Raw genomic sequence first — 328,627 nt, 5'->3', positions numbered from 1 at the left:
TGGTGAAGCTTTTTCGAAGGGGTTGCCAGCCGTGTTGCGCTGTCCGCTGGGCTGCGGGCCGCGAATGATACGTGCTGTGAATATTTTGGCAAGCGTTTCTCGCCAACTATTTTCGGTTGATCGCGCAACCAACTGATATGGAAGAAGATGGGTGGCGCCGAGGTTTACCGATCAGGCCTGCACCAGGCGCACGCGGGCGAAGTTGCGCTTGCCCACCTGCAACACGCCTTCGAATCCCGCCGTGAACACGCGCTGCGCATCTTCCATCACCTCGGCGTCGATGCGCACGGCGCGCTCCTTCAACTTGCGGTTTGCCTCGGAGTTGCTGGCGGTCAATCCGGCGGCTGTAAGCAGCGCGGCCAGACGCAGGCCTTCGACAGGAACGGCGATGTCGGATTGCGGCAACAGTGCCGTGTCACCCTGGCCACGCACCACGGCATGCCAGCCGGCAATCGCCAGTTCGGCGGCGGCGGCGTCATGGAATCGCGACGCCAGCTCGCGCGCCAGGCGCAGCTTGGCATCGCGCGGATTGAGCGCACCGGCCGCGACGTCCCGCTTCATACGCGCCAGTTCGTCCAGCGAGACATCGAAGCTGAGCAGCTCGAACCAGCGCCACATCAAGTCGTCGCCGATCTTCATGGTCTTGGTGACGATATCGATGGCCGGCTCGTTGACGCCGATGTAGTTGCCCAGTGACTTGGACATCTTGTTGACGCCATCCAGACCCTCCAGCAGCGGCATGGTGAGCACCACCTGTGCCGGCTGGCCGTGGTGCTCCTGCAGGGCGCGGCCCATCAGCAGATTGAACTTCTGGTCGGTGCCGCCAAGCTCCACGTCGGCTTTCAGCGCCACCGAGTCGTAGCCCTGCACCAGCGGATACAGGAACTCGTGGATGGCGATGGGTTGCTGCGCGGCGTAGCGCTTGGTGAAGTCGTCGCGTTCGAGCATGCGCGCCACCGTGTGCTGGGCGGCGAGCTTGATCATGTCGGCGGCCGACATGGCGCCAAACCATTCCGAGTTGAAGCGCAGCTCGGTCTTCTCCCGGTCGAGCACCTTGTAGACCTGCTCGGCATAGGTTTCGGCATTGGCCAGCACGTCCTCGCGGGTCAACGGTTTGCGGGTGACGTTCTTGCCGGTCGGGTCGCCGATCATTCCGGTGAAATCGCCAATCAGGAAGATCACCTGATGACCCAGATCCTGGAACTGGCGCATCTTGTTGAGCAGCACGGTGTGACCGATGTGCAGGTCGGGTGCGGTCGGATCGAAACCGGCCTTGATGCGCAGCTGACGGCCGCTTTTCAGTCGCTCGACCAGCTCCTCGCGCTTGATGATTTCGTCAGCACCACGCGCAATCGTGGACAGCGCCTGTTCGGGCTCGCTCATGGATTTCTCTCTGGATGACTTACCGGATGACGCGAAACGGAGAGGCAGTAGCCATCCCGTATGTGCGGCGGAAGTTAATTGTGCGTTAATCAGAAATGGATCGCAAACCATTGATGGGAAAGACATTGACGCCTTCTACACATCGCCGCTATGGTACGCCAAGTTTGTGACCGGGCGGTACGGGGTGAGACAGCATGGCCGATGAAAACATGGGTGCGCTTCATGCGCGCAAGCAGGCCATTTGCCGCAAGGCACAGCGCCGCCACTCCCGCTTCTACGAGCGTTGTGCGCATTGGTCATTCAATCGGTCGGCCGATGTCGAACCGATCCGGTGGAATCGCGAACACTGGATGCTTGCCGGCACGGCACTGCTGATCACCATCCTGTCGGGCTTCATCATGCCCTCCTGGGCGAACGCGATGCGTCCAGCCGCCGTGCCTGAAGCACACACTCTGTTGCCACTGGCGCTGCCGAAGATCGACACGATCAGCGCGCCGGCACCCACCGTGGACGACTGGCAGGTCGTGCGCGTGCAGCCCGGGCAGACCATGTCCGAGATATTCAACGGACGCGGCCTGGGCTTGAGTGACCTGCACAAAGTGCTGGACGCCGCCGGCGATCAGAAAACCGCGCTGCAGAGCATTCGCCCCGGCGAGGAGTTCGACTTCCTGCTCGACAGCGATGGCAGTCTGAAGGGTTTCCGTTTCGACCCCGACCCGACCAGTCGTGCGGTCATCCGGCTCGATGGGGCACAACCCACGCTGGCCATCAAGAAGCGGGCGATGGACGTGCGCGAGCAGGTGGCTCATGGCGTCATCCGCAGCAACTTGTATGCCGCCGGTGACCAGGCCGGACTGAATGCGGCCATGATTGGCAAGCTGGCCAACCTGTTCAAGTACGACATCGATTTCGTGCAGGACATTCGCAGCGGCGACAGCTTCACCGTGATCTATGACGATCTCTATCGCGATGGCATGCGCTACAGTCAGGGCGACATCATTGCGGCCGAGTTCATCAACCAGGGCAAGCGCTACACCGCCTATCGCTTCAAGAAGGACGACGGCAGCTACGGCTGGTACAGCGAGGACGGCCGCCCGATCCAGAAATCGTTCCTGCGCATCCCGGTCGATTTCACCCGCATATCCTCCAAATTTTCCACCGCACGCATGCATCCCATCCTCGGTCGCATGCGCGCGCACAAGGGCGTGGATTATGCCGCCCCCAAGGGCACGCCGATCCATGCCGCCGGCGATGGCGTGATCAAGTACCACGGCTGGGAACGTGGTTACGGCAATTTCGTGGTGATCCAGCACAACAAGCGGATCAGCACCGCCTACGGCCACATGTCGCGCTTCGTGAAAGGCCAGCATGTGGGCGAGCACGTACGTCAGGGCGAAGTGATCGGCTACGTCGGCATGACCGGCCTGGCGACCGGGCCACACCTGCATTACGAATTCCGCGTCAACGGTGTGCAGCGCAACCCGCAGACGGTGACCCTGCCCAAGCCCAAGCCGCTACCCGCCGCCGAACTGGCCCGCTTCGAGTCGCAAGTGGTGAAGCCGCAACTGGCGCGTCTGAACGAGCTGGACCAGCGCATCAAGCTGGCCCGTGCAAACGCTCCCGCCCACTACGACAACTGAGTGCTCATCCAGCGTGATCGATGACGACTCGGCGCTCTACGTCGGACTGATTTCCGGTACCAGCGCCGACAGCATCGATGCGGTCCTGGTTCGTTTCCGCGACGGCAAGCCGCAGACCCTCTCCAGCCATGCCCACCCCTGGCCGCCGACGCTGCGCGAACGCATGCTGGCGGTGGCGCAGAATGAGGCGGCACTCGATCTGGACGCCTGGGGGCGGCTCGACGTCGAGATCGGGCACCTGTTTGCCGATGCCACCCTGCAGCTGCTCAGGCAAAGCGATACCGCGGCCGCGGCGGTGCGCGCCATCGGCTCACACGGGCAAACCCTGCGCCATCGTCCCGATGGCGACTATCCATTCACCTTGCAACTGGGCGACCCCAGCGTGATCGCCGAGCGCTGCCGCATCGACGTGGTTGCTGATTTCCGCCGCGCCGATGTTGCCGCTGGCGGGCAGGGCGCACCCTTGCTGCCGGCATTGCATGCCATGTTGCTGGGCGTACCCGGTCGCACGCGCGGTGTGCTCAACCTCGGCGGCATCGCCAATCTCACCGTGCTGGCCGCCGATGGCGGTGTGCGCGGATTCGATACCGGGCCAGCCAACGGCCTGCTTGATGCGTGGTGCCAGCGCCATCGGAGCGAACCGTTCGATCGCAATGGCGTCTTCGCCAGCGAGGGGCGGATCCTTCCCGATCTGCTCGAGGCGCTGCTCGCCGACCCGTATTTCGCACGACCGCCACCGAAGAGCACGGGACGCGAATATTTCCATCTCGACTGGTTGGCGGCGCGCGCGCCGGTCGCCACGCTGGCACCCGCCGATGTGCAGGCCACGTTGCTGGAACTCACCTCGCGCAGCGTTGCGGCGGCCGTGGCGGAGCGGGCACCGACGGCAGATGAAATCCTCGTCTGTGGCGGTGGTGTGCACAACGGGAAACTGATGCAGCGCCTGGGCGAACTGCTGGCACCGTGCCGGCTGACCAGTACCGCCGAATACAGTATCGATCCCGACTTTCTCGAAGCGACAGCGTTCGCGTGGCTGGCACGCCAACGCCTGTTCAAACTGCCCGGCAACCTGCCAGCCGTGACAGGGGCGCGCGGGCCACGCGTGCTCGGCGCGATCTATTCCGCGCCCGAATCGGGCTTGTCGTAGCGGATGCTTTCCGGCGCCAGCTGGGTCGGTTGGGTCCTGGCCAGCGCCAGCAACGCCTCCTGGAACGCGCCACGCTCAGCCGCCTCCCAGTGACCGTCCAACACCGTCAGTGTGTTCGGGTTGCGCAGGCTTTCGCTGTACTGCTGCGCCACCGACATGCCCAGACCACTGCGCAGGGCATCCAGCAACACGTCATTGACCGAACACTGGCGCAGCTTGGCCAGCGCTGCAATGCGCTCGGCCAGCAGGCCATCAACGTGATGAACGATCATGTCCGGCACCGGAATCACTCCGCGTTGAAACATGCCCTGTCATGACGATAGTTGCACATCCTTGCTGAATCCGTGTCATGTCATCGGAAATTCGCGGACAGATTGGCAGTTGCCGCGTGACTCATGCGACATTGACTGCTTCCCCCGCACCTCCCGCCGCCACGACATAGCCAGAACCCGGCACTCAAATAAACCCACACCGGTTCGCCCGGTTCGCTAGCATAGACCCATGACATCAACCGAATCGGCCGGCTCCGCGAGACTGCTCGCCTCGATCAAACCTTACCTGGAGCGCGCGCCGGTCGGTGCCCTGCTGCTGGGCATTTCCTCGGGTTTTCCGTACGCCATGATCGGCGCCACGCTGACCACGCGACTGGCCCAGGATGGCATCGACAAACGCAGCGTCACGGCCTTTTCGCTGGCATTCCTGGCGTACAACCTCAAGTTCCTGTGGGCACCCGCGGTCGACCGCGTGCATTTGCCTCTGTTGAGGAGGTTTGGCCAGCGGCGTTCCTGGTTGTGGTTCTCGGCGGCGGCAGTGGCCGCCAGCGTCGCGTGGCTGGGTCTGATCCACCCGAAGGCAAGCCTGGAGTCGGCCGCGATTGCTGCGGTGCTGGTCGGCATCGCCGGCGCGACATTCGATATCGTGATCGACGCCTACCGGATCGAACTCCTGCAGCCACGACAGCTGGGGATCGGCTCGGGCATGTCGCAATACGGTTGGCGCATCGGCGCGGTATGCGCGGGTGCGCTGGCGTTGCTGATTGCCGGCCACTGGAACTGGCAGGCTGCCTATCTGCTGTGCGCCTTGTTCGTGATCCCTGCCGTCTTCGTGGGTTTCTGGCTCGGTGAACCTGTCCGCCACCGCGAGCCGATTCCGATCAAGGGGCTGGGTTCGGCGCTGTCGTCGGTCGTCGGGCCGCTGGCGGAGTTCTTTCGTCGCAGCGGCGCGTGGCTGGTGTTGCTGTTCGTGTTGATCCACAAGATCGGCGACACCCTCGCCAACCTGACGGTGCGGCTGCTGCTGAACGATCTGCATTTCAGCAACGAGGAGATCGCCACCTACGACGTGGGCTTCGGTTTCATCGCGTTCCTGATCGGCATTTTCATCGGCGGCATGCTCTACGAACGCGTGGGAATGAAGCGCGCCGTGCTGCTCAGCCTGATCCTGATGGCCGTGTCCAATATCTCGTTCGCGGTGCTGGCGCACATGGGCCACAGCAACGAGATGCTGGCCTTCACCATCGGCTTCGAGAATCTTGCCAGCGGGATCGGTGGCGTGGTGGTGGTGGCCTACCTTTCCGCCTTGTGCAACCTGTCATACACCGCGGCGCAGTATGCCTTGCTGTCGGCCGCCGCCTCGGTGGTGGGACGGCTGGTCACCGGCACCACGGCAGGTGCGCTGATCCAGAGCATGGGCTATGTCAATTTCTACCTGATGACCACCGTCGTCGCCCTGCCCGGCGTGGCCCTGTTCGCGTGGATGATGCATCGCGGACTGGTGGATCGTGCCATCGCCGAGCTCGATGTTCGCGCCGAGGCATGAGCCATGGCTCCGGTCCGGGGCCACGCCTGCACCGGTTCAGTCGGCGTAATCAACCGTATACGGCGCGTGGTCGGAGAAGCGCTCGTCGCGGTAGATCGAACACGCTTTCACGCGCTCGCGCAGCGACGGCGTGACCACCTGGTAGTCGATGCGCCAACCGACGTTGTTGGCACGCGCCTGCCCGCGGTTGGACCACCAGGTGTATTCGACCGCGTCCGGTTTCAGCGCGCGGAAACTGTCGACCCAGCCGCGCTCGTGAAACAGCAGATCCAGCCACGCACGCTCTTCGGGCAGGCAGCCGGAGTTCTTCTGGTTGGACGACCAATTCTTGATGTCGTTCTTCGTATGGACGATGTTCCAGTCGCCGCAAATCACGTAATCGCGACCGCTGGCCAGCCACTCATCGAAGATCGGGGTGATCCACTCCATCGCCCGGAATTTGAACTGCTGGCGCTCGTCACCGGAGGAGCCTGACGGAAAGTACAGCGATACCACCGAGAGATTGCCGAAGCGCGCCTCGATGTAGCGGCCCTCGTTGTCGAACTCGTCCCAGCCCAGCTCGGTCAGCACCTGATCCGGTTCGCGCCGCGCATAGATCGCCACACCGCTGTAGCCTTTTTTGCTGCTGGCATCGCGATAGAAGCAATGGTGCCCATCGGGGCGAAACATCGGGTCGTTCAATTGATGCTCCTGCGCCTTGGTCTCCTGCAGGCAGACCACGTCGGCACGCTGCGCATGCATCCAGTCGAACACGCCCTTGCTGGCGGCGGAACGAATGCCGTTGGCATTGAGGCTGATGATGCGCATGGGTTCTCCTGTTCGATGGATCGGGCGATCATAACAACCCCGACCGGCACCGGCAGCGCATGTACCATGGCGCCGGTTACGCATGCTCCGCCCGTCGCCAGCCTGCCCGCGAGAAACCTCCATGCTCGATTATCAACGCGACTTCATCGAACTGACCTTGCGCCGCCAGGTGCTGCGCTTTGGCGAATTCACGCTGAAATCCGGCCGGCAGAGCCCGTACTTTTTCAACATGGGGCGCATCGATTCCGGCGGTGCGCTGGCCCAGCTCGGTCGCGCCTATGCAGCCGCGATGACCCATGCGGCGATCCAGGTCGACATGCTGTTCGGGCCCGCCTACAAGGGCATCGCGCTGGCGGCGGCGACTGCCATCGCGCTGGCCGAACAGCACCAGCGCGACCTGCCCTGGGCATACAACCGCAAGGAGGCCAAGGACCATGGCGAAGGCGGCATGCTGGTCGGCGCGCCACTTGCCGGGCGGGTACTGATCGTCGACGACGTGATGACCGCCGGCACCGCGGTGCGTGAATCACTGGCCCTGATCCGCGCGCAGGGCGCCGAACCGGCCGGCGTACTGATCGCGCTGGACCGGCAGGAACGGGGTCAGGGCGAACGATCCGCGGCGCAGGAAGTAGCCGACGAACACGGCATCCCCGTCATCGCCATCACCTGCCTGGACGACGTGCTCGCCTACGCCGGCGAACAACCGCAGCTCGCCGCCGAGCATGCCCGCTTGCTCGACTACCGTGCCCGTTACGGGGTTCAGCGCCGAGTTCACGCGACCGGATAGACTCAGGCGAACCCGGTCACATCGGCGCCATCTGCCGCTGGTCTGCCTATGGGACGCGGCTATACTTCGGGCGACAAGGGAGAATTCATGCGCAAATCACTGCTCATCCTGGCTGTCCTCGCACTGAGCGCGAGCGTGGCTGCCTTTGCCCAGAATACCGGCAATGTCCGCTACAAATGGTATGACGGCCAAGGCCTGATGCATTACAGCGACAGTCTGACCGCCGAGGCCATGAAGTACGGCTACGATCTGGTCAACGACCGCGGCATGGTGGTGCGCCATGTGCCGCGCCAGTTGAATGCCGAGGAGCGGGCGGCGGCCGCGAAGGTGGCCCGGGCCGAAGCCGCCAGGCAGCGTGCTGCGCAGGAACTGGCCAATACCGAAGCGCAGATGCTGAACGCCTACCCGGACGAGGAGTCGTACAAGATCTCGCTGCAGCAGACGCTGGACACCATTGACCAGCAGATCCGTACCACCCAGATCAACCTGCGCAGCCAGGAGAAGGCGCTGACCGACCTGCTGGGCCGCGCGGCGGAGATCGAGAACGCCAAGAAGCCGGTACCGAAGTTCCTCACCGACAGCATCGCCACGCAGAGAAACGTTGTCACCGGGCTGCGCAACACGCAGCAGCGCCAGCGTGCGTTGCGTGCGCAAACCGTGCAGGAGCAGGCCAAGCAGCTGGCGCGCTATCGCGAGCTGAAGGCGGCGCAGGACAAGGCATCTCAGTAGTTTCCTCGCCGGAGCCGGCGGGCAGAGCCCGCCCTACGCGCGAGCGAGTCCATGCGATTGCGTGCAGGTGCAGGGCGGGCTCGGCCCGCCGGCTGTTCGCAGCGTCACGCCCACGCAAGTCCCGACGGCTTCTGCAAACGTCGTTGTACCCGGTTCACAGCTCTCAGAACGGCAACTTCAGCGCACGGTTCACCGCCAGGAGCTGCTTGCGGAAGACCTGCTGGATCCGCCTGAGCGCCGCTTCGTTGTCGGCCTCGAAGCGCAATACCAGCACCGGCGTGGTATTGGAGGCGCGCACCAGCCCCCAACCGTCCGACCAGTCCACCCGCATGCCGTCGATCGTGATCACCGAGGCGTCCTCGAAGGTGGCCTGTTCGCGCAGATGGTCCATGAACTTGTAGTGTTCTCCCTCGGCCAACTCGATCTTCAGTTCGGGTGTGGAGATGCTCTTGGGCAGCGTGGCGAAGATCTCCTCCGGACTCCGCCCGTGCAGGTCGCCGGCAAGTATCTCCAGCAGGCGGGACGCCGCGTAGATGCCATCGTCGAACCCGTACCAGCGCTCCTTGAAGAAGAAGTGCCCGCTCATCTCGCCGGCCAGCTCGGCGGAGGTTTCGCGCATCTTCGCCTTGATCAGTGAATGCCCGGTGCGCCACATCAGCGGACTGCCGCCGGCATCGAGAATCTGCCCTTTCAGATGGCTGGTGCATTTCACGTCGTAGATGACCGTGCCGCCGGGTTGACGCGACAGCACGTCGCGGGCGAACAACATCAGCAGGCGATCGGGGTAGATGATCTCGCCGGAGCGGGAGACCACGCCGAGACGGTCGCCGTCGCCGTCGAAGGCGATGCCCAGGTCGGCGCCGGTCTGGCGTACCGCATGGATCAGGTCTTCCAGATTGGCCGGGTCGGAGGGATCGGGATGATGATTCGGAAAACTGCCGTCGACGTCGCAGTACAGCGGCACCACTTCGCAGCCGACACCTTCGAGCACCTGCGGCGCGATTTCGCCGGGAATGCCGTTGCCGCAATCGACCACTACCTTGAGCGAGCGCTCGGCCAGCACGTCGGAGACGATTTTCTCGATGTAGTCCGGCGCCACGTCGACCTGGCGCAGGCTGCCCTGGCCGTCGCTGGTGAGCTCGTTGTTGGCGATGCGCCGATACAGGTCCTGGATCGCGCCCTCGGCCAGCGTCTGCCCGCCGATCACGATCTTGAAGCCGTTGTAGTCCGGAGGATTGTGGCTGCCGGTCACCGCCACACCGCAGCCGGTGTTGAAACGATATGCGGCGAAGTAGACCACGGGCGTGGGCACCGCACCCAGATCGATCACATCCACGCCGGCTTCGCGCAAGCCGTCGGCCAGCGCGCCGGCCAGGACCGGACCGGACTCGCGACCATCGCGGCCGACCACGATTTCGCGCAAGCCCTGCTCGCCCATCACCGTGCCAATCGAACGTCCCAGCATTCGCGCGACGTTCTTGTCCAGCGTCTTGCCGACCACGCCGCGCACGTCGTAGGCGCGGAAGATGCTCGGGTCCACCTGCGTGACAGCTGGCGCAGGTGCGGGCACGGCCGCTGGCGGCGCGACTGGTGCCGCACGTCGCCGCACCGGCGGCACAGGCGCTGCTACTGGTTCTGCCTCCGGCTCATCGAGGTGCTCCGGCTCCGGGTTCTGTCGACGTCGACGCAGCCACAGGAGATAGCCCGCGCCGATCAGGCCAAGCAGGCTCAGCAAACCGCTCAACAGCCAGGAGTGCGGCAAGACGATGAAGGCGTCAGGCAGACCCGCGCCCACGCTGAACGCCGTGCCCGGAACCGGCACGCCGGTGTCCGCGGTCTGGGCCGAAGCGCTGCCATGGGAGAACAGCTGCACGCTGCCCGGATCCTCGCCCTGGCGCAGATCCAGACGGCCGCCAGCGGGCGGGACCGCGTCGAAGCGCTGCTCGATCGGCGCAAACGGCAGCTCGACCCAGACCCAGGCCTGCGCCTGCTCCGGCGGACCCAGCGGAATCACCATGCTCAGGCGGCGATCGCCGTTGCCATAGGAAACGCTCTGCACCGGCGGCAAACCTTCGGCCGTCTGCGCCGCCATCAGCTGGGCCGCCTTGGCATAGCCGAACTCGCGATAGTTCGCGCGCAGCACTTCCTTCAGGTCGCCGCTGTACAGCTCCAGTTGCTTGGCTTGGGGCAAGCGCAGGCGCAGGGTCGCGGCGGTCTGCGCCGGATCATCCATCGCCGTCGCGGGATCGACCATGGCCAGCGCTTTCATGACCACGCCACGCTGCCGTTCAACTTCGTCTGCCACCGCCTTGACCGCCTGCGCCTGGGCGGCGTGCACGCGCTCGACGGCGTGGCCCTTGTCGGCAATCAGCCAGGTTTGCCAGGCGCAGAACAGACCCAGCAGCAGCAGCAGCGTGGCACCGGCCAGCGGCAAGGTGGCCGACCAGTCGATCTGCAGCTGCGGCCGTGGTCGTTTCGCTTTCTTCGATGCCATGTTCCGCCCCTGCGGCTGATCCGTCGGATCGACCCGATCCGCCCGGGCCTGACCTCAAGTTGCTGTGGAATACCCAATCCTATCGGATACCGGTCGAACCGAAACCACCGCTGCCACGTTCACTCGGCGCAAACTCGCTGACGATGTCCAGCCGCGGCTGCGCCACCGGCACCAGCAGCAGCTGGGCGATGCGGTCGCCGATCTCGATGGTGTAGGGCTGGCTGCCGCGATTCCAGCAGGAAATCATCAGCGGCCCCTGGTAGTCGGCATCGATCACGCCGACCAGGTTGCCCATCACCAGTCCGTGTTTGTGACCCAGGCCCGAACGCGGCACGATCAGCGCGCACCAGCCCGGATCGCCGATATGGATCGCGATGCCGCTGGGCACCAGGGCGCTCTCGCCGGGCGCCAGGGTCAGCGGCTGCTCCAGCGCTGCGCGCAGATCCATCCCGGCGCTGCCAGGCGTGGCTGCCTGCGGCAGCGGAATGCTGTTGCCCAGGCGCGGATCGAGAATTTTCAGCTGAATGCCGAGCCGGTTGGGTTCAGTCATGGACGGGTCGCCCGGTATTGCGCGGCAACCTGGGCAACCAACTGGCGCGCCAGCTCGCTCTTCGGTGCACGCGGCAAAGCCAGCTCGCCATCCGCCCAATACAGGGTCAACGCATTGTCGGCGGCTTCGAAGCCGAGACCGTCGCCCACCTGGTTCGCCGCAATCATGTCCAGCCCCTTGTTGCGCAGTTTGCCCTGCGCGTAGCTGGCCACATCATGCGTCTCCGCGGCAAATCCGACCAGGAACGGGTGCGCGGTTTGCGCCGACAGGCTGGCCAGGATGTCCGGGTTCTCGTCCAGTTGCAGCGACAGCGGCGTACCGGCGCGCTTCTTCAGTTTCAGCGCGGAGACTTCTGCCGGCCGATAGTCGCCCACCGCCGCGGCACCAATGTAGATATCCGCCTGCCGCGCGGCCTCCAGCACCGCCGCATGCATCTGCGCCGCGCTGCGCACGTCCACGCGCTGCGCCACGCCCGACGGCGAGGCCAGGCTCACCGGCCCGGCGATCAGGGTCACGCTGGCTCCGGCGCGGGCGGCGGCCTCGGCCACGGCGAAGCCCATCCGGCCCGAGCTGCGATTGCCGATGAAACGCACCGGGTCGATGTCTTCGTAGGTGGGACCGGCGCTGACCACCACCTTCAGGCCCGCCAGCACCCCGCTGCCGTCGACGAAGGAGTCATGCAGCGCATCGCGCAGTTGCAGCGCTTCCAGCATGCGGCCGCTGCCGACGTCGCCGCAGGCCTGTTCGCCGGCCGCCGGACCGAGCAGGTGCGCGCCGCGCTGCCGCAACTGGTCGACATTCGCCTGCACCGCCGGATGTGCCCACATCTGCTGGTTCATCGCCGGCGCCAGATACAGCGGCGCCGCGCTGGCCAGACATAGCGTGGTCAGCAGATCGTCGGCGCGGCCATGCGCCAAACGCGACAGCAAGTCGGCGCTGGCCGGGGCGATGAGGATGCGTTCGGCCCAGCGTGCCAGTTCGATATGACCCATCGCCGCCTCGGCCTGGGCATCCCACAGGCTTACCCGCACACTCTGGCCGGAGAGCGCCTGAAAGGTGGTGGCGCCGACGAAATGGGTGGCTCCCTCGGTCATCACCACGCGCACCTCGGCACCCTGCTCGCGCAGGCGACGAACCAGTTCGCAACTCTTGTAGGCGGCGATGCCGCCAGACACTCCCAGCAGAATGCGGCGTTGGGCAAGACTCATGTAAGGCGGGCCTGACAGTCGGGCAGAGGCTTAGCTTACCGGATTCATCCCACCTCACCGCTGCCCGCGACTGGTGCCCTCGGCCAAGCTGGCACGCATGAGCATCCGAGACTGGCCCGAAGGCGAACGCCCCCGCGAAAAATTGCTGGCTCGCGGCAGTGCCGCGCTCTCCGACGCCGAACTGCTGGCGGTGTTGCTGGGCAGCGGCAGCCGCGGCAAGGACGCGATCGCGCTGGGTCGCGAACTGCTCGCCAACGCCGGTGGCGTGGCCGCGCTGCTGGGTCGGCCCGAGCGGCAGATCCGCGCCGGCGGGCTGGGCCCGGCCAAGCGGGCGCGCCTTGTCGCCGCGCTGGAGCTGGCCCGGCGCAGCCTGGCCGAACAATTGCTGGAAAAGCCCAGCCTGGGCAATCCACGCGACAGCGGCGACTACCTGCGCGCACGCCTGCGCCACCTGCCCTACGAAGTCTTCGGCTGCCTGTATCTGGACAATCGCCATCGCGTGCTGGCGTTCGAGGAGCTGTTCCGCGGCACCGTCGACGGCGCCAGCGTGCACCCGCGCGAGGTCGTGCGCGCCTGCCTCCAGCACAATGCCTGCGCGGTGATCTTTGCCCACAATCATCCCTCCGGCGTGGCCGAGCCGAGCGCTGCCGACCGCGCGATCACCCATGAACTGCGCGACGCCCTGCAACTGGTCGGCGTACGCGTGCTCGACCACCTCGTCATCGGCAGCGGCGAACCGGTTTCGATGGCGTCGCGTGGACTGATGTGAGGCTCACGTCTGCGCTGGCGCGCGCACTCGCCGACCGGCGCCCAGCGCCGCAGCAACGGTTCGTTGGAGAAGGGCAAGTCGGTACCGGAGTGGTCTGACGCGGTGCCAACGACCTCTTTCTGCGCGCAGAAGCAGGCCCCAAGTGGCCGAAACTTATGCACAAAACGCCACTTCCGCCACTTGCCGCGATGTTCACCCGTTTAACACTAAGTTCTCGTAACAAGATGCTGATTTACAAGTACAATTTCTTGCGAAGAGCACTTAGCCCCCAATTGTCACCTCCGCTCGAGCGGTCAGCGCTGATTTTCCCCACAGAGTTATCCACAAGCCGATACGCCGCGCTGCATCAAAATTTGCGGTCGCCGTCGCAAGCCCCGGCCCGTGGGCGATCCACGCCGGCAAGGCGCTGCTCGCGCACGGTGGTCTGTTAGGATTGCGGGTTCCATCACGACACCGACCCCATCCGTGAAAGTACAGCTGCGCGAACTGGTGCTGCAGGCTATCCACGCCCTGCAAAACGATGCCATCCTGCCCGCCGATCTGGCCGTGCCGGACTTCGTGATCGAGCGGGCGCGCAGCCGCGAACATGGCGATTTCGCATGCAACGTGGCGATGTTGCTGGCCAAACTGGCACGCGCCAAGCCGCGCGAACTGGCCGAAAAGCTGGTGGCGGCGCTGCCCGCCAACGCACTGGTGGACAAGATCGAGATCGCCGGCCCCGGCTTCATCAACTTCTTTCTCGCCGCCGACGCGTATCACGCCGAAGTACGCCACATCCTGGAACAGGGCGAGGCCTACGGCCGCAACGCCGGCGGCGCCGGTCGGACGGTGGGCGTGGAGTTCGTCTCGGCGAACCCGACCGGCCCGCTGCACGTGGGTCACGGCCGCGCCGCGGCGATTGGCGACTGCCTCAGCCGCCTGCTTGCCGCCAACGGCTGGAACGTCAAACGCGAGTACTACTACAACGATGCCGGTGTGCAGATCGCCAACCTGGCGGTCTCCGTGCAGGCGCGCGCACGCGGCATCACCCCGGACGACAGCAACTGGCCGGAGGCCGGCTACCGCGGCGACTACATCGCCGACGTGGCCCGTGCCTACCTCGACGGCGCACCGGTGGTGGCCGACGGCGAAACCGTGATCGGCAGCGGCGACGTCGACGATCTCGATGCGATCCGCCACTTTGCCGTCGCCAGCCTGCGCCATGAGCAGGATCTCGACCTGCAGGCCTTCGGCGTCAGCTTCGACACCTATTTCCTGGAATCCTCGCTGTATACCGACGGCAAGGTCGAGGAAACCGTGCGCAAGCTGATCGCCAACGGCCATACCTACGAGGAAGGCGGCGCGCTGTGGCTGCGCACCACCGAGTTCGGCGACGACAAGGACCGCGTGATGCGCAAGTCCGACGGCACCTATACCTATTTCGTGCCGGATGTCGCCTATCACCTCAGCAAGTGGCAGCGCGGCTATGAGAAAGCCATCACCGAACTGGGCTCGGACCATCACGGTTCACTGGCCCGGGTGAAGGCCGGTTTGCAGGCGCTCGACTGCGGCATTCCCGCAGGCTGGCCGCAATACGTGCTGCACCAGATGGTGACGGTGATGCGCGGCGGCGAGGAAGTGAAGATATCCAAGCGCGCCGGCAGCTACGTCACCCTGCGCGACCTGATCGACGAAGTGGGCAAGGACGCCACGCGTTACTTCCTGATCGCACGCAAGAGCGACTCGCAATTGGTGTTCGACGTCGATCTGGCCCGCTCTCAGTCCAACGACAACCCGGTCTACTACATCCAGTACGCACACGCCCGTGTCTGCAGCGTGCTGCGCCAGGCACCGGAGAAGGGCTTCACCTTCGACCTGGCCGACGGGCTCGCCCATCTCGATCGGCTCGACAACGAACACGAACAGATCCTGCTCACCGAGTTGTCCAAGTATCCCGAGCAGGTCGAGAACGCCGCCGCCAACCTGGAGCCGCATCTGATCGCCAACTGGCTGCGCGAGCTGGCCAATGCGTTCCACACCTACTACAACTCGCACCAGTTCCTGGTGGACGATGCCGCGCTCCGCAACGCGCGCCTGGCGCTGGTGGTGGCGACGCGGCAGGTACTGAAAAATGGGCTTGATTTGCTGGGCCTGAGCGCCCCGGAGAAGATGTAATGGCAGCACGCAAGGGCAAGGGCCGGCAGGCCGTACGCAATGGTGGCAACGGATTTCCGGGCTGGGGTTATGCGGTGATCGGCTTGCTGATCGGCGCCATCCTGATGGCGCTGGTGATGCGCGGCAGCCTGTTCACCAGCCTGCAGAAGCCGGTCGGTCCGCAAGCCAACCCGCAGGCCACCGCGCAGCGCGCCAGTGACCCGGGCGTACTGGAACCCGCCAGCAACGACAGCACGCCGAAAAAGCCGCAGTACGACTTCTATTCGGTGCTGTCGGAAAAGGAGGTTCGCATTCCCGACGCGGAGATCAGCGCGCAGGCCAAGGCCGAGCAGACGCAGCAGAGCCAGACCCCGCCCGCGCCAGCCCGCGAGCCCGGTGTGGCAGTGCAGAACGTCACCGCGGCCCCGGCCGAGTCGGTGGCGCCCTCCACCGGCGGCAGCGGTTACCTGCTGCAGGTCGGCGCTTTCCCCACCGCGTCGGCGGCGGAGGCGCAGAAAGCCAAGCTGGCTCTGCAGGGTTTCGTCGCCAACGTGCAAACCGTGGACGTGGGTGGGCAGACCTATCACCGCGTCCGGCTTGGTCCGTTCCGGTCGGCCACCGAACTGGAAACAACCAAACAGAAGCTGGCCAGCGCGGGGATTCCGGCGATTGCCCTGAAAGAAGGAAAGTAAGCGCATGACCGCCAGGACTGCGTGGGTTACCGGCGCCACCGCCGGATTCGGCGCCGCCACCGTGGACCGCCTCGTGGCCGGCGGCTGGCGCGTCATCGCCAGCGGTCGCCGCGCGGACCGCCTGCAGCAACTGGTGGACAAACACGGGGCGGCAAAGGTGCATGCGGCTGCGTTTGACATGCGCGACGAATCGGCGATGCGCGCGGCTCACGCCGCCCTGCCCGCCGAGTTCGCGGCGATCGACCTGCTGGTGAACAACGCGGGGCTGGCGCTCGGCACCGCGCCGGCGCAGCAGGCCGATCTGGCGCAGTGGAAGCAGATGATCGACACCAACGTCACCGCGCTTGTGTCGATCACCCATCTGCTGTTGCCGCAGCTGATCGAGCGTCGCGGCGCGATCATCAACATCAGCTCCATTTCCGGCAGCTATGCCTACTGCGGCGGCAACGTCTACGGCGGGACCAAGGCTTTTGTCACCCAGTTCTCGCAGAACCTGCGCACCGACCTGCACGGCACCGGCGTACGGGTGACCTCGATCGAGCCGGGCATGGCCGAAACCGAGTTCACCCTGGTGCGCACCGGCGGAGATCAGGCCGCATCGGACAAGCTCTATGAGGGCGCGCATCCGATCACCGCCAGCGACATCGCCGACAGCATCTGGTGGGTAGCCAACCTGCCGCCGCACCTCAATATCAATCGCCTTGAGGTGATGCCGGTCAGCCAGTCGGCGGCCGGTTTGCAGGTGCACCGCGACTGACCTGTTGCGCAGGGCGGGCTCTGCCCGCCAATGGCGTTTCAGGCAGATCCGCAAAAGCGGCGGGCAGAGCCCGCCCTACGGGTGTGGGCGAGTTTGCAGCCGGTCGGCGGACGGTTTGCTGGTGCACCGCGACTGGCCTGTTGCGTAGGGCGGGCTCTGCCCGCCAATGGCGTTCCGGGCAAGTCCGCAAAGGCGGCGGGCGGAGCCCGCCCTACGGGTCAGCGCGAATTTATTGCATGAACCAGCCGTGGCTCACGACGATCGACTGACCGGTCAGCGCGGCGGACGGGAAGGTCGCCAGATAGAGCGCGGTTTGCGCGATGTCCTCGAGCGTGGTGAAGGTGGCATCGACGGTGTCCTTCAGCATCACGTTGCGGATCACTTCGTCTTCGCTGATGCCCAGCTCCTTCGCCTGTTCGGGAATCTGCCGCTCGACCAGCGGCGTGCGCACGAAGCCGGGGCAAATCACGTGCGAGCGCACGTTGTGCGGCGCGCCCTCCTTCGCCAATGTACGCGCCAGACCCAGCAGACCGTGCTTGGCGGTGACGTAGGGCGCCTTCAGCTTCGACGCTTCGTGCGAGTGCACCGATCCCATGTAGATCACGATGCCGCCGCGGTCGCCCTTGTACATGTGCTTGAGCGCGGCCTTGGTGGTGAGGAAGCCGCCGTCCAGATGGATCGCCAGCATCTTCTTCCAGTCGGCAAAGGCGAACTGGTGGATCGGGTTGATGATCTGCACGCCGGCGTTGGAGATCAGGATGTCGAGCGCGCCGAAGGCTTCGACCACCTTGTCGGTGCCGGTGTTGACTGCCTCTTCGCTGGTCACGTCCATCGCCACGCCGATCGCCTTGCCGCCAGCGGCGGTTATCGAGGCGGCGACCCTGTCGGCGGCTTCCTGGTTGATGTCGGCGATCGCCACGCTGGCGCCGTGCTGCGCGTATAACTCGGCAATCGCCTTGCCGAGGCCGCTGGCGGCGCCGGTGATCAGCGCAACCTTGCCGTTGAGATCTGTCATGTTCTGCTCCTCGAGCTGGGTGGCCGCGACGCCACGCCTCAGCCAACCGCCTTGATTGTAGACGCCGCGCCGCCGCGCGCCATCGGACCTTGGGGAAATGCCTGCCCGATAGGCTCAGCCGGCCTCTTCGGCCAGGTAGGTATAGGCGGTGAGGCCACGATCGAGCGTGTCGTACAGCTGGTCGGCCTCGGCACCCGCCAGGCCGGCGCCGGCGATGCGCTCACGGTAACTCTGCCGCAGCGCTTCCAGATCGTAGCCGACGTAGTCGAGCATCAGGTCGGTGGTGTCACCGCGGCGCTTGTGGTCGAACACGTAGCTGTCGCCGTCGACGCGCACGTTGACCGCGTCGGTGTCGCCGAACAGGTTGTGGATGTCGCCCAGGGTCTCCTGGTACGCACCGACCATGAAGATTCCGAGCCGATAGCTCTCGCCTTCGTTGACTTCATGCAGGCGCAGGCTGACGTTCACGCCTTCGGCATCGACGTAATGGTCGATGCGACCATCCGAATCGCAAGTAAGATCGACGATCACCCCGCGCCGCGTCGGTTCCTCGTCAAGCCGCGCGATCGGCGCGATCGGGAAGATCTGCTTGATCGCCCACACGTCGGGAATCGACTCGAACACCGAGAAATTGACGAAATACTTGTCCACCAGCTTCTGGTCCAGCTCATCCAGCGCCGCCCGGTGCGAGCGTTCGGATGGCAACAAACGCGCGCGCACGGCGTTGGCGATGGCGTAGTACATCTCGTCCAGGCGTGCGCGATCAGCGAGTGCCAGTTGGCCCAGCGCGTACAGCGCCTGGCCTTCGCTGAGATGATGCTGGGCCTCGTGGAACAATTCCAATGCGGGCCGGCGGTCGAGTTCCTCCCAGGTTTCGCGCAAGCGCCGCAATACCGGCGGTTCGTCCGCGCTCGGCGGCGGGATCGCGCCCGCTGGCACCTGCTCCACCTCGGTCACGTTGACCACGAGCACGGCGTGATGGGCCGTCATCGCGCGACCGGCTTCGGTGAGGATGTGCGGCGCCGCCAGGCCTTCGGCCTCGACAGCCTCGGCCAGTGATTGCACGATGGTCGAGGCGTACTGCTCGATCGAATAGTTGATCGAATTGTGGCTGCGCGAACGGGTGCCTTCGTAGTCCACGCCCAGGCCGCCACCGACATCGACGATCTCCAGCGGCACGCCCATCCGCCGCAGTTCGACGAAATAGCGCGTGGCCTCGCGCATGCCGTTGGCGATGTCGCGCACGTTGGAGATCTGCGAGCCCATGTGGAAGTGCTGCAGCTTCAGCGTGTGCTTGAGACCGGCATCATCGAGGCGCTTGATCAGCGTGAGCACCTGATTCGGCGACAGGCCGAACTTGCCCTTGTCGCCGCCGGTGTTCTGCCACTTGCCGGCGCCGATCGAAGCCAGCCGCACGCGCACGCCCAGCAGCGGCTCCACGCCCAGCGCGCTGGCTTCACTGAACACGTGGTCCAGTTCGGAAAGCTTTTCGATCACGATGTGCACGCGCAGGCCGAGTTTCTTGCCAATCAGCGCGAGGCGGATGTATTCGCGATCCTTGTAGCCATTGCAGATCACGATCGAGCCGGGCCGTGCCATCGCCAGCACCGCCATCAGCTCGGGCTTGGAGCCCGCCTCCAGACCGAATCCCCGGGTACCCGCGGCCACCAGCTCGCCGGCCACGCCGCGCTGCTGGTTGACCTTGATCGGATAGATCGCGGTATAGCCGCCGGCATAGGCGTGCTCGGCAATCGCCCGCGCAAACGCACCCTGCAAACGTGCCAGGCGATCGGCGAGAATGTCGGGAAAACGCACCAGCAGGGGCAGCCGCAAACCCTCGGCACATGCCCGCTCGACGATCGCGGGCAGGGACAACGTCACTCCGCCGGCGCCGCGGGGACGCATGACGAGATCGCCGGCAGCGTCGACGTCGGCATAACCGTCGCCCCAGGTGGGCACGGCATAGGTGTGGCGGGCAGTAGCGATGGACCAGGGCTTCGACATGGAGCCTCCCTTGTGCAAACGGATCGGGGCTGTCGCAGCGGCGAGCCTTGACGACTGTGGGCAAGCAAGCCGGCCGGCCGGAAGCCTCGCACGCCGCGGGGCCGGATGGGCTTGTCCGGCTTGTCGTCACGCCATCGCGACAGTGGGCCGGGCCACCATTGTAATGGCGATGCGCCGGCCTGCGTGCTCGCGACGATCGGGACGTCCGGCGCCGTTGTCGCTACAATTGACTTCTTTGCCCCCATGCTTTTGCGGGAACACCTCATGTCGCAGCCATCCACTCCCCATGACGTCAGCCCTGGTGACGCCAGCCCGAACGAAGTCCGCTGGTTCACCGAAGCGCATGAGGCGTCCGGCTCGTCCATCGGCTTTCGCACCGAGCGGATGCTGCACTCGGAAAAAACGCCGTTCCAGAGCATCGAGATCCATCAGACCACCGACTGGGGCAACCTGATGGTGATCGATGGCTGCGTGATGCTGACCAGTCGCGACAACTTCCTCTACCACGAGATGATGACCCACCCGGCGCTGTTCACCCATGCGCGGGCCAAGCGCGTGGTGATCATCGGTGGCGGCGATTGCGGCACGCTGCGCGAAGTGCTGCGGCACGAGGAAGTCGAACACGCCGTGCAGGTGGAAATCGACGAGCGCGTGACTCGTCTGGCCGAAGAGTATTTTCCCGAGCTGTGCGAGGCCAATGCTGATCCACGCGCGGAACTGCTGTTCATCGACGGCATCAAGTACATGGCCGAGTGCGAACCGGAGTCGGTGGACCTGGTCATCGTCGACTCGACCGACCCGGTCGGCCCGGCCGAAGGCCTGTTCAACGCCGCGTTCTACGCCAGCTGCTTCAAGGCATTGCGCCACGGCGGCCTGCTGGTGCAGCAGAGCGAATCACCGCTGGCCCACCTGGACCTGATCAGGTCGATGCGCTCGGCGATGCGCACCACCGGCTTCACCGCGGTGAAAACGCTGCCGTTCCCGCAGCCGTGCTACCCCACCGGCTGGTGGAGCTGCACCATGGCGCGCAAGGGCGGCGACCTGTCCGGCTTCCGCGAACGCGGCGCGCTCAGCAAGAAATTCCCGACCCGCTACTACAACGCCGAGATCCACAAGGCAGCGCTGGCGCAGCCGGAATTCATGCGCGAGGCATTGGGAGAGTAAGCGCCGGGATTCGGGATTGGGCATTCGTAGTAGCTACGCTCAACCGCTCTTGCGAATCCCCAATCCCCATTCTCCAATCCCGAAACTCAAAACATCCTCGGCCGCACCTTCGGCAGCAGCACCAGCAGCAGGGTGGCCAGTGGTCCGAGCAGCAGCGAGATCAGGAACCAGACGAGGCCGCTGCGATTCTTGCCCTGGGCCAGTGCCGCATTGATCAACGCCAGCGTGCCCCAGCCGGCAAACCAGGGCGCGCCTTCGGTCCACATCGAGAAATTTCCCATTGGTCTCTCCGGTGTGATGCTGTGTCTTGATCGGACCTCGCCTGAATGCGACGGCAAACGCCCGCGGGCAGTGGCCGCCCTGCGACGCAGCAGGGGCAGACGCTGCCAGAACGCTTCATGCATCAATGCAAGATGTGCTCAAGAGACACGGTTTGATGACGGGCATCGTCGTGCGCCCGAACCCTGATGCTAGCAAGTCCGGCCTGGAATGCCGAAACGGCGTGGCTCGCCAATCAGGTGAGCTTAATCTCCGGGCGATATGCTGACGCTTTTCTGCCAAGGATGTCCGTGATGCGTGGAATGCACTGTCTCGCCCTGATCTGCGCCTGGTTCGTGTTCATCACCCCCGCTGTGGCCGGAAAGACTCCTTCCGGCAAGAACACTCCTGCCGCCCCGACCAGTAGCGCGGCGCCGGCCAGGTCGTCACCGACCGGAACCTCCCCCAGCAAGGCTGCGCAGGCCCGCGACAAGGCGCAGCTGGCCTTCCAGCGCGACCTGGTCAGCGTGCTGGCGCCGCGCGCCGACGCGATGCCGCTGCTCGGTGCCGCGCTGCTGGCACGACCGCTGTTCAACCAGCCGCCGAGCAACAGTTTCCACGCCCTGATCGAACGCGCGGCCGAGGCCGATGGCAGCGGCCCGGCGGTCAACTGGGTGCGCCTGGCCGATTGCGATGCCAAGGCTGCCGCCTGCCCGAACGCCGCTGCGCTGGAGGCGCTGGTGAAGCAGGCACCGGACAATGCGGCCGTATGGCTGGTCAAGCTGGGCATGGACGCGCGCGACCAGCACCAGGATGCCGCCCGCGAAGACCTGCGCAAGGCCGCCTCGGCCAAGGTCTACGACGATTACGCCGGCACCAGCCTGAAGGCGCTGGCCAACTCGGTCGGCGTGTTGCCGCCACCGGCGGACACCTTTGACCCCAGCCATGCCGCCGGTGCCGTCGGCATGCAAACGGTGATGATCTTCGGCCTCGCCAGCACGCAACCCCAGCCCAGCCTGCAGCTGGTCGCCAAACTGTGCGAAAACGCGGCCGAAGATGACTCCATCAAGGCCGACTGCCTGAGTCTGGGCAAGCTGCTGGAGTGGGGCTCGAGCCCGCTGGCCCGCTCGCTGGGTCTACACCTGCGCGAAGTGCTCGCCGACGACCCGGACCAGCAGCAGGAGGCCAGGGATGCCCGCCGCACCCTGGTCTGGCAGGTGCAGAACTTCAACCAGTTGCTGGCCCGCGTCCGCGATGACGGCGCCCTCGCCCGTCACCTGCTGTCGCTGGCCCGCAGCGGCGGCACCCAGACGAGCCTGCAACTGGCCGCCCTGCGCGACGACAACATCCCGGTCGACCCGCCGGCCGACTGGCAACCGCGCAAGGCTGAGTAGCCGAGAATCGGGAATGGGGAATCGGGAATGGGTGAGAGCGGAGAGCCGGTTTTGCCGATTCTCCATTCCCCTTTCCCGATTCCCGGCTCCCGCCCATTCCCTATTCCCGGCTCCCCCGCTAGGCTGGGGTCACCTTCCGTAGCAGGGGCTATTCGATGCTTACGACGCTGGTGGCTAGCAGCAAGGGTGGTTGTGGCAAGAGCACGGTGGTGACGCAACTGGCTTCACACTGGGCCCAGGCCGGCAAGCATGCGGCGATCGTCGACGCCGACCGGCAAGGTTCCAGCTTCCGCTGGGCCAGTCTGCGTCCGGACAACGTACCCGGCGTGCTGGCCTTCGAGGGTGGCCGCCGTTCGCTGCAAAAGCTGCCACCGGATACCGACCAGGTACTGATCGACACGCCCGCCGGTTCCCGCGAGCGCGACCTGGAACCCTATCTGGAGCTGGCCAACGTGCTGCTGGTTCCGGTATTGCCCTCCTCGTTCGATCTGGATGCCACCCTGGCCTTCACCGACGAATTGCGCGCGATCAACCGCATCCACCGCGGCAAGCTGCCGGTGGCGCTGGTGGCCAACCGGCTCAAACCGTGGACCCACGCCAGTCAGGACGCGGTCACCCAACTCGCGGAGCAGTCACCGTTTCCGGTCGTGGCGCAGCTGCGCGACAGCCAGGCCTACGTGCTGCTGACCGCGTTGGGCAAGGGCATTTTCGATTACCACTCCGAGCAGGTGCGCAGCCACCAGGAGGACTGGAAACCCTTGCTGCGCTGGATCAAGCGACAGGCCTGACAAGAACCACCGGATGCCTGCCGGGCATCCGTCGCACCATCCCTCTGCCGGAGTCCACCATGCACGAATTGATCCTGTTGCGACATGCCGAAGCCGTGCCCATAGAAGAGGGCATTGATGACCGCGACCGTTCGCTCAGCCCGCGCGGCGAGCACGAAGCGCAAGCGGCGGGACTGTGGCTGGCCGCGCACGACCTGCGGCCGGCACGCGTGTTGTGCTCGCCCACGCGCCGCACCAACGAGACCACCCGACTGGCCCTGGCGGCAATCGAAGCTGCGCCCGTGCCGCAACTGGCCGAGGAAATCTACGAGGCCACGCCGGGTGAACTGCTGGTCCTGCTCGACCAGCATGGTGATGCCGGCACGGTGATGCTGGTAGGCCACAACCCCGGCATCGAGCGACTGGTCGCCTTGCTGGTGGAAGGCCGCTCCGACGAATTCCGCGGCATGCCTCCCGGCGGCATGGCCGTGCTGCACCTGGATGGCGCGCTGGAGCCGGGCAGCGCCCGGCTGGACGCATTCTGGTCACCCTGAACTGGGCGCCAGCCAGCCCATTCGACCGAGGGTTGGCCAAGCAAGTTGACCGATGCTTGCTACGACGTGAAGGGTGCCCTACCCGTCATCACGGATGGCGCACGCCTAACCGTTATCATTCCGTGATGTTCCGGAATCTGCGCCTGTTTGTCCTGCCGCTGCTGCTTGCGGGTACCGTGCTGCAAGGCTGCACGGTGTCCAAGGCGCAGATCCGCCGCGCCGATGCCGTGGTGGCGGCCACTACCGATCGCCAGCTCAGCTGCCATCAGGCCGACCACTGCGCCGTACCGTCGCCCCTGCTGGAAGCAGCCGACCAGGCGCTGGCGCAATCCACCCCGGGGCACCCGGTACACGTGGTCACCCTGCTCGGCGAAAGCGAGCCGGCGCTGGCGGCGCGGGTCAACCTGATTCGCGCGGCACGCAAGTCGATCGACGTGCAGACCTACATCTGGGATCAGGACGACGTCGGACAACTGATGTTGAACGAACTGGTGCAGGCGGCGCGGCGCGGGGTGCAGGTGCGTATCCTGGCCGACCAGCTCTTTTCGTTCGGCAGCCTGGACCTGCTTGACGAGCTGTCCCGCGCCAGCCCCAATCTCAAGGTGCGGCTGTACAACCCCACCTTCCACAAGGCGCGCACACCGCCGCTGGATTTTGCCGCCGGGATCCTGTGCTGTTTCATGCAGTTCAACCAGCGCATGCACAACAAGCTGGTGCTGGTCGACGACAACATCGGCATCGCGGGCGGGCGCAACTACCAGGATCGCTACTTCAACTGGGACGACCATTTCGACTACGTCGACCGCGACGTGATGATCGGCGGCCCGGCCGCAAAACAAATGGCCGCCAGCTTCGCCGTGTTCTGGCATCACAAGCGGGCGGTGCCGCTGACCCACTTGCGCGATGTCAACCAGCGCATCCTGTCCGACCGCGCGGTACCGACCTGGCCGGCGCCACACTATCGGCGACCGCAGCGGGTCGCCCATCTGCAGGAGGCGGCCGAGGATCCGGCCTGGCTGCATGCCTGGCTGGTGGCGCCCACCTTGCACGTGGGCAAGGTGGACTACTTCAGCGACCTGCCGGCCAAGACCGACCAACCGGACAAGAAGCAGGCGAAAAACTTCACCCGCCACATCATGGGCCTGGTGCAAGGTGCCAGGCATGAGGTGATCCTGCAGACACCGTACCTGGTGATGAGCAAGCGCGCCCAGCACATCTTTCGCATCCTGCACCGACGCCCGGACCCGCCGCGGGTAATCGTGTCGACCAATTCGCTGGCCTCGACCGACGCGTTCGCCGTGTACGCGATGTCGTACAAGCACCGCAAGCGCTACCTGAAAAAATTCGCCTTCGAGATCCACGAACTCAAGCCGCACGCACCCGGCCCGGCCGTCGACTACGAGCTGGCCAACCTGGACGCGGACACGGCCAACGCAGCGCCGGAAACGGCCAGCCCGGCCAGCGCGTCGCGCGCGCGCCTGCGCCTGATCGGCAGCAGTCGCGCCAGCAACCGACCGGCACCGCTGTTGAGCCGCGGCCGCCGCTTCGGTCTGCATGCCAAATCCATCGTGGTCGACGACGAGTTCGGCATGGTGGGTTCGCACAACTTCGACCCGCGTTCGGACCACTACAACACCGAGTCCGGCGTAATCGTCTACGACCAGGCCTTCGCCGACCAGCTGCGCCGCGCCATCCTGCGCGATACGCAGCCGGAGAATGCCTGGGTGATCGCCCCGCGCCAGCCCGTGGTACCGGTGCTCACCGACATCAACCAGGCGATCGGCACCGTTTCGGAACACCTGCCGTTCTTCGACCTGTGGCCGTTCCGCTACGCCACCAGCTACGACCTCAAGCCCGGTTGCGCGCCGATGCGCGCCAGCAACCCCCGCTTTCACGAGTGCTATCGCCCGGTCGGCGACTTTCCCGACGTCAATCTTTCACCCAAGCTGATCATCACCCGACTAATCACCGGGTTCGGGGTCGGCGCGAAAGGCATTTTCTGAGCCGGATGGGAGTCGCAACCCGTCTGCCAGACACGGGTAACCCGTTTCAGGGTTCGCGGTGATCCCGTCGCAAACAGGCTGCGCGACGGCGCGGGAAGATCACGCCGCCGTCCCTGCCTGCGCGAGGACGGCGGCGTGCTCGTTTTCGCCAAACCCTACGGCGTCTCGTTCCGCACCGGCTTCACATAGGTATTGAACAGCTCGTCGATGCGCCGGTACTCGTCGTGCCACGAGTCGGCGTGCTCGAAGCCGTGGCGCTCCATCGGGTACAGCGAGATCCAGAAGTTCTTCTTGTGCAGCTCGATGAAGCGCTGGTACAGCCGGATCGAGTCGCTGGCCATCACGTTGTCGTCGATCAGGCCGTGCTGGATCAGCAGCGGATCGCGCAGGTTGGCGGCGTACTCGATCGGTGAGCTGGTCTTGTAGGCCTGCGGATCGAGCTGCGGATCGTTGAGGATGTTGGAGGTGTATTCGTGGTTGTAACTGGTCCAGTCGCTGACCGGGCGCAGCGCGGCACCGGCAGCGAACTCGCCCGGGGCGCGCAGCAAGGCCATCTCGGTCATGAAGCCGCCGTAGCTGCCGCCGTAGATGCCCACGCGTTTCGGATCGACGCCGTGGTGCTTGACCAGCCAGGCCTTGCCGTCGAGCAGGTCCTCCAGCTCCGGATGACCCATGTTGCGGTAGATCGCGGTGCGCCAGTCGCGGCCGTAGCCGGCCGAACCGCGGTAGTCCATGTCCAGCACCACGTAGCCTTGCTGCACCAGCAGGTTGTGGAACATCTGCTCGCGGAAGTAGTAGGTCTCCTGCAAGGACACGTCCTGCAGATAACCCGCGCCGTGCACGAAGAGCACCGCCGGACGCGAGGCGGGGGCATCGGCCTCGTTGGCCGGGCCATAGTATTTCGCGTAGATCACGCCGGCGCCGTGCGAGGAGGGCACCTCGACGATCTTCGGCTTGATCCAGTCGCGCGTGGTGTACGCGCTCTTCATGGTGTTGGTGAGTTCTTTCGGCGTGCCGCCAGCGACACTCTGCACCGCCAGCTGGTCGAACATGTACGGCGCCGAATGCAGCACGGCCAGCTGCGTGCCATCGGGCGACAGCTTGAAACCGTCCGTTCCCTGGTACTGCGTCAGGCGCTCGAGTGCGCCGCCGCTGGACGGCACGCGGTAGACGTCGTAGCTGTACGGCGCCACCTTGTTCGCCAGCACGTAGAACCATTTGCCATCGGCGCTGAGCTGCGGCGCACTGACTTCGAACTTGCCTGCATCGGTGAGCTGACGCGCCTTGCCGTCCAACGCCTTGGTGTACAGGCGCGAGTAGCCGCTGTGTTCACTCAGGTACCACAGCGTGCGGCCGTCCTTGAGCCAGCCAAAATCGTTGAAGCTCCAGTTGATCCAGGCCGGGTCGGTCAGCCGCTGCTGGCTGACCAGGACGTGCTTGCCGAAATCGACGCTGGCAATCCAGCGATCCTTGTTGTCGATCGCGCGCAACTGCACGGCCACGTTCTGGCCGTCCTCGCTCCACACGATGCCGCCGCCGTCGGCCACCGTGACCGGGCGCACCGCCGGCGCCTTCAGCGCCTTGGCCTGGTCGGACTTGCCGGCCTTTTCCAGCGCCGCCACGGTCTGCTTGCGCAAGGTCGCCAGCGGATCGGTCTTGATCCCGGGCAGGCCATCGGTCGCCAGCGGGTAGGACTTGTGCTGCTTGAGATCGAGCAACAGCAGCGACTGAGGCGCCGGATCATTGCGGCCCACGTAGCTGCGCGCATCCTCCGGCTCGGTGTAGCCGCTGTCGGTGACGTAATGATTGACCACCGACGCCTTGCCGCCCTTGTAGTTCTTCGGCGCGGTCACCAGCAGCAGCCAGCGCCCGTCCGGCGAGAGCTCGGTGTCGAGTGCCTTGATCTTGTCACCCAGCCAGAACGGTCGCGGCGCGCGACCGGCATCGGCCGCTTCCAGCGCCTGGGTGTGCTCGCGCACGGCCTGCTTGTCGGCCTTGATGTCGCGCAGGGTCTTGAACAGGCTCAGCTGCAGTTCGCCCAGGTCATCGGGCTTTTTCGCCTGCGGATCATCGGCGAACTTCAGCTCGGCGACCGGCGCGGTCACCGCGCTGGCCAGGTCGTAGGCAAACCAGTCGTTGCCGGCCCGGAACTGCAGCGCTCGGCCGTCGGCAGAGAATTGCGGCGACGATTCGCGCTGCGGCGTCAGCGTCACCTGGCGGCGCTTGCCACTGGACAGATCCACCACGAACACATCCCCATGCAGGACATACGCGGCGTGCCGGTGAGCGCGATCAAACACCGGCGGACCGTCGGCGGCAGCCATCGCTGCGGGGTCCAGCTTCACGCTGTTGCCGCTGGCCGGGTCGACTCGATACAGGTCACTCACCGGGCTGCCATCGCGCTTCACCGAGTAATACAGGTTGCGCCCGTCAACGCTCCAGTACGGATTGGTCACCGCCTGCCCGACCCAATCCGGGTTGGCCATGATGGTTTCCATATCCAGCGGTGACGACGTGGTGCTGACGGGCGCAGCCATGGCCGCAGGCATCACCAGGAGGGCAGCAAGAGCGGCAAGCGGCAATCGACGCATGACGGTTTTCCCAAAGCGAAAAAGGCCAGCATAACCGAGCCGACCGGCCCGCCAGCCACTACCATGCCGAAAGTCAGGGTCGCGCCTCGCGCCCCGGACTCGTGGGTCGTTCGGATCGCGTTGCTCTGCGCAGGCGCGGGGACCGGAGGCGCCCGCGACCACGCAAGCGGCGTAGCGCAGGCAAGGTCGGCAAGACCCGGGCGACTGATACGATGGGTTTCCACCGCACCGCGAAGAAACCATGACCCTGCCCGCCGTCGAACTTGAAACCGCCGCCAACCCGACCCACAGCGTCATCTGGATGCACGGCCTGGGTGCCGACGGCAACGACTTCGCGCCGATCGTGCCGCAACTGGTGGCCAAGGACTGGCCCGCGCTGCGTTTCGTGTTTCCGCACGCGCCGGTGCGCCCGGTCACGATCAACAACGGCATGTCGATGCGCGCCTGGTACGACATTGTCGGCTTCGATCTGCTGGCACGTCAGGACGAAGCCGGCGTGCGTGCCTCGATCCGCGAGGTGGAAACCCTGATCACGCGCGAGCACGAGCGCGGCGTACCCAGCGAGCGCATCGTGCTGGCCGGCTTCTCGCAGGGCGGCGCGATCGCGCTGGCCGCCGGGCTGTGCCACGCGCAGCCGCTGGCCGGCATCATGGCGCTGTCCACTTACCTTCCGATCTCCGAGGTGGTGACGCGCGAGCGCCACGCCGCCAATGCCGCCACGCCGATCTTCTGGGGCCACGGCACGCTCGACCCGGTGGTGGTGCTGCAGCGCGGCGTCGATTCGCGCGATCTGCTGCAATCGCTGGGCTACAGCGTGGAATGGCATACCTACCCGATGGCCCACGCGGTCTGCCCGCAGGAGATCGCCGATCTGCGTCACTGGCTCGGCGCGCGGCTGGTCTGACAGCCAACGCGCATACGGCATACTTGCTCCATGCGCGCATCGTCCCCCTCCAGCGGCCCGCGCGGCCGCGCCGAACACAGTCCGCTGCCGGATTTCTGCCAGCTGCCGGCGTTGTTCGCGCTGTTCGTGGTCGGCGCGCTGACGGTGACCGTGATGTGGCTGGCCCGCGACAACCGCCAGGACTGGCCGGCCTACAGCGTGAGCATGTTCTTCGTGACCTGGCTGGCGATGGTGGTGGCGGTGACGCTGTGCAAGCTGCGCCCCCTGTTGCAACGCCTTCCGGGACACATGCCGTATGTCGGGGTATGGCTGTTGATCGTGCTGGTGGTGCTGGTCGCCAGCCTTGTCGCGCGCTGGCTGGATGGCGCGCTGCAGACTGGCCTGATCAGCAGCGGCATGGGGGTGTTCGTGCGCGACAACGTGGTGATCGCGGCCCTGCTCGGCGCCGCCATGTTGCGCTACTTCTATGTGCTGGCGCAGTGGCAGGCACGGCTGGCGGCGGTCACCCGTGCCCAGGTCGAGGCGCTGCAGGCGCGGATCCGGCCGCACTTCCTGTTCAACAGCATGAATACCGTGGCCGCGCTGATCCGGGTCGACCCGGCCGCGGCCGAGCGCACGGTCGAAGACCTCTCCGAACTGTTCCGCGCCGCGCTGGGTCAGCACGACATCGGCGACGGCACGCTGGGCGAGGAGCTGGCGCTGGTCGAGCGCTACCTGGCGATCGAGCAGTTGCGACTGGGCCCGCGCCTGCGCATCCGCCGCGAACTGCAGGATCTGCCCGCCGACTTCCCGCTGCCGCGACTGTTGCTGCAGCCGCTGGTGGAGAACGCCGTGCGCCACGGCATCCAGCCGCTGCGCGAAGGTGGCGAGGTGCTGCTGCGTGGCACGCGCGACGGCGCCGGCATCCGCATCGAAATCAGCAACCCGCTGCCGGGCACACCGGCGGCGCACGGCAACGGCCATGGCCTGGACAGCGTGCGCCGTCGTGTCGCCTGGCGCTACGGCCCGCAAGCCGCGGTCGAGGCCGGAGCGCACGAGGATCGCTTCGTGGTGCTGCTGCAACTGCCCGGAGCCTCCGCCTGATGCGCGCGCTGATCGTCGACGACGAACCGCTGGCGCGGGCGCGCATGGCCGCCCTGCTCGGCGAGTGTGCCGGAGTCGAGATCGTGGGCAGCGTCGACGACGGCGAAGCCGCGCTGGCCGCCTTGAACGAGCTGCAACCCGACGTACTGCTGCTCGACATCAACATGCCCGGCATCGACGGCGTGTCGCTGGCCCAACGCCTGGCCGGGCGTGCGCGGCCGCAGGTGATCTTCTGCACCGCGTACGAAGCTCACGCGCTCAAGGCCTTCGAACTCGGCGCCACCGACTACCTGCTCAAGCCAGTGCGGCTGGAGCGCCTGCGCGAAGCCCTGCAACGCGCGCAGGGTCGCCTTGAAGAAGCACCGCGCGAACCGCTTGCGTATCTGCACGGCCGACTGCGTGGCGAACAGGTGCGCATCGCGCTCGACGAAGTCCTGTGCCTGATCGCGGAAGAAAAATACGTGGTGGTCCACCATCGCGGCGGCGAATTGCTGATCGAGGATTCCCTGCGCCAGCTCGAGGAAGCGCTCCCCGAGCAGCTGATCCGCCTGCATCGCAACTGCCTGGTACCACCGGCACGCCTGCTCGGCGTGAAGACACTCGCTGACGGTCGTGTGCTCGCACGTCTGGACGGCACGGAGCTGACGCCGGAGATCAGCCGGCGCAACCTGCCTGCGCTGCGCAAGCTGCTGCGGCCCACGTAGGCACGCCGTGGCAACACCTCTACAATCCAGCCATCAAACCCCAGGGAGCAAGACTGATATGGACAATCCTTACGCCGCACCACGTGCCGATCTCGAAACGCTTGGCGACATCCCGATCTATTCGCCGCGGCAGGTCATGGCGGGCGCATTTCTCGGCGGACCGGTCGGTTTGATCTGGTTCCTGCGGGCGAATTTCCTCACCCTCGGCGACGACCGGCTGGCCAGGAACTCGCTGATCTTCGGCGCCATCCTGATCCTTGCCCTGCTGCTGATCCTGCCGATGCTGCCGCCGAAGTTCCCTTCTCAGCCCATCACTCTCGCCTACATGATCGCCGGGCAGCAGATCGCCATCAAACTGCAGATGACGCGCGAGGCCATCAGCACCTCGACACGCTTCACCTTCCAATCGAACTGGCGCGTTGTCGGGCTGGGCCTGCTGTGCCTTGTCGTTTCCGTGATCCTGCTGGTCGGACCGATGCTGTTGCTCGACACCTTGCGAGGCGCATGAGGTTGATGGTCGCCAGCCGCGAGGTTGCCCTGACCTGGCCTGAACCGTGCCGCACGACTTCAACATGACGCTTGAGGAGACCGAAGATGCCATCACCATGCAGTCGTGCATTCACACTCGGGCTGGTTCTCGCCTTGATGCCAGCCATCGGGCAGGCGGAGAATCTGGACAAGTGCATCAAGGGTTGGCATGCCACCGAGGCTGGCAACTACCAGGCGGCGGTGGCGTCGTTCGATGCCTGCATCAAGGAAGGGCAGCTGTCGGATGCCTCGCTGGCGCGAACCTACCGCAACATCGGCATCGCCGAGCGCAGGGCGAAGCAGCCGCAGCTGGCGCTCGAAGCCTTCAGCAAGGCGATTGCCCTGCATCCCGACGACGTCGCCAGCGATTACATCAATCGCGGCAACGCGTACGACGATGCAAATCAGTTCGACAAGGCCATGGCCGATTACGACACGGCGCTCAAGCTGAAACCGGACGAGGGCGAAATCTTCTACAACCGCGGCATCACCTACGAGCACCAGAAGATGTTCGAGAAGGCCAGGGCGGAGTTCATCGCCGCTTACCAGCATGGCCTGCGCAGCGACCTGCTGTTCGACAGGCTGGTCGCCTACAAGTTGATTGAGCCCAAACCGTAACAGCGCGGTCACGCATCGCCTATCGGTTGCGTAACGTGCCCGGCGCGCCAACTTGCCGATGCACGCCTTGTCGCGCCGCTGACCTCGCCTGCACACGCCGTGCGCTTCAATACCTGCGTCTTCACTCATCAGGAACAGCTCATGAGCCATGCATTCAAGGTCGGGGACCACGTGCGCTGGAACTCCGAGGCCGGCCACGTCAGTGGCAAGATCACCAAGGTGCACACGAAAGACACCGAGTACAAAGGCCACACCCGTCACTGCAGCGAAGACGACCCGCAGTACGAAATCAAGAGCGACAAGACCGACCACGTGGCCATGCACAAGGGCTCGGCGCTGCACAAGATCGACTGAAGCGATGTCCGACGACCCCACCACGATCTGGACGATCGGTCACTCCACCCGCACGCTGGGGGAGTTCCTCGCGCTGCTGGGTGAATACCGGATCGAGGCGATCGCCGATGTGCGCCGCTTCCCTGGTTCGCGGCGTTATCCGCATTTCGCCAGCGAGGCGATGGCGAAATCACTGCCGGCACATGGTTTCGCGTATCAATGGATCCCCAAGCTGGGCGGCCGGCGCAAGGTGCAGCCGGATTCGCCGAACACCGCGTGGCGCAATGCCTCGTTCCAGGGCTACGCCGACTACACCGCTTCTGCCGAATTTGCCGAGGGCCTGGATGAACTGCTGACCCTGGCGGCAAACAAGCGCACCGCGATGATGTGCGCCGAGGTGGTCTGGTGGCGCTGCCATCGCTCGATCGTTTCCGACGTGCTGAAGCTGCGCGGGATCGAGGTGGTGCATATCATCGACGCCACCCACACCACGGTGCATCCGTACACCTCACCAGCACATATCGTGGACGGCAGGTTGAGTTACGCGGCGGCGCAGGGAGAGTTGCTCTAGCAAGACGCGCGGCGCCTCGAGCGAGGGCGCGAAGATCTGGCGCATCGATCATCTTGATGCGAACGTTGACGCCAGACGGGTCGACGATGGAGAACGCCCAAGCGTGCCCCTCATCTTTTCGAAACACCTGATCCAACCCGACAGTGCGTGAGCCGCTGGCGGACGCGGTGAGCGGCATCGCTTCCGTGCGATGCAAGACACCACGCCGAACACATGACGGGCCCGGTGAATACGCCTTACTTGACCTTGAGCCCGGACGAATCAACCTGGGTGACGCCCTTGATGCTCTGGGCGGCGGCGACGGCTTTCTGCACGGCAATGTCGCTGTCGAGCACGCCGGTGAGCGTTACTACACCATTCACGGTCTTGACCGAAATGTCGGTATTGGGCACGCCTTGCGTCGTCGCGAGTTCGGCCTTCACCTTGGTGGTGATCCAGGTGTCGGAACCGGGCTGGTTCGATTCCATGGCGCCAGGGTTGTCCGAGGACATCTGGCCTGACGATGCCGCTTGTGGCTCACCGGGCTGATTGTTGTTGGAGCAAGCGGCGATACCGAGCGACGCGGCTACCAGCAGCGTGGCGGTTAGTGCGACATGCGATTTCATGTGAACTCCTTGGGATTTGCGAAGGACAGGACCACGGCAACATCAACTCATTGGCACGTGGCGTCAAAGGCTCCAGTGAAGATTTTCCGGGCATTGGCAATGCCACGGCACCGTTGTTGTCGTTCACGACGCGATCCCTGGTCATGTCAATGAAGATCGAGCGTGTGCAACACGTGAATGGAACCCGCCAAACAACGGTCGGCCAAGGAATACGCTACACCGCCATATGTGACGCCTTCGTCCTTTCGCTGCGAAAGGAAGGTTCGATGCATGCCTGCAGCTTCGAGGCGGTAGCGCCTATTCCTTCTTCATCGCATGCCCACCAAACTCGTTGCGCATCGAGGCAAGCAACTTGTCGGCGAATGAATCGTCATCGCGCGAACGGAAGCGCTCCATCAGCGACAAGGTGATCACCGGCGCGGGTACGTTCAGTTCGATCGCGGCGTCGACGGTCCAGCGACCTTCGCCGGAGTCGACCACGTAAGGGGCGATGCCCTTCATCTCGGGGTTCTTGCCGAGCGCATCGGTGGTCAGTTCCAGCAACCATGAACGCACCACGCTGCCGTAGCGCCAGATCTCGCCGATCTGGGCCAGGTCGAGGCCGAACTCCTCCTTGTGCTTGAGGATGGAGAAGCCCTCGGCGTAGGCCTGCATCAGGCCGTATTCGATGCCGTTGTGGACCATCTTGGTGAAGTGGCCGGAGCCGGCCGGGCCGACGCGGCCCCAGCCCTTATCCTTGCCCGGTGCCAGCGTTTCGAAGATCGGCTTGAGCTGGTCGACGACCTTCTCGTCGCCACCGACCATCATGCTGTAACCCTCAGCCAGGCCCCACACGCCGCCGCTGGTGCCGCAGTCGACGTAGTTCACGCCGTGGTCGGCGCATTTCGCGGCGTGGCCCAGCGAATCCTTGTAGTTGGAATTGCCGCCGTCGATCATCGTGTCGCCTTTTTCCAGCGACTCCAGCAACGCGTCCACGGTATCGTTGGTGACCTTGCCCGAAGGCACCATCAGCCACAGCACGCGCGGGGACGGGAGTGCCTTGACCAGCGCCTCGAGCGAATCGGCCGAGCCGCCGCCGTTGTCCTCCAGCTTCTTGCGTGCGTCCGCGTTCGGGTCGAAGCCGGTGACCTTGTGGCCGCCCTTGAGCAGGCGTTGCGCCATGTTGGCGCCCATTTTGCCGAGGCCGATCATGCCCAGTTGCATGGTGGTTGTCCTTGTGTGGATGAAAGAGGCAGTCTAGTCGCTGCAACGAAAAGCCGGCGTGACCGACATCAGCGCGACAGCCAGCGTTGCAGCCGGGCGAGGATGCGCGGCGTCAGTCGGGTGCGGTTGTAGGCCATGGCCGCCTCGCGAATCGCCTCGGTCTTGGTCGGGTAGGCGTGGATCACTTTGGCCAGCGTGCGCAGGCCCACGCCTGCCACCATCGCCAGGGTGACCTGGCTGATCATGTCCCCGGCGTCGCGCGAGACAATCGTCGCGCCCAGAATGCGGTCGCTGCCCTCGCTTACGTGCAGCTTGACGAAACCACCCTGCTCGCCGTCGGTGATGGCACGATCGATCTGGTGCATCGGGATAGTGAAGGTCTTGATCGGAATGCCGCGGGCGTTGGCGTTGCGCACGTACATGCCGACGTGCGCGATTTCCGGATCGGTATAGGTACACCACGGCACGATGCGCTCGCTCAGCCGCTCGCTTCCGCCGAGCAGGGCGTTGCGCACCGCGATCCGCGCGGACTCCTCCGCGATGTCGGTGAACTTGGCCTCGAGGCAGACGTCGCCGGCGGCATAGATGCGCGGGTTGGTGGTGCGCAGGTGGTCGTCGACACGGATGCCGGCCATGTCATCGTGGTCGACGCCCGCGGCTTCCAGCGCCAGACCTTCCACGTTTGGCCGTCGGCCGACGCCGGTCAGGATGGCATCGACCCGGACGGTGCTGTGGTAGTCGTCGCTGACCAGGTCGACCACGCGCTCATCGCCTTCCATGCGCACTTCACGGACGGCGGTGTTCAAGCGCACCTCGATACCGTCGCGGGCGAACGCCTCGGACAGGGTTTGCGCCGCGTCGCGCTCCTCGTGTTCGAGGAACAGCGGCAGGTTCTGCACGATGGTGACCTTCGAGCCGAGTCGCTCGAAGGCCTGCGCCAGTTCGCAGCCGAGTGGGCCGCCACCGATCACCAGCAGGCGCGGCGGCAATTCGGTCAGGTCGAACACCGTGGCATTGGTGAGAAAACCGGCCTGCTTGAGGCCGGGGATGTCGGGCACGTGCGGCCGGGCGCCGGTGGCGATCAAGGCCTTTTCGAAGGTGAGCGACTGACCGTTGACGCTCAAGCGGTCCGCCCCCTCGAACTGTGTGTTGCCGAAATACACGTCCACGCCACTGGCCACCAGCAAACGCACCGACTTGGTGTTGGTCAGATGGCTGCGAATGCGCCGCAAACGACTCATCGCGGCAGAAAAGTCCACCTTGATCTCATCGGGTGCGTGCGCGCCGTAGCGCGCCGCATCGCGCATTTCGGCATAGACCGCGGCCGTGCGCAGCAGCGTCTTGGACGGCACGCAGCCGGTGTTGAAGCAGGTGCCGCCAATCATGTGCCTCTCGACCAGCGCCACCCTGACACCCAGTTCGGCCGCGGCGCTGGCGGCCGCCAGACCCGCCGAGCCTGCGCCCAGGATCACCAGCTGATAAGGGCCGGTCGGCTCGGGATTGTTCCAGGCCTCGGGACTCACCGCTTCCAGTCGTTTGCGCTCGTAGGCATCCAGCGGCGCACGGGTGCGGGCATCGAATGTGGCGTTCATGCGCGTGCCTCCGCCGTCGCCGGCTGGCTGAGCCACCCGCCGCTGAACCCCGCTTCGCGCAAGCCGTCGCGCAGATAATTGCAGCCGCGAAGCAGCTGCCAGATCAATCCGCTGCGGTGGTTCTCGATCATCATGCACACGGCGCCCTGATCCAGCCCGTAGTGACCCGGCGATACCCACGCCTGTCCATGGGTATCCGGTACGCTGGCATTGAAGCTGGTAGCCAGGCGGTCGTGCGTGAGGATCTGCGGGTGGCGCATCAACATGTTGCGCAACGCCGCCAGCGCCAGTTCGGGCGCGAACGGCAGCGAGGTCAGCACGGAGGGCGGTGACAAGGTGCCGTCATCCGGACCATACGGCACGCCGCGCGCGGCATAACCGAACAGGCGCCGGGGTTCGTTCTCCACGTCGGGCTGATTGTCGGTGGGGCCGTCGCAGGCCGACAGACCCCAGCAGTTGCGGTCGTAACCGACGAACTCGTGCGGATTGAGCTGGGTGTAGCGGCGCTGCACGACGACGGCGCGCCGGCTGTTTTCGAAATAATCCGATCGCTTCTCGCGCATGAATGCATCGCGGATGCCGCGCAGATCCAGCCACGCATGCGAGAAGTGGTGCACGAACAAGGGGCCGGCATACAGAAAATCCTGGTCGTACAGGTTTTCCCACTGATAGGTCGATATCCAACCCGCGTAGCAATCGCTGGAGATCGGATGCGTCGGCGACCCCAGCGCCAGCGCATACAGCAGGATCGCTTCGCTGTAACCCTCCCAGCCGTAGTGCAGGTAGCCACTCTCCGGCTTCCAGCCCTGGTAGATGGTTTTGGCGCCGTCCTGCGACCAGCGCCAGTCGACCCGTCGATAGAGCATGTCGGCCAACTCACGCAGCTCTGTCTCATCGGCACGGTCGGCATCAAAATATCTGGCAACCGTAAGCACGCCAGCGATCAGCAAGGCACTGTCGATCATCGACAACTCCGATTGCCACACCCGCTTGCCCGAGTGGATATCGAGAAAGTGATAGTAGAAACCCTTGTAGCCTGTGGCGGTCGGGCTGCCGCTCTGGTCACTGTCGCAGAAGAAGCGCAGCGCCAGGAGGCTGCGACGTGCTGCCTCGGCGCGCTCCATCCAGCCGCGCTCGACCGCCGCGGGGTAGGTCGAGAGCGCAAAGCCGACCACCGCGATGCTGACCGGCGAGTTGTCGCGCGAAGTGTCGGGAATCAATCCGTTGGCGGGATTCATGGTTTCCACGAAGTAGCCGAACGCCGCACGCTGAAGGCGATCGAGCATGGCGTCATCGGGAAGCGTGCACAGCTGGGGCATCGGCAACGTCCAAGTTACAAGGCATCGGATGGCGAGCCATCGGGAAGCAGGTCAGCAAGTTGCCGCGAATCTCCGCTGTACCGATGCATGCGAGGTGATGGCCATCATGCCACCACGGAAAAGTATCCTGACCAGCACCACCGGCCTGCGTTCCGGTCGTCAGGCTCGATTGACCACTGGGCAGTATGACGGCGCGCCTGCATGGACTGCGTGTAGGAAGCGGATTTCACGCGGCATTGCCCCGTCCCCGACGTACGCTGGTCAGCCCAGCCCACCCCGCTGCCGCAGCGACCGAGCGCGGCACCCGCAGGAGTCCCTTCCCGCCATGTCATCCCGATCGTTCCGATCCGAAACCGGCGCCACGCCGCGACAGTTGCTGTCCAACGGCCAATTCACCGTCATGCTCAGTGGCAGCGGCTCGGGCTTCAGTCGATGGCGCGGTCTGGCGGCAACACGCTGGCGGGAAGATCCGGTCGCCGACCCGTGGGGTTGCTTCATGCTCCTGCGCGACGAGGAGGACAGCGCGGTGTGGTCACCCACCGTGCAACCCATGGGAGTGGCGCGAGCTGATGACGCGGCCGAGTTCACGCCCGGTCGCGCAAGATTCAGCACCCGTGACCACGGTGTCCACAGCGAGCTGGATATTGCAGTGGCGCCGGCAGCGAATATCGAGTTGCGCCGGCTGACTCTCACCAATCACGGCGATCATCAACGCGCGTTGTCGTTGACCACCTATGTGGAACTGGTGCTCGGTCACGCTGGTGACGACAACGGGCACCCCGCGTTCTCCAAAATGTTCGTGCAGACCGAATGGGATGAGCAGTACCAAATGCTGCTGGCGACACGGCGGCGCCGCAGCGACAGTCAGGCGCAGGTGTGGATGGCACAGGCGCTGCGGGTTGAAGACCAGCGCTCCGTTCGCACCACGCATGAAACTGACCGCGCGCGGTTCCTTGGTCGAGGTCGTACGCTGCGCAGCGCGGCGGCGCTGCAACCGGGCAGTACGCTGTCGAACACGACCGGCTGCGTGCTCGACCCGGTGTTCAGCCTGCGCCACGAGTTCACCTTGGCACCGGGCGCCAGCATCCAGCTTCAGTTGTGGACGGCGCTGGCCGATTCGCGCGAGGGCGCGCGCAGTCTGCACGCATACCTGCAACACGACGCAGCCGCCGCGCACCTGTTCGAACACGCCAACCGGCATGCGCAAGACGCGCTGCAACATCTCGATATTTCCTCGGAGCAGGCTGAACGCTTCGCGCACTGGATGGGAGCGCTGCTGGGCAACGATGCGAGCCAGCGCGCCACCGCCGGCGAGCGCACGCACGGACATGGCGGCGCGCCAACCTTGTGGGGTGCAGGCATCTCCGGCGACCGACCGATAGCGCTGGTGTGCCTGGACCACGGCGACGATCTGGAGCGCCTGAAGGAGCTGTTGCTGGCCCAGCGCTGGTGGCGCGCGCTGCATCTGGCGGTGGATGTGGTGGTACTCGATCGGGGTGGCAGCGACAGGCGGCGCAAGACTCTCGATCAAACGATGGATGTTCAGAAAAAGCAACTGGAAGCGAACGAGGACGCGCCCAAGGCCGAACTATTCTGTCTGGACGGCGACCAGATTGGCGATGATCTGCGCGATGGCCTGCTCACTGTCGCGCGCCTGGTATTGAGCAACGACGATACCCGCGCCCGAAAGGCGGCGGCAGCGAGGAACCATTCGACATCGGAACCGATCCGCGCCACCACACCGGCTCCGGCAGCGACGCGCGACGAGACGGCAATGGAGTTCGACAACGGCTACGGCGGCTTCGTCGACGAAGGCCGCGCGTATCGCATCGAACTCGACCCGGCGCACCCTACCCCGGCACCATGGACCAACGTGATCGCCAACCCGCAGTTCGGCTTTATCGCCACGGCCGAAGGCGGCGGCTATACCTGGTCCACCAACAGCCAGCAAAACCCGCTGACGCCGTGGCCGAACGACCCGGTCAGCGACAAGCCGCATGAGGTGATCTACCTGCGCGACGCCGACAACGGCGCACTGTGGAGTGCCACCGCCCTGCCGATCCGGGTGCCGGGCGCGCGCTACAGCGCCACCCACGGCAAAGGCTGGACCTGCTTTCGCAACGACGCTCACGGTATCGACCTGGAGTTGGTGCAGTGCGTACCCACCAACGATCCGGTGAAGCTGTCGCGGTTGCGACTAAGCAATCGAACCGCGCACACGCGCCGGCTGTCGGTCACCGGCTACGTGGAATGGGCGCTGGGGGCGAACGGGAGCACGTCCGCTCCGTTCGTGGTGACCTCGCGCGATGACGAAACCGGCGCATTGTTCGCCCGCAATCGCTGGCGCGCGGATTTCGGCGATCGTGTCGCCTTCCTCGATCTGGCCGGCGCGCAACAATGCCTCACTGGCGACCGCGTCGCCTTCCTCGGCGCGTTCGGCAGCGTCACCGCGCCGGCTGCGCTGCAAACAGACGCCGCGTTGGATGGTCGGCTTGGTGCGGGACTGGATCCGTGCGGTGCCGTGCAGACGCAGATCGAACTGCCGCCACACACGCAGCTGGACCTCATCTTCCTGCTCGGTGAGGGCAACGATGAGGATGCCGCACGCGAACTGTTGACGACGTATCGCGCCGCCGACATCGACGACGTGCTCGCCGAAGTCGCGGCGCTGTGGAACGACTTGCTCGACACGGTGCAGGTGCGCACGCCTGATCGCGCGATGGACATCCTGCTCAACGACTGGCTCTTGTACCAGGTCACCGTGTGCCGGCTGTGGGCACGCACCGCCTACTACCAGGCCAGCGGCGCGTGGGGCTATCGCGACCAGTTGCAGGATGTGATGGCGCTGTGCGTGAGCCGACCCGATCTCGCCCGCGAACACCTGCTGCGCGCCGCCGGGCGCCAGTTCGCAGAAGGCGACGTGCAGCACTGGTGGTTGCCGCCCCGCGGCCAGGGCATCCGCACCAAGATCCGCGACGATCGCATCTGGATGGCCTTCGTCGCGATGCACTATGTCGAGGTGAGCGGCGATCGCGCCGTGCTCGATGAAATGCTGCCTTTCCTCAAGAGCCAGCCAATCCCCGACGGCGCCACCGACGCATTTTTCGAACCCGAGGTCTCCGCGGACAAGGTCTCGCTGTACGAACACTGCGCACTGGCGATCGATTCCAGCCTCACCCGCGGTGCGCACGGGCTGCCGCTGATCGGCACCGGCGACTGGAACGACGGCATGAACCTGGTGGGCGCGCAAGGCCGCGGCGAAAGCAGCTGGCTGGGGTGGTTCCTGCTGAACGCGATCGACGCACTGGCCGCCGAAGCAGACCTGCGCGAAGACCAGCGCGTGGCGAAGTGGCGCGAGTACGCGACCGCCTTGCGCGCGTCACTGGAGCAGGCCTGGGACGGCGCATGGTATCGCCGCGGCTACTACGACGACGGTGCACCGCTGGGTTCGAAGCGGAGCGAACAGTGCCGCATCGACACCATCGCGCAATCGTGGAGCGTGATCGGTGGTCGTGACAACCACGCGCATGCCGCGCAGGCGATGGCTTCGGTCGACCAGTTGCTGGTCGACCACGAGCACAAACTGGCGCGCCTGTTCACGCCGCCGTTCGATCAGGATGGCAAGGAAGATCCCGGCTACATCAAGGGTTACCCACCCGGCGTGCGCGAGAACGGCGGGCAGTACACGCATGGCGCGATCTGGTCGATCTTCGCGTGGGCCGGCCTGGGCGACGGCGACCGCGCTGGCGGGCTGTTCGACCTGCTCAACCCGATCCACCATAGCGACAGCATGGAGGCAGTGGCGCGCTACAAGGTCGAGCCTTATGTCGTTTGCGCGGACGTCTATTCGGTGGCGCCGCACATCGGCCGCGGCGGCTGGACCTGGTACACCGGCTCGGCCGCGTGGTTGTATCGCGCCGGACTGGAAGCGGTGCTCGGATTCAAGCTGCACGGCGATCAGCTGCGCATCGAGCCGTGCCTGCCCGGAACCTGGCCGGGCTTCCAGATCACCTATCGCCACGGTGCCGAACGCGCCACCTGCTACGAAATCATCGTGGAGAATCCGGACGGCGTCTGTGGCGGTATCGCAAGCGTTGAACTGGACGGCCAAACGCTGATCGCCGGCGACCCCGTGAGCCTGGTCGACGACGGCCAGACGCACCAGCTACGTGTCATCCTCGGCCCGTCCGCACCGAACTCGTAGGGCGGGCTCCGCCCGCCGCCCTTCGCCAATCGCGACGCAGATTCAAGAGCCGGCGGGCAGAGCCCGCCCTACGCCGCACGCATGGGTGCGCATGGGGAATCCGCAGGACACCGTGAACCTGACGCGTGAGAAACTTCGGCACATTCGCACCGACCTTGTAGGGCGGGCTCCGCCCGCCGCCCTTCGCCCCGTCGCGATGCGGATTCAAGAGCCGGCGGGCAGAGCCCGCCCTACACCGCACGCGGATGAGCGTGGCGAATCGGCAGAGTACCGTGAGCCTGGTGAGCGACCACCTTCGGCACGCTCCCACCCACCCGTAGGGCGGGCTCCGCCCGCCGCCCTTCGCACCGTGGCGATGCGGATTCAAGAGCCGGCGCGCGGAGATTGGTGAGGCGTGACTCAACGCTTGCGCGTGCGCGAGGCCCCCAGCTTGCGCGTCAGCGTATTGCGGCCCACGCCCAGCGCCTGGGCGGCGTTCTGCCGATGGCCGTCGTGTGCCTGCAGCGCGGCCTGCAACAGGGTGCGGTCGAGCGCCTCGCGGGCGCGCGCGTGGATATCCGCCTCGCCCTCGGCCAGCGCCTGCGCGGCCCACTCGCGCAGCGCGTCGGTCCACTCGCCGCCGCGCGCGGTGTCCGCGCCGCCGCCGAGATCGGCGGGCAGGATCTCGCTGCCCGGCGCGATCACCGCCAGCCGGCGGCACAGGTTTTCCAGCTCGCGCACGTTGCCGGGGTAGTCGCGCTGCGCGACCTGTTTCAGCGCGGCCTTGGAGAAGCGTTTCGGCGGCAGCTTCAGTTCCTGCGCAGTGGCGGCCAGGAAATGCCGGGCCAGCGCCGGGATGTCGCCGCGCCGCGCGCGCAGCGGCGGCAGCTCGATGCGCACCACGTCGAGGCGGTGCATCAGGTCGGCGCGGAACGCACCGGCGGCCACCCGCGCGGCCAGGTCCTGGTGGGTGGCGGCGACGATGCGCACGTCGCCGCGGATCAGCTCGCGCCCGCCCACGCGGTAGAACTCGCCGCCGGCCAGCACGCGCAGCAGGCGCGTCTGCAGCAGCAGCGGCATGTCGCCGATCTCGTCGAGGAACAGCGTGCCACCCTCGGCCTGCTCGAAGCGGCCGGCGACGCGACGGGTGGCGCCGGTGAACGCGCCGGCCTCGTGGCCGAACAGCTCGCTCTCCAGCAGCTCGCTGGGGATCGCCGCGGTGTTCAGCGCCACGAAGGGCTTGTCGCGGCGCGCGCTTTCCTCGTGCAGCGCGCGCGCCACCAGTTCCTTGCCGGTACCGGTCTCGCCGGTGACCAGCACGTTGAGGTCGCTGGCGGCGACGCGGCCGATCAGGCGGAACACCTCGCGCATCGGCGCGCTGTCGCCGAGCAGGGCGTGGCGTGCCACGGGTTCGGCCGGCGCCGGCGCGGCCACGCTCGCCGCGCCCGCCAGCACACGCTGCACCACGGCCACCGCGTGGTCGAGGTCGAATGGCTTGGCCAGGTAATCCACCGCGCCGGCACGATACGCCGCGGCGGTGGTGGCGACGTCGGTGTAGGCGCTCATCACCAGCACCGGCCCGATCGCGCGCCGCTGCAGCTCGCGCAGCAGGCTCAGCCCGTCCTCGCCCGGCATGCGCACGTCGGTGAGCAGCAAGGCAGGACGCCCGTCGCGCAGTGCCTGGTGCACCGCTTCGGCATCGCCGAACTCGCGCACCGCCAGCCCGGCGTCGCGCAGTGCCTCGGCCAGCACGAAACGCACGCCGCGGTCGTCGTCGACGATCCAGATCTCGTTTGTCGTCATGCGTCGGTTCCGCGTTGTCCCGGCCCCTGCGCGGGGGCGGTCGGGAGTGGGTTGCGAGGGGTCAGAGCGCGCAGTCGGGCATCACCCATGCGACTTCTCCAGCGGCAGGTACAGGGTGAACACGGTCTCGCCGGGACGGCTGACGGCGCGCAGCTCGCCGCCATGCTCGCGGGCGATCTCGCGCGACAGCGCCAGGCCCAGGCCGGTGCCGTCGGCGCGACCGGAGACCAGTGGTTCGAACAAGGTGTCGCGCAGGCCGGCCGGGATGCCGGCGCCGTCGTCGATCAGCTCCAGCCGCAGCGCCGTGCGCAGCATCCGCTCACCGAGGCGCACGCCGTGTTCGACGCGGGTGCGCAGGGTGAGCGTGCGGGCGCCGGCTTCCAGCGCGTTGCGCGCCAGGTTGAGCAGCAGCTGGTGCAGGCGATCGGCATCGCCGAGCAGGTCCGGCACGCTGGGGTCGTAGTCGTGGCGCCATTGCGGCGGCGCCGGCTCGGCCTGCAGCAGGTCGGCGAGGCGCTCCAGCAATTGGTGGATGTTGACCGGGCCGAGCCGCGCGGCGCCGTCGTGGTACAGCAGGCGATTGGCCAGCGTGCCGAGCCGGTCGGCCTCGTCGATGATCATGCCGGCGAGCGCCTGCAGGTCGTCGTTGTCGACCCGTCGCTGCAGCAGTTGCGCGGCGCCGCGCAGGCCGGCCAGCGGGTTCTTCACCTCGTGCGCGAAACCGCGCAGGGTGGCCGACAGCGGCGAGCTCGCCGACAGCGGCTCGGCCAGCACGTGCACCTCCAGCAGCAGGCCATCGTCGAACGGCTGCAGCGCGATGTCCGCACGGATCTCGCGACCGTTCGCCGCGGCCAGCGGCACCGCACGCCACTGCGCCGGCCGCTGCGCGGCCAGCACCCGCGCCGCCCGCGCCACAGCCTCGTCACCGTCGGCAAACAGCAGCGCCAGCGGCTGCCCCAGCGGGTGGCGCACGCCCAGCTCCAGCCCTTCGATCAGCGCCGGATTGAGCCAGCACAGGCGCAGCCGGGCGTCGACCAGCACGATGCCGGTTGCCAGCTGCTGTGCCCATGTCGGCCATGCGAGATCGTTCATTGCACCATCATGGGCAATGTATCCGTTTGGTGCAAATGCCGGGGACCGCCCCGCCGCAGGCACGACCCCCCGCAACCCGGCGGCACCGCCCGCTTCTTGCCGTCGAGCGCGGCGGGCCGTGCGCGCCCAGTGCGACGCTCAGCCGAACTGCACGCTCAGCATCGAGATCGAGCCGCCGTCCATGCCCTCGACCGGGAACGTCACCGCGTCGCCCTCGTCGCTGGCGCCGAGCACGTACAGGAGCGGCAGGTAGTGGTCGGGCGTGGGGATCGACAGCTCCGCGTCGCGACCCAGCGCCTCGTAGTCCACCAGCGCATGGTGATCGCCCTGCAGCATCAGCTCGCGCGCCTTCGCCTCGAAGCGCAGCGCCCAGTCGAACGGCTCGGCCGGATGCCGGCCCCAGGCATAGGCGTGCAGGTTGTGCACCACGTCGCCGCTGCCGATCAGCAGGATGCCCTCGTCGCGCAGCGGCCGCAGCAGGCGGCCCAGGCCGTAGTGGAACGCCGGCGGCTGCGACTCGTCGATGGACAGTTGCACCACCGGCACGTCGGCGTCGGGATAGACGTGGCGCAGCACCGACCAGGTGCCATGGTCCAGCCCCCACGAGCGATCCTCGCCCACGTCCAGCGACTGCAGCAGTTCGCGCACGCGGCGCACCAGGTCGAGGTCGCCCGGCGCCTGGTATTGCACCTCGAACAGCTCGCGCGGAAAGCCGCCGAAATCGTGGATCGTGCGCGGCCGGGCCATCGCGGTGAGCAGGGTCGCCGGCACGTACCAGTGCGCGGACACCGACAGCACCGCGCGCGGGCGCGGCAGGCGCCGGCCGAGCGCGGCCCAGCCGCGGCTCCAGTCGTTGTCCTGCAGCGCATTCATCGGGTTGCCGTGGCCGAAGAAGATCGTCGGCAGGCGCGTCGAGGTGTTCCGCTCAGTCATCGGGGGACTCCTGCAGTGACGATTCGTATCCACGTACTGCTTACATTCGCGGCGTTAGTCTGGCCCGATCGCCGACGCGACGCCATCGACCATCAGCGCGATACCACCCCAGGGAGGCAAGCATGAACATCGCCCTGATCGGCGTCACCGGCCGCGTCGGCTCACGCCTGCTGGCCGAACTGCTGCGCCGCGGCCACCGCGTCACCGGCATCGCCCGCGACACCTGCAAGCTGGCCGGCCAGCCGGGCCTGGTCCTGAAGAACGCTGACGCCGACCAGCCCGCGCAACTGGCACCGCTGCTGGCCGGCCACGACGCGGTGATCAGCGCGCTGAAGTTCGCCACCATCGAAGCGGCCGCACTGCTCGCCGCGGTGAAACAGGCCGGGGTCAGGCGGCTGCTGGTGGTCGGCGGTGCCGCCACGCTGGAAGTGGCGCCGGGGCAGGTCCTGCTCGACACGCCCGGCTTTCCCGCGGCCTACCGGCCCGAGGCCGAGGGCGGTCGCCGCTTCCTCGACACCTTGCGCGGCGAGCACGACCTCGACTGGACCTTCCTGTCGCCGTCGGCCGAGTTCGCTCCCGGCGAACGCACCGGCAGCTTCCGCGTCGGCGGCGATGCGCTGCTCACCGACGCCGGCGGCAAGAGCTGGATCTCGATGGAAGACTACGCGATCGCCCTCGTCGACGAACTGGAAACGCCGAAACATCTCCGGCAGCGGTTCACGGCGGGCTACTGAGCCGCGCCCTCACCGCACGCGCCACGAGGACATCCCATGAGCAAGTACAAGGTTGGCTACATCGTCGGCAGCCTCGCCAAGGGCTCGATCAACCGCCAGCTGGCCCACGCGCTGGCAAAACTGGCAGCGCCGCAACTGGAGCTGGTGGAGATCCCGATCGGGGACCTGCCGCTGTACAGCTACGACTACGACGCGGATTTCCCGGCGGTGGCGCGCGCGTTCAAGCAGGCGATCGCCGAGGTCGACGCGGTGCTGTTCGTCACGCCGGAATACAACCGCTCGATCCCCGGCGCGCTGAAGAACGCGATCGACTGGGCCAGCCGGCCGTGGGGCAAGAACTCGTTCGCGCGCAAGCCGTCCGCCGTGATCGGCACCTCGCCCGGCTCGATCGGCACCGCGGTCGCCCAGCAACAACTGCGCGGCGTGCTGTGCTTCTGCAACTCGCCGCTGATGAACACGATGGAGGCGTACCTCCAGTTCAAGCCGGGCCTGATCGACGAGGACGGCAACGTCACCAACCCGTCCACCGCCGAGTTCCTGACCAACTACATGAAGGAGCTGCACGTGTTCATCGAACGCGTGCTCACCGTGCTGCCGCGGGAAAGCTGACTCCGGCACGACGACGGGCGCCGAGGCGCCCGTTGTCTTACCGCCTGGACGCCTCGCTCAGAGCGAGTAGTACATCTGGAACTCCAGCGGATGCGTGCTGGCGCGGTACCTGGTGACTTCCTTCATCTTCACCTCGATGTAGGCATCGATGAAGTCATCGGTGAACACGTCACCGGCCTTGAGGAACTCGCGGTCCTTGTCCAGCGCTTCCAGCGCGGCATCAAGGCTGGAGCACACCTGCGGAATGTTCTTTTCTTCTTCCGGCGGCAGGTCGTAGAGGTCCTTGTCGGCCGGTGCGCCCGGGTCGATCTTGTTGAGGATGCCGTCCAGGCCGGCCATCATCAGCGCAGTGAACACCAGGTAGCCAGAGTTCATCGGATCGGGGAAACGCACTTCGACGCGGCGACCCTTGGGGCTGGCCACGTACGGAATGCGGCAACTCGCCGAACGATTGCGCGCGGAGTAGGCCAGCATCACCGGCGCCTCGAAGCCCGGCACCAGCCGCTTGTAGCTGTTGGTGGTGGAGTTGGCGAAGGCGTTGATCGCGCGGGCGTGCTTGAAGATGCCACCGATGTACCACAGCGCGGTCTGGCTCAGGCCGCCGTACAGATCGCCGGCAAACAGATTCTCGCCGTTCTTGGCCAGCGACTGGTGCACGTGCATGCCGCTGCCGTTGTCGCCGACCAGCGGCTTGGGCATGAAGGTGACGGTCTTGTCGTTCTGGTGCGCCACGTTCTTGATGACGTACTTCATCGTCAGCAGCTCGTCGGCCTTTTTTACCAGGGTGTTGAACTTCACGCCGATCTCGCACTGGCCGGCGTTGGCCACCTCGTGGTGGTGCACTTCGACGGTCTGGCCCAGCGACTCGAGCACCTTGCACATGTCCGCGCGCAGGTCGCCCAGCGAATCAACCGGGCTGACCGGAAAATAGCCGCCCTTCACGCCCGGACGGTGGCCGGTGTTGTTGCCGTCGTACTTGTAGCGCGACGACCAGGCCGCCTCTTCCGAGCCGATTTCGTAGAACACCCGGCCCGGATCGTTCTGCCAGCGCACCGAGTCGAAGATGAAGAACTCCGGCTCCGGGCCGAAGAACGCGGTGTCGGCGATGCCGGTGGATTTCAGGTACGCCTCGCCGCGCTTGGCGATCGAGCGCGGATCGCGCCCGTAGGCCTGCATGGTGGACGGCTCCAGCACGTCGCAATGCAGGATCATCTGCACATGGGCGCTGAACGGATCGAGGTAGGCGGTATCCGGGTCGGGCAGCAGGATCATGTCCGACTCGTTGATACCCTTCCAGCCGGTGATCGAGGAACCGTCGAACATCTTGCCGTCCTCGAAGGTCGACTCGTCGATCGCATGCGCCGGGAAGGTCACGTGGTGATGCACGCCGAGCATGTCGGCGAAACGGAAGTCGACGAATTCGACCTCGTGTTCCTGGATCTGGTCGAGCACTTTCTGGGCGGACATAAATCAACCTCGATGATGGGTGGCGGAACACATGTGAGCAAAATCCATGCCGGGGCAACAAACCCGTTGCGAACAAGCATTTGTGCCGGGTCGGCACCCCGTCCGCCGAAGAACATGCATCATACACGCGCAACGGAGCGTGCCATTTGCACCAAGTTGCAGCACGACGCCATGACGGCTGACCCGCGCGCCACGGGTCAGATTCAGAACCCCTTGCCGAGGCTCAGCACCATGGTGGACCGGCCGACGAAATGACCCTGCGCATTGGTGTAGGGCGCGCGCCTGGCATCGGTGCCGGAGTAGCCGAGCGCAAGCGTATAGCCCCTGCTGAAGGCCCGGGTCACGCCCAGTTTCCAGTCGGCGTAGGACAAGCCGGGCGTGTTGGCCACGTCCTGGTGACCCAGGTGCATGTTCAGCGTCCAGCCGGGACTGAACTCCACGTTCCAGGACAGGTCGAGGTAGTCGCTGTGGCGGCTGTCGGGGAAGCCGAACAGGTTGGTGAGCGTGTGCGAATACTTCAGTGACAGCGTCCTGTACGCCAGCGAGGCATAAGCCTCGGTCGTGCACGGCCGGGTGAAGCCGGCTGGATAGTGGCCGGGATAGTAGTACTCGTAGAGTCCGATATCGTAGCTCCAGTCGCTGCCGAGGCTGCCGCGGTAGCCCGTGTAGACATCTGCCTCGAGACTGCTTGAAAGTGGCGCGGTGGTGGTAGAGGCATCCGAGAGCCAGCTGATGTTGCTGCCCCATGCGCCGACGTACCATCCTCTGGCGTGGTCGTACTCGAAGCCCGGCTGCACCGCCGGGTTGCGATTGGTTTGCGAAAGGCCGCGGAACAGGTAGTCGCTGACCACCGCCACGCTGCCGCTGGTGCTGCTGGTGGCTTCCGCGGCAAGCGCTGCCGGTGTCGCCAGCATGGCCACCAGCAGCGCCGCGGGACACCCATTCACGAACCGTCGCTTCATTGATCTGCTCCTCCTCGCCCGGTGGCGCGCTATCCATCGACGCCATGGTTGCTGCATGGCAACAGGCGTCGGGGTAGCGCCGGGATGCGCTGCCCTGACTCGTGTTCAGCAAGTACCATGCCGATGACGCCATGCTCGCTTTTGCGCGTCGCAGCAAGCATGCAGCGGAGCGGCGGCCGCGACTTGCCCCACGCCGGGGCTGTCCCGGCCCCTTCGCGGTGCAACCAACGGGGCTGTCGGTGATTGCCCGTCCGCCACACGCCGCGTCAGGGCGCCGGGTATCGCCTGGGCGGGGCGGCATCACGCAGCGGGGCCGCCGCCGCGCCGGACAGATGGCCGGGACGAATCCCACGTAAACTGTGCCACCCGCCGCGACACCCGCCCCGGCCCATCGCACTTGTCCATCCGGAACCCATCCCGTGACCGATCTGCTCCACGTCATCCTGCTCGGCATCATCGAGGGCATCACCGAATTCCTGCCGATTTCCAGCACCGGTCACCTGTTGATCGCGGAGAAGTTCTGGCTGGGCCAGCGCTCGGACCTGTTCAACATCGGCATCCAGGCCGGCGCGATCCTGGCGGTGACGCTGATTTACTGGAAGCGGATCTGGCAGCTGCTGACGCAATGGCGCGACCCTGCCAACCGGGACTATCTGCTGAAACTGATCGTGGCGTTCGGGATCACCGCCGTGCTCGGTTTCATCGCGGTGAAGATGGGCTTCAAACTGCCCGAGACGGTGACCCCGATTGCGTGGGCGCTGGTGATCGGCGGGTTCTGGATGATCGGCGCCGAGCTGCTCGCCGCGCGCCAGCCCGAGCGCAGCGAGGTGACCTGGCGCGTGGCGATCCTGGTCGGCATCGCGCAGATGGTGGCCGGTATCTTCCCCGGAACTTCACGTTCGGCGGCGACGATCTTCACCGCGATGCTGTTCGGCACCAGCAACCGTGCCGCCGCCACCGAGTTCGCGTTCCTGGTCGGCATTCCGACCATGTACGCGGCCACCGGCTACGAGTTGCTCAAGGTACTGAAAGACGGCGGTGCGGCGCATGAGGACTGGAGTGCGCTGATCGTCGGCTTCGTGGTGTCGCTGATCGTGGCTTTCATCGCGGTGAAGTGGTTGCTCGGCTACATCCGCACGCACACCTTCACCCCGTTCGCGATTTACCGCATCGTGTTCGGCGTGGCTTTGCTGGTGCTGGTACCTGCGGGCGGCTGAGACCGTCATGGCCACGGCTGGGCGTTTATGCCGCCTCGGCCGTTGGCTGCTCGCGCGCTGGCTTTGACACCGGCTTCGGCGTTCCGGCAGCGCATTGGCCCGGTTCGTTGGTGCGCTCGAACAGCTCACGCACCCACTCGATGAATGCCTGCACGCGCGCGGACAAATGCTTGCGCTGCGGGTAGACGATCCACACCGGCTTGCCGGTCGAACGGGTGTCGGTCATCACCAGCTCCAGCATGCCCTTGTCCAGCATGCATGCGGCCAGCATGCGCGGCACCTGGGTGATGCCCAGACCCGCAGCCACCGCCTGCAGCACTGATTCGCCGTCGTTGATCAGCATGTGCGCGTCGATGTCGAGGCTGAGCTGACCGCCGGGTGTATCGAACTGCCACTGTCGCGGACGTCCGTTCGGGTGCACGTAGTTGATGCAGCGGTGCTGCTTCAGGTCCTCGATGCTCTGCGGCGCGCCATGACGGCGGAGATAGTCGGGCGAGGCACAGACCACGTTGCGCAGGTAGCCGATCTTGCGCGCGATCAGGCTGGAATCCTCCAGTTGACCGACGCGGATGGCGCAATCGAGCCCTTCACCGTTCAGATCCATCGGCGTGTCGCTCATGGACAGCTCGAGCCGGATATCCGGGTAGCGCTGCTCGAACTCGGCCAGCCGGGGGATCACCGCGGCGCGACCCACCGACAGCGAAATACCCACACGCAGCTTGCCCGTCGGTTTGCGGTGGGCGAAGTTCAGCGCCTCGGTCGCCTCGGTCAGGTCGGCGAGTATTTCCTTGCAACGGGCATGGAACGCAGCGCCATCGTCGGTCAACCTCAGTGAACGGGTGGAACGGAACAGCAGCCGGGCGCCCAGCTGCGCCTCCAGTCGCGACACCGCGCGGCTGACTCCCGACGGACTCATGCCCAACTGGGCCGCCGCTGCCGCAAAGCTCTTTGCTTCGACCACGCGGACGAAGGTCGATATGGCTGAAAAGTCGTCCATTGCCTCGTTTCCCTCGTGATTCGTGACTGGGGGTCACGAGTGTAGTGCGCAAGAAACGGATTTTCTATACCGCGCGGTGCACCTATTCTCTCGACCCTTCGCCGGAACCTGTCTTCCGGCCAACAAAGATTTTTGGAGCGCGACATGAAAAAGCAATGGGTGCTGGTTCCCTTGATCGCCGCCGCTGCACTGGGCAGTTGGGTACTTCTGCACGGCAGTGATGGCCACGCACAAACGGCAGCCACCAACGCGCCGCCAGAGGTCACCGTGGCGCAGGCGTTGAGTCGCAAGGTCAGCGACAGCGCCGAGTTCACCGGTCGGGTCGAAGCGGTCAACACGGTGCAGGTGCGGCCACGAGTCGACGGCTTCGTGGAATCAGTGCGGTTCCGCGAAGGCGCACTGGTGCACAAGGGCGACGTGTTGTTCCGGCTCGACGCGCGCCCCTATCAGGCCGAAGTGGATCGCCTGGCCGCCAATCAGGCGCAGGCCAGGGCCGAACTTGATCTCGCGGACACCAACCAGCGTCGCGCCGAGATGCTGCTGGCCCAGCATGCCATCGCCAAGCAGGAAGCGGATCGGCAGGAGACCGCCGCGCAGAGTGCGCGCGCCCGATTCGGCGCCGCCACCGCCGCCCTGTCCGCGGCCCGCCTGAAGCTGGATTTCACCATCGTGCGCTCGCCGATCGATGGTCGCGTCAGCAACGCCCGGGTCACCCCCGGCAACCTGGTGACCAGCAACGATGTGCTGACCAGTGTGGTCTCGGTCAATCCGGTGTACGTCTACTTCAACGTGGACGAGCAGACCTGGCTCAAGCTCGACCATCTGCGCGCCGAGGCGAAGCAGGCTGGTCACGGCGCGCGCATCGAAGCGTCGATGGGTCTGGCCGACGAGTCAGGCCATCCGCACCATGGCCGTCTCGACTTCGTCGACAACCAGTTGCACAGTGGCTCCGGCACGATCCGCCTGCGCGCCGTGTTCGACAACGCCGACGGACTGTACACGCCCGGCCTGTACGCCCGCGTGCAGCTGCAGAGCGGCCCCGCCCGGCCGCGGGTGCTGGTGGACGACCGCGCGATCGGCACCGATCTGGGCAACCAGTTCGTCTATGTGGTCGACAAGCAGCACAAGGTGCAATACCGCAAGGTCGACACCGGCCCGCTGTTTCACGGCTTGCGCGTGATCGACGGCGGAGTGCGGCCGAGCGATCTGGTGGTGGTGAACGGCCTGCAGCGCGTGCGCCCCGGCGTGGAGGTCAATCCGCAGAAGGTGGCCATGAGCTACCGGCTCGACAGTGCGGACAAGGCACTGGTCGAGCGGGGCAAGACGCCCACCGCCGATGACACCCGCACCGCGCAGACCAAGACCACGACGGCACACGAGCCGCAAGGCTGAGGAAGGCCTTGGGGTAACGCCCACACAGGGAAGAACTACCCGACTACCCAAGCCGTCATCCCGGCTTTCGTCGGGATGACGAGCCATGAGAACCGGGGCTTCGCAGAAGCCTCGCGAGGATTCATTGCATGAAAAACATTGCCCAATTCTTCGTTGACCGGCCGATCATGGCCGCCGTGCTGTCGCTGCTGTTCGTGATCACCGGCTCGCTCGCGGTGTTCCAGCTGCCGATCAGCGAGTACCCCGAGGTGGTGCCGCCGACGGTGGTGGTGCACGCCAGCTATCCCGGCGCGAACCCCAAGGTGATCGCGCAAACCGTGGCCACCCCGCTGGAAGAGCAGATCAACGGTGCCGAGGGCATGCTGTACAGCTCCTCGCAGGCCACCAGCGACGGTTCCCTGACCCTGACCGTGACCTTCGCGCTGGGCACTGATCTCGACACCGCCCAGGTCGACGTGCAGAACCGCGTGGCGCAGGCACTGCCGAAGCTGCCCGAGGAAGTGCAGCGGCTCGGCGTGACCACGCAGAAGAGTTCGCCCGACCTCACCATGGTGGTGCACCTGACTTCGCCCAACCAGCGCTACGACATGCTGTACCTGTCGAACTACGCACGGCTGCATGTGAAGGATGTGCTGGGCCGGCTCGACGGCGTCGGCGACGTGCAGATCTTCGGCGCGGGCGAATACTCGATGCGCGTGTGGCTGGACCCGCAGAAGCTGGCCCAGCGCGGCCTGACCACCGGCGACGTGATCAAGGCGATCCGCGAGCAGAACGTGCAGGTCGCCGCCGGGGCGCTGAATGCGCCGCCCGGGCCGACCAACAACGCGTTCCAGCTCAACATCAATACCCGTGGCCGACTGATCAGCGAGGATGATTTCCGCAACATCATCGTGCGCACCGACGCCAACGGCGGCGTTGTCCATCTCGACGACGTCGCCAGGGTCGACCTGGGATCGAACAACTACGCGCTGCGCAGCCTGCTCGACAACAAGCCGGCGGTGGCGTTGCCGATTTTCGCGCGCCCGGGTTCCAACGCGATCCAGATCTCCGACGAAGTGCGCGCCACCATGGCGCAGCTGAAGAAGGACTTCCCGCAGGGTGTCGACTACTCGATCGTCTATGACCCCACCGTGTTCGTGCGCGGCTCGATCGAGGCGGTGGCGCATACGCTGCTGGAAGCGATATTGCTGGTGGTGCTGGTGGTGATCCTGTTCCTGCAGACCTGGCGCGCCTCCATCATCCCGCTGGTGGCGGTGCCGGTGTCACTGATCGGCACGTTCGCGATCATGTACCTGGCCGGCTTCTCGCTGAATGCGCTGAGCCTGTTCGGGCTGGTGCTGGCGATCGGCATCGTGGTCGACGACGCGATCGTGGTGGTGGAAAACGTGGAGCGACACATCGAACTGGGCCAGTCGCCGAAGGAGGCCACGCGCCAGGCGATGCGCGAGGTCACCGGGCCGATCGTGGCGACCGCGCTGGTGCTGTGCGCGGTATTCATCCCCACCGCCTTCGTCAGCGGCCTGACCGGCCAGTTCTATCGCCAGTTCGCGCTGACCATCGCGATTTCCACGGTGATCTCCGCGTTCAACTCGCTGAGCCTGAGCCCGGCCCTGGCGGCGGTGCTGCTCAAGCCGCACGACGCGCCGAAGGATCGCCTCACCCGTGGCATCGATCGCGCCTTCGGCTGGCTGTTCCGTCCGTTCAACAAGCTGTTCCATCGCGGCTCCGAACGTTATGTCGGCGGGGTCAGGCGGGTGGTCGGCAAGGGCAAGCTGGCGCTGGTGCTGTACGCCGGCCTGATCGCGCTGACCTGGTTCGGCTTCTCGCATGTGCCCACCGGCTTCGTGCCCGGGCAGGACAAGCAGTACCTGGTGGCGTTCGCGCAGCTGCCGGACGCGGCCTCGCTGGATCGTTCCGAGAGCGTGATCGAGCGGATGAGCGCGATCGCGTTGAAACAGCCGGGCGTGGAGCATGCCGTCGCGTTCCCTGGCTTGTCGATCAATGGCTTCACCAACTCGAGCAACTCCGGGATCGTGTTCGTCACGCTGAAGCCGTTCGAGGAACGGCGCAGCGCGGATCTTTCGGCCGGTGCCATCGCCGGCGCGCTGAACCAGAAGTTCGGTGCGATCCAGGACGCCTACATTGCGGTGTTTCCGCCGCCACCGGTCATGGGACTGGGCACGATCGGCGGCTTTCGCATGCAGATCGAGGATCGCGGCGACCGCGGTTTCGACGAGCTGTACCAGCAGACCCAGAACCTGATCGCCGCCAGCCGGAAAGATCCGGCTCTGGCCGGACTGTTCTCCAGTTTCCAGGTGGCCGTGCCGCAGGTCGATGTCGACGTGAACCGCGAGAAGGCCAAGGCGGAAGGCGTGAACCTGGGCGATGTCTACCAGACCATGCAGGCCTACATGGGCTCGCTCTACGTCAACGACTTCAACCGCTTCGGTCGCACCTACCAGGTCAATGTTTCCGCCGACCCTGCGTTCCGCCACACGCCGCAGGACATCACGCAGCTGAAGACGCGCAATGCCCAGGGCCAGATGGTGCCACTGGGGTCGTTCGTCACCGTGAAACACGGCGCCGGCCCGGATCGCGTGCAGCACTACAACGGCTACCCGACCGCCGAAATCAACGGCGGACCCGCAGCGGGCTTCAGCTCCGGCCAGGCCCAAGCGGCGATGGAGCAGCTGGCGAAGGACAATCTCCCCAATGGCATGAGCTTCGAATGGACCGAGCTGACCTACCAGCAGATCCTCGCCGGCAACACCGCGATCCTGGTGTTCCCGCTGTGCGTGCTGCTGGTGTTCCTGGTGCTGTCGTCGCTGTACGAGAGCTGGTCCTTGCCGCTGGCGGTGATCCTGATCGTGCCGATGGTGCTGCTGTCCGCGATCGCCGGGGTGTGGCTCAGCGGTGGCGACAACAACATCTTCACCCAGATCGGCCTGATCGTGCTGGTGGGGCTGGCGTGCAAGAACGCGATCCTGATCGTGGAGTTCGCCCGCGAGCTGCAACTGGAAGGCGTGCCCCGCTACGAAGCAGTGCTGGAAGCGGCCCGCCTGCGTCTGCGCCCGATCCTGATGACCTCGATCGCCTTCATCATGGGCGTGGTGCCGCTGGTCACCTCGCATGGCGCCGGCGCCGAGATGCGCCACGCGATGGGCGTGGCGGTGTTCGCCGGCATGCTCGGCGTGACCATCTTCGGGCTGATCTACACGCCGCTGTTCTATGTTCTGATCCGCGCCCTGGTCGAACGCCGCGAGGCGCGCGCGACCGAACGCGCCGCGGCGCATGCGCTGCCGGCGCTGGAGAATCACTGATGCAAATCCTCACGACAACGTCCGCATTTCCCGCGCAAGAACCCCGCAGGGCGGGCACCACCCGCCGCACCCGCAGGGACCGCGACCGCGGGACAACGGCGGGCAGAGCCCGCCCTACGCCGGGTCGCACGATGTTGGCTGGTGCGAAGGGCATGCTCCGGTATTCCCTGCTGGTCGCGGCGCTCGCGCTGGCCGGGTGCGTCACGGTCGGCCCGGATTACCACGCCGGGAAGCCCGCCGCGCCGCAGCTGACATTGGACGCCGCTGGGGAAACCAATGCATCGTTCCAGGCCGCGTGGTGGAAGCAGTTCAACGACCCCGTGCTGGACGCGTTGATCGGGCATGCGGCGGCAAACAACCTCGACCTGCGCATCGCAGTGGCACGACTGCGTGAATCACGCGCATTGCTCAGCGGCGCCAGGTCCGATTACCTGCCAACCATCGATACCAGCGCAAGCTACCAGCGCAGCCGTGGTCAACAACCCGGTTTCAGCGACCAGCGCAGCACCACGACCACCTATCGCGCCGGCTTCGACGCCTCGTGGGAGCTGGACCTGTTCGGCGGCGTACGCCGCTCGGTGGAGGCGGCCGGTGCCGACCTCGGTGCCAACGAGGCGGCGCTGCGCGGTGCCCAGGTCAGCCTGCTGGCCGAAGTGGCGCGCAACTACTTCGCACTGCGCGGCAACCAGCAACGACTGGATATCACCCGTCGCGACATCGACAACCTGCGCCAGACCGTGCACCTCACGGAGGTGCGTCAGCAGGTCGGCACCGGCTCGGAACAGGATGTGGCCAGTGCGCGGGCGCGTCTCGCCGCGGTGCAGGCGCAACTGCCGCAGCTGCAGACCCGGCTCGACGCCGGCGAGAACCGCCTTGCGGTGCTGCTGGGTGCGCGGCCGGGCGAGCTGGAGATCGACCTGTCGCCGCGGCATGCCACCCCGATTGCCGTGAGCCTGCCCATCGGCGACGCTGGTGACGTGCTGTCGCGTCGTCCGGACGTCCAGATGGCCGAACGCGAATACGCCGCGGCCACCGCGCGCATCGGCGTGGCCAAGGCGGATTTCTTCCCGCGCATCTCGTTGGGTGGTTTCCTCGGTTTCTTGTCCGGGCGCAGCAACGACTTCGGCAGCCCGGCCACGCGAGCGTGGTCGTTGCTGCCCGGCATCCACTGGGCCGGCCTCAACGTGCAGCGCGTTCGCGCCAACCTGCACGCCAGCGATGCCCGCGCCGACGCCGCCGAGGCGAACTATCGGCGCAGCGTGCTGGAGGCGATCGAGGACATCGACAATGCGGTCACCGGCTTCAACCAGCAGCGCATCCGCGTCGATCGCCTGATCGAGCAGGGCACGCAGAGCAAGCGCGCCGCCGACCTCGCCCGCGTCCGCTACCAGGAGGGCGCCACCGGCTTCCTCGAACTGCTCGACGCCGAACGCACCCAGCTCGCCGCCGAGGACGACCTGGCCCAGGCCGAGGCGGCGATCAACACTCGCGCCGTGGCCCTGTACAAAGCGCTCGGCGGCGGCTGGCAGGCCTGCGGCGACGAACATTGCAGCGCCGTGGCCCGGCCCGACGCACCATGAACCGCGCGGCCCGCCACTTGCCGGTAACCACGCCGGTCTACCGCGTGGCCCTGGTCAGCGGCGCCAACCGTGGCCTCGGTTTCGAGGTGGCGCGCCAGCTCAGCGAATACGGCATCACCGTGCTGCTTGGCGCGCGCGACCTGGACAAAGGCCTGCACGCAGCGCGCCAGCTGACCGGCGCGCCCGGCGAAGTGATCGCGGTGCAGCTCGATGTCACCCGCCAGGATCAGGTCGACACGCTGGCGCGCTGGATCGAGGTGACTTACGGTCGCCTCGACGTACTCGTCAACAACGCCGGCGGTCATTACGACCACGATGCGCTGGCCAGCGACAGCGACATCACGCCGGCGCTTGCCGCGATGCAGACCCATCTGTTCGGCACCTGGCGCCTGAGCAGCGCGATGTTGCCGCTGATGTGCCGACACCGTTACGGCCGCATCGTCAACGTCTCCAGCGGCTGCGGCGCCAGCACCGCGAACGGTAGCGCCTGCGTGGCCTATCGCACCTCCAAATCGGCGCTCAACGCTTACACCCGTACGCTGGCAGCGGAGCTGGAAGGCAGCGGCATCGCGGTCAATGCGGTATGTCCGGGCTGGATCGCCACCGAACTCGGCGGCCCCGGCGGGCGGCCGGTCAGCGTCGGCGCCGCTGGCGTGGTGTGGGCCGCCAGCCTGCCCGTGCCGGCGCCCACGGGCCGCTTCTTTCGCGACGGCGAAGCGATCCCCTGGTGAAGCGAACTGAAGCCCACCGGCGGGCGATTTGCGAGCACCGTAGGGCGGGCTCAGCCCGCCGGCTTTTGCGCGACGACTGGCACGAGCGTGCGGACAGTGCCCGCCCTACGGTGCGAAATCCCGCTTGGCCGGCCCTTCGATGGTTGCAACGCACGCCGCGGGGACGACGGTGCACGAGCCATCCTGCAAACACCGCCAGCGAGCGCGAATACATTTTCGCTCAATGCCATGCCGAACGCCTCCAGAGTTTCCCGAGCGGACGGGGGCTGCTCATGGTCTCGCGACTCGTCGAAGAGCCGGCGGGCGGAGCCCGCCCTACGGACCAGCCCGCTAGCGTGACACGATCAACGCAAACCACTCCCAACCACGCACCCGCTCGCAGATCAGCTTGGTACAGGTCAGCATCGGTACGGCCAGCAGCGCGCCGGGGATGCCCCACAGCCAGCCCCATACCAGCAGCCACAGCAGGATCGCGATGGGACTCAGGCGCATGCTGCGGCCCTGGATCAGCGGGGTGATCAGGTTGCCTTCGATGATGGTGATGCCGGCGAAGGTCAACGCGGGCAGGAATACGCCGAAGTCGGCAGTTTTCGCGTACAGCATCGATACGAAAGCCAAGACCGCCGTGGTGAAGATCGCCCCGACGTAGGGAATGAAGTTGGCGAACATCGCCACCGCGCCCCACAACATGGCGTCGGGCACCTTGTACAGCCACAGCATGCCGGCCGTGATTGCGCCCAGGCTGGCGTTGATCAGCAGCGCGGTGAGCAGGTAGCGCGATACTTCGACCTGGAAGCTGCGCACGATGCTTACCGCATGGCGCTTGTAGGCAAAGCTGGGGGTGAGTTCGACCAGTCTTCGCAGCATGGTGTCGCCATAGATCAGGAAGAAGAACACCAGCAGCAGCACGCTGAGCACCGCGGCCAGGATCTTTGGCGCGGTGGAGACCACGTCCCATGCGGTAATCGTGAAGGCAGGCGGCTGCGGTTTCACCGTGCGCGAACTGCCGGTGACCAGGGTCTGGGTCGCGCGGTTGGCGGCCTCCAGCGGTTTCGTCACGCTGCGGAACTTGGGCACGAAGCTGCGAATGGCCGACGGCGCGCCGTGAAACCAGCCCATCGCTGGCTGGGCCAGCGCACCGACCCCTGCCCCGATCCCCACCACCAGCCCGATCATCAACACGATCGCGGTGAGCCAGCGCGGCAGGCGGAATCGCGCTCCGGTGGCGACGATCGGGTTCAGCGCCAGGCCGATGAACGCCGCCAGCACCAGCGGAATCAGCAGGGCGCGGGTCAAGGTTACGGTATACAGCAAGGCCAGCAGCAGCATGCCGTTGAGCAGGATGCGGATCGCGCGAAGATGCCGCCGGGTGCCGCGGGCACTGTGCAATCGACGCGCCAGTGGCCGCGGCAGATTGTCCACCAGCAAAGGATCAGCAGCTTGGCGGGCCCGCAGGGCAGCCGCGGTCATGTCGCGGATATCGTCGTCCGACGAGGGTGGCGGCGACTCCGGCTCACTCATGTCACATCGTCATCAGAGGTTGTGCTGCCGGCATCGGCGGCGCGTGCCACGATGCCCAGCGCGGCCAGCTCGGTCAACCATTGCGAGCCGTGCGCCATGACCGCTGCCACGCCACCACTGAGCAACGACGTCATGCCGGGCACCCGTGACGGCCGCACATCGAGACTGCCCAGCGCGAAGCCCGCGCCGGCGGCGATGCCGACCGTGGCCAACGGGTGCTCGCGCCCGCGCGCGAGCAGCGCACTGGCGGGCTCGCCCACTTGTCGGCGGGCCAGCGCCATGCGCGATTGCGCGATGCGCACCCTGGTCAATTGCTTGAATACGCTCATCCCCGCTCCTCACCGGTCGACCTGTCATCATGGGCGGGCGAATCCTCGACCGACCCTTCCGCCATCCCGGTTTCGACCTTGCGTGCGCTGTCGTGCATCATCGCACTCCATTCGGCGCGCGTCGCGGGCAGGCTCATCCAGTGCATGCAGCGTCGAAACAGCACGATCGCCCCGACCAGAAACACCAGCTGCAACAGCGCCAGCACCAGCAACGCCCACACCCACGAGCCCAGCCATTTCACCAGCAACACACCGATCAAACCAAGCACGGTAAGACCGAAGCCGACTCCGGCCACGGTCGCGGCGAGCCCCGCCAGGAATATCCAGGAGATGGCGCTGCGCGCCAGCCCCAATTCCGCCGCGAGCAGGTCGATCTGCGCACCAAACAGGCGCTTGATCGCATGACTCAACTGGCTGATTTCATGCAGCAAGCCAGACGGAGGCGGCGCCGATGCCGGCGCCGCCCCGGGGGTGGGTTCACCCTCGTTGTGCATGGGCTGTCCCCTGATCGGCTGGCTCAACGCCGCAGGATACGGCCAAGCAACCAGCCGGCGCCCAATGCGATGGCGACCGACTGCACCGGCTTCTCGCGCACGTAGTCGCGTGCCTGTTCCAGCCATTCGTCGGCGCGTTCGCGCGTCTGCTCATACGCGGCGCGGCTGCGCTCGCTGACCTCGGCAGCCTTGTCGGCCGCCTTGTGCGCTGCGCCGGCGGTCTTGTCGGTGGCGTGGTGCAGGCCTTCCTCGACACGGTCGGCCGCGTGATCCACCTTTTCCTTGGTGCTGGCCACTGCGTTGGACGTGGCCTGTTTGACGCGCTCGGCCCGCTCATCGATGCGGCTGTCGACGGTGGGTTCTGTGGTGGGGACTTGCTTGTTCATTACCTGCTCCGGAAAGGATCGTGCTTGGGCAAATGGGGTGGCCGCTTGCTGCCTATCTGGCGCGGCGGAAGAACGCGATGATGGCCAGAATCAGGAAGATGACAAACAGGATCTTCGCAATACCAGCAGCAGCGCCGGCGATGCCACCAAATCCCAGAACGGCGGCAATGATCGCAATGACCAGGAAAACCAGTGCGTAGTGAAGCATGAGGACATCCTCTTTGGGGAAATGACGCCGCTCCGGCGGTCGTCGTGTACGTCATTCACCCATATCGGACGCCACGCGGGCGTGAAGGGTGGCGCTGCCGCCCTGCACGCGCCGACCACGTTCGTTCAGCCCTTCATTCCGCTGTTCAGGCTGTAGGTGCCGATGAGCGCGGCCTCGGCCACTACGTGGCCAGCCATCGCCGCCTGCAGCTGTTCGCGCGAAAAGCCCTTGACCAAGGGCAGTTCGGCGACATCGAGTGCGTACAGCTTGAAGTGATAGTGATGCAGCAATGCATCGTTCCACGGCGGGCAGGGGCCGTCATAGCCCAGATATTCGCCGCCCATGTCGTCATCGCCGCTGAACCAGCCGGTGAAATCGTTGACGCCCTGCACGCTGCCGGGCGGCCCGAACGGATCACGCTTGCCGCGCGGGGTGACCTCATCGCTGCACGCGCCTGCGGCCAGTTCGCCGCACTCGGCCGGGATGTTGGCCATCAGCCAGTGCACGAACTCCACCCGCGGCAAATCCGCCGGCACGATGCGGCCTTGCTGGTTCACGTCGTCACCCTTGCTCGGCACATCGGGGTCGATGCAGGTGAGCACGAACGAGCGCGTGGCCGGCGGCGCATCCTTCCAGGCCAGGTGCGGGCTGTGGTTGTCCGACAGCGCAAACGGGTCAGCCACCTTGCCGAAGGCGAAGGTCGCCGGAATCCGCTGGCCGTTCTCGAAATTGTCGCTACGTAGCTGCATGACTATCTCCTGCTGATGGTGAGAACGGGAATGGGGATCGGTAATCGGGAATGGGAACGGCATGCACAGCGGCCCCGCCAGGTTACGGCCTCCGACCACTCCCGATTCCCGATTCCCCGTTCCCATACGTCACCCGGTAGATCGCCCCCGCCAGATCATCACTGACCAGCACACTGCCATCGGGCATCGGCTGCACGTCGACCGGGCGGCCCCAGGCGCTCTCGTCCTGCTGGAAGCCGGTGATCAACGGTTCGTATGACAACACCTTGTTGCCGTCCAGCCGAACGGTCATCACGCGGTAGCCCGACTTCTTCGTGCGGTTCCACGAGCCATGTTCGGCGATCAGGATCGCACCGCGGTAGCTGGCCGGGAATTGCTTGCCCTGGTAGAAACGCATGCCCAGCGATGCCACGTGGGCGCCGAGTTTCAGCACCGGCGGGGTGTAGTTCTTGCACGGATGACCCTGGCCGAACTCCGGATCGGCGATGTCACCCTGATGGCAATACGGATAGCCGAAGTTCTGGCCAGGGCGGGTGATCTCGTTCAACTCGTCACTGGGGATGTCGTCGCCCATCATGTCGCGACCGTTGTCGGTGAACCACAACCGGCCGGTGCCGGGCTGCCAGTCGAAGCCGACCGTGTTGCGAATGCCGGTGGCCACGTCCTGCCACTCGCTGCCATCCGGATTCATGCGCATCAGCTTGGCGTAGCGCGGGCCGGGGTCGCAGATATTGCACGGCGCGCCGATCGGCACATACAGCTTGCCGTCGGGACCGAAGGCGAGGAAGCGACCGCCGTGATGGCCCTCGCCGGGTAGTTTGTCGGTGACCAGCTCGGGCTTGGGCGGCGCATCCAGATGCTGTTCGATGTCGCGCAGCACGAAGATGCTGCTGATCGCCGAGACATACAGATCGCCGTCGTGGAAGGCCACGCCGATCGGGTTGCGCAAGCCGCTGGCGACCACGCGCACCCGCTCGGCCACGCCGTCACCGTTGCTGTCGGTGAGGGCGTAGACCTTGCCGGCCCCGCTGGAACCGACGAACACCGTGCCGTGGGTGCCCAAGGCGATCTCGCGGGCCTTGGGCACCTGATCCGAATACACGGCGATGTGAAAACCCCTGGGCAGGGTCAACCGGTCCAGTTGGGGTGCCGCGAACAGCGGCAGCGACAGGACCGCCAACAGCAATGACAGCAGCGCGCGCATGAGCGAAGCTCCCTCGTCAACGAACGCCCAATGTATACCGGACGATGTGAAGCCAGAAGCAGTGCGGCCCGGTAGACTTGCCCTCCTCACAGGGGAGTTGCATGAGCGAACTGGACGACCTCACCACACTGGTCCGTGCGGCCACGCCGTTGCTGGTGATCGAAACGGTGGACGAACAACGCGTGATCGAGTGCTTTCGCCACGTGATTTCGCAGGCGCTTCGCCCGCTGTGGCGCTGGACTTTGACCGATGGTTTGAGCCGCCTCGATTTCTCGCAGGGCGATGACCCGGTGGCGCCGGATGCGACCGCCACGCTGGACGCGATCCGCGCGCAAGGCGAGCCGGGCATCTACCTGATGTTCGATTTCCACCCGCTGCTGGGCTACGCGATGAGCCGTCGCCAGCTGCGCGAGATCGTGCAGCGGCAGCGTTCGGCGGCGCACACGATCGTGCTGGTGGGCGCGAAGATCGAGCTGCCCGAGGGGCTGGAAGCACTGGCCTTGCGCGTGCCGCTGTCGTTGCCGGACATCAAGGAGCTGGCCGGCATCCTGCGCGGCGAGGCGGCCGGGTGGCAGCGCGAGCAGGGCCGCCGGATCGAGGTCGACAACGACGCCGCGCGCACCATCGTGCGCAACCTGCTGGGATTGTCGGCACCGGACGCGCGGCGGATCGTGCGCAAGCTGATTTATGCCGATGGCGCCCTCACCGCCAACGATCTGCCGGTGCTGATGCAGTCCAAGTTCGACCTGCTCAACCGTTCCGGCCTGCTGCACTACGAATACGCCACCGCCAGTTTCGCCGACATCGCCGGCGTCAGCCGGGTGCGCGAATGGGTGCAGCGTCGTCGCACGGTCTTTCTCTCGCCCGAAGCCACGCCGATGCTCGATCCGCCCAAGGGCGTGTTGCTGCTGGGCGTGCAGGGCTGCGGCAAGAGCCTGGCGGCCAAGGCAATCGCGGGCGGCTTCGGCGTGCCGCTGGTGCGACTGGATTTCGGCACGCTGTACAACAAATACCAGGGCGAAACGGAAAAGAACCTGCGCGAAGCGCTGGCCAGCACCGAGCTGCTGGCGCCGTGCGTGCTGTGGATCGACGAGATCGAGAAGGGTCTGGCGGGCGGCGGCGATGACGGCGGCGTGTCGCGCCGGGTACTCGGCTACCTGCTGACCTGGATGGCCGAGCGCAAGGCCAAGGTATTCACCGTGGCCACCGCCAACGCGGTGCAGGAGCTGCCCGCCGAACTGCTGCGCAAGGGTCGTTTCGACGAGATCTTCTTCGTCGACCTGCCGGGCGAATCCGTGCGCGGGGAGATCTTCGCCTTGCATCTGCAGCGTCGCCAACTCGATCCGGCCAACTTCGACCTGCCCGCGCTGGCCGCCGCCAGCGAGGGCTTTTCTGGCGCCGAGATCGAACAGACCATCGTCAGCGCGCTGTACGACGCCGCCAGCAATGGCGCCCCGCCGGACCAGGCGGCGCTGATCAACGCGTTGAAACAGACCCGACCGCTGTCGGTGCTGATGCGCGAACAAGTGCAAGCGCTGCGGACGTGGGCGCAGGGACGCTGCGTGGCGGCCGACTGAGGCTCATCGCCAGCCGTGTTTCCGCTTCGTCGAGCTGCGGAAGGCGGGCGCGTATCGTGCTGATTCTTGTTGCAAGCCATGAGTGAACCGCCATGTCCAACCTGCCGCCGTTCCATCTTGCCTTCCCGGTCACCTCGCTGGCCGACGCCCGTGCGTTCTACGGCGACCTGCTCGGCTGCCCCGAGGGGCGCTCCAGCGAAGATTGGGTCGACTTCGACTTCCGCGGTCACCAGATCGTGGCGCACCTGGCACCGGCGGAAGTACGTGCCGCCAGCGCGCACGATGTCGACGGCGACCCCGTGCCGGTGCGGCACTTCGGGCTGGTGCTGGGGATGGAGGAGTGGCACGCGCTGGCCGATCGCCTGCGTGCCGCCGGCATCCGTTTCGTGATCGAGCCGCATGTGCGTTTTGCGGGGCAGCCGGGCGAGCAGGCCACGATGTTCCTGCTCGATCCCAGCGGCAACGCGCTGGAGTTCAAGGCGTTTGCGGATCGCGGCCGGCTGTTCGCGAAGTAGGGCCCGACATGGAAGCGGAAGATCTCGCCAGGCTGGTGAACACACGCATGCCGTATGGCAAATACAAGGGACGCTTGATCGCCGATCTGCCCGGCGGCTACCTGGCCTGGTTTGCGCGTAGCGGTTTCCCGAACGGGGAACTGGGTCGGCTGCTGGCGCTGATGCTGGAACTGGACCACAACGGTTTGTCGTCGCTGCTCGACCCGCTGCGCCCGGATCGGATTTCCTGATTCAGCGTATGCTGCCGGCGCGACCCGGACGGCGTACGATGTGCGCCCGCGGGAGCCACCGCAACCCTTTCTGCGCCGGCCATGGCGGCCTGCATCGGATCGGCCTTTTCGCTGTTTCGTGCATTCCAGGGCGCCCGATGAGCACCGCCACTCCCCCCGATTTCCAGGCCTTGGCCGACGCACTGGCGACTGACGGGTGGTGCGTATCTGCCGATCTGCTGGCGCCGGCGCAGACGCGGGCGCTGGCCGCCGAGTGCGCCGCCATGCACGATGCGAAGCGGCTGCTGCCGGCACGTACCGGCGCCACTCGCAGTGCCTCGCCCCTGCGCGGTGACAGCACCCACTGGTTCGCCGAAGGCGCGATGAGTGCAGCGCAGCAGATGTTCACCGATCGCATGGACGCGCTGCGCGTGGCGCTCAACCGCGAGCTGATGCTGAACATGGTGGAATGCGAATCGCACTACGCCGTGTATCGGCCCGGCGCAGGTTACGCTCGGCACCTCGACCAGATGCGCGGCAGCGACGCCCGGGTGATCTCGGCCGTGTACTACCTCAACGAGAACTGGCGCGAGGCCGACGGTGGCGCGTTGCGCCTGTATCTGGATGAGGGCGCATCGCGCGACATCTACCCGCTGGCCGGCAGCTTGCTACTGTTCCTGTCTGCACGCTTCGAACACGAAGTGCTGCCTGCCACGCGCGACCGCATGAGCATTGCCAGCTGGCTGCGGCAGCGCCCGTCGGCCGGGCGATGAATCAGGGTCAGCGGAAGAGCCGGCGGGCAGGGCCCGCCCTACACCTCGTGCCGCTACCCGTAGGGCGGGCTGTGCCCGCCGCCTTTCCCGGCGGGAACGCACCGCCGGCCGCTTACGGGTGCGAATCTTCGACCGGTTCGCGCGGCGTGGTCGGCAGCACATGGGCTGCATCGGGCACGCTCGCCACCCGGGTGCCGGCCGCCGTCGCCGGCTGGATCGGCAGCACGCCATCGGCGAGGGCGTTGAAACGCGCGGCGATGTAATCGTCGGTGTAGCTGACCATGCCCCAGTCGCGGATGAAGCCGCAGTGCCCGCCGTAGCTGGCCAGATCCAGCTCGATGTTGGGTGGCAGCTCCAGCTTCTCGAAGCTGCTGACCGGAATCACCGGATCGTCTTTCGAGGTGAGGATGGTGGCCGGAATCTGCATCGCCTGCATCGCGTCGCCAGCCACCGAATAGCCGTCCAGATACTGCTGCAGCGACTTGAAGTCGGTGTGCCGCAGCACCAGCGCCTCGGTCAGGCCGCGCAGGTGTTTTTTCAGCTCCGACATCTCGAAATACTGGTGTTGCGGAAACGCCTTCTGCTTGAGCAGCAGCGAATGACGCCACTTGCGCATGAAGTACGCCTGATAGAACCACGGCGCGCTCTCCTCCAGCGAGAACAGCCCCACCGCCGGATCGATGATCGGGCACACCGCCAGGACATAGCTGAGCGGAATGCCCACGCGCGAAGTCTGCATCGCGGCGCGCAGGGCAAAATTGCCGCCCAGCGAAAACCCGGCCACCGCCATCGGCCGCGTCGGCCAGCGCGCCGCGATGTCGCCCAGCGCGTGCACCACTTCGTCGATGCGGCAGGAGTGGAACAGCGCCTCGTTGAGGCCGTGGCTGTCGCCGTGATCGCGGAAGTTGAGCCGGAAGATGTCCCAGCCGTCGGCCAGCAGGCGGCTGCCGGTCTGCAGCACGTAGGTGGAATCGACGCTGCCTTCCCAGCCGTGGAACAGCACGGCCAGGCCGCGCGACGTTGAACGCGCCTGTTGCGCGGTGTAGGCGCCGGTGAGTCGCACCCCGCCGCCACCATCGACCACCACCGGCTCGGCACCGTTGAGTACAGTCTTTGCGGCACGCGGCAGCAGCAGCCGACGTACGCCGCTGGAGGACAGCATGGTCTGGATATGGCCGCTGCGCAGCGGCCAGGGTGGGCGGAAATCCTTTCCGTCGGGCAGATTCATGCCGGTCGGTCCGCCAGCGCCTTGGCGATGCGCTCGCGTGCCTGCTCGGCCATGCGTCGACGCCCGTCGGAGCTGACCGGCACCACGCTCAGGAAGTGCACCTCGACATCCATCGGTGGCCCACCCAGCAGGCGCAGGAAGTTGGCGCCGAAATTCTCGTCTTCACGAAAGCCGGCATCGATCACCCGCCTGCCGTCGCGCACGAAACGCAGCGCCACCGGCTGCACCGGTACCTCGGCGTCCAGCGCGGCCTGGAAAATGCGCGCGTGAAATACCTTGAGCTCGCCGTTGTGGCCGGTGCCACCTTCGGGGAACACCGCCACCGAGCGGCCCGCGCGCAGTCGTTCGACCATCACCTGCATCACCGCTGCCAGTGAATGGTTGCTGCCGCGCCGATGGAAAATGGTGCCGCCGTTCGCGGCCAGCCAGCCAACCAGTGGCCAGCCGGCGATTTCGGCCTTGGCCACGAAACAGGCGGCGCGCTGGCTGTGCAACAGCTCGATATCTATCCAGGAGGTGTGGTTGGCCACGAACAGCACCGGGTCGGGCAGCGGCTGGCCCACGCGCACGGCGCGCAGACCGAAAATCCACATCAATCCGGTCGACCACCAACGGACCAGGCGGTGTGGCCACGGCTCGCGACCCTCGTGCATCACGACGTCGCGGTTCCAGCTCATCACCAGCCCTGCCAGCAGGATCGCCAGCACCGCGTGGACCAGCAGCAACGGCACCCGCCACAAATAGCGCAACGGGCGCAGCAGATCGCGTTCGGCAACAGTGGCGGTGTCGATGCTCATCAGTTGGTTAGTTTAGCGTTAGTCGACGCCCGCGCGGCCGTGCGCGCGCTGAACAAGATGCGCACGCTCAGGACTCCAGCCGGCTCAGCGGCAACGACGGCGAGCGCTTGACCGTGCGCAGCACGAAACTGGAATTGACGTCGGCCACGCCGCTGGCATTGAGCAGGTGGTCGAGCAGGAAGCGCGAGAAGTCCTGCAGATCCGCCACGTAGACGTGCAGCAGATAGTCCATGTCACCGGTGAGCGCGTGACAGGCGACGACCTCGTCCCAGCCGTTGACGCGCTCGACGAAGCTCTCGACCGCCGCATGCTCGTGCTTGGCCAATTGCACCCGCACGAAGGCCTGCAGCCCCAGCCCCACCGCCTGCGGATCGACCTGCGCCGCGTAGCCGGTGATGACGCCGCTCGATTCCAGCCGCTGCAGCCGGCGCAGACACGCCGAGGGCGACAGGCTGACCCGCTCGGCCAGCTCGGCATTGCTGATGCGACCTTCGCCCTGCAGCACGGCGAGGATGCGCGCGTCGGTACGATCAAGTGTAGGCATGCGCAATGATCCTCTTGAGTTGGTCAATTGTACGCAATGATAGTGCAACCGAAGCCCTGGCTGATGCAACAAAGCAACCTTCGTGCGACAGATTGGTCCTAAGCTGTGGGGATCCCCTCATGCTGTCCGGAGTACGCCATGGAAAACACCGCGCCCCGCAAAGTCGAGCATCAGCAGACCGATCGCGGTTACGTGCCGGTCTATGCCACCGGCGTGGTCGAGCAGCCGTGGGACAGCTACAGCAAGACCGAGCACGAGGTGTGGGACACTTTGTTCAAGCGCCAGCGCGAAATGCTGCCCGGGCGCGCCTGCAAGGAGTTCCTGGAAGGTGTGGAGCGCTTCGGCCTGGGCGATGGCGGCATCCCGAAGTTCAGCGAGCTCAACAAGGTGCTCAAGACTGCCACCGACTGGGAGATCGTGGCGGTGGAAGGGCTGCTGCCGGACGAGGTGTTCTTCGACCACCTGGCCAACCGGCGTTTTCCGGTGAGCTGGTGGATCCGCAAGCCCGACCAGCTCGATTACCTGAGCGAGCCCGACCTGTTCCACGACATGTTCGGCCACGTGCCGCTGCTGCTCAACCCCGTGTTTGCCGACTACATGCAGGCCTACGGTCGCGGCGGCATGAAGGCGTTCAAGATCGGCCCCGAGGCGCTGATGAACCTGACCCGCCTGTACTGGTACACGGTGGAGTTCGGCCTGATGAACACCGACGAGGGCATGCGCATCTACGGCGCCGGCATCGTCAGCTCCAAGGGCGAGTCGATCTACTGCCTGGATTCCCCCTCGCCCAACCGCATCGGCTTCGACATCGAGCGCGTGATGAGCACGCGCTACCGGATCGACACCTACCAGCAGACCTATTTCGTGATCGAGAACTTCGAGCAGCTGTTCGAGGCCACGCGACCGGACTTCACCCCGATCTACGCCAGGCTGCACGAGTCGCCCGCGCACGCCGCCGGTGATGTGCTGGACGGCGACCGCGTGTTCACCCGCGGCGATCGCGTGGGCTGGGCCACTGGCGCCGATACCTGACGGACGGCGCTGGCCTGCCTACTTCGCCACCTGCCTGAGCCAGGGCCTGACGATGCTGACCCACAGCGCGTAGCCCGCGCGGTTCATGTGCAGGCCGTCGCCGATGAACCACTGCGCCTGCGGCTGGCCGTTCTTGCCCAGCATCGGCGTGAACACGTCCAGATAGGTCACGCCCTGCTCGCCGGCTGCGTACTGGCGGATCATCTCATTCGCCTCGCGAATCTGCGGAAGCAAGGCGCGGCGCGCCACGCTGGGCTTGATCGCGATGAAGGCGATCGGCACGCCCGCATCGAGCGAGCGCGCCTTGCGCACGAAGGACGCGAAGTCGTCGCGCACATGGGCCGGGCTGTCGCCATCGGCCAGATCGTTGTCACCGGCGTACATCACGATCGCACGCAGGTGATACGGCGCCACGATGCGGTCGGCGAAGAACGTGGCGTCATCGATCTCCGAACCACCGAAGCCGCGGTTGATGGTTTTGACACCCGGGAAATCGCTGGCCAGCGTCTTCCAGAAACGGATTGACGAGCTGCCGATGAATAACACCGCGCCCCTGGCAGGTGGATTCGCCTGGTCTTGCGCCTGGAACGCGGCGATGGCGGCATTCCATTGGGCATGGTTGTTCTCATGGTTGTCACGCCCCCATGCCAACACGGGCAAAGTGACGAACAGCAGGAAAATCAGGACTCGCTTCATCGATGGACTCCTGGCCAAACCGTGGTGGCGGCAAGCCTAACCCGGTCGTGCCAGTTCCGACACTTCCAGCACCTGGAAGATGCGCGCACCATCCCAGCGATAGATCAGATGCTGCGCCTGCGTGCAGGGAGCCACCACGTCCGGCTGGAACGCCGCGACGCATTCGCCGCCGACGTGGCGCGCACTGTCGAACACGAGGCCATTGGAACCTGCGTCGCGCAGCTTGCGCGCCAGCGCCACACTGGCCACGTAGCTGTCCGGGTCATGTTCCGCTGGCCAGCCACCGCGAAGGTCATGCAGGCGGCTGTCCAGCTGGGTGCGGTAGCAACGCATCTGGATTTCGCAGGCGGGTTCGTTGGTGGCAGCGAGAAAGCGCTCGCGGTGGTAGACGGTTTCCTCGACCGCGGTGGCCACGCTGTGCCCGGCGTAGAACACGCCCCAGCTGCCGTCGGAGAATCGACTGCCCTCGGGATTGAGGTGGGTGAACGCCGCCATCACCGGGGTCGAGCCCGGGCCGCTGAGGCGACGCTCCTTCGGCACCTGCTTCAGCGCACCGGCCTCTTCGCGCAGGCGCGGATTGGTCATCGCCTCCAGCGCAAACACGGCCTCCAGGTCCGCCGGATCGGCGACGCGGTCGTACACGCCGACCGTGGGGAAGCGACTGGGCACGATGCGGTAGGCCTGGCTCCAGCGGATGCGTTTGACGGGCGGCAGGTCGGTCGGCATGGGGATCCCGGATCGAGCAGGGTGAACTCCCTCCCCCTGCTCGCAGGGGAGGGTTGGGAAGGGGTTGCTCCTGATGTGAGAGCAAGAGCTTTACCCCCTCCCAGCCTCCCCCTGCAAGCAGGGGGAGGAGCAGTGCACGCAGACCTTTTGTCTCTAGCGCGCTGGGGGAGGAGCAAAGCATGCGGCTTGTCTGTCTCGCTGAGCGCGACGCGCGGCACAGCGGCGTTTATCCGCGTTGCGCATCCAGATACTGGCGCACGACATACAGGTCGGAGACGTTGCCTGACAACATGCGCTGCAGCGCCGAGTGGCCGCCGAACAACGGCGCCGTGTTCGGCTTGTGCAGCCAGGCATCGGCTTGTTCCGGGTCGGGAAACAGGATTTGCAGGGCCTGCCAGATGCCGAGCAGGTAGCTGATCCGCTCCAGCGTGTCGCGACCGAGCGCCGCTTCGCGCTCGCGCTTCCACTTGTAGAAGGTCGACTCCGGCGGATCGCCGAGCAGCTTGCGCTGGTCGGCGATGCGCAGCTTCCATTGCTCGGCGATGCGGAAGAAGGTGCGCAACGCGGGACCCGCCAGCTCGTCCGTCGGCGCGGTATGACGTGGCGAGATCTCTGGGACACGGTTGGCGTGGACATTCATGGCAAGATGCTCTCGCTGTGAAGTATATGGATAATCTACTACATATTTGGAGCAAACGCCATTCATCACCAATGCCCGCGAAGGCCGTCCGCTCATTTCGCCTTGGCACAATCGCAACCGTAATCCGGCTCCGGCCCGCCGTCGGCAATGAAGTGGTCGATGCGCTTTTCCAGCACCGGCAACGGCACCGAACCGGTGGACAGCACGGTGTCGTTGAAGTGGCGGATATCGAACTTCGGGCCCAGCGCCTTTTCTGCCTTGGCGCGCAGCTCGCGGATTTTCAGATAGCCCAGTTCGTATGACAGCGCCTGGCCGGGCCAGCTGATGTAGCGATCCACTTCGTTGGCGATCTCGCGGTCGGACAGCGCGGTGTTGACGGTGAGGAAGTCGATCGCCTGCTGCCGCGTCCAGCCGAGGTGGTGGATACCGGTGTCGACCACCAGCCGACAGGCTCGCCACATCTGGTAGGTGAGGAAGCCGAACTTCTGGTACGGCGTCTTGTAGATACCCATCTCGTTGCCGAGGTATTCGGAATACAGGCCCCAGCCTTCGCCATAGGCGGAAATGTAGCCGTTGCGGCGGAATGCCGGCTGGCCCTTTCGTTCCGCCGCCAGTTCCAGCTGCAGGGCGTGGCCCGGATAGGACTCATGCAAGGTCAGCGCGGGCATGTTGTACAGCGGCCGCGACTTCAGGTCGTAGGTGTTGACCAGATAGACGTCCGGACCACCGCGGCCGGAGGTGTAGTACGGCGCGATATCCGCCGGCACCGGCTTGATCGTGAAGCGCGCGCGCGGCAGGTGGCCGAAGAACTTCGACATCTTGCCGTCGACTTCCTTGGCCACCCAGGCACTCTTGTCGAGCAGCTCCTGCGGGGTCTTGGCATAGAACTGCGGATCGTTGCGCAGGAAGGCCAGGAACGCCGGGAAGTCGCCCTTGAAGCCGCTGTCCTTCATTACCGTGAGCATTTGCGCGTGGATATTCGCCACCTGGTCCAGACCGATCTGGTGGATCTGGTCAGGCGTCAGGTCGAGCGTGGTGTATTCGCGGATCTGCTGGCGATAGAACGCCTTGCCGTCGGGCAGCGCCTCGGCTGCCAGCGTGGTGCGCGCCTGCGGCACGTATTCGTCGCGGAAGAACTTCAGCAGCTTGGCGTAGGCGGGAATCACCTCGTCGCGGATCTGCTGCAACGCCTGGCCCTGCAACGCCTGCGCCTGGTCGGCGGGGATCGATGCCGGCAGGTGCTTGAACGGTGCGTAGAAGCTGCTGCGAGTCGGGTCCTTCAGTTCGGCCACCGCGGCAATCGAGACGTCGCGCCCCTTCAGCACCTCGCGCGGCACACTGAAGCCGCGCTTGAGGCCGAGCCGCATGTTGGCGATCTGCTGATCAAAATAGGCCGGGATCTGGGCCAGCCGATCGAGGTATGTGCGGTAGTCGTCGGCGCTGCGCAAGTGATCGCCGCCCAGTTCGTAGCCGATATCCGACCAGAACGCCGAGTCGCTGTTGAACGGCATCTGCCAGTTCTTGAACTTCTGGTCGGCCAGCAGGTTGCTGATCTGCGCGTAGTACACCTCGAAGTTGACCCGGTTGGTCGGTGACAGCTGCGCCACGTCGAGGCCGTCGAGCTGTTTCAGCACGCCCTGCCAATACTCCAGACGCCGCTGCTGGCTGGCGGCACCGACATCGTCCAGTCGGCCGTTGTCCGGCGTGGCAGCGGACTGGTCGGTCCCGGGGTGGCCGGTGCGCCAGGCCCATTCGGTGGTGTAGATGCGTTTGAACTGCGCATCCGCGCCGCCATCGGCCGAGCCGGCCGGTGCAGCCGCAACGGGGGCCGGCGACAGCAGGCCAAGCGCCAGCATGAGCAAGGCGAAACGAATGATCCTCGGGGTGATATTCACACGGGCTCCTCGGCAAGACGTGAAGAACGCCGGATGAAGGCATGCGCCGCGCCGGGCAGCTGCCGTCATCCGGACAAGCCAGTTCAGCGTAGCGCGGCGGCGGCCGCTTGAACACGCCGCTGGCTCAGTACAGGTCGACCTTGTCGACGCCGACGGCGCGCAAGTAAGCGGCCAGGTCGCGCCCCGGCGCATCGACGAACTGCTCGCCGGTGGCGACGCCGACATCGATGCGGTCGGGGCGGAAATTGCGGAAATCCCCGCGCAACCGGCACCACGCGCCCAGCGTCCACTTGCCGCCCCAGAACGACAGGCACAGCGGTTCGACTTCGCGCGTGCTGGCCTGACCGGTCTCGTCGCGGTAGTCCAGCCGCAGCACCTGGTTGCCCACGATGGCCGCGTGCAGCTGGTCGATCAGGGTGGCGAAATCGTCACGGTGCTGGTCGCGCCAGACCGGCGCGAAGATGCGCGTGGTGCCGGCCTGTTCACGTAAATCCGGCGGCAACACGGCCTCGATCTTCAGCAGCGCGGTCCGCGCGCTCTCGGCCAGCCGACTGCCGGCAAAAGCGCGCACGAATCGCGATCCGACCACCAGTGCCTCGAGTTCGTTGGCGTTGAACATCAGCGGCGGAATGTCCGAGCCCTTGCGCAACATGTAGCCCACGCCGGCCTCGCCCTCGATCGGCACGCCGGACAACTGCAGGTCGGCGACGTCGCGGTACACGGTGCGCTGCGACACGCCCAGGGTCTGCGCCAGCGACCGCGCCTGCAGCGCGGTGCGACGGCCGCGCAGGGCGTGGATGATGAGAAACAGGCGGTCGGCGCGGCGCATGCGCGCATCATCGCCGACGCGCCGGGGCGCGGCCAGCGGCAAAGGTCATGGCTGACCCTTCGCGCGCTCGAACCGGCACTGTGCTGGATCATTCCGATTGCTTGGCCGCCAGGGCCGCATCCGCTTCTGCCGCACGTCGCATTGCCGGGCGCGAGGTCACCCGCTCGATGTAGCTGCGGATCACCGGCAGCTCGGGCACCAGTTTGAACTGCGTCATCCAGTTAAGCGCCGTGCCGTACAGTACGTCGGCCGCGCTGAAGGTGTCGCCCAGCAGGTACGGGCCACGGCCGAGCTGATCGGTGAGCGTGCCCAGCATGGTGTCGAAATCCCCGTACGGCGAAGTCGAGGGCGGCGCCGGCTCACGCTGCATCGACTTGTCGATCACGGCCGGTTCGAAGCATGAGCCGTAGAACACCATCCAGCGCAGATACGGTCCGCGCAAGGGACCACCGATCACCGGCGCCAGTTTGCTGTCGGGATAGAGATCGGCCAGATACATCATCACCGCGGGCTGCTCGGTCACCAGCGCGTCGCCATGACGAATGGCCGGCACCTTGCCCATCGGGTTGACTGCCAGGTATTCGGGCTTGCGCGTGTCGCCCGCCTTGAGGCTGAGTACATGCATGTCGTAGTCCACCCCCAATTCCTCGAACAGCGCGCGGGTGGCACCGGAGCGGGATTGCGGGGCATGGAAGAAGGTAACGCGGGGTGGGTTGGACATGGCCATGTCTCCGTCGGGAAGAAATCAAGGGTCGGGAACCGGCACGTCATGCGGCAACGCTTTCGCCGATGCACCACGACGGCAACTGCGCGTGCTTGAACAATCGATACCAGTCTTCACGATCGCTCGGACTGTAAAGGTCCAGCGTGTGGATCACCTCGCGCGCAAACTCGACGCTGCCCAGATGACTGGCCGTGATCACGCCGCCGTCGCTGACCGCCAGCACCTCGGCGTCGTATTGCGCGGCGCCACGATACGAAGGCACTTGACCAGCGATCTGGCCGGACCAGTTGCCGGTGTGGCGGCAATGATCAAGCAAACCCGCGCGCGCCAATGCCAGCACGCCGCTGTCGATGCCGGCCACCGGCGCGCCGGCGGCATGCACCTGGGCAATCGCCGCCACCGCCGGCTCGCCCTGACCGCGCTGCCACAGATGGCCTCCCGGCACCATGAGCAGGGCCGCGCTTGCCGGATCAAGCTGATCGATGACCAGCTCCGGCTGCACCCGCAGGCCGCCCATCGAATCCACGGCCGCGGACGAAAAGCCCACCGTGCGCACCTGCCACTCACCGGGCCGGCGGATCTCGCACAACGCCAGCGCACACTGCCAGTCGGCAAAGCCGTCAAAAACCAGGAAATACACCGTATCGCGCATGTCGCTTCCTCCTTGCTTGGAACGACAGCCTGGCCACCCCCTGCTGCCAACGTGCTGTCAGCAGGAAGCAATGCTCTTCCGAACACCGAACACCGAACACTGAACACCGCGCAAAACCATTCGCCCACAGGGTGGGCTCCCACATGCGGGTCAATGCGACAATACGCATTCACACCGCCTCTGGACCAGCCATGAAATCCATCTCCCTGACCCAGTTCCTGATCGAGGAACGCCGCGCCGATCACATCAACGCCGAGCTGTCGCTGCTGATCGAGGTGGTGGCCCGCGCCTGCAAGCGGATCGCGGTGGCGACCAGCAAGGGCGCACTGGGCGACGTGCTGGGCATGGCCGGCAGCGAGGGTGCGCAGAGCATCAACGTGCAGGGCGAGGCACAGAAAAAGCTGGACGTGATCTCCAACGAGATCCTGCTCGAGGCCAATGCCTGGGGCGGCCATCTGGCCGCCTGCGCCTCGGAGGAAATGGAAGATCCGCAACAGATTCCCGACATGTACCCGAAGGGCAACCACCTGCTGATGTTCGATCCGCTGGACGGCAGTTCCAACATCGACGTCAATATTTCGGTCGGCACGATCTTCTCGGTGCTGCGCTGCCCCGATGGGGTCACGGCACCCAAGGCCGAGCACTTTCTCCAGCCAGGCACGGAACAGCTCGCGGCCGGTTACGTGGTGTATGGCCCGGCCACCGTGCTGGTGCTGACCTTCGGCCATGGCACGCACGAATTCACGCTGGACCGGGAGGTCGGCAGCTTCGTGTTGACCCGGCGCGGCATCCGCATCCCGCCGCAGACCGCCGAGTTCGCCATCAACATGTCCAACCAGCGCCACTGGCAGGCGCCGATGCAGCGCTACATCAGCGAACTGCTGGCCGGCAAGACCGGCCCGCGCGGCAAGGATTTCAACATGCGCTGGGTCGCCTCGATGGTGGCCGACGTGCACCGCATCATCACCCGCGGCGGCGTGTTCTATTACCCGCTGGACGCCAAGATCGAGAAGCAGGGCGGCAAGCTGCGCATCATGTACGAAGCCAATCCGATGGCCTTCATCGTCGAGCAGGCCGGCGGCGCGGCGACCAACGGCCAGCAGCGGATCATGGAATTGCAGCCCACCGGCCTGCATCAGCGCGTGCCGGTATTCCTCGGCTCGAAGGACGAAGTCGAGGTGGCCACCAACTACCACCTCGAAGCAATCGTCACCCATTGAGGACGTAGGGCGGGCTCTGCCCGCCGGCTCTTCCGACCATTCCGACTTGCGATGCAGGAACCGGCGGGCAGAGCCCGCCCTACCGCACTTGGCTGCCGCGCAATGCCGTTGTAGCGTGGGCGGATTCCCCGAGCCGGAGTCCTCCATGCGGAAACGCGCCCTGCTTTGCGCCCCGTTGTGTCTGCTGCTGACCACGCTGGCAACCTCGGCGATCGCCGATCCGAAACCGGTCGATCCGCGAATCGAGCAATTGCTCACCGACCTGGGCAAGGCGCAGTCCATCCATGCCGTGGCAATCTCGCCCGATGGCAAGCGACTGGCCTGGGTCATCGAACGCGATGGCCGCCCGGCGGTCGAAGTGGCGGCCGCCGACGGTAGCGGCGCGCACCCGGTGAGCGCGGCGAAGAAGCCCGGCACCTGCGCCGAATCGGGCATCGCGTGGGCACCGGATTCGCGCCATCTGGCCTTCATCTCCAACTGCAAGGTCGACCTGACCAGCACGCGGGTGATGCACAACACCATTTACCTCGCCGACACCACCGGCCACGACACGCCCGCGAGTCTGGCCGAACTGGACGGCTACGTGCGGGCGTTGCAATGGACCCGAGACGGCAAGTCGCTCGGCTTTCTCTACGTGGCCGGCGCCACCCGCCATGCCAGCGCGGTCGCGGCCGCAAAGCGGCCTTCCGGCGAGATCGGCGTCAGCGGCGTGGAAGTGCAGCGCGTGGCCAGTATCGACGTGCCGGGCGGCAAGCTGCGCGAACTGACGCCCGCAAACATCTACGCGTACGAGTTCGACTGGTCACCGGATGGATCGTCGATCGCGTACACCGCGGCCAAACCGCCGGGTGACAACAACTGGTGGATCGCCAATCTGTATGTCCAGCCGGCGCAGCCCGGCGCCACGGCCAGGTTGCTGGTCGATCCTTCCGACCAGAGCACCGGTTCCCTGCACGGCCTGCAGATGGCGCTGCCGCGGTGGTCTCCGGATGGATCACGGATCGCCTTCATCGGCGGCCTGATGAGCGACCAGGGTGCCACCGGCGGCGATATCTACGCGGTGCCGGCCAAAGGCGGCGCGCTCACCCACCTGACCTCGGGCATCCGTGTCACGCCGAGCTGGCTGGCCTGGACCAGCCCGCAGTCGATGCTGGTCAGTCAGATTAGCAACGGACAGAGCGAGCTGGCGAACTACCGCGTGAGTGCGGACGCGGCCCGGCAGCAGAAACTGTATTTCACGGTCCCGGCGCGCATCGGCGACGGCAGCGCCTCGATGGCGGTGTCGCTGTCCCACGATCACCGGCATCTTGCCTTCGTGCAGAGTTCCTACACCAGCGCTTCCGAAATCCACGCCGGCGCACTGGGCGAGGTGCCGCCACCGCCCGTCACCTCGCTCAACGCCGCCTTGAAGCCGTCATGGGGCAAGGCCGAAACGGTGGAGTGGAACAACGAGGGTTTCCACAACCAAGGCTGGCTGCTGTACCCGGCGAACTACGATCCGGACAAGACCTACCCGATGATCGTGGTGGTGCACGGCGGTCCGGCCAGCGCGGTGATTCCGCGCTGGCCGGGTGTGGGCTATGGCGCCGTGCCGTTTTCGGCGCTGGGCTACTTCGTGTTCATGCCGAATCCGCGCGGCAGCTTTGGCCAGGGTGAGAAATACGTGCAGGCCAACCGCAAGGATTTCGGCCATGGCGACCTGCGCGACATCCTTGCCGGCGTTGATGCAGTGGAGAAAATCGTACCGGTTGATGACCAGCGGCTCGGCCTCACCGGCTGGAGCTACGGCGGTTTCATGAGCATGTTCGCGCCGACCCAGACCCAGCGCTTCCGCGCCGTAGTGGCGGGCGCCGGCATCTCGAACTGGCAGAGCTATTACGGCCAGAACCTGATCGACCAGTGGATGCCGCCGTTCTTCGGCGCCACCGTCTACGACGATCCGGCGGTCTATGCCAAGAGCTCGCCGATCAACTTCATCAAGCAGGTGAAAACGCCGATGCTGATCGTGGTCGGCGACCGCGACGCGGAGTGCCCCGCGCCGCAATCGTTCGAGATGTGGCACGCCCTGCGCGCCCAGGGCGTGCCCACCTCGCTGGTGGTCTATCCCGATGAAGGCCATCACTTCGTCGACCCGGCTCACCAACGCGACGTGCTGCAGCGTGCGCTGGAATGGTTCGGCAAGTACCTGCCCCCCAGCAGCTGATCGACGACCCCTCTCGGCGGATACCGTTCCGCTGATGAACCGCATCTTGACGCGTCATTGCCGTCCCAACACGCACGATCGCCTCATACTTTGGATCACACCACGGGAACTGATCGCATGAGTGAACACGCCAGTCTCTCCCGATACGCGCAGATCGGCGCGTTCCTGCTGCGCTATCGCAAGGCCGGCCTGTTCAACGGGCTGGACCTGGACGTGCAGGAGACCACCCTGGCCGAACAGGCCGGCCAGGTAGCGGAAGGTCGACCCGAACAGTTCGTCGACGACCTAGAAGCGCTTGGACCAACCTTCATCAAGATCGGCCAGGCTTTGTCGACCCGGCCGGACATGGTGCCACCGGCCTACATGAACGCGCTGGAGCGCATGCAGGACAATGTCGCGCCGGTGCCGGTCGAGGAGGTGCGCGCGTTGATCGAAACGGATCTTGCTGCGCGCATCAGCACCTTGTTCGGCAGTTTCGATGATGAGCCGCTGGCCGCGGGGTCGGTGGCGCAGGTGCATGCTGCAACCCTGCGCGATGGTCGCGCGGTCGTGGTGAAGGTCCAGCGTCCGCATATCGCGGAGACCCTGCGCGAAGACCTGGCGATCCTCGAGAAACTTGCGGGCGCGGCGGAACGGATGACCGAAATCGGGCGACGCTACGGCTTCGTGGATTGGGTCAACGAATTGCGCCACAGTCTGGCGAACGAAATCGACTTCGAACTCGAGGCAGAGAACCTGCGCCGCTTTGCCGCCAATCTCAAGAGCTACCCACGGCTGTACGTGCCGCAACCGCTTGACGACTTCACCACCGCGCGCGTGCTCACCATGGACCGGGTCAGAGGCATCAAGGTCACTCATGTGCCGCCGCTGCATCGCATCGAGCATCCGATGAGTGCCGAGGCCGGCGAATTGATGCGCGCCTATCTCGACCAAGTGTTCGTGCACGGCCTGGTGCACGCCGACCCGCACCCGGGCAACGTGTTGCTGATGGACGACCAGCGACTGGCCTTGTTCGACCTGGGCATGGTCGCGCGATTGCCGCCGCGAACCCGCCGCAACCTGCTAAAGCTGCTGCTTGGCGCGATCGGCGGCAATGCCGACCAGGTCGGCGAGATCAGCGAAGCGATGGGCACCCCGCTGGAGGACTTCCAGCATGGCGCCTATCGCCGCCAGATCGATCAGCTGGTTTCCGGCTACACCGGGTTGCAGGAGGCCAAACGAGGCTACTCGGAAGGGCGACTGGTTCTTGAACTGGCGCGGGTCGGCGCAGGATGCGGCCTGCGACCGCCGCCGGAACTGGGCATTCTCGGCAAGACCTTGCTCAACCTCGAGGCGGTGACCAACGCGCTGGATCCCGCCATGGACGTGCGCTCCCTGGTGGAACAACACCTGCAACAGGTATTGCGGCAACAAGCACTGAGCTCGATGTCGCCGGCCAACCTGGCCAGCGAGTGGCTGGATATGCAAGAGCTGGCTCGACACACCCCGCAACACATGGCCGCCATCCTGCGCACGTTGGCCGAGAACCGGCTGCGTGTGCGTGTCGACGGCCTGGAAGAGTCGCGCATGATGGAAAGCATGCAGAAGATTGCCAACCGCGTCGCCACCGGGATCATTGTCGCGGCACTGGTTGTCGGCGCGGCTTTGACGGCGCGTATCGAAGATGGGGAGCGACTTTTCGGCCTGCCTTATCTGTCTGTACTTTTCCTCGCGGTGGCGGCCGTGCTCGGTATCAGCCTGCTTCTCAGTGCACTGCGAAGGGACCGGATGGTGCAGCGTGCCGCCGACCGCGAATCCGACTGACGATCGACGCACCGCAAAACAGGGGGCATAGCGCTCTTTGGAGGTCTGGTGTCACTCCGGTGGATCCTTGCGGCGGGTTTTGGTGACCGCGCCGAGGATGCCGGCGCCGAGCAATACCACGGCGCCGCCAACAATCCACTCGACAGGCACGTGCACCAGCGTAGCGATGTAGGCAAGCCCGCCAATGACAACGATCATGCCAATAAGGTAAAGCGCGAATGAGGACATTGATGACTCCTGTGCAGGAAGGTGCACCCGATCAACGTGGTGACCATTCCGCACAGTGCAGCCCATTCGTCCTCACAAGCGCGTGAAGAGCCGGCGGCGATCCATCCGTCCGGCGCTCCGTGCTCAGCGGTAGTAGCCGCGCAGCTCGTCGGCAAATGCCGGCTCGGCGAAGTTCGGCCAGTGGTCCTTGTCGAAGCCCGGTGCATCCTTGAGCCGCTCCTTGCTGACATTGAGGACAAGACATTTGTTCTCTGCGTCGACGGCCAACGCTTCCCACGGCACCGCAAACAGCTTGTCACCCATGCCAAGGATGCCGCCGAAGGAGAGCACGGCGTAGGCAACCTTGCCGGAAGTGGTGTCGATCATGATGTCCTTGAGGTCCCCCAGCGAATCGCCTTGGGGGTTCTTGATGGCGTCGCCGGAAAGGGTGGACGCGGAGAGAAAGCGGGGTGAAGTGGCCATGCGGGATTTCCTCGGAGAGGCACCATGCCATTGGCACAGGTGCTGTGGGGGGATTCGAAGCCTGCAGGGTCGGGCGTGAATCTTCGGTGCCCACCGGATGGCCTGCGCACGACCTGCACCTAACAAGGTCGCTCGCAAGCCGCTTGCAGACCCGAATCACACAAGCCGATCCGAATGAATGACGTCAGAACAATTCACCCTGCGGCGATGCCTTGCGCGGCGGGACGAACCGTGTGATGTCGAGTGTGAGGTCGCGGGCACGGGCGAAACCGTGCTTGCGGCATGCGACGTCGAAGCGGCGACGCAGCATTTCGGCGATCACGCCGGAACCACGCATGCGGGTCGCGAAGTTGCTGTCGTAGTCAAGCCCGCCGTTCATCTGCTGCACCAGGCTCATTACGTGGGCGGAGCGCCGCGGGGCGTGCAACGCCAACCATTCGCGGAACAGCGCCTTCAGCTCGTGCGGCAGGCGCAGGGTGGTGTAACCGGCGCAGTCCGCGCCCGCCTCCGCCGCGCGCGCCATCACCGCTTCCATGTCGTGGTCGTTCAGGGCCGGAATGATTGGCGCCACCAGCACGCCGACCGGGACCCCCGCTTCGGCCAGGGCGTGGATGGCCTTGATCCGGCGATGCGGTGCGCTGGCGCGGGGCTCGAGTTTTGCGGCCAACCGGTTGTCCAGCGAATTGACTGACACGAATACCTGCACCAGGTTCTCACGCGCCATCCGCACCAGCAGATCGAGATCGCGTTCGACCATGGCGTTCTTGGTGACGATGGTGCATGGATGGTGGCAATCGGCCAGCAGTTCCAGCGCGGCACGGGTCAGGCGCCAGCGCTTTTCGATCGGTTGGTAGGGATCGGTATTGCTGCCGATGTTGATCGGACTGACCACGTAGCCGGGCTTGCCCAGCTCGGACCGCAACACCTCGGCCAGGTTGCCCTTGGCGCGCAGCTTTGTCTCGAAGTCGAGCCCGGGCGACAGGTTGAGATAGCTGTGCGACGGGCGCGCAAAACAGTAGATGCACCCGTGCTCGCAACCGCGATACGGATTGATCGCCTGGCTGAATGCAATGTCCGGCGAGTCGTTGCGGCTGATCACGCTTCGCGCCCGCTCTTCGCTCACCTCGGTGCATGGACGTGGTGAGTCCTGATCCAGCAAGAGGCTTTGCCAGCCATCGTCCTCGGCCTGATAGCGGATGCTTTCGAAACGGCCTTCGGGATTCGAAGCGGCACCGCGGCCCTTGTGTGGACGGGTCACGGCGTGCTGCTCCGGTGGCGTCGGCATGGGTGGCGAAGCGGTCATGCGCGCAGTGTCGTCGGTCGCAGTCTCAACCGTCGCGACATTCCGGCCCGACCGAGGGGTCGATTCGCCGGCCCGGCCACCATCGTTTCGCGCATCAGGCACTTCTGCATCTTGCCGGTCACGGTCATCGGGAAGCGGCCACAAAGTCACCGGACACCCGCTGCACGCGTTCGTCACGGTTAATGCACAACACAAGAAGGACTCTTGCGCAGCGTGGCGTGGAACACACGCGCAACCGCAAGCGACCATTTCCGCTCGCACCAGGAGTTAGTGATGACTGCTACGGCCTTGATCATCTTTCTGTTGATAGGCGCCATCGCCGGCTGGCTGGCCGGTCTGCTCGTGCGTGGCTTCGGCTTCGGCCTGCTCGGCAATATCGTGATCGGTATCGTCGGCGCGTTTCTCGCCGGCTGGTTGCTGCCGGCGCTCGGCGTCAGTTTCAGCGTCGTCAATCCGCTGGTCACCAGCATTTTGTACGCGCTCATTGGCGCGGTCGTGTTGTTGGTCATCATCGGGCTGTTCAGGCGCGCTTGATTCGAACGGCGGCAAGCCGCGCCCGGCGCTCAAGCCACCGGCCTTGGCCGCGTGGTGCGGCCACGCCGTGAACGGTCAGCAATCCACGTCGACTGGGGTGATGCCGCCCCATTGAAGCAGTACTGCAGCGGCTGGTTGGTGGGCACGGGCCCGATCAGCATCGCACCCGCGTGGGCGACAGGTCGAACAATTCGACTCGCACGATTCACCGCCATCGGCGCGATGATCGGGCTACACTCGAACTCCCACGCCGCCCGGCGCTGCTGCCTGCGCGGCCCTTCCGTCGTTGTTTCCGACGCCCAGCCAGCAGGAGCCAAGCCATGTCCAAGCTTTACCCGGTCGATCCCTCGTTTGCCGCCGCGGCCCGTCTGCGCCAAGACGACTACAAGCGCCTGTATGCGGAATCGGTCAACGATCCGGAGAAGTTCTGGGCTCGCATCGGTCAGCGCGTGGACTGGATCAAACCGCCGACAAAGATCAAGAGCGTGTCTTTCGATCCCAAGGATCTGCACATCCGCTGGTACGAAGACGGCGAGCTCAACGTGAGCGCGAACTGCCTGGACCGGCAGCTGGAGAAGCGTGGCGACAAGGTGGCGATCATCTTCGAAGGTGATGACCCGAAGGATTCGCGCCGCATCACCTATCGCGAGTTGCACACCGAAGTCTGCAAGTTCGCCAACACCCTGAAACACCTGGGCGTGGTCAAGGGCGACCGCGTGGCGATCTACCTGCCGATGATTCCCGAGGCGGCGGTGGCGATGCTGGCCTGCGCCCGGCTCGGTGCGATCCACTCGGTGGTGTTCGGCGGCTTCTCGCCCGACTCGCTGGCCGGTCGCATCGCCGACTCGCAGGCCAAGGTCGTGATCACCGCCGACGAAGGCCTGCGCGCCGGCAAGCACGTCCCGCTCAAGGTCAACGTGGACGCCGCACTGGAACGGCCGCACACCAACAGCGTGGAAACCGTGATCGTGGTGCGCCACACCGGCGGCGCGGTGAACATGCAGTCACCGCGCGACCGTTACTACCACACGCTGATGGAAGGCCAATCGGCCGACTGTGCGCCGACCCCCGTCGAAGCGGAGCATCCACTGTTCGTGCTTTACACCTCCGGGTCCACCGGCAAGCCCAAGGGCGTCCAGCACAGCACCGGCGGCTACCTGGTGTTCACCAGCTATACCCACGAGCAGGTATTCGACCTGCGCGAGGACGACATCTACTGGTGCACCGCCGACGTGGGCTGGGTCACCGGCCACAGCTACGTGGTGTACGGCCCGCTGTGCAATGGCGCCACCACGGTGATGTTCGAAGGCGTACCCAACTATCCCGACTACAGCCGCTTCTGGCAGGTCGTGGACAAGCACAAGGTGACGATCTTCTACACCGCGCCCACGGCGATCCGCGCCCTGATGCGCGAAGGCGAGGAACCGGTGAAGAAGAGCTCACGCGCCAGCCTGCGCCTGCTCGGTTCGGTCGGCGAGCCGATCAATCCGGAAGCCTGGGAGTGGTATCACCGCGTGGTCGGCGAGGAGCGCTGCCCGATCGTGGACACGTGGTGGCAGACCGAAACCGGCGGCATCATGATTTCGCCGCTACCCGGCGCCATCGGTACCAAGCCCGGTTCGGCCACGCTGCCGTTCTTCGGCATCAAGCCGGCGATCGTCGACGCCGACGGCGCGGTGCAGGAGGGCGTCGCCGAGGGCAACCTGTTGATCACCGATTCCTGGCCCGGCCAGGTACGCACGATCTACGGCGACCACAAGCGTTTCATCGAAACCTATTTCAGCGCCTACCCCGGCAACTACTTCACCGGCGATGGCGCCCGTCGCGACGAGGACGGCTATTACTGGATCACCGGTCGCGTGGATGACGTGATCAACGTCTCCGGTCACCGCCTGGGCACGGCCGAGGTGGAAAGCGCCCTGGTGGCGCACCCCAAGGTCGCCGAAGCTGCGGTGGTCGGCTGCCCGCACGACATCAAGGGGCAAGGCATCTACGCCTACGTCACCCTGGTCGCCGGCGAGACCGGCAGCGACGAGCTGCGCAAGGAGCTGATCGCCTGGGTGCGCAAGGAGATCGGCCCGATTGCCACGCCGGACTACCTGCAATGGGCGCCCGGCCTGCCGAAGACCCGCTCGGGCAAGATCATGCGCCGCATCCTGCGCAAGATCGGCGAGAACCGCCCCGACCAGCTCGGCGACATCACCACGCTGGCTGACCCGGGCGTGGTACAGAACCTGGTCGACGAACGTTTGATCAAATAATCTGGATAGGATCGTCCGGCCATGGATTCGGCCATATATACGTCCATTTGATTTTGCTTGCTTCTTTTTGTTGCAACGCACTATAGTCGAGACTCCCCCTTGTTTCGGGAGCCCAGACCATGGACCAGCCACGCGCGCAGGGTTTGTACGACCCAAGGCACGAGCACGACGCCTGCGGCGTGGGCTTCGTGGCGCATATCAAGGGGCGCAAGAGTCACCAGATCATCGAGCAGGGCCTGCTGATCCTGCGCAACCTCGATCATCGTGGCGCGGTTGGTGCCGACCCGCTGATGGGCGACGGCGCCGGCATCCTGATCCAGCTCCCCGACCAGCTCTACCGCGAGGAAATGGCGCTGCAGGGCATCCAGCTGCCGCCGCCGGGCGAATACGGCGTGGGCATGATCTTCCTGCCCAAGGAGCATGCTTCGCGCCGGGCGTGCGAACAGGAGCTGGAACGTACCGTGCGCGCCGAAGGCCAGGTGGTGCTGGGCTGGCGCGACGTGCGCGTGGACAGCGACATGCCGATGTCGCCCGCGGTGAAGGCGCGCGAGCCGGTGATCCGCCAGCTGTTCATCGGCCGCGGCGCGGACATCATGGTGCCCGACTCGCTGGAGCGTAAGCTCTACGTGATCCGCAAGACTTCCAGCCACGCGATCCGTGCGCTGAACCTCAAGCACGGGCGTGAATACTTCGTCCCCTCGATGTCCACCCGCACCGTGGTCTACAAGGGCCTGCTGCTGGCCGACCAGGTCGGCACCTACTATCCGGACCTCACCGACCCGCGTGCGGTGTCGGCGCTGGCGCTGGTGCACCAGCGCTTCTCCACCAATACCTTCCCGGCGTGGGAGCTGGCGCATCCGTATCGCATGGTCGCGCACAACGGCGAGATCAACACGGTCAAGGGCAACGTCAACTGGTTGAACGCCCGCACCGGCGCGATCTCCTCGCCGGTGCTCGGCGACGACCTGGCCAAGCTGTGGCCGCTGATCTATCCGGGCCAGTCCGACACCGCCTCGTTCGACAACTGTCTCGAACTGCTGACGATGGCCGGCTACCCGCTGTCGCACGCGATGATGATGATGATTCCCGAGGCGTGGGAACGTCACACCCTGATGGACGACAACCGCCGCGCGTTCTACGAATACCACGCGGCGATGATGGAGCCCTGGGACGGTCCGGCCGCGATCGCGTTCACCGACGGTCGCCAGGTCGGCGCCACACTGGATCGCAATGGCCTGCGCCCCGCGCGCTACGTCATCACCGACGACGACCTGGTGATTCTCGCCTCCGAAGCCGGCGTGCTGCCGATCGCCGAGCCGCGCATCGTGAAGAAGTGGCGGCTGCAGCCGGGCAAGATGCTGCTGATCGACATGGAGGCCGGCCGCATCATCGACGACAAGGAACTGAAGGACCAGTTGGCCAATGCCCGCCCGTACAAGCAGTGGATCGAGCATATCCGCATTCGCCTGGACGACCTGCCCGGCGTGCGCTCCGACGCAGGCAGCGACGATAGCCTGATCGATCGCCAGCGCGCGTTCGGCTTCACGCTGGAAGACCTGAAGTTCCAGTTGCTGCCGATGGCGCTGGACGGCCAGGAAGCGATCGGCTCGATGGGCAACGACACGCCGCTGGCGGTGCTGTCGGAGCTCAACAAGTCGCTGTACCAGTATTTCCGGCAGCTGTTCGCCCAGGTCACCAATCCGGCGATCGACCCGATCCGCGAGCAGATGGTGATGTCGCTGGTGTCCTTCATCGGACCGAAGCCGAACCTGCTCGACATCAACAACATCAATCCGCCGCTGCGACTGGAAGTGGCGCAGCCGATCCTCGACTTTGCCGACATGGCCAAGTTGCGCGACATCGAACGGCCCTCGCGCGGCAAGTTCCGCAGCTTCGAACTGGACATCACCTACCCCGCCAGCTGGGGCAAGGCCGGCATCGAGGCGCGCCTGGCCTCGCTGTGTGCGCAGGCGGTGGATGCGATCACGCAGGACCACAACATCCTGATCGTGTCGGACCGCCAGGCCAGCCGCGAGCGCGTGGCGATCCCGGCCCTGCTGGCCACCTCGGCAATCCATCAGCACCTGGTCAGCAAGGGCCTGCGCACCAGCAGCGGGCTGGTGGTGGAAACCGGCTCGGCGCGCGAGGTGCAGCATTTCGCCCTGCTCGCCGGCTACGGCGCCGAGGCGATCCACCCTTACCTGGCAATGGAGACGCTGGCCCAGGATGCGGCCATCACCTCGGGCGCCATCAGCGTCGAGAAGGCGATCGGCAACTACATCAAGGCGATCGGCAAGGGCCTGCAGAAAGTGCTGTCGAAGATGGGCATCTCCACCTACATGTCCTACACCGGCGCGCAGATTTTCGAAGCCGTGGGCTTGAACAGCCAGTTGGTGGACACCTACTTCAACGGCACCACCAGCACGATCGAGGGGATCGGCCTGTTCGAGCTGGCGGCCGAGGCCCTGCGTCTGCACGAGGCGGCCTATGGCGACGCGACGCGCTCGTCGGAGGCGCTCGGCGATGGCGGCGAGTACGCCTGGCGCGTGGGCGGCGAAGCGCACCTGTGGTCGCCGGACAGCATCGCCAAGCTGCAGCATGCGACCCGCGCCAACAGCGCCTCCACCTACAAGGAGTACGCCGAGCTCATCAACGACCAGACGCGTCGGCACATGACGCTGCGTGGTCTGTTCGAGTTCCGCAGCGATCCGTCGGCGGCGATCCCGCTGGACGAGGTGGAGCCGGCGAAGGAAATCGTGAAGCGCTTTGCCACCGGCGCGATGTCGCTGGGCTCGATCTCGACCGAGGCGCACGCCACCCTGGCCGTGGCGATGAACCGGATCGGCGGCAAGTCCAACACCGGTGAAGGTGGCGAGGACGAGGCGCGCTATCGCAATGAGCTGCGCGGCGTGCCGATTGGCGAGGGCGAAACGCTGGGCAGCATCCTCGGTGCCGGTCGCATCGAAAGCGACACGCCGTTGCTTCCGGGCGATTCGTTGCGCTCGCGCATCAAGCAGGTGGCCTCCGGACGTTTCGGCGTCACCGCCGCCTACCTGGTGTCGGCCGACCAGATCCAGATCAAGGTGTCGCAGGGCGCCAAACCCGGCGAAGGTGGCCAACTGCCCGGGCACAAGGTTTCCGAGTACATCGCGCAGCTGCGCTTCTCGGTGCCCGGCGTCGGCCTGATCTCGCCACCGCCGCACCACGACATCTATTCGATCGAGGATCTGGCCCAGCTGATCCACGACCTCAAAAGCTGCAATCCCGAAGCCTCGATCTCGGTGAAGCTGGTGTCCGAGGTTGGCGTGGGCACCGTCGCCGCAGGCGTGGCGAAGTGCAAGGCTGACCACGTGGTGATCGCCGGGCACGATGGCGGCACCGGCGCATCGCCGTTGTCCTCAATCAAGCATGCCGGCACGCCGTGGGAACTTGGCCTGGCCGAGACCCAGCAGACCCTGGTGCTGAACCACCTGCGCGGGCGCATCCGGGTGCAGGCAGACGGCCAGATGAAGACCGGTCGCGACGTGGTGATCGGCGCGCTGCTCGGTGCGGACGAATTCGGTTTCGCCACCGCGCCGCTGGTGGTGGAAGGCTGCATCATGATGCGCAAATGCCACCTCAATACCTGCCCGGTCGGCGTCGCCACGCAGGATCCGGTGCTGCGCAAGAAATTCAGCGGCAAGCCCGAGCATGTGGTGAATTTCTTCTTCTTCGTCGCCGAGGAGGCGCGCCAGATCATGGCGCAGCTGGGCATCCGCCGCTTCGACGATCTGATCGGCCGCACCGAGCTGCTCGACATGCGCCAGGGCATCGAACACTGGAAGGCGCGCGAGCTGGACTTCGCGCGCGTGTTCCATCAGCCGCAGGTGCCGGCCGAGGTCGCGCGGCGGCATGTGGAAAGTCAGGATCACGGCCTCGCCCCTGGCGGCAGGGCGCTCGACCATGTGCTGATCGGGAAGGCGCGCGCCGCGCTGGAGCACGGCGAGCGCTGCAGTTTCATCGTCGGCATCCGCAATGTGAACCGGTCGGTCGGCGCCATGCTGTCCGGCGTGCTGGCCCGCCGCCACGGTCATGCCGGCTTGCCGGACGACACCATCCACGTGCAGCTCGATGGCGTGGCCGGACAGAGCTTCGGCGCCTTCCTGGCGCGTGGCATCACCTTCGATCTGGTCGGTGAGGCGAATGACTATGTGGGCAAGGGCATGTCCGGCGGCCGCATCATCATCCGCTCGCCCAACGATTTTCATGGCTTCGGGCCGGAGCACATCATCGTCGGCAACACGGTGCTGTATGGCGCGACCGAGGGCGAGGCCTATTTCAACGGCGTCGCCGGCGAACGCTTCGCGGTGCGCAATTCCGGCGCCAGCGCGGTGGTCGAGGGTGTCGGTGACCACGGCTGCGAGTACATGACCGGTGGCACCGTGGCCGTGCTCGGCGAGACCGGGCGAAACTTCGCGGCCGGCATGTCCGGCGGCGTGGCTTACGTCTACGATCCGGACATCCAGTTCCAGTCGCGTTGCAACCTGGCCATGGTGGCACTGGAGCCGGTGCTGTCGGGTGTCGAACAAGGTCTGCGCGTGCCGCGCGAGCTGTGGCACGCGCCCACACGCGGCGCAGCCGGCGAGACCGACGAGGCGATCTTGCGCGGGCTGCTGGAGTCGCATTTCCGATATACGGGCAGCTTCCGCGCGAAGGCGATCCTGCATGACTGGATCAACGCGCGCACCCACTTCGTGAAGGTGATGCCGCACGAGTACAAGCGCGCGCTGGGTGAAGCGGCACGGCAAGGCGCGCCTCAATCCACCGCCCAGGCCACGGCCTGAGCCGGCAGGAGACTAGAGCAATCATGGGCAAGATCACCGGCTTTCTCGAATACCCGCGCGTGCCCGAAGTCAGCGAGGCACCGACCGCGCGCAAGCAGCACTGGCGCGAGTTCACGCCGCAGCTGAGGGACGACAAGGCGAAGATCCAGGCGGCGCGCTGCATGGATTGCGGCATTCCGTTCTGCCACAACGGCTGTCCGGTGAACAACATCATTCCGGATTTCAACGACCTGGTTTATCGACAGGACTGGAAGCGCGCCATCGAGGTGCTGCACTCCACCAACAACTTCCCCGAGTTCACCGGCCGCATCTGCCCGGCGCCGTGCGAGGCGGCGTGCACGTTGAACATCAATGATGACGCGGTGGGGATCAAGTCGATCGAGCACAAGATCATCGACAAGGCGTGGGAAGAGGGCTGGGTAGTGCCGCAACCGCCGGCTCGGCAGACCGGCTGGAAGGTCGCCGTGGTCGGATCCGGTCCGGCCGGTCTGGCGGCTGCTCAGCAGCTGGCGCGCGCGGGACACGCGGTGACGGTGTTCGAGAAGAACGACCGCATCGGCGGACTGCTGCGTTACGGCATTCCCGACTTCAAGTTGCAGAAGGACCACATCGATCGCCGCATCGAGCAGATGCGCGCCGAGGGCGTGCAGTTTCGCCCCGGCGTGATGGTCGGGGGCGAAGTTGACAAGGCCGCTGGCGCGGCGGAGCGGATGACGGTCGAACAGTTGCAGCAGCAGTTCGACGCGGTGGTGCTGGCCGGCGGCGCCGAGCAGCCGCGCGACCTGCCGGTGCCGGGACGCGAACTCGCGGGCGTGCATTTCGCGATGGAGTTCCTGCCGCAACAGAACCGCATCGTGGCCGGCGACAGCTTGCCGCAACAGATCCTGGCTTCGGACAAGCAGGTGGTGGTGATCGGTGGCGGCGACACCGGTTCGGATTGCGTCGGCACCTCCAACCGTCAGGGCGCGGCGGCGATCACCCAGTTCGAGTTGCTGCCGCAGCCGCCGATTCAGGAGAACAAGCCGTTGACCTGGCCGTACTGGCCGATCCGCCTGCGTACCTCCAGTTCGCACGAGGAGGGTTGCCAGCGCGACTGGGCGGTGGCGACCAAGTGCTTCAACGACGATGGCAAGGGCAGGGTTCGCGGCCTCACCGCCGTGCGCCTGCAGTGGAAGGACGGCAAGATGAGCGAGCTGCCCGGCAGCGAGTTCGAGATTCAAGCGGACTTGGTGTTGCTGGCGATGGGTTTCGTTTCCCCGGTGGGGGCGGTGCTGGACGCGTTCGGCGTGGACAAGGATGCGCGTGGCAATGCCCAAGCCAGCACCGAAGGACAGGCGCGATATCGCACCAGCGTGGACAAGGTTTTTGCCGCAGGCGACATGCGGCGCGGCCAGTCACTGGTGGTGTGGGCGATTCGGGAGGGAAGGCAGTGTGCCCAGGCCGTGGACGAGTTCCTGATGGGCAGCTCCAGTCTGTCGCGGTGAGCCCGGGTGCTGGCGGCCGACACGCCATCGCTTGTGCCACCTGGGCGGCGGGGTCACCATTGGCCCATGATTGCCGCACACCACTCAGGCCTGCTCGAGGCCGCCACGGGATTGGACCACGAGACCGTCGACGTCTGGCGACTCGACTACCGACCGGCGCGGAAGCGCGGGCCTCTGTTGCAGGCGCTTGCCGCCTATCTTGGGATCGATGCTGACCAGGTACGCCTGGTCGAGGGCGCTCACGGTCGACCACGGCTTGACCCGGCACACGCCTCGACACTGGAATTCAACTGGTCGCACAGCGGTCGGCACGCGCTGCTGGCGATCGCTCACGGGATCGCTCCCGGCATCGACATCGAACGTCGGCGACCGCGGCCGCGCGCCTTGGCGCTCGCCCGGCGGTTCTTCGACGACGACGAGGCAGCCGCATTGGCGACCTTGCCCGAAGCCGACCGCGCTGACGCCTTCCTGCAGCTGTGGACTGCAAAGGAGGCGCTGCTCAAGGCGCATGGACGCGGGATCGGTTTCGGCCTTCAGCGCGTGCATGTTGTCAGCGACGGTGACGATCTGCGGTTGTTGCGATTCGATGATGAGGCGATCGGAGCGTGGCAGCTGCACCGTCTCGCGCTGGCTCCGGATCTTGTCGCGGCACTGGCCTGGCGTGGCCGGCCGCGCAGGATCAGGCTGGGAATGCTTGCCAGCTCAGACTGATTGGCGCACTGTCGTGGGCCGGCCGCCAGTGCCGGTTGCGTGACCGCGTTGCTGTCAAAATTTTTGCCACCGAACGTCCAACCGTCATGACCCTGCTCAGTGTCAATCTCAACAAGATCGCCGTGCTGCGCAACTCCCGCGGCGGCAGCGAGCCGAATATCTGCGACGCGGCGCAGACCTGCATCGAGGCAGGATGCGGCGGGATTACCGTGCACCCCCGCCCCGATCAGCGCCATGTGCGTCCGTCCGACGTGTACGCACTTGCGGCCATGCTGCGCGGTCGCGTGGAATACAACATCGAGGGCAATCCGTTCGCCGACGCTCGCGGCGACTACCCGGGTCTGGTCGCGTTGGCCCGCAAGGTGCGGCCGACCCAGGTTACTCTGGTGCCCGATGGCGATGGTCAGATCACATCCGACCACGGCTTCAATTTGCGCGAGGATATCGCCCGGCTACGTCCGCTGGTGGGCGAATTGTGCGATCTGGGTTGCCGGGTCAGCCTGTTCGTCGACGCGGGCAGCCAGGACTTCGATCTGGCTGCGGTGATCGGGGTGCAGCGCGTCGAGCTCTATACCGGGCCTTATGCACAAGCGTTCGCAGACGGATTTCCCGGACCGGCATTGGCCGCTTGCGCCGATACGGCACGACGCGCCCAGCAGGCCGGGCTGGCGGTAAACGCCGGCCACGACTTGAGCCAGGCCAATCTCGGAACCTTCAAGGCGGCCATTCCGGGACTGGCCGAGGTCTCGATCGGTCACGCATTGATTGGAGAGGCCTTGTACGAGGGGCTTTCCACCACCGTGCGAAACTATCTGCAGATCCTGCGCTGAGGCCGCTCGCGCACAATGCAAAAGCCCCGCCGAAGCGGGGCTTTTGCATACACCATGGTCCGGAAAGCGTCGGAATCAACGACCTTCGTTGAAGCCGATCTTCACCAGGTTGTAGCTCTTGGCGTCCGCCAGCACGCGTGCCACGTACTCATAGGCCACGTGATCATCCGCGGCGATCTGGATCTCCGGCTGGTTGGGCAGGGACATCTGGCCGATGACCGCCAATTGAGCCTTCAACCCGAGCTCGTCCAGTGGCGTGCCATTCCAGTAGAACGCCCCGGTCTGATCGATCTTCAGATTGATCGGACTCGGCGGGTTCGCCGGTGGTACCACGTCCTTGTTCGGCTGCGGCAGATCCACCTCGATCTTGTGGGCCAGAATCGGTGCGGTAATCATGAAGATGATCAGCAGCACCAACAACACGTCGACCAGCGGCGTGACGTTGATCTCCGCCATCGCACCGCCGCTGGTTTTGGTTGAAATCGCCATCGTGAATTATCCCTTGGGCGCGTCGGTAGTCATGAACGCAATATGCACCATGCCCGAGGCCTTCGCGTCGCTGATGATCTTCTTCACCACCATGAACTGCACTTCCCGATCAGCACGGATCTGCAGTTGCGGCTGCGGAGTCCGCTGCGCCTCGACCAGAAGCTTCGCCCGCAGCTCCGCATCGGTCACCGGTGCATCGTTGAAGTACAGGTTCCCGTCCAGCTTGATCGCCAGATCAAGCGGTGGGGTCTTCGGGTCCGGTGTTTTGGCGTTGGGATTGGCGATGGGCAAATCGATCGTGACGGAATGCGACATCAGAGGGGCCGTGATCATGAAGATGATCAACAGAACCAGCATCACGTCGACCAGCGGCGTGACGTTGATTTCCGACATCGGGCCGCCGGAATCACCACCTAGACTTACGGCCATGGGTCAATCCCTCACTTCGCGCTTTCGATGCGCGAACCGGTCGCAAAGAAGTCGTGGAGGTCGTTCGCGAACTCGTCGAAGCGCGCGTAGATCACGCGGTTCTGTCGGTTGAAGAAGTTGTACGCGAACAGTGCCGGGATAGCGGCGAACAGACCGAAGGCGGTCATGATCAGTGCTTCACCGACCGGGCCAGCCACGGCGTTCATCGACGCGTTGCCGGTGGCGGCAATGCCGATCAGGGCGTGGTAGATGCCCCACACGGTGCCGAGCAGACCGACGAAGGGTGCGGCCGAACCGACCGTCGCGAGCAGGGTCATGCCCCCTTCCAGACGCATGCTTTCGCGAGCCACGGACTGGCGCAGCGCACGATCGATGAACTCCGAACGGCTCAGCGACTCGGCGAGCTTGCCGGTAGTGCCGGTCGTGCTCTGCTGGTGATGCGCCACCGCCGAGGCAGCCTCCAGTGCAATCTTGGAGAACGGCTCGCTCTTGGGCTGGGCTTCCAGTTCACGGATCGCGTCCTGAGTGGAACCATTACCCCAGAACCCGTCGATGACCTTGTCGGCACGAGCCTTCACGGTGGCATTGCGGATGCCGTTGGCGATGATGAAGTACCAGGACAGGAACGACATCGCGACCAGGGTCACGAAGACCACCCAGCCAAGCCAGTCGAAGTTCTGCATCAGGTTCTCGAAGCCCATCTGTTTCATGGCTTCGGCGTTGGAATTGCCGGTTGCTGCAGGAGTCTGTAGGAACATAACGCTACCCTAGGAAAGTCAAGCGTGAACTGTAACTGTAATCGACTGGATCCAGATTACAGCGGGTTGGAGATGAGTTGCTGAATGCCTTAGCCACTGAGGTTGAAGGTGATGGGAACTCGGGCATAGCCTTCCACTTTCTTGCCGGCCTTCACCTCTGGATTGAACTTCCAGTGGCGCTGCACCCAGGCTTTGGCTTCCCGATCCAACTCACGGTATCCGCTGGATTTCTCCACCTCGACCGACTTGGGCGTGCCATCCAGGCCGACAAGAATGAGAAGAACCACGGTGCCTTCGTGACGCTGCCTGGCCGCCATCGGAGGATATGGCGGACTGGGCCGGGTGCCGTAGCTCAGATCCGAACCTGCCGCGATATCCGGCGGCGGTGCCGGTGGTGCCGGCGGCGCCGGTGGCGGTGCCTGCACGGCGTTGGCCGAAACCTCGGTCACCGGCGGCGGCGGGGTCGGCGGCGGCGGGGTCGGCGGTGGATTGACCTGCTGGATGATCTTCGGCGGTGGCTGCTTCGGCGGCTCCGGCGGCGGCGGCGGCGGTGGCGGCGGCGGCGGCGGCGGCTCGATGAAGCTCACCTGGACGATCTTTTCCTTTTCCTTGTGATTCTGATTGGGTGGCGCCATCGGCGCCACAATCAGCAGAAAAGCGAACGCATGCAGCCCGATGGCCACAGCCAGCGCCCATGTCCGCTTCCAACTAAACTGCCCGGATTCTTCGTTGCTTGAGGCCATCTGTCACTATCTGGAAGCTGATCAATCGGTAGACCACGTCGCCGCGCAACATTGCCGGGAACCATCGCGATGACTGCAAGGTACCCGGTACAAGCTCGCTGCTGAGGGGACGCAGGGAAAGGTTTTCAACGGTACAACACGACATGGCTTTTGTATAGCTTCGGCGGGGTATGGAAATGGACGTCCATGCCCCGCACGGGGTGCTCGCCAGGATCGCTCAGGATGCACCAAGCTTATTGAGCAGCTTGTTCGCATCCTCGGCGGATTCAGGATGCTGCGCGGCCTTCTTCAGCGCAGCGATTTGTGCCGCCTTGTCGTGCAGGCCACGTTCGGCCTCGGCCAGCACCAGATAGGCGGTGCCCATGTGCTTGACGCCTTTGCTGATCGCCTGGTTGATCATTGTCTTCGCCTGGCCATACTTGCCATTGGAAAGCTCGATATTCGCAATCTGCAGTGCGGGCTCGCCATCCTTCGCCAGCGGCAGCGCCTTGTTGAAGGCCTCGCGCGCGGCCTTCATGTTGCCGGCAAGGTATTCGGCCTTGCCCAGCAGCACCTCGTTGTCGGCGCTGGACTGCATGATGCCCTTGGCAAGACCGTCCTTGATGGTAGCCACGGCCTTTTCGGCCATCGGCTTGGTATCGTCGCTGGACAGTGCCTGGTTGTAGTACAGCGAGGCCAGCAGCACGTAGTTTGCCTCGCCGGTCAGTTGACCCTTGGCTCGCGCACCCTCCATCAGCTTGATCGCCTCGGGGTATTTCTGCGCCTGCTGCAGCGCCTGGATCGAGGTTTCGAGCGCCTTCGGATCGTCCGGATGCGCCGCCAGGTTTTCCTGCGCCATCTGCACCAGCTGATCACCCTGACCCGACGCGGAATAGCTGGCCATCAGGATCTGGTTCCACTGCGGATCCGGCTTGTCGGTCATCGACTGCGCCTTCTTCACTGCCGCGATGGCTTCGGGATACTTCTCCAGCCGGTACAGATCGTTGCCTTCGACCGCATAGGACTCGGCGGTTTCCTTCTTGCCTTCGGCGCGCCACTTCTTGATCGTGTCCAGCGAAGCCTGGTATTGCCCGTCGGCCTGCTGGGCGACCGCCAGCATGTATTCGACCGCGAAATAGTCGTCGTTGGGCAGTACGCCGTTGACCAGCGCCTTCTGCAGCAGCGCGATCGTCGCCTTGTAGTCGCCGGCGCGGTACTTGATCAAGGCCAGACCACGCAGTGCCACAGCCTGGGCGTACTTGCTCTTGCTGCTGTCGAGGACGCCCTGCAGCGTGGTCTGGGCGGTGGCCATGTCACCGTTGTTGATGGCTGCCATGCCGTCCTGAAGGTTCTTCTGGTCCTTCTTGCTGGTCAGGTCGAGCTTGGGAGCCTTGCGCGCGGTGTCGGGATATTCGGTGGACTGCTTGGCTTTGTCGGTCTGCCTGGCCATGGCCGGCGTGCAGGCCAGGCTGAGCAGGAAGGCTGCACAGGCCAGGATGGTGAACCCTCGAACATGCTTCATGGTGATCCTCATCTCAAGGTCGGCGTACGACGTTGCACGCAGAACAGGTTGAAAAGCCTAACCCGATCAGCTCATGGATAACAAGTCGCAGTGCCGCATAAAAGTTTGTTAAAAATCAACAAGTTGTGAAGGCGGACGGTGTGCGGAACGGTTCCCGAGCCGGGGCACGGGGCGCATCGGGGCACGGGGCCGCTCCGCCCACCCTGCCGCAGGCGCCGGCCTGGCAGGGTCAACAGGCAATCAGGCCTTGATCAAACGTCCAAGTTTGCGACCTTCAGTGCATTTGCTTCGATGAAGTCGCGACGCGGTTCGACCGCCTCGCCCATCAACATCGAGAACATCTGGTCGGCGGCAATGGCGTCCTCGATGCCGACCTGGAGCATGCGTCGGGTATCCGGGTTCACCGTGGTGTCCCACAACTGCTCGGGATTCATTTCGCCCAGGCCCTTGAAGCGCTGGATGCTGCGGCCCTTCTTGGCCTCTTCCAGCAACCAGTTGCGTGCCTCGGCGAAGTTGAGCACGCCACGTGAGGCATTGCCACGCTGCACCACCGCGTCGGCCTGGATCATGCCGGCGATCTGCTGGCTGATGGCCAGGATCGGACGGAACTCGGCCGTGCTGAAGAAAGGTTGCGGCAACAGCCAGGTGTGAGTGAGCCCATGCTGTCCGCGGACGACTTCGATGGCCGCGGGCTGCTCGACGGCTCCTGCCGGCCGCAACCGCAGCGTGTAGTGCGGCTTGCCGAGGCCACTCGCCGCCAGTCGCAATGCAGCGGCGTCCAGCCAGGCCTGCATGGCCGTGGGATCACTCCACAAGGCGGGTTCCAGCGGCGGATGTTCGAGCAAGGCGTTCAACACCGCCGGGTCGCAGCGGTGGGTCAGCTTGGCGATCTGGTCCAGTGCGTGCTGGTAGCCGCGCAGCAGTTTCTCCAGCGCCTCGCCGGTGATGGGTGGTGCGTCGGGGCTGTAGGTCAGCGCGGCATTGTCCACCGCGCTGGAGATCAGGTAGTTGTTGAGTGCCGTGTCATCCTTGATGTACAGCTCCTGCTTGCCCTGCTTGACCTTGTACAGCGGCGGCAGGCCGATGTAGATGTGGCCGCGCTCGATCAGCTCGGGCATCTGGCGGTAGAAGAAGGTGAGCAGCAAGGTACGGATGTGCGAGCCGTCGACGTCCGCGTCGGTCATCAGGATGATGCGGTGATAACGCAGCTTGTCCGGGTTGTATTCGTCCTTGCCGATACCGGTGCCCAGCGCGGTGATCAGCGTGCCGACCTCGGCCGAGGACAGCATCTTGTCGAAGCGCGCCTTCTCGACGTTGAGGATCTTGCCTTTCAGCGGCAGCACGGCCTGGGTCTTGCGGTTGCGACCCTGCTTGGCCGAACCACCGGCGGAATCACCCTCGACCAGGAACAGTTCGCACAACGCCGGGTCCTTTTCCTGGCAGTCGGCCAGCTTGCCGGGCAGCCCGGCGATATCCAGCGCGCCCTTGCGCCGGGTCATCTCGCGCGCCTTGCGTGCGGCTTCGCGCGCGCGCGCCGCGTCGACCGCCTTGGACGCGATGGCCTTGGCCTCGTTCGGGTGTTCCAGCAGAAACTCGCCGAGCTTCTCGTTGACGGCCTGCTCCACCGCGGTCTTCACCTCGGACGAGACCAGCTTGTCCTTGGTCTGCGAGGAAAACTTGGGATCGGGCACCTTCACCGACAACACGGCGATCATGCCTTCGCGCATGTCGTCGCCGGACAGCGAGACCTTGGCGTTCTTGGCCAGGCCTTCCTTCTCGATGTAGTTCTGCAGCGAACGGGTCAGCGCGGCACGGAAACCGGTGAGGTGGGTACCGCCATCGCGCTGCGGAATATTGTTGGTGAAGCAGTACATCGTCTCCTGGTAGGAGTCGGTCCATTGCATGGCGACCTCCACCACGATGCCGTCCTGCTCCGCGGTAAGGCCGATCACGTTCGGATGCAAGGCCGTTTTCATCTGGGCCAGATGCTTCACGAACGAGCTGATGCCGCCTTCGTAGGCAAACGTGTCCGAACGCCCTTCCCCGCGTTCGTCCTTGAGCTCGATGGTGACGCCGGAATTGAGGAAGGCCAGCTCGCGCAAACGCTTGGCCAGGATGTCGTAATGGAAGTCGATATTGCTGGTGAAGGTGGCCGGGCTGGGCAGGAAGCGCACCCGGGTGCCGCGCTGGCTGGAGGGGCCAACCTCCTTCAGCGGATACAGCGGCTCGCCGAGCGAGTATTCCTGCAGATATTCGTGACCGTCGCGATGGATGGTGAGCCAGAGGTGGTCGCTGAGTGCGTTGACCACCGACACGCCTACCCCGTGCAAGCCGCCGGAAACCTTGTACGAATTGGCGTCGAATTTGCCGCCGGCATGCAGTACGGTCATGACCACTTCGGCGGTGGAACGGTGCTCCTCCGGGTGCATGTCGACCGGGATGCCGCGGCCGTTGTCGCTGACGCTGACCGACCCGTCGTCGAAGATCGTCACCACGACTTTGTCGCAATATCCCGCCAGAGCTTCGTCGATCGAGTTGTCGACCACCTCGAACACCATGTGGTGCAGGCCGGTGCCGTCATCGGTATCGCCGATGTACATGCCGGGGCGCTTGCGCACCGCTTCCAGGCCCTTGAGGACCTTGATGTTGCTGGAATCGTAGTGGGATTCGTTGAGGGGTTCGTTCATGCGATGACTGATTCCTGGCGCCAGCGACCCGCCCGACACGGCGCCGTGATAGGCCGGACAGGGTTATGCAAACCGGTGGGGATGCAACCCTTCGATTATAGCAGGCGCGTCAGTACACCTTGTTCCACGTGGAACACTCGGGCCGCTTCCCCATTCAGGCTCGAAGGCAGTTCGGTGCCGGTCAGCAACACCTGCGCGTCCGCAGCTCGAAGTTGTGCCACGACCGAGGTCTGATGCGCCTGATCGAGCTCTGATGCCAGGTCATCCATGCATACGATCGGCCACTCGCCGCGGTGCTCGGCATACAAACCCGCCTGCGCCAGCAGACAGGCCAGCGCCGTCAGCTTCTCCTGACCGCGCGAGAGATGCTCGCGCATCGGCGCGTGCTCGAATGACACCGACCAGTCCGCACGATGGGCACCCAGTGTCGTGTGTCCCCTGGCCTGGTCCCGCACCCGATGCTCGCGCAATTGCGTGCTGAGGTCGTGATCCTCCGACCAGCCCCGACGGTAGCGGAGCTCGACCGCACCCAACTCCGGCAGCAGACCGGCAATACTCGATTGGAGCCCGGGACGAAGCAGGTCCAGATACATCCTGCGGGATGTATCGACCCACTGGGCGGCTTGCGCCAGCTCCGCTTCCCACGGCGCGAACAGCTCATCGGACGAACTGCCGCCCTGACGCAACAGGCTGTTGCGCTGCTTCAATGCCCGCTGATACCGCCGCCAGGCCGAAAGGAATTCGTGTTCCACGTGGAACACACCCCAGTCGAGAAACCGTCGTCGCTCCTCCGCGGCACCGGCAATCAATGCGTGCGAGCCGGGTTCGAAGCACACCACGGCGCACTCTCGCACCAGTTGACCAATGGCCACGTTGTCGCCGTCGACCTTGGCCTCCCAACGCGGACCCGACCTACCCAGTCCCAACCGGCTGACGCGACCATCGTCGTGACGCAATTCGGCGAACACCGACAACTGGTTCATCGTCCGCTGCAGCAACGCGTCCTTCGCTCCACTTCGAAACGATCGCGCGTGCGAAAGCAGGAACGCCGCTTCCAGCACACTGGTCTTGCCGGCGCCGTTCGCCCCCACGAAAGCGTTGATTCCCGGACCCAGCGCCAGACTGACTTCGGTGAGGCAACGCAGCCCGCTGATGCGCAGATGCTCCAGCCTCATGGCGGGCACCCGCACAAACAGCGACGCCGGGATCCCTGAAGGAAATCCCGGCGTCTCGAGTCGGCATCGTGCAAGACCAGACCCATATCGCAGGCGTCAGAGCCGCAACGGCATGATCACGTGGCGGGAATGCTCGTTGTCCTGCTCCTGCACCAGGCAGCTCGATTGCGCATCACGCAGGCTCAACCGAGCCTGGTCACCGCGCAAGGCGGCCAGGGCATCGAGCAGATAGCCGACATTGAAGCCCACGGCCAGGTCCGACACGTGCGTATCCGCCTCGACTTCCTCCACCGCCTCTTCCTGCTCCGGGTTGTGCGCCACGATGCGCAGCTTGCCGGGCGACAGTTCCAGCCGCACGCCGCGATACTTTTCGTTCGACAGAATCGCCGCACGTTGAAGAGCACCGCGCAGCACCTCGCGGTCCAGCGTGGCGGTCTTGTCGGCGCCCAGCGGAATCACCGCCTCGTAATCAGGGAAACGACCGTCGATCAGCTTGGAGGTGAAGGTCACGCCGCCGCGGCGCAAGCGCAGGTGATTGCGGCCGAACTCCAGCTCCACCTGACCATCGCCGCTCTCCAGCAAGCCGATCAGTTCATTGACGCCCTTGCGTGGAATGATGATCTGGCGCCGCGTGCTCACCGAGCTTTGCAGTTCCGTTTCCTTCATCGCCAACCGGTGTCCGTCGGTGGCGACGCAACGCAGCGTGTGCTCCTGCAGGTCCAGCAACATGCCATTGAGGTAGTAGCGCACGTCCTGGTTGGCCATGGCGAAGGCGGTGCGCTCCATCAAGTCGCGCAGCACCTCTTCCGGCAGACTGACCTTTTCCACCAGCTCGATCTGGTCCACCGTGGGAAATTCGCTGGCGGGAAGCGTGGTGAGCGTGAACCGGCTGCGTCCCGCGCTCAAGCCCACGCGGTCGCCGTTGAGCTTCAGTTCGATGTGGGCGCCATCGGGCAGGGCTCGCACGATGTCAAACAGCTTCCGCGCCGGAATGGTGATCTCGCCATCGGCAAGCTTTTCACCCTCCGCGGTGGCAACCATCTCGACTTCCAGATCGGTACCGGTCAAGGAAACCTTGCCATCGCCCACCTTGACCAGAAGGTTGGCCAGGACTGGAAGCGTCTGGCGTCGTTCAACCACCCCAACCACCTGTTGGAGTGGCTTGAGCAGGGCTTCACGTTGAATGCTGAATTGCATAAGGGCTTCCCTATACCTGCTGTACTGTTTCTTTAAAAGAAGTTTAGTGGTTGCTGTAGGTGTTGTGGAGTACTGATTTCAAGCAAGAAACACGTTTATTTTCAAGTAGTTACGAATTTTTATGCCTGTGCAGCAATGGCCTGCCCGACAGTGGATCATTTGTGGATAACTTCGAACCTCAAATCATCCACCTATTATCCACAGCTTCAACCCCTGCTTACCCATAGCATTGTGGCGCATTCCGCCCAAGCCTTCAGCCGGTCAGCGTGCGAATCAACTGCTCCCAGTCCTGGCGCATGCGCACATCGGTTTCGATGAACTTGCGGATCGTCTTGCAGGCATGCATCACGGTGGTGTGGTCGCGGCCGCCGAAGGCCTCACCGATTTCCGGCAGGCTGTGCTCGGTGAGTTCCTTGGCCAGGGTCATCGCGATCTGCCGCGGACGCGCCAGTGAACGCACCCGCCGCTTGGACAACAGATCCTGCAGCCGCACATTGAAGTATTCGGCGGTGGTCTTCTGGATGTTGCTGATGGTGACCGCCTGCGCATGGGTGGCCAGCAGGTCGCGCAAGGTCTCTTCGGCGAAATCCGTGGTGATCGGTTTGCCGTAGAAATTGGCCCGCGCCGCCAGCGTATTGAGCGCCCCTTCGAGGTCACGCACGTTCGAACGGATGCGTTTGGCCAGCAACATCGCCACGCTTTCGTCCACCGCCACGCCCTTCTCGTGCGCCTTGGCCAGCAGGATCGCCGCGCGCGTTTCGAAATCCGGCGGTTCGATCGCCACGCTGAGGCCCCAACCCAGGCGCGATTTCAGCCGTGGTTCGAGCTTGTCGACCTCTTTCGGATAGCGGTCGCAGGTGAGGATGATCTGCTGCTTGGATTCGAACAGCGCGTTGAAGGTGTGGAAAAACTCTTCCTGCGTGGTGTCCTTGCCGGCGAAAAACTGGATGTCATCGATCAGCAATGCATCGACCGAGCGGAAGCGCCGTTTGAACACGTCCATGCTCTTGGCGCGCAAGGCTTCGATCATCGAGCCCACGAACTGTTCCGAACGCAAATACATGATCTTGAAGCCGGGGTTGCGCTCCAGCATCAGGTTGCCGGCCGCATGCATCAGGTGGGTCTTGCCCAGGCCGGTGCCGCCGTAGAGCAGCAAGGGGTTGTAGGCGCGACCGGGGTTGGTCGCGACCTGCATTGCCGCCGCCTTGCCGAGCTGGTTGGACTTGCCTTCGACGAAGGTCTCGAAGGTGTAATGCGGGTCCAGGTTGTGCTGGTAGGGCTGCTCGGCGGCCGGCGCGGGTCTGGCGCCGGAGGTTGTCGCTGCGGGTTTGGCGGGGGCGGCGCGCGGCGTACTCGAACCGACCTCCAGGCGCACCGGACAGGCTTTGCCCAGCAGCAGCTGCAAAACTTGTTCAATCTGCGGCAGATAGCGCTGCCGCACCGTGTCCAGCGTGTAGGAATTGGGTGCAAACAGCTGCAGGCCGTCGGCATCGTCGCGGGCCTGCAATGGCATCAACCAGGTATGCAGGTCTTCGGCGCTCAGATCGCCTTCGAGGCGCTCAAGGCAGCGCCGCCACAGATCACTCATGAATTCAATCGACCACAGCTTGAGGGGCGCTTGCGCCCGGAATGTTGGAGCGGGGTGATGGGCTAGTCTAGCAGCAGCCCCGACGGGCCCGCGGGCGAGATATCCACATGGATGCCCACAGCTTGCCTACGGAACGCATTTGACAGCCCCGGCAAAAACCGGACATACTCTCCAACCTTTTTATCCACATTCCCTTCGGAGCAGACCATGAAGCGGACCTTCCAGCCAAGCAAGCTCAAGCGCGCGCGTACGCACGGTTTCCGTGCCCGTATGGCGACCGCCGACGGCCGCAAAATCATCAATGCCCGTCGTGCCAAGGGCCGCAAGCGCCTGATTCCGTAATCAGCGATCAAGCGTCGGAGACGGGCGCCATGTCACGCGCCGGACTGCCTCGCGACGCGCGGCTCCGTCGGCCTGGTGACTTTGCAGCCTTGCGAACCAGCAGCGGACGCGCAAGCGCCCGCTGTTTTCATGTGCGCTATCGCGACAACGGGCTGGGCCATGCCCGGCTCGGCCTGGCGATTTCCAAGCGGGTCTCCAAGCGTGCGGTCGAGCGCAACCGGATCAAACGCCTGCTGCGCGAGTCGTTCCGGCGTGTGCGGCACCAGTTGCCGCCGGTCGACCTGATGGTGATGGCGCGCGAGCAGGCCGCCGGCGTCCCCGGCGCCGAGTTGCTGCGCGATATCGACAGCCTGTGGAAAAAGCTGCTGGCCAGCCGCGTCGACCAGGCCAAACCATTGAAGCGGGCCGACGACACCTCCACAATCGAACGTTGACCCTTTTTTCCAGCCTCCGCGGCGAGACCCCTTGAGTCGTGGCGTTACCCGGATCTGCTACGCGATGAACCAAACGCGCAACTTCCTCCTGTTCGCCCTGCTCGCTGTGGCGTACCTCCTGTTCATGGCCTGGGAGAAGGACTACGCGCCTCACCCTGCAGCCGCGCCAACGGCCACCACCGCCACCCAGGCGACCGCCAGTTCGGCCGACGGCAGCGTGCCATCAGCCATCGCCGGCACCTCGAGTGCCGCCACGCCGACCGGCACCGCCACGATTGCCACCGAATCGACCGCCGCGGGGCAAGCGCCTTCGCAGCTGATCACGGTAGATACCGACGTCCTGCATCTGCAGATCGATACGCGCGGCGGCAGTCTGGTGCATGCCGACCTGCTGGCCTATCCGAAGGATGCGCCGACCCGCTCCAAACCGCACCCGGCGCCCACGGTGCTGCTCAGCACCGATCCAGCGCACTACTTCGTGGCCCAGAACGGCCTGGTCAGCAGCAGTGATACCGCGCCGCAGGACCAGCCCAATCACCTGGCGCTGTTCCAGAGTGCCAAGCCCAGCTACACCATGGCGCCGGGCCAGAACGAGCTGAAGGTCGAGCTGACCTGGCAGGATGCGGCCGGCCTCAAGGTGACCAAGACCTACACCTTCACGCGCGGCAGCTACGTGGTCGGGCTCAGCCAGCACATCGACAATGGCACCGCCAGCACCTGGCAGGGCAACGCCTACCAGCAGCTGCAGCGCGTTGAGCCGCCCAAACCGGGCAGCTGGTTCAGTCACTACACCGATCCCGAGTCGCGCAGTTTCCAGGGCGCCGCCTGGTACACCGGCGAGAAATTCGAGAAGCTGTCATTCAAGGACTTCAGCGAGAAGAAGGATGCGCTGGATGCCCAGATCAAGGGCGGCTGGGCGGCCATGCTGCGCCTGTACTTCGTCACCGCGTGGATACCGCCGGCTGACCAGACCGATCACTACGTTACCCAGACCCTCGATCCGAACAGCGAGCATCCGCGGTACCTGATTCGCGCGGTCAGCCCGTCGATCAGCGTGGCGCCCGGCCAGAGCATCACCAGTCAGGCGCGGCTGTATGTCGGCCCGAACGTGCAGGGCAAGATGGGCGACATCGCCCCGGGCCTGGACCTCACCATCGACTACGGCATGTTCAAGGCGATCGCGGTGCCGATGCACTGGATCCTGTCGCAGTTCCACGCGATCGCAAAGAACTGGGGCGTGGCGATCATCCTGCTGGTGCTGCTGATCAAGGGCCTGACCTGGAAGCTCACCGCGATGCAGTACCGCTCCAGCGCGCGCATGCGCAAGCTGGCGCCGCGCATCCAGGCGCTGAAGGAGCGCTACGGCGACGACAAGCAGAAAATGCAGCAAGCCACCATGGAGCTGTACAAGAAGGAGAAGGTCAACCCGATGGGCGGCTGCCTGCCGGTGCTGATCACCATGCCGGTGTTCTACGGCCTGTTCTTCGTGCTCGAATACAGTCTGGAACTGCGCCACGCGTCGTTCCTGTGGATCCCCGACCTGAGTGCGCCCGATCCGCTGTACATCCTGCCGATCATCTACGCCATCGTGATGCTCGGCACCCAGTGGCTGAATCCGGCCGCCGCGGGCATGGATCCGACCCAGGCCAAGATGATGAAGGTGATGCCGTTGCTGTTCACGGTGATGTTCGCGTTTTTCCCCGCCGGCCTGTGCCTGTATTACGCGGTGAACGGTCTGGTCGGCCTCGGCCAGCAGTGGTGGGTGACGCACCATATCGATCGGGCGCCGGCGCTCACCACCGACTGAGCGCGCGTCCGCCACGAAGGCATCCAGCCGCCGCGCCCGGCAACGGTCGCGGCGGCTTTCGTTTAGAGTCATCGCCATGCCCAGCCCAGCCATCGACACGATTGCCGCCATCGCCAGCGCGCCGGGCGCCGCTGGCGTGGGGGTGGTGCGCGTGTCGGGCCCGGCCGTGCCGAGCATGGCGCGAACCCTGCTGGGGGCCACGCCGCAGCCACGCTTCGCCCACTTCACCGCGTTTCGCGATCAGGCCGGCGAGCTGATCGATCGCGGCCTGCTGCTGCACTTCCCCGCCCCCGCCTCCTATACCGGCGAGCACGTACTGGAACTGCAGGGCCACGGCAGCGCCGTGCTGCTCGACCAGTTGCTGCGTCGCTGCTGCGAACTCGGCGCGCGGCTGGCCCGGCCCGGTGAATTCACCGAGCGCGCCTTCTTGAACGGCAAGCTCGACCTGGCCCAGGCCGAGGCGGTCGCCGACCTGATCGCCGCCCGCTCGCAGGCCGGCGCCCGTGCGGCCCTGCAGTCGATGGAAGGCGTGTTCTCGCGCAAGGTCGAAGCCCTGCTGCAGGCATTGATCACCTTGCGCGTGCATGTCGAGGCGGCGATCGACTTTCCGGAAGAGGAAATCGACTTCCTCGCCGACCCGGCGATCCAGCAGCAGCTCGATGTTGTCCGTGCCGAACTCGGCCAGCTGCTGCGCGAAGCCCAACGCGGCCTGCGCCTGAACGACGGCTTGCGCGTCGCCATCATCGGCCGTCCCAACGCCGGCAAGTCCAGCCTGCTCAACGCCCTGGCCGGCAGCGACCGCGCCATCGTCAACGCCGTCGCCGGCACCACCCGCGACGTGCTGCGCGAGGCGCTCAGCCTGGACGGCATCGCGCTGGAACTGGCCGACACCGCCGGCCTGCGCGACACCGACGACGAGGTCGAGCGCGAAGGCGTGCGCCGCGCGCACGACGAACTGCAGCGCGCCGATGTCGCCTTGCTGGTCACCGAAGTCGATCACGCCACCGCCGACCTCGCCTTCTTCGCGCCGCTGCCCGCACACGTCGAACGCATCGTGCTGATCAACAAGATCGACCTCGACGCCATGCCGCCGCACAGCGAATCGCGCGACCAGACACGATGGTTGTGGGCCTCCGCCAGGACCGGCGCGGGCCTCGACAACCTGCGCGAACACCTCAAGAAGTTGGCTGGCGCGGGCAGCGGTGAAGGCGCCTTCAGCGCCCGCCGCCGTCACGTGCTGGCGCTGCAGCAAGTAGACGTCCATCTGCAGGACACCGCCACCGAACTGATCCACGGCGCCGGCGAACTCGCCGCCGAAGCACTGCGCCAAGCCCAGCACGCGCTGGGCGAAATCACCGGCAGCTACAGCAGCGACGACTTGCTCGGGGCGATTTTCGGATCGTTCTGCATCGGCAAGTAACCGGGTGGTCCCGCCATTTCACTCCGCTCAGGCGCTGCCCAACCAAGCCTCGAGTTCGGCCAGGCGCGGCATGCCCCCCTGCGCTCCCAGCCTGGTGACTGACAACGCGGCGGCGGCGCAGGCCTTGCGCACGGCGCGCGCCGGGCCTTGGTGCAGGAACACCGCCAGCGCGGCGTTGAAGGTGTCGCCGGCGCCGGTGCTGTCGACCACGTCGACCGGGAAGCCTGGCTGGTGGATGGGCTCGCCCTGCTCGCGGTACCAGGCGCCTTCGCCGCCGCGGGTGAGCACGATCGGACATGGTGCCGCCTGCATCAGCTCACGGAAGTCGGTGGCCGGATCGGCGCCGAGCAGGATCGCCAGCTCGTGCTGGTTCGGCGTGGCATAGCGGACCAGCTTCAGCCATTCGGTCGGCAGCTTCTGTGCGGGTGCGGGGTTGAGGATGACGGGTACGCCCAGCTGCGCGCCGAGGCGCACCGTGGTTTCGACGGCGTCCAGCGGAATCTCCATCTGCACCAGTACCGCATCGGCACGCCGGATAAGCTCCTGCGCCTGCTCCACCTGCGTCGGCGTGACGCGGGCGTTGGCGCCGGGCACCACGATGATCTGGTTCTCGCCGCCGGCAATGGTGATCGACGCGGTGCCGCTGGCTGCGTCCGGCAAGTGCGCGACGTGATCCAGCGTGACGCCTTCGCGGCTCAGCCCCTGGCGCAATTGCTGGCCGAAGGTGTCATCGCCAAGTGCGCCGACCAGCGCCACCTCGGCGCCAAGCCGGGCCGCCGCCACGGCCTGATTGGCGCCCTTGCCGCCGGGTACGGTGACGAAGCGTTCGCCCAGGATGGTCTCGCCGGGGCCGACGAAGCGCGGTGCCTGGGTGACCAGGTCCATGTTGATGCTGCCGACCACGACGATGCGTGTCATGCCTGTCTCCCGGGGAAGCGTCGATTGCGGTGTTGAGCCGAGAGCTTAAGGCACGGCTGAACAAGTCGGTATCCATGGACCTGAAACCACATGGCTACGTGGCTGCGCTTGTGTTCGATATTCGCTCAAGCTTGCCCTGGGTGCGAGCCGTGTCGCATGCATGGCAAGCGAATCACCATCAAGAGCGCCCCCATCCGCCCTGTCGGGCACCTTCCCCCGCGATGCGGAGGAAGGGCTGTTTCGTGCAGCGCGCACCAGCTTCAGTCGTCTGCATGGCAAGCGAATCACCATCAAGAGCGCCCCCATCCGCCCTGTCGGGCACCTTCCCCCGCGATGCGGAGGAAGGGCTGTTTCGTGCAGCGCGCACCAGCTTCAGTCGTCTGCATGGCAAGCGAATCACCATCAAGAGCGCCCCCATCCGCCCTGTCGGGCACCTTCCCCCGCGATGCGGAGGAAGGGCTGTTTCGTGCAGCGCGCACCAGCTTCAGTCGTCTGCATGGCAAGCGAATCACCATCAAGAGCGCCCCCATCCGCTCTGCCGGGCACCTTCCCCCGCGATGCGGAGGAAGGGCTGTTTCGGGCAGCGAGCAGCAGCTTCAGTCGTCGAAATTGGTGCGCAGCAGCTTCTCCACGTCCTTGCCGCGGCCGGCAAGGATTGCCTTGGCCGAGTACAGCGCGGTGTGCAGGACCTGGCCGGGCTCGATTTTCGGGGGCATCACCAGTTCGTAGCGATTGACGCGGACGTCGAGCAGGGCCGGGCCCGGTTGTGCCAGCACGTCGCGGATTGCCTCTTCGAGTCCATCGGCCTTTTCCACGCGCCTGGCGTGGAAGCCGATCGCCTCGGCCAGCTTGGCGAAGTCGGGGTTTTTCAGATCGGTATAGGTATCGAGCAGCCCTTCGACTTTCTGTTCCATCTCGACGAAGCCGAGCGAGCTGTTGTTGTAGACGATGACCTTGATCGGGATCTGCTCCTGCACCGCGGTGAGCAGGTCGCCCAGCAGCATCGCCAGGCCGCCATCACCGGACAGCGAGATCACCTGCCGCTGCGGGAAGGCCTTCTTGATGCCCAGCGCCGAGGGCATCGCATTGGCCATGGTGCCGTGAACCAGGCTGGTGAGGGTGCGGCGCTTGCCGTTGCTGTGGATGTGCCGGAGCAACCACACCATCGGGCTGCCGCCGTCGGCGGTGAAGACGGCATCGTCGTCGGCGTGCCGGTCGATCAGCCGGGTCAGGTATTGCGGGTGGATCAGGCCATCCTCGCCCGGTTGCTCCTCGTCGGCCAGTTGCTGCAGGGTCTGCTCGCGATGCTTCAGGCTGTTGCGCAGGAACGCGTGTTCTTCGCGCTCGTCGAGCAGTGGCAGCAGCGCCTGCAAGGTTTCCCTGACGTGACCGACCACGCCCAGATCAACCGGGTGGCGGCGTCCGAGATGGGTGGCGTCGCTGTCGACCTGGATCAGCTTCGCCTCGTTCGGGTAGAACTGGCTCCAGGCGAAATCGGCGCCTAGCAGCAGCAGGGTGTCGCAGGCGTCGATGGCGCGGAAGCCCGAGGCCACGCCGATGATGCCGGTCATGCCGACGTTGTACGGATTGTCCGGCTCGATGAAATCCTTGGCGCGCGAGGTGTGTGCCACCGGCGCCTTGATCTTTTCCGCCAGCGCGACGATCTCGCGCTGGGCGCCTTCGCAGCCGGAGCCGCAGTACAGGGTGACCCGCTTGCCGGCATTGATCAGCGCGGCCATCTGCGCCAGCTCGCGGTCCGAGGGTCGCAGCATCGGTTGCGGTTGGTGCGGCTTGAACGGCAGGCCCGCGTCGACCTCGGCCTTGCTGATATCGCCCGGCACGATGATCACCGCCGCGCCGCGCTTGTTCAGCGCGGCCTGCGCCGCCAGCGCGGTGACGCGCCGGGCCTGTTCCGGCGAGTGGATGTAGGCGCAGAAGTGGCTGCAGGTGTCGTAGATCGGCTTCAGGTCCACTTCCTGCGGAAAATCCATGCCCATCTCGCTGGTGGCGACCTGGGTGGCGATCAGCACCACCGGCGCGCGATTGCGATGGGCCTCGAACAGGCCGTTGATGAAGTGCAGGCTGCCCGGGCCGCAGGTGCCCGCACAGGCGGCGAGCCGGCCGCTGAGCAGGGCGTCGCCACCGGCCGCCATCGCGCCGGCTTCCTCATGGCGCATGTGCACCCATTCGATGTCGCTGCGACGGATCGCGTCGGTGATGTGGTTGAGGGTGTCACCGACGATGCCGTAGCAGCGCTGCACGCCGGCCTCGGCCAGGGTTTCGATGATGATGTCGGCGACTTTCTGCTTGCTCATGCGGTACTCCGGCGGACTGATGTGGATGGCGCGCGTGGCGCGCGCATCTCCCCATTCAAGAACTTCCGCTGAAAATCCCGCGTGAAAGAGCCGCGGCAGGGCCTGAAACGAACAGACCCGCCGGGAAGGCGGGTCTGCAGGCAGTGACATCGCGGCAGAGAATTCAGCCGCGGCTGATGCCGGCATCACCCTGGGCAAGCGCCGGCGCCGGTCCGGCCACGGCCAGCAGGGACTGCGCGTAGCTGTCCTCGATGCTGATGGTGGAGACCTCGTCCCAGCTGAAGAACGATACTTCGCGCATCCACTCCGCGTCCGGGCTCAGCTCCTGCATGTTGAAGCCTTCGTCCTCGATGCTGACCAGCCGGCCGATGTAGCAGACCTCGGCCTCGTCCTCGCTGTCCACGTGCACGCCGATCACCTGGGCCTGCGCGCCGGCGGCCTGGACCACGTCGCGGATGCAGTCCAGCGGGAAGCCGCGCGGCATGCGCGGCAGGATGTGCTTCAGTGCCAGCGCCTTCTCGAAGAACACGTGGTGCCGGTCCGGTGATTCCAGCTCGGAGACGTCGCGGTGGCGCATCACGTACATGCCGTCGTAGGTGATGCCGTCGCCGACCACCCAGAGCAGGAAGAACTCGCGCCCCACGCCGCCCACATAGCCGCAGAAGCTGCCGTGTTCGAGGCCGTCGCGCCACAGCCGGACCAGCGTCTGCTTCTGCTGCGCCTGGCGCAACTGGGCGCGCTGGCCGGTGCTTTTCAGTTCAATGACATTGTTCACAGCTTGCATTCTAACAGGTCGGGCCTAACCGCCGGCCCTACAGGATGTACCGACTGAGGTCCTCGTCACGAACCAGGCTGGCGAGCGAATTATCTACATGTTCGGCGCTGATAACGTACTTTTCTCCGGATTTATCCGCTGCTTCGAAGGAAATATTTTCCAGCAGGCGCTCCATCACGGTATGCAGGCGGCGCGCGCCGATGTTCTCGGTGCGCTCGTTGACCTGGAACGCCACCTCGGCCAGTCGGTCGATGCCGGAATCGGTGAACTCCAGCCCGACCCCTTCGGTACTGAGCAGGGCCACGTACTGTTTGGTCAGGGCGTTGTTCGGCTCGCGCAGGATGCGCTTGAAGTCGTCCACCGAGAGCGCGGACAGTTCGACCCGGATCGGCAGGCGACCCTGCAATTCGGGAATCAGGTCCGACGGCTTGGCCAGCGAGAACGCGCCGGAAGCAATGAACAGCATGTGGTCGGTCTTGATCGGGCCGTACTTGGTCGACACGGTGGAACCCTCCACCAGCGGCAGCAGATCGCGCTGCACGCCTTCGCGACTGACGCCGGCGTGGCCGTGGTCACTGCGCTGGGCCACCTTGTCGATCTCGTCGAGGAAGACGATGCCGTTCTGCTCGGCGTTTTCCATCGCCTGGGCGCGGATCTCCTCGTCGTTGAGCAGCTTGCCGGCCTCCTCGTCAACCAGCAGCGGGCGCGCGGCCTTGATCGCCAGCTTGCGGGTCTGGGTCTTGGCGCCGCCCAGGTTCTGGAACATCTGGCGCAGCTGCGCGCCCATCTCCTCCATGCCCGGCGGCGACATGATCTCCACGCCGACGTTGCTGGCCAGTTCCAGTTCGATCTCGCGCTCGTCCAGCGCGCCCTCGCGTAGCTGCTTGCGCAGCTTCTGGCGGGTGTCGCTGTCGATGGCCGGCGCGGCGGGCTTGTCGTGGCTCCAGTCGCTCGGCTCGGCCTGGCGGCGCGGCAACAAGGCGTCGAGAATGCGATCCTCGGCGCGATCTTCCGCCTGCGAGCGCACGCGCTTGACCGCCTGCTCTCGGGTCAGCTTGTAGGCGCCATCGGCGAGGTCGCGGATGATCGACTCCACGTCCTTGCCGACATAGCCGACCTCGGTGAACTTGGTCGCCTCGACCTTCACGAACGGCGCATTGGCCAGTGTCGCCAGTCGCCGCGCGATCTCGGTCTTGCCCACGCCGGTGGGGCCGATCATCAGGATGTTTTTCGGCGTGATCTCGTTGCGCATCTCCGGCGGCAGCTGCATGCGCCGCCAACGGCTGCGCAGCGCCACTGCCACGGCGCGCTTGGCGTCGTGCTGGCCGATGATGTAGCGGTCGAGTTCGTTGACGATTTCGCGGGGGGTGAGTTCACTCATGGCTTTGCCGGGATTCGTGATTCGTGATTGGGGATTGCGGATTTGCAGAGCAGCGCGGGGTTTGGCTGGGCTTTTGCGAATCTCGAATCCCCAATCCCAAACCCCGCAGCAATCACAGCTCTTCGATCGACACGTTGTGATTCGTATAAATACAGATATCGCCGGCGATCTTCAGCGCCTTCTCGACGATGGTGCGGGCGTCCAGTTCGGTGTTCTCCAGCAGCGCGCGAGCGGCTGACTGGGCGAACGGGCCGCCGGAGCCGATCGCGATCAGGCCGTGTTCGGGTTCGACCACGTCGCCGTTGCCCGAAATCAGCAGCGAGACCTCCTTGTCGGCCACCGCCAGCATCGCCTCGAGCTTGCCGAAGCGGCGATCGGTGCGCCATTCCTTGGCCATCTCCACCGCGGCGCGGGTGAGATTGTTGTTGTGCCGCTCGAGTTTCTGCTCGAACAGTTCGAACAAGGTGAACGCATCGGCGGTGGCGCCGGCGAACCCGGCCACGACCTCGCCCGTCTTGCCGAGTCGGCGCACCTTGCAGGCGTTGCCTTTCATCACCGTGTTGCCCAGGGTGACCTGGCCGTCGCTGCCGATCACCACGTGACCCTCGCGGCGCACGCAGACGATGGTGGTGGCGTGAAATGGTTCCATACGAAACTCCGTGGTTGAGCGAACAACATGGGGGTGCTTGGTCGGGGCTTCAACACGGGAGCGGGAAGTGAGTGGAGAGGAGTGAGGAGTGAGAGAAAGCAGACGGCAAGACGCGCTCCTCTCTCACTTCTCACTCCTCTCCACTCACTCCTTGCTCTTTTTCACTCGGCCCGCGGGTGCGCCGCGTCATACACGGCGCACGCAAACGACGGTGGCGGCGTGAAATGGTCCCATTCGAAGCTCCGTGGTTGAGCGAACAAGACGGGGGTGCTTGGTCGGGGCTTCAACACGGGAGCGGGAAGTGAGTGAAGAGGAGTGAGGAGTGAGAGAAAGCAGACGGCAAGACGCGCTCCTCTCTCACTCCTCACTCCTCTCCACTCACTCCTTAGCTCTTCTTCACTTGGGCCCGCGGGTGCGCCGCGTCATACACGGCGCACGCAAACGATGGTGGCGGCGTGAAATGGTCCCATACGAAGCTCCGTGGTTGAGCGAACAAGCCTGACCATGACCACGGTTATGGGGTACGAAATCCAGGGGCAACGTCAGACGGCAAGACGCGCCCTCTCTCACTCCTCACTCCTCACCACTCACTCCTTGCTCTTCCTCACGCGCGCCCGCGGATGCGCCGCGTCATACACCTTGGCCAGATGCTGGAAATCCAGGTGGGTGTAGATCTGGGTGGTGGCGATGTCGGCGTGGCCGAGCAGCTCCTGTACCGCGCGCAGGTCGCCGGAGGATTCCAGCATGTGGCTGGCGAAGGTGTGCCGCAGCAGGTGGGGGTGGATGTGTTTGGGGATGCCTTGCTGCAGCGCCAGCGTTTTCATGCGCAGCTGGATCGTGCGGGGATGGATGGGTGCACCGCCACGGCCGCGGAAGACCGGGCTTTCCGGCGTCGTGCCCTGTTCTGCGCCGAGCGCGCGCAGCGCGGCCACCGCGTGGCGGCCGACCGGCACGATGCGGGTCTTGGAACCCTTGCCCAGCACGCGCACCTCGCCGTCTTCCAGGTTCAGGTCGAGCCAGCGCAGGCCGACCAGCTCGGACAGGCGCAGGCCGCTGGAGTAGAACAGCTCCAGCATGGCGCGGTCGCGCACGGCCAGTTTGCCGCCGCTGTCGCTCTCGACCAGCGCGCCGGCCTCGTCGACGTCGAGCACCTGCGGCAGCTTGCGGCGCAGCTTCGGACCGCGCACGCCCAGCAGCGGGTCGTGGGTCAGCAAACCCTCGCGATGGAGCTGGCGAAACAGGCTGCGGCAGGACGAAAGCAGTCGCTGCAGACTCTTCGGCGCCAGTCCGGCGCGGTGTTCGGCGGCGATGAAGCTGCGCATCCGGTTGGTATCGAGCAACTCGAAGGCGGTCAGCTGCGCGGCCTCCATGTAGCGCAGCAGCTTGGCCAGGTCGCGACGGTAGCCGGCGACGGTGTGCGGCGAGGCGTGGCGTTCGCCGGCGAGGCGCGCGAGCCAGGTCTCGACCTGGCCGGTCGGGGTCATGGACGGCTCAGGAGACATCCCGCGAGCGCGCCAGCGCAGCGGTGATGGTGGCGGAAATCATCTTCAGGAACAGCGTGCCCATGCCCGGCTGGAAACGGTTCGGGTCGGCGCTGCCGATCGCCAGGATGCCGGCCTCGCCCAGGTGCAACATTGCCACCGACTGGATGTCGCCCGCGCTGTCGCCGAACAGCCGCTCCAGCTTCTCGCTGGACAGGCGCCCGGAGCTGGGCTCGCCGTTTTGCAGGAACTCGGCGAACTCCGGCAGCGCTTCCGCGCCACCGGGAACCTGCCGCAGCCAGTCGGCGCGCGGCAGCTTGGGTTCGTCGCCGAACAGCAGCATGCGCACCTGCTCGGTATGGAAATCCGCGCTGAGCTTGGCGACCACGGTGCGCACGGTCACCTCGAGCGTGTTGGCCCGCAGCAGCGCCACGGTCAGCGCGTGCACGCGCTCCATCAGCTTCTCGTTCTCGGCCGCGATCTCGATCAGCTCGGCCAGTCGGCGTTCGAGCTCGGCATTCTTGTCGCGCAGGCTCTGCATCTGGTACACCGCCAGCGACGCCACGGCACCGCCCTGTTCGCGCGGTGGCATGGTGAGCTTGGCGGCCAGTTCGGGGTACGCGCTGAGAAACTCGGGGTGGCGCTTGAGATAGGCCGCGACCACGCGGGCCTGGGTGGCATCGTCGAGCAGGGTTGCGGTCATGCGAGGTAGTCCTTGGTGCCGGGGCGACGCAGCTGGGGAGAATGTCGGTCGCTGCAGTGTGCGATGGACGCGGGCGCGCTTCAACCGGCGCGGCTCGTCAGCCGGCCGGAATCGGCCATTGACCCTCGAACACGAAGCTGGCCGAGCCGGTCATCCACAAGGTGTGGCCGGGCCCGGCCCAGTCGATGCGCAGGGTTCCGCCCGGCAAGGTCACTTGTGCCGAATCGTCGACTTCGCCGCGTTGATGCAGCACCGCCATCGCGGCACAGGCACCGGTACCGCAGGCCCGGGTCCAGCCCGCGCCACGTTCGTGCACGCGCAGGCGCAGCTGGCCACGATCGACCCGTTGCACGAAGCCGGCATTGGCCTGCGCGGGGAAGCGCTCGTGGCAGGACAGCAGCGGACCGAGCCGCTCCAGCGCGGGGTCGGAGAGATCTTCTGTCACCACCACGGCGTGCGGATTGCCCATCGACACCGCGCCGATCCGGATCGATTCGTCATCCAGGGCGATCTCGTATGCATCGGCAGCGACGGTTGCCACGAACGGGATGCGCGCCGGCTCGAACACGGGCTCGCCCATGTCGACGGTGACTTCGCCTGCGGCGAGCAGGCGTACCGTCACCGGGCCGGACGGGCTTTCGATTCGCACGCTGTCATCCAGTGCCAATTCACCGGCCCGATGCAGCCACGCGGCGACGCAGCGCACGCCGTTGCCACACTGGCCGGACGGCGTGCCATCCGCATTCCAGATGCCGTAATAGAAGGCACAGGACGGATCGCGCGCCGGCTCCACGCTCAGCAGCTGGTCGAAACCCACGCCGGTATGCCGATCAGCCAGCGCGCGGATCTGTGCGACGTTCAGCGGAAACGCGCGTGCGCGGCAATCCAGCACGACGAAGTCGTTGCCGTTGCCGTGCATCTTGGAGAATTGCAGCGACGTCGCGCCCATGGTCAGCGTTGGCCGCTGACCGGCTTCGCACTGCTGGCGCTGGCTGGCGCGGCGGGGGCGGGCGCCGGAGCGCTGGCGGCCGCTGCCGGTCGGGGTGGCGGCAAGACCAGCGGGCCCTTGTTGCCGCAGCCGGCAAGCAGGGCGGCGACGAGGACAAGCAGCAGCAACAGGGATCGACGCATGGGAGAGGTTCCTGAAACAGAGCCGCAGTATAACGAGGCGGCGACGCGGTGCCGGGGGCCGCTATGATGACGCCATGAACCGCGCAATGCAGCGACGAGGAAGCTGGTGATGGATTGGAGCGCCCTGCTGCGCCTGCCGATGACCGTGCTGCTGATCCTGGCGGCGGTGTTCGTGCTCTTGACCCTGGTGCAACTGGTGGTGTTGCGCCGGCATCTGCAAGCGCGTCGCCGCGCGGCCGCCAGCTGGCGCGCGCTGTTGTGTCTGCTGTGCTTCGCGCTGGCGTTGCTGCTCGGCGGCACCGGCGCCGCGCTGCGCGGCTATCGCATGCTGGGACAGGAGGCGCCGGTGGTCGACATCGACGCCCGCATCCTGTCGCCGCAGCACTGGGCGCTGACCCTGACCTGGCCGGATGGCAGCACGCGGCAGGTCCAGTTGGCCGGCGACGACTGGCGCGTCGAGGCGATCGTGCTGAAATGGAAACTGCCGGCGCTGCTGGCCGGGGTGCCACCGCTGTACCGGCTCGACCGGCTGTCGGGACGTTACGACGACCCGGCGCAGGAGATGAACGCACCACGCACCGTGATCAGCTTCGACGAGGCCGGCTCGTTCGACCTGGTCAAGCTCAGCCGCAAATATCCGAAGTCGTTGCCCGAGGTCGACACGGTCTACGGCAGCGGCGCGTTCCTGCCGCTGGTCGACGGCGGCCACTACACGGTAAGCCTGATGCGTACCGGCGCGCTGGTGGCCCGCGCCGATCCGGCCACCGAGCAGCGCATCAGCCATCCACTGGGCGGCTGAGCCGCATTCATCACCATGAAATGCGCAGCCAGGGCGATGGCGCGCGCTCGACGAATTCGCGCTGCACATGGGCGAACAGTTCGCGTTGACCGCCGAACGGCACGGCGTCGATGGCCTCCGCGATCGACAACCAGCGGAATGCATCGTGCTCGTCGTTCAACTGCACTGTGGCGTCGTCCGCGACCACGGCGAGGAACGACGGCACGACCTGGATGCATTCAGCGCCGACGTCATAGAACTGCTCGCAGGAGTCGGTCGCATACAATGCCAGCGGGCGCAGCGAGGTCTCTTCGGCCAGCTCGCGCAGCGCGCACTGCCACATCCGCTCGCCCTCCTCCCGATGGCCGGCGATATAGGTCCATGCGCCGGTCAGCACCGGTCCGGCGCGGCGCACCAGCAGCACCCGGGCATCACGGCCGCTGCCGCGCACGGCCACCACGGATGCCATCGTGCAACGCGACGGTATGCTTGCCATGACCCGTACCTCTACTGAGCGCGTGCTGCCGCCAGCTCAGTCCAGCAGCTTTTCGTAGCGCCAGGCGTCGGCGGCATCCTCGTAATAATGCCCATATTCGCCGACCCGTCGGTAACCCTCGCGCTCGTACAGGCGGACTGCCGCGGCGTTGTCCACGCGCACTTCCAGTCGCAGCGCACGGCAGCCGCGGCGTGCGGCGTGCGTGGCGGCTGCCTGCAGCAATGCGGCACCGATGCCCCGGCCTCGCGCCTCGGGCCGGGTCGCCAGCGAGTACACCCGGGCCACGCGGCTGCCCTTGCGGAAGAACAGCACGATGGCGCCGAGGATGTGGTGTCCGCCCGCGCTGGCCACCAGCACCTGCGCGGAATCACTGTCGAGGTGGCGGCGATACTGCGCGCGACTCATGCGGTCACCGTTGAATGCCTGCTGCTCCAGCGCCACCAGCAGGTCAAGGTCGGACATGTCGGCGCGGCGGACGTGGGCGCGGGTGATCGCGGGTGCTGATTGCATGGGATGCCGGGCTGGTCCTGGGGATGCCGCGCGGACTGTAGCAGGCAGCCCGCTTCGGAGGCATGATGTTTAGGTGTCCTTCAGTGCCGACTCTTGTGTCCGTGCGGCGCTGTGCCAGACTTCACAACTTGCCTGTCGCCGGCCCTCCGGCGCGGCGTTCCCCGGCTGTCGTTTCCTTCGAGAGGTGTCATGACCCGCCTGGTCATTGTTGTCGAAAAAGCCTCCGACTGGGGCTCGTACTACCCGTCCGTGGACGTGATGAGCGCGATGGACTACCTGCGCCAGCCGGTCGCCAACGACGAGCGCACGCATGTGCTCAATCTCTGCCGCAGTTACAAATACCTGGGCGCCGGCTACTACGTCTCGCTGCTGGCGGAGGCGCGCGGGCACAAGGTGATGCCGTCGGTGCGCACGGTCAACGACCTGCGCCGGCGCTCGCTCTACGGCCTGGACATCGAGGATCTCAATGCCAAGCTGACCCACTTCCTGCCTGCCGGAGGACGCGACACCACCGACTTCGGCATCCTGGTGTATTTCGGCGTGACCGCCTATCCCGCCTTGCAGGATCTGGCGCGCCAGGTGTTCGAGACGTTTCCCTGTCCACTGCTGCGGATCGAGTTCGAGCGCGACCGCGTATGGCAGGTCAGCGCGATCAAGCCGGTCGGCCTGCACACCCTGGACGACGCGCAGGAGGATGCGTTTGCCGAGGAGCTCGACCGCTTCTCGCGCAAGCTGTGGCGCAAGCCACGCGCGCGCCGGCAATTCCGCTACGACCTGGCGATGCTGGTCGATCCCAACGAGCAGATGCCCCCGTCGAACAAAAAGGCGCTGAAAGCCTTCATCCATGCCGGCAAGGAACTGGGCATCGAGGTCGACCCGATCGGCAAGAACGACTATCAGCGCCTGGCCGAATACGACGGGCTGTTCATCCGCGAAACCACCGCCAGCGACAACCATACCTACCGTTTCGCCCATCGCGCGGAGAAGGAAGGCATGGTGGTGATGGACGACCCCGCCTCGATCCTGCGCTGCACCAACAAGATCTTCCTCAACGACCTGATGGTCTCGCGCAAGCTGGCGGTACCGCGCACCGAGATTCTCTACCGCGACGACAACAAGGGCACCAAGGAAGTCGTGGCCCGGCTCGGCTTCCCGCTGGTGCTGAAGATTCCCGACGGTTCGTTCTCGCGCGGCGTGGTGAAGGTGGAGGACGAAGCCGCGCTGACCGCGGCGGCCAGCGGCCTGTTCCAGCACAGCGCCTTGCTGCTGGCGCAGGAATACGTGTACACCGAGTTCGACTGGCGCGTCGGCGTGCTCAACAACGAAGCCTTGTACGCGTGCAAGTACTACATGTCGCGCGGGCACTGGCAGATCTACAACCACGGCGCCAAGGGCACCGCGAAATCAGGGGGTTTCGAGACGATCGCGGTCAAGGATGCCCCGGCCGAGGTGATCAAGCTGGCCTTGAAAGCCACCCACCTGATCGGTGACGGTCTGTACGGCGTCGACCTGAAGCAGGTCGGCAGCAAGCCGGTGGTGATCGAGGTGAACGACAACCCGTCGATCGACGCCGGCGTCGAGGACGCGTACCTGGGCGACGAGCTTTACCTGCGCATCATGCGCGAGTTCCTGCGCCGGATGGAGCGCAAGCGCCAGGGAACCGCCTGAGTCTTCAGTGCCAGATCACGCCGTGGACGGCGTGAACGGCATCCAGCCGGCGCACACGACGCCGCCGCAGCTGGCGCAGCAGGCCGGGATCCAGCGCCAGCAACACGACCAGCGGTGCGCCAAGCAGCCAGAACGTGGGGGTCCAGCCGAGCAGCGCGGTGTGTACCGGCACCAGTGTCGTGAGCAGCAGAAAGCCTCCGGCACACAACCACAGCACGGTGGCGGAGAACAGGTGTCGATGGTGTGGCGAGGTTTGGGTGCGCATGAGAAGTCTCCTCAAGGAAGTTGCCCGCAGCGTGCCGCGCACCCATCTCATCGCTTGCGACCATGTCGCCAAGCCCATGACCGCAGGGCGGGCTCCGCCCGCCGATTCCCCGTAGCGAACGAAGGCGACCGGCAGAGCCCGCCCACGCCACGTAGAATGGCAAGCAGTGATCACCTCAGGAGCCAACATGTCAGCCCCGCAGTTTGCCGTGTTCGGCCACCCGATCAGTCACAGCCTGTCGCCGCAGATCCATCAGACGTTCGCTCGACAGTCCGGCATCGATCTCACTTATCGTGCGATCGATGCGACAGCAGACGACTTCCGCGCGGCCGTGCGACGCTTTTTTGCCGAAGGCGGGATTGGCGCGAACGTCACCCTGCCACACAAGGGAGCGGCCTTGGCGCTGGCCAACGAGGCCAGCGTGGCTGCCAGCCGCGTCGGTGCCGCGAACGTGCTGACCCGCCTGCCCGACGGCCGGCTGGCCGCCCACAACACCGACGGCGACGGCATGGTGCGCGACATCACCGAGCGCTACCGCGCCGATTTGCGCGGTCGCAACGCCTTGCTGCTCGGCGCCGGGGGGGCCGCCCACGGGGTGGCCTGGAACCTGCTCGATGCCGGGGTGGATACGCTGGTCATCGTCAATCGCTCACCGGCGCCGGCTGACGCGCTGGCCGACGCCATCGGCGAGCCGGCCAGGGCGCATACGCGTTACTGGAAGGACCTGGGCAGCATCGGCAGCTACGACCTGATCGTCAACGCCACCTCGGCGGGCGTACTGGGCGAAGACTTGCGGCTGCCGGGCTCGCTGATCGGCGCTCGTGCGCTTTGCTACGACCTGTCCTACGGCGCCGCAGCCAGCGCCTTCCTGACATGGGCGGCCGCGGCGGGCGCGCAGCACGCCTACGATGGCCTCGGCATGCTGGTGGAAACCGCCGCGGACGCATTCCAGTTGTGGCATGGCCAACGCCCGGACACGGAGCCGGTTTACGTTTCGCTGCGTCGACAACTGCAGTAGAAGGGCGGGTATCCTCTGCAAAACCTGCCGTGCTACGGCTCACCCGGGCCGCCGCGGAGCTGAAGCGGGGACGAGATTCCGAGGGCCGCTCTTGAACGCATCGAATGATGGCATGTTGGCCCCTCGGCGCTTGCACCGGCGAGGCGTGCCCTGGTGGCTGAGCGGCCTGCTGCTGGGCGCCCTCACGCTCGCGCATGCCCAGCAAACGCCGCGCTCGGTGTCCGAGCCGGTCGCGGCGGCTTCTGTCGCTGCGGCAACGAGCAGTCCCTCGGCGGCGTCGGTACCGGTCCAGCACGATGACGCCCAGCTGCGCAGCGAGATTGACGAACTGCGCGGCTTGGTCGACGGGCGTCTGCCAAGTCACACCTCGCTCGCTGCGCTGTTCGAGATCGACCTGGGCGACGAGGCTGCAGTGGCCCAGCGCGTCAAGGTCCTGCAGGAGCGTCTGGCGGCGCTCAACCCGACCACGACGGCCGCGCCGCTTCCCGACACGCTGGCTGCCTTGCGTCTGGAGCGCGACCGCGAGCGACTGGCTTTCCTCACCTTGCCGGTCGAACGGCGTCATGCGCTTGCCGCGCAGGAACGGCTGCGCGACGAGGCGCAGACGCTGGTCGCCGAGAAGCAGGCTTCCGAAGCCGCGCTCGCCGCCACCGAGCAGGCCAGGGACAAGGCGCTGGTCGCCGTCAGTCGGGCCGAAGACGACAGTGCGCGCACGCTGGCCACCGAACAGGCTCGACTGCTTGCCCATCTCGGCGAACTGGCCGCGCTGCGACAAACCTGGGCGCATGCCAAGGAAGCCCAGCTGGCCTTCCGCAACGAGCTGCTGGACCGCTACGCGGCGGTCGATGCGGGCACGCCGCTGAATGCAAGACAGGCGGACGCGCTCTATGCCGGCATTCGCACCGATCTGCGCAAGTTGCGGGCGGCGGCCGACCGCGCACTGGATGCGCTGGACAGCCCCTCCGACATCGTGTCGCTGCAGAATCTGCCGTCGCTCGATGACCAGCGTTTCGCGAAGCACCCGCGCGCGCTGCAGCGCGTGCGCGAGGTGCGCAACGAGGTGGCGCACGAGGAGGCGCAGTTGCGCGAGCGCGAAGCCGACGAGCGCTACGCCGACGCCAGGGAAATGATGAGCGCGTTGCGCATCCTGCAGGCGCGCCGGGTCGCGCTGGTGCCCGCGCTGTCGCCGGCTTACCGGGCGGAGATGACCGGTTTCACCCGTGAAGGCCTGGGACGCGTACTCAGCGAAGTCGAGCACGTGGAACTGATGGCGCGCTGGTATCCGATCGAACGGATGCATCAGGCGCATGACTTCGCGGCGATGCTCGGCAACCTGGTCAATGCCGGTCGCTTCGGTGTGGAACTGTTCGGCCTGATCGTGATCCTGGCGGCGATGCTGGTGATGCGCCAGCGCATCCGCCAGTGGCTCAACCGCGGTCGGTTGTGGCTGGACGCGCGGGTGCATCCACGCAGCCTGATGCTGCGCGTGGACAAGGCCATGCAGCTGCTGATCGCGGTGGCGCACGAACTGATCCTGCTGCTCGCCGTCTATTTGCTGTTCGACCAGTTGCTGGTCAGCGAACTCGGCGCCCCCGAGCTGGCCACCTTGCGCAGTCTGGCCTATGCCTACGCCTGGTACCGCCTCGCGCTGGCATCCATCCACCGGATTCTGCTGACCGCCGTTTCGAGCTATCGCAAGGTCAACTTCGAGCTCAACCGGAAGATCCTGCTGTCGCTGCGGCTGATCGCGCGCCTGGTGCTGTTCGTGGCGATCTACCTGATCCTGGCCCAGGCGCTGCTGGGTCGCGGCGCCTTGTACGGCATCGCGCGGAACCTTGCGCTGTTCGGCGCCTTCCTGGTCGGCTGGCGGCTGATGCGCAACTGGCGCGGCGAGGTGACCCGTGCCTACCTGACGCTTTCGCCCGAGGGCCGGCTGGCCCGTCTGGTGCGCGACAGCGAGAACCGCTCGTTCGGCCTGCTGGTTGCGGCCGCGGCGTTCGTCTTCATTGCGGCGCGTGCGCTGTGGGTCTGGCTGCGCGATGTCGCGCTGGGTTTCGAGCAGACCCGCAAGGCGCTGGCCTACCTGTTCCGGCGCCAGTTGGAACGCCAATCCAGGAACCAGCCTGCGCCACCCGATCCGGAGCTGCTGCCCGAGGCGCTGCAGGCCGCGCTGACCGAGGAGGCCGTGACGCAGGACAACCTGCATGTTGCGAACTATCCGGAGCTGGACGAGGTGCTGGCGATCGCGAGTGGTCTGGACGCGGGTGCGCCGGGCGCGCTGATCGCGATTGCCGGTGACCGTGGTGCCGGCAAGACCACCTGGCTGATGCAGTTGCGTGATCGACTGGATGATGCGATCCCGTGCCGGCTGCATGCCTTCGAGTCGCGCTTGATCGGCGCCGACGACGTCTGCCGCCAGCTGTGCGCGATCCTGCAGCTGAAGGAAACCACCGACGCGCAGGAGCTGATCGCACAAATCGGCCAGCAGCCTGCCCAGGTAGTGCTGCTCGACGTCGGCCAGAACCTGATGCTGCGCGCGGTCGGCGGGCTGGCCGGCTACGAGCTGTTCATTCGCGTGGCCCAAGCTACCGTCGACCGGGTGTTGTGGGTGGTCACCTTCGCGCACTGGCCGTTCGAGTACCTGCAGCGCACCCATCCCGATCGCGACGTGTACGATCGCATCATCCGCTTCGATGGCTGGAGCGAGCAGCAGATCGGCGAACTGATCGAGGCGCGTCTTGCGGCGGCAGGCTTCAGTGCCGACTACGAGCAGTTGCTGCTGAACGCGCAGACTCAGCCGCTGTCACGGCGCCATCAACCACCGGCGCTGGGCGAGGCCGCGGAAGGCCTGGCCGAGCGTTATCACCGGCTGGTCTGGGATTATGCCGACGGCAATCCGCGGGTGGCGCTGCACTTCTTCCGTTTGTCGCTGGTCTGGCAAGGTGGCAGCAAGGTCGTGGTGCGACTGTTTCCGATCCCGGCCAGCACGGCGCTGGAACTGTTCGAGGCGCGCACGCTGTTCGTGCTCGCCTGCCTGGCCCAGCACGAGAACCTCACGGCCGCCGAGGCCGCCCGCTCGCTGTGTTTCCCCGTGGCCGAATGCCAGCGCGCGCTGCAGCTGCTGCATCAGCACAACTTCCTCAGTAGCGAGGACAGTGGACGCTATCGCATCACCAGCCACTGGAATCGGGCCGTGCTGCGTTTCCTGCAGCGCCAGAAGATGCTGGCGGTATGAGACAGCGCCCTTGCCAGCAACACCGTCCCAGGAGTATCCGCCGTGGATGACGCCGCCCAGGTCCTGAAATTCGTCCGCCCCGGTGGCCTGCCCACCGTTCTGCTGATCTTTGCGATCGGCTGGTTGCTGGTGCAGATCCTGCGCCGCGCCGGCGATCATCTGGGCAACCGCATGATCGATCGGCGCCTTGGCATCAACCAGGCCGTCACCTTCATGCGCTTCGGCATCTTCATCGCCGCCTTCGCCGCCGCGATCCCGGTGCTGTTTTCGCTGACCGACCAGATGATGATCGCCCTGGGCGGCACCATCGCGCTGACGGTCGGCTTCGCCCTGAAGGATCTGGCCGCCTCGGTGATTGCCGGCATCACCCTGCTGATCGACAAGCCGTTCCAGGTCGGCGACCGGGTCAGCTTCGACGGCTACTACGGCGAGATCGTCAGCATCGGCCTGCGCTCGGTGCGGCTGGCCACGCTGGATGACAACCTGGTCACCATTCCCAACAACAAGTTCCTCAACGACAGCGTCTCCAGCGGCAACGCCGGCGAGCTGCACATGCTGGTGCAGCAGGATTTCTACATCGGCATCGAACAGGATCTGCAGGTCGCCAGGCGCATCGTGGAGGAAGCACTTACCTCAAGCCCCTATGCCTACCTCGCCAAACCCTGGGCGGTGCTGGTCAACGAGGTGATCCACGAACAGTATTTCGCGTTGCGACTGCGCGCCAACGTGTACGTGATGGACGTGCGCTACGAAAAAATCCTGGAGTCGGACGTGACCCAGCGCATCGTCAGCGCATTCGCCGAGGCCGGTATCCAGCGACCCGCGATCCTATACCGGCATGTGCCGATGGCCGCGGAACTGCAAGCGCGCGCGGGAGCCGGCGCGGCGGGCTGACGGCAATCCGATGCCCGGCATTCAAGTCGAGCGCAGATACTCGTCCTTCAGCCGCACGTAGTGGTCCGCCGAGTAATGCAGCTGCTCGATCTGCGCATCGCTGAGTCGACGCACGAACTTCGCCGGGTTGCCCAGCCAGAGCTCGCCTTCGCCGACCACCTTGCCCGGCGCAATCAGGCTGCCGGCGCCGACGAAACCATGCTTGTGGACCACCGCGCCGTCCATCACCGTGGCATGCATGCCGATCAGGCAGTAGTCGCCGATGGTGCATGCGTGCACCACGGCGGCGTGACCGATGGTGACGCCCTCGCCGATCAGGCAGGGAAAGCCCGGGCCATACGGGCCGGCGTGGGCCACATGCACGATGCTGCCATCCTGGATGCTGGTGCGCGCGCCGACGCGGATGCAATTGACGTCGCCACGCAATACCGTGCCGGGCCAGATCGACACGTCGTCGCCCAGCACGACGTCGCCGATCACGCTGGCGGCGGGATCGACGTAGACGCGTTGGCCCACGGTCGGCGAAATGCCCTTGAAACTGCGCAATGGATTCATCCATGCATGGTAACGGCCACAGCCGCATCGCGCGTGACGGCTTGCGAAATGGGTTGCGCTTGATTTCAGCCGGCCCGGTCGCCACGCTGGGGGATCAAAGGAGAGCCCATGAACCCGCACGACAACCCGCTACTGGCCGATGACACCCTGCCGGCGTTCTCGAAGATTCGCCCCGAGCACATCGAGCCGGCGATCGACACGCTCCTGGCTGACTACCGCGCCGGCATCGCGGCGCTGACCGCGGCGGGCGCGCCGCGCGACTTCGCCAGCGTGATGCTGTCGCAGGAGCGGCTGGAGCAACGGCTGGCACGCGCGTGGGCGCCGGTAAGTCATCTGCATTCGGTGGCCGACAACGAGGCCTTGCGCAAGGTGTACGGGCCGGCCGAGGAAAGGCTCACCGAGCATGCGATCGAGCTGGGCCAGAACCGCGACCTGTATGCCGCGGTGCAGGCGCTGGCCGACGCGCCGGACTTCGGCACCCTGCCGCGTCCCGAGCGTGCGCTGGTCGAACATGCCTTGCGTGATTTCCGCCTGTCCGGCGTGGCGCTGGAGGAACCCGCGCGTTCGCGCTTCCGCGAGATCGGCGTCGAGCTGTCCCGGCTTTCCACCGAATTTTCCAACGCGGTGCTGGACGCCAGCGAGGCCTGGCACCAGCACATCACCGACGAGCGCGATCTGGCCGGCATCCCCGAATCCGGTCGCGCGGTGCTGCGCCAGTATGCGAAGGAGCAGGAGCTGGACGGCTACCTGGTCACGCTGAAGCAGCCCAGCGTGCAGGCTGTGCTCACCTATGCCGACAATCGCGACCTGCGTGAAAAGGTCTATTGGGCCTATCAGACGCGCGCCTCCGACCAGGGACCGGACGCGGGCAAGTTCGACAACAGCGCGCGCATCGAGCAGATCATGGCGCTGCGCCATGAAGCGGCGCAGCTGCTGGGTTTCGCCAACACCGCCGAGGAGTCGCTGGCCACCAAGATGGCCGCTTCGCCGGCGGAGGTGCTGGAGTTCCTGCACGATCTGGCCGAACGGGCCAGGCCGGTGGCGCAGCAGGAGCTGACCGCGCTGCGTGAATTTGCCCATGAGGCGTTGCAACTGGACAACCTCGAGGCCTGGGACATTGGCTACGCCTCGGAAAAGCTGCGCGTGCAGCGCTACGCCCTCGACGAGGAGCAGCTCAAGCCGTACTTCCCGTTGCCGGCCGTGGTGGCCGGGCTGTTCGACCTCACCCGACAGCTTTACGGCATCACCCTGCAGGCGCGTGACGACGTCGACGTGTGGCATCCGGACGTGCGCTACTACGACGTGCGTGATGCCGAAGGTCGGGTATTTGCCGGCGCCTATATCGACTTGTATGCGCGCAAGGGCAAGCGCGGCGGTGCGTGGATGGACGTGTGCCGGGCGCGTTTCGACGACGGCGAGAAGTTGCAGTTGCCGGTGGCCTTCCTCACCTGCAACTTCGCGCCGCCCACCGACGGCAAGCCGGCCTTGCTCACCCACGACGACGTGCTGACCCTGTTCCACGAATTCGGCCATGGCCTGCACCACCTGCTCACCGGCATCACCTTGCCGTCGATCGGCGGCATCGACGGCGTCGAGTGGGATGCAGTGGAACTGCCCAGCCAGTTCATGGAGAACTTCGGCTGGAACCGCCAGGCGCTGGACCTGTTTGCCCGGCACGTCGAAACCGGCGAGCGGCTGCCGGACGAGTTGTTCGAGCGGATGCTCGCGGCCCGCCACTTCCACGCCGGCCTGTTCCTGGTGCGCCAGCTGGAGTTCGCCCTGTTCGATTTCCTGCTGCACCTGGAATACGACCCGGCCCAGGGCGCGCGCACGCTGGCGGTGCTCGAGGAGGCACGCAAACAGGTCGCCGTGTTGCATCCGCCGGCATGGCAGCGTTTTCCGCACGGCTTCAGCCACATCTTCGCCGGCGGCTATGCGGCGGGCTACTACAGCTACCTGTGGGCCGAACTGCTCAGCGCGGATGTGTTCGGTGCGTTCGAGGAGCAGGTCGGGACAGGTGGCAGTGTCATCGACCCGGCCACCGGCGCGCGCTTCCGTCAGGAGTTCCTCGCCGTCGGTGCCAGCCGCCCGGCGCTGGAAAGCTTCATCGCCTTCCGCGGCCGCAAGCCGGAACCCGGGGCCCTGCTGCGCAGCTACGGCCTGGCCTGATCAGTCCGCGTTTCCCGCACACAAAAAAAGCCCGCCGAAGCGGGCTTTTCTTCAGGAGCTGAGTCGGTGTGACTCAGGCAGCCTGGACTTCCTCAGCCTGCAGGCCTTTCTGGCCCTTGGTGACGATGAACGTGACGCGCTGACCTTCCTGCAGGGACTTGAAGCCCGTGCCCTGGATCGCGCGAAAATGCACGAACAGGTCATCACCGCTTTCCGGCGTGATGAAGCCAAAACCCTTGGCGTCGTTGAACCACTTGACTGTACCGCTTTGACGATCCGACATGTAACTTTACCTTTGAAGCATGGATGGTTTGCGGCTTGGAGCGAGATGCACTTGACCGCAAGGTGGGCAAGCAAACCGGGTTGTCCCGGGACACTCGCCTGCGCAGCATACACTGGAACTGGCGGTTTCGGTGGCTTTCCGATGCAAATACTTGACATCGGCTCCAACCGGGTGGTGGCGGGCCGGTGGCCGGACGCTGGCCGGGACTCTGGCGGGCTCCGTTGCCCGGGTCGGGAATTCGGCTCAAACGGGGCGGCCACCATGCGTTTTCCGGCCTGACCTGGCCCGCCGGAGCGGGAACCGTCGCATGCGCGAACGGCGCAGACAGCATCCCGGAGCGGCCAGCCGCCGTCCGACCGGCTGCCGGGGCCATCCTCTACAATGGCGGCATGAAGATCGCCTCATGGAACGTCAATTCGCTGAAGGTGCGCCTGCCGCACCTGACCCAGTGGCTGGCCGACGCGCAGCCCGATGTGGTGGCGCTGCAGGAAACCAAGCTGGAGGACGCGAAATTTCCGGTCGACGAACTGGCTGCGGCCGGCTATCGAACGGTGTATTCGGGCCAGAAGACCTACAACGGCGTGGCGATCCTGGCCCGCGCCGGGGTTCACGACGATTTCGGCGATGTCGTCACCGACATCCCGGGCCTGGACGATCCGCAGCGGCGCATCCTGGCGGCCACCGTCGGCGGCTTGCGCGTGGTCGACCTGTACGTGGTCAACGGCAAGGCGGTCGGTGACGAGAAGTACGACTACAAGCTGGACTGGCTGGACAAGGTGCGCGAGTTCCTGGCGCGTGAACACGAGCGCCATCCGAATCTGGTGGTGCTGGGTGACTTCAACATCTGTCCCGACGACCGCGACGTCTACGACCCGGTAGCCTGGGGCGAGGACATCCTCTGTTCGCCGCCGGAGCGCGCCGCGCTCAAGGCGATCACCGATCTTGGCCTGCACGACAGTTTCCGCCTGTTCCAGAGCGAGCCGGGGCACTTCAGCTGGTGGGACTACCGGCAGGCCGCGTTCCGCCGCAACATGGGCCTGCGCATCGACCTGATCCTGATCGGCGATGCCCTCAAATCCGCCGCCACCGCGGCGGCGATCGACCGCGAACCGCGAACCTGGGAGCGGCCTTCCGACCACACGCCGGTAACGCTGGAACTGGATATTTGAACGACATGACTGCAAAGAGCGAATGGCCCAGTTCGCTGGATGACAAGGAACTGGAAGAACTCGATCGCTACCTGCGCGCGCACACCGGCGAGGGTGACCTGTTGCTCGATGGCGTGCACGGTCTGCTCAGCGCGCTGGCAGTGGGCCCGTTGCAGGTGATGCCCGACGAATGGTTGCCCGAGGTGCTGCACGAGGCCTTCGATGACGAAAGCGAAGGCAACCGCGTGCTCGAACTGCTGGCCAAGCTCAACGACTCGATCTCCGCCGAACTCGATGTGGATGCCTACGAGCCGATCCTCGGCGAGGTGATGACCGAGACCGGCCCGATGCTGTCGGCCGGCGGCTGGTGCGAAGGGTTCAGCCGCGGCATCGATCTGCGCGCCGCGCTGTGGGAAAGCCGGCTGTCCGAAGATCCGCAGTTGATGGAACTGCTTGGCCCGGTGATGGCGTTGGCGGTCGACGAGGGCATCCTCAGCGCCGAGGCCGAATTCGAGAAGCTCAACGACGACGAATACGACGAATGCCTCGCCCAGGTGCCGGTGGTGCTGCATGCGGTGAACCAGTACTGGCAGGCCAAGCCGGCGACCGAGGCCGAAGTCGAGTCGATGGTGCTGCAGCAACGCCCGAGTCAGGAGGATGAGGCTGCGCCGCCGCGGCAGCGCAGTGGGCATTGGGTGCATTGAGTTTGTGAGAAGGTGTTCGGTGTTCGGTAGGGTTGCGTTCTGGAAACGGTGCGTTTCCGGGGGGGCACTTGGCGGGGTGGCGCGGGGAGGCCATCTTGGCCGGCAGACCTTTCTGACCGGAGCAAGCCATGAGCGATCGCCACATCATTCGCCGCGTCCGCGGCACCGACACATCCGACGGCGCCGGGGTGAAGCTCAAGCGCATCATCGGCCAGGGCGCGCTGGACATGCTCGATCCGTTCCTGCTGCTGGACGAGTTCCGCTCCGACAGCGCCGACGACTACATCGCCGGTTTTCCCGAGCACCCGCACCGCGGTTTCGAGACGGTGACCTACATGCTGGCCGGGCACATGCAGCACGGCGACAACCATGGCAACCGCGGTGACCTGGTACCCGGCAGCGTGCAGTGGATGACCGCCGGTCGCGGCATCCTGCACTCGGAAATGCCGCAGCAGGAAAACGGCCTGATGTGGGGATTCCAGCTGTGGGTGAACCTGCCGGCGAAAGACAAGATGACCGCGCCGCGCTACCAGGACATCGGGCCGGAGCGCATTCCCGTCGTGCGCCCGGCTGAAGGCGTGGAGGTGAAGGTGATCGCTGGTGAACTGGCCGGCGCCACCGGCCCGGTCGAGGGCATCCCGACCGCGCCGGTCTATCTGGACGTCGCGCTGCAACCCGGCGCCCGCTTCAGCCTCGATCTGCCGGCCGGGCATCATGGATTCGCCTACGTGTTCGATGGCGAGTCGGCCCTGGTCGGCGGGGAGCCGCTGCAGCGCAGCGAGCTGGGCGTGTTGTCCGATGGCGAGCAATTGCCGTTGGCCGGTGGCGACAAGGCCTCGCGCCTGCTGGTGGTCGCCGGTCGGCCGCTGCAGGAGCCGGTGGCGCGCTACGGCCCGTTCGTGATGAACACGCAAGCGCAGATCCAGCAGGCGATCGCCGATTTCCGTGCGGGCAAGTTTTAGGGATGCCCTGATCCATTCAGCACAGGCGGCATGATGTCCGGAAGGTTCGCAGGTGGGAGTGCGTGACCCAGCCAAGGCTGGCTGCCTTGGCCAGGCGCGCGCTGCCGCATGCGGCCCTCCTGGACATCACCCCTTATTTTCGATTTCCATCCGTTGGGCCGGTTGTGCCTGCCCACATCGGTGCGACGCACCGTCTGGACAGAGGCGGCCAGCCTGCCCTCGTCGGCCCGCCACCCAGCTGCGAGCAGACACAGCCGGTGACGCCTGCGTTGAATGGATCAGAGCATCCCTGGGGCAACTTTTGCCGGGTATCGAGCAGGCGGGGTCGTGCAATCGCGTGGCTTGATCACTCGAGACGCCGATGCATTCCGCGCCGCGTCCAAGAGCCGCGCCATCCGCCCTGTCGCGCACCTTGAACTCGCGCCATCCTTGGCGCTCGTCCTGCGGGCAGCGCAGCTGCTCAAGGCGGCAGTCCTGCGCCTTGTCCCCCGTCAACGGGGTAAGGAAAGACTGCGCGCTGCACGAAACAGCCCTTCCCCCGCATCGCGGGGGAAGGTGCCCGACAGGGCGGATGGGGGCGCTTTTGACACATGTTGAGCTCTTCAGCGTCGTCCCGAACGAAAGTGCGCGCCAATTGGCAGCCTCGGCCTCCTTGCCCCCCGCACCTGCCCGGCGCGACCTTAGATCGCCGTGGGGGCTTACATACACCGATGTAAACGTTTACATTTAGACGCCACCGCCTCCGGCGCGCGCCCACCGCGCCACCCAGGAGAAAGCATGAGCGATCCAACATCCTCCCGTCGCTATTCCCCGCTGTGGTCGTCCGTGGCGGCCTGCATCCTTGTTCTGCTGTCTGTCCCGGCAGCCCTGGCATACGAAGCTGCCGCAGGCCAGTTCCCGCGGGCACATCAGCCGTCCAATGCGCAGCTTGTGGCCCCGGCGATCGAGCACAAGGTCGAGGCGCTGCTCAAGCGGATGACGCTGGCCGAGAAGATCGGTCAACTGGTCCAGTACAACGATCAGGGCTCCGCGGCACCCACCGCGGCGGACGCCGACGCCGCGCTCGCGGTGAATCCGGAAACGCTCGACCACGTCGATGCGATGGCGCTGGCGAAGAAGGGCGAGCTCGGTTCCATGCTCAACGTGATCGGCGCCGCCAAGACGCGGCGATTCCAGGAGGCGGCGATGCACAGCCGCCTCGGCATCCCGATCCTGTTCGGTGCCGACGTGATCCACGGTTATCGCACCATCTATCCGGTGCCGCTGGGCCTGTCCGCCTCGTGGGACCCGCAGCTGGTGCAGGACGTGTCGCACATGGCCGCAGTCGAGGCCACCACCGCCGGCGTGAAGTGGTTTTATTCGCCGATGGTGGACATTTCGCGTGATGCGCGCTGGGGCCGTTCGACCGAGGGCGCCGGCGAAGATGCCTACCTCGGCGCGGCGATGGCGCGCGCCTATATTCGCGGCTACCAGGGCACCGACCTGTCCAGGCCGGAGAGCGTGGCCGCGTCGGTCAAGCACTTCGCTGCCTACGGCGCGGCCGAGGCCGGCCGCGAGTACAACACCACCGACATGTCCGACGTCCGCCTGCGCCAGGTCTACCTGCCGCCGTACAAGGCCGCGGTGGAAGCGGGCGCCGCCACGATGATGAGTTCGTTCAATGCACTCAACGGCGTGCCCGCCACCGCCGATCCGTATCTGATGGACGAGATCCTGCGCAAGGAATGGGGCTTCGACGGCTTCGTGGTCAGCGACTACACCGCGGTGATGGAACTGACCCATCACGGCATTGCGCTGGACGCCGCCACGGCGACGCAGAAGGCGCTGGAGGCCGGTGTCGACGTGGACATGATGTCCCACTACTACGACACCCAGATTCCCAAACTGCTGGCCGAACACCGCTTGTCGATGGCCACCGTGGACGAGGCCGTGCGTCGCGTCTTGCGGGTGAAGTTCGCGCTCGGCTTGTTCGAGCATCCGTATGCGCGCGGCAGCGAGGTGACGCAGGCGGTGGCCGCGCATCGCCCGCTGGCCCGTCGCGCCGCGGAGGAGTCGTTCGTGCTGCTGAAAAACGGCGGTGACGGTGCGGCCCCGGTGCTGCCGTTTTCCCCCGACGTGAAGAAAATCGCCCTGATCGGCCCGCTGGCCGACAACGCCGCCGAGATGAAAGGCGCCTGGGGCGGCGCGCAGCATTTGCCCGACGTGATCACCGTGCGCGACGGCCTGCAGGCGCGCCTGAAAAAGCGGGGCGGCGAATTGCTGTATGCGCCGGGCACCGACTTCGATGGCGATTCCACGGCCGGCTTCGCTGCGGCCAGGGACGCGGCCGAACAGGCTGACGTGGTGGTGATGGCACTGGGCGAGTCCGGCAAGATGAGCGGCGAAGCCGGTTCGCGCGCGCATCTGGACCTGCCCGGCAACCAGCAGCAGTTGCTGGAGGAAATCGTGGCCACCGGCAAGCCGGTCGTGCTGCTGGTGTTTTCCGGTCGTCCGCTGGTGCTGGATTGGGCGGCGACACACGTGCCGGCGATCATGGCGGTCTGGTTTCCCGGCACCGAAGCGGGTTCGGCCATTGCGAACACCCTGTTCGGTGATGTGTCGCCCAGCGGCAAGCTGACCATGAGCTTCCCGCGCGCGGTCGGCCAGGAGCCGCTGTACTACAACCAGTTTCCCACCGGCCGGCCGCCCGGCAACGCCGACCTGAGCAAGCCGCCGTCGGGCAGCACCCGCTTCATTTCGCGTTACATCGACGTGCCCAACGACGCGCTGTATCCGTTCGGTTTCGGCCTGAGCTACACCACGTTCGCCTTTTCCAACGTGCATGTCTCGCGTGGTTCCGTCCCGTTGGCCGAGGCCAATCGGGCCGATGCGAAGGATCTGGTCACGGTCACCGCGATGGTGAAGAACACCGGCCAGCGTGAGGCCACCGAGGTGGCGCAGCTCTACGTGCGCAATCTCGGCGCAAGCGTCGAGCAACCGGTGCGCAGCCTGAAGGGCTTCACGCGGGTGACGCTGAAGCCGGGCCAATCGCGCCAGGTCACGTTCCAGCTCGGCTTCCCGGAGCTGTCATTCTGGAACGTGCACAGCCGGCAGGTGGTCGAGCCGACGCATTACACGGTGTGGGTCGGCGGCAGCTCGCTGGCCACGGAACAGGCGGATTTCGTGGTCACGCCGTGAGGCTCCGCAAGCCTTCCGGGCTCAGTCTGCCGGACGAACCTCGATGCCGGAAAGGAGCGCCGAGCCCTTGATCGGGACAAAGCGCAGGTCAAGCTTGCCGTCGCTGACCGTGACGTCGAAGTGCCGGGTCACGCCGACCAGGCTGGCGCCGGCGGCCTTGGCCGGGTCGAATCCGGCCAGGGTGCGCGAGCCGTTGGCGAACACATCGAAGCGATGTGGGCCATCCGCCGGATCGCCCGGATCGACAAACAGCAAGGTCACCTTCCACTCCCCGTTCGGCAACGGGATCGCGTAGGCGAAGCGGCCTTCGCGATAACCGCTGCGTAGGCGCGGATCGCCTTCGCCGGTCAAGCGCGCCGCCCGCGCCTTGTCCAGCCGGTGCGGCGTACCGCCCTCGAACCAGTTGTCCGAACCGGTGAGCGAGCCGTCGGCGGCGACAAAGCCCGACAGGTCACCGACATTGATCGCCAGTCCCTGCTTCGCATCCGGCGCATGCCAGCTCACGCTGTCCGTCACACGGCGGTCACCGAACTGCGCCCGCGCCACGACATGGTTTTCGCCCGCAGCCAGCGCCACGTCGTGCAGCACGCAGATACGCTCGCGACAGGGCACCTCGCCCAGCATGCGACCGTTGAGGCTTACCTGCACCTGGTCCGCATTGCTGTAGATGCGCACGTCGTTCACCGCATAGGCGCGCTGCGTGTAGCGGCGTCCGTTGACATGCACCATTGGCTGATCCGACCAGTGCGCCTGGTAGAAATAGAACGCGTCCTTTTTCGTCTTGTGGTCGTAGGACACCAGGCCCTTGTCGTTGATGTCGGTGGAGTCGCCTTCATGGCGGATGTTGGAGGCGAAGTCGAACATGTTCCATACCCAGCTGGCCCAGATGTACGGCCGCTTCGCCAACTGCGGCCAGCTCTGCTCGTGCCACCAGCTCTGGAACTCCTCCGGGTGCGGCCGCCCGGACGTGTTGATCGGCCCGCCGCGCGGATTGTCGGTGTGCTGCGACAGCGCACCGCCGGCCCCGAACTCGCTGACCGAGATCGGAATGTCCGGATGCGCCGCATGCAAGGCATCCATCGCCGGACCGAAGTCGCCGACCTGGCCGTAGTACCAGCCGTAGTAGCGGTTGTAGCCCATCAGATCGGTGATGCCGGCGAGCATCGGCGTTACGCCAGGTTTGCTGCCGGGGGTGGATTCGCAGCAGTCCGCCATGGTGGTGGGGCGGGTGGGATCTTCCTGTCGTGCCAGCGCGACCAGCTCGCGCAGCAGCGGGCGCGGGTCCGCCTTCGGGCCGAGCGCGCCATGGGCCAGGTCGATGTCCACCTCATTGCCCACGCCCCAGGTCACCACCGAGGGATGGTTGCTGTTCTGGCGGATCAGCTCGATCAACTGCTGGCGCGCATTGGCCACCAGCGCGGGCGACGCCGGTGCGTTGGTGAAGGCGACCTTGTTGACGAAGGGAATCTCCGACCACACCGCCATGCCGGCCTTGTCCGCCGCGTCGAACCACGCCTGCGCATGCTGGTAGTGGGCAAAGCGCACCGTGTTCGCGCCCATCTCGGCAATCAGCGCCATGTCGCTGGCGGCATCGGCCGCGGTGATGGCCCAACCCTTGCCCTCCCGGTCCTGGTGGCGCGACACGCCGTGCAGCGCGAGATGCCGGCCGTTGAGGAAGAAGCCCTTGTCCGCATCGAAGTGGAAGCTGCGCACGCCCAGCGGCTGGGTGACGCGGTCGAGCAGCTTGCTGCCGTCGCGCACGGTCGCAACGACCTGGTAGAGATACGGATCCTGCCGACCGTTCCACAGATGTGGCTGCGGCAGGTTCAACTGGGTCGTGGCGTCATCATTCGCGTTCGCCGGCAGTTGCATCGATTGCGCGTGGCGCGCCACGACCACGCCTTGCGCATCGCGGATCTCGATGACGAGTTTGGCCAAGCGTGGCGCCGGCGTATCGTTGCGCAGCCGGACAAGGACGTGAATCTGCGCAGCCTTGGTGGTGATCTGCCCGGCGTGGGCGTAGACACCCGGGCCACCGTGATCGAGCAGGTCGACGTGCACCGGCGCCACGCCGATCAACGACACCAGGCGATACAGGCCCCCGTGGATGAAGAAGTCGCCCATCAGCGGAATCACGTCCTGCGTGGTGCTGCCCGGTGCCGGCTGGCTGTTGTCGGCGCGCACCACGATCTCGTTGTCGCCGTGGAGATGCAGCACATCGGTGACATCGAAGCGGAAGCGTGCAAAGGCCCCGGCATGGCGACCCACGTGTACGCCGTTGACCCACACGTCGGCGATATTGCCGACGCCGTCAAACTGCAGGTAGTGGCGCTGGCCGGGAGGGATTTTCGCCGGGTCCAGGCGCAGGCGATACCAACCGACCCCTTGTGCATTGTTGATCGAGGCCGAGCGCGTCAGCCGGTATTCGCCGAAATGATTCCAGGTGTGCGGCAAGGCCACCTGCTGCCAGTCACGGTCGTCGAACGTGGCCGCCGTCATCGCCTGCGTATCGCCGGCGGTGCCGGTGTAGCGGAAATGCCAGCCGTCGCGCAGCTCGGTCACCGATCGGCCAGCGCCGGCCGCAGTCGCACTGACCTGCGCGGCCAGCAGCAGCGTGCACAGCAAAACCCAGGACCATCGCCAGACCTGTCGACTCATCATGTCTCCATCCCCGATCGGGTGCGTCGCGCCGACCTGGCGCGTTGCCGCATCGGCCCGCTTCATCCCTTCACGCTGCCCAGCAACAAGCCTTGCAGGTAGTGCCGCTGCAGCGCCAGGAACAACACCAGCACCGGCAGCACGGTGACGACCGCGCCGGCCATCATCAGCTCGGTGTCCTCGCTGTGTTCGCGCGCCAGCGAGGCCAGCGCCAGCGGCAGGGTGTAGTGCTCCTGCCCGGTCAGCACGATCAGCGGCCACATGAAGTCGTTCCACGCGGCGAGGAAGGTGAACACGGTCAGCGTCACCATGATCGGCTTGAGCAGCGGCAGCACGATCTGCATGAAGATGCGCCATTCGCCGGCGCCATCGATGCGCGCCGCTTCCAGCAGTTCGTCGGGCACGCTGCGGGCGTACTCGCGCACCAGGTAGATGCCGAAGATGGTCGCCATGCCCGGCACGATCACGCCGGCATAGCTGTTGACCAGGCCGGCGTATTTCAGCAGCAGGAACAGCGGCAGCATCGCCACCTGGGCCGGGATCACCAGCGCGCCGATCAAGGCCTGGAACAGGCGCTCGCGCCCGGCGAAACGCAGCTTGGCGAAGGCGTAGCCGGCCATCAGGTTGCACAGCAAGGCAAGCGCCGCGATCGCGCCGGAGACGAAAAGGCTGTTGAGCACGTAACGACCCATGCCGGCGCGCGCGAACAGCTCGCGGTAGTTGTCCAGGGTTGCGTGGGTCGGCAGCAACGGTGGCGGCAGCGAGCTGGCCGTGCCCGGGGCCATGAACGACACCGACAGCATCCACAGCAGTGGCAGCACGGCGATCACGGCGCAGCCGAGCAGGGCGCCATTGATCAGCCAGCGTGCCAGCCGCGGATTCATGCCGGCTCCCTGCGCCGCATCAGGCGCAGCATCGCGATCGTGATCGCCAGGATGACGCCGAACAGCATGAACGCCACCGCCGAGGCCACGCCGAGGTTCCACCACTTGAAGCCGTCGTCATACATCAGGTACAGCACGCTCACCGTGCTTTGCAGCGGGCCGCCTTCGGTCATCACGTAGGGCTCGGCGAACAACTGGAAATAGCCCGCCACGGTGAGCACCATCACCAGCGCCATGGTGGGTTTGAGCATCGGCAGCGTGATGTGCCAGAACTGTCGCGGTGCGGAGGCGCCATCCATGCGCGCGGCCTCGTACAGCTCCGGCGGGATCGCCTGCAGTCCGGCCAGGAAGATGATCATGTTGTAGCCGAAGTTCTTCCACACCGCGAACGCGATGATCGTGGGCATCGCCCAGTGCGGGTCGCCGAGCCAGTCGACCGGATGCACACCGAGCTCGGCCAGAGCGTAGTTCACCAGCCCGTACTTGGTGTTGAACAGGTAGCGCCAGATCACCGCCACCGCCACCACCGTGGTCACCACCGGCGCGAACAGCACGGTGCGGTGGAACGACTTCATGCGTGCCAGTGGCGAGTTCAGCAGCAGCGCCGTGCCCAGCGAAGCGCCGATCGACAGCGGCACGCCGACCGCGACGAAGTAGAACGTGTTGCCCAGGGCCGACCAGAACAAGGGTCGATGCAGCAGCTCCCAGTAATTGTGCAGGCCGACGAAACGCAGGTTGCGGATGTCGGCCAGCGCGTACAGGTCGTAGTCGGTGAGGCTCAGGCCCAGCGCGCCGATCACCGGCGCAATGAAGAACACGCCCAGCACCAGCAGCGCCGGCGCAAGGAACAGCCAGGCGGTGCGCGTGCGAATCATGGTTGGCCCTCGTGCGCGCGGTCGAGCATCCAGCGATGCTTGGCGAGAATCGCGTCGGTACGCCGATCGATCTCGGCGGCGGCCTGATCCACCGTCAGCTTGCCGTGTGCCGCCTCGGCCGCGACCAGCTGCATCTCGTTGACGATGCGTTCCCATTCGGGCACCGGCGGCGTCGGCTTGACCCGTTCCAGCTGGTCGCGGAACGCCTGCACCGCCGGATCGCTGCGCAAGGCCTCGCCCTGCCACGCCGAGCGACGCGGCGGCATGTCGCCGAGCAGCGCGTAGAACTGCTGCTGCACCTGCGGCCGCGACAGGTATTCGATCAGCAGCCAGGCCTGCGCCTGGCGCGGCGAGTGGCGAAAGATCACCAGGCTGGAGCCGCTGGCGATGCCGGCACCGGGCCCGTGCGGGCCGGGCAGCGGCGCGGTCGCCCACTCCTCCTGCTGCGCGGGCGGCAGGCGCTGGCGGAACTCGCCGATGTTCCACGGGCCGGAGAAGTAGAACGCGTACACGCCGCGGCCGAACTCGGTCCACGGGTTGGGCACCTCGGTATTGGCCAGCAGCGGCGCTTCGTGGCGTTTGAAGATGTCGACGTAGAACGCCAGCGCGTGCCTGAAGCCGGGACTCTCGAAATTGCCGTAGCGGCCGCCGTCGCGCAACAGCGGCTCGTCCTGCTGCAGCGCCAGCGACAGCAACTGCTCGAACTCGTTGGTGGGCAGCAGGATCGCGTAGTGGTCCGGCGCGGCGCGCGCCTGCAGCGCGGCCAGCTGGCGCGACCACTCGGCCCAGTCGCGCGGCGGTGCGTCGAAGCCGGCTGCCTTGAGCAGGTCCTTGCGGTAGAACAGCAGGCGCGTGTCGACGTACCACGGGATGCCGTACAGCGTGCCGCCGATGCGGTTGGTGGCCCAGATGCCGGGGAAATAATCGGCCGGCTGCACGACACGCGAGCGATCCACATGAGCTTGCAGTGGCTGCAGCGCATCCAGCGCCTGCAGTTCGGCGATCCAGGTATTGCCCAGCTGGGCCACGTCCGGCGTGGTGTCGCCCGCGATCGCGGTGAGCAGTTTCTGGTGCGCCGCCTTCCACGGCAATTCCTGCACCTTGACGTGGATGTCGGGGTGCTCGCGCTCGAACGCCGGGATCAGCTTGGCCACCGACTCGCTCTCGCGGCCCATCGCCCAGAAAGTCAGCGTGTTGCGCGGCGTGTCGTGACCGTCGCATGCACCCAGGCTGGCCAGTACCAGCGCCGCGCAGCAGCGCGGAGCCAGTGCCAGCCAGCGGCGCCACCTCATGGCGTCGTCGCCGCCTCTTCCGACTTCGCCTCGGACTTTTGCGACTTCATCGTCGTCTGCTCGAGCCAGCCGCCGCGGAACCCGGCCTGCTGCAAACCCTTGCGCACGTACGGGTTGCCGCGCATCACGCGCCACACCAGACCGCTGCGCCAGTTCTCCAGCATCAGCAGGATCGGACCCTGGTCGATGCCCAGGTACTCATTGTCGACCCAGCCAAACCCGGGAATCACCAGGCCGGTGCGCAGCGGCGCGTCGGTATCGTGCAAAGTCAGGTTGAACGCGTCGCGGAAGCCGTATTTCGCGTAGATGTATTTGCCGTAGCGGTCTTTCATGTGCAGGAACTCCGGCACCACGATGTCCGGCGCGAAGGCGATCGAGCCCAGCGCTGCCGTCGGCGCGATGGTACCGTCATCGACGATGCGACGCAGGCCCACGCCGCGCGCCGAATAGCCGAAGTACTGGCGTTTGTGGCCATCCGTGGTGATGCCGAAATGACCGGGGCCATTGCTGGCGGTCAGGCCCCACAGGTTCTTGCCGTAGCCGGTCCAGCCGGACGGGTTGGCGATCGCGTAGTTGCGCTGTGACTGCGCAGCACGGCGGCCGTTCTCGAAATAGTCCGAATCATGCCGCCGCATGAAGTCGTCGCGTATGTCGCGAAAGTCGATCCAGGCCGCGCTGTATTGGTGTCCGAACAGTGGACCAAAGGTCAGGAACGTCTCGCCGTACAGCGTGCCCCAATCGCGCTCGTGGGTGCTGGTCCATGCTTTCCACGCCTCCGGCTTGAGCGGATGCGTGGGCGAGCCCAGCGCCAGGATGTAGAGCAGATTCGCCTCGTTGTAATCGCCGCCCCAGTCGTGCGGGATGAACTTCCCACCCGGCGTCCAGCCCATGCTGACCAGTGGCGGACGCGCCTGCATCCAGGGCCAGTCGACGCGTTCGTACAACGTGTCGGCGAGCTGGCGGATCTCCTTTTCCTGCGGCGTGTCACGGTCATAGTAGGACTGCGCGAAGAGCACCCCGCCCAGCAGCAAGGTGGTGTCGATGCTGGAAAGCTCGGTGCGCCGTCCGTGGCGCAAGCCGGTCTGCATGTCGAGGAAGTGATAGAAGAAGCCGCGGTAGCCGGTGGCGTGATCCTCGCTGGCGTTCTGCGGCGCGTCGGCGAAAAAGCGCAAGGTCACCAGGGTGCGGTTCGCCGCCTCGTCGCGACTGATCCAGCCGCGTTCGGCGCCGATGCCGTAGGCGGTCAGGCCGAAACCCACCGCGGCGATGCTGGAGAACGACTGGCCGGGCCAATGATCAGGTGCCAGCCCGTTGTCCGGGTTGGTGGTGTCCCAGAAAAACTGGAAGGTGCGGTGCTCCAGATCGTCGAGCTGCGCCTGTTGCGCACTCGGCAACGCGTGGAATGCCAGCGATGTCGGTTGCGTCGCGACGGCGGCGTGGGAAGCGTCCTGGGTCGCCGCCGCCGGCTGCGTGCCGATGGCGGTGATCGCCAGGGCCAGCGCGAACGGAGCGAGCAAGGAGCGCAAACGTCGAAAAACCATGGTTGGAAATACCTGTGGCGAAGATCGAAGAAACGCACGCCGGGATACGGCGTGCGGCGAGTCGAATCAGGCGGTTGCCACCACCGCGCAATGGCGGTCGATGAAGGCCTGGTGCGAGGGCATCACCTCGACGCACTCGGCCATCACGCGGCCGACGTCGGCGATGAAGCGGTAAAGATCAGCGTCCGGCACCTGGTCGACCAGCGGGTGGTAGCTGCGCGGCACGATGCCCTGGCCGATCATCACCTGCACCCAGCTGATCTCGGCGAACAGTTCCTCGGCGTTGCGGAAGAAGCGACCGCTGTCGGTGAACAGGTCGATGTTGTCCTGCAGCGACTGCGGCACCGACATGTGCCGGCACTGTTGCCAGAACGGCGTGTCCTCGCGCTCGGTGGCGTGGTAATGCAGGATCAGGAAGTCGCGGATGCGTTCGGTATGGAACTTCAGCTGCGCGTTGTAGCGCTCGGCCAGTACCGGGCTGAAGCCTTCACGCGGGAACAGGTTGAGCAGCCAGGAGATGCCGGTCTGGATCATGTGGATGCTGGTCGATTCCAGCGGCTCCATGAAGCCGCTGGACAGGCCGATGGCGACCACGTTGCGGTTCCACAGCTTGCGCCGCGTGCCGGCGGTGAAGCGCAACTGGAACGGATCGCACAAGGGGCGGCCCTGGATATTGCGCAGCAGCGTCGCGGTCGCTTCGTCGTCGCTGATGTGCGCGCTGGAATACACGTAACCGTCGCCGGTACGGTGCTGCAGCGGAATGCGCCATTGCCAGCCGGCCGCCTGCGCGGTGGCGCGGGTGAACGGTGGCGGCGCGCCATCGCTTTCGGTACGCACCGCGATGGCGCGGTCGCACGGCAGCCATTGCTTGAAGTCGGTGTAGCCGGTGTGCAGCGCCTGTTCGATCAACAGTCCACGGAAGCCGGAGCAATCGATGAACAAGTCGCCGGCCAGTACCTCGCCGTTCTCCAGCACCACCGATTCGACGAAACCGTCGTCGGGTCGCAACTTCACCTCGGCCACCTTGCCTTCGATGCGGCGCACGCCGCGTGCCTCGGCGAACTCGCGCAGGAATGGCGCGTAGAGCGTGGTGTCCAGGTGGTAGGCGTAGCCGATGTCGGCCAGCGGCGAGTTCGGCGGTACGTCGGTTGCCGAGACCATGAACTTGCCGCGAGGCGCGGCCAGGGTGTGGATGGTGTAGTCACCCAGCGGCCCGGCGCGCCCGGCCCGGGAGGCTTTCAACCAGTACTGGTGGAACGGAAGCAGGCCGAGGCTGCGGCCGATCGTGTTGCCGAAGCCGTGGATATAGGAATCGCCGACGCGGCGCCAGTCGTTGAACTGGATGCCCAGCTTGAAGGTGGCGCGGGTCCGGCGGATGAACTCGATCTCGTCGATGCCGAGCAGGTTGTTGAACAGCTTCAGATGTGGAACGGTGGCCTCGCCGACGCCGACCGTGCCGATCGCCTCGGACTCGACCAGGCGTACCGATATCTCGCGCCCGAAGGTGCGGGCCAGTGCGGCGGCCGTCATCCAGCCGGCGGTACCGCCGCCGACGATCACGACGTTCCTGATGGATGCTTCGGTCATGGGGACTCCGGATCCGGGGCCATCCCGGGGTCGATTTCAACGCAAAGCCCGCCCACAAGGGCGGGCTTTGCGAGGGTGTCGCCAGGTCGCGGCCGGTCCAGACCGCACGCCCGGCTGTCAGAACTTCATGCCCACCTCGAATTTGATCGTTCGCGGCACGAAGGTGATGTTGCCGGTGGGGTTGTAGGTGATCGAGCTGAGCGAACCGATCGTGCTGTTCGGGAACATCAGGTCGCTGTAGTTCTTGAAGTTGAACACGTTGAGCAGGTCGAAGCGGCCGTAGAAATCCAGTCCATGCACGTCGAAGTGCTTGGTTGCCTGGAAGTCCACGTCGCGGTACCCGAAGATCTTGCCGCCGATCAGGAATTTGCCGTTGCCTTGCGGTTGCGCGCCATAGGCGGTACAGCGTCCGCCGTTGGGGAAGAACTGGCCGGACGCTCCGGAATAGCAGGTGAATCCATTGAACGGAATCGGCGTGGCCAAGGTCAGCTTGGCCGACATCGTGATGCCCCAGGGGCCGTCGATGACGCCGGTGGCCACGAAGCGATGCTTGGCGGCGGCATTGGACAGGATGTACGGATAGCCTCCGATCGTGGAGTAGTCGAACGCATAGTGCTCGTTGATGTCGCGGTTCTGCTTGGCGTCGGTATAGGTGTAGGCAAACGTCGCACCCCAGTGGGATTCGGGTGTGTACGGCTTGTTCGCCGACAGCAGAACCTGGGTGGTTCGCGTGCCGATGCCGTTGTTGCCCACGATCAGGCTGCCGAAGCCCGGTACGCCATTGCCCCACGGCTGGCTGCCATTCTTGAAGAACGATCCGTCGGGATAACGATTGCCCAGCGTGAAGGCGAAGCCGTCGTGGCTGATCACGCGGGTGACCGTGGCGTCGGTCTGCCAGTCGCCCAGCCGGTTGGCCATGCCCAGACTGAACTGGTCCGAATACGGCGCCTTCAGGTTGTTGTTGAGCACATCGATCTCGGTGCCGGCGTTGCTGGCCGAAGCCAGTTGCTGCACGTTGCTGAGGCCATTCAGATAGGACGGGTCGAACGGCACGCAAGGCGTCCTGCCCTGGTAGCACAGGCCCGTCACCGGATCGGCGAAGTAGAACCGGAATTGCGGCAATGCCGCCTTGGTGGTCTCCAGTTGAAGGAAGTTGTACAAGTCGCGATCGTAGGAACGACCCGCACCACCATGGATCACGTGCGCCTGGTCCGCGTCGATGTCATAGGAGAAGCCCAGTCGCGGCTGCCACTCGCCCTTGTAAGCGCTGCGGTTGTGGCCGGTGCTGATGTAGTCATTGACGTCGATGCCGCCCTTGGCCAGCGATTGCGCGTAAGTCTGCCCCGCGGGCGCGTTCGGATCCTGGCTGTTGAGCGCCGCCACCACATTGGGTGGGGTGACAAAATCGAGGTACGAGGGCGAACTTTCGTAGTCCCAACGCACGCCGAGGTTGATGATCAAATGTTCGTTGATCGCCCAGTCGTCCTGGATGTAGGCACCGAACTGCTTGTCCTTGGTGGTCACCGTGGGGCTGAGACCCAGACCGGTGACCGGCTTGGTGAAGAACGCCTCATAGGGTTGGGCGGCAGTACCACCGGGGGTCACGTCGTAATAGAACTGCGGATTGATGTCGGCGGCGTCGGCAGCATGCAGCTTGATCCACTTTTGCTTCACGCCCATCTTGATGACGTGGTCGCCGTGCCACTGCAGATCGTTGAACGTGAGATTGTCCTCGATCGCCGGCCCCTTCTGGCCCTTGTTTTGCGTGGCCAGTGGATTGGCCGCACCGGTATTGATCAAGGTGGCGGTCTGGTTGCTGGCTGGGGCGTAGGTGTAGATGGCACCGTTGCCCAGGTTCAGCGCAGTGGGTGCGTAGTTCGAGTCCTCGTAGGTAGCCAGCAGCTCGTTGAAGTACGAATAGCCGCTGTGCTGCCAGCGCACGTCGTAGCGCTTGTCGTTGTTGACCACCGAGAACCCGGCCGATTTTGCATTCTGGCCGCCGATGCCGCCGAGCTGGTCTTCCTTGCGGATTTGAGTGCTCAGCTCGAAGCGGTCACGATCTGTGGGCTCCCAGTCGATCTTGCCGAAGTACAGATTCTCGGTGAAGTTCAGGTTGGCCGGCCCGAACTGGGCGGCGACATCGGCGGGCAGTCCGGGTACGGCCGGCACGGCGTTGGTGGAGGGCACCACCGTGATCGGCGTATTGAAGCGCTTGCCCTCGTAGGTGATGAAAAAGTGTGCCTTGTCCTTGATGATGGGGCCGCCAAGCGCAAAGCCGAACTCTTTTTCCTTCGATGGGGTTTTCTTGTTCGCGGCATTCTCGCCCGGCGTGCGCGCGCGATACTTGTCGCTGGTGTAGCGACCGAACACCTGGCCATGGAACTCGTTGGTGCCCGACTTGGTCTGCGCGGTGACTGCGGCGCTGGAGATCTGGCCATACTCGGCCTTGTAGTTGGAGGTGATCACCTTGTATTCGCCGATCGCCAGCTGCGGGAACGGGTTGCCCTGGGTAGCGAACTGGCCGGCAGGGCCGCCGAACAGATAGCTCTTCTGGCCCACGCCATCGATATACACGTTGGTGGAGGCGTCGTTCTGCGCGCCACCACGCAACGAGGTGTTGCCCTTGGAATTGACCGAGAACACCATGCCCGGCACGGTGTCGGCGAACTCCAGGAAGTTGCGCGAGATCTGCGGGATCGTGTCGATCTGGTGCAGCGAAATGGTCGCGCCGACCTCGGGTGTCGCGACGTCCGGCAAGGTGTTCGCGGTGACCGTGACGCCCTTCAGGTTGACCGCATTGGCCGAGCCGGCCGTGCTCGCGGCGCCGAAATTCAGGGTCGAGGTGGACGCCACGGTGAGAGTTACCGTTTTCTGCGTGCCGGGGCCGGCGTCGATCTGGTACGTGCCCGGCTGCAGGCCGGTGATCGTGTAGCTGCCGTCACTGCTGGACAGGGTTTGCCGGGTGGTGCCGGTGGATGGGTTGAACGCGGTGACCTGGGTATCGGGGGGCGCCTTGCCGCGTAGCGTGGCGTACGCCGCCTGGGCGTACGAGGTGCCTGGCATCGCGACCAGTGATGCGATGGACGCGCCGATCAGTCCGGCCAGCAGATTCTTCTTGAAGTGCTTTGAGGTTTTCATCGCTCCCCTCCCCGGGCAGCTTGCATGGACGATTTTTTGGAGGTGCCTCCTGGCTTGCGTGCGGGGATGTTCGCGCCACACGTTTCGCGTTCCACGATTTCAAATCCGAGCGTGTCTGCGGAAGGTGATTCCTGCTCGGGGTGTTCCAGACTTTCGGCCAGACGCTCCAGTGCGAGACGACCGAAATCGGCGATGCGCACCCGCACCGTGCTCAGTGCCGGGGTGACGTAACGGGCGATCGGGATGTCGTCGAAGCCGGCCAGCGCGATGTCCTGGGGTATCTGCACCCCGGCTTCGCGGAATGCGCTCAGGCAGCCCACCGCCATCATGTCGTTGGCGGCAAACACGGCCCGCGGACGCCTCTTTCGTGCCAGCAGTTCGCGACCGGCGCGGTAGCCGGATTCCTCGCTGAAGTCGCCCTGCACGACATCCACCGCCACGCCGGGCGCGTACTTCGCCATCGCCGCACGATAGCCCTGCTCGCGTTGACGCGCGTCGAAATTGCCTTGCGGCCCGGTGATCAGCGCCACCTCGGCGTGACCTGCCTGCAACAGATGCTTGACCATCGCCAGCGCACCGGCGCGGTTGTCCATGTTCAGCACGTTGTAGAGCGGGCTCTTCACTGCGCTGTTGAGCAGCACGACCGGCAGTGCCCTGGGCAGGTTGGCACGCAGGAAGGCGGCGTCAACGCGGCCGGACAGGATCAGCAGGCCGTCGACGCGACCCTGCATGGAACGCACTGCCGCGGCCGCCTCATCGATGCCGTCGTGCGAACTGGACACCAGCAGGTGCAAACCGCGGGCGCGCGCCGCCAGATCGATGCCGCGGATCAACTCGGAGAAGAATTCGCCGTGCAGATCGGGCAGCAACGCCCCGATGGTATGGGTGCGACGGGTAATCAGCATGCGCGCCGCGGCATGCGGGATGTACTGCAGGCGCTCGGCGGCGGCGCGGATGCGCTCGCCGGTGGCCGCGGTGACGCCGCCGCCGCCGTTCAGCGCACGCGACACTGAAGCCACCGACACCTTGGCCTCGCGCGCCACGTCTTTGATCGTTGCTGCCGCCATTGCCAGCCCGTCCACCGATTGCGGGAACCCTTGCTTGGCGCCAACGTAAACGTTTTCATGTGGACTTGTAAAGGCCTTGTTGTCACCGCCTGTGTTGCGCCGCGGGACGGTTGTGCCAGACCGGCGCGGCGATACCCGGGAAACGGCCAAATGGCTGCTTTTCGACGCCGTTATCGCCTCGACCTGCGCTTGTTGCAACACAACACCGACAGGCTCCCGGCGGGGGCACGATCGTCAGGGCTCTCCGGTCGCACGCGCCGTCCATGGCCACGACCTGGCCTCGCAGACCGCGTGATCGGGTGGAAGTCGCGATCTTGGCAAGCTCGATGCTTGTCTACCGGCAGAAGCCTCGACGGGCCGGCTTGGAGAGACGAAAAGCCGGCACATTGGGCCTGAAGGGACCGATTGCGACCTGCCGCGTCACTCTCGGAAGCTCCCCTCAAGTTCCCTGGCTCTGGTGTCGATGAAAAGGTCGGTCTTGACTGTTTCAGCACGCTCGTTAATCATTTGCACGTACGTTAAAGCTAGGTTAATTCTTGTAGAGTCAACCCACTGTACTATTCACTTCCAGCAGAAGACGAATAAACCCACCGCAATTTATTGATTTCAATATTATTATGATCCTGTCCACCCTTCCTGTTGCCTTGCTCGCCGTGCTGCTCGCCAGCGCGGTGCGGCGCGTGCCGGAGGGTCAGGTCTACAGTCTGTACCGTCGCGGCAAGCCACGGCGCCTGCTGCAGGCGGGGACGCATCTGGTGTTGCCCGTATTCGACAAGGTCGCCCACAAGATCAATCTGGCGGGTCAGACCCTGCGTCTGGAAGCACCGCTGGCGGACACCTGCGAGGTTTGCGGCACGGTCTACTGGCAGGTGCTGGAGCCGGAACGCGCCGACGCGGTATTCGAACAGGTCGACCAGCTGATTCGCCGCGGCGCGCAGGAAGCCTTGCGCAGCGAACCGAACAGCGAGCCGGTCGATCGACGTGACCTGGGCGTGCGGGTCAAGCAGTCGCTGAATCATGTGCTGCGCGAGCGCGGCATGATGGTCACCCGGGTCGAGCTCGACGCCGCCTGAGCCATCGTATCGCGCGAGGCGCCCGAGAGCGCCTGCGCCACAGGGGATTTGCTGCACTTCAAGCCCGCTTCGGCGGGCTTTCTTTTGGCGCATCGGGCCGGGATACTTGCCGCCCGATCATTGACGGAACAGCCACGCCATGGCCGCGCGCGACGCCTTGCAGGCACAACTCGAACAGGGCATCGCCGCGCTGGGACTGAACCTGCCCGCCGCGGCGGTGCCGCGCCTGCTCGACTACCAGGCCCTGCTCGAGCGCTGGAATGCCGCCTACAACCTGACCGCGGTGCGCGATCCGGCCGAAATGATCACCCGCCACCTGCTCGATTCGCTGGCGATTCTTCCCTACGTGCAGGGCGATCGTCTGGCCGACCTGGGTACCGGGCCGGGCCTGCCCGGCATCGTGCTGGCCATTGCCGCACCCGGGCGCGAGATTCTGCTGGTGGATTCCAACGGCAAGAAGGTGCGCTTCCTGCGCGAGGCGATCCGCAGCCTGAAACTGGAGGGCGTGCGCGCCGAGCAGTCGCGCGTGGAGGACGTCGAGGGCCAGTTTGACTGCATCACCGCCCGCGCCTTTGCCAGCCTGGCCGACATGCTGGGCTGGGGTGGTCACTTGCTGGCACCCGATGGCATCTGGCTGGCGATGAAGGGCAAGCGTCCGGACGACGAGCTGCCGGGTATTCCCGACGCCTTCGCGATTCGCGCCACGCACGAACTCGTCGTGCCGGGCCTGCCTGCCGAACGCCACCTGCTGGTGCTCGGCCACGCAACCCCGTAGGGCGGGCTCTGCCCGCCGCTGTTGTCCGCGAAGGCAACGCCCAAAGCAGAAGCCGGCGGGCAGAGCCCGCCCTGCGGGTTGTGGTCCAGCACGGCGCGGTTGCTTTCGATCACGTTGGGTGTACAGCCGGGCGCTGGCCTTGGACGTGCCGGCATCCCCGACGGGTTTGCCGTTCGCGCCACACACGAACTCGTCGTGCCGGGCCTGCCTGCCGAACGCCACCTGCTGGTGCTCGGCCGCGCCACCCCGTAGGGCGGGCTCCGCCCGCCGACTGGTGGTTTGGACATGCATATCGCGGCAAAAAGCGGCGGGCAGAACCCGCCCTACGGGTTGTCGTCCAGCACGCTGCCGTTGCTTTCGATCACCTCGGTGTACAGCCTGGCGCTGGCCTTGGGCGTGCGCTTTTGGGTGGCGAAATCGACGTGGCAGAGGCCGAAGCGCTTGGAGAAGCCCAGCGACCATTCCAGGTTGTCCAGCAGCGACCAGGCGTAATAGCCCTTCAGGTTCACCCCGGCTTCGATGGCATGGTGCAGCGCACGCAGATGTTTGCGCAGGTAGGCGCAACGCAGCGGATCCTCCAGCACACCGCCCTCGGCTACCGGCGGATCGTAGAACGCCGAGCCGTTTTCGGTGATGTACAGCGGGATGTCGCCGTAGCGCTGCTTGAACGCGATCAGCGTATCGGTCAGGCCCTGCTCGAACACCTCCCAGCCGGTTTCGGTGTGGGTCCGGTGGGGCTGGCGCACGCCCGCGGCTTTGAGCGGATACGCACCGGGGTCATGCTTGACCACCGAACGGGTGTAATAGTTGATGCCGACGAAATCGACCGCCTGTTTCGTCAGCACCAGGTCGTCTGCCGGAAATTCGGGCCACGCCTCGCCGAATATTTCCCTGAGCTCTGCTGGATAGCTGCCGAGCAGGGCCGGATCGGCGAACTGCTGGTTCATGTAGGCATGTGCGCGGCGCGTGGCGGCCAAGTCTTCGGCGCTGTCCGAGTGCGGGTACTTCGGCTCGATGTTGAACACCACGCCGATCTCGTGCCGTCCGTGCGCGCGGTAAGCCTGGATGCCGGCGCCGCTGGCGCGCATCAGGTTGTGCGCGGCGATCGGCGCCTCGAAACGGTTGCGATGCCCCGGCGCCAGCGCGCCGTGCAGGTAGCCGCCGTCGGTGACCACCCACGGTTCGTTCAGGGTGGTCCAGCGCGGCACGCGGTCGTCCAGCGCCTTGAACATCACCGCGGCGTACTCGGCGAACCAGTGCGCGCTGTCGCGGTTCAGCCAGCCGCCGCGATCGTCCAGGGCGGCGGGCAGGTCCCAGTGGAACAGCGTGGCATTGGGCGCGATGCCGTGTTCCAGCAGTTCGTCGACCAGTCGCGAGTAGAAATCCAGCCCCTTCGGGTTGATCCGGCCGGTGCCCTCGGGCAGCACCCGCGCCCAGTTGATGCTGAAGCGGTAGCCATGCAGGCCCAGCGACTTCATCAGCTGCACGTCGTCCTTGTAGCGCCGGTAGTGGTCGCAGGCGATATCGCCGGTGTCGCCGTTCGCCATCATGCCCGGCGTATGCGCAAAGCGCTGCCAGATGCTGGCGCCGGCGCCGTCAGCCAGCGGCGAGCCCTCGATCTGATAGGCGGAGGTGGCGGCACCCCAGTGGAAGCCGTCAGGAAAGCGGAAGCTGGGTGAGGTCATGGGGCTCCTGAGCGGCCCGAACTATGATGTAAACGCTTACATTGGCAGAATAGCCCAACGCCTGTCGATCTGCAGACACGTCGACGGGGTGGCCTGGACCGGCCAAGGCCCGACCGGCTGCAAGGCCACCCGTAACGGAGATGCCGATGGCTCAGGTACGCCTCGATCAAGTGCGCAAGGTCTATCCCGGCGGCCACGTCGCCGTGGCCGGTGCCAGTTTCGAGGCGGCCGATGGCGAATTGCTGGTGCTGGTCGGGCCATCGGGCTGCGGCAAGACCACGTTGTTGCGCATGATCGCCGGGCTGGAGGCGATCAGTGGCGGCACGCTGAGCATCGGCGGGCGCGTGGTCAACGAGGTCGCGCCGAAGGATCGCGACATCGCGATGGTGTTCCAGAATTACGCGCTGTATCCGCACATGACGGTGGCCGAGAATCTCGGCTTCGGCCTGAAGCTGCGCGGCCAGGGCAAGGCCGAGATCGACCGCCGCGTGGTGGCCGCGGCCAGGACGCTGGAGCTGGAGTCGCGGCTGGGTTCGCGTCCGGCGGCGCTGTCCGGCGGCCAGCGCCAGCGGGTGGCGCTGGGCCGGGCGCTGGTGCGCGATCCGCAGGTATTCCTGCTCGATGAGCCGTTGTCCAACCTCGACGCCAAGCTGCGCCTGTCGATGCGGGTGGAGATCGCCCGTCTGCACCGCCAGCTCAAGGCCACCATGATCTACGTCACCCACGACCAGATCGAGGCGATGACCCTGGGTCAGCGCATCGTGGTGCTCGACGGCGGCGTGATCCAGCAGATCGACACGCCGATGGCGCTGTACGACAAGCCCGCCAACCTGTTCGTGGCGGGCTTCGTCGGCAGCCCGGCGATGAATCTGTTGCGAGGTACGCTGCAGCAGCGCGACGGTTGGCGGCTCGTCACCCATCAGGGCGACGTGTTTCTGGGCGAGGTGTTGCCGATGCCGTCATGGTCGGCCTGGGGCGATCGCGAGGTAGTGCTGGGCGTGCGCCCGGAGGACCTGCAACTGCTGGCCGCCGGCCCCGCCGCATTCACCGCGCAGCTGGAGGTGCTGGAGCCGGTCGGCAACGAGATCTTCCTGAATCTGCGCTTCGGCGAGCAGGCGCTGGTGGCCCGGGTCGCGCCGCAGACCCTGCCCGAACCGGGTGCCAGCGTGCCGTTGGGGCTGGTGGCCAGCCATCTGCATCTGTTCGATGGCGCCAGCGGCGAGCGGATCGGCGGGCAAGCCGCGGCGGCAATGGTAATCTAGCCGTCCTTCGCGCACGGTAACTTCTCATCCATGGCTCGCATCATCGCTGTCGCCAACCAGAAAGGCGGCGTCGGCAAGACCACCACGGCAGTCAACCTCGCCGCTGCGCTGGCCGCGGCGAAGCGCAAGGTATTGCTGGTCGACCTTGACCCGCAAGGCAATGCCACGATGGCTTCGGGCGTGGACAAGCGCGAGGTGAAACTGAGCGGCTGCGAGGTGTTGCTGGAGGAAGTGGAGATCGGCGCGGCGATCGTCGCCACCGAGGCGCACTATGACGTGCTGCCGGGCAATGGCGACCTCACCGCCGCCGAACTGAAGTTGATGGATGCACTGGCGCGCGAACACCGTCTGAAAGACGTGCTGGCCAAGGTCGCGGCGAACTACGACATCATCCTGATCGACTGCCCGCCCTCGCTGAACCTGCTTACGCTCAACGCCTTGACCGCCGCCGATGGCGTGCTGATCCCGGTGCAGTGCGAGTACTTCGCGCTGGAAGGGCTGTCCAGCCTGCTCGATACGGTCAAGGCGGTGCGCCATCGACTCAACCCCAAGCTGGAGATCGAAGGCCTGCTGCGCACCATGTACGACGTGCGCAACAACCTCGGCAACGAGGTCTCGGCGCAGCTGACCCAGCATTTCGGCGACAAGGTGCTGCGCTCGATGATCCCGCGCAACGTGCGGCTGGCCGAGGCACCCAGCCACGGCCAGCCGATCCATCTGTACGACCGCAGCTCGCGCGGCGCGATCGCCTATATCGGCCTGGCCGGCGAAATCATCCGGCGCGAGCGCGGCCTGCCGGCGGCTGCGGCTGCGGGCCATGACATCGAATCAGCGGCGCACGCTGAAACCGTCGCGCCACTCAAGGCGCCTGCCGCCAACCATCAGGAATGAGAGCCTGTTCGTGACCTCCAAACACCCCGGCGCCTGTAGCCTCGGCACCTATCCATTCCGGGGCCGGATTTGTTTACGTGCAGGCCGGCGTCATCATTCGGTCGTGGACGGACGTCCACTCCCTCACTCGTCCTTGGCCTGCGCGCAAACAGATTCCGGCGCGGGGTGCTTGGAGATCATGAACAGGCTCTAGACATGGCTGCTGCGAAGAAACGTGGATTGGGACGCGGGCTGGATGCCTTGCTTGGTGGCGACGCCGAAGGCGCGCCATCGACGCTTACCCAGGAGGGCGAGCTGCGCAGCTTGCCGATCCAGCAGATCCAGGCCGGCAAGTACCAGCCGCGACGGCACTGGAACGATGAGGCACTGGACGAGCTGGCCGCCTCGATCAAGGCGCAGGGCCTGATCCAGCCGGTGGTGGTGCGCGAACTGGGCAAGAACCGCTACGAGCTGATCGCCGGCGAGCGCCGCTGGCGCGCGGCGCAGCGCGCCCAGCTGGGCGAGATCCCGGCGCTGGTCAAGAAGGTGGCCGAGGCCGCCGTGCCGGCGATGGCGCTGATCGAGAACATCCAGCGGCAGGACCTCACCCCGCTCGAGGAAGCCGACGCGCTGAAGCGCCTGATCGACGACTTCGACCTGACCCACCAGCAGGCCGCCGATGCGGTCGGCCGTTCGCGCGCCTCGGTATCGAACATGCTGCGCCTGACCGAATTGCCCGAGTCGATCAAGAAGCTGCTCGACGACGGCAGGCTGGAAATGGGCCACGCGCGTTGCCTGCTGACCCTGGACGAAGCCATCGCCGTGCCGCTGGCGCGTCAGGCGGTCACCCTGGGCTGGACCGTGCGGGAGCTGGAGGAAGCCGCGCGCCGCGCGCAGACCGCGCCGAAGGGCAAAGCCAAGAGCGCGCCCTCGCGCGACCCGAACATCGCCGACCTCGAGCGCGAGCTGGCCGAACGCTTCGCCACCCGCGTCGAACTGGCGCAGGGCAAGGGCGGACGCGGCAAGCTGGTGATCCACTACCACAGCGCCGACGAGCTGGAAGGCATCCTCGACAAGATCCGCTGACGTCCATCGCCTCGCAGGGCGGGCCCTGCCCGCCGGCTTTTGGTCGGAACCTCGCGGCAAGAAGCCTTGTAGGGCGGGCTCTGCCCGCCGGCTTTTGGCCTGGATCTTGCGGAAAGAAACGGCGGGCAGAGCCCGCCCTAGGAATACGTGTTGCTAAACTGCACCATGCTGCGCTGAGCGCAGCAATCGCTCTCGCTGAAAGGCTTCCTCATGCCCCAACTTGCCGTCGTCGTTCCCGTGTTCAACGAGCGCGACAATATTCCGCCCCTGCTGGCCGAGATTGCCGCGGCCTTGCGCGGCCATGTCGACTACGAGGTGATCTATGTCGACGACGACTCCAGCGACGACAGTCGCGAGGTGCTGACGGCGGAGAAATCGAGTCATCCGGAGCTGCGCGTGCTGCACCATCTGACCCGCAGCGGGCAGAGCACGGCGGTGTGGAACGGGGTGCGCGCGGCGCAATCGCCATGGATCGCCACGCTGGACGGCGACGGCCAGAATGATCCGGCGGATATTCCCAAGCTGCTCGCCGCGCGTGCCGAAGCGTCGGTCGACGTGCGCCTGTTTGCCGGCTGGCGCACGACCCGCCGCGACAGCTTCAACAAGCGCATCTCCTCGAAAATCGCCAATGCGGTGCGCTCGCGCATGCTCAAGGACGCCACCCCGGACACCGGCTGCGGCCTGAAGCTGTTCGAGCGCGAGGTGTTCCTGCGCCTGCCCTATTTCGATCACATGCACCGTTACCTGCCGGCGCTGGTCAAGCGCGCCGGGTTCCAGAGCACCAGCGTGCCGGTCGGCCATCGTCCGCGTACGGCGGGTGTTTCCAAGTACGGCATGCTGGACCGCCTGTGGGTCGGCCTGGCCGATCTGCGCGGCGTGGCGTGGCTGATGCGCCGCGGCAAGGTGACCCGCGTCGAGGAGCTTTGACCCACATCAACTGGCGCTGATCCGATGGTCGTATGCTGAGCGGGTTTCGCTGCCAGGAGTACGCCATGAGCCTCGCCATCAAGCGCGCCTATGAAGAGCCGTCCCGCGACGACGGTTACCGCGTACTGGTGGAGCGGTTGTGGCCGCGTGGGCTGAAGAAGGAGGCCGTGCCGCTGGATCAGTGGGCCAAGGAGCTGGCGCCCTCGACTGAGTTGCGCAAGTGGTTTGACCACGATCCCACGCGCTGGGACGGCTTTCGGCACCGCTATGCCGCTGAACTGGACGAACTGGCCGAACACTGGCAGCCGCTGGCCGAGCGCTCGGCGCGGCACAAGGTCACCCTGATCTACAGCGCCCGCGACGAAGAGCACAACGGTGCACTGGTGCTGCGCGACTACCTGCAGAACTGGCTGCGCACGCACGGACCGCGTTGAGTCAGTCAGTGCGCTCCGGCGTGCTCGACTGCGGCCACTCGGCCAATGCCTTGCGCGTCTGCGTGCGCCCGCGTTCGATCAGTTCGCGGGCGCGGTAGAACTCGTAGACGCTGGCGATATTGCGTGGCAGCTCGATCAGCAGGTCCGGCTCGTATGCGGCCAGGCGCAGCCGCGAAAGGTTTGCCTGCATCAGGTCCATGGCCTGGCTCAACGTGTCCAGCGTCCCCGGCGTGCGCGGCAGGTTTTCGCCGTGCGGGATCAGCTTGCTGACGAACTCACCGATGCGCCGCCGGTAACTGGTTTCCCCATCCGGCTCGTGCTCGGCCGGTTCCGGTGCGGCGATCACCTCGGCCGGGCCGTCCACGCTGACCGCGAGCAGGTAATCGGCGTTGGCGCCGATCAGCGGCGTGACCGGCACCGGATTGAGCAGGGCGCCGTCGACCATGCGTCGGCCGCCGACGGAATGCGGGCGGAACACGGTGGGCACGGCGATCGAGGCGCGGATCGCGTCGAACAGGTTGCCGCGGCTCAACCAGACCTCGCGGCCGCGGTCCAGGTCGGTGGCCACGGCGGTGAACGAGAGCGGCAGATCCTCGATGCGGGTGTCGCCGATCATGCCGCGCAGGGTGCCGATGATGCGCTCGCCCTTGATCAGTCCGCCGCCGGAAAAGGTCCAGTCGACCAGTCGCAACACGTCGAACCGGGCCAGCGCGCAAACCCAGTCGCGGTAGACATCGAGCTTGCCCATGGCGTGGATGCCGCCGATCAGCGCACCCATCGAGCTGCCGGCAATGGCCGTGATCCGGAAACCCTGGGCCTCGATCTCCTCGATCACGCCGATATGCGCCAGTCCCTTGGCGCCACCGGCACCCAGCGCCAGCGCCACGGTGGGTTTGTCGGCCTGTTGCGGCGGCCGCTCGTTGCGCTGCGCGGCGTTTTCCTTTTCACTCATGGATCCACTCCGGTCACATGCGCGAAGACCCGTCCGTCCGGCCACCGAGGGATACAGGTCGCGCGCTGCCGGTTAGGATGGGACTCGACCTGGACCACGGCAAGCCCCGGAGCACGCATGCCCTTCACCCAAGACCCGATGACCCAGTGCGACGGCCGTGCCGCATGGCGGGTGCGCGCATGACCTGGCAGGCCTGGGCCACCGTCGCGGTGATCGTGGTCGCGATGGCGCTGTTTGCCAGCGAGAAGGTGCGGATCGACCTGGTCGCGCTGATGACCCTGGGCGCGCTGGTGGTACTGGGCATCATCAGCCCGGCCGAAGCCCTCTCCGGCTTCAGCAACGAGGCCACGGTGGCGGTCGCGGCGATGCTGGTGCTGAGCATGGGCATCGACCGCTCCGGGGCGCTGGAACCGCTGATCCGCCTGCTCTCGCGCATACGTCACCCGTGGTTGCTCAGTCTGGCGATGATGCTGGTGATCGCGCCGCTGAGCGCCTTCGTCACCAACATCGCGCTGGTGGCGACCTTCCTGCCGCTGGCGCTGCGCGTGTGCCAGAGCAACGGCATGTCGCCGGCGCGCGTGCTGATGCCGATGGCGTTTGCCGCGCAGATGGGCGGCGTGGCCACGCTGATAGGCACCTCGTCCAACCTGTTGGTCGATTCCATCGCGCGCGGGCATGGACTGGCCGGGTTCGGCCTGTTCGACTTCACCCCGATGGGCGCGGCGCTGGCGGTGGTGGGCATTGTCTACATGATGCTGGTGGGGCGCTGGATGTTGCCCAAGCAGGTCGACGTGGGTCTGCCGCAGCAGACCGACATCGGCAAGTACGTGGCCGAGTTGCGCGTGGGCGAGGAGTCCAGCCTGATCGGCAAGAGCATCGCCGAGGCCAGCCTGGGCGAGAAGTTCGGGGTGTATCCACTGGAACTGCTGCGCGGGGAGCGTCGCATGTGGTCGCCGCGATCGCAGGAAATCGCCGTGGGCGACGTGCTGCTGGTGCGTGGCGACTGGGCCAAGATCGAGGAGTTCCAGCGTCGCGCCGGCCTGAGCAGCGCGCCCGAACGACGCTACGCGCAGGACAAGGATCACCCGCGAGTGCTGGCCGAGATCATGGTGGCGCCCGCCAGTGCGATGGAGGGCGGGCAATTCGGCGAGACGGAGCTGCATTGGCGCTACGACGCCACGGTGCTGGCGATCCATCGGCGCGGGCATGTCCTGCGCGACAAGCTCAGCCAGGTCAGTCTCGCGGTGGGTGACGTGCTGCTGGTGCTGGTGGACGAGGCCGTCGTGCCGCAGTTGCGCGGCGACGAGGACCTGGTGGTGCTCAGCGAGCGCGAGGAGCGCCCGCGCACGCCACGTCGGGCGATCCTGGCCGTGCTGACCATGGTCGGCGTGGTGGCGACGGCGGGCCTGCATCTGTTGTCCATCCCGATTGCCGCCATCCTCGGCGTGCTGGCGATGGCGCTCGGCGGCTGCTTCGGGCGCAAGGATGTCTACGCCGGCGTGGACTGGAAGGTCATCATCCTGCTGGGCGCTATTCTGCCGCTGGGCATCGCGATCGAGAAAACCGGCCTGTCACACGTGGTGGTGCAAGCGGGCATGCAGCTGGTCGGCGACCACGGCCCGATTGCCGCCTTGCTGCTGGTCTATCTCATGACCGCCGTGATGACCGAACTGATGGGGCACAACCCGTCGGTGGTGCTGATGATGGGTATCGCCGTGTCCGTGGCGCACGCCGTGGGCGCCGATGCGCGTCCGTTCATGGTGGCGGTCGCGTTTGCCGCATCGACCTCGTTCGCCACCCCGGTCGGTTATCCGACCAACACCATGGTCTATTACGCCGGCGGTTATCGCTTCATGGATTTCATGAAGATCGGCATCCCGCTGATCCTCATGTTCTGCGCGCTGTCGATGTGGCTGATTCCGTTGTTCTGGCCGTTTCATCCGCTTCCGCTCCCATGAGGTAACGCTCTTTGCGTTTGCTCCCTCTCCGCCTTGCACGGTGGTCAGTTCAAAGCCTGCCTCGATGACAGCCCCCCGCGAGCACCCGCCCTCACCTCAATCCTCTCCCGCACGCGGGAGAGGAGGCGAACGCAAAAAGCGCGGAATTTGATTGGAGCGGGGGAGAGGGTTGGGGAGAGGGGACGCCTTGCAGGGTGGTCAGTTCAAAGCCTGCCTCGATGACAGCCCCCGCGAGCACCCGCCCTCACCTCATTCCTCTCCCGCAAGCGGGAGAGGAGGCGAACGCAAAGAGCGCGGAATTTGATTGGAGCGGGGGAGAGGGGACGCCTTGCACGGTGGTCAGTTCAAAGCCTGGCTCGGTGACAGACCTCCGCGAGCACCCGCCCTCACCTCAATCCTCTCCCGCAAGCGGGAGAGGAGGCGAACGCAAAGAGCGCGGAATTTGATTGGAGCGGGGGGAGAGGAGGCGAACGTGCCGTGCGGACTCGTGCCTTCGTACATCTGGGGGAATTGACAACGTCGAGACGAAGATGGATATCGATCTTTTGCTGTCAGGCATAGCCTGACAGCGCCAGCTGCAGCAAGATCTTCATCTCCTCGCGCAGCGGCAGCGGTGCCACCACTTCGGCGTCTGGACCGTACTTGAGCACGTCCATCAGCAGTTCTTTCGAGTTGGAATACGGCACTTTCAGTTCGTAGCGCCCGTCGGGCAGCCACTCGCCCTTCTGCTGCGAATGCCAGTGTTCATCGGAGACCCAGCGCGCCGCATGGGCGGAGAAGCGGATCGTGGCCCAGGCCTTGGGCTTGCCCGCGAAGATGCCGTAGCTGGAGGCGAGTAGTTCGTTGAGTTCGGTATCGGCGACATCCAGCGCGGCAGCATCCAGCGTATGCGCTTCGGCGATGCGGTCCACGGCGAAACTGCGCAGGGCCTCGCGGTCGTGATCCCAGACGTCGAGGTACCAGTTGTCGCGGTAGTGGGTCAGCCGTTGCGGGGATACCGTGCGCCGGCTGTCCGCATCGGTGGTGCGCGCGCGGTATCGGAAGCGCAGCTGGCGGCGCTCCAGCACCGCCCCGGCGACGATGCGGAACACTTGCTGGTCGAGCTTGCGTTCGCCCCACGGAATCACCCGGATGCGCTCCAGCGGCAGCGCCTTGCCGCTGCCCTGGTGCGACAGCAGACCCTCGATGCGCGCCTTGAACGGGGCCAGGGTGCCGGCCAGCACGCCCGGGCCGGAGCGGCTGATCAGCTCGTTGAGCGCCATCAGCGAGGCGAGCTCGTCCGAGGTCAGCCACAGCCCGGGCAGCTCGAACTTGTCACCCTCGCCGGCCTCGTAGCGGAAGGCCGCCTGGTCGGTGCCGGCGCTTTCGATCGGAGCGCCCAGCGCGTCGCGCAGGAAGGCCACGTCGCGGTAAAGCGTGGCGCGCGAGCATTCCAGCTCGCTCAGCAGGCGTGACAGCGGCACCGGATAGTGCGCCGACTTCAGCAGGCGATGCAGGCTGAGTATTCGTTCGTAGCGATGATCCATCGGGATGAAGACTTGGGAGGGGGCACGGCGTAGCATGCTGGCGCCCCGAGCCGTCCGCAAGTCGAGCTGCTAACCCGATGGCGACAGGCGCTGTCATTCATTGCGAGTTCAAGCCGTCTCGTTAAGGTAGCCGATCACCAATCTTTAACAAATGGATGTCCCCAGATGAACAAGACCCTGATCGCCGGCCTGCTGCTGGCCGGCCTCGCCAGTTTTACTGCCCACGCTCAGGATGCCGACACCGGGTCGTCCACCAACCGTGGCGGCTGGAGTGGTTCGGGTGAATTCGGCTTCGCTTCGGCCACCGGCAACTCGCGTTCGCAGAACATCAACGCCAAGCTGGGTTTGAGCCAGGAGAACGACCAGTGGAAGAACAACTTCTTCGTCAACGCGCTGCGTTCCAAGAGTGAGCAAAAGGTTGTCGATAGCAACGGCAACACGATCGAGCAGTTCAACACCACCGCCAATCGCTACGACGCCGGTGCCTCGGTCGGCCTGAAGCTGGACACGCGCAGCTACATCGTCGGCGCGGCCCGCTACGAGCATGACCAGTTCGGCGCCAACCTGTGGCAGGGCACGGTGTCGCTGGGTTACGGCTACATCGCGTTGAAGGACGAGCGCAACGAGCTGTCGTTCGAAATCGGTCCCGGTTACAAGCGCTACCGTCCGGCCGACGACGTGGTGCTGGTCGGCGGCGTGCCGACCACGCAGCGTCATCCGACCGAGGGCGAGGTGGTGGCGCGCGGCCTGATCAACTACAAGTTCAAGCTCAGCGCCAATACCGCTCTGGAGGACACCTTCCTGATGGAAGCGGGCTCGAAGAACACCTATCTGCAGAATGACGTCGGTCTGGCGGTGAGCATGACCAGGAAGCTGGCCCTGAAGGTGGGCTTCCAGGTGCGCCACAACAGCGATGTGCAGCCGGGCGTGAAGAAGACCGACACGCTGACCACGACGAACTTCGTCTACAGCTTCTGACCCGGGCAGTCGGCACCCACGACGGCTTGTGGGAGCGCACCGGGTGCGCCCCTACAGTCCCAGCAATGCGCCGGCTCCCTGCTGCAGCAAGGCCGCCGCAACCTGTTCGCCCAGGGCAACGGACCGATCCGCCGGGGCGCTCGCTTCGGCGCGCAGCAGGCGACCGCTGGCGGCGTCGCCGACCAGTCCGCGCAGGTGCAGTTCGTGTTCGCCGAGCACGCACCAGGCGCCGACGGGCACCGTGCAGCTGCCGCCCAGTGCGCGATTCATCGCGCGCTCGGTACTGACCGTGAGCCGCGTCTCGGAGTCGTCGAGCGCGGCGAGCAAGGCCAGCACGGCGGGGTGTCCGTCGCGGGCTTCGATGGCAATCGCGGCCTGTCCGGGCGCCGGCAACCATTCCGGCGCAGCCAGGCGTGCGCGAATGCGCGCGGCCAGCCCCAGCCGCTCCAGTCCGGCGCAGGCCAGCACGATCGCGTCGTAATGGTCGGCGTCGAGCTTGCCCAGACGGGTGCCGACATTGCCACGCAGATCGAGCACCTGCAGGTCCGGCCGCAGCGCGCGCAACTGGGCCTGGCGACGCAGGGATGACGTGCCCACCCGCGCACCTGGTGGCAGCGAGGCCAGATCGGCGTAATCGTTGCTGACAAAGGCATCGGCGGCGTCGGCCCGCGGCAGGATCGCCGGCAGGACGAAACCGGGCTCCAGTTCGACCGGCACGTCCTTCAACGAATGCACCGCCAGCTCGGCGCGGCCTTCCAGCATCGCCACCTCCAGCTCCTTCAGGAACAAGCCCTTGCCGCCGATCGTGGCCAGCGGCTGGTCGAGGATTTCGTCGCCACGGGTGGAGAGCGGTACCAGCTCGACGTTCAATCCGGGATGGGCGGCCCGCAGCAACGTTGCGACGTGTTCGGCCTGCCATAGCGCCAGTGCGCTCTTGCGGGTGGCGATGCGCAAGGTGGAAGGGCTCATTTGAACTCCGGGACGATCGACAAGGTCTTATTGTCGCGTAGTTGACCGGCCCATGGCAGCGCGGCGTATGCGCGCGGTGACTGTCCCCGCCGCCGGGCACAGGCTACGATGTCGACTTGTCCTTCGGAGTTCATCATGCAAAGCGGTAATCCTGCTCTCAACAAGAACACTTTCCTCGACGCCGCCAGCGGTGCGGTGGTGTCGCACGGCGATCAGGTCATGACGATCAACGGCACGGTCAACAAGACCGGCCTGCTGCTGGTGCTGGCCGTGGTCGGCGCGATGTTCAGCTGGAGCCAGTTCCACGGTCCGCAAAGCCTGCCGGCGATGGGCCCGCTCATGATCGGCGGTGCCATCGGTGGCCTGATCCTCGCCCTGATCACCATCTTCAAGAAGACCTGGGCGCCGGTCACCGCGCCGTTGTACGCGCTGGTGGAGGGTGTCTTCATCGGTGCACTGTCGGCGATCTTCGAAATGCGTTACCCGGGCATCGTGATGCAGGCGGTCGGGCTCACCTTCGGCGTGATGGCGGCGATGCTGATCGCCTATCGCAGCGGCTTGATTCGCGCCACCGAGAAATTCAAGCTCGGCATCGTGGCTGCCACCGGCGGCGTGTTCCTGCTGTACATGGCCAACATGGTGATGGGTTTTTTCGGTCACTCGATGGGCTTCATCAACGGCAGCAGCGGCATGGGTATCGCGTTCAGCGTGGTGGTGGTGGTGATCGCGGCGCTCAACCTGATCCTCGACTTCGACATGATCGAACAGGGCGTGCACGCGCGCGCGCCGAAGTACATGGAATGGTACGGCGCGTTCGCGTTGGTGGTGACCCTGGTCTGGCTGTATCTGGAACTGCTGCGGCTGCTGTCGAAGCTGCAATCGCGCAATTGAGGCCACGCCGCAGCCGTTGGCGGGCACAGCCCGCCCTACGCGCCGACCGAAAGTAGGGCGGCCTCTGCCCGCCGAACCCTGCGGCCAAAACCATGGAAAGCACAAAGGCGCGGACAACCGCGCCTTTGTGCTTTCACGACGGCGTTCCCCGCGGTCGATCAGGCGGTTGTTGTCGAAGCTGCCGTCGTGCCATCGAGGACACGCGCGGGCCGGGAGTAGGGCGGGCTGTGCCCGCCGAACCATGCGGCCGAATCCATGAAAGCATGAAGGCGCGGACAACCGCGCCTTCATGCTTGTGCTTTCACCCCGACGTTCGCGTAGCCGGTCAGGCGGCCGTCAGGGCCGCGTCATCGGTGGGCTCGCCAGCGTGGTGGTCGGTCGCCAGCAGCAGATAGAACGCGGGCACCACGAACAGGGTGAAGGCGGTACCGATGGCCAGGCCGGTGGAGATCACCAGACCCATGTTGAAGCGCCCTGCCGCGCCGGCGCCCGCGGCAACCACCAATGGCATCACGCCCAGCACCATCGCCGCGGTGGTCATCAGGATCGGGCGCAGGCGCACCGCGGCGGCGTGTTCGATCGCTTCACGCTTGGACATGCCGGCGCGTTGCGAGTCGTTGGCGAACTGCACGATCAGGATGCCGTGCTTGCTGATCAGGCCCATCAGGGTGACCAGTCCCACCTCGGTATAGATGTTGAGGCTGGCGAACAGGTTCACGAAGATCAGCGCGCCAAACAGCGCCAGCGGCACCGAGACCAGGATCACGATCGGATCGCGCAGGCTGTTGAACTGCGCCGCCAGCGCCAGGAACACGATGATCACCGCGAACAGAAGTGTCGTGCCGAAACCGCCGGATTCCTTGATGAACTGGCGCGATTGCCCGGCGTAATCCACGTTGTAGCCGGTCGGCGCCACTTCATGCACCAGGTCGCGCAGGTAGGCCAGGGCTTCGCCCTGCGACATGCCCGACACACCGGAGATCGTGGCCGAGTTCTGTTGCTGGAACCGGTTCAGCGACTGCGGCACGACCTGATGGGTGATCCTGGCGACGGTGGACGCCTGGATCACCGAACCATCCGGCACGCGCAGGTAGTAATCGAGCACCTGGTCCGGATTGAGTCGGTCGGTTTGCAGTACCTGCGGAATCACCCGGTACGAACGCCCCGAAATCGAGAAGTAGTTGACGTATCCGCCGCCCAGCGCCGAACCGAGTGCGGCGCCCACGTCCTGCTGGGTCAGCCCCAGACTGGTGATCATGTCGCGATCCAGGCTTACCGTGGCTTGCGGCTTGTCGACTTTGAGATCGGAGTCTACGAAATAGAACTTGCCGCTGGCTTGCGCCTTTGCCAGCACCTGGCTGGCCACGTCGTTGAGATTCTCGAACGGCTCCGTGGTGGTGATCACCACCTGGATCGGCAGACCCTGCGCACCGGGCAGCGGCGGAAACTGGAATGCCGCCACCTTGGCGCCGGCGATCCCGTTCCACTTCTGCTGCAACTCCTGCTGCAGCTCATGCGCGCTGCGACTGCGCTGGTCCCACGGCTTGAACACCACGCCACCGATGCCCTGGTTGACGGTCGGCACGCCGGTCATCTGGAACATCTGGTCGTACTCGGGCAGTTCGGTGGCCAGCTTGAACATCTGTTCCGCGTACACGTTCATCTGCTGCGCCGTGGCGTTGGGCGCACCCACGATCTGGCCCACCACCACGCCCTGGTCCTCCTCCGGCGCCAGCTCCGACTGCGCGGTGATGCCCAGCGCCACCGTGGCCAGCAGCAATAGCACGGCCATCACGATCACCACCGACGAGGTCGACAAGACGTTGTGCAGCACGCGCTGGTAGCCGTGGTGCACGCGGTCGAACTGGCGGTCGATGAACTGCACGAAACGCCCACTCTCCTGTTCGCTCTTGAAGAACTTCGAGGTCATCATCGGCGACAAGGTCAGCGCGACGATCGCCGAGACCGTCACCGCGCCGGCGAGGGTGAAGGCGAACTCGCTGAACAGCGCGCCGGTGAGTCCCTTCTGGAAACCGATCGGCACGTACACGGCGATCAGCACCACGGTCATGGCCAGGATTGGCCCCCCCAGCTCACGTGCTGCCAGCAATGCGGCCTGCAGCGGGGTCTTGCCTTCCTCCTTCATGTGGCGGTCGACGTTCTCCACCACGATGATCGCGTCATCCACCACCAGGCCGATCGACAGCACCAGGGCCAGCAAGGTCAGCAGGTTGATGGAGTAACCGAGCATCAGCATCACGAAGAAGGCGCCGATCAGCGCCAGCGGCATCGCGATCACCGGAATGATTACCGCGCGCAGGCTGCCCAGGAACAGGAAGATCACCAGGGTCACGATCAGCAACGCCTCGACCAGGGTCTTGATGACCTCGTTGATCGAGCTGTTCACGAAGTCGGTGCCATCGTAGACGATCTTCCCGGTCAGCCCGTGCGGCAACTGGTGCTGGATCTCGGGGAACGCATCGCGCACGCGCTTGGCCACGTCCAGCACGTTGGCGTCGGGCGCCACCTTGATACCGACAAAGACCGAGCGTTTGCCGCTGAAGGCAACGTTGAAGTCGTAGTTCTCCGAGCCCAGCGTGACGGTGGCGACGTCCTTGAGTCGCACGATCGCGCCGTGGTCCTGCTTGACCGCCAGCTGCTTGAACTCGTCGACCGTGTGCAGGTTGCTGTCGGTGGTCAGATCCACCGTCACCGCCTGGCCCTTGGTCGAGCCGACGGCGGCCAGGTAGTTGTTGGCCGCCAGCGCGGCATTCACGTCGCTGGCGGTGACGCCATGCGCCGCCATCTTGGCCGGATCCAGCCATGCCCGCAGCGCGAACTGGCGGGCGCCGAGCAGTTCGGCGGTCTGCACGCCTTCGATCGCATCGAGCTTGGGCTTGACCACGCGTGCCAGGTAGTCGGTGATGTTGTTGGTCGGCAGCACGTCGCTGTAGAAGCCGAGGTACATCGCGTCGATCGTCTCGCCGGTCTGCACGTTCAGCACCGGCTGCTGCGCCTGCGGCGGCAACTGGTTCCTCACCGAATTGACCTGGGTGGTGATCTCGGTCAGCGCGCGGTTGGCGTCGTAGTTCAGGCGCAGCGTGGCGGTGATGGTGGAGACGCCCGACACGCTGCTGGAGGACAGGTAGTCGATGCCCTGCGCCTGCGAGATCGCCTGCTCCAGCGGCTGGGTGATGAAGCCGGCCATGGTCTGTGCGTCGGCACCGTAATAGGCGGTGGTGACGGTGACGGTGGCGTTTTCCGTCTTGGGATACTGGCGCACGGTGAGGCTGGTGACGGCCTTCAGGCCGAGCACCAGGATCAGCAGGCTGACGACGATCGCCAGCACCGGCTTGTTGATGAACAGGTCAGTGAATTTCATCGTGGCGGCTCAGTGTTCCTGCGGCGTCGGGTGAGCGCTGTCGGCAGGTTGCACGCTGTTGTCGACCTTGATCTGCGCGTCGTTCTTCAGCTTCACCTGACCACTGGTCACCACTTCGGTGCCCGGTTTGATGCCCTTGAGGATCGCCACCTGGTCACCGCGGGTCTCGCCCACGGTGACGAAGGTCTGCTGCACCGTGGGCGGCAATGCATGGCCCTGGTCGTCCTTGCCCTTGGAGGGATGCACCACGTACACCGTGTCGCCGTACGGGTTGTAGACGATCGCCGCCTGCGGCAGGGTCAACCGGTGCTGCTTGCTGCCCACGTCGACCTCGAGCTTGGCGAACATGCCCGGACTCAGCGTCTTGTCATGGTTCGGCACGCGAGCCTCGACCTGCACGTTGCGAGTGTTGATATCGACCTTGGGACTGATCGCGCTGAGCTTGCCGGTGAACGGGCGGTCGGGATACGCGTCGAGCGTGAGTTCCACTGGCTGGCCCACCTTCAGTCGACCCAGTTCGCTCTGCGGCACGTGGAAGTCGACGAACAGCGGATCGAGCTGCTGCAGCGTCACCAGCGTCGCACCGGCACTGACGTAGTCGCCCGGACTGGTGGTGATGATGCCGGCGCGCCCGGCGAACGGAGCGCGCAACTGCTTCTTGTCCACCACCACCTGCTGCTGCGCCACGGCGGCTTTCTTAGCCTTGAGATCGGCGGCGGCGGCATCGTAGTCGGCCTGGCTGATGGCCTGCGCCGCCAGCTGCTTGCGTGCGCGCTCGAAGGTCAGCTGCGACAACTGCGCGGCCGCCTGGAATTGATGCAATTGGGCGGTGGCGTCGTCATCGCGCAGCTGCAGCAGCAGCTGGCCCTGCTTCACGTCCTGGCCGGAATGCAGTTTCACCGCGGTGACCAGACCGGTGGCGTCCATGGCCAGGTCCGCACCGTTGGCGGCGCGCAGCGTGCCGACCGTGTCAAGTGCGGGCTGCCACGGTTGTTCGCGCGCGATGGTGGTGCTCACGGTGAACGGTGTCGGCTTGGGCATGCTGTGGATCATGCGCATCACCAGCAGCACCTTGATGCCGACGATCACGGCGATCAGCAGCAACACGCCGCCGATCATCCAGAGCATGCGTTTGGTGGTGCTGGGCCTGATCTTGCCGGGTTTGTTGTCGACGCGCGTGGACATGCGCGGGCTCCTGTGGTGTTGGCGATGAGTTGGGTCGGTGCGGCTCGTCCCTGAGCGCGCATGGCAGGGGACATCCCCTGCGCATGCGGAACGGAACTAGGGTGTTTGCTTGACGTGTTCTTCGGCGGCGTCCTGCCAGCCGCCACCGAGGGCGGCGTACAGCGCCGCGGTGTCGGCCAGCCGGGCGGTGCGTGCCTGGATCAGGGCGATGCGCGTCTGCTGGTAGCTGCGCTCGGCATTGAGCAGGTTTAGATAGCCGGTGGCGCCCATCTGGTATTGCTGCCGGGTCAGCGCGAGCTGCTTCGAGGCGGCGTCCTCGGCGGTAACCTGGGCGGCCAGACCTTGCGCGTCGTATTGCAGCGCCTGCAGCGTGTCGGCGACGTTCTGGAAGGCGACCAGTACGGTTTGCTGCCAGTCGGCCAAGGCCTTGTCCAGGCCGGCCTGGGCGGCACGCTTCCTGTGTCGCAGCTCACCCCCATGAAACAGCGGCTGGATCAGGCCCAGTCCCAGCGACCACGAGCGGGTGCCGGCGGAAAACAGCTCGCCGGCATGCAGCGCCTGCGAACCGCCGCTGCCGGTCAGCGAAATCTGCGGCAGCATCGCCGCCGTGGCCACGCCGACCTGGGCGGTCGCCGCGTGCAGCTGCGCGGAGGCAGCGCGGATATCCGGGCGCTGCGCAACCAGGGTCGACGGCAGGCTCACCGGAATGTCCCTGGGCAGCGTGATCGCCTCCAGCCGCAGCGGTGACAGTTCCAGCTGCGCCGGCGTGGTGCCGAGATAGGTGGCCAGTTGATTGCGCGTGGCGGCGAGCTGCGCGCGCAGGGGTGGCAAGGTTGCCTCGGTGGTGGCCAGCTGGGCGCGCACCGCCAGCGTATCGGACAGCGACTTCGCACCGATCTGCTGCTGCTGTTCGGCGATCTGCAGGCTCTTGCGCTGGCTGTCCGCGATCTCCCCGGTGGCTTGCAACTGTTCGCGCAGCGAGGCTTCGCGCAACGAGGCCGTGACCACATTGGCGGCCAGGGTCAGGTAGGTCGCATCGGTCTGCGCGCGCTGCACCTCGGCCAGCGCCGCCTGGGCCTCGATCCCGCGCCGGGTGCCACCGAACAAATCGATGCCGTAGTTGACGCTGACCGAGGCGTTGTACACGGTCAGCGGTGGAAAGGTGAAGGCACCGCCGAACGCGGCGCCGGACTGCTTCTGGCGGGTGACGCCGGCGCTTGCATCAATCGACGGAAAGCTGACTGCACCGGCCGCGCTCGCATTCTCCCGCGCCTGACGCAGCGCGGCTTGCGCCGAGGCGATCGACGGGCTGTGGCGCAGCGCGGTACTCACGCGGCGGGTCAGTTCGGCGTTGTCGAACGTGGTCCACCAGCGCGCCGGCACCTCGCGACCCTGCAGGAACCGCTGCGCGTCGCCATCGGCGGTCTGCGCGGCCGCGGTGGTGGCGGGCAGGGGCTGGTCGGTGAAACGGTCCACCGCCGGCGCATCCGGGCGATGGTAATCGGGACCGACGGCACAACCCGCCAGGGTCACGGCGGCCAGCAGCGCGACGCTGCGCAACCTGTGCTGGCGGAAGATCGACGAGGGGCGGGACAGGTCGCTGGTCAAGAGAGTGGCCTGAACATGGGGGAGCCGGGCCGGGACAATAGCATACCGACAAGTTCAGATATATAGGAAAGTCGTCACGGCGGCCGGCGCAACGGGCCGCGCGAAAGCGGCAAAACCCGTCTCAGAGCATGCCCAGGCCGCGCGCCTGCGACGAGAACAGCATCGGCAGCTCGCCGCTGATCCCGTCGGGATGACCCGGTGGCACGGCGAAGCGCCAGCCACGCACGTTGCGCAGCGCATGCTGGTCGAGGATCGGGTCGCCGCTGGTTGTCGCCACGCTGGCGCTCACCACCTGGCCGAGGCCGTCGATGCGCAGCCACACGATCACCCGACCGTCCAGATGGCCGCGCAGCCGTGCCCAACTCTGGCTGTGGTCGTCGGGGGTGGCCAGCGGCTGCAGCGTGATGGGCCGGCTGGACACCGCGGCCTGCCCTGTCCGCTCACCCGGAATGTCATGATGCCGGACATGGCGCGGCTGCAGCACCACCCTCACCGGAGCGTGTGAGCGACGTATCTTCGACGGCGTCCGCGACCCGTCATGCGTGCGGCCCACCATGGCCATCCGCGCGGATGGCTGCTGCCACTGATCGGTCAGGCTGCTGAGCCAGCCGGTGCCGGCGATGCCGATCAGCAAGCCCAGCATGCTCAGCGCCGTGGTGGTGCGCAATCGGAGCATGAGCGTGTGCTACGGACGCTCGAGGATGGCGGTGACGCCCATGCCGCCGGCGGTACAGATCGAGATCAGGCCGCGGCCGGAGCCTTTCTGTTCCAGCAGCTTCGCCAATGTGGCGAGCAGGCGCGCACCGGTGGCGGCGAACGGATGACCCACGGCGAGGCTGGAGCCGTGCACGTTGAGTCGGGCCGGGTCGATCGCGCCCAGCGGTGCGTCCAGGCCGAGCCGGTTCTTGCAGTAGTCGGCCGATTCCCACGCGCGCAAGGTGCACAACACCTGCGCCGCAAATGCCTCGTGGATTTCGTAGAAGTCGAAATCCTGGAGGCTCAGGCCGTTGCGCGCCAGCATGCGCGGTACCGCGATGGTTGGTGCCATCAGCAGGCCCTCGCCATGCACGAAGTCCACCGCGGCCACTTCCGCGTCGCGCAGGTAGGCCTGCACTTTCAGATGGTGCTGCGCTGCCCACGCATCGGTGCCCAGCAATACCGCGGCGGCGCCGTCGGACAGCCCGGTGGAGTTGCCGGCGGTGAGGGTGCCGTGGCCGGAACGCTTGTCGAACGCCGGCTTCAGCGAGGCAAGCTTTTCCATGCTGCTGTCCGGACGCAGGAAGCCGTCACGCCTGAGCCCCCGGAAAGGGACCAGCAAGTCCTCGAAGAAGCCGGCATCGTAGGCAGCGGCCAGCTTGTGGTGGCTTTCCAGCGCGAGTTGATCCTGCGCCTCGCGGCTGACCTGCCATTGCCTGGCCATCTGCTCGCAGTGATCGCCCATCGACTTGCCGGTGCGCGGCTCGGCCACGCCGGGGAAGGAGGGTTTCAGTTCGCTGAAGGAGAACCCGCGCAGCGCGGCCTTCAGCTTGTCCATCGGTGTCCTGGCCCGGTTCATCGCCAGCAGCCGCTTGCGCAGCCGGCGACCGTACACGATCGGTACGTCGCTGGTGGTGTCCGAGCCGGCGGCAATGCCGGCCTCGATCTGGCCGGCGGCAATCTTGTTGGCGATGATGATGGCGTTGTCGAGCGAGGTGCCGCAGGCACGCGCGGTGGTGATGCCCGGCGTGGTTGGCGCCAGCCCGGAACTGAGCAAGGCTTCACGCGCCAGGTTCCAGTCGGAGGCGTGCTTGATCACCGCGCCCAGCGCCACTTCGCCCAGTTCCACGCCGTGCAGACCGAAGCGCTCGACCAGGGAACCGAGCACCTTCACCGACATGCCGAAGTTGCCCACGTCGGCGTAGGCCGTGTTGTTGCGACAGAACGGGATGCGTACGCCGCCAATGACTCCGACGCGCCTGTGCGTGTTTTCCATGCCCTGAACGATCCATCACTCGATTGGTTCAAGGCTAACCCGCCATGCCGCTGGGCGAAAGCCCAAAAGCCCGCCGTTGTGCCGATTCGTTCAGCACGGCACGCCGGGGCGAGCGGAGCGCGCTGGTAGAATATGCCTTTTGTCGAACGTGGATGGTCGCCCGTGGAAGCGCAGAACCTGCTCGCCCTGCCGGTGTTGCTGGCGCTGGAACCGGTAGCCGGCGAGGCGCCGGCGCCGATGACCCTGAGCCGCGACGCCGCCGCCGCGCTGGCGCAGCTGGTGGCCACGGACCTGCTTGCCCTGGTGCCGCAGGTCGAGCAGGCGCGACTGGTGCTTGCCGGCGCCTTGTTCGACCAGGTCGAGTTGCTGCGCCCCGGCTTTCCGGTGTGGACCAAATTGGATGAATTGGCCCGCGGCGTGCCGCGCGGCGCACGCGGCAACGTGGTCGCGTTCGGCCATCACGACGGACGCATGCCGACGCCCGAGTTGGAGCCATCATCCCTCTACGCCGCAGGGCCGATGCGCTTGTTGCCGATCAACCTGCAGGTGGCCACGGAACTGGCCGACGAACTTTCCACCCAGCTGGAGATCCAGCTGGTCGGTCGCGGCGAGGCCGGCGTGCAGACCGCCGACTGGCTGATGCGCACCCTCGGCATCCGACTTGAGCACGTGCGCTATCTCAGCCGCAATGATCTGCTGGCACTCACCTGCGTCCAGTACGAGCACGTCAATCTCGCGCCACTGTGGACCTTGCTGGAAGCCGCGCTGCTGACGCCGCAGCGGGATGAGTCGACGATGAGTGCGCGCGGCCTGCCGCTGACTTACGCCGGTGGCACGGTCATGGCGCAGTCGCCGGCGCAGTGGCTGGCCCGGCAGACCGGTGAGCCCGCACAGCGCGCCCATGATTTCGCCGGCATCGTGTTCGAGTTGCGCCAGTACGCGGCCCTGCTCGACGCGCACCAGGTTCCGCTGCGCCTGCAACCGGTCGGGATCGCGACCGAGGCCATGGACGGCTATCTGCTGGAAACCCGCGCGACGGCCGAGGCCGCTCTGGGCGCACCGCGCCTGTTCGCGCACGAGGCGCCCGGCCTCGGCGTGGTCGCCGTCACCGTCGCGCAACCTGCGGCGGCGGATCGCGCACGCGTGCTGGCACACGGCTACCCGCTGCAGCCTCATGCGCTGGGCCTGCTGCTGCGCCGCCTGGCCGATCAATACGGCATCGCCAGCGAGCTGGACGCAATGGGCCGGGTGGTGCTGGATGACGCCGGCGAGCTGGGCGTGCCGCCGGCCGTTCTGCACTGAGCATCCGCGATCGAAGCTAGCTGGCCTGAGCGGGTGGGAACGGCGCGCTGCACAAGTGTGCACTTCGTCAAACGCCTGGCTGGCGGCAGTTGTGCCGTCTCGAGCAGTCGGCGCATGATGAGCCAGGCGCCAAGAGGGGGCGCACCCAACTTGACGGACTGGCCATGCGGGCGGACAAGCACGCCGAGGGACTACCGACACCAGCGGACGAGACACAGTGGCCGGCCAGGCTGCTGCATGGCGCGCCCGTGCTGCTCACCTACCTGGACCGCGACCAGCGCTTCCGCTACGTCAACGACACCCACCGCCGCTGGCTGGGCCTGGAGCCTTCCACCCTGATCGGCCAGTGCCTGGTCGACGTGGCCGGGGCGGACAACTACGAACGCGCGCGGGTGGCCCTGGAGCAGGCTTACGCCGGCCAACCGGCCAGCTACGAAGGCGAGCTTCTCTTCCATGGCGAGCGGCGCCACGTTCACGGCAACTTCCAGCCCGACTTCGATGCGGATGGCCGCGTCTGCGGCGTCTTCACCGCATTGGTCGACATTACCGAGCGGCACACGCTGGAACTGCAACTGCGCGAGAGCCAGCGCCGCTTCCTGAGCGCCTTCCAGCACGCTGGCATAGGCATGGCGCTGACCCGTCTTGACGGCAGCTTCATGCGCGTCAACGCCGCGGTCTGCCGGATGCTCGGCTATACCGAGGAGGAGTTGCTGCAGCGAGGCATCAACGACGTCACCCATCCCGACGACATGGCCGTCGACGCGGAACGGATGGCGCAACTGCTAACCGGCCAGCGTGAAAACTACCAGCTCGAAAAGCGCAACCTGCACAAGGACGGCCATGTCGTGTACTTGCAGCTCAGCGTGTCGCTGGTACGCGACGACCGGGGCGAGCCGCTGTACTTCGTGTCGCAGGCGCAGGACATCAGCGAGCGCAAGGCAGCCGAGGACGCGCTGCATCGCGAGCGCGAGCTGGCCGAGGTCACCTTGCGTTCGATCGGCGATGCGGTGATCACCACCGATCCGCAGTTGCGCATCAGCTCGCTGAACCCGATCGCCGAAGCGATGACCGGCTGGAGCCACGCCGAGGCAAAGGGGCGGCTGATCGAGGAAGTATTCCAGCTGTTCGATGCGGCGCACGGGCAACCGGTCGGCAACCCGCTGCGCGCGGCGATCGAGCACAACACCATCATGGACCTGGCCGGGCGCACCCTGCTGCGTCACCGGCACGGTTTCGACACGCCGGTGGAGGATTCCTCCGCACCGATCCACGACCACGCCGGCAACGTGATCGGTGGCGTGCTGGTGTTCCACGACGTCAGCGAAACGCGCGCGCTGGCGCTGAAGCTGATCCACCTCACCCAGCACGACACGCTGACCGGCCTGCCCAATCGCAGCCAGTTGCATGACCACCTGACCCACGCCATCGCCGTTGCGCGGCGGCGCTCGCGTCGCGCGGCACTGCTGTATATCGACATCCACCAGTTCAAGCAGATCAATGACCTGCACGGCCACGCCGGCGGCGATCGCGTGCTGCGCGCGTTCGTGGCCCGCTTGCAGCAATGCCTGCCCCCCGATGCCTTGCTCAGCCGTCATGGCGGCGACGAATTCGTGGTGGCGTTGTCGAATCTGGACAGCGTCGGCGAGGCGGCCAGTCTTGCGCAGACCCTGGTCGACCAGTGCGAGCAGACCTTCGTCGAAGGCCTCACGGAGTTGCGGCTGCACGTGGGCATCGGCATCAGTGTGTACCCGGATGACGCCGCGGATCCCGAAAGCCTGCTGCAGCACGCCGAAACCGCGTTGGCGGCGATCCGCAGTCGGGGCAAACACGGCTACCGCTTCTTTACCGCCTCGATGAACGAGCGCAAGCGCGCCCGCCGCAATATCGAGGCCGCCTTGCGCCAGGCCCTGCCGCGCCGCCAGCTCAGTCTCCACTACCAGCCCAAGATCGACGCCCGCAGTGGCCGCGTCGTCGGTGCCGAGGCGTTGCTGCGTTGGCACGCCCAGGGGCAGGAGTTGTACAAGCCCGACCAGTTCATACCGGTGGCCGAGGACAGCGGCCAGATCCTGCCGATCGGCGCGTGGGTGCTGCGCCAGGCCTGCCATCAGGCGCGCGCCTGGCAGCAGCAGGGTCACGCCATCCCGATATCGGTGAATGTGTCACCCGTGCAGTTCGAGCATGCCGATTTCCACGACTGGCTGGATGAGGTGCTGAACGAAACCGGGCTCGATGCCAGTCTGCTCGAGCTGGAGCTGACCGAGCGCATGGTGATGTCCGGCGGCGATGCGTCCAGCAGCCTGCTGCGACGGATACGGCAACGCGGCGTGCGTCTGGCGCTGGACGATTTCGGCACCGGCTATTGCAGCTTTTCCTATCTGAAACACTTTCCGATCGATACGCTGAAGATCGATCGTGTTTTCGTGCGCGACGTGATCGGCGATGCCGATACCGCCACCATCACCAGCGCGATCATCGCGATGGCGCGCCAGCTGGACAAGCTGGTCGTCGCCGAAGGCGTGGAAACGGCCGAGCAGGCCGCCTTCCTGCGTCAGGCCGGCTGCGACCAGCTGCAGGGCTTCCTGTTCAGCGCGGCCGTGCCGGTAACCGAGCTGGAGAAGCTCCTCGTCGCACCCGCGTAAGGCGGGCTCCACCCGCCGCTTTCCCGCGCGTGACGAAGAGCCGGCGGGCGAAGCCCGCCCTACGGCATTGTCGTAAATGAAGCCATGACCTCGCGGCATGCCGCCTCGCGTAGGGCGGGCTTTGCCGCCGCTTTCCCGCACGTGACGAAGAGTCGGCGGGCGAAGCCCGCCCTACGGCATTGTCGTGGATGAAGCCAAGACCTCGCGGCATGCCGCCTTGCGTAGGGCGGGCTCTGCCCGCCGCTTTCCCACACGTGACGAAGAGCCGGCGGGCGAAGCCCGCCCTACGGCATTGTCGTGGATGAAGCCATGACCTCGCGGCATGCCGCCCCGCGTAATCGCATGGACTCGCCCCCGCGCATTCAGGCATCGCGGTGCCAGTGGTGGTGAGCTAGTGCTCCCAACACAACCGCGCGAGGGCGAGGCCATGAACAAGATTACTGCGATAGCCATCGATTTGGCCAAGAATGTGTTTCAGGTGGCGGGTGAAAACGCGCACGGTGAGGTGGTGCTGTCTGAACGCGTGAAGTCGCGCTTGGCGCTGCACAAGTTCATCCAGACGCTCGAACCACCGCTGACGGTGGCCATTGAGACGGGACCGGGTGCGCAAGCGTGGGCGCGGGAGATCCAGGCGCGCGGCGTCGAGGTGAAGATCCTGCCGGCGCAGCACACCGCCGCCCACCGCAGCGGCAACAAGAACGACGCCAACGATGCCCTGTCGATTCTTCGTGCCCTGCACGACGTGAGCGTGCATCCGGTGCCGGTCAAGACCCAGGAGCAGTTGGCCATGCAGGCTCTGCACCGCGCCCGGCGCGGCTGGCGGCGGCGCATGACGGCGATCAGCAACCAGGTGCGCGGGCTGTTGCTGGAACAAGGCGTGGTCATGGCGCGCGGTAATCTGGCGCTGGTGCGCAAGGTCGACAGCACGCTGGAAGATGCCACCTTGCCGATCCCCGATCGTCTGCGTGCCCTGGTCGCCGAGCTGATGGGGGAATGGCGCGCACTGGGTGAGCGGATGGCGGCCACCGATGGCGAACTGGCTGTCTTGAGCCGCACCGAACCGCTGGCCCGGCACCTGTGCCAGGCGCGCGGCATCGGCCCCGTGATCTCCACCGCCCTGTCCTGCAAGGCGCTCAATCCGGACCGGTTCGCCAACGGCCGCCAGTTTTCGGCCTACTTCGGTATCACGCCCAGCCAGCACAGCAGCGGCAACACCGTTCGGCTGGGCCGCATGAGCCGGCGTGGTGACGCTTATCTGCGTAGTGCCCTGATCGAAGGCGCGCACGCGGTGATCCGGCAAATCCGTCCCGATGCCACCGACCCCTACAGTCGCCGCATCCAGCGCTGGGTCCAGCGCTGTGGCCGAAAGGGCGCGGCGGTGCGGCTGGCCAATCACAATCTGCGTGTGGTGTGGTTGCTGCTCAAGCACCCCGACATGCGCTTTTGCAGTGATCCTGCCCAGCGCGACACCGAAGCGCGGGAGGCGGCCATGCACTGAAAGGGCGCCCCATCACGGCCTGCCCGAGGAGCCGGTCTTGGGCGGCGCCCGTCCATGGCTTCGCAAGCGCTGACGCGCCATGGACTGCCGCCGCCCAAGACCCTCGGGGTCGGCATGCCGTGATGCGGCGTCGCACGCTGCCCACCCGGCGCAACTCGCCTTCCCGTATGTCGTTTTGTCCCTTTGCGCGCTACCGCTGCTGCCCAGCTCGAATCATTCGGTCAGACCATCGTGGCACCAGGCCTTCCGCCCTACCGGCTCTTGCAGCCTCTTCGTAATCGGCCTTTCCACGAGCTCATCCGATGCCGGCCTGTGGTCTATCGACCACCTTCGTCAAGGCCTCATACATAAATGCAGCCAGTGCTTTCCTGCTCACGCAGCGGTTGACACCAGGGGCGAGTCCATACATAGGGCGGGCTCTGCCCGCCGCTTTCCCACACTTGACGAAGAGCCGGCGGGCGAAGCCCGCCCTACGGGGTGGGCAATGGCATTTCGTACATGAAGTAATGACAGCGCTGCATGTTCAGCTCTTCATACGTGCGTTGCGCGCGCTGGTTCTCGGTTTCCACATACAAGCGCAGGCCGACGGCGCCGGCCTCGGCGGCGCGTTGTGCCACCGCGGCGTACAAGGCGCGAAACACTCCGGCACGGCGTGCACCGGGGTCGACGTAGACGCTCTGGATCCACCAGAAATCACCATTGCGCCAGTCGCTCCACTCGAATGTCACCAGCAAACTGCCCACCGCCACACCGGCACGCTCGGCCATCAGGTAGAAGCCGCGGCGTGGTGTTTCCAGTACGCCCCGGACGCCGCGGCTCAGCACCTCCGGGTCGAGTCGCTTGTGTTCGGTTTCCCAGGCCATCGCCAGGTTCCAGCGGACCAGATCGGCGACGTCGGCAGGGGTGGCGGCACGGATCAGCAGGGACATGGCGAGCCTCGGGCGGCAAAGCCCACATCCTACTGATACGGCACGGCGATGATCGAGCCCCGTTTTCCTTATCGTCCGAATCGGGCGATGGCGGAGCCGCTGCGATCCGCCGGATCGTGTTGCGGTTCGTTTGATCGAACGGGCAACGAGCGCGATCTTCACATGTCGGCGCGTAGGGTGGCGGCAGAAGCCGGTGGCTGCGTCCGACAACGCAAGCCACCCGAAGGGCCCGCGCGGGAACTTCGCATGGCCCGGCCGTCATCAATTCCAAGGAGCTTCACGCTTGAACATCGGCAGCCTTCTCGACCGGCTCAAGTTGCGCCGGCTGCAAGCCTTTCGTCGCCGTCGCGTGGCCGCGCGCACGCGACCGGAGCAGGAACCGGCGCTGCGCGCCGAGCTGTTCAGCGCCGAGCAGATGGAACGGCATGGCCGTGTCCTTGCCGGCCAGCATCGCCTGCGCGAGCGCTCGAGTGCGGATCTGCTGCTGGGACGCCTGGCCGGCAACGAGGCGGTCATCACCCACGCCTGCGAGCGCTTGACCAATGCCACCCGGCGCAAGCGCCGGATCACCCCGGCCGCGGAGTGGCTGCTGGACAATTTCTACCTGATCGAGGAACAGATCCGCACCGCCCGCCGGCATCTGCCCAAGGGCTACAGCCGCGAACTGCCGCGACTGGACAACGGTGCCTCGGCGGGGTTGCCGCGGGTCTACGACATCGCGCTGGAAATCATCTCCCACGGTGACGGCCGAATCGACACGGCCGGTTTGCACCGCTTCATCCACGCCTACCAGGAAGTGACGCCGCTGAAGCTGGGCGAGCTGTGGGCGATCCCGATCATGCTGCGCCTGGCGCTGATCGAGAACCTGCGCCGGGTGGCGGCGCGGGTGATGGCGGACTGGCGCTATCGCGGCAGCGCCGTGCGCTGGGCCGACAGCATGACCGCCACCGCCGAGCGCGATCCCAACTCGGTGGTGCTGGTGGTGGCCGACATGGCGCGTTCGGACCCGCCGATGAATGGTCCGTTCGTGGCCGAGATGGCGCGCCGCCTGCAGGGCCAGAGCCCGGCGCTGGCGCTGCCGCTCAGCTGGCTCGAACAGCGCCTGTCCGAGTCGGGCCAGAGCATCGAGCATCTGGTCCAGCTCGAAGCGCAGCAGCAGGCCGCGGCGCAGGTATCGGTGAGCAACAGCATCGGCAGCTTGCGGGTGCTGGCGGCGATCGACTGGCGCGATTTCGTGGAGCACGCCAGTCTGGTCGAGCAGTCGCTGCGCGAGGATCCGGCAGGCGTGTATGCGGCCATGGATTTTGCGACCCGCGACAGCTATCGACACGTGGTGGAGCGGCTGGCGCGACAGCATCGGCTGGACGAGTTGCGGGTGGCCGAGGCCACGGTCGAGCTGTGCCGCGACGCCGCCCCGACCGAACCCGCGCCTGCCTTGCCGCGCCACGTCGGCTTCTATCTGATCGATCGCGGGCGTCCCCAACTGGAGCAGAAGCTGGGCGTCCGACCCCACCTGACCGAGCGCATACGCCGCGCGTTCGATCGCGCGCCGGTGCCAATCTATCTCGGCCTGCTGATGCTATTGACCATCGCCTTCGCCGAGCCGCTGGCGCTGGCCGCCTCGTATGACGAGGTGGCGCCTTGGGCGCTGGTGGCGATCGCGATCATGGCGCTGATCGTGGCCAGCCAGCTGGCCACCAGCCTGTTCAACTGGATGGCCACGCTGGCCATCTCGCCGCGGCCATTGCCGCGCATGGACTATAAGCACGGTATTCCGGCCAGCGCGCGCACCCTGGTGGCGGTGCCCAGCATGCTCGGCAGCGCGCGCGACGTGGAGGAGCTGGTCGAGTCACTGGAGGTGCGCTTCCTCGGCAACCGCGACGAACACCTGCACTTCGCGCTGCTTACCGATTTCACCGACGCGGACAGCGAAACGCTGCCCGGCGACGAGGCCCTGCTGCAACTGGCGCAACGCCGCATCGAGGCGCTCAACGAACGCTATGCCAGTCTCGAGTCCGACCGCTTCTTCCTGTTCCATCGGCCGCGGCGCTGGAACCCGTCGGAGCGCTGCTGGATGGGCCACGAGCGCAAGCGCGGCAAGCTCGCCGATCTCAACGCGTTGCTGCGCGGCAATGCGCACGACCGTTTCATGCGCGTGGTCGGCGACATCGCCAGTTTGCCGCCGGTGCAGTACGTGATCACCCTGGACACCGACACCGAGCTGCCGCGTGATGCGGCGCAGGCCTTCGTCGGCAGCATCGATCACCCGCTCAACCGCGCCGTATACGACCCCGAGCTGCGTCGCGTGGTCAGCGGTTACGCCATCCTGCAACCGCGCGTGGGCATCAGCCTGCCCAGCACGGCGCGTTCGCGTTACGCCCAGCTGTACGGCAGCGACGCCGGCATCGACCCGTATACGCAGATGGTTTCGGACGTCTATCAGGATCTGTTCGGCGAGGGCTCGTTCATCGGCAAGGGCATCTACGCGATCGATGCGTTCGAGCGCACGCTGGATGGACGCTTCCCGGAAAACCGCATCCTCAGCCACGATCTGGTCGAGGGCTGCCATGCGCGTTCGGGCCTGCTCAGCGACGTGCAGTTGTTCGAGGAATACCCGGCGCGTTACGTCGAAGACGTCAAGCGCCGGCATCGCTGGATTCGCGGCGACTGGCAACTGCTGCCGTGGCTGCTGCCGTGGGCGCCGACGGCGAAGGATGGCTGGCGGCGCAACGCGCTGACCGCACTGTCGCGCTGGAAGATCCTCGACAATCTGCGCCGCAGCCTGGTACCGCCCGCGGTGCTGGTGCTGCTGGTGGTCGGCTGGCTGTCGCTGTCGCCGGTATTGTCGTGGACCGTCGCGGTACTGGCGATGGTGCTGGTGCCACCGCTGTTGTCCGCCCTGCTGGAACTGGTGCAGAAGCCCAAGGACGTGCAACTGGACCAGCATCTGCGCGCCGGCTTCATGACCGGCCTGCAACACATCGCGCGGATGCTGCTGGGCCTGGCCTGGCTGCCGCATGAAGCGCTGTACTACCTGGACGCCATCGTGCGCTCGCTGTGGCGCATGGCGATCAGCCGTCGCCACCTGCTGCAATGGCAAACCTCCAGCGAGGTGGCCCGGCGCAGCAGCAACGCGCAGTCCGCCGTGTGGCGGCAGATGTGGATCGGTCCGGCGTTCGCGGTGTTGCTCACCGTGGCGCTGGCCCTGCAACGGCCGATGGTGCTGGTACTGGCGTGGCCGCTGCTGCTGCTGTGGTTCTTCTCGCCCGGCATCGCCTGGTGGATCAGCCAGCCGCGCCGGCCCGACGCATTCGCGCCCAGCGCGGCGCAAACGCACTTCCTGCGCGTGCTGGCGCGGCAGACCTGGGCCTTCTTCGACAGCCACGTCAACGTGGCCGAAAACTGGCTGCCACCCGACAACCTGCAGGAGCAGCCGGGCCCGGTCATCGCGCACCGTACCTCGCCGACCAACATCGGCCTGGCCCTGCTCGCCAATCTGTCCGCCTGGGATTTCGGCTTCCTCGGCACCGGCCGCCTGCTGCAGCGCACGCGGGCGACCCTGGCCACGATGCAGCAGTTGTCGCGCTACCGCGGCCACTTCTACAACTGGTACGACACCCAGACCCTGCAGCCGCTGGCGCCGCTGTACATCTCGGCGGTGGACAGCGGCAACCTTGCCGGCCATCTGCTGACCTTGCGTCCCGGCCTGCTGGAGTTGATCGACGCGCCGGTATTCCGGCCCGGCCTGCTGCAGGGTTTGCTCGATACCTTGCAGTTGCTGCATGACGCGCTCGGGCACGACGACAAGATGCTCGACCGGATGCAGGGCGAGCTGCAGGACGCGCTGGACAATCCGCCGGCCAGCACCGGCGCCGCGCTGCTCGTGTTGCAACGCCAGCGTGAGCACACGCTGGCGCTGACCGACGCACTGACCCTCGCCCCGGGAGGCGACGCCGCGTTCTGGCTGGATGCCCTGCGCGCGCAGCTGATCGAGCTGTGCGAGGAAATTGCGCTGCTCGATCTCGACCCGCCCGAGGACGACGATGCCGGCTTTCGCGGCATTCCCAGCCTGGACCAGCTTGCCCACATCGAACCCTTGTGCTGGCCCGGAACCTGCGATGCCGAATCGGTCCGCGAGCGCGCTCGCGAGCGCATCGCCGAGATCGAGCATCTGGCGCAACAGGCCGACGAACTGGCGCAGATGGACTACCGCTTCCTGTACGACAGCGCGCGCCATCTGCTGTCGATCGGCTACAACGTCGATGCGCGCCGGCTCGATGGCGGTTACTACGACCTGCTCGCCTCCGAGGCGCGGCTGGCCAGCTTCGTCGCCATTGCGCAGGGTCAGCTGCCGCAGGAAAACTGGTTCGCGCTGGGCCGGCTGCTGACCACCGTCGGTGGCGAGCCGGCACTGCTGTCGTGGACCGGCTCGATGTTCGAGTACCTGATGCCGAACCTGGTGATGCCCGGCTACGAGGGCACCTTGCTCGACCAGACCTGCCGCGCCGCCGTCGCGCGACAGATCGAATACGGCAACCAGCACAACGTGCCATGGGGCGTATCCGAATCCGGCTACAACACGCTCGATGCCCATTTCACCTATCAGTACCGGGCCTTCGGCGTGCCCGGCCTGGGTCTCAAGCGCGGCCTGGGTGAAGACGTGGTGATCGCCCCCTATGCCAGCGTGCTGGCGATGATGATCGCGCCGGCCGCGGCCACCAGGAACCTGCAGCGGCTGGCGGCCGAGGGTGCGCAGGGCCGTTACGGCATGTACGAGGCGATCGACTACACGCCGGCGCGCCTGCCGGTGGGGCAGTCCTCGGCCATGGTGCAATCGTTCATGGCGCATCACCAGGGCATGAGCCTGCTGGCGCTGGGCTACGCCTTGCTGGACAAGCCGATGCAGCGCCGCTTCGGCTCCGATCCGCAGTTCCAGGCCACCGAGCTGCTGCTGCAGGAGCGCATCCCCAAGACGGCAGCCGAGTACCTGCATGCTTCGGGCTTCCCCGACAGCAACGCCGGCGCGCCGGCCAGCGAGGCGCGACTGCGCGTGTTCAGGGACCCCAATCGCCCGCGCCCGGCGGTGCAGCTGCTCTCCAACGGCCATTACCACGTGATGCTGAGCAGCGCCGGCGGCGGCAGCAGCCGTCGCGGCGAGCTGGCGTTGACCCGCTGGCGCGAGGACATCACGCGCGACAGCTGGGGCATGTTCTGTTATCTGCGTGATGTCGCCAGCGGCGAGTTCTGGTCCGCGGCCTACCAACCCGTGTGCAGGAAAACCGAGCTGTTCGAGGCGATTTTCTCCGAGGCGCGCGCCGAATTCCGCGTGCGCGAACGCGACTTCGATGCGCACACCGAAATCGTCGTCTCGCCGGAAGACGACATCGAGCTGCGCCGCACCAGCATCACCAATCGCGGCCGCACGCCGCGCACCATCGAGTTGACCAGCTATGCCGAGGTGGTGCTGGCGCCGCCGCTGGCCGACGCGCTGCATCCGGCCTTCAGCAAGTTGTTCGTGCAGACCGAACTGGTGCGCGAACTGCAGGCGATCATCTGCACGCGCCGGCCACGTGCGCACGGCGAGGCGGTGCCGTCGATGTTCCATCTGCTGGCCGTGCACGACGCCGACATCGACGAGATCTCCTACGAAACCGACCGCGCGCGCTTCATCGGGCGCGGCCGCAGCATGGCCTCGCCGCAGGCGCTCGATCCGGCGCACACGCGTTTGTCCGGCAGCGCGGGTTCGGTGCTCGATCCGGTCGTGGCGATCCGCTGCCGCATCACGCTGCAACCGGAACAGACCGCCATCATCGACTACGTCACCGGCATCGCCGAGCAGCGCGAGGGCTGCCTGCAGCTGATCGGCAAATACCGCGACCGTCACCTGGCCGACCGCGTGTTCGATCTCGCCTGGACCCACAGCCAGGTGTTGCTGCGCCAGCTCAATGCCGGCCTGCCCGAAGCCCAGCTGTACGAGCACATGGCCACCGCCATCGTGTTCCCCAATGCCCACCTGCGCGCCGAACCGGGCACCTTGCGCGGCAATCGGCGCGGCCAGTCCGGGCTGTGGGGCCAGTCGATCTCCGGCGACCTGCCGATCGTGCTGCTGCAGATCGCCAGCCCGTCGCGGATCGAGCTGGTGCGCCAGCTGGTGCAGGCGCATGCTTACTGGCGGCAGAAAGGGCTGGCGGTGGACCTGGTGATCTGGAACGAGGATCGCGCCGGCTACCGGCAAGAGCTGCAGGACCAGATCCTCGGCCTGATCGCCTCCGGCAGCGAGGCCAGCCTGCTCGATCGTCCCGGCGGCATCTTCGTGCGTCCGGCGCAGCAACTCTCCAGCGAGGATCGCATGGTGATGCTGGCCAGCGCGCGCCTGGTGCTGGCCGACCATCGCGGCACCCTGGCCGAGCAGATCGGCCGGCGCCAGCTGGAGACGCACGCGGCGCCGTTCGAACCGCTGCGCACCGAACGCGCGGCGCTGCCCCCGCCGGCGCCACCGTCGCCGCTGCCGCCCGACCTGCAACTGAGCAATACCCACGGCGGCTTCAGCGCCGACGGCCACGAGTATGTGGTGGTCTCCGGCACCGGCGCCGTCACCCCGGCGCCGTGGGCCAACGTGCTGGCCAACCCGCATTTCGGCACCGTGATCTCCGAGAGCGGCAGCGCCTACACCTGGGGCGAGAACGCCCACGAGTTCCGCCTCACGCCGTGGGACAACGACCCGGTGGTCGACAGCAGCGGCGAGGCGATCTACCTGCGTGACGAGGAGAGTGGCCATGTGTGGTCGCCCACGCCGCTGCCGTGTCGCGGCAATGGCAGCTACATCACCCGTCACGGCTTCGGCTACAGCGTGTTCGAGCACGACGAGGACGGCATCCACTCCGAGCTGTGGATCTACGTGGCGCTGGACGCCTCGGTGAAATTCTCGGTGCTGAAGCTGCGCAACCATTCCGGCCGGCCGCGCAAGCTCAGCGCCACCGCCTATGTCGAATGGATGCTCGGCGACCTGCGCGAGAAGACCGCCATGCACGTGGTCACCGAATCGGACCCGGCCAGCGGCGCCCTGTTTGCGCGCAACAGCTACAACGTGGAGTTTCCCAACCGGGTGGCGTTCTTCGACGTGGATGATCCGGAGCGCGGCATCGGCGGCGACCGCACCGAATTCCTCGGTCGCAACGGCAGCATGCGGATGCCGGCCGGCCTCAGCCGCAAGCAGTTGTCCGGCCGACTCGGCGCCGGGCTCGACCCCTGTGCCGTGTTGCAATCCCGGGTCAGCCTGGCCGATGGCGGCGAGCGCCAGCTGATCTTCCGCTTCGGCCTTGGCCGCGATGGCGCCGATGCCGCCGCCCTGGTGCAGCGCTTCCGCGGCAACGGTTCGGCCAGCGCCGCGCTGGAGCAGGTGCGCGCGCACTGGCAGCGCGTGCTCGGCGCGGTCCAGGTACGCACGCCCGAACCCGCGGTGGACGTGATCGCCAACGGCTGGCTGCTGTACCAGACCATTGCCTGCCGCATCTGGGCGCGCAGCGGTTACTACCAGTCCGGCGGCGCGTTCGGCTTCCGCGACCAGCTGCAGGATTCCATGGCCACCGTGCACGCCGCGCCGGAACTGGCGCGCGCCCAGTTGTTGTTGCACGCCGGGCACCAGTTCCCCGAAGGCGACGTGCAGCACTGGTGGCATCCGCCGCTCGATCGCGGCGTGCGCACCACCTGTTCCGACGACTACCTGTGGCTGCCGCTGGCCACCGCCCGCTACGTGCTGGCCACCGACGATCGCAGCGTGCTGGACGTGCCGGTGTTCTACATCGAGGGCCGGCCGCTGCATGCCGGCGAGGAATCCTATTACGACCTGCCGCAACCCTCGGGGCAATTCGAGCCGCTGTACAAACACTGCGTGCGCGCGATCGAGCACAGCCTGCCGCGCGGCGTGCATGGCCTGCCGCTGATCGGTGGCGGCGACTGGAACGATGGCATGAACCGCGTCGGCGAAGCAGGCCGCGGCGAAAGCGTGTGGCTGGGCTTCTTCGCCTGCGAGGTCATGCAGCGTTTCGCCGAGGTCGCCCGCCTGCGCGGCGATGAAGCCTTCGCCGCCCGCTGCGACGAAGAAGTCGCCAAGCTGCGCCATGCGCTGGAGCAGCACGCGTGGGATGGTGCCTGGTACCGCCGCGCCTGGTTTGACGACGGCACCCCGCTCGGTGCCGACGGCAACCAGGAATGCCGCATCGACTCGATCGCGCAAAGCTGGTCCGTGCTCTCCGGCATGGCCCCGGCCGAACGCCGACAGCAGGCGATGGAATCACTCGACCAGCACCTGGTGCGTCGCGACGCCGGCCTGGTCCAGTTGCTCGATCCACCCTTCGACAAATCCCCGATGGACCCCGGCTACATCAAGGGCTACGTGCCCGGCGTGCGCGAAAACGGCGGCCAGTACACCCACGCCGCGATCTGGGCCACGATGGCCTTCGCCGAACTCGGCGACAGCACCCGCGCGTGGGAACTGCTGCGCATGATCAACCCGGTCAACCACAGTCTCGACGCGGTGCAGATGGACGTCTACAAGGTCGAGCCCTACGTGGTCAGCGCCGACGTCTACGCCGTGCCGCCGCACACCGGTCGCGGCGGCTGGAGCTGGTACACCGGCTCCGCCGGCTGGATGTACCGGCTGATCGTCGAATCCCTGCTCGGCCTGCGCCTGGAAGCCGGCAAGCTGCGCTTCGCGCCGGTGCTGCCGCCCGAGTGGGACGGCTATTCCATGGACTATCGCCATCAATCCACGCTGTACCGGATCCACCTGCGCCAGCGCGACCCCGGCACCGCCATCGGCGTGCGGCTCGATGGCGTGCTGCAGGACGATGGCTGCATCGTGCTGGCCGACGATGGGGTGGAACACAGTGTGGAAGTGAACTGGCCGCGGCACGGCGACGCCGGCCACCATCGCGACCTTCAACCCGTCCGCGCTAACGATCCAGCGGGCTGAGCACGCCGTGACCGCCGCGGTTGAGCACATGGGTGTAGATCTGCGTGGTGGCCACGTCCTTGTGGCCGAGCAGTTCCTGGATCGTGCGAATATCCTGCCCCGCCTCGAGCAGGTGGGTGGCGAAGGAATGACGCAAGGTGTGGCAGGTTGCGGGTTTGACGATGCCGGCACGGTCGCGTGCCGCCTTGATCGCGCGCTGCAGACGTGACTCGTCCACGTGATGGCGACGTTCCGCTCCGCCACGCGGGTCGACACTACGCGTGGCGGCGGGAAACACGTACTGCCAGCCCCAGTCCGCGGCGGCGTTGGGAAACTTGCGTGCCAACGCGTCCGGCATCCAGACCCGACCAAAGCCGGCCGCCAGATCCCGTTGGTGAATGCGTGCTGCCTCGGTCAGCTGCGCCTGCAGCGGTTCGCGGAGTGAGCGCGGCAACATGGTATGGCGATCCTTCGCACCCTTGCCTTGGCGCACCAGAATCTCGCCGCGTTCGAAATCCACATCCTTGGCGCGCAAGCGCACGCATTCCATCAAACGCATGCCGGTGCCGTATAACAAGCTCCCCATCAGCCAATGCGCACCGGTCAATTCACCCAACAAGGCCGTGACCTCCGTTTTGGTCAGCACCACCGGCAGCCGCTGCGGGCGCTTGGCGCGCTCGATACCGTTCAGCCACGGCAATTCACACCCCAGCACCTGCTTGTACAGGAACAACAACGCGGACAAGGCCTGATTCTGGGTGGCGGCGGCAACCTGCCCCTGCACGGCCAGCGTGGTGAGAAACCGCTCGATCTCCGGCGCGCCAAGTTCGGCCGGGTGCCGCTTGTCATTGGCCAGGATGAAACGGCGAACCCAACCCACATAGGCCTCCTCGCTACGCTTCGACATGCCCAGCCGACGCATCCGTTCACGCACCTGATCAAGCAGCTTAGGCGCAGGCCGGGCCGCCTCGCCGCTTGCCCGTTTCCCACCTCCGTGGAAAGATGTCATCCGATTTCCCCTCTGTAGACATGGCGAGATTAGGTTGCTGAATTAGGCTGCGCCAAGGAGGGCAAGTCGTTGATTTGTGTAGGTGGACCGCTTGATCCGAGAGCCGAATGCAGGGGTTAGGCTGCCGTATTAGACTGCAATTTGAAATCTACTTAGCGTTAGTCGGTAGCTCGTGCAGGTTCTTCGTTGCATGTGTTTCGCCCAGCCTCGCGCTGGCTTGTCGTCCGTGGCCGCAGCAAGTTTTCGCGCGGCATCGTCGCAAGCCTGGGCATTCAGAGCTGGCAGTTTTGGGGGTAGTCGGTTGTTCAAGCTTGGCGTTCGTCGTGGCAGTCGTTGCCGCCCGAGCATGCAGCGTCGCAACCGTCTAACATCTCGTCCAAGCGGACGCGCGAAAAGCCGCGCGCCGCTTAACTCCAGCGTTGAAGCTGTAGAAAAACCCATTTCGGATCTACGAAACGAGTCCGCCACCCGGCGGATTTTTGTTTGCTGCTCGTGAAGAACTTCACTCGCGTCCGGGTTGTCGGCAATCCGCGAAATTTTGGCCGGCCAAACGGCCACATGACGTGCGTTTTTCAGGCACTCGCCGGCCTATGCGGCCATCTTGCCGTACATCTGCAGCTTCGCCACGTTGTGGACGATGCAGTACAGCTTCCACTGTGTGTCGACCTTGGCTCGACCACGCAATGTGAAACGACGCAGACCGCGTTGCTGGATGTGACCGAACACCGGCTCGATCAATCCCATGCGGTGGGCATAGATCGCGCGACCCTCGGGGCTATCGATCTTTTCGCGCATCGCGCGGCAATGCGGGTTGGGTAGTTTGCTCGCGACCGAGCCTTCGAAGAAGGCCACCTGACGCACTGCAGTGACATCGGGTTTGCGCAGGCATTTGCGGCGCAGCGGGCAGGCTTGGCAGGTGGCTGGCGTGCCTTTGAACACGGTCGCCTTGCGTCCACTGATGATGGCGTTGGCGCTGTTGAGGTGAAGTGCCATTCCCGCCGGACACACGCAGGTGCCGTGCTCGCGGTCGAAGGTGAAGTCCTGCGGCTGGAAGGTTTTCGCCTTGCTGGCCGGTTTGTGCGCCTTGGCTTCGGCGTACCGTGGGTCGCGCTTGCGCATTTGGCCGTCCGCGATATAGCCGTCGATATGGTCAGCGGCCAACGCCTTCAGGCCGCGTTCGCTGCTGTAGCCAGCGTCGGCCAGGTAGGCGGCTTCGTCGACCGCCCCCGCCTCACCGATGGCCGCAAAGTGCTCCCGTGCCCCGTCGATCACCGGCTTGAGCAGATCGTGTTCTTGCGGGGTGCCGTGCGCCTGCGCTTCGACGATGACCTGATGCTCGCCATCGACGGCGGCAACGCCGATGTAGCCTTGCACGACACCGTGACCGCTCTTGAGCGTGGCGCTCTCGGCGTCGGTCAGGTTGCGCTTGATCGGCTTGCCTTTGGCGCCCAGGCGCTCGCTCGTGGTGGCCAGCGCAGAACGCAGCTTGCCGGCATTCTTGCGCAAGGTGGCGATGGTGCGTTCTTCGTGTCGGCGCTGGTTGTCCTCGTTGGGATCGAGCGCCTCGCTGGCATCCTGCTCGGCATGGGTCTTGACCAGATGAGCGACGGCGCGCTCCATCTTCGCGGCCTTGCGCTCGAAATCCGCGCTCGTGCCACTCCATTCCTTGGACGCGTTTGAGGGGAGCTTGCAGCCGTCGATGGCAAACATGTTCTTGCCGATCAAACCCTGCGCGTTGCAGACCATCAGCACATCACGAAACACCGCCTCGACTTCCTTGCCCAGTGTCGCCACGAAGTGCGCCAGGGTAGTGAAGTGGGGCTGCTGATCGCACGCCAGAGCGATGAACAGCACGTTCTCCGTGCACGCCCGCGCCATCGTGCGCGAGGAGGTGATGCCGCGCGAATAGGCGAACAACACGATCTTGAGCAGTACCGCCGGATCGTAGGCTGGCGCGCCGGTCTCGTCGTTCTTGAAACGGTCGGCAAAGCGTCCGAGATCCATCTCGTTGTCGATCAGGTAGCTCAGCGCGTGTTCGAAGGTGCCCGGCAGCAGCTGCCGCCCGTAACACACAGGGATCATCTTGATCTGATCGGGGTCGTAGTGCCGGTATCGCGCCATCGTCGCCTCGTCTCGTTTCCCACTTTTTTGCGGGCATGACGAATGATAGGCTGCGAGGGGGTTTTTCTACAGCTACGTTAGATGGACAGGGGGAGTTTATGCAAGGGATTAAGTTATCAGCAGTGACTGTCTTGGGTTGCTCGGTCATTTTGGCTGGATGTTTCGGGTCAAATGCCAACGAAAGATTTCAAGACTGCGTTCTAGAGAAGGTCACAGCGACCACGAGCCAAACAACCATCGACCTCCTCCGGCAAACCTGCGCCAAGAAGTATCAGGTTGCGCTACCAGATGAGGCGCTTAAAAAGCTTGATGGAAGTGCCGGACAATCGATGTTGGGTTTCGTGATACACATAAATAACCGGAACACCAATTGGATAGTTACTCAAGTCGAATTTCATACCGAGAAGAATGCGTCAAATGAAAAAATTTCCTATCGGCATGAGCTTTATATAGAACCATTACACGAACAGGGTTTCTGGCCTAGCGTACCCAATGAACCAAAAGCTGGCGACAAGTTTACTTGGGGTGTAACTAAAGCGTGGGGCATCCCCAGCAAGGAATGAGGCATCTTGGCAAGCCATCTAACATTTCGTCCAAGCGGACGCGCGAAAAGCCGCGCGCCGCTTAACTCCAGCGTTAGGCTGGAACACTTCAGGATCCCGGTATGAAATGGATCACTTTGATCCCAACCACCATAGCAACTCTCGTCGCGGTCATTGGCTGGATCGTCGCGTATAGGTTTAGCAGCGCGCGAGACATTAAGAACAAGCAGCGAGAAATCCGGGTAAAATACTTGGCAGAAATCTACGATGTTCTTCTAGAACTTGGACGAAATGTAGATATTTTGGGTAATTACAGAGAAGTCGAGAGGGCTGTTAGCTATATCCATTTATATGGCAACGCCAAGCAAGTGGCTCTATGCGAAGCTTTCGTGCGAGACCTGACGCAAACTGGCGGAGCGAACCAAACGGAGTTGGTCGTAGAAATTCGAAATTCGATTCGAGAGGAGCTTGGGCTTGAGATTTTGAGCACCAAGCTAAATTTGCTCAAAGTCACCCCAAAAAATCCTGGCAAAGGTCAGCGGGCTACCCAGCAATGAGTGCCGCATTGCCTAACAGTTCGTTCAAGGCGGACGGCTTCGCCGCCGCTTAACTCCAGCGTTAGCATGCAAATGAAGAATCTCGCAATCGGGTTGCTCCTTTCTGCAAGTCTGCTCTGTGCCGGTTGCGCCACACAGTCACCGGCGCAGATCTACAAGGGCAGCTATTTCTACAACTTTGAAAGCTCCTCGTTCACGCCAGCAGGATCCAATGAGGCTTGGTGCGTCAACAGCGCAGAGATGGCGAAAGCGCAACTTCCATCTGCTCAGTCCGGTACCGCAGAGGTTGTCGTCCAGGGTAGCCTCAGCCCCAAAGGTCATTACTGCAATCTCGGTGCCTCCAAACATGTGCTGAAGATCTTCAAGGTTCTGTCAGTAGCCAATCTCAGGTCCGGGGACTAAGGTTGCACGCTAACCAGTCATTCGAGGCGGACGGCTGCGCCGCCGCTCAATTCCAGCGTTAGGCCCGTGAACCACACTTCATCGAACATTGAGATAGATCGGCCGCTGACCTCCGAGGAGCACTCGGTCGTTCAATGGCTGCTTGAGCATGGCGGAGCAGGTAACGCCAAGTTCCTGGAGCAACTTGGGCGGGCTCGTGTTGCAAGTCTCTGTGGTTGCGGCTGCGCCAGCATAGACTTCGCGGTCAGCGGCAAGCGACCCGGCCATCTCACCATGCGTACCCTGTCGGACTATCAGTGGCGCGATGACCATGGTCATCTATTTGGTGCCTATGTGTTCGAGCAAGATGGCTTGCTTGCTGGGCTAGACTTGTGGTCAATCGACGGCCAGAGCATTCCAACTTCCATGCCACCCATTGCCCGCTTGGTTCCGCTCAGTGCCGCACCAGTCTAACATCTCGTTCGAGGCGGACGGCTACGCCGCCGCTCAACTCCAGCGTTAGGCGGCACAGGGGAATTCTATGGACATTGACCTAGTAGCAAAGATCTCCGCACCACTCCTGTCGCTAATTGTCGCGGCACTCATTAAGCATTACTTGGAGGGCAAGTCGCGCTTAGTGACGTACATTGGGCATGTCGCGGCCTTTCCCAAAAACAACGCGCCCCAGACGCACATGCACAGCGTCGTGCTTCAGAACGCCGGTAAAAAATCTGCACCTAACGTACGCGTACCCCACGGTGTGCCTCTGGCCAGTGTAAATGTCCAGGTTGTTCCGCCAATGCATTACACCTTTGAGTTCAGTCCTTCCGGGACGTTTGAGATATTAATTCCAACTCTCGCACCGAAAGAGCAAGTCACGATCTCGTACTTGTATCAGGAGCCAACGGTGTGGAGCCAAATTTCATGGCTGCCAAAGAGTGACGACGGACTAGCAGAACTTGTTCAAGCAATCCCAGCCCCGCGCCCCAATAAAGTAGTCCGCTATTCCAGCATCATCCTCACACTGGTCGGGCTTTCGTACATTCTCTATTGGGCGGTTCGTTATGCACTGCAAAGCGCCGCCTAACAGTGCGTTCAAGCCGAAATTGCATCGCTACGCCAACAACATGGCCGATAAAGCTTGCCATGTTGTCAGCTACGCGCTGCAATTCGGCTTAACTTGAGCGTTAGTCGGCGGAGCGTTTCATTTGCTTCACAGGGTTGTTGGCGGCCGCGCCACGTTCACGGCCTTCCTCACCATCAGAGCCGCTTCGGCTGCTCCCAACGCAATCGTGTTGTGTTCCATCTCCGGGTAGCCTGCACTCATGGCATCAAGGCTTCGTTCAATCACGCGGCACCGTCAGCTTCCGCCGTCTAACACGGCGGTCAAGCGGACGGCGTACCGCCGCCGCTTACCTCTGCGTTAGCTCTCAAACACATACTATCGATGGAAGGGACACCATGCGTTTAATCTCAACAATTTTGATTGTACTGTTGCTGACAGCATGCGGATCGGCAAGGAAAGATAAGCTGCTTGATCGTACATTTCTAAGCGCTCGTGCCCAAGCAATTGGATACCTTTACGCAATTAAGTCGATGGCTCAGTCCGATGAATTCAAGGGTTCGCCCAAACCAAAAATTGAGCCCACGCAGCCCCCGGGCTACCTACCAATCCTTGCTGATGAAGTACCCCAGCCGTGGTCGGTGGTTATGCATTACGGTCCAGGTAAAGATCAAATAACCATCGAGGCCTTCGCCGAAAATACTTCTCAACCCAAGAAGTCCGAGACAATAGGCAGTAATTGAGCTAACAATTCGTTCAAGGCGGACGGCTACGCCGCCGCTTAACTCCAGCGTTAGGCCGTAACTTCAGCTCGGAAACGCAAATCATCGAGCTGCGAATTTGCACGTGTGATCTTTAACCAAAAGGGGGGCGAATGAAACACAAATGGGTGGGAATCATGCTGTTAGTGGCTTCGCCATTCGCGGCAAGCGCGCAACGGTGGGCATCGCCGGAAGCATCGCAAAGTGATAAGTGCGCCTTACTAGGCCTTACGGCGTACACCGTCGTCCATGATCGTGCTCAGGGGATGAAGCCTGACGAAGTGCTTGACGATATCTGGGCTCAATGCAAGCAATCACCGAGCGCATCATCAGAGTCTTGCGGCAAACTTGCGCAAGGGCTACGTGACCTAGTAATCCGCTTTTACAATGCAGATGTAAAGTTAGCGAAGGCTTTACCGGAGCCTGACTCACCCAAAATGGTGGAAAATCGCGCGCAAATCTTGCACACCTATGTATTAGATCATTGCGTGGATTTTCTGCAGTGAACATCCCATGGTCAGGGCGATCTAATATGGCGCTCAAGCAGACGGCATGCCGCCGGCGCTTAACTATTCATTAGGCCGCAGGTCATGGCAATGCTAGAAACATTAGAACAAGCTACCCGCGCTATTGGAGAATCATATTTCTTGCTGCGTATTGCGGGCAGGGATCGCCCCATCAAGCGTGAGCGTGTTTATTGCTACGAGCTTTTTCACCAATTACGTCTCGCCTTGCACGATTCCCAACTCACACTCACCGGCGAGCCAGATAAGCGCGGCCACCCCGACTTCCCGCCCATCAATCCAGACTTCATCTTACATATCCCCGGCGGACATGAGAGCAATAACGCAGCTGTGGAGGTGGAGTGCCGGGTGAGCCTTGAGCACCTAATTAAAGACCTTCGCAACCTCAAGACCATGCAAGAACGGGGCTACCGCATACTGGTATTATTGCTCTTCGCCAACGACAGCGTACCTTGGTCTAAGCTGGCACAAGCCTCGGCAGAAGCGGGCATTGGCATTGGAGAAATTACAATACTACTTCATCGGGCGGCGGGTCAGGCGGCGACGCAGGAGTCCCCGCCTACCGCAACCGCGGCCTAACCACTCATTCGAGGCGGACGGCTTCGCCGCCGCTCAATTCCAGCGTTAGGGCCCATGAAAGCACTCTTGCTCGCCACTGCTGCAGCAATCGCTATCCAACCCTTCGTTCTGTTTGCGTGGTTCCTTTTGCCAGCACTTATAGCTGGCGGCCCTGTCTCTCCAGGCGATTTCTTTGGTCTTCCTCTGTTTGCTGCGGTCCTCGCGTCGCCGGTCGTCGTCGTCGTTGGCATTCCTTCGCTTCTGCTCCTTCGGCACTTCAAGTACTTGTCTTGGTGGTCCCTCGGCACAATCGGTTTGGTCGTTGCGGCGCTCCCGGTAGCGGTCTATGGTTGGTCCGAGTACGCTGGATTTTCGTCGGCAGGTAACTGGTACGGCACACCAGTAGACTTTGTTATCAACGGCCAAAAGACTTTCTATGGCTGGCTCAATTACGCACAAAGTGTTGTGTGCTTCGGGCTACATGGCTTCGCTGGCGCGCTGGCGTTCTTCTTCGTTTGGCGTCGCGCGTCGGGCCCTAACCACTCGTTCGAGGCGGACGGCTACGCCGCCGCTCAACTCAAGCGTTAGGCCGCATGGAAAGTCTATTCGCGCTCGCATACACCACTGGCCTCATTGCATTCTGGTCGGGTGTCGTCGTGACACTTTGGCGCTTCGTGCAGATGGCTTCCCGGCTCTCAGCTGCGACTGCAGTCCGGTTCGCGGCTGCGTCTTTGGCACTCGCGGTCGGGGGTTACATTCCGGCTGCACTCATCGGCGCTTGGGGCTTTTGCTCGGCGTCAGCCGGCGGCCTCTGTGCACTGGGTGGGTATGTCGGCACCGGGCTGGTCGCTGCCGGTGGCGTGCTGCTTTACCGTTTCTTTCGGGCGCGCCGGGAACTCGCTGCGGCCTAACAATTCGTTCAAGGCGGACGGCTGCGCCGCCGCTTAACTCCAGCGTTCGGTGTCTTAGCACATGCCCAAGAGTAAGAATAGAAGGAAGTCACGTAGCGGAAAGAACCGCACACCGCTATCCGGCCACTCCCACGTCAAGAAGAAGCTACTGCCACCATTCGCTCAACTCGAAGGCATGATTGAAGGCAAGTTTTCGTTCTCATCATGGACGAATGAACGTATGCCCGAGATGCTTTGGGCAGTAATAATCCGATCCATAAATGGCCAAGAGTTCGCACTTTCGCAGTTTCGTAGGATAATAAACTTCATCGGCAAACATGAACGATGCGATGAGCTATCGAATATTACGCACACCGGAATTGCAAAGCTTGACCGCAGTTTAAGGATTCAACTAATCCGGGTCATTACAAACGACGCATCTGTTTCAGAGAGTCTTGCCATACTCAGATTATTTGGCGACCTTCCGGCCGCCGAAGATTGGATGGCTAATATCCCGGAGACGCCACCGAACATAGAATTACTCATGGATGCAGTCGGTAAAAACCTATGGCACCAATCGCAGGAGGCAACCGATTGCCGTTGGATTAAATTGATGGCTCAAGTGGCATCCGGTAAATTTCGTATGCCTCGTGAAATGCTCGACAATCTTGTTGGGTACCCGGACGTCGGAGACCAACGTTCGGTTCGCCCAAGCATAAGATCAGCGGAGATTGCTCCAACCACAATGGAGCCACCTGATACAACGTGGGCGAACTCGTTCTGGCAAACTGCATGGCTCAATACGCCATGCCTCGTACTAAATGAAGGTCCCGCAATAACACAACCGCCAGCGTTAGTTTCACGAGCGACGATTTCTGACGTACAGAGCGACCTTGAAGAGCATTGGCAGGAAACGCATTCAACAACTGCCATTGATGCTCGTCATGATGCTGTGTTTGGTATCGCTTTCTACGCACTAAGAATAGCTGATGAGCTGTTAGGTATTGGAATTGGCACCGGGATTTTAGGGCGTTTAGGTCTACGCACGCTGCTTGAGGCATACGTCAGCATCCACTATCTCCTGCATAAGGATGATGAATCAATCTGGAAGAAATGGCGCGCCTATGGCTCTGGACAAGCCAAGTTGAACGCCCTGCGTTTCGATACCGACATTGCGCCGCCAAAGTACATCGACATCCAGTGGCTTGAGCAAATTGCCGGTGAAGATATTTGGGAGGAATTTTTGAGCATCGAGCTTGGCAGTTGGAGCGGCCTCGACTTGAGGAAGCTCAGCGAGAAAGCGGGATGCAAGGACTTGTATGATGCCTATTATTCGTGGACGTCGGGGTACGTACATGGTTCGTGGGGGCCAGTTCGAGAGTCTTCGTTCAATACGTGCGGTAACCCGCTACACCGGATGCATCGTTATCCTGAGCAACACTCTTTGCCCGACACTGTCAGCGACGCTATCGTACTGACAAACAAGATTCTAGATGACGTGGCTGTTGCTTATCCCAGCTTTACAACTAGAGTATTGCCCGCGTGATGATACAGACACCGAACAATTCGCTGCAGCCGACCGCCATCCCGCTACGCGGGCTGTCGGCGGCTGAGCTCAGGCGTTAGGCCCCTTGGAAAGTCAGTCGATGGACATTGCAATTTTGGCTGCGGCAGTGATCGGCTATCTGCAAGTGCTGAGCGATGATCGGCGCTTCAACAAAGAGCAGCGCCAAGCCGCCCGGGTCGCCTTATCTGACGCCTTCCATGAGACTGAGGGGTATTACGCTGGCCTGGCTGCCGGCGGCGTCAAAGATCCGGTTCAAGAGCATCACATCGCTCACCTCTGGGAGCAGGCCGCGATCCTCTCTAAGCAGTTCAACCCGTCATTGGCCAGTCGGCTCGGGCTAAAGTCACGCTACTGGCGGGAGGGTGCCGCTTGGTCAGATGAGCAGATTGCTGCAGCTAAAATCCAACTGGCTTCTGTTCGCCGTGATGCAAATTTCTCACTCATCCGGCGCGGGGCCTAACAATTCGTTCAAGGCGGACGGCTTCGCCGCCGCTTAACTCAAGCGTTGAAGCTGTAGAAAAACCCTGAATCGCCCCGGCTTCTGTAGACACCCCGAAGCCTCAAACTGATTGTCGCTTTTCGAACTCTACCGGAGGCAGCCCGTCGTTGTGGCCGTGCTGCCTGCGGACGTTGTAGAACATCTCGATGTAGTGGAAGACATCGGATCTGGCCTCATCGCGGGTGGTGTAGATCCGGCGCCGGATGCGTTCGCGCTTGAGCAGCTGGAAGAAGCTCTCGGCGACGGCGGTATTTGTCAACGAAGTTGTCCGCTCAATCATGCAGCCAGACGGTCAGGTTCGGCTGCGGTAGGTGACTCTCGATCCGGGTTGAGCAGCACGGTTCCGACAGGTGTCCAGTTGCGCACGGCTCGACCGCGCCAGCGGTTCGGATGTTTGGCCTTGGCTTGCTCGTAGACGCTGGTGCGTGCGGTGAGGATAGTCTTGTCGAGGCCTTGATGGCGCTGCTGCGGGGTCACGAAGCGGATGCCGCTGTGGCGGTGCTCGGTGTTGTACCAGGTGACGAAGGTCTGCACCCATTGGCGCGCTTCATCCAGGCTTTGGAAGGGCTGCTTTGGCCATGCCGGGATGTATTTCAGGGTGCGGAACATGGCCTCGGAGTACGGGTTGTCGTCACTGACGGAGGGTCGACTGAAAGACGACACCACGCCCAGTTTCTGCAGGGTGGCCAGCATGGTGGCGCCTTTCATCGGACCGCCGTTGTCGGCGTGCAGTACCAGCTGATTCTTGGCGATGCGCTCGCGCCGGCAGGTCTTGTCGATGAGCACGGCGGCGTGGCTGGCCAGCTCTTCGCCGTGGATTTCCCAGCCGACGATTTTCCGGCTGTAGATATCCAGCACCATGTACAGCCGGTAGAACTGGCCACGTACAGCGGTAGGCAGGTAGGTGATGTCCCACGACCACACCTGATTGGCTATCTCTGCCGCCAACGCCTTGGGCTTGGCGACGTTGCGCGGCGCCTTGGCGCGGCCCCGTCGGTGGCACTGATCGTACTCGGCAAGCACCCGGTAGAAGCTGGACTCCGAGCCCTGCCAGATACCCTCGTCGGCAAGGCGCGGAACGATCTGGCCCGGCGGCAAACTCTGGTATTGCGGCAGGTTGCAGGTCGTCACGATGGTTTGCTTCTCCTCGTCGGTCAACGCGTGTGGACAGGTGCGCGGTGCCCCCTTGCGCCGGTCTTGCAGGCTGTCGGCACGCCGCCATCGACGCAGCGTACGGCTGGTGAGGCCGAGCACCTCACACGCCTTGCATTGACGCGCTCCGGCGCCGAACGCCTCATCAATCAATACGATGGCCATCTGTTTCATCGACTCGGGAATCAAGCGTCCTCGTCGGTGCCCCAGATGGCCTGGGCTTTTTTTGACAACGTCAGCAACGCGGCCGCCTCCGCCAGCGCCTTGTTCTTGCGATGAAGCTCCTTTTCCAGCGCACGTGTCTTCTTGCGCTCTGCGGCCAACATCGCCGGGCTGACGACCGTGCCGGCGCCGCCCGGTTGCTCGAAGGCTGACTTCCACCTATCGAGCTGCTCTACGTACAAACCCCGCTCGCGGCAGTAGGTCGAACGCTCGGCCTCGTTCATCAGGGCCGTCTCGATCACGGCGGCCAATTTGGCTCTGTTGTCCCAACCGTCGGGCGGGGAAGTCTTGGCAGGCACGACGTATCCTTTTTCCTGGAAATGACGTTTCCAAGCGTACAGGCTCGGGTTGGAGATGCCGGTCTCCCGGTGGATGCTGGCGACGCTCTGGTTGTTCGGTGGCATCATCTTGCGGACCATCTGCTCTTTGAACTCGGCGCTGTAACGGGTCATGGTTGTGCTCCTCTCGCCCCCTCAGGGCAGGTATCAAAAGAGCGGACAACTATCGTGACAGAGGGGGACGGCGTTGTCATGACAGTTGCCACGCCGGCTCATGCTGCTGACCAAGCCATGGGCCTTGAGGAAGTCCTGCCAGTCGTGGCCGGTAAACTGGGTTCCCTGATCGGAGTGCACGAGCAAGCCGGCCGGTGGCTTGCGCCGCCATACCGCCATCATCAACGCCTGCAACACCAGGTCGGTGTGCATCGTCGATCCCATGGCCCAGCCCACGATCTTGCGCGAGTACAAGTCCATCACCGCCGCCAGGTACAACCAACCTTCGTGCGTGCGGATATAGGTGATGTCGGTGACCCAAGCGCGATTGGCCACGACAGGGTTGAACTGCCGCGCCAGGTGGTTGTCGGCCACTACGGCCGACTTGCCCCCGCGCATGCCCGGGCGGCGGCGATAGCCGACCTGTGCCCGCAGACCTTCCCCGCGCATCAGCCGGGCGACCCGATGCTTGCCGCAGCGCTCACCCAGATCACGCAGGTCCCGGGTGATCTTGCGGTAGCCATAGACGCTGCCGCTCTCCAGCCAGGACTGCTTGATCAGTCCGAGTACGCGTCGATCGTCCCGAGCCCGTGTTGATAGCGGCGCACGGCGCCATGCGTAGTACCCGCTGGGGTGCACGCCCAGCACCCGGCACATGCTGCGCACCCGGAACTCCCGCTCATGGTGGCGCATAAAGGCGTACCTCACCCGGACTGCTTGGCAAAGTACGCCGCGGCTTTTTTTAGAATGTCGCGCTCCTCCGTCACCCTGCGAAGCTCCGACTTGAGGCGGCGAAGCTCCTCCGCCTCGCCCGCCGCTGTCCCCTGCACGGGACCCGACTTGCCGCACTGCTTGCGCCATGCGTAGAGACTGTGGATCGACACCCCCAGCCGGCCGGCAACATCGGCGACCGAATGGCCGCGGTCCGTCACTTGCTTGACCGCCTCAATCTTGAACTCTTCCGTATACCGCTTGCTGCTCATAGACACTCCTGCTGCTGCCGTGGATTATGGCTGCAAGGTGTCTACGAAACACGGGGCGATTCAGTTTGACGGCGAACGGGCTGAGCGGGGCGCAAGGACGGGTCTACAATGGCGTGTTAATCAGCCATCTGGATCGAACCCCCCATGCCGCGCCCACGTCTCGCCGAACCACTCGTGATGCTGGCGACCGTGGTGCAATGGCTGGTGTTGTCGACGATCACCGGCGCGGTGGTCGGGGTGGGCTGCACCATCTTTCTGCGCGCGCTGTTCGCCACGGCAGGGCGTACCTACGACATTTCATGGTGGGCGCAGTTTGCGCTGCTGCTTGGTGGTGGACTGGCCAACGGCCTGCTGTTGCATTACGGCTATCGGTTGAGCCGCAGCGGGTTCAAGGATTCGCCAATCGTCGCGGTGAACGAGCAGCAGGGCAAGATGCCGTTCCGCACCTTGTGGATCAAGCCGCTGGCGGCCGTGATCACCCTGGGGTGTGGCGGGTCGGCCGGCAAGGAAGGGCCGTGCTCGCATATCGGGGCCAGTCTGGCGGCGGGCATCGGTCGCACGCTGCATCTCAACCAGGAGTTGCGCAAGCGCTTGTTGGCGTGTGGCGTGAGTGCCGGTTTTGCCAGCGTGTTCGGCACGCCGATCGCGGGGGCGATCTACGGCGTGGAGATGCTGGCGATCGGCCGCATCCGCCATGACTTCCTGTTCCCCGGCATCGTCGCGGGCGTTACCGCGTTCCAGGTCAGCAAGTACCTGGGGGTGCCGTATCCGGTCTATCACATTGCCTTCGTCAGTGAGTTCACCGAACTGTTGTTCCTGAAAACGGTGCTGATCGGCATTCTGTGCGGCGCGGCGGCGTGGACGTTCGTGGAACTGCTGCAGCGGATCAAGCGCGCGTTCGCCACCCTTCAGCACCGCTTCGCCTTGTGGCCGCCGCTGGTGCCGGTGCTGGGCGCGGTGGTGCTGGCCTTGTTGATTCTGGTGGTGCCGACCGATTATCTCGGGCTCAGCCTGCCGCTGATGGAGCGCGCGCTGGGCGGGGAGCCGATGCCGTATCTCGGTTTCCTGTGGAAGGCGCTGCTGGTGGCGATCACGCTGGGCTCGGGGTTCTACGGCGGTATCGTGACACCGCAGTTCGTGATCGGCGCGGTGCTGGGCGGCGCGCTCGCGCATCTGTTCGGGCTGCAGCCGGCGCTCGGCGCCGCGGTGGGACTGGTCGCCGTGGTGGCCTCGGCCTCCAATGCGCCGATGGCGGCGATCCTGATGGGGGTGGAGTTGTTTGGCGCGGACTCGACCTTGTATGTCGCCGGTGCCTGCGTGGCGGCCTATCTCGTGATCGGCCATCGCAGCGTGTATCCGTCACAGCAGGTGGCGTTCAGCAAATCATCGTGGATCTTCGCCCGCGCGGACCTGCCGGTGGGCCAGGAAAAAGTGCGACTGTCTTATGGCTTGCTGCGCTGGTGGAGCAACCGCCAGCGCAAACGCGGCAAGCGCGGCCGGCCCGGCGATGATTCATTGCTGTGAGCAACGCGCGACCGCTCGGGTACATGGAGTGGTTGGAGCCGACGCGCATCCGCGGCCGAACGCGTGCCGCACGCCGGCGTGAAGCTTGCCGGCAGCGTCTTATGCATCGCCTTAACCTGTCTGCGTGCACGCTCGCCGGAGCAAGTCTCCGGACTGCTGGCGTGATTGTGCGCCGTCGCGCCTTCGTGATCGCCGTGCAGACGACGATGCTGTCCCACCCCGAAATGGAGAACACCACCCCATGGCCCTGCCCCGCTCGGATGCCCTGGTATTTTTTGGCGCCACTGGCGACCTTGCCTACAAGAAGATCTTCCCGGCGCTGCAGGCGATGACGCGGGATGGCGATCTGGATGTGCCGATCATAGGCGTGGCGCACTCGGGCTGGAACGTGAGGCAGTTGCGCAAGCGCGCGCGCGACAGCGTGAAGCAGGCGGCCAGGGATCATGGCGAGAAGTTCGACAAGGCGGTGTTCGACAAGCTGGCCGAGCGCCTGCAGTACGTCGACGGCGACTACACCGATCCGGAAACCTTCGTGCAGCTGAAAAAGGCGCTGGGCAAGGCCAAGCGCCCGCTGCACTACCTGGCGATCCCGCCCAGCCTGTTCGGCACCGTGGTCGAAGGGCTGCAGGATGCCGGTTGCGCCAGGCACGCGCGGGTGGTGGTGGAGAAACCGTTCGGCCATGACCTGGCTTCGGCGCGTGCGCTGAACAAGGTGCTGGCCTCGGTGTTTCCGGACGACTCGATCTTCCGCATCGATCACTTCCTGGGCAAGGAAGCGATCATGAACATCCTCTACTTCCGCTTCGCCAATTCGTTCCTGGAGCCGATCTGGAACCGCAACCACATTGCCAGCGTGGAGGTGACGCTGGCCGAGCAGTTTGGCGTGAAGGGCCGCGGTGCGTTCTACGATGGCGCCGGTTGCCTGCGCGACGTGATCCAGAATCACCTGATGCAGATCGTGGCGCTGCTGGCGATGGAGGCGCCCGCGTCGCAGAACTACGGCGCGGTGCAGGCGGAGAAGACCAAGGTGTTCCACGCCATGCGTCCGCTCAGCGCCGACGACCTGGTGCGCGGCCAGTACCGCGGCTATCGCAAGGAGCCGGGCGTGGCCAAGGGATCGGATGTGGAAACCTATTGCGCGTTGCGCCTGTTCATCGACTCGTGGCGCTGGGGCGGCGTGCCCTGGTATTTGCGTTCGGGCAAATGCCTGGCCGAGACGGTGGCCGAGATCGTGGTCGAGCTGAAGCCGCCGCCGCAGAAACTGTTCGACGATGCCGCCACCACTGCAGGTCGCGCCAACTATTTGCGCTTCCGGCTCTCGCCCAACACGGCGATGGCGCTGGCGGCCAGGGTCAAGCGGGTGGGCAAGGAGTTCATCGGCGACCAGCGCGAATTGCTCCTGATGGATGAGCAGACGGGTGAGGAGACGCCGTACGAACGTCTTCTCGGCGATGCGATGGCCGGTGATGGCGCGCTGTTCACCCGCGAGGAATCGGTCGAGGCCGCGTGGGTGGTGGTCGACCCGGTGCTGGAGAAGCATCACAAGGCCATCCCGTATCGCCCCGGCAGCTGGGGGCCGAAGCAGGCCGACGACCTGATTGCCGCCGATGGCGGATGGCACAATCCGGTGATGGAGCCCAAGTCGTGAGCGAAGCGGCTGCCCTCGTATTCCTGCTCGATGTCGACAACACCTTGCTCGACAACGACCGCTTCGGCGACGACCTCGGCGATACCCTGGCGCGGGCGTTCGGCGAGGATCAGCGGGATCGCTACTGGTCGATCTACGAGCAGCTGCGCGACGAGCTCGGCTATGCCGATTACCTGGGCGCGCTGCAGCGCTTCCGCAGCGGTCTGGACAATGAGCCGGCGCTGCTGCAGATGTCCAAATACCTGCTGGAGTATCCGTTCGCCGACCGCCTCTATCCGCACGCGCTGGAAACCATCGACCACCTGCGCCGGCTCGCCCCCACCGTGATCCTTTCCGACGGTGACATGGTCTTCCAGCCGCGCAAGATCCAGCACGCCGGGATCTGGGGCGCCGTGCGCGGCGAAGTGCTGATCTACCTGCACAAGGAACGCATGCTGGTGGCGATGCAGCAACGCTACCCCGCTGCGCATTATGTGATGGTGGATGACAAGCCGCAGATCCTGGCCGCGATGAAGCAGCAACTCGGCGACCGTCTGACCACCGTGTTCGTGCGCCAGGGACACTACGCCGCCGACAGCGCGCGCGAGACCATCGAACCCGCGCCGGACCTCGCCATCGCGTGCATCGACGAGCTGCGCGGGCGTAAGCTTGAAGACTTCCTGCCGAGCGCACCCACGATCCCGCTGGCAGCCGAGTGAACCCGTTCGTGACCCCTAGAAGCAAATTCCCGGAGCAAGCATGAAACCGACCCGACAACTGCATGATCTCGGCCAGAGCCTGTGGCTGGACAACATTACCCGCACCCTGCTCGATGACGGCACGTTGGCACGCTACATCAGCGAGGACTCGATCACCGGCCTGACCTCCAACCCCAGCATCTTCGACGCCGCGATCGGCGGCGGCGACGCCTACGATGCCGGCATCCATGCCAAGTCGCTGGCCGGGCTGGAAGGCGAGAAGTTGTTCATCGAGCTGGCGCTGGAAGACCTGCGCCGGGCCGCCGATCTGTTCGCGCCGGTGTTCCAGCGCACCGCCAGCGTCGACGGCTGGGTGTCGATGGAGGTCTCGCCCCTGCTGGCCGCCGACACGGCCGGTTCGATCGCGGCGGCGCGGCAGATCCACGCCGCCGGCAAGCGCGACAACCTGTTCGTGAAGATTCCCGGCACCCCGGAGGGTGTGCCCGCGATCGAGGAGGCGATCTTCCTCGGCATCCCGATCAACGTGACCTTGCTGTTCTCCTGCGCCCAGTACCAGGCGGCAGCCGAGGCCTACATGCGCGGCATCGAACGGCGCATCGACGCCAAGCTCGACCCGCGCGTGGCTTCGGTGGCATCGCTGTTCATCAGCCGCTGGGACGTGGCCAGCAACAAGCAGTTGCCCGATGAGTTGCACAACAAGCTCGGCATCGCGGTCGGCCAGCAGACCTATCGTGCCTACCGCGAACTGCTGGCCTCGGAGCGCTGGCAGAGGCTGTCTGCCGCCGGCGCGCGGCCGCAGCGGCTGCTGTGGGCCAGCACCGGCACCAAGGATCCCAGCGCATCCGACACGCTCTACGTCAGCGCGCTGGCCGCCCCCAACACGATCAACACGATACCCGAGAAAACCCTGCATGCGTTTGCCGAGCACGGGAAACTCGAGGGCGTGATGCCGATCGATGGCGGCGATGCCGACGCAATGCTGGCGAAGATCGGCAAGGCCGGGGTCGACATCGACGCGCTGGCGCAGAAGCTGCAGAAGGATGGCGCCGACGCCTTCGTGAAATCCTGGAAGCAGCTGCTGCAGCGAATCGCCGACAAAGCCAGCGCGCTGGATGCCAAGGCCAAGGGAGCGGTCATGCGATGAGCCAGTCAGCCCTGAGAAGACAGCCGGCGTGGCTGGCGTTGCAGCAGCACGCCGCGTCGCTCGGCGACCAGCACTTGCGCCAGATGTTCGCGGACGACCCCAGGCGCGGCGAGACCTTCAGCGTCGAGGCCGTGGGCCTGTACCTGGATTACTCCAAGCAGCGCGTCGACGCCGAGGCCTTGCGCCTGCTGCGCGAGCTGGCCACCGCCTGCGAGTTACCGCAGCACACCGAGGCGATGTTCGGCGGCGAGCGCATCAACCACACCGAGGATCGCGCCGTGCTCCACGTGGCGCTGCGTGCGCCGCGCGATGAAGAGATTCTTGTCGACGGTCACAATGTGGTGGCCGACGTGCACGACGTGCTGGACCGCATGGCCAGCTTCGCCGACCGCGTACGCGATGGCCGCTGGCTGGGCCATACCGGCAAACCCATCCGCAACGTGATCAGCATCGGCATCGGCGGTTCCGACCTCGGTCCGGTGATGGCGTACGAGGCGCTGCGCGACTACAGCAGGCGCGAGATGACGTTCCGCTTCGTCTCCAACGTGGACGGCACCGACTTCGTCGAGGCCACCCGCGACCTCGACGCGGCCGAGACGCTGTTCATCGTCTGCTCCAAGACCTTCACCACGCTGGAAACGCTGACCAACGCGCGCGCCGCGCGCGACTGGTGCATCAAGGCACTGGGCGATGACAAGGCAGTGGCGAAGCACTTCGTGGCCGTTTCCACCAACGCGGATGAAGTGAAGAAGTTCGGCATCGACACCGCCCACATGTTCGGTTTCTGGGACTGGGTCGGTGGGCGCTATTCGATGGACTCGGCGATCGGCCTGTCCACCATGCTGGCGATCGGCCCGCAGCATTTCCGCGAGATGCTGGCCGGATTCCACGCGATGGACGAGCATTTCCGGCATACGCCGTACGAGCGCAACCTGCCGGTGCTGATGGGCCTGCTGGCGATCTGGAACAACAACTTCCTCGATGCGGCCACCGTCGCGGTGCTGCCCTACGAGCAATACCTCAAGCGCTTTCCGGCCTACCTGCAGCAGCTCACGATGGAGAGCAACGGCAAGAGCGTCACCCTCGACGGCACGGCGGTGGATTACGCCACCGGGCCGATCTACTGGGGCGAGCCGGGTACCAACGGCCAGCATTCGTTCTACCAGTTGATCCACCAGGGCACGCGCATCGTGCCATGCGATTTCATCGGTTTCGGGCAAAGCCTGAACCCGCTGGGCCAGCAGCACGACTTGCTGATCGCCAACCTGATTGCCCAGGGCGAGGCGCTGGCGTTCGGCAAGACGGCCGACGAAGTGCGCGCCGAAGGCACGGCCGAGGCACTGGTGCCGCATCGTACCTTCGTCGGCAATCGCCCCAGCAGCACCATCCTGGCGCACAAGCTCACCCCGCGCGTGCTGGGCACGCTGGTCGCCTTGTACGAACACAGCGTGTTCGTGCAAGGCGTGATCTGGGGCATCGATTCCTTCGATCAGTGGGGCGTGGAGTTGGGCAAGCAGCTGGCCAAAAAGACGATTGCCGAGTTGACCGCGAAGGACGAGCCGAAGCTCGGCCACGACAGCTCCACCAATACGCTTATCCGTCGTTATCGTCAGCTTCGCGACGGTCACACCTGACGCCTTTTTTTGTAGGAGCGCACCCTGTGCGCGATTGCTCTTGGCGACCATTCGCAGGCGGGCGTTGCCCGCCGTTCGCGCACAGGGTGCGCTCCTACAAAAGCTGCTTTCGTACATGCACATCAACCCCGCCATCCCCGAGAACCCATGAGCCAGAAAATCAGCCCGCTCGCCGGCAAGCCGGCACCGAAGTCGATCCTGGTCGACGTGCCGAAACTGCTCGCCGCCTATGCTGACCTGAAGCCCGATCCGTCGGTCGCTGCGCAGCGCGTGGCGTTCGGCACCTCCGGCCATCGCGGCAGCTCGCTGGAGCGCAGTTTCAACGAAGCGCACATCCTGGCGATCAGCCAGGCGATCTGCGAGTACCGCAAGTCCAAGGGCATCGATGGCCCCCTGTACATCGGTTGCGACACGCACGCGCTGTCGCAACCGGCGTTCGAGAATGCGCTGGAGGTATTGGCGGCAAACGGCGTGGAGGTGATGGTATCAACGGGCGGCGAGTTCACGCCCACACCCGCGGTGTCGCACGCGATCCTGGTCTACAACAAGCGCCGAACCACGGGCCTGGCCGACGGCATCGTGATTACCCCCTCGCACAACCCGCCCGACAACGGCGGCTTCAAGTACAACCCGCCCAACGGTGGGCCGGCCGACACCGACGTGACCAAGTGGGTGGAGAACCGCGCCAATGCATTGATCGAGGGCGGCCTGAAGGACGTGAAGCGGATGCCGTTCGCGCAGGCGCGCAAGGCAGCGAGCACACACGAGCACGATTTCCTCGATGCCTATGTGTCGGACCTGACCCGCGTGATCGACTTCGAGGTGATCCGCAGCGCCGGCGTGCACATGGGTGTGGACCCGCTCGGTGGTGCCGGCGTGCACTATTGGGCACGCATCGCCGAGCAATACAAACTCGACCTGACCGTGGTCAGCGCCGAGGTCGACCCGCAGTTCGCCTTCATGACGGTGGACTGGGACGGCAAGATCCGCATGGATCCGTCCTCGAAGTACGCGATGCAGCGGCTGATCGGCCTGAAGGACACATACGACGTCGCCTTCGCCTGCGACACCGATCACGATCGCCACGGCGTGGTCACCCGCTCCAACGGTCTGATGGAGCCGAACCACTACCTGTCGGTGCTGATCGACTACCTGTTCCGGCATCGCCCGCAGTGGAGCGAGCGTGCCGCCGTCGGCAAGACCGTGGTCAGCACGGCGCTGATCGACCGCGTGGTGAAGCGCCTCGAGCGCAAGCTGTACGAAGTACCGGTCGGCTTCAAATGGTTTTCCGAAGGCCTGTTCGACGGCTCGCTCGGCTTCGGCTGCGAGGAGAGCGCGGGCGCTTCGCTGCTGCGCCGCGATGGTTCGGTGTGGATCACCGACAAGGACGGCCTGGTGCCGGCCTTGTTGTCCGCCGAGATCACCGCGCGCGAAGGCCACGACCCGGGCACGCTCTACGACAAACTGACCGGCGAGCTCGGCAAGCCATACGCCAATCGCGTCGAGGCCGCTGCCACGCCGGCGCAGAAGGCGAAGTTGTCCAAGCTCTCGCCCGATCAGCTCAAGACCGACCAGCTCGCCGGCGAGAAGATCGAGCAGGTGCTGGACAAGGCACCCGGCAACGACAAGCCGATCGGCGGCATCAAGGCCATCACCGCCAGCGGCTGGTTTGCCGCGCGACCCTCGGGCACCGAAGCGATCTACAAGATCTACGCCGAAAGCTTCAAGGACGAGAAACACCTGCAAAGCCTGCTCGACGAAGCGCAGAAGATCGTCGACCGCGCGATCGCGTAGGACGGGCTGCGCCCGCCGTCGGACTGGCGGGTCGAGCCAGCGGCGGGCACCGCCCGCCCTACGCGATTGGGCACGAGATACGTCATTCACCCACATCGGAGAACCACCATGTCCCAAGACCTCGACCAGCAATGCATCAACACGCTTCGCTTCCTGTCGGTCGACATGGTGCAGAAGGCGAACAGTGGCCATCCCGGCCTGCCGCTGGATGCGGCGCCGATGGCCTACGTGCTGTGGACGAAGCACATGAAGTACCACCCGGCCGATCCGCACTGGGCGGACCGCGACCGTTTCGTGCTGTCCGCCGGGCACGGCTCCGCCCTGCTCTACAGCTTGCTGCACGTGACCGGCTACGACGTGTCGCTGGACGACATCAGGCAGTTCCGCCAGTGGGGCAGCAAGACCGCCGGACATCCCGAGTACGGCCACACGCCCGGCGTGGAAGTCACCACCGGCCCACTCGGCCAGGGCCTGGCCAATGCGGTCGGCATGGCGATCGGCGAGGCACAGCTCGCGGCCACCTACAATCGCGACGGCCACAACGTGATCGACCATCGCACCTGGGCCATCGTCAGCGATGGCGACCTGATGGAAGGCGTCGCCTCCGAAGCGGCATCGCTGGCCGGGCATCTCAAGCTCGGCAAGCTGGTCTGCCTGTATGACGACAACTACGTGACCCTGGCGGCCGGCACCGACATCACTTTCTCCGAGGATCGTGCGAAGCGCTTCGAAGCCTACGGCTGGCAGACGATCAAGGTGGCCGACGGCAACGATGTCGCGGCCATCGACGCGGCGCTGGACGAAGCGGTGGCGGACACTTCCCGGCCGACACTTATCCTGGTGCGCACGCATATCGGCTATGGCTCGCCCAAGCAGGACAGCTTCAAGGCACACGGTTCGCCGCTGGGCACCGAAGACGTCAAGGCCACCAAGGAAAACCTGGGCTGGCCCCTGCAGCCCGAGTTCCTGGTGCCGGAGCCGGCGCTGAAGCACTTTCGCGAGGCGCTGGAACGCGGCACGCAGGCACAGGCCGACTGGAATGACCGCCTGCGCAGCTACGCCAAGGCGTTCCCCGAGCAGGCCAGCGAACTCGAGCGGCGATTGCGTGGCGAATTGCCGAAAGACTGGGACGCCGACATCCCGACCTTCCTGGCCGATGCCAAGGGCATGGCCACGCGTGAGGCCGGTGGCAAGGTCATGAACGCCATCGCGCCGAAGCTTGCCGCCTTGTTCGGCGGTTCGGCCGACCTCGACTCCTCGACCTTCACCAACCTCAAGGGCTTCGGCGATTTCAACCCCGCGGCCGGCAAGCATGACGACACGCAGGGTTCGGATTCCGCCGGCTGGAGCGATGCCGGCCGCAACCTGCACTTCGGCGTGCGCGAACACGCGATGGGCTCGATCGTGAACGGCCTGGCTGTGCATGGCGGTTTCATTCCGTACGGCTCGACCTTCCTGATCTTCTCCGACTACATGCGTCCGGCGATTCGCCTTGCCGCGCTGATGGGCGTGCACGTGGTGCACGTGTTCACCCACGACAGCATCGCGCTGGGCGAGGATGGCCCCACCCATCAACCGATCGAACAGCTGGCCAGCCTGCGCGCAATTCCCAACCTCACCCTGATCCGCCCCGCTGACGCCAACGAGACGGCGGTGGCGTGGAAGGTGGCCGTGGAAACGCGCAAGCGACCCGTGTTGTTCGCGCTCACCCGACAAAAGCTGCCGACGCTCGATCGCAGCAACCACGCCAGTGCCGATGGCCTGCGCCAGGGCGCGTACATCCTGCGCGAAGCCGAAGACGGCAAGCCCGCGCTCATCCTCATCGCCAGCGGCTCGGAAGTCGGCCTGATCCTGGACGCCGCCGACAAGCTGCAGGCTGACGGCGTGAGCGTGCGCTGCGTGTCGATGCCGAGCTGGGATCTGTTCGACGCACAACCGCAAAGCTATCGCGATGTGGTGCTGCCGCCGGACATCACGGCCAGGCTGGCCGTGGAAATGGGCGCTACCCAGGGCTGGCGTCCCTACGTCGGCGATCGCGGCGACGTACTCGGCATCGACCATTTCGGCGCGTCCGCACCGGCCGAGGTGTTGCAGCGCGAATTCGGCTTCACCGTGGAGAACGTGGTGAAACGGGCGAAGGCACTGCTGCGCAAGTGACGTGGGGTGTTTGCGGGGCCTGATTTCTGATGACATGTTGCATTGACGCGGAAGAGCCGGCGGGCGGAGCCCGCCCTACGCGGTGCCATCGCAGGAAGGGCCGGCGGGCGGAGCCCGCCCTACGCGGTGCCATCGCAGGAAGGGCCGGCGGGCGGAGCCCGCCCTACGCGGTGCAGTCGTGGGGCGGGCTTTGCCCGCCGGCTGTTCTGCGCCGATTGTTGTCGATGCAAAACTGCCCCGGCCTCAGGCGCGTGGCATCAGCGCTTCATGGACCCATCGCCGCGGCCCACACGAGATGCCCGACCTCGGGTCTTGCGATGTCGCTGTGCGCGCCGGACGGCGGACTGCCTTCGCGAATGACGCGACTGCAGTTGACGTTGTAGATGCGCCCGGGCACGAAGCCGTACGCAAAGTCCGGGTCCTGCACGTCGAGGTCTTCGATATCCAGACCACTGCCGCGCAGGCCGAAGGTTCCGACACCGCCGTACTTGGGGAACGCACCGGGCGCGAAATCCACCTGGCGGGCCATGCCTGCGGCGACGGGATAGAGCGAGCCGACGGCCAGGTCGTGGTCGGAGCGCGTGGTGACGACAGCACCCGCCACGACGTCGCTCGCGGCGAGTCGTCGAAAGTATCCCGCCTTGGTGGGCGACCCAGGCAAACTGTCACAGCACGACCAGAGCGAAAGTGCCCCCTGCACCAGCACCAAGGAATGCACCGGTCGCGGCAGCCTGGCGTCGGCCGGGCCGCATGCTGACGCGGACGCCGCGATGCAGCCGAAGCTGTGGCCCATCAGGTGGAAGCGCACGTCGCGGTCCTTCGTCAGCTCCATCAACGCGGACAGCAAGGCGAATCCCCCGCTTTCGCCGATGCGCTTTGCGCGCTTCTTCATCTTCCAGAAGGACAGTTGCACCAGCGGCGACAGCAAGGCGTTGCCCAGCCCCCCGCCGCCGAAACTGATCGGCTCTTCCAGTGCGCGTGCATATGCCGCGTCCGGGTCGAAAGACTCGCGGTCGGCGCCGGGATCACCTTCGATCCCGTTCGCGCCCAGGCCGGCTTCCTGGTCGAGCAGCCGATACGCTGCGGCCACATCGGCCGGGAGCGAGGCGGGTGCGTACCCGGCCTGCGCAGCCGCGAAAATGGTTTGCAGGGCCTGGCGAGCGGCGGGCGTCTCGGCGATGGTCCTGGCGGCCCGATCGATCTCGGTTTCGGCCGCGTCGTCCGCCCCGATGCCGAACGATTCGGCGCGGCCAAACGACTCCTCGCCAAATGGCAAGCTCGGCCAGTGCAGGCCGACCAGCAACGGAACGAAGCCGGGGCGCGATGTTGTTGCGCGCTCGATGTCGCCGGTTTGCGCCATCAGCGTCGACATCCACGCGGCGTACTGTGTCCGTGCCGCCGGCAGATCGCCCTTCCAGCCGTGAATGAAGGTGAAGACGTCCGTCGGGTGTTCGGCGTTGATGGCTTGGGCGATGCGCTCCTGCATCCTGCCGTCGGGGTCGTCGGGGCGCTCGGTGCCCTTTTCGTCGAGCACGACGAGGTAGTAGCGGATATCGGTACCGGGAATGGTTTCGATCGGCATGGCGGTTGCTCCGTCAAACGGAAATGCGGACAGCGGGGTCGCCGATGACGACGTAGCTGCGCACATCGTGGTGTGCGGTCCACAGCCCGGCCAACGCGTAGTCGTTGACCGCTGCGCCGTACTTGATGTCCTCCAACTCGCCGTTGAGGCTCACCGCAAGGTCGGCGTGCTTCATCGCGAAGGCGTCCATGGCGGCGCCGATGCGCGCGCCGGACATCAACGCGTGCAGACAGTTTTCGAAGGTGCTGGTCTGCGCGCCGAGCCCGGGCCACGAGAACGAATACGTCCACGCGCGCTCCACGTGGCCGACCACGGCGAGGGCAGCGCCGCCGGGTTTGCCGGTGAGACGTTGCGGCAGTTTCGCAACGAACGGAGCCGCCGCGAGCTGCGCCCGCGTGCTGCCGGCCTGGGGGTAGTCGTCGAGCAGCGGCGTGCCCGCGCCATAGCAGGCAAAATGAAACGCGATGGTTCCGGACAGATCGGTGCCTTCGGCGACATCGGCGGCCGAGAAGTAGTAGTCCGCCGGAATGGCGCCGCGATGATGCATCGGCCCGGGCCAGTCCTGGCACAGCAACGCGCCCTGGTCGGGTCGCTGGCGCGCGTCATCCGCCGGAAAGCCCATCCCGTGGCTGGCCGTGAACAGCAGTGATGGGCGCGATTGCAGGCACGCGGCCAAGTTGGCCTTGGTCGCGTTGGCGGCCATGACTCGCTGGAACTGCCAGTCCGGGTGCCTGGGTGCGAGCGCCTGCGCCAACGGCTCGACCAGCATCGAGCTGCTCATCTGCGTCGCGCGATCATCGTCATTGCACACGCCGAAGAAGCTCGCGCGGGGTGCCCCGGCTTGCGCGGCGCGGCCTTCGGCGGCCATCACGCTTTCCGCGTAGTTGCGGTACTCCAGCGCGGTGTCGAAGTGGAGCCGGCCCACGGCATAGTTCACGCCCAGCTCGTACTGGAAGCGAAACGGGATGGTCTCCGGCCCGCACACGAGCAACAGGTAATACGGCACCTTGTCGACCTGCGCCTGTCCCGGCGCAACGCCCTGGCGTCCGAGCCAGGTTCTGGCGCGTTCATCGGGACGATAGCCGGCCGGTCCCTGGAACACCTTGTAGCGCGCTCCCGCCTGCGCCTGGCGGAGCCCGCACAAACCCTTGAGCGCATCGACCACTTCCGCCGACGCATCGTGCGCAAACACCAGGCCCCATCCGGTCTGCGCCAGGTCGGCCGGGTCCACGCCAAACGGCACGCCGAAGGTCTCCTCCTGCGCCTGGCGCTTGGCGAGCAGCAGGTCATGATCGACCGCGCTCTCCGCAGGCACACCGCGCGCGGCGCGTGAGATCTCCTCGACCGACGGCGATGGCAGGTAGCCACCGGTCGCGCCGTTGATGCCGTTGAAGCCGGCGCCTTCGGTGCCCGTCATGTCGTCCCCGCTCACGGCTGCGCTCCGGGCTCGCGATACCTGCGGTCCGCATAGGCTTTGGCCACATCGAGTACATGATCCGGCGCAAGGTTCCACCCCAGCATGTCGTCACCGGCGGTGACCAGGAACGTGCCGTCGCGGCTGAGCGCGATCGCGCGCACCGGCGAGCTTCCCCGTTGGGTGAGGTCGATCGCGTTCTTGAGGTTCTTGTTCCACGGGCTCCATGCCACGACGTAACCGTCGGCGCCGGCCGTGACATGCATGGGTCGCTCACCGGCCCCTCGATCCCAGGCATACGCCGCGCCCGTGATGGATCGCACGTGACGGGCATCGGCGGCACCGTCCATGGCCAGCGTGGGCAGAGTCCATTGGGTAAGAATGCCGTCGTCGCCGCCGACGAGCAGCTTCGTGCCATCTGGATTGAACGCCAGCACGCTCACCCGCTGTCCGACGTCCACCGCCGCAACCTGGGCGACGCTGCTCCCGCTGCGACTGTCCTCCACTTTCAAGAGGCGCAGATAGCCGGATTTCACGCCTGCCGCGAGATACCGTGAGTCCGCACTGAAGGCGAGGGTCGAGATCCGCTCATCCGTCGGTGCCTTCGACTTGTCGTCTGCAGGCTGCCGCAGATGGTCGGCGGGCATCTCGCTCCAGGCGTCCGCCCCGGGGACGCCTCGGTTCCAAAGGCGCAGGGTTTGGCCGTCGGCCGTCGCCAGCATCCGGCCATCGGGACTGAAGGCTGGCGGTATCGCCACGGATTGGTTCCCGCAATCATTCGGGCCACTGGCCCCGGACATGTGGAGGGGCCCGGGCTGTGTCCCTGCGCGCAACGGCCATTCGGTCGGCAAGCCATGGCAATCCACGGTGATCAGGTATTGGCCATTCGGCGCCATCGCCAGGGACGAGGTGACCGCCTCCGCAAGCGTCCATTCGGGCATTTCCCGGATGCGACCCTGCTCACGCAACCAGAGCTTGATCGGGACGGTCTGGTCGCCCTTGGGATGGCGAACATAAGTGCGGGCGGCAATGCGCGTGCCCGCGGCATCCATCGATACCGTCTGCCACGCGGTCTGTGCGGAGGAGCCCGGCAATGGCGTCGACAACGCCGGCCCGGTGCCGCGATCGAGATCGAGCAACAGGATCTTGCGCGTCGCACCCACCGCAATCTGCCCGGGCTTGTGCGGTCTGTACGTCACACTGTACAGACGCTCACGATCACCGATCCTGAAGTGTTGTTGCGTGGTCCCATCCGCGATATCCGCCAGGCCCGAAGGATGTTCGGGCAACGTCCAGCGCACCACGTAGCCGTCGACCCCCACGCTGACGAATTCGTTCGATTGAGGCGCGAAGGCGATGCCCTTGACTGCCATGTCGTCAGGACCGTCACCGTAGGTGGCGCGACCGAGAAGCATGCCGTTGCGGGTGCGATCGTCCGAATCCAGATCCCACACGTGCACATTGCCTTCGGTATCACCGGCCACGAAGAAGCGCCCGGTCGGATCCGCGGCCGCAGCCGAAATGCCGACGCGGCGCCCCTCATGGTCCTGGATGCTGAACTCGCGCAGTGGCCTTTTCGGGTCTATCGGCATGCCCTCGCCGATGGGCCACAGGCGCACGACGCCATCGTAGTCGGTCGTCGCAAGACGGAGTTGCCCATCTTTGCCTGTTCCGGGCAGGAAGGTGATGCTCAGGATCGGCGCCCCGCTGATGCGGAAGGACGCTGCATGCACCGGGTTGGACGGATCGGCGAAGTCCCACACCTCAACGTTCTTGCCCCAGCCCGCGATGGCCAGCCAGCGGCTGTCGTCGCTGAAGTCCGCTGTGGTCAGCCGGTGCTCGTTGTCCGTGCTCGGAACCAGCTCCTCGAGGGGCTGCAGCTCGCCCTGGTTCAATCGCCACAGCCGCGCGCTGCCATCCCCGTGGGTGGAGGCGACCAGCCCGCCGGCGCCAGCGACCGCCACGGCGTAGGTCACGGTTTTCAGGTCCCGTGTCTCGAACGCATTTGCTCCGTCGGCCGCAACGTCCTGGACCGAAATGTGTCCGTCCCAGGAGCCCGCGAGCAAGCGCGTCCCGTCGTTGGTGAACGCCAGCGACCAGACAACGTGCGTTCGGGGTTGCAGTTCGTGCACGAGCGCCGCAGGCGATACTCCCAGCTGCTTGAGGATCGCGTCGTAAACGTAGCGTGACATGTTTGGCAGCCCCGAGGACGGCTCCTTGTCAACGTCGTCCGCGGCGCCCCGCTGCGCCAGCATCGCAGCGAGAACCCCACCGGTCCAGCCGTTTCCCCATGCCTGACCGATCGCCGAGAAAATGTCCTGGCCTTTCTCGCGCAGCTCCTGCTTCCTGATCTGCTGGGACTGGACCTCGAGTTGCCCGGCCTGTCGTTCGTGCTCGATGAAGGCCCATGCGGCGAGCATGCCCAGGAGCACGGTCGCGAAGGCGCATGTCATCGCGATTCGACGCCTGCGCTCCCGGCGCAGCCTTTCCGCTTCCCGGGCGCTGCGCGCGATCTCCTGCTGCGATGCGTCGAGATACCCGATTTCATCCTGGGTCAGGTCTTCCGCATGGCTGGCGGCATACGCCCTGGCCGTCGCCAATTCCTCTTCCGACAGCAACAAGCTTCGTGCGTGTTCCCCGGTGGCCTGTAGCCAGTACGCTGCCTGTTTCTGGAACCGCTGCAGATGCTCCAGCGCCCACGCCTTGTTGGCTGCGCGCACCGGCGCGACGAGGCGATCGTGGGGCAACTTGATCCACTCGTGGCCACCATGCGGGTCGATCCGCAGCAAATGAACGTCGACCAGCTGCGAGATCGCATCGTCGGTGCGTCCCAGCAGCTTGGTGTCGCGCAGGCACTGTATGCGCACCCCCGAGGTCGAGATCAGCTGGGATTCGATCCACTCGCGCAACTTGCGTTCGGACACGCCGGTGTCGGCCGCCGCCGCCGCGACTTCCTGATCGAAGAAATCGCCCAGCGCGCGGTCCACCTCGCTGTGGCTCGACGACTGGACGTCCCCGGCCTCGATCTTCCGGCCCTGCCGGACCACGACCTTCTGCCACAAACCGCGGCACACGACCTGCAACTGCACCGGCTCCACGAAGCGCCCGGGCTGAAACGCTTCCGCGCCGTCGGCGCCGCGGACGGATACGCGGCACAAGTCGTCGACCAGTCGCTGCGGTACATCCGCGGCCATCCACTCGGTACCGGCTGTCTCGGCGATCGCATCGCGCGCGGCATCCACTCCCAGGGCGTCCATCCGGTAGCGAAAGGCGAGCGCGGTGGGGATGAGATCCAGATAAGGCTGCAGTTCGGCGAGATGATCCTCACGCATGGCGAACAAAGCCCAGACCGGCACCCCCGTTTCGCCGCCCCACCTGCCCGGCGCGCCGCCTCTGAGCAGGCTTCCCAGTTCCTCGAGAAACTCGCGCTTCTGCCTGACGTCCAGCGGATCGGCGGTGAACAGTTCCTCGAACTGGTCGAGGATGAGCAACGGGTAATGCGGCTCGCCAGCTGAATCGCGGCCGATCGCGGCCGATACGCACTCCTCGAAATACTGCTTGAGGGTGTACGCGCGCAAATCGCGCGCTGGCCTCCGCTCGCCTTCCTCGCACAGCGTCTCCAGCGCAAGCAGGGTGGCCAGCCGGTACCGGTTGATCGAGGCATCACCGTCACACGAAGGGTCCCGATGACCGAGCCGGATGACCGGGAGCGCCTCCATTTCGTAGGATTCCTTCAGCCTGGGAATCAGTCCGGCGCGGATCAGCGACGTCTTGCCGGCGCCCGATGGCGAGAACAGCAGGACGATCCGCTTGCTGAGGAGCAGGTCCGACAGCTCTTCGGTTTCGCGTCGCCGACCGTGCAGCTTCTGGCCGACGTCCAGCGGTACCGGACCGACGAATGGATTCGGTGGCGGCGAACCGGGCGTGGTTCCATGGTCCTGCCCGATGGCGTCGTTGCCTGATGCGTGCACGATGCTGTTCATGTCGGCATTCCCGCTTCGGCCGTTACCGCTCTGTCGTACTGATCCATGAGCTGCGTCATGAACTCCGCCGGCGAGCTCCAGAAGAGGTTCACGTGCGACTGTTCCTCGAAGTACTTCCGCAGATACTTGTACATGCGCTCGGGCACGATGCGTTCATCCGTCGGGCTCATCTGGATCGCGACGCTGGTGCGCCGTCGCGAGATCTCGCGGCCTGGTTGCCGCAAGATGCTGCCGAGCACCACGCGGAAGTCCCAGTCTTCGGCCTGGAAGCCCAGCAGCAGCCAGCCGGAGGTCGAGATCGCGGCGGTGACGGCATGAGGAATGCCGTTCTCGCGCAGCGTCTCGTTGCGCGTCACCTCCATCAGGAACTCGAAATAGTCGTCCTCGGTGATCACCATGCTTTCGGGATAGTGGAAGTTGCCGAACACGTGAAATATCAGCGGCTCCTCAACGCTCGGCACGTACTCCGGTCCCGCCGACGGACCGTGTGTTATCCCCTGGTCGCCGCTGCTGCGCCAGGTGCACAACTGGATGTGAGGCTTCTTGCCTTGTTCGACCAACGCATCGTGCAGGAGGTTGTCGCGATTGGCATTGACGTAGATCGGCACCGGCATCCGCGCCAGCAAAGTGTGGACTTCCTTCGGGTTCGCCGCACGCAAACCCGAGCCGATGTGCGACACCATGCTGTCGACGAGACCTTCCTCGATCCGCCCGCTCAGCAACTCCGGTGTCAGTTGGTCGCGGAACTTCCGTCGCAGGTAACGCACGACGTAGGCGCGGAGGGCGTCGACGACGAAGCCGGGACTGTTGCGATAGGCCAGGTGTTGCGCCACTTGTGCCAGATCGTCGCGGTCCTTGGGCGCCAGCGGAAACTCGTAGCGCTCTGCCCATGCCCGCGCGATGTCGCGCGTGGAACCAATGACGGGCTCCACCAAGCCGGGGCCCAGCACAGGCACGCAGCGTTTGTTCAAGACGTTCGACACCACCGCATCCCACTGGTCGAAGCCTTCCATGTCCGCATTTCGTGGCGGCCACACCACGCCGCTCTTGGAGTGCGTGTACAGCGTCGGCATCCACCAGTCAGGCTCGCCGATGAGGTCGAAGCGTGCTGCGGCCATCGCGCGGTCGATCTGCCCATCAGTGGCAAGCTCGCGAAAGAACCGCGGCAGGAATCGCTTGGCCGACGCCACCGTGATGTCGCCCTGCATCGCCAGCACATTGGGTACGCCAGCCTGCGCCAGTCGCGGCGCCAGGGCCGTCAGTCCCTGCGCCCCTTGCCCACCCGCACTCCGGCATGAAGCCAGGACCACCAGGCGCGGGCGCTCTTCGGCGGCCGCGAAACGCTCCACCAGTTCCTCGCCCCTGACCATCTCGCCCAAACCATCGTCGCCCTCCAGCAACAGGCGCGGGTCGCCGCCTGGCGTGATCGTGCCGTGGCATGCCAGGTAGACGATGTCCGAGTAGTTGTCGCGCAGGTCGGACACGATGTTGTAGACCGACGCGCGCCCGCTCAGGCGCCGCACCACGATTTCGCGCGGGCTGCGTCCGTATTGCGACGCGATCGCCTCGTCTGCTTGTCGATACTCTTCATCCGGGTCGAGCGCGGGCTGCTGCCAGCGCGTGGTGAGGTCGCTCGGATTGGCGACCACCACGAGCACCTTGACCGTGTCGGGATCCTGTAGCGGATGCAGCCGGAAGTCGCTGCTGCTGAGGAATCGCGAGAACCACACGCTCTGGTCCGAGAGCAAGGCAGTCGTCTTTGCAGGCTCGCGCAACAGTTCCCAGCGCACGGCATGCAATTCGGGCGCATTTGCCTGGATGTGCAGGCGGATCCGCAAGCCGCTGCGCGCCGCGGCTACCGCGCGTGCTCGTACAAAGGCGTCGAAGATCGGGCTTCCCTGGCTGCCGAACACCATGTCGGTCAACGCAGACCCGTAGGCATCCGGATCGAGCGCCAGGTCGCGCAGACGCGCCAGGTCGATTTCGATCCGGGACGGTTCAATCAGGTCCGTTTCGCGATCCTGCTCCGGATCGACGTACCGGCCGGCGACAAAGTACTTGCCCGGGTCGAGCCACTGGATGCGGAGTTCGAGTTCGCTGTAGCCCATGACCACCACCCTCTTCGGAAAGACCCTGCAAACACTTCGCGCCATGGAGACGGCACACTGCCATGCACCTTTGTGCGGTGGTCCTGCAGGCCTGTGTGAAAGCTTTTGAATTCCTCCGAGGTGCAATGCTGCGACACCGACTCCCGCGGAGACCTAGTCGAACACCTCGTCGCCGGTTGGCTCGTAATGCGGCACCGCATTCATCTGATGCCGCAGGGTGGAGAGGGCCAGGTACATCCGGCGGCGCGCGCGGCTCTGGTTGCCCAGCGGGCGATGCTCGGCGATGCAGTGCCAGGGGTTGTAGGAAAGGCGCTTGGCGAACTCCATCTGCGCCGGTGAATCGAACTTCTGGCGCGCGATGCGCAATGTCGCCACCGAGACGCGGGGCGACAGGCGTTCAGGCCACAGCACGCCGGCGTTCTCGATCGGCATCAGGTGCGGATCGGTCTGCAGCTGCAGGCGAATGTCGAACTCCACCTCGCCCACATCCAGTGCCGCCACCATGGCCTGGCGCAGGTAGTCGTCGGGCGGGCGCAGCGGCAGGCGCGGTATCCGCGTGCGCTGGCGCGTCTTCGGCCAGAACGAATACTGCATCGCCTGGCCTTCGCCCAGCAGGTACGGCACGCAGCTGAAATACGGCGCCTCGAACGGGCTGCTCTGCGTCTTGGTCCACAAGCCCTGCATGATCAGATCGAGCACGTGCGAGCGGTGCAGGTTGAGGAAATAGAAGATCTGCGCGTTTTTCACGCTCTCGATCTGCAGCTGCGCGTTGGCGCGCACGTCCGGCGTCACGAAGGTCGGCGTGGAAACGCCGAACAGGTCCTGGGTGGATTGCTCCTCGGCCATCAGCTTCGGCCCCGGCACGCCGAGCAGCTTGATGGACATGCTCATGAAGCCGACGTCGTCGATGTCCGGCGTGACGTAGGGGCCCGGTCCGGCAAAGCGCACCCACGCGCGGTAGCTGCGCGGTTCGGCGTAGATGCCGTGGCGCAAGGCGGCGGGCAGGCCGTCATGCACGATGAACTCGGCGCGCACGATGCCCTGCGTCTTGGTGTTGCCGCCGCGCTCGAAGCCGCCGGGCTTCCACAGCAGGCGCATCTGTTCATTGAAACTCGCGATGATCGAATCGACGAACTGTTCTTCGTCGGGCAGCGGCCGTTCCTCGGCGATCGCCAGGCCTTCGTCGGGGCGTCGGCGGTTGATCAGGTACGTGGCCAGGCGCGCGATCGGGTCGCGCAGCACGGCGTCGAACGCCGGGCGCAGGAACGGGTCGAAGCGGCGCTGGAACTGGATGAGCCGGGTGGACGCCCGCTGCAGCCCGTTCCGCAGCGCGGAGCCGGTGTTGGGCGGTGGTATCGGGCGACTCGTGTTCGAGTTCATCGCAAGCTCCGTCAGCGCGCCGTGGCCAGGTAACGCAAGGCACGAATGCCAGGCAGGAAGAAGTAGCCGCCGCCGACCACGGTGACGAACTGCGGCAGAGCGGCCACGCACCGGGCAGGCCCGTCGGGTTGCGGTATCGAATAGCCATCGGTGCGCGTTCCATCCGGTGCCGGCAGACGCGGTCCGAGCAGCGGATCGCTTTCGGCGGTCAGTCCGTCGAATTTCGTTCCCGTCATCCACGCGTTCTGCACGAATTCGAACTGGCGGGCGAGGTTGGCGCCCAAGCAGATGAAGTGGATCCCCGCCTCGGCGTCCGGCGGACCAGCCAGCGCTTGCGTCAACGAAGCGGCACCGTATTTGCGACCGCGGCGGAGCAGGCGGTGGAACCGCGTGGAGGCGACCAGGTCCTGCTGCAGCGCTTCGGCGTCGAAGCCCAGGGTGCGGATCAGGCGCGAGACGATGCCGCGCGTGCCCGCCGGCAGGTCGGCGTTGCGCGGATTGGCGCGGCGGATGTGCGCGCCGAGCGGACAGCGCAAACCCTGCGGGTCGGCCTGGTAGTCGAAGGCGTTCAAGTCCGCCTGCGCCGTGGCGGCATCGTCGGCGTGCGTCGGATCGACCAACGGCACGCCCTGCAGGCTGCGGCCGACCATCGCGGCGGCCAGGCGCTCGCGCTTGCCGGGGTCGCCGCCCGCCTCGTCGGCGAGGAACTGCCAGAAACCCTGCACATCCTGCTGCAGCTGGCGCAGCACCAGGTAACTGCCGTTGCGCCCGAGGTCGACCTTGTCGGGCGCATCCTCGGCTCGCGGCAACGCTGCCTGCGCGTCGTCACTGGCGTCGAGCAACGGCCGATCGGTGTAGCCGCCGTACTCGTTGGGGTAGCCAAGCACGAACTCGCCCAGGCAGCTCAGGTTGCTGTAGGCCAACTGGTCTTCATCGCGCACCGGGCGCCGGCGTTGCCAATCGATCTGCGGCTGCGAGATGCCGTCCTTGAAACCGAACGGCTCGCAGTCGATCGCGTTGGCGGTCTCCAGGCCGGCCAGGCGGTCGAAGCCGGCCATGCATTGCTGCTCGATCGTGTGACGCCACGCGTCGAGGTGCCCGGGCAAGGCGTACAGCAACACCAGCACGTGCGGCACGCGCGGCCCGGTTCCCCAATGCCACCGTTCCGGTGCGTTCGCGCCCACATCGCCAAGCCGGCGCGCCTGGTTCGCGTCGCTGCCCATGCCGGACACGAATTCCGGCGCGAAGTCCTCGATGATGTCGTCGGCCAGCCCGAGCGCGCGCAAGCCCTCGCAGCTCAAGGCGACTTGCAGCACCGTGGGTGGCAGCGATTCCGCATCTGCGCCGGGACGCCGCTCGGACTGCGCGGCACTGGTCACCGGTGCGGCCGCCAGCCACGCCCGCGCGGCGTCGCGATCCTTGATCCGCAGCAGCAGGAAGCACGCTTCGGTGTGATGACCGTAGCCCGACCGCAGCAGGCCCTGGATGTCGTCGGGCTCAACGGCATGCGTTGGCATCTGCGTATTCATAGCAACCTCAGCCAGGCCAACGCCTGTGCGTCGCTCATGCGGGCACGCTGCAGGCCTTCGCGAATGCGCTGGTTGCGCTTGAGATCGACCAGGGCTAGCCCGGGATAGGCCTTGTACCAGACCTGGGTCGGCAGCTGATGCCGTCGTTGAAAGCGCTTGAAGTTCTGCTCGAGGCGCGCCCCACCCAGGATCAGCCAGCGCGTGTGTGGCCAGCCGATGCCGTTGCTGAAAAGCAGGTTCAGGCCCCAGCCCACCTTGTTGATGAAGTCGTCCATATAGGCCTGGTGGCCGCCGTCGTAGTTGCTGGCGAACACGACGCGGCGCTTGTCGTCGAGGAAGACCCAGCGCGCGAAGTGGATCGTCTGCACGCGGGCCAGATGTCCGCGCGTGAAGATGTGCCTGCAGGCGTAGCCGACCAGCACCAGCAACACGCTCAGCAAGGTGCGGCGGAACAGCCCGGGCTTCAGCGTGCCGATCGCGGTGTACTGGTTCGACACCTCGTGATCCTCCAGTGCCTGCAGCGCCTGCAGGGCTTCGCGCTGCGGTCGCGGACAGATCTCCGGGTCGCTGGTTTCGCGCGCGCGCAACAGGTAGACGAGCCACGGCAGCAGCACGATCAGCAGCGGCAGCATCAGCAGCCCGACCAGCGGCACCGCCACCAGGTTGACCAGCCAGGCGACGCGCCAGCCAAGCGGCGTGCGCTCGGGCGCGGTCAGCACGAGTCGGCCGGCCTGCTGTTCCTGCTCGACAAAGGTCATCAGGCTACGCCGGGTCGCCTGCACTTCAGCGCCCGAGGCCAGCGGCCTGCGCACCACCCTCGCGCTCAGCGCGCGTTGCAGTGCGCTTTCCTCGCGTATCTGCCGCACGCTGCGGCCGACCCAATTCACATAATTGGCGGCCACCGGCACGTCGTGCGCGCGCATCCAGGCCAGCAGGTCGCCGTTCGCATCGAAGCCCTCGCAGTGCGCAAGCAGGCGGCGCAAGCCGGCCGCCGCGCGCTGCGCCATGTCGGCGAGCAGCAGTGCCGCCGGTCCGTCGCAGTCGCCCATGAAGACGAAGTAAAGCGGCGCGCCGGATGGCGGCAGGCCGTAGGCTTCGACATCGGCAAGCGTGGGGTCGTCGAGCAGCACGAAGCGTGCGAAGTGCAGGCGCTCGAACGCGCCGAACGGCACCAAGGCGTTGTCCGGATCGGCCATGCCCGGCGCCCGGTTCATGGTGTCCAGCAACGCGCGCAAACTGGCCTCGCGGCCCGGCGCCAACGCTGCCACCACCATGAAGCAGGACTGCGGCGTCACGATCAGAACTTCAGGCAGAAGTCGATCAGGCGCTCCTTGCCCCAGTACACCTTGCCCAGGTAGAAGCCGGTGTCGATCAGGCGGATCTCGTCGCGGATCCAGTGCGCGACCAGCGAGGTCGCGGAGTAGTCGAGCACGATGCATTCCTTGCCGTCGAGCCAGCTCGGCCCCTTGTAGACCTTGGCCACGATGGCCTCGACCCGGAAAATGCTGATGCTGTTCTTCAACACGCCCTTGGCGGCGTCGAACACCTTTCCCTGCCAGCCGAAGTGGTTGATGACCTCGGCAATGGTCTCGGAATACTTGGTGCCGGGCGCGATGATCGCGGTGCCCTTGGCCGCGCCATCGGGAATGTCGCCGGCCGGACTGGCGCGAAACAGGTCGTCCAGTTGCGTTTGCGACATGGCCAGCAATTTCGCTACGTCGTACGACATGGCAGTCTCCTTGGCGGTTTCCCGCGGTCAGCAAAACATCACTTCATCCAGGTACGCGTCGCGCCTCGCGCAACATCACTTCCGCCGCTTTCTCGGCCACGGCGTAGACCGCTGCGGCCACGAAAATCCCGGGAATGCGCGGGAACACCGAGGCGTCGACGACCCGCAGGCCGCGCACGCCATGCACCGCGAACGCACTGTCGAGGACGCCGCCTTCGCCGACGGCGCCGATCGGACAGGAACACGAGGCGTGGTGGCCCCAGGCGGTGTTGCGCACGTAGTCGGCCAGGGCCGCGTCGCTCTCGACGTCCGCTCCGGGCGCGCACTCCTCGGCGATCACGCCGCTGGCGATCAGCGGCGCGGTGAGTCGGCGCAGGAACCGGATCGCCCGTACCACGGCCTGCAGGTCGTGGCCTGCGGTGTCGCTGCCTTCCTCGAAGTAGCGGAAGTTCACCAGCGGCGGGTCGCGCGGGTCGGCCGAGCGCAGCCTGACCGTGCCGGCGCGATTGAGCGTGTGCGCCTTCAGCACCGCCCAGGTCAGATAGTCGTGATGCTGCCGGATGACCTTCGAGTAGCCATGCGAGTAGCCCTCGAATCGCGTCGGCAGGGCCATGCAGAAGATGTCGGGTTCGGGCAGGTCGGGTGCCGAGCGGCGGATCAGCGCGATCGCCGCGCCACTGGAGCCGTACATGCCGGCGTCCGGCCTGCGCCAGCGTCGCCATGGTGGAACCTGCGCGCGCGATTCGGTCCAGCGTTGCCACAGCGGATCGTCGCGCTCGAAGCGGGCGCCATCGAGTACCGTCCACGCGCGTTGCATGCGATGGGTGACCGCCACCTCGTAGCGATCCTGCAGGTTGCCGCCGACGCCGGGCAGATCGACCCGCACCGGAATGCCGTGCCCGCGCAGGTGCGCGGCCGGACCGATGCCGGAGAGCATCAGCAACTGCGGCGTGTTGAAGGCGCCACCACACAGGATCACTTCGCGACGCGCGCGCACTTCGCGGCGTTCGCCGGGCGCATCGCTGCAGGCCGGATGCGCACGGTACAGGCGCGCACCCTTGAGGTACTCGACCCCGCTGGCCGCGCCCGCTTTGTCGAAGATCACCCGCGTTGCCAGCGCATCGAGTTCGACATGCAGGAAGTCCCGGTGCGCACTGGCCGCCTGCTGCACCCGCTCACGGGCGCCGGTACGCTGGTGCCCGACGGTGGACAGCGGCGTGTAGCACAGTCCCTCGAAGCTGCCTTGTCCCCAGCTGCGCGCGTTCGGGTCGCCCGGGCGCCGCAGCCAGCGCAGCACGCTGAGCAGCGGCCTGGGCAGGGCATCGACGAAGACGCGCGCGGACTCGACCACCAGCCGCACCATTTCGGTGTCGCCCAGCGCCTCGAGCGGCACCGATTTTTCGGTACGCAACCAACCGTTCCAGCCGTGTCCGGTCGGATCAAGGCCGAGCCAGCGCAGCGCCCGCCATGCGGGGCGGTGGTGACAGGCTTCGACGCGGCGGACATGGCGGCGCATGCGCGAGGCACGCCAGGAACTGTCACCAGTCAGTTGCGCGATGTAATCCCAATCGGAATCGTGCGGTGGCATGAAGATCATCGCGTTGTGCGTGGTGCACCCGCCAAGCGCCGCCGCGCGCGGATAGAACACGCCGCCGCGCGCCGCGTCGTACTTCGGATCGCAGGCCTGCCGATCTTCGTCGGCGTAGTGGCGGACCTCGAAGCTCCAGCTCATCGCGGCGTTCTCGCTGGCGAAGGGATGGAAGCCGGGCACGTCGTAGTCATCCGGCAGGCGTTGCGCTTCCGCCGTGCACGGGTCGCCGCCGGCTTCGAGCAGGAACACGCGCATGCCGGCCTCGGCCAGCCGCGCCGCCAGGGTGCCGCCACCGGCACCCGAGCCAACGATGACGTAGTCCCATGTGAGCTCATCGGTAGGGTCCATGGGGCGGCGGCCGGAGGTCAGAACGTCTTCAGGAACTCGATCAGCGCGCGCTTGTCCGCGTCGCTCAACGCCGGTATCTGGCCGAATGCCTTCTCGTCCGCACTCAGGCCGGCTTGCTGGTTGAACTGCGCCGTGCCGAAGTAGTGGCCGCGATTGACCACGAAGTCCGGGCACTTGCTCAGGCGCAGCATCGGCGCCTTGAGGTTGGCGAAGCGGGCGCGCAATTCCTCGTCGGTGGCGTTTGCCGGGGCCTTGGCCAGGTCCAGCTGGAGCTTGAGCAGCATCTCGCCGGTGTCGTGGACCTGGGCCGCGATCACCGCCGGGTCCGTGCTCTCGGCGCGCAGCTTGAGGTTGGCCAGCAGTCCGACCGGCACGCCCTTCGGGATCGGCCCGATCAGGATGTCGTCGCCATCGCCAACCAGCCACGGCAACCAGCGGTGCAACCGGCCGCGCAGTACCTGCAGCGCCTTGGGCGCGTAACCGGCCGGGATGACGATCTCGCTGCGCTGCGTCGTGCGGTCGATGACACCGGGCACTTTGTCACCGAGCACCGCGTCGTGCTCGCGCTTCTCCGGCCACAGCATTTGTTCGATCGACGCGTCGAACACCTTCATGCGACTGGCCACCGAGGGGTCGCTGGAGAACGGACCGACCGAATTGTTGAGCAGGAACGGTGCCGTAGACCAGAGTGAAATCAGCGAAGGCACGCGCGTGTAGCCGCGCCCTCCCGCCGGCATCGCATAGGGCATCGGTGCGCCGGTGAACGGATCGCTCAGCGTCACCGTGCCGACCGACGGCAGTTGCTTGTACGACTGCGACGAGAAGTTGTCCCAGATGTTGCCGGCCAGCGCATTGGTCGCCAGCGGGCTGCACACGTTGGTACGCAGCAGGGTCACCGGAATGCGTGCGTCGGTGGAAAGATAGTTGCCCTCCAGGAAGTCGTCCGCCTTGACGATGGCGCGCATCTGCGCCTTGTAGTCGTCGCTCTGGGTCCACTTCCACCAGTGCTTGAAGCAATCGAGATAGCCGGCGCCGGCGCACTTGTCCGGATTCAGGCCGAGGTCGGCTGGCGGGCGGGGCGCCTTGCTCGAATGACAACGGGCGCAGGTATCGGCGAACACCTGCTTGCCATGCTCCAGCGTGGCCGCATCGGTGCTCAGGTAGGCGCTGCCACCGGGTGCATCCTTCAGGTGATCCGGCTGCGCGGCCTTCAGGAAGAACAGCGCCGTGTTCGGCGTACCCATCTCGGTGGCTTGCCAATAGCCTGAATTCTTCTGCGCGGTGGCGATCGGGATCGGCGAGATCGTCTTGCCGCCGATGACCGGGTTGAAATGCAGCAACCATTCCTCGCCGAACAGGCCGATGTTGAGGTAGACCCGGTTGAGTGCGCCGAGCAGGCCGACCGAATCGGCGCCGTCCTTCAGGATATGCGGCGTGCGCACCGTGTCCGGCGGACTATAGAACTCGGTCATCGGACCGCTGCTGACGAAGTCGTTGAGCTGCTTGTTGTCGCGCTCGCCGCCGGCAAGTTTTTCGTGCCACAGGCGCTTGCCCACGCCCAGGCGCGACACGAAGTCGTAGAGCGCATTCATCGTGCGCGGGTTGTTGATGTTGTCGGTCGAGACCAGCGAGGTATCCATCGTGCCCGGCCGATAGGTGTGCACCAACTGGTACATGAAATTCGTGCGCCCCTCCGGCTTGTTCGAGTTGAACAGGAACAGGCGGTCGACCCACATGTATTGCGAACCCACCGACGAACTGAGGTTGGCGTATGTCGGATGCTCCGGATCGGCCGGCGGATTCACCGGACTTGGACCGACATGGCAGAACGCACACGACATGCCGACGCGGTACGGGCGGACCAGATCCTTGCGGTTGTAGTAGGAAGGGTCGGTGTAGTAGCGCACCGGATCCCAGGCCTTGGCCGCCTTGGCATCGAAGTCCGGGTTCGGGAACAGGCGCAGGCCGACGATGCCGGTCGCATAGCCGTAGAACGAACCGACCGGTTGCGTGGTGCCGTCGCCCAGCGACTTGCCGCGCGAGCCGACCACGACGCCGGGGTACTTGCGTTCGTTCTCGAACGGATCGGGCGGGCAGTTCTTGCTGCGCACGTCCAGCCACAGGCCGCGACGATCCTTGTCGGGCCCGGTCGGCTTCTCGAAGCAGGGCTCGTTGACCATGCCGAAGCGCGTCCAGCGGTCGTCGCGCGAGTAGCCCAGGCTCGGGTGCGAGCTGATCGACTTCAGCAGGTCGAACGCGCCGAACGTGTAGTCGCTCATGCGGTTCCAGAAGTAGTCGTTGCCGCCACTCCAGACCAGCCACATGTTGCGTCCCTTGATCTCGTCCGGGGTGAGTTTCACCGCGCCGTCCATGTCATGGAAGTAGTCCTCCGACGCCTGCGGAAATGAAGCTCCGTTGCGACCGGCCTGACTGGCTTCATCGAGGACCTTGCCCGGCTCGGGGTGCGGTTGCACGGAGCAGCCCACGGCGAGCAGGCCGGCCAACAGGAAAAGAGCTTTCCGCCCGTGAAAAAGAATCATTGCGACTCTCCTGACTTCCAGTGCCACAGGTGACGATCGTTGTGGAGCGCGCCGCCCGCTCCACGGCGGGCGCATGCCGGCAAGCGAAGCTGGCCCCGCCTTGCCAGTGGAAGGTGCGGCGTCACGACGTCCCGATGCCAGCCAGCCAGCGGGCTTCTTCGTCCCTGCCGGGTTGTGCAACCCCGGGACTTCCTCCCGACCGGACTCGCTGCGCACCAGCGATGCGTGTTGCAGCAAAAAGTGACGGATCGGCCATGTGTCGCTTCGGACTCGCCGAACCACTGGCAAGTGCTGTCGAGGTGTGGAATGGCTCGGTCATGTTCTTCCCCTTCCCGGAGCAAGGAAGCAACCCCCATGCCATTTGCCACGGTGGCCGCAATCGCGTCCGTGCAAAGGATTGGCCCATCGTGCTCACCACGCACCTGGGTCACGGGCGACCCAGTGAATCACCAGGGCGGGTGTGAAATGCCCCAGTCTGAAAGCGTCAAACCACGCAGCAGTCCCCGGTAGCGTCTGACTCGACGACCAGGCCGGCATGGAAACTGCCAGCCGCTCGCGCCACCGACCGGTGGTCGCCTCCGGGCGTGCCGGGAGCGTTGGTTGTTACGGTTGGCGCGTCCTGAGGGCGGCTGCCTCGCGCGCCAGCAGCTCAATGCCGGACCAGTCACCGCTGGCCAGCTTGTCCGCTGGCGTGAGCCATGAGCCACCCACGCACAGTACGTTGGGCAGCGCGAAAAAATCCGCCGCGTTGGTCAGGCTGATCCCGCCGGTGGGGCAGAAACGCACCTGTGGCAGCGGACCGGCCCAGGCGCCCAACAGCTTGTGACCGCCGGCGGGGACCGCGGGAAAGAATTTCAGATGCCGGTAGCCGCGTTCGAGCAGGCTCATCACCTCGCTGGCGGTGGCGGCTCCCGGCAGCAATGGCAACGGGCTTTCGTCGGCGGCATCGAGCAGATATGGCGAGATGCCCGGCGATACCGCGAAGCGGGCGCCGGCTTGCTGCGCCGCATGCAGGTCGGTAGCGCTGAGCACCGTGCCGACGCCGACCGTGGCACCTTCGACTTCGGCGGCGATCGCGCGGATCGCGTCGAGTGCCACCGGCGTGCGCAGGGTCACCTCGATCGCCGGCGCGCCGCCCGCAACCAGTGCGCGTGCCATCGGCACGGCGGATTTCAGGTCGTGGACCACCACCACCGGGATCACCGGCGCCAGGCGCATGGTGGTTTCGATCTGTTGCTGCTTCTGCTCGATCAGGTTGGTCATGACTTGGCTCGATGGTGTTGGTGGTTGGTGTGGAGAAAACGGCAATCGCGGTCGCGCAGGGCGGGCTCTGCCCGCCGGCTTTTCGCGATCCAACGAGAGCGGCGGGCAGAGCCCGCCCTACGTGAGTCGCGCACGGCATGATGGGACGAAGGCGTGATGTCGATTTTCTGCTTTTGCTCGATAAGGTGCGTCATGCGATGGCTCGGTGTGCGTAGTGCAGGCGGCGATCGCCTTGTAGGGCGGGCTCTGCCCGCCGGCTTTTCGCGGTCCAACGAGAGCGGCGGGCGGAGCCCGCCCTACGTGAGTCGCGCACGGCGTGATGGGACGAAGGCGTGATGTCGATTTTCTGCTTTTGCTCGATAAGGTGCGTCATGCGATGGCTCGGTGTGCGTAGTGCAGGCGGCGATCGCCTTCGTAGGGCGGGCTCTGCCCGCCGGTTTTTCGCGGTCCAACGAGAGCGGCGGGCAGAGCCCGCCCTACGTGAGTCGCGCACGGCATGATGGGACGAAGGCGTGATGTCGATTTTCTGCTTGTGCTCGATCAGGTGCGTCATGCGATGGCTCGGTGTGCGTAGTGCAGGCGGCGGTCGCCGTGTAGGGCGGGCTCTGCCCGCCGGCTTTCCACGGTCCAACGAGAGCGGCGGGCGGAGCCCGGCCTACGGCGCCTGCAGTACGCCGGCGCCGAGATCGGCACTGGTCGCGGCCTGGCGGAACAGGCTGAACAATTCGCGCCCCATGCCGCTGTGTTGCGAGGAAAGGTCGATGCTGACCGGTAGGCGCGCGTCCAGTTCGTGCGCTTCCATCAGGACGTCCAGACGGCCATTCACCGCATCCAACCGGATCATGTCGCCATCGCGGATCTTGCCGATATTGCCACCGGCCACGGCTTCCGGGGTGACATGGATCGCGGCCGGCACGCGGCCGGACGCGCCCGACATGCGCCCGTCGGTAAGCAGGGCGATGCGGTGGCCGCGATCCTGCAGCAGGCCGAGCGTGGGCGTGAGCTTGTGCAGCTCGGGCATGCCGTTGGCTTGCGGGCCCTGGAAGCGCACCACGGCGATGAAATCCCGATTCAGCTCGCCACGCTTGTAGGCGCCGGCCACCTCATCCTGGTCATGGAACACGATCGCCGGCGCCTCGATCACCAGCCGATCCTCCGGTACCGAGGACACCTTGATCACGGCGCGGCCAAGGTTGCCATCAAGCATGCGCAAACCGCCGTCGGCGCGGAACGGCTCATCCAGGCTGCGCAGCGTGCCGCGATTGCCGCTCTGTCTGGCCACCGGCGTCCAGTGCAGCGCACCCTCCTCGTCCAGTTGCGGCACCTGCGCGTATCGCTCCAGGCCGGTACCGAGGATGGTCTGTACGTCGCCATGCAGCAGGCCGGCGCCCAGCAGCTGGTCGATCAGGAAGGCCATCCCGCCCGCCTCGTGGAACTGGTTCACGTCGGCATAGCCGTTCGGATAGACGCGGGCCAGCAGCGGGATGGCGCCGGACAGCGCGTCGAAATCATCCCAGCGCAACTGGATGCCGGCGGCTTGCGCGATCGCCACCAGGTGCAACAGGTGATTGGTCGAGCCGCCGGTGGCGTGCAGGCCGATCACGCCGTTGATGATGGCGCGCTCGTCGATGATGTGGCCGACCGGCAGATAGTGCTCGCCCAGCGCGCTGTTGGCAGCGACGCGGCGCACCACTTCGGCGGTGAGCGCATCGCGCAGCGGTGTGTCCGGCGCGGTGAAGCTGGCGCCGGGCAGGTGCAGGCCCATGATCTCCATCAGCATCTGGTTGGAGTTGGCGGTGCCGTAGAAGGTGCAGGTGCCCGGGGCGTGATACGAGGCGGCTTCGGCTTCGAGCAATTCCTCCTTGCTCGCCTTGCCGTCGGCAAAGGCCTGGCGCACCTTGGACTTCTGCTCGTTGGGAATGCCGCTGGGCATCGGGCCGGAGGGCACGAAGGCGCCGGGCAGGTGGCCGAAGCTCAGCGCGGCGATCAGCAGGCCGGGCACGATCTTGTCGCAGATGCCCAGGTACAGCGCGCCGTCGAACATGTCGTGCGACAAGGCCACCGCGGTGGCCATCGCGATCAGGTCGCGCGAGAACAGCGACAGCTGCATGCCGGCGCGGCCCTGGGTGATGCCGTCGCACATCGCGGGCACGCCGCCGGCGACCTGGGCGGTGAAGCCGCTGTCACGCGCGATCTGGCGGATGAATGCCGGGTAGCGCTCATACGGCTGATGCGCGGAAAGCATGTCGTTGTAGGCCGTGACGATCGCCAGGTTGGCGCGATGGCCGCTGCGCAAGGCCTGTTTGTCTTCCGTGCCGCAGGCGGCAAAGCCGTGCGCGAGGTTGCCGCAGGAAAGATGCCCCCGCTGCGGTCCGCTGCGATCCACCGCGTCGATGCGCCTGAGATACGCCGCGCGTGTGTCGCGGCTGCGCTCACGCAGGCGCTCAGTGACTTCGGCGATGACGGGGTGCAGCTTGGTCATGATTCAGGTCCGGGAGTGAGTGGAGAGGAGTGAGAAGTGAGAGGAGGCGGAAGTGGTCAATGCATTGCTCTCACTTGTCACTTCTCGTTCCTCGCTTCTCGCTTTTCACGGGCACCAGTAGACCGCCACTGGCACACGTTGCTGGGTGAGTACGGCGCGTACCGGGTAGTCGCGGGCGGCGCCGAGGCCGAGGCGGGCGTCGGCGAGCACGTCACGCTTCTTCTCGCCGGAAACCAGCAGGTACAAGGCGCGGGTTTCGAGCAGGGTCGGCAAGGTCAGGGTGATGCGTGGCTCGCCCGCGTCGGGTGCCTGCATCGGCAGCACGCGTGCGCGCCCGTCCAGGTCCAGTGCGTCAGCCAGATGGTCGCCGCCGGGGAAGAACGAGGCGGTGTGGCCGTCCTCGCCCATGCCCAGGATCACCGCGTCGAAGGGCAGCGGCAGCGCGTCGATGCGCGCTTCGGCTTTGGCCAGCCCGGCTTCTGGCGTGGCATCGCCCGTGTACAGGGGGACGAGCTGTGCACCGGCAGCGGCGTGTTGCAGCAGGTGCGATTGCACCAGTCGCGCGTTCGAGCGTTCGTCGCTGTCCGGAACCCAGCGTTCGTCGACCAGGGTTACCTGCACCTTCGACCAGTCGAGCTTCTCGCGCGAAAGGCGGGCGAAGAAGTCCTTCGGCGTGCTGCCGCCGGATACGGCCAGCACGGCGTGGCCGCGCTCGTCCACGGCGCGGCGCAAACGCTCGGCGACGCGCTCGGCCAGCGTCGCGGCCTGGGCCTGGCAATCGGTGAAGCTGTGGGTGGTGACGTTCAGCGGTTCGGTCATGGGGAGAGCGACATGAGGAGTAGGGCCGACCAGTCTGCTGCAGCGGGTGCAAGCAGCGGGTGAACTGCGGGTAATGGGGACGTATCACTCACTGTCGTCGTGCCAGGTGCGGCCGTCACGTTCGATCAGCGCGACGGAGGCGCTGGGTCCCCAGCTGCCCGCGGTATAGGGCCGTGGCGTCTCGCCGCTGGCCGCCCAGGCAGCCAGGATCGGACCGGCCCAGCGCCATGCCGCCTCGACCTCGTCGCGGCGCATGAACAGGGTGGGATTGCCGCGCACCACGTCGAGCAGCAGACGTTCGTAGGCATCGGGTTGCTGCACGCCAAAGGCCTCGGCGAAGCTCATGTCCAGCGGCACGTGGCGCAGGCGCAGGCCGCCGGGACCGGGGTGCTTGATGGTCAGCCACAACTTCACGCCTTCGTCCGGCTGCAGTCGCAGCACCAGCCGGTTCTGCGCCAGGGTGCCGGAGGCGCTGTCGAACATCGAGTGCGGCACCGGCTTGAAGGTCACCACGATCTCCGACACACGGTCGGGCAGGCGCTTGCCGGTGCGCAGATAGAACGGCACGCCGGCCCAGCGCCAGTTGGCGATTTCCGCCTTCAGCGCGACGAAGGTTTCGGTGTTGGACTTGGCGTCGCCCAGTTCATCCTGGTAGCCGGGCACCTGCTCGCCTTCGGCCACGCCGGCACGGTATTGGCCGCGCACGGTGAGCGCACCGACGTTGCCGTCGTCGATCGGCTTGAGCGCGTTGAGCACTTTCAGCTTCTCGTCGCGCACCGCGTCCGGCTCCAGCGATGCGGGCGGCTCCATCGCCACCATGCACAGCAGCTGCAGCATGTGGTTCTGTACCATGTCGCGCAGCGCGCCGGCATGGTCGTAGTAACCGGCCCGGTGGCCCACGCCCACGGTTTCGGCGACGGTGATCTGCACATGGTCGATGTGCGCCGAGTTCCACAACGGCTCGAACAAGGCGTTGCCGAAGCGCAGCACCAGCAGGTTCTGCACGGTCTCCTTGCCGAGGTAGTGGTCGATGCGGAAGGTCTGCGACTCGCTGAAGACCTTGCCGACGGCGTCGTTGATGCGGTTGGCGCTTTCCAGGTCGCGGCCGATCGGCTTTTCCATCACCACGCGCGAGCGCCCCTCGTTCAGGCCACGCTCGCCCAGGTGCCGGCACAGGTCGACGAACAGCTCGGGCGAGGTGGAGAGGTAGAACACGCGCACGTGGTCCGGCTCGGCCTGCATCAGTGCGGCGAAATCGTCCCAGCCGTCATCCTTGCGTGCGTCGAGCGGACGATAGAACACCTGCGTGAGGAATTGATCGAGCTTGTCGGCATCGCAGATCTTCACCAGCGCCTGGCGCAGATGGGCGCGGTAGCCGGCGTCGTCCAGCGCTTCGCGGGCGACGCCGACGATGCGGCTGCTGGCCGGAATCTGGCCGTCGAGAAAACGGTGGAACATGGCCGGCAGCAGCTTGCGCACGGCGAGATCGCCGGTGCCGCCGAAGATGACGAGGTCGAACGGTTCGACCGATTGCAGGGAAGCTGTCACGCGATTACCTCGGCACGTTGCGCATAGTCGGGCCGGCGATGGGCAGTGACCGTCTGGCGGCTGCTGCGCCGGCTGAGCGTCGAGCATACCAGTGAAAGACCAGCAAGACTACCACCCTGCATACGAATTCATTGTGTCCTGCCAATAGTATCGAAAGTAACGTTTGACGCGGGCTTTCGCCCCGTTCCTCCTGAATCGACTTGCGGCCGGTGGATAGCTATTGGTATGGTGCGCGACATGGAAACCGCCCTGACCTCGGAATACCGCCGGCTCTGCCAAGACCCGGCCAGCCACCAGCCGCTGGCTTATCTGCGCTTGCGCCAGGCGATCCGCAACGTGGTGCAGCAACGCGATGTGGAACCGGGCCATGCACTGCCCAGCGAGCGCGACCTGTCGCAGGCGTTGAAGCTGTCGCGGGTGACCGTGCGCAAGGCCATCGCCGGCCTGGTCGAGGAAGGCATGCTGACCCAGCGCCACGGCGCCGGCACCTTCATTGCCGAGCGCATCGTCAAGCCGATGTCGCGCTTGACCAGCTTCACCGAGGATTTGCGCGAGCGCGGGCTGCACCCGCGTTCGGAATTTTTCGAGCGGGTGATCGGTGAGGTCACGCCGGAGGAATCGATGGCGATGAACCTGTCGCCCGGTTCGCTGGTGGTGCGCCTGCACCGCCTGCGCTATGGCCAGGACGAGCCGCTGGCGATCGAACGCAGCGTGGTTCCGGCCAGCGTGCTGCCCGATCCGATGCTGGTGCACGACTCGCTGTACGAAGCGCTGGAAAAGCTCGGTTGCCGACCGCGCCGCGCCTTGCAGCGCTTGCGCGCGATGTCGCTCAACGCGCAGCAGGCGCGCCTGCTCCACGTGGCGGTCGGCAGTGCCGGGCTCAACATCGAACGGCGCAGTTTTCTGGACGACGGCCGCGTGGTCGAGTTCACTACCTCCTGGTACCGCGGCGACATCTATGACTTTGTCGCCGAATTGCACACCGACTGAAGGACGAGCATGACGCCCAGCCACACCCTGATGTTCAGCGAAGCCCACGAATCGGCCGAGGTGGTGGCGCGCCAGTTCGCCGCCAATGAAGCCGTGGTCAGCGCATTGGCCGAGTCTCTGCGCGCCGAGCCGCCGCGCTTCATCGTCACCTGCGCGCGCGGCAGCTCCGATCACGCAGCCGCCTATGCCAAGTACGTGTTTGAAACCCGGCTGGGCATCGTCACCGCGTCCGCTTCGCCATCGGTGACGTCGGTTTACGCCGCCGAGCAGCGCTGGCAGGGCGCGTTGTTCATCGCGATTTCGCAATCGGGCAAGAGCCCGGATCTGCTGCGCAATGCGCAGGCGGCCAGGATCGCCGGCGCGCGCGTGGTGGCGCTGGTCAATGTGGAGGATTCGCCGTTGGCCGAGCTGGCCGACACCGTGATCCCGCTCCATGCCGGGTCCGAACGCAGCGTGGCGGCCACCAAGAGTTACATCGCCGCGCTGGCGGCGGTATTGCACCTGTGCGCGCGCTGGTCCGGCGACGCCGAACTGGCCGCCGCGCTGCGCGCCTTGCCCGATGCCTTGCGTGCCGGTTGGGACGCGGACTGGTCGTCGCTGAGCGCAGGACTCGTCGGTGCGCACAACCTGTTCGTGGTCGGTCGTGGTTTCGGTCTCGGCATCGCGCTGGAGGCCGCGCTCAAGTTCAAGGAAACCTGTGGTCTGCACGCCGAGGCGTTCAGCGCGGCCGAGGTCAAGCATGGCCCGATGGCTCTGGTCGGGTCGGGGTTTCCGGTGCTGTGCTTCGCCCAGGACGACTACACGCTGGACGGCACTTTGGCTGTGGCACGTGAATTCCGCGAACGCGGCGCGCAAGTGTTCGTGGCTGCGCCCGGCCTGCAAGGCGCCGGCACGCTGCCGGTACCCGCAGGGCTTCCCGCCATGTGCACGCCGCTGCTGATCATCCAGAGTTTCTACCGCGCGGCCAGCGACCTGGCCCTGCGCCGCGGTTTCAATCCCGACGTGCCGCCGCATCTGAACAAGGTCACCGAGACGGTTTGAGCGGGACGTGGGGCGGGCGCCGCCCGCCGCGCTTCACCCCATCGCGATGCAGATTCAGGAGCCGGCGGGCCGAGCCCGCCCTACGCGTCGCCTTCAACGGAGTCCTTCATGCTTCACGCACTTGCCAATGCCCGCACGCTCACCGATGACGGCTGGCGCGACGACCTCGCCGTCGTGCTTGATGGTGAGCGCATCGCGGCATTGGTGCCGCGCTCCGACCCGAGCTTGCGCGACATGCCACTGCAGGATCTCGGCGGCGCGATGCTGTTGCCCGGTTTCATCGACGTGCAGGTCAACGGTGGCGGTGGCGTGTTGTTCAACGAGGCGCCGACGGTGGAGACGATCCGCCGGATCGGCGCCGCGCATCGGCGTTATGGCACCACCGGTTTCCTGCCGACCTTGATCAGCGACGATCTCGACGTGATGCGCGCCGCGCTGGCGGCGGTGAAGCAGGCGCTGATCGAGGGCGTGCCCGGTCTGCTCGGCATTCATCTGGAAGGGCCATACCTCGCCGCCGCACGCAAGGGCGTGCACGACGCGAAATACTTTCACGTGCCGGGCAGCGAGGAGCTGGCCCTGCTGTGCGCGCCGCACCGCGGCGTACGCCTGATCACGCTGGCGCCGGACCAGGTGCCAGTGCAAAGCATCCGCATGCTCGCCGATGCCGGCGTGATCGTCTGTGCCGGCCATACCGCGGCCGACTACGAGACCACGCGCGCGGCGCTTCGCGCAGGAGTACGCGGCTTCACCCATCTGTTCAACGCGATGACCCCGTTCGGCAGTCGTGAACCCGGAGTGGTCGGGGCCGCGCTGGAAGATCCGGACAGCTGGTGCGGCATCATCGTCGACGGCCACCACGTACACCCGGCCAGCCTGCGCGTGGCGATCGCGGCGAAGGCGCGCGGCAAGATGCTGCTGGTCACCGACGCGATGCCACCGGTCGGCGCCGATTCGCCCGAATACGTGCTCAACGGCGAAACCATCATTGCGAGGGACGGCGTATGCCAGACCGCGCAGGGCGTGCTGGCGGGCTCGGCGCTGGACATGGCCGGCGCCGTGCGCAACAGCGTGCAGCTGCTCGGCTTGCCGCTGGACGAGGCGGTGCGCATGGCCAGCACGTATCCGGCCGAGTTCCTCGGGCTCGGTGCCAGCCATGGCCGCATCGCGGCGGGTGCTCGTGCCGATCTGGTGCTCGTGGATGACAGCTGTCGGGTGTTGCAGAGCTGGATTGCCGGCACGGCTGATTGAATTGCGGTAGCGCACCATGTGCGCGGACGGCGTGCGCAGTCCACCTGACGCATGCGGCAAAAGCATTCGCGCACAGGGTGCGCTCCTACAGTGATCGCGTTTGCCCAAACGGCCCATCGCGGCTACAGTGCGCGGGTTCAGGTGTCCCGACGGCCTCGTGCCGAAGGGATGAAACGGGAAGCCGGTGCGCGGTGCTCATCACCGCAATGCCGGCGCTGCCCCCGCAACGGTAAGCGAGAGAACGGACGGCGAATGCCACTGTGCGATGCACGGGAAGGCGCTGTTCCAGGCGAGCGGATCACCGCACGCCACTCGTGAGCCCGGAGACCGGCCTGGATGCATTCTGGTGGCTCGCGGTGGGCGAGGCCGAACCACGGCCTGTCTGTCCGTCGTTCCGTCTTCTTCCCCCTTGCCGGTTGCCAGCCCATTGATCGATGGTGCCGTGCGCGGGTGTGCGGCAAAAGGAAGAAAACATGAAGAAGTCTTTGCTGGCGGTGGCGCTGCTTGCCTGCGCCACGGGTGCGCAAGGCGCCGACCAGAACGATGCCACGACACTCAACCCGGTGGTGGTCACTGCGACGCGGACGCCGGTGACGATCGAGGATTCACTGTCGTCGGTGAGCGTGATCACCCGCGCCGACATCGAACGGCTGCAGCCGGTGTCGGTGTCTGACCTGCTGGTCGGTCTGCCGGGGGTCAGCCTGGCCCGGACCGGCGGCATCGGCCAGCCGACCTCGCTGTTCCTGCGCGGCACCAATTCCTCGCACACGCTGGTGCTGGTCGATGGCGTGCGTATCGGTTCGGTCGGCAACGGGCTGGCCGCGTTCGAACAGCTGCCGGTGGAGCAGATCGAGCGGATCGAGATCGTGCGCGGGCCGCGCTCGAGCCTGTACGGCGCCGACGCGATCGGCGGCGTGATCCAGATTTTCACCCGGCATGGTTCGCGCGACGGTGGCCTCGTGCCGTCGTTAAGCCTCACCGGTGGCAGCGACCATCTGTTGCGCGGGCAGGCCGGTCTGTCCGGCGGCAGTGAACATGGCTGGTACAACGCCAGCGTGGGCGCGCAGTACACGCGCGGCATCAATGCCTGCCGAGTCGGCGCGGGCCAGGTCTTCGCGGGCTGCTATGCCGACGAGCCCGACCGCGACGCCTACCGCAACAAGAACCTGGTGCTCAACGGCGGCTACCGCTGGGACAACGGTGCACAGATCACCGCCAACTGGCTGCGCAGCCTGGGCGAGGTCCATTTCGACGGCAGCTACCAGAACCGCAGTCGCACGGTGCAGCAAACGGCCGGCTCGGCCTTCAGCATCAACCCGCTGACGGCGTGGAAGAGCACGCTCGGCGTGGGCCAGAACCTCGACCGCTACGACAACTACAAGAACCAGGCTTTCACCGGCTACATCTATTCGCGGCGCAACCAGGCCTCGTGGCAGAACGACATCAGCGTGGCGCAGAACCAGTTGCTGACCGTGGGCGTCGACTGGCAGGGCGAGCACATCGACAGCGACACCGGCTTTCTGGCCAACCGCCGCCATGACACCGGCACGTTCGCCCAGTACCAGGCCACCTTCGGTCAGCACGAGATCGCGCTGTCCGCGCGTCGCGACCACAACAGCCAGTACGGAAGCCACGACACCGGCGCGCTGGCCTGGGGCTACCACTTCGATGACGGCCTCAAGCTCACCGCCAGCTATGGGAGTGCCTTCCACGCGCCCACCTTCAATGACCTGTACTTCCCCTACGGCAGCGGCAATCCGGACCTGAAACCGGAGAAGTCGCGCAGTGCCGAACTCGGCCTGAGCCAGCAAAGCGGCCGGTGGCACTGGGCGCTGAATGCCTACCAGACGCGCATCGACCAGCTGATTTCGCTGGACAGCCACTACTTCCCGATGAATATCAGCAAGGCACGCATCCGCGGCGTGGAGGGCCAGCTCGGCGTGGACCTCGGCGGCTGGAAGCTGCAGGGCTACCTGACCTGGCTGCAGCCACGCAACGATGACGGTGGGCCGAACGATGGCAAGGTGTTGCCGCGTCGCGCCGAACACACCGCGCGAGTCGACCTGGACCGCCGCTTCGGTGCCTTCGGCCTCGGTGCCACGGTGCAGGCGGCGGGTCGCAGTTACGACGATGCGGCGAATACGCATCCGCTCGGTGGTTATTCGACCACGGACCTGCGCGCCAGTTGGCAGTTTGCGCCGACGTGGCAGATCGAGGCGCGCGTGGCCAACCTGTTCGACCGCGGCTACGAGACCGTCTGGTACTTCAACCAGCCTGGCCGCAGCCTGTTCCTGACCCTGCGCTACCACCCGACCACGCACTGAGCCGTTCCCTCCCGCGCCGATCAGGGAAGGCGGCGCCGACACCCCACGGACCGGCCACGGATGCAACACGAACAAGGACGTTCACCCTGCCGTCATGGATGAGGAGTGAGGAGTGAGAAGCGAGAGAAGACTGATCGGGAACGAGCAGGCGTTTCGGCTCCCGTAGGGCGGGCTCCGCCCGCCGCTCTTGTTCCCTGCATTCAGGAGACCCCGACCAAGAGCCACGCTCACCACGGCCACCCCGGACGACAGGCACATGCCCTGCCGCACGAATCCGGGCAACCATGACGGGGTGAGTCACCGACCCCACGCTTCCGGCATTTCCGTCCTGTCTTCGCTGCCTGCCGCCCGGCCCTGCCCGCGGTCTTGCCGCTGCCGTTATGCTTGGCAATCAGGGAGAGCCAAGTGAACGTATTCGCACCGATGATCCGCCGCCCGGTCGGCACCTCGCTGCTTGCCATCGGGTTGATGATTGCGGGCCTGTGGGCGTACCTGCTGATCGGGGTGGCCGCATTTCCCTCGATCGAATTCCCCGGCGTGGCGGTGGTGGCGCAGATGCCCGGCGCCAGCGCGCAGACCATGGCCACCACGGTGATGTCGCCGCTGGAGCGTCACATCGGTCGCATCCCGGGCGTGCAGTTCATGTTCTCCCGTGCCAGCGAGGGTCAGGCGCAGATCCAGGTGCTGTTCGACTACGGCCGTTCGACCGATGACGCAGCGCGGGACGTGCAGGCCGCGATCAATGCCGCCGCCACCGACCTGCCGCCGGGCATGCCCGCGCCGCCGCAATACTTCAAGTTCGACACCTCCAAGGTGCCGGTATTGCTGGTGACGCTGACCTCCACCAGCCTGCCGCCGGACAAGCTCTACGACCTCACCGACACCTTGCTGAAGCCCGCCGTGGCGCAGATACCCGGCGTAGCCCAGGTGCAGGTGGGCGGTGGCACGCCACACGCGGTGCGCATCGCGCTCAATGCCAACGCGCTGGCCATCAAGGGCATCACCACCAACCAGGTGGCCAACGCGCTGCGCGCCGCGAATGTCACTTCGCCGCAGGGCACCTTGAGCAACGGCAAGACCCAGATGACGGTGACCGCCAACGACGCGTTGCACACGCCGGCGGATTTCGCCTCGCTGGTGATCGCCAGCCGCAACGGTGTGCCGGTGCGGCTGTCGGACGTGGCCACGGTCACCAGCGGCCAGCAGGACAAGTACGCCGCGGCGTGGTTCAACGGTACGCGCGCGGTGACCATGCAGATCAGCAAACGCCCCGATGCCAACGCGATCGCCACCGTCAAGGCAATCCGCGCCGCCTTGCCCGCGCTCAGCGCGGTGTTGCCCGCCGATGTGCAGATCACGCCGATCTTCGATCTCACTCCGACCACCGAATCGGCGCTGCACGAGGTCGAGGTGGCGCTTGGCATGAGCATCGTGATGGTGGCGCTGGTGATGCTGCTGTTCCTGCGTCGGCTCACCCCGACCCTGATCGCGATGCTCAGCGTGCCCCTGTCGCTGGCGGGCGCGCTGATCCTGATGTGGATGCTCGGCTTCACCCTGAACATCTTTTCGCTGGTGGCGCTGGTGTTGTGCGTGGGCTTCGTGGTGGACGATGCGATCGTGGTGATCGAGAACATCGTGCGTCACATCGAACGCGGCATGGCGCCGCTGCAGGCGGCGCTGACCGGCGTGCGCGAGATCGGCTTCACCGTGGTCTCGATCACGCTGTCGCTGATTGCCGTGTTCGGGCCGATGGTGTTCGGCGACAACATGTTCACCATGCTGATGCGCGAGTTCGCGGTGACCCTGGTCGCCACCATCGTGATCTCCGCGGTGGTGTCGCTGACGCTGACGCCGGCGCTTTGCGGACGCACGCTCAGGCACGAGCCGGAGGGCACGCGCACGCCGGGGCGGGTGGAACGCTGGGCCGAGCGCTTCGATGGCTGGCTGCTGAGCCTGTATGAGCGCTCGCTCGACTGGGCCATGCACCATCGCCGGGTGATGCGCTGGCAGCCGGCGATCCTGCTGGTGATGACGGGCGTGCTGGCAGTGCTGGTGGGCATGACCGCGGGCGGCGGCCTGATGCCGAAGGAAGACACCGGCCTGATGCAGGTGCGGATCAGCGCGGGTCCGAACATTTCGCCGACCCGGCTGACCGCGCGCACGCGCGAAGTGGCGGCGGTATTCCAGGCCGACCCGGCCGTGCTCGATGTCTCCACCATCGTGGGCGGCGGCAACGGCTCGAACCTGTTCGTCGACCTCAAGCCACTGGGTGACAAACCGGGCGATCGCCACGTCGAGGTGCAGAAGGTGGTCGATCGACTGGCCGAGCATTTCAAGAACGTCAGCGATCTCGACGTCTCGATCTCGGCCGTGCAGTTCTTCGGCGGTGGTGGTGGCGGTGGTGGTGGCAGCGGCGTCGGCCGGTTTTCGTTCCAGCTCGACAGCATCGACGGCACGCCGCTGCAGGAGCCCACCCTGCGACTCGAACACGTGATGCGGGGGATGAAGGAATTCACCGATGTCACCAGCAGCTTCGACGACATCGGCACGCAGCAGATGGTGCAGGTCGACCGCAATGCCGCGGCGCGCCTGCATGTGACCATGGGGGCAATCGACTCCGCCCTGTACAACGCGTTCGGGCAGAGTCAGGTGTCCACGATCTACTCCGACATCAACCAGTATCGCGTGGTGCTCACCACCGACCATGGTGACACGCTGAATCCGCAGGGCCTGCTCGGCACCTATGTGCGCAGCAGTCAGGGCAAGATGATTCCGCTCTCGGCACTGGCGAAGATCCAGCCGCACCTGGCGCCGGCCAGCGTGAGCCACTTCAACCAACTGGAATCGTCCTCGCTCAATTACAACCTCGCCAAGGGAATTACCCCGGCCAACGGATTGCAGCTGGTCGACCAGGCGATCTTCAAGGCCAACCTGCCTTCCGGCGTGCACCGCAAGTACACCGGCGAGAACAAGAACCTGCTCGACGCATTGAACAACGCCTTGTTGATGCTGCTGACCGTGATCCTGGTGATGTACGTGGTGCTGGGCGTGCTGTACGAAAGCCTGATCCACCCGCTGACCATCCTCTCGACCCTGCCGGCGGCGGGCATGGGCGCGTTCCTGGCGATGCTGGTCACGCAGACCCAGCTGACCCTGATGTCGATCATCGCCGTGCTGATGCTGATCGGCATCGTCAAGAAGAACGCGATCCTGATGGTCGACTTCGCCCTCGTCGCCGAACGCGAGCGTGGCTTGTCGCCGCCGGAGGCGATCCGCGAAGCGGCACTGGTGCGCTTCCGTCCGATCACCATGACCACGCTGGTGGCGATGGGCGCCGCGCTGCCGCTGGCGATCGGCTTCGGCTACGGTTCCGAGTTGCGCCAGCCGCTGGGCATCGCGATCCTCGGTGGCCTGCTGGTGTCGCAGCTGCTGACCCTGCTGAGCACGCCGGCGATCTACCTGTGGCAGCACGACTATCGGGTACGCAAGGCCGAGAGGCAAAAGTTGCGTGCCGAGATACGGCGCCAGCAAACGCTGCCGCCGCAGTTACCTGGGGTTCCCAAGGGCATGCCCGCGTTGCCGAAATAGCGCGTACCTGAGCTGTAGGAGCGCACCCTGTGCGCGATGCTTTTGATCTCGTCGAACGCCAGAAAAGCATCGCGCACAGGGTGCGCTCCTACAGGCCGGGCACCCCTGCCTTTCGACAGGGTGCGTACTTCAGGCACATACGTTTGCGCCTGTCGGCTGGCATAACGTCGGCATGAATCGAGTCTTCACGCCCCTGCCACTCATGTCGCGCCTGTCGTTCCCGCACGGAGCCGTGACATGAATGTATTCGGCCCCCTGATCCGCCGCCCGGCCGGCACCTCGCTGCTTGCCGTCGGCCTGATGCTGGCCGGGCTGTGGGCTTACCTGTTGCTGGGCGTGGCGGCGCTGCCCTCGCTGGATTTCCCCGGCGTCTACGTGGTCGCGAACATGCCCGGCGCCAGCGCGCAGACCATGGCCAACACGGTGATGGCGCCGCTGGAACGGCACCTGGGCCAGATCCCCGGCATCGACGACATGTACGGCAACGCCAACGAAGGGGCGGTGGGCATCGGGGTACGCTTCAACTTCAGCCGCACCGCCGACAGCGCCGCGCGCGACGTGCAGGCGGCGATCAATGCCGCGGCGGCGGACCTGCCCGCGGGCATGCCGGCGCCGCCGCAGTACTTCAAGTTCGATACCTCGCAGATCCCCATCCTTTTCCTCACCCTCACCTCCGAGGGCATGCCGCAGGACAAGCTGTTCGATCTGGCCGACACCTTGCTCAAACCCGCCGTGGCGCAGATCGACGGCGTGGCCCAGGTGCAGGTATTCGGCGGCACGCCGCATGCGGTGCGCATCGACCTGGACAACCGCGCGCTGGCCGCCAAGGGGCTTACCGCGAATGACGTGGCCAATGCGCTGCGCGCCGCCAACGTCAACTCGCCGCAGGGCATCATCAGCGACGGTCGCACACAGATGACGGTGAGCGCCAACGACGGCCTGCGCGAGCCGGCCGAGTTCGCCAACCTGCTGATTGCCGAACGCAATGGCGCGCCGGTGCGCCTGTCCGATGTGGCCAAGGTCTACTCCGGCCAGCAGGACCAGTACCAGGCAGCCTGGTTCAACGGCACCCGCACGGTCGGCCTGCAGATCACCAAGCGGCCCGAGGCCAATGCGGTGGCCACGGTCGCGGCAATCCGCGCGCGCCTGCCGCAGCTGGCCGCCTCGATGCCGTCGGACGTGCACATGCTGCCGGTGTTCGACCTCACCCAGACCACCCAGTCGGCGCTGCACGAGGTCAAGGTCGCCTTGCTGATCTCGATCGCGATGGTGGCGCTGGTGATGCTGGTGTTCCTGCGCCGGGTGCGGCCGACCCTGATCGCGATGCTCAGCGTACCGCTGTCGCTGGCCGGCGCGTTCGTGGTGATGTGGATGCTCGGCTACACGCTCAACACCTTGTCGCTGGTGGCGCTGGTGTTGTGCATCGGCTTCGTGGTGGACGATGCAATCGTGGTGATCGAGAACATCGTGCGCCACATGGAACAAGGCATGGCGCCGCTGCCGGCGGCGCTGAGTGGCGTGCGCGAGATCGGTTTCACCGTGGTCTCGATCACGCTGTCGCTGGTGGCGGTGTTCGCGCCCCTGCTGTTCGGCAACAACATGCTGATCATGCTGCTGCGCGAGTTCTCGGTGACGCTGACCGCCGCGGTGGTGATCTCGGCGATCGTCTCGCTCACGCTTACCCCGGCGCTGTGCGGCCACCTGCTCAAGCACGAACCGGTGCCGGCACCGACGCCGGGGCGCATCGAGCGGGCGGTGGAGCGTTTTGACCGAGGCCTGCTGCGGATGTACGAAAGCGCGCTGGACTGGGCCATGCGCCATCGCCGGCTGATGCGCTGGCAGCCGCTGCTGCTGCTGATCCTCACCTTCGCGCTGGGCGCGGCGGTGGTGAAGACCGCCGGCGGCACCTTCATGCCCGACGAGGACACCGGCCAGCTGCAGGTGGAGATCGACGCCGACGCCAACATCTCGCCCACCGTGCTGGCCGAGCGCGCGCGGCAGGTGCAGAAGATCATGCAGGCCGACCCGGCCGTGCTCGACCAGCTGACCCTGCTCGGCGGCAACGGTGCCGGCGGCGCGGTAGGCAACAGCGCGCAGATGTTCGTCGACCTCAAGCCGCGCGGCGATGGCCCGGGCGAGCGCGATGAAGGCATCAAGGCGGTGATCGAGCGCCTGTCGAAACAGTACGACCGCCTGCCCGACGTCAAGGTGTCGGTCAGCGCCTCGCAATTCCTCGGCGGCGGCGGCAGCGGCGACCGCGGCGGCCAGTACGAGTTCCAGCTCACCAGCACCCAGGGCAGCGACCTGCAGCCATGGGCGTTGAAGATGGTGCGCCAGTTGCGCACGCTGAAGGAGTTCCGCGACGTCAGCAGCCCGTTCGACCAGGTCGGCAAGCAGCAGCAGCTGCGCATCGACCGCGAGGCCGCCGCGCGGCTGCACGTCAGCGTGGGCGCCATCGACACCGCGCTGTTCAGCGCGTTCGGCCAGCGCCAGGTGTCGCAGATCTACTCCGACATCAACCAGTACGCGGTGGTGCTCAACGCCAGCCCGAACGAGAACCTGAGCCCGCAGTCGCTGCTGAACATCCGCGTGCGCAGCGAGCAGGGCAAGATGATTCCGCTTTCCGCGCTGGCCACCATGGAGCCGGCGATCAGCCCGCTGCGCGTGCGCCACCACAACCAGCTGCAGGCGGTGACCATCAGCTACAACCTGGCCAAGGACGTCACCCAGGATCGCGGCGTGGCGCTGGTCGACCAGGCCGCCTTCGCGCTGCACCTGCCGGATGGCGTCAAGGTGGAATACACCGGCGCCAACCAGCGCCTCAAGCAGGCGCAATCGAACGGCATGGTGCTGCTGCTCGGCTCGATCCTGGCCATGTACATCGTGCTGGGCATCCTCTACGAAAGCCTGGGCCACCCGCTGACCATCCTCTCCACCCTGCCCGCCGCCGGCGCCGGCGCGTTCCTGGCGATGCTGGTCACGCAGACGCAGCTGTCGCTGATGGCGATCATCGCGATCCTGATGCTGATCGGCATCGTCAAGAAGAACGCGATCCTGATGGTGGACTTCGCCCTCGTGCGCGAGCGCGAGCACGGCATGTCCGCCCCCGATGCGATCCGCGAAGCCGCGCTGGTGCGCTTCCGCCCGATCACCATGACCACCCTGGTGGCGATGGGCGCGGCGATGCCGCTGGCGATCGGCTTCGGGATCGGCTCCGAAATGCGCCAGCCGCTGGGCATCGCCATCGTCGGCGGCCTGCTGGTGTCGCAACTGCTGACCCTGCTCAGCACCCCGGCGATCTACCTGTGGAACCACGACCGCAAGATCCGCAAGGCGGCGCGCAAGCTGCGTCGGGCGGAGAAGAAGCGGCTGAAAGCGCTGGGGCGGCCGCAGACGGCTTCGTGAGTGTTGCTTGCGAGGACGGCGGGCAGAGCCCGCCCTGCAAAACCGAAGCGCACGCGCCACCAGCGTGGTGCCGTAGGGCAGGCCATGCCCGCCGGCTCCTGCTCAAGTCGCCACATCCTTCCGCGCCGTCCCAATGCTGCGCAGCGCCGGGTTGCTCATGCAGCTCCATGCGATCGCAGTCAGCAGCACGCCGGCGCCGGCGAGCAGCGCGGTCAGCCGCTGGCGGGCAGAGCCCGCCCTACAAAACCGAAGCGCACGCGCCACCAGCGCGGTGCCGTAGGGCGGGCTATGCCCGCCGGCTCTGGCTCAAGCCGCCACTTCCGGCCGCGCTGCGCCGATGCTGCGCAGCGCCGGGCTGCCCATGCAGCTCAGCGCGATCGCGCTCAGCAGCACGCCGGCGCCGGCGAACAGCGTGGTCAGTGAAATCACGTTAAGCAGGCTGCCCGCGATGGCCGCCGAGATCGGGCCCAGGCCCATGAAGGTGAACATCAGCACGCTCATGGTGCGACCCATCATTTCCGGCGCGACGCGACGCTGGATCCAGCTGACGATCGCGATCTGCGCGATCCCGGCGAGCACGCCGGTGCCGGCCAGCAGCACGGCGCCGGTGATGGTCGAATGCACCAGCGCCAGCGCGGCCAGGGCCAGGCCGGCGAGGCTGTCGATGGTTAGCACCATCAGGCCCAGCCGGCCGCGCGCGGAGCGACTGGCAATCCCGGACAGGAAGCTGCCCAGCAGCATGCCACCGCCGTTGGCGGTCATCAGGATGCCCAGCGAGGCCGCACCCAGATCCATGCGCGTGTCGGCCAGCACCGGCAGGCCGACCTGCAGCGGCCCGCCGACGAAGACCGAGACCACCGCGGCGTAGAGGATGAAGGCGCGCAGCGGCAAGTCGGCCCAGATCATGCGCACGCCGCTGGCCACGTTGGACAGCACGCCGCCGACCACCGGCTTGGGATGGAAGTCGCTGTGAATGCGGATCAAACCCAGCGAACCCAGCGAGAACGCGAAGCTGACCGCGTCGATGCCGAAGGCGAGCCCGAGTCCGCTGGCGTCCTGCACCGGTTGCGCCTGCGCGCCATGTGCGCCGAGGCTGATCACCAGCCCCGCCAGCGCCGGCCCGACGAACATGCTGAGCTGGCGCATGCCCATCACCAGCGCGTTGGCCGGCTGCAGCTGATCCCTGGTCACCAGCTGCGGCAGGATCGCCGAGCCGGCCGGATAGGCAAACGCGGTGGACAGGCCGATGCCCAGCGCGATCGCGTAGACCAGCCACATCCGGATATCGCCCAGCCACACCAGCGCGGCGAGCAAGGCGACCAGCACGGCGTTCGCCCCGCGCGCAGCCAGCAGCACGCGACGCGGTGACAAGCGGTCCACCACCGCGCCACCGATCAGCATGAACAGCGCGCGGGGGAACGCCATCGTGGCCAGCACGATGCCCAGTGCGGCCGGATTGCCGGTGAGCTTCAGCACCAGCCAAGGCAAGGCGACCAGGGTGAACTGGTCGCCCAACATCGAGATCGTGCTGCCGCCGAACAGCAGGCGGAAGTTGTGATTGGCGAAAACGGAATCGCGGCGGGCAGTGGGTGTCATCGGTGTGGTTCCGCGGGTATGGGCGGTGGCTTGGTGTGGGGATGGCAGGGTATTGCAGTCGACCTCAACCGGCGTCTTCGCGTTCGTCCCAGGCGATCGCGGCCAACTGGCGCAAGTGTGCGCGCACATCCGGCGGCCAGCCGGCGGTCAACGTGGCGAAGCGCTTGCGGTCGCCACGATAGAACGCGCGCGAGGCTTCTTCATAGCCGGGCTCGTCGCCGGCCATCACGCGCATGAAGCGGTCGACCGATTCCGCCGCCTGCCGCGCGCGCTCTTTTGCGCCGCCATGGCGGATGGACTGCTCGACCAGGCGCCGCAAGACCGCCGAGGCGCCGCCGGGTTGCTGGCCCAGCCAGTCCCAGTGTCGCGGCAACAAGGTGACCTCGCGCGGCACCACCCCAAGCCGGGGCCGGCCCGGCCCGCGTGGCGCCGGCGTGGCGGGTGCGGGCTGGGGCGCGAGGCGCGCCAACACGTCGTCGACGCCGCCACGAAAATCGATCTCGATCTGACGACTGTCGCGCTCGTCGAACACCAGCAAGGGGCCGGCAGCGCCGGCGTCCAGCGCCAGTTTTGCGGCACGCGCGACTTCGGCCAACGCGCCTTGCGCGAGCAGCCTTTGGCCATCGAAAGCGATGCAGGAGGTTGTTTCGGACGGCGACATTGTGCGGCCTTGCCAGATTTGCAGGCTGGCGATTTTACCCGGGCTAAAATCCCTGTCAATACTACCCGGGTAAAACAACTGCTTCGCAAGCTATCCCCGCCCGTCGCGCCGCTTGCTATTGTTTGTGCTTTCCACCCCAAAGGACTGCGGATGATCAAGTGCTTGCGTTCGGCCACCCTGGTGGCCTCCCTCGGCCTGCTTGCCGCCGCGGCGGTTGCGCCTCCGGCACGGGCGGCCGACCTCGCAATCCCGCCCATCCATTACCAGCAGCGCACCTTGCCCAACGGCTTGCAGGTGATCAGCGCGGAAGACCACGCCAGCCCCAACGTGGCGGTGCAGATGTGGTACCACGTGGGCTCCAAGGACGATCCGCAGGGCCGCTCCGGCTTCGCCCACCTGTTCGAACACCTGATGTTCAAGAGCACCCGGCACATGCATGCCGAGCAGATGGACCGGCTCACCGAGGACGTGGGCGGCGCCAACAACGCCTCCACCGGCGATGACGTCACCAACTACTTCGAGGTCGTGCCGAGCAACCACCTCAAGACCCTGCTGTGGGCGGAGGCCGAACGGCTGTCCAACCTCAAGGTGGACGAGAAGAACTTCAAGTCCGAGCGCGCCGTGGTGGAAGAGGAGTATCGCCAGAGCGTGCTGGCCAATCCCTACGGCAAGCTGTTCAACGCGATCGACCCGCATTCGTACACGGTGCATCCGTACAAGCGCCCGACGATCGGCAGCATTCCTGACCTGGAAGCGGCCTCGTTGCAGAACGTGATCGATTTCCACAACACCTTCTACCGTCCCGACAATGCCACCCTGATCGTCACCGGCGACTTCGACCCCAGGCAGCTCGACGCCTGGGTCGACCAGTATTTCGGCTGGATTCCGAAGCCGAGCACACCGATCCCGCAGGTCACCGCGAAGGAGCCGGTGCGCAAGCAGGACCAGCGCTACACCATCACCAGCGAAACCGCGCCGCTGCCGGCGGTGGCGATGACCTGGCTGATCCCGCCGGCGTCGGACAGTGCCGACCGGATCCCGTTGCAGGTGGCTGCCGCCTTGCTGTCACGCGGTGATTCCTCGCGCCTGTACCAGTCGCTGGTGTATCGCCACCAGGTGGCCCAGGAGGCTGGTGCCGATGCGGACGGACGGGTCGGGCCGGGCCTGTTCACCGTCTACGCGGTGCTCGCCAGCGGGCACCAACCGGCCGAGGCCGAGAAACTGCTGAACGAGGAGGTCGTGTGGCTGGCGACCCAGCCGATTCCGGATGCCGAGCTGGACAAGGTCAAGACCCAGCTGCTCACCAGCGAGCTGAAACAGCGGCAGACGGCGCAGGGCATCGCCTTCGCGCTGGGTGAGGCCAGCCTGATCGACGGCAACGTCGAGCATGTGAACGACGACCTCGCCGCGCTGCAGAAGGTCAGCGAGAAGGACGTGCACCGGGTCATGCAGAAATACATCACCGGCGCCAGGAAGGTGATCATCGACTACCTGCCGCAGGCCAAGGCCACGCCGGCCGCCGCCAAGGGAGCAGCGAAATGAGCCGTACCACGATTCTCCGCACGGCCGTCTATGCGGCCATCCTGCTTGCCTCGGGCAACCTGCTCGCCGCTACCGCCGCAGCCAGCAACTTCCCCACCACGCCGCCGGCTCCCGGTCCGGCGCCGCAACTGAACGTGCCGACACCGACCACGCAAGTCCTGCCCAACGGTCTGGAGGTGATCAGCGTGCGCCGCGCCGGCCTGCCCTTGGTGACCGCGCAGCTGGTGGTACGCCGGGGCGGCGAAATGGACCCGCCCGGTCTTGCCGGGCTGGCCGACCTCACTGCCAACCTGCTGAGCAAGGGCGCGGCGGGCAAGACCGCGCCACAGATCGCGGCGGCCGCCGAGGCGCTGGGCGGTACGCTGAACGCTTTCGCCGGCTGGGACGAGAGCGCGGTCGGCATCACCGTGACCACGCCGAAAGTGCCGGCGGCGCTGGCCTTGCTGGCCGACGTGGTGCGCCATCCCGACTTCAGCGCCGATGAACTGAAGCGCGCGCGTGCCCAGGCGGTCGACGACCTGCGCCTGCAACTGAGCCGGCCCACCGCGCTGGGCTCGCTGGCGGCCAGTCGTGGCGTGTTCGGCGAAGGCGCCTACGGTCATTCGCGCAACGGCACGCCGGACTCGATCGCGCGCATCACCCGGGCCAACGTGCAGCAGCTGCACGGCGCGCTGTACCGACCGGACAACGCCATCCTGATCCTCACCGGCGACATCACCCCGGCGCAGGCCACCCAGTTGGCACAAGCCAGCTTCGGCGACTGGCAGAAGCCGGCCACGCCGCTGCCGCCACGACCCGCCGGCCGCCGTACCAGCAAACTGCCGTCGATCCTGCTGATCGACCAGCACGGTGCCGGTCAGGCCGGCGTGGTCGTGGCGCATGCTGCGCCGCCGCGCAAGGATGAGGACTACTACGTCGGCACCGTGGCCAACGCCGTGCTCGGCGGTTCGTACTCGGCGCGCCTGAACGAGGAAATCCGGATCAAGCGCGGCCTGTCCTACGGTGCGGGCAGCCGCCTGCAATCGCTGGGCGATGCCGGTATCTGGATGGCCTCGGCGCAGACCAAGAATCCGTCGGCGCCGCAGGTGGTCGAGTTGATGCTCGGGCAGTTCAAGCTGCTCGGCAGCACCCGCGTGTCCGCCGACGAGCTCGCCGCGCGCAAGGCGACCCTGATCGGCAGCTATGGCCGCAGCCTGGAAACCACGGCCGGGCTGGCCGAGCAGGTGGCCGACCTGGCGATCTACGGCGTGAAGCTGGACGAGATCGGCAAATACATCGCGCAGGTGCAGGCGGTCACGCCGAAGCAGATCGAGAAGTACGCGCACAAGCATCTGGATGGCGATGCCAGCCACGTGGTGGTGGTAGGCGATGCCGCCCAGTTCGCCAAGACGATCCGCAAGGAGCATCCCACGGCGGTCTTGCTCCAGTCCACGGCACTGGACCTGGATAGCCCGGATCTGCAGGCGCCGGTTTCCCGATAGGCTGGCGCAGGCAAAGTGGTTGCGCGAACCCCGGCGCTGGCCGGGGTTCGCTTTTGCTGAGGCCGAGAACCGCCAGCCGCGCGGCTCGATGTCGGCGGCGGCGCTTCACCTCGATGTGACGGAAATTAGTGAACCATACGGTGCACAAACATTTCTCGCCTTCGAATCGAGGAGATCATGCATCGTTCCGTTACTGCCATCGGCGCCCGTCATCTCGTTCTGATGCTTGTCCTGGCGGCTTGGGTGCTGCCGGCCCATGCCGCTCGTCTGCAGATTCAAGGCGGGCGCAGCTACATGGACAATCATGGTGCCCGCACCGCATTTGTCGAAGCGGTGTTCGACGCGCATCGGGTCGGCGACAGTCGGTGGACCTGGGCGCCTGATGTCTCGCTGGGCTGGATCGATGGCCGCGACGTGGCCCGCTACCGATTCAGCCGCTATAGCACGCAGGATGATGTATGGCTGCTCGCCGCCGGTGCGCGCTTCCAGCATGGCGACGCCGCGGACGATGGGCGTGGATGGTTCGTGAGCTTTCAGCCGGCAGCGACGCACGGTCGCACGCAGGCCTTGAGTAGCGGGTATGAATTCGTGACCACGCTGGGGTGGCAGGGTCGGCGCTTCAGTGTGCAGATTCGCCACGTCTCCAACGCCGGTTTGCATGAACCCAACCGCGGCGAAACCATGGCACTGCTCGGGATGGGTTTCGAGCTCTGATTCGCCGTTGTTCCCGGGCAGGCCTTGCGGACAACGGATCAGGGATAGCCTGCAGTACGCGAGCGAGCAACAGCCGGCGGGCAAAGCCCGCCCTACGTGCGGTTGCAGGGCGGGTTCGGCTCGCCGGGTGCGTCAATGGCCGCCGGCGACGCGCCCGGTCTTGGGCGTGAACGGCGGCTTGGCCAGCCAGATCACCAGCACCAGGCCGATGAAGATCCAGCCCAGCGCATGGAACACCTCGTTGAACGAGATCTGGAAACTCTGCTGGGTGATCATGCCGTTGATCACGCTGCCGCCCAGTTGCGGATCGCCATGCCCCAGGTGCTGCATCGCTTCGCGACTGATCGGGTTGTAGGGGGTGATGTGTTCGGTCAGTTGCTCATGATGGGTGACCGCGCCGCGCGTCCACATCAAAGTGGTGATCGAGGCGGAAAAGCTGCCGCCGAGCGTGCGCAGGAAGGTGGACAAGCCCGAGCCGGCGGCGATCTCGTCCTGCTGCAGATCCGACAGCAGGATCGTCAGCGTCGGCATGAAGAACAGCGCCACGCCAAGCCCCTGCAGCAACTGCACCATCGCCACGTGGTAGAAGTCGATCTGCAGATAGAAATCCGAACGCATGAAGCAGGTCATGCCCATCACCAGGAACGAGGCCGCTGCCAACAGGCGCAGGTCCATGCGCGTGGCGTACTTGCCCACGAAGAAGGTGAGCAGCACCGGAATCACGCCCAGCGGCGCGGTGGCGAAACCGGCCCAGGTCGCGGTGTAGCCCAGGTTCTGCTGCAGCCACAATGGCACCAGCAGCGCGATGGAGAAGAACGCGGCATAGCCGAGCACCATCGCCAACGTGCCGGTGGTGAAGTTGCGGTGGCGGAACAGTCTCAGGTCGACGATCGGGTCCGGGTCGGTCAGCTCCCAGATCAGGAAGATCGCGATGGCGATGGCCGAGATGATGCTGGCGACGATGATGAAGTTGGAGTGGAACCAATCCGCGTCATTGCCCTTGTCCAGCACGATCTGCAGCGCGCCGACGCCGATGATCAGGGTGATCAGGCCGACATAGTCGATCTTCGGTCGTTCCAGCTTCTCGACCTTGCCGCGCAGCTGGTTGGCGATCACCACGCTGGAGAAGATGCCGATCGGCAGGTTGATGAAGAAGATCCACGGCCACGAATAGTTCTCGGTGATCCAGCCGCCGAGAATCGGTCCGGCAATCGGCGCCACCACCGTCACCATCGCCAGCAGCGCCAGCGCCATGCCGCGCTTGGCCGGCGGATAGATGCCGATCAGCAGGCTCTGCGTGATCGGGTACATCGGCCCGGCTACGGCGCCCTGGATGGCGCGGAACACCAGCAGCATGCCCATGCTCTGCGAGATGCCGCACATGAACGAGGACGCCACGAACAACAGCGTGCAGGCCGTGAACAGCCTCACCTCGCCGAAACGCCGGGTCAGGAAGCCGGTCAGCGGCAGCGAGATCGCCATGCTCACCGCGAACGAGGTGATCACCCACGTGCTCTGGTCGTTGCTGACGCCGAGGTTGCCGGCAATCGTCGGCAAGGAGACGTTGGCAATCGTGGTGTCCAGCACCTGCATGAAGGTGGCCAGCGACAGGCCGACCGTACTCAGTGCCAGATTGGGTGGGCGGAATTGGGCGGTCATTTAGGGTTGATTGGTGGATCGGGATTGGGGATTGGGGATTGCGGAATCGGGAATCGGGAATGGCAAAAGCCGTCCGGGGTGGGGCGCGGTTGCTTCTCCGATTCCCGATTCCCGATTCCCGATTCCCGACGAAGTCCTACTTCCCGCCAGCCATGTTGGCGTGAATGATCTGCTTGATCGCCGCATCGGCGTGGGCGAGTTGCTGCTTGTAGATGTCGGTGCTGAAAATCGGCTGGGTCGGCGCCTGTTGCGCCAGGGTCGGGCCGCTCTTGTCACGCAGGTTGACGTCGACATTGAGCGACATGCCCAATCGCAGCGGGTGCTTTTCCAGCTGCTTGGGATCGGTGAACACCACGCGCACCGGGATGCGCTGCACGATCTTGATCCAGTTGCCCGTCGCATTCTGCGCCGGCAGCAGCGAGAACGCGCTGCCGGTGCCGATGCCGAGGCTTTCCACCTTGCCCTTGTATTTCACGGCGCTGCCGTAGACGTCCGATTCGATGTCGACCGGCTGGCCGATACGCATGTCGGTGAGCTGGGTTTCCTTGAAGTTGGCGTCGATCCACACGCCGTGCAGCGGTACCACCGCCATCAGCGGTGTGCCGGGCTGCACGCGCTGGCCGACCTGCACCGAGCGTTTGGCCACATAGCCGTCCACCGGTGCCTGCAGCGTGGTGCGCACATCGGCGAGGTACGCCGCGCGCAGTTTCGCCGCGGCCACCTGCACGTCGGGGTGCGAGGCGACCACGGTGTCGTCGACCAGCACCTTGCTGGTCTGGTACTGCTGCTGCGCGGTGATCAAGGCGTTCTGCGCGGTGGTGAGCGCGTCGCTGGCGTGAGCCAGTTCCTCGGCCGAGATCGCGCCGGATTTGGCCAGCGCCACGCGCCGCTGATAGTCGGAGCGCGCCTTGGCCACCGCGGTCTTGCGCGCGGCCACATCGGCGTGCGCGCCGCTGACGCTGGAGTACAGGCCGCGCACCTTGCGCACGGTCAGTGCCAGGTTCGCCTTCGCCTCGGCCAGCGCCACGTCGGCGTCGCTGGGGTCGAGCTTCACCAGCGTGTCGCCGGCATGCACCAGGTCGCCGTCGTCGGCGCCGATGCTGACCACGGTGCCGGGCACCTGCGGCGTGATCTGCACCACGTTGCCGTTGACGTAGGCGTCGTCGGTACTTTCATACCAGCGACCGTCGAAGAAATACCACAGGCCCCAGCCGATCGCGGCCAGCAGCACCACGACGCCGAGCACGCGCAGCATCACGCCGCGCGATTTTTTCGGTGGAGGGGTAGTTTTGCGGGCCTCGGTCTGGCCGTCAGCGGATTCGGGAGTGGGTTGAGCGGACATGGGGACTGCCTCAGGAATGCGCGTAAGTTGAAGAGGACGGTGCAGGCGCGTCGGCCTGCCCTTGCGGGCGATAGCCGCCACCGAGGGCCTGGATCAGCTGCACCGAGCGGTCGACCTGCTGCGCCTGCAGCGCGGCCATGCCGCGGTTGGCCTGCAGCAGCTGCTGGCGCACGCTGAGTGCTTCCAGGTAGCTGCCGATGCCGGCCTTGTAGCGTTGCAGCGCCAGCTCCCAGGCGTCTTCCGCCGCGGTTTGCGCGCGCCGCTGCGCGGCGATCTGCTGCTTCAGCGACTGCAAGGCGGAAACGTCGTCGGCGACTTCATTGACGGCGCCAACCAGGGTCTGGTTGTACTGCGCCACGGCCAGGTCGTATTGCGCATCCTTGCCGGCGAGGTTGGCGCGCAGGCTGCCGCCGTCGAAGATCGGCAGGCTCAGCGAGGGACCCACCTGGTAGAAGCGCGACTTCAGGGTGAACGGATTGCCGCTGCCCAGCCGGATCACGCCAGCCAGGGCGCCGATGCTGATATTGGGCAGGAACTCGGTCTTGGCCGCCTTGATGTCCTTGCTCGCGGCCTCGACGCGCCAGCGCGCGGCGACCAGGTCGGCACGATGGCCGATCAGTTCCACCGGCAGGTTTTCCGGCACGGCGAGTTGGGCGGGGGTGAGCAGTGTCGGGCGGGCAATGTCGTTGCCGAAATCCGGCCCCTTGCCCAGCAGCACCGCCAATGACGAACGCGCCGCACTGACGGCACGCTCGGCCAGCGCAACGTCCTGCTCGGCGGTGGCCACTTCGCCGTCGGCCTGTTTCAGCGCGATCCGGTTGTCGATGCCGGCGGTCACACGCTGGGCGGTCAGCTTGCGCGACTGCTGCGCACGCTTCAGCTCGCCGGCCGCCAGATCCTGCTGGTCGAAGGCATAGCCGAGCTGCGCGTAGGCGCGCGCCACGTTGCCGGACAATTCGATACGGGCGGCGCGCGCGTCGATGGCGGCGGCGCGCGATGCCCCCAGCGCCGCCTGCCACGCCGCGCGCTTGCCGCCCCACAGGTCCAGTCCCCACTTGAAGCTGGCGTAGGCGTACTTGGCCACGTTGAAATGGCCGCCGCCGCTGTCGGCCGGCATCACCGTGGTCGGGATGCGCGCGCCCGACGCGCTGGCGCCGGCGTTCACGCTGGGGCCACGCGCCGCATCGGCGAGGCCGGCCTCGGCTTGCGCGGCGCGTGCGCGTGCATCGGCCACGGCCAGGCCGGGGTTGTTCTGCAGCGCTTCCTCGATCAGCGCATCCAGCTGCGGATCACCCAGGGCACTCCACCAGTCGGTGGCGGGCCAGGCTGCGCCGGGTTTGCTGACCGCGGCAAGGCTGTTCGCGCTTTTCAGCGTGGCGGGGTCGGTCGGCGTACCGTCGGGGTGCAGCCCGCCGCTGCTGGCGCAGGCGGCCAGGGTGAGGGTCAGTGCAGCCGCGGCCGCGAACAGGTGCAGGCGCATGGGGTGGGGTCCGGCAAGTTTCATGATTTGTCGCGCAGCGCGCGCAGCACGCGCTGCAGGTAGTTGTGAAGCTGGGTTTGTTCGGTTTTGTCGAGCGAGCGCTGGGCGGCGTTCATCACCCGCTGGCTGCAGTCCGAGACCGTGTCTCGCCATACCTGGTTGCCGGCCTCGGTCAGTTCGATCCGCAGTGCGCGCCGGTCCTGCGCATCCGGCGTGCGGCGCAGGTAACCCTTGCGTTCCAGTTGGTCGAGCTGGCGCGTCATGGCGCCGCCGTCGATCTCCACCGCACGGGCCAGCTCGGTGGCCGAAACCGGGCCCAGCAGGTGCGCCTTCTTGAGGATCAGGAACTGCGTGAAGCTCAGGTCCAGACCCTGGCTTGCCAGCTCAGCCTCGATCGCGCGCACGATTTCGGAACGCACCATGGTCAGCAACATGCCCAGGCTGGGGGCGTGCGCTTCATCCGCCGCGAGCGAATTTTGCGGGGTGTCGGTCAGGTTCATGGCAGGGCATTTTATTGCCGAAACGATAATTGTCAAGGCAATTATATCTGTGACGGCCTTTGCGTGGGCAAAGTTACCGCTTCGAGCTGCCGCCTGCCGTGGGCGACCCGCCCAGTTCGTCGGCCACCAGCGCCCGCAACGCGGGATCGCGCAGTTCGAACAAGTCGAACAGACCCAGCGCACGCAGGGTCGGCAATTGGGCAAGCAGCCGCGGCTCGGCGTCGCGGCGCACGTTTTCGGGGGTCGCAGGATCGAGCATCAATTGCGCCGCGGCAACGAAGGTAACGCAAGCCTCGTCGGTGCTCAGGGGAAACGGGGGACGGAGCAAGGTGGAGGTATTCATGGCCATCGCTTTCCTTCTGAGGGTCAGATGGAAGACGTTCCTGTCGTCGGGGATTCGACAGGACGCCCGGCGGGACATACTGAACTGCCCGGAGCAGAAAAGTGTAGTTTTACGATGCGTTGGCCTGATAACGTGAAACCGTCAAAAAATGTCGAGAACGCGCCAATGGGGCACGCGGAACAATTCCAGCGTATCGAACGCGCCGATGGTCCGGGCCTGATCGCCTTCGTGGTGGATGAGTTGCCGCCCGACCAGGAAACCTCCTGGCACAGCCACCTGCGCGGCCAGTTCATGTACGTCGAAAGCGGCCTGGTAAGCGTGCGCACGCGGCTCGGTCTGTGGACGCTCACGCCGCATCGCGTGGGCTGGATGCCGCCGGGCGAGGAGCATACGGCCACCGTGATCCAGCCCACCCGTGGCTGGGGCGTGTTCGTGGCGCCGCAGGCTGCCCGGGGCATGCCGACCGAACCGAGCGTGCTGGGCGCCAACCAGCTGATGCGCGCGCTGGTACACCGCGCTGCCGCCTGGGCGGAAAGCGATGAACTCGATGACGAGCAGCAGCGCATCATGGAGGTACTGATGGACGAAATGCGCGGTGCACGCATCGCGGACTATCCACTGCACCTGCCGATGCCGGTGGATCGCCGCCTGCTGCGGATCGCGCGCCATCTGCTGGTGCAACCGCACAACACCCGTAGCCTGGAGGCGTGGGCGAGCTGGGCCGGGCTGTCCGCGCGCAGCTTGAGCCGGCTGTTCCGCAGCGAGACCGGCTGCAGCTTTGCGCAGTGGCGGCAGCAGGCGCGGCTGAGCCGGGCGCTGGAGCGTCTGGCCGTCGGCGAACCGGTCGCCGAGGTGGCCGATGCCCTGGGGTATGGGAGTGTGAGCGCTTTCGTCGCCATGTTCCGGCGCCATTTCGGCCAGCCGCCCGCGCGTTATTTTGCGCAGCGATCCGCGCCAGCGTGATGGGGGTGGCGGCGAACCATAAGTTTCGTTTATCGCCTTGATCACAAATCCATCCTTGGTCGATGAACCGGAGCGGGCATAGCATGACCGGGCGCCATTCTGCGTTGCCGCCATTTCAGCGAGGTCGCCATGCTCCGTTCGCTCCTGCCCGTTCTGCTCGCGTTGGGCCTGTTCTCCACCGCTGCCTTCGCCGGTGACGGCTTCTGGCAGACGCCAACCATCCATGGCGCCGGCAAGATCCATCCCATGCCGCAGGCGGCCTACCAGCCCGATCCGCATGCCACCTACAAGGTGGTGTTCAGCCTCAGCCATTTCGGGGCCAAGCCCACCGAGGTCAGCTCGTCGCTGGAGCATGTGGCGCGCGCGGTGAATCTGTATGTCAACGCCGGCGTGCCGCTGTCGCACCTGAAGTTCGTGGCGATCGCCGCCGGCCCGGCCACGCCGATCGTGCTGAACGATGCCCAGTACCGCAAGAAGTACGGTGTGGCCAACCCGAACCTGCCGGTGATCGCCCAGCTGCGCAAGGCCGGTGTCGACGTGGCGGTCTGTGCCCAGGCGGTGGCCGAGCATCAGTTCCACTACGACTGGGTCGATTCGAGCGTGAAAGTGGCGCTGTCCGGGCTGACCACGGTGATCGACCTGCAGCAGCAGGGCTACGCGTTGTTGCCTCAGTAATTTCACGGAAACGGAGGAAGCCATCATGCGTCATTGGTTCCCGCGGCTGTTGCTGGCCGCCCTCTCATGCACGCTGGCCTTCGGTGCCAGTGCGGCCACCAAACCGGCGGCGGCCGCCCAGGATTTTCTGCCGCCGTGGAATCCGCCGCCGGCCGGCCTGCAGTTCAGCGTGCCGCCGGTGGACGCGATTGCCGACCTGCACGGTGACATCATCGATCCGCAGCTGGTGGTGTTCTTCGCCGGCAACCAGTTCATGGTGGTGCATGACCTGATGGCGGCGTTCAAGCAGGCGCACCCGCAATATCAGCGTGTCTTCGTCGAGACCTTGCCGCCGGGCATCCTGGCCAGGCAGATCGAAAGCGGCGCACTGGTGATGGGCAATATGCGCATCACGCTCAAGCCCGACATCTACACCGCCGGCAAGGGCGCCATCGCCGAGAACCAGAAGAAGCATGGCTGGTTTGCCGATACCTGGGACTACGCGCGCAATCCGCTGGCCATCCTGGTCGCCAAGGGCAACCCGAAGCACATCGAGGGCCTGAAGGACCTGGGCCGCGCCGACGTGCGCGTTAGCATGCCGAACCCGGCGTGGGAGGGCATCGCCCGGCAGATCGAGGCGAGCTATCGCAAGGCCGGCGGCGCGGCGCTGGACAAGACCATCATGCAGACCAAGGTCGAGGATGGCACGACCTTCCTCACCCACATCCATCATCGGCAGTCGCCGCTGCGCGTCCTGCAGGGCGAGTCGGACGCGGCGCCGGTGTGGTCGACCGAGGCGTACTTCCAGCAGCAGATCCTGCATCATCCGGTCGAGACGGTGGCGATCCCGGCCGCGCAGAACGCGGTGGCGACCTATACCGCCGCGCGCATGCGCAACGCACCGCACGAACAGGCGGCGAAGGATTTCATGACCTTCATGCAGAGTCCCGCCGCGCAGGCGGTCTACCGCAAGTACGGATTCCAGAGCGCCCACTGAAGGAGAGCGCCATGCGCCATCGCCTGCTCGTCCTCGCCGTGATTGTCCTGTCGGGCGCACCCCTGCTGGCCCAAGCGACCGACGCCGCCGCGATTGCCCGGCAGGGCAATGGCAAGGGCGCGGCGCCCTGCATCGCCTGCCACGGAGTCGATGGCGGTGGTCAGGCGGCGGCCGGCAATCCACGCCTGGCGGGTCTGGACGCCACCTACCTGCAGAAGCAGCTGGACGACTTTGCCAGCGGTGCGCGCGACAACGCGGTGATGAAGCCCACCGCCACCGCGCTGGACGAGGACGAGCGCCACGCGCTGGCGCTGTACTACAGCAAGTTGCCCTTGCCGCCGACTCTCGCCAAACCGGCAACGCCGGTGCCGGCCGCCGACAGCGTGGGCGCGCTGCTGGCCACGCGTGGCGACTGGAGCCGGAATGTGCCTGGTTGCGTGCAATGTCATGGCCCGGCCGGGGTCGGCGTCGGCGCCCACTTCCCGCCGCTGGCCGGCCAGCCGGCGGCGTACATCGTGGCGCAACTCAAGGCATGGCAGAACGGCACCCGGCACAATGATCCGCTGCAGCTGATGCAGCATCTGTCCAGCGCGCTCAGCACGCAGGAGATCGAGGCGGTGGCGGCATGGTTCGCGGCGCAACCTTTGCCCACTGCGGGAGACACGCCATGAGTTCGCGCGTATCGGCCATTCCCTTGGTGCTGGCGCTGGCTGCCCTCGGTGCCTGCAGTTCGAAGCCGCCCGCCGAAAGTGCGGCGAAAGCGCCGGCGAGCGCGGCAACGGTCGCGCCCGCGGCGGCGGCCAAACCGACCGAGGTCACGTTCACGCCGCCAGCCGAGTCGTCCATTCCCGCCGGCCCGCTTGGCGAGGTGATTCGTCAAGGCCGCGCCATCTTCACCGACACCCCGGCCCACGCCCGTGCCTATGTCGGCAACAGCCTGAGCTGCAGCAACTGCCACCTCGACGCCGGCCGCCGGGCCGACTCCGCGCCGCTGTGGGGCGCCTGGGGCGTGTATCCGCAATACCGCAAGAAGAACGGCCATGTGAACACCTTTGGCGAACGCCTGCAGGGCTGCTTCCGCTTCAGCATGAACGGCAAGGCACCGCCGCTGGACAGCCCCGAGATGGTGGCACTGCAAACCTATGCGTGGTGGATGGCCAGGGGTGCGCCGGTCGGGGTGAAACTGAAGGGCGCCGGCTATCCCAAGCAAGGCTTCAAGCCGCCGCAGCCGCCGGACTACGCGCGCGGCGAAAAGGTCTACGCGGCGAACTGCGCGCTGTGCCACGGCAGCGATGGTCAGGGCCAGCGGGCCGCCGGCCGGCAGGTGTTTCCGCCGCTGTGGGGGCCGCAGTCGTTCAACTGGGGCGCCGGCATGCATCAACTCGACAACGCCGCAGCCTTCATCAAGGCCAACATGCCGTTCAGTCGCGGCGACACGTTGAGCGACCAGAACGCATGGGACGTGGCGATGTTCATGAATTCGCACGAACGGCCGCAAGATCCGCGCTACAACGGTAACGTCGGCGAAACACGGAAGAAATACCACGATACGCCCATGTCCCTGTATGGCACCGAGGTTCGCGGACACGTGCTTGGAGCATCCGCCGCCGCCCTGCCCTGAGCGCGTTCCGACGGCTGCTTCCGCGCTGACTCTGGGCGTGGTCCGATGATCTTTCGCAGGCTCGCCGCGCTCGACGAGCCTGGCGCGGGCCGCGTCGTGCAGGTCACGCGGCCCTGGACTTCGTTGCGCGTCGTGGCGCGGCGCCGACACCGATGCTTCAGATCTGCCGCCATCGGCCGATAGCCTGATCAGGCCTGCCGGATCATCGGAGGTCCGAGAGGCACGGATGCGGTTTCGTGCGGCGATCCTCCGCAAGGCAGATTCGCCAGCAGTCTTCAGCGCGCCATGACCGCATGGGCGCGGGCTGCGCATCTTCGAACAGGAGGCATCCCGAACTGCAGCGAGTGAATGCGGAACGGTGTGAAAGCAATGATGAGTTACCGAGCCAACCCGAACAAGCCAACCCACGTCGTCGATTGGAACGATCCCCAGTTGCAGTCCCTGTTGGGCAAGATCGAAGGTTGGAACCTGGACAACCGCGAGGTTCACCCGCGGCAGGATGTGCTGATCCAGGTCGGCTGGCGTGCCGGCGGCGAGAAGAGTGCGGCGCTGGTGTGGAAGCACGAGCGAGCCATGGTGCTGGAGGCCGACTTCTCGATTCCCGTCGGCGAACATGTACGCGTGAACATCCTGCTCGGGAACAGTACACGCAGTGTGTGGGCTGTGGTTGTCGACGCGCGCAATGGCCTGCGCGCCGCAGATCGAGACACCGGGCTGCGCGTCTATTGGCTGCAAGAGACATGACGGTGGACTCCATGGCCTGCGCCAGGCCGACCGTCGACCTTTGAAGGCTGAGGCGATCTGCTGCCCTCCGGTGGTTTCGTGTGGCAACGAGCAGCGGCAGGTCGGGATGCGGCAGCGCGAAAGTCGCTGCCACCTGCGACTCGAATAATCCGGAGGCCCGCGTATTTCGTTTGGCGCTGTAGCGCTGCGCTTCTTCGCAACGACGAGGCGGGGAACCGCGGCGTGGCGGCGAGCCGGGCTTCACCGCTCTTCGCGGAAGATGCGTCCAGTCTGCCTCGCTTGCCATTGCGGACCCTTGCGGCGTTGTCCGATTCGTCTTATATTCGTGACTGCGAATATATGAATGGATGACCATGCATCCCTGGTTGCTCGCAAGTCTTGGTGGCGTTCTGATCGGCGCTGCCGCCGTGCTGTTGATGGGTGCTCTGGGCCGCATCGCTGGCATCAGTGGCATTGCCGGTGGCCTGATCCGGCGTGGCACGGCCGATCGACGCTGGCGCTTGGCATTCGTGCTGGGCTTGCTGGCCGCCCCGCTGTTGCTGTGGCTATTGCATGGCGACAGCGGCATTGGTGCGCCCCGGGTGGGCCTGGTGTGGATGGCCCTGGCCGGCCTGCTGGTCGGTTTCGGCACCGGTATCGGCAGCGGCTGCACCAGCGGTCACGGCGTGTGCGGTATCGCGCGGCTGTCGCCACGATCCCTGCTGGCTACGGCGGTATTCATGGGCTTTGGCATCGCCACGGTGTATGTGGTGCGCCATGTGTTGGGAGGCTTGTGAGATGAAAAGCTTGCTCGCGCTGATTTCGGGCCTGCTGTTCGGTGCCGGGCTCAGTCTCGGTGGCATGACCAAGCCGGCGGTGGTGCTAGGTTTCCTCGACGTATTCGGCCAGTGGAATCCGCAGCTGGTGTTCGTGATGGCAGGTGCCGTGATCACCACCGCCCTCGGTTACCGCCTAGTGCTGCGGCGGTCGCACCCATGGTTGGCCGACCAGTTCCAGTTGCCCCGATCGCGGCGCGTCGACCTGCGCCTGCTCGGCGGTGCGGCCGTATTCGGCACAGGCTGGGGTATCGCCGGCTACTGCCCGAGTCCGGCACTGGCGTCACTCGGCGGCGCCATGCCGTCGCTGCTGGTGCTGGTCGGGTGCATGGGGGTTGGCTGGTGGCTGGCTTCGCGCGTGCCTGCCCCGAAGAGCAACGTGTAGCCTCTTGCAGGAGCGCACCCTGTGCGCGAATGCTTCTGGCACGTCATCGAAGAGCTCGCGTGCAGGGTGAGCTCCTGCAGGTTCACGGTGTGAGGAAACCTTCATGCAACGTCCCGAAGTCAAAGCCTTCTTCCATGAGTCGAGCAACACGTTCAGCTACGTGGTCTGGGATCCGGCCACGCTCGATGCGGCGGTGATCGATGCGGTGCTCGACTACGAACCGGCGGCCGGGCGCACCGGTCATCATTCGGCCGACAAGATCGTCGGCTTCGTGGAAGCCCAAGGATTGACCGTTGCGTGGGTGATCGACACCCATGTGCACGCCGATCATCTGTCGGCCGCGCCTTATGTGCAGTTTCGGCTGGGTGGCAAGCTGGCGATCGGCGAGCATATCCGCGCGGTGCAGCAGACGTTCGGCGCACTGTTCAATGCCGGTGGCAGCTTCGCCCGTGACGGCAGCCAGTTCGATCATCTGTTCGTTGACGGCGAGCGCTACCGGCTGGGTACGATGGAGGCGACTGCCATCCACACACCCGGCCACACGCCGGCTTGCATGACGCACGTCATCGGTGATGCGGCCTTCGTCGGCGATACCTTGTTCATGCCCGACTACGGCACCGCACGCTGCGATTTTCCCGGTGGCGATGCCGCCACCTTGTACGCGTCGATCCAGAAGATCTTCGCGCTTCCCGATGCCACGCGGATTTTCCTCTGCCACGATTACAAGGCGCCGGGGCGCGACCAGCTGGCCAACGAGACCACGGTTGCGGCGGAGCGTGCCGGCAACATCCACGTGCGCGACGGCATCAGTGCCGCGGAGTTCGTCACCATGCGCACGGCGCGCGATGCCACGCTGAAGATGCCGCAGTTGATCCTGCCCGCCGTGCAGGTGAACATGCGTGCCGGTCAGTTGCCCCCCGCCGAAGACAACGGCACGCGCTATCTGAAAATTCCGCTGGATGCGCTCTGAGCGCACGCAGTACTTCACCCTGCACGGAGACGCCATGCAAGTTCACCAGCTCACGGACCAGTTCAGCGTCGCCGCGCAGATCAGCGTCGACGATATCGCCGCGATCGCCGCCCAGGGCTTTCGCAGCATCGTCAACAATCGTCCGGACGACGAAGCGCCGGGGCAGCCAGCCAATGCCGAGCTCGAAGCGGCGGCAAGGCAGGCCGGTCTGCAGTGGCGACACATCCCGGTGGTGTCGGGGAAGATCAACGAGGCCCAGGCGCGCGACTTCGCCGCGGCGCTCAAGCAGTTGCCCGGTCCGGTGCTGGCCTTCTGCCGCAGCGGCACGCGCTGCAGCGTGCTGTGGGTGATGCAGGCCGAAGGCAAGGCCGACGACATCCTCGCCACCACCCAGGCTGCGGGTTACGACATGTCGATGTTGCGGCCCTGGCTGGAAATGACTGGCCGCGGCTGATGGACGCCCTGGCCAAGCGCAAGCCCCGCACGCGCCAGGCGGCCTCGCCGACCGCGCGGGCGCAGCTGCACCGGCATGCCGACGACGCGATCGCGGTGCTGAAGGCACTGGCCAGCCGCAACCGCCTGCTGTTGCTGTGCGAGCTGGTGCCAGGCGAGCGTTCGGTGGGCGAACTGGCGCAGGCGCTGGGTCTGGCCCAGGCCACCGTGTCGCAGCATCTGTCGCTGTTGCGGCGGGACGGGGTGGTAAGCGGCCGACGCGAGGGGCAAACCATCCATTACCGCATCAGCGACGCACGCGTCCAGGCGTTGATGGCCACGCTGTTCCAGCAGTTCTGCGTCGATGACTGAGCGCGCCTCCACCCGGGAATTCCGATGACGCATCTGTTGACCTTGCAGGCCCTGCTCGCCGTCGTGTGCGGCTCGGCGGTGGGATTTTCGCTGGCCCTGATCGGCGGTGGCGGTTCGATCCTGGCCGTGCCGCTGCTGCTCTACGTGGTCGGCGTGCACGATCCGCACATGGCGATCGGCACCAGTGCACTGGTGGTGTCGTTCAACGCCTTCGCCAATCTGATTCCGCACGCGCGCGCCGGGCACGTGCGCTGGAAAGTGGCGTTCACCTTCGCCGCCGCCGGCGTGGTCGGCGCCTTCGTCGGCTCCAGCATCGGCAAGGCGATCAACGGCCACCACCTGCTGGTGCTGTTCGCCTTGCTGATGCTGGTGGTGGCCGGATTCATGCTGCGCGGGCGGCGTGGCCAGGCCGATCGCTACCCCTTGCCCGGGATGTATCCGCGCCTCGGTGTGGTGGGGCTGGGCACCGGCAGCCTGGCCGGGTTCTTCGGTATCGGCGGCGGCTTCCTGATCGTACCCGGGCTGATGTTCGCCAGCGGGATGGAGATCATCCACGCCATCGGCACCTCGCTGTTTGCGGTCGGCGCATTCGGACTGACGGCTGCCACCAACTATGCGGTGTCCGGCCTGGTCGACTGGCCGGTGGCAGCCGAGTTCATCGCCGGCGGCATCGTCGGCGGCTGGCTGGGCGCGATGGGGGCGAAACGGTTGGCGAAGACGCGCGGCGCGCTGAACCTGATCTTCGCACTGGCGATCATCGCGGTGGCGATCCTGATGCTGGTGAAGAGTCTGGGAGCCTGACCCGACGCGGCTTGCGTCACAATGCCGGCTTCGCGTGATCGGAGTGCCGGATGATTTTCGTGTGGTTGAGCGTGCTGTGCAGCGTGCTTGTATCGGTGCTGCTGAAGCTGGCGCGCCGTTTCCAGATCGATGTCGGTCAGGCGATCGGCTGGAACTACGTGGTGACCAGCATGCTCACGGCGTGGTTGCTGCAGCCCGGTTTGAGCACCTTGCGCGGCCCCGGCGTGCCGTGGCTGGCGCTGGTGGCGCTGGGCATCCTGCTGCCGACGATCTTCCTGGCGCTGGCGGCGGCGGTGCGACACGCCGGCATCGTGCGCAGCGACGCGGCGCAGCGTTTGTCCTTGCTGCTGTCGCTGCTGGCGGCCTTCGTGCTCTTCGGTGAGCACCTCACCGCGGTCAAGCTCGGCGGTATCGCGCTGGGCCTGCTGGCCTTGCTGTGCATGGTCTGGCGCAGCGGCCATGCAGTCGCTGCATCGGGTGTTGCCGGCTGGTTCTACCCCTTGCTGGTGTTCGTCGGCTTCGGCGTCATCGATATCCTGTTCAAGCGCGTGGCGATGGCCGGCATTCCGCTGGGGGATTCACTGCAGGCGATGTTCGCGCTGGCCCTGCTGGTCGCCCTGGCGATGCAGCTGTGGCGACGCTTGCGCCATGGCGTCCGCTTCACCGTGCGCAGCGCGCTGGCCGGTCTGCTACTGGGCGCCGCCAACTTCGGCAATATCCTGTTCTACCTGCGCGGCCATCGCGCGCTCCCGCAACATCCGGCGCTGGTGTTTGCCAGCATGAACATCGGCGTGGTCGCGCTGGGCGCGGTGGTTGGGCTGCTGCTGTTCCGCGAGCGGCTCAGCCGGCTCAACCTGGGCGGCGTGCTGCTGGCGGTGGCGGCGATCGCGGTGATCGCCTGGCCCTGAGGCGTGGCCATCACCCCGCGTGGCTGTGACTTCTGGGCGATGAGTGCGCCAGGGCATCGGCCTATGCTGGGATTTGATCACCCCCGCCCAGGATGCCCCATGCGCAACCTTCCCCTCGTCGCGGCGCTGGCCGCGCTGCTGCTCAGTCCCCTCGCACTTGCTGGTACGCCCAACAAGGCCGACAAGACCGCTCCGCCGAAGCCGGATGCAGCGTTGGTCCAACCGCAGTCCTCGACCAGCGAGGGGTCGGTGACGGTGGAGGGCAAGCGCGTCGACTACAAGGCGGTGGCCGGCACCCTGGTGCTGCATGGCAGCGGCGACAAGGAGAACGAGCCCGAGATCAGCATGTTCTACGTCGCCTATTTCAAGAAGGGCGTGGACGCGAGCAAGCGCCCGATCACCTTCATCTACAACGGCGGTCCCGGCTCGGCAACGGTATGGCTGCACATGGGCGCGTTCGGTCCCAGGCGGGTAGTGACGGCCGATGACTCGCATACGCCAGCGGCGCCCTACCAGCTGATCAACAACGATTACAGCCTGCTCGATGCTTCCGACGTGGTGTTCATCGACGCCCCAGGCGCCGGCTTCAGCCGGCTGATCGCCAACGACGCCGACAAGGACAAGCGCGCCGAGCAGATGAAGGAGCGCAAGAAAAAGGTCTACAGCGTGGACGGCGACGGCCACGCGTTCGCCCAGTTCATCACCCGGTTCATGTCGAAGTACGGACGCTGGAATTCGCCGAAATACCTGTTCGGCGAAAGCTACGGCACCACGCGTTCGGCGGTGGTGGCGAACATCCTGGAGAACGAGGACAGCGTCGATCTCAACGGCGTGATCCTGCTTTCGCAGATCCTGAACTTCGACACCAGCATCGACGGGCCGGAGTTCAACCCGGGTATCGACCTGCCCTACGAACTCGGCTTGCCGACCTATGCCGCCACCGCGTTCTACCATCACAAGCTGCCGCAGCAGCCGGCCGCGCTGGAGCCGTTCCTGAAGGAAGTGGAGCAGTACGCGCTGGGCCCGTATGCGCAGGCGCTGTTGGCTGGCTCACGCCTGGGCGATGCGCAGAAGCAGGCCGTGGCCGAGAAGTTGCACCAGTACACCGGCCTGCCCGTGGCCTACCTGGTGAAGGCCAACCTGCGTGTCAGCGGCGGCATGTTCGAACACGAGCTGCTGGGCCAGGGTGACGAGACCACCGGGCGGCTGGACACGCGCTTCTCCGGGCCATCGATCGATCCGATGGGCAAGAGCTCCGAGTACGACCCGCAATCCTCGGCGATCAGCTCGGCCTACGTGGCGGCTTTCAACGACTATGTGCGACGCGATCTGAAGTTCGGCGAAAACCGGCACTACCGGCTGTTCGCCGACATCGATCACTGGGATTTCTCGCACAAGGCGCCGGGCGTGCAGGGGGAGGCGCTGCAGTCCTCGACCAACGTGATGCCGGACCTGGCGACGGCAATGAAGACCAACCCCAAGCTCAAGGTCTACGTCAACGGCGGTTACTACGATCTGGCCACGCCGTACTTCGCGGCCGACTACGAGGATCATCACCTGCCGATCCCGGCCAGCCTCGAAGGCAACATCAGCTACTCGTGGTATCCGTCCGGGCACATGGTGTATGCGCATGAGCCGTCGTTGAAGTTGCTGCACGATAACGTCGTTCGGTTCATCGAGCAGACGGACAATCTGGGCGGTTGAACTCCGGGCGCGCGTGAGGGGCGGCGGGCAGTGCCCGCCCTACGCGTCAGCTTCGTGCGTCAATGCAAGCTGCGATCAAGAGGTGCTTTTTGGCTTGCGTGTCTGCCTCGGCGCGGTAGAGCCGCGCACGACCAGTTCCGGGCTGAAACCCTCGTTGCCTTCGTGTGGCGGTTCGCCGTTGGCGGCGCGCTGCAGGTCGCCGATCAGGCGTTGTGCGGCGTGGCGGGCGATCTGCTCGGTGGCCTGGCGGGCGGTGGTCAGTGCCGGCCATGACTGCTTGGAGAACGGGCTGTCCTCGAAACCGGCGATCGAGAGCTCGTAGGGCACGTTGATGCCGTCCGAATGCGCTGCCGCCAGCACACCGGCGGCGATCTCGTCGTTGGACCCGAAGATCCCGGTGGGACGATCCTTCAGTGCCAGCAGTTTGCGCGCGCCACGGAAGCCGTCGTCGAAGGTGTAGTCACCGTCCAGGATCAGCTTGCGGTCGAGGGTGATGCCGTAATCCTTCAGCGCATCCTCGTAGCCCTGATAGCGCTCCTGGCTGGAGCGGTGCTGGCGCCCGCCCCACAGAAAGCCGATGCGCTGGTGACCGAGCTGGATCAGGTGCTCGGTGATCGCGTAGGCGGCATCACGATCGTCCACGAATACGCAGGGATAGCCATCCTTTGGATCCTTGCGTGCCGAGATCAGGCGGATGAACGGAACTTTCGCTTCGGCCAGGGTCCGGATCAGCTCGGGTTGTTCCGACATCGGCGGGGCCAGCACCAGGCCGGCCAGGTGCGAACGGCGCACCAGTGCGCACAGCTCGTCGGCGAGTTTCGGCGACGAGGAATCGCAGGGATGGATCTGCAGGCCGAAGCCGCTGGAGCGGCACACCGACAACACCCCATGCTGCAGGTTGATGACGTAGTGCGCGTTGGGGTTGTCGTAGACCAGGCCGATCGCATAGGCCCGCATGCTGCGCAGGCTGCGGGCGGAGGGATCGGGCTGGTAACCGAGCGCGTCGATCTCGCGCTGCACCTTTTCGCGCGTGCGTGCGTGCACCGACGGCTCGTTGTTGATTACCCGCGACACCGTTTTCAGCGAGACGCCAGCCCGCTCTGCGACATCCTTGATGGTGGCACTGCGCACCCGTTTGAACCTCACGCGTCGTGGTGAATATCGCCGAGCAGGAGTGCCCGGCGCCGTGCGCATCCTAGCAGCCTGCCGGACCTGGATGGTCGAGGCGAGCATTCGGCTGCGCGAGGACAGAGGCCTGGCCCGTCGCCGGTCCATGCGTGTTCCGCGGCCCGGGAATCAGCGGGGATACGGACCACACAGGCGGAATCGCAGCCCGGCCCGGCCAGGTCCGGCAGGCTGTCATGCATGCAAGGGAAAACGCGCCGAATCAGCCGCGCGCTTGTCCTACCCGGTGGCCGACCAGACCGTAATACAGGATATACAGGTAGCAAGGCGCCATCACGCACAGGAACGCCAGCTGGAAGTCGATGTGCTCCTTCAGGTGCACGAACACCTGCGGTACCAGCGCGCCGCCCACGATGCCCATGATCAGCAGCGCCGACGCGGCCTCGGTATGTCGGCCCAGGCCCTTGATCGCCAGCGGGAAGATGGCCGGCCACATCATTGCGTTGGCAAAGCCGAGCGCCCCGACGAAGGCCACCGACGTGTAGTCGCGAGTCACATAGGCGCCGACCGCGAAGGCGATGCCCAGCACGGCGGACACCGCCAGATAGCGCTGCTGCGACACGAAGCGGGGAATCACCAGCAGGCCCACGATGTAGCCGGCCAGCATGCCCAGCATGGTGTAGGAGGTGAAGTGCTTGGTGGCGTTCAGCGGCAGGCCGAAGCCCTGGCCGTAGATGCCGATCGCGTCGCCCGCCATCACCTCCACGCCCACGTACAGGAACAGGCACAACACACCGAGCCACAAATGCGGAAAGCGGAAGATGCTGCTTTCGCCGTGGCCGATGGCCTTCTCGTCATTGGCACCGGCGGGCTTGATCTCCGGCAGCGACGAGCGCACCACCCAGATCGCCAGCAGCACCAGCAACCCCGCCATCACCATGTATGGCCAGTACACGCGGGCGGCGAAACTGTTGAGCAGGATGTCGCGTGCCGCCTCGCTGGGCGCCGCCTTCACCTGGTCGGCAAGCGAGTCGATGCCGTTCAGCACCAGCGCACCAAAGACGATCGGTGCCAGCGCGCCGGCCACCTTGTTGCAGATGCCCATGAACGCGATGCGCTGCGCTGCGCTGTCGATCGGGCCGAGGATGCTGATGTAGGGGTTCGATGCCGTCTGCAGCAGCGACAGTCCGGCACCGATCACGAACAGGCCCACCAGCGCACCGTGATAGATGCGGATGTTGATGAATTCGCCGAACACCACCGCGCCGATGGCCATCACGAACAGGCCCAGGGCCATGCCCTTCTTCATGCCGGTACGGCGCAGCACCACTGAAGAGGGCAACGCCAGGCAGAAGTACGAAAGATAGAACGCCACCGGTATCAGGAACGCGCTGACGTCGTCGAGATTGAAGGCGAGCTTGACGAAGATCGTCAGCGGGCCGTTGAGCCAGGTGACGAAACCGAAGATGAAAAACAGGACGCCGATGATGAGCATCGGTCCGAGATAGCTGCGCTGGGACGGCGTTGCCGCCAGTGTGGTGCTCATGGACTTGATTCTCCCCGGGGCGGTCGCATCCGCCCCGGTCGAATCACCGGAACAGGCACGAATGTCCCCTTATTCCGCAAAAGGTGCAACGTTGTCAATCATTGACCTGTCGGGTCGGTCCGCCGGCCGCCGCCATCGTCGGCGGGAGCAGCGGTTATGGCGCGGGTTTGCGGCAACGCACTAAGTCCGCCGCAGACGACAAATTTGGCACAAGGTCCCGAATAAATAGCCTGGAAGCCATTCGATGACGTGCACACACTACCTCCGGGCGCAATCCTGTTGCGTTGCCGCATCGAAACTTCCGGAATTTGCGTTTGTAACGGTTGACAACGTTGTCATCTTGATTACAGACTCGCTCCGCATCAGGCCAATGCACCGATGCCGGCGAGTTGTCGTCAAGCCAGCCGGACCGCGCCGATCACGGGAGATCACGCAGTGGGGGAAGTCGCCAACCATCGTCATCCACACGCGCCGTCGACAGCGGCGCATGTCGATGTGCTGTCGACCGCAGGCTCGTCGGCCGCCTCGGTGCGCGATCCGCAGCAGCCGTTTCTTGCGGCCGACGTGGGCGGCACGCATGCGCGCATCGGTCTGGTCATCGGGCAGACTGACGGGCGGCGGCCGGTCAACGTGCTGCATTACCACCGCTACGGTTGCGCCGACTGGAGCAGCCTCACCGCGATGCTGCAGGATTTCGTGGGGCAACTGGCACACACGCCGCATGCCGCCGCCGCAGCCGGCATCCGCGACTGTGCGGTGGCCTGCGCCGGCTATGTGCTGGACGACGCCATCGTCAACGAGAACCTGCCCTGGCCAGTGTCCATTCGCGCCATCCGTGAGGGTCTGGCTATCGAGCGACTGGCGGTGATCAACGATTTCGAGGCGGTGGCTTATGCCGCCCAATTCATCGATGTCGCGGAGACGCGCCCGATCATCGAGGCGTCACTTCCACAGACCAGCGGCCCCAGGTTGGTGATGGGTCCGGGAACGGGACTGGGTTCGGCGGTGCTGCTGCCGGGTCATCCACGCGCCCAGGTGCTGGCCACCGAGGCGGGACAGATTTCGCTGGCGCCGGGCAACGAGCGCGAGATCGAAGTGCTGCGCCTGCTCGGACGCGAGCGGCCGTATGTGTCGGTCGAGGACGCCTTGTCCGGGCCGGGTCTGCTCAAGCTGTACCGCGCGTTGTGCGAATTGCACGGCACCAGCCCGCGCTGGCTGACGCCGGCCGAGGTCACCGCCGCGGCGATGGCCGGCCAGGGCCCGGCCGCGGTCGAGACGCTCGAAGTGTTCTGCGGCCTGCTGGGCAGTTTCGTCGGCGACCTGGCCATGCTCTACGGCGCCAGCGGCGGTGTCTATCTCGCCGGCGGCATCCTGCCGCAGATCCAGCCTTTCCTGCTCGGCAGCACGTTTGCCGAGCGCTATTTCAACAAGGGCGTGATGCGCGCCTGGTTGCAACAGGTTCCGGTTCGACTGATCGAACACGGCCAGCTCGGTGTGATTGGCGCCGCAGGCTGGTTTCTGGATGAGGAGCGCGAGAAGGAGCAAGGAGCATGAGATGAGCCCGATCCGTCACACGGCGCCAAGCCCACTGCAGCAACAGACGTGAATCCACCTGACCATCACCAGCCATGACCGCCGACACGTCGGTCCTGATTCGAGCCAGCCTCTGAGGGGAGGAACACCATGAACTATCGCAAGACATTGCTCGCCGCCAGCATCATCACCAGCCTGTGCGTCTCCGGTGCGTTGTATGCGCAGGACAGTGTGCAGCCTGCCGATGGCGCCAACGCCAACCAGCCGCAGAAGTCCCAGGTCAAGCAGCTGGCCACCGTCACCGTCACCGGTATCCGCGACAGCGAGGCCGAGTCGCTGGCGCTGAAGAAGGCCGCCGATGCGCACGTCGAGGTCGTCACCGCCGAAGACATCGGCAAGCTGCCGGCCAAGAACGTGGCCGATACCTTGCAGCGCCTGCCTGGCGTCAGCGTGGGCACCTCCAGCGCCGGCGAAGGTGGCTTCGACGAGAACGACCGGGTCAGCCTGCGCGGCACCGCACCCAGCATGACCCAGACCCTGGTCGACGGGCACAACATCGGCACCGGCGACTGGTTCGTGCTGAATCAGACCGCCACCGTCGGCCGCAGCGTGAGCTACAGCCTGCTGCCGGCCGAAATCGTCAGTGAAGTGGTGGTGCACAAGACCTCCGAAGCGCGTCTGGTCGAAGGCGGCGCCGCGGGCACGGTCAACATCGTCACGCGCAAACCGCTGCAGTTCGCCAAGCCGGTAACCGTGCAGGCATCGGTGGGCGGCGTGTATTCCGACCTGCCCAGTACCACCAAGCCGCAATTCAGCGGCCTGTTCAACTGGAAGAACGACGCCGGCACCTTCGGTGTGATGGCGCAGGCGTTCTACGAAGAGCGCAGCCTGCAGCGCAACGGCCAGGAAGTGCTCGGCCTCGAGCAGCTCAAGTCCACCGACGCCATCGTCGCCGCCCATCCGGACCTCGATGGCGTCTACTTTCCGAGCCTGATCGGCAACGTGCTGTTCACCCAGAAGCGCAAGCGCACCGGCGGTTCGGTCGACGTGCAGTTCAAGCCAACCGACGACGTGACGGTGAACTTGAACGGCTTCTACAGCAAGCTCAAGGCCAACAACTTCAACCGCAACTACATGATGTGGGCCACCCACTTCGTGCACGGTGCGAGCAATCTCAACCCGGGCTACACGATCAGCAACAACACGCTGACCAATGCCTCGTTTGCCGCCGTTCCCGGCGACGTGACCAACTACGGCATCTACGACCAGATCTCGCGCGAAGCCTCTGCGTCGACCAGGTTTTTCACCGCCGACGTCGACTGGCGCGCCAGCGACCGGCTGAGCTTCTCCGGCCAGCTCGGCACCACCAAGGGCACCGGCTCCAGCCCGAAGCAGGACGTGCTGGAACTGAACACTGCACCGGGCACCGGCGCCTCGTGGGACTTCCGTGGCACCGGCAAGCCGGTCAACTGGGCGCTCGGGCCCGACAACAGCACGCCGGCGGCTTCGGGGGTCAGTGCCAACTGGATCTTCGGCGAGGGCGGCATCAACGTCCAGGACAAGGAGAAGTGGGGCAAGATCGATGGCGAACTGGATTTCGACGACAGCACGCTGGCCTCGCTGCAGTTCGGCGTGCGCTACGCCGACCACACCCGCCAAAACCCCTATGCATTCGCGCAGGGCCCCAACAGCGGCGACTGGAGCAACCCGGCCAACTTCCCGGCCGCCGCGGGCCACTATCCGGGTGATTTCGGCAGCTCGCTCGGCGGCTCGTTCCCGGTCAACGTCTGGTACTACTCGCAGGCCGGGCTGGCCGCGTACGACTCCCAGTACGCCAACCGCGGGCCGGAGCGGCTGTATCCGAACGACATCTACAAGGTCCACGAGAAGGACGGCGCGCTCTACCTGCAGGCCAACTTCATCGGCGATCGCTGGAGCGGCAACGTGGGCGTGCGCTATGTCCACACCAAGCAGGCGGTGAACTACACCAGCACTTCGCCGCAGGAAAACGAGGTGGAAGGTCCGATCCTCGGCTCGGCGTTCTTCCCGGCCGGCTACTACTGGAACACCAACAACGCCAGCTACAGCAAGGCCTTGCCCAGCGCCAACCTGAAGTTCAACCTGACCGACAACCTGCTGACGCGCGTGGCAGTCTCGCAGACGCTGACCCGACCGGATTATTCGGCGCTGGCCGGCACCGTGTCGCTCGATGACACCGGCCACACCGGCACGGGTGGCAACCCCAATCTGAAGCCGCTCATCTCGACCAATTTCGACGCGGACCTGGAGTGGTACTTCGTCCCGCGCGGTCTGCTGTCGGCCGGCGTGTACCAGATGTCGCTGCAGAACTACGTGACCTTCAGTTCCGAGTCGCGCCTGTACAAGGACATGCCGGCAAGCACCGCGGCCGGGCATGACGTCTACTCGGCCTACCAGGTGAACATCCCCAGCAACGTCGACGGCAAGGTGCGCGGCGTGGAGCTGAACTACCAGCAGCCGATCGGCGACAACTTCGGCGTCGCGCTCAACTACACCTACGCCACCGGCAACGCCGACAACGGGCAGGACCTGCAGGGCACCTCGAAGAACACCGCCAACGCTTCGGCCTTCTTCGAAAACGACAAGTTCAACGCGCGCGTGAGCTACACCTACCGCTCGTCGTACTTCGCCGGACCGGATCGTGGTGGCTTCTTCTACATGCAGGGCACCGGTTACCTGTCGGCGTCGCTCGGTTACAGCGTCAACGACTGGATGTCGGTGTCGCTGGATGGCCTGAACCTCAACAGCCCCAAGCTGCGTTACTACGTCAAGGGTGACGGCTATGGCATCCAGCCGCGTTCGACCTACATCAATGGTCGCCAGTACTACCTGAGCCTGCGTTTCAAGTTCTGAGCAATACCGAATGACCGTGCCAGAGCGCACGGTGACGCGCCAGGGATGGCGCTCCCGACACACTCCCCTCCCGGGCCCGACCCAAGTTTCCGGGCCCGCTTTTTTTAACGCCGCCTGATCGCCCATGACATCATGCGACGCTGGCACCGGAGAATGCCGATGATCCGCCGAGGCTTGTTGACGCTGTGCTGTCTGCTCGCGACGCTTGTGCTGCTGCCCGTGCATGCAGCCGTGCCGTCGCCGTCGCTGATTCCGCAGCCCGCGCAGCTCACGCCGGGAAGCGGTGCATTCCGGGTCGACGCGCACACCGCGATCGTGGTCGCCGATCATGATCCGGCCACGCTGCGCACGGCGCATTGGCTGGCCGAACTGCTGGGCCGCACGCGCGGACTGCATCTGCAGGTGCGACAGGGGGGCAACGAAACCGATGCCATCACCTTGCGGCGTGATCCGTCCGTGGCCGCCGATCACGACGAAGCATATGCGCTGGACGTCACTCCGGACGGCATGCACATCCGTGCCTCGGGCGATGCCGGCCTGTTCCACGGCGCGGTCACCGCGTGGCAACTGCTCACACCCGATGCGCAACGCGGCGCGGTGGACGTGCCGGCGCTGCAAATCCGCGACCAGCCGCGTTTTGCCTGGCGCGGCCTGATGCTCGATTCCACGCGGCACTTCCAGAGCGTGGCCGAGATCGAGGCGCTGCTCGACCAGATGGCGCAGCACAAGCTCAACACCTTCCACTGGCATCTCACCGACGACCAGGGCTGGCGCATCCAGATCAAGCGCTACCCCAAACTCACCGCGATCGGGGCCTGGCGCACGCCGCCCGACGCCGGCCATGACGGCGAACCGGCGCGCTACGGTGGCTTCTATACCCAAGAGCAGATCCGCCAGGTGGTGGCCTACGCCGCGGCGCGCTACATCACCGTGGTGCCGGAGATCGACATGCCCGGCCACGCCCAGGCGGCGGTGGCGTCGTACCCGCAACTTGGCGTCACCGCCAAGCGGCCCAAGGTGTCGGTCGACTGGGGCGTCAATCCGTATCTGTACAACGTCGACGATGCCACCTTCAGCTTCATCGACCACGTGCTCGACGAAGTGATGGCGCTGTTCCCGTCGAAGTACATCCACGTCGGCGGCGACGAGGCGATCAAGGATCAGTGGCAGGCCTCGCCTGCGGTGCAGGCAAAGATGCATGCGCTCGGCCTGAAGGACGAAAACGCGTTGCAGGGCTGGTTCATTGCGCGCATCGGCGCTTATCTGCAAAAGCACGGTCGCCGCCTGGTCGGCTGGGACGAGATCCTCGAAGGCGGCAAGCTGCCCGCCGATGCCACCGTGATGTCATGGCGCGGCACCAAGGGTGCCATCACCGCGGCGAAGTCGGGCCACGACGTGGTGCTGTCGCCCGCGCCGCAGCTCTACTTCGACCAGCTGCAAAGCACCAACCTCGATGAAACCGCCGGTCGCATCCCGGCGCAGGATCTGGCCAGCGTCTATGCCTTCGAGCCGGTGCCGAAGGAGCTGGATGCGGCGCAAGCCGAGCACGTGCTGGGCGCCCAGGCCAACGTGTGGACCGAGCACATGCCGAGCATGAAACATGTCCAGCACGCGGTATTTCCGCGCCTGGCCGCGTTGAGCGAAGTGGACTGGTCACCGGCTTCGACACGCGACTGGAAAGGTTTTCTGGCGCGGCTGCCGGCGCAGTTTGCCCGCTACCGCGCGCAAGGTATCGATTACGCCGACAGCGCCTTCGCGCCGCAGATCTCGGTGGATCGTGATGCGGTGCTGCGCGGCGGTCCGGTACGAGTGACGCTCTCCGACCAGGTCGATGCAGGTGCCATCCACTACACACTCGATGGCAGCGTACCGACGCGCACTTCGCCCCGATATCAGGCACCGTTCACCGTGAGGCTGCCGACCACCGTGCGCGCGCTGACCGTGGCGGACGATGGCAGCGAACTGGCCGCGCCCCGCCAGCGCGTGCTGGATCGGGCCAGCCTGCTCAGCGTGGACGGCAACGCCATGCCGAATTGCCCGGGCAGCGATTTCCGCCTGCGCGTGCAGCCGATGCCGGACGCCACCTCGCTGGCGCCGGTGTACAGCATCAACGTGTTCGACAGCTGCCAGCTGTACCCGGTCACGCCGCTGCAGGGCGTGCGCAAGATCGAGGTCGACGCGGTGCGGCTGGAGCGCAACTACGCGCTGGCGCATGATCAGAAACTGGTGGTCTCGCGCCCGCACCGCACGCGGTTCGGCGAACTGGTGGTGCATCGGGACACCTGCGACGGACCGCAGCTGGCCAGCATGCCCTTGCCCGATCCGGCGCACAGTGCGCGTCGCTTCAAGCTGAGCGCGGCGCTGCCGGCGCAACAGGGCGGACACGCGCTGTGCCTGATCTATACCGCACCGATCGACGGCCCGCTGTATGCGCTGTCGCGCGTGAGCCTGATCCCGGCGGATACGGAGTGATGGCGGCGCCCGCGGGGCGCCTGCGCTCGCTGGATGCGCTGCGCGGCTGCACGGTGGCGGCGATGTTGCTTGTCAACGACCCGGGCGACTGGGGTCACGTGTACTGGCCGCTGGATCACGCCGCATGGAACGGCAGCACGCCGACTGACCTGATCTTCCCGTTTTTCCTGTTCGTCGTCGGCGTCTCGGTGGCGTTGGCGATCCTGCCACGGCTGGAACGCGGCAGTGCCAGCGCCGGATTGACCCGCGCCGCGATGTGGCGGGCCGCACGCATCGTGCTGCTGGGCCTGGCCATCAACGCGCTGGCGGCGTGGCTGCTGCCGGGCCGCGACATGCGCATCCCCGGCGTGCTGCAGCGCATCGGCGTGTGCTTCGCCGCGGTGGCGCTGTTCGCCATCCACACCCGTCCGCGCACGCAGTGGAGCGTGATCGCGCTGCTGCTGCTGGGCTATTGGGGACTGCTCGAACTCGGCGGCTCGCTGGCGCCGTGGAGCAACATCGTCAGCCGCACCGACAGCGCGCTGTTCGGCCACTACGTGTGGTCGATCGATCCGGTCAGCGGGCGCGGCCACGATCCGGAAGGCTTGCTCAGCACGCTGCCGGCGCTGGCCACCACCCTGCTCGGGCTGCGCGCCGGTTGCTGGCTGCGGAGGGAACGGCTCAAGGCCTTGCTGGTCGGCGGTCTGCTGTCGCTGGGACTCGGCGCACTGTGGTCGCTGTGGCTGCCGTTCAACAAGAATCTGTGGACACCCTCGTTCGCCCTGTGGACCGCCGGCTGGGCCACGCTGGCGCTGCTGGCCTTCCATTGGCTGGTCGAGCGGCGCGGCTGGCCGCCGCTGGGACGCCGTTTCGGCGTCAACGCCATCGCCGCCTATGCTGGCTCGGAGATCATGCAGATCGTGTTGCCCGGGCTGGGGCAGGCCACCTGGTATCGCAGCTTGTTTGCGGACTGGATGACACCGCGCTTCGGTCCGTACGTGTCGTCGCTGGCTTATGCGGTGGTGTTCGTCGCGTTCTGGTGGCTCGTTGTCTACGTCATGGACCGGCGCCAATGCTACGTCAAACTGTAGGGTGGGCTCTGCCCGCCGTGTCTGGAGCTTCGGAGTCTTTCGCAGGTCGCGGCGGGCAGAGCCCGCCCTACGCGAGGGGCAGGCCGCTGGCTTATGCGGTGGTGTTCGTCGCGTTCTGGTGGGGCGCTGTCTACGTCATGGACCGGCGCCAATGCTACGTCAAACTGTAGGGTAGGCTCTGCCCGCCGTGTCTGGAGCTTCGGGGTCTTTCGCAGGTCGCGGCGGGCAGAGGCCGCCCTACGCGAGGGGCAGGCCGCTGGCTTATGCGGTGGTGTTCGTCGCGTTCTGGTGGCTCGTTGTCTACGCCATGGACCGCCGCCAATGCGACGTCAAGTTGTAGGGCGGGCTCTGCCCGCCGTGTCTGGAGCTTCTGAGTCTTTCGCAGGTTGCGGCGGGCAGAGCCCGCCCTACGCGAGAGGCAGGCCGCTGGCTTTTGCGGTGGTGTTCGTTGCGTTCTGGTGGGGCGTCATCTAGGCCATGGACCGCCGACAATGCGACGTCAAATTGTAGGGCAGGGCCCGCCCTACGCGCGTGGGTCGTATCGCTAGCGACGCTGGCGCATGGCGCGGATCACCAGACCCATCAACACCAAGCCACAGAGGACGCCGATGCCGGCGCCCCACAAGGCGCCGACGTTGCCGGCGACCAGATAGCCGAGGCCGGCGCCCAGCGGAAACAGCAACAACACGGGCAGACATCCCATCGTGTTCGTCCTTCGGTCAGTGCAGGGGTGTCGCCGGAGTCGTCTGGCGCGATGGGTGACGCAGCACCGCTTGCTTGGCAATCTGCCATTCCGCTGCCGGCAACTCGATCAGTGGCGTGGTCTTGCCGCCGATCAGCGCGGCGATCGGTATGCCGTCGCGATACAACACGCGCGAACCGGCCAGCGCCGGCACCTTGTCGCCGACCAGCACGGTGCCGACCAGGTTCAGCGGATCGCAGCCACTGATGCAGACCAGCTCGCCGTCATCCGCGCGCGAGCGCACGGTGCGCAGTGGCGCGATCGCCTCGGGCAAGGCGAACTGCTCACCGACCAGGCCCTCCACGAATCGCCCGCCGCGGATCTCGCCGCGCGCCTCCAGCCAGCGATACACCCGCAGCAGCTCGCGCCACGGCGGCAGCCACGGCGCCTCGCGTTCGAGCAGCTTCCAGAACACCACGCCGTAGCGGCGCAGCAGGCTGCGGGCGATGTGTTCGACCTGCTCGGGCTGGGGCATCCGGGCAGGGGTCGGGGCATGGCTGATGCGCGCGAGCGCCCAGCGTCCTGCGTCCTCGATGCCACTGAGCTGATGCCGCCGCAGCCGTCGATGCCGACCGGTATCGCGCCTGGCGGCCGGAAGCAGCAGGGCGCGCAGGCCAGCGAAGCTGTCCGCGCTGATCCGTCCGGCCGCGACCAGTTCGCCCAGTGCGTCCTCCAGTTCGGTGCGCAGCAGGCGGGTGAGCGACAGCAACTCGTCGAAGAACAGTGCGCCGTGTTCGCGTAACGCATCGACGACGGCCTGCGCGCGCGAGGAGATCAGGTTCTCCTGCACCTGGCCGTTCTCCGCTGTAGCCGTCCAGACGGCCATACTGCGACGCGGCAACAACACGATCGGCGTGCTGCGCACCGGTCCGCCGCCACCACCGGTGCCGCTGCGCAGTCGGCTCCAGCCGATGCGGCCGGCACGGCACAGATCGTCGAGCCAGCTGATCGAATAGTCATCGATGCGCGCGGGCAGGATCTCCGCCTCCCATGCGCCGGCGGCCGCCTCGAAGCCTTCGAGCTGGGCCAGCGTGGTGGCGAGCGCATCGGGTCCGCGCAATCGGGTGGCGGCAGACAGGTGCTGCCAGTCGAACAGGAAGCGCATCAGCTGACGCCGGCTGACCGGTTCGATCTCCCGGCGCAGGCGGCCGATGGTATAGCGGTGGATGCGCGCCAGCAGATGGCGCTCGCACCACTGGGTGTCATCGGCGTCAGGGCTGAAGCGCCCCTGCATGACATAGCCTTCGGACTGCAGCTGCAGCAGCGCCTGATCGATCTCCCCGGTGGCCACCGCAAGCATGTTTGCCAGGGTCGGCGACGTGACCGGGCCGAGTCCGCCGAGTCGGTGGCGCACCAGTTCCAGCAGCGCGGTTTCGCGAGTCCAGGTTTGTGCCGCGTATTCCGCAGGAACACTGATCGCCGGCTGCATGGCGGCGTCGGGGTGCACGGCCTGCCACAGCGGCAGCAATTCGGCCGCGCTCCAGAGAGCATCGTGCGCTCCTCCAGTGAGTTGCGTCGCGCGGCTTGACCGGGCCAGTTTCGCCAGCTGTTCGGGCCAACCGGCGTTGGCTTCCGCCTCGTCACTGCCGATGCCGCCCAGCAGCATCAGTGCCTCGTGCATTTCGTCGGCGTCGCGCACTTGCGGCCAGGCCTCGTCGCGCACGGCAGTGATCGCGGCGGGATCGAGGCGGCCGAGGTCGTCGGCAGACCCGGCGTCGCTCCAGCGGCGGGTCTGCACGGCCTGGGTGCGGCGCTCCTCCAGCGGCGCATCGTCGAGGAAGGCGTAGGGCGCCGCGTTCAGCACCTCGCAGGCGAGCGGGCTGGGCGCCGTGAGGTCGCGCGCCACGATCGCGATGTCGCCGGCCTCGAGCTGGCGCAGGATCGCCAGCAGGCCATCCACGTCCATCGCCTCGCGCAGGCAGTCGTGCATGGTCTGCTTGACCAGCGGATGATCGGGCACCTCGCGTTCGCCCACGATGTTTTCCAGGCAGGCCACCTGGTCGGGGAAGACCGCGGCGAGCAGGTCCTCGCTCTTCATGCGCTGCAGCGGCGGCGGGGTCCTCTTGCCGCCGGTGAAGCGCGGCAACGCCAATGCGGTGACCGCATTCCAGCGCCAGCGCGCGGGGAACAGCGGCGCGTCGAGCAAGGCTTGCACCAGTACATGTTCGGCGCTGTTGGAATGCAGGTAATGGGCGACCTCTTCCAGCGGGAAGCTGTGGCTGGTCGACAGCGACAGCACGATCGCGTCCTCGGTCGCCGCCGCCTGCAGCTCGAAGTTGAACTGGCGGCAGAAGCGCTTGCGCAGCGCCAGCCCCCACGCGCGATTGATGCGGCTGCCCCACGGCGTGTGGATTACCAGCTGGGTGCCGCCGGATTCGTCGAAGAAGCGCTCGAGCACCAGCGTGCGCTGGCTCGGCAGCACGCCGAGCGCCGCCCTGGTGCGGGCCAGGTAGTCAACCAGCTGGCTACCGGCGGCCTCGTCCAGGCCGAGCTTGTCGGTCAGCCATGCCTGCGCCGCCGCAGGGCCACCGCCATCCAGGCAGGCGGAAATCTCCTCGCGCAAACGCGAAACGCCCAAGGACAGCTCAATGCTGCGTCCCGGCGCCTCGCCCAGCCAGAACGGGATGCTCGGTGGCGCGCCGCGGGCATCCTCCACCCGCAATCGGTCGCGCTCGACGCGCTGGATGCGGTAGCTGGCATTGCCGAGCTGGAAGATGTCACCGGCCATGCTCTCGACTGCGAAATCCTCGTTCACCGTGCCGACGATGATCGCCTGCGGCTCCAGCACCACCTTGTAGTCGGCGGTGTCGGGAATGGTGCCGCCCGAGGTCAGTGCGGTCAGCCGCGCGCTGCGTCGCGCGCGCAGCTCGCCGTGCACCGCATCGCGATGCAGGTACGCCGAGCGCTGTCCGTTGCGGGTACTGAAGCCGTCGGCCAGCATCCGCACCACGGCGTCGAAATCCGAGCGGCCCAGAGCGCGATACGGATGTGCTCGACGCACCAGGTCGTACAGCGCGTCCTCGCGCCACGGCTGGCAGGCCACCTCGGCCACGATCTGTTGCGCCAATACGTCCAGCGGCTGCGGCGGCATGATCAGCGCATCCAGCTCGCCGCGGCGCACGCAGTCGAGCAGGGCGGTGCATTCGACCAGGTCGTCTCGCGTGGCGGGGAACAGCCGTGCCTTCGGCGTGCCGTCGATGCTGTGGCCGGAGCGCCCGGCGCGTTGCAGGAACGCAGCGATCGAGCGTGGCGAACCCAGCTGGCAGACCAGGTCGACGTCGCCGATGTCGATGCCCAGCTCCAGTGAGGCGGTGGCCACCAGCACCGCCAGCCCGCCACGCTTCAGTCGCTGCTCGGCGTCCAGCCGCAGTTCCTTCGACAGGCTGCCGTGGTGGGCGGCGACCGCTTCCTTGCCCAGCCGCTCGGAGAGGTGGCGTGCGGCACGCTCGGCCATGCGCCGCGTGTTGACGAACACGAGCGTGGTGCGATGCGCCTGCACCAACTGGGCGAGGCGGTTGTAGACCAGCTCCCAGCTGTCGTTGGACATCACCGCTTCCAGCGGCACCGGGGGCACTTCGAGGGCGAGGTCGCGTGGACGGGTATGGCCCACGTCGATGACGGTCGCGCGGCTCCCTTCCCTGCGAGCAGGGGGCGGGGAAGGAGCGCCGACCAGGAAGTCGGCGATCATTTCCATGGGTTTCTGCGTCGCCGACAGGCCTATCCGCAACAACCGCCGCTGGCACAGCGACTCCAGTCGTTCCAGCGACAGCGCCAGGTGCGAACCGCGCTTGCTGCCGGCGATCGCATGGATCTCGTCCACGATCACCGTGCGCGTATCCGCCAGCATCGCCCGGCCGGAGACCGATCCCAGCAGTACGTACAGCGATTCCGGCGTGGTCACCAGGATGTGCGGCGGCAGCTTGCGCAGCAGGCTGCGCTCTGCCTGCGGTGTGTCGCCGGTGCGCACGGCGGTGCGGATCACCACATCGGGCAGGCTGAGCTGTTCCAGTTCGGCGCGGATGCCTTCCAGCGGCGCTTCCAGGTTGACATGGATGTCGTTGGACAGCGCCTTCAGCGGTGACACGTAGACCACGCTGGTGGCGTCGGGCAGCGCGCCGCCATGGGCCACGCCCTCGCGCACCAGCGCGTCGATGGCGGCAAGAAAGCCGGTCAGCGTCTTGCCCGAGCCGGTGGGCGCGGCGACGAGGGTGTGCCGCCCGGCCCGGATCGATGGCCAAGCCGCCGCCTGCGCTGCGGTAGGCGTGTTGAAGCGCCGGCGGAACCAGTTCGCCAGGGCCGGATGGAACGCGTCGAGTGGGTCGGAAGCCATGTGCATCGGTGGGGGTCGCGCGACCCCGATGGAACAGGCGTCCGATCATAACTGGCGCGAGTCGCACCGGGAGAGATTGGCGCTGGCCGCATGCAAGCGCGGGGAGGTCATGTCAGTATTCGTGTTCGGCGGAATCCAACGCGCGGGGGGCGCAGCATGGCCGTGGTCGAAAAGGAGGGCGCGGTGCAAAAGGGCGAGGTCTCGCCACCCGGCGAGCGGGGAGGCGGTGTTACCGCATGGCTGGAGATGGCCGATGGCCAGCGCTTGCTGCTGCGCGACTGGGCGCCACCGCACGCACGTGGCGCCGTGCTGATCGTGCATGGCCTGGGCGAGCACAGTGGCCGCTACGCGCGGTTGGCGTCGTGGTTCAACCAGCGCGGATACAGCGTGCGCGGCTATGACCAGCGCGGCCATGGCCAGTCGCCGGGGCGGCGCGGTGCGTTGCGACATGCTGACGACCTGCTGGCCGATCTGGTCGCCGTCTACAACGACTACGCCCGCACTTCATCCTATCCGCCGCTGTTGCTCGGCCACAGCATGGGCGGCCTGGTGGCGGCGCGTGCGGTGCTCGATGGCGGCGTGGTGCCGTCGGCGCTGGTGTTGTCGTCGCCGGCGCTACGCAGCTGGGAGTCGCCGCGGATGATTCGTCTGGCCAGCGTGCTGAGCCGCTTCCTGCCCAACCTGCCGCTGCGCAACGGACTGGATGCCAGCAAGCTCTCGCACGATGCGCAGGTGGTGGCCGACTATCGCAGCGACCCCTTGCAGCACGGCTGGATCACGCCGCGGTTGGCGGACTTCATTTTCAGGGACGGCGAGAGCTGCATCGCAGACGCCACCCGGCTGGCGGTGCCGACCCTGTTGCTGGTGGCCGACAGTGACGAACTGGTTGATCCGTCCGGAAGTCGCGCCTTCGCCAAGGCCGCGGCCACCACCGGGCAGTTGACCACGCGCTTCTTCTCCACCCTGTACCACGAGTTGTTCAACGAGTCCGAGCCGGGCCGCGGCCAGGTGTTGATGCAGCTGGCCGACTGGTTGGGGCGGCAATTGCGCCACTAGATATTTTCGCGCCCGATTCGTGCCATCTGCCTGCCACGATTGTCGGCAATACTCTGCGTCAAACTCAGGGAGAGCTTTTCATGTCTGGACGATTGTCTGCCCGCGCCGCGCGCGTACTGCCCGCCTTGCTGCTGACCCTGTCGCTGTTTGCCTGTGGGCGTGGCCACGATGGCAACCCGCCAGCGCTGCAAGGCGCTCCAGCGCCTGCAAGTACCATCACGCCCGCGACGGCAACATCGGCATTTGCGCTGGTGTCGGCCAGTTCCACCACCAGCGATTCACGCACGGCGCTGACCTTGCGCTTCAATGCGCCGCTGGCGTCGGCGCAGACCTTCGACGACCTGATCGCGGTGACCGGCCCGAAGGGCGAAGTCGTCAGCGGCAGCTGGAGTCTGCAGCAGGATGGCAAGACGCTGAGCTTTCCTTTCGTGCAGGCCAATACGCACTACGTGGTGCAGTTGAAGGCCGGTCTGCTGGCGGCCGGCGGAAGCACACTCGGCCACGCGGTGAAGCGCGAGGTGTACTCCGGCAACCTTCCGGCAGCGGTGGGCTTCGCCTCGCACGGCAGCGTGCTGCCGGCACGCGGCACGCGCGGGTTGCCGGTGGTGTCGATGAACGTGCACGACGCCGACGTGGAATTCTTCCGCGTGCACGACGATGCGCTGTCGGACCTGTTCTGCGCCTATCCGCGCAACGGCCACCGCGACAACTACGAGCTCGACCATGAAGTCCGCTACTACAACCAGTGCGATCAGGGCGACGATCGCCGTCCGAGCATGCCGATCACCGAGATGGCCGACTCGGTTTATGCCAATCACTACACCCTGGGCGGCGAGCCGAACGAGCGCACGGTGACCTACCTGCCGGTGCAGAACATCAAGGAGTTGTCGCAGCCGGGCGTGTACATGGCGGTGATCAAGGCCGGCGGCACGTTCCAGGGCGGCTACGACACGGCCACCTTCTTTGTCAGCGACCTGGGCCTGCACCTGCGCGTCTATCGCGACAACGCGCTGCTGCATGTCGCCTCGCTGCGCGACGGTTCGCCGGTCAGCGGTGTGCAGATCGAGATCCGCGACGAATCCGGTCACAGCAAGCTCAAGGCCACCACCGGCGCCGAGGGCAATGCGCTGATCGCGTACAAGGTGAGAACTTCCGACGTGCTGGTGGCGCGCCACGGCAAGGATGTCTCGGTGCTGCCGTTCAACAAGCCGGCGCTGGACGTATCCAACTTCGACATCAGCGGACGCAGGCAGGCGCCGTTCGAGGTGTATGCCTGGTCCGGCCGCGATCTGTACCGTCCCGGCGAGACGCTGCGTGCCTCGGCCTTGCTGCGCGATTACGACGGCAAGCCGATGCAGGCGCAGTCGCTGTTCGTGCGGGTGAAGCAGCCTGATGGGCGCACCCTGGTCGAGAAGCAGCTCAAGCCGCAGCAGCTCAATTACTTCGAGCTGAGCCAGGCGATTCCTGCCGATGCGCCGACCGGCCTGTGGCAGCTCGAGTTCCGCCTCGATCCCGCCAGCAAGGAATCCGTGCAGGCGTTCCCGTTCCACGTCGAGGAGTTCCTGCCCGAGCGGCTCAAGGTGGAGCTGTCCAGTCCGCAGCCACGGCTGGCACCGGAGCAGCCACTCAAACTCAAGGTCGCCTCGAGCTATCTCTACGGTGCGCCGGCCGACGGCAACCGCTTCACCGCCAAGCTGCTGGTGGCGCCGGAAGTGCATCCGATCGCGGCGATGAAGGATACCTTCTTCGGCAACCCGCTGGTCGAGCTGCCCAGGAGCGCCGATGACGTGATCGACGCCAAGCTCGACGCCAACGGTGTGCTCGAACAGGACGTGCCGCTGCCGGACGACGTCAAGCCGGTCGCGCCGCTGGCGGTGACCTTGTCGGGCAGCGTCTATGAGAGCGGCGGTCGCGCCGTCACCCGCTTGCTCAAGCGCACGTACTGGCCGGCCGATGCGCTGGTCGGCGTGCGTCCGTTGTTCGACCCCAAGCAGGGTGCCGAGAGCGAAAGCCCGGTCGGCTTCGAGATCGTGCGCGCGAATGCCGACGGCAAGCTGGTCGCCGGTGCGCACCTGAAGGTGCGCCTGCAACGCGAGCTGCGCGATTTCTACTGGCTGTACGAGCAGAACGGCGGCTGGAAATCCGACGCCAACCAGCGCCTGCAGCTGGTCGACGAGAAGGATGTCGACGTGGCCGCCGGCCAGGCCGCGCATGTCGAGTTCCCGGTGGAGTGGGGCAGCTATCGGGTCGAGGTCTACGACCCGGCGACCAAGCTGACCACGGTGTTCCCGTTCTTCGCCGGCTACAGCTGGGAGGACGAGAACCTGGGCAAGGAGGCACGCCCGGACAAGGTCAAACTGCAACTGGACAAGGCCCGCTATCGCGCCGGCGACACGATGAAAGTCACGGTGACGCCGCCGCACGACGGCCCCGGCGTGCTGCTGGTCGAGTCCGACCATCTGCTCTACACGAAGAACATCGATGCCAAGGCCGGCAGCACGTTCGAGATCCCGGTGACCAGGGACTGGGAGCGCCACGACGTGTATGTCACCGCGCTGGTGTTCCGCGGCGGCGAGGCGAGTGAACACACCACGCCGGCACGCGCGATGGGAGTCGAATACGTGGCGATGGATCGCAACGACCGCCGCATTCCGCTCAAGCTCGACGCGCCGGCGATGATGCGCCCGGGCAACCCGCTGGACGTCAACGTGCAGGCCACCGGGCTGGCCGGCCAGAAGGCTTACGTCACGCTGTCGGCGGTGGATCAGGGTGTGCTCAACATCACCGATTATCCGGTGCCCGATGCCTGGGCCTGGATGTTCGCCAAGCGCGCGCTGGGCATCGACGCCTACGATCTGTACAGCCGCATCATCGAGGCGATGGACGGCGCGCAGGCAAAGCTGCGCTATGGCGGCGACATGAGCGGCAAGGCGCTGCCGAAGGCGGCGCGGCTCAATCCGAAGGTGCAGATCGTCGACCTGTTCGCCGGCCCGGTGGCGTTCGATGCACAGGGCAAGGCCAAGCTGCATGTCGACGTGCCCGACTTCAACGGCAGCCTGCGCCTGGCCGCGCTGGCCTATACCGACAGCCGCTACGGCAACGCCGACGGCAACGTCACCGTGCGTGCGCCGCTGGTGGTCGAACCGAGCACGCCGCGGGTGATGGCGGCGGGCGACAAGGCGGTGATCAGCCTCGACCTGAAGAACCTCTCCGGCAAGGACGGCACCGCGAAAGTGACGGTCACCGGTGGCGGCCTGATCAAGGTCGACCAGGCCACCCAAAGCGTGGCGCTGAAGGACGGGGCCGGCGCCACCTTGCACATGCCGGTGACGGCCGAGGCCGGTGCCGCGGTGGCGACGGTGGATATCCACGCCCAGCTCAACGACTACCAGGTCACTCGCCACTTCGAGTTCGCGGTGCGCCCGGCCTGGCCCGAGGTGGTACGTACCACGCCGCTGGCGCTGGAGGCGGGCAAGAGCGAACACTTCGGTGCCTCCGCCATCGCCGGGCTGTTGCCGGCCACGGTGCGGGCACGGCTTACCCTGAGCACCTTGCCGCCGCTGCCGTACGGCGCCGCGCTGCGCGGCATTCTGAACTACCCCTACGGCTGCATCGAGCAGACCACCAGCAAGGGCTACGCCGCGCTGATCCTGGACGGCGCCACGGCCAAGGCGCTGGGCGGCCCGGTGATGAGCGACGCGGTGCGCAAGGCCGCGGTGGAGAGTGCGTTGTCACGCATCGCCTCGTTCCAGGCCAGCAACGGTCACTTCAGTTTCTGGGGCGGCTCCAGCCCGATCGAGACCTTCACCACGCCGTACGTCGTCGACTTCCTGCTCGACGCCCGCGACGCCGGTTTCGCGGTGCCGCAGGACGTGCTGCAGAAGGCCTTGCAGCGGCTCAACGACGACCTGCTCGCCGGCGGCCATCCGTACTACGGCTACGAACACCACGACCACATGCGCCTGGCCGATGAGGCCTACTCCGGCTTCGTGCTGGCACGGGTCAACCGCGCTCCGCTGGGCACCCTGCGCGCGGTCTTCGACAACGAACGACAGAAGCTGGTCGGCCCGCTGCCGCTGGTGCACTTCGGCATCGCGTTCAAGCTGATGGGCGACAACGAACGCGCGCAGAAGGCGATCGCCGAAGCATTCGCGTGGAACAAGGAGCGCCCGTGGTACGTGGGCGATTACGGCTCGGAGCTGCGCGACCTGGCGCTGATGGTGGCGCTCACCCACGACTACGGCATGAGCAAGCCCGAGTACGACGCCAAGCTGGTCGACTGGGCCCGCAATGCCAGCGCCAACGTGCGCGCGCGCCAACAGCAGGACAAGAACTACCGCTGGTCGTGGTCGTACCTGAGCACGCAGGAGCAGGCGGCCATTGCCCGCGTCGCGGCGGCGTTCGATGCGAAAAGCGCCACGCCGCTGGCGGCAACGATGACGGTGGGCGGCAAGAGCGAAACCGCGCCCGACAGTCGGGTGTGGAGCCGCCAGCTCAGCGCCGCCGAGCTCGCTGCCGGCGTCGGCGTGCAGCCGACCAGTCCGGCGGCGATCTTCGCCACCCTCGACGTGGCCGGCATCCCGAGCACGGCGCCGGCACCGGACGACAGCCAGATCGACGTGCGCCGCAGCTACTTCACCACTGACGGCAAGCCGTGGCACGGCACCCAGCTGAAGGAAGGCGACACGCTGATCGTGGAGCTGAACATCGAGGCGCGCATGAACATCCCCAACGCGCTGGTCACCGACCTGCTGCCGGGCGGGCTGGAGGTGGAGAATCTCAACCTCGGCGGCGCGCAGCAGTGGTCCGGCGTGGTGATCGACGGCATCGATCTTGACCAGCATGCCGCGGCCGCCGAAGTGGTGCACGAGGAGTATCGCGATGATCGCTACGCCGCCGCGCTCAACCTCAGTCGAGGTGACAAAGCGCGCGTGTTCTATCTGGTGCGTGCGGTAACGCCGGGCACATACACGGTGCCGCCGCCGCTGGTGGAGGACATGTATCGCCCGGCGATCCGCGGCATCGGCAAGGCGGTGCCGGCCAAGATCACCGTGGTCGAGCCATGAGCACGTTGTAGGAGCGCACCCTGTGCGCGATGCTCTTCGTCACATGGCGAAAACGCTCGCGCACAGGGTGCGCTCCTACAAAAACACGCGAGCTGCGCATGAATGATCCTTCCACCATGACACCGATGGGCCGATCGCGGCGGTGGCGATGGCTGCGGATCACCGTGATCGGTGTCGCGGGATTGTTCTTTCTCGCGGTCGCGCTCGATCGCCTGTTCCCGCTGCAGCTGCCGGCGCCGGACAGCGGCAGCACCGTGGTGCTGGCGCGCGATGGCACGCCGCTGCGCGCGTTTGCCGACAGCGATGGGGTGTGGCGTTACCCGACCACGGCCAGCGAGGTGTCGCCGCTGTACCTGAGCGCGTTGCTGCATTACGAGGATCGCTGGTTCTACCGGCACCCCGGCGTCAATCCGTACGCGCTGCTGCGCGGTCTCGCCGGCGGCATCTTGCACGGGCGCATCGTGTCCGGTGGTTCCACCCTGACCATGCAGGTGGCGCGGATCATTCATCCGATTCCGCATACGTTCCGCGGCAAGCTGGCGCAGATCTTCCGCGCGCTGCAGCTGGAGGTGCACCTTTCCAAGAAGCAGATCCTCGATCTGTACCTCAATCATGCGCCGTTCGGCGGACCGATCGAAGGGGTGGAGGCGGCCTCGTGGGCGTACCTGGGCAAACCGGCCAGCCGACTGTCGCGGGCCGAGGCGGCGCTGCTGGCGGTGTTGCCGCAATCGCCGAGCCGGCTGCGGCCGGATCGCCACCCCGCGGCGGCGCGCGCCGCGCGTGACAAGGTGCTGCGCCGCATGCGCGACCTCGGCGTGTGGAGTGCCGCGCAGATCAAGGATGCGGAAATCGAGCCGGTGGTGGCGCGTTCGCTGCGCGCGCCGCTGTCGGCGGCGCTGCTGGCCGAGCGGCTGCATCGGCAGTATCCGCGCCAGCGGCGCATCACCAGCACCATCGACGCCAATCTGCAGCGTGCGGCCGAGGATCGGGTCTCCGCCTATCTGTCGCGCCTGCCGGCGCACAGCACCGCCGCGTTGATGGTGGTCGACAACGCCACGCTGGAGACGCGCGTCTATCTGGGCACCAGCGATTTCGCCGATCCGCAGCGGCACGGCTACATCGACATGGTCACCGCGCCGCGCTCGCCCGGGTCCACGCTCAAGCCGTTCCTGTACGGCCTGGCACTGGATGACGGCCTGATCGATTCGCAAAGCCTGCTGGTCGATGCGCCGCAGGATTTCGGCGGCTACCAGCCGGGCAATTTCGACGAGGCGTTCAGCGGCCCGGTCAGCGCCGCCGAGGCCTTGCAGCGTTCGCTCAACGTCCCGGCGGTGGACGTGCTCGACCGGGTCGGACCGAACCGTTTCGTGGCGCGGCTGGCCAGCGGCGGCATGGATCTCGGCCTGCCGGCCGGGGCCAAGCCGAATCTGTCGATCATACTGGGCGGCGCGGCCACGCGGCTGGAAAACCTGGTCGGTGCCTACACCGCCTTCGCCAACGCCGGCATCGCCGGCACGCCGCGCTACAGCCCGCAACAGTCGGCCCACCCGCGCCGGTTGCTGTCGCCGGGCGCGGCCTGGATCATCCGCGACATCCTGGGCAGCAACCCGGCCGACGTCGAAGGCGCGCCGCTGGCCGGCGTGATCAACCGCCACGCCAACGTGGCCTGGAAAACCGGCACCAGCTACGGCTACCGCGACGCCTGGTCGATCGGCGTCACCGATCGCTGGACCATTGGCGTGTGGATCGGCCGCCCGGATGGCACGCCCTCGCCCGGCCAGTACGGCGCGGTGACCGCACTGCCGCTGCTGTTCCAGATCGCCGACATGCTGCCGCAACGCGGTGGCCGCACGCACCTGGCACAACCGGACAACGTGCGCGCGGTGGATGTCTGCTGGCCGCTCGGTGGCGCGGCAGCGAGCACGCCCGCGCCGCTGTGTCGCCAGCGCCGCACGGCGTGGGTGCTCGATGACGCGATCCCGCCCACCTTCGCCGAGCGCGACCTGGGCGCGTGGTCATCCGGTTTGCTCACGCTGCGTGTCAACCAGCACGGCCAGCGGCTGAGCGGCGCCTGCCACGCCGAGCACGAGCACACGGTCCGGATCGCCCGCTGGCCCGTGCTGGCTATGCCGTGGCTCAGCGTCGACGATCGCCGCGCCGCCACGCTGCCACCGCTGGCCCCCGGCTGCGCCGCGGATTCGCTCGATGTCGCCAGCCCGATCCGCATCGCCGGCCTGAACTCGGGCGTCACCCTGCGCCGTGCGCCCAACAGCGACCAGCCGCTGCGGGTGACCTTGAATGCGCTGGGCACGCAAGGCCCGGTGCAGTGGCTGCTCAACGGCCGCCTGCAAGGCAGCAGCGAGGGCGATGCGTCGATGAGAATCACGCTGCCGCAGCGCGGCGACTACCGCATCACCGCGCTGGCACGCGACGGCGCGTTCGCCACGCTGACATTGCAGGTGCTGGGCCGCCCGGATCTTCCGCCCGGTCGTTGACCTGCCGCTCAGTCGGCGTCGCCCTGGCGCAACAGATCGGCCAGCGGCATGGCCTTGCTGAACAACCAGCCCTGCGCGAAGGTCACGCCATGGTCGCGCAGGAATTCGGCCTGCTCCCGCGTTTCCACCCCCTCGCTGATCAGGGTCAGGTTCAGCGATTTGGCCATGTCGATGATGTGCAATACCACCTCGCTGGTGACCGAATCGGTGCCGATCGCATCGACGAACACCTTGTCGATCTTCAGGTAGTCGGCGCTGAGGTTGTGCAGATGCGACAGGCTGGAGAAGCCGGTGCCGAAGTCGTCGATCGCCACGCGGATACCCAGTGCGCGGATCTCGCCGATGGTCCGGTTGGCGCTGACGGGATCGACGAACGAGTGTTCGGTCACCTCGACAACGATGTTGTAGGGCGCGACGCCCGGCGTGGCGACCAGCTGGCGCAGCCACCCGACCACCTCGCCCGAACTCAGGTCGGCCGACGACAGGTTGACGCTGATGTAGGCGCCCGGGTGACGGGCGAAGTAGCGTGGCCCGTCGATCGCCACCTGGGCGAGGATGTAGCGGGTGAAGCGCTGGATCAGGCCACAATCCTCGGCGGCCTGGATGAACAGCGCGGGACGCAGACCGACCTGCTTGTTGCGCGGCCAGCGCAGCAGGGCCTCGGCGCCGACCATGTGACCACTGGCCAGCTCGACGATGGGCTGGTAGTGCAGCACGAATTCCTTGCGTTTGAGTGCGGCGCGCAGGACCGCAGGCAGGGAGGTGCGCTGCCGTGCGAGGAACAGGATCGCCGCAGCCATCGCCAGCCCGAGCCCCAGCCCGATCGGAAGCAGGATGACGACGAACGAATGCAGGCGTGATTTCAAATCGGCCAGCGGAATGGCCGCGTAGGCGGCGAGGTCGAATTGGTTCGAGGTCCTGACCGCAACCAGATGCTTCCCGTCGAAGAAGACGGCCTGGCGCGCCTGGCCACGCGCGGACATCCATTTTGCGTCGATCGTTCCGCGGTGCACCCACGGCAACTTCGCGCTGGGACTGAACACGCCCAACGAGAGGTTGGTAATGCCCGTAGATACATCCAGCAGAATTTCCGGATGAATGGTGGCGGCAAAGCCGCCTTTCTCCATCACAAGGTAGGGGCGCTCGCCACCCACGGCGACCGAGGCGTGGATGCGAGTGCCCAGTGCGCTGACGAAGGTGGGAGGACCCAGGTCGACCCCGTCGCCGCGCGGGCCAATCGCCGAACAAACGATCCGGTCACCCGATACATAGCCCACTGCCTGAAGGTAGCTGTAGTCCATGACCAGGGAGCGCAGTTGCGCACGCTTGGCGTCGCTGCAAGTATCTGGCGCTTTCATCTGGCGAAACCGGCCATAAGCCGCCAGTGCCTGTTCGCCCACCGTATCGGCACGGTGCAGCACCTCACCGGCCAGGTCGAGAGCCTGTTCGGATGCTTCGTCCATGCTCTGGCGGTGAGCCAGGTACAGGGCGGCGCCGATCGGCACGATGACAGCCAACGTGCACATGGCCAGTGCGATCGTGGTCGCGACACGACTAGGCATCTTGTCCCCCCGCTCGGCCCTCGCGCCTCGCGGGATGCCGTCACGATGGATCATGCATCATTGGTGCTTGCCGTGCACGGATCGTGTTTCACGCACGAGCGAGTGATCATTCGCTCGTCGATGCGGTGGGCATGCGTCCGTGGTGTCGCCGCTCTGGCCAGGGGGTTGGGTCAGAGGCGCCACTTCACGAACAAGGAAGGACCCTTGAGCCGCATGTCCAGGCCGTCACGATAGGTCTCGCGGCGCTGATCCAGCTTGATTCGCGTGTAACCGTACTCGGCAGCGATGCCGAGATTCTGCCACGGGTACCATTCGACGCCGATGTCGAGATCGTAGATGCAGCCGTAAAGACGTCCACCGTTCTTCTTCATGCCGGAGGCATCGGCATACATCCGCCACCGGTCATTGAATGCGTGCCGCCAGCCAAGCTGCACCTCCGGCGCCCAGGCATGGGCCGCGGTATCGGCGGAACCCTCGCCGGCCGGTACACCATTGACGGTCGCGGTTCCGCTGATGCGCGCCTGCACCCGGTACCACGCGCCGCCCAGGCCCAGCCCGAACACGTCGTTCCCTTGCCCGAACCACCAGCGATAGGCCGCGCTGCCGAAATCGAAATCCAGCTTGCCGTGCACCGTGGCCGCGGCATCGTAGTTGTTCCCGGCATAGCTGAAACTGCGTTTCAGCACGCCACCATGGGCACGGTTCACGCTGAAGTAATCGAACGAGAAGCCCTGGTTGGCGCCGACCAGAAAATTCAGCCGCGCACGCGGCACGGCCTTGTATTTCCGGAAGCCCAGGTCGTCCTCCAGATTGGAGTGATCGCGAAACTCGTCGTGGGCGGTGCCGGCGCTGATCGTGGTATTGGTGCTGGCGTGAAAGCCGCCCAGTGAAAGATCGAGGCGATCAAGCGCGGGCGTCTGCTGCGCGCCGGCCGCGCCGCTGATGCCGGCCAGCAGGATCAAGGCGAGGCTGCCGCCGGCCCACCGATGCCGACGCGGACCGGGATGGATCATCTGGCACTTCTCCGGGAGCGATCGCCCGGCCGGCGCCGGAATGGCTGCGCGGCCAGCGTGACGGTGACTGGCCGATTCTACGAAGTGCGGCCGTGCAGGCAGCGTGCATGCGACAACTTGCCTGTCCGGTACACGTCGTTGCATTCAGTCCCATGCCTGGCCGGCGGCTGCGCGGACCACCAGGATGTCGCTGGGCACCGCCTGCACGATGCGGCGCGCGGTGCCGCCGATCAGCATGTGGAAGGTCAGGCCGCGGCGCAATGCGCCGATCACGGTGAGGTCGGCGCCTTCTTCCAGCACGTAGTTGCGCAGCATCATTTCCGGATGGCCGTGTTCGACCATCGGCCGGATCCGCTGGCGCAATGCGTCGGGCAGGTCGGCGTCGGCGAGGAAGTCCTCGATCGTGGCCAGTTCCAGCCGGGTGAATTCCTGGCGCCGGGCGGGGTCGAGCCAGAGCGATTTGTACGGAATATCCAGCGCGTGCATGAGCGTGAAGCTGGCCTGCGGAAACCAGCTGGTAGCCACGTGCAGGCCGTGTCGGGACTCGACCGTGAAATCCGTGCCGACCAGGATTTGCCGGTAGCTCTCGCGCGGACGATGCTTGACCACCAGCACCGAGGCAGGTGACTTGCGCACCAGCGCTTCGGCGGTCTTGCCCAGAAAGCCGTGACCGGAGCGCTCGTGGCTGGCGCCCAGCACGATCAGGTCACAGGCCTCGCGCCTGGCCACGTCGAGAATGACGTCGGCGGGCTGGCCCTCGGCCACGTGAATGGCGAGCTGGTCGACGTCGCGCTCGAGGTCGTGCCGGATCTGCCTTTCGACCGTGGCTTGCGTGTCGGGAGGCAGTCGCCACGAGGGCGTGTCATCGGCCGACGGCCAGCTCTCGACCATGTCGCGTCCCGTCGCGTGGACCACCAGCAGCGGCACCTGCCACTCGCTGGCGAGCCGGGCGGCGCGGTCCAGCGCGCGGTCGCAGCGGGCACTGAGGTCGGTTGCCAGCAGGATTCTGCCGGGGCGGGTCAGGTTCACCGTCGATGCGCTCATGTCGGTCTCCCGCCGGCGGCCCATATTGCAACCGGCGTTGCGTCGACCATCGCACAATTTGCTGCGCCCGGCGAGCCGGCGGTGACCGGTCCGCGTGCCGAAGCGACTTGATAGACTCGGGCCGGTGGCGCCAGGTGCAATTGGCCGCATACACCTTGGCTGGGTGCAGTCAGGCGATGTTCGCGAATGCCTGGGTGGCGCCGCTGGTTTTGCACCCGAGTCATCTCCAATCGTTCTTCCACCGAGCGCCCGTGACGGATGCCCCACCTCGCCCTGTCCAGCCTGATCCTTTGCCTGCCCTTCGTGGCCAGCCTGGTGGTGTTCGCGCTCGGTGGGCGCGGGCGCCGCGCAGCGGCGTGGCTGATGACCGGCACGGCCTTGCTGTGCCTGCTGCTTGCGCTGTGGCTGTATCCGGCCATCGCGAGTGGCGATGCGCTGCGCCAGGCGATGCCGTGGGCGCCCGGCTTGGGCCTGGAGCTGAGTCTGCGCGTGGACGGTTTCAGCTGGCTGTTCATGCTGCTGATCTGCGGCATCGGCGCGCTGGTGGGTGTGTATGCCCGCTACTACATGCCGGCGGACGACCCGCTTTCACGCTTCTTCGCCCTGCTGCTGGCGTTCATGGGTTCGATGCTGGGCATCGTGATGTCGGGCAACGTGATCCAGCTGGTGTTCTTCTGGGAGTTGACCAGCCTGTTCTCGTTCCTGCTGATCGGCTACTGGCACCACGGCGCCTCGGCGCGCGACGGCGCCCGGATGGCGCTGATCGTCACCTCCGCCGGTGGCTTGTGCCTGTTCGCCGGCGCGCTGCTGCTGGGACACATGGTGGGCAGTTACGACCTGGATGCGATCCTCGCCGCCGGCAACCTGGTGCGTGCGCATCCCTGGTACACGCCGACGCTGTTGCTGATCCTGCTCGGCGCGTTCACCAAGAGCGCGCAGTTCCCGTTCCATTTCTGGTTGCCGCAGGCCATGTCGGCGCCGACGCCGGTGTCGGCCTATCTGCATTCGGCCACCATGGTGAAGGCCGGCGTGTTCCTGCTGGTGCGTTTCTGGCCGGTGCTGGGCGGCACCGCCGAGTGGTACTGGATCGTCGGCGGCGTGGGCCTGGTGACGCTGCTGCTGGGCGCGTACGCGGCGATGTTCGAGCAGGACATGAAGGGCGTGCTGGCGTACTCGACGATCAGCCACCTGGGCCTGATCACCATGTTGATCGGACTGGGCAGCGCGCTGGGCGTGGTTGCGGCGATCTTCCACATCGTCAATCACGCCACCTTCAAGGCCTCGCTGTTCATGGCTGCCGGCGCGGTCGACCATGAAACCGGCACGCGCGACCTGCGCAAGCTGGGTGGTCTGCGCCGCGCGATGCCGATCACCGCGACGCTGGCCATGGTGGCCGCCGCCGCGATGGCCGGCGTGCCGCTGTTGAACGGATTCCTGTCCAAGGAAATGTTCTTCGCCGAAACCCTGGCGGCACGGCAGGGTCCCTTGCTCGACATCGTCTCGGTGGTGATCGCGGTGAGCGCCGCCACGTTCGGCGTGACCTATTCGGTACGCTTCGTGCACGAGGTGTTCTTCGGGCAGCGGTCCACCGAACTGCCGCGCGAGCCGCATGAGCCGCCACTGTGGATGCGTTTCCCGATCGGCTTCCTGGCCCTGGCCTGCCTGCTGGTGGGGATCCTGCCGGCGTGGGTGATCGGGCCGTCGCTGCGAGCGGCGGTGGCCGCCGTGCTCGGCCCGGCCAACGTGCCCGACTACAGCCTGGCCATCTGGCATGGCGTGACCACGCCGCTGCTGATGAGCATGTTCGCCTTCGTTGCCGGTTGCCTGCTGTATGCACGACTGCGACGGTACTTTGCCGCCAACGAGGTAACCCCGTTGATCGGCCGGATCAGTGGCAAGCGGGTGTTCGAACGGTTGCTCGGCATGCTGGTCAGCGATCTGCCGCGCTGGTTCGCCCGTGCCTGGCCGGGCCGGCGTCTGCAGCCGCAGTTGCTGCTGATCGTGCTGGTCGCGGTGCTCGCCGCCGGCCTGGCCGCGGGCGGCGCCTCGTTCGCCGTGCGTCCGCGCTGGGCCAGCGTCGACCCGGCGTTTGCCTTGCTATGGCTGATCGGCGCGGCCTGTGCGATCGGTGCGGCGACCCAGGCGAAATTCCATCGTCTCGCCGCGCTGATCCTCACAGGCGGGGCCGGGCTGGTGCTGTGCATCAGCTTCGTGTGGCTGTCGGCGCCGGATCTGGCGGCGACGCAATTGCTGGTCGAGGTGGTCAGCACGATCCTGATCCTGCTCGGCTTGCGCTGGTTGCCCAAGCGCATCCAGGGGCTGTCGCCGGACCATCCGCTGCATCGTTATCGCCGCTGGCGCGATGGCCTGGTTGCGGCCGCGGTCGGTCTGGGCGTGGCCAGCCTCGCCTACGCCGCGATGATGCACCCGGTGGCCGATTCGGTCTCGCGCTTCTTCCTGGAGCAGGCGTATGCGCAAGGTGGCGGCCGCAACGTGGTCAACGTGATCCTGGTCGACTTTCGCGGCTTCGACACGCTGGGCGAGATTACCGTGCTGGCGATCGTGGCGCTGTCGGTATACGCGCTGTTGCGCCGCTTCCGACCGGCCGCCGAGAGCATCGCAGCGCCGGCGCAGCAGCGTCGGCAGGTCGACTCCGATCCCGCGCAGCCCAACCCGGACGTCGACCATACGCTGGCTGACTCGCTGATGATTCCCGGGCTGATCGTGAAGTTGATGTTTCCGGTGATCCTGTTGTTCGGCCTGCATTTGTTCCTGCGTGGGCACGACCTGCCCGGCGGCGGTTTCGTCGCCGGGATCACGGTGTCGGTGGCGTTGATCCTGCTGTACATGGTGCGCGGCGCGCGCTGGGTGGAGGCGCATCTGCGCGTGCTGCCGGTGCGCTGGATCGGCGTGGGCCTGTTGCTGGCGGCGGGCACCGGGCTCGGCTCCTTGCTGTTTGGCCGTCCATTCCTCACCTCGTATTTCCGGAGCGTCGAGATGCCGCTGCTGGGCCACCTGCCGCTGGCGTCGGCGGTGCTGTTCGACCTCGGCGTGTTCAGCGTGGTGGTGGGCGCCACCACGCTGATCCTGATCGCGTTGGCGCACCAGTCGCTGCGCCGGCCGCGCCAGAATGTTGCCGCCGAGACGGAGGACCCATCCTGATGGAACTGGTACTGGCTGCCGCGATCGGGATTCTGGCCGCCTGCGGCGTATGGCTGCTGCTGCGCCCGCGCACGTTCCAGGTGATCATCGGACTGACCCTGATCTCCTACGCGGTGAACCTCTTCATCTTCGCCACCGGTGGCCTGCGCACCGGCGCCGATCCGGTGCTGCACGGCGCTGCCGGCGAGCTCGCGCAGTACGCCGATCCGCTGCCGCAGGCGCTGGTGCTTACCGCGATCGTGATCGGGTTCGCCACCACCGCCTTGTTCCTGGTGGTCCTGCTGGCCTCGCGCGGACTCACCGGCAACGACCACGTTGATGGCGAGGACGGCATGCCGTGAACAGCCTGCTGATCATCGCGCCCATTCTGCTGCCGCTGCTGGTGGCGGCGCTGCAGTTGCTGGTGGGCGAAAAAAGCCGGCGTGCGGTAACCGTGCTGAGCATCGCCTCGTGCGTGGTGCTGGTGGTGATGGCTGTGGCGCTGCTGGCGTCGGTTTCCGGCGAAGGCGCGGTGAGCGCGGTCTACCGCATCGGCAACTGGCCTGCGCGCTTCGGCATCGTGCTGGTGGCCGATCGCTTGTCGGCGCTGATGGTGCTGCTGAGCAGCGTGCTGGCGCTGGCGGTGCTGCCTTCCGCGCTGGCGCGCTGGCGGCACCGCGGCGGGCATGTCCAACCCTTGCTGCAATGCCTGCTGGTGGGTCTGCATGGAGCCTTTCTGACCGGCGACCTGTTCAACCTGTTCGTGTTCTTCGAGGTGCTGCTGGCAGCATCCTACGGCCTGGCCCTGCATGGTTCGGGCGCGCGTCGGGTCAGCGCGGGCCTGCACTACATCGCGGTCAACCTGACCGCCTCGATGCTGTTCCTGCTCGGTGTGAGCCTGATCCTCGGCGTCACCGGCACCTTGAACGTGGCGGCGCTGGCCGCACTGATTCCGACCGTGCCGGCCCACACTCGCGCCTTGCTGCATGCGGGCGCGGCGATCCTCGGCGTGGCGTTCCTGATCAAGACCGCGATGTGGCCGCTGGGGTTCTGGTTGCCGCGTACGTATGCGGCCGCCTCGCCCGCGGTGGCGGCGATGTTCGCGCTGATGACCAAGGTCGGCATCTATGTGTTGTTGCGACTGGGCCTGCTGCTGTTCGGCGATGGCGCGGGAGCGTCCAGCCATTTCGGCAGCAGCTGGATGCTTTGGGGCGGGGTGGCCACGGTGATCGCCGGTACCATCGGCATGCTGGGTGCACGCGATCTGGGCAAACTGGCCGGTTACAGCGTGGTGATTTCCTCCGGCACCCTGCTCGGCGCGATCGGCTTGCAGCTGCCGGCGGTGACGGCGGGCGCGCTGGCCTATCTGGTGATTTCCACGCTGGCCGTGGCCGCGTTCTTCCTGCTGGCCGGCCTGCTCGCACCCGACGGCGAGGAGCAGGCCGACGACAGCTTGCTGCTGGAGCCCTACGAACAAGCCGGCCACAGCTCACCGGTCGAGGACCTGTACGCGCACGAGGACGAGAGCCGGGTCGTGCTCACCGCGCCGGTGGCGCTGCTGGGTCTTGCTTTCCTCGCCTGCGCGCTGTTGCTGTCGGGGTTGCCGCCGCTGTCCGGCTTCCTGGCCAAGCTGGCGATGCTGGCACCGATCGTGGAAGCCGCCGCCACCAGCGGGGCGCCGGTGCTGTTCACCGTCATCATCGTTGCCGGCCTGTGCACCGTGATCGCGCTGGGGCGTGCGGGCATCCACGTGTTCTGGGCCGATCCCGAGCGGGTGTTCCCGAAGGTGCGTGCGGGCGAAACACTGTCGATCCTGCTCCTGCTGGGGCTGTGCGTGTTGCTGAGCGTATGGATCGGTGCGCCGCTGCGCTATCTGGATGCCACCGCGCGCCAACTGCACGCACCCGCGTCGTACGTCGACCAGGTGCTGCCTGCCGCGCCGGTGCAGCCATGATCAGGCGCTGGCTGCCGTATCCGATGATGTCGGCGCTGCTGCTGCTGATCTGGCTGCTGTTCAACCAGAGCGTCGCACCCGGAACCATCGCGGTGGGCATCGTGTTCGCCGTGCTGCTGGCGAAGGTATTCGGCCTGTTGCATCCGCCCAAGGCGCGCGTACACAACTATCCGTTGCTGGCGCGGCTGTTCGTGCGTGTGGTGTTCGACATCGTGCGCTCGAACATCGCCGTGGCGCGGTTGGTTCTCAGCAGGCGCTGCCGTGCGAACTCCGGTTTCGTCGCGATCCCCCTGACCCTCAGCGATCCTCACGGACTTGCGGTGCTGGCCTGCATCATCACCTCCACGCCGGGCACGATCTGGGTCAGTCATGACTCCGGCGCCAGCATCCTGCTCATCCACGTGCTGAACCTGGTCGACGAGCAAACCTGGATCGATTCGATCAAGCAACGCTACGAACAACCTCTGCTGGAGATCTTCCAATGAGCCATGACCTGCTTGATGCCGCGATCATCCTGGCGCAACTGTTGCTGCTGTGCGCGATGAGCTGCTCGATCATCCGCATGGTGCGTGGCCCGCGTGCGCAGGACCGCGTGCTGGCGCTGGATGCGTTGTACGTCAACTCGATGATCCTGCTGCTCACCATCGGCATCCGCACCGGCAGCCTGCTCTACGTGGAGGCCAGCATGATCATCGCGCTGCTCGGTTTCGCCGCCACGGTCGCACTGTCCAAGTTCCTGATGCGCGGGCAGGTGATCGAATGAACCACCTCGATGCCCTGCCGCCATGGGCCGCGATCGTCGTCGCCGTGCTGATGTTGCTGGGCGCGCTGTTCGCCTTCGTCGGTTCGCTCGGCCTGCTGCGCCTGAAGAATTTCTACCAGCGCGTGCATGCGCCAACGCTGAGCACCACCCTGGGCACTTTCTTCATGCTCGCCGCCTCGATCACCTGCTTCTCGGTGCTGCACAGCCGCCCCATCTTCAACGAAATCCTGATCGGCGCGTTCCTTGCCCTGACCACCCCGATCACCCTGATGCTGCTGGTGCGCGCCGCGCTGTCGCGGGATCGTGAGGAGGGTTCCGTCGATGTGCCGGGCATCGACGCGCAAGTGAATGAAGCGAATCAGCGTCACTGATGCCGGAAATCCCGGTCCGGGGATGCTTGCAGGGTCGGAAGGGTGCAGCCATCGTGGTACGGGAGGGATGAGGGCACGGGAGCCGGCGCTTCAGCGCCGATCAGTCGTCGCTGTCGTCGTCGCGTGACGTGATCGTGCCGATTACCGCTTCCGTGTCTTGGCCGAGCGCTGGTGCGGCGAATGGTGCCGGTCCAGGCGTGCGACCGAAGCGGATCGACTGCGCGACGCCGCGGTAGCGCCCGACCACCGGATGCTCGAAGGTGTCGATGATGCCCTGGGCCTGCACCTGCGGGTGATCGAACATGTCCTCGATCCGGCGCGCTGCGGCACAGGGCACTTCGTCCCCGAACAGCGCCTCCCATTCCAGGGCGGTGCGCGCGGCCAGTGCCGCGTGCAACGGTGGCAGGATCTCGGCGTAGTGTTTCGCGCGCTTGCGCACGCTGTCGAAGCGCGGATCGGCGGCGAGTGCGTCTAGCCCGGTTTTCGTGCAAAGCGCGTTCCAGAAGCGTGGTGTGTTGGCCGAGATGTAGATCCAGCCCTCGCGCGTGGGATGGATGCCGGTGACGCCTCCCGAGCGCATGTCGCGACCGATGTCGAGCGACTCGCCCTCGGCCCAGATCATCCGCGCCGACTGCATGGTCAGCGCGCTGCGCAACAGCGAGACACCGACGAATTGACCCAGACCGCTGCGTTCGCGTTCGTACAGTGCCGAGGAGACGCCGGCGGCCAGCAGCGCTGCGGCGTAATAGTCGACCACCGAGCCGTAGATGATTTCCGGTGGTCCGCCTCGTTTCCCCTGCAGGGTGCACATGCCGGTCATCGTCTGCAATACCTGGTCGTAGCCAGCCTTGTCCTTCAGCGGGCCAGTCTCGCCGTAGCCGGTGATGGCGCAGTAGATGAGCCGGGGTTGCATCGAGTTCAGCTGCCCGTGGCCGATGCCGAGGCGTTCGGGCACGCCGGGGCGAAAGTTGTGCACCAGCACGTCAGCGTCGCGCACGAGACGCAGCAGGGCGGCGTGGTCCTCGGCGTGCTTGAGGTCGAGCACGATGCCGCGCTTGCTGCGGTTGACACCGAGGAAGGCACGGCTCTCGCTGCGCAGGGTGGAGGGGTACTGGCGCAGGTTGTCGCCACCGGGCGGTTCGATCTTGATCACGTCGGCACCCTGGTCGGCCAACAGCGAGCAGGCGTACGGCCCGGCGATATAGGCGCTGAGATCCAGCACGCGCACGCCGGCCAAGGGACCGTGGCCGGCGGCCGTCGATTCAGGCGAAGAGGTTTCCATGCGCGAGGCATCCATGGTGAGCGGTAACGCGGGTCACTGTGCACCAGGGCCGCGGGGAGAAACAGGCGAGACGGCTATGTTCTGGCACCACAAAATCTTGGGTGAGGCCGCTCATGCGACCGCCACCGGGGCGAGCGGCACCCAGGTCAGCCGCCAACTGCCGTCCAGGCGGCTGCCCGTGATGAAGTACGGCGTGAACTCCAGCGGCACGCGATAGCCCGGATCAAGCAGGATGCGGGGTACGCCATTCGCTTGCGCGACCGGCATCGTCAGCCAATGCGCTGCCGGTGCGTCGGGCAGTCGCAGGGTCTCCTCCACCTTGAAACCGTCGATCAGGCCGGTCGCATACACCAGTGGACCGCACGTGACCGCGGCGTACTCGAAGCACAGTACCTCCTGGTGCACGGCGCTGCCGTCGGGTGCGCGCGATTCCTGCACGTTGCGGTTGACGGCGCGATGCAGTGCGGGACGCATCGGGAAACGCGCCACCAGTTCGTCGCCATCGCGCCATTCGCGTTCGAGCACGGCGTAGCATCCAGGCACCGACTCGATGCCGGCATTCTCGCCATTGAGTGCGAGCGTGGCACCTTCGGCCCATGAGGGGATGCGCAGCTTCAGCGCGAAGTGCATCGTCGACGCACCGGAAATGCGCAACCGGATATCGCCGGGGTAGGGGTAGGTGGTGTGCTGTGCAAGTTGCAGCTCGCCGCCGCCGGCCAGCTCAAAGTGCGTCTCGCCGGCGCCGTAGAGGTTCACGGTGACGTTGCCGTCCAAATCCTGCACACAGGCGATGGCGGGCAATTCCTCAAGCGCCATCGCGCCGCTGGATTTGCAGCAGCGCCAGTAGGTGGTGTGCACGCGCCTGCCGTTGGGAAACACGTAGTAGCACCAGTCCTCGCCGTTCGGCGCCTGCGCGCCGAGCAGGTCGTTGTACGCCGTGCGCTCGATTTCCTCGGCGTAGCGGGCTTCGCCCGATATAGCCAGGAGCTCGCGGTTGAGCTGGATCCAGGCCAGTGACGAACAGGTTTCGACGTAACCGTACGGACTGAACACGCCGGCCGGGTTGAAGACTTCGCGCGAGCGGTGCGCCACGCCGCCCCAGGGCCCGCCGCCGAGGGTGAGATGGTGTTCGCGAATGCTGTGCCAGGCCAGTTCCACCGCGCGGCGATAGTCCGCGCGGCCGGTGGCGCGGTGCAGCTTGGCCAGACCGACCAGATTCCACGTCAGCTGGTAAGCCTTGCCGGTGGCGACCGTTGCGACGTCGGCACCGTCCAGCGCGCGTGTGAGCAGGGCCAGTTCGCGATGGCCGTCCGCCTGTTCCAGTATGCGTTGCGCCAGCTGCAGATAGCGCGTTTGTCCGGTGACGAAATACAACTCAGTGGCCGGGTCGATCAGCACCGTGGCGGACATCCCGTGGTGGTTGCCCAGATCGGTGATGTCGATGCCGCCTTCGGTCAGCGTGTGCCAGCACAGGTCGCCGATGCGACGTGCGGCGTCGAGGTAGCGTGATTCCGGGAAATGCCGGTGCACTTCGAGCAGGCCGAGGATCAGGTAGGCGTGGGTCCAGATATCCCAGGTGCGCACGCTGGGCGCGCCGTCCCAGCTGACGGGCTTGCGCGGCTGCGGTCGCATGAAGCGACGGTCCGGCGCGTAGGTGCCGAGGTAGCCGTCCGCTTCCTGCACCGAAACCAGATAGTCGGCCACGCGCAACACGCTGGCGCGCAACGCGGCCTCGCCGCTGCGCGCGGCCGCCTTCGCAGCGGCGACCAGCCACTTGCCGGCGTGCTCGCCGTACCAGTCGCCCTCGCGATTTTCGCTGCGGCGTTCAGGCGCAAACAGCGCGATCGCGGGGCTGTGCTCGTCGACGATGAAGTGAGCCAGTCGGCCGCGCAGGTTGGCGGCCAGTGCCTCGCCGAGCAGGCCGCCTAGCTGCACGCGGGTGGGCATTGCTTCGCTCATCCCGCGGCCACGGCGCAGCGGAAACCCACGCAACCGGAACGGTCCTTGCTCGGCGCCATCAGCAGGTATTTGCCGTGCTGGTCAAGCCGGTGGGCTTGCGGAAAGTACCAGTGCGAGGTCTGCGGCTGGTAGTTGCTGCCGCCGCGAAGAATTGCGGCGCGGGTGTGTTCGTCGGTGTATTCGTCGGTCCATTGCCAGACGTTGCCGACCAGGTCGAGCAGACCGAACGGGCTTGCCGCGGCCGGGTGCGCATCGACATCGTCCGGGGCCACCAGCGTGCGACCACGATTGGTGGCCGGCACCATCGACTCGTCCCAGACATTGCCCCATGGATAGCGTCGACCGTCGTGGCCCTGGGCGGCGTATTGCCACTCCCATTCGTGCGGCAGACGCTTGCCGGCCCAGGCGGCATAGGCGCGCGCATCCTCGATCGACACCCAGGTCACCGGCTTGTTGTCCCAGCCCGGCGGTGGTGCGCCATCCTGCCAATGGCGCAGGAAATTGTGCGGATCGCGTGGACGCCAGCCGCTGGTCTGGAGAAAGTCACGGAATTGCGCGTTGGTGACTGGCGTGCGGTCGATGAAGAACGCCTCCATCTGCATCAGATGGCGATGGTGACGGCGCGCGCTGCTCTCCCACGGGTACTGCACATCGGTGCCTTCCCAGGTCTGGCCCTCGATTTCGATGCCGCCGACCACGAAGTCGAAGCTGCCGGCGGGAATCGCCAGCATGCCGGGCGGTGCGTCGCCAGCGGATCGGGTGCGCGCGATGGGCACCAGTTGTTGCGGCAGTGAGTGCCACTGCGCGGACAGCGATTGCAGCGGCACGGACGAAAGTTCGCGCATGCGCGTGAAGAAGGCGTCGAGCCCGCCGATCGTGGCACCGGGTGCCAGCGCCAGCAACGCGCCGAAGCCGCGGCTTTCCAGCGCGAAGTCGAGCACCGCGCGGTCCCCATCCACGCGTGGCTCCAGCGACACGCCGTGCCAGGCGTCGTACCAGCGCGTGCCCTCGCGGTTCGGCAGGGCGATCTGCTCGCCCGCCACGGGATACTCGTTGCGGTTGACCACGGTCCACAGCGTGAAGTCATCGGTCGGAAAGCGGCTGGCGAACACGCCAGCCTGCAGCGTGCGCTCGTACGGGCGCCAGTCGGTGCTGACCAGCGCGGGCGCGAACTGCCGTTCGATCGTGGCGATGCGGCGCAGCGTCTCCGCATCACGCGCAGTGAACTGGTTCCAGATGCCCCAGATGTTTTCCCAGGCGTTGTAGCCAATGCCATTGAAGAAGATGTATTGCAGATCGTGGTTGCGGTCGCGACCCCAGCGGTTCTCGTAATTGATCATGTGGCGTGGCTCCAGCCACTTCCACTTGGCCACCGGCGGGACTACCTCGTTGGGCGCCTTCTTGCCCCAACTCTGCACATTCCAGATCAGCTGCTCCTCGGCGCTGATGGTTGACTCGGGCTGCAGCACCACCGCGCAGCCCAGAGCGTCGCAGGCATCGAAGAAGGCGCGCGGCACGCCGTTGTAGGTGTCGCCATTGATGCCGTCGGCACCCACCGTCTTGACCAGTTGCGCCATGGTCTCCCAGTCGTTCTGTTCCGGTTCGCGCGTGCCATGGTCCCAGGGCATGGTGGGCAGGAACACGCGCACGCCGCGGCGGTGGAAATCGTCCACGGCACCCTTCAGGCCGGCGAGGCCGCCGGGCAAGTCGCGCGCCAGATCGGTCTTGTTGCGGTCGTCGATGCCGATGTTGGGGTAGACGAACCAGATCAGCACACTGTCGATGCCGCCGAACCGCGCCTCCAGGTCATCGAGGTAGCGGTCGACCGTATAGCGGCCGGCGGCCGGGTCGAAGAAGTAGCGATCCTCCACCATCATCTGCGCGTGCACGAAGTTGCGCTGCGCCCACTGCAGCTCGGGGCGGCGATAGTTGGCGTCGTCGTAGCCGATGCGCACCAGGTGCTCGCGGCGCCAGTCGGCGAGCTCGCGCACCCAGTCATCGACGCAGCCATCCACGTCGATCTTCCAGTGCCCGATCTCGGCGAACGGCCAGCCCGGTCCCTTGCCCGGCACCGGCAGGTAGCGGCCGGTGGTGACGTGGGAGAACTTGAACTCGTGGGTCACCGCGGGCGGGACGGAGGGCGTGGTGGGAACATCGGGGTCGGTGTTCATCGGATACTCGGCGAAACGGTGGGTGTCGTGGTCATGGCAGCGCCTGATAGACCAGATCGTAGAAATTGCGACTGATCCGCGGCAGGTCCCTGGCGCCGTCCTCGCGCGGCAGGTGCTGCAGCAGCAGGATCATCAACAGCTGTTCATGCGGATCGATGCTGTAGTAGGTGGAGGCCGCCCCGCTCCAGCCGAACTGCCCGGGCGAGCCGAGCACGCCGCGGCGGGCGGGGTCGAGTACCACGTAGCCACCCAGGCCGAAGCCCTCGGCATCGCTGAACTGCGTGACCGGTGGATCGAGCATGGTGAGGTGATTGCGCAGCATCAGTTCCACCGTCTTGCGGCCCAGCAGCACATGGCCGTCCAGCGTACCGCCGTTCAGCAGCATCTGCGCGAAGCGCGCGTAGTCGCCGGCGGTGGAGTACAGGCCGCCGGCGCCGCTGGTGTAGGCATTCAGCGGCTCGCCGGGGTGACGTGCGCTGTTGGTATCGGCAAGGTGCAGGCGGCCATCGTCACCCATGGTGGTGAGGTCGACCACGCGAGGGCGCTGCGCGGCGGGCACGCGAAAGCCGGTGTCGCGCATCTGCAGGGGATCGAAGATGCGCTGTTGCAGGAATTGTTCAAAAGATTGTCCGGAGGCGACCTCGACCACGCGCGCGAGCAGTTCCAGCGAGGCACCGTCATAGCCGAAGCGGGTGCCGGGGTCGGCGGCCAGCGCCACGCGGCTCATGCGCGTGGCGAAGCCGCGCAGGTTTCGCGCGCCGTGGGGGTCGATCCGTTCCATCAACTGCACGGCCAGCGCATCGCCCTTCACGCCGGCCGGGTAGCCGGCGGTATGGGTGAGCAGTGCATGCAGGGTGACTGGCTTGTCGGCCGGACGCAGTTTCGGCGATTCCATGCTGCCGCCGATCAGTACCTGCGGTGCGTCGAAGCCGGGCAGGTAACGCGAAAGCGGGTCATCCAGCGCAAGCTTGCCCTCCTCGACCAGCATCATCACGGCGACCGAGGTCACTGTCTTGGTCATCGAGTAGATGCGGAAAATGGCATCCTTGTGCATCAGCCTCTGCCGGGCAAGATCCGCATGGCCATAGGCCTGCCAATCCACGATGTGGCCGTGGCGTGCCACCAGGGTGACGCCGCCAAGGTAGCCGCCGGTATCCGTGGCCTGCTGCATGAACTCGTGCAAGCGTTGCAGCCGCGCCGCCGAAACATCCGGAGTGACGGCCGCGACCATGGGCAGCGTCGTCTGGGCGGCCGGCAGTGCGGGCGACTGGAGACAGAGGGCCAGCAGCACGCCGCCCAGGCGTTTGCGATATCCGGCGTTGGCGTTGGTTCGGTTCATCAAGGTCCCGCCCGCCGCGGCATGCCCCGGGGAGGGTCGGGGCATGCCGCGGCTCGTATGCGTCACGCGCCCGGGGTCAGAACGTGATCGTATACGTCAGCGAGGTGACCCGACCGCGACCGGACCAGAAGTTCTGGTAGCCGACCACTTGCGACGTGCTGAGGATGTAGAACTTGTCCAGAAGGTTTTCCACGCCCAGCGATAGCTGACCGTATCTCGGGAAAGCGTAGTTCACACCGAGGTTGAACAGCGTGTAGCCGCTGGTGTGTTCCTCGTAGCTGAAGGCCTTGTTGTCGTAGGCACGCGTGTCGCTGCCGGAAAGCGTGCGGCCGAACAGCGACGTGAAACCAAGGTAGGCATCGGCATTGGGCAGGAACTTCCAGGTCACCGATCCGGAGAGCTTGTCCGGACTGACGTCGAAGATGCCCAGCGGCTTGTCCATTCCGCCAGCGGGATAGAGACCGCCCGGGCTGGCCGCCCAGAACGCAGTCTTGCCGGTGATGTGCGAATACAGGCCGCTGACCTTCCACTGCTCGCTGAAGCGCCATTCGGCGGTGAGCTCGGTACCCTCGATGCGCACCGGCGCGCGCGACAGGATGTAGTCGTTGGAGTTGGGATCGACCGCCAGCGACGAACCAAACGGTGACTTGGAGATGTAGTGGCTCGCGCCGAAGGCGGCACGATCACCGCGCCAGTTGAAGCCGAACTCGTTGTTCTTGTAAATGATTGCTGCCAAGCCGCTGATGCGGTCCACTGACTGGCCGGGCACATTGATGTTGCGCAGCGGGATGCCGATGTTGGGCAACGTGAAGCCCTCGCTGTACGCCCCGTACACCGACCACTGATCGCCGATACGCCAGATTGCGCCGAAGTTTTTCAGGTTTTCGGTGTACTTCACCCCGCCGCCCTTGACGAAGACGCTGTTGCGGTAAGGCGTGGTGGTGTAGTCATTGACATGCAGCTTGTCATCTTCGCGTCGGAAGCCGGCGCTCAGCGTGACCGGCCCGACATCCCAGGAGAGCTGGCCGTAGGGCGCCGTGCTCTTGTAGTGCATCGGCGGCACCCAGATACGGTTGGTGAGTGCCAGCCGCTGTTGCGCCTGGTCCTTGAGCAGGTCCACGCCCACCTGCAACTGCAGGCCGGGCACGGTGAACAGCTCGCCACGCGTCCACGAGGTGCGCAGGCCGCTCTTCTTCGAGGTGATCTCCGACTGATCCCAGATGCGCTGGCTGTCCGGTACTGGCGGTGCGACCAACTGCTTGTCGTCCCCGTCCTCGGGCAGGAAACGCATGGCTTGGTCGGCACGGTAGGCCGTGACCACCAGCGAGCCGTCCAGGAAATCGCTGTTGGTGTACTCCACGCTGTATTGCGTGAAATCGTTGAACGCGTCCTTCGAGCCATACAGGTGGCCCTTCTCCGACGTATTGGTGATCGGCACAGTGCACGGCGGATCATCATCCGGACCGCGGCAACCAAGCACCTGCACGTAGTCGCCCTTGCCGTTGATCTTGAAATGGCTGTAGGTGGCCTGCAGTCGCTGCGTATCGCCCTGGCCGAAGTTGATGCCACCCTTGATGAACAGGTTGGATGACGTGGAATCGGCCACCGAGCCGCTGCCGCTCAAGCCGATGCGACGCCCGTTGCCGTCGTAGGCGATGCCGCGGTCGAGGTACGACGCCGCCACCAGCAGGTCGCCCGAGCCTTGTTTCAGCGCATAGGTGCCGCCCACTTTCCAGCCGCCGCTGTCGCGTGGACCCTGCGTCTGGAAGCGCGTGCTGAGCGTGGTTTCGCTACCTTCCTTGTCAGGCACCTTGGAGATGTAGTTGATAATGCCGCCGGCGGCGCCGATGCCTTCGGACGCCGAGGGACCGTTGATGACCTCGATGCGACCGATGATGCCCATGTCGGTGAAGGTGGCGTTGCGCGAACCGTCGCGCAGTGGCGAGCCTTGCGGAATGCCGTCGAACAGACGCAAGGGAATGCGACCACGCAGTGTCTCGCCGCTGCTGCTCATCATCTGCGAAGACTCGGCATAGCCGGGCACGGTGCGCGCGAGCACGGCCGTGGCATCCTCGGTCACAGCCAGCGTTTGCTGGATCTCCTCTTTGGTCACCACGGTGATGGCGCCGGGGATCTCGTCGACTGCCTTGGGGCTGCGTGTGCCGGTGACGATGACCTCGCCCAACTGGGTGGTAGTCTTTTTCTGCTTGCTCGCGTCGTTCGGTTTCGCGGCGTCCTGCGTGCCCGTGACGGCATCGGCTGCGGTGTCCTGGGCACGCGCATCCGCTGCGACCGCATAGGCCAGCAGGATGCCGCTAATCGCTATGCACAATGGCTTGATCATGAGTCGTCTCGATGGTGGGTCGGGCGGGGCTGCGGGGCGAGCCGGCCGGATGGTTGCCGCTTGTCATTGCTGGCACCCTCCCCGGCGCCTGGGTCCCCGCACGTCCTCGGTCTTGAGGCTAGGCGTTTCCCTGCGCCCGTAGAACCGCTGCGGACTATCTTCAGAGACTAGTTTTTGTTGCTTAAGGGACGAGGACGCCGTGCGGCCTGTCTCAGCGATCCAGCGAAGGGAGCAGTTGCGCGGCCTTGCGACTTTCCTGCAACAGCACGGTGACCAGGCGCACGCGTACGCTCGAGCGCGACCAGACGATGCCGATGCGCCGCGGAACGCTCGGTGCGGGCAGCGGGATGCGCGCCAGCTGCACGCCTTCGGGCCACGGATGCGCCCAGTCCGGCACCAGCGAAACACCGAGGCCGCGATCCACCATCACGGCGATCGCGTTGAGTGCGTTCAACTCGAAGCGTTCCCGCGGCACGATGCGGTGGGCGCGGAGATATTCGTCGGCCTGCCGGCCGCCCCACTGGTTGCGGTCGTACCGGATCAGCGGCTGGGTGGCCAGCAATTCGTGCGGATCGCGGTCGGCCATTGCCCGGGGAGCCAGCACGATCAACGGTTCCTCGCGCAGCAGCAGCCACTCGCAGGTCTTCGGCAACGCGAATGGTGCCTGCAGCACCACCGCCGCATCCAGATCGCCAGCTTCCACGGCGCGGTACAGTTCGGCCGAGTACCCCGGCTTGATGAACACATTGATCTGCGGAAACGCCTCGACCATGCGCGCAAGCACGTCGGGCAGGACGCCAGCCAGCGCCGTGGGGCAGGCACCCAGACGCAGCTCGCCGGACATCGCGTTCTCGTTGGCCACGCTGCGCAGGTCGGCGACCTGGCGCAACAGGTCGCGCGCACGATCCAGGATGCGCGAGCCCTCCTCCGTTACCGCTACGGTGCGGCCCACGCGGGCGATCAGTGGTGCCCCGATCTCGCGTTCGAGGGTGCGAATCTGCTGTGCCACGGCCGCGGGCGTGATGTTCAGCACGCGCGCGGCGGCGGCCATCGAGCCCTGGTCGACGATCGTCACAAAGGTGTTCAGAAATTGGGTATCCACGATGCCTCGCTGGTGCGGGAGCTGGCCGTGCAGCTGCCGGCCGCTTGCATCATGCCGTGTGCGGCCGCTGGGCGGCGAGTGCCCTTCGGCACTCAGTCCGTGCGGTCGGTGTAGATCGTCAACCCCTTCAGCGAGCGGGTGGACGCCGGAAAACACAGACTAGCCAGGTAGCCGATCACGATGCACAGCAGGATCGAGATGGCCAGGTAGAAATATGGGTGAACCAGCCTGAACCACCAGGCCACCAGGGTCAGGCAGATGCTGGCGCCAATGCCTATCGCCACGCCTGGTGCGTTGGCGCGGCGGGTGAACATGCCCAGAGTGTAGGCCCCCGCGAAGCCGCCGCCGAGCAGGCCGGCCAGTTCGATGGAGACGTCAAACAGCGAATGGATGTCGAAGCGCGATAGCAACACGGCCAGTCCAATGGCTGCCAGCCCGACCGCCACACCGGTGATCTCGGCGAACAGCACGCTTTTTTTCGGCGTGGGGTTCTTTGCCAGTTTTTCGTAGAAATCCACCGAAGCCAGCGTGGACACGCTGTTTATGATGCTCGACAGGGTCGACATGGCAGCAGCAAAAATGGCGGCGACGATGAGGCCGGTGACGCCCATCGGCAGTTCCGCGGCGATAAACAACGGGAAAGTGGCGTCGATCGGCAACGTCGGATTCAGCCGCTCCGGGTGCGACCGGTAGTACACCCACAGCGCCGTGCCGATAAGATAGAACACGAAGCCGCCCGGGATCATCACTGCGGCGAACGTCCATACCGAGCGCCCGGCCTCCCGGTCCGAGCGCGTGGAAAGGATGCGCTGCATCAGCACCTGGTCCTTGGGGAAGGTAAGCACCACATCGAACAGCACCAGGAACACGAAACCCCACACCGTGGCCTTGGTCAGGTCGAAGCTGAAATCCAGCAGGTGCATCTTGTTGGAGGCCATCGCGTCGCGGAAGAATTCCGGCATGCCCCCATGAATGTGCGCGATGATGAAGCCGATCGCGAAGAGCGCGCCGCCGAACATCACGAACACCTGCACGAAATCGGTCCAGATCACCGCTTTCATGCCACCCAGCGTGGTGTACAAGATGGTGAACCCACCCATGATCATCACGCTCCACACCACGTCGATGCCGGTGATCGTGGCGATCGCCAGCGCAGGCAGGAACAGGATGACGCTCATCCGGCTGCCGATCTGCATCACGATGCACAGCGCGCTGGCCAGCATGCGGATGGCGGGGTGGAAGCGTGTTTCCAGATACGAGAACACGCTCATCAGATCGAGCCGGCGCAGCAGTGGCACCACCCAGACAGCGACGAACATCAGACCAAGCACCGCGATCAGGTTGTTGGTGAGGTACTGCCAGTTGCTCTCGAAGGCCTTGGCCGGTATCGCAATGAAGCTGATCGAGCTGGTGTTGGTCGCATACAGGCTTATGCCTGCCGCCCAGAACGGAATGCTCCGGCCACCGACGAAGAAGCCGGCGGTGGAGTCGCGCTTCTGGCGCAGGTAGAAGAACAAGCCGATACCGATCATGACCAGCAGGTAGACCGTGAGCACGATCCAGTCCAGCCAGCGCAGCAGCAGCTTGCTCGACTGCACGCTGGCCGTGACGAAAGCGACGCCTTTGCCATCACCGCTTTTCTGCGCCCAAAGCAAGCCGTCGTTCCAGGCTCCGGCGGCGAGGACACCGGCAGGGGTCACCCCCGGCAGGGTAGCCCAGGCCTTGGTGATGGTCTGGTAGGTCATCAAACGGGCCGATCCGCCCTGCGACGCGCCTTCAGTCACCAGGTACACGGCGTTGGCCTGGCCGAGCAAATGACCCGAACCCGGCACAACGTGGCCGGGGACATCGGTGCCTGGGCTCCAGCCGCTGTCCGCCGTCCAGCGCCATAACCTGTCGCCGGCGTCACCGACGCCGGTCACGCTGACATATACCGCCGCGTTACCCACCACAACGGATGAGGCCACCCCACCACCTGGCCATCCGGGCACCTCCTGCCAGCGCGGCGGCGCGTCCTGGGTGGGCAGTCGCAGCAATCGCGGCCTTCCGTCTTCGCCGGTGCCGGCGAGCCACAAGGTGCCGTTGGCCCATGCGCCCTGGGGGTCGCGCAGTGCGGCAGGCAGGGTTGGCAGTTCCCGCAGCAGCACCGCCTCGTTGCTGACGCGCAGCCGCGAGACACCGGTAACGGGGCCGTTGTCAACCGAGGCGGTGAGCAACCAAGCACGCGTGCCGTCGTCGACCAAGGCGACGGGCTTGTCATCAGTGGGCCACGGCAAACGGATCCAGGACGCGCCGGAACGGTCGAGTTGCCACGCGGCATCGGCTGAAATCGCCAGTGGCCTGCCGTCAACGACCGCTACGTCGCGCAATGGTGCGCTGCTCTGCAACGCGGGCAACTGCCCGCTCTGCAGCGGAGCGAGGCTCTGCGCCCGCGCCGGCAGCATGGTGGCGAGCAACAGGCATAGCCCGGCGCATAGCAGGGGCGGCAGGCGCCGACAGCGGCGCATAAGTGCCAAGCTGCCGCGCGTGCACCTCACTCCGGCCGCCGCGTGGTCGCGAGCAGGGCCTGCGCGCGTTTGAGGAACGGCAGGTCCACCATCCGGCCATCCACGACGAAGGCGCCACGCGACTGCGCCTTCGCCGCCTCGACAACCCGCCGCGCCCATGCAAGCTCCGCCGCCGACGCGGCGAAAGCCGCGTTGGCCAGTGCCACCTGTCGCGGATGGATGCAAGTCTTGCCGATGAAGCCCAGTCGACGAGCCATGTCGGCCTCCGCCGAAAAGCCTGCTTCGTCATCGAGTCTGGCATAGGCGCCATCCATGGCGTAGACGCCGGCCTGCGCCGCGGCCATGCGCAGGTCGAACATCGCGGCGTGCACGTTGCGCGGGTCATCGCGTGCGATGTTCTGAAGTTCAAACAGGTCGCCCAGCCCAAGCTGCAGGCCCGCCACGCGCGGGTGCGCGCCGGCAATCCGCGCGGCCGATGCCAGCGCGCGGGGCGTCTCGATGTTCAAAAGCAGGCCGATTGGTTGCGCCACGTCGTTCGCACGCTCCGCCTCCTCGATCGCGGCGACGGCGACCAGCACGTCTTGTGCTGATTCGACCTTGGGCAGGTTGAGCAGGTTCACACCGGGGCGGACGATTACCGCCAGGTCGGCCGCAAAATGCGGCGAGTCTCCCGCGTTGGTGCGCACGATGATGAGTTTGGCCGCCTCGCGCACTGCCGCGCTGGCGATGAAATCCGCAACCGCCTGACGCGCCTCGGCCTTGTTTCCCTCAGATACGGCATCTTCAAGATCGAACGACAACGCGTCGGCCGCCCCCGCCAGCGCCTTGGCAAACAGCTCGGGTCGCGCGCCGGGCACGAACAGCTTGCTACGCATGGAATCGCCCGCGGGTTGCCATCGTCTTCATGCGTGGCAGTTTGCGGCAAGCTCGGGATCGAATCGAGCGAACTGACCATGTTCAAAAGATAGTTTTTCTATCGACGCGTTGGCGTCACGAATCACAACAGACAAGGCCGCCAGCACAGCGACGGCCTTGCGTGGATGGCTCGGCGATTGGCTGCTACAGCGTCCGCTCGAATTCCTTCACCTGCCGCTCAGCCTCGTCGCGAGCGATGCCGTAGCGTTCCTGCACCTTGCCCACGAGGTATTTGTAATCGCCCTCGGCACGGGTCAAGTCGTCGTCGGTGAGATCACCCCACTTGGATTTGATCTTGCCAGCAAGTTGTTTCCAGTTTCCCTGGATGCGGTCTTCGTTCATGTCGCGTCACTCCGTGGGTGAGAGGGGTGACAGATGGAGGTTCAACACCTGTCTCGCCCCACTTTCCTGAAATGGTGTCAACGCCAGGTCGTCGGAATGTACATGGTCGTGGCTGCCGTTCAGCGAACCAACCTGGCCATACCGGTAGTACTCGTTCAACCTTGCCGTTTGCCTCTTTGTTGCCCAGTGGCGGAAGACACCTACAGAGGGCAGGCACCGTTCTGATGAGCCGGCTATCGCTGCTGAGGCATCCTCCTCCCCATCGTGGACGCTGGCGGGTCAGGGCGCTGGAGCGAGGAATGGAGAAATTTGTCGGGTGAACACGCTTGATCGGTCCACGGTTCGCAAGTTCGAAACTTCAGGCCATCCGGCCTATGATCCAGCTCTAGGAGTTGTGCTGGAAGGACTGGGGCTATGGGAATTTCTATCGATGGCTTTGTCAGCACCAAACTGGGGCTGGCGTCGCATCAGAATGCTGTGCCGCTGTTGCGGCAACTGAATATCGCAAGTGACAGTGTGGAGGGACTTGACGACCTGGTGCTCGAGTTTGAACCGAGCCTGCCTTTTGCCGCTGCGAAAACATGGCGCATCGATCGTCTGGGGCCCGACTCATCGATGGCGATTCCAGATCGCGATGTCGAGCTGAAGGAAGGGTACCTGGCCGACCTGACCGAAAGCATGCAGGCGTCGATCCACCTTCGCTTGCGGTCGAGTACCGGCGTAGTTGCGGAACAGCGGTACCAAGTTGAATTGCTGGCACGAAACCAGTGGGGTGGGGCAGGCAGCATGCCGGAACTCCTGGCTGCATTTTGCATGCCCAACGATCCCGCGATCGACAAGGTACTCAAGAGTACGTCCGATGTGCTGCGCCGAGCCGGACGGCCTGACGGACTCGATGGATACAAGGCAGGCTCCCGCCAGCGCGTATGGGAAATAGCCTCCGCTGTCTGGTCTGCAGTCTGTGGGTATCAGATCAGCTATGTACTGCCCCCGGCGAGCTTCGAGCAGGAGGGGCAAAAAGTCCGTGTTCCATCTCAGGTGCTCGATGGCAGCGTTGGTACCTGTTTGGATACCGCCCTGTTGTTTGCTGCGACGTTGGAGCAAGCCGGCCTCAATCCCGTCCTTCTTTTGACCAAAGATCACGCCTTCACGGGGGTCTGGCTACAGCCACAGGAGTTTGCACAGGTACTCAACGAAGATGCCTCGTCGGTGCGCAAGCGCATTGAACTGCAGGAATTGTTGGTCTTCGAGACCACCTTGGCTACGCAATCGCCCGCTCCGGGATTCAGTAATGCCGTAGACATCGCGAAACGCCAGCTGACAGACGAAGACTTCGTGATGGCAGTCGACGTGCGCCGAGCTCGCATGCAGAAGCTGCGCCCGCTCACGGCCGCAGCAAAGATCATCGGCGAGACACTTGGCGAGCAACTTCAAAAGGTCAGCGAAGCGCTGGAAGCTGCCCCTCAACTGCCGGCCTTTGATGTCGAAGTCGAGGATGAGCCCGTCACTGCAGCTGACAAGCTGGAACTGTGGCAGCGGAAGCTACTTGATTTGACCACGCGGAACCGTCTGCTTCACCTGCCTGGAAGTGCCAAGGCGATTCGCCTTGTGTGCCCAGATCCCGCGGGTCTGGAGGACATACTCGCGGCCAACAAGAGCGTGCGAATCGTCCAGATGCCCGATCTCGAAGTGGGCGGTCGGGACAGCGAGATCTACGAGAAGCGCAATCGCGAAAACCTTGAGGAGGAAGCTGCGCGTCAGGCCATGACGCGTAACGAGGTGCTCTCACGGATGGAGAAAGGAAAGCTCGAGGCCGCACTTGTCGACCTTTACCGCAAGGCTCGCTTGGATCTCGAAGAGGGTGGTTCCAACACCCTCTTTCTCGCGATTGGTTTCTTGCGTTGGAAGAAGGCGGAAGACGACCCCAAGAGTTACTTCGCGCCGCTGATCCTGCTGCCGGTAAAGCTGGAGCGGCGTAGTGTTCTATCCGGCGTGAAGATGTCCATGCTGGATGATGAGCCGCGGTTCAATCTGACGCTTCTGGAACTGCTGCGTCACGACTTCCAGCTCAATATTCCCGGCCTAGGCGGCGATCTTCCGACGGACGAGAGTGGCATTGACGTTGAACAGATCTGGAATATCGTGCGCCGCGCGGTGCGCGACATACCCGGCTTCGAGGTCACCACCGATATCGTGCTCGGGACGTTTTCGTTCTCGAAGTACCTGATGTGGCGCGATCTGGTCGACCGTTCCGAACAGCTGGTGCAGAACGACGTTGTGCGACACCTGTTGCACCACAAACTCGGCGGGTCGTCCCTGGAGTCAGCGGGTGAATTTCCCGAACCCAGGAAACTCGATGTCACTGTCGAGCCAGGCGAGCTTTTTACTCCGCTTCCCGCCGACTCCTCGCAGTTGGCAGCTGTTGTCGCGTCTGCCACGGGTCACAGCTTTGTGCTGGATGGGCCGCCGGGCACGGGCAAATCGCAGACCATTGCCAACATGATCGCGCACAACCTCGCGTTGGGACGACGCGTGCTGTTCGTGGCCGAAAAGATGGCCGCACTGGATGTCGTGAAGCGACGGCTGGAAGACAAGGGCATCGGCCAGTTCTGTCTGGAGCTGCATTCCAGCAAGTCCTCCAAGATGCACGTGCTTCAGCAGTTGGACCGGGCATGGACATCTCGCGACACGCTGACGGAGGCACAGTGGAAGGCGCAGGCGGAGAAGGTACGTTCGCTCCGGGACCGGCTCAACGAACTGGTGCTGGCGCTCCACAAGCGTTGGCCCAACGGTTGGTCAGTACATGAGGCCATTGGTCGCGTTGTGAAGGATGCGACGCCCATGACGCCTCGGCTCTCATGGCCTGAGGGGGCGGAGCATGACGCAGCCCAGATGGAAAACTTTCGGAATATTGCGCGGCGCTTGGATCTGAATCGCGCTGCCACCGAAGGTGTCCGTGCCCGGATGACGCTGGTGGTCCGGACCGAATGGTCCAACGCCTGGCAAGAGTCCATGGTGGGTGCGGCGCGTCAGGTACTTGCCTCGCTCAAGGCATGCGATAGCGCCTGCGCGCAGGTTGTACAGGGCACCGGGCTGTCGATAGGTGCGGGGACGCCTGTTGCCGCCAAGTTGCTCAACTTTGTCCGGCTCCTGCCGGACGCCCATGGTGTGGACCTGCGTTTCGCATTCTCGCCAGTGTTGAAGACGATTCGAGCTGCGGCTCAACAGGCGTCAGCCGCACTGAAGGAGTACGAGGCGCTGGAGAAACGCTTGTCGCAGACCTATGCGCCGGAGGCAGTCCGCCGCATCAATATCGACATGCTGAGACGTGAATGGACCGAGGCTTCCGGGAAGTTCTGGTTCCTTGCCACGCTGGCCAGGAAGAAAGTAGCCAAGGCCCTGGCGGCAACTGCAGGGACGCCTGCTCCGCCCGACGTGGAGGCTGATCTTCCCGTGCTTGCAGCCATGAAGGACCTCGTGGCCAGCATCGACGCCCTGGACCGCGATCTGCGGAATGTTCCCGGGTGGTCTGCCCTGCGCACCGATGTGACGCGCATGGTCTTTGCGACCAACCTGGCCGAAAACCTTCGTGCACACCTCATTCCACTGGCCAGCGCACCTGAGCAACTGGTGAAGCTCCGTCATGAAGCGCGAAAACTGCTGGTCGACGGCAATGACCTGTTAGCGCCAAATGGCGCCATCGTCGAAGCCATCGGCGAGCTGACCAGTCGGTACAAGGTGCTCTTCGACGCCACCCAGAAGTTTGCCAAAGCGGCAGGCAGTGAGGTCGATCTCAACAAGCAGGTGCCAGAGCTCTTCGCCAATGCCCAGGCGGTCATCGAAAGCGAGAAGGCTTTGAATGCCTGGTGCAGCTGGCGGCGCGTACGCCAGGAAGCCATCGCTTGTGGCCTACAACCCTTGGTTGAGGCCGTGGAGCAGGGTACGCTGCCCGATGGCTCGGTCGGCCAGACCTTCGAGGTGGCGTATGCCCGTTGGTTTGCTTCCAAGGCGATCGATGCGGAGCCGCTGCTGTGCCATTTCGTGCCAGCGGAACATCAGAGCGACATTGACGCGTATGCCAAGGCAGTTGATGAGCTGGGCTCGCTCACGTCGGCCTACATCCGCGCCAAGCTATCGGGCAACATCCCGGACAAGAACGGGGTTACCAAACGCAGCGGATTCGGCATTCTCAAACATGAGCTGCAGAAGCAGCGCCGTCACAAGCCAGTACGTCAGCTGACCCAGGAAATGGGTGAGGATTTCACTGTCCTGGCGCCTTGCATGCTTATGAGTCCGCTGTCGATCGCTCAATACCTGCCCGCCGATCATGAGCTGTTCGATCTGGTCATTTTTGATGAGGCCTCGCAGATAGCGCCATGGGATGCGGTGGGTTCCATCGCTCGTGGCAAACAAGTAGTCATCGCGGGTGATCCGCGGCAAATGCCACCCACCAGCTTTTTCAACCGCGGTACGGCCGCTGGTGAAGACGATACCGACGAGGATCTGGAGAGCATCCTTGACGAATGTATCGGTGCCGGCGTGCCGCAGCACAGCCTGACCTGGCATTACCGCAGTCGGCACGAAAGCCTGATCACCTTCTCCAATTACCGCTACTACGATGCCAGTCTGATCACATTCCCGGCCGCCGACACGCGCCCAAGTGCCGTTTCCTGGCGCAAGGTGGACGGCGTCTACGCGCAAGGGAAAGGCGGGCGTCGGAATCAGCTGGAAGCCAAAGCCATCGTGGCGGAGGTGGTCAAACGGCTCACTGACCCGGAATTCATTGCATCTGGCCAATCCATCGGCATCATTACCCTCAATGCCGAGCAGCAACAGCTGGTGGACGACCTTCTCGACCAGGCGCGGCGCGATCATCGCGAGATCGAGCCGTTCTTCAAGGACGACATGGCTGAACCCGTGGTGGTCAAGAATCTGGAGACCATGCAGGGTGACGAGCGTGACTTAATCATGCTGGGCATCGGTTTCGGTCCCACGGAGCCGGGGGCGAACGTCATGTCCATGAACTTCGGGCCACTCAATCGCGAAGGCGGTTGGCGTAGGTTGAACGTTGCCGTGACGAGATCGCGCCGCGAGATGATGGTCTTCACTTCTTTCGATCCCTCGATGATTGATCTCAACCGCACCTCGGCGCGGGCTGTGCATGATCTGCGTCACTTCATCGAGTTTGCCGACCAGGGACCGAAGGCCATTATCACCGCCGTGCGCGGTTCCGTGGGTGACTACGAATCCCCATTCGAGCAGTTTGTTGCCGAGGGACTACGTGCAAAGGGTTGGGAAACCCATCCGCAGATTGGCGTGTCGCGCTTCCGTATCGACCTGGGCGTCGTGCACCCGGATCGACCGGGCGACTACCTTGTCGGCGTCGAGTGCGATGGCGCCACATATCACAGTGCGGCGACAGCGCGGGATCGCGACAAGGTCCGAAGCGAGATCCTGCGCGGCCTCGGTTGGCGGCTGGTACGCGTCTGGTCAACGGCGTGGTGGGTTGATCGAGACGGCGCCCTTGAACGATTGCATCAGGCCATCAGCGCTGAGCTCGAAGACCAGCGTTCCAAGGAAGCCGAACTGAAACGAGCCCGGGAGATCGAAGCTGCAACTGCAGCGAAAGCGATGGAAGCCGAAGGCACAGCCATTGTGGAACGGGACACGGAGCATGACGAAGAAGTAGGGGATATGCCCGGCTCCAACCTAGTGGTCGCGACGGAAGTGAAAAGCGAATATCTCGAACCCATGCGCTTGGTTGCTCGCGGTCCGACCGATGACAGCGCAGCTACCACAAAGCGAACCTACCGCGTGGCTGATCTCTCCAACTTGAAATTGTCACTAAAGCCGGACAGCTTCCATGACGCGTCATACGATTCCACGCTCGAGGGCTGCATCCGCGAAGTTCTGGAGCAAGAGGCCCCGATTCTCGACAAAGTCCTCGTCGAGCGGATTGCTCGGGCACACGGGTTCAAGCGATCCGGTCGTCTCATTCGCGAGCGTGTCCTCGAGCTCGCGGAGCGCCACTACCATTTCCAGCCTGACCCAGAACCGGAGCATGGTCATTTCGTGTGGCTGGCTGCGGACGACCCTGATCGCTGGAACATTTATCGCGTCCCGGAGCGGGAGGAGGACATCCGCTTCATCGAGGAGCTTGCCCCCGAGGAAATCAGTGCGGCCGCTCGATCGATACAGAGCGATGACGCCATAACCGATATCGCGAGGACCTTCGGAATCCGCAGGCTTTCAGCGGCGGCGAGGAGCCGATTACTGAAAGTTCTCGGAGCAGGCGCGGGGTTCTAGCGTGACTCTGAGGAGATCGCGACACGCTGGGGTTCGCCATTGCGTTTGGGGAAGGAAATGACAGCTTCCGACCCAAAGGAGACATCCGACTAGCTGGCGCATAGCGAGTTTGAGTTAGGATTCGCAGCCGCTAGTGGGCGCGGTACACGCCTAAGGTTCCTCGTATGGACAGCAAAGAGCTATTGAACGTCATCGCAGCGGCGTTGACTTCGGTCACGGACCCGCACTACTACGAGGATGAGCGAGGGTTCCAAGGCGAGTTATACGCGCAACTGCGGCTGCGGCTGCGGGACATGGCGCTGCCGGAGGGCGCGTTGCTTCGGGAGGAGTACCAGAAGAGGTTGGCAGAGCATGGCCTGCGGATCCGTCCAGACATCATTCTCCACGAGCCGTTCGATCCTAGTCGGCATCGTGGTCGGGATGAGGGCAACCATGCGGCGATGGAGCTTAAGCGACGTGCCACTCCCGACACCGCCGCCAACGCGTTCAGGAACCTGGTCGCGATGATCGACGCCCTGAACTACCCGCTCGGCGTTTTCATCAACATCGATTCGCCGAAGACCTGGGCGGAATCGGTGCCCGAAGCCCATCGTGCGCGCATATTCTGTCTGGCGGCCCATCTCGATGAGAACGGTGAACCCCTGGTGGTTCGCGGCTGAGTCAGGGCTCAGGTCCCGGTCGTCGGAAATCGGGTCCCTCGAGCCTGCCGGGCCCGGCCCTGACCGCGCCTTGACGATCTAGGGCGGCTGGTGTTTTCTCCGGATATGGCCGGCATCCATACGCTCAACTCGCGCGGTAACGTCATGCTCTCGGCCCTCCGCGAGCACTTCGCGTGGGTCGATGCGCAGACCTTTCGGGAAATCCAGCACTTCCACCGCGATCTGCTAGACACCCTTCGCGCGAAGCGCATCGACTACGCCTCCCTGCGAAGCGCGCTGACCCCGCAGCCGACCAAGCACGAGGCGGCGTTTCTGTTCGACGAAGACCGCTGCGACAACACGTTCGTGCCGGGCGTGGAATGTGCCGATGCGCTTTTCAGGGCGCTCGACCCCGAGACGACCCACAGCATCCTGGGCGGCGAGCTGGTCGACGATCGGGACGAGATCGCGCGCCCGCTGCTGGCCCGTTCGGCGGTGGTCGCCAAGGACCTCGATTTTAAGCACCCGTGCTTCTGCTACGTCCTCTACGTCAGCAACCTCTCGGCAGCGAGCATCGCCGCCATCGACGGCAAGCTACGGGAGAACAATGCCTATCTCGGCTACGTCCCCTGCACCTATGCGAGTCTGGCCAAGACCTTCGTCTCGATGCGCCTGGTTCACCTGACGATCAAGCAGGGCGGCACTGTGATCCTCGGTCACGAGGAAGACCGCCCGAACACCGAGAACCATAACCTCCATCTCCTCGACTACACCGCGTTCGGGCTTCGGCTGAAGAGCCTCCAGTCGATGTACTTCAGCACCTTCCTGTCCTACAAGCCCGAGCAGATGTTCCTGCAGGAATCGGACGACGACTTGGAGATCGCGTTGCGGTCGATGTCAGAGGAGGTCGCGCCGCTCGCTGAGTTCACGGTCGCCATAGGCGACGATAAATTCGACAAGTACCTCAAGACCGCCAAGCTGGGAAAGCTTAGGAGGGCCGGCCTCGACGGCCTGACCAAGGCCGAGCTGGAGGCCGCCATCCGCGAGAAGCTGCGGATGAGCTACCTTTACAACATGGAATGGGTCGACGAGGACACGCACCGGCTCAGCAAGTTCAACATCATGCTCGAGTTCCCGCGGCAGGACGGGCCGCCGGAGCGCATGGTGGTCGTCCTTGAGTACCGGCCCGCCGAGCGGATACTGAAGCTGATCACGGTGTCCTGATCGTGCAGGGCCGGGTGGCGGCATGACTGAGCTTGTCGCGACGCAGGAAGCGGGCGGGCTTGGCGCTACCTTTTCGGTCTCTGTGCCGCGCGTCCGGGGCAGATACCGACTTGAATACGGACGTCCGCCTTGCTTTCAGCAGATGATCGAGCGGTCTCGTAGCAGCCTCAGGAAGGTGACGTCGTCGCCATTGGAGATAACATATCCCTTGCGTATCAACCAAGAGTAGATGCCGAAGGCCAATGATTTTCCGAACGCAGACGCCCCGGCGTGGACTAGATGCCGTTTCGGCGATATCTGGTTGAGTTCGATGGGCCAATCTCCGAGTACCGCGCGGTGGAGGAACGCGACCTCTGCTTCGACAGCTTCCACGAAATGGCGAGATTCGGCGAT

The 328,627-nt window shown here is 65.7% G+C and carries 249 protein-coding genes, 3 pseudogenes and 1 riboswitch (1 of these 253 cut by a window edge); of the genes and pseudogenes, 128 read left to right on the top strand and 124 right to left on the bottom strand.

Features of this window, described 5'->3' with window-relative positions; all coding sequences use genetic code 11:
* Nucleotides 1–171 precede the first annotated feature (171 nt).
* Nucleotides 172–1,383: a tyrosine--tRNA ligase gene (gene tyrS / locus AC0L58_RS16710; protein ID WP_473685428.1), complete on the bottom strand. Its 1,212-nt coding sequence runs from the start codon at nucleotides 1,381–1,383 to the stop codon at nucleotides 172–174.
* A 194-nt stretch (nucleotides 1,384–1,577) separates the two neighbouring features.
* Here tyrS and AC0L58_RS16705 point away from each other — a divergent pair, with 194 nt between their 5' ends.
* Both AC0L58_RS16705 and AC0L58_RS16700 read left to right on the top strand, forming a co-directional pair.
* Nucleotides 1,578–3,023, top strand: coding sequence for an OapA family protein (locus AC0L58_RS16705; protein WP_473685426.1), 1,446 nt, complete (start codon nucleotides 1,578–1,580; stop codon nucleotides 3,021–3,023).
* Between the two features lie 16 nt (nucleotides 3,024–3,039).
* Nucleotides 3,040–4,170 (top strand): anhydro-N-acetylmuramic acid kinase, encoded by a 1,131-nt coding sequence (locus tag AC0L58_RS16700; RefSeq protein ID WP_473688772.1) that lies wholly within the window; start codon nucleotides 3,040–3,042, stop codon nucleotides 4,168–4,170.
* Here AC0L58_RS16700 and AC0L58_RS16695 read toward each other — a convergent pair.
* Nucleotides 4,140–4,442 carry a hypothetical protein gene (locus AC0L58_RS16695; protein ID WP_473685424.1) on the bottom strand — a complete coding sequence of 101 codons (303 nt, stop codon included), beginning with the start codon at nucleotides 4,440–4,442 and terminating at the stop codon, nucleotides 4,140–4,142. The two genes, AC0L58_RS16700 and AC0L58_RS16695, sit on opposite strands and share 31 nt — an antisense overlap.
* A 229-nt stretch (nucleotides 4,443–4,671) precedes the next feature.
* Here AC0L58_RS16695 and AC0L58_RS16690 point away from each other — a divergent pair, with 229 nt between their 5' ends.
* Nucleotides 4,672–5,988 (top strand): AmpG family muropeptide MFS transporter, encoded by a 1,317-nt coding sequence (locus AC0L58_RS16690; RefSeq protein WP_473685422.1) that lies wholly within the window; start codon nucleotides 4,672–4,674, stop codon nucleotides 5,986–5,988.
* Nucleotides 5,989–6,024: 36 nt separating this feature from the next.
* On the opposite strand, the gene AC0L58_RS16685 is transcribed toward AC0L58_RS16690, so the two are convergent.
* Entirely contained in the window at nucleotides 6,025–6,795 is a 771-nt protein-coding gene (locus AC0L58_RS16685; RefSeq protein ID WP_473685420.1) for an exodeoxyribonuclease III, read from the bottom strand.
* Between the two features lie 121 nt (nucleotides 6,796–6,916).
* Between AC0L58_RS16685 and pyrE the strand changes: the two genes are divergently transcribed.
* Entirely contained in the window at nucleotides 6,917–7,582 is a 666-nt protein-coding gene (pyrE, locus tag AC0L58_RS16680; protein WP_473685418.1) for an orotate phosphoribosyltransferase, read from the top strand.
* Nucleotides 7,583–7,669: 87 nt separating this feature from the next.
* Entirely contained in the window at nucleotides 7,670–8,311 is a 642-nt protein-coding gene (locus AC0L58_RS16675) for a DUF4124 domain-containing protein (RefSeq protein ID WP_473685416.1), read from the top strand.
* Between the two features lie 163 nt (nucleotides 8,312–8,474).
* Here the strand turns inward: AC0L58_RS16675 and AC0L58_RS16670 are convergent, their stop codons facing one another.
* The 3 genes from AC0L58_RS16670 to coaBC all read right to left on the bottom strand — a co-directional run bounded on the left by AC0L58_RS16670 (nucleotide 8,475) and on the right by coaBC (nucleotide 12,563).
* Complete coding sequence (locus AC0L58_RS16670) at nucleotides 8,475–10,805, bottom strand: phosphomannomutase/phosphoglucomutase (protein WP_473685414.1); 2,331 nt, start codon at nucleotides 10,803–10,805, stop codon at nucleotides 8,475–8,477.
* 79 nt (nucleotides 10,806–10,884) lie between these two features.
* Nucleotides 10,885–11,355, bottom strand: coding sequence for a dUTP diphosphatase (gene dut / locus AC0L58_RS16665; RefSeq protein WP_473685412.1), 471 nt, complete (start codon nucleotides 11,353–11,355; stop codon nucleotides 10,885–10,887).
* Nucleotides 11,352–12,563, bottom strand: a complete 1,212-nt coding sequence (gene coaBC / locus AC0L58_RS16660; RefSeq protein WP_473685410.1) for a bifunctional phosphopantothenoylcysteine decarboxylase/phosphopantothenate--cysteine ligase CoaBC — start codon at nucleotides 12,561–12,563, stop codon at nucleotides 11,352–11,354. Before coaBC ends, dut begins: the two co-directional genes overlap by 4 nt.
* Nucleotides 12,564–12,660: 97 nt before the next feature.
* On the opposite strand from coaBC, the gene radC reads away from it, so the two are divergent.
* The 4 genes from radC (at nucleotide 12,661) to AC0L58_RS16640 (ending at nucleotide 16,914) form a co-directional block, all read left to right on the top strand.
* Entirely contained in the window at nucleotides 12,661–13,332 is a 672-nt protein-coding gene (gene radC / locus AC0L58_RS16655; RefSeq protein ID WP_473685408.1) for a RadC family protein, read from the top strand.
* Nucleotides 13,333–13,797: 465 nt separating this feature from the next.
* On the top strand, nucleotides 13,798–15,486 hold the full coding sequence (gene argS, locus AC0L58_RS16650) for an arginine--tRNA ligase (protein WP_473685406.1): 1,689 nt from the start codon (nucleotides 13,798–13,800) through the stop codon (nucleotides 15,484–15,486).
* Complete coding sequence (locus tag AC0L58_RS16645) at nucleotides 15,486–16,157, top strand: SPOR domain-containing protein (RefSeq protein WP_473685404.1); 672 nt, start codon at nucleotides 15,486–15,488, stop codon at nucleotides 16,155–16,157. The genes argS and AC0L58_RS16645 overlap by 1 nt, the downstream gene beginning before the upstream one ends.
* 4 nt (nucleotides 16,158–16,161) lie before the next feature.
* Nucleotides 16,162–16,914 (top strand): SDR family NAD(P)-dependent oxidoreductase, encoded by a 753-nt coding sequence (locus tag AC0L58_RS16640; protein ID WP_473685402.1) that lies wholly within the window; start codon nucleotides 16,162–16,164, stop codon nucleotides 16,912–16,914.
* 229 nt (nucleotides 16,915–17,143) lie between these two features.
* Here AC0L58_RS16640 and AC0L58_RS16635 read toward each other — a convergent pair whose 3' ends face one another.
* Together AC0L58_RS16635 and speA are read right to left on the bottom strand one after the other, a co-directional pair.
* On the bottom strand, nucleotides 17,144–17,929 hold the full coding sequence (locus tag AC0L58_RS16635) for a 3-hydroxybutyrate dehydrogenase (RefSeq protein WP_473685400.1): 786 nt from the start codon (nucleotides 17,927–17,929) through the stop codon (nucleotides 17,144–17,146).
* 114 nt (nucleotides 17,930–18,043) lie between these two features.
* The gene (gene speA, locus AC0L58_RS16630; RefSeq protein ID WP_473685398.1) at nucleotides 18,044–19,933 is read right to left on the bottom strand and encodes a biosynthetic arginine decarboxylase; all 1,890 of its coding nucleotides are present in this window, start codon (nucleotides 19,931–19,933) and stop codon (nucleotides 18,044–18,046) included.
* 264 nt (nucleotides 19,934–20,197) lie between these two features.
* On the opposite strand from speA, the gene speE reads away from it, so the two are divergent.
* Entirely contained in the window at nucleotides 20,198–21,097 is a 900-nt protein-coding gene (speE, locus tag AC0L58_RS16625) for a polyamine aminopropyltransferase (protein WP_473685396.1), read from the top strand.
* Nucleotides 21,098–21,183: 86 nt separating this feature from the next.
* Here the strand turns inward: speE and AC0L58_RS16620 are convergent, their stop codons facing one another.
* Nucleotides 21,184–21,378, bottom strand: coding sequence for an antitermination protein NusB (locus AC0L58_RS16620; protein ID WP_473685394.1), 195 nt, complete (start codon nucleotides 21,376–21,378; stop codon nucleotides 21,184–21,186).
* Nucleotides 21,379–21,669: 291 nt separating this feature from the next.
* Between AC0L58_RS16620 and AC0L58_RS16615 the strand changes: the two genes are divergently transcribed.
* From AC0L58_RS16615 to AC0L58_RS16600, 4 genes are all read left to right on the top strand, one after another.
* Nucleotides 21,670–22,749, top strand: a complete 1,080-nt coding sequence (locus AC0L58_RS16615) for a hypothetical protein (RefSeq protein WP_473685392.1) — start codon at nucleotides 21,670–21,672, stop codon at nucleotides 22,747–22,749.
* A 155-nt stretch (nucleotides 22,750–22,904) separates the two neighbouring features.
* Nucleotides 22,905–23,537 carry a nucleotide-binding protein gene (locus AC0L58_RS16610; RefSeq protein WP_473685390.1) on the top strand — a complete coding sequence of 211 codons (633 nt, stop codon included), beginning with the start codon at nucleotides 22,905–22,907 and terminating at the stop codon, nucleotides 23,535–23,537.
* A 59-nt stretch (nucleotides 23,538–23,596) separates the two neighbouring features.
* Nucleotides 23,597–24,070 (top strand): SixA phosphatase family protein, encoded by a 474-nt coding sequence (locus tag AC0L58_RS16605; protein ID WP_473685388.1) that lies wholly within the window; start codon nucleotides 23,597–23,599, stop codon nucleotides 24,068–24,070.
* Between the two features lie 125 nt (nucleotides 24,071–24,195).
* Entirely contained in the window at nucleotides 24,196–26,073 is a 1,878-nt protein-coding gene (locus AC0L58_RS16600) for a phospholipase D-like domain-containing protein (RefSeq protein WP_473685386.1), read from the top strand.
* Between the two features lie 155 nt (nucleotides 26,074–26,228).
* Here the strand turns inward: AC0L58_RS16600 and AC0L58_RS16595 are convergent, their stop codons facing one another.
* A complete protein-coding gene (locus AC0L58_RS16595) occupies nucleotides 26,229–28,664 on the bottom strand; it encodes a S9 family peptidase (protein WP_473685384.1) in 2,436 nt (811 codons plus the stop codon).
* A 241-nt stretch (nucleotides 28,665–28,905) separates the two neighbouring features.
* On the opposite strand from AC0L58_RS16595, the gene AC0L58_RS16590 reads away from it, so the two are divergent.
* The 7 genes from AC0L58_RS16590 to AC0L58_RS16560 all read left to right on the top strand — a co-directional run bounded on the left by AC0L58_RS16590 (nucleotide 28,906) and on the right by AC0L58_RS16560 (nucleotide 33,405).
* The gene (locus tag AC0L58_RS16590) at nucleotides 28,906–29,568 is read left to right on the top strand and encodes an alpha/beta hydrolase (RefSeq protein WP_473685382.1); all 663 of its coding nucleotides are present in this window, start codon (nucleotides 28,906–28,908) and stop codon (nucleotides 29,566–29,568) included.
* 30 nt (nucleotides 29,569–29,598) lie between these two features.
* Nucleotides 29,599–30,651 carry a sensor histidine kinase gene (locus AC0L58_RS16585; protein WP_473685380.1) on the top strand — a complete coding sequence of 351 codons (1,053 nt, stop codon included), beginning with the start codon at nucleotides 29,599–29,601 and terminating at the stop codon, nucleotides 30,649–30,651.
* The gene (locus tag AC0L58_RS16580; RefSeq protein ID WP_473685378.1) at nucleotides 30,651–31,355 is read left to right on the top strand and encodes a LytR/AlgR family response regulator transcription factor; all 705 of its coding nucleotides are present in this window, start codon (nucleotides 30,651–30,653) and stop codon (nucleotides 31,353–31,355) included. Before AC0L58_RS16585 ends, AC0L58_RS16580 begins: the two co-directional genes overlap by 1 nt.
* 58 nt (nucleotides 31,356–31,413) lie before the next feature.
* Nucleotides 31,414–31,863, top strand: coding sequence for a hypothetical protein (locus AC0L58_RS16575; RefSeq protein ID WP_473685376.1), 450 nt, complete (start codon nucleotides 31,414–31,416; stop codon nucleotides 31,861–31,863).
* Between the two features lie 86 nt (nucleotides 31,864–31,949).
* Nucleotides 31,950–32,501, top strand: coding sequence for a tetratricopeptide repeat protein (locus tag AC0L58_RS16570; protein ID WP_473685374.1), 552 nt, complete (start codon nucleotides 31,950–31,952; stop codon nucleotides 32,499–32,501).
* Nucleotides 32,502–32,642: 141 nt separating this feature from the next.
* Complete coding sequence (locus tag AC0L58_RS16565) at nucleotides 32,643–32,855, top strand: hypervirulence associated TUDOR domain-containing protein (protein ID WP_473685372.1); 213 nt, start codon at nucleotides 32,643–32,645, stop codon at nucleotides 32,853–32,855.
* Nucleotides 32,856–32,859: 4 nt separating this feature from the next.
* A complete protein-coding gene (locus AC0L58_RS16560; protein WP_473685370.1) occupies nucleotides 32,860–33,405 on the top strand; it encodes a DUF488 domain-containing protein in 546 nt (181 codons plus the stop codon).
* Nucleotides 33,406–33,641: 236 nt separating this feature from the next.
* Here AC0L58_RS16560 and AC0L58_RS16555 read toward each other — a convergent pair whose 3' ends face one another.
* The 4 genes from AC0L58_RS16555 to AC0L58_RS16540 form a co-directional block, all read right to left on the bottom strand.
* Nucleotides 33,642–34,010 (bottom strand): BON domain-containing protein, encoded by a 369-nt coding sequence (locus AC0L58_RS16555; protein ID WP_473685368.1) that lies wholly within the window; start codon nucleotides 34,008–34,010, stop codon nucleotides 33,642–33,644.
* Nucleotides 34,011–34,307: 297 nt separating this feature from the next.
* Nucleotides 34,308–35,234: a phosphogluconate dehydrogenase (NAD(+)-dependent, decarboxylating) gene (gene gnd / locus AC0L58_RS16550; RefSeq protein ID WP_473688770.1), complete on the bottom strand. Its 927-nt coding sequence runs from the start codon at nucleotides 35,232–35,234 to the stop codon at nucleotides 34,308–34,310.
* A gap of 47 nt (nucleotides 35,235–35,281) precedes the next feature.
* Nucleotides 35,282–36,805, bottom strand: coding sequence for a mercuric reductase (locus AC0L58_RS16545; protein ID WP_473685366.1), 1,524 nt, complete (start codon nucleotides 36,803–36,805; stop codon nucleotides 35,282–35,284).
* Complete coding sequence (locus AC0L58_RS16540) at nucleotides 36,802–38,091, bottom strand: glucoamylase family protein (protein WP_473685364.1); 1,290 nt, start codon at nucleotides 38,089–38,091, stop codon at nucleotides 36,802–36,804. Before AC0L58_RS16540 ends, AC0L58_RS16545 begins: the two co-directional genes overlap by 4 nt.
* Before the next feature lie 358 nt (nucleotides 38,092–38,449).
* Here AC0L58_RS16540 and AC0L58_RS16535 point away from each other — a divergent pair, with 358 nt between their 5' ends.
* Nucleotides 38,450–42,328: a GH36-type glycosyl hydrolase domain-containing protein gene (locus AC0L58_RS16535; protein WP_473685362.1), complete on the top strand. Its 3,879-nt coding sequence runs from the start codon at nucleotides 38,450–38,452 to the stop codon at nucleotides 42,326–42,328.
* 399 nt (nucleotides 42,329–42,727) lie between these two features.
* On the opposite strand, the gene ntrC is transcribed toward AC0L58_RS16535, so the two are convergent.
* The 3 genes from ntrC to ygiD form a co-directional block, all read right to left on the bottom strand.
* Nucleotides 42,728–44,110 carry a nitrogen regulation protein NR(I) gene (gene ntrC / locus AC0L58_RS16530; protein ID WP_473685360.1) on the bottom strand — a complete coding sequence of 461 codons (1,383 nt, stop codon included), beginning with the start codon at nucleotides 44,108–44,110 and terminating at the stop codon, nucleotides 42,728–42,730.
* 81 nt (nucleotides 44,111–44,191) lie between these two features.
* A complete protein-coding gene (locus AC0L58_RS16525) occupies nucleotides 44,192–45,202 on the bottom strand; it encodes a two-component system sensor histidine kinase NtrB (protein ID WP_473685358.1) in 1,011 nt (336 codons plus the stop codon).
* 138 nt (nucleotides 45,203–45,340) lie between these two features.
* Nucleotides 45,341–46,135, bottom strand: coding sequence for a 4,5-DOPA-extradiol-dioxygenase (gene ygiD / locus AC0L58_RS16520; protein ID WP_473685356.1), 795 nt, complete (start codon nucleotides 46,133–46,135; stop codon nucleotides 45,341–45,343).
* Nucleotides 46,136–46,257: 122 nt separating this feature from the next.
* On the opposite strand from ygiD, the gene AC0L58_RS16515 reads away from it, so the two are divergent.
* Both AC0L58_RS16515 and AC0L58_RS16510 read left to right on the top strand, forming a co-directional pair.
* Complete coding sequence (locus AC0L58_RS16515) at nucleotides 46,258–46,869, top strand: NAD(P)-dependent oxidoreductase (protein WP_473685354.1); 612 nt, start codon at nucleotides 46,258–46,260, stop codon at nucleotides 46,867–46,869.
* Nucleotides 46,870–46,905: 36 nt separating this feature from the next.
* Nucleotides 46,906–47,478, top strand: coding sequence for an NADPH-dependent FMN reductase (locus AC0L58_RS16510; protein ID WP_447107014.1), 573 nt, complete (start codon nucleotides 46,906–46,908; stop codon nucleotides 47,476–47,478).
* A 57-nt stretch (nucleotides 47,479–47,535) separates the two neighbouring features.
* Here the strand turns inward: AC0L58_RS16510 and glnA are convergent, their stop codons facing one another.
* Nucleotides 47,536–48,945 carry a type I glutamate--ammonia ligase gene (gene glnA / locus AC0L58_RS16505; RefSeq protein WP_473685352.1) on the bottom strand — a complete coding sequence of 470 codons (1,410 nt, stop codon included), beginning with the start codon at nucleotides 48,943–48,945 and terminating at the stop codon, nucleotides 47,536–47,538.
* Between the two features lie 203 nt (nucleotides 48,946–49,148).
* Nucleotides 49,149–49,907, bottom strand: coding sequence for a TorF family putative porin (locus tag AC0L58_RS16500; RefSeq protein ID WP_473685350.1), 759 nt, complete (start codon nucleotides 49,905–49,907; stop codon nucleotides 49,149–49,151).
* Between the two features lie 419 nt (nucleotides 49,908–50,326).
* Here AC0L58_RS16500 and AC0L58_RS16495 point away from each other — a divergent pair, with 419 nt between their 5' ends.
* Nucleotides 50,327–51,124, top strand: a complete 798-nt coding sequence (locus AC0L58_RS16495; RefSeq protein WP_473685348.1) for an undecaprenyl-diphosphate phosphatase — start codon at nucleotides 50,327–50,329, stop codon at nucleotides 51,122–51,124.
* A 25-nt stretch (nucleotides 51,125–51,149) separates the two neighbouring features.
* Here AC0L58_RS16495 and AC0L58_RS16490 read toward each other — a convergent pair whose 3' ends face one another.
* Nucleotides 51,150–52,121 (bottom strand): LysR family transcriptional regulator, encoded by a 972-nt coding sequence (locus AC0L58_RS16490; protein ID WP_473685346.1) that lies wholly within the window; start codon nucleotides 52,119–52,121, stop codon nucleotides 51,150–51,152.
* 144 nt (nucleotides 52,122–52,265) lie between these two features.
* Here AC0L58_RS16490 and AC0L58_RS16485 point away from each other — a divergent pair, with 144 nt between their 5' ends.
* From AC0L58_RS16485 to AC0L58_RS16470, 4 genes are all read left to right on the top strand, one after another.
* Nucleotides 52,266–53,513: an efflux RND transporter periplasmic adaptor subunit gene (locus AC0L58_RS16485; protein ID WP_473685344.1), complete on the top strand. Its 1,248-nt coding sequence runs from the start codon at nucleotides 52,266–52,268 to the stop codon at nucleotides 53,511–53,513.
* Between the two features lie 128 nt (nucleotides 53,514–53,641).
* Nucleotides 53,642–56,833 carry an efflux RND transporter permease subunit gene (locus AC0L58_RS16480; RefSeq protein WP_473685342.1) on the top strand — a complete coding sequence of 1,064 codons (3,192 nt, stop codon included), beginning with the start codon at nucleotides 53,642–53,644 and terminating at the stop codon, nucleotides 56,831–56,833.
* Nucleotides 56,834–56,985: 152 nt separating this feature from the next.
* Nucleotides 56,986–58,413: an efflux transporter outer membrane subunit gene (locus AC0L58_RS16475; protein WP_473685340.1), complete on the top strand. Its 1,428-nt coding sequence runs from the start codon at nucleotides 56,986–56,988 to the stop codon at nucleotides 58,411–58,413.
* On the top strand, nucleotides 58,410–59,144 hold the full coding sequence (locus AC0L58_RS16470) for an SDR family NAD(P)-dependent oxidoreductase (protein WP_473685338.1): 735 nt from the start codon (nucleotides 58,410–58,412) through the stop codon (nucleotides 59,142–59,144). Before AC0L58_RS16475 ends, AC0L58_RS16470 begins: the two co-directional genes overlap by 4 nt.
* A 330-nt stretch (nucleotides 59,145–59,474) precedes the next feature.
* Here the strand turns inward: AC0L58_RS16470 and AC0L58_RS16465 are convergent, their stop codons facing one another.
* The 7 genes from AC0L58_RS16465 to AC0L58_RS16435 form a co-directional block, all read right to left on the bottom strand.
* On the bottom strand, nucleotides 59,475–60,665 hold the full coding sequence (locus AC0L58_RS16465) for an AI-2E family transporter (RefSeq protein ID WP_473685336.1): 1,191 nt from the start codon (nucleotides 60,663–60,665) through the stop codon (nucleotides 59,475–59,477).
* Nucleotides 60,662–60,994, bottom strand: coding sequence for a glycine zipper domain-containing protein (locus AC0L58_RS16460; protein ID WP_473685335.1), 333 nt, complete (start codon nucleotides 60,992–60,994; stop codon nucleotides 60,662–60,664). Before AC0L58_RS16460 ends, AC0L58_RS16465 begins: the two co-directional genes overlap by 4 nt.
* Complete coding sequence (locus AC0L58_RS16455) at nucleotides 60,991–61,488, bottom strand: ABC transporter ATP-binding protein (protein WP_473685333.1); 498 nt, start codon at nucleotides 61,486–61,488, stop codon at nucleotides 60,991–60,993. The genes AC0L58_RS16460 and AC0L58_RS16455 overlap by 4 nt, the downstream gene beginning before the upstream one ends.
* Nucleotides 61,489–61,511: 23 nt before the next feature.
* Nucleotides 61,512–61,874 (bottom strand): ElaB/YgaM/YqjD family protein, encoded by a 363-nt coding sequence (locus tag AC0L58_RS16450; protein WP_473685331.1) that lies wholly within the window; start codon nucleotides 61,872–61,874, stop codon nucleotides 61,512–61,514.
* A 52-nt stretch (nucleotides 61,875–61,926) separates the two neighbouring features.
* Entirely contained in the window at nucleotides 61,927–62,082 is a 156-nt protein-coding gene (locus tag AC0L58_RS16445) for a DUF1328 domain-containing protein (protein ID WP_113728675.1), read from the bottom strand.
* Nucleotides 62,083–62,207: 125 nt separating this feature from the next.
* Nucleotides 62,208–62,831, bottom strand: coding sequence for a YbhB/YbcL family Raf kinase inhibitor-like protein (locus AC0L58_RS16440; RefSeq protein WP_473685328.1), 624 nt, complete (start codon nucleotides 62,829–62,831; stop codon nucleotides 62,208–62,210).
* A gap of 82 nt (nucleotides 62,832–62,913) precedes the next feature.
* Nucleotides 62,914–64,035 (bottom strand): PQQ-dependent sugar dehydrogenase, encoded by a 1,122-nt coding sequence (locus AC0L58_RS16435; protein WP_473685326.1) that lies wholly within the window; start codon nucleotides 64,033–64,035, stop codon nucleotides 62,914–62,916.
* A 101-nt stretch (nucleotides 64,036–64,136) separates the two neighbouring features.
* Between AC0L58_RS16435 and AC0L58_RS16430 the strand changes: the two genes are divergently transcribed.
* The 4 genes from AC0L58_RS16430 (at nucleotide 64,137) to AC0L58_RS16415 (ending at nucleotide 67,109) form a co-directional block, all read left to right on the top strand.
* Nucleotides 64,137–65,612: an AAA family ATPase gene (locus AC0L58_RS16430; RefSeq protein WP_473685324.1), complete on the top strand. Its 1,476-nt coding sequence runs from the start codon at nucleotides 64,137–64,139 to the stop codon at nucleotides 65,610–65,612.
* 92 nt (nucleotides 65,613–65,704) lie between these two features.
* Nucleotides 65,705–66,127, top strand: coding sequence for a VOC family protein (locus AC0L58_RS16425; protein ID WP_473685322.1), 423 nt, complete (start codon nucleotides 65,705–65,707; stop codon nucleotides 66,125–66,127).
* Nucleotides 66,128–66,135: 8 nt separating this feature from the next.
* On the top strand, nucleotides 66,136–66,357 hold the full coding sequence (locus AC0L58_RS16420) for a DUF3820 family protein (protein ID WP_473685320.1): 222 nt from the start codon (nucleotides 66,136–66,138) through the stop codon (nucleotides 66,355–66,357).
* Between the two features lie 137 nt (nucleotides 66,358–66,494).
* A complete protein-coding gene (locus tag AC0L58_RS16415) occupies nucleotides 66,495–67,109 on the top strand; it encodes a 2OG-Fe(II) oxygenase (protein WP_473685318.1) in 615 nt (204 codons plus the stop codon).
* A 112-nt stretch (nucleotides 67,110–67,221) separates the two neighbouring features.
* Here the strand turns inward: AC0L58_RS16415 and AC0L58_RS16410 are convergent, their stop codons facing one another.
* The 3 genes from AC0L58_RS16410 to AC0L58_RS16400 form a co-directional block, all read right to left on the bottom strand.
* The gene (locus tag AC0L58_RS16410) at nucleotides 67,222–68,337 is read right to left on the bottom strand and encodes a YheT family hydrolase (protein WP_473685316.1); all 1,116 of its coding nucleotides are present in this window, start codon (nucleotides 68,335–68,337) and stop codon (nucleotides 67,222–67,224) included.
* On the bottom strand, nucleotides 68,334–69,134 hold the full coding sequence (locus AC0L58_RS16405) for a lysophospholipid acyltransferase family protein (protein WP_473685314.1): 801 nt from the start codon (nucleotides 69,132–69,134) through the stop codon (nucleotides 68,334–68,336). The genes AC0L58_RS16410 and AC0L58_RS16405 overlap by 4 nt, the downstream gene beginning before the upstream one ends.
* A 67-nt stretch (nucleotides 69,135–69,201) precedes the next feature.
* Nucleotides 69,202–69,678: an Lrp/AsnC family transcriptional regulator gene (locus AC0L58_RS16400; protein WP_473685312.1), complete on the bottom strand. Its 477-nt coding sequence runs from the start codon at nucleotides 69,676–69,678 to the stop codon at nucleotides 69,202–69,204.
* Between the two features lie 138 nt (nucleotides 69,679–69,816).
* On the opposite strand from AC0L58_RS16400, the gene phhA reads away from it, so the two are divergent.
* On the top strand, nucleotides 69,817–70,710 hold the full coding sequence (phhA, locus tag AC0L58_RS16395) for a phenylalanine 4-monooxygenase (protein WP_473685310.1): 894 nt from the start codon (nucleotides 69,817–69,819) through the stop codon (nucleotides 70,708–70,710).
* A gap of 18 nt (nucleotides 70,711–70,728) precedes the next feature.
* Here the strand turns inward: phhA and AC0L58_RS16390 are convergent, their stop codons facing one another.
* The 7 genes from AC0L58_RS16390 to AC0L58_RS16360 all read right to left on the bottom strand — a co-directional run bounded on the left by AC0L58_RS16390 (nucleotide 70,729) and on the right by AC0L58_RS16360 (nucleotide 76,872).
* Nucleotides 70,729–71,406 carry an SGNH/GDSL hydrolase family protein gene (locus AC0L58_RS16390; protein ID WP_473685309.1) on the bottom strand — a complete coding sequence of 226 codons (678 nt, stop codon included), beginning with the start codon at nucleotides 71,404–71,406 and terminating at the stop codon, nucleotides 70,729–70,731.
* Between the two features lie 36 nt (nucleotides 71,407–71,442).
* Nucleotides 71,443–72,132 carry an RES family NAD+ phosphorylase gene (locus AC0L58_RS16385; RefSeq protein WP_473685307.1) on the bottom strand — a complete coding sequence of 230 codons (690 nt, stop codon included), beginning with the start codon at nucleotides 72,130–72,132 and terminating at the stop codon, nucleotides 71,443–71,445.
* Between the two features lie 226 nt (nucleotides 72,133–72,358).
* Nucleotides 72,359–72,772, bottom strand: a complete 414-nt coding sequence (locus AC0L58_RS16380) for an MbcA/ParS/Xre antitoxin family protein (protein ID WP_473685305.1) — start codon at nucleotides 72,770–72,772, stop codon at nucleotides 72,359–72,361.
* Between the two features lie 92 nt (nucleotides 72,773–72,864).
* Complete coding sequence (locus AC0L58_RS16375) at nucleotides 72,865–74,628, bottom strand: DUF885 domain-containing protein (RefSeq protein WP_473688768.1); 1,764 nt, start codon at nucleotides 74,626–74,628, stop codon at nucleotides 72,865–72,867.
* A 163-nt stretch (nucleotides 74,629–74,791) separates the two neighbouring features.
* The gene (locus AC0L58_RS16370; RefSeq protein WP_473685303.1) at nucleotides 74,792–75,496 is read right to left on the bottom strand and encodes a helix-turn-helix transcriptional regulator; all 705 of its coding nucleotides are present in this window, start codon (nucleotides 75,494–75,496) and stop codon (nucleotides 74,792–74,794) included.
* A gap of 88 nt (nucleotides 75,497–75,584) precedes the next feature.
* Nucleotides 75,585–76,217 (bottom strand): glutathione S-transferase family protein, encoded by a 633-nt coding sequence (locus tag AC0L58_RS16365; protein WP_473685301.1) that lies wholly within the window; start codon nucleotides 76,215–76,217, stop codon nucleotides 75,585–75,587.
* Nucleotides 76,218–76,263: 46 nt separating this feature from the next.
* The gene (locus tag AC0L58_RS16360) at nucleotides 76,264–76,872 is read right to left on the bottom strand and encodes a DJ-1/PfpI family protein (RefSeq protein WP_473685299.1); all 609 of its coding nucleotides are present in this window, start codon (nucleotides 76,870–76,872) and stop codon (nucleotides 76,264–76,266) included.
* 191 nt (nucleotides 76,873–77,063) lie between these two features.
* On the opposite strand from AC0L58_RS16360, the gene AC0L58_RS16355 reads away from it, so the two are divergent.
* The 3 genes from AC0L58_RS16355 to AC0L58_RS16345 all read left to right on the top strand — a co-directional run bounded on the left by AC0L58_RS16355 (nucleotide 77,064) and on the right by AC0L58_RS16345 (nucleotide 82,098).
* Nucleotides 77,064–78,092, top strand: coding sequence for a class 1 fructose-bisphosphatase (locus AC0L58_RS16355; protein WP_473685297.1), 1,029 nt, complete (start codon nucleotides 77,064–77,066; stop codon nucleotides 78,090–78,092).
* 145 nt (nucleotides 78,093–78,237) lie between these two features.
* Nucleotides 78,238–80,295, top strand: a complete 2,058-nt coding sequence (locus AC0L58_RS16350) for a S9 family peptidase (protein ID WP_473685295.1) — start codon at nucleotides 78,238–78,240, stop codon at nucleotides 80,293–80,295.
* Between the two features lie 117 nt (nucleotides 80,296–80,412).
* Complete coding sequence (locus AC0L58_RS16345) at nucleotides 80,413–82,098, top strand: ABC1 kinase family protein (protein ID WP_473685293.1); 1,686 nt, start codon at nucleotides 80,413–80,415, stop codon at nucleotides 82,096–82,098.
* A 51-nt stretch (nucleotides 82,099–82,149) separates the two neighbouring features.
* On the opposite strand, the gene AC0L58_RS16340 is transcribed toward AC0L58_RS16345, so the two are convergent.
* The 3 genes from AC0L58_RS16340 to AC0L58_RS16330 form a co-directional block, all read right to left on the bottom strand.
* Complete coding sequence (locus AC0L58_RS16340; protein ID WP_473685291.1) at nucleotides 82,150–82,326, bottom strand: hypothetical protein; 177 nt, start codon at nucleotides 82,324–82,326, stop codon at nucleotides 82,150–82,152.
* Nucleotides 82,327–82,449: 123 nt separating this feature from the next.
* A complete protein-coding gene (locus AC0L58_RS16335) occupies nucleotides 82,450–82,788 on the bottom strand; it encodes a PRC-barrel domain-containing protein (protein WP_473685289.1) in 339 nt (112 codons plus the stop codon).
* Nucleotides 82,789–82,972: 184 nt separating this feature from the next.
* Nucleotides 82,973–84,091 (bottom strand): PA0069 family radical SAM protein, encoded by a 1,119-nt coding sequence (locus AC0L58_RS16330; protein WP_473685287.1) that lies wholly within the window; start codon nucleotides 84,089–84,091, stop codon nucleotides 82,973–82,975.
* 273 nt (nucleotides 84,092–84,364) lie between these two features.
* On the opposite strand from AC0L58_RS16330, the gene AC0L58_RS16325 reads away from it, so the two are divergent.
* The 6 genes from AC0L58_RS16325 to AC0L58_RS16300 all read left to right on the top strand — a co-directional run bounded on the left by AC0L58_RS16325 (nucleotide 84,365) and on the right by AC0L58_RS16300 (nucleotide 94,734).
* Complete coding sequence (locus AC0L58_RS16325; protein ID WP_473685285.1) at nucleotides 84,365–84,625, top strand: GlsB/YeaQ/YmgE family stress response membrane protein; 261 nt, start codon at nucleotides 84,365–84,367, stop codon at nucleotides 84,623–84,625.
* Nucleotides 84,626–84,945: 320 nt separating this feature from the next.
* On the top strand, nucleotides 84,946–86,886 hold the full coding sequence (gene acs / locus AC0L58_RS16320) for an acetate--CoA ligase (protein ID WP_473685282.1): 1,941 nt from the start codon (nucleotides 84,946–84,948) through the stop codon (nucleotides 86,884–86,886).
* 119 nt (nucleotides 86,887–87,005) lie between these two features.
* Entirely contained in the window at nucleotides 87,006–91,709 is a 4,704-nt protein-coding gene (locus AC0L58_RS16315) for a glutamate synthase-related protein (RefSeq protein WP_473685279.1), read from the top strand.
* 23 nt (nucleotides 91,710–91,732) lie between these two features.
* Nucleotides 91,733–93,193, top strand: coding sequence for a glutamate synthase subunit beta (locus AC0L58_RS16310; protein WP_473685277.1), 1,461 nt, complete (start codon nucleotides 91,733–91,735; stop codon nucleotides 93,191–93,193).
* Between the two features lie 6 nt (nucleotides 93,194–93,199).
* Nucleotides 93,200–93,904, top strand: a complete 705-nt coding sequence (locus AC0L58_RS16305) for a 4'-phosphopantetheinyl transferase family protein (protein ID WP_473685275.1) — start codon at nucleotides 93,200–93,202, stop codon at nucleotides 93,902–93,904.
* A gap of 86 nt (nucleotides 93,905–93,990) precedes the next feature.
* Nucleotides 93,991–94,734 (top strand): pyridoxine 5'-phosphate synthase, encoded by a 744-nt coding sequence (locus AC0L58_RS16300; protein ID WP_473685273.1) that lies wholly within the window; start codon nucleotides 93,991–93,993, stop codon nucleotides 94,732–94,734.
* 75 nt (nucleotides 94,735–94,809) lie between these two features.
* Here AC0L58_RS16300 and AC0L58_RS16295 read toward each other — a convergent pair whose 3' ends face one another.
* The 9 genes from AC0L58_RS16295 to dnaA form a co-directional block, all read right to left on the bottom strand.
* The gene (locus tag AC0L58_RS16295) at nucleotides 94,810–95,223 is read right to left on the bottom strand and encodes an ExbD/TolR family protein (protein WP_473685271.1); all 414 of its coding nucleotides are present in this window, start codon (nucleotides 95,221–95,223) and stop codon (nucleotides 94,810–94,812) included.
* Nucleotides 95,224–95,229: 6 nt separating this feature from the next.
* Nucleotides 95,230–95,652 carry an ExbD/TolR family protein gene (locus AC0L58_RS16290; RefSeq protein WP_473685269.1) on the bottom strand — a complete coding sequence of 141 codons (423 nt, stop codon included), beginning with the start codon at nucleotides 95,650–95,652 and terminating at the stop codon, nucleotides 95,230–95,232.
* An 11-nt stretch (nucleotides 95,653–95,663) separates the two neighbouring features.
* Complete coding sequence (locus AC0L58_RS16285) at nucleotides 95,664–96,410, bottom strand: MotA/TolQ/ExbB proton channel family protein (protein WP_473685267.1); 747 nt, start codon at nucleotides 96,408–96,410, stop codon at nucleotides 95,664–95,666.
* Nucleotides 96,411–96,499: 89 nt separating this feature from the next.
* Complete coding sequence (locus tag AC0L58_RS16280) at nucleotides 96,500–97,153, bottom strand: energy transducer TonB (RefSeq protein WP_473685265.1); 654 nt, start codon at nucleotides 97,151–97,153, stop codon at nucleotides 96,500–96,502.
* Nucleotides 97,154–97,370: 217 nt separating this feature from the next.
* Nucleotides 97,371–98,654 carry a tetratricopeptide repeat protein gene (locus AC0L58_RS16275; RefSeq protein ID WP_473685263.1) on the bottom strand — a complete coding sequence of 428 codons (1,284 nt, stop codon included), beginning with the start codon at nucleotides 98,652–98,654 and terminating at the stop codon, nucleotides 97,371–97,373.
* Nucleotides 98,655–98,905: 251 nt separating this feature from the next.
* Nucleotides 98,906–101,341, bottom strand: a complete 2,436-nt coding sequence (gene gyrB / locus AC0L58_RS16270) for a DNA topoisomerase (ATP-hydrolyzing) subunit B (RefSeq protein WP_473685261.1) — start codon at nucleotides 101,339–101,341, stop codon at nucleotides 98,906–98,908.
* 95 nt (nucleotides 101,342–101,436) lie between these two features.
* The gene (gene recF, locus AC0L58_RS16265; RefSeq protein ID WP_473685259.1) at nucleotides 101,437–102,516 is read right to left on the bottom strand and encodes a DNA replication/repair protein RecF; all 1,080 of its coding nucleotides are present in this window, start codon (nucleotides 102,514–102,516) and stop codon (nucleotides 101,437–101,439) included.
* A 96-nt stretch (nucleotides 102,517–102,612) separates the two neighbouring features.
* Nucleotides 102,613–103,713, bottom strand: coding sequence for a DNA polymerase III subunit beta (gene dnaN / locus AC0L58_RS16260; RefSeq protein ID WP_473685257.1), 1,101 nt, complete (start codon nucleotides 103,711–103,713; stop codon nucleotides 102,613–102,615).
* A 253-nt stretch (nucleotides 103,714–103,966) separates the two neighbouring features.
* Entirely contained in the window at nucleotides 103,967–105,301 is a 1,335-nt protein-coding gene (gene dnaA / locus AC0L58_RS16255; RefSeq protein ID WP_473685255.1) for a chromosomal replication initiator protein DnaA, read from the bottom strand.
* A gap of 207 nt (nucleotides 105,302–105,508) precedes the next feature.
* On the opposite strand from dnaA, the gene rpmH reads away from it, so the two are divergent.
* The 4 genes from rpmH (at nucleotide 105,509) to mnmE (ending at nucleotide 109,304) form a co-directional block, all read left to right on the top strand.
* Nucleotides 105,509–105,643 carry a 50S ribosomal protein L34 gene (gene rpmH, locus AC0L58_RS16250; protein ID WP_007082494.1) on the top strand — a complete coding sequence of 45 codons (135 nt, stop codon included), beginning with the start codon at nucleotides 105,509–105,511 and terminating at the stop codon, nucleotides 105,641–105,643.
* Nucleotides 105,644–105,672: 29 nt separating this feature from the next.
* Nucleotides 105,673–106,077 (top strand): ribonuclease P protein component, encoded by a 405-nt coding sequence (gene rnpA, locus AC0L58_RS16245; protein ID WP_473685252.1) that lies wholly within the window; start codon nucleotides 105,673–105,675, stop codon nucleotides 106,075–106,077.
* Between the two features lie 64 nt (nucleotides 106,078–106,141).
* Nucleotides 106,142–107,884 carry a membrane protein insertase YidC gene (gene yidC / locus AC0L58_RS16240; RefSeq protein WP_473685250.1) on the top strand — a complete coding sequence of 581 codons (1,743 nt, stop codon included), beginning with the start codon at nucleotides 106,142–106,144 and terminating at the stop codon, nucleotides 107,882–107,884.
* Between the two features lie 76 nt (nucleotides 107,885–107,960).
* Nucleotides 107,961–109,304: a tRNA uridine-5-carboxymethylaminomethyl(34) synthesis GTPase MnmE gene (gene mnmE / locus AC0L58_RS16235; RefSeq protein ID WP_473685248.1), complete on the top strand. Its 1,344-nt coding sequence runs from the start codon at nucleotides 107,961–107,963 to the stop codon at nucleotides 109,302–109,304.
* A 27-nt stretch (nucleotides 109,305–109,331) separates the two neighbouring features.
* Here mnmE and rbsK read toward each other — a convergent pair whose 3' ends face one another.
* From rbsK to lptM, 9 genes are all read right to left on the bottom strand, one after another.
* The gene (rbsK, locus tag AC0L58_RS16230; protein ID WP_473685246.1) at nucleotides 109,332–110,222 is read right to left on the bottom strand and encodes a ribokinase; all 891 of its coding nucleotides are present in this window, start codon (nucleotides 110,220–110,222) and stop codon (nucleotides 109,332–109,334) included.
* Between the two features lie 596 nt (nucleotides 110,223–110,818).
* Nucleotides 110,819–112,537, bottom strand: coding sequence for a thiamine pyrophosphate-dependent enzyme (locus AC0L58_RS16225; RefSeq protein ID WP_473685244.1), 1,719 nt, complete (start codon nucleotides 112,535–112,537; stop codon nucleotides 110,819–110,821).
* A gap of 163 nt (nucleotides 112,538–112,700) precedes the next feature.
* A complete protein-coding gene (locus AC0L58_RS16220) occupies nucleotides 112,701–113,321 on the bottom strand; it encodes a hypothetical protein (RefSeq protein ID WP_473685242.1) in 621 nt (206 codons plus the stop codon).
* 28 nt (nucleotides 113,322–113,349) lie between these two features.
* Entirely contained in the window at nucleotides 113,350–114,693 is a 1,344-nt protein-coding gene (hslU, locus tag AC0L58_RS16215) for an ATP-dependent protease ATPase subunit HslU (RefSeq protein WP_473685240.1), read from the bottom strand.
* A gap of 112 nt (nucleotides 114,694–114,805) precedes the next feature.
* A complete protein-coding gene (gene hslV, locus AC0L58_RS16210) occupies nucleotides 114,806–115,342 on the bottom strand; it encodes an ATP-dependent protease subunit HslV (RefSeq protein ID WP_473685238.1) in 537 nt (178 codons plus the stop codon).
* A gap of 587 nt (nucleotides 115,343–115,929) precedes the next feature.
* The gene (xerC, locus tag AC0L58_RS16205; protein WP_473685236.1) at nucleotides 115,930–116,826 is read right to left on the bottom strand and encodes a tyrosine recombinase XerC; all 897 of its coding nucleotides are present in this window, start codon (nucleotides 116,824–116,826) and stop codon (nucleotides 115,930–115,932) included.
* Nucleotides 116,827–116,833: 7 nt separating this feature from the next.
* Entirely contained in the window at nucleotides 116,834–117,526 is a 693-nt protein-coding gene (locus tag AC0L58_RS16200) for a DUF484 family protein (protein ID WP_473685234.1), read from the bottom strand.
* Between the two features lie 97 nt (nucleotides 117,527–117,623).
* Complete coding sequence (gene dapF, locus AC0L58_RS16195; RefSeq protein WP_473685232.1) at nucleotides 117,624–118,475, bottom strand: diaminopimelate epimerase; 852 nt, start codon at nucleotides 118,473–118,475, stop codon at nucleotides 117,624–117,626.
* A 2-nt stretch (nucleotides 118,476–118,477) separates the two neighbouring features.
* Entirely contained in the window at nucleotides 118,478–118,657 is a 180-nt protein-coding gene (lptM, locus tag AC0L58_RS16190; RefSeq protein ID WP_473685230.1) for an LPS translocon maturation chaperone LptM, read from the bottom strand.
* Nucleotides 118,658–118,766: 109 nt separating this feature from the next.
* Here lptM and AC0L58_RS16185 point away from each other — a divergent pair, with 109 nt between their 5' ends.
* On the top strand, nucleotides 118,767–119,456 hold the full coding sequence (locus AC0L58_RS16185) for a hypothetical protein (RefSeq protein ID WP_473685228.1): 690 nt from the start codon (nucleotides 118,767–118,769) through the stop codon (nucleotides 119,454–119,456).
* 10 nt (nucleotides 119,457–119,466) lie between these two features.
* Here AC0L58_RS16185 and AC0L58_RS16180 read toward each other — a convergent pair whose 3' ends face one another.
* Together AC0L58_RS16180 and AC0L58_RS16175 are read right to left on the bottom strand one after the other, a co-directional pair.
* Nucleotides 119,467–119,904 (bottom strand): NUDIX domain-containing protein, encoded by a 438-nt coding sequence (locus AC0L58_RS16180; protein ID WP_473688766.1) that lies wholly within the window; start codon nucleotides 119,902–119,904, stop codon nucleotides 119,467–119,469.
* A gap of 63 nt (nucleotides 119,905–119,967) precedes the next feature.
* Nucleotides 119,968–120,441: a GNAT family N-acetyltransferase gene (locus AC0L58_RS16175; RefSeq protein ID WP_473685226.1), complete on the bottom strand. Its 474-nt coding sequence runs from the start codon at nucleotides 120,439–120,441 to the stop codon at nucleotides 119,968–119,970.
* A 189-nt stretch (nucleotides 120,442–120,630) separates the two neighbouring features.
* Here AC0L58_RS16175 and AC0L58_RS16170 point away from each other — a divergent pair, with 189 nt between their 5' ends.
* The gene (locus AC0L58_RS16170) at nucleotides 120,631–122,109 is read left to right on the top strand and encodes a RimK family protein (RefSeq protein ID WP_473685224.1); all 1,479 of its coding nucleotides are present in this window, start codon (nucleotides 120,631–120,633) and stop codon (nucleotides 122,107–122,109) included.
* 4 nt (nucleotides 122,110–122,113) lie between these two features.
* Here AC0L58_RS16170 and AC0L58_RS16165 read toward each other — a convergent pair whose 3' ends face one another.
* Nucleotides 122,114–122,374 carry a hypothetical protein gene (locus AC0L58_RS16165; protein WP_473685222.1) on the bottom strand — a complete coding sequence of 87 codons (261 nt, stop codon included), beginning with the start codon at nucleotides 122,372–122,374 and terminating at the stop codon, nucleotides 122,114–122,116.
* Between the two features lie 187 nt (nucleotides 122,375–122,561).
* On the opposite strand from AC0L58_RS16165, the gene aroE reads away from it, so the two are divergent.
* The 3 genes from aroE (at nucleotide 122,562) to AC0L58_RS16150 (ending at nucleotide 127,521) form a co-directional block, all read left to right on the top strand.
* Nucleotides 122,562–123,392 carry a shikimate dehydrogenase gene (gene aroE, locus AC0L58_RS16160; protein ID WP_473685220.1) on the top strand — a complete coding sequence of 277 codons (831 nt, stop codon included), beginning with the start codon at nucleotides 122,562–122,564 and terminating at the stop codon, nucleotides 123,390–123,392.
* A gap of 112 nt (nucleotides 123,393–123,504) precedes the next feature.
* The gene (locus AC0L58_RS16155; protein ID WP_473685218.1) at nucleotides 123,505–126,627 is read left to right on the top strand and encodes a hypothetical protein; all 3,123 of its coding nucleotides are present in this window, start codon (nucleotides 123,505–123,507) and stop codon (nucleotides 126,625–126,627) included.
* 42 nt (nucleotides 126,628–126,669) lie between these two features.
* Entirely contained in the window at nucleotides 126,670–127,521 is an 852-nt protein-coding gene (locus AC0L58_RS16150; RefSeq protein WP_473685216.1) for a mechanosensitive ion channel family protein, read from the top strand.
* Nucleotides 127,522–127,542: 21 nt separating this feature from the next.
* On the opposite strand, the gene AC0L58_RS16145 is transcribed toward AC0L58_RS16150, so the two are convergent.
* The gene (locus AC0L58_RS16145; RefSeq protein WP_473685214.1) at nucleotides 127,543–128,076 is read right to left on the bottom strand and encodes a gamma carbonic anhydrase family protein; all 534 of its coding nucleotides are present in this window, start codon (nucleotides 128,074–128,076) and stop codon (nucleotides 127,543–127,545) included.
* A 108-nt stretch (nucleotides 128,077–128,184) separates the two neighbouring features.
* Here AC0L58_RS16145 and AC0L58_RS16140 point away from each other — a divergent pair, with 108 nt between their 5' ends.
* Nucleotides 128,185–130,245, top strand: coding sequence for a M3 family metallopeptidase (locus AC0L58_RS16140; protein ID WP_473685213.1), 2,061 nt, complete (start codon nucleotides 128,185–128,187; stop codon nucleotides 130,243–130,245).
* 73 nt (nucleotides 130,246–130,318) lie between these two features.
* Here AC0L58_RS16140 and AC0L58_RS16135 read toward each other — a convergent pair whose 3' ends face one another.
* A complete protein-coding gene (locus AC0L58_RS16135) occupies nucleotides 130,319–130,528 on the bottom strand; it encodes a cold-shock protein (RefSeq protein ID WP_008438719.1) in 210 nt (69 codons plus the stop codon).
* A 389-nt stretch (nucleotides 130,529–130,917) separates the two neighbouring features.
* Here AC0L58_RS16135 and xth point away from each other — a divergent pair, with 389 nt between their 5' ends.
* The 4 genes from xth to AC0L58_RS16115 all read left to right on the top strand — a co-directional run bounded on the left by xth (nucleotide 130,918) and on the right by AC0L58_RS16115 (nucleotide 136,519).
* Nucleotides 130,918–131,697, top strand: a complete 780-nt coding sequence (gene xth / locus AC0L58_RS16130; protein WP_473685212.1) for an exodeoxyribonuclease III — start codon at nucleotides 130,918–130,920, stop codon at nucleotides 131,695–131,697.
* Between the two features lie 5 nt (nucleotides 131,698–131,702).
* Nucleotides 131,703–132,380 (top strand): YecA/YgfB family protein, encoded by a 678-nt coding sequence (locus AC0L58_RS16125; RefSeq protein WP_473685211.1) that lies wholly within the window; start codon nucleotides 131,703–131,705, stop codon nucleotides 132,378–132,380.
* A gap of 128 nt (nucleotides 132,381–132,508) precedes the next feature.
* Nucleotides 132,509–133,342 (top strand): pirin family protein, encoded by an 834-nt coding sequence (locus tag AC0L58_RS16120; RefSeq protein WP_473685210.1) that lies wholly within the window; start codon nucleotides 132,509–132,511, stop codon nucleotides 133,340–133,342.
* Between the two features lie 777 nt (nucleotides 133,343–134,119).
* Nucleotides 134,120–136,519, top strand: a complete 2,400-nt coding sequence (locus tag AC0L58_RS16115) for a glycoside hydrolase family 3 N-terminal domain-containing protein (RefSeq protein WP_473685208.1) — start codon at nucleotides 134,120–134,122, stop codon at nucleotides 136,517–136,519.
* Between the two features lie 21 nt (nucleotides 136,520–136,540).
* On the opposite strand, the gene AC0L58_RS16110 is transcribed toward AC0L58_RS16115, so the two are convergent.
* From AC0L58_RS16110 to AC0L58_RS16075, 8 genes are all read right to left on the bottom strand, one after another.
* Nucleotides 136,541–139,177, bottom strand: coding sequence for a glycoside hydrolase family 2 TIM barrel-domain containing protein (locus AC0L58_RS16110; protein WP_473685206.1), 2,637 nt, complete (start codon nucleotides 139,175–139,177; stop codon nucleotides 136,541–136,543).
* A 62-nt stretch (nucleotides 139,178–139,239) separates the two neighbouring features.
* Nucleotides 139,240–140,061 (bottom strand): carbohydrate ABC transporter permease, encoded by an 822-nt coding sequence (locus AC0L58_RS16105; protein ID WP_473685204.1) that lies wholly within the window; start codon nucleotides 140,059–140,061, stop codon nucleotides 139,240–139,242.
* Nucleotides 140,058–140,936, bottom strand: coding sequence for a carbohydrate ABC transporter permease (locus AC0L58_RS16100; protein ID WP_473685202.1), 879 nt, complete (start codon nucleotides 140,934–140,936; stop codon nucleotides 140,058–140,060). The genes AC0L58_RS16105 and AC0L58_RS16100 overlap by 4 nt, the downstream gene beginning before the upstream one ends.
* Complete coding sequence (locus AC0L58_RS16095; protein ID WP_473685200.1) at nucleotides 140,933–142,228, bottom strand: sugar ABC transporter substrate-binding protein; 1,296 nt, start codon at nucleotides 142,226–142,228, stop codon at nucleotides 140,933–140,935. The genes AC0L58_RS16100 and AC0L58_RS16095 overlap by 4 nt, the downstream gene beginning before the upstream one ends.
* On the bottom strand, nucleotides 142,225–143,769 hold the full coding sequence (locus AC0L58_RS16090) for a glucoamylase family protein (protein ID WP_473685198.1): 1,545 nt from the start codon (nucleotides 143,767–143,769) through the stop codon (nucleotides 142,225–142,227). Before AC0L58_RS16090 ends, AC0L58_RS16095 begins: the two co-directional genes overlap by 4 nt.
* A 66-nt stretch (nucleotides 143,770–143,835) precedes the next feature.
* Nucleotides 143,836–145,356: a tryptophan halogenase family protein gene (locus AC0L58_RS16085; protein WP_473685196.1), complete on the bottom strand. Its 1,521-nt coding sequence runs from the start codon at nucleotides 145,354–145,356 to the stop codon at nucleotides 143,836–143,838.
* Between the two features lie 117 nt (nucleotides 145,357–145,473).
* Nucleotides 145,474–148,494, bottom strand: a complete 3,021-nt coding sequence (locus tag AC0L58_RS16080; RefSeq protein ID WP_473685194.1) for a TonB-dependent receptor — start codon at nucleotides 148,492–148,494, stop codon at nucleotides 145,474–145,476.
* Nucleotides 148,491–149,567, bottom strand: a complete 1,077-nt coding sequence (locus AC0L58_RS16075) for a LacI family DNA-binding transcriptional regulator (RefSeq protein ID WP_473688764.1) — start codon at nucleotides 149,565–149,567, stop codon at nucleotides 148,491–148,493. The genes AC0L58_RS16080 and AC0L58_RS16075 overlap by 4 nt, the downstream gene beginning before the upstream one ends.
* 611 nt (nucleotides 149,568–150,178) lie before the next feature.
* On the opposite strand from AC0L58_RS16075, the gene AC0L58_RS16070 reads away from it, so the two are divergent.
* Together AC0L58_RS16070 and rsmG are read left to right on the top strand one after the other, a co-directional pair.
* Nucleotides 150,179–150,634 (top strand): SPFH domain-containing protein, encoded by a 456-nt coding sequence (locus AC0L58_RS16070; protein ID WP_473685192.1) that lies wholly within the window; start codon nucleotides 150,179–150,181, stop codon nucleotides 150,632–150,634.
* 139 nt (nucleotides 150,635–150,773) lie between these two features.
* Nucleotides 150,774–151,409 carry a 16S rRNA (guanine(527)-N(7))-methyltransferase RsmG gene (gene rsmG, locus AC0L58_RS16065; protein ID WP_473685190.1) on the top strand — a complete coding sequence of 212 codons (636 nt, stop codon included), beginning with the start codon at nucleotides 150,774–150,776 and terminating at the stop codon, nucleotides 151,407–151,409.
* Nucleotides 151,410–151,732: 323 nt separating this feature from the next.
* Here the strand turns inward: rsmG and AC0L58_RS16060 are convergent, their stop codons facing one another.
* Nucleotides 151,733–153,094, bottom strand: coding sequence for a GH1 family beta-glucosidase (locus AC0L58_RS16060; RefSeq protein WP_473685188.1), 1,362 nt, complete (start codon nucleotides 153,092–153,094; stop codon nucleotides 151,733–151,735).
* Between the two features lie 146 nt (nucleotides 153,095–153,240).
* On the opposite strand from AC0L58_RS16060, the gene AC0L58_RS16055 reads away from it, so the two are divergent.
* The 5 genes from AC0L58_RS16055 to AC0L58_RS16035 all read left to right on the top strand — a co-directional run bounded on the left by AC0L58_RS16055 (nucleotide 153,241) and on the right by AC0L58_RS16035 (nucleotide 157,673).
* The gene (locus AC0L58_RS16055) at nucleotides 153,241–154,356 is read left to right on the top strand and encodes an ABC transporter ATP-binding protein (RefSeq protein ID WP_473685186.1); all 1,116 of its coding nucleotides are present in this window, start codon (nucleotides 153,241–153,243) and stop codon (nucleotides 154,354–154,356) included.
* 30 nt (nucleotides 154,357–154,386) lie between these two features.
* The gene (locus AC0L58_RS16050; protein ID WP_473685184.1) at nucleotides 154,387–155,247 is read left to right on the top strand and encodes a ParA family protein; all 861 of its coding nucleotides are present in this window, start codon (nucleotides 154,387–154,389) and stop codon (nucleotides 155,245–155,247) included.
* A 195-nt stretch (nucleotides 155,248–155,442) separates the two neighbouring features.
* Nucleotides 155,443–156,312: a ParB/RepB/Spo0J family partition protein gene (locus AC0L58_RS16045; RefSeq protein WP_473685182.1), complete on the top strand. Its 870-nt coding sequence runs from the start codon at nucleotides 155,443–155,445 to the stop codon at nucleotides 156,310–156,312.
* A 210-nt stretch (nucleotides 156,313–156,522) separates the two neighbouring features.
* Nucleotides 156,523–157,239, top strand: a complete 717-nt coding sequence (locus tag AC0L58_RS16040; RefSeq protein ID WP_473685180.1) for a glycosyltransferase — start codon at nucleotides 156,523–156,525, stop codon at nucleotides 157,237–157,239.
* Between the two features lie 65 nt (nucleotides 157,240–157,304).
* Entirely contained in the window at nucleotides 157,305–157,673 is a 369-nt protein-coding gene (locus tag AC0L58_RS16035; RefSeq protein WP_473685178.1) for a DUF488 domain-containing protein, read from the top strand.
* 1 nt (nucleotide 157,674) lies between these two features.
* Here AC0L58_RS16035 and AC0L58_RS16030 read toward each other — a convergent pair whose 3' ends face one another.
* On the bottom strand, nucleotides 157,675–158,625 hold the full coding sequence (locus AC0L58_RS16030; protein ID WP_473685176.1) for a patatin-like phospholipase family protein: 951 nt from the start codon (nucleotides 158,623–158,625) through the stop codon (nucleotides 157,675–157,677).
* A 179-nt stretch (nucleotides 158,626–158,804) separates the two neighbouring features.
* Between AC0L58_RS16030 and AC0L58_RS16025 the strand changes: the two genes are divergently transcribed.
* Complete coding sequence (locus AC0L58_RS16025) at nucleotides 158,805–160,583, top strand: SLC13 family permease (protein WP_473685174.1); 1,779 nt, start codon at nucleotides 158,805–158,807, stop codon at nucleotides 160,581–160,583.
* A 551-nt stretch (nucleotides 160,584–161,134) separates the two neighbouring features.
* Here the strand turns inward: AC0L58_RS16025 and AC0L58_RS16020 are convergent.
* On the bottom strand, nucleotides 161,135–162,109 hold the full coding sequence (locus AC0L58_RS16020; RefSeq protein WP_473685172.1) for a helix-turn-helix transcriptional regulator: 975 nt from the start codon (nucleotides 162,107–162,109) through the stop codon (nucleotides 161,135–161,137).
* A gap of 165 nt (nucleotides 162,110–162,274) precedes the next feature.
* On the opposite strand from AC0L58_RS16020, the gene AC0L58_RS16015 reads away from it, so the two are divergent.
* Entirely contained in the window at nucleotides 162,275–163,087 is an 813-nt protein-coding gene (locus AC0L58_RS16015) for a DUF481 domain-containing protein (RefSeq protein WP_473685170.1), read from the top strand.
* Between the two features lie 51 nt (nucleotides 163,088–163,138).
* Here AC0L58_RS16015 and hemC read toward each other — a convergent pair whose 3' ends face one another.
* Nucleotides 163,139–164,056 (bottom strand): hydroxymethylbilane synthase, encoded by a 918-nt coding sequence (gene hemC, locus AC0L58_RS16010; RefSeq protein ID WP_473685168.1) that lies wholly within the window; start codon nucleotides 164,054–164,056, stop codon nucleotides 163,139–163,141.
* A 135-nt stretch (nucleotides 164,057–164,191) separates the two neighbouring features.
* Between hemC and AC0L58_RS16005 the strand changes: the two genes are divergently transcribed.
* Nucleotides 164,192–164,947, top strand: a complete 756-nt coding sequence (locus tag AC0L58_RS16005) for a Bax inhibitor-1/YccA family protein (RefSeq protein ID WP_473685166.1) — start codon at nucleotides 164,192–164,194, stop codon at nucleotides 164,945–164,947.
* 325 nt (nucleotides 164,948–165,272) lie between these two features.
* Here AC0L58_RS16005 and AC0L58_RS16000 read toward each other — a convergent pair whose 3' ends face one another.
* The 5 genes from AC0L58_RS16000 to AC0L58_RS15980 form a co-directional block, all read right to left on the bottom strand.
* Nucleotides 165,273–168,329 (bottom strand): efflux RND transporter permease subunit, encoded by a 3,057-nt coding sequence (locus AC0L58_RS16000; protein WP_473685164.1) that lies wholly within the window; start codon nucleotides 168,327–168,329, stop codon nucleotides 165,273–165,275.
* A gap of 9 nt (nucleotides 168,330–168,338) precedes the next feature.
* Nucleotides 168,339–169,514, bottom strand: coding sequence for an efflux RND transporter periplasmic adaptor subunit (locus tag AC0L58_RS15995; RefSeq protein WP_473685162.1), 1,176 nt, complete (start codon nucleotides 169,512–169,514; stop codon nucleotides 168,339–168,341).
* A gap of 96 nt (nucleotides 169,515–169,610) precedes the next feature.
* Nucleotides 169,611–171,122: an efflux transporter outer membrane subunit gene (locus tag AC0L58_RS15990; protein WP_473685160.1), complete on the bottom strand. Its 1,512-nt coding sequence runs from the start codon at nucleotides 171,120–171,122 to the stop codon at nucleotides 169,611–169,613.
* Nucleotides 171,123–171,243: 121 nt separating this feature from the next.
* Nucleotides 171,244–171,798, bottom strand: a complete 555-nt coding sequence (locus tag AC0L58_RS15985; protein WP_473685158.1) for an energy transducer TonB family protein — start codon at nucleotides 171,796–171,798, stop codon at nucleotides 171,244–171,246.
* A gap of 9 nt (nucleotides 171,799–171,807) precedes the next feature.
* The gene (locus tag AC0L58_RS15980) at nucleotides 171,808–173,094 is read right to left on the bottom strand and encodes an acetyl-CoA C-acetyltransferase (protein ID WP_473685156.1); all 1,287 of its coding nucleotides are present in this window, start codon (nucleotides 173,092–173,094) and stop codon (nucleotides 171,808–171,810) included.
* A gap of 162 nt (nucleotides 173,095–173,256) precedes the next feature.
* On the opposite strand from AC0L58_RS15980, the gene AC0L58_RS15975 reads away from it, so the two are divergent.
* The 3 genes from AC0L58_RS15975 to AC0L58_RS15965 all read left to right on the top strand — a co-directional run bounded on the left by AC0L58_RS15975 (nucleotide 173,257) and on the right by AC0L58_RS15965 (nucleotide 178,533).
* A complete protein-coding gene (locus AC0L58_RS15975) occupies nucleotides 173,257–174,396 on the top strand; it encodes a hypothetical protein (RefSeq protein WP_473685154.1) in 1,140 nt (379 codons plus the stop codon).
* 164 nt (nucleotides 174,397–174,560) lie between these two features.
* Entirely contained in the window at nucleotides 174,561–177,035 is a 2,475-nt protein-coding gene (locus AC0L58_RS15970; protein ID WP_473685152.1) for a sensor domain-containing protein, read from the top strand.
* A 427-nt stretch (nucleotides 177,036–177,462) separates the two neighbouring features.
* A complete protein-coding gene (locus tag AC0L58_RS15965) occupies nucleotides 177,463–178,533 on the top strand; it encodes an IS110 family RNA-guided transposase (protein ID WP_473685150.1) in 1,071 nt (356 codons plus the stop codon).
* A 470-nt stretch (nucleotides 178,534–179,003) separates the two neighbouring features.
* Here AC0L58_RS15965 and AC0L58_RS15960 read toward each other — a convergent pair whose 3' ends face one another.
* On the bottom strand, nucleotides 179,004–179,462 hold the full coding sequence (locus tag AC0L58_RS15960; protein ID WP_473685148.1) for a GNAT family N-acetyltransferase: 459 nt from the start codon (nucleotides 179,460–179,462) through the stop codon (nucleotides 179,004–179,006).
* A gap of 283 nt (nucleotides 179,463–179,745) precedes the next feature.
* Between AC0L58_RS15960 and AC0L58_RS15955 the strand changes: the two genes are divergently transcribed.
* Nucleotides 179,746–188,436, top strand: a complete 8,691-nt coding sequence (locus tag AC0L58_RS15955; RefSeq protein WP_473685146.1) for a GH36-type glycosyl hydrolase domain-containing protein — start codon at nucleotides 179,746–179,748, stop codon at nucleotides 188,434–188,436.
* Here AC0L58_RS15955 and AC0L58_RS15950 read toward each other — a convergent pair.
* Together AC0L58_RS15950 and AC0L58_RS15945 are read right to left on the bottom strand one after the other, a co-directional pair.
* Entirely contained in the window at nucleotides 188,417–189,424 is a 1,008-nt protein-coding gene (locus AC0L58_RS15950; protein WP_473685144.1) for an integron integrase, read from the bottom strand. The two genes, AC0L58_RS15955 and AC0L58_RS15950, sit on opposite strands and share 20 nt — an antisense overlap.
* A gap of 588 nt (nucleotides 189,425–190,012) precedes the next feature.
* Nucleotides 190,013–191,545, bottom strand: a complete 1,533-nt coding sequence (locus tag AC0L58_RS15945; RefSeq protein ID WP_473685142.1) for an IS1182 family transposase — start codon at nucleotides 191,543–191,545, stop codon at nucleotides 190,013–190,015.
* A 98-nt stretch (nucleotides 191,546–191,643) separates the two neighbouring features.
* On the opposite strand from AC0L58_RS15945, the gene AC0L58_RS15940 reads away from it, so the two are divergent.
* The 11 genes from AC0L58_RS15940 (at nucleotide 191,644) to AC0L58_RS15890 (ending at nucleotide 198,848) form a co-directional block, all read left to right on the top strand.
* Nucleotides 191,644–192,108 carry a hypothetical protein gene (locus AC0L58_RS15940; RefSeq protein ID WP_473685140.1) on the top strand — a complete coding sequence of 155 codons (465 nt, stop codon included), beginning with the start codon at nucleotides 191,644–191,646 and terminating at the stop codon, nucleotides 192,106–192,108.
* A 101-nt stretch (nucleotides 192,109–192,209) separates the two neighbouring features.
* Nucleotides 192,210–192,644, top strand: coding sequence for a hypothetical protein (locus tag AC0L58_RS15935; RefSeq protein ID WP_473685138.1), 435 nt, complete (start codon nucleotides 192,210–192,212; stop codon nucleotides 192,642–192,644).
* A 66-nt stretch (nucleotides 192,645–192,710) separates the two neighbouring features.
* On the top strand, nucleotides 192,711–193,046 hold the full coding sequence (locus tag AC0L58_RS15930) for a hypothetical protein (protein ID WP_473685136.1): 336 nt from the start codon (nucleotides 192,711–192,713) through the stop codon (nucleotides 193,044–193,046).
* Nucleotides 193,047–193,112: 66 nt separating this feature from the next.
* Nucleotides 193,113–193,499: a DUF6984 family protein gene (locus AC0L58_RS15925; protein ID WP_473685134.1), complete on the top strand. Its 387-nt coding sequence runs from the start codon at nucleotides 193,113–193,115 to the stop codon at nucleotides 193,497–193,499.
* A 67-nt stretch (nucleotides 193,500–193,566) separates the two neighbouring features.
* Nucleotides 193,567–194,112: a hypothetical protein gene (locus tag AC0L58_RS15920; RefSeq protein WP_473685132.1), complete on the top strand. Its 546-nt coding sequence runs from the start codon at nucleotides 193,567–193,569 to the stop codon at nucleotides 194,110–194,112.
* Nucleotides 194,113–194,486: 374 nt separating this feature from the next.
* Nucleotides 194,487–194,831, top strand: a complete 345-nt coding sequence (locus AC0L58_RS15915; protein WP_473685130.1) for a hypothetical protein — start codon at nucleotides 194,487–194,489, stop codon at nucleotides 194,829–194,831.
* 131 nt (nucleotides 194,832–194,962) lie between these two features.
* A complete protein-coding gene (locus tag AC0L58_RS15910; protein ID WP_473685128.1) occupies nucleotides 194,963–195,355 on the top strand; it encodes a hypothetical protein in 393 nt (130 codons plus the stop codon).
* Between the two features lie 84 nt (nucleotides 195,356–195,439).
* Complete coding sequence (locus AC0L58_RS15905) at nucleotides 195,440–195,952, top strand: hypothetical protein (protein WP_473685126.1); 513 nt, start codon at nucleotides 195,440–195,442, stop codon at nucleotides 195,950–195,952.
* 54 nt (nucleotides 195,953–196,006) lie between these two features.
* A complete protein-coding gene (locus AC0L58_RS15900) occupies nucleotides 196,007–196,519 on the top strand; it encodes a hypothetical protein (RefSeq protein WP_473685124.1) in 513 nt (170 codons plus the stop codon).
* Between the two features lie 498 nt (nucleotides 196,520–197,017).
* Nucleotides 197,018–198,367: a DUF5677 domain-containing protein gene (locus AC0L58_RS15895; RefSeq protein ID WP_473685122.1), complete on the top strand. Its 1,350-nt coding sequence runs from the start codon at nucleotides 197,018–197,020 to the stop codon at nucleotides 198,365–198,367.
* Nucleotides 198,368–198,467: 100 nt separating this feature from the next.
* Complete coding sequence (locus tag AC0L58_RS15890) at nucleotides 198,468–198,848, top strand: hypothetical protein (protein WP_473685120.1); 381 nt, start codon at nucleotides 198,468–198,470, stop codon at nucleotides 198,846–198,848.
* 100 nt (nucleotides 198,849–198,948) lie between these two features.
* Here the strand turns inward: AC0L58_RS15890 and AC0L58_RS15885 are convergent.
* The 3 pseudogenes from AC0L58_RS15885 to AC0L58_RS15875 all read right to left on the bottom strand — a co-directional run.
* A pseudogene (locus AC0L58_RS15885) lies at nucleotides 198,949–199,137 on the bottom strand (IS3 family transposase); the annotation flags it as partial.
* A gap of 26 nt (nucleotides 199,138–199,163) precedes the next feature.
* Nucleotides 199,164–200,713: pseudogene (locus AC0L58_RS15880) on the bottom strand (IS3 family transposase).
* A gap of 66 nt (nucleotides 200,714–200,779) precedes the next feature.
* A pseudogene (locus AC0L58_RS15875) lies at nucleotides 200,780–201,735 on the bottom strand (IS3 family transposase); the annotation flags it as partial.
* A gap of 144 nt (nucleotides 201,736–201,879) precedes the next feature.
* Between AC0L58_RS15875 and AC0L58_RS15870 the strand changes: the two are divergent.
* From AC0L58_RS15870 to tkt, 7 genes are all read left to right on the top strand, one after another.
* Nucleotides 201,880–203,259, top strand: a complete 1,380-nt coding sequence (locus tag AC0L58_RS15870) for a chloride channel protein (RefSeq protein ID WP_473685118.1) — start codon at nucleotides 201,880–201,882, stop codon at nucleotides 203,257–203,259.
* A gap of 241 nt (nucleotides 203,260–203,500) precedes the next feature.
* Nucleotides 203,501–204,907 (top strand): glucose-6-phosphate dehydrogenase, encoded by a 1,407-nt coding sequence (zwf, locus tag AC0L58_RS15865; RefSeq protein WP_473685116.1) that lies wholly within the window; start codon nucleotides 203,501–203,503, stop codon nucleotides 204,905–204,907.
* The gene (locus AC0L58_RS15860) at nucleotides 204,904–205,605 is read left to right on the top strand and encodes an HAD family hydrolase (RefSeq protein WP_473685114.1); all 702 of its coding nucleotides are present in this window, start codon (nucleotides 204,904–204,906) and stop codon (nucleotides 205,603–205,605) included. Before zwf (AC0L58_RS15865) ends, AC0L58_RS15860 begins: the two co-directional genes overlap by 4 nt.
* A gap of 40 nt (nucleotides 205,606–205,645) precedes the next feature.
* The gene (gene tal, locus AC0L58_RS15855; RefSeq protein ID WP_473685112.1) at nucleotides 205,646–206,749 is read left to right on the top strand and encodes a transaldolase; all 1,104 of its coding nucleotides are present in this window, start codon (nucleotides 205,646–205,648) and stop codon (nucleotides 206,747–206,749) included.
* The gene (pgi, locus tag AC0L58_RS15850; protein WP_473685110.1) at nucleotides 206,746–208,383 is read left to right on the top strand and encodes a glucose-6-phosphate isomerase; all 1,638 of its coding nucleotides are present in this window, start codon (nucleotides 206,746–206,748) and stop codon (nucleotides 208,381–208,383) included. The genes tal and pgi overlap by 4 nt, the downstream gene beginning before the upstream one ends.
* A gap of 147 nt (nucleotides 208,384–208,530) precedes the next feature.
* On the top strand, nucleotides 208,531–210,177 hold the full coding sequence (pgm, locus tag AC0L58_RS15845) for a phosphoglucomutase (alpha-D-glucose-1,6-bisphosphate-dependent) (protein ID WP_473685108.1): 1,647 nt from the start codon (nucleotides 208,531–208,533) through the stop codon (nucleotides 210,175–210,177).
* A gap of 108 nt (nucleotides 210,178–210,285) precedes the next feature.
* Nucleotides 210,286–212,334, top strand: a complete 2,049-nt coding sequence (gene tkt / locus AC0L58_RS15840; protein WP_473685106.1) for a transketolase — start codon at nucleotides 210,286–210,288, stop codon at nucleotides 212,332–212,334.
* 265 nt (nucleotides 212,335–212,599) lie between these two features.
* On the opposite strand, the gene AC0L58_RS15835 is transcribed toward tkt, so the two are convergent.
* The 14 genes from AC0L58_RS15835 to zwf (AC0L58_RS15770) form a co-directional block, all read right to left on the bottom strand.
* Nucleotides 212,600–213,916: a hypothetical protein gene (locus AC0L58_RS15835; protein ID WP_473685104.1), complete on the bottom strand. Its 1,317-nt coding sequence runs from the start codon at nucleotides 213,914–213,916 to the stop codon at nucleotides 212,600–212,602.
* Between the two features lie 13 nt (nucleotides 213,917–213,929).
* Entirely contained in the window at nucleotides 213,930–215,348 is a 1,419-nt protein-coding gene (locus AC0L58_RS15830) for a C25 family cysteine peptidase (RefSeq protein WP_473685102.1), read from the bottom strand.
* Nucleotides 215,345–219,313 carry a WD40 repeat domain-containing protein gene (locus AC0L58_RS15825; protein WP_473685100.1) on the bottom strand — a complete coding sequence of 1,323 codons (3,969 nt, stop codon included), beginning with the start codon at nucleotides 219,311–219,313 and terminating at the stop codon, nucleotides 215,345–215,347. The genes AC0L58_RS15830 and AC0L58_RS15825 overlap by 4 nt, the downstream gene beginning before the upstream one ends.
* Nucleotides 219,310–221,421 (bottom strand): CHAT domain-containing protein, encoded by a 2,112-nt coding sequence (locus AC0L58_RS15820; RefSeq protein WP_473685098.1) that lies wholly within the window; start codon nucleotides 221,419–221,421, stop codon nucleotides 219,310–219,312. The genes AC0L58_RS15825 and AC0L58_RS15820 overlap by 4 nt, the downstream gene beginning before the upstream one ends.
* Before the next feature lie 153 nt (nucleotides 221,422–221,574).
* Nucleotides 221,575–222,801, bottom strand: a complete 1,227-nt coding sequence (locus AC0L58_RS15815; RefSeq protein ID WP_473685096.1) for a catalase family protein — start codon at nucleotides 222,799–222,801, stop codon at nucleotides 221,575–221,577.
* Between the two features lie 11 nt (nucleotides 222,802–222,812).
* The gene (locus tag AC0L58_RS15810; protein WP_473685094.1) at nucleotides 222,813–224,330 is read right to left on the bottom strand and encodes a Dyp-type peroxidase; all 1,518 of its coding nucleotides are present in this window, start codon (nucleotides 224,328–224,330) and stop codon (nucleotides 222,813–222,815) included.
* The gene (locus AC0L58_RS15805) at nucleotides 224,327–225,625 is read right to left on the bottom strand and encodes a hypothetical protein (protein WP_473685092.1); all 1,299 of its coding nucleotides are present in this window, start codon (nucleotides 225,623–225,625) and stop codon (nucleotides 224,327–224,329) included. The genes AC0L58_RS15810 and AC0L58_RS15805 overlap by 4 nt, the downstream gene beginning before the upstream one ends.
* A 2-nt stretch (nucleotides 225,626–225,627) precedes the next feature.
* Entirely contained in the window at nucleotides 225,628–226,059 is a 432-nt protein-coding gene (locus AC0L58_RS15800; protein WP_473685090.1) for a hypothetical protein, read from the bottom strand.
* Nucleotides 226,060–226,102: 43 nt separating this feature from the next.
* Nucleotides 226,103–227,998 carry a GMC family oxidoreductase gene (locus AC0L58_RS15795; RefSeq protein ID WP_473685088.1) on the bottom strand — a complete coding sequence of 632 codons (1,896 nt, stop codon included), beginning with the start codon at nucleotides 227,996–227,998 and terminating at the stop codon, nucleotides 226,103–226,105.
* A gap of 17 nt (nucleotides 227,999–228,015) precedes the next feature.
* Nucleotides 228,016–230,538, bottom strand: coding sequence for a hypothetical protein (locus AC0L58_RS15790; RefSeq protein WP_473685086.1), 2,523 nt, complete (start codon nucleotides 230,536–230,538; stop codon nucleotides 228,016–228,018).
* Nucleotides 230,539–231,141: 603 nt separating this feature from the next.
* Nucleotides 231,142–231,801, bottom strand: a complete 660-nt coding sequence (locus tag AC0L58_RS15785) for a bifunctional 4-hydroxy-2-oxoglutarate aldolase/2-dehydro-3-deoxy-phosphogluconate aldolase (protein WP_473685084.1) — start codon at nucleotides 231,799–231,801, stop codon at nucleotides 231,142–231,144.
* Nucleotides 231,802–232,456: 655 nt separating this feature from the next.
* A complete protein-coding gene (gene edd / locus AC0L58_RS15780) occupies nucleotides 232,457–234,283 on the bottom strand; it encodes a phosphogluconate dehydratase (RefSeq protein WP_473685082.1) in 1,827 nt (608 codons plus the stop codon).
* 105 nt (nucleotides 234,284–234,388) lie between these two features.
* A complete protein-coding gene (gene pgl / locus AC0L58_RS15775; RefSeq protein ID WP_473685080.1) occupies nucleotides 234,389–235,102 on the bottom strand; it encodes a 6-phosphogluconolactonase in 714 nt (237 codons plus the stop codon).
* Nucleotides 235,103–235,186: 84 nt separating this feature from the next.
* Nucleotides 235,187–236,650 carry a glucose-6-phosphate dehydrogenase gene (gene zwf, locus AC0L58_RS15770; RefSeq protein WP_473685078.1) on the bottom strand — a complete coding sequence of 488 codons (1,464 nt, stop codon included), beginning with the start codon at nucleotides 236,648–236,650 and terminating at the stop codon, nucleotides 235,187–235,189.
* A 237-nt stretch (nucleotides 236,651–236,887) separates the two neighbouring features.
* On the opposite strand from zwf (AC0L58_RS15770), the gene AC0L58_RS15765 reads away from it, so the two are divergent.
* The 6 genes from AC0L58_RS15765 to AC0L58_RS15740 all read left to right on the top strand — a co-directional run bounded on the left by AC0L58_RS15765 (nucleotide 236,888) and on the right by AC0L58_RS15740 (nucleotide 249,246).
* Nucleotides 236,888–237,640: a GntR family transcriptional regulator gene (locus AC0L58_RS15765; protein ID WP_473685076.1), complete on the top strand. Its 753-nt coding sequence runs from the start codon at nucleotides 236,888–236,890 to the stop codon at nucleotides 237,638–237,640.
* 9 nt (nucleotides 237,641–237,649) lie between these two features.
* Nucleotides 237,650–238,681 (top strand): SIS domain-containing protein, encoded by a 1,032-nt coding sequence (locus tag AC0L58_RS15760; RefSeq protein WP_473685074.1) that lies wholly within the window; start codon nucleotides 237,650–237,652, stop codon nucleotides 238,679–238,681.
* Nucleotides 238,682–238,789: 108 nt separating this feature from the next.
* Nucleotides 238,790–239,929 (top strand): N-acetylglucosamine-6-phosphate deacetylase, encoded by a 1,140-nt coding sequence (nagA, locus tag AC0L58_RS15755; protein ID WP_473685072.1) that lies wholly within the window; start codon nucleotides 238,790–238,792, stop codon nucleotides 239,927–239,929.
* Nucleotides 239,930–240,051: 122 nt separating this feature from the next.
* Nucleotides 240,052–240,279: riboswitch (cobalamin riboswitch) on the top strand.
* A gap of 123 nt (nucleotides 240,280–240,402) precedes the next feature.
* Complete coding sequence (gene btuB, locus AC0L58_RS15750; RefSeq protein WP_473685070.1) at nucleotides 240,403–242,253, top strand: TonB-dependent vitamin B12 receptor; 1,851 nt, start codon at nucleotides 240,403–240,405, stop codon at nucleotides 242,251–242,253.
* A gap of 405 nt (nucleotides 242,254–242,658) precedes the next feature.
* Complete coding sequence (locus AC0L58_RS15745) at nucleotides 242,659–245,841, top strand: efflux RND transporter permease subunit (protein ID WP_473685068.1); 3,183 nt, start codon at nucleotides 242,659–242,661, stop codon at nucleotides 245,839–245,841.
* Nucleotides 245,842–246,078: 237 nt separating this feature from the next.
* Nucleotides 246,079–249,246: an efflux RND transporter permease subunit gene (locus AC0L58_RS15740; protein ID WP_473685066.1), complete on the top strand. Its 3,168-nt coding sequence runs from the start codon at nucleotides 246,079–246,081 to the stop codon at nucleotides 249,244–249,246.
* Nucleotides 249,247–249,552: 306 nt separating this feature from the next.
* Here the strand turns inward: AC0L58_RS15740 and AC0L58_RS15735 are convergent, their stop codons facing one another.
* Together AC0L58_RS15735 and AC0L58_RS15730 are read right to left on the bottom strand one after the other, a co-directional pair.
* Nucleotides 249,553–250,842, bottom strand: a complete 1,290-nt coding sequence (locus AC0L58_RS15735; protein ID WP_473685064.1) for an MFS transporter — start codon at nucleotides 250,840–250,842, stop codon at nucleotides 249,553–249,555.
* 64 nt (nucleotides 250,843–250,906) lie between these two features.
* The gene (locus AC0L58_RS15730) at nucleotides 250,907–251,503 is read right to left on the bottom strand and encodes a DUF2239 family protein (RefSeq protein ID WP_473685062.1); all 597 of its coding nucleotides are present in this window, start codon (nucleotides 251,501–251,503) and stop codon (nucleotides 250,907–250,909) included.
* A 150-nt stretch (nucleotides 251,504–251,653) separates the two neighbouring features.
* On the opposite strand from AC0L58_RS15730, the gene AC0L58_RS15725 reads away from it, so the two are divergent.
* The 3 genes from AC0L58_RS15725 (at nucleotide 251,654) to AC0L58_RS15715 (ending at nucleotide 255,240) form a co-directional block, all read left to right on the top strand.
* The gene (locus AC0L58_RS15725; protein ID WP_473685060.1) at nucleotides 251,654–253,045 is read left to right on the top strand and encodes a M16 family metallopeptidase; all 1,392 of its coding nucleotides are present in this window, start codon (nucleotides 251,654–251,656) and stop codon (nucleotides 253,043–253,045) included.
* Nucleotides 253,042–254,526, top strand: a complete 1,485-nt coding sequence (locus tag AC0L58_RS15720; protein WP_473685058.1) for a M16 family metallopeptidase — start codon at nucleotides 253,042–253,044, stop codon at nucleotides 254,524–254,526. The genes AC0L58_RS15725 and AC0L58_RS15720 overlap by 4 nt, the downstream gene beginning before the upstream one ends.
* A 177-nt stretch (nucleotides 254,527–254,703) precedes the next feature.
* Nucleotides 254,704–255,240 carry an acyloxyacyl hydrolase gene (locus AC0L58_RS15715; RefSeq protein WP_473685056.1) on the top strand — a complete coding sequence of 179 codons (537 nt, stop codon included), beginning with the start codon at nucleotides 254,704–254,706 and terminating at the stop codon, nucleotides 255,238–255,240.
* A gap of 132 nt (nucleotides 255,241–255,372) precedes the next feature.
* Here AC0L58_RS15715 and AC0L58_RS15710 read toward each other — a convergent pair whose 3' ends face one another.
* From AC0L58_RS15710 to AC0L58_RS15690, 5 genes are all read right to left on the bottom strand, one after another.
* Nucleotides 255,373–256,899 carry a DHA2 family efflux MFS transporter permease subunit gene (locus AC0L58_RS15710; RefSeq protein ID WP_473685054.1) on the bottom strand — a complete coding sequence of 509 codons (1,527 nt, stop codon included), beginning with the start codon at nucleotides 256,897–256,899 and terminating at the stop codon, nucleotides 255,373–255,375.
* 136 nt (nucleotides 256,900–257,035) lie between these two features.
* Nucleotides 257,036–258,241, bottom strand: coding sequence for an EmrA/EmrK family multidrug efflux transporter periplasmic adaptor subunit (locus tag AC0L58_RS15705; RefSeq protein WP_473685052.1), 1,206 nt, complete (start codon nucleotides 258,239–258,241; stop codon nucleotides 257,036–257,038).
* Nucleotides 258,242–258,251: 10 nt separating this feature from the next.
* Entirely contained in the window at nucleotides 258,252–259,721 is a 1,470-nt protein-coding gene (locus AC0L58_RS15700; RefSeq protein WP_473685050.1) for an efflux transporter outer membrane subunit, read from the bottom strand.
* Between the two features lie 20 nt (nucleotides 259,722–259,741).
* Nucleotides 259,742–260,221 (bottom strand): MarR family winged helix-turn-helix transcriptional regulator, encoded by a 480-nt coding sequence (locus tag AC0L58_RS15695; RefSeq protein ID WP_473685048.1) that lies wholly within the window; start codon nucleotides 260,219–260,221, stop codon nucleotides 259,742–259,744.
* A gap of 73 nt (nucleotides 260,222–260,294) precedes the next feature.
* Nucleotides 260,295–260,564, bottom strand: a complete 270-nt coding sequence (locus tag AC0L58_RS15690; RefSeq protein ID WP_473685046.1) for a hypothetical protein — start codon at nucleotides 260,562–260,564, stop codon at nucleotides 260,295–260,297.
* A gap of 114 nt (nucleotides 260,565–260,678) precedes the next feature.
* Between AC0L58_RS15690 and AC0L58_RS15685 the strand changes: the two genes are divergently transcribed.
* From AC0L58_RS15685 to AC0L58_RS15620, 14 genes are all read left to right on the top strand, one after another.
* Nucleotides 260,679–261,527: a helix-turn-helix domain-containing protein gene (locus AC0L58_RS15685; protein ID WP_473685044.1), complete on the top strand. Its 849-nt coding sequence runs from the start codon at nucleotides 260,679–260,681 to the stop codon at nucleotides 261,525–261,527.
* Between the two features lie 129 nt (nucleotides 261,528–261,656).
* On the top strand, nucleotides 261,657–262,202 hold the full coding sequence (locus AC0L58_RS15680) for a DsrE family protein (protein WP_473685042.1): 546 nt from the start codon (nucleotides 261,657–261,659) through the stop codon (nucleotides 262,200–262,202).
* A gap of 25 nt (nucleotides 262,203–262,227) precedes the next feature.
* The gene (locus AC0L58_RS15675) at nucleotides 262,228–263,178 is read left to right on the top strand and encodes a substrate-binding domain-containing protein (RefSeq protein ID WP_473685040.1); all 951 of its coding nucleotides are present in this window, start codon (nucleotides 262,228–262,230) and stop codon (nucleotides 263,176–263,178) included.
* 11 nt (nucleotides 263,179–263,189) lie between these two features.
* Nucleotides 263,190–263,849: a c-type cytochrome gene (locus tag AC0L58_RS15670; protein ID WP_473685038.1), complete on the top strand. Its 660-nt coding sequence runs from the start codon at nucleotides 263,190–263,192 to the stop codon at nucleotides 263,847–263,849.
* Nucleotides 263,846–264,799 (top strand): c-type cytochrome, encoded by a 954-nt coding sequence (locus AC0L58_RS15665; protein ID WP_473685036.1) that lies wholly within the window; start codon nucleotides 263,846–263,848, stop codon nucleotides 264,797–264,799. Before AC0L58_RS15670 ends, AC0L58_RS15665 begins: the two co-directional genes overlap by 4 nt.
* A gap of 369 nt (nucleotides 264,800–265,168) precedes the next feature.
* Nucleotides 265,169–265,543: a hypothetical protein gene (locus tag AC0L58_RS15660; protein ID WP_473685034.1), complete on the top strand. Its 375-nt coding sequence runs from the start codon at nucleotides 265,169–265,171 to the stop codon at nucleotides 265,541–265,543.
* A gap of 353 nt (nucleotides 265,544–265,896) precedes the next feature.
* Entirely contained in the window at nucleotides 265,897–266,319 is a 423-nt protein-coding gene (locus tag AC0L58_RS15655; RefSeq protein ID WP_473685032.1) for a YeeE/YedE family protein, read from the top strand.
* A 1-nt stretch (nucleotide 266,320) separates the two neighbouring features.
* The gene (locus AC0L58_RS15650) at nucleotides 266,321–266,743 is read left to right on the top strand and encodes a DUF6691 family protein (RefSeq protein WP_473685030.1); all 423 of its coding nucleotides are present in this window, start codon (nucleotides 266,321–266,323) and stop codon (nucleotides 266,741–266,743) included.
* Nucleotides 266,744–266,846: 103 nt separating this feature from the next.
* Nucleotides 266,847–267,713: an MBL fold metallo-hydrolase gene (locus tag AC0L58_RS15645; protein ID WP_473685028.1), complete on the top strand. Its 867-nt coding sequence runs from the start codon at nucleotides 266,847–266,849 to the stop codon at nucleotides 267,711–267,713.
* A 34-nt stretch (nucleotides 267,714–267,747) separates the two neighbouring features.
* A complete protein-coding gene (locus AC0L58_RS15640) occupies nucleotides 267,748–268,167 on the top strand; it encodes a protein tyrosine phosphatase family protein (RefSeq protein ID WP_473685026.1) in 420 nt (139 codons plus the stop codon).
* Nucleotides 268,167–268,517 carry an ArsR/SmtB family transcription factor gene (locus tag AC0L58_RS15635; protein WP_473685024.1) on the top strand — a complete coding sequence of 117 codons (351 nt, stop codon included), beginning with the start codon at nucleotides 268,167–268,169 and terminating at the stop codon, nucleotides 268,515–268,517. The genes AC0L58_RS15640 and AC0L58_RS15635 overlap by 1 nt, the downstream gene beginning before the upstream one ends.
* Nucleotides 268,518–268,541: 24 nt before the next feature.
* Nucleotides 268,542–269,318: a sulfite exporter TauE/SafE family protein gene (locus tag AC0L58_RS15630; protein ID WP_473685022.1), complete on the top strand. Its 777-nt coding sequence runs from the start codon at nucleotides 268,542–268,544 to the stop codon at nucleotides 269,316–269,318.
* Nucleotides 269,319–269,368: 50 nt separating this feature from the next.
* Nucleotides 269,369–270,226: an EamA family transporter gene (locus tag AC0L58_RS15625; RefSeq protein WP_473685020.1), complete on the top strand. Its 858-nt coding sequence runs from the start codon at nucleotides 269,369–269,371 to the stop codon at nucleotides 270,224–270,226.
* 99 nt (nucleotides 270,227–270,325) lie between these two features.
* A complete protein-coding gene (locus AC0L58_RS15620) occupies nucleotides 270,326–271,930 on the top strand; it encodes a S10 family peptidase (RefSeq protein WP_473685018.1) in 1,605 nt (534 codons plus the stop codon).
* A gap of 75 nt (nucleotides 271,931–272,005) precedes the next feature.
* Here the strand turns inward: AC0L58_RS15620 and AC0L58_RS15615 are convergent, their stop codons facing one another.
* Both AC0L58_RS15615 and AC0L58_RS15610 read right to left on the bottom strand, forming a co-directional pair.
* Nucleotides 272,006–273,061: a LacI family DNA-binding transcriptional regulator gene (locus tag AC0L58_RS15615; RefSeq protein WP_473685016.1), complete on the bottom strand. Its 1,056-nt coding sequence runs from the start codon at nucleotides 273,059–273,061 to the stop codon at nucleotides 272,006–272,008.
* 256 nt (nucleotides 273,062–273,317) lie between these two features.
* Nucleotides 273,318–274,601, bottom strand: coding sequence for a sugar MFS transporter (locus AC0L58_RS15610; protein ID WP_473685014.1), 1,284 nt, complete (start codon nucleotides 274,599–274,601; stop codon nucleotides 273,318–273,320).
* 435 nt (nucleotides 274,602–275,036) lie between these two features.
* Here AC0L58_RS15610 and AC0L58_RS15605 point away from each other — a divergent pair, with 435 nt between their 5' ends.
* From AC0L58_RS15605 to AC0L58_RS15590, 4 genes are all read left to right on the top strand, one after another.
* On the top strand, nucleotides 275,037–276,155 hold the full coding sequence (locus AC0L58_RS15605; RefSeq protein WP_473685012.1) for a glucokinase: 1,119 nt from the start codon (nucleotides 275,037–275,039) through the stop codon (nucleotides 276,153–276,155).
* 129 nt (nucleotides 276,156–276,284) lie between these two features.
* Nucleotides 276,285–279,026: a TonB-dependent receptor gene (locus tag AC0L58_RS15600; protein WP_473685010.1), complete on the top strand. Its 2,742-nt coding sequence runs from the start codon at nucleotides 276,285–276,287 to the stop codon at nucleotides 279,024–279,026.
* 159 nt (nucleotides 279,027–279,185) lie between these two features.
* Entirely contained in the window at nucleotides 279,186–281,498 is a 2,313-nt protein-coding gene (locus tag AC0L58_RS15595) for a beta-N-acetylhexosaminidase (RefSeq protein ID WP_473685008.1), read from the top strand.
* A complete protein-coding gene (locus tag AC0L58_RS15590) occupies nucleotides 281,498–282,568 on the top strand; it encodes an acyltransferase family protein (protein WP_473685006.1) in 1,071 nt (356 codons plus the stop codon). Before AC0L58_RS15595 ends, AC0L58_RS15590 begins: the two co-directional genes overlap by 1 nt.
* Before the next feature lie 544 nt (nucleotides 282,569–283,112).
* Here the strand turns inward: AC0L58_RS15590 and AC0L58_RS15585 are convergent.
* Together AC0L58_RS15585 and AC0L58_RS15580 are read right to left on the bottom strand one after the other, a co-directional pair.
* The gene (locus AC0L58_RS15585) at nucleotides 283,113–283,271 is read right to left on the bottom strand and encodes a hypothetical protein (RefSeq protein WP_473685004.1); all 159 of its coding nucleotides are present in this window, start codon (nucleotides 283,269–283,271) and stop codon (nucleotides 283,113–283,115) included.
* 16 nt (nucleotides 283,272–283,287) lie between these two features.
* A complete protein-coding gene (locus AC0L58_RS15580; RefSeq protein ID WP_473685002.1) occupies nucleotides 283,288–287,640 on the bottom strand; it encodes a DEAD/DEAH box helicase in 4,353 nt (1,450 codons plus the stop codon).
* 246 nt (nucleotides 287,641–287,886) lie between these two features.
* On the opposite strand from AC0L58_RS15580, the gene AC0L58_RS15575 reads away from it, so the two are divergent.
* The 3 genes from AC0L58_RS15575 to pbpC all read left to right on the top strand — a co-directional run bounded on the left by AC0L58_RS15575 (nucleotide 287,887) and on the right by pbpC (nucleotide 296,257).
* Nucleotides 287,887–288,696: a lysophospholipase gene (locus AC0L58_RS15575; RefSeq protein ID WP_473688762.1), complete on the top strand. Its 810-nt coding sequence runs from the start codon at nucleotides 287,887–287,889 to the stop codon at nucleotides 288,694–288,696.
* An 80-nt stretch (nucleotides 288,697–288,776) separates the two neighbouring features.
* Nucleotides 288,777–293,762 carry an alpha-2-macroglobulin family protein gene (locus AC0L58_RS15570; RefSeq protein WP_473685000.1) on the top strand — a complete coding sequence of 1,662 codons (4,986 nt, stop codon included), beginning with the start codon at nucleotides 288,777–288,779 and terminating at the stop codon, nucleotides 293,760–293,762.
* Between the two features lie 98 nt (nucleotides 293,763–293,860).
* A complete protein-coding gene (pbpC, locus tag AC0L58_RS15565; RefSeq protein ID WP_473684998.1) occupies nucleotides 293,861–296,257 on the top strand; it encodes a penicillin-binding protein 1C in 2,397 nt (798 codons plus the stop codon).
* Nucleotides 296,258–296,265: 8 nt separating this feature from the next.
* Here the strand turns inward: pbpC and AC0L58_RS15560 are convergent, their stop codons facing one another.
* The 3 genes from AC0L58_RS15560 to AC0L58_RS15550 form a co-directional block, all read right to left on the bottom strand.
* On the bottom strand, nucleotides 296,266–297,819 hold the full coding sequence (locus AC0L58_RS15560) for an EAL domain-containing protein (RefSeq protein ID WP_473684997.1): 1,554 nt from the start codon (nucleotides 297,817–297,819) through the stop codon (nucleotides 296,266–296,268).
* A 170-nt stretch (nucleotides 297,820–297,989) separates the two neighbouring features.
* Nucleotides 297,990–298,832 (bottom strand): hypothetical protein, encoded by an 843-nt coding sequence (locus AC0L58_RS15555; RefSeq protein ID WP_473684995.1) that lies wholly within the window; start codon nucleotides 298,830–298,832, stop codon nucleotides 297,990–297,992.
* 144 nt (nucleotides 298,833–298,976) lie between these two features.
* Entirely contained in the window at nucleotides 298,977–299,876 is a 900-nt protein-coding gene (locus tag AC0L58_RS15550) for a universal stress protein (RefSeq protein WP_473684993.1), read from the bottom strand.
* 258 nt (nucleotides 299,877–300,134) lie between these two features.
* On the opposite strand from AC0L58_RS15550, the gene AC0L58_RS15545 reads away from it, so the two are divergent.
* From AC0L58_RS15545 to mnhG, 6 genes are read left to right on the top strand one after another with little or no spacing between them, the layout of a single operon-like run.
* Nucleotides 300,135–303,038, top strand: a complete 2,904-nt coding sequence (locus tag AC0L58_RS15545) for a monovalent cation/H+ antiporter subunit A (protein ID WP_473684991.1) — start codon at nucleotides 300,135–300,137, stop codon at nucleotides 303,036–303,038.
* The gene (locus tag AC0L58_RS15540; RefSeq protein ID WP_473684989.1) at nucleotides 303,038–303,379 is read left to right on the top strand and encodes a Na+/H+ antiporter subunit C; all 342 of its coding nucleotides are present in this window, start codon (nucleotides 303,038–303,040) and stop codon (nucleotides 303,377–303,379) included. The genes AC0L58_RS15545 and AC0L58_RS15540 overlap by 1 nt, the downstream gene beginning before the upstream one ends.
* A complete protein-coding gene (locus tag AC0L58_RS15535) occupies nucleotides 303,376–304,971 on the top strand; it encodes a monovalent cation/H+ antiporter subunit D (protein WP_473684987.1) in 1,596 nt (531 codons plus the stop codon). Before AC0L58_RS15540 ends, AC0L58_RS15535 begins: the two co-directional genes overlap by 4 nt.
* Nucleotides 304,968–305,456: a Na+/H+ antiporter subunit E gene (locus tag AC0L58_RS15530; RefSeq protein ID WP_473684985.1), complete on the top strand. Its 489-nt coding sequence runs from the start codon at nucleotides 304,968–304,970 to the stop codon at nucleotides 305,454–305,456. Before AC0L58_RS15535 ends, AC0L58_RS15530 begins: the two co-directional genes overlap by 4 nt.
* Nucleotides 305,453–305,734 (top strand): K+/H+ antiporter subunit F, encoded by a 282-nt coding sequence (locus AC0L58_RS15525; RefSeq protein WP_473684983.1) that lies wholly within the window; start codon nucleotides 305,453–305,455, stop codon nucleotides 305,732–305,734. Before AC0L58_RS15530 ends, AC0L58_RS15525 begins: the two co-directional genes overlap by 4 nt.
* Nucleotides 305,731–306,105, top strand: coding sequence for a monovalent cation/H(+) antiporter subunit G (gene mnhG / locus AC0L58_RS15520; RefSeq protein WP_473684981.1), 375 nt, complete (start codon nucleotides 305,731–305,733; stop codon nucleotides 306,103–306,105). The genes AC0L58_RS15525 and mnhG overlap by 4 nt, the downstream gene beginning before the upstream one ends.
* 100 nt (nucleotides 306,106–306,205) lie before the next feature.
* Here mnhG and AC0L58_RS15515 read toward each other — a convergent pair whose 3' ends face one another.
* From AC0L58_RS15515 to AC0L58_RS15475, 9 genes are all read right to left on the bottom strand, one after another.
* Nucleotides 306,206–307,387, bottom strand: coding sequence for a CaiB/BaiF CoA transferase family protein (locus AC0L58_RS15515; protein ID WP_473684979.1), 1,182 nt, complete (start codon nucleotides 307,385–307,387; stop codon nucleotides 306,206–306,208).
* Nucleotides 307,388–307,498: 111 nt separating this feature from the next.
* A complete protein-coding gene (locus AC0L58_RS15510; protein ID WP_473684977.1) occupies nucleotides 307,499–309,334 on the bottom strand; it encodes a glycoside hydrolase family 127 protein in 1,836 nt (611 codons plus the stop codon).
* Nucleotides 309,335–309,342: 8 nt separating this feature from the next.
* On the bottom strand, nucleotides 309,343–311,517 hold the full coding sequence (locus AC0L58_RS15505; protein WP_473684975.1) for a formylglycine-generating enzyme family protein: 2,175 nt from the start codon (nucleotides 311,515–311,517) through the stop codon (nucleotides 309,343–309,345).
* 31 nt (nucleotides 311,518–311,548) lie between these two features.
* Nucleotides 311,549–312,856, bottom strand: a complete 1,308-nt coding sequence (locus AC0L58_RS15500) for a serine hydrolase domain-containing protein (RefSeq protein ID WP_473684973.1) — start codon at nucleotides 312,854–312,856, stop codon at nucleotides 311,549–311,551.
* A 76-nt stretch (nucleotides 312,857–312,932) separates the two neighbouring features.
* On the bottom strand, nucleotides 312,933–315,200 hold the full coding sequence (locus AC0L58_RS15495) for a TonB-dependent receptor (RefSeq protein WP_473684971.1): 2,268 nt from the start codon (nucleotides 315,198–315,200) through the stop codon (nucleotides 312,933–312,935).
* Between the two features lie 211 nt (nucleotides 315,201–315,411).
* Nucleotides 315,412–316,302 carry a LysR family transcriptional regulator gene (locus tag AC0L58_RS15490; RefSeq protein ID WP_473684969.1) on the bottom strand — a complete coding sequence of 297 codons (891 nt, stop codon included), beginning with the start codon at nucleotides 316,300–316,302 and terminating at the stop codon, nucleotides 315,412–315,414.
* Between the two features lie 92 nt (nucleotides 316,303–316,394).
* Nucleotides 316,395–318,758, bottom strand: coding sequence for a sodium:solute symporter family transporter (locus AC0L58_RS15485; RefSeq protein ID WP_473684967.1), 2,364 nt, complete (start codon nucleotides 318,756–318,758; stop codon nucleotides 316,395–316,397).
* Between the two features lie 77 nt (nucleotides 318,759–318,835).
* Nucleotides 318,836–319,684: an HpcH/HpaI aldolase/citrate lyase family protein gene (locus AC0L58_RS15480; RefSeq protein WP_473684965.1), complete on the bottom strand. Its 849-nt coding sequence runs from the start codon at nucleotides 319,682–319,684 to the stop codon at nucleotides 318,836–318,838.
* A 184-nt stretch (nucleotides 319,685–319,868) separates the two neighbouring features.
* Nucleotides 319,869–320,066 carry a CsbD family protein gene (locus AC0L58_RS15475; protein WP_473684963.1) on the bottom strand — a complete coding sequence of 66 codons (198 nt, stop codon included), beginning with the start codon at nucleotides 320,064–320,066 and terminating at the stop codon, nucleotides 319,869–319,871.
* Nucleotides 320,067–320,480: 414 nt separating this feature from the next.
* Here AC0L58_RS15475 and AC0L58_RS15470 point away from each other — a divergent pair, with 414 nt between their 5' ends.
* The 3 genes from AC0L58_RS15470 to AC0L58_RS15460 all read left to right on the top strand — a co-directional run bounded on the left by AC0L58_RS15470 (nucleotide 320,481) and on the right by AC0L58_RS15460 (nucleotide 328,234).
* Nucleotides 320,481–326,372, top strand: coding sequence for a DUF3320 domain-containing protein (locus AC0L58_RS15470; RefSeq protein ID WP_473684961.1), 5,892 nt, complete (start codon nucleotides 320,481–320,483; stop codon nucleotides 326,370–326,372).
* A gap of 164 nt (nucleotides 326,373–326,536) precedes the next feature.
* A complete protein-coding gene (locus AC0L58_RS15465; protein ID WP_426687577.1) occupies nucleotides 326,537–327,031 on the top strand; it encodes a hypothetical protein in 495 nt (164 codons plus the stop codon).
* Between the two features lie 105 nt (nucleotides 327,032–327,136).
* Nucleotides 327,137–328,234, top strand: coding sequence for a hypothetical protein (locus AC0L58_RS15460; RefSeq protein WP_473684959.1), 1,098 nt, complete (start codon nucleotides 327,137–327,139; stop codon nucleotides 328,232–328,234).
* Nucleotides 328,235–328,369: 135 nt separating this feature from the next.
* Here AC0L58_RS15460 and AC0L58_RS15455 read toward each other — a convergent pair whose 3' ends face one another.
* On the bottom strand, nucleotides 328,370–328,627 hold the 3' portion of the coding sequence (locus AC0L58_RS15455; protein WP_473684957.1) for a hypothetical protein. The gene runs 255 nt beyond the window's last position; 258 of the gene's 513 nt are visible here — the last part of the coding sequence; its start codon lies beyond the right edge, outside the window — the gene reads right to left on this strand; it ends in the stop codon at nucleotides 328,370–328,372.

This window comes from Rhodanobacter sp. G2-10 (assembly GCF_055809185.1).
The sequence above is the reverse complement of the archived record's forward strand: the minus strand, read 5'-3'. Positions and strand labels throughout refer to the sequence as shown.

Bases quoted from the DNA above. Each gene is read 5' to 3' on its own strand.
- tyrS (WP_473685428.1), bottom strand. From the start codon at position 1,383: ATGAGCGAGCCCGAACAGGCGCTGTCCACGATTGCGCGTGGTGCTGAC.
- AC0L58_RS16705 (WP_473685426.1), top strand. From the start codon at position 1,578: ATGGCCGATGAAAACATGGGTGCGCTTCATGCGCGCAAGCAGGCCATT.
- AC0L58_RS16695 (WP_473685424.1), bottom strand. From the start codon at position 4,442: ATGATCGTTCATCACGTTGATGGCCTGCTGGCCGAGCGCATTGCAGCG.
- AC0L58_RS16690 (WP_473685422.1), top strand. From the start codon at position 4,672: ATGACATCAACCGAATCGGCCGGCTCCGCGAGACTGCTCGCCTCGATC.
- AC0L58_RS16685 (WP_473685420.1), bottom strand. From the start codon at position 6,795: ATGCGCATCATCAGCCTCAATGCCAACGGCATTCGTTCCGCCGCCAGC.
- pyrE (WP_473685418.1), top strand. From the start codon at position 6,917: ATGCTCGATTATCAACGCGACTTCATCGAACTGACCTTGCGCCGCCAG.
- AC0L58_RS16675 (WP_473685416.1), top strand. From the start codon at position 7,670: ATGCGCAAATCACTGCTCATCCTGGCTGTCCTCGCACTGAGCGCGAGC.
- AC0L58_RS16670 (WP_473685414.1), bottom strand. From the start codon at position 10,805: ATGGCATCGAAGAAAGCGAAACGACCACGGCCGCAGCTGCAGATCGAC.
- dut (WP_473685412.1), bottom strand. From the start codon at position 11,355: ATGACTGAACCCAACCGGCTCGGCATTCAGCTGAAAATTCTCGATCCG.
- coaBC (WP_473685410.1), bottom strand. From the start codon at position 12,563: ATGAGTCTTGCCCAACGCCGCATTCTGCTGGGAGTGTCTGGCGGCATC.
- radC (WP_473685408.1), top strand. From the start codon at position 12,661: ATGAGCATCCGAGACTGGCCCGAAGGCGAACGCCCCCGCGAAAAATTG.
- AC0L58_RS16645 (WP_473685404.1), top strand. From the start codon at position 15,486: ATGGCAGCACGCAAGGGCAAGGGCCGGCAGGCCGTACGCAATGGTGGC.
- AC0L58_RS16640 (WP_473685402.1), top strand. From the start codon at position 16,162: ATGACCGCCAGGACTGCGTGGGTTACCGGCGCCACCGCCGGATTCGGC.
- AC0L58_RS16635 (WP_473685400.1), bottom strand. From the start codon at position 17,929: ATGACAGATCTCAACGGCAAGGTTGCGCTGATCACCGGCGCCGCCAGC.
- speA (WP_473685398.1), bottom strand. From the start codon at position 19,933: ATGTCGAAGCCCTGGTCCATCGCTACTGCCCGCCACACCTATGCCGTG.
- speE (WP_473685396.1), top strand. From the start codon at position 20,198: ATGTCGCAGCCATCCACTCCCCATGACGTCAGCCCTGGTGACGCCAGC.
- AC0L58_RS16620 (WP_473685394.1), bottom strand. From the start codon at position 21,378: ATGGGAAATTTCTCGATGTGGACCGAAGGCGCGCCCTGGTTTGCCGGC.
- AC0L58_RS16615 (WP_473685392.1), top strand. From the start codon at position 21,670: ATGCGTGGAATGCACTGTCTCGCCCTGATCTGCGCCTGGTTCGTGTTC.
- AC0L58_RS16610 (WP_473685390.1), top strand. From the start codon at position 22,905: ATGCTTACGACGCTGGTGGCTAGCAGCAAGGGTGGTTGTGGCAAGAGC.
- AC0L58_RS16605 (WP_473685388.1), top strand. From the start codon at position 23,597: ATGCACGAATTGATCCTGTTGCGACATGCCGAAGCCGTGCCCATAGAA.
- AC0L58_RS16600 (WP_473685386.1), top strand. From the start codon at position 24,196: ATGTTCCGGAATCTGCGCCTGTTTGTCCTGCCGCTGCTGCTTGCGGGT.
- AC0L58_RS16595 (WP_473685384.1), bottom strand. From the start codon at position 28,664: ATGCGTCGATTGCCGCTTGCCGCTCTTGCTGCCCTCCTGGTGATGCCT.
- AC0L58_RS16590 (WP_473685382.1), top strand. From the start codon at position 28,906: ATGACCCTGCCCGCCGTCGAACTTGAAACCGCCGCCAACCCGACCCAC.
- AC0L58_RS16585 (WP_473685380.1), top strand. From the start codon at position 29,599: ATGCGCGCATCGTCCCCCTCCAGCGGCCCGCGCGGCCGCGCCGAACAC.
- AC0L58_RS16580 (WP_473685378.1), top strand. From the start codon at position 30,651: ATGCGCGCGCTGATCGTCGACGACGAACCGCTGGCGCGGGCGCGCATG.
- AC0L58_RS16575 (WP_473685376.1), top strand. From the start codon at position 31,414: ATGGACAATCCTTACGCCGCACCACGTGCCGATCTCGAAACGCTTGGC.
- AC0L58_RS16570 (WP_473685374.1), top strand. From the start codon at position 31,950: ATGCCATCACCATGCAGTCGTGCATTCACACTCGGGCTGGTTCTCGCC.
- AC0L58_RS16565 (WP_473685372.1), top strand. From the start codon at position 32,643: ATGAGCCATGCATTCAAGGTCGGGGACCACGTGCGCTGGAACTCCGAG.
- AC0L58_RS16560 (WP_473685370.1), top strand. From the start codon at position 32,860: ATGTCCGACGACCCCACCACGATCTGGACGATCGGTCACTCCACCCGC.
- AC0L58_RS16555 (WP_473685368.1), bottom strand. From the start codon at position 34,010: ATGAAATCGCATGTCGCACTAACCGCCACGCTGCTGGTAGCCGCGTCG.
- AC0L58_RS16545 (WP_473685366.1), bottom strand. From the start codon at position 36,805: ATGAACGCCACATTCGATGCCCGCACCCGTGCGCCGCTGGATGCCTAC.
- AC0L58_RS16540 (WP_473685364.1), bottom strand. From the start codon at position 38,091: ATGCTCGATCGCCTTCAGCGTGCGGCGTTCGGCTACTTCGTGGAAACC.
- AC0L58_RS16535 (WP_473685362.1), top strand. From the start codon at position 38,450: ATGTCATCCCGATCGTTCCGATCCGAAACCGGCGCCACGCCGCGACAG.
- ntrC (WP_473685360.1), bottom strand. From the start codon at position 44,110: ATGACGACAAACGAGATCTGGATCGTCGACGACGACCGCGGCGTGCGT.
- AC0L58_RS16525 (WP_473685358.1), bottom strand. From the start codon at position 45,202: ATGAACGATCTCGCATGGCCGACATGGGCACAGCAGCTGGCAACCGGC.
- ygiD (WP_473685356.1), bottom strand. From the start codon at position 46,135: ATGACTGAGCGGAACACCTCGACGCGCCTGCCGACGATCTTCTTCGGC.
- AC0L58_RS16515 (WP_473685354.1), top strand. From the start codon at position 46,258: ATGAACATCGCCCTGATCGGCGTCACCGGCCGCGTCGGCTCACGCCTG.
- AC0L58_RS16510 (WP_447107014.1), top strand. From the start codon at position 46,906: ATGAGCAAGTACAAGGTTGGCTACATCGTCGGCAGCCTCGCCAAGGGC.
- glnA (WP_473685352.1), bottom strand. From the start codon at position 48,945: ATGTCCGCCCAGAAAGTGCTCGACCAGATCCAGGAACACGAGGTCGAA.
- AC0L58_RS16500 (WP_473685350.1), bottom strand. From the start codon at position 49,907: ATGAAGCGACGGTTCGTGAATGGGTGTCCCGCGGCGCTGCTGGTGGCC.
- AC0L58_RS16490 (WP_473685346.1), bottom strand. From the start codon at position 52,121: ATGGACGACTTTTCAGCCATATCGACCTTCGTCCGCGTGGTCGAAGCA.
- AC0L58_RS16485 (WP_473685344.1), top strand. From the start codon at position 52,266: ATGAAAAAGCAATGGGTGCTGGTTCCCTTGATCGCCGCCGCTGCACTG.
- AC0L58_RS16480 (WP_473685342.1), top strand. From the start codon at position 53,642: ATGAAAAACATTGCCCAATTCTTCGTTGACCGGCCGATCATGGCCGCC.
- AC0L58_RS16475 (WP_473685340.1), top strand. From the start codon at position 56,986: ATGCTCCGGTATTCCCTGCTGGTCGCGGCGCTCGCGCTGGCCGGGTGC.
- AC0L58_RS16470 (WP_473685338.1), top strand. From the start codon at position 58,410: ATGAACCGCGCGGCCCGCCACTTGCCGGTAACCACGCCGGTCTACCGC.
- AC0L58_RS16465 (WP_473685336.1), bottom strand. From the start codon at position 60,665: ATGAGTGAGCCGGAGTCGCCGCCACCCTCGTCGGACGACGATATCCGC.
- AC0L58_RS16460 (WP_473685335.1), bottom strand. From the start codon at position 60,994: ATGAGCGTATTCAAGCAATTGACCAGGGTGCGCATCGCGCAATCGCGC.
- AC0L58_RS16455 (WP_473685333.1), bottom strand. From the start codon at position 61,488: ATGCACAACGAGGGTGAACCCACCCCCGGGGCGGCGCCGGCATCGGCG.
- AC0L58_RS16450 (WP_473685331.1), bottom strand. From the start codon at position 61,874: ATGAACAAGCAAGTCCCCACCACAGAACCCACCGTCGACAGCCGCATC.
- AC0L58_RS16445 (WP_113728675.1), bottom strand. From the start codon at position 62,082: ATGCTTCACTACGCACTGGTTTTCCTGGTCATTGCGATCATTGCCGCC.
- AC0L58_RS16440 (WP_473685328.1), bottom strand. From the start codon at position 62,831: ATGCAGCTACGTAGCGACAATTTCGAGAACGGCCAGCGGATTCCGGCG.
- AC0L58_RS16435 (WP_473685326.1), bottom strand. From the start codon at position 64,035: ATGCGCGCGCTGCTGTCATTGCTGTTGGCGGTCCTGTCGCTGCCGCTG.
- AC0L58_RS16430 (WP_473685324.1), top strand. From the start codon at position 64,137: ATGAGCGAACTGGACGACCTCACCACACTGGTCCGTGCGGCCACGCCG.
- AC0L58_RS16425 (WP_473685322.1), top strand. From the start codon at position 65,705: ATGTCCAACCTGCCGCCGTTCCATCTTGCCTTCCCGGTCACCTCGCTG.
- AC0L58_RS16420 (WP_473685320.1), top strand. From the start codon at position 66,136: ATGGAAGCGGAAGATCTCGCCAGGCTGGTGAACACACGCATGCCGTAT.
- AC0L58_RS16415 (WP_473685318.1), top strand. From the start codon at position 66,495: ATGAGCACCGCCACTCCCCCCGATTTCCAGGCCTTGGCCGACGCACTG.
- AC0L58_RS16410 (WP_473685316.1), bottom strand. From the start codon at position 68,337: ATGAATCTGCCCGACGGAAAGGATTTCCGCCCACCCTGGCCGCTGCGC.
- AC0L58_RS16405 (WP_473685314.1), bottom strand. From the start codon at position 69,134: ATGAGCATCGACACCGCCACTGTTGCCGAACGCGATCTGCTGCGCCCG.
- AC0L58_RS16400 (WP_473685312.1), bottom strand. From the start codon at position 69,678: ATGCCTACACTTGATCGTACCGACGCGCGCATCCTCGCCGTGCTGCAG.
- phhA (WP_473685310.1), top strand. From the start codon at position 69,817: ATGGAAAACACCGCGCCCCGCAAAGTCGAGCATCAGCAGACCGATCGC.
- AC0L58_RS16390 (WP_473685309.1), bottom strand. From the start codon at position 71,406: ATGAAGCGAGTCCTGATTTTCCTGCTGTTCGTCACTTTGCCCGTGTTG.
- AC0L58_RS16385 (WP_473685307.1), bottom strand. From the start codon at position 72,132: ATGCCGACCGACCTGCCGCCCGTCAAACGCATCCGCTGGAGCCAGGCC.
- AC0L58_RS16380 (WP_473685305.1), bottom strand. From the start codon at position 72,772: ATGAATGTCCACGCCAACCGTGTCCCAGAGATCTCGCCACGTCATACC.
- AC0L58_RS16375 (WP_473688768.1), bottom strand. From the start codon at position 74,628: ATGCTGGCGCTTGGCCTGCTGTCGCCGGCCCCCGTTGCGGCTGCACCG.
- AC0L58_RS16370 (WP_473685303.1), bottom strand. From the start codon at position 75,496: ATGCGCCGCGCCGACCGCCTGTTTCTCATCATCCACGCCCTGCGCGGC.
- AC0L58_RS16365 (WP_473685301.1), bottom strand. From the start codon at position 76,217: ATGTCCAACCCACCCCGCGTTACCTTCTTCCATGCCCCGCAATCCCGC.
- AC0L58_RS16360 (WP_473685299.1), bottom strand. From the start codon at position 76,872: ATGCGCGATACGGTGTATTTCCTGGTTTTTGACGGCTTTGCCGACTGG.
- AC0L58_RS16355 (WP_473685297.1), top strand. From the start codon at position 77,064: ATGAAATCCATCTCCCTGACCCAGTTCCTGATCGAGGAACGCCGCGCC.
- AC0L58_RS16350 (WP_473685295.1), top strand. From the start codon at position 78,238: ATGCGGAAACGCGCCCTGCTTTGCGCCCCGTTGTGTCTGCTGCTGACC.
- AC0L58_RS16345 (WP_473685293.1), top strand. From the start codon at position 80,413: ATGAGTGAACACGCCAGTCTCTCCCGATACGCGCAGATCGGCGCGTTC.
- AC0L58_RS16340 (WP_473685291.1), bottom strand. From the start codon at position 82,326: ATGTCCTCATTCGCGCTTTACCTTATTGGCATGATCGTTGTCATTGGC.
- AC0L58_RS16335 (WP_473685289.1), bottom strand. From the start codon at position 82,788: ATGGCCACTTCACCCCGCTTTCTCTCCGCGTCCACCCTTTCCGGCGAC.
- AC0L58_RS16330 (WP_473685287.1), bottom strand. From the start codon at position 84,091: ATGACCGCTTCGCCACCCATGCCGACGCCACCGGAGCAGCACGCCGTG.
- AC0L58_RS16325 (WP_473685285.1), top strand. From the start codon at position 84,365: ATGACTGCTACGGCCTTGATCATCTTTCTGTTGATAGGCGCCATCGCC.
- acs (WP_473685282.1), top strand. From the start codon at position 84,946: ATGTCCAAGCTTTACCCGGTCGATCCCTCGTTTGCCGCCGCGGCCCGT.
- AC0L58_RS16315 (WP_473685279.1), top strand. From the start codon at position 87,006: ATGGACCAGCCACGCGCGCAGGGTTTGTACGACCCAAGGCACGAGCAC.
- AC0L58_RS16310 (WP_473685277.1), top strand. From the start codon at position 91,733: ATGGGCAAGATCACCGGCTTTCTCGAATACCCGCGCGTGCCCGAAGTC.
- AC0L58_RS16300 (WP_473685273.1), top strand. From the start codon at position 93,991: ATGACCCTGCTCAGTGTCAATCTCAACAAGATCGCCGTGCTGCGCAAC.
- AC0L58_RS16295 (WP_473685271.1), bottom strand. From the start codon at position 95,223: ATGGCGATTTCAACCAAAACCAGCGGCGGTGCGATGGCGGAGATCAAC.
- AC0L58_RS16290 (WP_473685269.1), bottom strand. From the start codon at position 95,652: ATGGCCGTAAGTCTAGGTGGTGATTCCGGCGGCCCGATGTCGGAAATC.
- AC0L58_RS16285 (WP_473685267.1), bottom strand. From the start codon at position 96,410: ATGTTCCTACAGACTCCTGCAGCAACCGGCAATTCCAACGCCGAAGCC.
- AC0L58_RS16280 (WP_473685265.1), bottom strand. From the start codon at position 97,153: ATGGCCTCAAGCAACGAAGAATCCGGGCAGTTTAGTTGGAAGCGGACA.
- AC0L58_RS16275 (WP_473685263.1), bottom strand. From the start codon at position 98,654: ATGAAGCATGTTCGAGGGTTCACCATCCTGGCCTGTGCAGCCTTCCTG.
- gyrB (WP_473685261.1), bottom strand. From the start codon at position 101,341: ATGAACGAACCCCTCAACGAATCCCACTACGATTCCAGCAACATCAAG.
- recF (WP_473685259.1), bottom strand. From the start codon at position 102,516: ATGAGGCTGGAGCATCTGCGCATCAGCGGGCTGCGTTGCCTCACCGAA.
- dnaN (WP_473685257.1), bottom strand. From the start codon at position 103,713: ATGCAATTCAGCATTCAACGTGAAGCCCTGCTCAAGCCACTCCAACAG.
- dnaA (WP_473685255.1), bottom strand. From the start codon at position 105,301: ATGAGTGATCTGTGGCGGCGCTGCCTTGAGCGCCTCGAAGGCGATCTG.
- rpmH (WP_007082494.1), top strand. From the start codon at position 105,509: ATGAAGCGGACCTTCCAGCCAAGCAAGCTCAAGCGCGCGCGTACGCAC.
- rnpA (WP_473685252.1), top strand. From the start codon at position 105,673: ATGTCACGCGCCGGACTGCCTCGCGACGCGCGGCTCCGTCGGCCTGGT.
- yidC (WP_473685250.1), top strand. From the start codon at position 106,142: ATGAACCAAACGCGCAACTTCCTCCTGTTCGCCCTGCTCGCTGTGGCG.
- mnmE (WP_473685248.1), top strand. From the start codon at position 107,961: ATGCCCAGCCCAGCCATCGACACGATTGCCGCCATCGCCAGCGCGCCG.
- rbsK (WP_473685246.1), bottom strand. From the start codon at position 110,222: ATGACACGCATCGTCGTGGTCGGCAGCATCAACATGGACCTGGTCACC.
- AC0L58_RS16225 (WP_473685244.1), bottom strand. From the start codon at position 112,537: ATGAGCAAGCAGAAAGTCGCCGACATCATCATCGAAACCCTGGCCGAG.
- AC0L58_RS16220 (WP_473685242.1), bottom strand. From the start codon at position 113,321: ATGCAAGCTGTGAACAATGTCATTGAACTGAAAAGCACCGGCCAGCGC.
- hslU (WP_473685240.1), bottom strand. From the start codon at position 114,693: ATGAGTGAACTCACCCCCCGCGAAATCGTCAACGAACTCGACCGCTAC.
- hslV (WP_473685238.1), bottom strand. From the start codon at position 115,342: ATGGAACCATTTCACGCCACCACCATCGTCTGCGTGCGCCGCGAGGGT.
- xerC (WP_473685236.1), bottom strand. From the start codon at position 116,826: ATGACCCCGACCGGCCAGGTCGAGACCTGGCTCGCGCGCCTCGCCGGC.
- AC0L58_RS16200 (WP_473685234.1), bottom strand. From the start codon at position 117,526: ATGACCGCAACCCTGCTCGACGATGCCACCCAGGCCCGCGTGGTCGCG.
- dapF (WP_473685232.1), bottom strand. From the start codon at position 118,475: ATGGGCGCGACGTCGCTGCAATTCTCCAAGATGCACGGCAACGGCAAC.
- lptM (WP_473685230.1), bottom strand. From the start codon at position 118,657: ATGCGTCGATCCCTGTTGCTGCTGCTTGTCCTCGTCGCCGCCCTGCTT.
- AC0L58_RS16185 (WP_473685228.1), top strand. From the start codon at position 118,767: ATGGATTGGAGCGCCCTGCTGCGCCTGCCGATGACCGTGCTGCTGATC.
- AC0L58_RS16180 (WP_473688766.1), bottom strand. From the start codon at position 119,904: ATGGCATCCGTGGTGGCCGTGCGCGGCAGCGGCCGTGATGCCCGGGTG.
- AC0L58_RS16175 (WP_473685226.1), bottom strand. From the start codon at position 120,441: ATGCAATCAGCACCCGCGATCACCCGCGCCCACGTCCGCCGCGCCGAC.
- AC0L58_RS16170 (WP_473685224.1), top strand. From the start codon at position 120,631: ATGACCCGCCTGGTCATTGTTGTCGAAAAAGCCTCCGACTGGGGCTCG.
- AC0L58_RS16165 (WP_473685222.1), bottom strand. From the start codon at position 122,374: ATGCGCACCCAAACCTCGCCACACCATCGACACCTGTTCTCCGCCACC.
- aroE (WP_473685220.1), top strand. From the start codon at position 122,562: ATGTCAGCCCCGCAGTTTGCCGTGTTCGGCCACCCGATCAGTCACAGC.
- AC0L58_RS16155 (WP_473685218.1), top strand. From the start codon at position 123,505: ATGTTGGCCCCTCGGCGCTTGCACCGGCGAGGCGTGCCCTGGTGGCTG.
- AC0L58_RS16145 (WP_473685214.1), bottom strand. From the start codon at position 128,076: ATGAATCCATTGCGCAGTTTCAAGGGCATTTCGCCGACCGTGGGCCAA.
- AC0L58_RS16140 (WP_473685213.1), top strand. From the start codon at position 128,185: ATGAACCCGCACGACAACCCGCTACTGGCCGATGACACCCTGCCGGCG.
- AC0L58_RS16135 (WP_008438719.1), bottom strand. From the start codon at position 130,528: ATGTCGGATCGTCAAAGCGGTACAGTCAAGTGGTTCAACGACGCCAAG.
- xth (WP_473685212.1), top strand. From the start codon at position 130,918: ATGAAGATCGCCTCATGGAACGTCAATTCGCTGAAGGTGCGCCTGCCG.
- AC0L58_RS16125 (WP_473685211.1), top strand. From the start codon at position 131,703: ATGACTGCAAAGAGCGAATGGCCCAGTTCGCTGGATGACAAGGAACTG.
- AC0L58_RS16120 (WP_473685210.1), top strand. From the start codon at position 132,509: ATGAGCGATCGCCACATCATTCGCCGCGTCCGCGGCACCGACACATCC.
- AC0L58_RS16115 (WP_473685208.1), top strand. From the start codon at position 134,120: ATGAGCGATCCAACATCCTCCCGTCGCTATTCCCCGCTGTGGTCGTCC.
- AC0L58_RS16110 (WP_473685206.1), bottom strand. From the start codon at position 139,177: ATGAGTCGACAGGTCTGGCGATGGTCCTGGGTTTTGCTGTGCACGCTG.
- AC0L58_RS16105 (WP_473685204.1), bottom strand. From the start codon at position 140,061: ATGAATCCGCGGCTGGCACGCTGGCTGATCAATGGCGCCCTGCTCGGC.
- AC0L58_RS16100 (WP_473685202.1), bottom strand. From the start codon at position 140,936: ATGATTCGCACGCGCACCGCCTGGCTGTTCCTTGCGCCGGCGCTGCTG.
- AC0L58_RS16095 (WP_473685200.1), bottom strand. From the start codon at position 142,228: ATGAGGTGGCGCCGCTGGCTGGCACTGGCTCCGCGCTGCTGCGCGGCG.
- AC0L58_RS16090 (WP_473685198.1), bottom strand. From the start codon at position 143,769: ATGGTTTTTCGACGTTTGCGCTCCTTGCTCGCTCCGTTCGCGCTGGCC.
- AC0L58_RS16085 (WP_473685196.1), bottom strand. From the start codon at position 145,356: ATGACCGAAGCATCCATCAGGAACGTCGTGATCGTCGGCGGCGGTACC.
- AC0L58_RS16080 (WP_473685194.1), bottom strand. From the start codon at position 148,494: ATGAAAACCTCAAAGCACTTCAAGAAGAATCTGCTGGCCGGACTGATC.
- AC0L58_RS16070 (WP_473685192.1), top strand. From the start codon at position 150,179: ATGATCCTGTCCACCCTTCCTGTTGCCTTGCTCGCCGTGCTGCTCGCC.
- rsmG (WP_473685190.1), top strand. From the start codon at position 150,774: ATGGCCGCGCGCGACGCCTTGCAGGCACAACTCGAACAGGGCATCGCC.
- AC0L58_RS16060 (WP_473685188.1), bottom strand. From the start codon at position 153,094: ATGACCTCACCCAGCTTCCGCTTTCCTGACGGCTTCCACTGGGGTGCC.
- AC0L58_RS16055 (WP_473685186.1), top strand. From the start codon at position 153,241: ATGGCTCAGGTACGCCTCGATCAAGTGCGCAAGGTCTATCCCGGCGGC.
- AC0L58_RS16050 (WP_473685184.1), top strand. From the start codon at position 154,387: ATGGCTCGCATCATCGCTGTCGCCAACCAGAAAGGCGGCGTCGGCAAG.
- AC0L58_RS16045 (WP_473685182.1), top strand. From the start codon at position 155,443: ATGGCTGCTGCGAAGAAACGTGGATTGGGACGCGGGCTGGATGCCTTG.
- AC0L58_RS16040 (WP_473685180.1), top strand. From the start codon at position 156,523: ATGCCCCAACTTGCCGTCGTCGTTCCCGTGTTCAACGAGCGCGACAAT.
- AC0L58_RS16035 (WP_473685178.1), top strand. From the start codon at position 157,305: ATGAGCCTCGCCATCAAGCGCGCCTATGAAGAGCCGTCCCGCGACGAC.
- AC0L58_RS16030 (WP_473685176.1), bottom strand. From the start codon at position 158,625: ATGAGTGAAAAGGAAAACGCCGCGCAGCGCAACGAGCGGCCGCCGCAA.
- AC0L58_RS16025 (WP_473685174.1), top strand. From the start codon at position 158,805: ATGACCTGGCAGGCCTGGGCCACCGTCGCGGTGATCGTGGTCGCGATG.
- AC0L58_RS16020 (WP_473685172.1), bottom strand. From the start codon at position 162,109: ATGGATCATCGCTACGAACGAATACTCAGCCTGCATCGCCTGCTGAAG.
- AC0L58_RS16015 (WP_473685170.1), top strand. From the start codon at position 162,275: ATGAACAAGACCCTGATCGCCGGCCTGCTGCTGGCCGGCCTCGCCAGT.
- hemC (WP_473685168.1), bottom strand. From the start codon at position 164,056: ATGAGCCCTTCCACCTTGCGCATCGCCACCCGCAAGAGCGCACTGGCG.
- AC0L58_RS16005 (WP_473685166.1), top strand. From the start codon at position 164,192: ATGCAAAGCGGTAATCCTGCTCTCAACAAGAACACTTTCCTCGACGCC.
- AC0L58_RS16000 (WP_473685164.1), bottom strand. From the start codon at position 168,329: ATGAAATTCACTGACCTGTTCATCAACAAGCCGGTGCTGGCGATCGTC.
- AC0L58_RS15995 (WP_473685162.1), bottom strand. From the start codon at position 169,514: ATGTCCACGCGCGTCGACAACAAACCCGGCAAGATCAGGCCCAGCACC.
- AC0L58_RS15985 (WP_473685158.1), bottom strand. From the start codon at position 171,798: ATGCTCCGATTGCGCACCACCACGGCGCTGAGCATGCTGGGCTTGCTG.
- AC0L58_RS15980 (WP_473685156.1), bottom strand. From the start codon at position 173,094: ATGGAAAACACGCACAGGCGCGTCGGAGTCATTGGCGGCGTACGCATC.
- AC0L58_RS15970 (WP_473685152.1), top strand. From the start codon at position 174,561: ATGCGGGCGGACAAGCACGCCGAGGGACTACCGACACCAGCGGACGAG.
- AC0L58_RS15965 (WP_473685150.1), top strand. From the start codon at position 177,463: ATGAACAAGATTACTGCGATAGCCATCGATTTGGCCAAGAATGTGTTT.
- AC0L58_RS15960 (WP_473685148.1), bottom strand. From the start codon at position 179,462: ATGTCCCTGCTGATCCGTGCCGCCACCCCTGCCGACGTCGCCGATCTG.
- AC0L58_RS15950 (WP_473685144.1), bottom strand. From the start codon at position 189,424: ATGACATCTTTCCACGGAGGTGGGAAACGGGCAAGCGGCGAGGCGGCC.
- AC0L58_RS15945 (WP_473685142.1), bottom strand. From the start codon at position 191,545: ATGGCGCGATACCGGCACTACGACCCCGATCAGATCAAGATGATCCCT.
- AC0L58_RS15940 (WP_473685140.1), top strand. From the start codon at position 191,644: ATGCAAGGGATTAAGTTATCAGCAGTGACTGTCTTGGGTTGCTCGGTC.
- AC0L58_RS15935 (WP_473685138.1), top strand. From the start codon at position 192,210: ATGAAATGGATCACTTTGATCCCAACCACCATAGCAACTCTCGTCGCG.
- AC0L58_RS15930 (WP_473685136.1), top strand. From the start codon at position 192,711: ATGCAAATGAAGAATCTCGCAATCGGGTTGCTCCTTTCTGCAAGTCTG.
- AC0L58_RS15920 (WP_473685132.1), top strand. From the start codon at position 193,567: ATGGACATTGACCTAGTAGCAAAGATCTCCGCACCACTCCTGTCGCTA.
- AC0L58_RS15915 (WP_473685130.1), top strand. From the start codon at position 194,487: ATGCGTTTAATCTCAACAATTTTGATTGTACTGTTGCTGACAGCATGC.
- AC0L58_RS15910 (WP_473685128.1), top strand. From the start codon at position 194,963: ATGAAACACAAATGGGTGGGAATCATGCTGTTAGTGGCTTCGCCATTC.
- AC0L58_RS15905 (WP_473685126.1), top strand. From the start codon at position 195,440: ATGGCAATGCTAGAAACATTAGAACAAGCTACCCGCGCTATTGGAGAA.
- AC0L58_RS15900 (WP_473685124.1), top strand. From the start codon at position 196,007: ATGAAAGCACTCTTGCTCGCCACTGCTGCAGCAATCGCTATCCAACCC.
- AC0L58_RS15895 (WP_473685122.1), top strand. From the start codon at position 197,018: ATGATTGAAGGCAAGTTTTCGTTCTCATCATGGACGAATGAACGTATG.
- AC0L58_RS15890 (WP_473685120.1), top strand. From the start codon at position 198,468: ATGGACATTGCAATTTTGGCTGCGGCAGTGATCGGCTATCTGCAAGTG.
- AC0L58_RS15870 (WP_473685118.1), top strand. From the start codon at position 201,880: ATGCCGCGCCCACGTCTCGCCGAACCACTCGTGATGCTGGCGACCGTG.
- zwf (WP_473685116.1), top strand. From the start codon at position 203,501: ATGGCCCTGCCCCGCTCGGATGCCCTGGTATTTTTTGGCGCCACTGGC.
- tal (WP_473685112.1), top strand. From the start codon at position 205,646: ATGAAACCGACCCGACAACTGCATGATCTCGGCCAGAGCCTGTGGCTG.
- pgi (WP_473685110.1), top strand. From the start codon at position 206,746: ATGAGCCAGTCAGCCCTGAGAAGACAGCCGGCGTGGCTGGCGTTGCAG.
- pgm (WP_473685108.1), top strand. From the start codon at position 208,531: ATGAGCCAGAAAATCAGCCCGCTCGCCGGCAAGCCGGCACCGAAGTCG.
- tkt (WP_473685106.1), top strand. From the start codon at position 210,286: ATGTCCCAAGACCTCGACCAGCAATGCATCAACACGCTTCGCTTCCTG.
- AC0L58_RS15835 (WP_473685104.1), bottom strand. From the start codon at position 213,916: ATGCCGATCGAAACCATTCCCGGTACCGATATCCGCTACTACCTCGTC.
- AC0L58_RS15825 (WP_473685100.1), bottom strand. From the start codon at position 219,313: ATGAACAGCATCGTGCACGCATCAGGCAACGACGCCATCGGGCAGGAC.
- AC0L58_RS15820 (WP_473685098.1), bottom strand. From the start codon at position 221,421: ATGGGCTACAGCGAACTCGAACTCCGCATCCAGTGGCTCGACCCGGGC.
- AC0L58_RS15815 (WP_473685096.1), bottom strand. From the start codon at position 222,801: ATGAACTCGAACACGAGTCGCCCGATACCACCGCCCAACACCGGCTCC.
- AC0L58_RS15810 (WP_473685094.1), bottom strand. From the start codon at position 224,330: ATGAATACGCAGATGCCAACGCATGCCGTTGAGCCCGACGACATCCAG.
- AC0L58_RS15800 (WP_473685090.1), bottom strand. From the start codon at position 226,059: ATGTCGTACGACGTAGCGAAATTGCTGGCCATGTCGCAAACGCAACTG.
- AC0L58_RS15795 (WP_473685088.1), bottom strand. From the start codon at position 227,998: ATGGACCCTACCGATGAGCTCACATGGGACTACGTCATCGTTGGCTCG.
- AC0L58_RS15790 (WP_473685086.1), bottom strand. From the start codon at position 230,538: ATGATTCTTTTTCACGGGCGGAAAGCTCTTTTCCTGTTGGCCGGCCTG.
- AC0L58_RS15785 (WP_473685084.1), bottom strand. From the start codon at position 231,801: ATGACCAACCTGATCGAGCAGAAGCAGCAACAGATCGAAACCACCATG.
- edd (WP_473685082.1), bottom strand. From the start codon at position 234,283: ATGACCAAGCTGCACCCCGTCATCGCCGAAGTCACTGAGCGCCTGCGT.
- pgl (WP_473685080.1), bottom strand. From the start codon at position 235,102: ATGACCGAACCGCTGAACGTCACCACCCACAGCTTCACCGATTGCCAG.
- AC0L58_RS15765 (WP_473685076.1), top strand. From the start codon at position 236,888: ATGGAAACCGCCCTGACCTCGGAATACCGCCGGCTCTGCCAAGACCCG.
- AC0L58_RS15760 (WP_473685074.1), top strand. From the start codon at position 237,650: ATGACGCCCAGCCACACCCTGATGTTCAGCGAAGCCCACGAATCGGCC.
- nagA (WP_473685072.1), top strand. From the start codon at position 238,790: ATGCTTCACGCACTTGCCAATGCCCGCACGCTCACCGATGACGGCTGG.
- btuB (WP_473685070.1), top strand. From the start codon at position 240,403: ATGAAGAAGTCTTTGCTGGCGGTGGCGCTGCTTGCCTGCGCCACGGGT.
- AC0L58_RS15740 (WP_473685066.1), top strand. From the start codon at position 246,079: ATGAATGTATTCGGCCCCCTGATCCGCCGCCCGGCCGGCACCTCGCTG.
- AC0L58_RS15735 (WP_473685064.1), bottom strand. From the start codon at position 250,842: ATGACACCCACTGCCCGCCGCGATTCCGTTTTCGCCAATCACAACTTC.
- AC0L58_RS15730 (WP_473685062.1), bottom strand. From the start codon at position 251,503: ATGTCGCCGTCCGAAACAACCTCCTGCATCGCTTTCGATGGCCAAAGG.
- AC0L58_RS15725 (WP_473685060.1), top strand. From the start codon at position 251,654: ATGATCAAGTGCTTGCGTTCGGCCACCCTGGTGGCCTCCCTCGGCCTG.
- AC0L58_RS15720 (WP_473685058.1), top strand. From the start codon at position 253,042: ATGAGCCGTACCACGATTCTCCGCACGGCCGTCTATGCGGCCATCCTG.
- AC0L58_RS15715 (WP_473685056.1), top strand. From the start codon at position 254,704: ATGCATCGTTCCGTTACTGCCATCGGCGCCCGTCATCTCGTTCTGATG.
- AC0L58_RS15710 (WP_473685054.1), bottom strand. From the start codon at position 256,899: ATGACCGCCCAATTCCGCCCACCCAATCTGGCACTGAGTACGGTCGGC.
- AC0L58_RS15705 (WP_473685052.1), bottom strand. From the start codon at position 258,241: ATGTCCGCTCAACCCACTCCCGAATCCGCTGACGGCCAGACCGAGGCC.
- AC0L58_RS15700 (WP_473685050.1), bottom strand. From the start codon at position 259,721: ATGCGCCTGCACCTGTTCGCGGCCGCGGCTGCACTGACCCTCACCCTG.
- AC0L58_RS15695 (WP_473685048.1), bottom strand. From the start codon at position 260,221: ATGAACCTGACCGACACCCCGCAAAATTCGCTCGCGGCGGATGAAGCG.
- AC0L58_RS15690 (WP_473685046.1), bottom strand. From the start codon at position 260,564: ATGAATACCTCCACCTTGCTCCGTCCCCCGTTTCCCCTGAGCACCGAC.
- AC0L58_RS15685 (WP_473685044.1), top strand. From the start codon at position 260,679: ATGCGTTGGCCTGATAACGTGAAACCGTCAAAAAATGTCGAGAACGCG.
- AC0L58_RS15680 (WP_473685042.1), top strand. From the start codon at position 261,657: ATGCTCCGTTCGCTCCTGCCCGTTCTGCTCGCGTTGGGCCTGTTCTCC.
- AC0L58_RS15675 (WP_473685040.1), top strand. From the start codon at position 262,228: ATGCGTCATTGGTTCCCGCGGCTGTTGCTGGCCGCCCTCTCATGCACG.
- AC0L58_RS15670 (WP_473685038.1), top strand. From the start codon at position 263,190: ATGCGCCATCGCCTGCTCGTCCTCGCCGTGATTGTCCTGTCGGGCGCA.
- AC0L58_RS15665 (WP_473685036.1), top strand. From the start codon at position 263,846: ATGAGTTCGCGCGTATCGGCCATTCCCTTGGTGCTGGCGCTGGCTGCC.
- AC0L58_RS15660 (WP_473685034.1), top strand. From the start codon at position 265,169: ATGATGAGTTACCGAGCCAACCCGAACAAGCCAACCCACGTCGTCGAT.
- AC0L58_RS15655 (WP_473685032.1), top strand. From the start codon at position 265,897: ATGCATCCCTGGTTGCTCGCAAGTCTTGGTGGCGTTCTGATCGGCGCT.
- AC0L58_RS15650 (WP_473685030.1), top strand. From the start codon at position 266,321: ATGAAAAGCTTGCTCGCGCTGATTTCGGGCCTGCTGTTCGGTGCCGGG.
- AC0L58_RS15645 (WP_473685028.1), top strand. From the start codon at position 266,847: ATGCAACGTCCCGAAGTCAAAGCCTTCTTCCATGAGTCGAGCAACACG.
- AC0L58_RS15640 (WP_473685026.1), top strand. From the start codon at position 267,748: ATGCAAGTTCACCAGCTCACGGACCAGTTCAGCGTCGCCGCGCAGATC.
- AC0L58_RS15635 (WP_473685024.1), top strand. From the start codon at position 268,167: ATGGACGCCCTGGCCAAGCGCAAGCCCCGCACGCGCCAGGCGGCCTCG.
- AC0L58_RS15630 (WP_473685022.1), top strand. From the start codon at position 268,542: ATGACGCATCTGTTGACCTTGCAGGCCCTGCTCGCCGTCGTGTGCGGC.
- AC0L58_RS15625 (WP_473685020.1), top strand. From the start codon at position 269,369: ATGATTTTCGTGTGGTTGAGCGTGCTGTGCAGCGTGCTTGTATCGGTG.
- AC0L58_RS15620 (WP_473685018.1), top strand. From the start codon at position 270,326: ATGCGCAACCTTCCCCTCGTCGCGGCGCTGGCCGCGCTGCTGCTCAGT.
- AC0L58_RS15610 (WP_473685014.1), bottom strand. From the start codon at position 274,601: ATGAGCACCACACTGGCGGCAACGCCGTCCCAGCGCAGCTATCTCGGA.
- AC0L58_RS15600 (WP_473685010.1), top strand. From the start codon at position 276,285: ATGAACTATCGCAAGACATTGCTCGCCGCCAGCATCATCACCAGCCTG.
- AC0L58_RS15595 (WP_473685008.1), top strand. From the start codon at position 279,186: ATGATCCGCCGAGGCTTGTTGACGCTGTGCTGTCTGCTCGCGACGCTT.
- AC0L58_RS15590 (WP_473685006.1), top strand. From the start codon at position 281,498: ATGGCGGCGCCCGCGGGGCGCCTGCGCTCGCTGGATGCGCTGCGCGGC.
- AC0L58_RS15585 (WP_473685004.1), bottom strand. From the start codon at position 283,271: ATGGGATGTCTGCCCGTGTTGTTGCTGTTTCCGCTGGGCGCCGGCCTC.
- AC0L58_RS15580 (WP_473685002.1), bottom strand. From the start codon at position 287,640: ATGGCTTCCGACCCACTCGACGCGTTCCATCCGGCCCTGGCGAACTGG.
- AC0L58_RS15575 (WP_473688762.1), top strand. From the start codon at position 287,887: ATGGCCGATGGCCAGCGCTTGCTGCTGCGCGACTGGGCGCCACCGCAC.
- AC0L58_RS15570 (WP_473685000.1), top strand. From the start codon at position 288,777: ATGTCTGGACGATTGTCTGCCCGCGCCGCGCGCGTACTGCCCGCCTTG.
- pbpC (WP_473684998.1), top strand. From the start codon at position 293,861: ATGAATGATCCTTCCACCATGACACCGATGGGCCGATCGCGGCGGTGG.
- AC0L58_RS15560 (WP_473684997.1), bottom strand. From the start codon at position 297,819: ATGCCTAGTCGTGTCGCGACCACGATCGCACTGGCCATGTGCACGTTG.
- AC0L58_RS15555 (WP_473684995.1), bottom strand. From the start codon at position 298,832: ATGATCCATCCCGGTCCGCGTCGGCATCGGTGGGCCGGCGGCAGCCTC.
- AC0L58_RS15550 (WP_473684993.1), bottom strand. From the start codon at position 299,876: ATGAGCGCATCGACGGTGAACCTGACCCGCCCCGGCAGAATCCTGCTG.
- AC0L58_RS15545 (WP_473684991.1), top strand. From the start codon at position 300,135: ATGCCCCACCTCGCCCTGTCCAGCCTGATCCTTTGCCTGCCCTTCGTG.
- AC0L58_RS15540 (WP_473684989.1), top strand. From the start codon at position 303,038: ATGGAACTGGTACTGGCTGCCGCGATCGGGATTCTGGCCGCCTGCGGC.
- AC0L58_RS15530 (WP_473684985.1), top strand. From the start codon at position 304,968: ATGATCAGGCGCTGGCTGCCGTATCCGATGATGTCGGCGCTGCTGCTG.
- AC0L58_RS15525 (WP_473684983.1), top strand. From the start codon at position 305,453: ATGAGCCATGACCTGCTTGATGCCGCGATCATCCTGGCGCAACTGTTG.
- mnhG (WP_473684981.1), top strand. From the start codon at position 305,731: ATGAACCACCTCGATGCCCTGCCGCCATGGGCCGCGATCGTCGTCGCC.
- AC0L58_RS15515 (WP_473684979.1), bottom strand. From the start codon at position 307,387: ATGGAAACCTCTTCGCCTGAATCGACGGCCGCCGGCCACGGTCCCTTG.
- AC0L58_RS15510 (WP_473684977.1), bottom strand. From the start codon at position 309,334: ATGCCCACCCGCGTGCAGCTAGGCGGCCTGCTCGGCGAGGCACTGGCC.
- AC0L58_RS15505 (WP_473684975.1), bottom strand. From the start codon at position 311,517: ATGAACACCGACCCCGATGTTCCCACCACGCCCTCCGTCCCGCCCGCG.
- AC0L58_RS15500 (WP_473684973.1), bottom strand. From the start codon at position 312,856: ATGAACCGAACCAACGCCAACGCCGGATATCGCAAACGCCTGGGCGGC.
- AC0L58_RS15495 (WP_473684971.1), bottom strand. From the start codon at position 315,200: ATGATCAAGCCATTGTGCATAGCGATTAGCGGCATCCTGCTGGCCTAT.
- AC0L58_RS15480 (WP_473684965.1), bottom strand. From the start codon at position 319,684: ATGCGTAGCAAGCTGTTCGTGCCCGGCGCGCGACCCGAGCTGTTTGCC.
- AC0L58_RS15475 (WP_473684963.1), bottom strand. From the start codon at position 320,066: ATGAACGAAGACCGCATCCAGGGAAACTGGAAACAACTTGCTGGCAAG.
- AC0L58_RS15470 (WP_473684961.1), top strand. From the start codon at position 320,481: ATGGGAATTTCTATCGATGGCTTTGTCAGCACCAAACTGGGGCTGGCG.
- AC0L58_RS15465 (WP_426687577.1), top strand. From the start codon at position 326,537: ATGGACAGCAAAGAGCTATTGAACGTCATCGCAGCGGCGTTGACTTCG.
- AC0L58_RS15460 (WP_473684959.1), top strand. From the start codon at position 327,137: ATGGCCGGCATCCATACGCTCAACTCGCGCGGTAACGTCATGCTCTCG.